The organism is Pseudomonas arsenicoxydans (assembly GCF_006438915.1).
Taxonomy (GTDB): Bacteria; Pseudomonadota; Gammaproteobacteria; order Pseudomonadales; family Pseudomonadaceae; genus Aquipseudomonas; species Aquipseudomonas arsenicoxydans_A.
In genome coordinates this window covers 57,672-486,114 of the sequence record NZ_RCZE01000004.1, presented here as the reverse complement: position 1 = coordinate 486,114, position 428,443 = coordinate 57,672, and the positions used below count along the sequence as shown (strand labels likewise).

Here is a 428,443-nt window from a genome sequence, read left to right as displayed (position 1 = left end):
AAGGCGGTGTGACAGTCAACATCATCGCTGAATGACACACCGCCTTCGCGAGCAAGCCCGCTCCCACATTTGTTATGGGTGTTCCTTGGGATCGGGTTTGGCCAGCAGGGTGTAGATGCACGGCAACACGAACAACGTGAACAACGTCCCGATCGACATCCCCGTAGCGATCACCATCCCGATATCAAACCGGCTCACCGCCCCCGCGCCCGTGGCAATAATCAACGGCACCATGCCAAATACCATCGCTGCCGTGGTCATCAGCACTGGCCGCAGCCGGATTGCCGCCGCTTCCTCCACCGCTTCGCGAGCGGTCAGGCCTTTTTCCTTGCGCAGCAGGTTGGCGAATTCGACGATCAGGATCCCGTGCTTGCTGATCAGCCCGATCAGCGTCACCAGCCCGACCTGGGTATAAATGTTCATGCTCGACCAGCCGAGGAACAGCGGGATCAACGCCCCGCAAATCGACAACGGCACGGTCACCAGAATCACCAGCGGGTCGCGGAAGCTTTCAAACTGTGCGGCCAGTACCAGGAAGATGATTGCCAGAGCCAGGGCAAAGGTTACCCACAGCGCACTGCCTTCCTGAACGAATTGCCGCGACGCGCCGGCATAGTCGACGGCAAAGCCCGCCGGGGCTTCTTCCCGGGCGATTTGGCGCACGGTGTCGATGGCCTCACCCATGCTGACCAGCGGCACGCCGGAAAGGATGGCCGAGTTGAGTTGCTGGAACTGGTTCAGTTGTCGCGGTCGCGCACGGTCGGTCACGGTAATCAGCGTCGACAGGGCCAGTAATTCGCCCTTGTTGTTCTTCACGTAATAGTTGTTGAGCCAGTCCGGGTTATCCCGGAAGGGACGTTCGACCTGGGCGATGACCTTGTAGCTGCGGCCTTCGATGGTGAAACGGTTGATTTCCGCCTGGCCCAGCAACGTCGCCAGCGTTCCGCCCAGGTCCTGCATCGAGACGCCCATCTGCGCGGCTTTGGCGCGGTCGATGTCGACCACCACTTCCGGCTTGTCGAAGGCCAGGTCGACGTCGACGAAGGCGAATTTTCCGGACTCCATGGCGCGCTTCTTCACCCGGTCCATTACCTGCAACAGTAACTCGTAGTCGTTGGCCGTGTTGATCACGAACTGAAACGGCAACCCTTGGCCAGTACCGGGCAGGGAGGGCAGATTGAAGCCGAAAATCTGCAACCCGGCGATGCTCTGCAGTTTGCGCTGGACCTCGGGCAGGATCGCCATCTGCGTGCGGTGACGTTCATTCCACGGTTTGAGCAGGAAACCACCAATCCCCGATTGCACGCCGTTGAACCCATTGATCTGGAACGAGGAGTAATACTCGGGGAACTCCTTGAAAATGGTGACGAATTCGTCGGTATAGGTGTTGAGGTAGTCGAGGTTGGTCGGTTGCGGGGCGTTGGCCAGCATGAAAATGATGCCCTGATCCTCGTCGGGTGCCAGCTCCGACTTGGTAAATTTGAGCAGCACCGGAATCAGGCACAGCACGATCACCGCAAACACCAGCACCACTGGCCGGGTGTTCAGGGTGCCGTGCAGCAGGCTTTGGTAACGACGCTTGAGACCTTCGAAAATCCGGTCCAGGCGGTGGGCGAGGCCACTGGGATTTTCGTCGTGACGCAGCAAAAAAGCGCACATCATCGGTGACAGTGTCAGTGCCACCACGCCGGAGATCACCACCGCCCCGGCCAGTGTCAGGGCGAATTCCTTGAACAACGCGCCCGTCAGCCCGGTCAGGAAACCGATCGGCGCGTAGACCGCCGCCAGGGTGATGGTCATCGAGACCACCGGCATCGCAATTTCCCGGGCGCCTTCGATGGCCGCATCTAAAGGCGTCTTGCCTTCCTCGATATGCCGGTGAATGTTCTCCACCACCACGATCGCATCGTCCACCACCAGCCCGATGGCCAGCACCATCGCCAGCAGCGTCAGCAGGTTGATCGAGTAACCCATCATCTGCATGAAAAACATCACGCCGATCATCGACAGCGGAATGGTCACCACCGGGATCACCACTGACCGCAGCGCCCCGAGAAACAGGAACACCACGACGATGACGATCAGCACCGCTTCGAACAGGGTTTTCACCACTTCATCGATCGAAGCCTGAATGAACAGCGTGGCGTCGTAGGCGATTTCACCTTTGAGGTTCGGCGGCAGCTGGGCTTCCAGTTCCGGCATGATCTTGCGCACTTCCTTGATCACGTCCAGCGGGTTGGCGCCCGGCGTGGCCTTGATGCCGATGTACACCGAGGGTGTGCCACCGAAGGAACTGATGGTGTCATAGTTCTCCGCGCCCATTTCCACCCGCGCGACATCGCTGAGCAGCACGCGGCTGTCACCGTCGACCTTGAGCGGAATCGCGGCAAAGGCTTCAGCGGATTTGAGCTCGGTGTTGGCATTGATGCTGGTGACGACGTATTCGCCTTTCACTTCGCCGGCGGCGGAGAGGAAGTTGTACTGGCGGACCGCGTTGGTCACGTCGCTGGCGCTGAGACCAAAACCGGCCAGCTTCACCGGGTCCAGCCACAGGCGCATGGCAAACACCTGGTTGCCGAGGATCTCGGCTTCGGCCATGCCGGGCAGGGTGGCCAGCTTCGGCTGGATGACCCGCGACAGGTAGTCGGTGATCTGCGGGTTGCTCAGTTCCTTGCTGAAGAAGCTGATGTACATGAGTGCGGAAGCGTCAGCCGCTTCCTTGCTCAGCACCGGGTCTTCGGCGTCCTGAGGCAACTGGTTCTTGACCTCGTTGGCCTTGGCCAAAAGCTCGGTGAACAAGCGGTCGCTGTTGGAACCGATACGTGCGTAGATCGAGATCACCGAGAAGTTCTGGCGACTGACCGACGTCATGTAGTCGATACCCTCGGCGCTGGCCAGGCTTTGCTGCATCGGTTGAGTGATGTAACCCTGGATGGTTTCGGCGTTGGCCCCGGGGTACGCCGTGGTCACCGTGATCAGGGCGTTTTCCATTTGCGGGTACTGGCGCAACGGCAGTTTGCTCCAGGCCTGGAAGCCCAGCAGCACAATCAACAGGCTGACCACGGTCGCGAGAACCGGGCGGCGGATGAACGGGTCGGTAAAAGCCATGGGGATTCCTTGATCAGTCCGCGCGCGGCTGACTGTTCTTCTCGGCTAGGGTCTTGTCGTCGCTGATCGCGATGTGCGCACCGTTGTCCAGTTTGATCTGGCCGGCCGTGACCACTTTTTCGCCGTTCTGCACACCTTTGGTAATCATCACCAGCCCGTCGCGGCGCTCGCCGGTTTCGATGAAACGCCGTTCGGCGATCAGGATCGGTTGGCCCTTGTCGTCTTTTTCCAGGCTGCCGTCTTCGGCTTTTTTCTGCGCGACGACGTAGATCGAGTTGCCGTACAGCGTGTAAGTGATCGCGCTTTCCGGTACGACAATGCGTGGTTGCGGGTCGGGCAACAACACTTGCAGGCTGGCGAACATCCCCGGCAGCAACGTGCCGTCGGGATTGGCCAGGGTCGCGCGAACCTGGACGTTGCGCGTGCTGTTTTCGACTTTCGGGTTGATCGCACTGATGGTGCCGGGGAAGGTTAGCGTCGGGTAGGCCGCGACAATGACCTGCACCGGTTGGCCGAGAGCGATCTTTGGTATCGACTGCTCGGGGATGAAGAAGTCTACATAGAGGCTGCTGAGGTCTTGCAGGGTGGCAATCATGGTGCCGGTGGCGACGTAATCACCGATGTCCACCTGACGAATGCCGATGGTCCCGCTAAAGGGCGCGGCGATGCTCTTTTTGCTGAGCGCGGCCCTGAGCTGATTGACCGTGGCTTTGCTCTTTTTCTGCACCGCTGACAGTCGGTCGAATTCGCCTTTGGAAATGGCCTGGCTGCCGACCAGTTGGCTACCGCGACCGTAATCGAGTTGGGCCAGCCCGAGGTCGGCCAGCGCCGTTTCCAGCAAGGCACTTTCCACGGCGCTGTCGAGTCGCAGCAGGGGTTGGCCGGCCTTGACCTTTTGCCCTGACTCGAACTGCAAATCGACGACGGTGCCGTCGGTCTCCAGGCTCAGGTCCACGCCTTGCAACGCCTTGAGTGTGCCAACGGTGGGCAGGCGGGCTTGCCACGGCCGTTCGGTGGCGGTGGCCACGGCGACACTGATCGGCGGTTTTGGCGCGGAGAAGCCTTGAATCATCGTGTAGATGGAGAAGGCTTTATAACCGGCCAGGACCAGCACGATCAGCAGAACAACACCCAACATGATCAGCATGCGGCGACGCAGCATATTTCCAGTTCCTTGGAGAAAATCAGGTGAGACAGGGAGGCACATTACTCCGAGTGCGCGGGTGATTCCAACTGACACATTTCACAGTCAGGAAAACGAACACAAAACCTGTGGCGAGGGAGCTTGCTCCCGCTGGACTGCGTAGCAGTCCCATTTTTCAGGGCCGCTGCGCAGCCCAGCGGGAGCAAGCTCCCTCGCCACAGGGTAAGCATGTCAACAGGGGAGTGGAATCAGATGAGATGCAGGTGGTTATCCCAGAGGCCGGCCGGCAGCTCCAGGGGTTTTGCAACAAGGTTTGTCTGGCGGCAATCGTAGTAGCGGCAGCGGCCCTGACCCGAGGTCACGACAAAACCATCGGCCACCGCGCCGACGCCGGCGCAATCTGGCAGTGGCGCATCCAGGCGCAATTCGCCGCTGTCCAGGTCCCAGATGAAGAAGCGATTGCCCCGTGGCGCGGTCAACGCCACCAGGCGCAGTTCGCTGTGCACCGCGACGCTGGCGGTGTAATGCCCCATCGCCTGCAATTGATGCTCGGGCACCGGGAACGCCACGAACGGCTGGCCGGGACGCTTGATCGCTAACAGCTCCGATGACTCATGGGACGGCCCCATGAATTGCTGACCGGCAACGATGGTGCCGTCGCTGGCGATCCCCAGATGCCGCACGCTGTTCATCTGTTGGGCGAGGGTTTCCTTGCTCAACAGCGTGCCATCGCGTTGCATCAGTACCAGGCTTGGCTCCATGGCGTTGAGGTTCATCTCGACCCGGCTTTCGGCTTCGGTGCGAATGCCGCCGTTGGCCACCACCAGGGTTTCGCCGTCGGGCATCCACGACACCTGATGCGGGCCGATGCCATGGGTGGAAATCTCGCCGCTGTGCACCAGCCGCTCACCTTCGAACTTATACACACCGAGCAAGCCGCGGCCCGGATCGGACGTATCGTTCTCGGTCGCGTACAGCCAGTCACCGCTGTTGTGAATGACTGCGTGCCCGTAGAAATGCCGGTTCGGCAGCGAGGTCACGGTTTGCAACAACGTGCCGTCGCGCAGGTCGATCAGGTAGCTCTCGGTGCCCGGACGACGGGCCACGAACAGGGCGATCGGCAACGTCGGGTGGTTGATGATGTCGTGGCAGCGCTGGCCGACCTGGGTGGCGAACACCCGGGTGCCGTCCAGCCGATAACCGACGGCGTAATGCTTGCCATCGGTGTCGTCCCGCGCCGACAGCAGCAGCGGGCTTTTGTCCTTTTGCTTGAACAGCGTCCAGCTGCCCAGTGTCACTGCTCCCAGCAGCAAGCTACCTAAAGTCAGAGCCTGACGTCGCAGCATGGCACTCGTCCTCATCAGTCACCGTCGTTGGCGTTGAAGCCCAGTTGAATGCCCAGCGCCTTGGCCAGTTCGCCTTCGTGCAGACGGTGGACCACGTTGAGGCTGTCGTAGAGATCGTTGAGTTGCTGGCGACCGGCATCGTCGTTGAGCATTTCGGTCAGCGAGCGCTGGTTGCTGGCGAACAGTTTCAGCGAGGCGGCGTAGGCAGCATCGATCTTGTCGGCCAATGGTTTCTGCTCGCTCGGCAACAGACCGCGCAGGCCTTTGTTGTCGACGCCTTCCCACACGGTTTTGGCCGCGGCGAGGCTGGCTTCGAGGCCGGTCAGGGACGACTGGCTGCGCCATGCATCGGCCTGGAACGGCTGCGGCACGCCCTTGCTCTGGCGGCCCATTGGCGTGCCGAGTTTTTTCTTCAGGGTGTCGATGGCGGTGACTTGCACACGCAGCAAATCGGCGATGGCTTCGTGGGAATCGGCGTAGCGCTGGTTCGGGAATTTGCTCATTTGCGCGAGCATGCCGTCGGTGTTGTTCCAGCTTTGCAGAATCTCTTCGGCCAGATGTTTCTGGCGCTCGCCGATGGCTTTCAGCAGCGGGCAATACTTGGCTTTCTGTGCGTCGTTGGCCACGTCCGGCTTGCTGTCGAACAGAATGTATTCATAAGCCGAGAGGCCTTGCACCACCACGCTGGACTTGGCCAGGGCAGCGGCATCGATCTGCGGCTGCGCGGTGACCAATTGCTCGACCTGACGGCCGACCAGGTTCTTCTTGTCCGGCCAGAACTGCACCTGCCACGAACGGTTGCCCTCGGCCAGTGGCCCGATCAGCAATGGTTGCAGCTCGGCCCAGGCCTTCTGCGCGTGCAGGAAGTCGGCGCGGGCGGTGTCGAGGTCTTCCTTGCCTTCGCAATAGGCGAGGGCGCTGACGGCCAATTGGCGATCAGCTTCAACCCAGCGGGTGTAGGTCGGCAGGATCACCGATTTGGCAATGGCGGCCGACGTCACGGCTTGCGGGTCCTGCGGTGAACAGGCGCCCAGTGCGAGTGCTGCAAGGCTGGTGAACAACAATTTGGGGCGGAACATGTCGGGCTCCCGATTCTTTATAAGTGTTTAAAGAGAATTCAAAAACGCCAGCAACGCAGTGCGCTGCTCGGCATTGAAAGACAAAACCTGTTGCTGCGCGGCCTGAGCTTCGCCGCCATGCCAGAGCACGGCTTCGAGCAGATTGCGCGCGCGGCCATCATGCAAAAACTGGGTGTGGCCACTGACCGCTTGCGTCAGGCCGATGCCCCACAACGGCGGGGTACGCCAGTCGCGGCCACTGGCCTGGAATTCAGTGCGGTTGTCGGCCAGGCCGTCGCCCATGTCATGCAGCAGCAGATCGCTGTACGGGCGAATCACTTGATTGGCCAATTCAGGTTCGGCGGCGTTGGCGGCGGTGGTGTATTTCGGCGTGTGGCAGGACTGGCATCCGGCCTGGAAAAACAAGTTTTTGCCGGCCAGCACTTCGGGTGCGCTGACATCGCGGCGGGCCGGTACGGCGAGGTTTCGGCTGTAAAACAGCACCAGGCGCAGGATGTTGTCGCTGACTTCCGGCTCGCCATCGGGGCCGGTGCCATTCGGTGCCTGCTTGCACGCGGTTTGTGCGTCGGTGCAGTCGTCAAAAGGTCTCAGGCTGGTGGTCAGACCCATGTCGCCGGAAAACGCATGCACATTCTGTTGATTGAGGTTCGGTTGCCCGGCTTTCCAGCCAAATCGTCCGAGGACGGTTTTCTGTTGAACGTCATCCCAGACCCGGTTCGGACGTCCGGCGATGCCGTTTTTGTCCTTCACCTGCGCTTCGGCATTGGCCAGGATCGCTTCGTCGGGGATCGCTTCAAGCAAGCCCAGGCCAATCATTGGCGGGGCGACACGCGCCGAGAACCGGGTGTCGGGGTGCATCGGACCGTAGCCCAGTTGGGTGATGTTCAGGCTCGGCTTGCGCAGTTCGACTTCGGTGCCGTCCTTGAACCGCACTGGGACGGGCGCGTAATCGACCCGCACCTTGCCTTCCGGTGCAACACCCGGCACGGCCATGTCCTGGAACTGGCCACCGTAGACCGGCTCCGGCACTACGCCGAGCTGCTCGATGACCTTGGCATAGGCCGGTGCGTTGGGGATCGACAGGCGTACCAGCATCGATACGGCATTCGGCGCATCTGGCGTCGGCGGATGACCGCGACCGTCCTTGATGTGGCAGCCCTGACAGGCATTGGTGTTGAACAGCGGACCGAGGCCATCGCGGGCGGTGGTGGTCGACGGGGCAATAACCCAGGGGCTGCGGAAGAAACTGTTGCCGACGCTGAAGTCCACACGCCGGGACGGCGGCAGGTTGGCGGAGGGCAGGGAAAACGCGTTCTGATCGGTCTTGCGCACGGTCGCGCTGCCACCGGACCGGGCTTCGCCAGGTTCGGCCTTGGTAAAACGTGGGGCGTCATCGCAGGCACTCAGGCCCAGGGCCAGTAACAGTGCGGACAAGCGAAGAAGCAGCGGGGGCATCAGACATCCTGCGAGACGAGCAAAACAAGGGCGCAAAGTCTAACAGGGGATACGAATTTGAATAAGAGGAATTATCGTTTGCTTGATGTGGCTCAGTTTTTTCTGGAGAACCGCGATCCCCTGTGGGAGCGGGCTTGCTCGCGAAAGCGGTGTTTGCCGCACTGGAGATGTTGTCTGTGATGACCCCTTCGCGAGCAAGCCCGCTCCCACATTTGACCGGTGTGAAATCCGATTTTTGGGTGGGTATGAAAAAGGCGACCCTAAGGTCGCCTTCTTGTGCAGCCAGCGTTGATCAGAATTCGTGATCAGCGTTGTCCGGGTTCAGGTCGCTGATGCCCAGTTTGCCAGCGGCGGCTTCGATCGAACCGGTCTGTTTGACCAGGGAAGCGATCGCGTCACGGACGATCTGGTTGCCAGCGGTGTTACCGGCAGCGATCAACTGGTCGTAGTGCTCACCCTTGTTGGCGTGGTCAACCATGACCTGGATCTTGGCTTCGGTGGCGGCCAGATCCGCTTTCAGCTCGGTGTCGGCAGCCGGGTCGGCCTTGGCCACCAGGGAGGACAGGCTGGCACCGGTCATTTTGGTGCCGTCGACGCGGGTGTATTCGCCCAGGTACACGTTACGAATGCCTTTGGCATCGTAGAAGTGCGAGTTGTGGGTGTTGTCGCTGAAGCAATCCTGTTCGTCTTCCGGGGAGTTGGCTTCCAGGGACACCTTCATGCGCTCGCCCGCCAGTTCGCCCAGGGACAGGCTGCCCATGCCGAACAGCATTTTGCGCAGGCCGGTATCCACCGGTTCGGCTTCCAGGGTGGCGCGGTAGTTGTCAGCCACGTTCGGCTTCCAGTTGCCGACCATTTCTTCCAGGTCGCTGACCAGCAGTTGGGTCACGGACTTCAGGTAAGCGCGGCGACGATCGTTGTGACCGCCAGTTGCGCCTTTGCCTTCCAGGTAATCGGAAGCAGGACGGTTGCCGGCGCCAGGGCCGGTGCCGTTCAGGTCCTGGCCCCACAGCAGGAATTCGATGGCGTGGTAGCCGGTGGCAACGTTGGCCTCGGAACCGCCCAGCTCGTTCAGGCTGGCGAGTTTTTCCGGGGTGATGTCTTTCACGTCGACCTTGTCTTCGCCGACCTGGACTTCAGTGTTGGCGATGATGTTGGCGGTGGCACCCGGGTTACCCAGTGCGTGTTCGTAGGATTTGTCGACGTAATCGATCAGGCCTTCATCCAGTGGCCACGAGTTAACCTGACCTTCCCAATCGTCGATGATGGTGTTGCCGAAGCGGAACACTTCGCTCTGCAGGTACGGCACGCGGGCAGCGACCCAGGCAGCCTTGGCGGCTTTCAGGGTGTCGTCGTTCGGTTTGGCAAGGAAAGCGTCGACGGCGGTTTGCAGGGTTTTCGCGGTGGATTCGGCATCGCTGTAAACGGCGAAGACGATGTCGGCGTAATGCGCGACAACGGCTTTGGCGGCAGCTTCATCGACTTTGCTGGTCGCGGCAGCAGCAGTGCTGGCGGCCTGAGTCGGCGCTGGCGCGGCGGCGGTCTTGTCTTTGCCTTCGCCACAACCGGCGAGGGAAATAGCGATGGCCAACAGACTGGCGGTAGCCAGAGGCATACGAATCATGGCGAACATCCTGCTTCGAGAGGGTGGAAGGGCGCTTCACGCGCGCAAAACTGCGACATAATGCAAATCTTTCGCATTCTGTGTAAAGGGTGCAGGTGGAAATATTTCTTATTCGCGCGGCGCAGAACCTGTAGCCCTGTGGCGAGGGAGCTTGCTCCCGCTGGGTGGCGAAGCCGCCCCTGAACTTGCGACTCGGTTTCGAATGAACGATCGCGTCGTTTTGATTACGACTGCTGCGCAGCCGAGCGGGACGGTGCGACGATTCGACAAGCTCCCTCGCCACAGGGCGTTGCCCGCTCAGGATTGCGTTGTTTTAGAGGATCGCCGCGTTGCTGCGCTGGGCCTGTTTCAGGTAAGCGGTCAATTCACGGGCTGGCAGTGGCTTGCTGTAGTGGTAGCCCTGACCTTCGTGGCAGCCTTCGGAGATGATGTAGGCTTCTTGCTCTGCGGTCTCTACGCCTTCGGCAATGACTTGCATGCCCAAGCTCTTGCCCAACTGGATGATCGCGCGAACGATGGTTGCATCGTCGTCGTCATCGAGCAGGTCCTGCACGAAGCTCTTGTCGATCTTGATCTTGTCCAGCGGCAGGCTTTTCAGATAACTCAGTGACGAATAGCCGGTGCCGAAGTCATCGATGGCGATCAAGGCGCCGGAGCGACGCAGGCTCAACAGGTGCTGGGCGGCGGTGCTGATGTCTTCCATCAGGCCGGTTTCGGTCACTTCCAGTTCCAGGCTGCGCGGTGGCAGGCGGTACATTTGCAGCAGGTTGTTCACCACGCGCGGCAACTCGGCGTGGTGCAGTTGCACGGTGGACAGGTTCACCGCCATGCGCAGGTCGGGGAAGCCTTGATCGTGCCATTCGCGCAATTGTTTGCAGGCTTGGTCCAGCACCCATTCGCCGATGGCAATGATGGTGCCATTCTGCTCGGCCAGCGGGATGAACAGGTCCGGCGGCACCAGGCCATGCTCGGGATGCTGCCAGCGAATCAACGCCTCGACGCCCACCACCCGGTGATCGCGGTAGCTGATTTGTGGCTGGTAGACGAGGTAGAACTGATCGCGGGCCAGCGCATCGCGCAGGTCTTTTTCCAGTTCGCGACGGCGGCGCATCTCGGTGTCGACGCTGGCGATGTAGAACTGATAGCGGTTGCGCGAGCGGGTCTTGGCCAGGGTCATGGTCTGCTCGGCCTTTTGCAGCAGCTTTTCGGTGCTGTCACCGTCCTCGGGGAACAGGGTGATGCCGATGGTCGCGCGCAGGCGGATTTCCTGATGGTCGAGGGCAAACGCCGCTTCCAGGTCATCGAGGATGCTTTGCGCCAGCTCGGCGGCTTCGTAAGGTTGTTCGATATCGGCCTGGACCAGCGCGAACTGGTCGCCGCCCAGACGGGCGAGAGCGCCGAGTCGGCCGCTGTGGGCGCGCAGCCGGTCAGCCAACGCCAGTAGCAATTGGTCGCCGGTCTGATAGCTGAACTGTTCGTTGATGCCTTTGAAATCGTCCAGGCCAACCACTAACACCGCGACCCGACGCTGCAATTTGCCGGCGTCGACCAGGATTTTGTCCAGTTGTTGCTGCAATTGCTGGCGGTTCGGCAAACCGGTGAGGAAGTCGTACTGGGCCATGCGCAGCAGGCTGTTTTCCGCTTCGTGGCGCAGGTGGGTGTTGCGTTCGATGGATTCGAGCAGCTGGTTGGCGGTGTTGATCCAGATGCCCAGTTCGTTCTTTTCGTGCCCCTTGAGTTGCGGAATCTTGTGTTCGCTGGGGCGATCCGGGTTGATTTCGGTCAGGTGCTGGATGATCCGCGACAGCGGTTTGGTCAGCAGCCAGTGATAGACCAGGTACAGCACCAGGCCCATGGCCAAGGCGCGCAATACGCCGGAAATGAAGATGATGACGGAGCTGACGATGAACCCTTGGCCGTAGGTGGCGGTGTCGAGGGTGATGCTCAGGTCGCCGTAATACTCGCTGTAAGGGCCGCGACCCACCAGTTGGGTGGTGAAGGTGCGTTCCTTGCCGAGGATCAGGTCGGTCAGCCAGCGGCTGTTTGAATGCTGCAACTCGCGGGTTTTTTGCGCGAGCATGGCTTCGTTGGGGTGGCCGATGGAGGCCTTGCGCACGGCGTCGTCCTGGAACAGGCCTTCGATCACTTGCATGCCCATTTCCCGGTCGAGGCTGTAGACGGCCTGGGTAGACGGGTCGCGGAACATGTCGAGGATGCGTTCGGCATCGTTGGCCACGGCCTGGCGTGTCTTGTAGGCGTCGAAAACGATTTGCGCACAGCTCAAGACCACGCCGACGATCAATGCCGACAGGAGCACGACCCGGAGCAACTTCACCGACAAGCTGTTCTTGAGTTCCAGCTTCAAAGGGTTATTCCTTGTTCCGTGCGGGTAGCATCAAGTTGCCATGAGTATTGGCAATCCCGTGGTGGCAGTCAAAGGGACATTTATTCACAGGAGGTTTTGTCTGTGGGCTTGGCCGATTTGCTGTTGTCCGGGGTGTTTGTCCTATTAGTACTGTGTCGGTAGTTGGGTCCTTCAACTTGAGGGGATTGGGATAATTTTTCCTTCTTGGTTGATGGTAGTCGGCTATGGCGTTGGGGCAAGGGGGTTCAGGCTGGATTCATTGTCAGCAATTGACCTGTTTTCCGCGGATGGACATATTCCAAATGTGGGAGCGGGCTTGCTCGCGAAGGCGGCCTGGTAGCCGACCATTCTCTTCCCTGGTGTACATATCCATTTCTGCGGTAACGGCCGCTAATGGTTCCGCCCTTACGGCGTGTCACTTTGGCAAACGCCCCAAAGTAACCAAAGGTCTCGCCCCGAGCGTCCGGCCCCTCGCTAAGGCTCGGCGTTCCTTCGCTCCGGTATCCATCCGGGGACACTGCCCTCCGGTTGGCTTCGCTGCACCTACATGCAGCGTGTTCGACTGCGTCGAACGGCGCTACGCGCCACTCCCCGGATGCACACCTCCACTCAGCCTACCGAGGGGGCGGGTGAATCAAAAGCCAGATCAAAAGCTTTCAGGCGAGCTAACGCTCGGCCTGTTGAGTGGTGAGAAGCAAGGGCTGTACACCGACTGATCGTTCCCACGCTCCCGCGTGGGAATGCCGCCGGGGACGCTCCGCGTTCCATTTTTGTGTGTTTAAAGATGTGTAAAAAACACGGAGCTTTCCCACGCATTTTTCAGGTTGTCGGGTAGGAAGCCTTGTCTCTAACCTCTGGCTGTCGCTGAAAACTCAGCGACCGGGTGTGAGAGCCCGGCAACTTATGGTCATCCAGTGTCTGTACACGCATAATCGCCGCCAGCTTAATCGCTGCCAGTATTTGCGTTATGGCGGCTGTGTGCGGGCGGACTTCGGTCCGGCCGGGTGTCCATAACCGGTCTTCTCACCTCGCACATAGCTGCCACCTCTTCGCCGTGTGAGAAGCGGCAAGTGGGGGCTCCAACGCTGGAGAAATACAATGGACAAATTAATTCCCGATCCACCGGTGAACACTACCGATCCAGACGCCGAAGAAACACAATCCGAAGCATTCCTGCGGGACCGCGAAGCCATCAAACGCGCCCTCGACTACTACCTCGATCCCCCATCGCAATACACCGAAAAACCCCGCCGCCCCAGCACGATGTACATGATCGCCCCGAACATGGACACCGAAAGCCTGCTGGTTCAAGCCTGCGAATCACTGGCCTCTGCCAGCGTCATGACCAGTGATTTCGCCGTGAATCTGATTGGCCCGCAGCGCAATACGGTGTTGGCGATTCAGCAGATCATCATGTTGGCTGAGTTGGCGGTGAACCGGGCCTTGGATAACGTCGATCCGCAGACGTAGGTACTCATTCAGGTAAACCGCGTTATCGTTCTTCGCGAGCAAGCCCGCTCCCACATTTAACCGAGATCCTGCATGAGAATGCGGTCGAATGTGGGAGCGGGCTTGCTCGCGAAGACGGCCGGGCAGTCGACTCAATATTTGAAGTCGCACAGGGATCTCGAACATTTCCCAAGCCCATAAAAAAACCCGGCATAAAAGCCGGGTTTTTTGTCTGGCGTCGATCTTAAGCGGTGAAGGTTTTGCCTTCGAACTGCTCAGCCACGAATTTCCAGTTGACCAGGTTCCAGAACGCTTCGACGTATTTCGGACGAACGTTGCGGTAGTCGATGTAGTAGGCGTGTTCCCAGACGTCGCAGGTCAGCAGCGGGGTGTCGCCGTTGGTCAGCGGGTTGCCGGCGCCGATGGTGCTGGCCAGGGCCAGGGAACCGTCCGCCTTCTTCACCAGCCAGCCCCAACCGGAACCGAAGGTGCCGATGGACGTCTTGCTGAATTCTTCCTTGAACTTGTCGAACGAACCGAACGAAGCGTTGATGGCTTCAGCCAGCGCGCCGGTCGGTTGACCGCCGGCGTTTGGCGCCAGGCAGTTCCAGTAGAAAGTGTGGTTCCAGACCTGAGCGGCGTTGTTGAAGATGCCGCCCGAGGAAGATTTAACGATTTCTTCCAGGGTCTTGCCTTCGAACTCGGTGCCTGGCACCAGGTTGTTCAGGTTCACGACGTAGGTGTTGTGGTGCTTGTCGTGGTGGTATTCCAGAGTTTCCTTGGAAATGTGCGGCTGCAGAGCATCGTGTGCGTAAGGCAGCGGCGGCAATTCGAAAGCCATGATGATTCTCCTAATCAGGTCAGTTGCGGTGAGCGCAAGGCCGATCACGGGCGGCCAGACAAGCGCCGGGGAGTTTGTACTCTTTGCGGCGCATCGGATCGGATCATAGCACCGGGGGGGCGGCATAACCACGCAACAACTGTGTGGGATAGAGGTTCCAGAGCCTTTTGGAATAATCAGGGCGTGACGATTAATTGAAACGCCACCGCAAACATCATCACCGCCACCAGCAGATCGAGAATCCGCCAGGTGCTTGGCCGTGCGAGCCACGGCGCCAGCCATGCCGCGCCCAACGCCAAAGTGAAAAACCACAACAGCGAAGCACTGGCCGCGCCCACGACATAAGCGCCGGGTTCGGTTTGTTGGGCACCGAGGGAGCCGATCAGTAAAACCGTGTCCAGATAAACGTGTGGATTGAGCAATGTCACTGCCAAGGCGCTGAGCATCACCGCGCGCAGTGAGCGCACGGTCTGGTGTTCACCCTGTTGCAGGCTCTGTTTCGAAAAAGCCCTGCGCAGCGCCTGGCTGCCATACCAGATCAGAAACACCGCGCCGCCCCAACGGGCAACCGCCAGCAACGTCGGGTTATGCGCCAGCACCGTGGCGAGGCCAAACACCCCGGCGGCCACGAGCAAGGCATCGCAAACGACGCACAGTGCCGCCACCGGCAGGTGATGTTCGCGACGAAGACTTTGCGCCAGCACAAACGCATTCTGCGTGCCGATCGCCATGATCAGCCCGGCGGCCACCAACAGGCCGTTCACATAACTTTGCCACATGTGTTTTTACTCCGCGTTGGCTGCCAGGTCCCGCAGCACGGTCAGTGCGCGTTCGGCGTCGGCCTGACCGACAAACAGGTGATCGTGGTAGTAGCCGGCGATCACGTTGCAGCTGATACCGGCCTTGCCCAATGCGGTGGCGAAGGCGGCGGTCAGGCCGACCGCTTCCAGAGCCGAATGCACATTGAGGGTGATCCAGGCCGTAACGTAGTCGAAGCTGAAACCGGCCTGTTCGGCGTGGGAACGTTCCAGGATCACGGTCAGACCTTCCTGCTCGCGGAAGCTGCCGACAATCTCAAGGCCCGCAGGCAGCTTGCCGTCGAGCAGGGTGCAGAACACGTATTCGCCGGCGTTGAGTTGCGGGTTCATGCTGCGCAGCAGGGTTGCCAATGAAGTTTCGCCAGCCATGTCGGATTCCTTGATGAAGAGATTCTTGTCGGAGAGATCTTGGTGGGCATTCTCCGCTGCTAACCTGTATAAGAAAAACCAATCATGCTGATCGCTCATTAGGAAAACTGATGTTCGACTATAAATTACTCTCTGCCTTGGCCGCCGTGGTCGAGCAGGCCGGTTTTGAACGGGCCGCGCAGGTGCTTGGCCTGTCGCAATCGGCGATCTCCCAGCGGATCAAACTGTTGGAGGCGCGGGTCGGCCAACCGGTGCTGGTGCGGGTCACACCGCCGGCGCCGACAGAGATTGGCCGGCGCCTGCTCAACCATGTGCAGCAAGTGCGTTTGCTGGAGCGCGACTTGCAATCCCTGGTGCCGGCGCTGGATGAGGAAGGCCTGCCAGAACGCCTGCGCATCGCCTTGAATGCCGACAGCCTCGCCACGTGGTGGGCGCAAGCGGTGGGTGACTTCTGTGCCGAGCAACACTTGCTGCTGGATCTGGTGGTCGAAGACCAGACCGTCGGCCTCAAACGCATGCGCGCCGGCGAAGTGGCGGCGTGTGTCTGCGCCAGTGAGCGCCCGGTGGCCGGAGCCCGCAGCGTTTTGTTGGGGGCGATGCGTTATCGGGCGTTGGCCAGCCCCGCGTTCATCGCGCGGCATTTCCCGGAGGGCGTTCGCGCCGACCGACTGGCAAAAACCCCGGCGCTGGTGTTTGGCCCGGACGATTTCCTGCAGCATCGCTATCTCGCCTCCCTCGGGGTCGACGGTGGTTTCGAACACCATTTATGCCCCTCGTCTGAAGGCTTCATTCGCTTGACCGAGGCCGGTCTCGGCTGGGGGCTGGTGCCGGAATTACAGGTGCGCGAGCAACTGGAACGCGGGGTTTTGCGCGAGCTTTTGCCAGATAAGCCCATCGATGTGCCGCTGTACTGGCATCATTGGCGCAATGGCGGTCAGCTACTGGGGTTGTTGACCGATCAATTGGTGCGTTCGTCGAAACAATGGCTGGTGCCGTTGGACTGACGGGCAGCGTCAAGACTCACGCATTAGGCAAAACGAAATATTCGGAGCACTACATGAAAATTCTGGTCACCGGCGCAAGCGGCTTCATCGGCGGACGCTTTGCGCGTTTCGCCCTGGAGCAGGGCCTGGACGTGCGGGTCAACGGTCGCCGGGCCGAAAGCGTCGAACATCTGGTGCGCCGTGGCGCCGAGTTTATTCAGGGCGACTTGAGCGACCCGGAACTGGCGCGCGACCTGTGTTCAGACGTCGAAGCCGTGGTCCATTGCGCAGGGGCGGTGGGGCTGTGGGGGCGCTATCAGGACTTTCATCAAGGCAACGTCCAGGTCACCGAAAACGTGGTTGAAGCCTGCCTGAAACAGCGGGTTCGGCGGTTGGTGCACCTGTCGTCGCCGTCGATTTACTTCGATGGTCGCGATCATCTGGGGCTGACCGAAGAACAGGTGCCAAAGCGCTTCAAACATCCTTACGCGGCCACCAAATTCCTCGCCGAGCAAAAAGTCTTCGGCGCCCAGGAATTCGGCCTCGAAACCCTGGCCCTGCGCCCGCGCTTCGTCACGGGCGCGGGTGACATGAGCATCTTCCCGCGACTGCTGAAAATGCAGCGCAAAGGACGCTTGGCGATCATTGGCAACGGCCTGAACAAGGTCGATTTCACCAGCGTGCAGAACCTCAATGAAGCGTTGCTCAGCAGTTTGCTCGCCAGCGGCTCGGCCTTGGGCAAGGCCTACAACATTAGTAACGGAACGCCGGTTCCTTTGTGGGATGTAGTCAATTACGTCATGCGCAACATGCAAGTCCCACAAGTGACGCGCTACCGTTCCTACGGTTTGGGTTACTCCGTCGCGGCACTCAATGAAGGGGTGTGCAAGCTGTGGCCGGGGCGTCCTGAGCCGACCTTGTCGCGACTGGGCATGCAGGTCATGAACAAAAATTTCACCCTGGACATCAGCCGCGCCCGGCATTATCTGGACTACGATCCGAAAGTCAGTGTCTGGGCCGCCCTCGATGAATTTTGTAGCTGGTGGAAGGCCCAGGACATCCGCTGACGTGCCAGGACCTGCCTGCCCGCACTGAACCGAGTGGGGGATAGAGAGTCAATCGGTGCGGTAGTGGGGTTTATACTCGCCGCATCAAGCCATCACCGCGTTCCACAAAGGTTGACTCAATGTCCATGCGTAACGATGCCAACGACGATTTCGATGATGTACCGAGCCTGCGCGCCGACAGCCTCGACGATGATGATTTTCCGCCCCCCGTGCGTTCCAGCGTGCATTCGCGCCCGGCGCCGGTGGTGAAGGTCAAAAGCGCCAGCACCGGCCCGCTGTGGGCGTTGGTCGGCGCGTTGTTTTTTGCCTTTGCCGGTCTGGCCTGGTGGAGTTTTCAGCAGATCTCGCTGATGGAACAGCAACTGGTCGCTACCCAGGAAAGTTTCGCGCGTATCAGTGAGGAAGCGGCGGGGCGCTTGCAGGATATTTCCGGCAAGGTCGTCGCCAGCCAGACCAACGTCACCAGCGACAGCGAAGCGCTGAAACTGCAAATCAAGGATCTGGAAGCCAAACTGCTGGATCAAGGCAAACAGCAACAAGGCGTTGTCGGCCAGGCCACCGATCTGGACAAGCGTTTGGCGCAGATGACTGCGCAAACCAGCGATCTGGATAAGCGTCTGGCGCAACTCACCGCCCAGAGCACCGAGCATCAGACGGCCAATTCGCAGTTGCAGGCGCAGCTCAAAGCCTTGAGCACTGAGTTGACTGCCCTGAAAAGCGCGCCGGACGACAGCAGCAAATTCGACGCACAGCTCAAAAGCCTCGGCGCCGATATCGTCGCGCTGAAAAAACAAGGCAACCCAAGCGCCGCGATCGAGCGTCTGGAACAGGACATGATTGTGCTCAAAAGCGAGCTGGACAACCGCCCGGCCGTCTCACCAAGCTCCGGCAATACCGCCGAGTTCGACGCGTTCCGTGGCCAGGTCACCCGCAACATCAACACCCTTCAGGCGCAGATCCAGAACCTGCAACAGCAACTCCGCGCCCGGGGGCAATAAACTGGAGCCTGTGGCGAGGGAGCTTGCTCCCGCTGGGTGGCGAAGCCACCCCAAAACCATCCATGGTGGTCTGCCAGATAGTTCGCGTCGCCTGATTCGCGACAGCTGCGCAGCCGAGCGGGAGCAAGCTCCCTCGCCACAATGTTTCTGCGTGTTCCTGAATGCTCGTACATCTCCCATTGCCGTCTACGCTCTTGAAACACCGACAAGAACGAGGAATGCACTATGGGGGTTCTGCACAAACTGGCCTTACTGGGCGGGATGCTGTTGCTGTGCCTGGGGCAGGTTCACGCCGCTACTGCGGAAAAGGATGACAGCCACGCCGCCAAAGCCTTGCTCGAAAAAGCCCTGGCTTACTACCACGACAATGGCGACAAGGCCTTTGCGGCGTTCAGCCGTCAGGGCGAGTTTGTCGACAAGGACCGTTACGTCTTTGTGGTCGATACCAACGGCGTGATGCTCGCCAGCGGCGGGCCGTCGGCGGCGTTGATCGGGCGGGATGTCACCGAAACCCTCGGGCCGGACTTGCAGAAAGCCTTCAAGGACGCGTTGAAAGTCCCAGAGGGCAATGGCATCCAGCAGGCAGAATACCGCTGGCAGAACTGGGCAGACGGCAAGGTCGAGCGCAAACATGTGTTCTATCAGCGCGTCGGCCAGCGGATTCTGGCGGTCGGTTACTACCTGCCACGGGCGTCGGCGGAACAGGCCATGGCGCTCCTGAACAAAGCCGCGACCGACCTGGCCAAGGACGAGAAGGGCACACTGACCGCGATCAATTCCCTCAAGGGCGGTTACTTGCAGGATGACCTGTACGTGTTCGTGGTCGACCTGGACACTAAGCGCTACGTGGCCCACGGCACCAACCTGCGGTTGATCAACACCGACTTCAGCAAGGTCATGGATCCGGAGGGCAAACCGGTGGGCGAGCCGATCCTGGCGTTGATGGCCAAGCAGGATTATGGCGAATACGCCTATCGCTGGAAAAACCCGGTGACCGGCAAGGTTGAGGACAAGCATGCCTACTTGAAGAAGGTCGGGCATTTTCTGGTGGCTGTCGGGTATTACAGCCCTTGAACCTTCGGCGCCTGTAACGGCCCCTTCGCGAGCAAGCCCGCTCCCACATTCGACCGCATTCTCATGCAGGATCTCGGTCGAATGTGGGAGCGGGCTTGCTCGCGAATGCAGGCAACTCGGTGTGTCTACCGAACCTTGTCTTCCCGCCCCCGCAACACCCTATTCGGCATCGCAACCGCCGCCGCCAGCCCCAGCAACGACACCGCCGCACTCACCATCAACAAATGCCTGAACGTCAGCAACAACTCCGCACGCAAGGCGTTTTGCGCATCGCCCGGTGCAGCGTTCAAACCGTCGAGCAAGACATTCCCCGAACTCCCTTCGACAATCAGCGACGAACCGGCCATGTGCGCGAAGCTCGAATCCTGCAACAACGCTAGCAACAGCGCCGACATCAACGCCACCCCCACCGCGCCGCCCAGCGAGCGGAACAGGTTGGTGGTGCTGGTGGCAACGCCGATGTCGCGCTGTTCCACCGAGTTCTGCGTGCCGACCAGGGACGTTGGGAATTGCATGCCGCTGGCGATTCCGCACAGCAACATGAACAGGCTGCTGAGCACCAAAGCCTGAGGCGGGCTGAACGCCATGCCCAGAATCGCCAATGGCATCAGCGCCGCGCCGGTCAGGATCATCGGTTTGTAGCGCCCGGTCACCGAGGTCCGGCGTCCGGCAAAGTAGGCACCAATCGGCAAACCCATCGCCAGCGGCAACAGGTGCAGCGCGGCGCTGTCGGCCCCGGCGCCGGTAACGCTCTGGAAGCGCAGCGGCATCAGCACGATCAGCGAGATCGCCTGGAAACTGGTGAAGAAAATCGTGCACCAGCAAAAAATCGCGTTGCGGTTGGCGAACAGATGCATCGGCAGCAAGGGCTCCCGTGCCCGACGCTCATGCCAGACGAACAGCGCCAACACCAACACCGCACACCCGAGCAACGCCAGCACTTCGGCACTGCGCCACGAGTGCCCCTGACCGACCTGCGTGATACCCAGCAACAACGCTGTCAAACCGATGATCATCAACAACGTGCCAAGGTAGTCGATCACCGGTTTGCGCTGCGGCACCGGCAGCCCGACGAGCGTGCGATTGGCCACCACCCAGGCGCCCAGACCCAGCGGCAGATTGATCAAGAACACCCAGCGCCACGACAAATACTCGGTCATATAACCGCCCAGCACCGGCCCGGCCACGCTGGCCACGGCGTACATGCTGCTGAAGTAACCCTGATAACGGCCGCGCTCCCGGGGCGGGACGATGTCACCGATGATCGCCTGACTGACCGAAATCATCCCGCCGGCGCCGATGCCCTGAATGATCCGCGCCAGCACCAATTGCTCCATGCTCTGGGCCATGCCGCAGAACAACGAGGCGAGGGTGAACAACCCCATGCCGAACAGCATCAGCTTGCGCCGACCATACAAATCGCCGAGCTTGCCGTAGATCGGCACCGCCACCGTCATCGCCACCATGTACCCGGAAATCACCCAGGCCAGCAGGCTAACGTCCTTGAACTGGGCGGAAATCGCCGGCATCGAGACGGCGACGATGGTCTGGTCCAGCGCGCCGAGAAAAATCGCCAGCATCAGGGCGATCAGCACGCTGCGAATGGCCGGTTTGGGCGTGTCAGGCTGGTTGAGATTGGTCACGGTAAAACCTGCGGGCAGTGGTGAGCCCGCAAGTGGCAAGGCGAGCGGGGATGCTCGCCAGTGTAAGTCGATAGCAAGCTATTCGATAGCCTCGTACGGAAGCCCGACGTAATTTTCTGCAATGGTTTTTCTGCCCGCTTCAGAGCCGACAAAATAGTCCAGCTCCGACTCGCTGATGCGCTGACTGAAGGCGTCATGGTCGTCGAAGCGGTGCAGCATCGAGGTCATCCACCAGGAAAACCGCTCGGCTTTCCACACGCGGCGCAGGCAGATTTCCGAGTATTTCTCCAGCAAATCCACGCGTCCTTCCCGATAGACCTTCAACAGAATATTGAACAGCGTACTGACGTCACTGGCGGCCAGGTTCAGGCCCTTGGCGCCCGTGGGCGGGACGATGTGCGCCGCGTCGCCAACCAGGAACATGCGCCCGAACTGCATCGGTTCAACGACAAAACTGCGCAACGGCGCGATGCTTTTTTCGATGGAGGGGCCTGTGACCAACGACGCTGCCAACGCTGGCGGCAGGCGCAGTTTCAACTCGTCCCAGAAACGCTGATCCGACCAGTCCTGCACCTGATCCTCGGCCGGCACCTGAATGTAATACCGGGTGCGGGTCGCCGAGCGCATGCTGCACAAGGCAAAACCGCGCTCGTGGCGGGCGTACACCAGTTCTTCGTGCACCGGCGGCGTGTCGGCGAGGATGCCCAGCCAGCCAAACGGATAGACCCGCTCGAACACCTTGAGGCAGTCGTCGGGGATCGATTGGCGCGCCACACCGTGGAAGCCGTCGCACCCGGCGATGTAGTCGCAATCGAGGCGATACGTCTCGCCATCTTTTTCAAAGGTGACGAAAGGTTCTGCGCTTTTCATCCCGTGCGGCTTGACGTTAACGGCGTAATAAATCGTCTGCGCGCCGGCCTCCCGACGAGCGGCCATCAGGTCGCGGGTAACCTCGGTCTGGCCATACACCATCACGGTTTTGCCGCCGGTCAATGCCTGAAGATCGATGTGTACCTGGCGGCCATCGAGCGCCAGTTCGAAGCCGGTGTGCACCAGTCCTTCGGCGTCCATGCGCCGACCCACCCCGGCCTGACGCAACAGCTCTACCATGCCTTGTTCAAGGACCCCGGCACGGATACGCCCGAGCACATAATCCGGGCTCTGGCGTTCAAGAATGAGGGTGTCGATGCCGGCGTTGTGCAGCAACTGGCCGAGCAGTAAACCGGCGGGACCGGCGCCAATGATGGCGATTTGGGTTTTCAGCGTTTTCATTGTTGTTATGACTCGCAAGCTCCACGCGACCATGGCCGGTGAATTATTTTTATGGATCGAGTGCTTGCATTTTTCCCTTGCGAGTCTGTCAATTGAAGGTGAAAACTGAGCCGATACCTGTTCTTTCTGCCAATCGGTGCGATTATCGCCCGTAACCCCCGAGGCCTGGATTGAAGTGATGAACAAGCCTGACCTGCCTTCCATTCCAGTGTTCAAGCTCTACGGTGAAAGCCTGGACTGGCCGACCCCCGACTTGCTGCACTGCGAAACCATTTCCAAACGCAGCCGCGAACATCAATGGGAAATCAAACCCCACCGTCACGCCGATTTGTGCCAGTTACTCTTCGTCTTCAAAGGTCAGGCAGAGCTTGAGATCGAAGGTAAACGCACGCAACTGACCGAGCCGACCGTGCTGATCCTGCCGCCGTTGTCGGTGCATGGTTATCGATTTTCCGAAGACGTCGACGGGTTTGTCTTGACCCTCGCCGCGCCGCTGATCGCCCATTTGCAGGCGCAACTGGGCAACTCGGTGAATGCGCTGGCCCAGGCCGAAAGCTACCCGGCGGGCAAGGACGGCGACTACCTCAACAGCCTGTTTTCAGCGCTGCAAGACGAATACACCGGTCACCAACCGGCACGTGAAATGCTCATGCATTCACTGGTCAGCGTGATCATGGTCTGGATCAGCCGGCAGGTCATTTCCCGCCGCAGCGCCAGCCAGCGTCCGCAGCGTGCCCGGGAATACCTCAACGGGTTTATCCAACTGGTGGAAGAGACTTACCGCCAGCACGTCAAGGTTGAAGACCTGGCGCATCGGCTGGGGATTTCCGTGTCCCACCTCAATGGCACGTGCCGTGAACTGGCGGGACAACCGGCGTTACAGATCATGCACGAACGGCAGTTGCTGGAGGCCAAGCGGTTGCTGACTTACACCAGCATGACCATTTACGAAATGTCTGATGTGTTGGGGTTTTCCGATCCGACCAACTTCACGCGCCTGTTCCGGCGTCGCGTGGGGATTTCGCCCAAGGCGTTCCGCGACCGCTTGAAGGCCGATCAGGACAACGAGGCCTGATCCCCTCCGTCACCGCAGGGCGTTGAGGGTCGCGTTGTGAGGGATGCAGCGCTCGAAATTGCAGCTCGCAAATTCGCGGGGCAGTTGCCGTGCCTGCTCGACCCGCCAGGCCGCGGTGCCATACAGCGCCAGCGTCACCGCGCAGGTGATGAAAATGGTGAGGTATCTTCTTGTTTTGATGTTCATGGCGTTGACCTCTGAACGAAATACCCTTCGGTATTACTTTGAGCATAGGTCAGCGCGGGTGAGTTGCCACTAAAGCGGCATCGCTTTTATCCCCATATTCAGAACACTGATGGCCCCCTTGTAGGAGGGACGGGGTTACAGGCCGACATCCCAGGCAGGTTCTTCGGGGAATCTGAGCACCAGAAAATCCAGCAGGCTGCGCAGCGCCGTCGGCATGTGTTTGCGTGACGCATACACCGCGTAGATGTTCATCGGCCGGGGTTCGGCATGAGGCAGCAGGCGGATCAGTTCGCCGCTGTGGATGTGCACACCGGCCTGATAACTCGGCAGCATCGCCACCCCCGCGCCGGCGATGGTTGCGCGCAGCAAGGTGCTCGCTTCGTTGGCGCTGATGTTGCCTTGCACCGGCACCGAGACCGGCTCGCCGTCCTCCTCGAAATGCCAAAGGCTTTTGCCGAAGTAGGAATGGGTCAGGCAGTTGTGCCGGCTCAATTCCTCGACCCGCTGCGGCATCGGATGTTCGAGCAGGTAGGCCGGGGAGGCGCAGATCACCGAGCGGCAGACCGTCAGCCGTCGGGCGATCAGGTTCGGGTCCAGGTCGTTGCTGGTGCGGATCGCCAGGTCAATGCGTTCATCCACCAGGTTCACCGTGCGGTCGAGCATCTGCAGGTCGATGCTGACGCCGGGGTAATGTTTGACATAGGCCGCCATGGCGTCCGCCAGTTGCGCCTGGCCAAAGGAAGTGCTGACACTGATCCGCAGCAACCCGCGCGGCGCATCGTCCGGCTCGCTGACGGCGGCCTGCATGTCCGTGGATAAGTCGAGCATCTGCCGACAGCGAGGCAGCATCTCGGTGCCGGCGGCGGTCAGGCTCAGCTTGCGGGTCGTGCGGTGCATCAGTCGGGCGCCGACCCAGTCCTCCAGTTCCGCCAGATAGCGCGACACCACCGGCCGTGACAGGTCCAGATGATCCGCAGCGGCCGACTGGCTACCGAGGTCGACCACTGTGACAAATACGCGCATTGCTTGAAGACGATCCATGATTTGCCCGCTTTCAGAAACAAACTATGTTCAAGCATCGCATTTTTTGTACTGAGTCATGCAACTAAGCTCCCTCCCATCGCCAAGCACGGCATTCGGACAACGGAGCAACACATGATCGGTTTCACCACCTTCAAGCGGATTTTGCTGGCCACCGCCACGCTCGGCTTCGCGGCCCATGCAGCGGCGGCCTCGCCCCTGACGCTGGATGTCTACAACCCCGGTGACCAGGCGATCTTCCCGGTGACCTCGGTGCTGGTCAGTGGTGAGAAAGATGCGATTCTGGTGGACGCGCAGTTCGGCAAATCCCAGGCCGAACACGTGGTCGAGAAAATCCGCGCCAGCGGCAAGCAACTGACCACCATCTACATCAGCCACGGCGACCCGGATTACTACTTCGGCCTCGACACGCTGACCGCTGCGTTTCCCAACGCCAAAGTGCTCGCCTCGCAGCCGACCGTGGACCACATCAAGCACACCGTCGACGGCAAACTGGCGTTCTGGGGCCCGAAAATGGGCGCTGACGTGCCGGCGAAAACCATCGTGCCCGGCGTGCTCAAGGGCGACAGCCTGATACTGGAAGGGCAGAAGTTGCAGGTGGTGGGGCTGGACGGCAAACAGCCGGATCGCACCTTCGTCTGGATTCCTTCGATCAAAGCGGTCGTCGGCGGGGTGGTCGTGGCAGAAAACATCCATGTCTGGATGGCCGACACGCAAACCCCGCAATCGCACGCCGATTGGTTGACTACGCTGCACTCCATCGAAACCTTGAAACCGAACACCATCGTGCCGGGTCATTACCTCGGTGATAGCGCCCGCTCCCTGGCGGCCGTGCGGTTCACCGTGGATTACATCAAGGCGTTCGACGAAGAAACCGCCAAGGCCAAAGATTCCACCGCACTGATCGCCGCGATGAAAAAACGCTTCCCGACACTGGGCGATGAAAGCTCGCTGGAGCTGAGCGCCAAAGTCGCCACGGGCGAGATGAAGTGGGGCGAGTGAGGTTACGGGATATCGGATACCTGTGGCGAGGGAGCTTGCTCCCGCTGGAGTGCGAAGCGCTCCCCTGCAGTGTGTCAGACACACCGCATGCATAGGTTTTGCGACTGCTTCGCCGCCCAACGGGGGCAAGCCCCCTCGCCACAATGAGCACTGCCAACACATTTAAACCCAACCGGACTGGAGAACGTCATGAGCAAAATCGCAATCATCGGGGCCACCGGCCGTGCCGGCAGCCAATTGCTGGAAGAAGCCCTGCGTCGTGGTCACAGCGTCACCGCCATTGCCCGCGACACCTCGAAGATCGGCCAGCGTGCCGGTGTGGTCAGCAAGAATGTCGATGCCCTTGATGGCGAAGCGTTGCAAGCCGCTGTGGCAGGTCATGACGTGGTCATCAGCGCCGCGCATTTCTCGACGCTGCCCGCCGCGGCGGTGATCGGGCCGGTGAAAAAGGCCGGGGTGAAACGTCTGCTGGTGGTGGGCGGTGCCGGTTCGTTGTTGTTGCCGAATGGAACGCGCGTCATCGACAGCGAGGGCTTTCCCGAAGCGTACAAAGCCGAGGCGGGTGCCGGTGCTTTGTTCCTTGAGAACCTGCGTCAGGAAAAGGACCTGGACTGGACCTTCCTGTCACCGTCGGCGGAGTTTGTCGAAGGTGAGCGCACGGGGGTGTTCCGCATTGGCCAGGATGATTTGCTGGTAAGCCGGGAAGGGCGCAGCTGGATCACATTCGCCGATTATGCGATCGCGATGATCGATGAAGTGGAAGCGCCGAAGCACTCCCGCCAGCGGTTTACGGTCGGGTATTGATAGCGCGGCTTAAACCATTCGCGAGCAAGCCCGCTCCCACATTTGATCTCCAGTGTGACAAATATCAAATGTGGGAGCGGGCTTGCTCGCGAAGCTTTTCAGCTTTTCAGCGGCTCTGAGCCTGCTCCACCAACCACCCCAACAATTCCTGCAACTTCGGCGAAGGTGCGGGCTTTTGCGGCAATACCAGGTAATACGCCAACCCTGTCTTCACCTTCAATTCAAACGGCATCACCAGCCGTCCGGCGCTCAAGTCATCACCAATCAACGACCAGTCCCCGATCGCCACACCCGTCCCCTGCGACGCCATCGACATCGCCAGGTCCAGCGTTTCGAAGTGCTGACCCTTGCTGACATTGTTCAGCCGAACATTGGCCGTGGCCAGCCAGGCTTTCCAGTCCCGTTCATCTCGGGTCGGGTGCAGCAGCATGTGCCGCTCAAGGTCTTCAGGTGCCTGCAACGGCACCGGGCCTTCAAGCAGCGGCCTGGAACAGACCGGCGTCAATATTTCTTCAAACAGGCGTTGCGACGCCAACGTGCTGTCCGGTGGCACGCCGTACATCACCGCCGCATCGAACTGCTCACGATGAAAATCCACGCCGTGCTTGACCGTGGTGGTCAGCTCCACCGGCACGTCCGGACGTTCCCGTTGCCACTGCAAAAGACGCGGCAACAGCCAGCGCATCACGCAGGTGGGCGCCTTGAGCTGCAAGGTTTCGCGCTTCTCGCCGATCTGCTCCACCGCCTCGTCGATCAAGCCGAAAATCTGCTGCACCCGTGGCAGCCATTCCCGACCTTCGGCCGTCAGATCAAGGCCGCGAGCCTGGCGGATGAACAGCTCATAACCGAGGTGATCTTCGAGCCCGGCGATCTGCCGGCTCACCGCGCCTTGGGTGATGTGCAGCTGTTCAGCGGCCCGGGTGAAATTGCAGCACTGCGCGGTAATCAGAAAAGTGTGCAGCGCCGGCAGGGGAGGCAGTCGTTTCATTGGGATCCAAGGTATGACGTAAGGACATGGCTAGTATGACTTTTTATCCATTGTTGCGGCTACGTGTCGCCCGTTCCAATGAGGCCATCCCTGGACCTGCCCACCCATCATAAACACTGCGCAGGCCCGGCGTCTCAAACGAACAAGAAGGGCAAAACACAATGGCGACGTGCGGCGAAGTATTGGTCAAGCTACTCGAAGATTATGGCGTTGAGCAGGTGTTCGGCATTCCCGGGGTTCACACCGTGGAGCTGTATCGCGGGCTGGCCCGTTCGAGCATCAACCACGTCACTCCGCGTCACGAACAGGGCGCCGGTTTCATGGCCGACGGTTATGCCCGCACCAGTGGCAAACCGGGTGTGTGCTTCATCATCACCGGCCCTGGCATGACCAACATCACCACGGCGATGGGCCAGGCCTATGCCGACTCGATCCCGATGCTGGTGATCTCCAGCGTGCAATCGCGCAGCCAGTTGGGCGGCGGTCGCGGCAAGCTGCATGAACTGCCGAACCAGGGCGCATTGGTCGCCGGTGTCGCGGCGTTCTCCCACACCCTGATGTCGGCCGCCGAATTGCCGGTTGTGCTGGCCCGTGCCTTTGCGCTGTTCCAGGCCGGACGTCCGCGCCCAGTGCACATCGAAATTCCGTTGGACGTGCTGGTTGAAGAAGCCGATGACCTGCTGACCAGCGTACCGGTGAACATCGACCGCGCCGGCGCATCGCCGACCGCCGTTTCGCGCATGACCGAATTGCTGGCCGGCGCCAAGCGTCCGCTGATTCTCGCCGGTGGCGGTGCCATCGATGCCGCCGCTGAACTGACTGAACTGGCCGAACTGCTGCACGCGCCGGTGGCCCTGACCATCAACGCCAAAGGCATGCTCGAATCCAATCACCCGTTGCTGATCGGTTCGACCCAGAGCCTGGTCGCGACCCGCGCACTGGTGGCCGAAGCCGACGTGGTATTGGCGATCGGCACCGAGCTGGCCGAGACCGACTACGACGTGACCTTCGCCGGTGGTTTCGACATCCCGGGCAAGCTGCTGCGCGTGGACATCGACCCGGACCAGACCGTACGCAACTATCCGCCGCACGTGGCGCTGGTGTCCGACTCGCGCAACGCCGCCCAGGCCTTGCTCAGCGCGCTGTCGCACAAATCCCTGGCCGAGCGCCGCAACGATTGGGGTCAGGTGCGTGCCGCCCGTCTGCGCGAAGAACTGGCCCAGACCTGGGATGCCCCGACCCTGGCGCAAACGCGTTTCCTCGAAACCGTCCTGCACGAGTTGCCGGACGCCGTGTTCGTCGGCGATTCGACCCAGCCTGTCTACACCGGCAACCTGACGTTCAACCCCGAGCGCCCACGTCGCTGGTTCAACTCGTCCACCGGTTACGGCACCTTGGGTTACGCGTTGCCGGCAGCGATTGGCGCCTGGCTCGGCGGCAGCACTGAAAGCGGTTCGCGTCCTCCGGTGGTGTGCCTGATCGGTGACGGTGGCCTGCAATTCACCCTGCCGGAACTGGCCAGTGCCGTTGAAGCGCAGACCCCGGTGATCGTGCTGCTGTGGAATAACCAGGGCTATGAAGAGATCAAAAAATACATGGTCAACCGCGCTATCGAGCCGGTCGGCGTGGACATCTACACCCCGGACTTCATCGGTGTGGCCAAGGCACTGGGCTGCGCAGCCGAAGCCATCAGCAGCGTCGAGCAACTGCGCACTGCACTGCGTACCGCGGCTGACCGCCAGGGTCCGACCCTGATTGAAATCGATCAGACCCAGTGGATGAAGGCGGTGTCGAAATGACTTTCCCAACCACGCTCGACGGTCTGTTCATCAATGGCCAATGGTCGGCCGGCAACGAACACTTGCGCGTGATCAACCCGGCGACCGAAGCCTTGTTGACCACCGTCAATGGCGGCGATGCACAGTCGGTCGATCACGCGGTGAGCGCGGCCACCAACGCCTTCGCCGACTGGTCGAAAACCACCGGTGCCGAGCGCGGCGCGATCCTGCGCAACATCGCTGCAGGCGTGCAGGCAGGTCGCGAGCAACTGATGCATTTGCAGTCGAGCAACAACGGCAAACCGTTGTTCGAAGCCGCCATCGATGTCGATGACGTGATCGCCACGTTCGAGTATTACGCCGGTCTGGCCGAAGGCCTCGACGCCAAGCAAGACAGCGCCGTTGAATTGCCGAGCGCCGATTTCAGCGCTCGCCTGCGCCGCGAACCGGCCGGTGTGGTCGGCCTGATCGTGCCGTGGAATTTTCCGATGGTCACCACGGCGTGGAAACTCGCCCCGGCCCTGGCCGCCGGATGCTGCGTGGTGCTCAAGCCTTCGGAAGTGACCCCACTGCCGGAACTGGAACTGGCGTCGATCATCGCCCAGGCCGGTTTACCGGCCGGCGTTTTCAACCTGGTGTGCGGCACCGGTCTGGCCGTTGGCGCGCCGCTGTCGGCGGACCCGCGCATCGCCAAGATCTCTTTCACCGGCAGTAACGCGGTAGGTGTGCAGGTCATGCAACGCGCAGCGGAAACCGTCAAAGGCGTGAGCCTGGAACTGGGCGGTAAATCGTCGCTGCTGGTGCTGGCCGATGCTGACGTCGACCTCGCGGTGGAAGTGGCCTGTGGCGGTGGTTTCTTCAACGCCGGGCAAATGTGCTCCGCCACCAGCCGTGTGCTGGTCGCCGATGAACTGGCCGATGAATTCCTGCTACGTCTGAAGGCGCGTGCCGAAGCCATTCGCGTAGCCGACCCGTTCGACTCGGCGGTGGAGATGGGCGCACTGGTCAATCAGGCGCAATACCAGCGTGTGCTCGGCCACATCGATCGAGGTTTGAGTGCCGGCGCCAAGCTGATCTGTGGCGGCAATCGTCCGGCGGACCTGCCGCGCGGATATTTTTTGCAGCCGACAATCTTCACCGAAGTGCCCCTCGACAGTGCGTTGTGGTGTGAAGAGATTTTCGGCCCGGTGATCTGCGTGCGCAGTTTTGCCACTGAAGCCGAGGCGATTGCCTTGGCCAACGACAGCCAGTTTGGCCTGGTGGCCAGCGTGGTGACGGGCAATGCCGAGGCCGCTGATCGGGTCGCCAACGCCTTGCAGGCCGGGCTGGTGTGGATCAATGCACCGCAGGTGATCTTCCCGCAGACCGCCTGGGGCGGCTACAAACAGAGCAGCATCGGCCGTGAGTTAGGGCCGTGGGGCTTGCAGGCGTTCCAGGAAATCAAACACGTGATTCGGGCTGTCTGAAAGCACGAAAAAGGTGAGCGCATGCCTCGAAAGGAGGCATGCGCTGGCGTCATGGCTTCAATGAGTTTTTATCGATAGTCAGGTGTTTTACACGACCTCAGGATGAACCCGTCGGCTCAGCGCAAACCCCGTGAATACGGGGGCTTGAAGCAGATCTGGCGGCGCAGAAGCAACGGTTGCGACCAGCCTCATACCTACAAAAACAAAGGGAGTCCGTAATGGGCGAGCATGATCTGAACAGACGTCAATTTATCAAGACCGTGGGCGTAGCCTCGGTGGCAGCAGCGGCCATGAGCATGCCGTTCATCAAGGCTAATGCCAGCGACACACGTTTTGCGGGCAAGACCCTGCGTTTGCTGACCTGGTCCGATGACACCGGCCTGGCAGCACTGCGCAACATCGCTGCGACCTTCGAAGACAAGTACGGCTGCAAGGTCATCGCTGACCGTACCGGCAGTACCTCGGAAATGGTCGCCAAGCTCAAGGCTGGCGGTGATCGTCCGCAATACGACGTCATCACCCTGGCCGGTGTCGGTGCCGAAGGTCTGGCCGCCGCCAACCTGCTGGAAAAACCCGACCTCAACCGCATTCCGAACCTGGTCGACGTACCGGAAAAATACCGCACCGGCGCCAATGGCCACGGTATCGGTTACCTGCTCTGGTGCAACAGCCTGGTCTACAGCACCCGTACCCAGAAAGAAGCACCGAACACTTACGCCGACCTGTGGGACCCGGAGCTGGCACCGAACATCTTCCTGCCGCCGCCAAACTGGACCGAGGCCATGGACCTGATCATCATCGCCGCCAAACTGGCCGGTGGTGACGAACACAACATTGAGCCGGGCTTCAAGAAACTCGCCGAGCTGAAAGATCGCGTGGTCACCCTGGGTGAAAACCCGAATCAGATCGCCGAGCTGTTCCGCACCGGTTCCCTGGACATGGGCGGCCTGTACGCACCGGCGTTCTTCCCGAAACAGATTCGCGACCCGGCCTACGGCCTGAGTGCAACCTTTGGCATGAAGGAAGGTTTCTACACCGACTTGATGCAATCGGTGATGCCGAAGAATCGTCCGGGCGACACCGACATGGCGTATGCCTTCATCAACCACTCTCTGGACCCGTTGGTGCAGGGCAAGATGGCTGAAGACATCTACAACGGCCCGGTCAACTCCAAGGCGATCATCTCCGCCGAAGCGCGCAAGAGCCCGTTCATCCTCACGCCAGAGCAGATTGCCGAGAAGGCGATCATGCACGACAACGCCTTCCTGGCCACCGTGCATGACCAATGGATTCGTCGCTACACGGAAATCTTTTCTTCCTGATTGAGTGACGACCACAAGCCCTGAGAGCACCACAAATCAAAATGTGGGAGCGGGCTTGCTCGCGAATGCGGTGTGACATTCAACATTGATGTCGACTGACACGGCCCCTTCGCGAGCAAGCCCGCTCCCACACTAGAACGTCGTCGCTTCAAGTCTTGTGTTTGTCAGCTGCTTTCCATTGACGAGACCCTTTGCTATGGAACACCAACCTTTGACTCATCCGGTAAGCATCGCCCCCGTGCGCGCCCGCCGGGGTGTTTCGCCGACGACCCGCGCCTGGTTTTTCCTGTCGCCGTCGATGCTGTTTATGGGTGTGCTGATCGCCGCCAGCCTGCTGGTCCTGCGCATGAGCGTGGGCACCAAAGGCGCGGAATGGACCGGGTTCAGCCTGGCCAGCTACGCCCAGTTGCTCGAACCGTATTACCTCAAATCCTTGCTGCTGACCCTGCGCCTGGCGCTGATCAGCGCAGTGATCGCCGTGGTCCTGGCGATTCCCGTGGCCTACACCATGTCGCGCCTGACCTCACCGTTCGTGCGCCGAGTGTTCCTCGCCGCGGTGCTGTTGCCGTTGCTGGTCAACCTGCTGCTGCAAAGCTACGGCTGGCTGGTGATCCTCGGCCCGGGCGGCATGCTCAATCAGGCACTGATGGGCCTCGGTCTGATCAAGCGCCCGATCATGCTGCTCTACAACCAGAACGGCGTGCTGATGGGCCTGGTGCAAACCGCGTTCCCGCTCGCTGTGCTGCCAATCGCCAGCGCCATGCGTGGCGTCGCCCGTACTTACGAAGAAGCCGCTGCGACCCTGGGCGCCAGTCGCTTCCAGGTGTTCCGCCAGGTGGTGCTGCCGATGAGCATGCCGGGGATCATTACTGGCGCGACGTTGGTGTTCGCCTATAACGCCAGCAGCTTCGTGGTGCCTTTGCTGCTGGGTGGTCGACGCGTGCCGATGCTGGCGGTGATGGTCCATGACCAGATCGCGCCGCTGATGAACTGGCCCGCGGCCTCCGCTGCCGGTGTGGTGCTGATTGTCACCACACTCGCGATCATGACCTTGTCCGAATACATCACTGGCCGCCGTCGGCGCATGCTGGAGGCTTCGCAATGAGTACCCTGATCAAGAAACGTTATGGGCTGCTGCCGGGCGAAACCGGCAAGTTCGCCGGCATTCTCTCGGGCTTCATCCTGCTGCTGGCGGTGTTGCCGATCCTGACCATGATCGTGATGTCGTTCAGCGGTTCGTCGAACCTCGACTTTCCGCCGAGCAGCTACAGCCTGCAATGGTACAAGGCCGCCTGGCACACCTTCGTCTCGCCGGACGGCAACGACGTGCTGAGCCTGGGCAAAGCCATGACCACCAGCCTGATGGTCGCGTGCCTGACCATGGTGTTCGCCACGATCATCGCGGTGCCGGCGTCTTATGCACTGACCCGTTGCGAGTTCCGTGGCAAAGCCGTGGCGCTGCAATTGATGTCGCTGCCGCTGGTGTTTCCGATGGTGGTGTTGGGCCTGGCGTTGCTGCTGGTGTTCGACAGCCTGCCGTTTCAGATGACCACCTCGCGACTGGTGATTGCCCACGTGATTCTGGCCCTGCCGTTCGTGGTGAAAAACTGCACCGCGGCGATGCTGTCCATCGGCAGCGAAGTCGAGGAGGCCGCGCAAATGCTCGGTGCCTCGCCGACCCGGGCGATTGTCGATGTGGTGGTGCCGCTGATGAAGTCGGGGATCCTGGCGGGTGCGCTGCTGGCGTTCATCGTCTCGTTCAACGAATTCACCGTGACCTATTTTCTCTACACCATCGACGTCATGACCGTGCCGATCTGGATGTACAGCCGCACCGTGTCGTCGCTCGACCCTACCGTTTTCTCGTTTGCCGTGCTGATCGTGCTGATCGACTTCGTCCTGATCTGGGCGCTGGAGAAGCTGGTCGGTGAAGGTGGCGTTTCGTTCTGATTTCTTGAGGTGCTTCATATGTCTGGTCTTATTCTGGAAAACGTCGAGAAACACTACGGCTCGGCCTGCGCGGTAAAAGATGTAAACCTGCATTTGCCCGAGGGCAAACTGGTGTGTTTCCTCGGCCCGTCGGGCTGCGGCAAAACCACCTTGCTGCGGATGATCGCCGGCCTTGAAACGCTCACCGGCGGCGAGATTCGCCTGGACGGTGTAGACATTGGCCACACCCCGGCGCACGAGCGCAATTTCGGCATGGTGTTTCAATCGCTGGCCTTGTTCCCGCACATGACGGTGGGGGAGAACATCGCCTATCCGCTGAAACTGCGTGGTGTCAGCAAAGCTGACCAGCAGAAGCGAGTGGTGGAGTTGCTGGAGCTGATTCAGCTGCAGGAAATGATTGATCGCCCGGTGGCCAAACTCTCTGGCGGTCAGCGCCAGCGCGTGGCGATTGCCCGGGCGATTGCTTCGCGACCAAAAATCCTCCTGCTGGATGAACCGCTATCGGCGTTGGACGCCAAGCTGCGCGAGTCGATGCAGGTGGAAATCCGTCAGCTGCAACAACGCTTGAACATCACGACGATCATGGTGACCCACGATCAGCGTGAAGCGATGACCATGGCGGATATCGTCGTGGTTCTGGGTGAACATCGCGTGCAACAAGTCGGCACGCCGATCGAAATCTACCGCCACCCGGCCAACGAATTTGTCGCGGACTTTATCGGTTCCGGCAACATCTTCCCGGCCACGGCGCTGGGCAATGGCAAGGTTGGTTTGCCAGGTGGCGATGCACTGGACGTGCCGATCTGCAGCAGCATTGTGGTCGGCGAAAAAGTGAAGATGCTGATTCGTCCGGAAGACCTGCAACTGTCGCACCCGCAGGCGACGGCGGGGAATCGCTTGCTGGGCAAGGTGACGTTCGTGCGTGATATCGGCGCGACGATTGAAACCACGGTGGAGTGTTCCGGGGTGACGTTTACCGCGCTGAGCACGCCGTGCCAGGGGTTTGGGTTGAGCATTGGCAACCCGGTGTCGGTGACCTTGCCGGCTGAGTCTTGCCGCGTATTGGGTGCCTGATCCCGATTTGATTGTGGCTTTGCCGGCTCTTTGGCGGGCAGTTCCCAAAGCTGTGGGAGCAGCCGGAGTTCAAATTGAATCTGGCGAAGTCACGGTAGTACTGAAATGGGGACGTGGCAGGTGATGGTGGTGATCGTCGGCAGGACGCGGCGATACTGCCATCACCGTGTCCATCGGATGCTTGTGGCCGATTTCTGCCTATCACGACCCGCGGAAAATTTAGCTATGAATAATTTGTTCGGGGCTATCCAGTGCCGCAAGGAAGTCGTGTTCACCTTCAGCTCCCCACTGCAGCGATGTGATCTACGAGACCGCCGATTTATGGTTCCACAGCATGGTCATGCTCGCCCAACTGGGGCAGCCTCCACAGGCTGTACTTGATGAACTGGACCGTCGTTTCGGTCTCTCCGGATACGCCGAGAAAGCCTCGCGCCCATCCGCCTGAACAATGATTAGAGAGGAGCAGCAACATGGGCATTTTTGACTGGAAACACTGGATCGTCATCCTGGTTGTTGTCGTGTTGGTATTCGGCACCAAGAAACTGAAAAACCTCGGCACGGACGTGGGCGAGTCGATCAAGGGCTTCAAGAAAGCCATGAACGACGATGAAAAACCAGCCGATCCGACGGTGACCCCGGCCCAACCGTTTTCGCCTGTTCAGCCGCAGACCACGCAGTCCGTGAACCAGCCGCACACCATCGACGTACAGGCACAATAAGTCGAAGAGCCAATCCGCAAAGACGTGTGAGCACTGACTAATGTTTGGTATCAGCTTCTCTGAACTGCTGCTCGTCGGCCTCGTTGCCCTGCTGGTGCTGGGTCCCGAGCGTCTGCCGGGTGCTGCGCGCACCGCCGGCCTGTGGGTCGGGCGCTTGAAGCGCAGCTTCAACGCGATCAAACAGGAAGTTGAACGTGAAATCGGTGCCGACGAGATTCGTCGGCAACTGCACAACGAGCACATTCTGTCGCTGGAGCAAGAGGCGCGGAAGATTTTCACCCCGACCCAGCAGGAGCCGACGCCGGTGCAGCCAGTGGCGGAGCCGACGATTCCTGCACCCACGACGGCAGCGACGCCCGCCTTCGCCACGTCGCAGACCACGACCGTTGCTGAACCGGCGCCGATCAAGCCGGCCCTTCGCGACAACACTTTGCCGCCGCGAGCCCCATGAGCGACCTTCCCGAAAACGATCAACACATGCCGTTGGTCTCGCACCTCACCGAACTGCGCACGCGCCTGCTGCGTTGCGTCGCGGCGATCTTCATCATCTTCGCCGGGCTGTTCGCGTTCACCCAGCAGATCTACACCTTCGTTTCCACGCCGCTGCGCCAGTATTTGCCGGTGGGCGCGACGATGATCGCCACCGACGTGTCCTCGCCGTTCCTCACGCCGTTGAAGCTGACCATGATGGTGTCGCTGTTCCTGGCGATCCCGGTAATTCTGCACCAGGTCTGGGGTTTCATCGCGCCGGGCCTGTACAAGCACGAAAAGCGCATCGCCGTCCCCTTGCTGATGTCGAGCATCGTGCTGTTCTACGCCGGCATGGCCTTCGCCTATTACCTGGTGTTCCCGCTGATCTTCAAATTCTTCGCCGCTGCCACCCCGGCAGGCGTGGAAATGATGACCGACATCACCAGCTACCTCGATTTCGTCATGACGCTGTTCTTCGCCTTTGGCGTGGCGTTTGAAATCCCGGTGGCCGTGGTGCTGCTGGTGTGGATCGGCGTGGTCGACGTCAAATACCTGAAGAAAATCCGCCCGTACGTGGTCATCGGCTGCTTCGTCGTCGGCATGATCCTGACGCCGCCGGACATCTTCTCGCAGACGCTGTTGGCGGTACCGATGTGGCTGCTGTTCGAGATCGGCATCCTGTTTGGCAGCCTGATCAGCAAGCGTGGCGAGCATCCGGAAGACCAGCCGGTTGACGATCACAACGACCAGCCGCCAGCGACCCTAACGTGAACACACTGTGTGGGAATTCATTCCTGCTTTCTCTTGCGACCTATCGATGCCCCGCTGCCCACCATAGGATGTCTCAGCATGAACTGGTTTTATGACGCCAAGCTGTCGACCAAACTCATTTTTTCATTCGCGCTTTGCGCGTTTATTACATTAGGAGTGGGCGTACTGGGAAGTCGGGGTATCACCACCCTTTCGAGTACCCTCCAGGCGGTCTTCTCCCATAACTTGCTGTCTGTCACCAAAATCGCAGAAACCAGGACCAGCGCTGTCTCTCAGAACCGCGATTTGTATCGACTCATGGCGGTGATCGCTGCCAATGGGCCTCAGAGCGTGAAGAGTGAGATTCTGGCCAGTATCACTGCCAACCGGGCGGCCAGTGAAAAAACGTTTTCCATATACCGTGCCAGCCCTCTGGAAGACGATGAACGTGCCGCCGGAGACAAAATGGCGAAGGACTGGCCAGCCTATCAGGCACTGGTCGACCGAGCTGTCGGTTTGATTGCCAAGTGGGATATCGAGGGGGCGAGAACACTGTTGGATACTGATTTGCAAAAAGCTTATCAGACGGTGATGGACGAACTGACAATCATGGTGGAGTCGAATAACCGCCAGATTGACGAAGGCGCCGTGAATGCTTCGCAACAGGCGCTCTCGGCCAATACTGCTCTCTACATCTGCATTGCCGTCGCATTCATTGCCGCGCTGATGTTGGGCGTGTTCATCAGTCGCGTGATCAGTCGACCGATCGCCACGGCCGTTGCCAGTGCTCGGCGTGTGGCAGCCGGGGACCTGAGCCAGACGATCATCAGTACTGGCCGTGATGAGACGGGCCAACTGCTGATCGCTCTTGGCGACATGCAGGGCAGTCTCAAGGCTACGATCCAACAAATCGCCAGCGCAGCGGAACAACTCGCTTCAGCTGCCGAAGAACTCAATGCGGTGACCGAGGAAAGCAGCCGCGGCCTTACACGCCAGAACGACGAAATCCAGCAAGCCGCGACCGCCGTCACGCAAATGACCGCAGCGGTCGAAGAAGTTGCCTGCAACGCCATTTCCACTTCCGACGCATCGAAAAGCACCAGCGAAGAAACAGCCAAAGGCCGAGACCAGGCGCTTGAAGCAGTGAATGCCATTAACAGTGTCAGCGCCGAAATCACCGCGTCCACCGCCTCTGTCGAAAAGCTGGCGGGAGGGGTGCAAGATATTGGCAAGGTGCTGGACGTCATCCGCGCGATCGCCGAACAGACCAACCTGCTGGCACTGAATGCCGCCATTGAGGCTGCCCGCGCTGGCGAGCAAGGCCGAGGCTTTGCCGTAGTCGCGGATGAAGTGCGAGCGTTGGCCGCCCGCACTCAAGCCTCTACCGGTGAAATCGAGGGGATGATTGGTGCGGTACAGAACAGCGCCAACCAGGCCGTGCGTTCGATGGGCAGCAGCCGTACGCTGGCGACCAGTACTCAGTCGCTGGTTCAGGCCACAGGTCAGTCCCTTGAGCGTATCGCGCAGAGTATCGCTCAGATTAATGACCGCAACATGCTCATTGCCACCGCTTCCGAGGAACAGGCCCATGTGGCACGCGAAGTTGATCGCAATCTGGTGAACATCCAGGCCCTGTCGACCCAGACTGCCGCCGGTGCGAACCAGACCAGCGCTTCGAGCCAGGAACTGTCGCGCCTGGCCATTTCGTTCAATAATCTGGTGGGCAAGTTCAGACTCTAAGTCAGGGGAGAGCACTCTCTCCAATGGCTCATGGATGAGCTCCAGAGGCTGACCATTCTGTCAGTCACCCGGTATGACGTATGCAAAAGGACACGACTTGCGATCTTTCCGGAGTTGCTGGGCAAGTCGCACATAGAGATATGATGAAGTGGAATAGTCATGCCATTTCACCGCTTGCTGGGCAAGGTGACGTTCGTGCGTGATATCGGCGCGACGATTGAAACCACGGTGGAGTGTTCCGGGGTGACGTTTACTGCGCTGAGTACACCGTGTCAGGGCGCTGGCTTGAGCATTGGCAACCCGGTGTCGGTGACCTTGCCGGCTGAGGCTTGCCGCGTGCTGGGTGCCTGATCCGGACTTGATGTCGGTCTTGTTGGCCTCTTCGCGAGCAAGCCCGCTCCCACATTTGACCGAGTTCTTTCAGGAGAATGCGGTAGAAATGTAGGAGCGGGCTTGCTCGCGAAGGCGTCAGTAGCCACACCGCAAAATCAGATCAGACCGACAATCGCAACCGCGCCAAATCCCTTAACGGCGGTGCCCCAAACAACCGGCTGTATTCCCGGCTGAACTGCGAAGGGCTTTCATACCCCACCCGATACCCCGCCGCCGAAGCCTCCAACCCTTCCGCCAGCATCAACCGCCGCGCTTCCTGCAACCGCAACTGCTTCTGATACTGCAACGGACTCATCGCCGTCATGGCCTTGAACCGGTGATGCAGCGTCGACACGCTCAGGTTCACTTCCTTCGCCAGATCATCGATACGCAGCGGCTGCTCATAGTTGCCGTTCAGCCACTGGATCGCCTGGCTGATGCGATGGCTCTGGCTGTTGGCGATCGCGATCTCATACAGCCGATGCCCCTGCGGGCTGCGCAACAACCGATACAGAATCTCCCGGCGAATCAGCGGCGCGAGCATGGCGATGTCTTTCGGGGTGTCGAGCAAACGCGCCAGACGCAGCACCGCGTCGAGCATGGCGCTGTCGACCCGCTCGACATACAGGCCACGACCCGTCGGCCGGCTCGGCACACCTAAAGGTCCGGCATCGGCAATCAGCGCGGTGATTTCCGTCGGGTCGATATCCAGCCGCACCGAGAGAATCGGTTCTTCAGAGGTGACATTGACGATCCGCCCACTCAGCGGCATCGAGACCGAGACCACCAGGTAATTCAGCGGATCGTAATTGAAGTATTCGTCCGCCAGCCGCACCTCTTTGCGCCCCTGCGCCATGATGCACAACGCCGGTTGGGCGAGCACTGGGGCGAAGTCATGGGACTTGCTGTGTTTGGCCATGAACAACGAGCCGACGGCGGTCGCATAATTGCCATCATCGGTTGTATAGCGACGGATGATAGCGGCCAGTTCCGCGCGCTGTTTCTCCATCTCGGCATCCAGCGGGGCTTGAAAATGATCGAGCGACGACATGCAAGGCATCCTCGGTGGGGCATGAATAATGGGCTCAGCTTATGTTTGTGCAAGACGATGCGGTAGATACATCCTGCCTCAACCTTGCCTGATTCTGCACGGGGTGAATTAGCGGTGCCTCTAGCATTGGGCAGCCCCCGTAAAACTTGCTTGAAAGCCCTGTTTCATTGACCTGAAAGCCCTTTGCCAAGTGATCCAGGTTTTTTGCGACGCGCGCAGGATTGTGCAACAAGCCGGCAGGAATCGACTAACCGCGCTGGCGGGTGCGCGATTAACCTTTGATCCTGTCGCAGCCCGTCCCACGGCTGCCACTCGAGTACCTGGGAGGGTTGAACATGTCTACGCAGATCCCCGTCAGTCATATGGCTTTTGTCCGTGCCCACGCCGGGCGTTCGGTGGAACTCGGCGCGCGCCTGAGCGCCCTGATCGAGCCGACGCGCACTGCACCGGGTTGCCTGAGCTTTACCCTGCAACAGTCGCAATGCGATACCGAGTTGTGGCTGGTGTCCGGTTTCTGGATGAACCAGCAGGCCATGACCGCGTACTTCAGCACCCCGGCGATGGAAGTGTTTGCCCAATTGGTGCAGGACCTGGTGGTCAACAGCCTGGATTTTCATACCTTCAAGGAGGTGTCGGCCGCCCAGGCGCTGGGTCAGACCCAGTCGTGGGTACACAAAATGGCGGGTTGAGGGTTTAATGACTGCATTCTCAACCAGCCAGGATCCGCGCCATGGCACGTAAAGCCTTTGAACACTTCGAAGCCGTTTCCGCAGTAGTACCGGGTGAGGGTGGATACCACGCCGCCATTGCCGTCAAAGCCCTGGGTGGTGCGGGCGCACCGCGATTCCACAAAGTCCTTGAAGACCAGACCTTCAAGACCGCTCATGACGCCGATGAAGCCGCCGCCAAAGAGCTGACTCGCCTCAAGGACGTCAAGGAAAACACCGACCTGCTCTGGTAATTACTTGACCGCCCCCGGGCGATACATCTTGAACAACGCCTCTGGCCCCAGCTGAAAATAGTCCGCCGGCCCGCCGCCGCGCAGAATCGGTTCTGCTGCGGCGGTGTCGTAGACCCCATCCTTCAACAGCCATTTGGCGATATGCACGGCGACCACTTCGCCGAGAATCAGCCAGCTCGGCACCACATTCCCATCCGCGCGCTGCAACTGAATGATCTGTGTGACCTTGCATTCAAAGGACACCGGGCTCTCGGCGACCCGTGGTACCTGGATGATTGTCGAGGCGGCGGGGGTTAATCCGGACAACTCGAATTCATTCACTTCTGGCCCGACCATGGCACAGCTCTGGTTCATCTGCTCTGCCAAGGGGCGAGTGGCGAGGTTCCAGGCGAATTCGCCGGTTTGCTCGATGTTGTTCAGGCTGTCTTTGCGCCCGATGCTGGAAAAACCAATGATCGGCGGAATGTAGTTGAACGCGTTGAAGAAACTATACGGCGCCAGGTTCAAGCGGCCGTTGGCATCCTGCGAGGAAATCCAGCCGATAGGGCGCGGGCCGACGATGGCGTTGAACGGGTCATGGGGCAGGCCGTGGCCGTTGGCGGGTTCGTAGTAGTGAATGTCGTCGGGCATGAAGGGTTCCTGAGGCTTCGTTCGGGATCGCGCCATAGTGCAAGGACGAGCGCGTTATTTCCAGCAACACGATTCAAATGTGGGAGCGGCGGTGCGACGATTCGACTTGCTCGCGAAAGCGATGTGTCATTCAACAGTGATGTCGACTGACACGGCCTCTTCGCGAGCAAGTCGAATCGTCGCACCGCCGCTCCCACATTGGTTTTGTGTTGGTTTTGCTCTTGTGATCAGCCGATCGCTTCGGCGGGGCCGGTTTTGTCGAAATCGTCAGCGGTGTGACAGATTTTTCATAAAGCCCTGACTTGATTTTCACCGCCCGGCGTCCAGTCTGCGCGCAGCCTGAAAACAGGCCGCAATGGACAATGGAGCTCACCCCCTGATGAACAAACTTCCACAGATCACCCTGGCGTTCTGGGTGATGAAAATCTGCGCTACGACGCTGGGCGAAACCGCCGGCGACTTGCTGTCGATGACCCTCAATGTCGGTTATGCCATCAGCTCGCTGATTCTGATCAGCGTGTTCGTGCTGACCCTGGTTACGCAACTGATGTCGAAAACCTACAAGCCGGTGCTGTACTGGATCGTGATCCTGTCGACCAGCACCGCCGGCACCACCATGTCAGACTTCATGGACCGCACCCTCGGATTGGGCTATGCCACCGGTTCGATGATCCTGATTGCGATCCTGATCGGGATTTTTGCGGCGTGGCGCCTGAGCGGCGATTCGCTGAACGTCACCAAGGTCCAAACCTTTCGCGGTGAGATGTTCTACTGGATGGCGATTCTGTTTTCCAACACCCTGGGCACGGCACTGGGCGACTACCTGGCCGACGATTCGGGCCTGGGTTTTGCCGGTGGCGCGCTGCTGATTGGCTCGACCATTGCCGTCGTGGTGCTGCTGAAATACTTCACGAAGATTTCGTCGGTGTTGCTGTTCTGGGTGGCGTTTGTGCTGACTCGGCCATTCGGCGCAACGCTGGGGGATTTCCTGACCAAGCCGCATGAGAAGGGTGGTCTGTATTTTGGGACGATTGGTTCGTCGTTGGTGTTGGCGGGGATTCTGGTGGTGATGATTGCGGGGGCTTCGTTTGCTCAGAATAAATATGGAAAGCAAACGGCTGCAAAGATGACTTGATACCGAGGTGCGGCCTTCGCGAGCAAGCCCGCTCCCACATTTGACCGAGTTCTCTCAGGGAGATGCGGTAGAAATGTGGGAGCGGGCTTGCTCGCGAAGAGGCCAGTAAAGCCACCCTCAATTTAACGGTCAGTCAGTCTCGATCCGCGAATGCTTGCGGGTGTCTTTCATGGTCACGTACACCAGCAACGACACCGCGATACACGCCGTGACATACCAGTAATAGCCGGTTTCCATGCCAATGCTCTTGAACCACAAGGCGATGTATTCCGCAGTACCGCCGAAGATCGACACGGTCAGCGCATACGGCAAACCCACCCCCAGTGCCCGAATTTCAGTCGGGAACAGTTCGGCTTTCACCACTGCGTTGATCGAGGTGTAGCCGCTGACGATGATCAGCGCCGCCATGATCAGGAAGAACGCGCCCCACCAGGTTTGAACGGTGTGCAGGGTGGTCAGGATCGGCACGGTGAACAGCGTCCCCAAAATACCGAAGGCGATCAGGATCGGTCGACGACCGACTTTATCCGACAGCCCGCCGATGATCGGTTGCAGGCACATGAACAGGAACAGTGTCGCCGCCGAAATGGTGGTCGAGTCGGAGATGCTCATGCCGACCGTGTTCACCAGATACTTCTGCATGTAGGTGGTGTAGGTGTAGAACGCCAGGGTGCCGCCCATGGTCAGGCCGACCACGGTCATCAGTTCCTTGGGATGGCGCATCAAGGTGCGCATCGCGCTTTCCTTGGCCTTCTCTTTTTTGCTGAACGACTCGGTTTCTTCCATGCCACGACGCAGGTACAGCGCGACCACGGCACACAGCGCGCCGATGGCGAACGGGATGCGCCAGCCCCAGTCGTACAGTTGCTCGGTGGTCAGGGTTTGTTGCAGCACGATCAGCACCGCCAACGCGATGAGCTGGCCAGAGATCAGGGTCACGTACTGGAAGCTGGAGTAGAAACCGCGACGTTCCTTGGTCGCCATCTCGCTGAGGTACGTCGCCGAGGTGCCGTACTCGCCGCCGACCGACAGGCCTTGAAGCAAGCGAGCGAACACCAGCAGGATCGGTGCGCCGATGCCGATGGTTTCATAACCCGGGCTCAGGGCGATCAGCAGCGAGCCGAAGCACATCAAGTAGACCGAGGCCATCAGGGCCTTTTTGCGCCCGACCTTGTCGGCATAGAGGCCCATCACCCAGCCACCAATCGGGCGCATCAGGAAGCCCACGGCGAAGATTGCGGCGGTGTTCAGCAGTTGGGCGGTGGTGTCGCCTTTAGGGAAAAAGGCCTTGGCGAAGTACAGGGAGAAGGCGGCGTAGACATACCAGTCGTACCACTCGACCATGTTGCCGACGGAGCCGCTGAAGATCGACTTGATACGGCTGGAAGTGGTTCTTTCTTTGGCGGGCACGGCAGCCGACCCAAGGGGCAGGGCGTTGGAGTTATCCATTGAAGGATCCTTCTTTTAATTGTTTTTGTGGAGCGCGTTGAAACGCAGCCTGCATGGGCTATAGCAGGAGGTGTGCCAATGGGTAGAGGTGCGGTTTAGAGGGGTTTTGAAGGCTTGATGAGCGGAAATCCGCTTATGCTGGATTGGGTGTGAGCGGAAAATTGCTTATGGGCCATTTGATGTGTTGCCTTTACCGGCCCCTTCGCGAGCAAGCCCGCTCCCACAGTGGTCCGGTGTACACAATTCAAATGTGGGAGCGGGCTCGCTCGCGAAGAGGCCAGTCCGGACACTGCAAAAATCAACTGTCAGTCAGGAACATTTCCCGGCTCAACCCATGCCGCTGCATCTTTTCATTAAATGTCCGGCGCGGCAGTTGCAGCTCTTCAAGCACCGCTTTCACATCACCCTTGTGCCGGGTCAATGCCGCGCGCAGGCAATGCGCTTCGAACGCTTCCTGCTGCGCCGCCAGCGACTGCCCCGGATCGATGCCCGCCGGTTCCGGCTCACCCAACCCCAGCACTTGCCGTTCGGCAACGTTCGCCAGTTCGCGCACATTGCCCGGCCAGTCGTGGCTTAGCAGATGACTCAACTGCGGGCCGGTCAGCGGTGGAAAAGTCCGCCCCAAACGCTCGGCGGCCTGCTGTGCAAACGACTCGAACAACAACGGTATGTCTTCGCGCCGATCACGCAACGGCGGCAGCCGCAACTCGGCGACGTTCAACCGGTAAGCCAAATCCTCACGAAAACGTCCGGCCCGAGCTTCATCCAGCAGGTCCGGCTTGGTCGCCGCAATGATCCGCAAATCCACGCGAATACTCTGGTTCGACCCCAGGCGCTCAAGCTTCTGCTCCTGCAACACCCGCAGCAATTTCACCTGCTGGGCCAGCGGCATGCTTTCGATCTCATCGAGAAACAGCGTGCCGCCGTCGGCGTATTCAAGCTTGCCGATGCGTTTACCCGTCGCGCCGGTGAACGCGCCGCTTTCATGGCCAAACAACTCGGCCTCGAACAACTGCTCGGGAATCGCCGCGCAGTTAAGCGCCACGAACGGCTTGTCGGCCCGCGGTCCGAAGTCATGCAGGCAACGGGCGACCAGCTCTTTGCCGCTGCCGGTTTCACCGCGGATCAACACGTTGACCGGCAACGCCGCCAGGTCCAGCACTTGCCGACGCAGCGTCTGCAAGCCACGGGACACACCGAGCAGGGTGGCGTCGAGTTTGGCGCGGTTGTCGGCCTGTTCGTGCAGGGCGCGGTTTTCCAGCACCAGCCGGCGTTTGTCCAACGCGCGACGAAGGCTGCTCATCAGCGTTTCCGGGCTGAAGGGTTTTTCGAGAAAGTCATACGCGCCATCGCGCATCGCTTCGACCGCCATCGGCACATCGCCATGGCCGGTCAGCAGAATCACCGGCAAGTCCGCATCGCGACGCTGGACTTCGGCCAGCAACTCCAGCCCCGTCATGCCGGGCATGCGCACATCGCTGAGGATCACCCCGGGATAGTGCGCGGGCAATTGCGCCAGGCACTCATCGGCGCGGCTGAACAACTGCACCTCGAAACCCGACAGGCTCAGCCATTGTTCGACGGCGCTGCGAATGCTGCTTTCGTCGTCGACCACCATCACTGAATTCAGCATGCGGCAGGCGTCTCCAGGTCGATGGGCAAGGTCAGGGTGAACACCGCGCCGTTGGCGTGATTGTCGGCGCTCAGGCGTCCGCCCGCTTCGTGAACGATGGCAAACGATACCGCCAGACCCAGGCCCAGGCCATCGCCCACCGGTTTGGTGGTGAAGAACGGATCGAATACGTTCGGCAGGTGCTCTTCGGCGATGCCGCCACCGTTGTCGCTGACCGTCAGGCGCCACAATTGCTCGTCGGCTTCGAGACGGATTTCCAGGCGTTTGCAGGGTTTGTCCTGCATCGCATCCAGCGCATTGCGCAGCAGATTGATCAACACCTGTTCCAGGCGAATCGCATCGCCGCGCACCCACGCCGGACGCGTCAGGTGCAGCACGGTGCTGACCTGTTCGTCACGCAGGCGCGCGTCGAGCAGTTGCAGCGATTGGTCGACCACCGCCGCCAGGTCCAGTCGTTCGCGCAGCCCGCTGGGGCTTTTGCGGGCGAAGGTTTTCAGGTGGCCGGTGAGGGCAGCCATGCGGGTCAGCATGTCATCCACCGGTTTCAATGCCTTGTAGGCGTCATCGACCCGGCCGTGATCGAGCAGCAATCGCAAGGTCGCCAGCTGCATGCGCTGGGCGGTCAGCGGCTGATTGATTTCATGGGCGAGGGCGGCGGACATCTGGCCAAGCGCCGCGAGTTTGGCCGATTGCACCAGACCGTCCTGAGCGGTGCGCAGGTCGCGGGTGCGTTCTTCCACCAGTTGCTCAAGTTCTTCGCGGCTGCGCTGACGCATTTTCGCCAGACGCCAGCGTTGATTGAGGAACAGCAGCAGAAACACCAGCGCCAGCCACAACCCGGCAGCGGCGAGCGCGGCGTTGCGGCTGTCTTCGAAGGCGACCTGCGGGCGACGCAACAGGTGCAACGTCCAGCCTTCGGTGGCCAGCGGCAGAGATTCCCACAGGTAATCCGCGGTCCCGTCAGGGCCGACCACCCGCGCCAGATCGCTGTTGTCGTCGAAGCGGCGCAGGGATTGAAACTCAAGTGGCGTCAGCGGTTGTTTGTCGTATTGGCGGGTCGCCTTGAGCGCTGCGTGATCGTTGTCGTTCAACGGTTTCAACAGGCGATAGCGCCAGCCCGGCTGGTTGGCGATGAAGATGATCCCGCGTGCGTCGCTGACCAGCAGCGTGTCGCTGCCCTGACGCCATTCGCGCTCCAGTTCCGGAAATTCGAGTTTGACCACCATGGCGCCGAGGAACTCGCCGTTGTCGCCAGTAACCGCACTGGACAGGAAATACCCCGGAATGCCGCTGGTCACGCCGACCGCGTAAAAGCGTCCGGTGCCTTGGGTGCGGGTCTCGCTGAAGTAGGGGCGGAAGCCATAGTTGTGGCCGACGTAACTGCTGGGTAAACGCCAATTGCTGGCGGCCACGGCGAGTCCGGTGCGGTCGAGCAGTTCGAGGGTCGAGGACTGGGCGGCACCGTTGATTTTTTCCAGCTTGCGATTCAGTGCGTCTTGTTGGTCGGCAGAGACCGAGCCATTGAGGGCCGCGCGTAATTCCGGGTCCAGCGCCAATACGGCGGGCAGGGCACGGTAGCGGTCGATCAGGGTGTGCAGGGAGTTGGCGTACAACGCCAATTGCTGATTGGCACGGGCAGCGTCTTCGACCAGCGCCTGGCGTTCGGCGTGACGCACGGCAAGACCGGCCGCGATCACGGCGCCAGCGACGATCAGCAAGGTGTATAGCGTCAGGCGTAACGTGCGCGAACGAGCAAGCATGGTGTCGGAAACAGTTAGCAATACGGGCGCGCACGATAGCACGGAGCTTCTGAAATCATGAGCCATGCGACTGGGTAGCACCTTTTATGCTGCTATTTGTTTAATGAAGTGTTTCGAGGGTATGCCGATTTTTCGACCGATTTGCTCAACACACTATGACATTAAAAACTTGGCCCAAAAAAAGGCCGGGCCCTCTGTAAGAGGACCCGGCCTTATCAGCAGCTTGAAGCGTTTACTGCACTTCTACTGCCAGACTTTCACTGATCTTTTTCTGCCAGATCGCAGGACCGGTGATGTGAACCGACTCGCCTTTGCTATCAACCGCAACAGTCACTGGCATGTCTTTTACGTCGAACTCGTAGATGGCTTCCATGCCCAGTTCGGCAAACGCCACCACGCGGGATTTCTTGATCGCTTGCGCCACCAGATAAGCCGCGCCGCCCACTGCCATCAGGTAAACGGCCTTATGGTCCTTGATCGCTTCGATGGCGGTAGGGCCGCGCTCGGATTTGCCGATCATGCCCAACAGGCCGGTTTGCTCGAGGATCTGACGGGTGAACTTGTCCATCCGTGTTGCGGTGGTCGGACCGGCAGGGCCCACCACTTCTTCGCGCACCGGATCAACCGGGCCAACGTAGTAGATGAAACGACCCTTGAGGTCCACCGGCAGGGTTTCACCCTTGTTCAGCATCTCGACCATGCGCTTGTGCGCAGCGTCGCGACCGGTGAGCATCTTGCCGTTGAGCAGGACGGTTTCGCCCGGCTTCCAGCTCTGCACGTCTTCCGGGGTCAGGGTGTCGAGGTTGACGCGACGAGCCGACGGGCCGGCTTCCCAGACGATTTCCGGGTAGGCGTCCAGCGGTGGCGCTTCCAGCGAGGCCGGGCCGGAACCGTCGAGCACGAAGTGCGCGTGACGGGTGGCGGCGCAGTTGGGGATCATGCACACCGGCAACGAAGCAGCGTGAGTCGGGTAATCCATGATCTTCACGTCGAGCACGGTGGTCAGACCGCCGAGGCCCTGAGCGCCGATGCCCAGTTGGTTGACCTTCTCGAACAGCTCCAGACGCATCTCTTCGAGGCGGTTCTGTGGGCCACGGGCTTTCAGTTCGTGAATGTCGATGGATTCCATCAACACTTCTTTCGCCATGACAGCGGCTTTCTCGGCGGTGCCGCCGATGCCGATGCCGAGCATGCCCGGTGGGCACCAGCCGGCGCCCATGGTCGGAACGGTCTTCAATACCCAGTCGACGATCGAGTCGGACGGGTTGAGCATGGCCATCTTCGACTTGTTCTCGGAACCGCCGCCCTTGGCTGCCACGTCCACTTCCACGGTGTTACCCGGAACGATGGAGTAGTGGATAACGGCCGGGGTGTTGTCCTTGGTGTTTTTACGAGCGCCCGCCGGGTCGGCGAGGATCGAGGCACGCAGGACGTTTTCCGGCAGGTTGTATGCCCGACGCACGCCTTCGTTGATCATGTCGTCCAGGCCCATGGTGGCGCCATCCCAGCGTACGTCCATGCCTACGCGGACGAAGACGGTGACGATGCCGGTGTCCTGGCAGATCGGGCGGTGGCCGGTGGCACACATGCGCGAGTTGATCAGGATTTGCGCGATGGAGTCGCGGGCGGCCGGCGATTCTTCACGCAGGTAGGCTTCGTGCATCGCCTGGATGAAGTCAACGGGGTGGTAATAGGAAATGAACTGCAGGGCGTCGGCAACGCTCTGAATCAGGTCGTCTTGCTTGATCACGGTCATGAGTCGCGCTCCTCTAAAAGACGGGAACATTCAATAAGGTGCTTGCAGCTTGGGTGCATCGGTCGGTTGCAAGCACCTTTACAAGGCACGCCGGGGCTGCTGGCGCGACGCTAAAAAGGCGCGGCAGTATACCGCGCCTCGCGGGCGGGTACACGCGCCGGCAGTCAATCGTTGGTCGCATAAAGGCTGGCGCGGGGATTTGCTTTTGCTTTTGCTTCTGTGGCGAGGGAGCTTGCTCCCGCTCGGCTGCGAAGCAGTCGTAACGTCGCCTGGTGAGTTGCAACTGAAGAACTGCGGGGGCTGCTTCGCACCCCAGCGGGAGCAAGCTCCCTCGCCACAAGTATTTCGTCGCACCGAGACATGCTTTTGACGCCAGTTTTTTGCCCCTAAAATTGAATGGTCATTTGTCCGGCTCGCCACTAAAGTGGCACTCGGCCTGTAGAGTAGGACACTCAAACAGCCTCCTTTCGCATGGTGAGTCAACGATTGACCCATAACGCCATCCAACGGCTTTTACTCAAACGCTTTGCCCTTGCAGCCGGCACCTACGCCTTGGCCTTGATGCTGCTGTGGCTGGCGTTTTTCACCGGACATTACGACGAACCCGTGGCCAGTGTGGCCGTCGGCACGGCCTTGGTGGTCATCAGCCAGGCGGCGTTGTTCGCGGTGTTTTACAGCGGCTGCAACCTGCGCTTTGCCGACCCCAGCCTGACCGAAGTGCAAGTGCTGATGGGGCTGGGCTGGCAAACCTGGCTGATCGCCAATCTGGATGAAGCACGCGGCGCGTTTCTGGTGTTTTACGTGCTGATCCTGCTGTTCGGGCTGTTCCATCTGTCGCGCCGAGCGTTGGTGCGATGTGCGCTATTGGTGTTTTTCAGTTTCACTGCGATCACGCTGTGGGAGGGCTACCACTTTCAGCTTCCCGACCCGGCGCTGGCCGGGTTGCAAGTATGCGTGCTGTTGATTGTGTTGATCTGGCTGGTGTTCTACGCCCGTTATGTCCAGGCCTCACGTCAACGGATGCGGCAACGGCGCTTCGCCTTGCAAGCGCACCAGGACACGCTGCGCGGGATGATGCGCCAGCTCGAAGACCTGGTCGCCACCGACGAACTCACCGGCCTGTTCAACCGCCGACATTTCCTGCGCCTGGCCTCCCGCGAACTGAACGCGATGGACGCTGGCGTGGTGCATGGCCTGGCGTTGATCGACCTCGACCACTTCAAACGCATCAACGATGTGCACGGCCATGCGGCGGGCGACCAGGTCCTGCAAGCTTTTGCCGGCGTAGCGACGGCGTGCCTGCGCGACGGTGATGTGTTGGCGCGTTATGGCGGTGAAGAATTCGTGGTGCTGGTGCCCGATTGCGATGCCGAACGCCTCACCGCGTGCTGTGAGCGGTTGCGCATCGCCTTCACCGATGTCGAGTTGATCGGTCTCAATGTCGCCCATCTCAGTCTGTCGGCGGGCATGACGTTGCTGGAACTGGGCGACGATCTCGACGACGCCTTGCAGCGTGCCGATCAGGCGCTTTATCGCGCCAAGCGTGACGGGCGCAACCGGTGCGCGGCGGCCTGGGAGAACGTCGATGCCTGAGTTACGCGTCGGCGAGCGCCACTTTACGGTGGCGCCGGGCAGCAACCTGCTCGATGCCCTGAATCAAAACGGCGTGCCGGTGCCCTACAGTTGCCGCGCTGGCAGTTGCCATGCTTGCCTGGTGCAATGTGTACAAGGCCTGCCCAGCGACAGCCGCCCGGATGCCTTGAGCGCCGAGCAGCGCCAGCAAGGCTGGCGCCTGGCATGCCAGTGCCAGGTGGTCGAAGACCTGCAAGTGCACACCTTCGACCCGCAACAGGACGGTCGCCCGGCCGAGGTGGCGGCCGTGGATTGGTTGAGCGCCAGTGTGTTGCGTTTGCGCCTGACCACCGAACGACCGCTGCGCTACAGCGCCGGGCAACATCTGGTGTTGTGGGCCGGCAACGTGGCGCGGCCTTATTCGTTGGCCAGCCTGCCGGAAGAAGACCGCTTTCTGGAGTTCCACCTTGATTGCCGCCAGCCGGGGGAGTTCAGCGACGCGGCCCGCCAGTTGACAATCGGCGATTCGATCCGCCTCGGTGAACTGCGCGGCGGGGCCTTGCATTACGATCCGGACTGGCACACCCGACCGCTGTGGTTGTTGGCGGCCGGCACCGGTTTGGGGCCGCTGTTTGGTGTGCTGCGCGAAGCGTTGCGCCAGGATCACCAAGGCGCCATCCGCGTCATTCACCTCGCCCATGACGCCAGCGAGCACTACCTGGCCAAACCCCTGCAAGCCATGGCCGATGGGCGTGAAAACCTCAGCGTCGAATGCTGGATCCCGGCCGAGTTGCCGCAGGCATTGGCGCAACTGCGGCTTGTCTCCCGGCAAACCCTGGCCTTAGTCTGCGGAGCCCCCGACAGTGTCGACGCCTTTTCCCGGCGCTTGTACCTCGCCGGATTGCCGCGCAATCAACTGCTGGCCGATGTGTTCCTGCCTCGTGGTTGAGCGCTGATATTTGTGGCGAGCGACCTTGCTGTGGCGAGGGGGCTTGCCCCCGTTGGGCTGCGCAGCGGCCCCAATTATTGGTAAGCGCTGCGCACTCAAGCGCGAGCAAGCTCCCTCGCAACAGACCTCTCAGATCAGGACTCGTGATGACCGATGCCATCCAGATTGAACGCGAACGCGGCCTGCTGACGCTGCGCCTGAACCGCCCCGACAAGAAAAACGCCCTGACCCGCACCATGTACAGCCGTTTGGCCGAAGCGCTGAAACAGGCCGACACCGACCCCGAAATCAACGCCGTGCTAATCACCGGCAGCACCGAGTGCTTCACCGCCGGCAACGACATCGCCGACTTCATCCAGCAACCGCCGAGCAACCTCGACAGTCCGGTGTTTCACTTCATGCTCAACTTGCTGGAATGCCGCAAGCCGGTGATTGCTGCGGTGGCGGGTGCAGCGGTGGGGATTGGCACGACGATGCTGCTGCATTGCGATTTGGTGTATGTCAGCCGTGATGCACGGTTGCGCATGCCCTTCGTGAATCTCGGGTTGTGTCCGGAGTTCGGTTCCAGCCTGATCCTGCCGCGATTGCTCGGGCATGCCAAAGCGGCGGAGCTGTTGCTGTTGGGCGAAGGGTTCAGCGGTGAACAGGCTGCGGCGTGGGGTATTGCGACCGAAGCGTTGAGTAGCGGCGAAGCAGCGTTGGCCAAGGCGCGGGAGATGGCATTGCGCTTCGAATCATTGCCACCGGAAGCGGTGCGCATCACCAAGCAACTGATGAAAGCGCCGGACCGGGAACAGCTGCGCAAAGTGATAGAAGAAGAGGGCGTTTTGTTCACCCAACGGCTGCGGTCGCCGGAAGCGCTCGCGGCGTTGACCCGGTTTATCAAACGGCACTAACCGATCGTTCCCACGCTCTGCGTGGGAATGCCTCAACGGACGCTCCGCGTCCGCTTTTGGGACGCGGAGCGTCCCGGGCTGCATTCCCACGCGGAGCGTGGGAACGATCAGCAAAACCAAAAAGCCCCGCCATTCACATGGCGGGGCTTTTGTTTTTGTACAACCGATCACTCAGACCATCTTGTCGCCAACGTGCAGGATTTTCATCCCGTTGGTGCCGCCGATGGTGTGGTAGCTGTCGCCCTTGGTCAGGATGACCCAGTCGCCTTTCTCCACGACGCCGCGCTTGAGCAACTCGTCGATCGCGGCCTGGCTGACTTGCTCAGGCGGCAGCGATGCCGGGTCGAACGGGACGGTGTAGACGCCACGGAACATGGCCGCGCGGGCCTGGGTTTCGCGGTGCGGGGAGAAGGCGTAGATCGGCACCGAAGAACGGATACGCGACATGATCAACGGCGTGTAGCCACTTTCGGTCAGGGCGATGATCGCTTTCACGCCCGGGAAGTGGTTGGCGGTGTACATGGCCGCCAAGGCAATGGACTGGTCGCAGCTTTCGAAGACCTTGCCGATACGGTGGCTGGAGGTCTTGCTGGTCGGGTGCTTTTCAGCGCCGACGCAGATGCGCGCCATCGCTTGCACAGCTTCCAGCGGATACAGACCGGCAGCACTTTCGGCCGAGAGCATCACGGCGTCGGTGTAGTCGAGCACGGCGTTGGCCACGTCGGACACTTCTGCGCGGGTCGGCATCGGGTTCTGGATCATCGACTCCATCATCTGGGTCGCCACGATCACAGCCTTGTTGTGGCGGCGTGCGTGCAGAATGATTTTCTTCTGAATGCCCACCAGCTCGGCGTCGCCGATTTCCACACCCAAATCACCACGGGCAACCATGACCGCGTCGGACGCCTGGATCAGCGCGTCGAGGGTTTCGTCGTCGGCCACGGCTTCGGCGCGTTCGATCTTCGCCACCAGCCAGGCAGTACCGCCGGCCTCGTCGCGCAGTTGACGGGCGTATTCCATGTCGGCGGCGTCACGCGGGAAGGACACGGCGAGGTAGTCGACTTCCATCTCTGCAGCGAGCTTGATGTCGGCCTTGTCTTTCTCGGTCAGCGCCGGAGCCGTCAGGCCACCACCGCGACGGTTGATGCCTTTATGGTCGGACAGCGGACCGCCGATCAGCACGGTGCAGTTCAGTTCGGTGGCGGTGGCGGTATCGACGCGCATGACCACGCGGCCGTCGTCGAGCAGCAGCTCGTCGCCCACGCCGCAATCCTTGACCAGGTCCGGGTAGTCGATGCCGACCACTTGCTGGTTGCCTTCGGTCAGAGGATGGCTGGTGGAGAAGGTGAATTGATCACCGATCTTCAGCTCGATCTTCTTGTTGGCGAATTTGGCGATACGGATTTTCGGGCCTTGCAGGTCGCCCAGCAGGGCAACGAAGCGGCCGTGCTTGGCAGCGAGGTCACGCACCAGCTTCGCGCGAGCCTTGTGCTCGTCGGGGGTGCCGTGGGAGAAGTTCAGGCGGGCGACGTCCAGGCCAGCCAGAATCAGCTGTTCGAGAACTTCCGGCGAGTTACTGGCCGGGCCAAGGGTAGCGACGATTTTGGTACGACGGACGGACATGCAAAGACTCCTGAGTTCAAGCGCTGAGTGAGGCTACTATGCTCTAGGGGTGTAGTCATTGTTCAGATGCACTACTTTTTGTGAAGGGCTTTGTTTTTCGCTTTTATCTTTAAACGAATACTTTTGGTTACCAGCAGCCTGAAGAATTTCGCCAACAGGCCGATACAGCGCTCAAGACAGGAGATCCCCCATGCGATTTGCGCTCATTGCCGTCCTTGCCCTCAGCGTCACGGGCTGCGCCCGTTGGTCGATGAACCATCATTTGAATAACGCCTACAGCGCTTACGATCGCGGCAATTGCGAGCAGGTGATGCTCGAATTGTCGAAAGTCGAACGCTCCAGCCGTGCGCGACCTTATGTGTGGCCGGAAGTGTCGATGATGCGCGGCCAGTGCCTGGAGCGTCAGATGCTGTTCATCGATGCGGCCCAGACTTACCAGTACATCATCGCGACCTACCCGCAAAGCGAATACGCCTACCGCGCCCGCGCTCGTCTGGAAACCTTGCAGAGTACGGGCCATTACCCACTGCGCAACGCTGCGACCCCACGCCCGGCGCCGTACTGATTGCAGTTATCCCAGGCCGCTCGGCGGGGGTGAGCTATAGTCCAGGAGATCGGTTTTGGAGCCTTGCCTTTAAAGCCGAGGTCATACCTGTGATCGGCAGGAGTAAGCGTCAGCGGTTGCATGGACTGTCGCACCGGGAACGGGGAGAGCGCGCCGTCACTTCCATGGACATGGAAGCGAGCCCGTTCCGAAGCATTAGTGCGGCCCTGCTTAAGGGCCTTGCTGGGCCATTTGCGCATGTTTACCAACCGCCGGATCGAGCGGCATCAGCTGCCGTATTTCCTCAGAGTGTTCAACAGCATAACCGACAAACCCATCGGCTTTCTCGGCAACGTGTCTGCAGACGGGCTGATGCTCATCAGCCAGCTGCCCATGATGGTAGGCGTCGACTTTGACCTGCGTCTGAAAATCCCCGCCATCGGCGGATGTATGCAGGTCATCGATTTGCGGGCCTGTTGCCTGTGGTGCCACGAAGACGAAACGCCCCACCACTATGACGCCGGGTTCAGCCTGCAACGGGCGCCGCCGGAATATGGGCAACTGGTGGGGGCGTTGACGCAGTACTTCAGTTTTCAGCCGTTGCCTGCCTCGGCCTGAAGTTTTTTGGTGACTTGACTACCGTCATCGCCGAGCAAGCTCGGCTCCTACAGGGCTATCGGGCGGTCACAAATGCTGTGGCCACCGAAAGTCCCCTGTGGGAGCCGAGCTTGCTCGCGATGGCGTCATCACAGACAACAAAAAATGAACGGCTAAACGCTACGCCGTCTTGATCGCCTTCTCGTTATCCAGCGACCGCTCCACCAGCATCAACCCCAACTCACTCATCCGATAAATTGCCATCGCCAGATGCCGCGGCGTGTTGTCCAGGCTTTCCGCCAGGTCGAGCAGCAGAATGCTGACCGTCGAAAACGTTTCGTAGGTTTCGATGGTCAAGGCTTCGGGATTGGCGTCTGGGACAACGGTGAACATTTTCATAAGTCTTTCCTCATTAGTGCATTCGTCGGCAAAGCACGATTCAGTGTTTTCCCGCCTGAGATAGTGATCTAGAGCTTTTTTGGCAGCTTCTTGGAGTTTTCTCGAATCGAGGAAACTGTAGGGGGAAGGAAGATTCATTCTGGGTAACACAGATCTGGGGGGCATTGGTTCTCTCCTTGTTGGGCTGCACCACTTCTGAACGAGACGAAAGGGGCAGCGGTCGGTAGGAGAACCTTATGTTGGGACGGGGCTTGCCACAATCAGACAGGGTCGATGAGATCTGTAGGCAGTGGCGCTTCATTCTGTAGTCGTTTGCACGGCTATGCTCCACCATGTGGCGGGTGCAAAAAGTGAGTTGCTTGTCATGAATGTATGACGTCGCGTCGTGAAGCGTTTTCCCCTAGCTAATACACTATAAAACGCTAGGGGAAACAGTTGAGGAAAGACGGCAGGAAATTGAGGGTTAGCTGGACGTTAGGATCCGGGCTTTTTTGGATTCTGTGGTTCATTAAAATCTGTAGAGATAGAGAGAAGCGCCAAAGCTATAAAGTCTTGGTTTCGATCGAGCGTTTCCAACGCTCCTCGGATGTTACCCGCTACTTTGCTATCCCCATTTTGCTCCACCCAATTTGATAGCTCTTCAACTGCCGCTCCCAGCGCCAGTTGGTTCTCATGGATTTGCGTTAGCACTGAAGCGAATAGAGTTTTCTCGTCCATGAACAATTCCTTGTGATTGAGGTATGAGGCTGTTAATCAGTTTTTTTTTGATTTTTAGGATGCGTGGAAGTAATTAGTGCTCGTTTACAGCATGTATTCGCATCTCAAGACCAGACCAATCAATTGCGGCTCTCCATTAAATTGTTCCGTCTTTTTTCCAACCTAGATAACGAGTCACCAATTCTGCCCCCAACTCTTGGGGCCGAGCATCCACCACCAGCACTCCATGAGCCTTCAACCGCTCATGGAGCTGCGCCCGGTCATTCAAGTAATCCACCGCCCCGCAATAGGTCAGCGCCTCCGGCAAGGTTTGCACGGGGGCGTGCCGTAGATTGTCGAGCAAGTCTTCACGCAGGCTCGCCACCAACACCCGATGCAGTTTGCTCAGGCGTTTGACCGCAGTCAGCAATTCTTCATCGTCTTCATCCCGCAGGTTAGTGACCAGCACCACCAGCGCCCGGCGTTTTTGTCGGGCAAGTAGTTGCGTGGCGGCAGCCTGATAGTCGGCGGGGCGTTGTGTGCTGTCGAGGTCGTAGACGCTGTTAAGCAATACGTTGAGCTGGCCCGTGCCTTTGACCGGGGCGAGGTAGTGCGCTCGATCACTGGCGAAGGTGCTCAGGCCCACCGCATCACCCTGGCGCAGGGCGATGTAGCTGAGCAACAGGCAGGCATTGAGTGCATGATCGAAATGCGCGAGTTCGCCATCCTGGCTTCGCATGCGCCGGCCGCAGTCGAGCATGAAGATGATCTGCTGGTCGCGCTCGTCCTGGTATTCGCGGGCGATGGGCGTGCGTTGGCGGGCGGTGGCTTTCCAGTCGATCTGGCGCAGGCTGTCGCCTTCACGGAATTCTCTCAGCTGATGAAATTCGAGGCCCAGCCCCCGTCGTTGTTTTTGGCGTACACCGAGCTGGCTGATCCAGTTGTCCACCGCCAACAGTTCACCGCCATAGAGGCGGGCGAAGTCGGGGTAGACGCGGGTGGAGTCGACCGCGTTCAACAGGCGTTTGTCTGACCATAATCCGAGCGGGCTGGGCAGGCTGATTTCGCAGTGTTCGAAGCTGAAGTGCCCGCGCTTCAGCGGGCGCAGTCGATAGCCAATCTGGCTCTGTTGACCGGGTTGCAATTCGACGGTCAGGGGCAGGTATTCAAAATTCAGTCCCGACGGCACATGGTCGAAAAGCTGCACATTCAGCGGTTGGGTGAACGCATGTTCTACGTCCAGTTTCACTTCACTCCAGCGACCCAATGCCAGACTACCGGGCATGTGTCGGCGCAGGTGCGGCGAGGGTAGGCGCTTGAGGCGAATGGCGTCGAGCACGGCCAGCGCCAACAGGGCCAGCAGCAGTCCCCAGTTGATCGAAAGAAGGGTCGACGGGACGGCGATTTCCAGTGCCCGCAACGTGCCCAGCACGATGCCGATGACCAGTAGGATCGCGAGCCAGATCAGCAGCAGACGAGAAGGTTTCATCGGTACACCGTTCCTGTGGCGAGGGAGCTTGCTCCCGCTCCAGTGCGCAGCGCTGGCGAACTCTTCGACCTGTCAGAAATGTTGGGGCTGCTGCGCAGCCCAGCGGGAGCAAGCTCCCTCGCCACAGGGGGGGTACGCATGACCCTTTTCACAGGCGCGGCGCCGGGACTTGGTCGAGCAATTGCCCGAGCACCTGATCGACGTTCAACCCTTCGATGTCGAGCTCCGGCGCGATCCGCACGCGATGGCGCAGTACCGCCAAAGCGCAGCCTTTGATGTCATCCGGAATCACGAACTCGCCGCCGCGCAGCAAGGCACGGGCTCGGGCACAACGCACCAAGGCGATGGACGCCCGAGGGCCGGCGCCGAGGATCAGGCCGGGCCAGGTGCGGGTGGCGCGGGCCAGGCGTATGGCGTAGTCGAGCACTTGATCGTCCAGCGCCAAGTCGCTGGCAATGCGTTGCAAGGCCAGCACATCCTTGGCTTGCAACACGGTGCGCAGCGGTTGCACATCGAGCATGTCGGCGCGGGTCGAGCGGCTGACCTGGCGGACCATGTTCAGCTCTTGCTCGGCATCGGGGTAGTCCATGCGCACTTTGAGCATGAAGCGGTCGAGCTCGGCTTCAGGCAATGGGTAAGTACCTTCCTGCTCGATGGGGTTTTGCGTGGCGAGCACCATGAACGGTTGCGCGATGGGCAGGGCGCGACCTTCGAGGGTGACCTGGCGTTCCTGCATGGCTTCGAGCAGCGCGGCCTGGGTTTTTGCCGGGGCGCGGTTGATCTCATCGGCCAGCAGCAGGTTGGTGAACAGCGGGCCTTTACGCAATTTGAACTGCTCGGTGTTCAAGTCGTAGACCGCGTGCCCGGTGACGTCGCTGGGCATCAGGTCGGGGGTGAACTGGATGCGGGCGAACTCGCCGCCGAAACACTTGGCGAGGGCACGCACCAGCAAGGTCTTGCCCAGCCCCGGCACGCCTTCGAGCAGCACATGACCGCCAGCGATCAGCGCCGTCAGCACGTCGTCGATCACGGTGTCCTGGCCAATCACGGCTTTGCGCAATTCGCCGCGCACGGCCTGGGCCAATTGACTGGCACGCTGGCGTTGCTGGGCGACGTGAGTCGGCGAGCCGGGCTCGATCTGTTCACTCATAGCGTGTTCCTCAAGGTTTGCAGGTGGGCGACCTGACGGCTGAAATCAGCGCTGGACAGTCGCTGTTTCGGCCGCGGGCTCATGGCCTGGCTGATAGCGCGTGTGGGTTGGCCGGTCAGGCGTGCGAGCACCAGCCATTGCTCGGCAACGCCGAGTTGTTCGAAACCGGGATGACGGCGCCGCACACGGCGCAGGATGTCTTGTTGCAAGGCTCGCAACAGGTGCTGCTGACCCTGGCGGCGCAATATGAAATCGGCGCTGGCGCGCAGGTGTTCCTGAAGTTGGCGACGGCCTTTCGAGGCGGGCTCCAGCAGCGGACCCTGGCGTACGCCAACGTGCCAGAAAGCCACTGCGATCAGCGCAATCAAAGCCACCAGCGCCTGTGGGAAATAACGCCACAGCAAGGTCAACAGGCTGTCGTGACTGGTGTTGAACAACAGCGTCACGCTTGTGTCCGCCGTCAGATACCAGAGCAGCCACGCGTTGTCGTACTGATCGATGGCGGGGGTTTTCCACAGGTCGGCGTCGGTGACCACGATGATCGAACCGAGCCCGTGGTTGAGCTGCATCATGTGCGTGGCCTTGCCGCTGTTGGCCCAGGATTGCGCGAGGTTCTTCGGGTCTTCGAGGTGGAATGCCGTGTCGAAACCGGCGTAGGCCGGTGCCTCTTCATCTTCCAGATACAGCTTGGTCAGTTTGGGATAGGGATCGTCGAGGATGTCGGGCGGAGGCTCCTTGAGGTCTTTGCTCAGGGTCTGGTGCAACTGCACCCGGTCGAGCAGCAGGTCGTTGCTCTGGCCGGTCTTTTCATCCCACAACGACTGGGCGACAAACAACAAGCGGCCACCGGCCCGCGTCCAGTTCATCACCTGATCAATCTGGCGTGGGGTCATGTTGTAGCGGTCACCCAGCAATAGCAGGCTGTGCTGACGGGGATCGAGAGTGGGTAACACGTCGATTCCGTTGGCATGACTGACGGTCAGGCCCTGCTTGCGCAAAAAGTGTTCAGCGGCGAGGTAGGGATTGGCCTGTGCTTCAGGCGATGGGCCGTGATCGATTTCCGTCTGATAGGGCGTAGCTTTCAGGTACAGGTAAATACCCAGTGCGCCGACCAGCAGGGCGATGATCATGCCGACATACAACCCTGAACGCCGGCTCAATGGGCGGCTCCCGGGCCGAACAACGTTCGCCAGCCGTCACACAGTTCCTGTTGCAAGTGCGCGGGTGGCAGGCGATGACCGTAGGCCATGTTTTGCCAGTGTCCGGTCAGGGTTTTACTAAAGGCCAGCAATGCCGGTTGTTGCAGTTGTTCGACCCGTTGGAGGACTTCGCCTTCGGTGTCGGCGGTTTTCAGCGCCATGTGGTGGTCGTGCAGCAAGTGGCTGAGCAGGGCGCGATAGAGCAGACCGAGGGCTGCGCGCGGGTCGGTTTGCCAGAGGCTTTCGGCACTGGCGGCAATGTCGTCGGGCAAGGTTTCGCGGTTGAGGTCCAGGCCAAAAGCCTGTTGCGGTAACGGGCGGGCGACTTTGCTTTTCAACGCAGGTCGACGACTGACGAATGCCTGCAACCAGTCACGGTAACGCCAGATCAACACACCGACGCCACCGATCACCGCGCCCCACAGCAACACTTCAATCAAGGTGGCGAGGAAGCCGAAACGCGGGCTGTCGAGCAGTGCCAACAGCGCCTTCAACCATTCGGGTGTCTTGCTGTCGTCCGCCGTTTTGGTATCGGTTTTTTCTTCGCCAAACCGATAGCGGGTCACCGTTTCCTTGTTCTTGAACGGTGGCTGTTCGAGGAGGGCCTTGATGCTGTCTTTTGACCCCTGGCTGGTCAGCGGTTGATCGAGCAGGCGTGGGCTGTCCGGTGTAATGACGGGCTCAGCGGCCCAGACGTGTTGCGCGCCAGGCACCCACAGGATTGTCGCCAGCAACAGGGTAAGGGCGGTTGTACTGAGGCGTTGGCGCAAACGGCGGAACACCAGTTCGATGTCCCAGGCTTCCAGTACCGTGCGGCGATTCAGGTAAAGACTGAAGCCACAGGCGACGTAGATCGGTTCCCAGATAATCAGCACCAGTGCATAAAAGGCATTGGTCAGGTGTTCCAGCCAGCGCCAGTCCTGCACGGCGGCGGTGATCAAGGTCTGCCAGCTCCAGTCGAGTTCGATCTGTTGTGGCAGGAGCAGGTAGAACAGCACCATCAAGCCAATCCATAGCGCGCTCTCCAGGTGTACGCCGATAATCGTCAGCCATTGCGCGGCACCGGCATTGCGCTGCAGCAGTACCTGCAAGCGCTGTTCGCGCGCGTGACCGTGGAGGCCTTCGAGTTGCACCACCGGCATCACAAAACTGCGGCTCAGGCTCAGGCGGCGCCAGGTCAGGCTGGCCAGCAGTTGCGGCTTGAGCAGGCGCGGCCATTCGCGCAGCGCCTGATTTAACGTCGGTGTTTCGCCGAACAGGCTTTTGGACAGGATGTACAACGGCAAGCGATCGAATGCCGGTTTGAGCCACCAGAAGATGAACACGGCGAGGGACGGCGAATCCCAGAAGATCGCACTGAGCAGGGCGAAAATTGGCAAGGTGACGATGGCCCAACTGGTCATCAACAGGCGTCGATGGCGCTGGCTCATCAGCACGCCCAGGTCCATGGCTTCCCAGGTGGTGCGCGGACGGATCACGACCGTGGCGTCACTCAGGCGCATGGCGAGTCCGTCCGGCAAACAGCAGATACGTCGCGACCAACGCCCAGAGCGCGGCCCCGACCAGGTATTTGGTCATGGGCTCCGGTGCTGTCATCGACGACCAGTACGCCTCGATAAACGCCGCAATCAACAGAAACAACATCACGCCGCAGATCAGCAGCACGCTCTTGCGCGCGGCCAGTCGCAACGCTTCGGCGCGGGGCAGGCGTCCCGGTGCGATCAAGGCCCAGCCCAGTTTCAGGCCGGCGGCACCGGCCAGGGCGATGGCCGTCAGTTCAAAAGCGCCGTGGCCGATCACGAACGACCAGAAGGTTTGCCCGTAGCCGACGTGTGTGAGGTGCCCGGCCACCGCACCGATGATCAAGCCGTTGAACAGCAGGAAAAACGCGCTGCCCAGACCGAAGAACAAGCCGCTGGCAAAGGTCTGAAAGGCGATACCGATGTTGTGCATGATGTAGTAACCGAACATCACCCAGTCTTCACTGGCAGCGCGTTCCGCAGTGCGTCCCAAATGGCCGGCGACGGGGTCGTACATGCTTTGCATCTCGCTGACCTGCTCGGCCGGGATCAGGTTGTAGACCAGGTCCGGGAACAGATACACCAGCAGCGCGAAGCTGATCAGACTGCCAAAAAACATCAGGCCGGCGGCCAGCACAAAACGCCATTGTTCGCGCACCAGTCGCGGGAAGTCGGCCAGGATAAAGCCCAGTATGTTGGCGCCCAGTCGGCTGCGGTGCCGATACAGTTGTTGATGGCCACGCAGCACGAGTTGCTGCAAGGAGTCGATCAGAAAACTGCTGTAGCCGCGCTCCCGAGCCAGCGCCAGGTGTTGGCATAACTGCCGATAGTCCTTGGGGAAACCGGCGATCCGGGACGCGTCTTTGCCGTGCTCCAGTCGATCCAGTGTCAGGGAAAACTGTTCCCACTCGGCCTTGTGGCTGGTTTCAAAAAGGCTTTGCTTCATGCGGGCCCCAACAAGCCGCGGGCAATGCCGTTGAGTGCGACCACCGCGTGCGGCGCAGGGACCTGCAACGGTTGAGCAAGGATCGATGCCAGTTCGTGGGCCCGCGCCTCGGAGAGTTCACCCTGGCGTTCGGCGAAAGCGAGGATGGCGCGTTGCTCGGGCAGGGTCAGGGCGAAGGCCGGTCGCAGGGGTGTGGCTTCGGGCAGTTGCGGTCGGGTGAGCGGTTGTTCGCGGTAGATCACCAGCGTGCCGGCGGCGAGGTCGCCGAGGCGTTTGAAGGTCGGGTGTTGCAGGCAGCTGATGGCCCCGAGGAAATAGCCGAATGGCAACAGGTCGACGAATCGCAACAGGTTGCGCAGCAGCGAAGCGGACCAGCCGATCGGTGTGCCGTCGTCCTGTACCACGCGCAAGCCCATCCACTGTTTGCCCGGCGAGCGGCCCTGATTGAGCACTTCGAACAGCACCATGTACCACCAGCTCACCCCGAACAGCAGGATCGAGCCCAACCCGGCGCCAAGCTTGCCGAGAAATGCCAGGACGATAAACAACAGGCCAAGAATCAACCCGCGCAGCCCCAGGTCAATGGCGAACGCCAGCGCACGGACCATCAACCCGGCCGGGCGCAGTGGCAAGTCGATGCCTTCGGGCGTTTCGACTTGATGCCGCGTATCCAGTGGCGGGGACAGCGTCGCTTTCCTTGGCAGTGCTGTGGTCTCGAGCATGGGCAACCTTATGTGGCCTGTTCGGGATTCGATGTCTACCCGATGCTAGCAGCCTCTCGGGGGAAAACGACATAACTATGTATTGCACGGTGAGTGGCCGCAGGTGATTGAATGACAGATTACTGGCCGGGGCGGGATGTGAACGCCTAGACTTTGCCGATATTCAGTTCAGGAACAGCCCTTGACCTCGATCTTCTGGTACGACTATGAAACCACTGGCATCAACCCCCGTTGCGACCGTCCGCTGCAAGTGGCGGGGATTCGCACCGACTTCGATCTCAATGAAATAGACGAGCCGGTCAACCTTTACTGCCAGCCCAGTGAGGACATCCTGCCGCATCCGGCGGCGTGCGCCATCACCGGAATTACGCCGGGCAAACTGGCCGAACAGGGCCTGAGTGAAGCGGATTTCATGACCCGGGTGCATGCCCAGTTGGCGGCGCCGGGCACGTGCGGTGCGGGTTACAACACCTTGCGTTTCGATGACGAGATGACCCGTTACAGCCTGTATCGAAACTTTTTCGACCCCTACGCACGCGAGTGGCAGGGCGGCAACAGCCGCTGGGACCTGATCGATGTGGTGCGTGCAGCGTATGCCTTGCGTCCCGACGGGCTCGTCTGGCCGACCGATGAAGAGGGGCGGGTGACGCTCAAGCTAGAGCGCCTGACCGCGGCCAACCACATTGATCATGGCAATGCCCACGAGGCGCTGTCGGATGTTCGCGCCACCATTGCGTTGGCGCGGCTGATTCGTGAAAAGCAGCCGAAGTTATATGACTGGCTATTCAAGTTGCGCAGTAAACAAAAGGTGATGGACCAGATTCGCCTGTTGCAGCCGATGGTGCATATTTCCGGGCGGTTCTCGGCGGCGCGCAGTTATGTCGGCGTGGTGCTGCCCTTGGCCTGGCACCCGCGTAACAAGAACGCCTTGATTGTCTGTGACCTGCACCTGGATCCCCAGGGGTTGCTGGATCTGGACGCGGACACTTTGCGTCAGCGCCTCTACACCCGACGCGATGAGCTGGCCGAAGGCGAACTGCCGGTGCCGCTTAAACTCATTCACATCAACAAGTGCCCGGTGGTCGCACCGTTGTCGGTACTTCGACCTGTCGATCAGCAACGCCTGGGGCTGGACATGGTGCTTTATCAGGAACGGTCGCTGCGGCTAATCGACGCACAATTAGTTTGGCGAGATAAAGTACAGGCGATTTATGCAGGCGAAGATTTCACGCCGAGCCAGGACCCCGAGCAACAGTTATACGATGGTTTTATCGGTGATCGGGACAGGCGTCTATGTGAGCAAGTCCGAATCGCGGACCCTGTCCAATTATCACAAGAACAATGGCCTTTCGATGACGAACGTTTGCCTGAATTATTGTTTCGATATCGCGCACGCAACTTCCCCGATACGTTGAATTTCGAGGAGCAAGAACGTTGGCAAATATTCTGTCAGGAACGTCTGACAGTGCCCGAATGCGGTGCACCCAATACGCTGAATAGTTTTACAGAAGCCGCGGCCCAATTGAATGAAACTGCTACATCGTTTCAGCGAGAGGTGCTCAATGAATGGCAAGATTATGTCGAAGCATTACGCAAACGTTTAAATCTTTGAAAACGAAAATAGCCCTGCCTCAATTGCAGGCATAAAAAAACGCCAGCATTCGCTGGCGTTATTTTTTGTCACTTTTCTTCTGTGAGAAGCTATTTGTGACAAGCGCTACGGCTTAGCCCAGCAGGGTAGCCCAGCCTTCAACCACGTCGCCGCCCCACTTGGCTTTCCACTCTTTCAGAGTTTTGTGGTTGCCACCTTTGGTTTCGATGACTTCACCGTTGTGCGGGTTTTTGTATTGTTTAACTTTGCGAGCACGCTTGGTGCCGGTAGTTTTTACTGCGCCGCCGCGTGGAGCTTTGGATTTGGACTCTGGATCCAGCAGCGCGATGATGTCACGCAGGGACTTGGAGTATTCGCCCATCAGGGTGCGCAGTTTGCCTTCGAATTCCAGCTCGGTTTGCAGTTTGTCGTCTTGGGACAGGTTCTTCAAACGGGCTTGCAGCTCTTTGATGGCTTCTTCGGTGGCGCGATATTCGTTGATCAAGGACATGAGGACTACCTTATGTTGGAGACTGGGTGGCAGGGGACAGTGGCGCAATAATAGTCAGGGTGTTTCATCAAGTAAACATTTAACCGGTGTTTTAATTAAATTAGTTGTCAGGAATAGGGCACAAATTGAAGAGCTGGTTAAATAGTGTGGTGCAGTCATCACAGATCTTCACAAATCGACTCTTGATATCGACTAAAAGATCACCAGCGCGCGGGGAACGGGTGCTTTCCTGACCGGCTTCGCAGACCGTGTGCCGGGCAAGACGTCATCAATACTGCAGTTTTGTTGCGTAATCGCTAGAATGGCGGCCTTTGCGAAGTTCTGGAGTTTCCCCCTCATGCGCACTTTTCGGCTGGTGATTGCTTGCCCGGACCGCGTCGGCATCGTTGCTAAAGTCAGTAACTTTCTGGCGTCACATAACGGCTGGATCACCGAAGCGAGCCATCACTCGGACAACCTCAGTGGCTGGTTCTTCATGCGTCACGAAATTCGTGCCGATTCGCTGCCTTTCGGTATCGAAGCCTTTCGCGAAGCCTTTGCGCCGATAGCTGAAGAGTTCTCGATGAACTGGCGCATCACCGACACCGCGCAGAAAAAACGCGTGGTGTTGATGGCCAGCCGCGAATCCCATTGCCTGGCTGACTTGCTGCACCGCTGGCACAGCGATGAACTGGACTGCGAAATCTCCTGTGTGATTTCTAACCATGACGACTTGCGCAGCATGGTCGAGTGGCACGGCATTCCTTATTACCATGTGCCGGTCAATCCACAGGACAAAGAGCCGGCGTTCGCCGAAGTCTCGCGTCTGGTCAAACAGCATGAGGCTGAAGTGGTGGTACTTGCCCGTTACATGCAAATCCTGCCGCCAGCGTTGTGCAGCGAATATGCGCACAAGGTCATCAACATTCACCACAGCTTCCTGCCGTCGTTCGTTGGCGCCAAGCCTTATCACCAGGCTTCCTTGCGTGGCGTGAAGTTGATTGGCGCAACCTGCCACTACGTGACCGAAGAGCTGGATGCCGGCCCGATCATCGAGCAGGACGTGGTACGTGTCAGCCACAGTGACAGTATTGAAGACATGGTGCGTTTCGGCCGTGACGTCGAGAAGATGGTGCTGGCACGCGGTCTGCGTTATCACCTGGAAGACCGGGTGTTGGTACACGGCAACAAGACGGTCGTGTTCTGATAACAGCGCACTACAGTTGAAATTCGAAGGGCTTGGGCGTTCAATCGCTTCAGGCCCTTCGCCGTTTCTGCACTGAGGACTTTAACCATGGCCGATCCACTCGACAAAGCCACTTCCAAAGCGCCCGCTACTTTGGGCGAAGGTTGTTTGAGTCGTTATGACCCGGATGACATGAGCCCGGAAGATGGCACGGAGTTTCCCGGTGCTGCCGAGTTGTGGGAACAGTTACAGCAAGGCCCCGAAGACAAGATCAAGCCTGTTTGACCTTCATCAACTTCCGCAATAGCGGCCGTCCCAGCATCAACAAAAACACCGGGCCACCCGCGATCAGGTAGAAGTAATAAGTCACCGCCCGCCAGATAAGAATCGCCGCGGCGGCGGTTGATTTTCCCACCATGGGCGCGAGTAAGGCTGCCGACGTCAACTCCGCCGCCCCGGCACCGCCCGGCAGCAGGCTGAATTGCCCGGCGCTGAGCGACAGCATCTGGATCAGGAAGCACCAGGCCCACTGCAAATCCGCCCCCAGCCCGCGCAATGCCAGATACAACACGCTGTAGCGCAATACCCAATGCACGCAGGTCAGCGCAAACACCGTGATCAATGTCTGCAAGGGCAACTTCAACGTGTCAGTGAAGGCGGCGAGGAAGTGCAGGAGTTTTCGTGCCCAGCGCAGGCGCGTCGTGCTTTTTACCTTCAGGCGAGCCAGTAACCGTCCGCTCAGGCGAATCAGCAGACGATGGTAGCGGGCGACCATCACGCAGCAGATCAACCCGCCGAACATCGAAATCACGCTGACAGTCAGTAACCACTCCATGCGCTGGCTGAGGTGCTGGAACAGCGCATAAATCAAAATCCCGCTCAGGGCACAGAGAAAAAACAGCAGGTCGCTGAGTTGATCCATGGCGAACACCGCGCTGCCTCTGGCCGGTCGCACACCATTGCGCGCGAGCAACGCCATGATCGCCAGCGGTCCACCGCTGCCGCCGGGTGTGGCGCAATAGGCAAACTCGGCGGCCATGACCACGCCGAGGCTTTTGAGCGGGCTGACCTTGTCGCGCTGATCGCCCAGCAACAGGCGCAGACGCAGGGTGTTCACCCCCCAGCACAGCAGAATCATGCCGAACATGATCAGTAGCCAGCTCACTGGAAAGCTTTGCAGCCGCGACCAGGTCTGGTTACCGCCCAGCAGCAGCGGGATCAGCACCGCCGCCAGCAGGGCGACGAACAGCAGAATGCCCCGGCTCATGCGGCGCGACCGAGCGGGTCGCGTTGCAGCGCCAGCCATTGCGATTTGGTCATTGGTACGCGCCCGCCATCGAGCAAGCGCTTGAGGGTTTGCAACCAGTAATGGCGGGAGAACTCGTGGCGCATGTCCACCGGGTGCAGGCCCAGCCGAATGACCGGCGCCTCGCGCCATTGTTGTTCGCGCTGATCGCTGAGCAGTTTCGACAGGCCCCGGCGCCAGGCACTGCGCGCGCTCCAGACCAGACCGGGTGCATCAATCGGTGTGAAATCCGGTAATTGATATAAATGCTGGGCGTCGCTGGTGTAGCGCAGTGGCAGTTGGCGCAAGGCCTCACGCGTGCCTTTGCTCATCAGCCAGGCCGGGGCGACAAACCCTTCCAGCGGCCAGTGGTAGCGATCAAAGACCTCAATGCCTGCGCGCAGCCGGTCGAGGGCTGCGTGTTGCGACAGAGTGTAAAACTCGCCTTCATGGGTGTAGATCCGTCGCATGAACCAGTCTCGTGGGGTGCCGGGCGGTGGGCCTTCATCGCAATGAAAGTAGCCGTGCAATGCCAGTTCGTCACCTCGTACAACACGATGGGTGAGCACGCGTCGAAATCCCGGATGAGCCTCAAGGCTGTTGTGTTTGTGAAAATCCGGCACCACCAGCCAGGTCATCGGCACCTCGCCCAAGGCGTCGACGGCTTCAACGAAAGGTTGATAGTCGGCCAAGGTCGACGGCGCTACGTCGTGCAATACCAGTAACACGCTGGGCGGGTTCATCGGGTTATCCATTGGCCGCCAGCGGCCATGGGCTGCCGAGTACGGCGTGATAATGCCCCAGCAGGCTGTTGACCACGGTATCCCAGCTGTATTGTCGCTCGACGTGACGGCGCGCTGTTTTGCCCATCGCCACGCTGCCCTGACTGAACAACTCGCGAACGGCGTTGGCCATGGCCGTCGAATTGTTCGGCGTGCAGAGCAAACCGCAGTGCTCGGTCACAATTTCCGGAAAGGCGCCGGCGGCCACGGCGACCACCGGAATACCGCTGGCCATGGCTTCGAGTATCACCAGCCCGAACGTTTCCTGGTCGCCGGCATGCAACAAGGCATCGGCGCTGGCCATCAATCGCGCGACGTGTGCGGCCGGGCAGAACCCGTCGACCACCGTGACGTTGTCCGGCACCGTGGCCGGCATCGACGAACCCACCAGCAGCAGGTGAAAACGCGGCCCCAGACGTACCATGCACTTGAGCAGCACCGGCAGGTTTTTTTCCTTGGAACCGCGCCCGGCGAAAATCAGCAGGTGCGTGTTTTCATCAATGCCCAGTTCGGCGCGCAGACCAGGATCTCGGGCGCTGGGGTTGAAAGTCTGCAAGTCGACGCCCAAGGGTTGGACGTAGACGTTTTTCACGCCCAGTGCGCTCAATTTGTCGGCCATGACCCGGCTCGGCGCCAGCACCCGGTCGAAGTTGCCGTAGAGCTTGCTGACATAGGCCTCGACATTGGTGGTGACCCAGTTGCCCATCCGGTTGCTGACCAGCAGCGGCAAGTCCGAGTGATAAAAACCGATGACAGGGACATCCAGTTGGCGCCGCGCGTCGAGTGCCGCCCAAGCGGTGAGATACGGGTCGCCCACTTCGATCAGATCGGGCTGTAAATCCTGAAGGACATTTCGCCAGGGAGCGAGGCGCAGCGGAAAACGATAACCCTTGCCAAAGGGCAGAGCGGGGGCGGGCACCGTGTAGACGCCATCCGTTTCACTCAGGTGAGCGCCTGGAATCAACAGACTGTGGCGAATGCCTGGCTTTATCCCCAGGCGACGGTGCTTGGCATCCAGATACGTGCGCACGCCACCGCTGGCCGGGGCGTAGAACATGGTGATGTCCGCGATATGCACGATGAGCTGCCCTCCGGTCTGTTGCTCTCCTTTGGTTGACCTTTATGAAGGATAGATGTTCGGTTGGGGTTTTGTGGCGGGGTGTCAGCGGGGATTGTGGTGTTTTGCAGGACGCCTTCGCGAGCAAGCCCGCTCCCACATTTAACCGAGTTCTTCCAGAAAGAATGCGATCGAATGTGGGAGCGGGCTTGCTCGCGAAGGGGCCTTCAGAATCAGCTTAGATTCGGAAACTGCCTACCAATTGCTTCAGTCGCGAAGCCTGCTGCTCAAGATCCGAGCATGCGCGCAACGTCGATTGCAGGTTTTCCACGCCTTCCTGGTTCAGCGTATTGATCTCGGTAATGTCGACGTTGATCGACTCCACCACCGCGGTCTGCTCTTCCGTCGCGGTCGCCACCGATTGGTTCATGCCGTCGATTTCGCCGATGCGCAACGTCACGCTGTTCAAACGCTCGCCGGCCAGGTTGGCGATTTCCACGCTGTCCTGACTGTGGCGCTGGCTGTCGCTCATGGTGCTGACGGATTCGCGGGCGCCGACTTGCAGCTCCTCGATCATGGTCTGCACCTGTTGCGCCGATTCCTGGGTGCGGTGCGCCAGGTTACGGACTTCATCCGCCACCACCGCGAAACCGCGGCCGGCTTCACCGGCGCGGGCCGCTTCGATGGCGGCGTTGAGTGCCAGCAGGTTGGTTTGCTGGGAAATGCTGGTGATCACTTCGAGGATTTGACCGATGTTCACGGTTTTGCTGTTCAGCGATTCGATGTTGGTGCTCGAGGCGCTGAGCATGCTCGACAGCTGATTCATCGCTTTGATGCTGCGGTCCACCACTTGCTGGCCGTCTTCGGCCAGGCTGCGGGCATCGCTGGCCTGACTCGACGCTTGCGCGGCGTTGCGGGCGATTTCCTGGGCGGCGGCCCCGAGCTGATTGATCGCGGCGGCGACGCTGCTGGTGCGCGAGGCCTGCTGATCGGAGTTGAACATCGAGGAGTTCGAGGCGGCCACCACGCGCAGCGCCACTTCGTTGACTTGCCCGGTGGCCGAGGACACTTCACGGATAGAGGTATGAACACGTTCGACAAAACGGTTGAACGCGGTACCGAGGAGGCCGAATTCATCGTTGTTCTGGATGGTCAGGCGCTTGGTCAGGTCGCCTTCACCGTCGGCGATGTCTTCCATGGCACGGGTCATGACGTGCAATGGCTGGATCAGGATGCGGATCAGCATGCCCAGCAGCGCGATGATGATCGCCACGGCAATGATGGTCGCGACCACGGCCGATGCGCGGAACGAACTGAGCATCGAGAAGGCTTTGTCCTTGTCCACCGACAAGCCGATGTACCAGTTGACCGAGGGCAGGCCTTTGATCGCGGTGAAAGTGACGATGCGCGCCTTGCCGTCGACGTCGACCTCACTGAAGCCGCTGCTGATGCGCGGGGTATTTTTCGGGTACGCCTCGCTCAGGGACTTCATCACCAGGGCTTTGTCCGGGTGCACCAGGATCTTGCCGTCGGCGCTGACCAGGAAGGCATACCCCATGCCGCCGAAATCGCGGGCACTAAGGGTGTCGATCAGGGTTTGCAGGCTCAGGTCGCCGCCCACCACACCGACGCTTTGCCCGGCCTTCTTCGAGGCAGTGGCGATGGAGATGATGGTCTGGCCGGTGGCTGCGTCGATGTACGGTTCGGTCAGGGTCGCGGTGCTGCTGCTTTCTGCGCCTTTGTACCAAGGGCGAACCCGTGGATCGAAGCCGGCAGGCATCTTGGCGTCGGGGCGAATGGTAAAGCTGCCGGAGGCATCGCCCAGGTAGGACGCCATGAAGGTTGACGTCAGGGCTTTCTGCTCAAGCAGGCTGGCGACGTTGGACTGTTCAGGGTTGATGGCGATGTTTTGAGCGAGGCTATCGATCAGCAGGATTCGGCCGGCCAACCAGGTCTGGATGTTGTTGGCGGTGACGTCGCCCATCTCATTGAGGTAATTGTCCAGGTCTTCACGGATGGCGTTGCGCTGTAAATAGTCGTTGTACAGGGTGAACGAGGCAAAGGCGGCAATAACGATGAGGGCGGCGGCAAGCAAAATTTTATGGCTGAAGCGCAGGTTTTTGTTCATGGCTTGGGGTTCCGCTAAGGTCTTATTATTCAGGGCGTGCTTTTATAAAGGCACGCAAAACGGGCAGGGTGAAAAGCAGCTGATAGTTCTGTCCTGTCCTTAGGGAATACCGACGCTGATTTCTGTATGGTCTCTTGTTTTGTATCGGCCGCGCCGGATCAAAGATTAACCATTGGGTGACAAAATGCCTGACTCATTGCAACTCGTTCTCGGTGCCGATCTTGCCGGCCAGCCCATCGCCCAGGCCATGCGTCTGGCGAACCGCCACGGTCTGGTCGCCGGCGCTACCGGGACCGGTAAAACCGTTACCTTGCAGCGCATGGCAGAAGCGTTCAGCGATGCTGGCGTGGCGGTTTTTGCCGCCGACATCAAGGGCGACCTGTGTGGCCTCGGTGCCGCCGGCAACCCCCAAGGCAAGATTGCCGAGCGCATCGCCGGGATGCCGTGGCTGAACCACAAGCCCCAGGCCTATCCCGTGACGCTGTGGGACATTCATGGCCAGTCCGGTCATCCATTGCGCACCACCTTGAGTGAAATGGGCCCGTTGTTGCTCGGCAGCCTGCTGGAACTGACCGACAGCCAGCAGTCGGCGTTGTACGCAGCGTTCAAGGTGGCGGACCGCGAAGGGTTGTTGCTGCTCGACCTCAAGGATCTGAAGGCGCTGCTCAATCACCTGCGTGACCACCCGGAAATGCTCGGGGATGACGCCGCGTTAATGACCACCGGCTCCAGCCAGGCGCTGTTGCGACGGCTGGCGACGCTGGAACAACAAGGCGCCGAAGCACTGTTCGGCGAGCCGGCGCTGCAACTCGAAGACATTCTGCAACCGACCGCTGACGGTCGCGGGCGCATTCATTTGCTGGATGCCAGCCGTCTGGTGCACGAAGCACCGAAGGTTTACGCAACTTTCTTGCTGTGGTTGCTCGCCGAGCTGTTCGAACAATTGCCGGAACGCGGTGATGCGGACAAACCGCTGTTGGCGTTGTTTTTTGACGAAGCGCATTTGCTGTTCGCCGGGACACCCAAGGCGTTGCAGGATCGACTGGAACAAGTGGTGCGGTTGATTCGTTCGAAAGGTGTGGGCGTGTATTTCGTCACCCAATCGCCGGGTGACCTGCCGGATGACGTGCTGGCTCAGTTGGGGCTACGCATCCAGCACGGTCTGCGCGCGTTCACCGCCAAGGAGCAGAAATCCTTGCGCGCCGTGGCCGAGGGCTTCCGGCCGAACCCGGCGTTCGATGCCTTGTCGGTGTTGACTGAGCTAGGGATCGGCGAGGCGCTGGTCGGGACGCTGGCCGATAAAGGCACGCCGGAGATGGTCCAGCGTGTGTTGATCGCGCCACCACAATCGCGGATCGGGCCATTGAGCGAGGCCGAGCGCACGATGCTGATCGCCGGTTCACCGTTCAAGGGGCGGTATGAGAAGCCGATTGATCGGGAATCGGCTTATGAAATATTGATGGGGCGCAAAGGGTTGGCGCCGGAGGCAGAAGCGGCGCCCGGCAAACCGGCGCCAGAGGAACCGAGCTTCACCGACAAGGCCGGAGAATTCCTCGGTACGGCGGCAGGGCAGGCGCTGAAATCGGCGATGCGCCAGGCAGCCAATCAGTTGGGCCGACAACTGGTACGCGGATTAATGGGCTCGCTACTGGGCGGCAAAAAAAGCCGCTAATAAACGGACACGGTCAAAATGTGGGAGCGGGCTTGCTCGCGAATGCGGTAGATCAGTCAACTTATGTGTTGAATGACACACCGCATTCGCGAGCAAGCCCGCTCCCACATTTCGTTTTGTGTCAGGTCTTGGGTTTTGCGTGCGCCGCAAGGCGTTCCAGTGCAGCCCGCAGATTCGGGTCGCTAATCCCCTCAGCCGTGGCCTGAATGGTCGCGCCCGCATCGGATGACAAACTGATGGTGTGTCCCGCAGCACCTTGTTGCACGGTCGGTGGCTGAACTTTGAACAAAATCCGCGTCAGACTGGCGAATTCATCAAACATCTGTAATTGCCGTTGCAGACGCTTTTGCTGATAACGCAGGCGCGTTGCCCAATGTCCGTCGGTGACGATCAGCAACAAACTGCCTTCGCGCCACGACGCCACATGACAGTGTTCGCGAGCGGCGGGTTGCAATTGGCTTTCGAGCAGACGTTGTAAATGACCCAGGCGTTGAGCGTGGCCAAAAATAGCTTTCAGCGGCTTGGCTTCGCGAAGCAGGACGGCGGGTGCTCTGGCCGTAAGAGGGCGAAATGCCATGATCAGACACCTGAAGTAACAGAGCCGCTATGGTAGCAGAAAGCACCTCGTGCACCTGACCCATTGCTTTGCACTCGCTTTACCCATTAAATCAACAAGTAACTTCTGCCATGAATGGCTTGAAGTTCAGTAAAAAGCCCTTATTTTAAGTGAGCCCCGTTACAGCGCAGTGCATGCATCGTGGAATAACGCCACTTTCCTCACCATCGTTTCCGGGTAGAATGCTCGTTCGCATGCGGCCATGAGGGCTGCACGGGCGACTCACGGGGCCGCCCTCCATCCCTTTAGTGTGGAAGATCCTGCCGATATGTTTGCGCCTTTGTTAAAGAAACTTTTTGGAAGCAAGAACGAGCGCGAAGTCAAACGCATGCTCAAGACGGTGCAATTCGTCAATGCCTTCGAAGAGCAAATGGTGGCCCTTTCGGACGATCAATTGCGTGCCAAGACAGACGAGTTCAAGGCCCGCATCGCCAAAGGGGAATCCCTCGACAAGCTGCTGCCCGAAGCCTTTGCGGTCGCCCGCGAAGCCGGCAAGCGCGTCATGGGTATGCGCCACTTCGATGTCCAGCTGATCGGCGGCATGACCTTGCATGAAGGCATGATCGCGGAAATGCGTACCGGTGAAGGCAAGACCCTGGTGGCAACACTGGGCGTTTATCTCAACGCGCTGTCCGGCAAGGGCGTGCACGTAGTGACAGTGAACGACTACCTGGCCCGTCGTGACGCCAACTGGATGCGTCCGCTCTACGAATTCCTCGGCCTGACGGTCGGCGTTGTGACGCCGTTCCAGCCGCCGGAAGAAAAGCGCATGGCCTACGCCTGCGACATCACCTATGGCACCAACAACGAATTCGGTTTCGATTACCTGCGCGACAACATGGCGTTCAGCATGGAAGAAAAATTCCAGCGCGAACTCAATTTTGCCGTGATCGACGAAGTCGACTCCATCCTCATCGACGAAGCCCGTACCCCGCTGATCATCTCCGGTCAGGCCGAGGACAGCTCCAAGCTGTACATCGAGATCAACAAACTGATCCCGCAGCTGGAATTGCACATCGAAGAAGTTGAAGGCGAAGTCACCAAGGCCGGCCACTACACCGTCGACGAGAAAACCCGCCAGGTCGAACTCAACGAGGCCGGTCACCAGTACGTCGAAGAAACACTGACCTCCCTCGGTCTGCTGGCTGAAGGCGAAAGCCTGTATTCGGCACACAACCTGGGTCTGTTGACCCACGTTTATGCCGGCCTGCGTGCGCACAAACTGTTCCACCGCAACGTCGAGTACATCGTGCAGGACGGTCAGGTTGTCCTGGTCGACGAACACACCGGTCGTACCATGCCGGGCCGTCGTTTGTCCGAAGGCCTGCACCAGGCCATCGAAGCCAAGGAAAACCTGAACATCCAGGCCGAAAGCCAGACCTTGGCATCGACCACGTTCCAGAACTACTTCCGTCTGTACAACAAACTGTCCGGCATGACCGGTACAGCCGACACCGAAGCGTTCGAGTTCCATCAGATCTATGGCCTGCAGGTCATGGTCATTCCGCCGAACAAGCCGTTGGCCCGTAAGGACTACAACGACCTGGTGTTCCTGACGGCCGACGAGAAGTACACGGCTATCGTGGCGGACATCAAGGAAAGCATGGCGGCGGGCCGTCCGGTGCTGGTAGGTACCGCGACCATCGAAACTTCCGAGCACATGTCCCGCCTGCTCGTGGAACAAGGCATCGAACACAAGGTTCTGAACGCCAAGTTCCACGAAAAGGAAGCCGAGATCATTGCCCAGGCCGGTCGCCCAGGCGCACTGACCATCGCTACCAACATGGCCGGTCGTGGTACCGACATCCTGTTGGGCGGTAACTGGGAAGTGGAAGTGGCCTCCCTGGAAGATCCGACGCCAGAGCAGATCGCCCAGATCAAGGCCGACTGGCAGAAGCGTCACCAGCAAGTGCTCGAGTCGGGCGGCTTGCAGGTCATTGCTTCCGAGCGTCACGAATCGCGCCGTATCGACAACCAGCTGCGTGGTCGTGCCGGCCGTCAGGGCGACGCCGGTTCCAGCCGCTTCTACCTGTCGCTGGAAGACAGCCTGATGCGTATCTTCGCCTCTGACCGGGTGAAGAATTTCATGAAGGCCCTGGGCATGCAGCCAGGCGAGGCGATCGAGCACCGCATGGTGACCAACGCCATCGAAAAGGCTCAGCGCAAGGTTGAAGGCCGTAACTTCGACATTCGTAAGCAATTGCTCGAGTTCGACGACGTCAACAACGAACAGCGTAAAGTGATTTATCACATGCGCAACACGTTGCTGGCCGCTGACAACATTGGCGAAACCATCGCCGACTTCCGTCAGGACGTGCTCAACGCCACCGTCAGCGCGCACATTCCACCGCAATCGCTGCCAGAGCAGTGGGACGTGGCCGGTCTGGAAGCTGCGTTGCAGAGCGACTTCGGTGTGGCGCTGCCGATCCAGCAATGGCTCGACGAAGACGATCACCTGTACGAAGAAACCCTGCGCGAGAAGCTGATGCAAGAGCTGATGGCGGCGTACAACGAGAAAGAAGACCAGGCGGGCGCCGAAGCGCTGCGCAGCTTCGAGAAACAAATCGTGCTGCGCGTGCTGGACGACCTGTGGAAAGACCACCTGTCGACCATGGACCACTTGCGTCACGGCATTCACTTGCGTGGCTATGCCCAGAAGAACCCGAAGCAAGAGTACAAGCGCGAGTCGTTCACGCTGTTCTCCGAGCTGCTGGATTCGATCAAGCGCGACTCGATCCGTGTGCTGTCTCACGTTCAGGTTCGCCGCGAAGATCCGGAAGCCGAAGAGCAACGCCTGCGTCAGGAAGCCGAAGCACTGGCCGCACGCATGCAGTTCCATCACGAAGAAGCACCGGGTCTTGAGCAAGTGGAACCGTTGGGCGAAGAGATTGATGTCGCCCTCGCCGTGGCACCGGTTCGCAACGAGCAGAAGCTGGGCCGTAACGAACTGTGTTACTGCGGTTCGGGCAAGAAATTCAAGCATTGCCACGGGCAGATCCAGTAAACCCCGTTTCAATCGCTGAAATACCCGCGCCGCGACCGGCATCACCCGTCGCGGCGTTTTGCCATTTAATACCGCCGTTCATCGCATGACGGTGATGACTACATTTTTTGAGGAGCGCATTCATGGCTGTTGGTCTTGGTCCTTTGCCAACGTTGCACCCGGTTGCCGGTTTTGAACTCGGTATCGCCTCGGCCGGCATCAAGCGCCCGGGGCGCAAGGATGTCGTGGTCATGCGCTGCGCCGAAGGCTCCACCGTCGCGGGCGTCTTCACCCTTAACGCCTTTTGCGCCGCCCCGGTGATCCTGGCCAAGCAACGTGTGCAAGGCCCGGTGCGTTACCTGTTGACCAACACCGGCAATGCCAACGCCGGCACCGGCGAACCTGGCCTGGCCGCCGCCGAACGTACGTGCGCCAAACTGGCTGAACTGACGGGCGTTGATGCCAGCCTGGTGCTGCCGTACTCCACCGGCGTCATCGGTGAGCCACTGCCGGTCGAGAAAATCGAAGGCGCGCTGCAAGCAGCCCTCGACGACCTGTCAATCAATAATTGGGAAGCGGCCGCCACCGGCATCATGACCACCGACACCCTGCCCAAGGGTGCCAGCCGCCAGTTCCAGCATGATGGCGTGATCATCACCGTCACCGGCATCAGCAAAGGCGCGGGCATGATTCGTCCAAACATGGCGACCATGCTCGGCTACATCGCCACCGACGCCAAAGTCGCCCGTGACGTGTTGCAGAACCTGCTGCTGGACGGTGCCAACAAGTCGTTCAATCGCATCACCATCGACGGCGACACCTCGACCAACGACTGCTGCATGCTGATCGCTACCGGTCAGGCGGCGCTGCCGGAAATCACCCGTGCCGAAGGCGAGTTGTTCGCCAAGTTGAAGCAAGCGGTGTTCGAAGTGTGCATGGACGTGGCCCAGGCCATCGTCCGCGACGGCGAAGGCGCGACCAAGTTCGTCACCGTTGAAGTCAATGGCGGTGGCAATCACCAGGAATGCCTGGACGTCGGCTACACCGTGGCGCACTCGCCGCTGATCAAGACGGCGCTGTTTGCCTCTGATCCAAACTGGGGCCGCATCCTGGCAGCCGTTGGCCGTGCCGGCGTGCCGAACCTGGACGTGAGCAAGATCGACGTGTTCCTCGGTGACGTGTGCATTGCCAGCCGTGGCGCACGTGCTGCGACGTACACCGAAGCCCAGGGCGCTGCGGTCATGCAGCAGGAAGAGATCACCATCCGTATCGAGTTGGGCCGCGGCGATTGCAGCGAAACCATCTGGACCACCGACTTGTCCCACGAATACGTGAAGATCAACGCCGAGTACCGTACTTAAGACCGAGTCGCCCCCTTCGCGAGCAAGCCCGCTCCCACATTTGACCGAGTGCTTCCAGAATAAATGCGATCGAATGTGGGAGCGGGCTTGCTCGCGAAGGCTGACTTCCAGTCACCCTCTAAAGTGGCTTGTTTACTCCATCAAAGGTCCCGAACATGAGCCTGCACCTGATCATCGGCGACAAACTGCTTTCCTCCTGGTCCCTGCGCGGCGCACTGGCCCTCGACCTGACCGGCGCGGCCTACACCGAAGAACTGATCAAACTGGGTCAACCCGACACCCGCGAACGCCTGCTCAAACATTCGCCAACCGGCAAAGTCCCACTACTGAAAACCGAGCACGGCACCATCGCCGATTCCCTGGCGATTGCCGAGTACCTGGCTGAGCAATTCCCCGATGCCGGCCTCTGGCCAAAAGACACCGCCGCCCGTGCCCAGGCGCGTTCGGCTTGTGCGCAGATGCACGCCGGGTTCTTTGCCATGCGCGGCAATATGCCGTTCGACCTGAGTCGCGATGCGCCGCTGTCGTCGGCGCCTGATGATGTTCAGGCTGACATCCAGCGCATGCTGGCCTTGTGGGCTGAATGTCGTGCAGCAGCGACCGACACTGGCCCGTTCCTGTTCGGCGGCGCAACCCTGGCCGATGCATTCTTCGCCCCGATTGCCGTACGCCTGCGCACCTATCAGGTGAAATTGCCGGCAGCGGACGAGGCCTACGTCGAAGCGATCTACCAGTGGCCGGCATTCAAAGCCTGGCAGAAGGCAGGTCTGGAGGAGGTCGGGCAGTGAAACGAGTCCATGTAGCCGCTGCCGTTATCCGTGATAACAGCGGCAAGATCCTTATTGCACGCCGTGCCGACACTCAGCACCAAGGTGGTTTGTGGGAGTTTCCCGGTGGCAAGGTCGAGGGCGACGAGTCCGTCGAAACCGCGCTGAACCGTGAACTTCAGGAAGAGCTGGGCATTGTGGTCAGCGCCGCACGACCGTTGATCAAGGTTCATCACGACTACCCGGACAAGCAGGTGTTGCTGGATGTCTGGGAAGTCTCGGCCTTTACCGGCGAACCCCACGGCGCCGAAGGTCAGCCGCTGGAGTGGGTGTCTGCGCGCGACCTGGTGAACTACGAGTTCCCGGCGGCCAATCAACCGATCGTCGCGGCTGCACGTTTGCCGACCGAATACTTGATTACCCCTGAAGACCTGGAGACCCCGGCCTTGCTGCGTGGCATCCAGAAAGCCATCGCCGGCGGGATCAAGCTGATCCAGCTGCGGGCGCCCAATGGCTACGATCCGAAATACCGCGACCTGGCGGTGGACGCGGCGGGGCTGTGTGCCGGCAAGGCGCAGCTGATGATCAAGGGGCCGTTCGAGTGGCTCGGTGATTTCCCGTCAGCCGGTTGGCACATCACCTCGGCCCAGTTGCGTAAATACGCGGCGGCGGGGCGACCACTGCCGGCATCGCGCTGGTTGGCGGCGTCGTGTCATAACGCTGAAGAACTGGCGTTGGCCGAGCAGATGGGTGTGGACTTTGTGACCTTGTCGCCGGTGCAGAAGACCCAGACTCATCCTGAGGCTCAGCCGTTGGGTTGGGATCAGGCTTCGGCGTTGATTGCGGGCTTCAGCAAGCCGGTGTTCCTGTTGGGCGGTGTTGGCCCGACAGAACGGCAGCAAGCCTGGGAAGCCGGGGCGCAGGGTGTGGCGGGGATTCGGGCGTTCTGGCCGGATTCTTTGGCGTAGCTACTGGCCCCTTCGCGAGCAAGCCCGCTCCCACATTTGATCTGAGTACACTCGGTCGAAATGTGGGAGCGGGCTTGCTCGCGAAGGCGTCCTGACAGACGCCGGTTAATCCTGAGGCTTCACCGCCGCCTGCCACAAAATCTCCGCAACCCCCTGCCGCTTGGCAATCAACCGCGCCACCACAAACAACAGATCCGACAACCGATTGATATACGCCAACCCAACCCCGGCCAACGGCTCAATCGCATTCAACTGCTGACACCGTCGCTCCGCGCTGCGCGCCAGGCTTCTGCACACATGCGCCTGAGCGATCAACACTGAACCGCCGGGCAGAATGAAGTTCTCCAGCGGTCCCAGCTCTTCATTCCAGCGATCTATCGCCGCTTCCAGGCGTTCGATTTCTGCCGTGTCCAACGCCTGATACACCGGCATCGCCAGCTCGCCACCCAAGTCGAACAAGCGGTGCTGACAAGGCGCCAACACCTCGATCACCTCGTTCAAGCCCGGATACGTGACGCTTTCTGCCGCCAACCCGGCCAACAGCACACCGACCTGACTGTTCAGCGAATCGACTTCGCCAATCGCCTCGATCCGTGGGTGGTCCTTGGGCACCCGGCGACCATCGCCGAGCCCGGTTTCGCCTTTGTCGCCAGTGCGGGTGTAAATCTTCGACAAGCGAAAGCCCATGGGTTACCTCGATAGCTGATTGAGTTCTTGGGAGATGACCGGCGCACCCGACAAGGGCAGGCGCAAGGTGAAACAGGTGCCTTGGCCCGGCGTCGACTGCACTTCCATCTGCCCCTTGTGATTATTGGTGATGATGAAATAGGAGACCGACAGGCCCAAACCAGTGCCCTGGCCGATTTCCTTGGTGGTGAAGAACGGCTCGAACGTGCGTTTTCGTACGTTTTCGCTCATGCCGATACCGTTGTCCTCGACCTGGATTTCCGCCCAGGGCGGGTTCAGCTTGGTGCGCAGAATGATCCGCCCCGGCTCGCTATCGTCCTCGCGCTGGTGAATGGCCTGAGCCGCGTTTTTCAACAGGTTGAGTAGCACCTGCTCGAGTTCGTTGGCCGTGCCGGGCACCGGGCCTAGGGCCGGATCGAACTGGCGAATGATCGCCTGCCCCTTGAAGTCGAAACCGATCGCCAGGTCGAAGTCGTTACCGGCGATTTCCACCGCTTGATCGATCAGCGCCGGCAGGTCGCACGGGGCCATTTGCCGGGTACTGCGGCGGCTGAAGCTGAGCATGTGCGTCACAATCTTCGCTGCGCGGGCGCCGGCCTGCTGAATGCCATCGAGCAATTGCGGCACTTCGCGCGCCTTCAGGTACTGGTTGACCGTTTCCAGCTCGATACCGATGTGCTCGGCCTGCTCCATGTTCTTCGGCAGGTCAGGTGACAGGCGTCGGCGGATGTTCTGCACGTTATGCAGGATCGCACCCAGCGGGTTATTGATTTCGTGGGCCATGCCGGCGGCGAGGCCACCGACCGAGAGCATTTTTTCCGACTGCACCATCATTTCCTCCAGTGACAGACGTTGGGTGATGTCGTCGATCCGGATCACCACGCCACGCCCGGCACCGCCCATCAACGGGTAAAAGGTCAGGGCGTAATGCTTGGGCTCATCGTCCTTGAACCACGTCACCCGCTCGATCTTGGCCACGGTGTGCTGCTCGACGGTTTGCTTGAGCTGGGGCAGAAACGGCTTCAATGGTTCGAAGGCGAGGAAGATCGGCTGGTTCAGCGCTTCGTCCAGGCGCGTGCCGGACAAGGCGCTGGCCTCCTGATTCCACTGGGTCACGTAGAGCTGTTCGTCGAGGGCGATCAGCGCTGACGGCATGGAGTCGATGATGCTGTTGAGGTAGTTCTGGAAACCGGTGAGCTTCTTCTCGATCTTGCTGCGCACCTGGACTTCGAGTTCCAGCTTGCGATTGGTATGGCGGGTTTCTTCGGCCAGGCCCTGGGCCTGGTCGTAAGCGGCCTGGGAGTCGTCCCGGGCACGCTTGAGTTGCTGCTCCCGGGCCTCGATCCTCGAGAGCATGGTGTTGAACGCCTCGGCGAGGCTGCCGATTTCGTCGTGGTTGCCACGGGAGGCCCGCAGCGCATAGTTCTCTTCGCGAGTCACCTGCCGGGACAGCTCTTCGAGCTCATGGATGGGGCGGGTAATCAGGCGTTTGATTTGCCGGGCGATCACCAGCCACAACAGCACACTGAAGATCAGGATGCCCAGGCTGGCGGTCAAGGTACCGGTGTAAAACGCCATCGGCAGCTCGCTGCTGGCCACCAACAGCAAATGGCCGGGCTCAGTGCCGGGGCGGGGCAGGGTGATCAGTTGATTGCTGCGAAACTCGGTCGCTTGCCAGGCCTCGATGTGCTGATAACGCCCCGGCAGGCTCAGCTTGTTGCCATGCTGCAACTGCGCCAACCGTTCGCCCTTGCCGTCATAGATGGCGGCGGCACGCAGTGGAGAGTAACTGTCGAGTTCGTTGAGCAGGCGTTCGGCGTTTTGTGGCGTCTTCAAGGCATCGGCCACCAGGCTCGGGTTCGACACCAGTCGGCCAATGGTCTGCAAGGCTTGGGGCGCCATGCTTTCCTGGGAAATGTAGTACGCCGCGCTGATGAACGTCAGGTTGGCGACCAGCAGGATGGTGATCAACAGCACCAGCAGGGCGGCCAGCAGTTTCTGGCCGACGGGGAGGTTTTCGAGGCGCTGGCGCAATGGCATCAGGTTCGTCGCTTAAATGGAACACGTGGCCAGCGTAGCCGCTGCTCAGTCGCTGGGCAATCCAAGGCTGTGCAGATGGCCGATCAGCCGCTGCTGTAATTGATGCAGGTGGGGCAGGTTCAGTTGATGACGCTCGGCCACTGTGCAGACATGGCCCAGCAGGTAGGTGATTTCGGTGCGGCGCTGATTCGCGACGTCCTGATACATGGAGGAGTAATTGGCCGCTGTGGCGTGGATGACGCGCTCGACTTCCTGTTGCAGGTTTTCTGCGGCGGCGGGCTGACCACAACGTTGCAGCAACTCGCTCAATTCACCGCAGAGGGTCGCGACTTCGCATTGATGCGCCTGCAAGCCGCCATTACGGCAATTGTGAAGGACTGTCAGGGGATTGATCGCACAGTTAAGCGCCAGTTTTCGCCACAGCCGCGTGAGGATGTCGATGCTCCATTCATGGGGAATCCCGGCAGCCACCAGGTCATCCAGCCAAATCGGCGCCACCGGATGGCCTGCGTCCCCCAGCCAGGTGTAACCGTGGCCGGCGAACACCACGCGCCAGTCGCCATCGCGAAACGCGCCTTCGGTACTTGATGCACTCACGCAACGGGCTTTCGGTACCTGCGCCGCCACGGCGTCCTGACTGCCGAGGCCGTTCTGCAACAGGATCAGCTCGGCGTCGGGTGTCAGGCGTGGCGCCAGTTGTGCGACGGCTTTCTCGGCGTCGTAAGCCTTGCAGGCCACCAGCAGGCGGCTGATCGGCTCGCGGCTGTCCGGTGTTTCGCCGGGGATGTCATAGGTGTTGGCTGTGCCGTGCTCGACCAGCGTCAAACCACCCGCGGCTTGATACGCCTGCAAGCGCTGCGCATCCCGAACGATCAGCCTGACCGGCAAATCGGCCCGCGCCAGACGTGTGGCCCACAATGTGCCGAGGCTGCCGGCGCCCAATACATGCCAGGGGGTCGACATCAGCTTTTTGCTCGGTTTGAGGCAGGCATGTGAGGCTCGCAGTATCGGTTGGAAAAGACCCGTTATAATGAGCCCGATTTTAACCGCAAGCCAAGCGCGCGCCATTGCAATCGAGCGCGCCTTTTTATTGGAGAGATTACATGCCGTCGTTCGACGTGGTATCCGAACTGGACAAACACGAAGTCACCAACGCGGTCGAAAACGCCGTCAAGGAACTCGATCGCCGTTATGACCTGAAAGGCAAGGGCACCTTCGAGTTCAAGGAAAAGGACCTGACCGTCAACCTGACCGCCGAGGCCGACTTCCAGCTCGAAGCGATGATCGAGATCCTCAAGCTGGCCTTGGTCAAACGCAAAATCGACGTGCAGTGCCTTGAAGTCAAGGATGCCTACGCGTCGGGCAAGCTGATGAAGCAGGAAGCGGTCCTCAAGGAAGGCATCGACAAGGAGCTGGCGAAGAAAATCGTCGCTCACGTCAAAGACGCCAAGCTCAAGGTCCAGGCTGCCATTCAGGGCGAGCAAGTGCGCATTACCGGCAAGAAGCGTGACGATTTGCAGGAAGCCATCGCGGCCCTGCGCGCCAAGACGTTCGATATGCCGCTGCAGTTCAACAACTTCCGCGACTGACCTTCAACTCGGGACCTGTGGGAGCGGGCTTACCCGCGAAGGCTGCTTCACATTTAACAGAAATGTTGACTGATCCAGCGCTTTCGCGAGCCCGCTCGCTCCCACCCGGATTGCACATAACCCAGGAGAAATAATATGGATTTGAATGCTGAAGTGGACCACCTGGTCAAGGCTTCCCAAGCCTGGATTCCAATGCTCATGGAATACGGCAGCCGCGTGTTGCTGGCCGTCATCACCCTGGCTGTCGGTTGGTGGCTGATCAACAAAGTGACGCAAAAGCTCGGCGGTCTGCTGGCCCTGCGTAACGCCGACCTGGCGCTTCAAGGGTTCATCAGCAGCCTGGCGAACATCATTCTCAAGGTGTTGCTGATTGTCAGCGTCGCGTCGATGATCGGTGTGGAAACCACCTCGTTCGTTGCGGCGATCGGTGCAGCGGGTCTGGCCATCGGTCTGGCCTTGCAAGGCAGCCTGGCAAACTTCGCCGGCGGCGTGTTGATTCTGTTGTTCCGTCCGTTTCGCATCGGTGACTGGATCGAAGCCCAAGGTGTTGCCGGTACCGTCGACAGCATTCAGATCTTCCACACCGTACTGCGTACCGGCGATAACAAAACCATCATCGTTCCCAACGGTAACTTGTCGAACGGCATCATCACCAATACCAACCGTCAACCAACGCGCAAAGTAGTGTTCGATGTGGGTGTTGATTACGAAGCGGATCTGCAGAGGGCCCGTGAAGTGTTGTTGGAACTGGCCAAAGATCCACGCGTATTGGCAGATCCGGCACCACAAGCCGTAGTTTCTACGCTGGGTGACAGTTCGATCACTCTTTCGCTTCGGGTCTGGGTAAAGACGGCGGATTACTGGGACGTGATGTTCATGTTTAACGAACAGTCCCGTGATCGTTTGAAAACTGCCGGGGTTGATGTTCCGTTGCCACAGCGGATGATTCGTGTGGTTCAGGAATCTGCGGTGCAGTGATTGTTTTTTGATCATGTCTGACTATTTGGTCGGGCATGTTTTCACGGATTTGATCGTTTTACCCAGTGTTTGTTGCCCAAGAAAAAAGGCCCATCCGAAGATGGGCCTTTTTTTGATTACCGCAAACTAACGCTCTGCAATTACAGAATGTTGAGCGGGTAGTCGGTGATCAGGCGGAACTCTTGAATATCGCCTTCGCCTTCGGCAGCGTTGGCGGTGTGCCATGCTTGACGGATGCGGAACGACAGGTCTTTAGCTGGGCCAGATTGAATAACGTACTTAACTTCCAGGTTGGTTTCGTGGTGCTTGCCGTTGTCGCCGTACAGACCAGCGTAAGCGCTGCCAGCTGGAGTGTTGGTGCCGTCGATGTTCCAACCTTTCACGTAACGGGTCATGAAGCTCAGACCAGGTACGCCGTATTCGGCCATTTTCAGGTCGTAACGGGCTTGTACAGACTTCTCGCCAGGGGCGTTGAAGTCAGAGTACTGGATGGAGTTGGCGAGGAAAATCGAGTCGCCGCCTTTGTTGTTGTCACCCACACCGATGTAGTCGAACGGGGTATCGCCGTTCACTTTCTGGAAGCCCAGGGTCAGGGTATGCGCTTTCAGGAACGAGAAAGCGGCAGCCAGGGAGTAGGCGTTGTTGCTGATTTCGCCTGCTTTAGCGTTACCGGTGTCCTTGGTGTTGTAGTAGTTACCGTCGAAGTTCAGCGACTGATCGCCACCCAGTGGGAGGGTGTAGTTCGCGTTCGCGTAGTACTGGTTCCAGACGTCTTCGAGCTTGGCACCGTAGAGCGAGAAGCTCAGGTTGTCGTTGAGGCCGTATTTGCCACCGAAGTAGTCGATGGAGTTGGCTTGTACGCCGGCGTAGGTAGCCCACAGGCTGCCGTCACGGGCGTTTGCGTTCTGGCTGGTCGCCGAGTAGAAGTGACCGGCTTCGAGGTCAAGGTCTTTGACTTCGCTGCTCTGCAGTTGGATACCGCTGGCAGTTTGGTGAAGGATACGGGAACCGCCAACAGCGAACACCGGAGAGGTGCTTGGCTGCATGTCGCCGATTTTCAGCTCGGTTTTGGAGATGCGGAACTTGGCGGCAGCGCCGGCTTTGCCCTGGCTGTCGTTGTTTTCGCCCTGACTGTTAAGGCTCAGGTTGCCCGAACCGGCGTACTTGTCGGTACCGTCAAGTTTGATTGCCAGTTGGCCCCATGCTTCAACGCCGACACCGATCAGACCTTGGGTGTAGCCCGAGCTGTACATGCCCTGAATACCTTGGGTCCAGTCTCTCTGATCGTTTGCACCATCAGTCTTGTTACGGTTGAAGTAGTAGTTGCGAACCAGCAAGTCGAGCTTGCTGTCTTCAACAAAACCTTTGGCTTCTGCCTGGTCGCTTACGAAAGGTGCGGCTACTGCCAACTGAGTACTGGCTGCTGCTGCAACTGCCAGTGCGATCATGCTCCACTTCATCACGCGCATCGTGATTTGCTCCTTTGGTTTTAGAAGAGTACTGCCGTCCCACCTGTTTTATTATCTGGGCGGCTCTTTCTTTTTGTGTCGGCGCAAACTTATATCACGCCGACCCTATTGGCGATACTTGCATATCTAACCTTTCAGCTTCTTTACGACCCTGTCGCAAACAGCTTGGTAGATGTCGCAAATTTACAGCCTCAATGCAAGCGGACCGGCAACTTTAACGTTGTTTTCCAGGGCTTGAACATCGGTAAAAAGAGTCCTTGATGAAACGTCTGAATCTCCATCGGGCAACCCTGCCGCTGTTTTTATTTGCCTTGACGACCCCACTTCCAGCAGAGGCATCCAAGGCGATGTGGGTGTGAATGCAACAAACGTGCACAAAACAGAAATCTGTTGCTGTTTTTTTCTGCCAGCCTGTCTATACGTGTAAAAACCTCATAAAACCGGGCGTTTCAAGCACGTTTTGTTCGGGCTTGACGCCAGGGTTTGCATCGTGTGTCAGCCTGCGGGTCGGTGCCGTGACAACCAAAAACGTTACCGGTTCACCCCAAATGTGAGTAGATCGCGGATGCTGACCGACTCAGCGTAGACGCGCTGTGCGGTTTTGGTGCAAAAAATCTTAATCGCTGTACTGAATTCATACAGTGTTGTTATTTGTCTGGTTCGGACACATCCTTGTTAATCAGTCATTTCGGCGCTTTTGGCCAGGTCGTTGGTCCTATGATGGTGCGTCTGGGCAGAAAATGTCTCATGGCGGGGCGCTTGTGTGGTCGTGAAGCGAGCGCCGTTCGCAGGTATGCTGCCGTCCTGTCGCTTGGCGCGCTGTCCCTCGGGAGGGCCGCTAAGCTGAAAAATGAGAATCAGGCGGGAGTGCGCACAGTGTTCGCTTTAGATCCACGGCTTCAACAAGACACGCTGCCGATCGGGGATTTCCCGCTCTGCCGGTTGCTGTTGTCCAACGACTCGAATTATCCCTGGTTCATCCTGGTGCCTCGTCGCGACGATATCAGCGAGATATTTCAGTTGGGTGTCTCCGAGCAGCAACAGCTCTGGCAGGAGACGACCGCGCTGGCGGAAACCCTCAAGGATGCGTTCGACGCCGACAAGTTGAATGTCGCGACTTTGGGTAATGTCGTCAGCCAATTGCACATGCATGTGATCGTGCGCAAACGCGAGGACGCGGCCTGGCCTGCGCCGGTCTGGGGTAAAGTACCGGCCAAACCCTACGAGGCCGACCAGATTGCAGCGATTCGCGAACGGCTGCGTTTGGTACTGACCGAAGACTTTACGTTTCTGGAGGGTTGAAAATCATGAGCCTGGAAGATCGCGTTACCGATCTGGAGAGCCAGCTGGCGTTTCAGGATGACACCATCCAGTCATTGAGTGATGTGCTGGCGACGCAGCAGCGTGCAGTTGAACGCTTGCAGCTGCAAATGGCAGCGCTGCTCAAGCGCCAGGAAGAAATGGCCGGGCAGTTCGAAACCTTCGAAGAAGAAGCACCGCCCCCGCATTACTGACTTTTCAAGATAAAGAAGCAGGTAAAAAAAACCGCGAACAGCCAGGCTGTTCGCGGTTTTTTTTAGCCTTTGAATCAGCGACGCGGCAGTGCCGCGATCACATCTTCGGCTTGCAGGCCTTTGTCACGGTTCATCACAGAGAATTCCACGCGCTGGCCTTCGACCAGAACGCGGTGACCTTCGCCACGAATAGCCCGGAAATGCACGAAAATATCATCGCCGGAATCGCGGGAAATAAAGCCGAAGCCTTTGGAGGTGTTGAACCACTTGACGGTGCCGGTATCGCGGTTGCTCATGTCATAGCTTGGCGAGGCGGCGGCCGGTGACGATTTGTAGAAGCTGACACCCAGGTGCAGCAACACGGCGGTCAGGGCTGCGACCAGGCTGAACAGGACGGCAGGTTGACCGGCGATGACAGGCATCGGCGCGAGCAACGTCAGGATTTGCAGGAGAACGGCCAGCACCAGCAGAACGCTGACCAGGTTTTGCAGTTGGTGACGCGGGCCTTTGTTCCAGTAAGGGATAACAGGCGCAAGGGTAAGGTTCAACAGGCCAAAAAAGGCCAGGTACAGTGCATCGGGTTGTTGCAGGTAAGGGACCGCTTCAGCCCGCAGGCTGGGGATGAAGGACAGCAGCAGGGCTGCTGCGCCCGTTAGCAGGTGAACGATTTTCAACATTTTGATTAACTCACGTTAAGACGGATCACAAGGAAGAGCTGATGGAGTACGGTTCGCTTCGGAACAATAAGAGGCGTTGGACACGTACCCGGTATCAGCCTATGCGCAGCCCCCGGAAAATAGGCGGTCGCGACACACGGTCTATTTAACAGCAAAGCCTGCAGCTACTCAAATCAGGCAGTCCGGCGGTGCCCGGGAGGTTGATTTGTCATAGGTCGGTGCGTCATTCGGCGGATGGGTGTTGGCAGGTTTGTCACGCGCGGCTTTCTTCTATTAAGGATGAGGTCGCAGTACCCACCGTCGAACTGCTGACCCCGCGCATGTTCGCACTCTGCCGTTTTGCTTCTTCAAATCTCTTTTGCGCGTGGTAAAGCGCGCTTGATCATGTAGGAAAATGGCCGGTCTAGGACGCTCTCCATGATCCCTCTTCAGCTGTTGGCTTATCCTACGTCGATGGTCATAAAGTCATCTGGATATACCTTTGCGCCTGCGCTTTTATAAGGCAACACAACAGATGTGGCTCTTATAGAAAGCAAGGATGACAAAGGAGTGTCAGCGATATGGTTTACGAAGACAGGCCAGGCGAGGGTAGGGACATCAGGGTTGATCCGTTCGTCAGTGAATTTGATATGGGGCTGGCCCTGCCATTATCCCGCTCGGTGCGTTTGAATGGTTTTGCGACCTGCTTGCGGCTTGAGCAGGTCTACTGGGATATTTTGGGCGATATGGCCAGGGTCAATTGCTGTTCGGTCAGTGCACTGCTGTCCCATGTGGACCGCGAAGTGCATTTGCGTCACGGCGGGGTCAAGAACTTCACCGGGCTGGTGCGGGTTGTCTGCGTCGTGCGCAGCTTGAAGGAAGGTGGCTGCGTTGCGACACCTTAGTCGCAGCGGCGTAATGGACTGAGTGTCAGTCTGTGCAGTCTTACGGCTGCACAGGCTGCATTTAATGGATATAATCCCGCTCTTTGCCGCAAAACCCAGCGTGTGCGGTAGCAATCTGATCGCCGAGACAACCCCCATGCCGATGTACGACTATCAATGTGCTTCCTGTGGTCATCAGTTGGAAGCCATTCAAAAGATCAGCGCAGCACCGCTGGTCGACTGCCCTGCCTGCCAGGCGCCAGAGCTGAAAAAGATGCTGTCCATGCCAGGTTTCCGCCTCAGCGGCACCGGTTGGTACGAAACCGATTTCAAGACCGGCTCGAAGAAGAACCTGGCCGGCGGCGACAAAGCTGACTAGGGTCTAGGGCCTGAGTTGAACCACACGTGCGAGCGCTTGCATCATCGGGCACCTTTATAAAGGGCAGGATGTGCAGGGCTCCGACCGAATTTCGAATTACGAGAAGCGAAACCACTACCATGATGCGCAGCCATTATTGCGGCCAACTGAACGAAAGCCTGGAAGGCCAGGAAATTACTCTTTGCGGTTGGGTTCACCGTCGCCGTGACCACGGTGGGGTGATTTTCCTCGATATCCGTGATCGTGACGGTCTGGCCCAGGTGGTGTTCGATCCGGACCGCGCTGAATCCTTCGCCGCTGCCGATCGCGTGCGCAGCGAGTACGTCGTGAAGATCACCGGCAAGGTTCGCCTGCGTCCGACCGGTGCCACCAACGCCAACATGGCGTCGGGCATGATCGAAGTCCTCGGTTACGAACTGGAAGTGCTGAACGAATCGGAAACCCCGCCGTTCCCGCTGAACGAGTTCTCCGATGTCGGCGAAGAAACCCGCCTGCGCTATCGCTTCCTTGACCTGCGTCGCCCGGAAATGGCCGAGAAGCTGCGTCTGCGTTCGCGCATGACCACCAGCATCCGTCGCTTCCTGGACGAGAACGGCTTCCTCGACGTCGAGACGCCGATCCTGACCCGTGCCACCCCGGAAGGTGCTCGCGACTATCTGGTGCCGAGCCGTACCCACGCCGGTTCCTTCTTCGCCTTGCCGCAATCGCCTCAGCTGTTCAAGCAACTGCTGATGGTGGCTGGCTTTGACCGTTACTACCAGATCGCCAAGTGCTTCCGCGACGAAGACCTGCGGGCTGATCGCCAGCCGGAATTCACCCAGATCGACATCGAGACCAGCTTCCTCGATGAGAACGAGATCATGGGCATCACCGAAAAAATGATCCGCAACCTGTTCAAGGAAGTGCTGGACCTGGAATTCGGCGACTTCCCGCACATGACCTTCGCAGAAGCCATGCGTCGTTACGGTTCCGACAAGCCGGACCTGCGTAACCCGCTGGAACTGGTTGACGTTGAAGATCAACTGAAAGAAGTCGACTTCAAGGTGTTCAGCGGCCCGGCCAACGACCCGAAATGCCGTATTGCCGCCTTGCGCGTTCCAGGCGCAGCGAGCATGCCGCGCAAGCAGATCGACGACTACACCAAGTTCGTCGGCATCTACGGTGCCAAGGGCCTGGCGTACATCAAGGTCAACGAGCGCGCCAAAGGCGTTGAAGGTCTGCAATCGCCGATCGTCAAGAACATCCCTGAAGCCAACCTCAATGTGATCCTCGATCGCGTTGGCGCGGTTGACGGCGACATCGTGTTCTTCGGTGCCGATAAAGCCAAGATCGTCAGCGAAGCCCTGGGCGCGCTGCGGATCAAAGTCGGTAACGATCTGAACCTGCTGACCTGCAAGTGGGCACCGATGTGGGTCGTCGACTTCCCGATGTTCGAAGAGAACGACGACGGCAGCTTCACCGCCTTGCACCACCCGTTCACCGCGCCGAAATGCACTCCGGAAGAACTGGAAGCCAACCCGGCGACCGCGCTGTCTCGTGCCTACGACATGGTGCTGAACGGCACTGAGTTGGGTGGCGGTTCGATCCGTATCCATCGCAAGGAAATGCAGCAGACCGTATTCCGCCTGCTGGGCATCAACGAAGCGGAACAGGAAGAGAAGTTCGGCTTCCTGCTCGACGCATTGAAGTACGGCGCGCCGCCACACGGTGGCCTGGCCTTCGGTCTGGACCGACTGGTGATGCTGATGACCGGCGCCCAGTCGATCCGTGAAGTGATCGCCTTCCCGAAAACCCAGAGCGCGGCGGACGTCATGACTCAGGCGCCGGGCCAGGTGGATGCCAAGGCATTGCGCGAACTGCACATTCGTCTGCGCGAAACGCCAAAGGCTGAGTAAGGCTGACCGCAAAGGCGCATCCTTTTGGGTGCGCCTTTTCTTTAGGTCGAGATTTTTTGGTTGCTGGCCGACACTGAGTGTGGCGGGCAATGTTTCAAAGAGAATTCGGAGCGAGTTATGGCGGGTCATTCCAAGTGGGCGAACATCAAGCACCGCAAAGAACGTCAGGATGCCAAGAAGGGCAAGATTTTCACCAAGTGGATTCGTGAACTGACCGTTGCTGCCCGACAGGGTGGCGGTGATCCGGGCTCCAACCCGCGCCTGCGTCTGGCGCTGGACAAGGCCCTTGGCGCGAACATGAGCCGCGACATCATTGATCGCGCCGTTGCGCGCGGTGCCGGCGCTGCCGACACCGACGATATGGTTGAGTTGAGCTACGAAGGCTACGGCCCGGGTGGCGTGGCGGTGATGGTCGAGTGCATGACCGACAACCGTAATCGCACCGCGGCGGCTGTTCGGCATGCGTTCAGCAAATGTGGCGGCAACCTTGGCACCGATGGTTCCGTGGCTTATCTGTTCGAGCGCAAAGGGCAGATTTCCTTCGCGCCAGGCGTTGATGAAGACGCGCTGATCGAAGCGGCGATGGAAGCGGATGCCGATGACGTGGTCACACACGAAGACGGTTCCATTGATGTGTTCACCTCGTTCGCCGGGTTCTATTCCGTGCGCAACGCGCTGGAAGCGGCCGGTTTCAAGGGTGAAGACGCTGAAATCGTCATGCTGCCGACCACCAGCGCCGAACTGGACCTGGAAGGTGCCGAGAAGGTGCTCAAGCTGATCGATATGCTCGAAGACCTGGATGATGTGCAGAACGTCTATTCCAACGCGGACATTCCGGAATCGGTAGCCGCACAGCTAAGCTAAGGGCAACCAGGATCCCTTGTGGGAGCGGGCTTGCTCGCGAAAGCGGATTTTCAGGCAACATAGTTGCTGAATGTAAAACCGTATTCGCGAGCAAGCCCGCTCCCACATTAGATATTCGCTTCATTGAATACACTGCTCATCCTTGACCGCAGGCGTTATGACTTTAATTCTTGGTATCGACCCCGGTTCGCGTATTACCGGTTATGGCGTGGTGCGCGATACCGGTCGTGGCTGTGTGTACGTGGCGTCGGGCTGCATTCGTACCGGCTCGGGAGAATTGCATGAGCGTCTGCAAATCGTTTATCGCGGTGTGCGTGAAATCATCCAGACATACGGCCCGGTCACCATGGGCATCGAAAAAGTGTTCATGGCGCGCAATGCCGACTCCGCACTGAAGCTGGGGCAGGCGCGCGGTGCGGCCATCGTTGCCGGTGCCGAAGAAAGCCTGGAAATCGCCGAGTACACCGCGACCCAGGTCAAGCAGGCGGTGACCGGCACCGGTGCGGCGAATAAAGAACAGGTGCAGATGATGGTCATGCACATGCTGAAATTGACCAGCAAGCCGCAAATCGACGCCTCTGACGCCCTGGCTATTGCCATTTGTCATGCGCACACCCGTTCCAGTCTGTTGCCCCATGGCCTGGGGACGGCACGCAGTCGTGGCGGGCGCCTGCGTCTCTGATAGCATCAGCAATCATTTTTTATGGAATGAGGGTTTTCGTGTCTGTGTTGTCGACGCGAACCCTTGCTCTGTCGGTCGCCAGGCATTGATCTGGCCAACGCTCAAGGATCTGTAACGTGATTGGACGCTTGCGCGGCACACTGGCTGAAAAACAGCCGCCGCACCTGATTCTGGATGTAAACGGTCTGGGGTATGAGCTGGAAGTGCCCATGACCACGCTGTATCGCTTGCCGTCGGTCGGTGAGCCGCTGACCTTGCACACCCACTTGGTCGTACGCGAAGACGCGCAGTTACTCTATGGCTTCTTCGTCAAGCGTGAGCGAGACTTTTTCCGCGAGTTGATCCGTCTCAATGGGGTAGGGCCGAAATTGGCGCTGGCCTTGATGTCCAGTCTGGAAGTTGATGAGCTGGTCCGTTGCGTTCAGTCCCAGGACACCTCGGCGCTGACCAAGGTGCCGGGCGTGGGCAAGAAGACGGCCGAACGTTTGCTGGTGGAGCTCAAGGACCGCTTCAAGGCCTGGGAAACCGTGCCGGCGATGTTCGCGCTGGTGCCCAACCAGCCTGGCGGGCCAGACGCTCCAGCGCCGGTCGTCACCGCTGAAAACGACGCGGTCAGCGCGCTGATTTCCCTGGGCTACAAGCCGCAGGAGGCCAGCAAGGCGATTTCCGCGATCAAGGAGAAAGGCTTGAGCAGTGAAGACCTGATTCGTCGTGCCCTGAAGGGAATGATTTAAGTGATTGAAGCTGATCGTCTGATTGCCGCCGCCCCGGGTCCGCGTGACCGCGAGGAAGTCCAGGACCGGGCGATTCGTCCCGTCAGCCTGGCCGAATACATCGGCCAGCCGACCGTTCGCGAGCAAATGGAGTTGTTCATCCAGGCTGCCCGTGGACGCAACGAGTCGCTGGATCACACGCTGATCTTCGGTCCGCCGGGTCTGGGTAAAACCACCCTGGCGAACATCATCGCCCAGGAAATGGGCGTGTCGATCAAGAGCACCTCGGGTCCGGTGCTGGAGCGTCCGGGTGATTTGGCGGCGCTGTTGACCAATCTTGAACCTCACGACGTGCTGTTTATCGATGAAATCCATCGCCTGTCGCCGATTGTCGAGGAAGTGCTGTACCCGGCCATGGAAGATTTCCAACTCGACATCATGATCGGCGAGGGACCGGCCGCGCGTTCGATAAAGCTTGATTTGCCACCCTTCACCCTCGTCGGTGCAACGACCCGTGCCGGCATGCTGACCAATCCCTTGCGCGACCGCTTCGGCATCGTCCAGCGCCTGGAGTTCTACAGCACCGCAGACCTGGCAACAATTGTCAGCCGTTCGGCAGCCATTCTCGGCTTGCCACTGGACCCGGAAGGCGCCTTTGAAATCGCCCGGCGTGCCCGCGGTACGCCGCGGATCGCCAACCGATTGCTGCGTCGGGTACGCGATTTCGCCGAGGTGCGTGCCAAGGGCCACATTACCAAGCCGATTGCCGACCTCGCGTTGAACCTGCTGGACGTCGACGAACGCGGCTTCGATCATCAGGATCGACGTCTGTTGTTGACCATGATCGAGAAGTTCGACGGTGGGCCGGTCGGGGTCGATAGCCTCGCCGCTGCCATCAGTGAAGAACGCCACACCATTGAAGACGTGCTGGAGCCGTACCTGATCCAGCAGGGCTACATCATGCGCACCCCACGGGGGCGAGTGGTGACCCGGCATGCGTATTTGCACTTCGGTTTAAATATCCCGTCACGATTGGGCGAGATGCCCGTGGTAGACGAGTTTCTTGATGCCGTGGACGATTAATAATTTTTGCGCGCTGATATATTCGGCTTTTGTGCGGTCCGAGGACCGTGCTTTTGCGAAAAAGCCTGCAGATCAATGAAAAACAGTTGCCTGGCCGGATTGGCAACCTGAGGAGTAAGCACTAGAGTATGCGCGCGCAAAACGGGCTTGAGCCGTTCACACATCGTTGTCGCGTTTATTACGAGGACACCGATGCGGGCGGCATCGTGTATTACGTCAATTACCTCAAGTTTATGGAACGGGCTCGAACCGAGCGGCTCCGGGATCTGGGCTTTGCCCAATCGGCGCTGGCAGGGGAGGACCTGTTGTTTGTCGTGCATTCCAGCGAAGCGCGTTACCACGCGCCGGCGCGACTGGACGACGAGCTTCTGGTAAGCGCTGAAGTAATCGAATTGAACCGTGTCAGCCTGCGTTTCAAGCAGCAGGTCAGGCGGGCAACGGATAATGTGCTGCTCTGCGAAGGGCAGTTTTTGGTGGCCTGTGTGCGCACTGACAGTTTGAAACCCCGGGCCATTCCCGAAGCTCTACGTACGGCCTTTGCCGACGTGAGCGGCGCGGGTACACACTCAAAGCAGGAGATAAAGCGTGGAAGCTAACGTCGTCGACCATTCCTCCATGTGGAGCCTGGTCAGCAATGCCAGTATCGTGGTGCAACTGGTAATGCTGATCCTGGTAGCCGCATCGGTGACCTCATGGATCATGATTTTTCAGCGCAGCAATTTGATTCGTGCCGGTCGACGTGCCCTGGAGAGCTTTGAAGAGCGCTTCTGGTCCGGTATCGACCTGTCCAAACTCTACCGTCAGGCCGGCAGCAACCCTGATCCGGATTCGGGCGTCGAGCAGATTTTCCGAGCCGGTTTCAAGGAATTCTCCCGTCTGCGCCAGCAGCCAGGCGTTGACCCGGAAGCGGTCATGGAAGGCGTGGCCCGTGCCATGCGCGTTGCCATTTCCCGCGAAGAAGAGAAGCTTGAGCAGAGCCTGCCATTCCTGGCGACTGTCGGCTCCGTCAGCCCGTACATCGGTCTGTTCGGTACGGTCTGGGGCATCATGAACTCCTTCCGTGGCCTGGCCACTGCCCAGCAAGCGACCCTGGCCACCGTGGCTCCCGGTATCGCCGAAGCACTGATCGCCACCGCGATCGGTCTGTTCGCCGCCATCCCGGCCGTTATTGCTTACAACCGCTTCTCTGCTCGCAGCGAAACCCTGCTGAGCCGTTACTACACCTTCGCCGATGAATTCCAGGCGATCCTGCACCGCAAAGTGCACACCAGCGAAGAATAAGCAGGTAATTTCCAATGGCTTTAATCGCTCGAGCTCGCAAAAAGCGCAAGCCGGTTGCCGAGATGAACGTAGTGCCTTACATCGACGTGATGCTGGTACTGCTGGTCATCTTCATGGTGACCGCGCCGATGCTCAATCAGGGCGTGAAAGTTGATCTGCCCAAGGTTTCCAGCGAAGCCTTGCCGCAGGACAACAACACCCAGGTCCTGACCATTTCGATCAAGGCTGACAAGACCTACTACTGGAACCTTGGCAGCGAAGTCGACACCGAAAAGCAGCAGGACAAGGCCATGACGTTGCCGCAGATGACTGATGCGGTGACCAAGATCATTCGTGCCGGTAACGAAGGCGGCAAGCACACCCAGGTCTTCATTCGTGGCGACAAGACCGTCGACTACGGTTCGGTCATGGGCGCCATGGGCGGGTTGCAGAAAGCCGGCGTCGGTAACGTTGGCTTGATTACCGAGGCGCCCTGATGCAGCAACAACGAGAGCCAACAGCCTCGGAAAGCTACTTCTGGCCTAGTGTCTGGGCGATTGGCTTGCACGTGCTGGTATTCGGCATGCTGTTCGTCAGTTTCGCCATGACGCCTGAGTTGCCGCCGGCCAAGCCGATTGTCCAGGCGACCCTGTATCAGCTGAAATCGAAAAGTCGGGCGACCACCCAGACCAATCAGAAGATTGCGGGTGAAGCGCAGAAATCTGCTGCGCGTCAGACCGAAGTCGAACAGTTGGAACAGAAAAAGGTCGAGCAGGAAGCGGTGAAGGCTGCGGAACAAAAGAAAGAAGAAGCGGCTCAAAAGGCCGAGGAAGCCAAGAAGGCCGACGAGTCGAAGAAAGCGGATGAGGCGAAAAAGGCTGATGAAGCCAAGAAAGCCGATGAAGCGAAGAAGACCGCCGAAGCCAAAAAGGCCGAAGAGAAACAATTGGCTGATATAGCCAAGAAGAAATCTGAAGAAGAAGCCAAGAAAGCCGCTGAAGAAGAGGCCAAGAAAGCGGCCGCTGAAGAAGCGAAGAAGAAGATCGTCGAAGACGCGAAGAAGAAAGCTGCCGAAGACGCCAAGAAGAAAGCTGAAGCTGAAGAGGCGAAGAAGAAAGTCGCCGAAGACGCGAAGAAGAAAGCTGCTGCCGATGCTGCGAAGAAGAAATCGCAGGATGCAGCAAAAAAATCGACCGAAGATAAAAAGGCCCAGGCCTTGGCAGATTTGCTTTCCGACACGCCGCAGCGCCAGCAGGCCTTGGCGGATGAGCAGGGTGATGAAGTCGCCGGCAGTTTCGATGATTTGATTCGTGTTCGTGCGGCGGAAGGCTGGGCTCGTCCTCCTTCGGCACGCAAAGGTATGACAGTGGTGCTGCAAATCGGCATGTTGCCGGACGGTACGGTGACTTCGGCCAGCGTGGCCAAGTCCAGTGGTGACGGTCCGTTTGATGCGTCTGCTGTAGCGGCGGTCAAGAATATTGGACGTTTGACAGAAATGCAGGGAATGAAGCCGAGCGATTTTGCTCCGTATCGTTCATTCAAGATGACATTCACGCCTGAGGATTTAGCCCCGTGAGAAACCTTCTACGAGGAATGCTTGTCGCTATCTGCTGCCTGGCAGGGATGGCGATGGCGGATGAGAAAAACATTCTGGTCACCAGCGGCAGTGATCGGGCCACCCCGATCGCAGTCGTTCCGTTCGCGTTCCAGGGCGGGGCGGTGCTGCCGGACGACATGTCCGAAATCATCGGTAACGACCTGCGTAACTCGGGTTACTACTCGCCGATTCCGAAGCAGAACATGATCAGCCTGCCGAGCCAGGCCAGCGAAATCATTTTCCGTGACTGGAAGGCGGTTGGCGCCCAGTACATTATGGTCGGCAGCATCGTGCCAGCAGGCGGTCGCCTGCAGGTTCAGTACGCGCTGTTCAACGTCGCCACCGAGCAGCAAGTGCTGACCGGCAGCGTGTCGGGCAGCACTGATCAACTGCGCGACATGGCGCACTACATCTCCGACCAGTCGTTTGAAAAGCTCACCGGTATCAAAGGTGCTTTCTCGACGCGTCTGTTGTACGTGACCGCCGAGCGTTTCTCCGAAAAGAACACGCGCTATACGCTGCAACGTTCGGATTATGACGGTGCCCGCGCCGTGACCCTGCTGCAATCGCGCGAGCCGATCCTGTCGCCGCGTTTTGCACCGGATGGCAAGCGCATCGCGTATGTGTCGTTCGAGCAGAAGCGTCCGCGCATCTTCATGCAGAACATCGACACCGGTCGCCGCGAGCAGATCACCAACTTCGAAGGCCTGAATGGCGCGCCAGCCTGGTCGCCGGATGGCAATCGCCTGGCCTTCGTCCTGTCCAAGGACGGCAACCCGGACATCTATGTGATGAACCTGGGTTCGCGTCAGATCTCGCGCGTCACCAATGGTCCTGGTATCAACACCGAACCGTTCTGGGGTAAGGATGGTTCGACCATCTACTTCACCTCCGACCGTGGCGGCAAGCCTCAGATCTACAAAACCAGCGTCAGTGGCGGCGGTGCGGAACGTGTGACCTTCATTGGTAACTACAACGCCAACCCTAAATTGTCGGCTGATGAAAAGACTCTGGTGATGATTCACCGCCAGGACGGCTTCACCAATTTCAAGGTGGCAGCCCAGGATTTGCAGCGAGGTAGTGTAAAGATCCTCACTGATAGCACTCTGGACGAGTCGCCTACTGTCGCGCCCAACGGCACCATGGTAATCTACGCCACCCGCCAGCAGGGCCGGGGAGTCTTGATGCTCGTGTCCATTAATGGACGCGTAAGGCTCCCGCTTCCTACCGCTCAAGGCGAAGTTCGAGAACCTTCCTGGTCCCCTTACCTGAACTGACGCGGCGCTACACGTTTTACTTAACACACTGGGGTTCATTAGGAGTTTCACGATGGAAATGCTGAAGTTTGGTAAATTTGCTGCGCTGGCTCTGGCCATGGCTGTAGCTGTAGGTTGCTCGTCCAAAGGCGGCGACAACGCCGGTGAAGGCGCTGTAGATCCAAACGCTGGTTACGGCGCAAACACTGGTGCCGTTGACGGTTCCCTGAGCGAAGAAGCTGCTCTGCGCGCAATCACCACCTTCTACTTCGAATACGACAGCTCGGACCTGAAGCCAGAAGCCATGCGCGCTCTGGACGTTCACGCCAAAGACCTGAAAGCAAACGGCGCTCGCGTTGTTCTGGAAGGCAACACCGACGAACGTGGTACTCGTGAGTACAACATGGCACTGGGCGAGCGTCGTGCGAAAGCCGTTCAACGCTACCTGGTACTGCAAGGTGTTTCCCCAGCTCAGCTGGAACTGGTTTCCTACGGCGAAGAGCGTCCAGTTGCTACCGGCAACGACGAGCAGTCCTGGGCTCAAAACCGTCGCGTCGAACTGCGTAAGTAATTCGTCATGCGAACGTGCCGTCGTGCTGTAACTGTCTTGGCTCTCAGTCTCGCACCGCTTGCGGTGTGGGCTGCGGTTCCTGTGGTCGATAACAACTCCGGTTCTAACAGCGGGAGTAGTTATCCGCCTGCGGGTTACGGTACGAACGGCGCCTATGCCGGGGGAGGGGTTTCGGCCCCTGTCTCGGCACAGGGCGAGCTGTTCAACCAACTGCAATCCATGCAGGAGCAGATCTCACGCCAACAGGGTGTGATCGAAGTTCTGCAAAATGATGTAGCGCGCATGAAGCAAGAGAACCTGGAGCGATATCAGGATCTTGATCGGCGCATAGGAACCGGCGGCGCACCTGCCGCGACTCCTGAAAATTCTTCCACCGGTGGTGATTTGAATGCCCCCGGTGCAGCAGCCGCTGGCGCAAGTGCAGGAGCGGCCGCCGCTCAAGCACCTGCTGCGGGTAGCGAACCGGCGGATCCGGCGAAGGAAAAGCTGTATTACGACGCAGCCTTCGACCTGATCAAAGCCAAGGATTTCGACAAGGCCAGCCAGGCTTTTGCCGCTTTCCTGCGCAAATACCCGAACAGCCAATACGCGGGCAATGCCCAGTACTGGTTGGGCGAAGTGAACCTGGCCAAAGGCGATCTGCAAGGTGCAGGTCAGGCGTTTGCCAAGGTTTCACAGCTGTACCCAAAGCACGCCAAAGTGCCTGATTCGTTGTACAAGCTGGCTGATGTAGAGCGCCGCCTCGGTCACACCGACAAGGTCAAAGGCATTCTGCAGCAGGTTGTGTCGCAGTATCCGGGCACTTCCGCCGCTCAGCTGGCCCAGCGTGATCTGCAAAAAATGTAAGGGCTGCTTGACCCGTTTCGAAGAAACCCGCGCTTGTCGCGGGTTTTTTCGTTAGAATTCACGCCCTTTTTATGAAACACGCTTTTTGGGATCTGCGCGGTGGCGGGGTTCCTTGAAGTGCCTGACGGAGGCGGACAGCCTGTTTAGCTGTTATGCCCGTGGCGACTATGCAAGACACATTGAGAATTACCGAAGTTTTTTACTCGTTGCAGGGTGAAACGCGAACTGCCGGGCTGCCCACAGTGTTTGTGCGCCTGACCGGTTGCCCTTTGCGTTGCCAATACTGTGACAGCGCCTACGCGTTCACGGGCGGCACCCTTCGCCCGCTCGACGACATCCTCGAGCAAGTGGCCGGTTTCCGCCCGCGTTATGTGTGTGTTACCGGTGGCGAGCCACTGGCACAACCTAACGCCATCCCATTGCTCAAGCAGTTGTGCGACGCCGGTTACGAAGTGTCACTGGAAACCAGCGGTGCGCTCGACATCTCGGCGGTAGATTCCCGGGTCAGTCGCGTTGTCGACCTGAAAACCCCGGGTTCGAAGGAAGCTCACCGCAACCGCTACGAAAATATCGAGCTGCTCACGCCTAACGATCAGGTGAAGTTTGTCATCTGCTCGCGGGAAGACTACGACTGGGCCGTGTCCAAGCTGATCCAGTACGGTCTGGATCGGCGCGCCGGCGAAGTCCTGTTCTCGCCAAGCCACCACGACCTGAATGCTCGGGACCTGGCGGATTGGGTGGTGGCGGACAACCTGCCAGTGCGTCTGCAACTGCAGCTGCATAAATATCTTTGGAATGACGAGCCGGGGCGCTGATATGACGGAACAACTGAACACTACCGAAAAACGTGCAGTGATCCTGCTGTCCGGCGGTTTGGACTCGGCGACTGTCGTGGCCATGGCCCGTGCCGAAGGCTACGCCTGTTACACCATGAGCTTCGATTACGGTCAGCGCTCTCACGCCGAATTGCACGCCGCCGCACGTGTCGCCCGCGACCTGGGTGTGGTCGAACATAAAGTGATCGGCCTGAACATGAACGGTATGGGTGGCTCGGCACTGACCGATAGCAGCATCGACATTCCGGAGGCGCTGGGGGAGGGCATTCCAGTGACTTACGTGCCGGCGCGCAACACGGTATTCCTGTCGCTGGCGTTGGGCTGGGCGGAAGTGCTCGGTGCGCGTGACATCTTCATTGGCGTGAATGCGGTGGATTACTCCGGTTACCCGGACTGCCGTCCCGAGTTCATCGAGTCCTTCGAGCGCATGGCCAATCTGGCGACCAAGGCCGGTGTAGAGGGCAATGGCTTCCGTATCCAGGCGCCTCTGCAGAACCTGAGCAAGGCACAGATCGTCGAGGCGGGCGTGAAGCTGGGCGTCAATTACGGGCTGACGGTTTCCTGCTATCAGGCTGACGATGACGGCCGCGCATGCGGCAAATGCGACAGCTGCCGACTGCGTGCAGAAGGCTTCGCGGCGGCCGGAATCAGCGACCCAACACCTTATTTTTGATTTATTTCAAATTAGGTGTTGAATAGTCCTTAAAAATCAGTATTATACGCGCCACCACACAGCGGGTCGTTAGCTCAGTTGGTAGAGCAGTTGGCTTTTAACCAATTGGTCGTAGGTTCGAATCCCACACGACCCACCATTTTTGTAGCAGTTTTAAAAGTCTGGAAGGCCCACGCAAGTGAGGATTTCCGGATTTTTTTTTGCCCGCGATTTGAGCTCGCCCAGGCTCTGGGCGGCGCCGCGCGACGCAGGTCAGAATCATCTTTTGCATCCGCGGGATATTCTGTAGCCTTGCGCATCTTCAACGTAGTCCGTGCCTGATGAATACTCACTCTCCCGGCGGTACCCTGATGGGTCCGGAGCCGGGTGTATACTCGACTTTCGCGCGAAAGCGCCTGCAGGTCTTGCGAACATGACGCAGATTTCCGAACGCCTTCTGGTTCAAGCTCACCTCGACGCCAAGCAGCCCAAGCCGCTGACCGCCGAGGAAGAGGCTTATTACCGTGCCGCCATTGCCGCCGAGCTCAAGGCTCAGGACGCAGTGCTGGTTGCCCACTTCTACTGTGATCCGGTGATTCAGGCCCTGGCCGAAGAAACCGGTGGTTGCGTCTCCGACTCGCTGGAGATGGCCCGCTTCGGCAATGCTCACCCGGCCAAGACCGTGGTGGTCGCCGGGGTGAAGTTCATGGGCGAAACCGCAAAAATCCTCAATCCCGAAAAACGCGTGCTGATGCCAACCCTCGAAGCGACGTGCTCGCTGGACCTGGGTTGCCCGGTGGACGAGTTTTCGGCATTTTGCGATCAGCACCCGGAGCGCACGGTGGTGGTGTATGCCAACACTTCGGCGGCGGTCAAGGCGCGGGCGGACTGGGTGGTGACCTCCAGCTGCGCGCTGGAAATCGTCGAAAGCCTGATGGATAACGGCGAGACCATCATCTGGGGCCCGGACAAACACCTGGGCACTTACATTCAGCGCCAGACCGGTGCGGACATGCTGCTGTGGGACGGTGCCTGCATCGTTCACGAAGAGTTCAAGTCCAAACAGCTGGAAGACATGAAAGCGCTGTACCCGGATGCCGCCATTCTGGTGCACCCGGAATCGCCGACCTCGGTGATCGAACTGGCGGATGCCGTCGGTTCCACCAGTCAGTTGATCGCAGCGGCCCAGCGGTTGCCGAACAAGACCCTGATCGTCGCCACCGATCGCGGCATCTTCTACAAGATGCAGCAGCTGTGCCCGGACAAGGTCTTCATCGAAGCGCCAACGGCCGGTAACGGCGCAGCCTGCCGCAGTTGCGCGCACTGCCCGTGGATGGCGATGAACACCCTTGAGCGCACGCTGAAGAGCTTGAAAGAGGGGGCGAACGAGATCTTTGTAGATCCTGCGCTGATTCCGCAGGCGATTCGGCCGTTGAAGCGCATGCTCGACTTCACTCAGGCTGCTCGGATGAAGCTGGCCGGCAACGCCTGAGCATTGTCAGGCAGGTCGCATAAAAATGTGGGAGCGGGCTTGCTCGCGAAGAGGGCGTATCAGTCGACATTGATGTTGTCTGACACTCCGCTTTCGCGAGCAAGCCCGCTCCCACATTGATTTTTGTAGGGCTGAATTACTTGGTTTTCTTTGGAATCCGCACGAGCTGGGTATTGGAGTACATGTCATGCCAGCTGCGTTTCTGCTTATCAAATAATGGCCAGATAAACCCCAGTCCCACGCACAGCCAAGAAGCAATCGACACCACAAAGCGCAACAACGCCTGCCACAAGCTGATGGACGAGCCATCGGCATTCTGCACCCGGATGCACCACACCTGCATGCCGAGGGTTTGCCCCGACCAGGTCCAGAACTTGGCGAAGAAGCCGAACAGCACAAAGAGCAGCACGGTCGAGAGCAGCGGATCACCGTCCAGCGCACCGGCTTCGGTCAGCCTGCGCATTTTTTCTTCGCCGAGGATCGCCATCTGGATCATCTTGTAAACGCCGCTGGTGACGATCAGTAGGGCGGTACACAACAGGAAGTCATAGAACATCGCTGCCAGGCGACGACCCAGGGTGGCGGCGGGAAAGTTGCCCTGGGGGTTGAGCAGGTGTTTCGACATGGCAGCCTCTGGGCGGAAAAAGAAGCCATTTTACGGATTTACGCGCACAAAAAAGCCCCTGATGTCAGCATCAGGGGCTTTTTCGTAACAGAAGATTAGGCTTCTGCTTGAACCTCGTCAGCCTGCATGCCTTTCTGGCCTTGCACAGCAACGAAAGTCACTTTCTGGCCTTCTTTCAGGCTCTTGAAACCGTTGCCCTGGATGGCGCGGAAATGCACGAACAGATCCGGACCGCTTTCAGGCGTGATAAAACCAAAACCTTTCTCGTCGTTAAACCACTTGACGGTACCGCTCTGACGTGTGGACATTTCTTCTTCCTTTGACACAAAAAATTAATGACAGTCTCCTTCTCGTGAAAGAGTACTGGGGCTGGTTGCAGGAGAGTAAGAAGACGTCGAACGGGATGTAGCTAACTTGTAGGCTACTGCCCAGGTCACGATTCCAAGCGACCCATGCAAACACAGTGAACAAACTCTACGCCAACTACGGGAGAAAAAACAAGCCCCGTCAGAGGCCCGGTTTTGCTCAGGTTGAGCGTACTAGTCGACCCACTAGTGTTGTCTTATTCTTTGTCGCGGTTCAATTATTTTCGATCGTTATAAGCAACGTTCATAAACGAAGGTCGGTTATAAACATATGCACTGTTTTATGGCGGTTGCGTTACACATTAGTGCACTGTTAACGCAACCGCGTTACTTATAGAAACAGTCAATCAACCGCGATAGTAGCGTTGTGCAACAAATGGCATTTTGCTTACAAGCAAAGGCACCTTTTTCCCTCGGACAATCGCCCATACGGGTGTGTCGATGGCGATATAAGCGCTGTCGAGGTAACCCATGGCCAAAGGAGCGCCCAAGGTCGGACCGAAGCCGCCACTGCAAACGGCGCCGATGATGTCGCCGGCTTCGTTGACGATTTCCGCGCCTTCACGCACAGGCGTACGTTCCTGGGGCAGCAAACCGACGCGTTTGCGGCTGACGCCACCTTGTTGTTGTGCGAACACGGTTTCAGCGCCAGGGAAGCCGCCGGCCCGCGCGCCATCGGCACGACGAGGCTTGGAGATGGCCCACAGCAGGCTCGCTTCGATCGGGGTGGTCTCGGTGTTCATGTCGTGGCCGTAGAGGCACAGGCCGGCTTCCAGGCGCAGCGAGTCGCGAGCGCCAAGGCCGATGGCCTCTACCTCAGGTTCAGCCAACAGGGCACGCGCCAAGGCTTCAGTGTTGGCGGCCGGTACCGAGATTTCGAAACCGTCTTCACCGGTGTAGCCCGAACGGCTGACAAAGCAGTCCACGCCCAGCAGTTTCACGCGGGCGAACTGCATAAAAGTCATCTTCGACACTTCAGGCGCCAGGCGTGCGAGCACTGTGACGGCGGCCGGGCCTTGCAGGGCCAGCAACGCGCGTTCTTCGAACAGCGGTTCGATAGTGCACTGCTCGCCGATGTGCTTGCGCAGGTGTGCCAGGTCTTGATCCTTGCAGGCCGCGTTGACCACCAGGAACAGTTCGTCGTTACCGAGGTTGGCAACCATCAGGTCGTCGAGGATGCCGCCGTTTTCGTTGGTGAACATCGCGTAGCGCTGCATGCCCACTGGAAGGTCGATAATGTCCACCGGCACCAGGGTTTCCAGGGCCTTGGCAGCATTGGCGCCGGTCAGGCGGATCTGGCCCATGTGCGACACATCAAACAGCCCGGCCTGATCACGGGTGTGCTGGTGTTCTTTCATCACGCCGAGTGGGTATTGCACCGGCATGTCATAGCCGGCGAACGGCACCATGCGTGCGCCGAGTTCGATGTGCAGTGCGTGCAGCGGGGTTTTCAGCAATTGTTCGGTGGACATATTCAGCTCCTGAAAAAGTGTGCCGTGCGCGTGAGCATCAGCACTCGATAATGTTGACCGCCAAACCGCCGCGGGCGGTTTCTTTGTATTTGCTTTTCATGTCGGCGCCGGTCTGGCGCATGGTGCGGATGACCTTGTCGAGGGACACGAAGTGCTGACCGTCGCCGCGCAGGGCCATGCGTACCGCGTTGATCGCCTTGACCGAGCCCATGGCGTTGCGCTCGATGCAAGGCACCTGCACCAGTCCGCCAATCGGGTCGCAGGTCAGGCCGAGGTTATGTTCCATGCCGATTTCGGCGGCGTTTTCCACTTGCTGCACGGTCCCGCCAAGGACCTCGCACAAGGCGCCGGCGGCCATGGAGCAGGCCACCCCGACCTCACCCTGGCAGCCTACTTCGGCGCCGGAGATCGAGGCGTTTTCTTTATAGAGAATGCCGATGGCCGCAGCCGTCAGCAGGAAACGTACGACGCCGTCTTCGGTCGCACCGGGAATGAAGCGCATGTAGTAATGCAACACCGCCGGAACGATCCCGGCCGCACCGTTTGTGGGTGCGGTGACGACGCGTCCGCCGTTGGCGTTTTCTTCGTTGACCGCCAAGGCGTACAGGTTGACCCAGTCCAGCACCGACAGCGGATCGCGCAACGACGATTCCGGGTTTTTGCACAATTGCCGATGCAGTGCCGCCGCGCGACGTTTGACCTTCAAGCCGCCGGGCAAGATGCCTTCGTTGCGGCAACCGGCATCGACGCAGTCTTGCATCACTTGCCAGATCTTCAGCAGGCCGGCGCGGGTTTCCGCTTCCGGGCGCCAGGCGCTTTCGTTGGTCAGCATCACCTGGCTGATGGACAGGCCGTAGGTGGTGCAATGACTGAGCAAGTCCTTGGCACTTTTGAACGGGAACGTCAGCGGCGTGGCGTCTTCGACGATGCGGTCAGCGCCAGCGGCGTCTTCATCGACCACAAAACCACCACCGACTGAGTAGTACTCGCGGCTGCGGATCTGCAGGCCGGCGGCGTCGAAGGCGCGAAAGATCATGCCGTTGGGGTGATAGGGCAATGGTTTGCGAATCATTGCCAGGTGTTCTTTCTCGTTGAACGCAATGCTGTGTTCACCGAGCAGGTTCAAGCGACCGTTGCCACGAATCTCTTGCAGGCGGGCGGCGACGGTTTCGGTATTCACGGTGTCCGGGTGTTCACCTTCCAGGCCAAGCAACACAGCCTTGTCGCTGCCGTGTCCCTTGCCGGTGGCGCCGAGCGAGCCGTAGAGCTCGACTTTGACGCAGGTGGTGGCGGCCAACAGCCCTTCGCGGCGCAAGCCTTCGGCGAAACGCGCAGCTGCGCGCATCGGGCCGACGGTGTGGGAGCTGGAGGGGCCGATGCCAATCTTGAACAGGTCGAACACGCTTAACGACATGGTTGTTCTCCGGTTTCTTGTTATAGGAATTCACGGAATCTGGTGCTTTGCACCGACCCTGTGGGAGCGGGCTTGCTCGCGAATGCGGTGGATCAGGCAATGTTGATGGTGACTGATCCACCGCATTCGCGAGCAAGCCCGCTCCCACAAGGGGTATGCGGTGTTCCTGGATGTGGGGGCGAGCAAACCCGCCCCCTTATCCGTTTAAGCGTAGCTTTCGATCGACGGGCAAGCGCACACCAGGTTGCGATCGCCAAACACGTTGTCGACGCGACCGACCGGCGGCCAGTATTTGCCTTCGATCAGGGAGGCAACCGGATACACCGCTTGCTCGCGGCTGTACGGATGCGTCCACTCGCCAACGATCTCTGCCGCCGTGTGCGGAGCGTTCTTCAGCGGGTTGTCGTCCTTGTCCAGCGTGCCGTTTTCCACCGCGCGGATTTCTTCGCGGATGCGGATCATGGCGTCGCAGAAGCGGTCCAGTTCTTCCTTGGATTCGCTTTCGGTCGGCTCGATCATCAACGTGCCGGCGACCGGGAACGACATGGTCGGGGCGTGGAAGCCGAAGTCGATCAAACGCTTGGCGACGTCATCAACGCTGATGCCGCTGCTGTCTTTCAACGGACGCAGGTCGAGGATGCATTCGTGCGCGACCAGGCCGTTGCTGCCGGTGTACAGAACCGGGTAATGCTCTTCCAGGCGACGGGAAATGTAGTTGGCGTTGAGGATTGCCAGCTGCGAAGCGCGTTTCAGGCCGGCGCCGCCCATCATCCGAATGTACATCCAGGTGATCGGCAGAATGCTCGCGCTGCCGAACGGTGCCGCGCAGACCGCGCCTTCCTTGCGTTCCATCTGGGCGTGGCCCGGCAGGAACGGAGTCAGGTGCGATTTCACGCCAATCGGGCCGACGCCCGGGCCGCCACCGCCGTGCGGAATGCAGAAGGTTTTGTGCAGGTTCAAGTGCGACACGTCGCCGCCGAACTTGCCCGGCGCGCAGAGGCCTACCATCGCGTTCATGTTGGCGCCGTCGATGTACACCTGGCCGCCGTTGTCATGAATGATGCCGCAGATTTCGCGGATGCCTTCTTCGAACACGCCGTGGGTCGACGGGTAAGTGATCATCAGCGCAGCGAGGTGTTCGCGGTGCTCGATGGCCTTGGCGCGCAGGTCTTCGATGTCGACGTTGCCGCGTGCGTCGCAAGCGGTCACGACCACACGCATGCCGGCCATGTTGGCGGTGGCCGGGTTGGTACCGTGGGCGGACGACGGGATCAGGCAGATGTCGCGACGGTCTTCGCCACGGCTCTGGTGATAGGCGCGAATGGCCAGCAGACCGGCGTATTCGCCTTGCGAACCGGCGTTCGGTTGCAGCGAGATCGAGTCGTAGCCGGTCGCTGCGCAGAGCATCGCTTCCAGTTCGTCGGTCAGTTGCTGATAGCCGGCGCTTTGCTCGGCCGGAGCGAACGGGTGCAAGGCACCGAATTCAGCCCAGGTCACCGGGATCATTTCGCTGGCAGCGTTGAGTTTCATGGTGCACGAACCCAGCGGGATCATGGTGCGGTCCAGTGCCAGGTCCTTGTCGGCCAGCTTGCGCAGGTAGCGCATCAGCTCGGTTTCCGAGTGATAGCGGTTGAACACCGGGTGGCTGAGGATCGGCGATTGACGCACCAGAGCGGCCGGAATGGCGCTGACCACGGCAGCGGCGAGGGCGGCGAAATCTGGCAGGGCTTTGCCGTCAGCCAGCAGGCTCCACAGGGTTTCCACGTCTGCTTGCGAAGTGGTTTCGTCGAGGGACAGGCCCAGGCGTTCAGCATCAACGACGCGCAGGTTGATCTGTTGGGCGTGAGCCTTGTCGTGCAGCTTGGCGGTGTTAGCGCCGGTCTTGATCGTCAGGGTGTCGAAGAAGCTTTCCTGCTCGACGTTCAGACCGATGGCTTTCAGGCCTTTGGCCAGAATCGCGGTCAGGTGATGCACGCGGTTGGCGATCTGCGTCAGGCCTTTCGGGCCGTGGTACACGGCGTACATGCTGGCGATGTTGGCCAGCAGCACTTGCGCGGTGCAGATGTTACTGGTGGCCTTCTCGCGACGGATGTGTTGTTCGCGGGTTTGCATGGCCAGGCGCAGGGCCGGCTTGCCGAAACGGTCCACCGAAACACCGACCAGACGGCCCGGCATGTCGCGCTTGAACGCATCTTTAGTAGAGAAGTACGCCGCGTGCGGGCCACCGAAGCCCAGCGGAACGCCGAAACGCTGGGCGCTGCCGATGGCCACGTCGGCACCGAATTCACCCGGTGGGGTCAGCACGGTCAGGGCCAGCAGGTCTGCGGCCACCGCCACCAGGGCGTTGGCGGCGTGGAAGCGGTCGGTCAGTTCGCGGTAATCGAACACGTCACCGTTGCTGGCCGGGTACTGCAGCAGGGCGCCGAAGAACGGCGTCACGTCGGTCAGTTCGAGTTCGTCGCCAACCACCACGTCGATGCCCAGCGGCTCGGCACGGGTGCGCAGTACGTCGAGGGTCTGCGGGTGGCAATGCACGGAAGCGAAGAAGGCGTGGCTGCCCTTGTTCTTGCTCAGGCGTTTGCAGAAGGTCATGGCTTCGGCAGCAGCGGTGGCTTCGTCGAGCAAGGACGCGTTGGCAATCGGCAGGCCGGTCAGGTCGCTGATCAGGGTCTGGAAGTTCAGCAGCGCTTCGAGACGGCCCTGGGAAATTTCTGGCTGGTACGGGGTGTAGGCGGTGTACCAGGCCGGGTTTTCCAGCAGGTTGCGCAGGATCGGCGACGGCGTGTGGGTGCCGTAGTAGCCCTGGCCAATGTAGGTCTTGAACAGTTGGTTCTTGCCGGCGATGGCTTTGATCGAAGCGAGGGCTTCAGCTTCGCTCAAACCGTCTTCCAGGCCCAGCACGCTGGTGCCCTTGATGCTGTCCGGGATAACGCTGGCGCTCAGGGCTTCCAGCGAGTCGAAGCCGAGGCTGTTGAGCATGGCTTGCTCGTCACCGGCACGCGGGCCGATGTGACGGGCGATGAATTCGTTGGCGGTGGTCAGATTTATAGTCATGTCGGTGCTCCTCAGGCTTCGGCTTGGGCTTTGATCAGGCGGTCGTAGGCGTCCTGGTCCAGCAGTTTGGCGACGGCAGAGGCGTCGCTTGGCTGGAAGCGGAAGAACCAGCCTTCGCCCAGCGGATCTTCGTTGACCAGTTCAGGGCTGCTGTCGAGTGCCGGGTTGACTTCCAGCACTTCACCGTCGAGTGGCATGTAGACACCGCTGGCGGCTTTTACCGATTCCACGGTGGCGGCTTCAGCGCCTTTGTCGTAGGACTGCAGCTCAGGCAGTTGTACGAAAACCACGTCGCCCAAGGCGTTCTGTGCGAAAGCGGTGATGCCGACAGTAACGGTGCCGTCAGCTTCGGTGCGCAGCCATTCGTGATCTTCAGTAAAACGCAAATCGCTCATGAGAACTCCTAAGGGGGCCAGACTCGTCTGGTGGACGCTATTGAATGCTTGGGCAAAAAAGCCCTGTTATGACGGACTACATAGCAAGAACACGGCCAATGTTGGTTTTGTCTTTATTTATCAGTGGTTTGGGGTGTTTTGCGGAGCGATGGAATTCGCCAGCTGTAGCGAAATCGATACGGGCAAAGTCAGGGAAGAAAGCCGAGGTGGATCAAAGCCTTGCACAGCCGTGATCGGGGAGGTGTGTAGCGATATCGTTCCGCTGTAGCGCTTTCAGTACAGATGGAGGTCGTTTTTGGAGCGAGATTTTCAGGACACGCAAAACCCTGTGGGAGCGGGCTTGCTCGCGAAGGCGTAGTGTCAGGCAACAATGATGGTGACTGACCCACCGCTTTCGCGAGCAAGCCCGCTCCCACAGGGGTACTGCGGTGGCTGGGGGATTTCAGGGCTTGTTGGGTATGCCGTACTTGCGCAACCGATGGGCAATCGCCGTATGGGACGTTTGCAGGCGGCTGGCCAGTTGGCGGGTCGAGGGGTAGCTGACGTAGAGTTTTTCCAGCAGGGTTTTCTCGAACTCTTCCATCGCCTGTTCGAGGCTATCGACGTCGCTGTCACTCTGGCGTGCCACCGAAGTGCCGGCAATGTCGAGGTCGCCGATGTCGACCAGCGTACTTTCGCAAATCGCCGCCGCGCGGAAGATTACGTTCTGCAATTGCCGCACGTTGCCCGGCCAGCGATTGCCCAGCAGCGCCGGGTAGGTACCCGGTGCCAGCCGACAGACCGGACGCTGGATTTGCGCGCAGGCCTGCTGCATGAAGTAGCGGGCGAGCAACAGAATGTCCTGGCCACGTTCGCGCAGCGGCGGGACTTCAACGTTGAGTACGTTGAGACGGTAAAACAGGTCTTCGCGGAAGCTGCCTTCGCTGACCATTTTTTCCAGGTCGCGGTGGGTGGCGCTGAGGATCCGCACATTGACCTTGACCTCACGATCACCGCCGACCCGGCGGAAACTGCCGTCATTGAGAAACCGCAGCAGTTTCGCCTGCAGGTACGGCGACATCTCACCGATTTCATCCAGAAACACCGTGCCCTGGTTGGCCAATTCCATCAGCCCCGGTTTGCCGCCTCGTTGCGCGCCGGTAAACGCACCGGGGGCATAGCCGAACAGTTCACTTTCGGCGAGGTTCTCCGGCAATGCCGCGCAGTTCAACGCGAGAAAGGGCGAACTGTGCCGGGCGCTGATGGCATGGCAGGCCCGGGCGACCAATTCCTTGCCAGTGCCGGTTTCGCCCTGAATCAATAGCGGTGCGTCGAGGGCCGCCACCCGTTGCGCGCGAGCCTTGAGGGTGCGAATCACCGGCGATTCGCCGAGCAAAGAATCGAACCCTTCGGCGTGGTCATGGTGCAGCGCCGAGAGGCGTTCGCCGATGCGGTTGGGTTGATACAAGGTCAGCAGGGCGCCCGCGTCGGTGATCGGTGTGGCGTCCAGCAGCAAGGTCTGACCGTTGACCGTGATTTCCCGCAGCGGCAAGCGAAAGCCCTGTTCCAGCAAGGCGTCGAGCAGCGCCGGGTCGGCAAACAGTTCGGCGATGCTTTCACCCGCCGGTTCACGCCCGTAGAGCGCAATCAATGCCGGGTTGGCCAGCAACACTTTGCCGGCACTGTCCAGCGCCAGGACCGGGTCGGTCATGGCCGCGAGCAAGGCATCCAGTTGCAGGTGGCGGCGCTGGCCGGGAAGGATGTCGACCACCTTCACCGCTTGCACGCCACGCACGCTGAACAGCGCATCGCGCAGCTCTTCGAGGACTTCCGGACTCAGGGTCGGGGCGTCGATGTAAACGTTGGGCGGGACCATTTCCACCGCATCCAGATTGAGATTGCGCCCACCGAGCAGGGCCAGGACTTCCTGGGTAATACCGACGCGGTCGATGAAGCTGACGTGGATACGCATGGGGCGGTTTTTTGTTCTGGAATGCGGAGGGGCGCAAGTATGCCTTGGGGCGGGCGAATGGTGAAATCCTGCGCGGGATTTCAGAGCCTGCACCAAACCCATGTGGGAGCGGGCTTGCTCGCGAAGGCGGTGGGTCAGTCACCATCAACGTCGACTGATACACCGCCTTCGCGAGCAAGCCCGCTCCCACAGGAACAGTGGGCTATTCGAATTTCTCGAGGTCTACCGGGTCGCCGGATTTCATGTCGAGCTGCACCCGAATGTCTTCAAACATCAAATCGTAATGCTTGTGGACCGAGCCGATCTGGCTGTGTTCCTTTGGAATGCCGTACTTCTCGGCGATTCTCGTCACGTTGCTGGCGAAGTTGTAGGCCTCAACTTTGGGCAGGAAGAAGGTCTCTTTCATGTCCTTTCCCTGAATGCTGCCATGCATGGTGAACTGAATGCCTTTTTCCCCTTTGGGATTTTTGCTGACTTCATAGTCGAGGCAAATGTTGTAACTGACATCATCCGGGGTCAGCGCGTGACGCTCGATGTGCAAGTGGCCTGGCTGAAACTGTGCCATAGACGTCTCTCCCTACAAGTAAGTAATGCCAGGTTTCGCCGTGCTGATGCGCGTACCTGCCTTGCCCTGGACGATCGCTTCAATGTCCGAGAGTGAACCGATTACCGCGGTTTTTCCAGTGTGACGGGCGAACTCGCAAGCTGCCTGAACCTTGGGTCCCATGGAACCTGCGGCGAAGCCGAGTTTCTCCATTTCGTCCGGGTGAGCCTGGCCGATGGCTTTCTGGGTCGGCTTGCCGTAGTCGATGAAGGCGGCGCTGACGTCGGTGGCGATCACCAGGATATCGGCTTCGAGTTGTTCGGCGAGCAGCGCCGAGCACAGGTCTTTATCGATCACCGCTTCGACGCCTTCCAGTTTGCCGGGGGCGGTGTACAGGGTCGGGATGCCGCCACCGCCGGCGCAGATCACGATGCTGCCTTTTTCCAGCAGCCATTTGATCGGGCGAATCTCGAAGATGCGTTTTGGTCTTGGGCTGGCCACCACACGACGGTATTTGTCGCCGTCCGGGGCAATCGCCCAGCCTTTCTCTGCGGCTAGTTTTTCCGCTTCGGCCTTGGCATACACCGGACCGATCGGTTTGGTGGGGTTCTGGAACGCCGGGTCGTTGGCGTCGACTTCGACCTGGGTGAGCAGGGTGGCGAACGGCACTTCGAAGTCCAGCAGGTTGCCCAGTTCCTGTTCGATGATGTAGCCGATCATGCCTTCGGTTTCGGCACCGAGCACGTCCAGCGGGTAAGGGGACACCGAGGTGTAGGCCGCGGCTTGCAGCGACAACAGGCCGACCTGCGGGCCATTACCGTGAGCGATCACCAATTGGTTGCCGGCATGGATCTTGGCGATTTGTTCGGTGGCGATACGGATGTTGGCGCGCTGGTTGTCCGCGGTCATGGGTTCACCACGGCGGAGCAGGGCGTTACCGCCCAGAGCTACGACGATACGCATAATGGCAATCCTTTCAATCAAAGAGGTTGCGAGCAACTCGGTCTCCCTGTGAAACCCGNGAGCACGTCCAGCGGGTAAGGGGACACCGAGGTGTAGGCCGCGGCTTGCAGCGACAACAGGCCGACCTGCGGGCCATTACCGTGAGCGATCACCAATTGGTTGCCGGCATGGATCTTGGCGATTTGTTCGGTGGCGATACGGATGTTGGCGCGCTGGTTGTCCGCGGTCATGGGTTCACCACGGCGGAGCAGGGCGTTACCGCCCAGAGCTACGACGATACGCATAATGGCAATCCTTTCAATCAAAGAGGTTGCGAGCAACTCGGTCTCCCTGTGAAACCCGGTCCAATGTGGGAGCGGGCTTGCTCGCGAAGGCGGTGCATCAGACAACATCAATGTCGACTGACACTCCGTCTTCGCGAGCAAGCCCGCTCCCACATTGACCGTGTTTTGTCAGTGGGAGCCGGGTGAGACTGTTAGATATCCGCCAACGCCGACACCAATATCGCCTTGATGGTGTGCATGCGGTTTTCCGCTTGCTCGAAGGCGATGTTGGCCGGCGATTCGAAGACTTCTTCAGTCACTTCAACGCCATTGGCCAGGTGCGGATAACGCGCGGCGATGTCCTTGCCGACCTTGGTTTCGCTGTTATGGAACGCCGGCAGGCAGTGCATGAACTTCACGCGCGGGTTGCCCGAGGCTTTCATCATTTTCGCGTTGACCTGNGTGGGAGCCGGGTGAGACTGTTAGATATCCGCCAACGCCGACACCAATATCGCCTTGATGGTGTGCATGCGGTTTTCCGCTTGCTCGAAGGCGATGTTGGCCGGCGATTCGAAGACTTCTTCAGTCACTTCAACGCCATTGGCCAGGTGCGGATAACGCGCGGCGATGTCCTTGCCGACCTTGGTTTCGCTGTTATGGAACGCCGGCAGGCAGTGCATGAACTTCACGCGCGGGTTGCCCGAGGCTTTCATCATTTTCGCGTTGACCTGGTACGGCAGCAGTTGCTCGATGCGCTCGTCCCACGCTTCCACCGGCTCACCCATCGACACCCAGATGTCGGTGTGGATGAAGTCCACGCCTTTCACCGCTTCTTTCGGGTCTTCGGTGATGGTGATGCGCGCGCCGCTTTCTTCGCCAAAGGCTTTGCACTGGGCGATGAAATCCGCGTGTGGCCATAGGGCTTTCGGTGCGGCGATGCGCACGTCCATGCCCAGTTTGGCGCCGATCATCAGCAGCGAGTTGCCCATGTTGTAGCGCGCATCGCCGAGGTAGGCGTAGCTGATTTCATGCATCGGCTTGTCGCTGTGCTCACGCATGGTCAGTACGTCGGCGATCATTTGCGTCGGGTGGAATTCAGCGGTCAAACCATTGAACACCGGCACGCCGGCAAACTTGGCCAGCTCTTCGACGATTTCCTGTTCGAAGCCACGGTACTCGATGGCGTCGAACATCCGCCCCAGCACGCGGGCGGTGTCTTTCATGCTTTCCTTGTGGCCGATCTGCGACGACACCGGGTCGATGTAGGTGACGTGGGCCCCTTGGTCATGGGCCGCAACTTCGAAGGCGCAACGGGTGCGGGTCGAGGTTTTTTCGAAGATCAGCGCGATGTTCTTGCCTTGCAGATGTGGACGCTCGGTGCCGGTGTACTTGGCGCGCTTGAGGTCCCGGGACAGGTCGATCAGGTAGTTGAGCTCGCGAGTGGTGTGGTGCATCAAGCTCAGCAAGCTGCGGTTGCGCATATTAAAAGCCATGGTGGATCTCCTTAAGTTTCGGTTATCCCCCGACCTCACGCTTTATGAGGGTGAGGTCGGGCACACAAATTAATAGTCGATAGGGTCGCGAATGATCGGGCAGGTCATGCAGTGACCGCCGCCGCGTCCACGCCCCAGTTCGCCGGCGCTGATGGTGATGACCTCGATACCTGCCTTGCGCAGCAAGGTGTTGGTGTAGGTGTTGCGGTCATAGCCGATGACCACGCCCGGCTCCAGGGCCACCACGTTGTTGCCGTCATCCCATTGCTCGCGTTCGGCGGCGAAGCTGTTGCCACCGGTTTCGACGATGCGCAGTGTTTTAAGGTTGAGGGCCTTGGCCACGGTGTCGAGGAAGCTGGTTTCTTCACGTCGGATGTCGATGCCGCCCGGTTTGCTCTCATCAGGACGCAGGGTGAAGGCGACGATCTGGTTCACCACTTCCGGGAAGATCGTGACCAGGTCGCGGTCGCAGAAGCTGAACACGGTGTCCAGGTGCATCGCGGCGCGGGATTTCGGCAGGCCGGCGACGATGACTTTTTCGACGGCTTTGTGTTTGAACAGGTTGAGCGCCAGTTGGCCAATGGCCTGACGGGACGAACGTTCGCCCATGCCGATCAGCACCACACCGTTACCGATTGGCATCACGTCGCCGCCTTCAAGGGTGGAGCTGCCGTGATCCTGGTCCGGGTCGCCGTACCAGATCTCGAATTCGGCGTTGGTGAACTGCGGGTGGAATTTATAGATGGCAGTGGCCAGCAGGGTTTCCTGACGGCGTGCCGGCCAATACATCGGGTTCAGGGTCACGCCACCGTAGATCCAGCAGGTGGTGTCGCGGGTGAACTGGGTGTTCGGCAGTGGCGGCAAAATGAAGCTGGAGTGGCCGAGGAAGTCGCGGAACATCTGGATGGTCTTGCCACCGAAGCTGTCCGGCAGGTCATCGGCGGAGACACCGCCAATCAGGAACTCGGCGATATGTCGCGGCTCCAGGCTTTTCAGCCAGGATTTCACTTCGTTGATCAGGCCCAGGCCCACCGAGTTGGCGGTGACCTTGCGATCCAGGATCCAGTCCAGCGCTTCGGGGATGGCGACGATGTCGGTCAACAGGTTGTGCATTTCCACAACGTCGATCCCGCGTTCGCGCATCTTGGTGACGAAGTCGAAGTGGTCACGCTTGGCTTGGGCGACCCACAGCACATCATCAAACAGCAGTTCGTCACAGTTGTTCGGGGTCAGCCGCTGGTGGGCCAGGCCGGGGGAACAAACCATGACTTTGCGCAGTTTGCCGGCTTCGGAATGCACGCCGTATTTAACTTTTTCCGTGGTCATTACAGTGATCCTCCAGATGACAAATTATTCAGGTGTTACAGGGTCAGGAAGCCGGAATACAGCCCATAGGCCGCCACCACGGCACCGATGATCACGGCTGCAAAAATCAGCTTCTCGACGTTGGTGAAAACAGGTTTGCCCAGTTCTCGCTTGGCCTTGGCGAACAGGATCACGCCGGGCGCATAGAGCAGGGCGGACAGCAGCAGGTATTTGGTGCCGCCGGCGTAGACCAGCCAGACTGCGTAGATCACCGAGATGGCACCGATCAGCAGGTCCTTGGTGCGTTCGCCCGAGGCGTTTTCATAGGTCTCGCCGCGCACTGCCAGCAGCAGCGCGTATGCCGCCGACCACAGGTAAGGCACCAGAATCATCGAGGTGGCGAGGTAGATCAGCGACAGGTAGGTACTGGCCGAAAACAGGGTGATGATCAGGAACAGCTGGACCATGGCGTTGGTCAGCCACAGGGCGTTGACCGGCACGTGGTTGGCGTTTTCCTTGCGCAGGAACTCCGGCATGGTGTGGTCCTTGGCGGCGGCGAACATGATCTCCGCACACAACAGCACCCACGACAGCAAGGCTCCCAGCAGCGAGATGATCAAACCGACGCTGATCAGCACCGCGCCCCAGTCACCGACCACATGCTTGAGCACGGCCGCCATCGACGGGTTCTGCAGCTTGGCCAGTTCCGGTTGGGTCATGATCCCCAGGGACAACACGTTAACCAGCACCAGGAACAGCAGCACAGTGATGAAGCCGATGACGGTGGCTTTACCTACGTCGCTGCGTTTTTCGGCGCGGGCCGAGAAAATGCTCGCGCCCTCGATGCCGATGAACACCCAGACGGTGACCAGCATCATTTTGCGCACCTGGTTCATCACGCTGCCCAGGTCCGGGTTTTTCACGCCCCAGATGTCGGCGGTGAAGATGTCCAGTTTGAAGGCGAAAATGGCGATCAACACAAACAGCACCAGCGGCACGATCTTGGCGACAGTGGTCACCAGGTTGATGAACGCCGCTTCCTTGATCCCCCGCAACACGAGGAAATGCACGGCCCAGAGCAACACCGATGCACCGATGATGGCTGCCACCGTGTTGCCTTCACCGAAAATCGGGAAGAAGTAGCCGAGGGTACTGAACAACAGAACGAAGTAGCCGACGTTGCCCAGCCAGGCACTGATCCAGTACCCCCAGGCGGAAGAGAAACCCATGTAGTCGCCGAAACCGGCCTTGGCGTAGGCATACACCCCGCCATCCAGATCAGGCTTGCGGTTGGCCAGGGTCTGAAAGACAAAGGCCAGCGTGAGCATGCCGACGGCGGTAATGGCCCAGCCAATCAGGACCGCGCCAACGTCCGCACTGGCGGCCATGTTTTGTGGCAAAGAGAAGATCCCGCCACCAATCATTGAGCCGACAACCAGTGCAACCAATGCGCCGAGTTTCAGTTTTCCGGGGGATTCAGACATCGCATGACTCCAGTGCAGGAGAAGAGAGACAACAGAGTAGTTCTGTTAGCTGTTCAAACATCTGACATAGATCAGTGCATTGGCACTTTCCATTGTTAATTGAAAGACTTATGGGACTTTGTTGTCTATAGCGGTATCGCCGGGAAAGCCCAATTTAGAGGCCTCGGTGAGAGCTGGCAGAAATAACCGGCTCCTGCTTCGACTTGTTAACCTAGTTTGTTTTCGCGTTTACGCAACTATTTGCTTTCAGAGCAGAGTTGATTGATCAGGGTTTTCCGCTTAATTAACCTTTGTCATGACGTTAATAGAGTGATCGGTTATAAATAAAAAGGCCCTGAAATGGCCTTATCTAATAGACGTATTACGCTGTATCTATTTAGTAAATCCAACTATGTGACGGTTTCAAGACCATGACAGCCCCCGGCCGACTGTGGACAAAAATGGAGATGCAGGAATGTCACAACCGACGCAAAAGCTACGCCTGAGTGCGCTGATCGCGCTGGTGGTGGGGTCGATGATTGGCGGCGGGATTTTCTCGTTGCCACAAAACATGGCGGCGCGGGCCGATGCCGGGGCGGTACTGATCGGATGGGCCATCACCGCCGTCGGCATGCTGACGCTGGCGTTTGTCTTTCAGACCCTGGCCAATCGCAAACCCGAACTGGATTCCGGGGTGTATGCCTACGCCAAGGCCGGCTTCGGTGACTACATGGGCTTCTCGTCGGCCTGGGGCTACTGGATGAGCGCCTGGCTGGGCAACGTCGGATATTTCGTGTTGTTGTTCAGCACCCTCGGTTATTTCTTCCCGGTCTTTGGCCAAGGCAACACGCCGATTGCCATCGGCTGCGCTTCGGTGCTGCTGTGGGCCGTGCATTTTCTGGTGATGCGCGGGATCAAAGAGGCGGCGTTCATCAATCAAGTGACCACCGTGGCCAAGATCGTGCCGCTGATCATGTTTATCGTCATCGCCGCCGTCGCGTTCGAGGCCGACATCTTTACCCGGGACATCTGGGGCCGTAGCAACCCGAGCTTCGGCGGGGTGATGGACCAGGTGCGCAACATGATGCTGGTGACGGTGTTCGTGTTCATCGGCATTGAAGGCGCGAGTGTGTATTCGGCGCACGCGGAGAAACGCTCGGACGTCGGCCGGGCGACGGTCATCGGCTTTCTCGGGGTGCTGGCGCTATTGGTGCTGGTGAACGTGTTGTCGCTGGGCATCATGAGCCAGCCGCAACTGGCGAACTTGCAGAACCCGTCACTGGCAGCGGTGCTGGAACACATCGTCGGGCCCTGGGGTGCGTTGCTGATCAGTGTCGGCCTGGCGATTTCGCTGTTGGGCGCGTTGCTGTCCTGGGCGCTGCTGTGTGCCGAGATCCTGTTCGCCACGGCCAAGGACAACACCATGCCGGCCTTCCTGAAGAAGGAAAACGCCAATCATGTGCCGGTGAACGCGCTGTGGCTGACCAACGTGATGATCCAGCTCTTTCTGTTGATCACGCTGTTTTCTGCCGGCACTTACACCAGCCTGATCTACCTCGCGTCATCGATGATTCTGGTGCCTTACCTGTGGTCGGCGGCGTATGCGGTGTTGTTGAGCGGGCGCGGCGAAACCTACGAACACGCCAGTGCCGAGCGCACTAAAGACCTGATGATCGGCGGGATCGCGCTGGGGTATGCGGTGTGGTTGCTGTATGCCGGCGGGGTCAAATACCTGCTGCTGTCGGCGTTGCTGTACGCGCCGGGGGTGATTCTGTTCGCCAAGGCCAAGCATGAACAGGGCGAGCCGTTGTTCACTCACATCGAGAAGGGCATTTTTACCAGTGTCCTGACTGGCGCCGGGCTGGCCGCCTATGGGTTGTACAGCGGCTTGCTGTCGTTGTGAGGATTTTGCTGGCGTATCAACCGCCGTATGACGGGGCGGCGATGTTGCAGTTCTTGTCGGCGCGGGCGGTGGCCGGTATGGAAATCGTGACCGATGGGGTGTACTCGCGCAGCATCGGGTTGAACGGTGTTCACGGTTTGTTTTCGATCAGTGCGGCGGACGGTGATGCGCTTGAGCTGGCGCTGGATTTTCCGGATGAGTCGGCGGTGCCGGAGATCGTGGCGCGCGTGCGACGGATGTTTGATCTGGATGCGGATTTGTCGTCGATTCACCGGCAGTTGAAGCGGGACCCGTTGATGGAGCGCTTGATTGCCGAGCGTCCGGGCTTACGCGTGCCGGGGGCCTGGGATGGACTGGAACTGGCGATTCGTGCCGTGCTCGGGCAGCAGATTACCGTCGGCGCGGCAATCCGGTTGGCGGGTAAGTTGGTGGCGCAGTATGGAGCGCCGTTGCCGTCGCCGCAGGCGGGTTTGAGCCATGTCTTTCCTGAGCCGCTGGTGTTGGCGCAGGCGGATCTGGCGATGTTGGGCATGCCGAAAAGTCGGGGGCGGACGTTGTCGGGTGTGGCTCAGGCGCTGCTGGATGATTCGCTGTTGTTTGCGCCGGGGCGAGAGGGCGGTGTGGCGCGGTTGTTGGCGTTGCACGGAATTGGTGACTGGACGGCGCAGTACATTGCCTTGCGCCAGTTGCGCGAGCCGGATGCGTTTCCGTCCGGGGATGTGGGGTTGATCAAGGCGTTGGCGGCGCTTGAGGGTGGGCCAGTGACAGCTCGGGAATTGCTGTTGCGCGCCGAGGCGTGGCGACCTTGTCGAGGGTATGCGGCGCAGTTGCTTTGGACATCGCTGAGCCGGCTGGACTGAACTGATCCGGGGTTTGTGCTGAATACTCGGACCCCTTCGCGAGCAAGCCCGCTCCCACATTAAATTGATGTCGTTCGCAGATTTTGTGAGCAACACAGTTCTAATGTGGGAGCGGGCTTGCTCGCGAAGGCGATCTGACAGTCACCACCACTGCGCGCGATGGGAACCCAATTCCGTGGCGGGAAGTGCCCATTGCAACGGAGTACCGGTGATTTTCAACGGCACATGGAGCCGATGCGCCGGCCCCCAAGGTGTCTGCTCAACCACCATCCCCTGATCGTTGTCATCCTCCACCCGCAACGCCTCGGCCGTTCCCGGGCCATGTTCAATCAACAACTTCGCCGTACGCGCCAACGAAAGCCGCGCAGACCCCCCACGCCCCAGCAACCTGATCGCCGCAGCCGCCATCAAATACCCGGTCGCGTGATCGAGTGCCTGCACCGGCAACGGCGTCGGTTTGTCCGCGTTCTTCCACTGCATCCCGGCTTCGGCAATCCCGCTGCTCATCTGCACCAGGCTGTCGAAACCACGGCGGTTCTGCCACGGGCCGCTCCAGCCGTAGGCGTTGAGGCTGACATCAATCAGGCCCGGCGCCAGTCTCCTGCGTTCGTCAACGCCATACCCCAGGCATTCCAATGCATCGGCGCGGTAGCCATGCAGGAGGATGTCGGCCTCCTTGAGCAGCGTTTCGAACACCGCGCGATCATCGCGGTTGTGCAGATCAAGGCGCGCGCAGCGTTTGCCCAGAGTGACTTCCGGCACGACGCCGGGTTCGTTCCAGGTCGGTGGGTCGATGCGCAGGACATCCGCCCCGAGGCCGGCGAGAAAACGGCTGGCGACCGGACCGGCCAGTACGCGGGTCAGGTCCAGAACCTTGAGCCCGGCCAGCGGTTGGGCCACGGAGCCTTGCCACGGTTTTGCGGATTGACCCTTGTCGCTACTGAACTGAATCAATGGCTCGGCGTTTACGGCCAAACCTTGTGGGTGTTGCTGCCATTGCGCCCAGGTGCGCATCTCGGCGGCGCATCCTCCGGCGTCGACCACGGCCTGTTCCAGATCACTGTTGGCCCATTGCGCCACTTTTTTCGCCATCGCAGCACGGTCGGCGCAGTTGCCGAGCACGCTTTCAGCGGCTGCGCGGTGATGGGGGGCGTTGGTGTGCAGGCGGATCCAGCCGTCCTTCGTTGCGTAGTCACCGGCAATCGGGTCCCACAGCGGTGGAACGCTCCAGCCGAGGGGGCGGATCGAGGTGGCGAACCAGAAAGAGGCTAGACGACGGTCGACTTCAACGCCGGGCAAGCGGCCGGCGTGCTGTTGCAACAATTCGCTGACAGCCTGCCCCGCCGCGGCGATGCTGGCACAGGCGAGGTCGGTCACGGCAAACGCCGAGGGCAGGGCGCCGCTCGATGTGAAGGGGATTTTGGTGTGGGGCAAGCCGAGTGTGGCTTGAATGGACGTGAGTAGATCAGTCATCGAAGGCCCTCCGGAACGAGAGCCCGATCATAGTTCAAATCAAGTGACACGCCAGATGAAACCTGTAGGAGCGAGCCCTGTGGCGAGGGGGCTTGCCCCCGTTGGGCTGCGCAGCAGCCCCCCGCATTCAGTCAATTCCATGGTGCAAACAGGTTTTGCGACTGCTGCGCAGCCGAACGGGGCGATGCGGCGTTCCGACAAGCCCCCTCGCCACAGGGGATCTGCGGTGATTACTAGACCCGGAACTGGTCCATCAATTTCATCTGGTGCGTGGTCAGCGAGTTGAGCTGGCTGCTGATCTGCGCCGATTCGGTGGCCTGGCCGGTCAGGGTTTCAGTGACGGTGCGGATTGCCGAGACGTTGCGATTCACCTCTTCGGCCACCGCGCTTTGCTGTTCGGCAGCGCTGGCGATTTGCAGGTTCATGTCGCTGATCACCGTCACCGCGTCACTGATTTTGCCCAAGGCCTGCACCGCTTGCTGAATCTGCCCGGCGTTGTTGTGGGCCTGGGTCTGGCTCGAATGCATGGTGGCGACCACGCCGCGCGTGCAGCTCTGGATGCGTTCGATCACCAAGCGAATTTCTTCCACCGAGTCTTGGGTGCGTTTGGCCAGGTTGCGAACTTCATCGGCCACCACGGCAAACCCGCGACCGCTCTCGCCGGCACGCGCCGCTTCAATCGCGGCGTTGAGCGCCAGCAGGTTGGTCTGCTCGGCAATGCTGCGGATCACTTCCAGTACCGAACCGATCTGCTCGCTGTTGACCGCCAGCGCTTCGACTTCGGTCACGGCTTTGCTGACTTCGTCGGCCAGTTGATTGATGTCGCGGGTGCTGCGCTCGATGATCTGCATGCCATCGCGGGCCGACTGGTCGGCGCCTTTGGCGGCGTTGGCCGCGTTCGAAGCACTGTTGGCAACGTCATGGGCGGTGGCGCTCATTTCGTTGGACGCGGTGGCGACTTGGTCGATTTCGCGGAACTGCACCTGCATGCCTTCGCTGGTCTGACGGGCGATTTCCGAAGACTGGTCGGCGGTGCCGCGGGCGTCGGTAATGCTTTGCTTGATCTGCGCGATGGTCGGTTGCAGCTTGTCGAGGAAGCGGTTGAACCAGCTGACCAGTTCGCCCAATTCGTCTTTCTTGCTGTAGTGCAAACGCTGGGTCAGGTCGCCGTCGCCGCTGGCAATCGCCTTGAGCATTTCGGCCACGCTGTTGATCGGCCGGGTCACGCCCGACGCGGTGAGCCAGGTCAGCAGTAAGCCGACCAGACCGGCAATCACGGAGACCAGCACTGTTTTAATCGTGCCGCTTTGCTGGGCGTCATCGAGGACGGCTTGCAGTTTCACCGAGTCGGCCAGCAACACTTGTTTAGGCAGGTCGATCACCACGGCCCAGGCCTTCGCATCGGCGATCGGGCTGACCGGGTACACCGCGCGAATCAGGTCGCCTTGCTGCAAAATCTTCGGAGCACCACCACTGAGCAATTGCAGGATGTCCTTGCCGTCCGCGCCCAGGGTATCGCCGATAGACTTGCCGACTTTACCGGCGTCGACACTGTAGGCCGCCAGCACGCCGGTGCCCGAGACGATCAGCATGTGCCCGGCGCTGTTGAACAGTTCACGCTGGGAATCGACCGCCGCCGCTTGCAGCGTATCGAGGGCAATGTCGACACCGACCACGCCGATGGACTTTCCATCCACCAGCAGCGGCACGGAAATGGTGGTCATCAACACTTCTGTTTTGTTGGCGCCGACGGTATCGGCGTACGGGTCGAGCAGGCAGGTCCGCTTGCTGTCACGCGGGCAGGTGTACCAAACGTTGTAGGGCGTGCCGCTGAGGTTCAGGGTGGTTTTGGTCATGTCGTCTTCGACCATGATGGTGTTGAGCGCCTCGCCCCCAGCTCGGCTCCAATACGTGGCGAAACGCCCGGCTTCGTTGGACTGGCGCACCGCGTCATTGACGAATTCACTGTCCTTGCCATCCAGGCCATTGGGCTCGAACGCCAACCAGACACCCAATACCTTGCCGTTGCGCTCGAACGCGGTCTTGATGCTCTGGTTCAACTCTTCACGCAGGGCTGCGGCCTCAATAGAACGCTTGGCGGCCATGTTGCGCATGTCCTTGATCTGGTCTGCCAGCGCAGTCACTACCGTCAGGGTTTCGCCGAAGGTTTTCTGCACCCGCACCGCTTGTTCGGCAGCCTTGGCTTGCAGCAGGTCCTGCACACTGTCGGTGAGCATCTTGCTGCTGGAGGCGCTGACCAGATCATCGTTCTGATTGGTCTGGTAAATGTTCATGCCGACGATCAGGGCAACCACACCGAGCAGACACAGACCGGACAGCAAAACGATTTTCAGACGGATAGAGAGAGAGTCGAACATAGGGCGAACTCACAAATGGATGAGGTGTTGGCAAGGAGTCGCGATCGACTCGGTACGCCAAATCCATTCAGCGCCATTCAATGCACATCGGCGCCGTGTGACAGTTGCATGAACCGCTGCCGACGAACGGTAGGTGGTGAACGTTTGCGCAGGAAAAAGCCCTGAAATGGCCAGGAATTCAGGACATTCTCGGTAGGGATTCCGGCCGGACTCAGTTTGCGCGACTAAGGCTTGATCGGGATCGTGCAGGTACACGCGGTCTCTTGTAGGAGTGAGCCTGCTCGCGATAGCGGTCTGACATTCAACAACTATGTCGACTGACACTCCGCTATCGCGAGCAGGCTCACTCCTACAAAGGGGATCTCCGCCGGGGGGCTTGGATTACTCGGCGTTGCACAGCGCCAGGCAGTTATCGAGCATGCGGTTGGAGAAGCCCCATTCGTTGTCATACCAGGCCAGCACCTTCAGCAGTTTGCCGCTGGATTTGGTGTGGTTGGCGTCGAAGATCGACGACAGCGGGTTGTGGTTGAAGTCACTGGAAACCAGCGGCAGGGTGTTGTAACCGAGAATTTTCGAATGCTGGCTGGCTTCTTTCAGCAGCGCATTCACTTCTTCGGCCGACGCTTCACGTTTCAGTTGCACGGTCAGGTCCACCAGCGACACATTGATCACGGGAACACGCACGGCCATGCCGGTCAGTTTGCCCGCCAGTTCGGGCAGCACCAAGCCGACCGCTTCAGCCGCACCGGTCTTGCTCGGGATCATGTTCTGCGTGGCGGAGCGGGCGCGGTACGGGTCGGTGTGATAGACGTCGGTCAGGTTCTGGTCGTTGGTGTAGGCGTGGATCGTGGTCATCAGACCGCTTTCGATCCCCAGTTCACGGTGCAGCACCTGGGCCACCGGCGCCAGGCAGTTGGTGGTGCACGACGCGTTGGAAATGATCTGGTGGTGCTGGCGCAAAATGTCGTGGTTAACCCCGTACACCACGGTGGCGTCGGCGCCCTTGGCCGGGGCCGAAATGATAACTTTGCGCGCACCGGCCGTAATATGCGCGGCGGCTTTGGCGCGGTCGGTGAATAGACCGGTGCATTCGAACACGACATCAATTTTTTCCGCAGCCCAAGGCAGTTCGGCCGGGTTGCGAATGGCGCTGACCGCAATACGGTCGCCGTTGACCGTCAGGCTCTCCTGGTCGTGCTGGACATCGGCGTCGAACGTGCCGTGAACAGTGTCGTACTTGAGCAGATGAGCGTTGATTGCGCTGTCACCCAAATCGTTGATGGCGACGATCTGAAGGTCTTGACGATAACCTTGGGTATACAGTGCGCGCAGGACGTTGCGGCCAATCCGGCCAAAACCATTGATTGCGATTCGAAGAGTCATTTAACTGGGCCGCCGTCGTTTTGTTGTTGGAATTACAAGATTATTCGCATAAAAATAGAAAACAAGCCTTTTTAATGGCAATATTTTGTTCAATCTACAACGAGTGACCTGAATCAACTGGTCCGACCGATCAAGAAAAACCGTTTGTCATCCCAATCACAACGGTCCTTGTTCAGCATAGACAATCAGGTCGCCACATCCGTTAGCCTGGAGTTCTACACATGCATCCCCGCGTCCTTGAGGTCACTGAACGGCTTATCGCCCGTAGCCGCGCCACGCGTGAGGCCTACCTTGCACTGATTCGCGGTGCGGCCAGCGACGGTCCGATGCGCGGCAAGCTGCAATGCGCCAACTTCGCACACGGCGTGGCGGGTTGCGGCACCGAAGACAAGAACAGCCTGCGGATGATGAACTCCGCCAACATCGCCATCGTTTCGTCATATAACGACATGCTCTCGGCGCATCAGCCGTACGAAGTGTTTCCGGAACAGATCAAGCGAGCGCTGCGCGAGATCGGTTCGGTCGGCCAGTTCGCCGGCGGCACCCCGGCCATGTGTGATGGCGTGACCCAGGGCGAGCCGGGCATGGAACTGAGCCTGCCGAGCCGCGAAGTGATCGCGATGTCCACCGCCGTGGCGTTGTCCCACAACATGTTCGACGGCGCGCTGATGCTCGGCATCTGCGACAAGATCGTGCCGGGCCTGATGATGGGCGCGTTGCGTTTCGGTCATCTGCCGACGATTTTTGTGCCGGGCGGGCCGATGGTCTCGGGCATTTCCAACAAGCAGAAAGCCGATGTGCGCCAGCGCTATGCCGAAGGCAAGGCCAGCCGCGAAGAGCTGCTGGAGTCGGAAATGAATTCCTACCACAGCCCCGGCACCTGCACTTTTTACGGCACCGCCAATACCAACCAGTTGCTGATGGAAGTCATGGGCCTGCACTTGCCGGGCGCCTCGTTCGTCAACCCGAACACGCCGTTGCGCGATGCCCTGACCCGCGAAGCGGCGCATCAGGTGACGCGTCTGACCAAGCAGAACGGCGACTTCATGCCGATCGGCGAAATCGTCGACGAGCGCTCGCTGGTCAACTCCATCGTGGCATTGCACGCCACCGGCGGCTCGACCAACCACACCTTGCACATGCCGGCCATCGCCATGGCGGCGGGCATCCAGTTGACCTGGCAGGACATGGCCGACCTCTCCGAAGTCGTGCCGACCCTGAGCCACGTCTACCCGAACGGCAAAGCCGACATCAACCACTTCCAGGCAGCGGGCGGCATGTCGTTCCTGATCCGCGAACTGCTGGACGCCGGGCTGCTCCACGAAAACGTCAACACCGTGCTCGGTCACGGCCTGCGCCGTTACACCATGGAACCGTTCCTCGATAACGGCGAATTGGTCTGGCGCGAAGGCGTGACCGACAGCCTCGACGAAAGCATCCTGCGCCCGGTCGCACGTGCGTTCTCCCCAGAAGGCGGTTTGCGCGTGATGGAAGGCAACCTCGGCCGTGGCGTGATGAAAGTCTCGGCCGTGGCGCTGGAAAACCAGATCGTCGAAGCACCGGCCATGGTGTTCCAGGATCAGCAGGATCTGGCAGACGCCTTCAAGGCCGGTCTGCTGGAGAAGGATTTTGTCGCCGTGATGCGCTTCCAGGGCCCACGCTCTAACGGCATGCCGGAACTGCACAAGATGACGCCGTTCCTTGGCGTGCTGCAGGATCGTGGCTTCAAAGTGGCGTTGGTCACGGACGGGCGCATGTCTGGCGCCTCGGGGAAAATCCCGGCGGCGATTCACGTCAGCCCCGAAGCGTATGTCGGTGGCGCTTTGGCGCGGGTGCAAGAGGGCGATATCATCCGCGTCGATGGCGTCAAAGGCACCTTGGAGCTTAAGGTGGACGCCGACGAATTCGCGGCGCGCGAACCTGCCAAAGGCCTGTTGGGCAATAACATTGGCAGCGGACGGGAGCTGTTTGGTTTCATGCGCATGGCCTTCAGCTCCGCAGAGCAGGGCGCCAGCGCCTTCACTTCTGCCCTGGAGACGCTTAATTGAAACTGGCTTTGGTCGGTGACATCGGTGGGACCAACGCACGTTTCGCGTTGTGGAAAAACCAGCAATTGGAAAGCGTCCAGGTGCTGGCGACGGCTGACCACGCCAGCCCGGAAGAGGCGATTGCCCTCTACCTGAGCGGGCTCGGTCTGGCGTTGGGTTCGATCGGCTCGGTGTGCTTGTCGGTCGCCGGCCCGGTGAGTGGTGATGAATTCAGGTTCACCAACAATCACTGGCGCCTGAGCCGCAAGGCTTTCTGCAAGACCTTGCAGGTCGAGCAATTGTTGCTGGTCAACGACTTCTCGGCGATGGCGCTGGGCATGACCCGTTTGCAGCCGGGCGAGTTTCGGGTGGTTTGCGAAGGCACGCCGGAACCGTTGCGCCCTGCGGTGGTGATTGGCCCGGGCACAGGCCTTGGCGTCGGGACATTGCTGGACCTTGGCGAAGGGCGGTTTGCCGCGTTGCCGGGGGAGGGCGGTCACGTCGATTTGCCGCTGAGCAGCCCGCGGGAAACGCAGCTGTGGCAACACATCTTCAATGAGATCGGCCATGTCAGCGCTGAAACCGCGTTGAGCGGCGGCGGCTTGCCACGGGTTTACCGGGCGATTTGTGCAGTGGACGGTCACACACCAGTGCTCGAAACACCGGAAGCGATCACCGCTGCCGGGCTCGCGGGGGATCCGATTGCGCTGGAAGTGCTGGAGCAGTTCTGCTGCTGGCTCGGCCGCGTGGCCGGCAACAACGTGCTGACCACCGGTGGGCGCGGTGGCGTGTACATCGTCGGTGGCGTGATCCCGCGGTTTGCCGATTTCTTTCTTGAAAGCGGATTTGCCCGGTGCTTCGCCGATAAAGGCTGCATGAGCGATTACTTCAAAGGCATCCCGGTGTGGCTGGTGACCGCGCCGTATTCCGGCCTGATGGGCGCGGGTGTGGCATTGGAGCAATCCATTCCAGTTTGAAATACGGTCAAATGTGGGAGCGGGCTTGCTCGCGAAAGCGGAGTGTCAGTCAACGAATGTGTTGAATGTAAAACCGCTTTCGCGAGCAAGTCGAATCGTCGCACCGCCGCTCCCACATTGGTTATGTGGTGTTTGTAGATTCAGTGCTTAAGGCATAATCCGCCCAATTCAAACAACAAGGACGCCGCCCCGTGAGCTCAGTCAACAAGTCGATTTTGTTGGTCGATGACGATCAAGAGATACGCGAGTTGCTGGATACCTACCTGACTCGCGCCGGTTTCCAGGTTCGTACCACGCCCGATGGCGCCGGTTTTCGCCAGGCCCTGAACGAGGCCCCGAGCGATCTGGTGATCCTCGACGTGATGCTCCCGGACGAAGACGGCTTCAGCCTGTGCCGCTGGGTTCGCCAGCACCCGCGTCAGGCACAGGTGCCGATCATCATGCTCACCGCCAGTTCCGACGAGGCCGACCGGGTTATCGGCCTGGAACTCGGCGCCGACGATTACCTCGGCAAACCTTTCAGCCCACGAGAATTGCAGGCGCGCATCAAAGCCTTGTTGCGTCGCGCGCAATTCGGTCAGGAACGTAATGGCGGTGAAGTGCTGGCCTTCGACGACTGGCGCCTGGACATGGTCAGCCATCGGCTGTTCCACACCGATGGCGAAGAAGTGATTCTGTCCGGCGCCGACTTCGCGCTGCTGAAACTGTTCCTCGATCACCCGCAGGAAATCCTCGACCGCGACACCATTGGCAACGCCACCCGGGGGCGCGATCTGATGCCGCTGGACCGTATCGTCGACATGGCGGTCAGCCGCTTGCGTCAGCGTCTGCGAGACACGGAAAAACCGCCACGACTGATCCGCACCGTACGCGGCAGCGGCTACCAACTGGCAGCCAATGTGGTTGCCAGCAATGGCCACTGAGTTTCTGAACAAACTCGCCGCCCGCGTGCCGGTGCCCCGTTCGCTGCTCGGGCGGATGTTGCTGCTGACGCTGCTGGCGGTGCTGTTCGCGCAGACGTTGTCGAGCGTGATCTGGGTCTCGCAATTGCGTGCCACGCAGCTTGAAGGCCTGGTCACTGCCGCCCGCAGCCTGGCGCATTCGATGACGGCCAGCGTGAGTTATTTCCGTTCATTGCCCGTCGCTTTCAGGCCGTTGGTACTGGATCAGTTGCGCAGCATGGGTGGCACCCGTTTTGTGGTGACGCTCAACGACAAACCCCTGGGGATGGAAGTGCTGCCGATCACCCCGCGCAAGGAAGCGGTGCTCAATGCCGTGGACCAGGTGCTGCGCGAATCCCTGGGCCATGACACGGATATCTCGGTGACTTTCGTCAGCCCCGAAGACCTGCGGATCTTTAACAGCGGGCTGAAACTCGATGAATTGCCACGCTCCTGGGCGCATTACGCGTTGACCCTCGAACCGGTCAATCCACCCGTGCTGGTCACGCAAATCCAGATGGCGCCGGGGGAATGGCTGTACATCGCGTCATTGCTGCCCGAGCCTTACACCAGTCTTGAAGAACAAGGCCTGCCGGCGCAACAGGTCTGGTTCATCGTCCTCACCAGCAGCTTTTTGCTGTTGTTCATCGGCTTGCTGGTGCACTGGCAAAGCCGCCCACTCAAGCGTTTGGCGCGGGCCGCGCGCGACATGTCGCTGGGGGCAGATGTGCAACCGGTGGCCGAGGGCGGCGGTAGTGAAGTGGTCGAAGTGGGTCGCGCGTTTAATGCCATGCGCGAACGGATCAGCCGTTACCTGACAGAACGCAGCCAGTTGTTCAGCGCGATTTCCCACGACCTGCGCACGCCCATCACCCGTTTGCGCCTGCGCGTGGAATTGCTGGAAGACGAGAAGCTGCAAGCCAAGTTCGGGCGTGATCTGGATGAGTTGGAGTTGCTGGTCAAAGGCGCGCTGCAATGCGTGAAAGACACCGACATTCACGAAAACATCGAACCGGTGGACCTCAACCACGTACTCGATTGCCTGGTGGAACCGTACCTGGCGCCTAACGGCAATGGTCGCGTGACCCAGCAGGGCCGGGCGCTGGCGGCGTATCCGGGCAAACCACTGGCGCTAAAACGCTGCATTGGCAACCTAATCGACAACGCCCTCAAGTATGGGCAGAACGCGCATTTGCACATTGATGACGATGAGAGCGCGTTCATCCTTCACGTCGACGACGAAGGGCCGGGCGTGCCGGAGCAGCGATTGGAACAGGTCTTTGAACCGCACTTCCGCCTGGCCGGGCAGCAGCAGGGTTATGGGCTGGGGTTGGGGATTGCGCGCAATATTGCGCATAGCCATGGTGGGGAGGTCAGCCTGCAAAACCTGCGTGAGGGCGGGTTGCGGGTGACGCTTCAGTTGCCGCGCAGTGTTGATTAGTAATACCGAGTTATCGTTCTTCGCGAGCAAGCCCGCTCCCACATTCAATCGCATTCCAGCTGGATGAACTCGATCGAATGTGGGAGCGGGCTTGCTCGCGAAGGCGTCAGACCATTAAACAAATTTCTCAAGCCAAATGTCACAAGCCGGTGACATAACTCGCCCCCTTCGTTACAAGCCCACCCCCGCCCGTTGTTTAGACTGCCCTCAGTCAAAACAACAAAAAAGGCACCCCATGGACACCTTCCAACCGGTCTTCAGCAGTTGGCTGAACGCACCTGCCCATCAGCAGTGGCTCGCCGCCGAGGGCCTGCGCCTGCTGGCATTCGCCAAGGCATCAAAGCTGCCGGACGGCTTCGGCAATCTCGATGAAAAAGGCCATCTCCCGGTCAACGCCCGCGCCGAAACCATGAACACCGCGCGCATGACGCACAGCTTCGCCATGGCGCATATTAAGGGGCTGCCGGGGTTTGCCGAACTGGTGGATCACGGTGTCCAGGCCCTCAGCGGCCCGTTACGCGATGCCGAGCATGGCGGTTGGTTTGCTGTCGCTCATGCGCTGGATGACAACACCGGCAAGGCCGCTTACCTGCATGCCTTCGTGGCCCTGGCCGCCAGTTCTGCCGTGGTTGCGCAACGTCCCGGCGCTCAAGCTTTGCTCGATGACGCGATCAACATCATCGACACGCATTTCTGGAGCGAGGAGGAGGGCGCCCTGCGCGAGTCCTTCAACCGTGACTGGAGCGAAGAAGAAGCCTATCGGGGAGCCAACAGCAACATGCACGCCACCGAAGCTTTCCTTGCCTTGGCGGATGTCACCGAAGAAAGCCGTTGGCTGTGTCGTGCGCAGCGCATCGTCGAGCGTGTCATCCATGGTCACGCGGCCGCTAATGATTACCTGGTGGTCGAGCATTTTGACCGCGACTGGCAGCCGCTGCGGGAATACAACCACGACAACCCGGCCGACGGTTTCCGCCCCTACGGCACCACACCGGGCCACGGTTTTGAATGGGCGCGCCTGCTGCTGCACCTCGAGGCAGCGCGGGTTCAGGCCGGCATGCTCACGCCGGGCTGGCTGGCCACCGACGCGCAAAAACTCTTCGACCACAACTGCCGTCACGGTTGGGGCATCGATGGGTTGCCGGGAATTGTCTACACCCTCGACTGGGACAACCGCGCGGTAGTTCGTCATCGCCTGCACTGGACCCATTGCGAAGCCAGCGCCGCTGCCAGCGCGCTGCTCAAACGCACCGGCGATGAACAATACGAAACCTGGTACCGGCTGTTCTGGGAATTCTGTGACAGTCATTTCATAGACCGTTGCGACGGCAGTTGGCACCATGAACTCGACCCGCAAAACCGCCCAAGCGCCGATATCTGGGCCGGCAAACCCGACCTGTATCACGCCTGGCAAGCCGTATTGATTCCACGATTGCCACTGGCGCCGAGCATGGCCACGGCTCTGGCAAGGTTGTCCCAGAGCGCTCCTGTGTAACCATGTGGTGACATTCAAGCGTCCCTTCGTTACCTGCGAGGGGATAACTCCTGTTTAAAATCCTATGCAGCGCAAGCACCAGACTTGCATGCATAACAACAAGAAAGGTACTTCTAGATGAATGCGATTTCTCGCCTCGCTACTGTCATTTCTCTCGTCTCCCTGTCTGCGATCCCTCTCAGTGTGCTTGCCGCCGAATCCAAAGGTTCCGTGGAAGTCGTTCACTGGTGGACCTCGGGTGGTGAAAAAGCAGCGGTCGATGTGCTCAAGGCTCAAGTCGAAAAAGACGGCTTCACCTGGAAGGACGGCGCTGTGGCCGGTGGTGGCGGTGCTACCGCCATGACCGTGCTCAAGAGCCGCGCCGTTGCCGGTAACCCGCCAGGTGTGGCGCAGATCAAAGGGCCGGACATCCAGGAATGGGCGTCTACCGGTCTGCTCGACACCGACGTCCTGAAAGACGTTGCCAAGTCGGAAAAGTGGGACAGCCTGCTCGACAAGAAAGTCTCCGATACCGTGAAGTACGAAGGTAATTACGTGGCCGTGCCGGTGAACATTCACCGCGTCAACTGGCTGTGGATCAACCCGGAAGTATTCAAGAAAGCCGGCATTACCAAAAACCCGACCACCCTCGAAGAATTCTACGCCGCCGGCGACAAGCTCAAGGCTGCTGGCTTCATTGCGCTCGCCCACGGCGGTCAGCCTTGGCAGGACAGCACCGTGTTCGAAGCCGTGGTGCTTTCGGTCATGGGTGTCGATGGCTACAAGAAAGCCCTGGTCGATCTGGACAACGCTGCGCTGACCGGTCCGGAAATGGTCAAGGCGCTGACCGAGCTGAAGAAAGTCGCGACCTACATGGACGTCGACGGCAAAGGCCAGGACTGGAACCTGGAAGCGGCCAAGGTCATCAACGGCAAGGCCGGTATGCAGATCATGGGTGACTGGGCCAAGTCCGAATGGACCGCGGCCAAGAAAGTCGCCGGCAAGGACTACGAGTGCGTAGCGTTCCCGGGCACCGACAAGGCGTTCACCTACAACATCGACTCCCTGGCCGTGTTCAAGCAGAAAGACGCGGGCACTGCGGCCGGTCAGCAGGACATCGCCAAGATCGTCATGGGTGAGAACTTCCAGAAAGTCTTCAGCATCAACAAGGGCTCGATCCCGGTTCGCGACGACATGCTGAAGGACATGGACAAGTACGGTTTCGACGCCTGCGCCCAGACCGCTGCCAAGGACTTCCTGGCGGATGCCAAGTCTGGCGGCCTGCAGCCGAGCATGGCGCACAACATGGCGACCACGCTGGCCGTACAGGGTGCGTTCTTTGATGTGGTGACCAACTACATCAACGACCCGAAAGCCGACCCTGCCGATGCCGCCAAGAAACTCGGCGCAGCGGTCAAGTCTGCCAAGTAATGCTTGGCCCCTGTAGGAGCGAGCCTGCTCGCGATCGCGGTGTATCAGTTGATACATCCAGAGACTGACACTCAGCGATCGCGAGCAGGCTCACTCCTACAAGGGGAAGCATTTCCAACGTAAATTTTCTCTCGTACTGGATTTCCCCATGAGTTCTGTTGCTGTGTTCAGCAAGGCCTCGCCGTTCGATGCATTGCAACGCTGGCTGCCCAAACTGGTGCTGGCGCCGAGCATGTTCATCGTTCTGGTGGGCTTCTATGGCTACATCCTGTGGACGTTCGTTCTGTCGTTCACCAGTTCGACCTTTCTGCCGACTTACAAATGGGCAGGCCTGGCGCAATACCAACGGCTGTTCGACAACGACCGTTGGTGGGTAGCCAGCAAGAACCTCGCAGTGTTCGGCGGCATGTTCATCGGCATCACGCTGGTGATCGGTGTGCTGCTCGCGGTGTTTCTTGACCAGCGCATTCGTCGCGAAGGTTTCATTCGCACCATTTACCTGTACCCGATGGCGCTCTCGATGATCGTCACCGGTACCGCCTGGAAATGGCTGCTCAACCCGGGCATGGGCCTGGACAAATTGCTGCGTGACTGGGGATGGGAAGGCTTTCGCCTGGACTGGCTGATCGACCCGGATCGCGTGGTGTATTGCCTGGTGATCGCTGCAGTCTGGCAAGCCTCGGGCTTTATCATGGCGATGTTCCTCGCCGGCCTGCGTGGCGTGGATCAATCGATCATCCGTGCCGCCCAGATCGATGGCGCGAGCATGCCGCGCATTTACCTGAAAGTGGTGTTGCCCAGCCTGCGCCCGGTGTTCTTCAGCGCCGTGATGATCCTGGCCCACATCGCGATCAAGAGTTTCGACCTGGTGGCGGCAATGACGGCCGGCGGCCCGGGTTACTCCTCCGATTTGCCTGCAATGTTCATGTATTCCTTCACCTTCAGTCGCGGCCAGATGGGCATGGGCTCGGCCAGTGCGATTCTGATGCTCGGTGCGATTCTCGCAATCATCGTGCCTTACCTGTACTCCGAGCTGAGGACCAAGCGTCATGACTAGTTTCGCTGCCAAACCTTCCATCAGCCTGAGTCGCATCGCGATCTACGCGGTGTTGATCCTTGCGGTATTTCTGTACCTGATACCGCTGGTGGTCATGCTGTTGACCAGTTTCAAAACGCCGGAAGACATCAACACCGGCAACCTGCTGAGCTGGCCAACCGTGGTTACCGGCATTGGCTGGATCAAGGCCTGGGGCACCGTTGATGGGTACTTCTGGAACTCGATCAAGATCACCGTTCCGGCAGTTTTGATCTCCACCGCCATCGGTGCGTTGAACGGTTACGTCCTGTCGATGTGGCGCTTTCGCGGGTCGCAGTTGTTCTTCGGTTTGCTGTTGTTCGGTTGCTTCCTGCCGTTCCAGACCGTCCTGCTGCCGGCCTCGTTCACCCTCGGCAAGATGGGCCTGGCCAGCACCACCACGGGCCTGGTGTTCGTGCACGTAGTCTACGGCCTGGCGTTCACCACGCTGTTTTTCCGTAACTACTACGTCAGCGTTCCCGATGCGCTGGTGAAGGCGGCGCGGCTCGATGGCGCGGGTTTCTTCACGATCTTCCGCCTGATCATCCTGCCGATGTCCACCCCGATCATCATGGTCTGCCTGATCTGGCAGTTCACCCAGATCTGGAACGACTTCCTGTTCGGCGTGGTGTTCTCCAGTGGGGACTCGCAACCCATCACGGTCGCGCTGAACAACCTGGTCAACACCAGTACCGGGGCCAAGGAATATAACGTTGATATGGCGGCGGCGATGATCGCCGGGCTGCCGACCCTGCTGGTCTATGTGGTCGCAGGCAAGTATTTCGTGCGCGGGCTGACGGCCGGCGCAGTCAAGGGGTAATCATGGCTACGCTCGAACTTCGCAATGTAAACAAGACTTATGGCCCGGGTCTGCCGGACACCCTCAAGGACATCCATCTGTCGATCAAGGACGGTGAGTTCCTGATCCTGGTCGGACCTTCGGGTTGCGGCAAATCGACCCTGATGAATTGCATCGCCGGCCTGGAAACCATCACCGGCGGCGCGATCATGATCGATGACCAGGACGTCAGCGGCATGAGCCCGAAAGACCGCGACATCGCCATGGTGTTCCAGTCCTACGCGCTGTACCCGACCATGAGCGTGCGCGAGAACATCGCCTTCGGCTTGAAGATTCGCAAAATGCCCGCCGCCGACATCGAAACGGAAGTGGCGCGGGTGTCCAAGCTGTTGCAGATCGAACACCTGCTCAACCGCAAGCCCGGCCAGCTCTCCGGTGGTCAGCAACAGCGCGTGGCCATGGGCCGTGCCCTGGCGCGTCGGCCGAAGATCTACCTGTTCGACGAACCGCTGTCCAACCTCGACGCCAAGCTGCGGGTCGAGATGCGCACCGAAATGAAACTGATGCACCAGCGCCTGAAAACCACCACGGTCTACGTGACCCACGACCAGATCGAAGCGATGACCCTGGGCGACAAGGTGGCGGTGATGAAGGACGGGATCATTCAGCAGTTCGGTACGCCGAAAGACATCTACAACAACCCGGCCAACTTGTTCGTGGCGAGCTTCATCGGTTCACCGCCGATGAACTTCATCCCCCTGCGTTTGCAGCGCAAGGACGGTCGACTGTTCGCGCTGCTCGACAGCGGCCAGGCCCGTTGCGAATTGCCGCTGGGCATGCAGGATGCCGGGCTCGAAGACCGTGAAGTGATCCTCGGCATGCGCCCCGAGCAGATCGTGCTGGCGAACGGCGAGCCGAACGGTTTGCCGACCATTCGCGCCGAAGTCCAGGTCACCGAACCGACCGGTCCCGACACCCTGGTGTTCGTCAGTCTGAATGAAACCAAAGTCTGCTGCCGTCTGGCACCGGATGTTGCACCGGCTCCGGGCGAGACCCTGACCCTGCAATTCGATCCATCGAAAGTGTTGTTGTTCGACGCCAAGACCGGGGAGCGTCTGGGGGTGGCCGGCGCGCCTAAGACCGAAGCATCGGTAGGCAACATCGCACAATTCAAAGGCCGGTAAAGATCAAATGTGGGAGCGGGCTTGCTCGCGAAAGCGGTGTGTCAGTCAGCGTGGATGCTGAATGTGCCGGCCTCTTCGCGAGCAAGCCAGCTCCCACAGGGGGATATGCGGTGAGCGGCCTGTCGCTCTCCGCGCCAGATGTAACCGCGTTAGAACACAGTTAATAACAATAAAACGAGGATGTAGGGATGAAGAAGAACAACAACGCTCAGCTTATCTGCCAGTTGTCAGCAGTTGCAGCCATGATGCTGGCCGGTAGTGTGCACGCGGCTGACGCGTTCAGCGCTGATTCGGAATGGATGACCGGTGATTGGGGTGGCGAGCGGACCAAGCTGATCGAGCAAGGCATCGACATCAAGATGGACTACGTCGGTGAAGTCGGTGGCAACCTCCACGGTGGCTACAACAACGACAAAACCGCGCGTTACGCGGACCAGTTCGGCCTGGGGGCGGCACTGGACCTGGAAAAGCTGTTTGGTTGGGATAACACCCAGGCCAAGATCCAGCTGACCAACCGTAACGGTGAAAACATCTCCAATGACCGTGTCGGCGACCCGCGTACCGGCACCTTGAGTTCCTCGCAGGAAGTCTACGGCCGCGGCCACATGGTCCGTCTGACCCAGTTGTGGATCAAGCACCAGTTCCTCGACGGCAAACTGGACGTCAAGGCCGGTTACTTCGGTGAAGGCGAAGACTTCAACACCTTCCCGTGCGAGTTCCAGAACCTGGCGTTCTGCGGTTCCCAAGTGGGTAACTGGGCCACCAACATCTGGTACAACTGGCCGGTCATGCAGGCTGCGGTCCGTGTGAAGTACAACATTTCGCCTGAGTTCTATGCGCAGATCGGCGCGTACAACCAGAACCCGTCGCAGCTGGAGCACGGCAACGGCTTCAAGCTCAGCGGCAGCGGCACCGCCGGCACCGTGTTGCCGGTCGAACTGGTCTGGCTGCCTAACCCTAACAGCCTGCCGGGCGAATACCGTGTCGGTTACTACAAAAGCACCGCCGAAGCCAATGACGTTCTCAAGGACGACAACGGTAATGATGCGGCCACCAGCGGCAACGCCTACCGCAGCCACAGCAGCAAGCACGGCTACTGGTTCGTTGCGCAGCAACAACTCACCAGCCACAACGGTGACAAGACTCGCGGTCTGAACATTGCGGCCAACGCGACGTTCCACGACAAGGACACCAACGTCGTCGACAACTACCAGTCGCTGATGTTTGTGTACAAGGGCCCGTTCGATGCGCGTCCTAAAGATGACGTGGGCATCGGTTTCGCCCGCATCCATGTCAACGATGACGTGAAGAAAAACGAAGAAGCGACCAACGCGGCCAACAATGTGACTGAGTACGAAGATCCACTGTTCTCGCCACTGCAGACCACCGAGTACAACTACGAAATCAACTACGGCTTCCACGTTACCAACTGGCTGACTGTGCGTCCTAACCTGCAATACATCACTCACCCAGGCGGTGTGGATGAAGTCGATAACGCGCTGGTGGCCGGCCTGAAAATTCAGTCGGTGTTCTAACGCTGTTGCGATAAGCTCCTCTCTATGTGCGCATATTTGCGGACAGCCCAGGCTGTCCGCTTTTTTTTGTGTGGCGAGGGGGGCACAAAAGTATGAGTACACCCCCATGATTTTCAGGACCGTGGCACATGCATGAGCATCCGCTACAACGCTTCTTCAAATCCTTGCGCGAACGTCCGGTGTTTGCGTGGGAGCGCTATCAGAAGCGCGACGTATTGGTGATCGACCATCCGCTATGTCAGGCGGTGTTCAGTCGCCAGGGCGCGCAGTTGCTGCATTTCCAGCCCACTGGTCAAAAGCCATGGCTGTGGTGCGCGGCGAAGTGGCCGCAGGTGGGGGCGATTCGAGGTGGTGTGCCCGTGTGCTGGCCGTGGTACGGCCGTCATCCGAGCGAAAACGCCTGGCCTTCCCATGGTTGGGCACGGTTGGTCGATTGGAAGCTGCTCGACAGTAGCCACGATGACGATGGCGTGCGATTGCACTGGCAACTTCAGTTGTGCGACTGGGAAGTGGACCTGCATGCGCACCTCGGCGAACGCATGGATTTGCGCCTGAGCACCGAGCATCAAGACACCTTGCCCTGCCAACTGAGTCAGGCCTTGCACGCTTACTGGCGTATTGGTGATGTGGGTGAGATAGCGCTGTCTGGGCTCGATGGCGCACACGGTTACGACCAGTTGAACCGCCAGAGTTGCCAGCAGGAAGGTGAGCTGCGTGTGGACGGAGGCTGTCAGCGAGTGTTCCAGCATGACGGCGAATTACAGCTCAAGGATCACGCCTGGCAGCGTGAGTTGTGCATCGACACCGGTGACGATGCCGACACCGTGGTCTGGCATCCGGGGACACGACCGTTGCTGGGGGTGAGCTGGAACGAAATTTCCGAGTTTGTCTGTGTCGAGGCGGCGAGCGGCGGCGCGCACAGCCTGAGCCTGGCGCCGGGGCAGAGGGCGCATTTGAGTTTGCAGGCGCGGGTGGGGGGTTAGCTCAAGGCTGGCGGTGTTGCGGCTGGCCCCTTCGCGAGCAAGCCCGCTCCCATATTGGATCTTCAGTAGACACAGCATTTGTGTTCAAAACAGATCCACTGTGGGAGCGGGCTTGCTCGCGAAGAGGCCGGGTCAGTCAGCCGAGATGTCGGGTTAGTTAAACTCATCCCCCACCGGATACCGGCTCGCATTCAGGCTCTCTTTGATCTTGCGCAAATGCGGCTGGAAATCCACCCCGCGGCGCAGCGTCATGCCGGTCGCCAGCACGTCCAGCACGGTCAGTTGGATGATGCGCGAGGTCATCGGCATGTAGATGTCGGTGTCTTCCGGCAGCGGAATGTTCAGGCTCAGCGTACTGGCCTTGGCCAAGGGCGAACCCTCAGCGGTCAGGCCCAGCACCGAAGCACCGTTCTCACGGGCGATGCGCGCCACTTCCACCAGTTCGCGGGTGCGGCCGGTGTAGGAAATGATCACGAACAATTCGCCGGTGTGCGCGACCGACGCAATCATGCGTTGCATCAGCACGTCGGCATGGGCGGTGACGGCCAGGTTGAAGCGGAAGAATTTGTGCTGCGCATCCAGCGCCACCGGGGCCGAGGCGCCGAGGCCGAAGAAGTGGATCTGCCGCGCCTGGATCAACAGGTCGACGGCGCGGCTGATCAGGTTCGGGTCCAACGCCTGCAAGGCACTGTCCAGCGAGGCGATGGCGCTGCCGAAAATCTTCTTTGTATAGGCTTCAGGATTGTCATCGGCCTCGACCGCGCGGCTGACATACGCCGCGCCACTGGCCAGGCTCTGGGCCAACTGGAGTTTGAGTTCCGGGTAGCCGCTGACACCGAACGAACGGCAGAAGCGGTTAACGGTCGGCTCGCTGACCTTGGAGGCCTGGGCAAGCGCGGCGATGCTGAACCGGGTGGCCTGCTGTGGGTTGAGCAGGATCACTTCGGCGACTTTACGTTCAGCCTTGTTCAAGTCTTCAAGGCGATTCTGGATCTGTTCCAGTAAATTTCGCACGCGGTCCATATATGTTCCTTGGGTCAGCAGCGCAAATTAGAGTTCGGCTATGCCAAAAGGGCCTTTGATGCGGCCCCAAACGGTGGCCTATCCTACTGATGGCTCCGACCGGCTACCACTCGGAATCTGTATTTTGCGAAAATGTTGTGGTTATTACTACATTTTCTCTTGAGCGATGCCTTGAAAAAAGGTATTTGTAGCTTAACTTGATAAAAGAACAAACATCATGCCTTCGATTACGGTTGAACCGTGCACCTTTGCCTTGTTCGGCGCCCTCGGCGATCTGGCCTTGCGCAAGCTGTTTCCTGCCCTCTATCAACTCGATGGCGCAGGCCTTCTGCACGAGGATACGCGCATTATCGCGCTGGCCCGCGAGCCCGGCACTGAGCAGGAGCATCTGGCATTCATCGGCACCGAACTGCGTCGTTATGTGGGCGCCAAAGAGCTGGACGAAGCGGTGGTCGAGCGCTTTCTGGCGCGACTGAGCTACCTGCACGTGGACTTCCTCAACGCTGACGATTACATCGCCCTGGCCGACATGGCCGGTAGTGCCCAGCGCGTGATTGCCTACTTCGCCACGCCGGCCGCGGTGTACGGCGCGATTTGCGAGAACCTGGCCAAGGTCGGGCTCGCGGAAAACACCCGTGTGGTGCTGGAAAAACCCATCGGTTCGGACCTGGAATCCTCGCGCAAGGTCAACGACGCCGTAGCGCAGTTTTTCCCGGAAAACCGCACCTACCGCATCGACCATTACCTGGGCAAAGAGACGGTTCAAAACCTCATCGCCCTGCGTTTCGCCAACAGCCTGTTCGAAACCCAGTGGAACCAGAACTACATCTCCCACGTGGAAATCACCGTGGCCGAGAAGGTCGGGATTGAAGGCCGCTGGGGTTACTTCGACAAGGCCGGGCAGCTGCGGGACATGATCCAGAATCACCTGCTGCAACTGCTTTGCCTGATCGCCATGGACCCGCCGGCCGACCTGTCCGCCGACAGCATCCGCGACGAGAAAGTCAAAGTCCTCAAGGCGCTGGCGCCGATCAGCCCGGAAGGCCTGACCACTCAGGTGGTGCGCGGTCAGTACATCGCCGGCTACAGCGAAGGCAAGCCGGTGCCGGGTTACTTGGAAGAACCGAATTCGAACACCCAGAGCGACACCGAAACCTTCGTCGCCTTGCGTGCCGATATCCGCAACTGGCGTTGGGCCGGCGTGCCGTTTTACCTGCGTACCGGCAAGCGCATGCCGCAGAAACTGTCGCAGATCGTCATCCACTTCAAGGAACCGTCGCACTACATCTTCGCCCCCGAGCAGCGCCTGCAAATCAGCAACAAGCTGATCATCCGCCTGCAACCGGACGAAGGTATTTCCTTGCGCGTGATGACCAAAGAACAAGGCCTGGACAAGGGCATGCAGCTGCGCAGCGGTCCGTTGCAGCTGAATTTTTCCGACACTTATCGCAGCGCGCGGATTCCCGATGCCTACGAGCGGTTGTTGCTGGAAGTGATGCGCGGCAATCAGAACCTGTTTGTCCGTAAAGATGAAATCGAAGCCGCGTGGAAGTGGTGTGACCAGTTGATCGCCGGGTGGAAAAAATCCGGTGATGCGCCCAAGCCTTATGCGGCCGGGTCCTGGGGGCCGATGAGCTCCATTGCTCTGATCACGCGGGACGGGAGGTCGTGGTATGGCGATATCTGATTTGAAACTGCCTCAGGGCGTCAGCGCCCATGAGTTCAAGAGCCCGGTGTTGTTGGCGCAAGCGTTGGCTCTGACGGTTGCCAAACAACTGAGCGAAGCGATCGAAGCTCAGGGCACCGCCACGCTGGTGGTGTCCGGTGGCCGCAGCCCGGTGGCGTTTTTCCAGCACCTGGCCAAGCAGGCGCTGGACTGGTCGAACGTGGTGGTCAGCCTGGCCGACGAGCGCTGGGTGCCGGTCGAACATGTCGACAGCAATGCCGGTCTGCTCAAGCGTTATCTGTTGCAGGGCCCGGCGGCCAAGGCGCAGTTCCTGAGTCTGTACAGCGCCAGCGCCAACCTCGAACAGGCAGCCGAGCAGGCCGACCGTTTGTTGTCTGAACTGCCGGTGATCGACGTGCTGGTGCTGGGCATGGGCGACGACGGCCACACCGCCTCGTTGTTCCCGAACAGCCCGAACCTGGCCGACGCCTTGAAAGTCGACGGCACACGTCGTTGCTACCCGATGTTGGCGCCAACCGTGCCGCATCAGCGCCTGACCATGAGCCGTGCGCTGCTGGCGTCGGCCAAACACAAAGTGCTGTCGATTTCCGGTCAGTCCAAGCTGACCACCCTGAGTGCCGCATTGGCCGTCGACGATGTCGCCGCCATGCCGATTCGCGCGTTTTTGCAACCTACGTTAGAGATTTACTGGTGCCCATGAGCCAAGGAACAGCCGCTATGACAACCCCATCCCCGACCGTTTCCATGGCGGACAAAGTTGCCCTGATCGACAGCCTCTGCGCCAAGGCGCGGATTCTGCCGGTGATCACTATCGCTCGCGAACAGGACGTGCTGCCATTGGCCGACGCTCTGGCCGCCGGTGGCCTGACCGCCCTGGAAGTGACCTTGCGTTCGCAGTTCGGCCTCAAGGCCATCCAGATCCTGCGCGAACAGCGCCCGGAACTGATGACCGGTGCCGGTACCGTGCTTGATCGCCACATGCTCGCCGCTGCCGAAGCGGCCGGTTCGCAGTTCATCGTCACGCCGGGCATCACCCGTGATTTGCTCGAAGCCAGCGTCAACAGCCCGATCCCGCTGTTGCCAGGGATCAGCAACGCCTCCGGCATCATGGAAGGCTATGGCCTGGGCTATCGCCGATTCAAGCTGTTCCCGGCGGAAGTCAGCGGTGGCGTCGCCGCCATCAAGGCCCTCGGCGGTCCGTTCGGCGATGTGAAATTCTGCCCGACTGGCGGCGTCGGCCCGGCCAATATCAAGAGCTACATGGCGTTGAAAAACGTCATGTGCGTGGGCGGTAGCTGGATGCTTGATCCCGAGTGGATCAAGAACGGCGACTGGGCCCGCATTCAGGAATGCACCGCCGAGGCTTTGGCGCTGCTGGACTGATCAGCTTTACCTGACACTTCGTTGTGTGTTCTACGGCTTTACGGTGCGCTTGGTCGGTGCACCGTTTTTTTTGCCCGCAAAAAAAACCTGTGGGAGCGGGCTTGCTCGCGAAGGGGCCGTCACATCCAATGCAGATGTTGACTGTCAGACCGCTTTCGCGAGCAAGTCGAATCGTCGACCGCCGCTCCCACAAGGCATCGTGCGATACATAGTTACCGCATAACGACAGTCGGCCAATGCTAGCCTGCGTTCATCTTATGGAAGAGAGAACGTCATGGACGACAACACCTCAGTTACACCCACATCACCGGTTTGCCTGCTGTCTCCCGAACAGATCGCCGGCCCGTATTTTCGCAATCCGAAACTGATCAGGCGCAACATCAGCGAAGGCGCCGATGGCGTTCCCCTGGTGCTACGCCTGACGATTGTTGATGCCATGACCGGGCAGCCTGTCAGCGGCGCGCTGGTCGATATCTGGCATTGCAATGCGCGCGGGTCCTATTCGGGCTGGAGCAGGATTGATCCAGACAAGGAAGTCGACAACGGTGATATCGGCTCGGTCCCGCGCACCGACGACGACACTTACCTGCGTGGCGGGCAATTCACCGACAGGAAAGGCATCGTGCGGTTTGCCACGATCTATCCGGGGTTCTACGCCGGCCGCGCGTTGCACATTCATGTCGCCGTGCGCATCACCGCCGGCAACAATTACCTGGAAGAACGGCATGTCGCCTGGGTCGGTCAGCTTTACTTGCCGGAGGTGGCGTCGCGCTCGGTCCTCAACTCCCGTGAGTATGGCGGTCGAAAGGCCTTGGCGCTGAACAACGACGAGGACGTTTACTACAAGGACCACGACGGCGAAGCGTCGACCTTGACCGTGCACACCGTCAGTCGGGATTCGAATGAAGATGGCTACTTCGGCTCCACGACCATTGGTATCGACACCTTCGCGGTGTCATCGCACATCAAGCCCGAGGACTTCGACAAATACACCGTATGACTTCAACGCAGCTCGTTCAGCGCCCGGGCCAGCCGTTGCATGTGTGCGGCGGTGGTGGTCAGGCCCGGCGTGATGCGAATGCACGGGCCACTCGCGGCACCGCTGCGCATCACGGTAAACAGGTTGTAGTCGTTGAGCAGCCGCTCGACCATCGGTTGTTGATCGGCCTGTCGGGTGAAGCGCATCGACGTGATGCCGCAATACAGGCGAGGATCATCCGGCGTCATCACTTCGATTCCCGGGAGTTCGCGCACTTCGCGCACCCACAGATTACGCAAGTAGTTGAGCCGGGCACTCTTGGCGGCGGATCCGCCCATGGCCTGATGTTCCTCGAACACCAGCGGCAAGGTCAGCAGCGCCGGAATATTGGGCGTGCTGTATGGCGTGCGCGCACGAATATCGGTAATCGGGAAATGCATCTCGCCCATGTCCGGGTCGATATCGGCCAGGCGCTCGGGCGCGATGTAGATGAAGCCCAGGGTCAGCGGTGCACCGATCCACTTGTGCAGGTTGAAGCCGGCGAAGGAGACACCGAGTTCGTCGAGTTTGAAATCGATCTGCCCCAGTGCGTGGGCGCCATCGAGGATTACATCGACCCCGTGTTCCTTGGCAGCGGCGGCAATCGCTTGCACTGGCATCACCAGGCCGGTGCGGTGGGTAACGTGAGTCAGGGCCATCAGTTTGAGCTTGGGATAACGCGCAAACGCGTCGCGGTAGCTGGCCAGCAGACTGTCGAAACTGGCGGGGTGGGCGTGATTGATTTCGATCACCTCGACCCCGCGATTGCGCGCCAGCCAACGCATCGCGCCTTTGACGGTGTCGTATTCCAGATCGCTGAACAGCACTTGATCGCCCGATTGCAGGCAGTTGTAGTTGCGGATCAACGATTGCAAGCCGTCCGAAGCGTTGCGGGTCAGGGCGACGGTGTCGGCAGGCACGCCCACCAACTCAGCCAATTGCGCGCTGATCTTCTGGGTTTCGCCCTGTTCGAAGCGCTGGCGCACATACACCGAGTTGCTGCGATTGATGAGCTCGATGTTGCGCTGGTATTCCTCGACCACCGTTCGAGACATGCGCCCGAAGTAACCGTTTTCCAGGTTGATCGGGCCGGGCTCGACAGCGTAGCGGTCGGCAAAGGTCAGCCAGAAGGATTCATCACGGGCGCGGCGGGTGTTATCGGGCATGGGCTACTCGGGTCAGGATCAATGGCGGGGCGCAGGTTTGCCATGTTTGGCGCGTAGGGGTTCGAGCAGTTCCGACAAGCCGTTGTGGTCGATCTCCTGCATCAGGGCCAGCAAGCCACCCAGTTCGCCATGGGGAAATCCTTCCCGGGCGAACCAGTTCAGGTACTGGCCGGGCAAGTCGGCAATGATCCGGCCTTTGTATTTGCCAAAGGGCATTTCGCGGGTGATCAGCAGTTCGAGTTTTTCAGGGTTCATCAGTGGGTCGTCTTGATTCTATGCGTTTGAAAAATACAGGCATTCTGCATGCAGGCCAATTGACAGATCATGCAAAAAAAACGGATACAGATTTTGTTGTTTTATTTAACTCTTTGAAAAATAACGAATAAGTTATCGGTCAGAAGCTGGCATGCAGGGTGCAATAGTCATTACATCTTTCATCAACCCGCAAGGAATTGAAAAATGACCGACATGAATAAAGAAGCCATCTCTGTACTCAACGACCTGATTGAAACCAGCAAAGACGGTCAGGAAGGGTTCAAGACTTGCGCTGAAGACATCAAGCACCCAGAACTTAAAACGCTGTTCGTTCAACGTTCCGCCGATTGCGCCACTGCCGCTGCTGAACTGCAATCCGCCGTGCGCTCGATGGGCGGTGATCCAGAAACGTCCACCAGTGTCAGCGGCGACCTGCACCGTCGTTGGGTTGACGTGAAGTCGATGTTCACCGGCAAGGACGAAGAGGCCGTGTTGAATGAAGCCGAACGCGGTGAAGACCATGCGCTGAAGGCTTACCGCGAAGCCATGGAGAAAATCAACAAGCACAACCTGGTGGGTATTCGTGATCTGGTTGAACGTCAATACCACGGCGTGCAACGCAATCATGACCAGGTGAAAGCCCTGCGTAACCAGGCTCGCGCACGCTCGTAAGCGTTCGTTGCCTGTCAAAAAACGCCAGCCAGTCCGGCGTTTTTTGTGCCCGCTATTTGTGCCGTTACATTAATCCCTGTGGCGAGGGGGCTTGCCCCCGTTCGGCTGCGAAGCAGTCGTATAGTCTGCATCCGCGATAGTCAGGGAAAATTCAGCGCCTGATTGGGGGGGGCGCTTCGCACCCCAACGGGGGCAAGCCCCCTCGCCACAGTTAAGCCCTCTCACCACAGATGAGCGCAGTGTCAGCCGATGCTGATCGCCGGCAATGTCGGCAGCGTCACAGTCTGCTGCTTGCGTGGGGCCAGGATCTCGGCCTCGCCATCCACCACCAGCTCATCACGCTGGTTGAACACGCGCGTCGCAATACGCACACGAAACTTCGGCAGTTTCTCGAGGATCTCCAGACGCACGGTCAGCGTGTCGCCAATTTTCACCGGCTTCTGAAAACTCATCTGCTGGCCGATGTAGATAGTCCCCGGCCCAGGCAGCTCACAGGCAACGGCGGCGCTGATCAGCGCGCCACTGAACATGCCATGCGCGATACGTTCCTTGAACATGGTGCCTGCCGCGAATTCGGCGTCGAGGTGCACCGGGTTGTGGTCGCCGGACATTGCGGCGAACAACTGAATGTCGCGCTCTTCGACCGTCTTGCTGTAGCTGGCGGTCTGGCCGACTTCAAGGGCTTCGTAAGGGGTGTTGGTAACCTGGGTCATCTGTCTCGATTCCTGTGACGAATAAATAAATCCACAAAAAAACTATTCCGACCGGGGTGGCCGGCGGTGGCTGAGGGCCTGGGCAATCCACTGCAGCACGTCGTTGATCACTTCCTCGCGGTTGCTCTCATTGAACAGTTCATGCCGCGCCTGCGGGTAAATCGTCAGGTGCAGGTTCTGGCTGCCTGCCGCACGCAAGGCGTCAGCCAGATCTTTCAGACGTTTGCCTTCGCTCACCGGATCACATTCGCCGCCAATCACCAGCAGCGGCAGGCCCGGATCGATCTGAGCGAGATTGGACGCTTTGCTGATTTGCTGCAACCCGCCGAGCAAGTCGATCCACAACTGGTTAGTGCAACGAAAGCCGCAGAGCGGGTCGTTGGCGTACAAATCCACTTCGGTCGGGTCGCGGCTGAGCCAGTCGAACCGGGTGCGTGCGGGTTTGAATTGTTTGTTGAACGAACCGAAGGACAGCCATTCGATCAGCGCACTACGGCCCTTGGGGCCCTGACGCAATTTTTCGAAACGGGCGATCTGCCGTGCCGCGCGATAGAGCGCCACGGGCTGGAAGTTTGAACCGCTGAGCACCGCGCCATGCAGGCTGGCGCTGTGATGCAGCAAATAAGCCTGGGCGATGTAACTGCCCATGCTGTGACCAAGCAACACGATGGGCACGCCTGGGTGATGCTGGCCGATGTGCTGGTTGAGGCTGGCGAGGTCGCCGACGACTTTGCACCAGCCATCGTCATCGGCGAAATGACCCAGTGTGCCGTTTTCGGCAGTTTTGCCATGTCCACGCAGATCCGGTGCATAGACGCCGTAGCCTTGCTCGCAGAGTTTTTCCGCCAGCCGGGCGTAGCGAGCGCTGTGCTCGGCCATGCCATGGGCCAGCAGGATCACGGCTTTTAAAGGCGAGGCGGGCAGCCACTGGTTGACGAAGAGGCGGCTGTGGTCACTCGCGGTCAGCCAGAACGTGTCGTGGATCATGGCGATTCCTTTGCATGGGGCTGCATGTGGCATGGGCGTGGTTGCATTGTATAGCGCATCCCGCGCTTGCCGTCTGATCAGGCCACGCCACGGCAGGAAGATTCACGCGGTCAATGGCGGCGTTGGCTGTATTTGCCTGAATCGCCATAACTGCTAGTGTCCGTGAAGCCCCGCCTTTCGCTTCATGTTTTTAGAAGTGACAGAAAAGCGGCCCGGATAGGCTCAGGTAAAGAGGACAAGAACAATGCAACCTGATTTCTGGAATGACAAACGCCCGGCCGGCGTGCCCCTGGACATCGATCTTGGGGCCTATAAGTCGGTGATTGAGGTGTTCGAGCGTTCCTGCAAGAAATTTGCTGACCGCCCGGCCTTCAGCAACATGGGCGTGACCCTGACCTACGCCGAACTGGAACGCCAGAGCCTGGCCTTCGCCGCGTACCTGCAAGCCCATACCGACCTGGTGCCAGGGGATCGCATCGCGGTGCAGATGCCCAACGTCCTGCATTACCCGATTGCCGTGTTTGGTGCCTTGCGCGCCGGGCTGATCGTGGTCAACACCAACCCGTTGTACACCGCGCGGGAGATGCGTCATCAGTTCAAGGACTCCGGCGCCCGGGCGCTGGTGTACCTGAACATGTTCGGGCAGAAAGTCCAGGAAGTGCTGCCCGACACCGACATCCAGTACTTGATCGAAGCGAAGATGGGCGACCTGATGCCGGCCGCCAAGGGCTGGCTGGTCAATACCATGGTCAGCAAGGTCAAGAAAATGGTCCCGGCGTATTCGTTGCCGCAGGCCATTTCCTTCAAGAGCGCGCTGCACAGGGGACGTGGCCTGGGCATCAAGCCGCTGAAGGTCAGCCTCGACGACATCGCCGTGTTGCAATACACCGGCGGCACCACCGGACTGGCCAAGGGCGCGATGCTGACCCACGGCAACCTGGTGGCGAACATGCAACAGGCGCGGGCGTGCCTGGGGCAGTTCGGCGCTGACGGTCAGCCGCTGCTGCGCGAAGGGCAGGAGGTGATGATCGCGCCGCTGCCGCTGTACCACATCTATGCCTTCACTGCGAATTGCATGTGCATGATGGTGACCGGCAACCACAACGTGCTGATCACCAATCCGCGCGACATTGCCGGCTTCATCAAGGAGCTGAAGAACTGGCGGTTCTCGGCGTTGCTGGGGCTCAACACGCTGTTCGTCGCGTTGATGGACCATCCGGACTTCAAGACCCTGGATTTCTCCAGCCTCAAGCTGACCAACTCTGGGGGCACGGCGCTGGTCAAGGCCACTGCCGAGCGTTGGGAGCAGATGACCGGTTGCCGCATCACCGAAGGTTACGGCCTGACCGAAACGTCGCCGGTGGCGTGCACCAACCCGTACGGCGACCAATCGCGGATCGGCACGGTCGGCCTGCCGGTGCCGGGCACCACGCTTAAAGTGATCAACGATGACGGCGTCGAACAGCCATTGGGCGAGCGCGGTGAGCTGTGCATCAAGGGCCCGCAGATCATGAAGGGTTACTGGCAGAAGCCGGAAGCCACCGCCGAAGTGCTGGATGCCGAGGGCTGGTTCAAGTCCGGCGACATCGCGGTGATCGACCCGGACGGTTTTGTGCGCATCGTCGATCGCAAGAAAGACATGATCATCGTCTCGGGCTTCAACGTGTACCCGAACGAGATCGAAGACGTGGTGATGGCTCACCCGAGAGTCGCCAACTGCGCGGTCATCGGTGTGCCGGACGAGCGTTCCGGCGAGGCGGTGAAGCTGTTTGTGGTGGCGCGAGAAGCGGGGGTCAGCCTTGAAGAGTTGAAGGCGTACTGCAAGGAAAACTTCACCGCGTACAAAGTGCCCAAGCACATTGTGTTGCGTGAGTCGTTGCCGATGACGCCGGTCGGGAAGATTCTGCGACGGGAGTTGCGTGATATCGCCTGATCATTGAATGGCCGCGCTTCGCGCGGATCGCGGGCAAGCCTAGCTCCCACAGGTTTGGTGTTGTGCACAAAGCATGTGTGCGACGCAGAACCTGTAGGAGCATGGCTTGCCCGCGATGCTTTTAAGGGTCTGGAAAGCCCCTGTTTTCGGGGCTTTCAAGGCTTTATAGGTTTTTTGCTCTAAAATGACCGCCGGCAATTCTTGAGTCACAATTGTGACCGTAGAGGCCGCTTTTGGCTCTGGTCGACCCTTGGCAAAGCTGCTACTCTCGGCGCGCTTTGTGACTTCTCGGCCTAGTAAAAAGCCAGACTCACCGATAAAACACACACCAATAATAATCGCATCAAATGCGGTGCTGAATTCGCGTTGCTGAGGAGTGGGCTTCCATGATCGAAGACTTTTGGAAGGATAAGTACCCAGCTGGGATCGCTGCCGAGATCAATCCAGACGAGTACCCGAATATTCAGGCAGTGTTGAAGCAATCCTGCCAACGCTTCGCCAACAAGCCGGCATTCAGCAACCTGGGCAAGACACTCACCTACGGTGAACTGTACGAATTGTCCGGTGCCTTTGCCGCTTACCTGCAACAGCATACCGACTTGCAGCCGGGCGATCGAATCGCCGTGCAATTGCCCAACGTGTTGCAGTACCCGGTTGCCGTCTTCGGTGCCATCCGCGCCGGGCTGATCGTGGTCAACACCAACCCGCTGTACACCGCGCGGGAAATGGAACACCAATTCAACGACTCCGGTGCCAAAGCCCTGGTCTGCCTGGCCAACATGGCGCACCTGGCGGAAACCGTCGTACCGAAAACCGGCGTCAAGCACGTGATCGTCACGGAAGTGGCCGACCTGTTGCCGCCGCTCAAGCGTCTGTTGATCAACAGCGTCATCAAGTATGTGAAGAAGATGGTCCCGGCGTATCACCTGCCCAAGGCCATCAAGTTCAACGACGTGCTGAGCAAGGGCCATGGCCAGCCAGTGGCTGAAGCCAACCCGGCCAGCAGCGATGTTGCGGTGCTGCAATACACCGGCGGCACCACCGGCGTGGCGAAAGGGGCGATGCTGACCCACCGTAACCTCGTGGCGAACATGCTGCAATGCAAGGCGCTGATGGGGTCCAACCTTCATGAAGGTTGCGAGATCCTGATCACGCCGCTGCCGCTGTACCACATCTACGCGTTCACCTTTCATTGCATGGCAATGATGCTGATCGGCAACCACAACATCCTGATCAGCAACCCGCGCGACCTGCCGGCGATGGTCAAGGAACTGTCGAAGTGGAAGTTCAGCGGTTTTGTCGGTCTCAACACGTTGTTTGTGGCCCTGTGCAATAACGAAGGTTTCCGCAAGCTCGACTTCTCGGCGCTGAAAGTCACCCTGTCCGGTGGCATGGCCCTGCAACTGGCTGCCGCCGAACGCTGGAAAGCGGTCACCGGTTGCGCCATCTGCGAAGGTTACGGCATGACCGAAACCAGCCCGGTGGCCACCGTCAACCCGATCCAGAACATCCAGATCGGCACCATCGGCATCCCGGTCCCCTCGACCCGTTGCAAAGTCATTGACGATGCCGGCGTGGAGCAGCCTCTGGGCGAAATCGGCGAGCTGTGCGTCAAAGGCCCGCAGGTCATGAAGGGTTACTGGCAGCGCCAGGAAGCCACCGATGAAATCCTCGACAGCGAAGGCTGGTTGAAGACCGGTGACATCGCGCTGATCCAGCCGGACGGCTTCATGCGCATTGTCGATCGCAAGAAAGACATGATCCTGGTCTCCGGTTTCAACGTGTACCCGAACGAACTGGAAGACGTGCTCGCGACCCTGCCGGGCGTGCTGCAATGTGCGGCTATCGGCGTGCCGGACGAAAAGTCGGGCGAGGCGATCAAGATCTTCATCGTCGCCAAACCGGGCGTGACGCTGACCAAAGAGCAGGTGATGGCGCACATGCGTGCGAACGTCACCGGCTACAAGGTGCCGCGTGCCGTCGAGTTCCGCGATGCGTTGCCAACAACCAACGTCGGCAAGATTCTGCGCCGCGAACTGCGCGACGAAGAACTGAAGAAAATCGCCGCGAAAAAGGTCGGCGCGTAACAACAAAAAGCCCCGCGGATGCGGGGCTTTTTTTGCTCTTCTGACAGATCTTTATCGCCTGTCAGGCCGCCTTCGCGAGCAAGCCCGCTCCCACATTCGATCGCATTCTGTCAGGAAGAACTCGGTTAAATGTGGGAGCGGGCTTGCTCGCGAAGCTCTTAGCTCTTATAGGCGGAACGGCGCGAAATTGACGTTGGTACCCGCCGGGCGCATGTCCTGCAGATACGAATCTTTGTCGGCACTCAGCTCCAGGCTCAAGGCCGCTTTACGCTTGCCTTCATTGCGCACCACCAGGCCTTCAAGCTTCTCTCGCAGGAACACGGTCGGCACTTTGAGGTGCAGCAGCTCGTCGGTGTCCGGTGTGTGCATCAGCAAGTGAACCCATTCGTACTGACCAATGGCCAGGCGCGCGACCGGGATATCGAACCACCAGATGTTGCGGTTGCGGTTCAATTCGGTGAAATGGCAGTTGTTGACGCCAAGCACGGCACCGCCAAGTTCCTGGTTTCTGCGGGCAATGGCCTGCTTTTTATCGAGTTTCATAACATTCCTACGGGATTGGATCTTCAGCGCCATGGCCTGAATACGTTGCGCATTCTCGGGGGTTGGTCGGCAAACATAAAGCCCAACCTGCCAAGATCGACGAAATGTGCCGTACAAAATAAATGAAACTCCCTGCAAACGCTCCCGGTCAATCTTTGTGTAACGACTTTTCTCATTGATTTGTTCACAGGAGAAACACCATGAGCAGCACTGGCGATAAAGTAAAAGGCATGGCCAACGAAGCCGTCGGCAACGTCAAGCAAGGTGTCGGCAAGGCGACTGACAACACCAAACTGCAAGCTGAAGGCAAAGTGCAGGAAAAGAAAGGCGAAGCTCAGCAAGCCGTGGGCAAAGCCAAAGATGCCATCAAGAAAGGCGTCGACAAGGCTTGATTCGGCCTTTGACGATGATCAGGAACGGCCATCCACGGATGGCCGTTTTTGTGTCAGCCTGAACTTGAGCGCGGAAATTGTTTCAAAGTCGCCAAGTAGGCTACTTTGATGTAGCAAACGGCCCCCTGAGTCGCCACGACTTCAACCCCAATCTTGCGGCGAAAGGAGACGCTAATGATTTTCCCGGACATGAAAGGCCTGCCCCTGCACCGAGTGATGGTGCGCACGGTCACCGAGTTCATCGACGATGAAATGTCGACCTATGCCTCGGCGCTGGCCTATCAGATGTTGTTCTCGCTGTTCCCCTTCATTCTGTTCCTGATTGCCCTGATCGGTTTCCTGCACCTGCCGGACTTTTTCTCCTGGCTGCGCCTGCAATCGGAACTGGTCTTGCCGCCCCAGGCGCTGGAACAGGTCAACCCGGTGATTGACCAGCTCCAGCAATCCAAGGGTGGCTTGCTCTCGGTGGGTATCGTGATTGCGCTGTACACCGCCTCCGCCGGTGTGCGGCTGATGATGAGCGCAATGAACGCGGCCTACGATGTGGTCGAAGGCCGGCCGGCGTGGAAGCGTTTTCCGCTGTCGATCATCTACACCGTCGGCATCGCCGGGATGCTGCTGGTCGCCGCCGCGCTGATGGTGCTCGGCCCGCAGGTGATGGGCTGGATCGCCGCGCAAGTCGGTCTCGAAGACTTTATCGTGACGCTCTGGACGATCGTGCGCTGGCCGGTGGTGGTGATTCTGTTGATGGTCGCGGTGGCCGTGATTTATTACGTCATGCCCGACGTCAAACAGGAGTTTCGCTTTATCACGCCGGGGTCGGTGCTGGCGGTGGTGGTGTGGATCTGTGCTTCTGTGGGCTTCGGTCTGTACGTCAAGGAGTTCGCCAACTACAACGCCATGTATGGCAGTATCGGCGCGATCATCGTGTTGTTGCTGTACTTCTACATTTCTGCCGCGGTGCTTTTGCTCGGCGCGGAGATGAATGCGGTGATCGAGCACATGTCGAGCGAAGGCAAGGACCCCGGCGAGAAGGTCCCTGGCGAACACGGCCATGACTATGAAAAACACCACGTTTCGGGATTGGGGCGCGATCACTCGCTCGATCCCTCCACTGACGAAGTCATCAAATGATCCGTGAAATTCTGAAAATGGGCGATGAACGCCTGCTGCGCGTTGCCCCGCCGGTACCGGCCGAAATGTTCGACAGCCCCGAGTTGTGGCAATTGATCGACGACATGTTCCAGACCATGGAAAGCGTCGGCGGCGTGGGCCTGGCGGCGCCGCAGATCGGTGTCGACCTGCAACTGGTGATCTTCGGTTTCGAGCACAGTGAACGTTACCCGGACGCCGAGGCGGTGCCGCAAACCATCCTGATCAATCCGCTGATCACGCCGTTGAGTCCGACGCTAGAGGAGGGGTTTGAAGGTTGCCTGTCCGTGCCGGGCCTGCGCGGCGCCGTGGATCGCTACCAGCAGATTCGCTACGAAGGCGTCGACCCCAAGGGCCAGCCCATCGTGCGCATCGCCTCAGGCTTCCATGCTCGGGTGGTGCAGCATGAATGCGATCACCTGATCGGCCGTTTGTACCCGTCGCGCATTACCGACTTCAGCAAGTTCGGGTTTACTGAAGTCATGTTCCCGGACATTGATCCGAACGCTGACGACTGAACACACCGCAGGACCAATGTGGGAGCGGCGGTGCGACGATTCGACTTGCTCGCGAAGGCGGTGGATCAGCCAGCATCAATGTTGAATGTCAGACCGAATTCGCGAGCAAGCCCGCTCCCACAAGGGATCTCCACAGGTCTGTCGGGCTTTATCGGGTCGGCTCCAACCCCATCGCAATCATCGGCTTGCTGCGCGCATAGCGGCTCAACCGCTCCACCATGGCGTACGGCATCTGCGGATCGAAGGCAAAGCCGCGACGTTCATAAAAGCCACGCAAATCCGGATGGCAAAACAGCCACACCGGGAGGTCGAGGTCCTTGACTGCCGCCGCGATCAACTCGCCAGCAACCCCCTGTTCGCGACAGGCCGGGTCGACAAACAACCCCGTCAACCAATGCCCGCCCGCCACCGGTCGCAAGCACAGCGCCGCCACAATCTCATTACGTCTGGCCACCCATAACCGAGCGTCGCGCACGGCTTTCATCGGTGATTGGTGCGCGCGATAAAACTTATTCATCAGCGGCCATAACGGCTCGTCGAGCAGGGTGTACTGGGTGTCGGGCATGGGTCTGGACTGTCGGTGTGCAAAGCGGGCGATTATAAAAGAACGTGCGCGTAGCGATAGGTGTATACCTGATCTCACATCCCGTATGAGTGGAGTACGTATCATGGCCAAAGGCATGGATTCAAAGAAAGCAGCGAAGAAAAAGCCGGCGAAAACCGCCGATGAAAAGCGCGCGGACAAGAAGGCCAAGAAGGTGGATGTGTTCGGTCATTGATCCCGCGACAAGGGAGCCCGGCAATCGGGCTCCTGCTGCATGTCTAACGAAATAACCAAATAATCTGCAAGATTTCCCAAGGCCAATGCACAGAAGGGGACTGGTCTCCGATCTGAGCAACGCCATGCCCCATTACTTCGATAGCGCCCACCGAGAAGAAATCGACACCCTGCGTCAACGCCTGACGGCCCGCACCGAATGGCCCACTTGGCTGTTGATAATCGGCGTATATGGCGGCTGGTTCAGTATTGTTCTGGCGAGTGATTGGCTGGGTGTTTGGTGGAGCACAGTGTTGCTGATTCCACTGGTGGTGCTGTGGTTGTCGGTACAGCACGAATTGCTGCACGGCCACCCCACCCGCTGGACATCGCTGAACAAAATCCTCGGCTACGCGCCGTTCGCCGTTTGGTATCCCTACACCCTGTACCGCGACAGCCATCTGCTGCATCACCGGGACGAAGACCTGACCATTCCTGGTCGCGACCCGGAAAGCCGTTACTTGAGCGTCGAGCAGTGGCAGGGCAGTTCGCTGTTCGAACAGGGCCTGCACTGGCTGAACAAAACCGTGATCGGGCGTTTCATGATCGGCGCTCCGCTGGCCTTGCTGGCACTGGCGAAAGAACAACTGCAGCGGTTGGTCAACGGTGAGCGCCAGGCCTGGCTGATGTGGCTGACCCACGGCACACTGACCTTGCTGATGCTGGTGTTCATCGCCCGCTACAGCGTATTGCCGGTGTGGCATTACCTGCTGCTGATCAGCGTGCCGGCGCTGTCGATTGCGATGATTCGCTCCTACTATGAACATCGTCCGCACGCGCAATTCGAACAACGGACCGTGCTCAATGAAGCCGGATGGCCATGGCGCTGGCTGTTCCTGAATCTCAACTTTCACCTGGTGCATCACGACTTGCCGGGGCTGGCGTGGTACGACTTGCCGCGTGCTTATCACGCACGTCGCGAACAATGGATCGCGCGCAGTGGCGGGTTTCTCGTGCAGGGTTATGGTCAGTTGTGGCGCGAGCACGGAATCAAAGCCATCGACAGCCCACAGCATCCGTTTCACTGATTTTTTGGATCACCCCCAAATCCCCTGTGGGAGCGGGCTTGCTCGCGAAAGCGGAGTGTCAGTCAATATCAATGCTGGATTTGACGGCCCCTTCGCGAGCAAGCCCGCTCCCACATTTGACTGATATCGCCGGGAAGATTTCGATGACACAACACCTTGCCGAACTCCTGATGTACGTCGCCCCCGAGCCCATCCATCAGGCCAACGAACGCTGGCTGACGCGCATTCTCGAACGGTTTCCCAGCGATCGCCTCGATGCCAGTGACCTGTCACTGACAGACCTCTGGCGCTCCCCGCACCTGTTGCTGACCCAAACCTGCGGCTACCCGCTGATGACGGCATTGCGCGGTCAGGTCCGGGTGATCGGGCGGCCGCGCTATGAGCTGCCGGACAGCACCGCTGGCAGCCATTGCAGCCTGCTGCTGAGTCGCGCCGATGATCCGCGGCGGACCTTGGTCGACTTTCGCGACAGCCGTGGCGTGATCAATGGCGAAGACTCCAACAGCGGCATGAATCTGCTGCGCCATCGATTGGCGCCGCTGCATCGCGACGGTCAGTTCTTTGCCAGTGTCGCCATCAGCGCCAGCCACCGCGAAAGCCTGCGCTGGCTGCGTGAAGATCACGCAGATCTGGCGGCCATCGACACCGTGACCTTTGCCTATCTGGCGCAACACGCCCGCGAAGAAGTCGCCGGCCTGCGCGTCGTTACCCGCAGCGCGTTCAGTCCGACCTTGCCGTACATCTCGGCCGCGGGGACGAGCGATGAACAGGCTGAGCACCTGCTGGAAGTGATGAATCAGACCTTGAACGAATTGCCCGACGTGGCCGAAATCCTCGGGCTGAAAGAAGTGCTGCCTGCCAGCGAAAGCGATTATCAGATCGTCCTCGACTATGAGCGAGAGGCGGAAAATCTCGGCTACGGTCGTTTGCGCTGAAATTGCCAGATAGAATATAAAAATGCTTTTTAAGTATTATTAAAGAATAAGGCTCCTTGTTAGGATCGCGCCACCGGATCACCGGACATTCAGCGACCCCTAACCCTTGGAGCCTCTATGTCCGGCACCGACGACTCCCATCGAAACCACGTGGGCGGATTGTTCCGCGCTCATTACCCCTGGCTGTGCGCACGCTTGCGCCAGTATTTGGGAGCCGGCGCGAGTGTCGAAGACATTGCCGCCGACACCTTCATGCAATTGCTCGAATCCCCCAGCCTGACGCCTATTCGTGAGCCGCGCGCGTTGCTCACCACCATTGCCCGACGACGGGTTTATGAGCTCTGGCGCCGCCGCGATCTGGAGCGTCAGCACCTCGAACAGCTGCCGCATACAGACCTGACTGGCGGCCCATCGCCTGAAGATTTGCTGCAGCTATCGCAAACCCTGAACAGCCTGGACCGCACCCTTGAGCGCTTGCCGGGAAAGGTCAGGGCGACCTTTCTGTTGTCGCGCGTCGACGGCCTCACTTATCCACAAATCGCCGCCGAACTGGGCATTTCCCAGCGTTCGGTCAGCGTTTACATGACCCGCTCCCAGGCACTGTGCGCCCAGCACAGCGCCAACCAACCCTTGAACCAGAGGTCCGCATGAGATCAATCAAAACCCTGCTCGGCAGTTCGCTGCTGGCGCTGAGCCTGATGGCCAGCCAGGTTCCGGCAGCGGAAAAAGCTGCGGCCATCCACTTCGGCGACATCACTTGGGAGAGCGGTAGCTTGATCACCGAAATCCTGCGATTGATCGTCGAAAAAGGGTACGGCTACCCCACCGATACGTTGCCGGGCAGCACCGTCAGCCTTGAAGCAGCGTTGGCCAAAAATGACATTCAAGTGATTGGCGAAGAGTGGGCGGGGCGCAGTCCGGCGTGGGTCAAGGCGTCTGTCGAGGGCAAGGTGTTTGGTTTGGGCGACACGGTCAAAGGCGCTACCGAAGGCTGGTGGGTGCCGGAATACGTGATCAAGGGCGACCCGGAACGTGGCATCAAGCCGCTGGCGCCAGAGTTGAAATCCGTGGCTGACCTGGCCAAGTACAAGGACGTGTTCCGCGACCCGGAAGACCCAAGCCGTGGCCGCTTCCTCAACAGCCCCACCGGTTGGACCTCGGAGATCGTCAATAGCCAGAAACTCAAGGCGTATGACCTGACCGCCAGCTACGTCAACTTCCGTACCGGCTCTGGCGCGGCGCTGGATGCCGAAGTCGCTTCATCGATCCGTCGTGGCAAACCGGTGCTGTTCTACTACTGGTCGCCGACGCCGCTGCTGGGTCGTTTCAAACTGGTGAAACTGGACGAGCCACCGTTCGACGCCGACGCCTGGAAAACCCTGGCCGATGCCAGCAACCCCAATCCCAAAGGCACGCGCTCGATGCCGGCCAGGCTGGCCATTGGCGTGTCGGCGCCGTTCAAGGCGCAGTACCCGGACCTTGTGTCGTTCTTCGAAAAAGTCGATTTGCCGATCGATCTGCTGAACCAGACGCTGGGGCAGATGAGCGAAAAACGCCTGCCACCGCGCGAGGTGGCCCAGGCGTTTTTGCGGGAGCAGCCGCAAGTGTGGAAGGCTTGGGTGCCGGGGGAGGTGGCCACGAAGGTGAGTGCAAGTTTGTAATGGTGTAGTGCCTGGTTAAAAGCCATCGCGAGCAAGCTCGCTCGCGATGATCTCCCGCCTTACACCCCTCCATCCCCGCTGAACCGATTTTGTCCTCAATACTGGCCGACTAGTGGCCTTGCGTCCTTAAAGCCGCTGACTATGCTCACTCGTAACGGAATGTGTCGGCCAACCTGAAAAGCTGCCATAAACGCCGTTAGAGTGCGTAACCCAAGGCACCAACACTTAAAGATCAGGAGCCCAGCGGGTAAATGGAATTACTTTTTGAATACATCAGGTTTCGCCCGAGACCGGGCATCAAGAGAAGGATGTCTTGATAAGAGCGTCGCCTTAAGGACCCTCCGATTGAACATCATTTATCACCTGACAACTCATCCCGTGGAGGATTGCGTGTGCCCGTTCCGTGGAACGAAGTTGTGGATACGTTGAAAGACCGAAGTACGTTCATCAACCATAAATCCGCACTGAAGGTGATAAGAACATGTTCAACCTACATCACAAATCTGACCTTTTGGAAATCGAGCGATACAGCTGTGCATTGGGCGAGGCCAACGCAAAGTTGGCGGCGATCAGTCGTTCGATGGCAATGATCGAGTTCACCCCTGAGGGCATTGTGCTTGATGCCAACGAGAACTTTTGCGCCGTCATGGGTTACAGCGCCGACGAAGTTCGCGGCAAACATCACCGGGTCTTTTGTGAGGAAGCGTTTTATCGCGGCGAAGAGTACGCAAAATTGTGGCGTGACCTGGCCCGTGGCGAGCCGGTCAGCGGAACGTTTCTGCGGTTGAACAAGAGTGGTAAAGAGATATGGCTCGAGGCCAGTTACATGCCGGTGTACGGTGCTGATCGCCAAGTTAAAAGCGTGATCAAAGTCGCCTCGGACATCACCGTACGTGTTAACAAAGAGCACGAAAACGATGCCTTGCTCGCCGCGATCGGGCGTTCGATGGCGGTCATCGAGTTTACCCCTGACGGCAAAGTTATCAGCGCCAACGACAACTTCCTCAAGACCATGCACTACTCGCTCAACGAAGTAGTCGGCCAACACCACAGCATGTTTTGCCACCGCGCCGAAGCTGATTCGCAGAGCTATAAAGCGTTCTGGGCCTCACTGAATCGTGGCGAATATCACTCACACCGTTTCGAGCGCAAAGATAAATACGGGCACACCGTGTTCCTGGAAGCGTCCTATAACCCGCTGTTCGACGCCAAGGGTCGTCTGTACAAAGTGGTCAAGTTTGCCAGTGACATTACTAACCAGGTTTCCACTTTGCAAACCGCTGCCGAATCAGCCCACAGCACTTCTGTACAGAACGACGCCTGCGCGCAGAAAGGTTCGCAGGTGGTGCAGCAAACCGTGCAGATCATTCAGGACATTTCCCGCGACTTGAATGAAGCTGCGCTCAGCATTGATGCAGTCAACAAACAGTCCGACATCATTGGCACCATTGTTCAAACCATTCGCGGCATTGCCGACCAGACCAACTTGCTGGCGCTCAACGCGGCCATTGAAGCCGCTCGGGCCGGGGAGCACGGGCGCGGGTTTGCGGTGGTCGCCGATGAAGTGCGCAGCTTGGCGGCACGCACCAGCCAAGCGACCCTGGAGATTGTCGAAGTGGTGCGCAAGAACCACGATTTGTCGTTGAGCGCGGTATCGAGCATGCAATCGAGTTTGAGTCGAACCGGACTTGGCGTGGAACTGGCCAATGAGGCGGGGGAGGTGATCCTGGAGATTCAACAGGGCTCGCGGCACGTCGTTGATGCGATCAGTCAGTTCAACTCGACCTTGCAATTGAACTGACCACGGTAAAAATAAAAAAGGGTCCCGGTAGAGGGTAATGCTGTTCACTTAAGACAACCTTCAGTCGAGCAAGAACCCTGTGGCGAGGGGGCTTGCCCCCGTTCGGCTGCGAAGCAGTCGCAAAACCGGACAACTCGGTTTGTCTGAACGGACGCTGAGGGCCGCTTCGCAGCCCAACGGGGCGATGCGGCGTTCCGACAAGCCCCCTCGCCACAAATGCGGGGTTCGCGCTTAAGTGAACAGCATTATCCGGTAGAAGGACCCTTGTTTATGCTCGCGGGTTAAAGCGATGCGAGAAACTTGTCGACCACTTGAGTGCCGCTCTTTTCACTACTGCTGGTTTCTTTCTCGGCCTGCGCCAGTTTCATCTTGTCCTGCATGCGATCGGCAATCTCTTGCGCGACGGCCTGTTGTTTCTCCGGCGGCATGGCTTTCAAGTCTTCTTCGGTAATGCCCATGTCTTTCAGAATACTGTCGCGCAGCCGCTGTTCCGGCGTTTTGCTCATGTAATCCTTGAAGTCGGTCATTGCCGCGCTGTCGGTGGATTTGGCTTGAATATCGGCCGGCACTTTCGACGGATCGGCTGCTTGCAGCGCCACGCGGGTCTTGGCGAAGGCTTCATCGATGTTGTCGCTGATCTTGCTCGCTTCGTTCACTTGCTGCGTGGTTTGTTGGGTCGCGGACGCCTGGACCTGCGCCTGAACATTGGTTTGCAGGGCTTGCAGCATCGCGCCTTGCATGCCGCTTTGCAGCCCGGCGGCAGCTTCAGCGCTCGGGTCTTCGCCGGGACGCTTGGGCAGAGGGATCATTTGTGTTTGTTTGGCACTGACCAACATGATGAATAGCCCTGTAGGTAATGGCTGACCGGAGGGCAGGAGCAATAAGCGTGCCGTCGCTTAAGGCCCCTGTTTACGGGGCTCGAGGAGTGAATAGCGGTCAGGAGTTGCCGTCAGGCGGCAGAGTTCGACCGCCGCTCAGCTATGGCAGGCCATTACAGCCGTGTTTCAGAAAACCCTGGCGTTGGGCCAGGCGTTGGAAGTATTCGTCGATGGCGGGGAAGTCCGGGCGCTCCATCGGGGTCATCAGCCAGCGGTTGACCGACAGCCCGACGACAATATCAGCCAGGGTAAAACGCGGCCCGGCGACATAGGCTTTTGTGGTCGCGAGTTGATGTTCGAGGATGGCCATTTTCTGGTTCCAGCCGCGCACGCCTACCGCAATCCGGTGCGGGTCCTGAAACTCCGGGTCCTTGCGCACCAACGCAGTAAACGCGTAGCTCCAGGAAGGATTGAGCTCGGTGGCTTGCCAATCCATCCACTGTTCCACCCGCGCGCGCGCCGCCGGGTCATGTGGCAGCAGATCGGTATTTTGGTGTTTGCCGGCCAGGTAACGGCAAATGGTATTCGACTCCCACAACACGCCGGCCTCGTCGATGATCACCGGCACCTGGGCATTCGGGTTCAGGCGCAGAAACTCTGGCGTGTGGGTCGATGCGTAGCCGCTGCCCCAGTCCTCACGCTCGTAGGTAACGCCCAGTTCCTCACAGGTCCACAGGGCTTTTCTGACGTTGATGGAGGACGCTTTACCGAGAATCTTCAGTGCATGTTCCATTGAGCTACTCCGTTATCAAACCGGATCCGGCAGCGCCGACGTTGGCAATCCAAACGTGCGATCAAACAACCAGTTGAACGCGAAGGTGTAGCACGGGATGAAGATGATCAGTGCCAAGTCCAGCAGGAAGGCTTGCACCAGACTGATGTTCATCCACCAGGCAATCAACGGGATGAGAAACACTATCAAGGTTAGTTGAAAACCCACGGCATGGGCGATGCGCCGTTTAACGGTGCGGGTGCGTGATAACTGGCGACTTTCCCAGCGCTCGAACAGCGAGGTGTAGATGAAATTCCAGGTCACGGCAATGGTGGTGATGATCACTGCCAAGGGGCCGGTACTGCCTGGGGAAGTGCCGGACAAAAGCGCCAGGCCGAGTGCCGAAAACGTCATGCCGATGACTTCATACAACGACACGTAGACCAGTTTGCGTTTGACGCCTTGCATGGGAATTTGCCTCTTTCTTACGAATTTGAAACCAGCAGCACTGGCGGAGGCGGCGAAAGATAGCTTCAATAGGAGTGATAGAAAAAGTCAGTAGCTTTCAGTTTTATTGATAGGACGATGGATGAATTTCAACAGTGACAGCATCGAGTTGTTTCTTGCGGTGATCGAACGCGGCTCATTTTCAGCCGCTGCCCGGGCGCTGGGCAAAGTACCGTCGGCAGTGAGCATGGGCATCGCCAACCTGGAGGCTGAACTGGGTTATCCGCTGTTTGATCGCAGCCATCGCGAACCGGTGCCAACCGCCATGGCCAGTGCGCTGGTGCCGCACGTACGACTGATCGCCGAGCAACTCAAGCAGCTGCAAGTGCACGCAATCGAGTTATCGCTGGGGCTGGAAAGCAAGTTGTCGATAGGTGTCGTGGCGGACATCGACAAGGGGCGCTTGATGACCGCGATCAAGGTGATTGCCGAGCGTCATCCACTACTGGATATCGAAGTGCTCAGTGCGCCGCAGGATGATGTGTTGGCCATGTTGCACAGCGGCCGGATCAGCGTGTGCCTGGCCTTCGCCGGGCTCAACATGAATGTGCTGGAGCGGTTTCAGTTTGTCGGCACGGAGCGGATGATCGCTACGCTCGCGGCGGACAACCCGATGTTTCAAGGGCGGGATTTGTTTCTCGAGGATCTGGTCAACGTCCGGCAAATCATCGTCGCCAGCCGCGACTTGCCGATTAGCGAAACCCGGCCCTTGGTCGGCGAGTCTTACTGGCGCACCGACACCTTGGCGATGGCGCTGGAGATGGTCGAAGCGGGGTTGGGCTGGGGCAACTTTCCGGTGTCTGTGGTCCAGCCGCTGCTCGACGCCGGAAGGCTCAAGCGTCTGAACTTTCGCAACATCGAGAATGGTCTGGAGCTGCCGGTGCATGCCGTGTGGCTCAAGAGCCAGCCGTTGCAGAAGGGCGCGATGGCGTTTGTCGAACTGATGGGGCGCTGAACCAACACCGATCCCTTGTAGGAGTGAGCCTGCTCGCGATAGCGGTCTGACTGTCAAATCTCTGTTGACTGACACTCCGCCATCGCGAGCAGGCTCACTCCTACAAGGGGGTTACGTGCTTTCCCGGATTTTCAGTTCAAACCCCATGTCCTGCACCGGTTTAGCCACTGAATTCCCCGCCAGCAATGTCAACATCAACTCCGCCGAGCGCCGCCCAATCGCCTCGCGCGGTGTATTGATGCTGCTCAGACGCGGCACCATGTGCGCCGAGGCGGGCAGGTCGTTGAAGCCGAGGATGGCGACTTGTTGCGGGACCTTGATGCCATGGCGCATGGCTTCGAGCAGTGCGCCCTGGGCCAGGTCGTCGTTGCCGAAGAAGATCGCATCGACATCGGGATGACTGGCCAGCAGTTGCAGAAACAGTTCACCGCCCAAGCCCACGGATGACGCACGCGGGGTCAGCACTTCCAGATCCGGGTCATACAAACCGGCCTTTTGCAGCGCTTTGCGAAACCCTTCGCCGCGCAGCAAGGTGCGCTGGTCCAGCTGCGCGCCGATGTAGGCCAGGCGCTTGCGCCCACGGGACAGCAAATGTTCAGCCGCTGTTTCGCCTGCGGCCAATTGTGAGAAGCCCACGCAATTCACGCCCGCCGCGCTGTCCAGTTCCATCATGTACACGCAGGGAATGTTGCTGGCTTCAATCATCCGCCGCGAACTTTCAGTGCGGTCGAAACCGGTCAGCAGCAAGCCGCGAGGCTGATAGGCCATGTAGTTGCGCAGCAGGTTTTCTTCTTCATCGCGCGAGTAGTGGAAGTTGCCGATCAGCACTTCGAAGCCCTTGGGGCGAAGCACCTGATGAATGGCCTCCAGCGTGTCGATGAACAACAAGTTGGACAGTGACGGCACCAAAACCACCACCGAATGGCTCTGCGCCGAGGCCAGGGCGCGGGCGGCGGGATTGACCACGTAGTTGAGTTCAAGCGCGGCTTTCTGGACTTTTTCCACCAGTTCGGTGGCCACGGTGCTAACGCCACGCAACGCACGGGAGGCGGTAATCGGACTGACCCCGGCCAGTCGAGCCACTTCATTGAGGGTAGGGCGGCCAGTGGTGCGGGTATTTTTATCGTTTTTAGGGGAGGTCATCGGGCGGCTTGCCAAACAAAATTCAAGGCACTAAGGTAGCGCTGTCCCGAAGCAGCTGCAAATGCGTAAGCGAGTTTTGCCTGAACCTCGCTTTTTGGCGCTGGGACAACAATGCTGCAACCCACAAAAATGACAAGAAGGCGTCGGCAACTTCTACTTTTGATCGAGTGTCATAGCTTTCAAAGGTAGCGCTGTCTGCGCGCTGAGGTGTTACATGAATCATCCCATCACCGCCCTGGTCATCATGGGCGTTGCCGGTTGCGGCAAGACATGCGTCAGCGAGGCCTTGTGCCAGCTCAGCGGCGCCACTGCCATTGAAGGCGATACTTTCCACCCTGCCGCCAATATCGAAAAGATGAGCGCGGGTATCCCCCTGAACGACCAGGACCGTGCCGGCTGGCTCGACAGCCTGTGCGATGAACTGCGCCGCGTCGATGCCAAGGGCGAACGCCCGGTGCTGACTTGCTCGGCCCTCAAACACAGTTACCGCGAAGTGCTGCGCAGCGCCTTGCCGGGCCTGGGCTTCGTGTTCCTTGAGTTGACCCCTGAAGTCGCCGCCGAGCGTGTGTCGCATCGGCCGGGCCACTTCATGCCATCGACCCTGATTGACAGCCAGTTCGCCACTCTCGAATCCCCCGTGGGCGAGCCTTTGACCCTGGCGCTGGATGCATCGACCCACAGCGTCGAGCAACTGGCGTCGCAGGCGCACGTCTGGTGGCAGGCACACGGCCTGAAACAGGCCGTATGAGTGTTGCCAAAAAAGATAGCGCTGTCCTGATGGCTCGCGAATTACCCGCTTTAATAACAACAACAACCAGGAGACACCCCTAATGTTTGGCATGTCCCACGAGACGTTCCTGCTGCTCGATGCAGTGGTCACGGTGATCGGGCTTATATTCCTGATTACCAAGTTCAAATTCCACCCGTTCATTGCCCTGATCATTGCCGCAGCCTTTCTCGGGCTGACCTCCGGCATGCCGATCGGCACCGTTATCAAAGCGTTCCAGGATGGCTTCGGTGGGGTGCTCGGTTTTGTCGGGATCATCCTCGCGCTGGGCACCATGCTCGGCAAAATGATGGCCGAGTCGGGCGGGGCGGATCAGATTGCCCAGACGCTGATTCGCGCGTTCGGCAAAGACAAAGTGCAGTGGGCGATGATGTTCGCGGCCTTCCTGGTCGGCATTCCGCTGTTCTTCGAAATCGGTTTCGTGCTGCTGATTCCGCTGGTGTTCATCGTGGCGCGCCGCACCGGCGTGTCGATCATCAAGATCGGTATCCCGCTGCTGGCCGGTCTGTCCGCCGTGCACGGTCTGGTTCCGCCGCACCCGGGTCCGTTGCTGGCCATCGGCGTGTTCGGTGCCGACATCGGTAAAACCATTCTGTACGGTCTGATTGTGGCGCTGCCAACGGCCATCATTGCCGGCCCGATCTTCGGTACGTTCATTGCCAAGTACATCCCCGGCCATCCTAACCAGGAACTGGTGGATCAACTGGCGCGCGAGCCGGAATCGGCCGACCTGCCAAGCTTCAGCATCACGCTGATCACTGTGCTGCTGCCAGTGTTCCTGATGTTGCTCAAGACCTTTGCCGACGTGGTGCTGCCGGATGGCAATTTCGCCCGCTCCTTCATGGACCTGATCGGTCACCCGATCTCGGCGTTGCTGTTGGCGCTGCTGTTGTCGCTGTACACCTTCGGTCACCGTCAGGGCATCGACTCGAAACGCATTCTGAAATGGCTCGATTCGAGCCTCGCGCCGACTGCCGCGATCATTCTGATCATCGGTGCCGGTGGTGGCTTCAAGCAGATGCTGGTGACCAGCGGCGTGGGTGACGTGATCGGCCACATGGCGGTGAACGCACAGATCTCACCGATCCTCCTGGCGTGGCTGGTGGCGGCGGTGATTCGTATCGCAACCGGTTCAGCCACTGTGGCAACCATTACTGGCGCGGGCATTGTGGTGCCGGTGGTGGGGATGATTCCGGGTGTGAACCGTGAGCTGCTGGTGTTGGCTACCGGTGCCGGTTCGTTGGTCCTGTCTCACGTCAACGACGCGGGTTTCTGGCTGGTGAAGCAGTACTTCAACATGACCGTGGCAGAAACCTTCAAGACCTGGACCGCGATGGAAACCATCCTGTCCGTGGTTGCGCTGGGCTTTATCCTGCTGCTGTCGATGTTCGTTTAAGCAAAACACAGGTGGTGACACAACTCTTGTGATCACCCCGAAACAAATGTGGGAGCGGGCTTGCTCGCGAAGAGGACTCAACATTCAAAGCAGATGTTGAATGTTAGTCCGCCTTCGCGAGCAAGCCCGCTCCCACAGTGTTATGTGTCAGGCGTTAGATTTGGCGACTAGCCCATCCGCCCGAAACATCCCCCGAATCCCGCGCACCGCCTGACGAATCCGGTCCTGGTTTTCGATCAGCGCGAAGCGCACATGATCATCCCCGTACTCACCAAACCCCACACCCGGCGAAACACACACCTTGGCCTCGGCCAGCAGTTTCTTGGCGAACTCCAGCGAACCCAGGTGCGCATACGCCTCAGGAATTTTGGCCCAGACGTACATCGCCGCTTTCGGGTTTTCGACCATCCAGCCCAATTCATGCAGGCCTTTGACCAGCACGTTACGCCGCTGCCGATACTGCTCGGCGATGTCTTTGACGCACTGCTGATCGCCTTCCAACGCCGCAATCGCCGCGACTTGCAGCGGGGTGAAGGTGCCGTAGTCGTGGTAACTCTTGATCCGCGCCAGGGCGTTGACCAGTTCCGGGTTGCCGACCATGAAGCCGATCCGCCAGCCCGCCATGTTGTAGCTCTTGGACAGGGTGAAAAACTCCACCGCAATGTCCTTGGCACCCGGCACTTGCATGATCGACGGGGCTTTCCAGCCGTCATAGACGATGTCGGCGTAAGCCAGGTCGTGCACCACGAGTACGTCGTACTGCTTGGCGAGGGCGATCACCCGTTCGAAGAAATCCAGCTCCACGCATTGCGCGGTAGGGTTGGACGGGAAGCCGAGAATCATCATTTTCGGTTTCGGGATCGAGCCGCGAATCGCCCGTTCCAGTTCGGCGAAGAAATCCACGCCCGGAATCAGCGGCACAGAACGCACTTGGGCACCGGCAATCACGGCACCGTAGATGTGAATCGGGTAACTCGGGTTCGGCACCAGCACGGTATCGCCCTGATCCAGGGTCGCCAGCATCAAATGCGCCAGGCCTTCCTTTGAGCCGATGGTGACAATCGCTTCGGTTTCCGGGTCGATGTCGACCTGGTAGCGATCCTTGTACCAGTTGGAAATCGCCCGGCGCAGGCGCGGAATGCCTTTGGACGTCGAGTAACCGTGAGTGTCTTCGCGCTGGGCGACGGTCACCAGTTTTTCGACGATGTGCGGCGGGGTCGGGCCATCAGGGTTGCCCATGCTGAAGTCGATGATGTCTTCGCCACGACGACGGGCGGCCATCTTCAGCTCGGCAGTGATGTTGAATACGTAAGGGGGGAGTCGATCTATGCGCGCAAAGCGGCGCGGCGAACCTGGGTTAGCCATTGTTGCCTCGGATAACGTGAGCGCCCGGAACCGTCCGAGCGACGCTGGCCACTGCGGTGGCCTGTTGCGGAAGATAAGGGCAGTCGTGGCACACTGTCCAGCCAGTGAGTAAACATTTTTTTCCGAAGGAAATCGGTTGATGGAATTTAGCAGCGGCTTCTTGCTGAGCCTTTCGTTGTGCCTGGATATCGGCGTGGCCAACATCGCGATGATCACCCTGGCCATGCAACGCGGCTATTTTCAGGGCTTTGCCCTGGGCTTGGGGACCTGCGTCGGCGACCTGATCTACGCGGTGCTGGCGCTGGCGGGCATGACCGTTTTGCTGCAATACGAAACCGTGCGCTGGGTGCTGTGGATCGGCGGTTCGGCGTTGCTGATCTATTTCGCGGCGAAGATGATCTATTCGGCGATTCACCACGAAGCGGCTTTGGCGCAAGCCGAAGAGGTGGGGCAGAACTCCCATCGCAAGGAATTTTTCCGCGGGATCTTCCTCGCCATGTCCTCGCCCAGCGCCATCTTGTGGTTCGCGGCAGTGGGCGGCACGTTGATCGCTCGTTCCGGGGGCGGTGGTGCCCTAAGCTCGGTGCTGTTTCTGGGTGGATTCCTTTGTGCCGGTCTGCTGTGGAGCGCGGGTTTGTGCTTTGCCGCGAGCCACGGCGGCAAGTTGCTGGGTGACAAACTGCTGCGCTACTCGTACATGGCATCGGCGGCGATCTTCTGCTATTTCGCGGTCTACGTGATCCTATCGGGTTACAACGAGTTTGTCGGCGCGGCGGCCGTGGAACAGTTGCACGCCCTGTAACTGGGCGAATCGGGTTTGGCTTCTATACTCCCAGCCGAACCCATTTTTAAGCCTCAGGAGTTGAGCCATGGATGAGCAAACAGGCGTAAAACCAGCCGAGCCCCGCTTCGAACACGGGCACTTCCTGCTCATCGCAGGGTTTGGGGGGCGATTTACCCAGGAAACCTCGAAGAAAATTCCCGATCTCTGGGAAAAATTCACTCCCGAGATTGGCCAGATTCCCGGTCAAAAAGGCGAAGTGACCTACGGCATCTGCTGCAACCCGGATGGCAAGGGCGGATTTGAATACATCGCCGGCGTCGAAATCGACAAACTCGACGACCTGCCAGAAAAGTACCGCTGGGTCGAGGTTCAACCCCAGCACTACGCGGTATTCGAACACACAGGATCGCTGGACACTTTGCCCCAGACCTTTCAGTACATCTGGAAAACCTGGTTGCCGCAGTCCGGTAAAGAAGCGGTGGACGCCCCGGAATTCGAACGCTACAGCGAAGACTTCAACCCGAAACTCAACACCGGCGTGCTGGAAATCTGGCTGCCGATCAAGCCGTGAACACCGCGAGAGGCGGATGGCGTGTCCGCCTCTCGTCGGGTTATTTACCTTGCTTCACCCGGCGCGCCCGCATCAGGTCGATCGACAAGGTGATGAAGCCAAACGTGCTGATGCCCAACAACATAAGAAGACCGATCTGAACGCTGCTCATGGTGTGTTCCCCCTACTGATGTGCTGTGACCGGCTCCATCAATAATCCGAACCTTCGAGCAATGAAAGCGTCTATACGCAGGCTTTACGGCGCCGGCAGTGATCGATATGAACACCTTATTGATCTATGATTCGCAGCCTTTCCCACGCTGATTCCGAGCCGCCATGAACACCCTCATTCGCAACGTCACCGCCACTGACCTGGACCGCTGCTACGCCATCGAAACCGTCGCCTACGAAGGTGACGAGGCGGCCACCCGCGAGAAAATCGCCACGCGCATTGCCACTTGGCCCGAGGGTTTCATCGTGGCTGAAGTCGACGGCGTGGTAGCCGGTTTCATCAATTCCGGTGCGGCGTTTCAGGTGGAGATGTCGGATGAAGCGTTCAAGGAACTGATCGGCCACGACCCGGCCGGCCCGCATGTGGTGATCATGTCGGTGGTGGTGCACCCGGACTATCAGGGGCTGGGGCTGGCGAAACGGTTGATGGGCGAATTCATTGAGCGGATGCGCGCTTTGGGCAAGACCCATATTCACCTCATGTGCAAGGAACGGCATATTCCGCTGTATGCCGGGTTTGGTTTTGCCTACGTCAAGCCTTCAGCGTCTGATCATGGCGGGATGGCGTGGCATGAGATGGTGCTCGACTTATAAATCCACCGAATATCCCTTGTGGGAGCGGGCTTGCTCGCGAAGGCGGTGTGACAGTCGACATCATAGTTGACTGACACACCGCCTTCGCGAGCAAGCCCGCTCCCACATTTGTTTGGTGTTGGGTCAGTAGAGATTCAGAACACCAGACCCATCCGCCGCTCATACCCAATCCGGCCCTTGTAGGCCTCGCCGCTATCCACCCAGCCGAACTTCGCATACAGCGCGATGGCCGACTCGTTGTCCGCATCCACCGATAATTCCAGCCCCTTTATTTCCGGAAACGCCTGGCGCGCCACCTTGGGCAGCGCTTGCAGGCAAGCCTTGCCATAGCCTTTTCCCTGAGCGCGCTGATCCACTTGCAACGCATGCAAAGTGGCGCTGTGTTCATCGGCCCAGGCCGGTAACACGGGCGGGCGCTTGAGCAGCAGGAAGGCCACCGGAGCGTCCTCGACCAGCAGTGCAAAACCTTTGACGCCGGGGCCGGGTTTGGACAGCAAGGTGTGCAATGCACCGTGAATGTCGCCGCTGAACCTGATTTGTTCCTGGTGAACTTCGATGGCCTCGACCTGCTGGCGCTGGCGCGCGTTCAGGCTTTCGTAAGGCACGAGTCGGGCTGTCACTGGAGTGTCCTTTTCCCACATGAATGAGCCTCGGATTCTAGCGAGTTTGCGCCGATGGATTATTTTTATTTCGGCTGTCGATTTGGCTTTTTGCCGAACGACTAAAGGTGTCTTCACCACAAAAACCACGGAGAACCACCATGAGCGCCACTCACGAAATCGAGACCCTGATCGACACTTACCGCCAGGCCGTCATCTCCAAGGATGTCGACAAAATCCTGGCCCTGTATGCCGAGGACATCGTCTCCTACGACGCGGTCAAGGCCTTGCAATTCCGCGGCAAGGCCGCCTACCGCGCGCATTGGCTGGAGTGCATGGAAATGTGCCAGGGCCCGCATAAATTTGACTTCGGTCACATGAACATCGTGGCGGACGAGCACATCGCCTTCGCTCATTGGCTGGCCCATTGCGGCGGCACCAACGAGAAGGGCGAAACCCAGGCCTGCTGGATGCGCGTGACCGCTTGCTATCGTCGCGACGCCGGGCAATGGCGGATTGTCCATGAACACTGGTCGGCCCCGTTTGACATGGCCAGTGGCGCTGCGGTGTTCAATCTGCAGCCCTGATCGTCGGGAATTTCGCCAACGCGTCAATCTGCAGCCATAGTTGATCCGTTCGATTCAGGAGAGCCACATGAAATACCTATGCCTGGTCTACAGCAACGAGCACACCTTGCACTCGCTGCCCGAGAGCCCGAACGATGCCGAGTGCATGGCCTACGCCGAGTCGATCCAGAGTGGCGGCCGGATGCTCGCGGCCGAGGCGCTGGAGTCGGTGCAGACCGCCACCACCGTTCGCATGCGTAACGGCAAGATGTCGATCACCGACGGTCCGTTTGCCGAAACCAAGGAGCAGCTGGCCGGCTTCTACCTGATCGATGCCAAGGACCTCAATGAAGCGCTCCAGGTCGCCGGCAACATTCCGGCGGCCCGGGTCGGCTGTGTCGAGGTGCGCCCCGTTCGCCAGTTGAATGTCTGAATAACAATGACAAAAAAAGGAGTTTTGCATGAGCCTGCAATCTGCTGAAAAAAAGTCTGCCGAGTTCGAGTTATCCATCAGCCGCCTGATCGATGCGCCGCGCCAGAAAATCTTCCGCGCCTGGACCGAGCCGGCCTTGCTCGCCCAATGGTGGGGGCCACACGGCATGACCACGCCAGAGTGCGAAATGGACCTGTGGGTCGGCGGCCAGTTTCGCACCCTGATGCGCGCCCCGGATGGCAGTGAATACCCGACCATGGGTGTGTTTCTGGAGATCGTCGCGCCTGAGCGTCTGGTGTTCACCGACGCGTTTATCCCTGGCTGGATTCCCTCGGGCAAACCGTTCATGGCGGCCGAAGTGACGCTTGAGGAGCGGGACGGCAAAACCCTCTACACCGCGCGCGCCATGCATTGGTCAAAAGAGGATTACAAGGCCCACGAAGACATGGGCTTTCATGACGGCTGGGGGCAAAGCCTTGATCGGCTGGAAGCGCTGGTGACCGAAGGCATGCCGGACTGATGCCTGGCGAGGCGGTGCAGGCCCGGGTCGAGCAGGTTTACCGCGAAGACTCGCGGCGGATCCTGGCGACGCTGATCCGTTTGCTTGGCGATTTCGACCTCGCCGAAGAGGCCCTGCACGAGGCTTTTTTCATCGCCGTCGAACGCTGGCAGCGTGACGGCGTGCCGAACAATCCGCGCGCCTGGCTGGTGTCCACCGGACGCTTCAAGGCCATCGATGCCTTGCGTCGGCGCGCGCGTTTTATTGCCTCGCAACCAATGCTGATCGCGCAACTGGAGGCGCTGGAGCAGGCCGACTGGAGTGACGAAGACGTGGAAGACGATCGCTTGCGCCTGATCTTCACCTGCTGTCACCCGGCACTCGCCTCCGACGCCCAAGTGCCACTGACCTTGCGTGAAGTCTGCGACCTGACCACAGAAGAAATCGCCCGGGCGTTCCTGTCGGCGCCGGCCACCATTGCCCAGCGCATCGTGCGGGCGAAGGCGAAAATCCGTGATGCGAAAATCCCTTATCAAGTGCCGACGCTGGCGGAATTGCCCGAACGCCTCGACAGCGTGCTGCGGGTGATTTACCTGGTGTTCAACGAAGGTTATTCGGCGTCCATCGGTGCTGAAGTCACGCGCGAAGACCTGACGCGCGAGGCGATCCGGCTGGGGCGATTGCTGCTGGAGCTGCTGCCGGAGCCGGAGGTCATGGGCTTGCTGGCGATGATGTTGCTGCACGCGTCACGGCGCCAGGCCCGGACGTCGGCGACCGGCGAGTTGATCCTGCTGGATGAGCAGGACCGCTCATTGTGGGACGCCGGGATGATTGCCGAAGGTTGCGCTTTGGTCGAGCAGGCGCTGACCCAGCAGCGTTTCGGGCCTTATTGCCTGCAAGCGGCCATTGCGGCGGTGCATGCCGAAGCGGCGACACCGCAAGACACCGACTGGCTGCAGATTGTCGGTCTGTATGACTTGTTGTTGCGGGTGGTGCCGTCGCCGGTGATCGAGTTGAATCGGGCGGCAGCGATCTCCCGGCGCGATGGGCCGTTGGCGGGGTTGACGTTGGTTGAGGCGATTCTGGACCGGGGTGAATTGCTCGATTACCACTTGGCGCACTCGGCGCGGGCGGAGTTTTGCCGGCAGTTGGGCAGGGTGGAGGAGGCGCGGGCGGCGTATGAGCGAGCGCTGGAGTTAACGCAGCAAGTGCCGGAGCGGCGGTTTCTTGAAGCGCGGATCAAGGCTTTGAAGTGATGTGATCTTGCCGGCCCCTTCGCGAGCAAGCCCGCTCCCACACTTGACCGCATCTGTCTGTGCAACTCGATCTAATGTGGGAGCGGGCTTGCTCGCGAAGGGGGCGCCGCTATTCCAGCATCTTGCTTAACAACCAGCTCCCCGCCGGCCCCGGCGGATGCTGGCGCGACCACAGCGCATCGACAAACACCGGTTTCGGCCAACCGCGCACGTTGAGTTCCTGCAACGAACCCGGACCAAACCGCTCCACCAACCACCGCGGCAACGGCGCCCAGCCAAATCCGCCTTGGGCCATTTCCAGCAGCATCAGATAACTCGGCGCCGACCACACGCGCCCCTTCGCCCGGCTTTCATACGGATTGACGATGGTCGCCAAACGCAATTCCCGGTGCTGTCGCAGAACGTCCTGATCGATATGATCGAGCGCCGCCAACGGATGCATCGGGGAGACGAACAGCGCAATTTCCGTGCGTTCCTCAACTGTCGAACTCACCAGATCCGGTGGATAGCTGTCCTGCATTTCGGCAAACGCCACCTGCGCCCGACCCCGTTGCACCAGCGCAATCAAGTCATCGCATTCGGCAATCAGGCACTCAAACTCCAGATCTGGATAACGCTGCTCGAACGCACTCAGCGCCGCTTCGAAGCGGTCGGATTGATAGGTGTCGGAAATCGCCACGGTCAGTTTCGGCTCAACGCCTTGTGACAACTGACTGGCGGTCATTTCCAGGCGACTGGTAGCGGCCAGTATCTCCTCGGCCCGTTGCAGCATCACGTGCCCGGCCGGGGTCAGGCTGGGTTTGCGACTGCTGCGATCGAACAGCACCAGGTTCAAATCGATTTCCAGACTGGCCACCGCCGCGCTGATGGTCGACTGGCTGCGCCCCAGTTTGCGCGCCGCTGCGGAAAAAGAGCCTTGGGTCGCTGCCTGGACAAACGCCAGCAACACTTCGTGAGAAGCCATGAACTATCGCCTTGATCGATGGTTATTGGTTATGAAGTATCGGTGTGATGCAGGAACATGGCAACCACAGTCACTCAGAGGAGTCTGGCCATGAGCGCCAACAAATCCATCACTGAACGTATTTTCCAGGCCGTTGGTTTCGAACTGCTGGCCATCCTGATCTGTACCCCGTTGCTGGCCTGGATCATGGACAAACCGATGCTCGACATGGGCGTCGTGACCATGGCCATCGCGGCCCTGGCCCTGGCCTGGAACGTGGTCTTCAACGGCCTGTTCGACCGCGTGCTCAAGCGCTACCAGATGGCTCACACCGCCTGGGTCCGGGTGGTTCATGCGCTGCTGTTTGAAGGCGGTCTGGTCGCGGTCGGTGTGCCGCTGATTGCCTGGTGGCTGAACATCGGCCTGTGGGAAGCGTTCCTGCTCGACATCGGTGTGCTGCTGTTCTTCCTGCCCTATACCTACATTTACCACTGGGTGTATGACGTGGTGCGGGAGCGGATGCTGATCGGCCGGGCTACTGTGCGCAAAGCTCACTGACAAACTCGAGAAATGCCCGCACTTTGGCCGCCGGCAAGTGCCGTGAAGGGTACAAGGCATACAGCGGGAAACGTTCATCGGGCCAGTCGGGAAACAACTCGACCAGACGGCCCGCTTTCAAGGCCGGCGCCATCCCCAGGTCCAGCACCTGGGCGATGGCCTCGCCACTTTCACAAACGCTGTGCAGCGTGCCGACATCATTCACCAGCAATCGGCAATGCGGCTGTACCTGCAACACCGGCCGTCCCGGTCGATGGAATTCCCAGCCGAACGGGCGAGCGGTTTGCGGATCGCGAAACTGCATGCACACGTGCCGCTCGTCCTCCATGTCCAATGGCGTCAACGGCCGCCCATGCTTTTTCAGATAGGCCGGTGAGGCGACGGTCAGCACCCGCACCTCCAACAATTGGCGCGCCACCAATGAGGAGGAGGCCGGATGCCCGAAGCGCACGGCCAGATCAAAGCCGTCGGCCACCATGTCACCCAATTGATCGCGAGTTTGCAGCTCCAGGTACAACTCGGGATAGCGCTGCATGAACTGGCCGAGCGCCGGGCCCAGAATCAAACGGGAAAAGTACGGGTCCATGTTGACTCGCAGGCGTCCCCGGACCTGGGTGGCGCTGCTGGACGCCGAGTTGGCCGCTTCTTCGAGACTGGCCAGCAGCGGCGCGATTTCGCCGTAGAAGCGCCGGCCCTCATCGGTCAGGGTGACGGTACGGGTGGTGCGATCGAACAGGCGAATGCCCAAGCGTTTTTCCAGCCGGGCGATGGCGCGGCTCACGCCCGATGGCGTCAGCTCCAGCGCTTCGGCGGCGCGCACGAAACTGCCGCCATCGACCACCGCGCTGAATACGCCCATGCCGCTGGCAAGACTGGCATCGAAGCTCATTGATGATTCCTGATCATGTATGCAATGACATTGATGCTATCGGAGAATCTCGCTATTGCGCGGAAAATTCTCCCCATCGCGACAGTCGTCGTTTTCGGGCAGGAGAGCAGTTCATGTACGCAGTGATGGGCATTACCGGGCAGGTGGGTGGCGAAGTCGCCCAAACCTTGTTGGCCGCCGGCCATGCAGTACGCGCCGTGGTGCGCAGCGCCGACAAAGGCGCGGTGTGGGCGCAGCGTGGTTGTGAACTGGCGTTGGCCGATGTCGATGATTGGCAGGCCATGGCCCAGGCCTTTACCGGCGTGGACGGTGTGTTTGTGATGATGCCGTCGAACTTTGATCCGTCCCCCGGTTTCCCGGAAGCCCGCCAAGTGACGGACAACATACGTCGGGCATTGGCCGCCGCACGCCCCGGTCATGTGGTGTGCCTGTCGACCATCGGCGCCCAGGCCACTCAGCCGAACCTGCTCAATCAGTTACAACTGCTGGAGCAGGCGTTAACCGCGCTGGAACTGCCCGTCACGTTCTTGCGCCCGGCGTGGTTCATGGAGAACACTCAGTGGGACGTCGAACACGCAATGGGCTCGGGGATGATTCCAAGTTTCCTGCAACCGCTGGATAAACCGGTGCCGATGATCGCCACCGCCGACGTCGGGCGGGTGGCCGCCGAGCTGCTGCAGGAGTCGTGGCAAAGCAAACGAATCGTCGAGCTGGAAGGCCCGCAACGCATCACGCCGTTGCAACTGGGTGCCGGTTTCAGCGAACTTTTGGGCGAACCCGTGCGCATGCAAAGCGTACCGCGCGAGACCTGGCAGGCGTTGTTCGAGCATCAGGGCATGCGCCATCCGCTGCCACGAATGCAGATGATTGATGGCTTCAACGAAGGCTGGATCGAGTTCGAAGGCGAGTCGCGCAAGGGCCGGGTGGAACTGCTGACGGTGTTGCAGGGACTTGTTGCCCGGCACTAAAAAAACGGGCTGATGATCAGCCCGTTTTTTCATTCCCCTGTATTACAAAAACATCCCGCCCGACGCTTCAACGCGCTGGCCATTGATCCACTGACCGCCCGGCGCCAGCAGCAGTGCAATCGCGGCGCCGATGTCGTCCGGTTGGCCGACGCGACCCAGCGCGGTGTTGCTGGCGACGTAGGCGTTGACGTCGCTGTTGTCGCGCACGGTGCCGCCGCCGAAATCAGTTTCAATAGCCCCCGGCGCCAAGGTATTCACGCTGATACCGCGAGCACCGAGCTCTTTGGCTTGATAACGCGTCAGCACTTCCATCGCGCCTTTCATCGCGGCGTAGGCGCCATAACCCGGCAAGGCGAAACGGGTCAGGCCGCTGGAAACGTTGAGGATGCGCCCGCCGTCGGCCATCAGCGGCAGCAGGTTCTGGGTCAGGAAGAACGGTCCCTTCAAATGGATGTTCATCAGCAGGTCGAACTGGGCGACGGTGGTGTCGACGAAGTGCGCCATCAGGCCGATGCCGGCGTTGTTGAGCAGGAAGTCGAAGTGCTGGCGATCAAAACGGCTGAGTAATATCTCAGCCACCTGGCTGGCGAAATCTTCGAAACGTTCGCTTTGGCTGACATCGAGTTGCAGCATCACCGCCCGGGCGCCGAGGCGTTCGATCTCCTCGACCAGTGCCTGGGCCTCGTCGGCCTTGCTGTTATAGGTGCCGATGATGTCGACGCCTTGGGCGGCCAGATGCAGCGCTGCGTTTTTGCCAAGGCCGCGGCTGGCGCCAGTGATCAGTGCGATTTTTGTGGTCATGGGGCGTGCTCCAGAGCAGTGGGTTGCGGTGTGGAGGAAGTGTATTTATCCGCCCCGAAGTGATAAACAAACTGAAATCGGAATCACTGCTCGGTTTATTCGAACAATAAAGGGCGGCCCATGAACAAGCTGGAACTGCTGCGCACCTTCGTTCGTGTCACTGAAATGTCGAGTTTTACCCTTGCCGGCGAGAGTCTGGGGTTGCCCAGGTCCACCGTTTCAGAACACGTCCAGGCCCTGGAAAAGCTGCTCGGCACGCGGTTGCTGCAACGCACCACGCGCAAGGTGCAGGCGACTCAGGACGGCGTGGTGTTGTATGAACGCAGCAAGGATTTGCTGTCGCACATGGACGACATTGAGGGGCTGTTCCGCCAGGATCCGGCTTCGCTGGTCGGGCGGATTCGCATCGACATGCCCAACTTCCTGGCCCGCCGCGTGGTGATGCCGCAGTTGCCGGAATTCATGGCGCGGCACCCCCATCTGGAACTCGAAATCAGCACCACGGACCGCCGCGTCGATGTGCTCCGGGAGGGCTTTGATTGTGTGTTGCGGGTGGGGGCGCCACCGGATCAGTCGGTGGTCGCTCGTCGTGTGTGCGATTTTGCCATGGTCAATTGCGCGAGCCCGGCGTATTTGCAGCGCTATGGGGTTCCGGAAACGCTTGAGGACCTGGCGCAGCACCGGATGGTCCATTACGTCGGCGTACTGGGTTCGCGCTCGGATGGGTTTTTGTATGAAGTGGACGGCAAGCAGCGGCAACTGCCGATGGCGGGCAGCATTACGGTGAACAGCACCGATGCGTATGAGTTGGCGTGTCTGGGGGGATTCGGGCTGATTCAGGCGCCGATCAAGGGCATGCAGTCGCAAATGCAGCGCGGGGATCTGGTGGCGGTGTTACCGCAGTTCAGTGCGCCGTCGATGGAGGTGTCGCTGCTCTATGCCCGGCAACGGCATTTGCCGTTGCGGGTCAGAGCGTTTATGGACTGGCTGGCAGCACTGATCCAGTCCACAACCTGAAGGGCAAACACGGTCAAAAATGTGGGAGCGGGCTTGCTCGCGAATGCGGTGTGTCAGTCGACAAAAATGCTGAATGACACACCGCATTCGTGAGCAAGCCCGCTCCCACAGGGTTATGCGTTAGACATGGAAATAGCCGACACAGGAGTCAAACGGCAAACGTTTCAGCTCGATCTTGTTCAGGTCCAGCACTTCGCGCAGGGCCTTGGTTTCGCCCGGGAAGTTGCGGTAAGCGACTTCGTCCAGCACCACGATCGCGCCTTTTGGCATGTACGGCAGGAAGGTTTCCAGCGCGACTTTGGTCGATTCGTACAGGTCGGTGTCGAGGATCAGCATGGCCACGACCAGGTCCGGACGGGTCTTCACCCACTCCGGCACAGTCTTGACGATGTCGCCCTTGACCAGCTCGCAACGCGGGATGCGGTTGACCGGGCGCAGCAGGTCGTTGGCGTCGATCATGTCCTGGATCAGCGACTGGTCGGTGTCGGAGAACATGGTCTCGTTAACGTCGGCCGGGTCTTCTTTCTTGTCGATGCTCTGGAAGCCTTCGAAGGTGTCGAAGCCAACGATCGAACGGTTGATCGCGTACGGTTCCAGGATCATCGACAAGTGCATGTACAGCATCAGCGAGTTGCCCTTGTACACGCCGCACTCGATGATCGCGCCCGGTACTTCAGCGACTTTCTTGAACAGCTCCATGCGCGACAGGGCAGCGGTCACGCCGATGCGGTTGGCGAACACGAACGGGGCGTCGGCCACGTACTCGGCATCGACCCGTTTCAGAACGTTGGCACGGGTTTCGTTGTACTGGGCCTCGGCAGGCGTGATGCGACGCTTGGTCATTGCTGGATTCCTTGGAAATTCGAAAAGTCGTGGGCGTGGAAATAGTCTTTGAAACCGGCGCCGACGTCAGGGCAGGCGCTGTCAACGTTGATGGCGCCACGCTTGTGCTTGAGGTCATCGAGGTGCATCAGGCGGAAATCCACGCTGAAGCGGGTTTGTTCGGTGTGATTGGCGACCGTGCCGTGCAGGTGCGAGCCGGAGAAAATCAGCATCTCACCGGTGTTGCCGGCGATGCGCATTTCTGAGGACGTGTTGATCGCCTCCAGTGGCACCGGGTGCACGCGGACTTCCTCCTTGAGGTTGTCCTTGGCCTTGTGCCGCTGGTTGCTGATCCAGTCGTTGAGGCTCCATTCGCTGGAGGTGTTCTTCACCGGCACGTCGAAGTAACCGGCGTTGATCATCATGGTCTGGTCGGGGCGAATGGTGTGCACCGGCATCCAGGTGTTGATCTGGCAGTCGACGCTGCCGTACCACGTGTCGCGGTGCGGTTTGTAGGCGTAGCTGACGCCGGCGTGCAGGTAGTCATAGTTCGGCACCACGCGAATGCGCGGCACGTCGAAAATGTACTCGCGCGGGTCGACACCGATCTCATCGATGAACGACAGGATCAGGTCCTTGGCGCGCTGGCTGTTGGTGAACTGGCCCTTGAGGCGTGTGACCAACACCACGAATTCTTCCACCGGCATCAGCGTGTGCAGGGCCTGGTGGTTGGTCTCGCCGTCGAAAGCGGCGGTGATGCTTTCCTGAGCGAACGCACACAGCTCTTTGGCCGCGCGCAGCTGAGTGTTCAGGAAGATGTCGCCGGCGTAGATGGCTTCTTTGAAGTCAGCTTTTTGCTGAAGCTGATTGATATACAGATTCACGATTCCACTCCTGAATACATCGAGTCTCTTAAGAATCGGCAACACGTTAGCAAACTGAAGTGCTAACTGGCGGGTAGTGGATCAATAAATGCGTAATCGCCTGTATTTGCGACGAAATGCTTTTTACCTGCAAAAAAAATCCCCCTGTGGGAGCGGGCTTGCTCGCGAAGGCTGATGTACATTCAACAGTTGAGTTGACTGACACGCCGCCTTCGGGCAAGCCCGCTACCACAGGGGGTATGTGTCGAGGCTAGAACAGTTTGGTGAACAACCAGTACAAGCTGCCCGACAACAGGATCGCGGCGGGCAAGGTCAGCACCCAGGCCATCAGCAGGTTGCGGATGGTCTTCATCTGCAAACCGCCGCCGTTGGCGACCATGGTCCCGGCCACACCCGACGACAATACATGGGTGGTCGACACCGGCAGGCCAAACATATCCGCCGCGCCAATCGTCAGCATCGCCACGGTTTCCGCCGAGGCGCCTTGTGCGTAGGTCAGGTGAGTCTTGCCGATCTTCTCGCCGACCGTCACCACGATGCGTTTCCAGCCGACCATCGTGCCGAGGCCGAGCGCAATCGCCACAGCGATCTTCACCCACAGCGGAATGAAGCGCGTCGAGTTGTCGATCTGCTGCTTGAACAGTTGCAGCTTGCCGCTCGTATCAGCGTCGAAGTTGCCGACCTTGTTCTTGTCCATCAGGCGAATGGTTTCGCTGGTCAGGTACATGTCGTTACGCACGTTGCCCACGGCCTCGGCCGGCACTTTGGACAGCGAACCGTAACCCTTGACCTGCGCGCCGATGCTGCCGGTGAGGGCGGCGAGCGCCGGCACCAGTTGCGGCGTGGCTTCCTTGCTGCGTACGTAGTCGGACAAGATCGGGCGCGGGTCGGCCGGAGCCGGTTGTGGCGCAGCCTTGACCAGCGCCTGCTGGGTCACTTGCGCCACCGCGGCAAACTGCAACGCCTGGTCGGCCGGCATGGTGCGGTTCAGCGCGTAAGCCATGGGCAACGTGCCGACCAGAATCAACATGATCAGGCCCATGCCTTTCTGGCCATCGTTGGAGCCGTGGGCAAACGACACGCCGGTGCAGGTCACGATCAACATGCCGCGAATCCACCACGGTGGTGGGGTGTTGCCTTCGGGAGCCTTGTACAGCGAGCGGTTCTTGACGAACGCGCGCAAGGCCAGCAGCAGCAACGCGGCGAAACCAAAGCCGACCAGCGGCGAGAGCAGCAACGCGTAACCGATCTTGGTCGCCTGCGCCCAATCCACACCGCTGGTGCCGTCACGGCCGTGCATCAGCGCGTTAGCCACGCCGACGCCGATGATCGAACCGATCAACGTGTGCGAAGACGAGGCCGGTAAACCCAGCCACCAGGTGCCGAGGTTCCACAGGATCGCCGCGATTAACAGGGCGAAGATCATGGCGAAACCGGCGGACGAGCCGACTTGCAGTATCAGCTCCACCGGCAGCAAGGCAATGATGCCGAACGCCACGGCGCCGCTGGACAGCAGCACGCCGAGGAAGTTGAAAAACCCGGACCACGCCACCGCGAAATTCGGCGGCATCGAGTTGGTGTAGATCACTGTCGCGACGGCGTTGGCGGTGTCGTGGAAACCGTTGACGAATTCAAAGCCCAATGCGATCAGCAGCGCCACGCCCAGCAGCAGGAACGGGGTCCAGGTGGTCACCACCGTGCCGAGTTCGTTCATGTCGTGCATCAGGCTGTAAGCAGTGAACAACAACCCGATGGCCAGCACGCCGAAAAAAATCACCAGCGTGAACACGCCGGGCTTTTTATCGAACTGGGGTTTGGCGCTGCGGGTAGCGGATGCCTGAGCATCGGCGGGGTAGGAAGGAGTAGCCATAACGGACAATCCTGATGAGGGAGGTGTGTCAGTGATAGTCGTTGCTAATTGTTACAGAGAGACTGCGTCAGGTCAGGGTTTGGGGTTTTTGCTTATCCGTTAATCAGAATTCCCCCACTAAACCTGTGGCGAGGGAGCTTGCTCCCGCTCGGCTGCGCAGCAGTCGTAAAGCCTGTGAGCACGATGTGGATGACAGAATGTTGGGGCGGCTGCGCCACCCAGCGGGAGCAAGCTCCCTCGCCACAGGGGGGTGATGGCGCTCCGTGCTCAATAATCCTGACGCTTGCGAAACGCCCAGCGTCCGGCCAGCACGGTGAAGGTCGCGACCAATGCCACCAAAATCCAGAACCCCTCCGGGTCTCCGGACAGAGGGATACCGCCGACGTTCATGCCAAAGAAACCGGCAATGATGTTGATCGGCAACGCCAGCACCGTGACCACCGTCAACGTAAACAGCGTGCGGTTGCTCTGCTCGTTGAGGTTGGCGGCGATTTCTTCCTGCAACAGCTTGATCCGCTCGCCCAGCGCCGTGAGGTCGTTGATGATCAGCGCAAACTCCTCGGTGGACTTGCGCAGCTCCTTGACGTCCTCCTTCTGCAGCCATTGCGGCGGGCGATTGAGCAAGCGCAGCAACGACCCCGGCTCCAGCGCCAGCAGGCGTTGCAGACGCACCAGCACCCGGCGGTTGGCGCCCAGTTCGGCGCGGTTGGTCGACAGCCGCGACGACAACAATTCATCCTCTATCTGATCGACACTCAAGCTGGTCTTGCGCACGATTTGCGTCAGCACCTCGCCCTGATCGCGCAGCAAATGCACGAGCAATTCCAGCGGCGAACGAAAACATTCACCGGCCTTCACCGAGGAACGCAGCTTGTCCACCGAGTGCAGCGGTTGCAGGCGCGCGCTGATGATCAGTCGACTGCGGGCGCACACCCACAGCGTCGAGACATCCGAGGAGACCATGCTGCTGAGGTTGAACACCACATCGTTGACCACCGCCAGCAAGGCCGAATCCACGTGCTCAATGCGCGTCGAACGCGAACCTTCGTGCAACGCTTCGAAAAACTCCTCCGGCAATTCCAGATGACTTTTCATCCAGCGCTCGCAGGCGGCATGGGCCAGGTTCAGGTGCAGCCAGAGAAACTGATCGTCGTCTTCCGGTTGTTGCAGGCATCGCAACGCCTTGGCCGAATCAATCTCACGACCACGTTCACCGGGGCGAAAACTGAAACCGTAGAGCAGGCCGAACAGATCCGGGTCGCGATGGCTTTGGTCGATGCTGTGGTTCATGAGTGCTCGCAAGGGAGTCGCCTGTCGCGGGTTTTACAGGTTCACTTGAGCCGCATCATCGCAAGGATTTTTGACCGTTATGTGACAGCTCGATGAAGGCTAAATAGTGGCTCTACCGGCGGTCGGATTTGACTAAAGAACCGCTCTGGCACGCCGATCTCGCTTAAGTTAACGTGCGCGCCTTTGGCCACGAGCCAAGGTCGCAGACAGGGATGTCCGGACACCTTTCACGCCTTGTTGCGGCGTGTCTCACCCCTGTCATGAGTATCACTCGATGCTGCAAAAATCCCTGAGAGCACAAATCCTCGCCCTGTTGAGCGGCAGCCTCTTTGCGATGCTATTGATCGCCCTGGCGTGCTTTCATTTTCTGTCCAGCGGTGTTCAGAGCTACGCGAATCTGATCGCTGGCCCGTTGCACACGTCCCAGTTGATTGATGAAGCCAACCTGCAATTCAAGGTGCAGGTTCAGGAATGGAAAAACGTCCTGCTGCGCGGCAAGCAACCGGCGGACCTGGACAAATACTGGAAGCAATTCGAAGACCGTCAGCACGATGTGCAAAGCATCCTCGGTGAGCTGGCCGGGCAGAAGGGCATCGAGCCACAACTCAAGACCCGCATCGAACGCCTGCGTGATGAACACCGTTTGCTCGGCGCCGCCTACCAGAAGGGCCGCGATGCCTACATCGCTGCCGGTGCTGACCCGACTGCTGGCGACACCGCTGTGAAAGGCGTGGACCGCGCGGCCAGCGATCAGATGAGCGAACTGGTCGCCGAATTGCGCAAGCAGGGCGCGGAGCAATCGAAGCTGATCAGTGCCGACGCCGACCGCACCGTGTTGCTCGGGATTATCGTGATGCTCGCCTCGGGCTTGTTGATCGGGCTGTTGAGCCTGTGGCTGGTCAACCGCAACCTGGTCGAACCGATTCGCAAATTGATCGAATACGTGGCGCAACTCAGCCAGGGCAAATTCGCCGACCGCGTGGCCAACACCCGTCAGGATGAGCTGGGCAAACTGGCGGTCGCCGCCAATACCCTGCGCGATTTCCTCGCTGAAACCTTCAGCCATTTGCAGCGCAGCGCCAAGGACCTGGACAGCGCCAGTGGCGAACTGAACTCCATCGCCACGCTGATGGCGGGTGGCACCAACGAGCAGTTCAACCGCACTGATCAGGTGGCCACGGCAATGAACGAAATGTCCGCCACCGCGCAAGAAGTTGCCCGTCACGCCGCCGATGCCGCACGCGCTGCCGACGACGCTGACCAGTCCGCGCAGCAGGGCGAAAAAGTCATGCAGGGCACCATCCACACGATCACCCAGATGCGCGGCGAAATCGCTAACACCGCCACGGTCATTCGTCAGCTGGAAACCGACAGCGGCCGCATCGGCAAGGTGCTGGAAGTGATTCGTGGCATCGCCGAACAGACCAACCTGCTGGCGCTCAACGCCGCCATCGAAGCGGCCCGTGCCGGTGAAGCCGGGCGCGGTTTTGCGGTGGTCGCCGATGAAGTGCGCAGCCTGGCCCAGCGCACGGCGGCGTCGATCATCGAGATCAACCAGATCATCCTGACCGTGCAAACCGGCGCGGTGGACGCGGCGCAGGCGATTGAAAGCGGCCAGACACGCAGTGAAGAAAGCGTGCAGCAAGTGACCGAGGCCGGCGCCATGCTGGAGCGGATCACCCAGGCCGTCGAAGCGATTCGCGACATGAACCGCCAGATCGCCACCGCGGCCGAAGAGCAGACCTCGGTCGCCGAGGACATCTCGCGCAACCTCACCGAGATCACCAGCATAGCCAGTACCAATCTGGACAACGTGCAACGCACCGAAGCGGCGAGCCACAACCTGCACGGGTTGTCGTCGCAGTTGAATGACGTGACGGCGCGTTTGAGCGCGTAAGGCCAACGGCTGTGTACCGGCTCGCTTACCGAGTCGGTACACAGTCGATCTCAAGTGTGGCGGGGCCATGTCGATGAGGGAGATACCCAGAACCCACAGTGGATAAATCCCATGGTCAGCATCACCTCTGTATCCATCAATCAGACCTAACCACCTCCACCAGCAAAACCTCGATCAGCGATCCCGCCGCAGATTCCTCCGTCACCGCAACCACCGCCACGCCTTCCGACGACACCAAAGTGGCCGCCGGTGGCGCCCCCGCGTCGAGCGACAGCAGTTCCAGCAGCAGCGAAGAATCCGATGCGGTGAAAACCTTGCGCAAGCAAATCGCCGAATTGCAAAAGCAGATGCAGGAACAACAGCAGCAACTGCAAGCGGCCCAGGCGAAACAGGAAGACGCCGATGCGAAAGCGGCCGATGTGGCGGCCGCTCAATCGCAGATTGCGACTACGGCGGGTTCGTTGCAGACGGCGACAGCGGCGTTGTTGCAGGCGTTGCAGGATTCCGATTCCAGCACATCGGGTTCGCTGGTCAGTACCAGTGCTTAAGCCTGTACAGGCAGACTAAAGGTAAACGTCGTGCCCTGTGGCCCGGTCGAGACCACGTCCAGTTTTCCGCCGTGGGACTGCGCAATCTGACTGGCAATGTACAAGCCCAACCCGAGGCCGGTCTGCGGCGTACCGCTGGCCGGTCGCGAGTAGGGGCGGAACAGGTGCGCCAAAGCGTCTTCGGCAATCAGGCCCTGATTTTTTACGCTCAGGACGAAATGTCCATCGTTGATCTGCGCATTGACCTCGACCGGACCTTGGGGATCGCCGTGGGCGACCGCGTTCGCCACTAGATTGGACAGCAACTGGGCGACGCGCTCGCGATCGCACGGGACGTTATGCAAATCGCCGATGGAAGAGGTTATGACCCGGTCCGGGTGAACACTCTGGACCTCGGAAATAACATGCCGCAGTGCCGCGTCCAAATCCGCACACGGTTCGATGTTCACTGGAATGCCAGTTGCCAAAGGAACCGCGAGCGAAATCCAGCACGTCATCGACCAGTCGGGTGGCGCGTCGGGCACTGGTGAGGATGTGTCGGGCCCGTTGCTGATTGGCCGGCTCCGGGAGTTTGCGCAGGAGCATTTCGGCGCCGGCACTGATCGCGAACAACGGGTTGCGCAGGTCATGGCCGAGCACGGCGATGAACTGTTCGCGCAGTTGCGAGGTTTCGCGTTCCTGCTTTAGCGCCGCTTCGGTGTGCTGCTGGTTTTCTTCGGCCTCGATTTGCAGCGCCAGCATCCGGGCAAAGGATTCCATGGTGCTCTGGATCGTGCTGGATTTGAGTGGCGCAGGGTTGGGATCAAGCGCGCAAATGGTGCCGAAAAAGCGCCCGTCGGTGCGGAAGATCGGCACCGAGATGTAGCTTTCAAATTGATAAATACGAGGCGTGTGGTGATTGTGGTAGAGCGGGTCTTCACTGGCCTTGTCGATCACCACCGACTGGTGGGCCTGGCGAATTTCGTGGCACAAGGTCGTGACCACGTCCAGCTCACCGCCGACCTGCAAGCCGAAATTCAGTTGGTCGAGTACGGCGCACGCGGTCCAGGAGTCTTCGGTCACACGCGCCACGGCGCAGAAGCGCAGGCCGGTCAACTCGCGGATCACCTGGAGGATCGCCGGCACCGCGCTGATCCGACCGATCGTGGCGATGTCTGCTGCCGCTGTTTGCCCCATGTCGATCAATCTCTGCGTGAACACCGTGGAGGGATTCTAGCGGTCTGGTGACGTGTTGGCGCGATCTGAATTCGGGATGCAAAAAAGCCGCACGATTTGTAGATCGTGCGGCTTTTCAAGGGGATTACTTGTCTTGCTTGTTGCTCAGTACTTTACCGGTCGCGGCATCGAAATCGACGTCCCATTCCACGCCATCGGCGGTACGCAGTTCCACTTCGTATTCGTAGCCGTTGAAGTGGTTGTCCAGATCCGTGTCGGTGATGGTCGCGCCCGGATGCAGTTTCAGCGCAGCCTGGTTCATTTCTTCCAGTGGCTTGATCTTGCCGCTCTTGACCAGCTCAGGGATCTGATCGACGCGAACGTCAGCCTGGGCCAGGCCAGCGGTGAGGGTCAGGGCTGCGGCGGTGAACAGGGCAGTCAACGTTTTCATGAAGTTCTTTCCTTGGGTTGTTCCGTTTAAGTGGCGCCAGATTAGCCGGGGCAACTTAATTCACCCTTAATTCCAGAAAGCCACCACCCACGCCCCCTGTGGGAGCGTGGCTTGCCCGCGATGGCCGCACCGCGGTCCCGAATCAGTAACCGTTATTCTGCAGCAACTGCGCAACCGTCCCCGCCGCCGGCCGCTTATAGAACTTCAACAACTCACTGGCGCGGTTAGTAAAGATCCCATCCACCCCGGCATCCGTCACCTTCTGGTAATCCACCGCATCATCAATGGTGTACACGTGCACCAACAAACCCTGATCGTGGGTGAACTGGTTCATCCACGGCTGCACCAGGTCCGAATAGCTCTGATCGCCACCCTGGGTCAGGGCAGCGGAAGGGCCGGTGCCGATGGCGCCCTGAGCCTTGGCGTATTCGACCCATTGCTGGAATTCGGCTTTGTCTTTCGGTTCCTGTTTGGCGTAGTAAGTGGCTTTGTCCTTGTCGCCGGAGTCGGCGAACGTCACCTTGGATTTCGGCTCGATGCTGCCTTCGCCGACCCACAGCAGCAGGATCTTCGGTACTTTCGGCATTTCTTTTTCCAGCAGTTCAAGGCTGCTCTTCTCGAAAGTTTGCAGCACCACTTTGCCTTTGCCCTGGCCGACCGCCAGATCACTTTTCGCCAGTTTCGAACCGGCCGGGCTCAGCCAGCCACGGTCCTGCAACTTGTCCTTGAGGTCACGCTCGATGCCGGGAAATTGCTTCGGCTCCTTGGTCTCGATGTACAAACCCGGCTTGTGCAGCGGGTTGCCCTGGGCGATGTCGATGATCTCGTCCAGGGTCAGGATTTTCAGGCCTGCGTAGGACGGACGCGCACGATCCGGGTAAGCGGTGTTGAACCAACTGCCGGCGTCGAGGGTTTTCAGCTCGGCCATGGTGAACGCGTTGGCCGGGCTGTCCTTGCGATCAGGGAACCGGGTGGCAACGTCGGTGGTGCGTTGCAGGTTGTTGTCGTGCAGGGCAAACAGCACGCCGTCCTTGCTGCGTTGCAGGTCCATCTCCAGGTAATCGGCGCCCAGGTCGCGGGCCAGTTTGTAGGCGGCCGCGGTGGACTCGGGGGCATCGAACGACGCGCCGCGGTGGGCGATTACCGCCGGGTGCGGAATCCCCAAACGGCTGGCCAGAGCGGTCGGGCTGGGCTCGCTGGCGGCCTGTGCCTGGCCGAGGCCGAGCATCAGGCTCAGCAGCAGGGCGCTTTTGGTGAAGGTAACCGGCATGTCGAGATCCTTTCGCAGAGAGATGTTCAAAGACGTCTCTTTTAACAACTGAGCGCCCCTCGCGCTATCGCCAGACCGACATAAACGTGTTTAAAGCCCATTTTTTCAGCGCAGGTGTGCGCTGCTTTGCAGTACCCTTGGCCACGGCAGTTTCCCCGGCAGAGGGAAACCCGCGTCGTTTTACTTGCGTGTAAACCATCGATCACCGGTCGTTAACGACCTTTTTGTGAGGTTTATATGCGCATCACTTCCGAACTCATCTGCCAGGCCGCCGACCAACTCAACGGCTTCGTCGGCCTCAATCGCAAGACGGGTCATTACATCGTTCGATTCAGCGAAGACGCGTTCGGCATGGACGTGGCCGATGACGGCATTATTCCGGTCAGCGAGTTTGTCTGGGCGCCGGGACCGGATCAGGTCATGACGCTCAAGCGTGAGCTGATTCAGTTGCTGCTGGATCAGAATATTGATGACCGGATCAACATTACCGAGCCGTTGCGGGTGTATATGCAGCGGCGGGAAGTGCCGGAGATTGCGGCGGTCAGGAGTCTTGTTCGGATCTGAGTTTTGCGCTGCCTGTGCTGGCCTCTTCGCGAGCAAGCCCGCTCCCACATTGGATCTGTGTTGCACCGGAGATCCAATGTGGGAGCGGGCTTGCTCGCGAAGGCGGCCTAAAGGACAGCGCAATTTTCACAGCTGAAACCGGTAATCCCGCTCAACCCTGCACACCCGCGTCTGACACTCCGCATACCAGGTCGAACGCCCACGCTCACGAATCGCACTGTGCTCGGGATGATGTTTCCACGCCAGAATCGCCGCTTCACTGGCCCAATACGAAACCGTAATCCCGAGCCCATCCTCGCCCCTCGCGGACTCGACACCGAGAAACCCCGGCTGCTCGCGGGCCAGTTCCACCATGCGTTCAGCCGCCTCGGCGTAACCCTGATCACCTTCAGTGCGCCGGGAGGTGAAAATCACCGCGTAGTAAGGCGTCATCATGGTTTCTACCTCACACAAGCCTTGATGAAAGCGCGGACCAGCGGCGGCAGAACCCCCTTCAGCGCCGCACGTTCCGGCTGGAACAGCGTGGCGACAAAGAACGGATGCCCCGTGAGCTCAATGGCCCGCACATCCCCCTGCGAATCGTGGCCAACGGCGTGTAGCTGTTGGGTCAATAACTCACGCTCGAACGCCGGATTCACACCGAAGCGGCAGCGATAGCCTTCGCGGATTTCAGCCGTTTCGTACGCGTTGGCGATCAACGAACCTTCAACCAGATGAATGCTGTCCACCGCCTCCACCAGCGAACAGGTCAGTGGCGTCAGAAGCGCCCGCGCGGCATCAGGATGTGTCTCGCCGTGTTCGGCATCTTCCCAACCCAACACATGGCGGGCGTACTCCAACACCGCATGTTGAAATCCGCCACAGGTGCCGAGGAAGGGTTGCTGCTGCTCTCGGGCAAACCGGATCGCCCGCAACGCCCCGTCCATGTCGCGGTAAGGACTACCGGGCACGCACCAGAAACCATCGAAATCTGGCAGCGCTGTGTCGGCGTTGATCTGGTCGGTGGCCAACCACTGCAATTGCACGTCCAGCTGCAACTGTTCGGCGGCCATGCCAAGGGCGACGGGAATGGCTTGGTGGGCGGTAATTTGAGGGTCGTAGTCACCGATCAGGGCGATGCGGATTAACGGGGTTTCCATGAGTGCTCTCTCGGCTTGTTGATTCCTGGCACCCACTATAGATTGGCGTTCACGCACTCAATATTGGCGTTATCCCAAGTGATCAATGCAGCGACGCACTATCGGCTGGACTATCCCGACCTCGCCCTGATCCTCGCCCTCGTGCGCGGCGGCTCACTGGCGCGGGCCTCGAGCTTGTTGAAGGTCGACGTTTCAACGGTGTTTCGCGCCGTCCGCCGACTGGAAGCGGCATTGGGGCAACAACTGTTCGAAAAGAGCCGCGCCGGTTATTTGCCAACGACACTCGCGCAAACCCTGGCCGAGCAGGCCGAACGCGCCGAACAAGCACTGGACGCGGCGCGAATCGGGGTGGAGCAGGGCGGGGAAGTGATCAGCGGTACCGTGCGCCTCACCTGCACGGACTCGGTCCTGCAAGGTTTGCTGCTGCCGGCACTGGCGCAGTTCATGCCGTCCTACCCGGCGTTGACCATCGAGTTGAGCACCTCCAACGACTTCGCCAACCTCAGTCGTCGCGATGCTGACATCGCGTTGCGCCTGACGCGTACACCGCCCGAGCATTTGGTCGGTCGACGTCTGGCGGATATTTCCTACCGGGTGTGTGCCAGTCAGCGGTATCTGAAGTCTGTCGACCCTGAAGATTTGGCTTCGCTGACCTGGATCGCGCCTGATGATTTCCTGCCTGACCATCCCACTGTTGCCTGGCGGCGTCAGCACTTGCCGGGCGTCACGCCGGCCTATCGCTGCAACAGCATGCTGTCGGTGACCGAACTGGTGCGGGCCGGGTTAGGGGTGGCGGCCTTGCCGGACTTTTTGATCGGCGACACCTTGCAGCCGCTGACCGCTCCTCTGCACGGTTACGACACCGCGCTCTGGCTGTTGACCCGCCCGGACTGCCGCGCATTGCGCTCGGTGGTGACGCTGTTTGATGAGCTGGGGCGGGCGCTGCGATTGCCATGAGCGCGCGTTAAACCTTGGGCGGCTCTTTGCGCACGAAGTGCTGATGCATTTCCGAGGTCAGGTTTTCGATGCGTTCGGTGAGGGTCTTGGTCATCTCGGTGAGCCGGGTGTTTTGCTCAAGCAACTCCAGCAATTGCGCGTTGTTTTTTGCGGCTTCGGCCTGACGTTCGCTGTTGGCCACGGCGATTGCCTCACGGTGTTGCGCATCGGCTTCGGACTGCGCCTTATCGCGCGCCGCCTGACGGGTCTGGGCCAGCAGAATCAGTGGGGCGGCGTAAGCCGCTTGCAGGCTGAACGCCAGGTTGAGCAGGATGAACGGGTAGACGTCGAAATGGGTCACGCCAAAGATATTGAGGCATATCCACACCGCCACGATCAGCGTCTGCGCCCCGAGAAAGGTCGGCGTGCCGAAGAACCGCGCGAAGGCTTCGGCGCGCAGGGCAAATTTGTCGTTGCCGAAAGTAGGCGCGAGGTGTGCGTGAGCGCGATGGAAGCGTAAATGATCGACGACGGGTTTTTTATCTGCGGTGGGGGTGGTCATGATGCTCTCTGCATTGCGCTGGACTGACGCTCACTATAGCCCTCGCGCCAGTTTCATTCTGAAACACATTACGCAGATTTATTTAGCACCGAGCCATGCAGGGGAAGGGCGGGACCGTGTCATTTTTCGCAGACCTCATAACAGGCCAGGAACATGTCCAGCGCCGACTCCACCACGGTGGTCTGCATCTCGGGCGACAGCCCCGGCAAGCCCATGGAAATCTGTGGCCAGAACGCAAAGGACTTGAGCATTCCCTGAATCTGTTGGGCGGCAAATGCGGGGTCGACCTGTTTCAATCGACCCTCGGCCTGCGCTGTGCGAATCCACACGGTCAGGTCTTCTTCTCGCTCACCCATTCTGGCGACCATGTTCTGCGCACGTTCCGGCGAATGAATCGTCGCGGCGATGGCCACCCGCGCCAAGTCGAGAAAATTGTCATCGCCGAGCATCTGCATTTTCGTCTGCAACATCACGCGCATCTGGTCGCGCAGCGGCAGGTCAGGGCGGTAGGCCGTTTCGTGTCCTGCCGTCACCCTTGCCCAAAGTTGACTGAGGATTTCGGCAAACAACTCTTCCTTGCTCGGGAAGTGGTTGTACACCGTGCGCTTCGACACGCCGGCAGTGGCGGCAATCTTGTCCATGCTGGTGATGTCAAAACCGTTGGCACGGAACTCGACAATCGCCGCCTGGATAATGGCTGCGCGTTTTCGGTCGGTGAGGCGCTGTGGAGCTGTCATAAGTACGCTTCGGCAGGAGGCAAAGGAAAATTACACTTGGTAGTTTACTTGCCATCGGCTTTGATGCAACCTAGAAACTACACTGTGCAGTGTAATGTTGAGTTAATCCTGCCCAGCGAAAGATAGATCGTCCGGCTAATGCGTGCGTGCTTTGGCCATTTATCGTCCCACCGTGAAGCACTGCAATCTTGCGGTTTTTCTGGAGTCACTCAGTCATGGCCACTTCTACTTCCGCTACGGATAACGCCCCTACGCCTGAAGCTTCCCATCAGACAGAAGGGCGCTTTCAAAACCATGTGCCCGTGCAACGCGAAGGTGTTCACAAAATGCTGCGCATCATGTGGAACATGATCTTTCACAAACCACGCAACACCCGCCCGGCGGCCCCGGTGCCGGTACAAACCCTGACCCAGGCGGCGTTGATCGCAGCACCCAACCACAGCGTCTACCGCCTCGGCCACTCCACCGTACTGTTGAAACTGCGGGATAAATTCTGGATTACCGACCCGGTCTTTGCCGAGCGCGCTTCACCCGTGCAATGGGCCGGCCCCAAGCGCTTCCACCAACCGCCGATCAGCCTGGACGAATTGCCACCGATTGAAGCGGTGATCCTGTCCCACGATCACTACGACCACCTCGACTATCACGCAGTGCTCAAACTGGCGGACAAGGCCAAGTACTTCCTCACCCCGCTGGGCGTCGGCGACACGCTGATCAAGTGGGGCGTGGATGCCAGCAAAGTGCGCCAGTTCGATTGGTGGCAGGGCACCGAGGTGGACGGCATCCAGTTCATCGCCACCCCGTCGCAACACTTTTCCGGCCGTGGTTTGTTCGACGGCAACAGCACACTTTGGGCCTCATGGGTGATGATCGACGGCGACACGCGGGTCTTCTTCAGCGGCGACAGTGGCTACTTCGATGGCTTCAAACGCATTGGCGAACAGTACGGCCCGTTCGACCTTACGCTGATGGAAACCGGCGCCTACAACGTTGAGTGGCCGCACATTCACATGCAGCCGGAACAAACCCTGCAAGCCCACATCGACCTCAAAGGACGCTGGTTACTGCCGATTCACAACGGCACCTTCGACTTGTCGATGCACGCCTGGTTCGAGCCCTTTGATCGCATTCTGGCGTTGGCCTGGGAACGCAATGTGTCCATCACCACGCCGCAAATGGGCGAGGCGTTTAACGTGAAGTATCCGCAGCGCGGGAATGCGTGGTGGTTCGGGATGGAAAGTGAACGCGATCAGGGCACAGCGCAGAACGCTTGATGATTGACCGCCGGGCCGAAGGAAGCGGCCCGAGTTCCACATCCAGACTAGCTCCGTGCATCCAGTAGCAGGTTCAGATATTCCAAGATCTTCGCCACGGTGAAATCGCGAAATTTCCCACGGAGCATTTCATTCAGCTCCTCCTCAGACAGCCCAAGTTTTTCCGCAGCCTCAGTCCTGTTCAATTGACCGGTTTCGAGGAGTATCCCGATCTTCATAACGTACTCAGACTTGGCCCGCATTTCCCCTGCATCGGGATAATCGAGCGCTTCATAAACGCAGTTGTCACTTCCATCGACATCCATCATCCGCTGACACCTCACTCAACCATCGCATAATCCGCCCGCCCGACCGGGTTCGGCGTAGACCCTTTCACATTCATCCCTCGACCCGGCGCAAATCCGGGGAAAAACACCAACCCCTGCGCCTCAAAGCAATACGCCAACGCCAGCCGGGTGACATCCAGCACATCGCGTCTGGCCTCAAACCGCTCGATGGCCTCTACCGAAACCGCGGATTCTCGAGCCAGCTCGTCAACGCTCCAACCCAGCATCGCTCGGGCCTGGGCGCAGTGGGCCGGGGTGAATTGGAAGAGGGCGATACGTTCCAGGGTGATTTTCATCGCATGAGAGGCCATGGTGTTCTCCGGGCTCGAGAGTGCTGATTAAAAATGTACTGTGTTTTTGTACAGTTGTTTTGCGCCCGGATCAAACTCATTTTTTGATTTGTGCTATTTCGAGGCTTCCATCCAGACGGACGGTGGACGCATTGTCTGCGCTGATTTTACAGTTGGTATTGGAGGGAAATTTCGTAAGAATAGGGTGCTGACCATCTGAGAGTTTTCAAAGGAGTCTGCCCATGTCAATCCTCGAAAGTGACTGGAAGAAACTCAAGGAGTTGCGCGAAATAGCGCTGGACCGCTTCTGTCAGGGCGTTTTGGCCGACGCCAAAACAATCGCCCAAAATGGCGCGCTGTCCGCTCACACCCGATATCGAATGATTTATCGCCTGATGCGAGATCGTGACAAGGTCATCGTCGACACATTCGACAATAACGGCCAATCCCGTTCCAGCGCCCTCATGGGCTTGTGGTTGATGGTCATGCATGACTTGCTGACCGACGAGGAGCTATCAGTTCTCAGTGAGCCCGCATTGAACTCTATTAAGGACGTGGTTCGTCAGCCCTATGAGATTGAATGGCTTGAAGATACTGTGCGCAAAGACTGAGTACTTTATTTCACAGACTGTTCAGAGAACCACGGATGTTGATCTTCAACTGCACCGAAGCGGCCAGCAAATTTTTCAGCCGCGTATACAAGGGCAAAACAATCACGCCGGTAGAGGCCCAACCGCCATCGCCGACGCCTGAAGAAGATGAATGGGGGGATTCGGCGGAACAGTGGCTGGTCCATGCGATCACCGTTCAGCGCAAACACGTTCTATTCGTCATTCACATTAAAACCCGCTACTGCTTGATCTTCGCAGACGCGAAAAAGGCCGATGTTGACGGTTTTATCCATCGGTTTACGGAACGCTGGATCTACGGCCTGATGCGTCACGCGGGGCAGCACGATATTCTTCAATGGGTTGATAATGAACCCATGATGGCGCGATACGAAGAGAGCTGCCGGCAGTACGCGTTGTACAAACGCAGGCACCGTGGCGCGCAAAAACACATCGATGAAATCTCCTGGATCTTCCAGGGCTTCGCCGCCGAGTGGGGCACTCTGCCGCCGGATGAGTTTGCCGCTGGACGCTTCGATGCGCAGATGAACGACACCCTTCGAAACAGCAAGGGCTACAAAGATTATTACGCGCCTGACGAGGAGATGATGGCGCACTGGTTACGTCACTACTGTGGGCTTGATGAGCAAGGCATCCAGGCTGCACGTGATCGGCGCAAAGACGTGAGACAGGAGTTTCGTGAACTGGAGAGGCAGCTTCAGCAGGATCGATAACTAGCTGTCCAACCCCGGCGCTTCCCGAACAATGAAGTGATCCAGGTTCTCAATATTCGCACTGAACACCCCGAACGTCTGCTCGGGGTTTTTCTTGCTCGGCACCTGCTTCAACTCCGGCGTCACGCCATAAAAGAAGCAATACAAATCCTTCCCGCTCTCGATGGCGTGCTTGATCTCTTCCAGAAACGCTTTGCGCTTGCGGTAGTTATCGATCAACTTCTTGCTCAAGTAAACGTTGACCGAATAAGGCTTCTTCTTCGCTTCATCCGCGTGCTTGAACCAGACCTTCTGTTCGAAATCGATGCGAAAGCTCTGGGTGTAATCCTTGATCTCCTTGATCTTGCCCCAGTAAATCAGCCCCTTGTTGTCCTGCAGGTACTCGATCTTCTTGAAGAACGACCCGTACGGCGCCGTGTGCTCGCCGATCTTCAGCGGCATGCGCTTGAGCAACTCCTTGTCCTCGAAGTTCGAGACAAAACACTCCACCGGGTGGGCGAATACACTGGTCTTGTCTGGAGCTGATTCGCGGGTCGGGTGCTCTGCGTGACTGTCCGGCGAAACGGTTTTCGGGATGTCTCGAACCTCATCCGCAGTCCTCGCCGGGTTCGACGGCTGACGCACATACTGACGCCGGGTCAGTAACAACTCCGACGGGAAATGCTCCTCGCGACTGTCATCCGTTTCCGCACCGTCCGCGTCCACATCAGACGCCGGAGCTTTGAGACTGACATAAGGACAATCCGCCACGTGTCGGGTGCTGGGGGTGTTTTTGAAGTGCGGGGTGCGGACGTAATTCACGTTTTTGGCGTTGAATGTTGTCAGCACGTTGGCCGGATCGAATGCCGAGCGGCAGGCATCGTTGGGGCACTGGAAGTGTTCTTTGGCGGAGTCGAAATCCATGGTTTCGTCGAAATTCAAATCGCGCACGTCATAGATCGACAGCTTGTCGTCGAGGCTGAGGCAGTAGGCGAGGTCGAATTTCATGGTGGGCTCGGGTCCGAGGGAGGAGAGAGTATTAATAGCGGGTAGAGAGTTATGGCGCACGCGCTATTGAGCAATAGCGCTTAGAAATAGTGGCTTTACGCCCTGTTACGTATTGAAACCCTTTGGTACTTTGGCGGAGGTAGGACTTTTCCTACGGAAATTGTCGATAAAGGGCAGCGCTCGTGGCGATCAAAGCGGTTTCGAAGGAACGAATAGACAAAGCGATGCTTGAGTTTGATCGTAAGTATCGGAGTAGGCGCGAGTGGCTGGGCTGGGAAAATAACCAAGCTCACCGTTACGCCGTCCACGAGGGCGGTGAACTGTATCCGGCAAAAAAGATCGTCTCTTTGGCTACTGGCATTGCCGTTGGAGAATTCTCCGGTGGGCACCCGACCAACAGTTACCTAGAAAAGCGAGGCTTCACTGTTGTGGAGTTGCCGCGTAGGGCGAGCGAACCTGTATTGCAGTTCACGCCGGAGGCTGTTTACGACCGAAAAACTGAGATCAATGGACCGTTCGGTGGAAGCCTGCGACACGGTATTGCACCATCCGCTACCTACCCTGCGATATTTTTGTTCACTGGCGAAAGTGGTGCGCAATACGGGTATTCCGACGATTGGGACAACGGCGCTTATCTTTATACCGGTGAAGGAAAAAGTGGACCGATGACTTTGATCCGAGGCAACCGAGCCATTGCTGAGCATGCTGAGGATGGCCGAGCGCTGCACTTGTTTAAGTCCCTCGGCAAGGGTAACGGCAACGCCTACGTGGGCGAGTTTTCTTGCGCCGACATGTTTGAGCGGACCCAGCCGGATGTGAGCGGCCAGGATCGGACGGCGATTGTTTTTCGGTTAGTCCCTGTGGGCATTCCTGGTGAAGTAATTGAAGCTGAAGAACTGAATGAAGATGAGGCTGAGTTTCCCGGCTCCCTAGCAGCTGCGCGGGTGGCTGCACTGGCTGCATGTAAACCTGGCATTGATGAGTTAGGGCAATCCGCTCCGCGTAAGATCTATCAACGCAGCCGTAAGGTTGCGCACTATGTGCTGATGCGCGCCGAGGGTGCATGCGAGAGCTGTAAGAGGCCAGCTCCTTTTATGAAAAAGGATGGCACGCCCTACCTAGAGCCGCATCACGTTAACCGGCTCTCCGATGGTGGGCTAGATCACCCACGCTATGTGGGGGCTGTATGTCCAAGTTGCCATCGGGAAATTCATTCAGGCGTGCACGGGGCGTTGGTGAATGAGAAGTTGAAGCAGCGGTTGGAAGCAATTGAAGGCTGATTCAGCGATGCGTCAAGGCAAGGGCCTTAATTTCAAGAATGCTCCAGTCGCTTTCTCTCATTACGCTCGTAACATCGCCGAGGGTTGAAACCCTCGGACGATACTGAATGGGCAGTCTGCAAAACACCTACAGATAACTGCGGCGCTTCTTTCTGGTGGTCTTACAAGGTCTAACCGATCGAATGCTTCGAAGAGTGAAACGCCTCCAAGACCTTACGCCACCAAGGCTTAACCGTAGGTACGCGCCTTCGCGTTCGATTCAGCAATAGATAAGGCATATCCCGAAGCCGAATCCAACCTTCATCCTGCCAGTGCAGCAAACTCAACGACATCTCCGGCCAATCCAATAGACTCAACATTGGCCGATCCGAATTTTCCGAGGATTCTGCATCACGCAAGGCCGGCACTACCTGATGCGTCAACCACTCACGCAGTAACCGATTCCCAGGGACGTAGTGATACACCAACAGCGCATACACACCCGATTCACTGAGCATCAACTGCTTTTCGGGTTGCCGGTAATACTCAATCCACAAGAAGCGATGCTGATCCTTGTCCAGTTTGCTGACCATGCGATCACTGAGATGGACGCCCATCAAGCGGCCGATATCGCGTGCGCAGAACCATGGCTGGTTTTCAAGGAGGAGGCCGTGCAGATGAAGGTTATGGCGGGTGAAGACTGTGGGATTGTGCGGATCAGACATGATCTGCCTCCTGAGTAGGAAGCATAATTTTGGCAGTAAATCTGTAGGTGATTTCCTTCGTTAAGAAGGTGAAATACGTAGGCATATCCATTACCTCTACTTGATAGCTTTCTTAGGGCTAAGGCGCCGGGAGTTAAGAAACCCCAAGTAGAAGGCCGGACATATTTCCCTTACGGGTCTTGTATTAGCCCACTCCCGGCATAGCAGAGATTTTTTCACACCCACGAGAAACCCGTAGGCACAAAAAAGCCGCATCTTTCGGGAGCGGTCAGGCCGCTACTTGAGGCGTTTCTTAGGCGCCGGAGGCAGGAGGTTAGGTGGTTGCCAGTGGGAGGTCAAGCAGGGTTTTTGGCGAAAATGCCATATTGTTTTACTGGGGATTTTCAGCGCGTGTTCAATTACCAACGGTAATAAATGAACAAAAAATAGCCGCGGAGGCCGCGGCTATCCATGCGAAGGATCAAAGTTGCGCAAAGATACTGATCATATGACTGTCGCCTCTGCTATAGCCTGGTCGAGCAGCTTGAAAGGAGACTCCAGAAATACCAAGGTTCGAAATTTTACTGAGTTCACAAAGATCCCATTCGTGACCTGGTGTCACGTGACCTCCGTGAGTCTGAAAACAACGTAAAACCTCTTTTCCTGTGCGAGAAATACCAATCGCATGAGGCTCCACCACCCGATCGATACCGCTGTAGGTGAATGTCAGTTCTTGAAGATTGTTGATTGCATCAATAATTGCTTGTTTCATAAGTTTTTTCTCCGCCGTGATTATAGACCGGGGCAGTTTCCTGCCCCGTGGCTTTTACGCCTTCACAAAAAAACAGAATGGACGACCGTCTTTACGGAATACGTCCTTTCCACTACGCCAGTGCTTGAAGCTCATACAGAAAATGGCTCTGTATCCTGGCGGTGCTGTTGGTCTTTCGTTCATAAACGAAATCTCCGACACGAGGCCGTTGAAACCGTCCGAAAGGTGTCTATAATCACGGCGCGCATTTGCACAATGCTTCGTGATTTGAGTTCTTTCAGTCACGGCCCGCACGTTTGGGCCTCAGTCCAGATGTGCGGTCAAGACCCACAGCAGCCGTTGGCGCGGTTGCTGTGGGTTTCTTGTTTTTTGCCTTCTGATATTGCGGTGTTTACCGCTTCTCATTGATCTGCCGCCCTTCAGAGCAGCGGCAGGTCCAGCTATTAATCAATCCCAGCTAAGCGCACCACCAGTTTGGTATTCGATTACCCGAGTCTCAAAGAAATTCTTCTCTTTCTTCAAGTCCATAATCTCGCTCATCCAAGGGAACGGGTTAGTCGTCCCTGGATACTCTTCCTTCAAACCAATCTGGCTCAAACGACGGTTAGCGATGAACTTCAAGTAGTCCTCCATCATCGCCGCATTCATGCCCAGCACGCCGCGAGGCATGGTGTCGCGTGCGTATTCGATCTCCAGCTGAGTGCCCTGCAGAATCATCTGCGAAGCCTCTTCCTTCATCTCGGCATCCCACAAGTGCGGGTTTTCGATTTTGATCTGGTTGATCACGTCGATGCCGAAGTTCAGGTGCATGGATTCGTCGCGCAGGATGTACTGGAACTGCTCGGCGACGCCGGTCATTTTGTTGCGGCGGCCCATGGAGAGGATCTGGGTGAAGCCGCAGTAGAAGAAGATGCCTTCCAGAACGCAGTAGTAGGCGATCAGGTTGCGCAGCAGCTCTTTGTCGGTTTCGACGGTGCCGGTTTCGAACTTCGGATCGGAGATCGAGCGGGTGTATTTGAGGCCCCAGGTGGCTTTTTTCGCGACCGATGGGATCTCGTGGTACATGTTGAAGATCTCGCCTTCATCCATGGCCAACGATTCGATGCAGTACTGGTAGGCGTGGGTGTGGATCGCCTCTTCGAACGCCTGGCGCAGGATGTACTGGCGGCATTCCGGGTTGGTGATCAGGCGGTACACGGCCAGGACCAGGTTGTTGGCAACCAGGGAGTCGGCGGTGGAGAAGAAGCCGAGGTTGCGCATGACGATGCGGCGCTCGTCGTCGGTCAGGCCTTCCGGGTCTTTCCAGAGGGCGATGTCGGCGGTCATGTTGACTTCTTGCGGCATCCAGTGGTTTGCGCAACCGTCCAGATACTTCTGCCAGGCCCAGTCGTACTTGAACGGTACGAGTTGGTTGAGGTCGGCGCGGCAGTTGATCATGCGCTTTTCGTCGACAGCGACGCGGGCGGAGGCGCCTTCGAGTTCGGCGAGGCCTTCGGCGACGTCGAGGGTGTCCAGGGCAGCTTTGGCACGGGCGATTGCGGCAGAGTCGTTCGCGGTAACGGCGCGAGCTTCTTGAGCGGCGACACCACCAGCGGTGTCGAGTCGGTCCATGTTGGCTTCGGTCGCGTGGCCGGCGTTAGCGCCTTTTACCACGGCTTCGCCGCTGTCTTCTTTGTCGAATTCGTCCCAGCTCAGCATGACGTGTCGTCTCCTGCGTGAGGGCCAGATGCCCGTGTGATGGTTTTTCACACGGTCGCTCTGACCGCGTTGGATCTTAAGGAATCGTTTTTTGCAGCCAAGGCAGGCAATAAAACAGAATTTTGTACGGGGTTCCGAGAGCCACTGATGGGCGCAACCGGCGTCAGACGCGAGTGCGGGGCTTCAGATTGGCTTTTTATCCCTGTAAGGGAATATTGCAGGCCCGTTTAAGGCGGCATTATAGGGAAATTTTTGCCGGCGTGGTGCGGCGAATCGGCTCATGGATGGGCCGCGAGGGATGGTTTTTCGGGCAAACCGAGGTAATACAGGGCTTTGGCAGGTGTAGATTTTTTTTCGTTAATTTTGACGCTGATTTGTTTTCGCTCAAAAAACAACCAAAAAGCCGCTTTTTCACTACATCTAGTGTTTCGCAACGCTTTTCGGCGTTTGCAAACACAACTGAGCCCGACCGAAGCCGGGCTGGAATCGACCCTCAGCGCTCAGCTGAATTGACCGATTCGGTGCAGTCTTGATCAGCCATTGGAGCAGCCGTTACCCATCATGGTGTAGCTAAGAATATGGCGTTGACCCTTGGAGTCTTCGTATTCCATTTTCATCGGGACAACGCCACATACATCAGGTACTTCGCTCATGGAAACAACTTTGGCGATGTCCAGGTGAGTGGCGTAAGTGTATTGCTCAACGACCGGTTGTTGCTGTGCGACATCAGTCGGGACCTCGTCTGCCATGGCGGTTGCGCACAGGCTGCTGAGGGCCAGAACTAATAAAGCTTTCATTTCAAATTTACCTTTTAGAGGTCGAGTGGGGTCACGCAACCTTTGTGGGGTTGCGTGTGGAGCTTGAGTACCGGAGTGTTTGATTAACTGCCTTCGTGGGGGCTGCAACTTGGTTAATCAGATTGCCTTGTTGGCGTGGCAGATTTTAGGCGTGGGGGTTTCAATCATATAGCCGTGGATTTGATAAACACCTTTGACAGATTGCGTAACAATCCACGGAAACAGGGGGTTCTACTCCATTTGCAGTAAGGCGGGGCGTCCCTGATAGGACACCGTAAGCCTTGCCGGCTGAGCCTTGCGGGCTTTTCAGGACGTTTTGTAGGGGCTTGTTACTACCATCGTCGAATGGTTCTATAGGCCCGGCCCGGCTACAACTGGGGCCATACAAAAACAACTATTCCACCGAGGTAAGAAAGATGAGTGCGGCTTCCCTGTATCCCGTTCGTCCCGAGGTCCTGGCTAACACGCTGACTGACGAGGCGACCTACAAGGCCATGTACCAGCAGTCGGTCGTCAACCCGGACGGCTTCTGGCGCGAGCAAGCCAAGCGCCTCGACTGGATCAAGCCTTTCACCACGGTGAAGCAGACGTCTTTCGACGATCACCATGTCGACATCAAATGGTTCGCCGACGGCACCCTGAACGTTTCCTACAACTGCCTCGACCGTCATCTGGCTGAGCGCGGCGATCAAATCGCGATCATTTGGGAAGGCGATGACCCTTCCGAAAGCCGCAACATCACCTACCGCGAGCTGCACGAACAAGTCTGCAAGTTCGCCAACGCCTTGCGCGGCCAGGATGTGCACCGCGGCGACGTGGTGACTATCTATATGCCGATGATTCCCGAAGCCGTGGTCGCCATGCTGGCCTGCACCCGAATCGGCGCGATTCACTCGGTGGTGTTCGGTGGTTTCTCGCCGGAAGCCCTGGCCGGTCGCATCATCGACTGCAAATCCAAAGTGGTGATCACCGCTGACGAAGGTATTCGTGCCGGCAAGAAGATCCCGCTCAAGACCAACGTCGACGACGCGCTGACCAACCCGGAAACCAGCAGCATCCAGAAAGTCATCGTGTGCAAGCGCACCGGTGGCGACATCAAGTGGAACCAGCATCGCGACATCTGGTTTGAAGACCTGATGAAAGTGGCGGGCAGTGTCTGTGCGCCGAAAGAGATGGGCGCCGAAGAAGCGCTGTTCATCCTTTACACCTCCGGTTCGACCGGCAAGCCGAAGGGCGTGCAGCACACCACCGGCGGCTATCTGTTGTACGCGGCGATGACCCACGAGCGCGTGTTCGACTACCGTCCTGGCGAAATCTTCTGGTGCACCGCCGACGTCGGCTGGGTCACCGGTCACAGTTACATCGTCTACGGCCCGCTGGCCAATGGCGCGACCACGCTGTTGTTCGAAGGCGTACCGAACTACCCGGACATCACCCGGGTGGCGAAGATCGTCGACAAGCATAAGGTCAACATCCTCTACACCGCACCGACCGCGATCCGCGCAATGATGGCGTCGGGCACGGCGGCGGTTGAAGGTGCTGACGGCAGCAGCCTGCGCCTGCTCGGTTCGGTCGGCGAGCCGATCAACCCGGAAGCCTGGGATTGGTACTACAAGAATGTCGGCAAGTCCCGTTGCCCGATCGTTGATACCTGGTGGCAGACCGAAACCGGCGGCAACATGATGAGCCCGCTGCCGGGCGCTCACGCGCTCAAGCCGGGTTCGGCGGCACGTCCGTTCTTCGGTGTGGTGCCGGCGTTGGTGGATAACCTCGGTAACATCATCGAGGGCGTTGCCGAGGGCAACCTGGTGATTCTCGATTCGTGGCCAGGTCAGGCCCGTACTCTGTACGGCGACCATGACCGTTTCGTCGATACCTACTTCAAGACCTTCCGCGGCATGTATTTCACCGGTGACGGTGCGCGTCGTGATGCGGATGGTTACTACTGGATCACCGGTCGCGTGGATGACGTGCTCAACGTGTCCGGTCACCGCATGGGCACTGCCGAGATCGAAAGCGCGATGGTTGCGCACCCGAAAGTCGCCGAAGCGGCGGTGGTCGGTGTGCCGCATGACATCAAGGGGCAGGGCATTTATGTCTACGTCACTTTGAAAAATGGCGAAGAGCCGAGCGAGCAGTTGCGTCTGGAACTGAAAAACTGGGTGCGTAAGGAGATTGGTCCGATTGCCTCGCCAGATGTGATCCAGTGGGCGCCGGGGCTGCCGAAGACGCGTTCGGGCAAGATCATGCGCCGGATTCTGCGCAAGATTGCCACCGCCGAATATGACCAGTTGGGGGATATCTCGACCCTGGCAGATCCGGGTGTGGTGCAGCATTTGATTGATACGCACAAGACCATGAATGTTGCTTAAGTAACGGGTCTTGAGACACGAAACCCTGCCGGGTGGTGAGCCTGGTGGGGTTTTTTATTGCCTGGATTTTGTGGTGGCAGTTCCGGCCCCTTCGCGAGCAAGCCCGCTCCCACAGGGGGCTGCGTGGTAACCCAATCAAATGTGGGAGCGGGCTTGCTCGCGAAGGCGGCCTGTCAGACACCCCATAAACAACAGCCAATAATTATCGGCTTCAGTTGTAGGCCGATTCCCACTGTTACCCACCACCCTTCAAGTAACTGAATGTGTAACCGCCCACGCCCATCCGGGGCATTGGGAAACGCCAAACCCCATTCCCACGCCTCCTAAGCCCCCCAGAAAAATAAGACATAACGCCAAGCTTGCCGGATTAGAAGGGTTTGCCAATAATAGGCCCGCAATTTGCAATGTAGATCGGTTCACTGTCTTTTGCTCCTGCATGATTTTGCAGGGCTGTCAACGCGCTCAAGCGGCTTTCTCGGTGCATCTGTAATTAGTTGTCGCATTGAAGAAATATCGGCTTCGGGCCTGTCGTTAGAATGCCGATCACTCGCTCGTCGGTGGCCGTGTTGAAAACCACACGCGATTCCTACGGCGCAGCAACCGCTTTGTCGTTCTACTCACTCGCATATTGGGCTGTCGCTCACTCTGCCGTTTTTGCCCTTTACCGATGGAGTCCCAAGATGAAGAAACTCGTGCTGCTTGGCGCCCTGGCACTGTCCGTGCTGTCCCTGCCAACCTTCGCCGATGAAAAGCCTCTGAAAATCGGCATCGAAGCGGCTTACCCTCCGTTCGCTTCCAAAGCACCGGACGGCAGCATCGTTGGTTTCGACTATGACATCGGCAACGCACTGTGCGAAGAAATGAAGGTCAAGTGCGTGTGGGTCGAGCAAGAGTTCGACGGTCTGATCCCGGCACTGAAAGTGCGCAAGATCGACGCGATCCTGTCGTCCATGTCGATCACTGAAGACCGCAAGAAGTCTGTCGACTTCACCAACAAGTACTACAACACCCCGGCTCGCCTGGTCATGAAGGCTGGCACTCAAGTCAGCGAAGGCCTGACTGAGCTCAAGGGCAAGAACATTGGCGTGCAACGTGGTTCGATCCACGAGCGTTTCGCCCGCGAAGTCCTGGCCCCGCTGGGTGCCGAGATCAAGCCGTACGGTTCGCAGAACGAAATTTACCTCGACGTGGCCGCCGGCCGCCTCGACGGCACCGTGGCAGACGCTACGCTGCTGGATGACGGTTTCCTGAAAACCGACGCTGGCAAAGGCTTCGCCTTCGTTGGCCCGGCGTTCACCGACGTCAAATACTTCGGCGACGGCGTGGGTATCGCTGTTCGCAAGGGCGACGCGCTGAAAGACCAGATCAACACCGCGATCGCCGCCATTCGTGAGAACGGCAAGTACAAGCAAATCCAGGACAAGTACTTCGCCTTCGATATCTACGGCAAGTAATACGCTGCGGCGACAAGTCCGAAATGGCGCAAGCAACAGGATCTCTGAGGTTTGCGCCATTTTTTCATCCCAACTTTCGAGGACCTGAATCATGTTGAAAGGCTACGGGGCTGTCATCCTCGATGGCGCATGGCTGACGCTTCAGCTCGCCTTGTCGTCCATGGTCCTGGCCATCGTTCTGGGGCTGATCGGCGTTGCGCTGCGTCTGTCGCCGATTCGCTGGCTGGCCTGGCTGGGCGATCTGTATTCCACGGTGATCCGCGGTATTCCCGATCTGGTGCTGATCCTGCTGATTTTCTACGGCGGCCAGGACTTGCTCAACCGCGTCGCACCGCTGCTGGGCTTTAACGACTACATCGACCTGAACCCGTTGGCCGCCGGTATTGGCACCCTCGGTTTCATCTTCGGTGCGTACCTGTCGGAAACCTTCCGCGGCGCCTTCATGGCGATCCCGAAGGGGCAGGCAGAAGCCGGCATGGCGTATGGCATGAGCAGTTTTCAGGTGTTCTTCCGGGTGTTGGTGCCGCAGATGATTCGCCTGGCGATTCCGGGTTTCACCAACAACTGGCTGGTACTGACCAAGGCGACCGCGCTGATTTCGGTGGTGGGCCTGCAAGACATGATGTTCAAGGCCAAGCAGGCGGCAGACGCCACCCGCGAGCCTTTCACCTTCTTCCTCGCAGTGGCGGCGATGTACCTGGTGATCACCAGTGTCTCGTTGCTGGCATTGCGTCACCTTGAGAAGCGCTACTCGGTAGGCGTAAGGGCGGCTGATCTATGATCTTCGACTACAACGTCATTTGGGAGGCCTTGCCGCTGTACCTCGGCGGCTTGGTAACTACCCTCAAATTGCTCGCGCTGTCGCTGTTTTTCGGCCTGCTGTGCGCCTTGCCACTGGGCTTGATGCGCGTCTCGAAGAACGCCGCCGTCAACATGAGCGCCTGGCTCTACACGTACGTGATCCGCGGCACGCCGATGCTGGTGCAGCTGTTCTTGATCTACTACGGCTTGGCGCAATTCGAAGCGGTACGTGAAAGCTTCCTCTGGCCGTGGCTGTCCAGCGCAACGTTCTGTGCGTGCCTGGCCTTTGCGATCAACACCAGCGCCTACACCGCTGAAATCATCGCCGGCAGCCTGCGGGCCACGCCGAACGGCGAGATCGAAGCCGCCAAGGCGATGGGCATGTCGCGCTACAAGATGTACAAGCGCATCCTGCTGCCATCGGCCCTGCGCCGGGCGCTGCCGCAGTACAGCAACGAAGTGATCATGATGCTGCAGACCACCAGTCTGGCGTCCATCGTGACCCTGATCGACATCACCGGTGCCGCGCGCACGGTCAACGCGCAGTTCTACCTGCCGTTCGAAGCCTACATCACCGCCGGCGTGTTCTACCTGTGCCTGACGTTCATCCTGGTGAAACTGTTCAAACTGGCCGAGCGCCGCTGGCTGGGCTACCTGGCCCCGCGGAAGCACTGATATGGAACGCATCGATCACGTATTGCCGTGGAGTCACCTGGGCAGCGAACGCCAGATTTCGGTGTTCCGTTTCGGTAGCGGTGAGCGCAAGGCCTACATTCAGGCCAGCCTGCACGCCGACGAACTGCCGGGGATGCGCACGGCCTGGGAGCTGAAAAAGCGCCTGACCGAGCTCGAAGCCCAAGGCCTGCTCAACGGCGTGATCGAACTGGTGCCGGTGGCTAATCCGCTGGGCCTCGGTCAATTGCTGCAGGGCAATCACCAAGGACGTTTCGAAGCAGGCAGCGGTAAGAACTTCAACCGCGATTTCGTCGAGCTGAGTGCGCCTGTGGCCGCTGAGCTGGAAGGGCGCCTGGGCGATGATCCACACGCCAATATCCAGCTGATCCGCCAGGCCATGAGCGATGCGCTCGCCGCATTGCCACCGGCCGCGAGTCAGTTGCAAGGCATGCAGCGCGTCTTGCTCAGCCACGCTTGCACCGCCGATGTGGTGCTGGACTTGCACTGCGACGCCGAAGCGGCGCTGCACATGTACGCCTTGCCGCAACACTGGCCGCAGTGGCGTTCGTTGGCCGCGCACCTGAATGTGCGGGTCGGTCTGCTGGCGGAAGATTCCGGCGGCAGTTCCTTCGATGAAGCGTGCTCGCTGCCGTGGTTGCGTCTGGCGCGTCTGTTCCCGGATGCACAGATTCCGCTGGCGTGTCTGGCGACTACCATTGAATTAGGTGGTCAGGCGGATACCGGTCGTCTTGAGTCTGAGGCGCACGCTGAAGGCATTCTGGCGTTTCTCGCCGAGCAAGGCCTGATCAGCGGCGAATGGCCAAAACCTGCGCATGAAGCGTGCGAAGGCTTGCCGTTCGAAGGCACTGAATTGCTGTTTGCACCGCACCCCGGTGTGGTGAGTTTTCTGCGTAAACCCGGTGAGTGGATCGAAGCCGGTGATGAGATTTTTGAAGTGATCGATCCGTTGTCGGATCGGGTCAGCACGGTGTGTGCTGGTACGTCCGGGGTGCTGTTTGCCATTGAACGGCTGCGTTATGCCCAACCCGGTTTCTGGCTGGCCAAGGTGGCGGGGCGCGAAGCGCTGCGTCACGGGCGCTTGCTCAACGACTGACTGACTGTTTTTGTGAGAACCGACCGCATGTACAAACTTGAAGTCCAAGACCTGCATAAACGCTATGGCAGTCACGAAGTGCTCAAGGGCGTGTCCCTGAAAGCGGCGGCTGGCGATGTGATCAGCATCATCGGCTCCAGTGGCTCCGGCAAAAGTACCTTCCTGCGCTGCATCAACCTGCTGGAGCAGCCGCACGCAGGCAGGATTCTGCTCAACAACGAAGAGCTGAAACTGGTCGCCAACAAGGACGGCGCGCTGAAGGCGGCCGACCCGAAACAGCTGCAACGCATGCGTTCGCGCCTGTCGATGGTGTTCCAGCATTTCAACCTGTGGTCGCACATGACCGCACTTGAAAACATCATGGAAGCGCCGGTCCACGTGCTGGGCATGTCCAAGGCCGAAGCCCGTGAAAAGGCCGAGCACTACCTGAACAAGGTCGGCGTCGGTCATCGCAAGGACGCTTACCCGGGCCACATGTCCGGCGGCGAGCAACAGCGTGTGGCGATTGCCCGTGCGCTGGCGATGGAGCCTGAGGTGATGCTGTTCGACGAACCGACCTCGGCACTCGACCCCGAACTGGTCGGTGACGTGCTGAAAGTCATGCAGGCCCTGGCCCAGGAAGGCCGGACCATGGTGGTGGTCACGCACGAAATGGGCTTTGCCCGTGAAGTGTCGAACCAGTTGGTGTTCCTGCACAAAGGTATCGTCGAAGAAACTGGCAACCCGCGTGAGGTCCTGGTCAATCCACAGTCCGAACGGCTGCAACAATTCCTCTCGGGTAGCCTGAAGTAATCGCTCCCGTTACGCACCGGGATAGTGCATGCTTCGCAATTTAGAGGCTGGCCCCGATCCCCTGTAGGAGCGGGCTTGCTCGCGAAGGGGCCGTGTCAGTCGACATCATTGGTGAATGACACACCGCATTCGCGAGCAAGCCCGCTCCCACATTTAGATCGCTGCAGGTTTCGAGATATGCGTTCATTTACGGGCTAGCATTGGCCCATGCCTTCATCACTGTTTTCGTTTCGGATTGCCCGCCATGACTGCCCATCGAATTGGTTTCCTGATTTGGCCCAGCACTAAAGCACTGACGCTTGCGCTGGCTGAGGAGGCCTTGCGTGTTGCCCAGCGTGTGCACCCTGACGTGGTTTACGAACTGTCGTTTTTGCAGGCCGAACCGCCGACCGAAGGCGCCTGGCAATTGCCGGGTGAGCCGTGGGCCGGCAAGCTCGAAAACTTCCAGAAGCTGTTTTTGCTCGCCGATGAGCCGCCGACCACGCTGGCGCCGGCGCTCAGCAGTGCGTTGAAACAACTGGTGCGGTCGGGTTGCGTGATTGGTGGTTTGTCAGCGGGTGTGTATCCATTGGCGCAACTGGGTTTGCTCGACGGTTATCGCGCTGCCGTGCACTGGCGCTGGCAGGACGACTTCACCGAACGTTTCCCTAAAGTCATCGCCACCAGTCACCTGTTCGATTGGGATCGCGATCGACTGACCGCGTGCGGCGGGCTGTCGGTACTCGATCTGTTGTTGGCGGTACTGGCTCGTGATCACGGCGCCGAACTCGCTGGCGCAGTTTCTGAAGAGCTTGTGGTCGAGCGCATCCGCGAAGGCGGGGAGCGTCAACGTATCCCGCTGCAAAACCGCCTCGGCTCCAGCCATCCGAAGCTCACCCAAGCGGTGTTGCTGATGGAAGCCAACATCGAAGAGCCGCTGACCACCGACGAAATCGCCCAGCACGTGTGCGTGTCTCGTCGACAGCTGGAGCGGATCTTCAAGCAATACCTCAACCGCGTGCCGAGCCAGTACTACCTGGAACTGCGCCTGAACAAGGCCCGGCAGATGTTGATGCAAACCAGCAAGTCGATCATCCAGATCGGCCTGTCGTGTGGTTTCTCCTCGGGGCCGCATTTCTCCAGCGCCTACCGCAACTTCTTCGGTGCCACGCCGCGGGAAGATCGCAACCAGCGACGTAGCAGCAGTCCGTTCGAGCTGTCGTCGGTGCCGTCCGAACGCGGCTGATGTTACTCGTCGATCTCGGAACCCTCTGAGGTCGAAACCTGCATCTCACCTTGGTTGATGACCTCATCCACGCCAAAATCCGCACGGGTCAGTTCAAAGTAGCGGACCAGTCGCGCAAGGCTTTCCTGCGAAAACGGATTGCCTCTCAAGGTGATGTTTTCAGCAATATCCACCGGCATTTCCAGCAGGTCGCTGGGCACCTCGGTAATCGCATTCATGCTCAGGTCGGCCCAGTCCAGACCCGTCAGCCGAAGCAGGCCGTCGGGTATGCCAGTGATGCCGGTGTCATTGAGCAGCACGGTCGACAGGTCCGGCATCTGACTCAGATCAGGCGTGCGCTCCAGCGGGTTGAAGCTCAGGTCGAGGAAATCCAGCTGCTCCATTCCCGCCAATGCACTTGCCGTCTTCGCGGACAGGCTGACCCGGCAATGGGGGAGCGACAGCGAGCGCAGGCGCCCCATCTTGAACACCGCATCGGGGATGTCGCCGAGGTCGCACTCGCGCAGCCTCAGGCTTTTGAGGTTGTGAAAGGACTCGAGGAAACGCCCGAGTCGTGTTGCACCCTCGGCACTGTGGATCTCCAGCGCGGAAACATGACTGAAGTCTGCACTCATTGCGGGTAGCTCGCCATTGATGACCTGGCGAACCGTGAGTTCGAACGTCGGCTCAAGTGCGTCGTTGAAATCATCCAGTTCAGATTCACGCTGCCAGCACTTCTCAAGCGCCTGCTTGAGTTCGTCACGGTTGGCTTGCTCGGCAGCGAGCTGGTCGGCGCTGAACGGTTCGCCCGTCACTGGGTGCCTGTCCGGAACGTCGGCCGTCCACGCGGACAAATCATTTTTCAGTTGGGTGAGCTCTTCTTCAAGGCGCGTCAGATACGTGCGGCCAATCTCCAGGGTCCCTGGCAATTCGTAGACGAACTCGCTCGCTTGCTCCACTTCCATGCCCGGGTACAGCGTTCTGACGCGATCAATATCCGCCTCGGGGGCATAGATCCCCATGTCGTAGGCGCTATCGAAGTGATGTTGTTTGACGAGTTGCCATGAGTGGTTGGAAATCGGGTTGTGCGTAAGGTGCAGGCCGCGCTTGTCGTACAGCGAACTCTCGAACAACTCGACAGGCAATTCACTGATCTTGTTGTTCATCAGCAGCAGAGTGTCGAGTTTTGGATGTTGCAGGGCGCCGGTCGGAATATCGGTCAGGTTGGTATCGCTTAGATCAAGGTGAACCAGCTCCTTCATCGAGTCGATGCGAGGGACGATTTCAAACGGATTTTTGTAAAGGTCCAGCATGGCCAGTTTGTTCAGTGACGCCAGCTTCGACCAGGTGGCGGCGTCGACCCGGATGCCGCAATCGCTCAAGACCAAGGCGTGAAGGTCGGGCATTCGGCTGATGGCGTCGGGGAGGGTGGTCAGGGAAAATCGGCGCAACTCCAGGCGGCGCAGTCCGCTGAAGCCCCTTAGAAACGCGGAAATGCCCTGCGCGCTACGCGTGCCTTCCAGGGACAACCGCGACACATGGCTGAAGTCCGCATTCAGTGAAGGCAAGTCGCCGAGGATCGGCTCTGCAAACCTGAGCACATATTGGGTCACCCCTTCCGGTGTGTCGAAATCCCGGTCGGACTGTCGCCGCCAGCTGCGCTGGATTTCCTGAGCCAGCAATCGGCGATTATTTCTCTCCGCTTGTTGATCCAGTTCAGTGAGCGGGCGTCCGGTTTCAGGATGAACAGTGGGGGCGTCATCGGCCCAGGTGCGCAGCCCCTGATGCAGTTGGACCAATTCCCTGTTTAAGCGTGAAAGTTCTACTCGGGCGCCATCGGGGTGAAGCTGCAATGCCTGAACAACGGACTGCATTTCCTCCTGAGGCAGGTCGGGGTAAACCTCGCGAACACGGTTGTTGAGGGTGGGTGTCTCGCGGTTCATTCGGCTGTAGCCCTGCGTGCCACCGGGCAGGCGCATGGTGGTGGGGTCGTAGTACGGTTTTCGATTAGGGTTTTTTGCGAACAGTGTGCGTAATGCCGGTTGTTCCAGCGCGTGTTCGGCGATGCGCTGTTTAAGTGCCCGGGCGTCTGCGATCGACGGGTTCAGCTTGTTGCGTTGCACATCCGGCAGCGCCTGGAACAGGGCGTGATAAAAATCACCAGGCGTCGAATCGTTGTCTGGGTGAACCTGGTAAGTCCCGTCTTCAGCGCGAACCAGTGTTTTGTGAGTGGGAGCATCGGGCTGGCCAATGCTGTCGCGCACCGTCCCCTCGGCAGCGTAATCCCTCACTTCGATACGCAACTCGGCTGGTAAATCGGGCAGCGAGTTCAGGCTTTGCAAGGTCAGTCGGTGGGTGTCGGTGGTGTCCAGCGTGTCGGAATAAAAGCCTTCACTGGCTCGGGTCGCGCGCACCGCTTCCATGGCTTTGAGCGCCGCGTCCCTGAGTCGTTGGGGCGTGCGGCCGTTGTGCAGCTGCTTTAATTCGGTGCCGGAGGCATTGCTCACCAGTTCCTGGGCGATATCGGCGGGTAACCCCTGCACGTCGTCGATCAGTCGTTGGGCGCGTGGTTCATCGGTTTTTTCCAGTGCGCGATAGCGCAAATCGAACAGTGATTTGCGGTACTTGAGGGCGAGTTCGGCGCTCTGTTGCCTGAAGGCCGGCGTTTGGACTTCCGGTGTCGTCATTGGCGTGTCGACGGGCCAGCCGTCGTAGCTACTCAGCAGTTGATGCTGCAGGGTCGCATCGGCGTTTCGATAGCGCTCGGGTTGATCGCTGCCGATCTGCTCGATAAAGGTTTCAATGTCCCGGTTGATCCTGAAGCGCTTGATCGTGTCGGTCAGCAGCGATGGCGGTCGATAATGTTCGACATGCATTTCGCGCACGGCATTGTCGTGGAAGCCGCTGACCCGCAAGATCTGTTCGCGCTCGGCGCTGCTGAAAGACTCGACGCTTTGGCCGAGACGGCGCATGACCGTTTCCCGATCCCAGTTCAGTGGTTGCTCCAGCTCGGTGTGCCAGGCCCCGTGATGGTTGTGCAGCAGCGATGGCTGATACGCATCGGCCCGGGTTGGATGCTCAATCTGAAACGCGCCCGAAGTGCCATCGGGTTTCACGCAATACAGTTTCCCCTCCAAAGGCAGCAGCTTTTTACCCTCAAGGTGATAAAGGCCAAGTTGATCGGGTTTTGCGCCTGGGGGCAGCGTCTGTGCTTGCTCGTACGCTGTCAGGTCCGGCTTCCAGTAACGGGTTTTTCCTTTTGACGTTGCGACGGGTTTGAGTGGGTCGACCAGCGCGACAGCTTCACGCGAGAGCAGACGGCTGAAGGTACCGGCAGCGATTGCGCCACCCACCACGAACGTGCCCACCTGAACCACGGTCTCGACGAAGGTGATCAGATGTCCGAACGCTTCGGTTTTAAACCCTTCAGCCAGGTCTACGATGCCTTCGAAGGTGTCGTCGAGTAGCTGGTAGGCCATATAACCCAGCATTAATTCGCCGAGAAACGGGACGAACGGCAACGCCACGAACGATGCGATTTCAAGGAGCGTTGAAGCCACTTTGCTGAAGGCATCCCACAACGCCCAGCGCGCATTTCGGTCGGCAGAGGCGGTGGAGACGGCCAGCGTGCTGGCGTCGTTGAGGATCTTGTTCAGTTGTCGCTGATAAAGATGATTCCACAGGTTCGCGCTGAACGGCGTCATCGAAAACCGCAGATCGGGCCTGTCGATGGGCGTTTCACGCCAGCTCGGCAGCGGGTCGCCACGCGTGCACTGATGCCAGGTCACGCGCTGGAGGCGGTGGTTGAGATCAGCGAAAAAATGCCCCCTTTCCTTGTGCTCGACGAAACGGCTGAAGAACGTCTGGTAAGCCGGGGCACGCAGCTTGCGGGTCAGCTCGTTCATGAACGCCAGGGTGTTCGGGTATTCCTTGAGCGGATGTTCGGGATCGTCGGGAATGTAGGCGATGATCCGCGTGCCTTTGCGCGCGCGCTCCAGGCTCGCTGCGAAAATGACAATGCCGGTCAGGGGGGAGGACATGATGCTCAGGTCATGGCCGTACAGGGGTTGGCCATTGAGTCGCGCACCTGAACGTCCTTCTGCAAGGCGCAGGATCGAGTGATAGGCGTCCTCTGGAATGTCCTTGCGCAGGTGAGCCATTTGCAACGCTGCTTTGAGTGCCGTTTTGTGCGAGCCGATCACTTTCGATTTCAACACTGCGCCGGCGACCGCGTTGGTCAACCCCAGATTGTCTTTGAGGTACGTGTTGTACCGGGCGCCGATGTCCAGGTCCCGGCACAGCCGCGCAAAGGCGGCGACGGTCAATTTCTGTTTAATCGCTGGCAGCGTATCGAACTGCCCTGCAGGTGAGGGTGTAGTAATGAACGTCGAGGCCGATTCGTAAGCATCAGCCGCCACTTCCGATTCCTGGAAGTTATGCAGGGCGGCGTCGAGCAGCGAAACCGTCCAGGTGCGCGCGGCGCCCGTCCTGACTCCGAACCAGGGCACGGTTTGCGGGATGTACAGGCGCAGGAACGTGGTGTTGACGTCCAGTTCCAGATCAAACCGGGTTTTCAGCGCCGCGGTCAGAAGTGGTTCGGCGAAGTCGCGTGCGCTTTGCAGCTTGGACAGGGTTGAGTCCAGGCGATTTCGCTGGGTCCAGTGGTCCTGTCCGAGCTTTTTCAGCGACTGGTGTTGCAGGGATGTCGCGGTGCCGGGCCAGCGCGGCGTGGCAGGCGAGGCGTTTTTGAGGGCGTCGCGCGTGGCGGGCGAGGCTTCCAGTACCCAGGTCGGCAGATTGTTGAACAGGTGATGGTAGTGATCGTCCGGCTGCGTGGCGGATTCATTGCCGGCAGTGTTAGAAGGGCGATCATTTTCGTGTCGACTCATGCGCTATTCCCTTAGCGTTTGGATGAGTCACCAGCAAAACAGACGATGACGGGTCTGGTGCGGTACATATTTACCGCACCGCTCGACAAGCCTGCCTATAACCTGTGCCGGCGGTTTAAACTGCGCCTTTGCGACCCTATATGTCGCATTGCCGTAAACCCGGTTGAATCCGGGTTTTGCGCTATAAGAAGTTGTCGCTTGGCGGCAAGGCCGGGCTGAAAACTGTCCTTACAATCCCCCCATCGCTCGCCAGTTTCAGGCGAGTGTTCCTATTCAGGAGACTCCGATGTCCGTTGAGCACGCTGCGGTAGAACGCGCCGATTTCGACCAGGTAATGGTTCCCAACTATGCGCCTGCCGCTTTCATCCCTGTGCGTGGTGCCGGTTCCCGCGTCTGGGACCAGTCTGGCCGCGAGCTGATCGACTTCGCCGGCGGGATTGCCGTTAACGTATTGGGCCACGCACACCCGGCGCTGGTCGGTGCCTTGACCGAGCAGGCGAACAAGCTGTGGCACGTGTCCAACGTGTTCACCAATGAGCCGGCCCTGCGCCTGGCCCATAAGCTGATTGACGCTACGTTTGCCGAGCGCGTGTTCTTCTGCAACTCCGGCGCTGAAGCCAACGAGGCTGCTTTCAAGCTGGCCCGTCGCGTCGCCTTCGATCGTTTCGGTACTGAGAAGTACGAAATCATCGCCGCGCTGAACAGCTTCCACGGCCGTACCCTGTTCACCGTGAACGTCGGTGGCCAGTCGAAGTACTCCGACGGTTTCGGTCCGAAAATCACCGGCATCACCCACGTGCCGTACAACGATCTGGCGGCTTTGAAAGCGGCCATTTCCGACAAGACCTGCGCCGTGGTGCTGGAGCCGATCCAGGGCGAGGGCGGTGTGTTGCCGGCTGAGCTGGCCTACCTGCAAGGCGCCCGCGACCTGTGCACCGAGCACAACGCGCTGTTGGTGTTCGACGAAGTGCAAACCGGTATGGGCCGCAGCGGCAAGCTGTTCGCCTACCAGCATTACGGCGTGACCCCGGACATCCTGACCAGTGCCAAGAGCCTGGGCGGTGGTTTCCCGATCGCAGCCATGCTGACCACCGAAGACCTGGCCAAACACTTGGTCGTCGGCACCCACGGCACCACTTACGGCGGCAACCCGCTGGCGTGTGCTGTCGCTGAAGCGGTGATTGATGTGATCAACACCCCTGAAGTGCTGGCCGGCGTCAATGCCAAGCACGACAAGTTCAAGGCGCGCCTTGAGCAGATCGGCGAGAAGTACGGCCTGTTCACTCAGGTCCGTGGCCTGGGCCTGCTGATCGGTTGCGTGCTGAGCGATGCGTGGAAGGGCAAGGCCAAAGACATCTTCAACGCCGCCGAACGTGAAGGCTTGATGATTCTGCAAGCCGGCCCGGACGTGATTCGTTTCGCGCCGAGCCTGGTGGTTGAAGACGCGGACATCGATGCCGGTCTGGACCGCTTCGAACGTGCTGCTGCAAAGCTGACGCAAGCCTGATAGACCCGTCGGCGCCTGATCTGTCAGGCGTCGAACCTAATTTTATGTGCCGGACCGGATCAAATGTGGGAGCGGGCTTGCTCGCGAAAGCGGTGGGTCAGACAGCAGTAATGTCGACTGATACACCGCTTTCGCGAGCAAGCCCGCTCCCACATTGGTCCGAGTGTTAGTAATGACTATCCGGTTATTTTCCTCAAAGAGTTTTTCGAGAAAGGAGTGACACCATGCTGGTGATGCGCCCCGCGCAAATGGCTGATCTGGGCGAGGTACAGCGTCTGGCTGCGGACAGCCCGATTGGTGTCACTTCCTTGCCGGATGACGTTGAACGCCTGAGCGACAAGATCGCTGCAAGCGAAGCCTCGTTTGCTGCCGAAGTCAGCTTCAACGGTGAAGAGAGCTATTTCTTCGTCCTCGAAGACACGACTACCGGCAAGCTGGCCGGTTGCTCGGCGATCGTGGCCTCGGCCGGTTATTCCGAGCCGTTCTACAGCTTCCGTAATGAAACCTTCGTGCACGCTTCCCGCGAGCTGAAGATTCATAACAAGATCCACGTGCTCTCCCAGTGCCACGACTTGACCGGCAATAGCTTGCTGACCAGTTTCTACGTGCAGCGCGAGCTGGTGGGTTCGCCTTGGGCCGAGCTCAATTCCCGTGGTCGTCTGCTGTTCGTCGCCAGCCACCCGGAGCGCTTTGCCGATTCCGTGGTCACCGAGATCGTTGGCTACAGCGATGAAAACGGCGACTCGCCATTCTGGGACGCCATCGGCCGCAACTTCTTCGACCTCAACTACGCTGAAGCCGAGCGTCTGTGCGGTCTGAAGAGCCGCACGTTCCTGGCCGAGCTGATGCCGCATTACCCGATCTATGTGCCGCTGCTGCCGGACTCCGCTCAAGAAGCGATGGGCCAGGTGCATCCACGGGCGCAGATCACCTTCGACATCCTGATGCGCGAAGGCTTCGAGACCGATCACTACATCGACATTTTCGATGGCGGCCCGACCTTGCACGCCCGTGTGACGGGGATCCGTTCGATCGCCCAGAGCCGCGTCGTGCCGGTGAAAATCGGTGAGCCGGTCAAAGGTGTCGGACGTCAGTACCTGGTGGCCAATGCCCAGTTGCAGGATTACCGCGCCGTGTTGCTTGAGCTCGATTACGCGCCAGGCAAACCCGTGACCCTGGATCTGGAAGCGGCCGAAGCCCTGGGCGTCGGTGAAGGTGCCAGCGTGCGCCTGGTGGCGGTTTAACGCCGGCATTGATTTCCAGCGAGTAATACCTGGAAAGCAGCGAAATTTCACGGGTGGCGCAAGCGGCCCGTTTGAGGAGATAGCATGATCGTTCGTCCCGTACGCAGCAGCGATTTACCCGCTCTGATCGACCTGGCCCGCAGCACCGGCACCGGCCTGACCACCTTGCCGGCCAACGAAGAACGTCTGGCCCATCGGGTCGGCTGGGCCGAGAAGACCTTTCGCGGCGAAGCCGGGCGCGCTGATGCGGACTACCTGTTCGTACTCGAAGACGACGCGGGCCGCGTGGTGGGCATTTCTGCCATCGCCGGTGCGGTCGGCCTGCGTGAGCCTTGGTACAACTTCCGGGTCGGCCTGACGGTCAGCGCTTCGCAAGAGCTGAACATCTACCGCGAGATTCCGACGCTGTTCCTGGCCAATGACCTGACCGGCAACTCCGAGCTGTGCTCGTTGTTCCTGCACGCCGATTTCCGCACCGGCCTCAATGGCCGCATGCTCGCGAAGGCGCGGATGCTGTTCATCGCCGAATTCCCGCAACTGTTCGGCAACAAGATCATCGCCGAGATGCGTGGCGTGTCCGATGAAGCGGGGCGCTCGCCGTTCTGGGAAAGCCTGGGCCGTCACTTCTTCAAGATGGAATTCAGCCAGGCCGATTACCTGACCGGCGTGGGCAACAAGGCGTTCATCGCCGAGCTGATGCCGAAGTTTCCGCTCTATACATGCTTCCTGTCGCCTGATGCGCGCAACGTCATCGGCAAGGTTCATCCGGACACCGAGCCGGCGCTGGCCATGCTCAAGAGCGAAGGTTTCAGCTACCAGGGCTACGTCGACATCTTCGACGCCGGCCCGGCCGTCGAGTGCGAAACCGGCAAGATCCGCGCGGTGCGTGACAGCGAGGCGCTGGTGTTGGCCATCGGTACACCGGGCGACGACGCCACGCCGTTCCTGATTCACAATCGCAAGCGCGAAGACTGCCGGATCACTGCCGCGCCAGCACGCTTCGCTGCCGGCACTCTGGTGGTCGATCCGCTGACCGCCAAACGTCTTCAACTCAACGCCGGCGATCAAGTGCGCGCCGTTCCGTTGTCTGCTGCTCGGGAGTCGAAATAATGAATTCGCTATACATCGCAGGTGAATGGCTGGCGGGCCAGGGTGAAGCCTTCCAGTCGCTGAACCCGGTGACCCAGCAAGTACTGTGGTCCGGCGAAGGCGCCACGGCGGCTCAGGTTGAATCCGCTGTGCAAGCCGCACGTCAGGCATTCCCGGACTGGGCCCGTCGTACCCTGGACGAGCGCATTACCGTGCTCGAGGCGTTTGCCGCGGCACTGAAAAACAAGGCTGACGAACTGGCGCGTTGCATCGGTGAGGAAACCGGTAAGCCGCTGTGGGAATCGGCGACCGAAGTGACCAGCATGGTCAACAAAATCGCGATTTCGGTGCAGAGCTACCGCGAACGTACCGGCGAGAAGAGCGGCCCGCTGGGCGACGCCACCGCCGTGTTGCGCCACAAACCGCACGGTGTGGTGGCGGTGTTCGGTCCTTACAATTTTCCTGGCCACTTGCCGAACGGTCACATCGTGCCGGCGCTGCTGGCCGGTAACAGCGTGTTGTTCAAGCCAAGCGAGCTGACCCCGAAAGTCGCCGAGCTGACGGTTAAATGCTGGATCGAAGCCGGTCTGCCGGCGGGTGTGTTGAACCTGCTGCAAGGCGCTCGCGAAACCGGTATTGCCCTGGCGGCGAACCCGGGCATCGACGGTTTGTTCTTCACCGGTTCCAGCCGCACCGGCAATCACCTGCATCAGCAGTTCGCCGGTCGTCCAGACAAGATTCTGGCGCTGGAAATGGGCGGTAACAACCCGCTGGTGGTCGACGAAGTGGCGGACCTCGATGCCGCCGTTTACACCATCATTCAGTCGGCCTTCATTTCTGCCGGTCAGCGTTGCACCTGTGCCCGCCGCTTGCTGGTGCCGCAGGGTGCTTGGGGCGACACATTGCTGGCACGTCTGGTGGCGGTCAGCGCGACGATCGAAGTCGGTGCATTTGACCAACAACCGGCACCGTTCATGGGGTCGGTGATTTCCCTTGGCGCTGCGAAAGCGTTGATGGATGCGCAAGAACACTTGCTGGCCAATGGCGCAGTGTCCTTGCTGGAAATGACTCAGCCGCAGGCGCAAGCCGCGTTGCTGACTCCAGGCATTCTGGATGTAACGGCCGTGGCGGATCGTCCTGACGAAGAGCTGTTCGGCCCGTTGCTGCAAGTGATCCGCTACGCTGATTTTGAAGCGGCGATCGCCGAAGCCAACGACACCGACTATGGGCTGGCAGCCGGTTTGCTGTCGGATTCCGAAGCGCGCTATCAGCAGTTCTGGCTGGAAAGCCGCGCCGGTATCGTCAACTGGAACAAGCAGCTGACCGGCGCCGCGAGCAGCGCGCCATTCGGCGGTGTCGGCGCCTCGGGCAACCATCGCGCCAGCGCCTACTACGCCGCCGATTACTGCGCGTACCCGGTGGCCTCGCTGGAAACCCCGAGCCTGGTGTTGCCTGCCGCTCTCACGCCTGGCGTGAAAATGGCGTAACGCCGATCGCGGGCAAGCCCGGCTCCCACAGGATTTGCGTCGGTCACAACAGGTGTGAACACGACCGACCTGTAGGAGCCGGGCTCGCCCGCGATGGCCGCGACCCGGTCTAAAAGAACAGTTACCAGAAGCCTATAACAACAGATTCTCGTGGAGCCTCGCTGATGAAATCCTATGAAGTCAATTTTGACGGTCTAGTGGGGCCGACCCATAACTACGGCGGCCTGTCCTACGGCAACGTCGCGTCCCAGAGCAACAGCCAACAGTCTTCGAACCCGAAGGAAGCTGCGCTGCAAGGCCTGGCGAAAATGAAAGCACTGATGGAAATGGGCTTTCAGCAAGGCGTTCTGGCTCCGCAGGAACGTCCCGACGTCGCAGCGCTGCGTCGCCTGGGTTTCAGCGGCACCGACGCCCAAGTGATCGAGCAAGCCGCTAAAGACGCCATGCCATTGCTGGTTGCCAGTTGCTCGGCATCGAGCATGTGGGTAGCCAACGCCGCCACGGTCAGCCCGAGTGCCGATACCGCTGATGGCCGCGTGCACTTCACCGCCGCCAACCTCAACTGCAAGTACCACCGCAGCATCGAACACCCGACCACCAGCCGCGTGCTGGGCGCGATGTTCGCTGACCAGAAGCACTTTGCTCACCATGCCGCCTTGCCGGCCGTGGCGCAATTCGGTGACGAAGGCGCAGCCAACCACACCCGTTTCTGCCGTGCATACGGTGAAGCCGGCGTCGAGTTCTTTGTGTTCGGTCGCAGCGCCTTCGATACCCGCTACCCGGCACCGCAGAAATACCCGGCACGCCAGACGCTTGAAGCGTCCCAGGCCGTTGCCCGCTTGCACGGCCTGAGCGAAGACGGCGTGGTCTACGCGCAGCAGAACCCGTCGGTGATCGATCAGGGCGTGTTCCACAACGACGTGATCGCGGTGGGTAACGGCGAGGTGTTGTTCTATCACGAGGACGCGTTCCTCGACACCGAGCAGATGCTGGCCGAACTGCAAAGTAAACTCGCCAAAGTCGGCGGCAAATTCCAGTCCGTCTGCGTGCCACGTTCCGCAGTCACCGTCGAAGACGCCGTTCGTTCCTACCTGTTCAACAGCCAACTGCTGTCGCGTCCTGACGGTTCGATGCTGTTGATCGTGCCGGAAGAATGCCGTGGCAATGAGCGTGTCTGGCAGTACCTGCAAGGTCTGACCAGCTCCGGCGGCCTGATCCGCGAAGTGAAAGTCTTCGATCTGAAGCAAAGCATGCAGAACGGTGGTGGTCCGGCTTGCCTGCGGCTGCGCGTCGCACTGAATGAAACCGAACTGGCGGCGGTCAACCCAGGGGTTATCATGACGGCACCGTTGTACGGCACGTTGACCGAATGGGTCGACAAGCACTACCGCGACCGCATGACCGAAAACGATCTCGCGGACCCGCAATTGCTGCTTGAGTGCCGGACGGCACTGGATGAACTGACGCAAATCCTTAAACTGGGCGCGGTTTATCCATTCCAGATCAATTGAAAGTCTCAAACGAGAGCGTAAAAACATGAGCGATACCCTGCAGCTGATCCTTGAAGACACCGACGGCACGCAACTGGAAACGTCCTGCACCCGCGTCGCGGTCATGTGGCAAGGCAAAGAGCTGTGGATCCAGCACGATGGCCGTGGCCAACTGCTGATCGGCGTGGACGTTGAAGAAGGTGACGCTGAATACGCCAACCTGCTGCTGCGTCCATTGGCGACTAATCTGGTAAGTCTGCAACTGGAAATGGAACCGGCTGAAGTCGGCGACGAAGACCACGTGCACGGCCCGGATTGCGCACACGACCACTAAGGAAACCGCTCTATGCTCGCCCTCGGCAAACTGCTTGAACTGACCCTCGCCGGCCGTGAACCGGCGGAGAAGACTCAACTGACTGTCGAAGGCGTGCGGATGCGCTGGTTGAGCGAAGGTGCGCTGGAAGTCCGGCCACCTGAAGCGCGCGACAATGGCCTGGACCTGCTGCTGTCAGCCGGTATCCACGGCAACGAAACAGCGCCGATCGAGTTGCTCGATCGCCTGTTGCATGACATCGCTCGTGGCGACCTCAAGCCGCGCGCACGTATTCTGTTCCTGTTCGGTAACCCGGAAGCGATTCGCAAAGGCGAGCGCTTCGTCGAGCAGGACGTCAATCGGCTGTTCAACGGCCGTCATGAACAAAGCAGCGGCTCCGAAGCCCTGCGCGCTTGTGAGCTGGAGCGGCTGGCGGCGAGTTTTTTCAGCCTGCCGGATCGCCAGCGCCTGCACTACGACCTGCACACCGCGATTCGCGGCTCGAAGATCGAGCAGTTCGCCTTGTACCCCTGGAAGGAAGGCCGCCAGCATTCGCGTCAGGAGCTGGCGCGCCTGCGTGCTGCCGGCATGGAAGCGGTGCTGTTGCAGAACAAGCCATCCATCGTTTTCAGTTCCTACACCTATGACAAGCTGGGCGCTGAGTCCTTCACCCTCGAACTGGGCAAGGCGCGGCCGTTCGGGCAGAACGCCGGGGTCAACGTTTCCCTGTTGGAAACCCGCCTGAAACAGATCATCGAAGGCAGCGAACCGGAACCGACCGAAGCGGCACTGGATGGTTTGCAGCTGTACAGCGTGGCGCGGGAAATCATCAAGCACAGCGACAGCTTCCGCTTGAACCTTCCGACGGACATCGAGAACTTTTCCGAGCTGGACGTGGGTTACCTGCTGGCGGAAGACATCGCCAATACCCGCTGGATCATCGAAGAAGAGGGCGCCCGGATCATCTTCCCGAACCCCAAGGTGAAAAATGGCTTGCGCGCCGGCATCCTGATCGTACCGACCTCCGACGAAAACCTGGCCTAAGCACAAAACAAATGTGGGAGCGGGCTTGCTCGCGAAGGCGGACTGACATTCAGCATATACGTTGAATGTTAAACCGCTTTCGCGAGCAAGCCCGCTCCCACATTAGGTTTGGGTGAAGGCAGAGACTTCACCCGTACCAAAGATTTTGTATTAAACAGCCATCGCACGCGGCTCACTACGACGCAACGCCCGCATCTTGTGCAGCGTATCCGCGCAGGTCTTCGCCGCTTCCTGGCCTTTGTGCACAAAATGCTCGAAGAAAAACTTCTGATGCAGTTCTTCACCGGCATGGAAGTGGTGCGGGGTCAGGGATACCGAAAACACTGGCACTTCGGTTTCCAGTTGCACCTGCATCAGGCCACTGACCACCGACTGGGCGACGAACTCGTGACGGTAGATCCCGCCATCAACCACCAGGGCTGCGGCGACGATGCCGGAATAACGGCCGGTCTTGGCCAGCAACTTGGCGTGCAGGGGCATTTCAAAGGCGCCGCCGACTTCGAAGAAATCGATGTCCGATTCCTGATAACCCTGGGCAATCATTTCGCTCACGAAGCCTTTACGGCTTTGATCGACGATTTCCTTGTGCCAGCAGGCCTGAATGAACGCAACGCGCTCGCCCTGATGGTTTTTGCTTTTGCTATCGATTGCGGTGGGTTGCATGTTCTGACTCCTGTTTATGGTTAAAACAGGGCATATGAATCGAATGGGATTTCAGGGTACGCACGCTCGCACGAATGCGACGGACGGCCCTTTGGCGTCAATCCCGTTCTCTCTTCATCCGGACTATGACCGTCGGCCCCGGGATCACACCGGGTCTGCTGACCTTGTCGTCATACACAGCCATTGCCGTGCCTGTCGCCAAGCGCTCGCGGGCTATGCGCATTGCGCGCAATTACCGCCGGTGGGGAGTTGCACCCCGCCCTGAGAACGTTGTGCCGTCAGATTGTCTGACGGCGCAGCGTTTTTAACACATATTTACGAGCTGCGCATCGCTGCTATCTGATGATTGTTATCGACTTTTTCGCTGGCTTGGGGTGCCTTTTCCGGCTCAAGGGTTGATTATTCGTCGTCATGACCGCAGTAATTCCTACCTGAAAGGGATTTTCCCTGCTTAACGAGGCCAGATTCATGAGCGTTATCGATCTTCGCAGCGACACCGTCACCCAACCTTCCGTCGGGATGCTCGACGCAATGGCCTGCGCGGCCACCGGTGATGACGTCTATGGCGAGGATCCGACGGTCAACCGTCTTGAAGCCGAGTTGGCAAAACGACTGGGTTTTGCCGCCGCGCTGTTTGTGCCGACAGGCACCATGAGCAACCTGCTGGGGTTGATGGCCCACTGCGAACGCGGTGACGAATACATCGTCGGCCAGCAGGCCCACACCTATAAGTACGAAGGCGGCGGCGCAGCCGTGCTCGGTTCGATCCAGCCTCAACCGCTGGAAGTACAGGCCGATGGCTCGCTGGATCTGGCGCACATCGCGGCCGCGATCAAACCGGACGATTTCCACTTCGCCCGCACCCGTTTGCTGGCGCTGGAAAACACCATGCAAGGCAAAGTGCTGCCGCTGGAGTATCTGGCGCGGGCCCGAAGCTTTACCCGTGAACATGGCTTGCAGCTGCACCTTGACGGCGCGCGGCTCTACAACGCGGCCGTCAAACTGGGGGTTGATGCCCGGGTAATCACCCAGCACTTCGATTCGGTGTCGGTGTGCCTGTCCAAAGGCCTGGGCGCGCCGGTCGGTTCGGTGTTGTGCGGCTCGGTCGAGTTGATCGCCAAGGCACGCCGTTTGCGCAAGATGGTCGGGGGCGGCATGCGTCAGGCCGGGATTCTGGCCGCGGCGGGCTTGTATGCGCTGGACAACAACGTCCAGCGTCTGGCCGACGACCACGCCAATGCGCAACTGTTGGCCGAAGGCCTGCGCGCGGCGGGTTACGAGGTCGAGCCGGTGCAGACCAACATGGTGTATGTGCAGATGGGCGACAACGCCGAAGCGATCAAGACGTTCGCTGCCGAATGCGGGATCAAGTTGAGCGCGGCAGGGCGTCTGCGCATGGTCACGCACATGGACGTCAGTCGTGAGCAAATCGAGCAGGTTGTCGCGGCATTCGTCGACTTTTCGCGCAAGTGATAGCGTTAGCGCTCCAATTGACTGTTTCTATCGTATAAACACGCTGTACCCCGCGCGCAGGGCCGATATAATGCGGCCCTTTGCCGTCGCTTCGTCTGTTGACGTTTCGAACAGGCCTTTGGCCGCAGCCTCCGTGGAAGAACCTAATGAAAAGCGCAGAAATCCGTGAAGCCTTCCTTCGCTTCTTCGAAGAGCAAGGCCACACCCGTGTAGCCTCCAGCTCTTTGATTCCGGGCAACGACCCAACCCTGCTGTTCACTAACGCGGGGATGAACCAGTTCAAGGACTGCTTCCTGGGCCAGGAAAAACGTGCGTACACCCGCGCGGTCAGCAGCCAGAAATGCGTGCGCGCCGGCGGCAAGCACAACGACCTGGAAAACGTCGGTTATACCGCCCGTCACCACACTTTCTTCGAAATGCTGGGCAACTTCAGCTTCGGTGATTATTTCAAGCGTGACGCCATCACCTACGCCTGGAACTTCCTGACCTCCGACCAGTGGCTGAACCTGCCCAAGGAAAAGCTCTGGGTGACCGTCTACGCCAGCGATGACGAGGCGTACGACATCTGGACCAAGGAAATCGGGGTTCCGGCCGAGCGCATGGTGCGCATCGGCGACAACAAAGGCGCGCCGTACGCGTCCGACAACTTCTGGACCATGGGCGATACCGGCCCGTGCGGTCCTTGCACCGAGATTTTCTACGATCACGGCGCCGACATCTGGGGCGGCCCACCGGGCTCGCCGGAAGAAGACGGCGACCGTTACATCGAGATCTGGAACAACGTGTTCATGCAGTTCAACCGCACCGCCGATGGCGTGTTGCACCCGCTGCCAGCGCCGTCGGTCGACACCGGCATGGGCCTTGAGCGGATCAGCGCCGTGCTGCAGCACGTGCACTCGAACTATGAAATCGACCTGTTCCAGAGCCTGCTGAGCGCTTCGGCCAAGGCCATCGGTTGCACCAACGACGCTCAGGCTTCCCTGAAAGTCGTGGCTGACCACATTCGTTCTTGCGGCTTCCTGATCGCTGACGGCGTGCTGCCGTCCAACGAAGGTCGCGGCTATGTGCTGCGCCGGATCATTCGTCGCGCTTGCCGTCACGGCAACAAGCTGGGCGCCAAGGGCAGTTTCTTCTATCAGATCGTTGCGGCCCTGGTCGCCGAGATGGGCGAAGCTTTCCCTGAGCTGAAATCCCAGCAGGCGCACATCGAACGCGTTCTGAAAGCTGAAGAAGAGCAGTTCGCCAAGACCCTGGAGCAGGGCCTGAAAATTCTCGAGCAGGATCTGGCCGACCTCAAGGGCGACGTGGTACCGGGCGACGTAGTGTTCAAACTCTACGACACCTACGGCTTCCCGATGGACCTGACCGGCGACATCGCTCGCGAGCGCAGCCTGACCATCGACGAAGCAGGCTTCGAGCGCGAAATGGAAGCCCAGCGCGTCCGTGCCCGTTCCGCCAGCTCCTTCGGCATGGACTACAACAGCCTGGTCAAGGTTGATGTGGCGACCGAATTTACCGGTTACAAAGCGACCAGCGGTTCGGCGAAAGTCGTTGCCCTCTATAAAGAAGGGCAATCGGTCGACGTATTGAGCGAAGGCGAAGAAGGCGTGGTGGTTCTGAACCAGACCCCGTTCTACGCAGAATCCGGTGGCCAGATTGGTGACTGTGGTTATCTGCAGGCCGGTAACAGCCGCTTCGACGTGCGCGATACCACCAAGACCGGCGGTGCCTTCCTGCACCACGGTGTGTTGGCTTCGGGCAGCCTGATCGTGGGCGCGCCGGTTGAAGCTCACGTCGAAGCCGACGTGCGTCACGCCACTTCGTTGAACCACTCGGCAACTCACTTGCTGCACGCCGCATTGCGTCAGGTGCTGGGCGATCACGTTCAGCAGAAAGGCTCGTTGGTTGACAGTCAGCGCCTGCGCTTCGACTTCAGCCACTTCGAAGCCATCAAGCCTGAGCAGTTGAAGGCGCTGGAAGACATCGTCAACGCCGAGATCCGCAAGAACTCCGCGGTTGAAACCGAAGAAACCGACATCGAAACCGCCAAGAAGAAGGGCGCCATGGCGCTGTTCGGCGAGAAGTACGGCGACAACGTGCGCGTGCTGAGCATGGGCGGTGATTTCTCGGTTGAGCTGTGCGGCGGTATCCACGCCAACCGTACCGGCGACATCGGCCTGCTGAAAATCATCAGCGAAGGCGGTGTGGCTTCGGGTGTGCGTCGTATCGAGGCAGTCACTGGTGCTGCGGCACTGGCCTACTTGAACGCAGCTGAAGAACAACTCAAGGAAGCGGCCAACCTGGTCAAGGGCAGCCGCGACAACCTGATCGACAAGCTGTCGGCTGTGCTGGAGCGCAACCGTCTGCTGGAGAAGCAACTCGAGCAGTTGCAAGCCAAGGCTGCCAGCGCGGCGGGCGACGATCTGTCGGCCGCAGCCCTGGACATCAAAGGAGTGAAGGTCCTGGCCGTGCGTCTGGACGGTCAGGATGGCAAGGCGCTGCTGGCGCTGGTCGATCAACTGAAAAACAAACTCGGCCGCGCAGTGATCCTGCTCGGCAGTGTCCATGAGGAAAAGGTCGTTCTGGTTGCAGGCGTAACCAAAGACCTGACTGGCCAACTCAAAGCCGGTGATTTGATGAAGCAAGCCGCTGCGGCAGTGGGCGGGAAGGGCGGTGGTCGTCCAGATATGGCGCAGGGCGGCGGCACAGACGCCGGCGCTCTGGATGCAGCATTGGCCCTGACCGTTCCATTTGTAGAGCAGGGTTTATAAGGCAGTGTGTCTGGCCCGCGGTCTAGTAGCGGCCAGAACGCTGTTTGAGTGATTATTTGGGCGCCCTTCATGGGCAGAGGCGGCTTTGAAATGGCTTTGATCGTACAGAAATTTGGAGGCACCTCGGTCGGCACTGTCGAGAGAATCGAGCAGGTCGCCGACAAGGTTAAGAAATTCCGCGATGCCGGCGATGACCTGGTGGTTGTGCTGTCTGCAATGAGCGGCGAAACCAACCGTCTGATCGATCTGGCCAAGCAAATCAGTGGCGACGACCAACCGGTTCCCCGCGAGCTGGATGTGATCGTTTCCACCGGTGAGCAGGTGACGATTGCACTGTTGGCCATGGCGCTGATCAAGCGCGGCGTGCCAGCGGTGTCCTACACCGGTAATCAGGTACGGATTCTGACCGATAGCGCGCACAATAAAGCGCGTATCTTGCAGATTGATGACCAGAAGATTCGTGGTGATCTGAAGGCCGGTCGCGTAGTGGTTGTCGCCGGTTTCCAGGGCGTCGACGAGCACGGCAACATCACCACCCTCGGTCGTGGCGGTTCCGACACTACCGGCGTGGCGCTGGCCGCAGCCCTGAAGGCTGATGAGTGCCAGATCTACACCGACGTTGATGGTGTCTACACCACCGACCCGCGTGTGGTGTCTGTGGCTCAGCGTCTGGAAAAGATTACCTTCGAAGAGATGCTGGAAATGGCCAGCCTCGGTTCCAAGGTACTGCAGATCCGTGCGGTCGAGTTTGCCGGCAAGTACAACGTTCCGCTGCGCGTACTGCACAGCTTCAAGGAGGGTCCGGGCACCCTCATTACTATTGATGAAGAGGAAACCATGGAACAGCCGATCATTTCCGGTATCGCATTCAACCGCGATGAAGCCAAGCTGACCATCCGTGGCGTGCCAGACATCCCGGGCGTTGCATTCAAGATTCTCGGCCCGATCAGTGCCGCGAATATCGAAGTCGACATGATCGTGCAGAACGTCGCGCACGATAACACCACCGACTTCACCTTCACCGTGCACCGCAACGACTACCAGGCAGCGCAAGCCGTGCTGGAAAAAACCGCTGGCGAGCTGGGTGCCCGTGAAGTCGTGGGCGACACCAAGATTGCCAAGGTATCGATCGTCGGTGTCGGCATGCGTTCCCACGCAGGCGTCGCCAGCCGCATGTTCGAATCCCTGGCGAAAGAAAGTATCAACATCCAGATGATCTCGACGTCGGAAATCAAAGTCTCCGTTGTGATCGAAGAGAAGTATCTGGAATTGGCTGTGCGCGCTCTGCACACAGCTTTCGAACTGGACGCACCGGCCCGTCAGGGCGAGTGATGCGTTTGCCAAAGGGCGCGGTCTGACCGCGCCCTTTGTCTTTTTTTGAATGGCGCGGCCTAAAACTGTTCTTTTGCTCGCGCTGGTCAATACTCAGGCATGTAGGGCTGCGATCATTCTGGTTGTGGGTCGAATGCCTTTTTTTTGCAGACTGTTGTCCCTGAAATGAAATGCGTTAGGAGAAAGGTATGCTGATTCTGACCCGTCGGTGCGCAGAAAGCCTGATCATTGGTGATGGCGAAATCACCGTGACCGTGCTCGGCGTCAAAGGAAATCAAGTGCGTATCGGTGTCAACGCCCCGAAAGAGGTTGCTGTGCATCGTGAAGAAATTTACCTGCGTATAAAGAAAGAGAAGGACGAAGAACCAAGCCATTAATTTTTATCGTTTTTTATGTTTGCAAACGGGGAAAAGGTTGGTTAAGATACGCCCCGTGTTGCGGAGAGCTGGCCGAGTGGCCGAAGGCGCTCCCCTGCTAAGGGAGTACACCTCAAAAGGGTGTCGGGGGTTCGAATCCCCCGTTCTCCGCCATTATTTGCGTAGTACGTTGTAATCTGGCTTCTTCGGTAAGTTGTTGAAATTACTAGAAAAAGTGTTTGACATAGAGATTAGACGGCCTATAATGCGCGGCAACAAATGCACTCGTAGCTCAGCTGGATAGAGTACTCGGCTACGAACCGAGCGGTCACAGGTTCGAATCCTGTCGAGTGCACCATTTAAGAGTTGTTTGCAGTGATGCGAGCGACTTTGCTTCACCCAGTTGTGGTCTGGTTTAAAAACACAAAATGCACTCGTAGCTCAGCTGGATAGAGTACTCGGCTACGAACCGAGCGGTCACAGGTTCGAATCCTGTCGAGTGCACCAAACACCAAAAAGCCTGCGTCTAACGCGGGCTTTTTGCTGTCTGGGATTTGGCTTTTCCTTTCGTACATCCTTTCTCATCAAACTCCACATGCGCGCTACGACCTCGCTTGGCGTCGTAGCGGTAACTCGTTGATGAATTCCTGGTATTGATCTTGTCTGGCTTGCCAAGGGCGCTCTCGACGTCCTGCTGACTCATGCCGGCTATGATTCGTTGATTGATGATCGCTTCGCGTCGTTCCCTGGCGCTGATCAGATTTCCGCATTTATCTTCGGCCTGACCCACGATGGTCGGTTCTCTCCTGATGTTTTTCATACCTGATGTTTCGCCAATTTTGGCTTCTGGCATGAGTGCCATCGTGCTGCCCGGTGTGAAAGTGCGCACGTCCTGCAACGAAAGGCTCTCTCCCGCCGTACAGCTCAAGGTGGTGAAGGTGACTTGCCCGTTGGCGGCTTCGCAGCGGTGAACAATCTCCGCGTGCAGCAGGGGCGGCAGGCTGAGCAGGGCGGTCAGCAAAAAATAGTCCGCAATCGATGGCATATGACGTCCTCCGTGACAGTCGATACCAAGGGTAGCTGCTACATTTTTGGAGGGTGGTGTGTTTTCTTTTCAGAATGAGTCGTCGCATTGAAAGAGATAAGGTGGCGCTCAGGTTTGGCTTGCAAGCGCTTGTTTCAGCCACGATTTTTTAACGTTTAAAACCGTTGGGCGGTGTATCATTGCGCCCGTCAGCCCCGCCGGGGCTTGTGGAATACCTCCATGGACTTACCCAGTAGTTACTCAGTACCCCGTTTCACCAATCATGAATTGACTGATTGATCCTTCCGGCGTGCCCCGCTGCTGGGAGTGGAGTTCGCCTATGTCTGAAGTTGAAGTAAAGAAAACGCAAGAAAGCCTGCAAGACCGCCTCGCTCAAGTTGTTGAGCTGTTGCAGCGTCAGCGGGTCGTCGAAGACCTGACTCATCGACAGGAAGGTCCGCATCACGACCGGGTCGAGAACCTGGTTCACCGGCAAAATCTCGTCGAGCTGCAACGCAAACTCGATGATCTGCACTCCGCCGACGTTGCCTACATCCTTGAAGCTTTGCCGCTGAATGATCGTCTGACGCTTTGGCAATTGGTCAAGGCCGATCGCGACGGCGACATCCTGCTTGAAGTATCCGACTCGGTCCGTGAAACCCTGATCGCCGACATGGACGATCACGAGCTTCTGGCCGCGGCCAAGGACATGGACGCCGACGAACTCGCTGACCTGGCTTCCGAGCTGCCGCGAGATGTCGTCCACGAGCTGATGGAAACCCTCGACGGTCAACAGCGTGAGCGCGTTCGCTCTGCGTTGTCCTATGACGAGGAGCAGGTCGGTGCGCTGATGGACTTCGAGATGGTGACCATCCGTGAGGATGTCAGTCTCGAAGTGGTCCTGCGTTACCTGCGTCGCCTCAAAGAGCTGCCCGGCCACACCGACAAGCTGTTTGTTGTCGACTACGACGGCGTGCTCAAAGGCGTACTGCCAATCAAGCGTCTGCTGGTCAACGATCCGGAAAAACAGGTTTCGGAAGTCATGGCCAGCGACCCGGTGAGTTTTCACCCGGACGAGGACGCCTACGACGCTGCTCAGGCGTTCGAGCGTTACGACTTGATCTCGGCCCCCGTGGTCGACAAGAACGGCAAGCTGATCGGCCGTCTGACCATCGATGAAATGGTCGACCTGATTCGTGAAGAGAGCGAAAACGAAGTTCTCAACATGGCGGGTCTGCGCGAAGAAGAAGATATTTTCGCGTCAGTCTGGAAATCCCTGCGCAACCGTTGGGCCTGGCTGGCGGTAAACCTGATTACCGCGTTTATTGCGTCGCGGGTGATCGGTCTATTTGAAGGCTCTATCGAAAAACTGGTGGCACTGGCGGCGTTGATGCCGATCGTGGCCGGTATCGGTGGCAACTCCGGTAACCAGACCATCACCATGATCGTTCGTGCGATGGCGCTGGATCAGGTGAGTACCGGTAATACCTCGCGACTGATGCGCAAGGAGCTGGCGGTCGGTCTGATCAATGGCCTGGTCTGGGGTGGGGTGATTGGCGTTGTGGCCTATCTGCTTTACGGCAGTTGGTCCCTTGGCGTGGTCATGACGGCCGCCATGACGCTCAATCTATTGCTGGCGGCGTTGATGGGGGTTTTGATTCCGATGACCCTGGCGCGGCTTGGGCGCGACCCTGCGATGGGTGCGAGTGTGATGATCACCGCCATGACCGACAGCGGCGGGTTCTTCATCTTCCTCGGGCTGGCGACGATATTTTTGCTCTGACTTGACCTGCTTTTAGAAGCCCGCCCAATTGGCGGGTTTTTTTTGACCGAATTTCAGGCAAAAAAAAGCCAGCGATTATGCTGGCTTGAACTTTCGGGGTGAATCAGGACGCGTCTGCGGCCATTTCAGCGTCATGGGCGATCAGCGAAACAAGGGCGTTTTGCTGGCGGTGGGACAGTTGACGGAAACGTTGCAGTAATTCGCGTTCGTGCAATGACAGCTCCGGGCTGTCCAGGCGCATGCTCAACTCTTCGCCCAGTGCACCTTCCTGAATAAGACTCTGCTCAAGGCGTGCAATGATTTCGGAGTTCATGCTGCGATGATGATTGCGAGCCACCTCGGCAATGCGTTCACGCATTCCGTCTGGCAGACGTACGACGAACTTGTCAGCCGTACGGCTGGAATAAATTGCCTGTTTCAATGGGCGCATATATTTAACCGGTAAGTTCAGGGGAGCGGTTCTCGGGATTGGCCGCAGGATGTCTGGTAGGACAAGCTTAATGGCCAAATGTTCAACCTGAATTGAAAGAGGCCCGCATCATGCCTCAAGGAAGCCATATCATTGGCGTCAATTCTGTGACAAATATTGAGCCGGGTAAAGGCTTAATGCCAGCACCCCTTGTCAGAAATGTGGACTGGTTGGAAAAGTTTGCCCAGTGTCACATTGCTAACCGCGTCCTCTGCTCCCACAAGTGATGTCTGACGACGCCTGAAGGTGCATGCTACGCGGATTCGATCCTTGATCCTTGTCTGGTACAGGATAGTGGCAAATGGCCGATTTACTAGGGGCGGGCGCGCAGTAGGGGGCAATTCAAGATGGATGGCAGGCTGATTTATCTGATGGGGCCTTCCGGATCCGGCAAAGACAGTCTCATTGAAGCGGCTCGAAAACCTTTGCAGTTGATGAATTGTGAAGTGGTGCGGCGGGTCATCACGCGTTCGGCCGAGTCTGTGGGAGAGGATGCTGTCGGCGTCTCCCGCGACGAATTCCTGCATCTAAAAGATGCGGGTGACTTCGCGCTGTCGTGGCACGCCAATGGCCTGGATTATGGGATTCCGATTCAGATCGATCAGTGGCTCAAGGATGGCCGGCATGTATTGGTTAACGGTTCTCGCGGTCATCTTGCCGAGGCGCTACAGCGTTATCCGGATCTGGTGCCAGTACTGTTGACCGTCAAGGATGAAGTGTTGCGCGAACGTCTTGTGCGGCGTGGTCGGGAGAGTCTGGCGGAAATTGAAGACAGGCTAGGCCGCAATGCACAGTTCAGGGCTGACAATGAACCAGTCCATCGACTCGATAATTCTGGCGAACTCGCCGTGACCGTTGCCCATCTACTCGATCTACTTAAACTTAACGCAGCACCGGATCAAACTTGATTTTTCGCCCGGCAATCAGCGCCAACACAAACAACCCGGCAAAAACGCCGCAGGCAATCAGCGGCAGGGTGATAGCCGCCTCCTGAACCAAAGCCAAATGAAGAATGCCGCTCAGTAAGGCGAGGATCAAACATCCTGCGGCTGATTTGGACATGCTGTGCTCCTGTTAGGGGGATTCAAAATACAAAGCGTTCGGAAGGCTGCGACACCGATTCAACTACCTGGCTCACATCCTGGCGAATAACCCCGCGCTGATCGCTCATCACCGCCAATTGCGGGGCTTTTTGCAGTTGCAGGTAGTGCGGCATGCGTTGAGCAACCTGCACCGCGCTGTTCTCGGGGGCAAAATGAAAACCCGCCAGGACTGCCAGGGCGAGCGCATTCGAGAGTAAAAGGGCGCGGTTCATGAGGCTCACCTCTGTTGTTCCTGAGAACGGCTGAAGCAGCCCGCGTGCCAACAGTTTAGCGGCTATTAAATCCTTTAAAAACAACGAATTAACTTATCCTTGAGAGGCACCTGTATTGCAAATTGCAATGCACGCATTTTGAGAGGATGCAATTTGCACGGTAAACAAAGCCACAGTCCGGCGGGGCGTCTGCCTACACTTAAAAAGCCGAACGGACGACATGACAAATCCAGGCCTGCCCGTTAACATGCACGCCGTCCATCGCGCCGTATTCTTGCGGGGCGACATGTGTCTCAGTAGCTCAATTGGATAGAGCATCCCCCTCCTAAGGGGAAGGTTGGCAGTTCGAACCTGCCCTGGGACACCATCTATTTCATGGCGCCTTGCACAACGCGCCGTTTCTGTTAGTGCCCGCATCGCACATTCCCTACTGATTCGTTTCCAGAGGCTTAGGCGCTAATGGTTGAAGAAGAGCTGTCCAGGCCTGGCGCAATCAGTCTTCGTGAGGCGTTCTGGTTCTGGTTGAAGCTCGGCTTCATCAGTTTCGGCGGTCCTGCGGGACAGATTTCGATCATGCACCAGGAGCTGGTCGAACGGCGGCGCTGGATATCCGAGCGCCGATTCCTGCATGCCCTCAACTACTGCATGTTGCTCCCCGGGCCAGAAGCGCAGCAGTTGGCCACCTATATTGGCTGGCTGATGCATCGAACCTGGGGCGGAGTGATTGCCGGCGCGCTGTTTGTGCTGCCCTCGTTATTCATCCTGATCGCGTTGTCGTGGATGTACATCGCCTTCGGTGAAGTGCCGGTGGTGGCCGGGCTTTTCTACGGCATCAAGCCGGCCGTGACCGCCATTGTCGTGCAGGCGGCCCATCGAATCGGCTCTCGGGCATTGAAAAACAATTGGCTTTGGGCGATAGCGGCTGCTTCATTCACCGCGATCTTTGCATTCAATATTCCGTTCCCGCTGATTGTTCTGGGCGCAGCGGTGATCGGCTATGTCGGCGGGCGCCTGGCGCCCGAGAAGTTCAGGACCGGTGGCCATGGCGCTGCCAAAAAGTCCTTTGGCCCGGCCTTGATCGATGACGACACTCCGTCCCCGGCGCATGCCCGATTCAGCTGGTTGAAGCTGGTATCGCTCGCATTGATCGGCGCCGCGCTATGGGCCTTGCCAATGGGGATATTGACTGTCCTCTTTGGTTGGGAAGGCACCCTGACCCAGATGGGTTGGTTCTTCACCAAGGCAGCATTGCTGACGTTTGGCGGAGCGTACGCCGTGCTTCCGTATGTCTATCAGGGGGCGGTCGGCCATTACGGCTGGCTGACACCGACGCAGATGATCGATGGCCTGGCGCTCGGTGAAACCACACCCGGGCCGTTGATCATGGTCGTGGCCTTCGTCAGCTTTGTCGGGGCGTATGTCGCACAGGTGTTCGGCAGTGAGCATGTTTTTCTGGCGGGAGCCGTTGCCGCCTGCCTGGTGACCTGGTTTACCTTCCTGCCCTCGTTTCTGTTCATCCTCGCGGGCGGCCCATTGGTGGAGTCGACCCACAACGAGCTCAAGTTCACTGCGCCACTGACTGCAATTACGGCAGCCGTCGTGGGTGTGATTCTCAATCTGGCGTGTTTCTTCGGCTATCACGTGTTGTGGCCACAGGGATTCAGCAGCCACCTCGATTGGCCCTCGGCATTGATTGCGATAGCCGCCGCCATCGCCTTGTTCGGCTTCAAGCGGGGCGTCATTCAGGTGCTGATGGGCTGTGCTGTCGTCGGCCTTGCGGTGCATCTGCTGCGCTAAATAAAGTACGAGTCAGTTAACAGTCGTTGGTGCGCCGCTTATTTAAACAACCCCTTCAAATATTTAGCCATCGCTTGAGAGTCACTCCGTCTCAAGCTAACGGCACTCTTGGCCGATAACCCGAACGGTCATGCTCTCCTTCTTAACATTGCCTGGAAATCTTCGATGCTGTCGTATCACCAAAAGAGTTTTCTGATCGTCGATGATTTCTCGGATTTCCGCAGTTCCGTCAGGTCCATGCTGCGTGAGCTGGGCGTCAAGGACGTGGATACCGCAGATTCTGGCGAGCAGGCGCTGCGCATGTGTTCGCAGAAGGCCTACGATTTTATCCTGCAGGATTTCCACCTCGGCGACGGCAAGAAGAACGGTCAGCAGGTGCTCGAAGACTTGATGATCGAGAAGCTGATCAGCCGTGAAAGCGTGTTCGTCATGGTCACCGCCGAAACCAGCCAGGCCATGGTGCTCAGTGCGTTGGAACACGAACCGGATGCCTACCTGACCAAGCCATTCAACCGCTCTGGCCTGGCCCAGCGCCTGGAGCGTCTGGAGCAGCGCAAGAACCTGCTCAAGCCGATCCTGCAGGCCCTCGACCGTGGCAAGCCGCTGGAAGTGCTCAATGCCTGCATCGAGTTGTGCAAGAAGGACATCCGTTATTCGCCGCTGTGCCTGCGCTACCGCGCGGATGCATTGCGCGACTTGAATCAGAACGAAGCGCTGGAACGCCTCTACGACAGCATCATTGCTGATCGGCCGTTGCCGTGGGCGTTTGCCGGGTTGGGCCAGCTGCTGTTCAAGCGCGGCCAGGTCAGCCAGGCCAAGGGCATCTATGAAAAAGCCCTGAAAGTGTTTCCGATGATGCCGGCGCTGTATGACGGCATGGCCGACGTGCTGGTGGTCGAAGGCGACACCAAGGGTGCGCAGAAAGTATTGGAAGAAGCCATTCGCCTGTCGCCGCTGGCCGTGCGGCGGCAAGCGTTGCTGGGCAAACTGGCGATGACTAACGAAGATTTCGACACCGCCTCCAGGGCGTATCGCCAGGCGGTGTCCCAAGGCGCTCAATCGCGTTTCAAGGACGCAGAAAGCAACCTCGGCCTGGCCCACGCTCTGATCAGCAAAGGCAGCGAGAAAGGCCTGGACACCCGCACCCGCCTGGAAATCAACACGACCCTTAGCCTGGTGGCCAAGGAGAACCCGTCTGACCCGGGTCTGCAGATTCGTGCGCGTCTGATGAAAGCCACCAGCCTGTTGCTCAACGACAGCGAAACGGCCGAGAAGCTCACCGAGCAAGCGATGATGCGCCTCGACGGCATGGAGCAATTCATGAGTGCCGAAGCGGCACTGCTGGTGGCCAAGCAGCTGCAAATGCTTGGTCAGGCAAGCGCGGGTGCCTCGATGCTGAAGAACTGCGCGGAGATCTACGGTGATGATCCGGTGGTGATGAAGGGCATCGCCAAGCTGACCGACGACCCGACCATCCTCAGTTCCAGCAACGCCGCCGCCGAGCTCAACCGTGAGGGCGTGCGGGTGTACAAGACCGGCAACCTGGTGGAAGCCCGGTCGGTGTTCCGCAAGGCGCTGGCGATGCAGCCGAAAAACATCAGTATTGCCCTGAACATGGCGCAGTCGCTGCTGCACGGTACCGACACCAGCGTGCCATCCGCGGAAATCGATGAATGTCGGGTCTGCCTGAAAATGGTCGGCTTAATGCCCGACACGGACGCGCGTTATCCGCGCTATCAGAAACTCAAAATCAAGGCGTTCGGCGGATGAGCCAAGACAACCCGGCATTGGATTTCTCGACGGTGATCGCTTCCACCGTGCACGACATGAAGAACTCGCTGGCCATGCTGATGCAGGCGCACAGCCACTGGCTGACTCGCTTGCCCGATCCGGAGCAGCACAGCCCGGAGCAGGGCGTCATCGAGTATGAGTTCGCCCACCTCAATGGCATGCTGGTGCAGCTGTTGGGCCTGTACAAACTGGGCGTCAATCAGTTGCCGTTGCAACCGGCCTACCATGACCTGGATGATTTTCTCGAAGCGCAACTGGCCAGCCATCAAGAGGTGTTCGCCAGTCGCGGCATTATCGCGACCTATGAAGTCGACCCATTGAGCCCGCTGGGTTTCTTCGACCGCGAGCTGGTCGCCTCGGTGCTGGGCAACATCATCAACAACGCCATTCGTTACGCGCGCGAGTCGCTGCTGATCAGCGTCAGTGACGAGGGCGGCCAATTGGTGCTGACCATCAACGACGATGGCGCCGGCTATCCGGCCGAGATGATCGAGTTCCAGGCCGATTATGTGCAGGGCATCAATTACACCAGCAGTAGCACCGGCCTGGGCCTGTACTTTGCCGGGCGGATTGCCGCGCTGCATCAGCGCAATGGTGTCGGCGGCAGCACCCGGCTGAGCAATGGCGGCCCGTTGGGCGGCGGTGTGTTCAGTCTTTATCTGCCCTGAGCCTTCTTTATTGTGTGGCACTGCTTGAAATTCTGAACAGGCGAAGCCTATTTTGTACGGGTCGCCGTTCGCGGCTCGCACAACAAAGGATTGCGTCATGACAACCGATGGCCATCGTTCACTCGCACAGCGATTGACGGGCATTGATGAGATTGAATGTGTTACGCCGGACTTGAATGGAGTTCCCCGGGGCAAAGTCATGACGGCCGAGGGTTTCCTCGAAGGACGTCGGTTGCAGTTGGCGCGGGGTGTGCTGCTGCAATGCATCATGGGTGGGTATCCGCCCGCGCGTTTTTACGGCAGCGATGACGGCGACCTCGCGTTGGTGCCGGACCCTGCGCATATCTATCGTTTGCCCTGGAGCCAGCAGCCTCGGGCACTGGCCATTTGCGATGCGGACGAATTGAGCGGTGAACCCTCGAGTCTGTCGACCCGCGGTCAACTCAAGTCAGTGATCGCGCGTTATGCAGCTCGCGGCCTGGCGCCGGTGGTGGCGACCGAGCTTGAGTTCTTCGTGTTCGCGCCCAACCCTGATCCGACTCAACCGTTCCAGCCGCCGCTGGGCGTGGACGGTCGACGCGAGGACGGTCAGTCGGCGTTCAGTGTCAGTTCCAATAACGGCTTGCGGCCGTTCTTCACCGAAGTCTATGAATGCATGGCGGCGCTGGGCCTGCCACGCGACACCTTCATGCATGAAATGGGTGTCAGCCAGTTCGAGATCAACTTGCTGCACGGTGATCCTTTGCTGCTGGCCGACCAGACGTTGCTGTTCAAGCATCTGCTCAAGGAAGTCGCGCTCAAGCATGGTCTGACCGTGGTCTGCATGGCCAAGCCGCTGGCGCACACGCCGGGCAGTTCGATGCACATTCACCAAAGCATCGTCGACATCAACACCGGGCGAAACGTGTTCAGCGACGAGGCGGGTCAGCCAACCGCCACCTTCCGTCACTTCATCGGTGGTCAGCAGGCCGGCATGGCGGACTTCACGGCGCTGTTCGCACCGAACGTGAACTCGTACCAGCGCTTGTGCCATCCCTATGCGTCGCCGAATAATGCCTGCTGGTCCCACGACAACCGTGCCGCCGGGTTGCGCATTCCGGCCAGTTCGCCGGTCGCTCGTCGGGTCGAAAATCGTTTGCCGGGGGCCGACGCCAATCCATACCTGGCCATCGCCGCCAGCCTTGCCGCCGGGTTGCATGGCATTGAGAACGAACTGGAGCCTAGCGAGGCAATCCAGGGCGAATTTGAAGTGCCGGATAATCTTTCGTTGCCGTGTACCTTGCATGCGGCTCTTGAGCGTCTGAAACGTAGCCAATTGGCGAAGGAACTGTTTGGCACCGAGTTCATCGAAGGCTACGTCGCTTCGAAGTCCATGGAGCTGACCAGTTTCTTTGATGAAATTACCCCTTGGGAGCGGCGTGTTTTAGCCGCCCAGGCCTGACGCTTCGTCGTCTTCGGGCTATCGTTTCGGTAGCCTGATCTTCACTGCAAGGAGCCGCTCGGAACGCCGATGCGCCAAATCTGGAAATCCTTTCGAGCGCTGTATTTCGCCTCGCTGATGATGTTGATCGGCTCGGGCCTCTTGAGCACTTACCTGGCCTTGCGCCTGGCGGCCGATCACGTCGACAGCTTGTGGGTCGGTGCGTTGATGGCGGCCAACTATTTCGGCCTGGTGCTGGGCGGCAAGATCGGTCACCGATTGATCGCCCGGGTCGGGCATATTCGGGCCTATGCCGCGTGTGCCGGTATCGTCGGTGCGGCGGTGCTCGGTCATGGATTGATCGACTGGCTGCCGGCCTGGCTGTTCCTGCGGGTGATCGTCGGCCTGGGCATGATGTGCCAGTACATGGTCATCGAGAGCTGGCTCAACGAGCAGGCCGATGCCAAGCAGCGCGGCATGGTCTTCAGCGGCTACATGATCGCTTCCTACCTGGGGTTGGTGCTGGGGCAGCTGATACTGGTCATGCACCCAAGCCTGGGCCTGGAACTGTTGATGCTGGTCGCCTTGTGCTTCGCCCTGTGCCTGGTGCCGGTGGCCCTGACTCGACGGATTCACCCGGCGCCGTTGCACCCCGCGCCAATGGAGCCGCGCTTCTTCATCAAGCGCGTGCCGCAGTCGTTGAGTACGGTGTTGGGGGCGGGGCTGATCGTCGGTTCGTTCTACGGTCTGGCGCCGCTGTATGCGTCCCAGCAGGGGTTGTCCACCGAGCAGGTTGGCCTGTTCATGGGTAGCTGCATCTTTGCCGGCCTGCTGGTGCAGTGGCCGCTGGGTTGGCTGTCCGACCGTTATGACCGGGCGCTGTTGATTCGCTGTTTTGCCTTCAGCCTGGCACTGGCCGCGTTGCCGTTGGCGATTCTGCAGAAGGTGCCGCTGGAGGTGTTGTTCATCTCCGGGTTCCTCTGTTCGCTGGTGCAGTTCTGCCTGTATCCGTTGGCAGTGGCGTTCTCCAATGACCATGTCGAAGGTGATCGCCGGGTTTCGCTGACGGCGATGCTGCTGGTGACCTACGGTGTCGGCGCCAGCATCGGGCCGCTGGTCGCCGGGGTGCTGATGAAGCTGTTCGGCAGCCACATGCTCTATGCGTTTTTCAGTTTCTTCGCGTTGGTGCTGGTGTGGCGGATCCGTCCGAAAGCGGTGACCAACCTGCACCAGGTCGACGATGCGCCGCTGCATCACGTCGCGATGCCGGACAGCATGTCGAGCTCGCCGCTGGTGGTGTGCCTTGACCCGCGTGTCGACGAGCAGATCGTTCAAGAGCAGATGCACAGTCCGCCGCATCCGGAAGCGGAGCCGGAACCAGAAGTGGAGATGGAAGGTGAGCCGACGCCACCGGAAGACCCGGACGCAGGGCGCGAACAAAGCTTCACGGAAGCCAGGCCCTGATAGTTGATGCATAAAAAAACGGGCAGTCACCGCAAGGGACTGCCCGTTTTTGTGTTGAGGCGTTGTATCAGAAATCGTCTTTGTCGAAGCGCCGAGCTTCACGCTGCAACTGATATACGAAACGCTCGACCTGACGCTGCACCAGCCCGCTCATGTTGTGAAAACGAATGCCGGCGAAGGTGGTGGAGATTCTTTCTTCGAAGTGCAGGTAACGCAGTTCCACCGGGGTGGTCATGCTGCCGAAGGGCAGGTCGGCGACGAAGCGGTCGTAGACCTGGCCCAACTGCAGTCGGCCGGTGATGTCGCCGTCAAAGCGCAGCTTGCAGCCAGTGGCGGAGATATCCAGCAGCTTGCCGTTGACGGGGAACTTGAGCTTTTCACCGCCCAGTTCGACGTTAACCAATTGCGCCAGTTTCAATGCAGCCCGGAAGGCGTTGCGGCGCTGGTGGTAGACGACCTCATCAGGGAGTTTGCCGCGATAGCAGCGTGTGTTGCTGAATTCGTCGATGCTCAGTGGGCCGTTGCTTTCCCAGGCGATGCGCACGCCGTCGTGGAAGCCTTCGACCCGAAACGATTCGCCCGCCAGCAGATAGCGTTCGCCATCGCGGGGCACCATTTCGTCCAGGGCAATCGTGTTGTTGTCACGATCAACCTCAACCAGATAGCTCTGGAAGCGCTGGTTACGTTCGTGAAACGTAATGATCAGCGGGTCATGGCTTTCTTGCAGCTGACGCAGATTACCCGCGATCTCCATGGGCGTGGAGAGCACCTTGGGTGGCTGCGGAGCATCTTCCGCGGTTAAGGCATTGGACACGGTTCATCGTTCTCCGGACAAAATATGACTGCGCATGGCCAGCATACTGCCAGCATCTGACGCGTCTTGAAAGTGCGAACTCATCAACAGGTTCACGCCTGACTGAGCGGGCGCGGCTTCGCTAGCTTGGCGGTTGATCCGCGGGCATCGTAAAGCGCGGGTGGTTCGCCACCGGTGAGGATCTTCAGCTGATTGGCCGTGGCGGCCTGCTGGATCAGGATCGACTGACCATTATTGACATTGATGGCCTGGCACTGAGCCAGGAGGTCGGTCAGGGCATCGCTTTGCGCCAGTAACTGATCACCGACGCTTGATTGGCTGGCGAGTTGCTCCAGACCGTTGCGATTGGTGGGCAGGTTGAGGCTGGCGAGGACTTCGCTGCGCTTGCGGCCATGCTGTTCGAGCAGAATGATCATTGCCTGTTTGCGCGCCAGAATGTCTTCGAGCAGTGGCATGTCGCGACCATGCAAGGCGAGGGACTCGGTTTGCAGTAACTCCAGCAAGTGTTGCGCTGGAGCAAAGTCGTCGATGATCAGTTGCAGTAAATTAGTGTCGTGCATGGCTGGCCTTGGGTTTTAAGCGTCCAAAAGCCTGGCGCAGGCCGTGGGCCTAGCGCTGGGCTTCGAAGTTGAGCAGTTTGCTGGCTACACGGTTGCTGTCGACTTTATAGCTGCCATCTGCAATCGCTGCTTTCAACTCGGCCACGCGGGCATTGTCGACGGCAGGCTGATCACGCAGCTTGTCAGTGACCTTCTGCAACTGTTGAGCCTCATTGCTGAGGTGTACCGATTCCCCGCTTTTGGCGGTACTGGCCTGTTCGGCCGGGGTATTCAGCGGCGCGGATTTGCCGGCTTCGGCAGTGTCCTTGCTGGCGCTGGTACGCGTACTGCCGGTCAGTGACGAGGAACTGTTCAAACGGCTGAAATCGATGACCATGATAAAAAACCTCTGGGAATTTGGACGCTTGCCATGTTTTCGGCTCTCCCTGCAAAAACTTTAGGCCCATTTATCAACGAGCCTGCATGCGCCAGCGCATTTCCTGCGTGAGGCACAGTTTAGGGAACAGCCACGGCCAGCGCCATGTTTTCGCAAGGGCAGAGTTTCTACATGGCCACTTCCACCTGGCCCGGCGCCATGACCTGCGCCTTGATGACCCGTTGGGAGTTGAGGTTTTTGACCCGGATCTGTTCACGCAACCCGCCATTGGACAGGGCCTCGCCCGGCATGCGCACGCTGAGCGTACCACTGCGGGCGGTAATCACCACCTGGTCGCCTTTGGAGATGACTTCGGCTTGTTCGAGATGGACCAGCGTCAGCACCTGATTGGCGACCGTTGGTCGGGTAAGTTTCTGTCCAATCGTCTGATCCGTAGAGGTGAAGTAACCCTGGCCGATCAGGCTGATGTCTCGCTCGCGCAGCATGACGTCACCCGGCTCGATATAGCCGGCTCGCCTGAGAGGCCGGGTGGTGGTGACCACGTCGCGAAACAGGCGGACTTGAGCGGGCACGAACACCGTCCAGGGCGAGTTGCTGTCGCAACGAACCTTGACCGTGACCCGGCCAATAGGGATCGCCGGGCTCTCCAGAGAAGCTGTCAATTCCTTGTCGCACATGGGCATGCGCAGGCGCGGATCGAGCTGTTTGACCTCGATCTCATAACGACCTTCGGTTTGACTGGTCGCCAAATAGTCTTCTACGGTGAACTCAAGAAAGCCCTGAGTGACGCCGATAAGCATGTCAGGCAAGGTAACTGCGTCAGCAAGGGCAGGGCTGCCAGCGTTGAACAGGCAGGCGGCCGACATCGTGCAAAGCACTTGGCGAGCGTGTGATGTCAGGCGTCGGAAAAATGTCGGTTCTGTGTTCATAAGAGTTAAAAAGCAAGCGCCGTGCCGTTTAGCAATGAACGTGCGTCGCAACACACTTAAGCGTTGGTGTAGGAGTCTGTGCATGGCTGGTGTAATGGATGCGGTAAACCAGCGCACGCAACTGGTAGGGCAGAATCGCCTGGAGCTGCTGTTGTTCCGTCTCGACGGCCAGCAGCTCTATGGGATCAACGTGTTCAAGGTTCGGGAAGTGCTGCAATGCCCAAAACTCACGCTGATGCCAAAATCCAGTCCTGTCGTGTGCGGTGTGGCAAATATCCGGGGGGCGACCATTCCGATTCTTGATCTGGCCATGGCGACCGGCTCCGGCGCGCTGAAAGATCAAAGCAATCCGTTCGTGATCATCACGGAGTACAACACCAAGACCCAGGGTTTCCTTGTGCGCTCGGTGGAACGCATCGTCAACATGAACTGGGAAGAGATTCATCCACCACCCAAGGGTACGGGGCGCGATCATTACCTGACGGCTGTGACTCGGGTCGACAATCAGTTAGTCGAAATCATCGACGTCGAGAAAGTGCTGGCAGAAGTGGCGCCAACCCCGGAAGCGATTTCGGTGGGCGTGGTCGATGTCGAAACTCAGCACAAGGCCCTGTCCTTGAAGGTCTTGACCGTTGATGACTCGTCGGTGGCGCGCAAGCAGGTGACCCGTTGCCTGCAAACGGTCGGTGTCGAAGTGGTGGCGTTGAACGACGGCAAGCAAGCGCTGGACTATCTGAAAAAGCTGGTCGATGAAGGGAAAAAGCCGGAAGAAGAGTTCCTGATGATGATTTCCGACATCGAGATGCCGGAAATGGACGGGTACACCCTCACGGCCGAGATCCGCAACGACCCGCGCATGCAAAAGCTTCATATCATCCTGCATACTTCGTTGTCCGGGGTATTCAATCAGGCGATGGTCAAGAAAGTCGGTGCCGATGACTTCCTTGCCAAGTTCCGTCCTGATGACCTGGCATCCCGGGTAGTCGACCGGATCAAAGCAGCAGATATCAGCTAGGGGCCTTCTGCCCCTGGTGGTCAACACGATTTAAGAGGCGGCATCTTTGTCTACGGGTAATTTGGATTTCGAACAGTTCCGGGTCTTCCTGGAAAAAGCCTGTGGCATTTTGCTCGGTGAAAACAAGCAGTACCTGGTCTCGAGCCGTCTCAACAAACTGATGGAACAGCAAGGCATCAAATCCCTGGGTGAGCTGGTCCAGCGCATCCAGACCCAGCCACGCAGCGGTTTGCGCGAGATGGTGGTGGACGCGATGACCACCAACGAAACCCTGTGGTTTCGTGACACCTATCCGTTTGAGGTCTTGAAGAACAAGGTGTTGCCGGAAGCGATCAAGGCCGCACCCGGCCAGCGCTTGCGGATCTGGTCGGCGGCCTGTTCGTCGGGTCAGGAACCGTACTCGCTGTCGATGTCCATCGATGAGTTCGAGCGCGTCAACATGGGTCAGTTGAAGATGGGGGCGCAGATTGTGGCCACCGATCTGTCCGGCACCATGCTGACCAACTGCAAGACCGGCGAGTACGACAGCCTGGCAATCGGCCGTGGCCTGTCGCCCGAGCGCCTGCAGCGTTACTTCGATCCGAAAGGGCCGGGACGCTGGGCGATCAAGGCGCCGATCAAGAGCCGTGTGGAGTTTCGTTCGTTCAACCTGCTGGACAGTTACGCGGCCTTGGGCAAGTTCGACATCGTGTTCTGCCGCAACGTGCTGATCTACTTCTCCGCCGAGGTGAAGAAAGACATCCTGTTGCGCATTCACAGCACGCTCAAGCCGGGCGGCTATCTGTTCCTCGGTGCGTCTGAAGCGCTGAACGGTTTGCCGGATCATTACCAGATGGTCCAGTGCAGCCCGGGGATCATTTACCAGGCGAAGTGATTCGTTGGCGGCACACAAAAAACGGGAGACCTCAGGGGCTCCCGTTTTTTTATGCCTGATGATTTCCCGCCAACACCCCAATTCAAATGTGGGAGCGGGCTTGCTCGCGAAGGCGGTGTGTCATTCAAAGTAGATGTCGACTGACACGACGCCTTCGCGAGCAAGCCCGCTCCCACATTTGGATCTGCGTTGCCCGTGGGAAAGCGGCAGAAAAGCGGCATCCAGCGGAAATCGTTTGCCGCTTTTCTGGCATTGCCGCCCTTGCCACTCCCAGCAAAGCCCCGGTTTCCGGGGTTTTTCGATTTGGCACGCCGCTTGCTATGTCTCTGTTACGAAAAATCAGGTCACCCGAAGGTTTCCCGACATGAGCATCAGCTTCGATAAAGCGCTCGGTATCCACGAACAAGCCCTGGGCTTCCGCGCTCAGCGTGCCGAAGTCCTGGCCAACAACATCGCCAACGCCGACACCCCGAACTACAAGGCTCGGGATCTGGACTTCTCCAAAGTGCTCGCCGCACAGAACGAGAAAACCAAGGGCGGCACCTTTGCCTTGAACATGACCAACAGCCGTCATATCGAAGCTGAAGGCCTGGGCAATGGCGACGAGTCGCTGCTGTACCGCACGCCGATGCAGCCGTCGATCGACCAGAACACCGTGGACGCCCAACTGGAACAGTCGAACTACGCGGAAAACGCCGTCGGCTTCCAGGCCAGCTTCACCCTGCTCAACAGCAAATTCAAAGGGCTGGTATCAGCCCTTCGCGGAGAGTAAGTCATGTCTCTATCCAGTGTTTTCAACATTGCCGGTAGCGGCATGAGTGCGCAAACCACTCGCTTGAACACCGTGGCCTCGAACATCGCCAACGCCGAAACCGTCTCGTCGAGCATCGACCAGACCTATCGCGCCCGTCACCCGGTGTTCGCCACCATGTTCCAGGGCGGCCAGAACGGCGGCAGCAATTCGCTGTTCCAGAGCCAGGACGCTGCCGGTCAAGGCGTGCAAGTGCTCGGCGTGGTCGAAGACCAGAGCAACCTTGAAGCACGCTATGAGCCGAACCATCCGGCTGCCGATGCCAAGGGCTACGTCTACTACCCGAACGTCAACGTCGTCGAAGAAATGGCCGACATGATTTCCGCGAGCCGTTCGTTCCAGACCAACGCTGAAATGATGAACACCGCCAAAACCATGATGCAGAAGGTCCTGACCCTCGGTCAGTGATAAGGGGCGACTCAGATGAGTGTTACCGATACCACCAGCGGCTTGAGCCTCAAGGATGTTTTGGCCAATTCCTCGGTCAAGACCACCACCAGCAGCGACGGCCTGGCCGCCGCTACCAGCAGCGCCACCGGCAAAAAAGCGTTGGGCAAAGATGCCTTCCTGCAATTGCTGGTGACCCAGCTTAAAAACCAGAACCCGCTGGAACCGCAGGACAACGGCGCGTTCGTCGCGCAGTTGGCGCAGTTCAGTAGCCTGGAAGGCATCACCACGCTCAACGATACGGTCAGCGGCATTGCCGGCAACTACAACTCGTCGCAAGCGTTGCAGGCTTCTTCGCTGGTAGGTCGTTCGGTGGTCGCCCAGACCGACACCGCGGTGGTCGATACCTCCAAGAGTTTCAACGGCACAGCGGTCGTACCGGCCTCGACGAACCCGGTCACGATCAAGATCACCGATACCGATGGCAAAGTCGTTCGCACCATCGATCTGGGCAGCCAGCAAGCCGGCAACGCCGGTTTCATCTGGGACGGCAAGAACGATGCGGGTGAAGTGGCCAAGGCCGGCACTTACAAGTTTGCAGCGACCGCAACTTACGACAGCAAGGCGACCTCGCTGGTGACTTACCTGCCGGCAACCGTCAACAGTGTGACCATCAGCCAGACCGGCGGTGAGTTGATGCTGAACCTGGCAGGCCTGGGCAGTGTTGCCCTGTCCAAAGTACAGACCATTGGTATATAGAGCCGACTAACACGGCACAAAGGAGTGGAATATGTCTTTCAATATCGGCCTTAGCGGTCTCTATGCAGCCAACAAACAACTGGACGTGACCGGTAACAACATCGCCAACGTCGCGACCACCGGTTTCAAATCGTCCCGTGCAGAATTCGAAGACGTGTACTCGGCCACTCGCCTGGGTACCGGCAGCAAGACCGTCGGCAACGGCGTGCGTCTGGCCAACGTTGCCCAGCAGTTCGGTCAGGGCGACGTGAACAACACCGGCAACGTGTTGGACATGGGTATCCAGGGCAACGGTTTCTTCGTCATGAGCGACAACGGTTCGCTGAGTTATACCCGTGCCGGTGCGTTCAAGACTGACGCCCAGAACTACGTGGTCGACAACAACGGCCGCCGCTTGCAGGGTTTTGGCGTAGACGCCAACGGCAAGATCATCAACGGCGTGCTGACCGACCTGAAAATCGACACCTCGAGCCTGGCGCCGCACGCGACCACTCGTGTCGACCAGACAATGAACCTGAATTCCTCGGACCCACTGCCAACAGTGACCCCGTTCAACGTCAAAGACACCAACAGCTACAGCAAGACCATTTCCACCCCTGTGTACGACACGCAGGGTAACCAGCACACGATGGACCAGTACTACGTTAAAAACGCGGCGTCCAACTCCTGGACTGTCTACACCTACATGGACGGCCGTAGCCCAACCAACCCACTGGCTGAGCCGCCGGTGCCGATCACTGCTGACCTGACCTTCAACCCTGATGGCACCATCAAGACCCTGGTGGGCGGTGCGGGCTGGACGCAAACCGGCACCACCCTGACCATGACAGGCTGGAAGCCGGGTGTGGTGGTTAACCCCAACGCTAACCCGCCGACCTGGGCCCTGAATGGCTCGGACGCAGCAGCGGCCGGTATCGCGTTCGACATGACCAAAACCACGTCGTACGCTTCGCCAACTGCTCGTACTGCGCAGTACCAGGACGGTTACGCGACTGGCCAGATCTCCAGCCTGACCATCGACGAAAGCGGTGTCATGACCGCCAACTTCACCAACCAGCAAACCAAGGCCATCGGCCAGGTCGCCATTGCCAGCTTCGCCAACGAACAAGGCTTGCAGCCAATCGGTGGTTCTGGCTGGAAAGAAACCTTCGCCTCGGGCGTGCCGGGCATCGATGCACCGAAAACCGGTACGCTGGGTTCGGTGGTGTCCAACTCGCTGGAAGAGTCCAACGTCAACCTGACCAACGAACTGGTTGATTTGATCAAGGCGCAGAGCAACTACCAGGCGAACGCCAAGACCATCTCCACCCAGAGCACCATCATGCAGACCATCATTCAGATGACTTGATGCCTGATAGCGCTGCCTAAAGAACCCCTCGAAAGAGGGGTTTTTTTATGGCCAGGGTTTGTGTCCGGGTCTTGGGTTTTGCGTTGTTAGAGCTGGCTTCTTCGCGAGCAAGCCCGCTCCCACATTTGACCGAGTTCCTTCAGGAGGAATGCAACTAAATGTGGGAGCTGGCTTGCTCGCGAAGAGGCCAGCACTGTCACTACTTTCCTTGAGGCAAAAGAAAACCCCCGACCCATCCAGAGGAGTGATCGGGGGTTTCGGCAAGCGCCTTTCAGCGCCTACCGGCTCGGCTTATTGGCAAGCTTCGCAATCCGGCTCGTCGATGGCGCAGGCCTTTGGCACTGGAGCAGGGCCGGCAGGTGCAGCCAGGACCGAATCTTCACCGTGGTTGCCGCCGCTGGAAACAGCGTTCAGCTTGCCGGTGTTGATGGTCGACTTCTCGGTGCTGGTCGCGGCCAGGGCACGGAGGTAGTAAGTGGTTTTCAGGCCACGGTACCAGGCCATGCGGTAGGTCACGTCCAGCTTTTTGCCCGAAGCGCCAGCGATGTACAGGTTCAGCGACTGAGCCTGGTCGATCCACTTCTGGCGACGGCTGGCCGCGTCAACGATCCACTTGGTGTCCACTTCGAAAGCAGTCGCGTAGAGCTCTTTGAGTTCTTGCGGGATGCGCTCGATCTGCTGCACCGAACCGTCGTAGTACTTCAGGTCGTTGATCATGACCGAGTCCCACAGACCGCGAGCCTTCAGGTCGCGAACCAGGTACGGGTTGATCACGGTGAATTCGCCCGACAGGTTCGATTTCACGTAGAGGTTCTGGTAGGTCGGTTCGATCGACTGCGAGACGCCAGTGATGTTGGCGATGGTCGCGGTCGGTGCGATGGCCATGATGTTGGAGTTACGAATGCCTTTCTGTACACGGGCGCGAACCGGTGCCCAGTCCAGGGATTCGTTCAGGTCAACGTCGATGTACTTCTGGCCACGTTGCTCGATCAGGATCTGTTGCGAATCCAGCGGCAGGATGCCTTTTGACCACAGCGAACCCTGGAACGTCTCGTAGGCGCCGCGCTCATCGGCCAGATCGCAGGAAGCCTGGATTGCGTAGTAGCTGACCGCTTCCATCGACTTGTCGGCGAACTCGACGGCAGCGTCGGAACCGTAAGGAATGTGCTGCAGGTACAGCGCGTCCTGGAAGCCCATGATGCCCAGACCGACCGGACGGTGCTTGAAGTTGGAGTTCTTCGCTTGTGGCACCGAGTAGTAGTTGATGTCGATCACGTTATCGAGCATGCGAACAGCGGTGTTCACGGTGCGTTCCAGCTTGGCGGTATCGAGCTTGCCGTTGACGATGTGGTTCGGCAGGTTGATCGAGCCCAGGTTGCAAACGGCGATCTCGTCCTTGTTGGTGTTCAAGGTGATCTCGGTGCACAGGTTCGAGCTGTGGACCACGCCCACGTGCTGCTGCGGGCTGCGCAGGTTGCACGGGTCTTTGAAGGTCAGCCATGGGTGGCCGGTTTCAAACAGCATGGACAGCATTTTGCGCCACAGGTCTTTGGCCTGGATGGTCTTGAACAGTTTGACCTTGCCTGGGTATTCGGTCAGGGCTTCGTAGTACTCGTAGCGCTCTTCGAAAGCTTTACCGGTCAGGTCGTGCAGGTCCGGTACTTCGGATGGCGAGAACAGGGTCCACTTGCCGTCATCGAAGACGCGCTTCATGAACAGGTCAGGGATCCAGTTGGCGGTGTTCATGTCGTGGGTACGACGACGGTCATCACCGGTGTTCTTGCGCAGCTCGATGAACTCTTCGATGTCCATGTGCCAGGTTTCCAGGTAGGCACACACAGCGCCTTTGCGCTTGCCACCCTGGTTAACGGCAACGGCGGTGTCGTTTACTACTTTCAGGAACGGAACAACGCCTTGGGATTTGCCGTTGGTGCCCTTGATGTACGAACCGAGCGCACGCACCGGCGTCCAGTCGTTGCCCAGGCCACCGGCGAATTTCGACAACATGGCGTTGTCGTGGATCGCGTGATAGATGCCCGACAGGTCATCCGGCACGGTGGTCAGGTAGCAGCTCGACAACTGTGGACGCAGGGTACCGGCGTTGAACAGGGTCGGCGTCGAGGACATGTAGTCGAAGGACGACAACAGGTTGTAGAACTCAATGGCGCGGTCTTCTTTCTGCTTCTCTTCGATCGCCAGGCCCATGGCCACGCGCATGAAGAAGATTTGCGGCAGTTCGAAGCGGATACCGTCCTTGTGGATGAAGTAACGGTCGTACAGGGTTTGCAGGCCCAGGTAGGTGAACTGCTGGTCGCGCTCGTGGTTGATCGCCTTGCCGAGTTTTTCCAGGTCAAACGTGGCCAGGATCGGGTTCAGCAATTCGAATTCGATACCCTTGGCGATGTAGGCAGGCAGGGCTTTGGCGTACAGGTCGACCATTTCGTGGTGAGTCGCGCTTTCAGCGACTTCCAGGAAGCTCAGACCTTCGGCACGCAGGGTGTCCATCAGCAGCCGGGCGGTCACGAACGAGTAGTTCGGCTCACGCTCAACCAACGTACGGGCGGTCATCACCAGTGCGGTGTTGACGTCGGTCAGGGCCACGCCGTCGTACAGGTTTTTCAGGGTTTCGCGCTGGATCAGGTCGCCGTCGACTTCTTCCAGGCCTTCGCACGCTTCGGTGACGATGGTGTTCAGGCGGCCCATGTCCAGAGGAGCAAAGGTGCCATCGGCGCGGGTGATGCGGATCGACGGGTGAGCGTTGACGGCTTCTTCGGCCGGGGCGTGGGCCGCGCGTTGTTTCGAACGACCGTCACGGTAGATCACGTAGTCGCGGGCTACTTTCTGCTCGCCGGCACGCATCAGGGCCAGTTCAACCTGGTCCTGGATTTCTTCGATGTGGATGGTGCCGCCCGAGGGCATGCGACGCTTGAAGGTCGCGGTGACTTGTTCGGTCAGGCGGGCCACGGTGTCATGGATTCGCGACGAGGCGGCAGCGGTGCCGCCTTCAACTGCGAGAAACGCTTTGGTGATGGCGACGGTGATCTTGTCATCGGTGTAAGGAACGACAGTCCCGTTACGCTTGATCACACGCAGCTGACCTGGCGCGGTGGCGGACAGATCCGAAGTCGAATCAGCGGCCTGCGGCAAGGTGCCCTGCGGGTTCTCGCGAGTTGTGTCGGTTTGCATGGGGGGGTGTCTCCACATTCTCTATGTTTGTTTGAGCACCTTCATGGTGCCCACCGTTCTGTCCTGAAGCACTACAACCGACGTGGTGTCGGGCATAACAACTTCGGGACAGTAGGAAAAGGCTAATGATGCCGCTTCCTTGCCGAAGTCTTTGGCCGCGAGCCTGGGCTCGAAACCGGATTCCTTTCAGGGTGCCAGTAATGACTGCAACACCCGTACCGTTCTGGCTGTTCTGGCCTGAAAAAACGGTGCCATCCGCCTGTGCGGTTTGGGCTTGTAAAATCGTGCTGGGTTCAACCAAAAACAGGCAATAAAGCGCTTGAGTTTCTGGTCTGAAATGTGGTTGGGCTTTTTAGCCAAAACCCTACATGTAGGGGTTTTTTGGCGCCGGGGTACAAGATAGTGCGTTTTGGGAGGTGTTGCAACGTGCTACCTGTGGATAAACCTGTGTGTAAATTGTGTGTGAAAGGTGGAACTGGCGTGCAGGCCGCGACCTAGCTGGATCGAGCCGTTTTTCATCGAATTTCAACGATTGAAAACAGCCGTTTGGATTTTTAAGGGCGCGAACCCTATCACAAAAAACCGGGTTGTCCGAACGCATTTACCGGCTTGTGTTCTCGACGGGTGGCGTTTATACAATCGCCCCATGGTTATGCATTCTTATCCTCCCCAATCATTACAAAAAGACGGGCGGATCCTTCCTTATAAGTGTTGTTGGCAAGCAGAGGTCACCGTGGAGCAAGAAGCCTGGCAGGTATTGATTGTGGAGGACGACCAGCGTCTGGCCGAACTGACCCGCGACTACCTGGAAGCCAATGGCCTGCGCGTTTCAATCGAAGGCAACGGTGCGCTGGCGGCGGCACGCATCATTAAAGAGAAACCGGACCTGGTGATTCTCGACCTGATGCTGCCGGGCGAAGACGGCCTGAGCATTTGCCGCAAGGTCCGCGACAAATATGACGGCCCGATCCTGATGCTCACCGCTCGCACCGACGACACCGACCAGATTCTCGGCCTCGACCTCGGTGCCGACGACTACGTCTGTAAACCCGTGCGCCCGCGCCTGTTGCTGGCGCGCATCCAGGCCCTGTTGCGCCGTAGCGAAGCCCCTGAGGCCACCCCGGAAATACAACGGCGTCTGCAGTTTGGTCCGCTGGTGGTGGACAACGCATTGCGTGAAGCCTGGTTGAATGACAACGGCATCGAGCTGACCAGCGCCGAGTTCGACCTGCTCTGGCTGCTGGTCGCCAATGCGGGGCGCATCCTGTCGCGGGAAGAGATATTTACCGCCTTGCGTGGCATCGGTTATGACGGCCAGGACCGTTCCATCGACGTGCGTATCTCGCGCATCCGCCCGAAAATCGGCGATGACCCCGAGCACCCGCGACTGATCAAAACCATTCGCAGCAAGGGGTATCTGTTCGTGCCCGAAGCCTGCGTAGACCCGTCGCTGTGAATTCGATCTTCCTGCGCATTTATGGCGGCATGTGTGCGGCGCTGGTGTTGGTCGCAGTGCTCGGCGTGCTGGCGTTGCACCTGCTCAACGAAGTTCGCAGCGAGCAATACCGCGAGCGTCTGGCCCACGGTACGTTTTCGTTGATGGCCGACAACCTCAAGCCGATGAACGAAACCGAGCGTCACCGCGCGTTGCTGGTCTGGGAGCGCTTGCTCGGCATTCCACTGGCGCTGACCACGTTCGCCCAGACCGGCCTCGACCTCACCCAGCGAACCCGCGTGCTGCGTGGTCAGGCGCTGGTGGAGCAGACCGGCCCGCACGCGGCCAAGGTCTATCGACTGGTCAGTGACAAGGAACAGTTGGTGCTCACCGGCGAGGTGCAGCAGATCAGCGAACAATTGGCCCGTGCCACTATTTATTTGCTGGTAGATGAGCTGGTGCGCTACCCGGTGGCGGAGCAACCCGAGCGGCTGGCGCAGTTGAAAGAAGACAAAGGTTTTGGTTTCGACTTGCGCCTGGTCAAGGTCGAGCAGGCGGACATGGACGAAGACCAGAGCCGCCGGGTCTCCGAGGGCGACACGGTAATGGCGCTGGGCAAGGGCGGCGACTCGATCCGGGTGTTTGCCGGCATGGTCGGGACGCCGTGGGTGCTGGAGATCGGCCCGCTGTACCAGATGAATCCTTATCCACCTGAATGGCTGGTGTTGATCGCGGCGCTCGGATTGAGCCTGATCGGTTTGATCGTCTACCTGTTGGTACGGCAACTGGAGCGGCGTTTGCGCGGACTGGAAGCGGCCGCCACGCGCATCGCCAAGGGCAGCCTGGAAACTCGCGTGCCGGCGCGCGGTGCCGACTCGGTGGGGCGATTGGCCGCGGCGTTCAACGGCATGGCCGAGCACTTGCAGCAATTGCTGGCGATCCAGCGCGAACTGGTGCGCGCGGTGTCCCACGAGTTGCGCACACCCGTGGCGCGCCTGCGTTTCGGCCTGGAGATGATCGGCTCGGCCACCACGCCGCAGCAGCTGGAAAAATACCGCGAAGGCATGGACCACGACATCGAGGATCTCGACAAACTGGTTGATGAGATGCTGACCTACGCGCGGCTGGAGCAGGGTTCGCCGGCACTGAATTTCCAGCGGATCGATCTGGACGCGCTGGTCAATCAAGTGATCGAAGAACTGGCGCCATTACGCGCTGAGGTCACGGTTCAACGAGGGTTGTGTTTGTCGGCGGCGGATTGTGATGACGCCTGGGTCGAGGCGGAACCGCGTTACTTGCATCGGGCCATCCAGAACCTCGTCAGCAACGCCATGCGCCACGCCTCGTCGCGAGTGACCGTGAGTTATCAGGTGGGGCAGCAGCGTTGCCGGGTGGACGTCGAGGATGACGGGCCTGGGGTGCCGGAGTTGGCCTGGGAGCGGATTTTCACGCCGTTCCTGCGCCTGGATGACAGCCGTACCCGCGCGTCGGGCGGGCATGGGTTGGGGTTGTCCATCGTGCGCAGGATTATTCATTGGCATGACGGACGGGCGTTGATCAGCAAGAGCAAGAGCCTGGGTGGGGCGTGTTTCAGCCTGAGTTGGCCGCGGAGCCAGGAGAAGCGCTGAGGTTTGCGGTGAATGATAGGCCGCCTTCGCGAGCAAGCCCGCTCCCACATTTAATCTCATTCCTCCTGAAGGAACTCGGTCAAATGTGGGAGCGGGCTTGCTCGCGAAGGGGCCGGCCAAGCCACCAAAGATCTTCAGGCCTTGATACTGACCAGACTCAACAACTGCCCATCCATCACCCCAAACTGCGCTTCCAGCTCCGTGCCATTGCGCCACTCGGCAGACAAATCCGTCAGCAACCGCAACCGCACTTCACCGGCCTCGGTCCATTCCAGGACCTCGGCATGTTCAAAATAAAAGCGCTGCTGAACAATCGGGTACAGCGCCTTGAACAAACTTTCCTTCACCGAAAACGTCAACGTCACCCGCAGCGCCAGATCATCACGACGACCGGCCGCCATACGCTGCAACTCCGGTGGCGTGAGGATTTCTCCGGCCAGGCGCTCGGCCCGTTCCGGGTTGAGCAGGTTTTCCAGATCCATCCCCAACCCGCGCCAATCGGTTTTCCTTGCGACAATTGCCGCCGCCCGGCCGGTGCTGTGGGTGATGGAGCCGGCAATGTGCGCGGGCCACACCGGCGCCCGGTCTTCGCCGATGGCCGGGATAAAACTCAGGCCTTCCAATTGTTGCAGCGCGGCCCGAGCGCACACGCGTCCAGCAAGAAACTCGGCCTGGCGCTTGGCGACCGAGCGCTGAATGCTCGCCGGCGGCTCGATGGCGCTGCGCCGGAAATCATCGCTGGCCAGTTGCGAGCTGTTGAAGTGGGTGCTCAGCAACACCGTATCGGGCAGCACAAACGGCAGCGGCCAATGGGCATCGAGCGGGGTGCAGCAGACGGGTAGGGCGGGGGTGGGATTCATGTCGGGCATTTTGCCGGGTTGCTCTCGGGCTGGGTAGTAGCAAGGTTCAGATTGGCGGCGCGGCCTTCGCGAGCAAGCCCGCTCCCACATTCGATCGCATTTCTCCAATAGGAACCCGGTCAAATGTGGGAGCGGGCTTGCTCGCGAATGGCCGCCCCGTGGTCTTCCTGACTAACCAAATATCTTTTTGAAAAACGCCTGCATGTCCGCCCAGGAACGCTCATCCGCCGCCTTGTTGTACCCGATATCCGGCCCACCATGGTCGCCATGGCTCAACCGGTCCGCATCCGGATTACTGAACCCATGCTTGGCGCCCTCAAGGTTGACGAATGTATAGTCAGCCCCAGCCTTGTCCATTTCAGCCTTGAACGCCGCCACGGCATCCGGCGTGACCATACTGTCCATCGCTCCATGCTCCACCAGGATTTTCGCTTTCACATGGCCGGGGGTGGCTGGCGTATTGGTTGCCAGTGCACCGTGGAAACTCACCACACCCAGCAGCGGGGCACCCTGGCGTGCCGCATTCAGCACCACACCGCCGCCAAAGCAGTAACCAATTGCCGCGACTTTTTGCGGGTCGGTTTGCGGTTGTTGTTTCAACTGTTCAAGTCCGGCCTGAAAACGCGCAGCGGCCGCCGAGCTGTCTTTCAGCACTTCTTGCATGAACGCCATCGCGTCCTTCGGATGCTCGGTGTTCTTGCCGCCGCCATACATGTCGATGGCCAGCGCGCTGTAGCCCAGGCCGGCGAGGTCTCGGGCGCGGCGCTTGGCGTAGTCGTTCAGCCCCCAGAACTCATGCACCACCACCACGCCGGGACGTGGGCCTTTAATGGCGTCATCGTAGGCGTAGTAGCCGATCATTTTTGTGCCGTCGGGACTTTGATAGGGAATTTCCTGAGTCTTGATGGCGGCTTGGGTCAGCCCGCTCAACACCAGCAAACAGAGGGCCAGGAATACGCGCATGGTCGGATCTCCTGCAATTGAGTCATCAGAATAGCCAGGTCGATCTGGTTCAGCTCAGGTTCAGACTGCGTTCAGGGGCAGTTCAGGGGCAGGTGAGTAAGGTGGCTCCGTACCCAAAGCACCTGCGCATGAGGAAACTCCCTAATGACTGGCTTTAAAAACCTGATTCTGGCTTTCACTGTCCTGAGCGCCAGCACCGCTGCGCTTGCCTCTGATGACATCATCGCCAGCCTTGCTCTTGGGAAGACCAACGAGAAAGTCAAAAGATCCCTCACACTGAACAGCTTCAGCACGGTCAGCACCGTGGGTCATGAAAGTGCCTGGAGCGCGCATTTGGGCCAACCCGCAACCCCGGCCGATTACTGCGCCGGTTACGCCAACGTGTCGGTCTCGCACAATGGCATTAAACTCAGTCAGCAAGATTTGATGGGCCGCTATGATCTGTCCTGACCGTTGGATGCGCCGTTGTGCCATTGGAGATGTCGTTTTGCCCGGGAGAGCGTTATGAAACTGCTGGTCGTCGAAGATGAAGCGCTGTTGCGCCATCACCTGCAAACCCGCCTCACCGAAAGTGGCCACGTGGTTGAATCCGTGGCCAATGCCGAAGAGGCGCTGTATCAGACCGGACAGTTCAACTTTGACCTGGCGGTGATCGACCTCGGCCTGCCGGGCATGGGCGGGCTCGACCTGATCCGTCAACTGCGCACGCAGGGCAAGACCTTTCCGATCCTGATCCTCACCGCGCGCGGCAACTGGCAGGACAAGGTCGAGGGCCTCGCCGCCGGCGCCGATGATTACGTGGTCAAGCCGTTCCAGTTCGAAGAACTTGACGCGCGCCTGAATGCCTTGCTGCGCCGTTCCAGCGGTTTCACCCAGTCGACCATCGTCGCCGGGCCGCTGCTGCTGGACCTCAATCGCAAGCAAGCCTCCCTCGATGAACAACCGTTGGCGCTGACCGCGTATGAATACCGGATCCTCGAATACCTCATGCGTCATCATCAGCAAGTGGTGGCCAAGGACCGCTTGATGGAACAGCTCTACCCCGATGACGACGAGCGCGATCCGAACGTCATCGAAGTGCTGGTCGGCCGTCTGCGCCGCAAACTCGAGGGTCCGGGCGGGTTCAAGCCGATCGACACCGTGCGCGGCCTCGGCTACCTGTTCAATGAGCGCTGCACTTGATTCGTTCCCTTCGTGTCCGCTTGATGCTTGCCGCCACGCTGTTGGCGGTGTTGTTCATGTTGGCGTTACTGCCGGCGATGCAGGGCGCGTTCAGCCTCGCGTTACAGGATTCGATCGAGCAACGCCTGGCTTCGGACGTCACTACGCTGATCTCCGCCGCACGGGTGGAAAACAACTCCCTGCAAATGCCGGTGCAATTGCCCGATGAACGCTTCAACCTGACCGACAGCCGTTTGCTCGGCTATATCTTCGACCGTGAAGGTCACCTGGTCTGGCGGTCGAAAGCCACCGGGCAAGAGCTGATCAACTACAAGCCGCGTTACGACGGCCGCGGCAATGAGTTCGCACGCATTCGCGAGGCCAATGGGCAGGAATTCTTCGTCTATGACGTTGAGGTCAAGCTGCTCGGCGGCAAAAGCGCGGCGTTCAGCATCGTCACGCTGCAACCGGTGCGCGAGTACGAAAACACCCTCGAAGGCCTGCGCGAAAACCTCTACCTAGGTTTCGGCGCAGCCTTGCTGGTGTTGCTGTCGTTGCTATGGATCGGCCTGACCTGGGGCTTGCAAGCCTTGCGTCGGCTTAGTCAGGAACTCGACGAAATCGAAAGCGGCACCCTCGAAAGCCTCAGCGAACAACACCCGCGCGAACTGCTGCGCCTGACCGGTTCCCTCAACCGCTTGCTGCACAGCGAACGCGAACAGCGCAGCCGTTACCGCGACTCTCTCGACGACCTCGCCCACAGCCTGAAAACCCCGCTGACCGTGCTGCAAGGCGTCAGCGAAGACATGGCCCAGCGCCCGGAAAACCGTGATCAGGCCTGGGTGCTGCAAACCCAGATCGAACGCATGAGCCAACAAATCAGCTATCAACTGCAACGCGCCAGCCTGCGTAAAAGCGGCCTGGTGCGTCACCAAGTGCGTTTGCAACCGGTGCTGAAAAGCCTGTGCGACACGCTGGACAAGGTCTACCGCGACAAACGCGTACGCGTCGCTTTCGATCTGCCGCAGCCGTGTTACGTGCCGATCGAGCAGGGCGCCTTACTGGAAATGATGGGCAACCTGCTGGAAAACGCCTATCGGCTGTGCCTGGGTGAAGTGCGCATCAGTGTGCGTGAAACCCTGAGCGGGGTGGAGTTGTGTGTGGAAGACGACGGGCCGGGTGTGCCGGCGGATCAGCGGGCGCGGATTCTTGAACGGGGGGAGCGGCTGGATCGCCAGCATCCGGGGCAGGGGATTGGGTTAGCGGTGGTCAAGGACATTATCGAGAGCTACAGCGCGAAGTTGACGCTGGGGGATTCGCCGATGGGCGGGGCGGCGTTTCGGATTCATTTTCCGGTGGTTTGACCCAAAGGTTGGCTGTGTTCTTTCGGACCCCTTCGCGAGCAAGCCAGCTCCCACATTCGACCGGGTTCGTTCGGGGGAACGCGATTAAATGTGGGAGCGGGCTTGCTCGCGAAGGGGCCAGCCCATCCACCACAAAGCCCACAGTGTGAACAATAAACAGAGCTGTTTAAAAGACACCTCCAGACACTCTCTCAGGCTACACATCCTTGCGCCGTTGCCTACGACTACGCCAGAATCCGCCGGCTTGTGCGTCTAAGGCTTGGGTCCTATCGTTATCCCGTCGCTGACCAATCAGCGGTCGGGTTTAGCAGCCTGGGTCATCTCTAGACGTACAACGTCAGTCGTCGATTTTATGGCGGCTTTGCGTGGGGCACTTCGGTGCGCCGGGTTCTAGAGTCCTGGTCTGCTAACCCGCGCATAGCCGCCACCCGTTTTTCGTTTAGCAGCGATGAGTAGCGGCTCCATAACTCTAGGAGCTTCAAATGTTCAAGATCACGCCCAACCCGCCGGAAACCGACACCGACGACGTCTCCCCCTACGAAACCCCCGAGTCCAAAAAACTCAACAAAGCCGCCGACCGCGCCCTCGATTACTACCTCAAACCGGTCATTCCCAAAGACGCCCCGCGTAAACCCAGCACGATCTACTTCGTCGGGCCCGACACCAATGATGAAACCCTGCTGGTCAGCGCCTGTGAAACCATGGCGTCGGCGAGTGTGATGCTCAGTGAGTTTGCGGGGCAGGTGGAGGGGACACAGCGCAACACGGTGCTGGGGATTGCGCAGGTGGTGATGCTGGGAGAACTGGCGGTGAACCGGATGCTGGACAGGCTTGATCCGCCGTAGCAGTTATTGAGTCAGGTAGACCGCGTCATCGTTCTTCGCGGGCAAGCCTGCTCCCACATTCGACCGAGTTCCTTCAGTGGGAATGCGATTAAATGTGGGAGCGGGCTTGCTCGCGAAGGGGTCAGCCGCGTCAACGCAAAAATCAATTCTCCTGTGCGCGATAAGCCCCAGGCGTCACCCCGGTCCATTTCTTGAACGCCCGATGAAACGCCGAAGGCTCGGAAAACCCCAGCTGTTCAGCAATCTGCTGCAACGACAAATCCGCCCGCCCCAGGTGATAAATCGCGATATCGCGCCTTAGCTGATCCTTCAATTCCTGAAAACTCGAGCCTTCCTCGCGCAAATGCCGACGCAAGGTCTGCGGGCTGATGTGCATGTGCGCGGCCACCGCTTCCAGGTCCGGCCAGCGTGCGCTGTCACGGCTGAGCAAGCGGCGCAGTTGGCTGCTCAGGCTGTCGCCATCATCCGGGCGCGACAGCAGGTCGGCGGGGGAGTGTTCGAGGAAATGCTTGAGGGTGCGTTCGTCCTGCAACAGCGGCATGTTCAGGTAGCGACTGTGAAACAGCAGGCTGCTCTGGGCTGAGGAAAACACCATCGGGCAGGGGAACAGCAAGTCGTACTCGGCGCCGTGTTCGGGTCTGGGATAACTGAACGTCGCCTGCTCCAGGCGTATGCGCTGGCCGATCAGCCAACTGCCGAGCCGATGCCAGACCATCAACTGGCTTTCGGTGAGGAAATGGTCCGGGTCCTGGAACTTCGAATCATCCAGGCTCAAGCGGATCATTTCGCCTTCGCGGCTCAGGGTCAGACGCGGACCCTCGGGGAATAAGCTATAAAACAATAAGCCGCGATGCAGTGCTTTTTCCAGATTGCGGCAGTGGATCACTGCGTGGCACATCATGGCGAAGCTGCCGGTTTTACTCGGGACCGGCCCGAACCCGAGGTATTCGTCATCCAGTGCCAGCCACAGACCCTGGATCAAACGGGTGAACTGCTCAGGTGCAATACGCGCACGCGGTTCGTCCAGCAGCTCGGGGCTGATGCCCAGTTGCTGCAACAGGTCTGAATAGTCATAACCCAGCCGGCGTGCGCCACCGAGGACGGCACGGGCGAAATGACTGGCGATGGTGCGTTCGCGCATAGAAGGCAGGTCCGTCCATTGAACGACGGATGGTAGCCGCGCTGACCGGTGACGAACAAGGCGGATATCCGCCAAATTGCGGGACGAGGTTTGGTGGATGGGCGGAAATCCGCCACATCGGTGCCACCGTTCAGTGACGAAGAAAAACCTGTAACCCTTGATGTCAAAAGGCTTGCTGGCATTTTGGCGAAGGTGGCACGGGCCTTGCGATACAACGAGCAGATGCCTGCCGTCGCGCGGCTCGAAAAACAAATCCCTCCAGAAGCAGGAGGGTTCGCAATTCAGGTGTCATGGACAACAGATGGATGTTGTCACCGGGCACTCTTGAGGAACTTTGCAATGACGACTCGTCAGCCACTGTACAAATCCCTGTATTTCCAGGTGATCGTTGCCATCGTTATCGGCGTTTTGATCGGTCACTTTTATCCGCAGACTGGTGTGGCCCTCAAGCCGCTGGGTGACGGGTTCATCAAGCTGATCAAAATGATCATCGCCCCGATCATCTTCTGTACCGTGGTCAGCGGTATCGCCGGCATGCAGGACATGAAATCGGTCGGCAAGACCGGCGGTTACGCGCTGCTGTACTTCGAAATCGTTTCGACCATCGCATTGCTGGTCGGTCTGGTGGTGGTCAACATTGTCCAGCCGGGTGCCGGCATGCACATCGACGTGACCACGCTGGATGCCTCCAAAGTCGCTCAATACGTGGCGGCCGGCGCTGATCAAAGCGTGGTTGGCTTCCTGCTGAACGTGATCCCGAACACCATCTTCGGCGCGTTCGCCACCGGCGATATCCTGCAAGTGCTGATGTTCTCGGTGATCTTCGGTTTCGCCCTGCATCGCCTGGGCGCTTATGGCCGTCCGATCCTGGACTTCATCGATCGCTTCGCTCACGTGATGTTCAACATCATCAACATGATCATGAAGCTCGCGCCTATCGGTGCCTTCGGCGCCATGGCGTTCACCATTGGTGCCTACGGTGTCGGCTCGCTGGTGCAACTGGGTCAACTGATGGCCTGCTTCTACATCACGTGCGTCGTGTTCGTGCTGGTCGTTCTGGGCGGCATTGCTCGCGCTCACGGCTTCAGCGTGCTGAAAGTGATTCGCTACATCCGTGAAGAACTGCTGATTGTGCTGGGTACGTCCTCCTCGGAATCGGTACTGCCACGCATGCTGATCAAGATGGAGCGTCTGGGCGCGCAAAAATCCGTTGTGGGTCTGGTGATCCCGACCGGTTACTCGTTCAACCTCGACGGCACCGCGATCTACCTGACCATGGCGGCCGTGTTCATCGCTCAGGCGACCGACACCCACATGGACATCACTCACCAGATCACGCTGTTGGTGGTGTTGCTGCTGTCCTCCAAAGGCGCTGCTGGCGTGACCGGTAGTGGTTTCATCGTGTTGGCCGCTACCTTGTCGGCTGTCGGCCACCTGCCGGTTGCCGGCCTGGCGCTGATCCTCGGTATCGACCGCTTCATGTCTGAAGCCCGCGCCCTGACCAACCTGGTGGGTAACGCCGTTGCCACCCTGGTCGTGGCCAAGTGGGTCAAGGAACTGGACGTTGACGTGATGCACGCTGAACTGGCTTCTGGCGGGCGTGGCATCTCCGACGAACGCGTAGAAGACGACCTGGGCGTGGCCGAAGGCCCAACCCCAAGCAACGTCAAGTAAGACGTGTTGTAGTGAAAAACCCGCTTCGGCGGGTTTTTTCTTGTCCGGGATTTGAGCGTAACGGTCACCTTTGCTGACACTTCGGGTGATTGCTGCAATGCCAATGGCTGCCTAGGCTGGAGGCATCGTTCACGGAGATCATTCATGCTCGGGCCACTGGCATCACTCAAGGTACTGGATTTTTCGACGCTTCTGCCGGGGCCGTTTGCCTCGTTGTTGCTGGCGGACATGGGGGCCGAGGTACTGCGCATCGAATCACCCACGCGCATGGACTTGCTGCGGGTGCTGCCACCGCATGATCAGGGTGTTTCCGCCAGTCACGCCTACCTCAATCGCAACAAGCGCAGCCTGGCGCTCGACCTCAAGCAGCCCGAGGCGCTGGAGGTGATCAAGCAGTTGCTGGCGGACTACGACATCGTGCTCGAACAGTTCCGCCCCGGCGTGATGGAACGCCTTGGGCTGGGGTACGAAGCCTTGAAGGCGATCAATCCGAAGCTGATCTACGTATCGATCACCGGTTACGGCCAGACCGGCCCCTACAAAGACCGCGCCGGCCACGACATCAACTACCTGGCGCTGGCGGGACTGGCCAGCTATACCGGTCGCGCCGACAGCGGGCCGCTGCCATTGGGCATGCAGGTGGCGGATGTTGCCGGGGGCTCGCTGCACGGGGTCATCGGCCTGCTTGCGGCGGTAATCGCCCGGCAGCAAACCGGGCAGGGCCAGCACCTGGACGTGAGCATGACCGATTGCGCGTTCAGCCTGAACGCCATGGCCGGCGCCGGGTACCTGGCCTGCGGCGTGGAGTCGGGCAGGGAAGACCAGATGCTCAATGGTGGCAGCTTTTATGACTATTACCGCTCGCGGGACGGGCGCTGGTTGTCGGTGGGCAGCCTGGAGCCGGCGTTCATGAAGCCACTGTGTACGGCGTTGGGGCTGGAGGAGTTGTCGCCCTTGGGCTTGTCGCCAAAACCTGCGGACCAGAAAAAGCTCAAGGACGCGCTGAAGACTGAGTTCGAGAAACATGACTTTGGCGAGTTGTGCGGCTTGTTTGCAGAACTGGATGCGTGTGTCGAGCCGGTGTTGAATCTGGGCGAGGCGATTGCGCATCCGCAGTTGAAGGCGCGGGAGTTGGTGACTGAAGTGCCGCGTGGGGATGGGACGACTCAGGCACAGATGGCGTGTCCGTTGAAGTTTTCGGATGGCTTGCCTGAGCCACGGCATATCGGTGCGGCGCTGGGGCAGCATACGGATCAGGTGTTGGGGGAGTTGGGGTTTAGTGCGCAGCGGATCGAAGCATTGCGGTGTGCCAAGGTGGTTGTGTAGCGACTTTTAGGGCCTCTTCGCGAGCAAGCCCGCTCCCACATTCGACCGAGTTGTTTCTGGCGAATGCGCTTAAATGTGGGAGCGGGCTTGCTCGCGAAGGGGCCGGCACATTCACCACAAAATCCGGTTACTCGACCCGCATCTCCCCGCTAAACACCAACGTGCTCCGGCATCGCCGACACAAATACCGCCGCCCTTGGCGCACCAGGCCATGACGCTGCGCTGAAAACGGAAAATCACTGTCGGCACACGGGCATTTGTAGATATAGCGCGTCACGCTGCGGCGTTTGACGTCGTAGGTGTGGCAGCGATTGGGCGGCAGTTCGTACACGCCGCGCATGATCAGCTGCCACTCTTCACCGTGTGGCTGGATGCGGTCGCCAAACAGCTGATGCGCGATCAGGTGCGCGACCTCGTGGGCCACGGTTTGCTTGAGGAAGTCTTCGGTGTTTTCCCGGTACAACTGCGGATTGAAGCGCAGCAGGTTCTCGTGCAAATGCGCGACACCGGCTTTTTGACCGCGCAGCTTGAGGCTCACCACGGGGCGTTTGAAAGTTCGTTTGAAAAAGGATTCGGCGAGTAGGTAACAGTCTTCGACGCGGGTATTGAGTTGCTCGGGCATGCTTGATGGATCTCCAGAGACGTCGAGTATGCCGCAACCCTGGAGTCTTGCGAATCGTCGAGGCGCCGAATGGTCGTCGCCTCCGGCATTAGAAGGCCGCCTTGCGGCGGCCTGTATTGGCAGATCTTGTTTTGGGGTAGAAAGCACTACTTAGTTCGTATAGACCGGCCCCACGCCGAGTCCCCAGACAATAACTGTGAACGCCATGATGGCCACCAGCACCACCAGGCCTACCGCAAGCACCGAACTCGAAAACAGGAACCCCTCGTCTGATGGAATGTTCATGAAAGTGGGTAGCCCCACGTACAGCAAGTACACCGTGTAGCAGATGGCCGCCGTCCCGACGATCATCCCCAGCCACATGTGTGGGTACAGCGCCGCCAGACCGCCGATGAACAGCGGGGTCGCGGTGTAGGTCGCAAACGCAACGCAACGGGCCAGGCTCGGGTTGGCGTCATAGGTGCGAGCCATCCAGTGGATGAACGCGCCCATCACTGCAACACCGCCGAGCATCGCCACGTACGACATGATCGTCATCCATAGCGCGCTTTCCTGCGTCAGCATTACCGGTGCCCGGCTGCCAATAACCCAACCGACTTTGGTGGTGCCGATAAACGCCGAGATGGCAGGGATCGCCGCCAGAATCAGCGTGTGAGTCAGGTACATGTGGCTGATGCTTTCCTCTTGGTCGCCACGGATTTCTTTCCATTCCTGGTCGGGGTGGGTGAAGAGCCCCACTACGTGATGGATCATGCCAGTCACTCCTCTTGTTTTTACCGTCGCCCCCCAGTGGAGCGCCTACAGGCCAAAGTGGCCACGTAAGTAAAGGTCTGGATTTGAATGCGACCTTATGTCGCAGTATAGAAAGGACTTAACCGCACAGGTGATAGGGGCTTAGAGCAAATCGCGCTGTAAACACAGCTGTTAATCGCCGCAGGGTCTGTCGACATACGTCCCTGTGGGAGCGAGCTTCTGTGGCGAGGGGGCTTGCCCCCGTTGGGTTACGAAGTAACCCCCAGCCTTCCGGATAAATCGCAGTGCTTGATTGACGACTGCTGCGCAGCCGAACGGGGGCAAGCCCCCTCGCCACAAGAGCAAGGTTTTTGCGTAAAATGCCGGCCTTTCGTCACACCTCACGGATTCGCGTCATGGGCACTCTCACGGTTAACCAGAACAAACTGCAAAAGCGCCTTCGCCGTCAGGCTGGTGAGGCTGTTGCCGACTTCAACATGATTGAAGACGGCGACAAGGTCATGGTCTGCCTGTCCGGTGGCAAGGACAGCTACACCCTGCTCGACGTGCTGATGCACTTGCAGAAGGTCGCCCCGATCAAGTTCGAGATCGTGGCCGTGAACATGGACCAGAAGCAGCCAGGTTTCCCGGAGCACGTGCTGCCGGCCTACCTCAAGGAACTGGGCATCGAATACCACATCGTCGAGAAAGACACTTACTCGGTGGTCAAGGAGCTTATCCCGGAAGGCAAAACCACCTGCTCGCTGTGCTCGCGACTGCGTCGCGGCACGCTTTACACCTTTGCCGACGAAATCGGTGCGACCAAAATGGCCCTCGGTCATCACCGCGACGACATCGTCGAGACGTTCTTCCTCAACATGTTCTTCAACGGTTCGCTCAAGGCCATGCCGCCTAAACTGCGTGCCGATGATGGTCGTAACGTGGTGATCCGTCCGCTGGCGTACTGCAACGAAAAAGACATCCAGGCCTATTCGGACTTCAAGCAATTTCCGATCATCCCGTGCAACCTCTGCGGTTCTCAGGAAAACCTGCAACGCCAGGTGGTCAAGGACATGCTGCAAGACTGGGAACGCAAGACCCCGGGCCGTACCGAAAGCATTTTCCGCAGCCTGCAAAATGTGCAGCCGTCACAATTGGCGGATCGCAATCTGTTTGATTTCACCAGCCTCAAGATCGACGAATCGGCGGCTTCGCGCTTCGTCAACGTGGTCAACCTCTAAACAGTATTGTGGGACCAAGCTCGCTCCCACAGTTTTTTCGATTACCTCAGGAGAGGGCATGCGCGATTACAAGTGGCTGCACGAATACTGTCTGAACCGCTTCGGTTCAGCAGCTGAACTGGAAGCCCATCTGCCCGTTCCGAAAACCCCGGCACAATTGCGCAAGATCAGCGACGACCGCTACCTCTCGACCATGGCGCTGCGGGTGTTTCGCGCCGGGCTCAAGCACAGCCTGGTGGACGCCAAGTGGCCGGCCTTCGAAGAAGTGTTCTTCAAGTTCGACCCGGAAAAAGTCGTGCTGATGAGCGCCGAACACCTCGAACGCTTGATGCAGGATGCGCGAATCATCCGTCACTTGGGCAAGCTCAAAAGCGTGCCGCGCAATGCGCAGTTCATTCTGGACGTCGCGCATGAGAAGGGTAGCTTCGGTGCGCTGATTGCCGATTGGCCGGTGACGGATATCGTCGGGCTGTGGACCTACCTGAAAAAGCGCGGCCATCAATTGGGCGGGCTGTCAGCGCCGCGCTTCTTGCGCATGGTCGGCAAGGACACCTTTGTGCCGAGCTACGACGTGGTCGCTGGGTTGAATGCGCAGAAGATCGTCGACAAGGTGCCGACCAGTTTGCGCGATCTGGCTTTGGTGCAGGAGGTGTTCAACCAGTGGCATGAACAGAGTGGTGGGCGGGCGATGAGCCAGATTTCGATGATGCTGGCTTACACCGTCAATCATTAAGACCGAGTCGCCCCCTTCGCGAGCAAGCCCGCTCCCACATGTGACCGCATTCCAACTGAAGGAACCCGGTCAAATGTGGGAGCGGGCTTGCTCGCGAAGGGGCCAGATCAGGCAGTAGAGATCTCGCCCTCGCCAGCCAGCTTGCGATTGAGCTGAAACCGCCACCGCACATACAACAACGCCGAGCAGAACACCGCCAGGCTCGCACCCATCTCCAGCAACCCAAACAGCTGCCGATTCGGGTCATACGCCGCCAGCGCGCCCTTGATGAAATACAGATTCACCACAAAACACATCCACGAATGCCCGCGCGCGCTGCCGATAATCATCCCCGGCGCCAGCAACAGCAGCGGCACCAATTCGATCATCAGAATCACCCACGGCCGCGCGCCATGCAGGTCGGCGAACACCAGGTAGTAGGCGCACAACAGCCCCAGCAGACCGAAAAAGCACAGCAGGCTGATGGCGCGCATCGCCCGGACCCGCGGTTCGAGCCATTCAATGGACGGCAGAATCTTAGGCTTCTTGGCCACGTCAGTTCCCCAGCTTTTGCGCAGTCTTGGCCAAGCGCAGGCCCAAGGCCCGGCACAGCGCCACTTCATGTTCATTCAAGCCGCTTTTGCCATCGGCCCCGGCGTGATGACTGGCGCCATATGGCGTGCCGCCGCCGCGGGTTTCCAGCAACGCCGACTCGCTGTAAGGCAGGCCGGTGATCAGCATGCCGTGGTGCAGCAGCGGCAGCATCATCGACAACAGCGTGGTTTCCTGACCACCGTGCAGGCTGGCGGTCGAGGTGAACACGCCCGCTGGCTTGCCCACCAGCGCGCCGGTCAGCCACAGGTTGCTGGTGCCATCGAGGAAGTACTTGAGCGGCGCGGCCATGTTGCCGAAACGGGTCGGGCTGCCCAGGGCCAGGCCCGCGCAGTTCTTCAGGTCGTCGAGGCTGGCGTACAGCGCGCCTTCGTCCGGAATGTCCGGCGACACGGCTTCGCATTCGGTGGAAATCGCCGGCACGGTGCGCAGGCGCGCTTCCATCCCGGACTGCTCAACGCCGCGGGCAATTTGCCGGGCCATTTCATTGGTCGAGCCGCTGCGGCTGTAATACAGAACCAGAATGTAAGGCGCGCTCACGGCAGCAACTCCAGGATGTGCTCCGGCGGACGGCCGATGACGGCTTTGTCGCCGACTTCGAGAATCGGGCGCTCCATGAGTTTCGGGTGAGACGCGATGGCCGCGATCAATTGCGCTTCGCTCAGGATGGCGTCGGCGAGGTTGAGGGTTTTGTACTCGTCCTCACCGGTGCGCAGCAGTTGCCGGGCACTGAGGCCGAGCTTGCTCAGCAGGCTCTCGATTTGCGCGGCGTTCAGCGGCGTTTCGAGGTAGCGGACGACGGTCGGGGTCAGGCCACGGGCTTCGAGCAGTTCGAGCGCACCGCGAGATTTCGAGCAGCGCGGGTTGTGATAAAGCGTCAGATCGGTCATGTGCGGGTCGCTTCTTGCGTAAAGTGGCGGCTATTCTAACTGTGCAGCGCGCAATCCAGAACCTTGCGAGGCGATGGGTCGCAGGCGCATTCAATTTTGAGCAAGGATTACAACATGACAAGGCGACTGGCAGCGGCATTGGCGATTATCGGGGCGTTGATGCTGGGGGGCTGCGGCAATGACTACGGCGTCGACCAGGATGGCCATAAAGTTGCCTCCAACCGTCTCGACAACCAATGGGTGGTGCTCAATTACTGGGCCGAATGGTGTGGCCCGTGCCGGACCGAAATTCCGCAGCTGAACGCGTTGGCCGATCAATTGAAAGACAGGAAGATCGGCGTGTTTGGGGTCAACTTCGACAACGTGCAGGGTGAAGAGCTGAAGAGCGCCAGCGAGAAACTGGGGATCAAGTTCACCGTCCTGGCTTCAGACCCGGCCGATCTTTTTGAGTTGCCACGCAGTGAAGCCTTGCCGGTGACGTACATCATCGATAACAAGGGCAAGGTTCGCGAGCAACTGATGGGCGAGCAGACGGCGGCGGGGGTGATGGCGAAGCTTGAGGCGTTGCAGGCGGTCAAGTGATCGGATACGGGGCTGTGGCTAATGAGGTTTTGTGGCGAGGGAGCTTGCTCCCGCTCGACTGCGCAGCAGTCGCAAACCACTACATATGGCGTATCTGATGAACCGAGGTGACGGGGTTTAGGGCTGCTTCGCAGCCCAGCGGGAGCAAGCTCCCTCGCCACAGTTGTTTTCAGGTGGCACAGGGGTGATCAACCCTCTTCAAGCCACCAACGCAACGGCTTGCCTTCCGCCGGCCAGAAGCGCATCTGCTCGATCGGGGAAATGTCCCAGCGCTGCACGCCTTCCAGCGCCTGCAAGAAGCGTTTTTCCTGCTCCATGACCGCTGGCGCGCACAGTTTTCGGGTGCTGCCGATCTGGCCGAAGCTCAGCTTGTCGCCTTCCAGGGTGTACGGCGCGAACCAATGGTTGCAGCCGCCGTTGCCGTACGCCCGGCCGTCGTCACCGAGGGTGATGGTCAGGTGGCTGTAGTCCATCAGCGGACGTTCGCCGATCCATTCCAGAATGTAGCTACGGTTTTGTTGCAGTTGCACCGGCTCGGCGGCGCAGCCCAGCAGGCTGGCACCGACCAGGGTGGTCAGGGCGAGGCGTTTCATCACGCAGGCTCCTGGCATGTCGGGCACAGGTGTTTCTCACCCACGGTGGTCCAGCCCAACTCGGCAATCCGTGCGGTGGCGGCAGGCTTTTCAGCCTTGTTGCCCAGTTTGGCGTCGACCGCGAATTCAAAGCTCAGCGCTTTGGCGCAGCTGTCGCAATTGACTTCCCAGGTGTGGATCCCCAACTCGCCAAACACCGGGCCACTGCTCACCGCGACCCATTGGCCGGGCGGGTTGATCAAGTGGCGAACCGTTTCGACGGTCAGGCGCATGGACAAGTCCTTGCTGCCTTTGAGAGTCACTACCAGCACGTCGCCAATCCGGATCGAGCCACCGTTGCCGGTGACTTGATAACGCCCCGGCACCAAGGCGCGGCATTCGGTAAGGGTGTGTTGCGGGCTCATCAGGGTGTAGCGGAAATCGTGTTCGACCATGGGTCCTCCAAATATGCGCGGTATGCTATCACGGGCCTGCACGCAGCATGGGGCGCGGAGATGACCTTCGATCAGGTTCAAAAAACCTATCGACTCATGGCACACTGCCGCCTTTACACCTCTAGGGAACGGACATGGCGTTAATCGAATGTTATGAGTGCAAGCAAAGCATCAGTTCCACGGCGCCTGCATGTATTCATTGCGGTGCGCCGACGGCAACGGTGCAAGCGGCCACTTCGACAGCCGCGCCCGTGCAGGCACCGATTTCTTTCGGGCGTTTGCCGGAGGACGAGAAAGTGGCGCGGGTGACACCGGCTGCGTTCGGACGTAAGCGAAGAACCCAGGTTGAAACCGACGTTTCAGCACCGACACCGGCTCCGACACCCACGCTGAACGGGACACGACCGGTAGAACTCTGGCTGAAACTGATGATTTTCTTCCTGCCGCCGTTTTTTGTCTGGTTCCTGCTGCGTCGCGGGCATTCCGTGGGGCAGCGCCTGCTCGGCTTCGGCTGGCTGGGACTGATGATCCTGTTGTCCAAAGTCTGAGAAAACTCAGCCCTCGACCCGATTCTGCGGCGCTCCGGCGGCCCAAGCGACGATGTTCTGCAAGGTCGTCGCGGCAATCGCGCCCAAGGCTTCACGGGTCAGGAAGGCCTGGTGCGCGGTGATGATCACGTTCGGAAAGGTCAGCAGCCGCGCCAGCACATCGTCCTGCAGCGGCAAGTCCGAACGGTCTTCGAAAAACAGCTGCGCCTCTTCTTCATACACATCCAGCCCCAGATAACCCAGTTGGCCGTCCTTTAGGGCGTCAATCAGCGCCGGGGTGTCCACCAGACCGCCACGCCCGGTGTTGATCAGCATCGCGCCGGGTTGCATGTGCGCCAGTGATTCGCGGTTGATCAGGTGTTGGCTCTGCTCGTTGAGCGGGCAATGCAGGCTGATGATCTGCGACTCGGCGAGCAGCTGCGGCAAACTCAAGTAGCGGGCGCCGAGGGCTTCGACCTGCGGATTGGGGAACGGATCGTAGGCGAGCAACTGGCAGCCGAAACCCTGCATGATCTTGGCGAATGTTGCGCCGATCTGCCCGGTGCCGACCACGCCGACGGTCTTGCCCACCAGGTCGAAGCCTGTCAACCCGTGCAGGCTGAAGTCGCCTTCGCGGGTGCGATTGTAGGCTCGGTACAAGCGGCGGTTGAGTGCCAGGATCAGCGCCACCGCATGCTCGGCCACGGCGTGTGGCGAGTAGGCCGGGACGCGCACGATCGCAAGGCCCAGACGCTTGGCCACAGGCAGCTCGACATGGTTGTAACCGGCCGAACGCAGGGCGATCAGGCGTGTGCCGCCCGCGGCAAGACGTTCCAGCACCGGGGCGCTGAGATCGTCATTGATGAAGGCGCAGACTACATCGTGATGTTCTGCCAGCGCCACAGTATCGATACTCAGCCGCGCCGATTGAAAGTGCAGTTCGATGCCGGCAGGCAGCTCGGCGCCCAGAAAGCTGTCGCGGTCGTAGGTCTGGCTGCTGAAAAGAATCGTGCGCATGAATCCTCCTGGAAAACTCGGTCAAGCTTTATGTAGCAGCTTAGCGCTGATGGTGGTCAGCGCCGTTGCGCTGCATCAAGCGTTGAGACGGGCATGCGCGGCCAGGCGATTGATCGCCCGGTCGAGGTCTTCCAGGGCGCCGGGCGCTTTGGGGTCCTGTTGCTTGAGCAGGGTTTCACTGCGCTGGCAGGCTGCGCGCAGTTGCGGGACGCCGCAATAACGGGTGGCCCCATGCAAGCGATGGACGCGTTCGATCAATGCATTCTGATCGTTGCTTTCCCGGGCAACCCGAATGGCTTCGCGGTCGGCTTCAAGCGAGGCCAGCAACATCGCCAGCATGTCCGCTGCCAGATCCGCCTTCCCCGCGGCCAGGCGCAAACCTTCTTCGGGGTCGAGCACCTGCAAATCATGCCCGCCACCGTGGCTGTCGCTGGAACGTTCCGGCCCGTGGTTACGCAGGGCCAGACCTGTCCACTTCAGCACCACCTGTGCCAATTGCCGTTCGCTGATGGGTTTGGTCAGGTAATCGTCCATGCCGCTTTGCAGCAGTGCACGTTTTTCATTGGCCATGGCGTGAGCCGTGAGGGCGACGATCGGCAGGGGAGTGCAATGCCGCTCGCTCTCCCACTGACGAATCGCTTCGGTGCTTTGACGCCCGTCCATGCCGGGCATTTGCACGTCCATCAACACCAGGTCGAAGGTTTCGTTCTGCACCGCTTTGACCGCGGCGTAACCGCTTTCAACCGCAAGCACCTTGGCGCCCATGTCTTCGAGCAGGGTTTGCACCAGCAACAGGTTGGCTGGGTTGTCGTCGACGCACAGTACTTTCGGCGCACGACTCGACACCGGTTCGCCGGGTTCGCTGCGCTGCTGGCGCGGGTTGACCAGATCGGACAAGGCCCGACGCAGTTTTCGGGTGCAGGCCGGTTTGGCCTGAAGCTGACTGTGCGGGTTCGGTACCGAGAGATGGAACAGCGTCTGCTCGGTGGTCGGGCACAGCACCAGTACTTTGCAGCCCAGGTGTTCGAGGTCCCAGATGTGCTGGTTGAGACGCTCGGGCGGCATGTCGTTGCTGGTGATGCCGAGCACCGCCAGGTCGATGGCCTGATCGGTCTGATGCGCGCCGGTCACGCCATTGGCCAAACTTTCCAGGGTATTGAACGGCGTGACGCTCAAGCCGCAATCTTCCAGTTGATGCTGCAATGCCTGCCGCGCCAGTTCATGGTTTTCCAGCACCGCCACGCGGCGCCCAAGCAGGGGAGGGCCGGGCAGGTCTTCGGCGTCGTCACGGGTCTTGGGTAGACTCAGGCTGATCCAGAACTCCGAACCTTCGCCCGGGGTACTGTCGACGCCAATCTCGCCGCCCATCTGTTCAATCAGTCGCTTGGAAATGACCAGCCCTAGACCGGTACCGCCGGGTTGCCGGGACAATGAGTTGTCGGCCTGACTGAAGGCCTGGAACAGCGCGCGCACGTCCTCGTTCGACAGGCCGATACCGGTGTCTTGAATACTGATGCGCAATTGCACGCTATCTTCGTGTTCTTCTTCGAGCATGGCGCGGGCAACGATGGTGCCTTCGCGGGTGAACTTGATCGCATTGCTGACCAGGTTGGTGAGGATCTGCTTGAGTCGCAGCGGATCGCCCACCAGCGACAATGGCGTGTCGCGGTACACCAGGCTCACCAGCTCCAGTTGTTTGGCGTGGGCGGCCGGGGCGAGGATGGTCAGGGTGTCCTGCAGCAAGTCGCGCAGGTTGAACGGAATATTGTCGAGCACTAGTTTGCCGGCCTCGATTTTCGAGAAGTCGAGGATCTCGTTGATGATCCCCAGCAGGCTGTCGGCGGATTTTTCGATGGTGCCCAGGTAGTCGAGCTGGCGCGGCGTCAGTTCGCTTTTTTGCAGCAGGTGGGTGAAACCAAGAATGCCGTTGAGCGGCGTGCGGATTTCATGGCTCATGTTGGCCAGGAACTCGGATTTGATCCGGCTCGCTTCCAGGGCTTCCTTGCGCGCCAGGTCCAGCTCGATGTTCTGGATCTCGATGGTTTCCAGATTCTGGCGCACGTCTTCGGTGGCCTGATCGACGCTGTGTTGCAATTCTTCCTGCGCATTTTGCAGGGTGCCGGCCATACGGTTGATGCCGGACGCCAGTTCATCCAGTTCCTGGCTACCGAGGGGCGGCAGGCGGGTTTCCAGATGACCGTCCTTGAGTTGCGCCACCGCCAGTTTGATCTGGCTGATCGGCCGATTGATGGTCCGGCCCATGCGCAGGGCCAGCAGCGCAGCGCCAGCCAGACCGGCGGCAATCATCATCAGGCTGGCAAACAGGCTGCGGTAACCGCGCAGCAACATGCCGTTGTGCGACAGCTCAAGTTCAACCCAGCCCAGCAGGCGGTCGGCTTCGTCGGGAATCAAGTCGCCGGCCAGGTTGCGGTGTTTGCCGAATACCGGCAGCAGATAACGCGTCGCATCGTTGCCGCTGCGGCGCAACATCTTCGAACTGTCGCCCAGCGACGGCGCCGAATTGAGCATGGTCGGGCCAGCGTGGGCCACTGGCGTGCGGTCGGGGGCGAGGAAGGTCACTGCGCGCACGTCGGCTGTTTCCAGCGACTGGGTGGCGATGCGTTCCAGCAGCTCGTTGTCCTTGTGAGCCATGGCCGGGGCCACCAGCGGTGCAAGCTGTTCGGCAATCATCTCGCCGCGCTGCATCAATTGGGATTGCAGGTCGGATTGCTGCATCCAGGTGAAATAGCCGCCCAGGACCAAGGCCATCAGAGTGGTCGGCAACAGGGTCAGCAACAGCACGCGGCCTTTAATTCCCAGTTTCTTGAGCACGCATCTCTCCTGCATCCAGCGATTGATTGACCTGCGTGTACTTCCGGTACGCGCCACCCGGGCAGTGTAGCGACTTGCAGGCAGGCAATCTTCGTAAAATTGATGTCGTCATTCGTCGGCCGGCGGGCTGGTTTTACGTCTTGGGCAAACCTTGGGTTGCCCATCGGCAGGCAATCTTGAATAATCGCCCAACTGAGAATTATTTGCAGATACTGATGACTCCCATCCCGATTGGCCGTCCCCGAATCCTTTCCATCGAAGACGACCTCGTGCTCGGTGCCTATGTGCACGAGCATTTGGGCCGGTGTGGTTTTCAGGTGACCTGGTGCCAGAACGGCCAGGAAGGCCTGGCCATCGCGCGCCAGCAAGCCTTCGATGTGGTGTTGATGGATATCCTGTTGCCGGGCCTGGACGGGCTCAATGTGTTGACGCAGTTGCGCCAGAGTCATGCCACGCCGGTGGTGCTGATGTCGGCCCTGGGCGCCGAGGAGGATCGCATCAGCGGTTTTCGCCTGGGCGCCGATGACTATCTGCCAAAACCGTTCAGCATGGCCGAGTTGCGCGTGCGCATCGAAGCGATCCTGCGCCGGGTGGCGCTCGACCGTCGACCGGCGACGCAGCCGTTGGCCTGCGAGGTGCACAGCCTGCGTTTCGATGATGAACTGTGTGAGGTTTTCCATGGCGAGCACGCCGCAGGCCTGACTCGCAGCGAATATCGGTTGCTGGAAACGCTTAATCGTAATGGCGATGAAGTGTTGAGCAAAGCCTTCCTCTATCAGCATGTGCTGCAACGCGGTTACGCCGCCCATGACCGCAGCCTCGACATGCACATCAGCCAGATCCGCCGCAAACTCAAAGGCATCGGCTATATCGAGCGCGAAGTGCGTACGGTCTGGGGCAAGGGTTACGTCTTGAGTGCTGCCGATGAAATGGTCTGACGTGCCGGGGCGGCACTCGCTGTTCTGGAAACTCGCCTGTTTGTTGGTGGCGTTCTGTCTGCTGATGATTTGGCTGAGCTGGTCGTGGGGCCGGTACATGGAACAGAAAAACCTGTTCCTGTCCGACGAAGCCCGGGGCACGCTGACCCGTTACGCCGCCGAAGCCGAACAAGCCTGGAATCAACGCCAGAGTGCAGGCGTCGATGTCTGGCTGCAGGGTATCGGCAAGCGCGAGTCATCCTGGGTCGGTGTCATCGGCGCTGATTTGCAGTCGTTGAGCAGCTATCCGCTAACGGACAAGGAAGTTCAACGCCTGACCTTTTTGCGTGGGCTGGATTGGCCAACGAGTCGCCATACCAAAGGCTTGCCATGGCTGAGAATCCCTTTTCCCAACGACCCGGCGGCCGGTAGCCTGGTGATCGAGTTGCCCCAACGTTTTTTACCGGGGCAGTACCGGGTGTTCTGGCGCGTGATCACCAACGGGATCATTCCGGGGATGTTCACGCTGCTGTTATGCGTTGGCCTTTATCGACTGTTGGTCGTGCCGTTGAACAACCTGCGCGAACAGGCCAACGCCTGGCGCGTGGACCCGTTGAACGTACGCCTGTCGAGCAGTACCACCAATCGTTCGGATGAGCTCGGCGAACTGGGCCGGGCCTTCGATCACATGTCCGAGCGCCTGCAAAGCACCGTGGCCTTGCAGCGGCAATTGCTGCGCGACCTGTCCCACGAATTGCGCACACCGTTGAGCCGCTTGCGGGTGGCCAGCGAAAGCGAGCAGGGGCTGGCGGCGCTGCGCGAGCGTATCGGCCGGGAGGTCGATGGCATGCAGCGACTGGTCGAAGACACGCTGCAACTGGCCTGGCTCGACACAGAGCGCTCACCGTTGCCCGATGAAGCGATTCAAGTCCAGGCCTTGTGGGAAATGCTCACGGAAAATGCCTGCTATGAAAGCGGCTGGCCGGGCAGTCAATTGCGCTGCACGGTGGACTCGTCATGCTGGGTGCGCGGCAACCTCAACACCCTGGCCCAGGCACTGGAAAACATCCTGCGCAACGCCATTCGTCATTCACCCGAGGGCGGTGTGGTGAGTCTGGGCGGGCAGCGCGATGGCGACTTCTGGCATGTGTGGCTGGAGGATGAGGGCGGCGGGGTGGCTGAGGCTGATCTTGAACGGATCTTCTGCCCCTTCATTCGGCTCGACGGTTCGCGACCGGGAGATGGCGGGTTTGGGTTGGGGTTGAGCATTGCGAAGAATGCGGTGCGGCGCCAGGGTGGGCAGCTATGGGCTGAGAATGCCGGTGCGGGACTGCGGCTGAATATGCGGTTAGTGGCTGAAGTTGATGGTGTGAGTGATGACGCCATCGCGAGCAAGCTCGCTCCCACAATGGGTGTGTGTCACCCACAAGAGGTGTGATCCCCCCCGATCCCTTTGTAGGAATGAGCCTGCTCGCGATGAGGCCTTTCCAGCCATCAAACAGCAGGTTTTGCCAGAGCGTTCCCGTTCTTTTGTACGACCTTTCCTAAAGCGAATTACCGACACCTTCAACCTGACTCGACGGAATAGACTCGCGCTTTTCCTCGTCCTCAGGAGTCCAGCATGAATGCATCCAGCGTCCCCGACAATGCAACCGACGACCGCTTCAATGAGGTGCTTGCGCTGATTCAAAGTGCCAAACAGCAGGCCATGCAGGCGGTGAATACCCAGCTGATTGAGCTGTACTGGCAGGTGGGTGCTTACATCAGTCGCAAGCTGGAAAAAGCCGAATGGGGTGATTCTGTGGTCAGTCAGTTGGCTGAACATCTGGCCACGACTCAACCTGGGTTACGTGGTTTTACCCGGCCCAATCTATTCCGCATGCGTCAGTTCTACGAAACCTACCGGGACAACGAGAAAGTCTCACCGCTGGTGAGACAAATACCCTGGACCCATAATCTGGTCATTTTCAGCCAAGGAAAACTCCCTGAAGAGCGGGAGTTTTACCTTCGTATGGCTGTTCAAGAAAAATGGTCGAAGCGTGAACTAGAGCGTCAGTTCAAGGCCGCACTGTTCGAACGAAGCGTGACCCAGCCAGCAAAAACCTCTTCGGCGCTTAGACAAACTCACCCAGCTGCGCTTGAGATTTTCCGTGACGCCTACATGCTCGAATTTCTCGACCTGCCCGGTGGTCACGCCGAAACTGATTTGCATAAGGGGTTACTGGTACGCCTCAAGGATTTTCTAAGCGAGCTCGGCCGCGATTTTTGCTTTGTCGGCTCTGAATTCCCACTGCAAGTTGGCAGTCGTGATTTTGCTCTGGATTTATTGTTCTATCACCGTGGCCTCAATTGTCTGGTGGCCATAGAGCTAAAGGTCGGGCGATTTGAGCCGGAGTATTTGGGCAAGCTCGACTTTTATCTGGAAGCGCTTGACCGCAATGTGCGCAAACCCCACGAAAACCCCTCCATCGGCGTATTGCTCTGCGCCAGCAAAGAGGACGAGGTGGTCGAATACGCGCTCAACCGCAGTCTGTCGCCTGCACTGATCGCGGAGTATCAAGTCCAGCTACCGGACAAACAGCTGTTGCAGGCCAAATTGCATGAGTTCTATGCATTGAATATCGCGCACACAGAGGAATACTGAACCCGCTCAGGCTGCTTATTCCCATAAGCCATAAGCACCGCACTTTGCGTGATATGGCCTGCGAACGTTTGCCGGTATGATAGGCGCCCCCGCAGTCTGGATTGCGAATACGCCATGACCTTGCAGTACCCAACCATCGCCGATTGCGTCGGCAACACTCCGCTGGTTCGTTTGCAGCGCCTGCCCGGCGCCACCAGCAACACCCTTTTGCTCAAGCTCGAAGGGAATAACCCGGCGGGTTCGGTCAAGGACCGTCCGGCGCTGTCGATGATCACCCGCGCCGAGTTGCGTGGGCAGATCCACGCTGGCGACACGCTGATCGAAGCGACCTCGGGTAACACCGGGATTGCGTTGGCCATGGCCGCCGCGATCAAGGGTTACAAGATGATCCTGATCATGCCGGACAACTCCAGCGCCGAACGTAAAGCCGCCATGACGGCCTATGGCGCCGAGTTGATACTGGTCACCCAGGAAGAAGGCATGGAAGGCGCCCGCGACCTCGCTCAGCGGATGGAAGCCGAAGGCCGTGGCAAGGTGCTGGACCAGTTCGCCAACGGGGATAATCCCGAAGCGCACTACACCACCACCGGCCCGGAAATCTGGCGTCAGACCGAGGGCACCATCACCCATTTCGTCAGTTCGATGGGCACCACCGGTACCATCATGGGTGTCTCGCGCTATTTGAAAGAACAGAACGAAGGCGTGCAAATCGTTGGCCTGCAACCGATGGAAGGCTCGGCGATTCCGGGCATCCGTCGCTGGCCGCAGGAATACCTGCCGAAGATTTATCAGGCCGATCGTGTCGACCGTATCGTCGACATGGCGCAAAGCGAAGCCGAGGACGTGACCCGTCGTCTGGCCCGCGAAGAAGGCATTTTCTGTGGCGTGTCCTCGGGCGGTGCGGTGGCAGCGATGCTGCGCCTGTCCAAAGAAGTTGAAAACGCAGTGATCGTCGCGATCATTTGCGACCGTGGCGACCGTTACTTGTCGACCGGCATTTTCGACGCGCCTAACTGATGGCCAAGCACGAGAGAGGCCTGCGCTTCCAACCCACGGGCGGCAGCAAGGCTCCACAAATCCCGACCGGCAAAAAGCAGCGCTTGAGCATCGAGCGCCTGGCTAATGACGGTCGCGGTATCGCTTTTTTCGAAGGTCGCACCTGGTTCGTCATCGGCGCATTGGCCGGTGAAGAAGTCGAAGCGCGGGTGTTGGGGGCGCATGGCAAGGTAGTCGAGGCGCGCACCGAGCGCGTGTTCCAGGCCAGCGAATTACGTCGCCCGGCACCGTGCCCGCATGCCGGTCGCTGTGGCGGCTGCAGCGTGCAGCATCTGCCTCATACCGAACAACTCGCCCTGAAACAGCGCATGCTCGCCGAGCAACTGTCCAAGGTCGCCGGTGTCGAACCGCAAGAGTGGGCAGCGCCGTTGAGCGGTCCGGAGTTCGGTTACCGCCGTCGCGCCCGGGTGGCGGTGCGCTGGGACATGAAAGCGAAAAAACTTGAAGTCGGATTCCGCGCAGCGGGCAGTCAGGACATCGTCGCGATCAACGAATGCACGGTGCTGGTACAGCCCTTGCAGCCAATCATGGCCCGCTTGCCGGAGATGTTGCGTCGCTTGAGCAAACCTCAGGCGCTGGGGCATGTGGAATTGTTCAGCGGCTCCTCGTTGGCCGTGTTGCTGCGGCACATGGCGCCGTTGTCTGACAACGACATGACCATCCTCAAAGATTTCTGTGCCTTCCATGAAGCCCAGTTGTGGCTGCATGGGGACGGCGAACCGCAACCGGTCGAGGCCGATGCGTCGCTGGGTTATCGCCTGGAACAGTGGGACCTGAATCTGGCCTACCGGCCGGGGGATTTCATTCAGGTCAATGCCGGGGTCAACGAAGCGATGATTGCCCAGGCGCTGGACTGGCTGAAACCGCAGGCGGATGAGCGGGTTCTGGATTTGTTTTGTGGCTTGGGTAACTTTGCCTTGCCGCTGGCCAAGGCCGTTCGCGAAGTCGTGGCGGTGGAAGGTGTGCAGGCTATGGTGGAGCGCGCCGCGGCGAATGCTGCTAGCAATAATCTGCATAACGCGAAGTTTTTTCAGGCCGATTTATCCCAGCCTTTGACCGACGCCGAATGGGCGCGCGAAGGCTTTTGTGCGGTACTCTTGGACCCACCGCGTGACGGAGCTTTCGAGGCCGTGCGCAAGCTGGCGTCCCTGGGCGCCAAGCGGTTGGTGTACGTGTCGTGCAACCCGGCAACGCTGGCGCGCGACACGGTTGAATTGATCAAGCAGGGCTACCGGTTAAAACGTGCCGGGATTCTCGATATGTTTCCTCAAACGGCACATGTCGAGGCCATGGCGTTATTTGAAGCGAGCTAGGACGGCTCGTCTGGTCCGACTGTCCCGCCCGTGCAGCGCTCGCATGAGCCCCGCGAGCGCGAGCGGGCAACGAAGGTCAGCGATTTGACGCATTGAATCTGCGTCGTAGGGAAGGTAAGCAAGATGGTACAGGTGAGAGCACACCAGCCGATCAATACAGACGGCAGTATCAATCTCGAGGCTTGGCTCGATCATGCGGTCAGTGTCGATCCGGCACTGGATCGCGAAGCCTTGAAGGAAGCGTGCGAGTTCGCTCGTACGTCTGAACAGCAGGCCAATGCGGCGAAGAATCTCTGGTCCGAAGGGACGTCGAGTTTCCGCACGGGCCTTGAGATCGCCGAGATTCTCGCCGACCTCAAACTCGATCAGGATTCACTGGTCGCCGCGATCTTGTACCGCGGCGTGCGCGAAGGGCAGATTCTGTTGCCTGCGATCAGCCAGCGCTTCGGTCCACTGGTGGCCAAACTCATCGACGGCGTGCAGCGCATGGCGGCGATCAGCGACAGCCTCAGCCCGCGTAAATCCCTGGTGCTGGGCACTCAGGGCCAGGTCGAAAACCTGCGCAAAATGCTGGTCGCCATGGTCGACGACGTTCGCGTCGCGCTGATCAAACTGGCAGAACGCACCTGCGCGATTCGAGCGGTGAAAACCGCCGACGACGAAAAACGCAATCGCGTCGCCCGCGAAGTCTTCGACATCTATGCGCCACTCGCGCACCGTCTCGGTATCGGTCACATCAAGTGGGAACTGGAGGACTTGTCCTTCCGTTACCTTGAGCCTGACCAGTACAAGCAGATCGCCAAATTGCTGCATGAACGGCGTCTGGATCGCGAGCGTTTCATCGCCGACGTGATGAGCCAGCTGAAAAACGAATTGCAGGCCACCGGCGTCGATGCCGACATCAGCGGCCGGGCCAAACACATCTATTCGATCTGGCGCAAAATGCAGCGCAAGGGTCTGGAATTCAGCCAGATCTACGACGTTCGCGCCGTTCGCGTGCTGGTGCCGGAAATGCGCGATTGCTACACCGCGCTCGGCATTGTCCACACCCTGTGGCGGCACATCCCGAAAGAATTCGACGACTACATCGCCAACCCGAAAGAGAACGGCTACCGCTCGCTGCACACCGCGGTGATCGGCCCCGAGGGCAAGGTGCTGGAGGTGCAGATCCGCACCCACGCCATGCACGAGGAAGCGGAACTGGGCGTGTGCGCACACTGGCGCTACAAGGGCACCGACGTCAAATCCGGCTCCAACCACTACGAAGAGAAAATTTCCTGGCTGCGTCAGGTCCTCGAGTGGCACGAAGAACTGGGCGATATCGGCGGCCTGGCCGAACAGCTGCGGGTCGATATCGAGCCGGACCGGGTCTACATCTTCACCCCGGACGGTCACGCCATTGATTTGCCCAAAGGCTCGACGCCGCTGGACTTCGCGTACCGCGTGCACACCGAAATCGGTCACAACTGCCGTGGCGCGAAAATCAACGGCCGGATCGTACCGCTCAACTACAGCCTGCAAACCGGTGAACAGGTCGAGATCATCACCAGCAAGCACGGCACTCCGAGCCGCGACTGGCTGAACCCGAACCTGGGTTACATCACCACCTCGCGGGCGCGGGCGAAGATTGTCCACTGGTTCAAATTGCAGGCGCGTGATCAGAACGTCGCGGCCGGTAAAACACTGCTTGAGCGCGAACTCAGCCGCCTGGGCCTGCCGGCGGTGGACTTCGACAAGCTGGCCGACAAAGCCAACATGAAGACCGCCGAGGACATGTTCGCCGCGTTGGGCGCCGGTGATTTGCGCCTGGCGCAATTGGTGAACCTGGCGCAGCAACTGGTCGAGCCGGAACGCGGCAACGAACAGCTGGAGCTGATCCCGCGCAAAGCCACCGGCTACAAACCGGGCAAGCGTGGCGACATCCAGATCCAGGGCGTCGGCAACCTGATGACGCAAATGGCCGGCTGCTGCCAGCCGTTGCCGGGCGACGCGATCGTCGGTTACATCACCCAGGGCCGCGGTGTGAGCATTCACCGTCAGGACTGCGCCTCGGTGCTGCAACTGGGCGGGCGCGAGCCAGAGCGGATCATTCAGGTCAGCTGGGGCCCTGTGCCGGTGCTCACCTACCCGGTGGACATCGTCATTCGCGCCTATGACCGTTCCGGTTTGCTGCGTGACGTCTCGCAGGTGCTGCTCAACGAGCGGATCAACGTGCTGGCGGTCAACACCCGCTCGAACAAAGAGGACAACACCGCGTTGATGTCCCTGACCATCGAGATTCCGGGGCTGGATGCGCTGGGGCGGTTGCTGGGACGGATTTCCCAGTTGCCGAACATCATCGAAACCCGCCGTAACCGGACGCCTTGAAACCGATCCCTGTAGGAGCTGAGCTTGCTCGCGATTGCGATTGACCTGACACACCGCTATCGCGAGCAAGCTCGGCTCCTACAAGTTCGCCGAACGAGATGATTGATGTACAGCCTTGAAGACCTGCTGCACTTGATGAACCGCCTGCGCGACCCGCAGTTCGGTTGCCCGTGGGACATCAAGCAAACCTACGCCACCATCGTCCCGCACACCCTCGAGGAAGCCTACGAAGTCGCTGACGCCATCGAGCGCGGTGACTTCGATCACTTGCAGGGTGAGTTGGGCGATTTGTTGTTCCAGGTGGTTTATTACAGCCAACTGGCACGGGAAGAAGGGCGCTTCGAATTCGCCGGCGTCATCGACAGCATCACCCGCAAGCTGATCCGTCGGCATCCTCATGTGTTTCCAACCGGTGATCTGTATGCGCCCATGGACATCCCGCGCCTGAGTGAAGAACAGGTCAAGCAGCGCTGGGAAGAGATCAAGGCCGAGGAGCGCGCCGAGAAATCGGCCGCGCCGCAACAACTGTCCTTGCTCGACGATGTGCCCTCAGCCCTGCCGGCATTGTCTCGTTCCGCCAAGTTGCAGAAGCGCGCCGGACAGGTCGGTTTCGACTGGCCGGACGCCTTGCCGGTGCTGGACAAGGTCCGCGAAGAGCTCGATGAAGTGCTCGAAGCGATGGCCGACAACGACTCGGCAGCGATTGCCGATGAAATCGGTGACTTGCTGTTTTCCGTGGTCAATCTGGCGCGTCATCTCAAGGTTGATCCGGAAACCGCGCTGCGTGGCGCCAACAGCAAATTCGAAAGACGCTTCCGTTTTATCGAACAGGCATTGCGCGACACCCACCGTCCCATAGAAGATTGCACCCTTGAGGAGTTGGACGCCCTGTGGGGTGAAGCCAAACGTCAGGAAAAGAATTTGACCAGCTGCGGTTGAGCAGTTGCCTAAGTGAGAAACAAGCACCATGAGCATTTCCCTTCGCGACCAGTTGCTCAAAGCAGGGCTGGTCAACCAGAAGCAGGCCAAACAGGTCGGCAAAGAGAAACAGAAACAACAGCGCCTGGCTCACAAAGGCCATATCGAACTGGATGACTCGCAGCAGCGTGCGGCGCAGGAAGCGCAGGCCGAGAAGGTCAAGCGCGACCAGGAGCTGAACCGTCAGCAGCAGGAAAAAGTCGAGGCCAAGGCGCGCGCCGCGCAGATCAAGCAATTGATCGAAGTCTCGCGTCTGCCGAAGCTGACCACCGAGGATTACTACAACTTTGTTGATGACAAGAAGGTCAAGCGCCTCTGCGTCAACACGCTGATGCGTAACCAGCTCAGCAACGGCTTCCTGGCGATCGTGCACCACGCCGGCGGTTACGAAGTGATTCCGCGTGAAGCGGCGCTGAAGATCCAGGAACGTGATCCGCAACGCATCGTGCAGATGAACGTGAAGACTGAAGAAGTGGCTGCCGAGGACGATCCGTACGCCGCCTATCAGATTCCGGATGATCTGATGTGGTAAGCCGTTAAAGGCTGCCACAACGACAAACCCCGCTCATGGCGGGGTTTGTCGTTTTCAATGCTGTAGTTGTTCAAGCGGAGCGCAACGCCCTTTGCTGCTCCAGTGTTTCCAGTTCGGATTTGTAGTTGTGCGCGTCAGTCTCGGAGTGAAACATGCCCACCAGCAGGTCTTGTTGGTGGACATCCCAAATGCGGATACCGGCGGCTACACCCTCATGGGATTTATGTGAATCGTCGCGTTCAGTTACTTTTACAGTCATCTGCTAGCTCCAATCTCAATGATCTGCACCAAGGCGTGTGCAGGTCTTTGTTATACGTTTTGTTAGCTTGCTAAGTAAACGCTCGGGATTGGTAACAAACAATTGCCGATTCTGCAAAAGTCCCGCAGCCCGCGTAACACGCGACATTCGGTCGCAGGGCATTGAGTTTTATGACAAAAGCTTCATGTTCAACGCAATCCATGTAGGAGCCGAGCTTGCTCGCGATGGCGGCTTCACAGTCAATGATGATGGTGAATGTTATGCCCTCATCGCGAGCAAGCTCGGCTCCTACAGGTTTTGATTTTAAAAGCACAAAAAAAACGCCCCGAACCAGTCGGGGCGTTTTTGTGTGCAGCGAAACGGCGAGGTATTACTTACCTGCCCAGCGCTTCAGTACCAGCGTGGCGTTGGTGCCACCGAAACCGAAGCTGTTGCTCATCACGGTGTTGATGGTGGCATTTTCGCGAGTCTTGGTCAGGATTGGCATGTCTGCCACTTCCGGGTCCAGTTCGTCGATGTTGGCGGAACCCGCCATGAAGTTGCCTTCCATCATCAGCATGCAGTAGATCGCTTCGTGAACGCCGGCGGCGCCCAGGGAGTGACCCGACAGGCTCTTGGTGGAGCTGATGGCTGGAGCCTTGTCGCCGAACACTTCACGCACACCTTTCATTTCCGCGACGTCGCCGACCGGAGTCGAGGTGCCGTGGGTGTTCAGGTAGTCGATCGGAGCATCAACGGTGGACATGGCCATCTGCATGCAGCGGATGGCGCCTTCGCCGCTTGGGGCGACCATGTCGTATCCGTCGGAAGTCGCGCCGTAGCCAACGATTTCGGCGTAGATCTTCGCACCGCGGGCCAGAGCGTGTTCCAGCTCTTCGACCACGACCATGCCGCCACCACCGGCGATGACGAAACCGTCACGCTTGGCGTCGTAGGCACGGGAAGCCTTCTCCGGGGTTTCGTTGTACTGGCTGGACAGTGCGCCCATGGCGTCGAACAGGAACGACTGGCTCCAATGCTCTTCTTCACCGCCGCCGGCGAACACGATGTCCTGCTTGCCCATCTGGATCTGTTCCATGGCGGTACCGATGCAGTGAGCACTGGTGGCGCAGGCAGAAGCGATGGAGTAGTTCAGGCCCTTGATCTTGAACGGGGTGGCCAGGCAAGCGGAAACGGTGCTGCTCATGGTCCGCGTTACACGGTACGGGCCAACGCGCTTCACGCCTTTCTCGCGCATGATGTCCAGCGCTTCCATCTGGTTCAGCGTGGAGGCGCCACCGGAACCGGCGATCAGGCCGGTACGCGGGTTGGAGACTTGCTCATCAGTCAGACCGGAGTCGGTGATGGCGTCTTTCATGGCCAGGTAGGCGTAAGCCGCCGCGTGGCCAACGAAGCGATAGATCTTGCGATCGATCAATTCTTCGAGGGGAAGGTCGATGGAGCCGGAAACCTGGCTACGCAGACCCATTTCGGCATATTCCGGGTTGAACCGGATGCCAGGGCGACTTGCACGCAGGTTAGCGGAGACGGTCTCTTTGTCATTGCCCAGGCACGAAACGATGCCCAGACCAGTGATAACGACGCGGCGCATGCGGATAACCCTTAGAAGTTTTCAGTGGAGGTGAAAACGCCGACCCGAAGGCCTTCGGCGGTGTAGATCTCGCGGCCGTCGACACTGACCGAACCGTCGGCAATGGCCAGGTTCAGCTTGCCTTTCAGCACGCGCTTGATCTGAATGTTATAGGTCACTTTCTTGGCAGTCGGCAGGACCTGGCCGAAGAATTTCACTTCGCCCGAACCCAGCGCACGGCCACGGCCCGGCAAGCCTTGCCAGCCGAGGAAGAAGCCGACCAGTTGCCACATGGCGTCAAGGCCCAGGCAGCCTGGCATCACCGGATCACCTTCGAAGTGGCAGGCGAAAAACCACAGGTCCGGAGTGATATCCAGCTCGGCGACCAATTCACCTTTGCCGTACTTGCCACCCTCGGCACTGATATGGGTGATGCGATCCACCATCAGCATGTTCGGGGCGGGCAGTTGTGCGTTACCTGGGCCGAACAGCTCACCGCGACTGCAGCGCAGCAGGTCTTCCCGAGTAAAGGCGTTTTGTTGGGTCATGCGAGCTCCTCAATAGTCCCATGCGGCAGGGTGGGGCAAATCTCCCGGCCGATCGAGGCGTTCATGCCTCGAGTCAGCAGCCTACTCATAGACTATTGCGTTGTGGTGAAAGTCACAGCGCCAAGGACATGAATGTACACTTGTGCACTGAAATTATTATTCAAGCCCCTTTTCGGGCCTGTTCGGGTGCCTAAGACTGCCGCACTTTCGCCTTTCACGCCAGTCGCAGATGGTCGAAAGGCCTGTACTACTGCACCCAGCGCTGCAGAATTTGCTGCAAATCAGTTCGTTTGAACGGCTTGGCCAAGTAATCGTTCATGCCCGCCGACAAACAGGCTTCGCGATCACCCTGCAACGCATTGGCGGTCAAGGCGATGATCGGCAAGTCCGCGCAGCCGGGTAATTGGCGAATCTGTCGGGTTGCTTCGTAGCCGTCGATGATCGGCAATCTGCAGTCCATCAGGATCGCTTCAAAAATCAGGCTTTCGGCGCTTCGCACGGCCTGCGCGCCATCGGTGGCGACGCTGACAGTAAAGCCCAGGCTGCGCAACATTGCTTCGATGACGGTCTGGTTGACCGGGTTGTCTTCGACCAGCAGCACGTTGCGCCCCGCACCATCTTCATTGTCGGTCTGCGTCCTGGATGTCAGCACCGGCAGCGACTGCTTATAGAGCGCCAGCGGGATTTCCAGGGTAAACACCGAACCCAGGCCTTCTTCGCTCTGCGCGCGCAAGGTGCCGCCCATGCGTTCAGCCAAGGTGCGGGCAATCGGCAGGCCCAGACCGGTGCCGCCGTAACGTCGTGAAATGGAACTGTCGGCCTGCTGGAAAGCATTGAACATCAGCTCCAGGCGTTCAGCGCAAATGCCGATGCCGCTGTCGCGCACAGTACAGGTGAACCACAGCAGTTCGTGGTCCAGCGATTGCCACTGCGGTTCGATGCTGACGCGACCCTGCTCGGTGAACTTCAAGGCATTGCCGACCAGGTTGACCAGAATTTGCCGGATGCGCGTTGGATCGCCCTGAACCTGAAGGGCGCGCATGTCCTCAGGGATCAGCAACTGCAGGTCGAGTCCCCGCTGCGCCGCGCTGTGCTGGAACGATTGGGCGCAACTGACGATCAGGTCCGCGAGGTTGAACGGGATGTGCTCCAGTTCCAGTTCCGAACGCTCGATGCGCGAGAAGTCGAGAATGTCGTTGATGACCTTGAGCAGGTGTTCGGTGGACTCCGAGGCCAGCGCCGCGTATTCGACCTGCTCTTCGGTCATGTCGGTGGTTTCCAGCAATTGCAGCATGCCGAGTACGCCATTCATCGGCGTGCGCAGTTCATGGCTCATCATCGCCAGGAAATCAGACTTGGCGTTGTTGGCCTTTTCCGCTTCCTCGCGTGTCTGGATCAACTGCGCCATGGCCTGATGCTGTTCGCGACTGGCTTGTTCGAGGCCGCTGGCCAGGTTGTTGATGTGTTGCGACAGCGCACCCAACTCGGTGTCGTCGACAATCGGCAAGGGCCGTGTGTAATCGCCTTCCTGGATCGCCTTCACGGCGTTGCCAATGTCGCGGATAGGTTGTGAGAGGCTGCCCGCGAGGCGCCGCGCTACGAGAAAGGTAAGCAGCAGGGCGAAGAGGGCGAGGATCGCGGCTTTCAACAGGATTTCCTGCTGACGCTGGTTGAAGGCGTCATTCGACAGACCGACGATCACCCGGCCCAGATAGTCCTCGGACGGGCCGATGCTCGCGGCTTTGGAGCCCTGGAAAAAATCATTGTTGAGCGCGATCCGCTGCAACCGCACCGGTGCCTGGAACACTTCGACCTGCTGCGAGCGCCGGTGGGTTTCCGACGGTTGCTCGACGTACACCAGAATCCGGTTGGCGTTGTCCTGGACCTCCAGGAAACGCACGTTCGGCGTAGCGAGCGTCGCCTTGAGCAAGCTTTCGAGCACTTCGTTATTTCCGGAAATCACTCCGTACTCGGTTGCCGGAGCCAATTGGTTGGCGATCAACTGCCCGGTGTGGTTGAGCTCCTGACGCAGGTCCTGAATCCGCACGAAGGTAAAAAAACTGATCAGCAGCAGTGTCAGCAACAGGGCTGGACCAAGGCTGATCATCTGCGTGCGGGTGTTGATGTCCCAAGGGCGCCGGAAGGTCATGGGCGGCTTTCTCCTTCAGCCAACTGCAGGGCGGCAGACGCGTCATCAATCTGCTCAATACCTAATGAACGAGCCACTTGCGGGTTACTTGATACTTTGAAGTGTTGCGGGTAGAGCGCACGCGGCCAGCTCGCCGTTGGCAGATCGAGCAATTCGTCGAGCACCTGCAGCCAGTCGCTCTGATCGCTGTAGGTGCTGGCCAGGCTGCCCGCCTTGACGAACGCGGCGTTGGGGCCGACCAATGCCAGTTGCCGGGAATAGCTGCTCAACAGCAGGTTTTTCGCGGTTTTCGGGTTGAACAGGTCGGGATCATCGAGGCCCAGCAGTACGTCACAGCTTTTCAGCAAGTCCTGCAAGGGGCGACTGTCATTGGTGTTGTCCCAACGCTCGCTGACCACATCAAGACTGTCCCCAAGGGCGGCCAGACGCATTTCTTTCAAAAGGAATTCGCTGTGATTGTCGTACAGCACGCCGACACGCCGCGCCTGGGGCAGGATCAGTCGAGTCAGGCGCAATTGCCGATCCAGCGGTGGGTCGCTCCAGAGCAGGCTGAGGTGCGGTGGAAAGTTCACGCCGAAACGTTGTTGGGCTTGCAGGCGACTGATGCGCAGTACCAGCGTCGCCGGGCCCTGGGCCTCTTGCTGGCGCCAGTCGAGGCTCGGCAGATCCAGCAGGATCAGGCGCGTGGCGGCAGGCAGTTTGCCTGGCAATGGAAGGCTCGCCAGTGGCTGGAAACGCACGCTGTCGGCCGCACGCATCTCGCTCAATGCGTGGACGAAGGATTGCACGCCGGGGCTGTCTTCGGTGCCAGTCAAAAGAATGTCCGCAGCCTGTATCGGCAGGGCGCCGAGCAGGCAGCCAATAGCCAGGCACAACCCGGCCAGCAGGCGGCCCAGTGGCGGCGACTTCCATGACCGGCAACGGCGCATTTAAAACGTCAGCTCCGCGCTGAAATACACCACGCGGCGCTCGTCGTAGTTGTTGTCGACGAAGGTGGTGGGTTGGTTGTCCAGGCGTTGCTGGAGGATGCCGGCCAGTTCCAGATTGGCCTTGCCCAGGCCGATGCGTTTGGCGATACGCGTGTCGACCCGCTCGAAGCGGTAACCGTTAAGCGCATCGTCGCCATAGTAGAAGAGGGCACTGTTCCAGCCCTGGCCCCAGTTGCGCAGCCAACCGGCGGAACCGCTGTTGCGCGCGGTCTGTTGTTCATCCAGCGGGTTGCTGGCGGTGGCGTCCACGTAGGCATAGGTCAGGCGCAGGCGGTCGGCGCTGCCGAGGCGCCAGTCCACTTGCGTTTCAGCTCCGCAGAAGCGTGCACTGTTTGAGTTGCTGGCGATGTACTGATTGTTGCGCAGCGGTTCGCTGATCATGCCGTTGATTTCGTCGTAGAACAGCTTCACATCGACACTCAGTCCCAGCTCGACGAAGTAGCCGTTGTAGCCCAGCTCTCGCGAACGCATGCGTTCCTTGTCGAGATCGCCGGGGCCACGGGTCTTGACGAAATAGCGGGCGCTGGTCTGGCCGTAAGCGCTGGGCCGCAGGTTGGTCACCTGGTAACTCCAGTTGACGTTGTTCTCGAACATGTCCGGTGAGCGGATCGCTTCCGAGTACACTGCACGCAAGCCCTGACGCGGGGTAATCAGGTAATTGACCGCCACCCGCGGTGTCAGTGAGCTACCGGTCAATTGCGTGTCCTCGAACATCGCCCCGCCCTGCAACAACCAATGCTCGGTGGCACGCCATTCCAGTTGGCCGAACGTGCGCCAGGTGGTGTCGTCGAGCGTGCCATTGAAGTAGGTCTCGGAATCGGCCCGGTCGTAACGATAGTTCATGCCGCTGACCAGTCGCAGACTGTCGGACAGGCTGAGGGTGTCCTGCACTTCGAGGTCAAAGCGCGATTCCCGGGTGCTCTGATCGATGTCGCCACAGAGCGTCTGCCGGGCGCCGCTTTTCCATTGCCCCAGCACTTGATTGGCCAGCGCTTGTTCCGCTGGCGTGCCGCGAGGCGCGCCCGGACCGGTGAAGCGATCCATGTTGCGCGCCAGGCGTTCGGTGTAATTGGGGTTGAGCTGCCAGAGTCGGGCCAGTTCCGGGCTGAACGACGCCTCGGCATCACAGGCGCGCCAGGTTTGCTGGCGATCCCAGTGCTGGGCCGAACCCTGGACATAAAGACTGTGATCGGGATTGAGGTCGAGGTTCCAGCGCAGCGAGCCGGCGTAATCTTTGGCGGCGACGTCGGAATTGTTCCCGGCGGCGGTAATCCCCGGGAACACCGGGCGGTAGGTATACGGCCGCTGGTTGGTGCCTTCCTTCGCATTCAGTTGCCAGTCGATGCTCTGGTTTTCCGCGAGGTTCTGGCTGACCGCCAGATTGAAGCGATTCAGACGACGGCTGTCCCGATAATCGGCACCGTTGCGGTCCGAATCGAAACCGTCGTCTTGCTGGCCGGACAGTGACAATCGCAGGTCGCCACCGTCCCAGCCGGTGCCCTGACTGGCGTAATAGTCGTTGATGCCGCGTTGGCCACGGGTCACTTTCACGCGGGTGCCATGGCTGTTGGCCGGGTTGCGCGTGATGATGTTGACCACGGCCATCAGCGCGTTGGCGCCGTAGCTGACGGTGTTCGGGCCGCGAAACACTTCGATGCGCTCGATGTCTTCCATGGCCACCGGAATATCGCTCCAGTCCACCGTGGCCAGGCCCGCGCGGTATACGGAACGGCCGTCGATCAGCACTTGCAGGCGCCGGGCTTCGGTGGCGTTGGTGCCGTGATAGTTCACCGCGGCCTGGTTGCCGCTGATGTTGCCGACCATCATGCCCGGCACCAGGCGCAGCAACTCGCTGATGTCGCGGGCGCCGCTGGCGTTGATCAATTCGCTGTCAATCACCGTCATGCTCCCCGGAACCGCAGCCGGCGATTGCTTCAGGCGCGTCGCCGTGAGCACTTGCGGGAGCGGTTCGTTGTCGAGGAACAAGTCGTCGGCCAGCAAGGACGGGCTGAACATCAGCGCCAGGACCAGCGGCGAGCGGGGTGAGGGAGAACCAAGCGACACGTCATACCCTTGATCGTGAGGAGTTGGCGCGCATGTTAACCGAGCCCGAGCACTTTTCCATTCACGATGCCGGCATTTTCCTAGGATTTATTGGTCTTCTTCCTACAAGTGTCGGTAATTGATGCAGGGGCTGGCCGCCACGGGGGCGCTCCGTATAATGCCGACATCGCCACTGGTATGGATTAACGGATTACATATGACTGAACAGCGCCCGATTGCGGTCCTGGGAGGCGGAAGTTTTGGTACCGCCGTGGCCAATTTGCTGGCCGAAAACGGTCATCAGGTCCGGCAGTGGATGCGTGACCCCGAACAGGCCGAGGCCATCCGGGTCAATCGCGAGAACCCGCGTTACCTCAAAGGCATCAAGATTCTCCCGGCAGTAGAACCGGTGACTGATCTGCAAGCCACGCTGGACGCCTGCGACCTGTGTTTCGTCGCGTTGCCCTCCAGTGCCCTGCGCTCGGTCTTGGTCCCGCACGCTGCACAGTTGAGCGGCAAACTGCTGGTCAGCCTGACTAAAGGCATCGAAGCCCACACCTTCAAGCTGATGAGCGAGATCCTCGAGGAAATCGCCCCGCAAGCGCGCATCGGCGTGTTGTCCGGACCGAACCTGGCCCGCGAAATCGCTGAACACGCGTTGACCGCCACCGTGGTGGCCAGCGAAGACGAAGAGCTGTGCCAACGGGTTCAGGAAGCGCTCCACGGCCGGACCTTTCGCGTGTACGCCAGCGCCGACCGCTTCGGCGTCGAGTTGGGTGGGGCGCTGAAAAACGTTTACGCGATCATTGCCGGCATGGCCGTGGCGCTGGGCATGGGCGAAAACACCAAGAGCATGCTGATCACTCGAGCACTGGCGGAAATGACCCGTTTTGCAGTGAATCAGGGCGCCAACCCGATGACCTTCCTCGGTCTTGCCGGGGTGGGCGATTTGATCGTCACCTGCTCGTCGCCGAAAAGCCGTAACTACCAGGTCGGGTTTGCCCTCGGCCAGGGCCTGAGCCTGGAGGACGCGGTGACGCGTCTCGGTGAAGTCGCCGAGGGCGTGAACACCCTGAAAGTGCTCAAGGCCAAGGCTCAGGAGGTGGGCGTCTATATGCCGCTGGTCGCCGGGCTGCACGCGATCCTGTTCGAAGGGCGCACGCTTGATCAAGTGATTGAGCTGTTGATGCGCGGCGAGCCGAAAACCGACGTCGACTTCATCTCAACCAGCGGGTTCAACTAAGCACGCTTTGTCAATAAGCAGGGGAGCACGACATGAACGATCCAAAAATGGAAACCAAGTACGAGTCCATCCTGCTGCGGGTGCTGTGGATGATCGTCTTCGTGCTGGTCTGGCAAGTGGCGCAGTTCATCCTTGGCGCGGTGGTGCTGATGCAACTGATCTATCGTTTGTTCTATGGCGCCCCGAGCGCCAGCCTGATGAACTTCGGCGACAGCCTGAGCCAGTTCCTGGCGCAGATCGGTCGTTTCGGCAGCTTCCACAGCGACCAGAAACCCTGGCCGTTCGCCGACTGGCCGACGCCGCGTACACCGGAAGGTGAAGCGCCGCATGTTGTGGCGCCCGCACCGCATCCGGCCCGAGATGAGGAACCCAAGCTATGAAACTCTGGGTATTGCGTCATGGTGAAGCTGAACCCTACGGCTCGCGTCCTGATTCCGAGCGAGCACTGACCCCGCATGGTTGCGAAGAAGTGTTACGCAGTGCGGCCGAGTTGATCGGTCAGCCGATCACCGCGATCTACGCCAGCCCTTACCTGCGTGCGCAGCAGACCGCGCAGTTGGTGCGTGAGGCGCTGGGGTTCGAACCGGACATTCGCACCGTCGAGTGGCTGACCCCCGACAACCGCCCGCAAGCGGTGTCGGAGCAGTTGGTGTCGGTGGATTACGCGTTGTTGGTCAGTCACAACCCGCTGGTGGGCAATTTGCTCGGTTACCTGCAGCACGGTCACGTGCAAGCGCCGGAAACCGTCAAAACCGCCGGCCTGGCAGAACTCGAAGGTGATTTGCCGCTGGCCGGCGCCATGAAGCTCAATGGCATCAAACATCCTTAGCAATCTCGGCACAGGGCTTTTTTAATGTGGGAGCAGGGCTTGCCCGCGATGCAGGCGCTGCGGTTTATAGATCAGACCGAGTCGATGCAATCGCGGGCAAGCCCGGCTCCTACAGGGGTCGGTGGTGTTGCTGATTTTTGTAATGAAATAGTCAACCAAGCAACCGCTTGGTTGACTACGCTTGCTCCAGACCAAAAATTCAGGAGCGAGTCGCATGTCTGCTGCTTTTCGTTTGCCGCTGGATGTCTTCTACGAGCGTGAGGCCCGTCATCCTCGCCAGCGTTTTCTGGTCCAGCCCACGGGCGGCGGGCAGGTCGAGACCCTGACCTGGGCCGACGTCGGCCATCAGGCACGCTGCGCGGCGCATTGGCTGAGGGCCCGCGAACTGCCACAAGGCAGCCACATCGCGCTGATCTCGAAGAACTGTGCCCACTGGATCATTGCCGACCTGGCGATCTGGATGGCCGGGCATGTCTCGGTGCCGTTGTACCCCAACCTGACCGCCGAATCGGTCGCCCAGGTACTCGACCACTCCGAAGCGGCGCTGGCGTTTATCGGTAAGCTCGATGACTGGCCAAGCATGTCCCGCGGTGTCAGGCCGGACTTGCCGACGATCAGTCTGCCGTTGCACCCACCCGGCACCTTCGATTTCAGCTGGACCGACCTGCAACGTTGCTCGCCCATCCAGGATAACCCCGCGCCGGCAGCCGATCAGTTGGCCACCATCATCTACACCTCCGGCACCACCGGCCTGCCCAAAGGCGTGATGCACAGTTTTGGCAATCTGGGTTTCGCCACCACCCGCGGTACGCAGCTGTTTGGCCTCAACGAGTCGGACCGATTGCTGTCCTATTTGCCGCTGTGCCACGTGGCCGAGCGGATGTTCGTCGAACTGGCCTCGATTTACACCGGGCAGACGGTGTTCTTTGCCGAGAGCCTCGACACCTTCCTGACGGATTTAAAGCGCGCCCGGCCTACTGCCTTGTTCGGCGTGCCACGGATCTGGACCAAATTCCAGATGGGCGTGTACAGCAAAATCCCGCAAAAACGCCTCGATTTTTTGCTCGGATTGCCCTTCATCGGCAAGCGGATCGGACATAAAGTCCTCGTCGGGTTGGGGCTGGATGCACTGCGCGTCGCCTTGTCCGGCGCTGCGCCCGTGCCACAAACCTTGCTGCTGTGGTACCGCAAACTGGGGCTGGACGTGCTGGAGGTCTACGGCATGACCGAGAGCTGCGGTTATTCGCACATCTGCCGGCCCGGCGAGAACAAGCCCGGCTGGATCGGCAAGCCGTGCCCTGAGGTAGAAGTGCGGATCGACGAATCAGGCGAGGTCATGGTGCGCAGCGGCGCGACCATGCTCGGCTATTTCAAAGAACCACAGAAAACCGCTGAAACCATCACCGAGGACGGCTTCCTGCGCACCGGCGACAAGGGCGAAGAAGACGCCGAAGGCAACCTGCGCCTGACCGGACGCCTGAAAGAAATCTTCAAGACCAGCAAGGGCAAATACGTCGCGCCGGCACCGATTGAAAATCGCCTGGCGGTGCATTCACGGATTGAACAAGTGTGCGTGGTCGGTGACGGTTTGAGTGCACCGCTGGGACTGTGTGTGCTGTCGGCGGTCGGGCAGCAGGACGCAAGCGGCACGGCGAGGGCGGGGCTGCATTCAAGCCTGGAAAAACTGCTGGATGAGGTCAACGGCGTCCTCGACAAACACGAGCGTTTGCGGCGCCTGGTGGTGGTCAAGGACAGTTGGGCCGTGGAAAACGGTTTCCTGACGCCGACCCTGAAGATCAAGCGCAATGTGATCGAAGCGGCTTACGGTGACCGCTTCGAAGAATGGAGCGAGCGCAGCGAGGCGGTGCTGTGGCAGGATTGAGCCACGAACAAAACCCACAAAGGAAAGCAGCGATGAGTCTGTGGCGTACCACTCCCAACATCGAGCAGTTGAACGCGATCCAGAAAAATACCATCGGCGAAGTGCTGGATATTCGCTTCGAAGCATTTGACGAAGGCTCCCTGACCGCGAGCATGGTCATTGATCACCGCACTCACCAGCCTTACGGTCTGCTGCATGGCGGTGCGTCGGTGGTGCTGGCCGAATCGGTCGGCTCGATGGCCAGCTACCTGTGCATCGACGCCAGCAAGTTTTACTGCGTGGGCCTGGAAATCAACGCCAACCATTTGCGCGGCCTGCGCAGTGGCCGGGTGACCGCCGTGGCCACGCCGATCCACATTGGCCGCACGACGCACGTCTGGGACATCCGCTTGACCAGCGATGAAGGCAAGGCCAGTTGCGTATCGCGCCTGACCATGGCGGTCGTGCCGCTGGGCGAGAATCCGCCAGCACGCTGACATACCCGGCAATCTGCTTGGCCTTTTGTGGGGAGGGAGCAAGCTCCCTCCCCACAATGGCTCCACTCGATAGTCTTGACCGGACTGTCATCATTCCTGTCACTTACAGTCATTGCTGTCAGCTGTCGTCTTACGGACAATCAACGCCTGTTCTCGCTCATGGATTTGCCGGTATGTCGCAACAGATATTTTTCGCCCACGCCAATGGCTTTCCTTCAGGGACCTACGGCAAGTTGTTCGAGGCGCTGGCGCCCGAATATCAGGTGACGCATCTGGAGCAGCACGCTCATGACCCGCGTTTTCCCGCGGACGACAATTGGTACAACCTGGTGGACGAACTGATCCATCACCTCAAACAGCAAGCGGAACCGGTGTGGGGCGTCGGCCATTCCTTTGGCGGGGTGCTGCATTTGCACGCAGCGCTGCGTTGCCCGGAGTTGTATCGCGGCGTGGTGATGCTCGATTCACCGGTGCTGACCCGCACCGATCAATGGGTCATTCGCGCCGCCAAGCGTTTCGGTTTCATCGACCGCCTGACCCCGGCCGGCCGTACCCTGGGACGTCGGGAAGAGTTCGCCGACCTCGAAAGTGCCCGAAGCTACTTCTCGGGCAAAACCTTGTTCCGCAGTTTTGACCCGGAATGCTTTGACGCCTACCTGCAACACGGTTTGCACAAGGTCGGTGACAAGCTGCGCCTGCGCTTCGACCCGGCCACGGAAATCAGCATCTACCGTGGCGTTCCTCACACCAGCCCCGGTCGCACGCGCCAGTTGAAAGTGCCGCTGGCGGTGGTGCGCGGGCACAAGAGCCGCGTGGTGATGCGTCACCATGCGAGCGCTGTCGGGCGCATGCCGCTGGGTGAATCCCTGACCGTGCCCGGCGGTCACATGTTTCCTCTCGAACGTCCACACGACACGGCCAGACTGCTGAAAATCCTGTTCAGCCGATGGGACGGTCGCAGCCAAAAGGATTGCGCATGAGCAATGCCGTCGAAGAAGTCCGTCTGAGCCTGCCGCACATCGAGTTGGCGGCGCACTTGTTCGGTCCTGAAGACGGCCTGCCGGTGATTGCGCTGCATGGCTGGCTGGACAATGCCAACAGCTTTGCCCGTCTGGCGCCCAAGCTCAACGGCCTGCGCATCATCGCGCTGGACATGGCCGGTCATGGTCATTCCGGGCATCGCCCGCCCGGGGCCGGTTACGCGATGTGGGATTACGCCCATGACGTGTTGCAAGTCGCCGAACAACTGGGCCTCAAGCGTTTTGCGCTGATGGGGCACTCAATGGGAGCGATCGCGTCCCTGATCATTGCCGGGTCGATGCCTGAGCGCGTCACGCATCTGGCGTTGATCGACGGCATCATTCCTCCTACAGACAAAGGCGAAAATGCGGCCGAGCGCATGGGCATGGCCCTGCAAGCGCAGCTGGATTTGCGCGAGAAGCAAAAACCGGTCTACAGCACACTCGACCGCGCCATCGAAGCGCGCATGAAGGGTTTGGTGGCGGTCAGTCGCGAAGCCGCCGAGTTGCTGGCCCAGCGCGGCTTGATGCCGGTGCCGGGCGGTTACACCTGGCGCACTGACAACCGCCTGACGCTGCCGTCGCCGCTGCGTCTGACCACCGAACAGGCCATGGCGTTTGTCCAGCGAATCAGTTGCCCGGCCAAACTGGTGGTCGCGGCCGACGGTATGCTCGCCAAACATTCCGAGTTGCTGGAACGTCTACCCTTTAGCCTTGAACAGCTGCCAGGCGGTCATCATTTGCACCTGAATGATGAAACCGGCGCCGACCTTGTCGCAGACTGTTTCAATCGGTTCTTCGCCGTTCCTTGACTTGCGCCGGGCAACTGTCGAGGCTGGGCGGGTTGAAATGGGAGACAACCATGATAGATCGCTATACCGCTGCGACCCCGAATGGCCACAAGGTCTCTATCGTGCTCGCGAAACCCGGCCTGCCCTCCACGGTGCATGCCCCGGGTTTCGACAAAAAGGAACAGAAGTCAAAAGGGGCCCAGGCCATGCAGATCCGATGAGCCTGTCCATGCGTTCACTCAGTCTGCTGGCGCTGTGTTGTTTCAGTCCTTTATCGTTTGCCGCCGATGTTTCCGGCAGTCAGGACTTGCCGATCCTGCCGCGCATGGAAGATGCGCAGATCGTTGATTATCGTCCGGCCGTCGAGCTTGAACGGATCTACCCGCTGGGTTCGATCCGCAAAATCAGCGGCCAGTTGCGCTTTGACGGTCAGGTCACGGCGCGCGGGCAAACCACCTCGGTCACCTACGAGTTACCGCCGGAGCATTCCTCTACCGAAGCCTTTACCGCCGCGCGGGAAGCCTTGCAAAAGCAGGGCGCCGAGCTGCTGTTCTGGTGCCAGGCCCGCGATTGCGGCGAAAGCAGCCTGTGGGCCAACGAAGTCTTCGGCAATTCCAAGCTCTATGGCGCCGACGATCAGCAGGCGTATTTGCTGCTGAGACTGGCGACGCCGCAGGACAATTCGCTGGTGGCGCTTTACAGCATCACTCGCGGTAATCGCAAAGCCTACCTGCATGTCGAGCAATTCGACGCGGCGGCGCCGTTGGGCGACGTGTTACCGACGTCCGCCACTCTGCTGCGTCAGCTCAAAAGCACCGGTGAACTCGATTTCCCAAAACTGAACGCTGATCCCGATGACACGTGGACACGTCTGATTTCACGCGGGCTGAACCTGGACACCACCTTGCGCGTCAGTGTTTCCGGTGCCAAGGCTGAGGCCTGGCGTCAGGCATTGATTGCCCAAGGCGTGCGTGCGGCGCGACTGGAAGCTGGGACCGTCGAAGGCTCTGGCCTGCACATCGAGCTGTTGCGATAAGCTGCACAGGCGAATGCGCTCTGCGCGTTCGTCTACCCTTTGTTGACTGATTTTTCGAGACTCTACATGCCCAATAATGATCGGCTGTTGGTGCAGATTCTGCTCCTGGTGCTGTTTGGCGCGAGCTTCTGGGTGATGGCACCGTTCTGGTCGGCGCTGTTCTGGGGCGCGGTACTGGCGTTTGCCAGTTGGCCGCTGATGCGTTTGTTGACCCGTTGGCTCAAGGGTCGTGAATCCCTGGCGGCCGCGCTGCTGACCCTCGGCTGGATGTTGCTGGTGGCGGTGCCGCTGGTGTGGCTGGGGTTCAACCTGGCTGATCACGTGCGTGACGCCACGGTGTTCATCAAGGATGTACAGGTCGAGGGCCTGCCGCAGGCGCCGGACTGGCTGGGCGGTGTCCCTCTGGTGGGCGCACGGCTGGTGGTGATCTGGAACAGCATCGATGAGCAGGGCGCGGCGATGATGGTCGCGCTCAAGCCTTATCTGGGGCAGGTCGGTAACTGGCTGCTGGCGCGCAGTGCTCAGATAGGCGGCGGGATTCTCGAGCTGACGTTGAGCATCGTGTTTGTGTTCTTTTTCTACCGCGACGGCCCGCGTCTGGCGATCTTTGTCCATGGGTTACTGGAGCGCCTGATCGGTCAGCGCGCCGGGTATTACATTGATCTGGTGGCGGGCACGGTGCAGCGGGTGGTGAACGGCGTGATCGGTACGGCAGCGGCGCAGGCTGTTCTGGCACTGATCGGGTTCCTGATCGCCGGGGTGCCGGGAGCCTTGGTGCTGGGTATCGTGACCTTCCTGCTCAGCCTGATTCCGATGGGGCCACCGCTAGTGTGGATTCCGGCCACGGCATGGCTGGCCTGGAAAGGTGAGTACGGGATGGCAGTGTTCCTGGGGATCTGGGGCACGTTCATCATCAGTGGCGTCGACAACGTGCTCAAGCCGTACCTGATCAGCCGGGGCGGGAATCTGCCGTTGGTGATTGTGTTGCTGGGGGTGTTTGGCGGGTTGATCGCGTTTGGCTTTATCGGGCTGTTTATCGGGCCGACGTTGTTGGCTGTGGCATACAGTCTGTTGACTGACTGGAGCAAGAGTCAGGCGCGGGTAGAGGATCGCCGGCCCTGAGCGTTGAGTCGAGGCTGATGGCCTCATCGCGAGCAGGCTCACTCCTACACTGGATCGATGTAAGACACATAAAGAGTGAACACCACTGAACCCATGTGGGAGTGAGCCTGCTCGCGATGTTTTTGATGTTAGGTAGCGACGTTCAGGTACTTGCCCACCGTCGCCACGTTATCGAGCGAATACTGCTTGCTCAGATTGGCGATCATTTTGTGCAGCGCCTCGTTGACGTTGAACTGATCGGTGGAGCTGTCACTGGTCTTCTCACGGCCTGCTTGCAACGCTGCTTTCAATTCATCACTGCCGACACCGCCGCTGCTGTCACTGTCCAGTGCCTTGAGCAGTGCGGCGCTGGTGTCGGTGCTGGTCGATAAGGTGCTGTTGCTCGCCTGCAGCGCGCTGCTCAGTTCAGTGGCAGTCACGCTGCCATCGCTGTCGGTATCGAGCTGGCTGAACAGTTCCTCGCTGGACACCTGCTGTGGGGGCGGAGGAGGTGGGGCCAGGCTGGCGGCGAGTTCGTCTTTGCTGACGGTGCCGTCCTGGTTCTTGTCCAGGGCCGAGAAGATTTCCTTGCTGTCGGCACTGCTGCCGGCGCTGGTCAGGCCGGTGCTCAGCTCGTCGCTGCTGATGGCGCCGTCACCGTCGGTGTCCAGGGCGCTGATCATGGCATCGGCGAGTTCGGTGCTCGGTGGTTGATCATGTTGCGGTGGCGGTGGTGGGGCCATCGCGGCCATTTCTTCACTGCTCAGGTTGCCGCTGTTATCGCTGTCGAGGTCGGCGAAGTTCTTGCTCAGGCTGACCAACAGGCCGTCGTCGGATTTTTGCGACAAGGCACTTTTCAGCTCGTCCTGATCCACCGCGCCGTCGCTATTTGTGTCGAGTTTGGCGAGCAGTTCTTTCTGGAACTGCTGGCTGCGGGCGGTGTTGGTTGTGCTACTGGTATTGCTGGTGCTGGTGCTGGTATAGCTCGTGTAGTTGCTGACGCTACCGATCATTGTGCTCACTCCCTGGAATGGAAAACCGGTGGGTACACCGGCTTATGCAGCCTCAAGGGGCAAGGTGTCGTGGGTATGTGAGGTTTGTACCGGTCAGTACACACAGGCTCAGGTACGGGGAAGGTGAATGACAGCAGTCAAACCACCGCCCGGGGTTTCTTCCAGGCTCAGTTGCCCGCCCAGTCGTTCTGAAGCCTCGCGGGCTATGGTCATGCCCAGGCCAACACCGCCGGAGTTGCGGTTGCGTGAACCCTCCAGGCGAAAGAACGGCTCAAACACCGCCTCACGCTTATCCGGCGCAATACCCGGCCCATGATCAATCACCCGAATTACCAGGGTTTCGCGGCTGTCTTCGAGGGTGATCAATGCCTGTCCCGCGTAGCGAAGCGCGTTATCCAGCAGGTTGTTGATGCACGAACGCAGGGCCATCGGCTGGACTTGCAGCGGGGCGCAGTGACCGCTGGCCTGCACATCGGCGCCCTGATCCTGGGCGTTTTCACACAACGACTCCACCAACGCCTGCACGTCCATCCATTGCCGGGCTTCGCTGGTGCGCTGTTCGTGCAGATACGTCAGGGTGGCGTCAAGCATGCTGATCATGTCGTCCAGATCCTGACGCATCTGACCTTGCAGCTTCTCGTCGTCGATCTGCTCCAGACGCAATTTGAGCCGCGACAACGGCGTGCGCAGGTCATGGGACACCGCGCCGAGCATTCGCGAGCGCTGTTGCACCTGTTCGATAATGCGTTTCTGCATCAAGTTGAAGGTGTAGGCCGCTTGCCGTGCTTCCCGTGGGCCTGATTCATCCAGCGGCGTGCTGTCGAGGTTTTCGCTCAAGCGCTCGGCGGCATCGCTCAGGCGCTGGATCGGTCGGCTCAGCAGTTTGGCGCCGTACCAGGCCGCAATGACCAGCGAGATCAATTGAAAGGTCAGCGGCACTAACGGCCCGCCGAACCATGGCCGAGGCGGCCGGTTTTCAAAGCGCGGGTCCATTGGTGGGCGCTTTGCGTCAACGCCTTGGGAAAACTCTGGCGGCGGCGGTGGGGGAGGCGGGCCGTAATGGTGAAACCAGGCAAATGCCAACAGGTGCGCAAGGATGATCGCCAGCAACAGCACGCCGAACAGACGGCCGAACAGCGTATCGAAGCGCGCACGCATCAGCCGATGTCTCTGGCGTCGAACAGATAACCCTCGCCGCGAACGGTCTTGATCAGCTGCGGGGCTTTGGGATCATCACCGAGTTTCTGGCGCAGGCGCGAGACCAGCAGATCGATGCTGCGATCAAAGGCCTCGATCGAGCGCCCTCGAGCGGCGTCCAGCAATTGCTCGCGGCTAAGCACCCGGCGTGGACGTTCGATAAACACCCAGAGCAGGCGGAATTCGGCGTTGGACAACGGCACCACCAGGCCGTCGGCGGCAATCAACTGGCGCAACACGCTGTTCAGGCGCCAGTTGTCGAAGCGAATGTTCGCCCGTTGTTCGGTGCGATCATCGCGCACCCGGCGCAGGATGGTTTGAATTCTCGCCACCAGCTCACGGGGTTCGAACGGTTTGGCCATATAGTCATCGGCGCCCAGCTCCAGGCCGATGATCCGGTCGGTGGGTTCGCAGCGGGCCGTGAGCATCAGGATCGGAATGTCCGATTCGGCACGCAGCCAGCGGCACAACGACAAGCCGTCTTCGCCCGGCAGCATCAGGTCCAGCACCACCACGTCGAAATGTTCGGCTTGCAGCGCCAGGCGCATCGCCGCGCCGTCGGTGACACCGCTGGCGTGGATGTTGAACCGGGCGAGGTAGTCGATCATCAGTTCGCGAATCGGGACGTCATCGTCGACGATCAGGGCGCGAATGCTCCAGCGTTTGTCATCGCCGGGCGCTTTTTGATCGTCGTTCAAAGGGGCTTGGGTGTTGTGCATGCGTGCGTTCATCTGCCAGAGAGGCTGCCAACCACAAAGATGGGCTGCGAGGTTGTGGCTTCAGCATAGGCGTCCGGCCCGGAGGCGGGAAGTGCTGTAAGGACGTGTTGCGGCTGCCGACGGTAGCGATGAAGGATGTTGTGGGCGTGTCATGAGTGTATCGGCCTCGACACAATTGGCCAAAGGACTAGGCTTGCCTGAGCGCCGATGACGAATTACCGATCATCGGGTCCCGCAGCGCCGCTGGTTCCGCTACAATGCGCGCCGATTTCGTCCTGCCTGAGAGCCCGCACATGTCCGTCTGCCAGACTCCTATCATCGTCGCCCTGGATTTTCCCACCCGTGACGCCGCACTGAAGCTGGCCGACCAGTTGGACCCGAAGCTGTGCCGGGTAAAAGTCGGCAAGGAACTGTTCACCAGCTGTGCGTCGGAAATCGTCGGCACCTTGCGTGACAAGGGGTTCGAAGTGTTCCTGGACCTGAAATTCCACGACATCCCGAACACCACCGCCATGGCCGTCAAGGCCGCTGCGGAAATGGGCGTGTGGATGGTCAACGTGCACTGCTCCGGCGGTCTGCGCATGATGGCAGCCTGCCGTGAAGTGCTGGATCAGCGTACCGGGCCCAAGCCGCTGCTGATCGGCGTGACCGTGCTGACCAGCATGGAACGTGAAGACCTGGCCGGTATCGGTCTGGACATCGAGCCGCAGGAACAAGTGCTGCGCCTGGCGGCACTGGCAGAAAAAGCCGGGATGGACGGCCTGGTGTGTTCGGCGCTGGAAGCCCAGGCCTTGAAGTCGGCGCACCCGTCGTTGCAACTGGTGACCCCGGGCATTCGTCCGGCGGGCAGTGCGCAAGACGATCAACGCCGCATCCTGACCCCGCGCCAGGCACTGGACGCCGGTTCGGATTATCTAGTGATTGGCCGTCCGATCAGCCAAGCGGCTGATCCAGCGAAAGCACTCGCCGCCGTAGTCGCCGAACTCGCTTAACCCAACACCGAAGATCGAATGTGGGAGCGGGCTTGCTCGCGAAGGCGGAGTGTCAGTCAATTTTGATGTCGACTGACGCACCGCCTTCGCGAGCAAGCCCGCTCCCACATTGGTTTTGTGATTACTTCAAATGTTGGATCAAACCTTCAACACCAACTTCCCGAAATTCTCGCCGCTGAACAATTTCATCAGTGTCTCCGGGAACGTCTCCAGTCCGTCAACAATGTCTTCCTTGCTCTTGAGCTCTCCCTTGGCCATCCAGCCGGCCATTTCCTGACCAGCGGCGGCGAACTGGGCGGCGTAGTCCATCACGACAAAACCTTCCATGCGTGCGCGGTTGACCAGCAATGACAGGTAATTGGCCGGGCCCTTGACCGCCTCCTTGTTGTTGTACTGGCTGATCGCGCCGCAAATCACCACGCGCGCCTTCATGTTCAGGCGGCTCAGCACGGCGTCGAGAATGTCGCCGCCGACGTTATCGAAATACACGTCGACCCCTTTCGGGCATTCGCGTTTAAGACCGGCGATGACGTCCTCGTTCTTGTAGTCGATGGCACCGTCAAAACCCAATTCGTCGATCAGGAACTGACACTTGTCCGCGCCACCGGCAATCCCGACCACGCGGCAGCCTTTGATCTTGGCGATCTGCCCGGCAATGCTGCCCACCGCGCCGGCTGCACCCGACAACACCACGGTGTCTCCGGCCTTCGGCGCGCCCACATCGAGCAGAGCGAAATAGGCAGTCATGCCAGTCATGCCCAGGGCGGACAAATAGCGCGGCAAGGGCGCCAGTTTCGGATCAACCTTGTAGAAACCGCGCGGTTCGCCGAGGAAGTAATCCTGCACGCCCAAGGCGCCGTTGACGTAGTCACCAACCGCAAACCCCGGGTTGTTCGACGCAACGACTTTACCCACGCCCAAGGCGCGCATCACTTCCCCCAGACCGACCGGCGGAATATAGGACTTGCCCTCGTTCATCCAGCCGCGCATGGCCGGGTCCAGGGACAGGTATTCGTTTTTCACCAGAATCTGACCTGCCGCCGGCTCGCCGACCGGTACTTCCTGGTAGGTAAAAGTCTCGCGGGTCGCTGGACCCACCGGACGTTTGGCGAGCAGGAACTGGCGATTGGTCTGGGTAGTCATGACAGGCACTCAAGATGAATGAAGCCTTGTTGATAGCCCTTCAGGCTCAATGCCGCAAGTTTGGCTGATGCGGCGAATGCACATCGATCCAGTGCAGTGATAGTTGGCACGGTGGTTCTATCACTGCCACGCATGGGCGCCCAACCGGCCACCTGATAGTGCTGCCGTGGCGCGGACCTCTGTGGCTAGACTGAAAATACGAAATCCCCCGCACTCGAGGACATAACAATGAGCATGACGTTTTCCGGTCAGGTCGCCGTGGTGACCGGCGCTGCCAACGGTATTGGCCGCGCGACGGCCCAGGCATTCGCGGCCGAAGGGCTGAAAGTGGTAGTGGCCGACATGGACACCGCCGGCGGCGAAGGCACGGTGGCGCTGATTCGTACGTTAGGCGGCGAAGCAACCTTCGTGCGTTGCAACGTCACGCTGGAAAGCGATGTAAAAAATCTGATGGACGAAGTGGTGAATACCTACGGCCGCCTCGACTATGCCTTCAACAACGCTGGCATCGAGATCGAGAAAGGCAAACTCGCCGACGGCACACTGGATGAGTTCGACGCGATCATGGGCGTCAACGTCAAGGGCGTCTGGCTGTGCATGAAGTATCAGTTGCCCTTGCTGTTGGCCCAGGGCGGCGGTGCGATCGTCAACACCGCTTCGGTGGCGGGCCTGGGGGCTGCACCGAAGATGAGCATTTACGCGGCGTCCAAACACGCGGTGATCGGCCTGACCAAGTCGGCAGCCATTGAATACGCCAAGAAAAAGATTCGCGTGAATGCGGTCTGCCCGGCGGTGATCGACACCGACATGTTCCGCCGTGCCTATGAAGCAGACCCGAAGAAGGGCGAGTTCGCCAACGCCATGCACCCGGTGGGTCGCATCGGTAAGGTGGAGGAGATTGCCAGCGCGGTGTTGTACTTGTGCAGCGACGGTGCAGCGTTCACCACCGGTCATTCGCTGGCGGTGGATGGTGGCGTGACGGCGTTTTGAAGTCAGTCGCCGCTTCGTAGGAAAAAGCCCGCAGCTTCGCGGGCTTTTTTACAGTTCCGTGACGGGGCTGATCATTGTGTTTCAAAGGGTTAGAACCAAGGGTTTTGGCGGCGTTGTCGCACATCCCCTCCAGCGCTCCTGTGATTAACTGTTTCCCGCAAAACGGACAGGAGTTTGCTTGCTCATGGAATTGAGAATCGATCGACAGGCGTTGGTGCCAGTTGTGCAGCAAATCGTCGACGCGTTGACCGGCTGGCTCGGTCAGGGCGGGGTGTTGCCGGGGACGCGTTTGCCTTCTGCGCGGCAAATTGCACGGGTCAATTTGCTCAGTCAATCTTGCGTCATCGAAGCCTGTGAGCGCTTGGTGGCTCAGGGCGTACTGGCGCCGCGTCAGGGCACCGGTTTCATGGTTGCCCATCCTGCACAGGGACAGGGATGTCCCTGGTTCGAAGGGGCGGACGTAACGCAGGAGTGCGAGACGGGCAAACTTCAACTGGGCTGTGGCAGCCTGCCCGAAAGCTGGCGTGAAACTGACGATTTGAGCTACGCCATTCGCCAGGTGAGCCGAACCGACATGGCTGCTATGTTCAGCTACAGCACGCCACTGGGTTTGCCAGCCTTGCGAGAGCAGATCCTCAAGCGTCTCCAGCCATTCGACATCGAGGTGGATGAACGACGGATTATGACCACCAGCGGAGCGACCCACGGGCTGGATCTGATCGTGCGTACGTTGCTTAAACCGGGGGATTGCGTGGTGGTGGAAAGTCCGGGGTATTCGCTGTTGTTCGATCTGCTCAGGCTGAACGGCGTGACGATGATCGAGGTGCCGCGTACCCCCCGCGGGCCTGATACGCAGGCGCTTGAAGCGTTGTTGCTGACGTACCGGCCCCGTGCGCTGTTTATCAATAGCTTCTACCACAACCCGACCGGCAGCAGCCTGGCACCCGCCGTGGCGCAGCAGGTGCTGCAACTGACCAGAGACCATGGTGTGCTGGTTATCGAAGATGACGTCTTTGCCGATTTGCACCGCGGCCCCGGCACTCGCCTCGCTGCGCTGGGGATCGACGACAACGTCATCTACGTCGGTAGCTACTCTAAAACCCTCAGCAGTTCATTGCGCGTCGGCTTTGTCGTCGCCAGTGTCGCGGTGGTTTCGCGCCTGGCCGAGGTCAAGATGACCAGCAGCATGGGCGCCTCAAGGTTCTGCGAATCGGTGCTGGCTTGCCTCTTGGCCAGCGGCGCGTATCGCAAACTGGTCCAGCGTCAGCGCCAGCGATTGAACACCGACAGAGAGGCCGCCTTGCAAATACTCGAAGACGCCGATTGGGAAGTTTTCGGCAAGCCCGTGGGCGGGCTTTTCATCTGGGCGCGATCACGGATGTCCGACTACGCTCAGGTGCGCACGCAGGCCCGACGCTTCGGGGTGTTGTTGTCTTCTGCCACGGCATTCAATCCCGGCGGCGAGGCCACGGACTGGCAGCGCATCAACGTGGCTTGCGCCTGTGATCCACGCGCCCGGGCATTTTTTCAGGCCACCACGCTGAATCGACCTCAAGCGTTCTGAAAACGACGCGGGCGTAGCTTTTTGCCATTATTCCGACGCCAGAGACTTGTGCTGGCACAGGCCCGTTGCGAATCTGCGTCAACAGACTATGTCAGGGGACTAAGTGCAATGATTTCGGCCGTGCAAGGACGTTTTGCCAACCTCGGTATGGCAAAAAAAATGGGTGTCGGGTTTGTCCTGGTGCTGCTGCTGACCGCACTGGTGGCAGCCATCGGCGTATGGTCCCTGCAAACCATCAGTCATCGCTTCGATGGGCTCAAGCAGATGTCGTCGCTCAATAGTGGCCTGCTCAAGGTACGTCTGCTTGAGCAGGAGTACGCCTTGCACGGCAACCCGAAAACCGCCGATGCCCTGCACGAGGGCGTTGATGGCCTGATTGCTCTGGCGACCCAGCTTAAGGCCGCCTCGGCGGCTAACGTGCCGGTGATGAATGACGTCGAGCAGTCGCTGGGCGCCTATCGCAAGGCGTTCGATGAGTTCGTCTCGCTGAGTCAGGCCAAGGACCTGGCGCTGGAAATGGCCAGTTGGTCAGTGTCCAGCGTGGCCAATAACCTTGATGTGCTGCAAGCCGGCCTGGCCGATGACGGCGCCTACACCTTGAAGCAATCCGAGGGTAAGGATGGCGGGCAATTCCTCGAGCAGGCCAGCCAGGTCAGCCAGGTTTCGCGGTTGATGTTGCAGGCGATGAACGAGGCGCGCGTGCGTCTGGACCAGAGCCGCAAGGGCGACGACAGCGCGGGGCAGGGCAAGATCGAGCAGGCGGAACAGGCATTGACCCAGGCCGAACGGCTGAAAACCACGGTCAAGGATGAGGGCTATCAGACGGTCCTCAATGAAGTGAGCGGCCACATCGGCAGTTTCAGCGAAAAACTGTCGGAGTACACCGGCCTGTTGGCCCAGGAAAAAACCGTCTACGAACAGTTGCATCACCGTGCCGCGCAAGTGGTGGAGCGGGTGGATCAGGCCTATGTCGCCGAAGACCAGTCGATGCAGGTCGAGCTGAAAAAGAACTCGTTGCTGATCATCGGCTCCTCAGCCCTGGCGTTGCTGGTCGGGTTGGTGGCAGCGTGGGTGATTACCCGGTTGATCGTGGCACCGTTGCGCAGTGTGATCCTGGTGGCCCAGCAGATTGCCGCGGGTGATTTGAGTGCGACAGTCGAGGTGACCCGCCGTGACGAGATCGGCCAATTGATGCAGGCGATGCAGCAGATGGGCGCCGGGCTCAGCAGTATCGTCAGTGGCTTGCAGGCCGGCATCGAGCAATTGGCCAGTTCAGCGCATTCGCTGTCAGCAGTGACCGAGCAAACCAACCTGGAAGTCAGCAGCCAGAAAGAAGAAACCGAGCAGGTCGCCACGGCGATGAATCAGATGACCGCGACGGTGCACGACGTGGCACGCAATGCCGAAGAGGCGGCCCAGGCGGCACAAACCGCGGATGGCAAGGTTGAGAGCGGTCAGCAAGTGGTGCGCCAGAGCATGGCGCGCATCGAGCAACTGGCGGATTCGGCGACGTCGGCCAGTTCCAGCATCGAAAGCCTGAGCGCAGAGATCCAGAACATCGGCACAGTGCTCAGCGTGATCAAAAGTGTCGCCGAGCAGACCAACCTGTTGGCGCTCAACGCGGCGATCGAAGCCGCGCGTGCAGGCGAGCAGGGCAGGGGCTTTGCCGTGGTAGCCGATGAAGTCCGGGCGCTGGCCAAGCGTACCCAGCAATCGACCGAGGAAATCGAACGACTGGTCAGTGCCTTGCGCTCGGCTGCTCAGTCATCGGTACAGCAGATTCAGAACAGCGGCGAACTGGTGAAACTGGCGGTCAGCGATGCGTTGCAGACCGAGAGCGCGCTGGGGAGTATTGCGGCGGCGGTGTCGCTGATCCAGCAGATGAACCAGCAGATTGCCGCAGCAGCCGAACAGCAGAGTTCGGTGGCCGAGGAAATCAATCGCAGCGTCACCAGTATTCGCGCGAGCGCGGATCAGTCGTCGCTGGCGATGCAGGGCAACGCGGCGTCCAGCATTGAGCTGGCACAGCTCGGACTTGAGCTGAAAGGGATGGTGGGGCACTTCCGGCTCTGAAGAGTCCTGTGATCACTGTGGGGCCGACCCGGATCAGCCCCCCCTCTTTCTCGAATGTACTCGCCACCAATCTCAACCCAAAAAAAAGCCACCCTCGCAGGTGGCTTTTCTATTTTCGCCAATCAGTCGTAGATCACTCTCTTTTTCCAGTCGGCATCCGCATCGACTTGTTTAAGCCCTACGTTCAACTGGTTTGCCTCACTCTCAACGGCAGCGATGTTGTCCATCACCATAGCGTTGGCGCGAGCCAGGAGTTTCTCCAGGTACTCAAGCTGCTCGGCGTAAACCTGGGGCTCCTGTTGTTTGCGCAGGTATTGCACGCCGCGTTCAAACGCCAGGCGCGCCTGACCCGGCTGGTTCTGTTGCAGGCAATGCTGGCCGAGGTTGTTGAAGAACTCGATGTGCAGCAACACCAGGATATGGCGCACTTCGCGGATCCAGCGCTTGGCTTCATTGGTCGGCAGGAAACCGTCCTGTGCGGCACGGGTGACCTGGCCATGCAGGGCTTCAAGCAGAAAGCGTACGTCCTTGGCCTTGGCTTCGGTCTGAATCGGCGCCGGCGGGTTGTTGATCGGGATCGATTCGCCTTGGGCAGCAAGGGCCTCCAGTTCGGTGATCCGCGCCCGGAGGTTGGCGCTGGTCTTTTCCAAGTTGAGCAGGCGCTGGCAGACGTTGAGCTCCAGGCGGGTCAACAGCAGCTTGAGCGCCGGTGTCATCAACTGACCGGGAAAGGTTTCGGTGATCTCGCCGCAGCGACGCAGGCGGTCGTTGAGCTCAACCTTGGTACGGGCCTTTTCCAGCTTGTTGTTTTCCACCACATGGTTCATGTAGCCAATGGCGATCAATAGTGCGATCCCGGCTACAACGAGCAGGGTGATCATGAGTGGTGTCACCGGTAAGACCTCTTTATAGGGTGTGCGTTCGAGTGTAGTGGCTTGCCATTGGGGCGCATAGGCCGCTCGACGACTTGAATCAGCTATGGCCATAAATGTATCGGCCGTTGTTCTGCTTATATAAATGGTGGCGAAGATGTTTCAGATTGCCATCATCTTGATGGCGTGGACTATAGCGTCTTGAAGGAGGCCAGAATATAGGCGCTGGGGGCCAGTCCGCGGAAAAGCCCGAAACGCGTCTGAAAGCAGGGCGAAGTCATTGATTTAAATAAATTTATATCTGGGGGTTGACGACCCCTCAATCCATCCATAGAATGCGCGCCACTTACAGCGTAAAGCACACAGCGAAACGCGGTAGGGAGTGAATGTTGTACGTGTGTCCCCTTCGTCTAGTGGCCTAGGACACCGCCCTTTCACGGCGGTAACAGGGGTTCGAGTCCCCTAGGGGACGCCAATGCGGGAATAGCTCAGTTGGTAGAGCACGACCTTGCCAAGGTCGGGGTCGCGAGTTCGAGTCTCGTTTCCCGCTCCATTTTTAAGCAGCGTTGCTTTCGGGCGGCGTTAAGTGAAACCAGAACCGATATCTTCGGATACGGATTTGGGCACTGAAATACACACCATGTGTTTCAGTTAGCGTGTCCCCTTCGTCTAGTGGCCTAGGACACCGCCCTTTCACGGCGGTAACAGGGGTTCGAGTCCCCTAGGGGACGCCATTTGCGGGAATAGCTCAGTTGGTAGAGCACGACCTTGCCAAGGTCGGGGTCGCGAGTTCGAGTCTCGTTTCCCGCTCCATATTTAACGAAAACGCCGCTCAGCAATGAGCGGCGTTTTTGTTTGTGTGGGAGCGGGCTTGCTCGCGAAAGCAGTCTGTCAGTTGATGTATTTTTCGACTGATACACCGCTTTCGCGAGCAAGCCCGCTCCCACATTTTTTTAGCATTTCACGATCGAATCCATGGTATGGCCCCGCCACCTTGGCGAGGCCGGCAAGTGATCAGAGCTTCGGCAATTGCCCGATGCGTCCCATCATTTCGGTCACGATCTGCAGGTCCAGCAGGAACTGGTCGACCGTCTTGAACTCGTTATCAGTGTGGCCGGTGTATTTCACTTCCGGTCGGGCGAGGCCGAATTGCACGCCATTGGGCAGTTCATGCACCGAGGTGGCGCCGGCGGAAGAGCCAAACTTGTGTTCCATGCCCAGGTTTTCAGTGGACACCGCCAGCAGGGCCTTGACCCATTCACCCTCGGGGTTGCGGTACATCGGCTCGGCAATCGAGTAGTCGAACGTTGCCGCTACGTTGCTTTTCTTGCTCCAAGCGCCAATTTTCTCGGCGATTTCGGCCTTGAGTGCTTCCGGGGACTTGCCCTTCGGCACGCGCAGATTGACCGCAAGCTTGAAGGTTTTGTCATCCATCCCGACAAACGTCAGGGATGTGGTCAGCGGCCCCATGAAGTCATCTGCAAAACCGACACCCAATTTCCCACCCAGGTAATCCAGCCCCCAGTTGTCGGCGGCGTAGCGGGCGGCGTCGGTGATGTGGTTGTGCTTGAGCGCGACTTTGCCGTCGAGGCTGTTGATGAAGTCCAGCATCCTGGCGACCGGGTTGACGCCAGACTCGGGCTCGGAGGAGTGGGCTGAAACGCCGGTCACCGTCAGCTTGACGTCCTTGTCGACGACTTTGGCGCTTACCTCGAAGTTTCCACCATTGCGCTTGGCATACTCGCTACCGGTCTTTTGCAGGCTGGCGGCCAGTTCGGCAGGCTTGTCAGTCACTAATGTGGTGACCGAAGCCGACGGAATCTGGTTGGTGGCCAGGCCGCCGGTCATCGAGGTAATTTCCGCGCCCTGGCCCTCGCCGTTACGCCGGGCAAAGTTGGCCATCACGGTGCCGTAGCCCTTTTCGGCGATGACCACCGGGTAGCCACCGTCCAGTGCCAGGTTGTAATTGGGCGTCGGATTGTGTTCGAAGTAATAGGGGATGGCGTCGCCGGTGGTTTCTTCGGTGGTGTCGATCAGCAGCTTGAAGTTCCTCGCCAGCGGCAGCTTCTCTTCCTTGATCACCTTCATGGCGTACAGCGCCACCACGATACCGTTCTTGTCGTCCTCGGTGCCGCGGCCATACATGCGGTCGCCGATCAGGGTGACCTTGAACGGATCCAGTCGGGTGCCATCTTTCAGGACCCAGTTCTCCGGCGTCACCGGCACCACGTCGGCGTGCGCGTGAATGCCGACCACTTCATCACCGCTGCCCTCGAGGGAGATTTCAAAGACGCGGTTGTCGATGTTGCGGAAATTCAGGTTGAAGGACTGGGCAAGGTTTTTGATTTTGTCGGCGATCTTGATGAATTCGGGGTTGTCGTGCTGAGCAACGCCCTCCACCTGGAAGGTCGGGATGGCTACCAGCTCACGCAAGGTCTCGGTGGCCGCAGCGCCGTATTTCACCCGGGCATAGAGGCCCAGCAGACGATGGATCTCGTTCTGCTGTTCAGGGGTAAGCGTCTTGTTGTCCTGGAAAGCACCGATGGCCGGGCCGAGGTCGGCGGTTTTGGCCAGGTCGCTTTTGGCCACGCCGGCCAGGAACTGCCTGAAATCCGTGGCTGAGGCGTCGCTGAAACTCTTGAGAATGGTCGCGCTCTGTTGCGGGGTGATGTTGGTTTGCGCGACTACGGAAAACGACGAAAGGCTGGCCAGAATCAGGGTCGACGCGGCCAGGTGCTTGAGTGAGAAATCCATTGTTGGAGGCATTCCTTTGCAGGTAGTTTGTGGGAAGTGTCTGATCGATTGGTCAGAAACGTTTCCAACCTAACACCACGTAGGCGTGAAAGGGGAGACCTTGAAGGAGGATCTGTCGCACAGAAACGCAAAAGCGACGCAGATATGAAAAAGGCCCGCGAGTCAGACTCGGCGGGCCTTTTGCGTGGGCGCAGACTTTACATCGACAGAATCAGGCGCCCGGCGAACAGGATCAGAATCACCCCCATCGTCCGTTCAAACCAATGCCCCATGCGCATGAACAGCACGCGTACCCGGGCGCTGGAAAAGAACAGCGCGACGATCACAAACCACAACGCATTCACAAAACACATCCAGACCCCATACAGCGCCTGGATGTTCAGCGGTGTTGTGGCGCTGATAAGGGTGGTGAAAATCGCCAGGAAAAACAGTGTCGCCTTGGGGTTGGTCGCGTTGGTCAGAAACCCGGTGGTGAAGGCCTTCAACAGCGTTTGTTCGACGACGGGCTCGTCCGGGATTTTATCGCCCTCAAGCGTGGATTTGGGTTTACTGCGCAGCAGGCTGATACCGAGGTACAAAATGTAGGCGCCGCCCACGACCTTGGCCACGGTCAACAGCCACGGTGTGGTATGCATCAGCGCGCCGACCCCGAGCAGGGTGTAAAGCACATGCACGGAAATCCCCGCGCCGATACCCAGCGCCGTGCAGATGCCCACCAACCGGCCGAAACGCACGCTCTGGCGGATGGTCACGGCAAAGTCCGGGCCGGGGGCGACCACGGCCAGAAAGTGAATGGTTGCCAGCGCCAGGAACTCGCCCAGGTAATTCGAAAGCATCTCAACTCCAGAAGGTAAGGGGTGAAGCATTGCCGCGGTAGCCGACAAAGAACGAAAGGCTCAATCGCGGATCCGCCACGCCCGGGGTCACCGAGTGCATGCAGCGCGAGTTGAACATGATGAAATCGCCCGGCTCGGGGCGTATCTCCAAAGTCGGAGGGCCTAGCAGGGCCGGGTCGATGCCGTAACTGTCGCCGCGCATTTCGTCGAACTGGTCCGGCGAAATGTCGTTGTCCCACATCTGCAACGCGCCGCCCTCGGTGGGCATGTTCAGGTAAACGTTGCAGGCGAACTGGGCTTCCAGGCTTCTGGCCTGGTAACTGTCCGGGGCGTCCTTGGCGAAAATGTCGTGATGAGCGAGGAAACACACCCCCGGTTTCACCACCCGGGACAGGCCGACATACATCTTGCGACCGTAGAGGTTTTCCAGATGCGCACCCGCCGGCCAGGACTCATCGAGCATGCAGCGCAGGGTGTCAACCGGGGACGAGTAGGGCGCGCAACGGTTGCGCAACTCCGCAATGTTGCGGGTGGCGCGTGCGAAGTAGTCCTCGATCAGCAGCGGCTGGTTTTCCGCTTCATAAAACGCCATGCCGATGCGGCCGATGCTCGGCGCATTGATATAGCCTTCGAAACCGGGGGCGAGGATCTTGTCGCCAATCTGAATCGCCAGCGGCTGGGGTAACAAGCCTTTGACGCGGATGGCGAGGACTTCTTCATTGGCCAGTTTTTTTATGCACGTCTCATCGAGACGCTCGACGTCAAGCATCATGTCTTAGGTCCATCTATCAGATAGTCAACAGAACCCGCGAGCGCAGGCTCCCCCGGCGTCAGGCGATGACGGTGCGCCATCGCCCAAATGCTCAATCCACGGTGTAGTGGACTGACAGCGTTCCCTTCTTCAATGAAAGGGAGGCGATCGTGACCGTGCCCAATTCCTTCAGGCTACGTACATGGGTGCCGCCGCAGCCGTAGGCGGGCAGATCACCGAAACCGATTTCCCGGGCGCCTTCGCGCAATGACGTCAGGCGCGGGAGATCCTGGTCAATCCATTGTTCGATGCCGAGTTGAAGGGTCTGGGCATCGACGTCCTGTGCACTTTCCAGCGCCTTGAACTGCACCCGGCCTTCGCCCGGCCAGTGATGCGCCTTGATCGGCATCCAGCCCTTGGCCTGGACGAAATGGCCGATCAAATGCCCGGCCGAATGCATGCGCGTGTTGAACTGACGCCGCTCGCCGTCCACGCGAATCTGCGTCATGCCGGGTTTTACCGATTGGTCGACGAAATGAATGATTCGCTCAGGATCCTGGATGACTCGCAGTACCTGGCTATCGCCAATCGAGCCTGTATCAAAGGGCTGTCCACCACCTTGGGGGTGGAACAGCGTGGCGCGAAGCACCACCGCAAATTCGTTTTCGTGGGGCGTGCAATCCAGGACTTCCACATTGGCCTTGAGGTCATCACTATGGAAAAAGAGGCGAAGCGTCATATTCCATGCCCTTATTAAAGTTTCTATTTTTATTATATGAAGCGTGGAATTGCGTGATAATCCGTTCAAACATCAAAGGACTGTTGCGCTGTGAGCATAAATCTTCCACTGCCGCTGCTTGGGGAAATGGCGATTTTTGTCAAGGTTGTCGAGACCGGCAGCTTTTCCGAGGCGGCCCGCCAGCTGGGTTCTTCACCTTCGGCGGTCAGTCGCAGCATTTCGCGTCTGGAGAAAGCGCTGGCCACGCGTCTGCTGCAACGAACCACGCGCAAATTGCGCTTGAGCGACGGTGGCGAAGAGGTGTTCAAGCGGTGCCAGGACATGGTCAGCGCCGCTAAATCGGTGATGGAAATCAGCGGGCAGTTCACCCATGAAGCCGAAGGGTTGGTGCGGGTCAGTGTGCCCAAGGCCGTGGGGCGATTCGTGATTCACCCGCATATGCCGGAATTTCTGCGGCGTTATCCCAAGGTCGATGTGGAGTTGTTGCTTGAGGATCGGCAGGTGGATCTGATCGACGACAATGTTGATCTCGCCATCCGTATTACCGACCGGCCACCTGCTGGATTGGTCGGGCGGCAATTGCTGACCATCGACCATTTGCTCTGCGCCACGCCGCAATACCTGGCCGAGCACGGCACCCCGACCCATCCCCATGACTTGCTCAACCACAGTTGCATCTACCTCGGCGAAACCCCGAGCGATGCGCGCTGGAAATTCAAGAAAGGCACCAAAGCGGTGACGGTTGGCGTGCGCGGGCGGTATGCCGCCAATCACACGGGTGTGCGGTTGGGCGCGGTGTTGCAGCACATCGGCATCGGCAGCCTGCCGTATTTCACCGCGCGCTATGCGCTGGAGCAGGGGCTGATTGTGCAGGTGTTGCCGGACTGGACGTTTCTGGCTTCATACCATGGTGGTGCGTGGTTGCTGCATTCGCCGACGCGGTACCTGCCGCCGAAGTTGCGGGTGTTTATTGATTATCTGGTTGAGTGCCTGGAGAAGGAGCCGACGTTGAGCAAGCCGGGGAAGGCCGGCAAGGTGGCTGCGGAATATGAATTGCCTGAGAGTGATGGGTTGCTCTGACTGGCCCCTTCGCGAGCAAGCCCGCTCCCACATTTGACCGGATTCTTATTGAAGAAATGCGATCCACTGTGGGAGCGGGCTTGCTCGCGAAGGCGTCCTACCGGGCGCCACATTACCCAGCCACAAAAAAGGCCCGCATGTTCAATCATGCGGGCCTTTTGTATAACGGATCGAGGATCAGTGCTTGGCGTCGTCGTTCGACATCGCCAGCAGCTGCTTTTCCTGGTTCCAGTCAAACGGTTCGTCGTTCTGTTCAGCTTCGAAGCGACGTTCTTCCAGGGCCTGATACAGTTCGATTTCATCATCGGGCATGTAATGCAGGCAGTCTCCGGCGAAGTACCACAGCAGGTCGCGCGGGACCAAGTGGGCAATTTGTGGGTAGCGGGTGATCACCTGGCAGAGAATGTCCTGGCCCAGGTATTGGCTTTCGATCGGATCGACCGGCAGCAACGCACGCAATTCATCGAAGCGCTCCAGGAACAAGGCATGGCTTTCTTCGGGAACCTGTTCGGCCTCACCCACGGCGACCAGGATGCTGCGCAAGTGGTCAAGCAAGACGAGATGGTCGGCAACGACGTTGGACACGAGATAAGTCCTCAAGAGCAAAACGGGCGCAGGAGTATAAAGCCCCTGCGCCCGTTTTGCATGGGGGCACTGGATCAGCGGACCTTTCCTGGTGCCAGCGCCAGCTCCTCTTTGTCGAAATCATCGACGTCGATCACCTTGCGTCGTGCTGTTTCAGCGGCCCGCAGGGTCTGCGCTTCCGCTGCCTGCAATACTCCCGCCTCCAGCGCGGCATCGATGACGTGTTCCCCGGCGGCCGGTTTGACCTGGCCACTCTTGAGCGCGATGTGCAGCTTTTTCTGCAGCGGCTGCGCCGCGTTCAACAGGTTGCAGGCGTGTTGCAAAGCACCGACGGCATCCTCGGCCGATTGCGGACGGTAGCAACCGCCCAGCAATTCTTCGAGCGTCGGGTCGCCCTTGGCGCGACCAATCACGGCAGCCACTTCGGCGCCGAGTTTGTCCGATGGCCCTTTGTGTCGACGGCCGAACGGGAACACGATCACCCGCAACAGGCAACCCAGTACCTTGTTCGGGAAATTGGTCAGCAGTTCATCCAGTGCCCGTTCCGACTGGCCAAGGCTTTCTTCCATGGCCCAGGTAAACAGCGACGCCATGTGCTCCGGTGAGTCGAGATCGTGGTAACGCTTGAGAGCGGCAGAGGCGAGGTACAGGTTGCTGAGTACATCCCCGAGGCGTGCCGACAGGCGCTCGCGGCGTTTCAGTTCACCGCCCAGCAGCATCATGCTCAGGTCCGCCAGCATGGCGAACGCCGCCGCCTGACGGTTGAGCGCGCGGAAATAGCCCTGGCTGAGTTTGTTACCCGGCGTGTGCTCGAAGTGCCCGAAACCGAGGTTCAGCACCAACGTGCTGGCGGCGTTGCTCACGGCAAAACCAATGTGCTTGAGCAGCAGGCCATCGAACTCGGTGAGTGCCTGGTCCTTGTCTTCACGGCCGGCGAGGGCCATTTCCTTCAGCACGAACGGATGGCAGCGAATGGCGCCCTGGCCGAAGATCATCAGGTTGCGCGAAAGAATGTTCGCACCTTCCACGGTGATGAAAATCGGCGCGCCATTCCAGCTGCGACCGAGGTAGTTGTTCGGCCCCATGATGATGGCTTTACCGCCGTGAACGTCCATCGCGTGGCTGATGCACTCGCGGCCACGTTCGGTAAGGTGATACTTGAGAATTGCCGAGAGCACCGACGGTTTCTCACCCAGGTCCACCGCGTTGGCGGTCAGCATGCGCGCCGCGTCCATCATCCAGGCGTTGCCGCCGATGCGCGCCATGGCTTCCTGAATCCCTTCGAACGCCGACAATGGAACATTGAATTGCTCGCGGACCTGAGCGTACTGCCCCGTCACCAGACTGGTGAACTTGGCCGCGCCGGTACCGACTGCCGGCAAAGAGATCGAACGCCCGACCGACAGGCAATTCATCAGCATCATCCAGCCTTTGCCGAGCATTTCCTGACCACCGATGAGGAAATCGAGCGGCACGAACACGTCCTTGCCGGAGTTCGGGCCGTTCATGAACGCGGCCCCCAGCGGCAAGTGACGGCGGCCGATTTCAACACCGGCCGTGTCGGTTGGAATCAGCGCCAGGCTGATGCCCAAATCTTCTTTGTCACCCAGCAAATGGTCCGGGTCATAGGCCTTGAAGGCGAGGCCGAGCAGGGTCGCCACCGGGCCGAGGGTGATGTAACGCTTTTCCCAGTTCAGGCGCAGACCGAGGGTTTCCTTGCCTTCCCATTCACCTTTGCAGATCACTCCGGTGTCGGGCATTGCGCCGGCATCGGAACCGGCCAGCGGACCGGTCAACGCGAAGCACGGAATGTCGTCACCACGGGCCAGCCGAGGCAGGTAATGATTGCGTTGTTCGTCGGTGCCGTAGTGCAGCAGCAGTTCGGCAGGGCCCAGGGAATTGGGGACCATCACGGTGGACGCAAGGTCGCCGCTGCGGGTCGCCAGTTTCATCGCGACCTGGGAGTGGGCATAGGCAGAGAAACCTTTACCGCCAAATTCCTTGGGAATGATCAGCGCGAAGAAGCCGTTTTCCTTGATGTGCGCCCAGGCTTCAGCCGGCAGGTCCATGTCTTGCCCGATCTGCCAGTCGGTGACCATGGCGCAGAGTTCGTCGGTCGGGCCGTCGATGAACGCCTGTTCTTCTTCAGTCAGTTGGGCTTTTGGATAGGACAGCAATTTGTCCCAGTCCGGACGGCCGCTGAACAATTCGCCGTCCCACCACACGGTGCCGGCGTCGATGGCGTCGCGCTCGGTTTGCGACATCGGCGGCAGGGTTTTCTGGAACCAGCTGAACAGCGGCGCGCTGAAGAACTTGCGACGCAGGTCGGGCAGCAGCAATGGCGCCGCAACGGCTGCAATCAACACCCAGAACACCAGCAGCAGCCAACCGGGCGCGCGGCTGAAAGCCCCCATCGCGACGATGTAGACGGCAACAATGCACAGGGCGGGCAGGGGGGCGGTGCGACGATGGGCTAACCACGCTATCCCGACAATCAGAACCAGTATCCACAACAGCAGCATATTTAATCCTCCGTGAACCAGGGTAAAACCAACCTTCAGAGCTTAGACGGCATCCGCCAAACAGGGTGGTCAGAGCGAGGTGATTGAAATCGTGGGAAACCTTGGATCAGATTTGTAGGCTCGGTTGGCAACACGCTCGGGAATTCGTTCGTTTCCTACGCGGCAATGCGCCCAAGTTTGGCCGAAACGTCGTTATCTCTGTGCTGAACCTGTCGCTAGACTCGGGGCTTCCCCAGGAGATTGATCTCATGCACGAGTACTTGAGTCCCGGCCGCTTCATCGATAGTGACCACCCCTCGGTGGTGGAGTTCGCCGAAAAACACCGCGGCAGCAGTCGTGACCCGCTCGAGCAGGCGATCAACCTCTATTACGCCGTGCGCGAGGCGGTGCGCTACAACCCTTACACGTTCAGCCGCGACCCAGAGACCTTACGCGGCAGTTATGCGCTGGCCACCAGGGAAAGCTACTGTGTTCCCAAAGCCACGTTGCTGGCCGGTGCCGCGCGACATTGCGCGATTCCCGCGCGCATCGGCCTGGCGGATGTGCGCAATCACCTGTCGACCCCGCGCTTGCTTGAACTGCTCAAAAGCGATGTGTTCGCAATGCACGGCTACACCGAGCTGTATCTGAACGACCGCTGGGTCAAGGCCACGCCGGCGTTCAATCAACAACTCTGTGAATTGTTCAATGTCGCGCCGCTGGAATTCGACGGGATCAACGACAGTGTCTTTCATCCGTTCAATCGCGATGGCGCGCAGTTGATGGAGTACCTGGTCGATCACGGCCAGTTCACCGATGTGCCGGAAGCGTTCTTTTTCGAGCACCTGGAGAAATGCTACCCGCACCTGTTCAGCGACACATTGCCGGCCCTGCTGGGGGATATGCAGAGCGATTTGAGTCGCGCCTGATCCGGCGTATGCTGCCTGCCCACTTATCGAAAAAGAGGCGGTCATGCTGAAGATCTGGGGTCGTAAAAACTCGTCGAATGTCAGAAAGCCTTTGTGGGCCGCCGAAGAGCTGGGACTGGCCTACGAGGCCATCGATGCGGGCGGCGCCTTTGGTGTCGTCGATACGCCGGAGTATCGGGCGATGAACCCCAACGGTCGCATTCCGGTGATCGAGGATGACGGCTTTGTCCTGTGGGAATCCAACGCCATCGTGCGTTACTTGATGGCCCGACATGCCGACGGCAGTCCCTGGTATCCGGCGGATCTAAAAGCCCGCGCGACGGCCGACAAGTGGATGGACTGGACCACTTCAAGTCTTGCCGGTCCGTTCCGCACCGTATTCTGGGGCGTGATGCGCACTTCGGCAGACAAGCAGGACTGGTCGGCCATCAACGCCGCAATCAAAGAATGCACTGAGCTGCTGTCGATGGCCGATCAAGCGCTTGCCGCCAAACCGTACTTGTCCGGCGATGAAATCGGCATGGGCGACATTCCCCTCGGCAGTTTTATTTATGCCTGGTTCGAGATGCCGATCGAGCGCGCGCCGCAGCCGCACCTCGAAGCCTGGTATGCCCGTTTGAAACAGCGTCCGGCGTATCAAAAAGCCGTTATGACCGCGTTGACTTAATACTCACTATCGACACACTTGACTGTACTTGTGTGGCGGCGACAAGCACCATTGCGCTCATGTGCCGTGGTTGTTCCAGTCGCCGCCGGCCGTCTTTCATCCCTTTCTTCCTTCTTGGTGCGTAATCCGATATGAGTTCCGCTCTGTCCATCCGGCAGCTAACCAAAACCTACGGCAACGGTTTCCAGGCCCTGAGTGGTATCGATCTGGACGTTGCCGAAGGTGACTTCTTCGCCTTGCTCGGCCCTAACGGCGCCGGCAAATCCACGACCATCGGCATTCTCTCGACCCTGGTGAACAAGACCAGCGGAACGGTGAATATCTTCGGTCACGACCTGGACAAAAATCCTGCGCAGCTCAAGCGCTCCATCGGCGTAGTGCCCCAGGAATTCAACTTCAACCAGTTCGAAAAGACCTTCGACATCGTCGTGACCCAGGCCGGTTATTACGGCATCCCGCCGAAAATCGCCAAGGAGCGCGCCGAGCAATACCTGACCCAACTCGGCCTGTGGGACAAACGCGATGTGCCGTCGCGGTCACTGTCCGGCGGTATGAAGCGTCGACTAATGATCGCCCGTGCGCTGGTTCACGAACCGCGCCTGCTGATCCTCGACGAACCGACGGCGGGTGTGGACATCGAACTGCGTCGCTCGATGTGGACCTTCCTCACCGAGCTGAACCAGAAAGGCATCACCATCATCCTCACCACGCACTACCTGGAAGAGGCTGAGCAGTTGTGCCGCAATATCGGCATCATCGACCACGGCACCATTGTCGAAAACACCAGCATGAAACAGTTGCTCAGCCAACTGCATGTGGAAACCTTCCTGCTCGACACCAAGAACACCCTGACCAGTGCGCCGCAGTTGCTCGGTTACCCGACCCGTCTGCTGGATAGCCACACGCTGGAGGTCCAGGTCGACAAAGCCATGGGCATCACCGCGCTGTTTACTCAACTGGCGCAGCAAAACATCGAAGTGCTGAGCCTGCGCAACAAAACCAATCGCCTTGAGGAGTTGTTCGTGTCCCTGGTGGAGAAAAATCTGTCGAAGGTGGCGGTATGAGTTCCGAGCTGCAACCCAACCTCGTTGCCCTCAATACCATCGTTTACCGTGAGGTCCGGCGCTTTACCCGAATCTGGCCACAGACGCTGCTGCCGCCGGCCATCACCATGGTTCTGTACTTCGTGATCTTCGGCAATCTGATCGGCAAGCAGATTGGTGGCATGGGTGGCTTCACCTACATGGAGTACATCGTGCCAGGGCTGATCATGATGTCGGTGATCACCAACTCCTACGGCAACGTGGTGTCGAGTTTCTTCGGCAGCAAGTTCCAGCGCTCCATCGAAGAACTGATGGTGTCGCCGGTGTCCCCGCATACGATTCTGATCGGCTACACCCTGGGCGGCGTGCTGCGTGGGCTGATGGTCGGGATCATCGTGACGATACTGTCGCTGTTCTTCACCGATTTGCAGGTGCATCACCTGGGTGTGACCGTTCTGGTGGTGGTGCTGACGGCGACAATTTTCTCGCTGCTGGGCTTCATCAACGCCGTGTTTGCGCGCAACTTCGATGACATCTCGATCATCCCGACGTTCGTGCTGACACCGCTGACTTACCTGGGCGGGGTGTTTTACTCGATTTCCCTGTTGCCACCGTTCTGGCAGACCGTGTCCCTGGCGAACCCGGTGTTGCACATGGTCAACGCCTTCCGATACGGCATCCTTGGCGTTTCGGACATCAAGATCAGCATCGCGATCACCTTCATGCTGGTGGCGACGATTGTGTTGTATGTCGGTTGTGCACGGTTGCTGGTGAGTGGGCGCGGGATGCGTACCTGATTCAAGATCGCGTCGCCCCTTCGCGAGCAAGCCCGCTCCCACTTTGACCGAGTTCTTTTAGAGGAATGCGGTCAAAAGTGGGAGCGGGCTTGCTCGCGAAGGCGCCAGCACAAACACCGCATAAAAAAACGGCCTCCACACTGGAGGCCGTTTTGCATTTCTACATCCGGTTTTTCTTGCGCCGCTTCCACTGCCGCGCCACCCACCAGCGCCAGTACATCATGGTCAGGAAGTAGCCGAGCGCCCCCAGCACCAGCCCCGTCACCACCGATCCCAGCAAAAACGGCTGCCATAACGTCGACAATTCGCCGCTGACCCATTCCCACGACAATGAGTCGGGCAACTGGCGAGTGGGCACATCCAGCAACCAGGCGCCAGTCTGGTACGTGCAGAAAAACACTGCCGGCATGGTAATCGGATTGGTCAGCCAGACCAGGCTCACCGCAATCGGCATGTTGCCCCGCACCATGATCGCCAGCACCGCGGCCAGCAGCATTTGCATCGGGATCGGCAAAAACGCCGCGAACAGGCCGACCGCCATCGCTCGGGCAACGGAGTGGCGGTTGAGGTGCCAGAGGTTGGGGTCATGCAGCAGGGTGCCGAGGAAGCGTAAGGATTTGTGTTCCCTGATGCTGGTCGGGTCTGGCATGTAGCGTTTGAATAAGCGCCGGGGCATAAGGCTTCTCGGTCGGTTAAGGCGGCAAGTATGTCTGGATTCTACGAACCGCCCATTCAGACTTTGTGACAATTGATAACGGCGCTGGTGCGGTTGACCAGCTATGCCTAGGTGGGGACTCTCAAGGATGAGTGTATGCGCACTGGGATGTTGGCGCTGGCGCTGGGTCTGTTGATCCTGCGTTTTTTACCGGTTTTACCGCCGGTCTGGTTATGGATGTTGCTGCCACTGTCGGCTTTGATGCTGTTGCCGTTTCGGACGTATCCGTTGGCGTTTTTCCTGTTCGGCTTCAGTTGGGCGTGCGCGAATGCGCAGTGGGCGCTGGATGATCGGCTGGCACCAAAACTCGACGGCGAAACCCGTTGGGTTGAAGGGCGGGTAACGGGGTTATCGCAAAATGCCGACGGCGTGGTGAGATTCGAACTGACGGACAGTCAATCAAGACGGACGAAGCTGCCCAGGCGTTTGCGCCTGGCCTGGTATGGCGGGCCGCCGGTCAGCAGCGGCGAACGCTGGCGACTGGCGGTCAAGTTGAAGCGTCCTGCCGGGCTGCTCAATCCGCATGCCTTCGATTACGACGCCTGGTTGCTGGCTCAACGCATCGGCGCAACCGGCACGGTCAAGGACGGTGAGCGACTTGCCGAAGCCCGATGGGCCTGGCGCGACGGCATCCGCCAGCGTTTACTCGAGGTCGATGCCCAGGGCCGAACCGCAGCATTGACCGCGCTGGTACTGGGCGATGGCGCCGGGCTGAGCCGTGAGGAGTGGCAGGTGCTGCAAGACACCGGCACCGTGCATCTGCTGGTGATTTCCGGGCAGCACATCGGCATGTTGGCAGGGCTGGTCTACTTGCTGATCGCCGGGTTGGCGCGTTTTGGCCTGTGGCCAGGCCGTTTACCGTGGCTGCCATGGGCATGCGGGCTGGCGTTCTCGGCGGCGCTGGCTTACGGGCTACTGGCCGGCTTCGACGTTCCGGTGCAACGCGCCTGCGTGATGATCGGTCTGGTGCTGCTGTGGCGGCTGCGTTTTCGTCACCTCGGCGCCTGGTGGCCGCTGTTGCTGGCGCTCAACGGCGTTTTGTTGCTGGATCCGTTGGCCAGTCTGCAACCGGGTTTCTGGTTGTCCTTCGCCGCCGTGGCGGTGTTGATCTTCACCTTTGGCGGGCGGCTAGGCCCCTGGCGGTGGTGGCAAACCTGGACTCGGGCTCAATGGTTGATCGCAATAGGCCTGTGCCCGTTGTTGATGGTGCTTGGCTTGCCAATCAGTCTCAGCGGGCCGTTGGTCAATTTGCTGGCGGTGCCCTGGATCAGCCTGGTGGTGTTGCCGCCAGCCTTGCTCGGGACATTGTTGTTGCCCGTCCCGTATGTCGGCGAAGGGTTGCTGTGGCTGGCGGGCGGTTTGATCGACGGGATGTTCAAGGCGCTGACAATGATGGCCGGGCAATTGCCCGCGTGGGTGCCGGTGGCGGTTCCGTGGTGGAGTTGGGCGCTGGGCACGTTGGGCGCCTTCCTGCTGTTGTTGCCGCGAGGTGTGCCTCTGCGCCCATTGGGGTGGCCGCTGATGTTGTTGCTGGTGTTTGCGCCTCGACCGCTGTTGCCGGCAGGCATGGCCGATGTCTGGCAACTGGACGTGGGCCAAGGCTTGGCCATCCTGGTGCGGACCCGCCATTACACGCTGTTGTATGACGCCGGTCCGCGTTTCGGCGATATGGACATGGGGGAGCGGGTGGTGCTGCCGTCGTTGCGCAAACTCGGGGTAAGGGGCCTCGACCTGATGCTGATCAGTCACGCCGATGCCGATCACGCCGGCGGTGCGCGAGCCGTGGCCAATGGCCTGCCGGTCAAACAGATACTCAGTGGCGATCCCGAGGGTTTGCCGGCCGAACTGCAAGCCCAAGGCTGTGAAAGCGGCCGGCAATGGAACTGGGACGGGGTGAACTTCCAACTCTGGCAATGGGCATCAGCCCATGACAGCAATCAGAAGTCCTGCGTTTTGCAAATAGAAGCCAGCGGCGAGCGACTGTTGCTGACCGGGGATATCGACATCGCTGCCGAGCGGGCCTTGTTGGAGAGTCCGCTGGCGGTGGTCACTGATTGGTTGCAGTCACCGCACCACGGCAGCCGCAGTTCCTCATCAATGGCCCTGTTGAGCGTGTTGCAACCCAAGGCAGTATTGATCTCCCGTGGTCAGGGCAATTCCTTTGGCCACCCGCACCCCACGGTCGTGGCCCGCTATCAAAAACGCGGCATGACGATTTACGACAGCGCCGAGCACGGTGCCATTCATTTGCAGCTCGGGCTTTTTCAGCCACCGTGGACGATGCGTCTGGACCGGCGTTTCTGGCGCGATCCACCGCCCGTCAATAAATAGCCGAGAGTTATCAAAGCCCGACCGGATGCGACATCACGGTCTTCGGTGCGCCGACCCCCTATGTTAGAGTGGCGCACTTTTTCGAGGGGACTGTCACTGTGTGGGAATTGGTCAAATCCGGCGGCTGGATGATGCTGCCGATCATTCTGAGTTCCATCGCGGCCATGGCAATCGTCGCCGAGCGTCTGTGGACCCTGCGTGCCAGCCGCGTGACGCCCGAGCACTTGCTCGGCCAGGTCTGGGTCTGGATCAAGGACAAACAGCTCAATAAAGAAAAACTCAAGGAACTGCGCGCCAACTCTCCGTTGGGCGAGATCCTCGCGGCGGGCCTGGCCAACTCCAAACATGGTCGCGAGATCATGAAAGAGTGCATTGAAGAGGCCGCCTCTCGGGTCATCCATGAACTGGAGCGCTACATCAGCGCCCTGGGTACCATTGCCGCGATGGCCCCGTTGCTCGGGTTGCTCGGCACGGTGCTGGGCATGATCGATATCTTCAGTTCGTTCATGGGCACGGGCATGACCACCAACGCCGCCGTGCTGGCCGGTGGTATTTCCAAAGCCCTGATCACCACGGCGTCGGGCCTGATCGTGGGTATCCCGGCGGTCTTCTTCCACCGGTTCCTGCAACGGCGTATCGATGAGCTGGTGGTGGGGATGGAGCAGGAAGCGATCAAGCTGGTTGAAGTGGTGCAGGGCGATCGTGACGTGGACCTGTCCGAGGGCAAAAAAGCGTGAAATTCCGCCGCAAGCAACGGGAGAACGTGGACATCAATCTCGTGTCGCTGATCGACGTGGTGTTTGTCCTGCTGCTGTTTTTCGTTGTGACCACCACCTTTACCCGAGAAACCCAGTTGCGCGTCGAACTGCCGGAAGCGGTCAGCGGCGCGCCGTCTGAAGATAAGCAGGCCAAGCAACTGGACATTACGATCAACGCTGAAGGCGTGTTCTCGGTGAACAATCGGGTCCTGCCCAAGAGCGACCTGGCGACCGTGATGGACGCGCTGCAAAAAGAATCCAACGGCGACACCAACCTGCCGCTGTCCATCAGCGCTGACGGCAAGACTCAGCATCAGTCGGTCATTACCGCCATGGACGCCGCCGGCAAGCTCGGTTTCAGCCACTTGCGCATGACCACTGTCGAGGCGGCGCCCGCGCCCTGATGGCCATGTCCGATCGCTTGCTCGCCGCGTGGTACGAAGGTCATCCGGCCCTGAAGCTGTTGCAGCCACTGGAGTGGCTGTATCGGCGGGTGGTCATGAACAAGCGCAAGCGATTCCTGGCGGGTGAGGGCGAGATCTATCAACCGCCCGTGCCGTTGATCGTGGTCGGCAATATCACCGTGGGCGGTACCGGCAAAACGCCACTGATTCTGTGGATGATCCAGCATTGCCAGCGCAGCGGCTTGCGGGTGGGCGTGGTCAGTCGTGGTTACGGCGCCAAGCCACCTCAGCTGCCGTGGCGGGTCGAAGCCGACCAAAGCGCCGACGTGGCGGGCGACGAGCCCCTGTTGATCGTCCAGCGCACCGGCGTGCCGTTGATGATCGACCCGGACCGCAGCAGCGCGGTGAAAGCGCTGTTGGCGAGCGAGCCGCTGGACCTGATCCTCTCCGATGACGGTATGCAGCATTACCGCCTGGCCCGCGACCTCGAATTGGTGTTGATCGACGCCGCCCGAGGCCTGGGTAATCAGCGTTGCCTGCCGGCCGGACCGTTGCGCGAGCCAGTCGAACGCTTGCAAAGCGTCGATGCGGTGCTCTACAACGGCGCCGCGCAGGATCGCGACGGCGGGTTCGCGTTCCAGCTGCAACCGACCGCCCTGATCAATTTGCTGAGCGGTGAACGGCGTCCCCTCGACCACTTTCCCGCAGGTCAGGCGGTGCACGCCGTGGCCGGGATCGGCAATCCGCAGCGTTTCTTCACCACCCTTGAAACGCTACACTGCAAACCTGTTCCGCATGCGTTTGCCGACCACGCCGAATACAGCGTGCAGGCCTTGAATTTCACACCGTCATTGCCGTTGGTGATGACTGAAAAGGACGCGGTGAAGTGCCGTGCCTTCGCCGCCGCCGATTGGTGGTACCTGGCGGTCGATGCTGTGCCATCGCCGGCCTTCGTGGCCTGGTTCGATACGCAGCTGATGCGCCTGTTGCCGGCTCGTCTTTTGCCTTAACTCCGTTTTATCCAGGGAATGCTCATGGACACCAAATTGCTCGACATCCTCGCTTGCCCGGTCTGCAAAGGCCCACTCAAGCTCAGCGCCGACAAGACCGAGCTGATCAGCAAGGGCGCCGGCCTCGCGTACCCGATTCGCGACGGCATCCCGGTGATGCTCGAAACCGAAGCGCGCACCCTGACCACCGACGAGCGTCTGGATAAATGACCACAGCCTTTACCGTTGTCATTCCATCGCGCTATGCCTCGACCCGTTTGCCGGGCAAACCGCTGCTGCTGATCGCGGGCAAGCCGATGATCCAGCATGTCTGGGAACAGGCGAGCAAAAGCAGCGCCCAGCGCGTGGTGGTTGCCACTGACGATGCGCGCATTGTCGAGGCCTGCAACGGCTTCGGCGCTGAAGTGGTGCTGACCCGCGAAGACCACAATTCCGGCACCGACCGACTGGCCGAAGTCGCCGCGAAGCTGGGTCTGGCGCCCGACGCCATTGTGGTCAACGTCCAGGGTGACGAGCCGCTGATCCCGCCGAGCGTGATCGATCAGGTCGCGGCTAACCTGGCGGCCCACACCGAAGCGCGCATGGCCACCCTGGCCGAGCCGATCGAAGACGTGGAAACCCTGTTCAACCCCAACGTGGTCAAGGTCGTCAGCGACCTTAATGGTCTGGCGCTGACCTTCAGTCGCTCGACCTTGCCGTGGGCCCGGGACGCGTTCGCCAAAAGCCGCGAACAGTTGCCGGAAGGCGTGCCGTATCGTCGCCACATCGGCATTTATGCCTACCGTGCCGGTTTCCTGCATGACTTCGTCAGCTGGGGCCCGTGCTGGCTGGAAAACACCGAATCCCTGGAACAACTGCGTGCCCTGTGGCACGGCGTGCGGATTCACGTCGCCGACGCGTTGATCGCACCGCCAACCGGGGTCGACACCGTTGAAGACCTTGAGCGCGTTCGTCGCCTGCTGGAGGCCTGATGCGCGTTCTGTTCGTGTGCCTGGGCAATATCTGCCGTTCCCCAACGGCCGAAGGTGTGCTGCGGCACAAACTGCGCGAAGCGGGGCTGGCCGACCAGATTGAAGTCGCCTCCGCCGGCATCGGTGACTGGCATGTCGGCAAGGCGCCGGATAAACGCAGCCAGGCCGCGGCCAACCTGCGCGGCTACGACCTGTCCGCCCAGCGCGCCCAGCAAGTCACCCGCGCCGATTTCGCCACCTACGACCTGATCCTGGCGATGGACAACAGCAACCTGCGTGACCTCAAGGCCTTGCAACCGGTCAAGGGCAAGGCCGAGCTGGACCTGTTCCTGCGTCGCTACCAGTCGGAACTCGATGAAGTGCCGGACCCGTACTGCGACGGCGACCAGGGCTTCGAGCAGGTGCTGGACCTGATCGAGCGCGCCAGTGACTTGCTGGTGATCGAATTGAAGGGACGGTTATGAGTTTGCAGGTTCAATCACAGGTATCGCTCAGGCCGTTCAACAGCTTTGGTGTCGACGTCCAGGCTCGCCTGTTCGCCGAGGCCCATAGCGATGCCGACGTGCGTGAGGCCTTGGCCTACGCCGCACAGCATGACGTTCCGTTGCTGGTGATTGGCGGCGGCAGCAATCTGCTGCTGACCTCCGACATCCAGTCGCTGGTGCTGCGCATGGCCACGCGCGGGATTCGCATCCTCAGTGATGATGGCAGCAAAGTCGTGATCGAAGCCGAGGCCGGCGAGCCGTGGCATCCGTTCGTGCAACATACCTTGGCGCAGGGTTTGTCGGGCCTGGAAAACCTCAGCCTGATCCCCGGCACCGTCGGTGCGGCGCCGATGCAGAACATCGGTGCGTACGGGGTCGAGATCAAAGACGTGTTCGCCGGCCTGACCGCGCTGGATCGCCAGACCGGCGAGCTGCGGGACTTCACCTTGGCTGAGTGCAACTTTGCTTACCGCGACAGCCTGTTCAAGCAGGAGCCGGGTCGCTGGTTGATCTTGCGCGTTCGTTTCACCCTCGACCGCGCCGCGCACCTGCACCTGGAATACGGCCCGGTGCGCCAGCGCCTGACCGAGCAAGGCATCGAGCAGCCGACGGCCACGGATGTCAGCCAGGCGATTTGCAGTATCCGCAATGAAAAGCTCCCGGACCCGGCCGTGTTGGGCAATGCCGGCAGCTTCTTCAAAAATCCGTTGGTGCCGGCGGCGCTGGTCGCCCGGCTCAAGGGCGAATACCCGGATCTGGTGGCGTATGCGCAACCCGATGGGCAAATGAAACTGGCGGCGGGCTGGTTGATCGAGCGAGCAGGGTGGAAAGGTTTCCGTGACGCGGATGCAGGCGTGCATAAGTTACAGGCGCTGGTGCTGGTCAACTATGGCAGTGCCACGGGACTGCAATTGCTCAGCCTGGCTCAGCGAATCCAGAAAGACATTTCAGAACGATTCCACGTCGATCTGGAAATGGAGCCCAATCAGTATTGAAGCTAAGCTTTCAGGACTGATCTCAAAGCCCTGCACACTTCCACTGTGCAGGGCTTTTTTGTTAATGCTGGGTTAACTTAGCCACCTAACGATGCAAGCATTTGCTCCATCAAAGGCCCGGTGCAGACATTCCCATCGCACAAGAGAGCCTCTTTAGCCTGAGTTGATCTGCGTGTCACGAACCAAGATTTCACGGCAGATTGCTCGACCCCATAACCGATACACCTATGCGGGCGTGCCCATGATTACCCTGAAACTCAACGGTCAAGATCATCAACTGGATGTCACCGAGGACATGCCGCTGCTCTGGGCCATTCGCGATGTGGCCGGTTACAACGGCACCAAATTCGGCTGCGGCATGGGCCTGTGCGGCGCGTGCACGATTCACATCGACGGATCGCCGGCGCGCAGTTGCATCACCCCGATTGGCTCGGTGGTCGGGCAGAACGTCACCACCATCGACAACCTGCACGCCGATCCGGTCGGGCAAGTGGTTCAGCAAGCGTGGCTCGACACCGCGGTGGCCCAGTGCGGTTTCTGCCAGGGCGGGCAGATCATGTCCGCCACGGCGCTGCTCAAGACCAACCCGAATCCCACCGACGCGCAAATCGAAGAGGCGATGGTCGGCAACATTTGCCGCTGCGGGACGTACAACCGCATCAAGACCGCCATTCGTCAGGCCTCCACTCACTTGAAGGAGGCCAAGGCATGAGCCAGTTACCGAATGATTTTGCCCTGAGCAACCTCAGTAACTTGAGTCGACGCGGTTTCCTCAAAGGGGTCGGCGCGACCAGTGCCTTGGTGCTGGCGGCCAGTTGGGGCTGGCAGGACGTGTTTGCCGAAGAAGCATCGAAGAAGTTCGGCGCCGACGGCATGCCACACGGCGCGATTGATGATCCCAAGGTTTACGTCAGCATCGCCGCCGATGGCACGGTGACCGTGATCTGCAACCGTTCGGAAATGGGCCAGGGTGTACGCACCAGCCTGACGATGGTGGTGGCCGATGAACTGGACGCTGACTGGGCGATGGTGAAGGTGCAACAGGCGCCGGGCGACGAAGTGCGTTTCGGCAACCAGGACACCGACGGTTCGCGCAGCATGCGTCACTGGTACGAGCCGATGCGCCGCTGCGGTGCCGCCGCGCGAACCATGCTGGAGCAGGCCGCTGCCGAGCAGTGGAAAGTCCCCGTCGCCGAGTGCCATGCGCAACTGCACAAAGTCATCCATAAACCGTCCGGTCGTGAATTGGGCTACGGCGCATTAGCCGCCGCAGCCGGTGCGCTGGCGGTGCCCGCGCGTGACAGCGTTCGTCTCAAGGACCCGTCGCAGTTTCGCTATATCGGCAAGGAAGGCACCAAGGCCATCGACGGTGCCGACATCGTCAACGGCCGCGCCATTTATGGGGCTGACGTGCATTTCGACGGCATGCTCTACGCCACCATTGCGCGTCCGGCGGTGTACGGCGGCAAGGTCAAATCCGTCGACTCCAGCGCCGCGTTGAAAGTCCCCGGCGTGATCAAGGTCCTGCAGATCGAAGGCAGCCCGCTGCCGTCCGAATTTCAACCGTTGGGCGGTGTGGCCGTGGTGGCTAGCAACACCTGGGCGGCGATCAAGGGCCGCGAGGCGCTGAAGATCGAATGGGATGACGGCCCGAACGCCAGTTATGACTCGATTGCCTATCGCAAGGAGCTGGAAGCCGCGTCCCTCAAACCCGGCAAAGTGGTGCGCAATACCGGCAGCATCGACGAAGCGATGAAGAGCGCCGACAGCACCCTCGAAGCGTCCTATTACCTGCCTCACCTGGCGCAGGCGCCTATGGAACCGATGGTCGCCATTGCACGCTTCAAGGACGGCGTCTGCGAAGCCTGGGGACCAAGTCAGGCGCCGCAGGTCACCCGTACACGAATCGGCGAGCGCCTGGGCGTTCCGTTCGATAACGTGACGTTCAACGTGACCTTGCTGGGTGGCGGTTTTGGTCGCAAATCCAAACCTGACTTCATCACTGAAGCGGCGATCCTTGCCAAAGAGTTCCCCGGCAAGGCCGTGCGGGTGCAATGGACCCGTGAAGACGACATCCATTGTTCCTATTTCCACACCGTGTCGGTCGAGTACCTCAACGCCAGCCTGAACAAGGACGGCCTGCCGTCCGGTTGGCTGCACCGTACCGTGGCGCCCAGCATCACCGCGCTGTTTGCACCGGGAATGAACCACGAGGCGGCGTTTGAGCTGGGCATGGGGTTCACCAACATGGCTTATGCGATTCCCAATGTGCGCCTGGAAAACCCGGAGGCGACGGTGCATACCCGCGTCGGCTGGTATCGCTCGGTGTCGAACATCCCGCATGGCTTTGCGATTCAGAGCTTTGTCGATGAGCTGGCGCACAAGGCCGGTCAAGATCCGCTGAAGTACCAGATCAAGTTGCTCGGTCCGGACCGTCAGATCGACCCGCGCACGTTGAGTGAAGAGTGGAACTACGGCGAATCCCCCGAGCGCTATCCGATCGATACCGGCCGCCTGCGCACGGTGCTGGAAACTGCCGCCAAAGCCGCGGGTTGGGGGCGTGAAATGCCCAAGGGCCGAGGCCTGGGGCTGGCGGTACATTACAGTTTCGTCACCTATGTGGCGGCGGTTATCGAAGTCGAAGTCAAAGATGACGGCACGTTGATCGTGCACAAGGCTGACATCGCCGTGGATTGCGGGCCGCAGATCAACCCCGAGCGCATCCGCTCGCAGTTCGAGGGCGCCTGCGTCATGGGCCTGGGCAATGCGGTGCTGGGGGAAATCAGCTTCAAGGACGGCAAGGTCCAGCAGGACAACTTCCACATGTACGAAGTGGCGCGCATGTCGCTGGCGCCCAAGGAAGTCGCGGTGCATCTGGTCACTCCGCCAGGCGTTGTGCCCTTGGGCGGTGTCGGTGAGCCAGGCGTGCCACCGATTGCGCCGGCGCTGTGCAACGCGATATTCGCCGCCACCGGCAAACGCATCCGCAACCTGCCGGTTCGCTATCAGCTGCAAGGTTGGCAGAAGGCGCAAGCGTGATGGACAGCGTCGATCTGAACGTCCTGCGCAGCGTGCTCGAATGGCGCCGCGCCGGTCAGCGGGTGGTGCTGTACAGCGTGGTCCAGACCTGGGGCACCGCACCTCGGGCGCCTGGCGCCATGTTGGCGTTGCGTGAAGATGGTGTGGTGATCGGTTCAGTGTCGGGCGGTTGTGTTGAGGATGACCTGATTGCCCGGCTGCACGATGGGCGTATCCCGGCGGATGGGCCGCCGGTGCAGTTGATCACCTACGGCGTCACTCGCGAGGAGGCTGCGCGGTTTGGTTTGCCCTGCGGCGGTACGTTGCGCCTGACCGAGGAGCGGGTCGGCGATCCGCATTGGCTCGCCGAATTGCTGGCGCGCTGTGAGGCCCATGAAATTGTCGCTCGTTCGCTTGATATTGCGACCGGTGAGGTGGTTGTACAGGCAGCGAACAAGGCCGATGTACTGAGTTTTGATGGCCACACGTTGCGTGCGATTTATGGTCCACGTTGGCGCTTGTTGCTGATCGGCGCGGGGCAATTGTCCCGTTATGTCGCCGAGATGGCGCGGTTGCTGGATTTCGAAGTGTTGATCTGCGATCCACGCACCGAGTTTGTGTACGGTTGGGAAGAGCAGCACGGCCGTTTTGTCTCGGGCATGCCGGATGAGGCGGTGCTGAACATTCAGACTGACGAACGCACGGCCATCGTCGCCCTGACGCACGATCCTCGCCTGGATGACATGGCGCTGCTCACGGCTTTGGACTCCAAGGCCTTTTATGTGGGCGCGCTGGGTTCCCGGGTCAACAGCCTGAAGCGCCGGGAAAACCTCGCCGAACTGGGCTTGTCGGCACAGGCTATCGAGCGTTTGCATGGCCCGATCGGGTTGCACATTGGCAGTCATAGCCCGGCGGAAATCGCCTTGTCACTGATGGCGGAGATTGTCGCGATCAAGAACGGCGTCGAACTCAAGCAAAAGAAGCCGCTGCAGGAGGTGGTATGAGTGAACCCATCGGCGTCATCGTGCTGGCGGCGGGGCAGGGCAGTCGTTTTCGTCAGGTGGCGGGGGCTGAGAAAGACAAGTTGTTGGCCGACTGCGTGGGGCGCGACGGCGCGGTTCGTTCGGTGATCGAGCAGGTGTTGGTGAGCTTGCCGGCTTCTCTGGGTAAACGCGTGCTGGTGACGACTGAAAATCGCCCGCAGGTGATTCGTATGGCTCAAGCGTATGGCTGCGAGATTGTGTTGATCGACACGACGGGCATGGGCGACAGCATTGCGGCGGGTGTGGCGGCGTGTTCGCAGTGCAGTGGCTGGTTGATTGTGCTGGGGGATATGCCGTTTATCCTGCCTTCGACGGTTGAGAGCGTGCTGGCGGGTGTGGCTGATGATGCGATCGGTGTACCGGTGCTGGAGGGGGAGTTTGGGCATCCGGTGGGGTTTGGTCGCAGCTTTGGACCGGGGTTGATGGGGTTGTCGGGTGATCGAGGGGCCAAGCCGCTGTTTGCGCAAGGCAGGGTAGTTGAGGTGGTGGTGGATGATCCCGGAGTGCTGTGGGACGTCGATGTGCCAGAATCACTGACATTCAGACCTGCATAAATCCAATGTGGGAGCGGGCTTGCTCGCGAATGCGGTGGATCAGCCAACAAAAATGTTGAATGAGAGACCGCATTCGCGAGCAAGCCCGCTCCCACAGGGGATTTGCGGTGATGTTCAGAGAGGCATAAAAAAGCCCCGCCTGGGTGACCAGGCGGGGCTTTTAATGGCCTAGGAATCAGACGAGAGGTTTAGGCTCGTGCTCTTTTTCCTGGGCTTGTTCGTGTTGCTCTACGGCTTCCTGAACGGAGCGCGGAGCTTCTTCGATGACCGACTCGGCAGGTGCCGCTTCGACCACTTCAGCAACAACCGGAGCGGGTTCGGCAGCAGCAGGCGCTTCAACCGGTGCAGCAGCGGCAGCCAGTTCGGCTTCCTTCTGCAGACGCTCGGCTTCACGCTTGCGACGACGCACTTCTCGTGGATCGTTTGGCGCACGACCGTTTTCGGTCAGGGCGCTGGCAGGGGCGGCTTCGACCACCGGTGCAGCCACTTCGGCAACAACCGGAGCCGGTGCTTCAACAACTGGAGCAGGTTCGGCAGCCACAACCACTGGCTCGGAAACCATCGCTTCAGCCACTTCAGCTTCAGCCACCGGTGCAGGCGCTTCAACAGCAACCGGCTCGGCAACCCAGTTGAACGCGGTTTGTTCTTCACGAACTTCGCGGACAGCTTCGGTCACGGTTTCGGTGACGGTTTCGGCAGCAGGCTCGGCAGCAACCACTGGCTCGGCGGCGACAGCCGCTTCAGCCACCGGTTGGACTTCTTCACGAACGAACGCTTCACGAACAAACGCTTCACGAACCGGAGCCACTTCGATTTCCGGAGCGGCAGTCGCTTCGACCGGAGTCGTTGCTTCAACCACTGGCGCTTCAACCGGAGCAGTTTCCTGAACAGCCGCCGTGGCGAGTTCAGCTTGCTCGTGAGCTTGTGCTTCAGCCGGTGCGCTGATCACGGTGCTGGCAACGGCTGCGGTAACAGCCAGGCCTGCGGCCAGATCAGAAGTGCTTGGGGCTTCGCGGCCTTCGGCACTTTCGTTACCTTCATTACCTTCGCCAGATTCGGATTCTTCCGAACCTTCGATCACGTTGCCGTTGGCATCGCGTTGACGCTCGCGACGGTTGCTGCGACGACGCTGGCCACGGGAGCGGCGGCGTGGACGATCGCCTTCGGCGCCTTCCTGGCCGTCTTCCTGTAACTGCTCTTCGTTGGAGGTCAGCTCTTCTTCAGCAACGGCGGCTGCGGCTTGTTCTGTACGTGGCTGACGTTCTTCACGCGGTGGGCGTGGAGCGCGTTCTTCACGTGGCTGGCGAGCCGGGCGCTCTTCAGCGGTAGCGGCAGCATCGGCCGGAACAGCATCCAGAGGTTCGCGCAATTCACGAACCGGACGCTCTTCACGATCACCGCGTGGCTTGCGGTCTTCGCGTGGAGCGCGCGGTGCACGTTCTTCGCGAGGGGCGCGTGGTGCGCGCTCTTCACGTGGTGCGCGTTCTTCACGTGGCGCACGTTCTTCGCGGGCTACGGCCGGGGTTTCTTCGCGGGCTTCGCGTGGCTCACGGGGTGCGCGCTCTTCACGCGGTGCACGTTCCTCACGAGGCTTGCGTTCTTCATCGCGGCGACCATTACGGTTGCGGCTCTGCTGACGACCGTTGCGACGCTCTTCGTTACGCGGCGCACGCTCGGTGGTCGCTGGTTTTTCAACCACAACCGGAGCGGCAGGCTCTTCCTTGGTCGCGAACAGGCTGACCAGCGACTTCACCAGGCCTTTGAACAGGCTTGGCTCAGGCGCGGCAACCGGTGCGACCACTGGCGCAGCAGCGACGACTTCGGTCGGAACCGGAGCGTTGGCCCGGGCCGGAGCAGTCTTGACCGCAGCTTCCTGGCGAACCAGGGTACGGGTCGCAGCGGCTGGCTGGACTTCTTCGACTTCGGCAGCGGCAGCAGCGATTTCGTAGCTGGACTGATTGATGCTGGCTTCCGGGCTGTCATCGCGCAGACGCTGAACTTCGAAGTGCGGCGTTTCGAGGTGATCGTTCGGCAGAATGACGATGCGGGCACGGGTGCGCAGTTCGATCTTGGTGATCGAGTTGCGTTTTTCGTTGAGCAGGAACGCGGCAACCGGAATCGGCACTTGTGCGCGGACTTCGGCGGTGCGGTCTTTCAGGGCTTCTTCTTCGATCAGGCGCAGGATCGCCAGCGACAGCGATTCAACGTCACGGATGATGCCGGTGCCGTTGCAACGCGGGCAAACAATGCCGCTGCTTTCGCCCAGCGATGGACGCAGGCGCTGACGTGACATTTCCAGCAGGCCGAAGCGCGAGATGCGACCGACTTGCACGCGAGCGCGGTCGGCTTCCAGGCATTCGCGGACTTTCTCTTCCACGGCGCGCTGGTTCTTGGCAGGGGTCATGTCGATGAAGTCGATGACGATCAGGCCGCCGATGTCGCGCAAGCGCAACTGACGGGCGATTTCTTCGGCGGCTTCAAGGTTGGTCTGCAGGGCGGTTTCTTCGATGTCGCTGCCTTTGGTGGCGCGCGCCGAGTTGATGTCGATGGACACCAGGGCTTCGGTCGGATCGATAACGATGGAACCGCCGGAAGGCAGTTCAACGACGCGCTGGAAAGCGGTCTCGATCTGGCTTTCGATCTGGAAACGGTTGAACAGCGGAACGCTGTCTTCGTACAGCTTGATCTTGCTGGCGTACTGCGGCATCACCTGGCGGATGAAGGTCAGGGCTTCGTCCTGGGCTTCAACGCTGTCGATCAGCACTTCGCCGATGTCCTGGCGCAGGTAATCGCGGATGGCGCGGATGATCACGTTGCTTTCCTGGTAGATCAGGAATGGCGCGGAACGATCCAGCGACGCTTCTTTGATGGCGGTCCAGAGTTGCAGCAGGTAATCGAGGTCCCACTGCATTTCTTCGCTGCTGCGGCCAAGGCCGGCAGTGCGCACGATCAGACCCATGTCGGCCGGGGCAACCAGACCGTTCAGGGCTTCACGCAATTCGTTGCGCTCTTCACCTTCGATGCGACGGGAGATGCCGCCGGCACGCGGGTTGTTCGGCATCAGAACGAGGTAACGACCGGCCAGGCTGATGAAGGTGGTCAGGGCTGCGCCCTTGTTGCCACGTTCTTCTTTTTCGACCTGAACGATGACTTCCTGGCCTTCGCTCAGGACGTCCTTGATGTTGACGCGGCCTTCTGGGGCTTTCTTGAAGTATTCGCGGGAGATTTCTTTGAGGGGCAGGAAGCCGTGGCGCTCGGAGCCGAAATCGACAAAGGCAGCCTCAAGGCTTGGTTCGATGCGAGTAATCCGGCCTTTATAGATGTTGGCCTTCTTCTGCTCGCGTGCACCGGATTCGATGTCCAGGTCGTAGAGGCGTTGGCCATCTACCAGTGCAACACGCAACTCTTCGGGTTGAGTTGCGTTAATCAGCATTCTTTTCATGTAGTACCGTCGGTTTCCGGGCTGCCGGAAACGGCGTTCGGCACACACGACTTCTCACGGTCGGTGTCAGGTGCGTCAGGAGTGGTTGGCCACTCCAGTGTCTAGCGAACCCCGACCAATTGGGCCGGTGTCGCGACGTACGCGTCCTGCTTGCTGTGGCTACTTAAGCACTCAGTCAGGAGGAGGAATCAACCAGCGGCTGTGGACGAGATGAAGCGTCTTGATAAAGCCTATTGCTACACAGTCCAGCGGTTGTGCATCTCCACCCTACACGTATCCCTGATAATTCGGGTGCTGCCGCGCGCAGAATCCGCAGCGGGTTGGCATTTACCGTGAGCTCCGAAGGGGGAGGTCACGCATCATGGCTAATTTAGGCGTTGTTTCCGAAGCGTTCGCTCAGGGTCGTTCGCGGCTGACTGCACTTTGTGAACTGGCCGTGAATATTGGCTCGCAAGGCGAGTTAAAACTCTGCTTTGCGGCTTGATTCAGGCCTCATGTCACCTGCGCTCGTTACAGCTGCAAACTCCACCGTTACGTAGCGAAAGCCCCGTAGGACGGCCTCGCGTCCTGGTGAATTGCGTTGGTCAGGGCCGGTTTTTGACCGTTGGTCCGCTGTCCAGGCCGCTTTTGGCGGCGTTCGCGACTATAGCAGCAATGATTAAGTGCTTCAATTCCATAAAAAATTGTTATCATCCGCGCCATGACGACTACAACCCCTTCGACCCCAGCCGTACAACTGCTGGAGGTCTCGCCGGAATATGCCGGCCAACGTATTGATAATTTCCTTCTCGCTCGGCTCAAAGGCGTGCCCAAGACCTTGATTTACCGCATTTTGCGCAAAGGCGAAGTACGTGTGAACAAAGGTCGGATCAAGCCCGAATACAAGCTGCAGGCGGGCGATATCGTGCGCGTGCCGCCGGTTCGCGTGCCTGAGCGCGACGAGCCGGTGCCACTGGCCCAGGGCCTGCTGCAACGCCTCGAAGCTTCGATTGTCTTCGAAGACAAAGCGCTGATCGTGATCAACAAGCCTTGCGGCATCGCAGTCCATGGCGGCAGCGGTCTGACCTATGGGGTAATCGAAGCCTTTCGTCAGTTGCGTCCCGATTGCAAGGAGCTCGAACTGGTTCACCGTCTCGACCGTGATACCTCCGGGCTGCTGATGATCGCCAAGAAGCGCAGCATGTTGCGCCACTTGCACACGGCATTGCGCGGCGATGGCGTCGATAAACGCTATATGGCGCTGGTCCGTGGTAACTGGGCGGCCTCGATCAAGCAGGTCCGCGCGTCGCTGGGCAAGAGCAATCTGCGCTCCGGCGAGCGCATGGTCGAGGTCGACGAGGAGGAGGGCAAGGAGTCGGTGACCGTGTTCAAGGTCCTGCGCCGCTTCGGCGACTTTGCCACCCTGATCGAAGCCAAGCCGATCACCGGCCGCACTCACCAGATTCGCGTTCATACCCTGCACGCCGGGCATTGCATCGCCGGTGATACCAAGTATGGCGACGAAGGTTTCAGCAAGGAAATCCGCGATCTGGGCGGCAAGCGCCTGTTTCTGCACGCCTACATGCTGACCGTGCCGCTGCCGGATGGTAGTGAGCTGAAATTGCAGGCGCCTGTGGATGAGATGTGGTCCAAGACCGTGGAGCGACTGAGTGCGCCAATCTGATTACAAGCTGCTGATTTTCGATTGGGATGGCACGTTGGCCGACTCCATTGGTCGGATTGTGGAGGCGATGCATGTCGCCTCCGAGCGCTGCGGATTTCAGTTGCGTGATGATTTTGCCGTCAAGGGCATCATCGGTCTGGGTTTGCCGGAAGCGATTCGCACCCTGTATCCCGAGATTGGCGATAACGAACTTGTAGCGTTCCGTCAGCACTATGCCGATCACTACATTGCCGCCGAGGCCGTGCCTTCGCCGTTGTTCGAAGGTGTTGTCGAGTCGATGGAGGCGTTTCGTGCCGAGGGTTATCATTTGGCTGTTGCGACCGGCAAGGCCCGTCGCGGGCTGGATCGGGTGCTGAAATCGCACGGCTGGGAAGATTATTTCGATATCACTCGCGCCGCCGACGAAACCGCCAGCAAGCCGCATCCGCTGATGCTTGAGCAGATTCTCAGGCATTGCGAGGTCCGCCCCGAGCAGGCACTGATGGTGGGCGATTCGTCCTTCGACTTGCAGATGGCGCGCAACGCCGGCATGGACTCGGTGGCTGTCAGCTACGGCGCGCAATCGATCGAGGCGTTGAAGTTGTTCGGGCCGGCACTGGCCATTGATCGTTTTTCAGAATTGCATGCCTGGCTGAGTCAGCGGGCTTAACAGGTTTTTGCTGGGGTAGATGTCATGACCGACGAATGGAAAGCGCCCGCCAAGGCGAGCGTAGAGAGCGGTGACGAAAAAAGCTGGAAGCTGCTGGAAAAGACCCTGCTGGCCGGTGTGCAGGAGCAGCGCCGTTCGCGTCGCTGGGGGATTTTCTTCAAGCTGCTGACGTTCGTGTACCTGTTTGTGGCGCTGATTCTGTTCACGCCGCTGATGGACATGGAAAAGAGTGCGACCCGCAGCTCCAACTACACCGCATTGATCGATGTGGTTGGCATGATCGCCGACAAAGAATCGGCCAGCGCCGACAATATCGTCGGTAGCCTGCGCGCGGCCTTCGAGGACGATAAGGTCAAGGGCATCATTCTGCGCATCAACAGCCCGGGCGGCAGTCCGGTGCAGTCGGGCTACGTGTATGACGAAATCGTCCGTTTGCGTGCCCTGCATCCGCAGATCAAGGTGTACGCGGTGATCTCGGACCTGGGCGCTTCCGGCGCCTACTACATCGCCAGTGCGGCAGATCAGATCTACGCCGACAAGGCGAGCCTGGTGGGCTCCATTGGTGTGACGGCGGCTGGCTACGGCTTTGTCGGCACCATGGAGAAGCTGGGTGTGGAGCGTCGGACGTATACGTCGGGCGAGCACAAGTCGTTCCTTGACCCGTTCCAGCCAGAGAAGCCTGAGGAGACTCAGTTCTGGCAGGGTGTGCTGGACACCACGCATCAGCAGTTCATCAATAGCGTGAAGAAGGGCCGTGGCGATCGCCTCAAGGACAAAGAGCATCCGGAACTGTTCTCCGGGTTGGTCTGGAACGGTGAGCAGGCGCTGCCGCTCGGTCTGATCGATGGTCTGGGCAATGCCAGTTCGGTGGCCCGTGACGTGATTGGCGAGAAGGAACTGGTGGACTTCACTGTTCAGGAGTCGCCGTTCGATCGCTTCTCGAAAAAGCTCGGCGCCAGTGTTGCCGAGCAGTTGGCGATGTGGATGGGCTTTCACGGTCCGTCGATGCGCTGACGCTGTGGCTGCATAAAAAAACCGGCCTGTGTGGCCGGTTTTTTTATGGTCAGGGAATGTGCACGCCTTCGGCCAGTAGCATGTCGATCAGGCGAATCAGCGGCAGGCCGATCAGGCTGGTGGCGTCAGGGCCTTCGGTGCTTTGAAACAGGCTCACCCCCAAACCTTCGGCCTTGAAGCTGCCTGCGCAGTCGTAGGGCTGTTCGGCGCGCAGGTAGCGCTCGATGCGCGCCTGATCCAGCGTGCGCATGTGGACGGTGAACGGCACGCAATCGACCTGACATTCGCCAGTCTGGCTGTTGAGCAGGGCCAGGCCAGTGAGGAAGGTCACGCTGGCGCCGCTCGCGGCGAGCAATTGTTCGCGCGCCTTTTCAAAGGTGTGGGGTTTGCCGATAATCCGCTCGCCGAGTACCGCGACCTGATCGGAGCCGATGATCAGATGAGCGGTATGGCTGCCCGCCAGAGCCTGGGCTTTTTCTTTGGCGAGGCGTTTGACCAATTCGATGGCGGGCTCGCCCGGTCGGTGGCTTTCGTCTATATCCGGCGAGCTGCAGGTGAATGGCAGCTGCAAGCGGGCCAGCAATTCCCGGCGATACACCGAGCTTGAAGCGAGTAATAAAGGCAGCATGCGCAACTCCAAAAGTCAGGTGCGAATTCTAGCGGAGGCTTGCAAGTGACGGACAGGGCTGAATTTCCTTTGACATGGCTGGGTGCATCCCTATAATGCTGCGCCTATGTTGAATGACCCGATTCCACCTCACGTTGACCCGCGCAAATTGGCTGACCGTGGCACCACCCTTCAAGGTGAACTGCTGCTGGCCGATTTGGAGAGACTCTGCGACCCGCTTTCCGACACTGTCGGTACGGTGCAGGCTAAATTCGTTTTTGAACGAGATGAACGTAAATCTGTGGTCATCCACAGCTTTATCGACACCGAGGTCAAAATGGTTTGCCAGCGTTGTCTTGAGCTGGTCACCCTGCCGATCCATAGCGAATGCAGTTATGCTGTGGTGAAGGAGGGTGCGAATACCCAGTCGTTGCCGAAAGGTTATGACGTGCTGGAACTGGGCGAAGATCCATTGGATCTGCAGTCACTGATCGAGGAGGAGCTTCTGCTCGCCTTGCCCATTGTGCCTGCTCATCATCCGGAAGAATGCCAGCAGCCGGCGGGTCTCGATGAGCCCGAACCGAGCGAGGACGAGGTAACGCGGTCCAACCCGTTCAGTGTATTGGCGCAGTTAAAGCGTGACCCAAACGTTTAGGAGTTAATCAATTATGGCTGTTCAGCAGAACAAAAAATCCCGCTCCGCCCGTGACATGCGCCGTTCGCACGACGCTCTCGAGGCTAGCACCCTGTCTGTAGAAAAAACCACCGGTGAAGTTCACCTGCGTCACCACGTATCGCCAGAAGGCGTATACCGTGGCCGTAAAGTGATCGACAAGGGCGCTGACGAGTAATCACTTGTCCGCTCAAGTCATCGCGATTGACGCAATGGGCGGGGACTTCGGTCCCCGCAGCATTGTTCAGGCCAGCCTCGCTTGCCTGTCTGCTACACCCTCGCTGCACCTGACCCTCGTCGGTCAACCCTCACTACTCGAAGAATTGCTCTCTGGCCAATCGGCTATGGATCGCTCGCGCCTGTCGATCGTGCCGGCGTCCGAAGTCATCACCATGGACGAAAAGCCTGCGCAGGCCCTGCGTGGCAAGCCCGACTCGTCAATGCGCGTGGCGCTGGAGTTGTTGCGTGATGGCAAGGTCCAGGCGTGTGTCAGTGCCGGCAATACCGGTGCGCTGATGGCGTTGTCGCGGTTTGTGCTCAAGACTTTGCCGGGCATTGATCGTCCGGCGATGGTGGCGGCAATTCCCACGCAAAAAGGTTATTGCCAGTTACTCGATCTGGGCGCCAACGTCGATTGCAGTGCCGAGCACTTGTTGCAGTTCGCGATCATGGGTTCGGTCGCGGCGGAGACGCTGGGTATTGTTCGCCCGCGTGTCGCGTTGCTGAATATTGGCACCGAAGACATCAAGGGCAATCAGCAAGTCAAGCTGGCGGCCACTCTGTTGCAGGCAGCCCGAGGCATCAATTACATCGGTTTTGTCGAAGGTGACGGTTTATACCGTGGCGAGGCGGATGTGGTGGTGTGTGACGGCTTTGTCGGCAATATCTTGCTCAAGTCCAGCGAAGGCCTGGCGACCATGATCGCCGGGCGCATCGAAGCCTTGTTCAGGAAAAACCTCGCCTCGAAAATGGTCGGCGCACTGGCGCTGCCGTTGATGAGGCGTCTGCAAGCCGATCTTGCACCTGCCCGGCACAACGGTGCCAGCTTCCTCGGATTGCAGGGGATTGTGGTGAAGAGCCATGGTTCGGCGGGGGTGCAGGGCTTCCAGAGCGCCATTTCCCGCGCGCTGATCGAGATTCAGGAAAACCTGCCGGAGCGGATACACGGTCGTCTGGAGGATTTGTTGCTTTAGGCGTTTTTGTCAGACAATGCTTAAATGTGACCGCTCAGTTTAATTGGCCATCCAACTGTCAGTTTCTTGCGTCCCCCAAGCGGGACGTCATTTATCCGACGACAAGATCATTAGGGGCTCGTTACATGTCTGCTTCCCTCGCATTCGTCTTTCCAGGACAGGGTTCGCAGTCCCTCGGCATGCTGGCCGAGTTGGGCGCGCAACATCCGGTTGTCCTCGAAACATTCAAAGAAGCTTCCGATGCCCTTGGTTACGACCTGTGGGCACTGACCCAGCAAGGGCCGGAAGAGCAACTCAATCAAACCGATAAAACCCAGCCGGCCATTCTGACCGCCTCGATCGCCTTGTGGCGTCTGTGGCTGGCCGAAGGTGGCGCGCGCCCGGCTTATGTTGCCGGTCACAGCCTGGGCGAATACAGCGCCTTGGTCGCGGTGGGCAGCCTGAGTCTGGGCGACGCGGTCAAACTGGTTGAGCGTCGCGGTCAGTTGATGCAAGAAGCCGTTCCGGCCGGGCAGGGCGGCATGGCCGCAATCCTCGGTCTGGACGACGCTGATGTGCTGGCAGCCTGTGCTGAAGCGGCACAAGGCGAAGTGGTCAGCGCGGTGAACTTCAACTCCCCGGGCCAGGTGGTGATCGCCGGTGCCAAGGCGGCGGTCGAGCGCGCCATCGAAGGCTGCAAGGCGCGTGGTGCCAAGCGCGCCATGCCATTGCCGGTCAGTGTACCGTCGCACTGTGAGCTAATGCGCCCGGCGGCCGAGCGATTCGCCGAGTCGATTGCTGCAATCGACTGGCAGGCCCCGCAGATTCCTGTCGTACAGAACGTCAGCGCCCATGTGCCAGCCGATCTGGAAATCCTCAAGCGCGACCTGCTTGAACAGCTCTACAAGCCTGTGCGCTGGGTTGAATCGGTCCAGGCACTGGCTGCCAAGGGCGCGACCCAGCTGGTCGAATGCGGTCCAGGCAAAGTGCTGGCTGGTCTGAACAAACGCTGCGCCGAAGGCGTGTCGACATCCAACCTCAATACCCCAGACGCTTTCGCTGCCGCCCGTGCAGCGCTGGCCTGAATCAGGAGAAACTTGCATGAGTCTGCAAGGTAAAGTTGCACTGGTCACCGGCGCGAGCCGTGGCATTGGCCAGGCTATCGCCCTTGAGCTGGGTCGTCAGGGCGCCATCGTGATTGGCACCGCAACCTCCGCTTCCGGTGCCGAGCGCATCGCCGCGACCCTGAAAGAAAACGGTATTCAAGGCACCGGTCTTGAGCTCAACGTCACCAGCGACGAATCCGTTGCTGCTGTACTGGCGAGCATCACGGCACAGTTCGGTGCGCCGGCGATCCTGGTCAACAATGCCGGTATCACCCGCGATAACCTGATGATGCGCATGAAAGACGACGAGTGGCATGACGTTGTCGATACCAACCTGAACAGTCTGTTCCGCCTCTCCAAGGGTGTTTTGCGCGGCATGACCAAAGCCCGTTGGGGACGAATTATCAGTATTGGCTCAGTTGTGGGTGCCATGGGCAACGCAGGCCAAGTAAACTACGCAGCCGCCAAGGCCGGTCTGGAAGGTTTCAGCCGTGCACTGGCGCGTGAAGTCGGTTCGCGTTCGATTACGGTAAACTCGGTGGCCCCTGGGTTCATCGACACCGATATGACTCGCGAATTGCCCGAGGCACAGCGTGAAGCCTTGCAGACGCAGATTCCGCTGGGCCGTCTGGGACAAGCACAAGAGATCGCGTCTGTGGTCGCTTTTCTTGCGTCGGACGGTGCGGCTTACGTTACTGGGGCTACAATCCCGGTGAACGGCGGGATGTACATGAGTTAAATGTGACGGATCGCTTCAAAAAAATGTCATACGAGCTGTCTAAAATCCGTTATAAAGCTGCAATCTATTTATAGGCAGAGGGCTGTCGGGTTTGAGGAGTGAAGCTTTCAGTTGAAAAGCTGAAAAGTCTTTCTATACACTTACCCACTGGCCAGCTGCCTGAATTTGTCCATTAGGAGTGAAAACAAGGTATGAGCACCATCGAAGAGCGCGTCAAGAAAATCGTTGCTGAGCAACTGGGCGTTAAAGAAGAAGAAGTGGTCAACACTGCTTCCTTCGTTGAAGACCTGGGTGCCGACTCCCTTGACACCGTTGAGCTGGTGATGGCTCTGGAAGAGGAATTCGAGACCGAAATCCCTGACGAAGAAGCTGAGAAGATCACTACTGTACAAGCCGCAATCGATTACGTTACTAACCACCAGGCTTAATAGCTTGTAATCGTTGCTTGCTGTCATGGAAAAACCGCACTGCCATCACGGCGTGCGGTTTTTTCTTTAGGCCTGATGCAAAGTCGTCATTTGAAAAAAGGAGAGTGCTGTGTCGCGTAGACGCGTCGTAGTCACCGGTATGGGTATGTTGTCGCCACTGGGCACGGATGTGCCGAGCAGTTGGCAGGGCATTCTGGCTGGCCGCAGTGGCATTGGTCTGATCGAACACACCGACCTTTCTGCCTATTCCACCCGTTTTGGCGGCTCGGTAAAGGGCTTCAATGTCGAGGAATACCTGTCGGTCAAGGAAGCGCGCAAGCTCGACCTGTTCATTCAATACGGTCTGGCCGCAGGTTTTCAGGCTGTGCGAAACTCGGGGCTGGAAGTCACTGACGCCAACCGCGAGCGAATCGGCGTGGCCATGGGTTCGGGTATTGGCGGACTGACCAATATCGAAGAAACCAGCCGCACCCTGCATGATTCCGGCCCACGGCGGATCTCTCCGTTCTTCGTGCCAGGCTCGATCATCAATATGATTTCCGGTTTCCTGTCCATCCATCTGGGGGCACAGGGACCTAACTACGCCATCGCCACCGCGTGTACCACCGGTACGCACTGCATCGGCATGGCCGCCCGCAACATCATGTACGACGAAGCTGACGTGATGATTGCCGGCGGCGCCGAAATGGCGGCGTGCGGTCTGGGCATGGGCGGCTTCGGTGCCTCCCGCGCGCTGTCGACCCGCAACGATGAGCCGACACGTGCCAGCCGTCCGTGGGACAAGGGCCGTGATGGCTTCGTATTGTCCGATGGTGCCGGTGCTCTGGTTCTCGAAGAGCTGGAACACGCCAAGGCACGCGGCGCGACCATCTATGCCGAGCTGATCGGCTTCGGCACCAGTGGCGACGCTTACCACATGACTTCGCCACCGGCGGACGGTGCAGGTGCTGCACGTTGCATCACCAACGCCCTGCGCGATGCCAAGGTCAACGTTGATCAGATTCAATACATCAACGCCCACGGTACCTCGACCTCGGCTGGGGACCTCGCCGAAGCCTGTGCGATCAAGTCGGTGTTTGGCGACCACGCCTATAAGCTGGCCGTCAGTTCGACCAAGTCCATGACCGGTCACCTGTTGGGTGCGGCGGGCGCGGTCGAAGCGATCTTCAGCGTCCTGGCGATCAACAGCCAGGTCGCGCCGCCGACCATCAACCTTGATGAGCCCGACGAAGGCTGCGACCTCGACTTCGTACCGCACACGGCGCGCAACATGGACATCGATGTGGTGTTGTCGAACTCCTTCGGGTTTGGCGGGACCAATGGCTCGCTGGTGTTCCGCCGGTTCGCTGACTGATGGACAGCTGGGTCGACGGTCAGCCGGCTGACGCTTTGTCGCTGAAAGATCGCGGCCTGGCTTACGGTGATGGTCTGTTCGAGACCATTGCCGTACGCGGCGGGCAGCCGCTGTTGCTGGAGCGGCACCTGTCGCGTCTGGCGCACGGCTGTTCGCGCCTGGCGATCACGGCGGATCAAGAACTGGTTCGCGACGAATTGCTGGCCTATGCCGCTGCGCTCGGTGAGGGCGTGCTCAAGCTCATCCTCACGCGCGGCGACAGTCTGCGCGGTTATGCTGCCGATCCTTCGGCGCAAGCCCGACGCATTCTGCAAGGCAATTCTCCGGCGGCTTATCCAGCTGCGCATGCCGAGCAGGGCGTTCGATTGTTCCCCTGTACCACACGACTTTCAAAGCAACCCTTGCTTGCCGGGCTCAAACACTTGAACCGTCTTGAGCAAGTGATTGCCCGCGCTGAATGGCAAGACACCGAACATGCCGAAGGCTTGATGCTCGATCAGGCCGGTCGCGTGATCGAAGGTGTGTTCAGTAATCTGTTCCTGGTGCGCGATGGCGTGCTGATCACCGCCGATTTGAAACGCTGCGGCGTGGCCGGGGTGATGCGTGCCGAATTATTGTTTCAAGCCGAGTCATCGGGAATCCCCACGCAAGTGAGCGATATCACGCTCGAACAGCTGCAATGGGCCGATGAAGTCTTTGTCTGCAACAGCGTGTATGGCGTTTGGCCCGTGCGCGCCTATGCTGCGCTGAGCTGGCCGGTTGGGCCGCTCACCCGTAAACTCCAAACCATTGCCCGCGCGCTACTGGATGCTTGATACGTGAGACGTAAATTCTTGCTGCTGCTGGAAACCGGATTGGTACTGGCGGGGCTGTGTCTGGGCGCTTCTGCCTGGAAAATCCATACGGCGCTGGAACAGCCGCTGAACATCACCCAGGAAGAGCTGCTGGACGTGCCCAAAGGCACGACACCCACCCGCACCTTCTATCGACTCGAAGCCGACGGCGTCATCAAGGACGCGTTCTGGCTGCGCGTTTACTGGCGCTTCAATCTGCCCAAGCAACCGTTGCACAGCGGCGAATACCGCATGCTGCCGGGCATGACGGTTGAAGGGTTGATCGACCTGTGGAAGCGCGGGGAAATGGTTCAGTACAGCGTGACGCTGGTCGAAGGCTGGAACTTCCGTCAGGTCCGCGCCGCCCTGGCCAAAGACGAAAAGCTCGAACAGACCCTTGAAGGTTTGAGCGACAGCCAGGTTATGGAGAAACTCGGTCATCGCGGGATTTTCCCGGAAGGGCGTTTCTTCCCGGACACCTACCGCTTTGTGCGTGGCATGACCGATGCCGATCTGCTGAAAAAAGCCTATGACCGTCTCGACGAAGTCCTCGCCAAAGAGTGGGATCAACGTTCTGCTGATGCACCGTATACCGACCCCTATCAGGCGCTGATCATGGCCTCGCTGGTGGAGAAGGAAACCGGCGTGCCGCAAGAGCGCGGGCAGATTGCCGGGGTCTTTGTTCGACGCATGGCGATCGGCATGTTGCTGCAGACCGACCCGACGGTGATCTACGGCTTGGGGGATCGCTACAGCGGCAAATTGACCCGCGCCCACCTTAAGGAAGCGACCCCGTACAACACTTACGTGATCTCGGGCCTGCCACCGACGCCGATTGCCATGGTCGGCCGCGAAGCCATTCATGCCGCATTGAATCCGGTGGCTGGCAACAGCCTGTACTTCGTCGCGCGCGGCGATGGCAGCCACGTGTTCTCCGATGATCTGGATGCGCATAACAACGCGGTGCGCGAGTTTCAGCTCAAGCGTCGCGCCGATTATCGTTCCAGCCCGGCACCGATCCCTGCGCCAGCGACGGCGAATGGCGAATCGCTGGATGCCGAGGCACCGATCCCGGCGGCTTCGCCTGATCCAGATCCCGAAGCTTTGCCATCGGTGGTGCCACAAGAACCGCCGCAAGAGCCGGCGCCTGCACCGACGCCTGAGCCTGAGCCGGAAGCTGACGCTCCGCAAAGTGCGCAATAATTTCTGATAAGGACTGCCTGTGACTGGCTTGTTTATTACCCTGGAAGGCCCGGAAGGCGCCGGCAAAAGCACTAATCGCGAATACCTCGCCGAGCGCCTGCGCGCCGCCGGTATCGAAGTGGTGCTGACGCGCGAGCCGGGTGGTACGCCGTTGGCCGAGCGGATTCGCGAAGTGCTGCTGGCGCCGGTTGATGAGGTCATGAACCCTGACACTGAATTGCTGCTGGTGTTTGCTGCGCGCGCCCAGCACTTGGCCGAGGTGATTCGCCCGGCGCTGGCTCGTGGTGCAGTGGTGTTGTGTGATCGATTCACGGATTCCACTTACGCCTATCAGGGCGGCGGTCGCGGTTTGTCGCTGGAGCGTATCGCAACGCTCGAAACCTTCGTCCAGGGCGATCTGCGTCCGGATCTGACGCTGATCTTCGACCTGCCGGTGGAAGTGGGCCTGGCCCGTGCCAGCGCTCGTGGTCGTCTGGACCGTTTCGAACTCGAAGGCCGTACCTTTTTTGATGCCGTGCGCAGTGCGTTCCTCACGCGCGCTGAAGCGGACCCGGCGCGGTATGTGCTGGTCGATGCCGCCCAGCCGCTGGCTCAGGTTCAGCAATCGCTGGACGCCTTGTTGCCGCGTCTGCTGGAGTTGGCCCGTGGCTGAAGCCTATCCGTGGCAGGACAGCCTCTGGCAGCAGTTGGCCGGTCGTAAGCAGCACGCTCACGCCTATCTGCTGCATGGCCCGGCCGGGATCGGCAAGCGCGCACTGGCGGAACGCTTGATGGCCAGTCTGCTGTGCCAGCGGCCAACCGCGCAGGACGCCTGCGGTGAATGCAAATCCTGCCTGCTGCTCAAGGCGGGCAGCCATCCCGACAACTACATCCTCGAGCCGGAAGAAGCCGACAAGGCGATCAAGGTCGATCAGGTCCGCGATCTGGTCAGCTTCGTCGTGCAGACGTCGCAGATGGGCGGGCGCAAGGTGGTGTTGATCGAGCCGGTCGAGTCGATGAACGTCAACGCCGCCAATGCCTTGCTCAAAAGCCTCGAAGAGCCATCGGGCGATACCGTTTTGCTGTTGGTCAGTCACCAGACCAGTCGCCTGTTGCCGACCATCAAGAGCCGCTGCGTGCAGCAGGCCTGCCCACTGCCGAGCGAAGCGATGAGCCTTGCGTGGCTGGCCAAGGCGTTGCCGGACAGCTCGGAAGAAGAGCGCGTCGAACTGCTGACGCTGTCCGCCGGTTCGCCGCTGGGCGCGGTCAAGTTGCAGGCCCAGGGTGTGCGCGAACAGCGCGCGCTGGTGGTGGAGGGCGTGAAGAAATTGCTAAAGCAACAGCAATCGCCGACGCAATTGGCCGAAGAATGGAAAACCATTCCGCAGTTGCTGTTGTTTGATTGGTTTTGCGACTGGTCGAGCCTGATCCTGCGCTATCAGCTGACCCAGGATGAAGACGGTCTGGGATTGACGGACATGCGTAAGGTGATTCAGTACCTGGCGCAAAAAACCGCTCAGGATAAAGTCCTGACGATCCAGGACTGGATCCTCGCCCAGCGTCAGAAGGTAATGAGCAAGGCCAACCTCAATCCGGCGTTGTTGCTGGAAGCGCTGCTGGTGCAATGGGCCTCGTTGCCTACCCAGAAGTGATCGTCTGCGCCTAGACTCTGTGCATCAGCAGTGGAGGTCAGCATGAATGAACTCGTCAACCCGGGGCCGCGTAATGGCATTTTGTCCCTGACCATCAAGGACAAATCCGTGCTGTACGCCGCCTACATGCCCTTCATCAAGAATGGCGGCCTGTTTATCCCGACCAACAAAAGCTACAAGTTGGGCGATGAGGTCTTCATGTTGCTGAACCTGATGGACGAAGCCGAGAAGATTCCGGTCGCGGGCAAAGTCACCTGGGTCACCCCCAAAGGCGCTCAGGGCAACCGCGCCGCCGGGGTCGGCGTGCAATTCAACGACGGCGACAACACGGCGCGCAGTCGAATTGAAAACCACCTGGTCGGAGCCCTCAAATCCGACCGTCCCACTCATACGATGTAAGTTGCAGCCCTTTTATGCTCGTAGATTCCCATTGTCACCTTGATCGTCTCGACCTCGCAGCCCACGACGGCTCCCTGGATGCAGCACTCGATGCGGCCCGTCAGCGCGGGGTAGGGCACTTTCTGTGCATCGGCGTCAGTGTCGACAACGCCGCCGACGTCAAAGCCCTGGCCGAACGTTACGACGACGTCGACTGTTCGGTTGGCGTGCATCCACTGGACGTACAACCGGGTGCTGCGCCAGCGCTGGACTGGTTGTTGCGCGAACTCAATCACCCGCGCGTCGTCGCGATTGGTGAAACCGGTCTGGATTATCACTACGAACCGGAAGCGGCCGAGTTGCAGCAGGAGTCGTTTCGCCTGCACCTGCAAGCGGCCCAGCAGACGGGCAAGCCGGTGATCATCCACACCCGCGGCGCCCGTGCCGATACTTTAAGCTTGCTGCGTGAGGCGGCACTGCCACAGGCTGGCGTGCTGCATTGCTTCACCGAAGACTGGGACATGGCCAAGGCCGCGCTGGACATGGGCTATTACATTTCCTTGTCCGGTATTGTCACTTTCCGCAATGCCGACGCGCTGCGCGATGTGGCCAGCAAGGTGCCCGCCGACCGCTTGCTGGTGGAAACCGACTCGCCGTACCTCGCGCCGATCCCGTATCGCGGCAAGCCGAACCTGCCGCAGTACGTAAGGGAAGTCGCGGAGTTTCTAGCCATGTTGCGAGGAGAGCCCTACGAGCGATTTGCCGAGCAGACGACCGAGAATTTCAAGCGGTTGTTCCCGTTGGCGCATGTGAAACCGGTTTAGGGCTCAAAACCGCCATCGCCGGCAGGCTCGCTGCCACGGGTCAAATCGCAGGCAAAAAAAACCCGGGTTCTGGGGGGGGAATCCGGGTTAAGACCATTAGGAGTAAAACAATGGCACGCGGTCCGTTGGTACCAATATCGGCGCAACACTTGGGGGAGATGTCTCGCCGACAGTTCAAGTATTGATCACTATTGCGCCTCGTCCAGTTTACGGCCCCCGGTTTTTAAACAATTTTGGAATACGCCCGCTTCGGAAGAGTTCTCATCAATGAGCGAACCTGCGGGAAATCATCAGGAAACACAGATATGGTCGGATGATCCGTGCATTTTTGCGTAAGTTAGGCATAATACGCGGCTTCGAATTTTGACCCCCAACAGACCTTTTCTTATGCATAAAGAACCTCGTAAGGTCCGTGAGTTTCGTCGCCGCGAGCAAGAAATTCTCGATACCGCGCTCAAGCTGTTCCTCGACCAAGGTGAAGACAGTGTCACCGTCGAGATGATTGCTGATGCCGTCGGTATCGGCAAAGGCACGATCTACAAGCACTTCAAATCCAAGGCGGAGATCTATCTGCGCCTGATGCTCGATTACGAGCGTGATTTGAACGAGCTGTTGCATTCGGCCGATGTCGACAAGGACAAGGAAGCGCTGTCCCGGGCCTACTTCGAATTCCGCATGCGCGATCCGCAACGTTATCGGTTGTTCGACCGCCTGGAAGAGAAGGTGGTCAAGGGCAATCAAGTGCCGGAGATGGTCGAGGAACTGCACAAGATCCGTGCCTCGAATTTCGAACGCCTGACCCTGCTGATCAAAGGCCGGATCAGCGAAGGCAAGCTCGAAGACGTGCCACCGTACTTCCATTACTGCGCATCCTGGGCGCTGGTGCATGGCGCTGTGGCGCTGTATCACTCGCCGTTCTGGAGCAACGTGCTGGAAGATCAGGAAGGCTTTTTCCAGTTCCTGATGGACATCGGCGTGCGCATGGGCAACAAGCGCAAGCGCGATACCGACACGCCGAGCAGCTGAATCATTCAGCTGCCTGATTGCGCCATGATTTCGCTATATGGCGCAGTACCGCAGGAATATACTCAGGCTTGGGACTTGCCAAAACTTGAATTCTGAGTCAAGTTTTGCGCGTTCCAATTGTCCATTGCCGGAGTGATCCATGATCGTTGACCGTCAAGGCAGGCGTTTTCGCAATTTGCGGATCAGCCTGACCTCCGCCTGCAATTACGCGTGTACCTACTGCGTGCCCAACGGCAAGCGGCTGGTGGCTGCGCAGGATGAATTGTCGGCCGAGGCGATGGCGCGCGGCGTGGCGTACTTGATCGAAGCGGCCGGCATCGAGCGGTTGCGCATCACCGGCGGCGAGCCGCTGGTCAGCCCCAAACTCGAAGCCTTCATGACCGCCGTCGGCCAGATGGGCCTGGAAGACATCAGCCTGACCACCAATGGTCAGTTGCTGGCGAAAAAACTTCCGTTGCTGGTGGACGCCGGCATTCGTCGTATCAACGTTTCCCTCGATACCCTGGATGCCAGCGCTTTTCGCAGCATCGCGCGCGGTGGCGATCTGGCGACCGTGCTCGACGGCATGGATCAGGCCAGCGCGGCTGGTATAAAGATCAAGGTCAACATGGTGCCGTTGCGCGGACAGAACCTTGATCAGGTGATGCCGCTGCTCGATTACTGCCTTGAGCGTGGCTATGAGTTGCGCTTCATCGAGCTGATGCGCATGGGCCACCTGGCCACCGACTCCAATGCGTTCCTGCAACAGTTCGTCAGCCTCCAGCAGTTGCTGAGCCTGATTGGCGAGCGTTATGAGTATTTGCAGGCCGATGCGCCGGTCGATGCCACTGCGGTGCGCTACGAGATTCCGGGGCAGGGGCACTTCGGTGTGATCGCCAATGAAAGCGTTCCGTTCTGCCGTACTTGCTCGCGTTTGCGTTTGTCGTCCACGGGGTGGCTGCATGGCTGCCTGTCGTCGAGCAATCGCCATTATGTCGGCGACTTGCTCGACAAGCCTCGTCATCAAGCGCTGCCGGCGTTGCAGCGGCTGCTGGTGAAGGCCTTGGGTGACAAGCAGGAAGTGGCGTTCTCCGGCGGTGCGACGGTCATGAAGATTATTGGCGGCTGAGCACGCCCTGTGGCGAGGGAGCTTGCTCCCGTTGGGGCGCGAAGCGGCCCCCGAATTATCAAAGACACTGCATTCCTCAGACTTTACGGCTGCTGCGCAACCGAGCGGGAGCAAGCTCCCTCGCCACACCTTTGCATTTTCTATTTGCAAACATCCCTCAGCTCAAGACTGGCGCGGAAGCTGCATCCCATGGCCATTCGCCGGTTTTCCGTCACCGGCCTCTGGAGGGTAGGATGCGTAGCCTGGTTTTGCTGCTGGCCGTTTTGGCGCTTGGTGGCTGCATGAATGTCAGCGACATGGCTGAAGGGACTCGCTACCAGATGAGCGACGCGGGGCTGCTGGATCACAGCGATAGCCGTCGGGTGAACAACCTGCGGATTCAGCCGGACTCGTTCATCTACATCGCCCAAGGTGCTTTTTCGCCGCCGGGCTATCCTTATCCGCGTCCAAACGTGGTGGCCGAAGAAGCCTTCAACGGCTTTATCGAATACTTTCCCATGGTACGTCGCGCCCGCGCCCCCGAAGGTCTCGACCAAGCCATGGCTGAAGCCCGCGCCGCCGGTGCCCATTACCTGCTGTACACGCGGTTTGCCAAGGCTGACGACCGCATCGGCAACTCCGATGAGTGGCTCGATCAGGAATACGTGGACCGCCTCGGCATCGACAGCGGCGTGATTCAAATCATGTTGATCGAGACCAGCACCCAGTATTTGATTGATACTGCAACCATCAAGAGTCGTGGCGGTTTACTGACGTTCCATGACAACTCGCCAGCAGACCTGATCGGCCCACCCCTGCAGCAATACGCGCGCAGCCTGATCGGGATCAGCGACCAGTAATTCAAAGGAGAACACCATGAGTGGCCCGCAAAAAGCCAACGACTTGTTGGGGCAAATCCCCAAGACCAAAGGCTTGCCGCCGGTCCACCTGTGGAACCCCGATTTCTGTGGCGACATCGACATGCGCATCGCCCGCGACGGCACCTGGTATTACCTGGGCACGCCGATCGGGCGCAAGCCAATGGTCAAATTGTTCTCGACCATCATTCGTCGCGACGGCGACGATTACTTCCTGATCACTCCGGTCGAGAAGGTCGGGATCAAGGTCGACGATGCACCATTCGTGGCGATTGCCGTGGATGTGGAAGGCGAGGGTGAGGCTCAGTTGCTGCGTTTCACCACCAATGTGGATGAAACGGCCGAGGCAGGCGCGGAGCACCCGATTCGGGTGGTCATCGATCCGGTCACTCAAGAGCCTGCGCCCTATGTGCATGTGCGGACCAATCTTGAAGCCCTGATCCACCGCAATGTGTTCTACCAACTGGTGGAACTGGCCGTGACCCGTGAAATCGACGGGCAACACTGGCTTGGCGTGTGGAGTGGCGGCGAGTTCTTTCCCATCGGTCTCGAGCCTTAAACAGTTCAAAATGTGGGAGCGGGCTTGCTCGCGAAAGCGGTATCACGGGCAACATATTCGTTGAATGTTAAACCGCTTTCGCGAGCAAGCCCGCTCCCACATTTGATCTCCATGTATCCCGAAGAATCCAATTGACACCCAATCATATGATGATTAGCGTATCGCTCCATCGCGCGCGGTTTTGAGGTTTCCATGTCCAGCAGTTTTCACGCTTCAACGGTCGATTGGCTGGGTTGCTGGATTGCCGCTGGCCAGGTCAAACCCGGCGAAACCCTCAAGGTCGAAGCCGACCTGGGCGAGCAGCTTGGTGTCAGCCGCACGGTCATCCGTGAAGCCATCAAAACCCTGGTCGCCAAAGGCATGCTCGAAGTCGGGCCGAAAGTCGGCACACGGGTGTTGCCGGTGCGCCGCTGGAACCTCTTCGATCCGCAAGTCGTCGGTTGGCTGTCACGCAGCGGGTTGCCGGAAAACTTCGTCGACGATTTGCTCGACCTGCGCCGTACCATCGAACCGATGGCGGTGCGCTGGGCCTGTGAGCGGGCGACGGTCGAGCAAGTGCAGGCCATCCTCCTGGCCTACAACGCGCTGGAGCGGGCCGTGGACAGTGGCGTCGATTACAACCGCGCCGACCGGGTGTTCCACGAGTGCATCCTGGCAGCCAGCCACAATCAATTCATCGAACAAATGGTCCCGGCGCTCGGCGCGCTGCTGGCGGTGTCGTTCGAAGTGTCCGCCGCCGACCCCGACGAACTGCGGCGTACGCTGCCCATCCACAAAGACATGGCCAACGCCATCGCCGCCCGCGACGCTGCGCGCGGGGTGTGGGCGTGCATGACCCTGATCGATAACGCAGACCTGGCGATCAAACGCTTCTACCCCCAGGTCATGGCTGACAAAAAAACCGGCTGACTACAAAGAACCCATGTGGGAGCGGGCTTGCTCGCGAAGGCGTCGGCACATCCAATATTGATCTACCAGACACACCGCTTTCGCGAGCAAGCCCGCTCCCACATTAAAAACAAGAACAACACAGGAGGTTTCATGACGTTGAATGCGCTGACCCAGCACCGGGCGCGGCTAGGCGAAGGCCCGTTCTGGGATGCCCCGACACAGGCGCTGTACTGGGTCGACATCGCCGGCAAACAAGCCCTCCGGCTGATTGGCGCCAACGTCCAGATCTGGGAAATGCCGGAACACATCTCCGCCTTCATCCCTTGCGAAAGCGGGGATGCGCTGGTCGCGCTGAGCAGCGGCGTCTATCGCCTGGACCTCGACTCCCCGGGACTTGAGCCACGCCTGACCTTGCTCTGCATGGCCGACCCGCAACCCGGCAACCGCCCCAACGAAGCCCGTTGCGATGCGCAAGGGCGGCTCTGGCTTGGCACCATGCAGAACAACATCGGCGAAAACGGCGAAGACTTGCCGGTCACCCGTCGCTCCGGCGGCCTGTTTCGCATCGACCGCGATGCCCGGGTCACGCCGCTGCTTCGCGGACTGGGAATTCCCAACACGCTGCTGTGGAGCGAAGACGCGACAACATTGTTTTTCGCCGACAGCCTCGACGCCACGCTGTACCGCTACTTCATTCACGCCGACGGCAATCTGGACACCGCTTACGTCTGGTTCGGCCCGGACAAACGTGGGGTCCCCGATGGCTCGGCCATGGACGCCGAAGGCTACATCTGGAACGCCCGCTGGGATGGCAGTTGCCTGATAAGACTGACCCCGGACGGACACGTTGATCGAATCATCGAACTGCCCGTCAGTCGTCCCACCAGTTGCGTATTCGGCGGTGAAGACCTGAAAACCCTGTACATCACCAGTGCGGCGAGCCCGCTCAACCATGCGCTGGACGGCGCGGTGTTGTCGCTTCGAGTGGATGTGGCCGGAAAACCTTGTACACGTTTCGCCGGATAAATCCCAAAATATGGGATGTAAAATTATATATTGAGATTATTTGCCGGGCGGGTTTATAGTCGGCCACCAGTTACACGCACTCACACTTAAAAAAACAAAACAGGTGAAGTGATGCAGCGATTTTCCAGACAGTCTTTTGACCGGACATCGACAGATGCCCGGTTTTTGTCGCGCCCGCGAAAAGGAATCCTGATTCATGGCTGAATCTCTTTCCTTGCCACCGGTGCCGGAGCCGCCCAAAGGCGAGCGCCTGAAAGACAAAGTAGTGTTGCTGACCGGCGCTGCCCAAGGCATCGGCGAGGCCATCGTCGCGACGTTCGCGGCCCAGCAGGCCAAGCTGATCATCAGCGACATCCAGGCTGAAAAAGTCGAGAAAGTCGCGGCGCATTGGCGTGAACAAGGGGCGGACGTGGTAGCGATCAAGACTGACGTCTCGCACCAGCAAGACCTGCACGCCATGGCCCGCCTGGCGATCGACCTGCACGGCCGCATCGACGTCCTCGTCAACTGCGCCGGTGTCAACGTGTTCCGCGATCCGCTGGAAATGAGCGAAGAGGATTGGCGTCGCTGCTTCGCCATCGACCTCGACGGCGCCTGGTACGGCTGCAAGGCTGTGCTGCCGCAAATGATCGAGCAGGGCATCGGCAGCATCATCAACATTGCGTCGACCCACTCCAGCCACATCATTCCAGGCTGCTTCCCGTACCCGGTGGCCAAGCACGGTTTGCTCGGCCTGACCCGCGCTCTCGGCATCGAATACGCGGCCAAAGGCGTTCGCGTCAACGCCATCGCACCGGGCTACATCGAAACCCAACTGAACGTGGATTACTGGAACGGGTTTGCCGACCCGCATGCCGAGCGTCAGCGCGCCCTGGATTTGCATCCGCCGCGTCGTATCGGTCAACCGATGGAAGTGGCCATGACCGCCGTGTTCCTGGCCAGCGATGAAGCGCCGTTCATCAATGCCTCGTGCATCACCATCGATGGTGGGCGCTCGGTGATGTACCACGACTGAATAAAACCGCTTTCAGGCGCAATTCTCCGTCTGAAAGCCAATCATCATACGATATGACTATTGGCTTCAAAGTGTTCACCGGCTTTCAAATCATGCTCAAAAAAAATAACAAGGAGTCAGCTTATGAATCGTCGTCGTGGGATCCGTTCCCTGTGCTGTGCCGCTCTGGCGGTCACCGCGGTTAGCCTGAGCAGTACGCTGCTGGCGGCCGAGGAAGTGAAAATCGGTTTTCTGGTCAAGCAAGCGGAAGAGCCCTGGTTCCAGACCGAGTGGGCCTTCGCTGAAAAGGCCGGTAAAGATAAAGGTTTCACCGTCATCAAGATCGCCGTGCCGGACGGCGAGAAAACCCTGTCTGCCATCGATAGCCTCGCGGCCAACGGCGCCAAGGGCTTTGTGATCTGCCCGCCGGACGTCGGTCTGGGCCCGGCCATCGTGGCCAAGGCCAAGGCCAATGGTTTGAAAGTCATGGCCGTCGATGACCGTTTTGTCGATGCCAACGGCAAGTTCATGGAAGACGTGCCTTACCTCGGCATGGCCGCCTTTGAAGTCGGCCAGAAACAGGGCGCGGCGATGGCCACCGAAGCGAAGAAACGCGGTTGGGACTGGAAAGACACCTACGCGGTGATCAACACGTTCAACGAACTCGACACCGGCAAGAAGCGCACCGACGGTTCGGTCAAGGCGCTGGAAGACGCGGGCTTCCCGAAAGACCACATTCTGTTCACGGCGCAGAAAACCCTCGACGTCCCGGGCAGCATGGACGCCACCAACTCTGCGTTGGTGAAACTGCCCAGTGGCGCGAAAAACCTGATTATCGGCGGCATGAACGACAACACTGTGCTGGGCGGCGTGCGCGCTACCGAAACCGCCGGATTTGCAGCCGCCAACGTGATCGGCATCGGCATTAACGGTACGGACGCTATCGGCGAACTGAAAAAGCCAAACAGCGGTTTCTTTGGTTCGATGCTGCCAAGCCCGCACATAGAAGGCTACAACACCGCCAGCATGATGTTTGACTGGGTCACCACCGGCAAAGAACCACCGAAATTCACCGCGATGGACGACGTCACGCTGATCACGCGTGAGAACTTCAAGCAGGAACTGGAAAAGATCGGCCTCTGGAACTGAGGCGCGGTTGATTTCAACGGCGGCCCTGGCGACGGGGCTGCCTGATCTGTGAAGAGGTGGTTTATGCACGCGCAAGTACAGACACATGAGCACAGCGTCGGCGGCAGCCTGCGCTTCAACGGGATCGGCAAGACTTTTCCCGGCGTGAAGGCGCTGGATGCCATCAGCTTCGTCGCGCACCCGGGGCAGGTTCATGCCTTGATGGGCGAGAACGGCGCCGGCAAATCGACCCTGCTGAAAATCCTCGGCGGCGCCTACACCCCGAGCAGTGGCGACCTGCAGATCGGCGAACAGACGATGGCGTTCAAATCCACCGCCGACAGCATCGCCAGCGGCGTCGCGGTGATCCATCAGGAATTGCACCTGGTCCCCGAAATGACCGTTGCGGAGAACCTGTTCCTTGGGCACCTGCCGGCCAGTTTCGGTCTGATCAATCGTGGCGCCTTGCGCCAACAGGCGTTGGCTTGCCTCAAAGGCCTGGCCGATGAAATCGACCCGCAAGAGAAAGTCGGGCGCTTGTCCCTCGGGCAGCGGCAACTGGTGGAAATCGCCAAGGCGCTGTCCCGTGGCGCCCATGTGATTGCGTTCGACGAACCGACCAGCAGCCTGTCGGCGCGCGAGATCGACCGCTTGATGGCGATCATCGGACGCCTGCGCGACGAAGGCAAAGTGGTGCTTTACGTCTCCCATCGCATGGAAGAAGTTTTCCGCATCTGCAACGCGGTGACGGTGTTCAAGGACGGCCGCTACGTGCGCACCTTCGAGGACATGAGCGAGCTGACTCACGACCAATTGGTGACGTGCATGGTCGGTCGCGACATCCAGGACATCTACGATTACCGCGCTCGGCAACGTGGCGCGGTGGCGCTCAAGGTCGATGGCCTGCTCGGCCCTGGCTTGCGCGAACCGGTGAGTTTCGAGGCGCACAAAGGCGAGATCCTGGGGTTGTTCGGGCTGGTCGGCGCCGGGCGCACGGAGTTGTTCCGTCTGCTCAGCGGCTTGGAGCGCAACACGGCCGGACGCCTGGAATTACGCGGCCATGAACTGAAACTGCGCTCACCCCGAGATGCGATTGCGGCCGGGATTCTGCTGTGCCCCGAGGACCGCAAGAAGGAGGGCATCATCCCGCTCGCCAGTGTCGCCGAGAACATCAACATCAGCGCACGTGGCGCGCATTCGACCTTCGGCTGCCTGTTGCGTGGCCTGTGGGAAAAGGGCAATGCCGACAAACATATCAAGGCGCTGAAGGTGAAGACGCCCAGCGCCGAACAGAAAATCATGTACCTGTCCGGCGGCAATCAGCAGAAGGCCATTCTCGGTCGCTGGCTGTCGATGCCGATGAAAGTCCTGCTGCTCGACGAACCGACTCGAGGCATCGACATCGGGGCCAAGGCCGAGATCTACCAGATCATCCATAACCTGGCCGAAAGCGGCATCGCGGTGATCGTGGTGTCCAGCGACCTGATGGAAGTGATGGGTATTTCCGACCGCATCCTGGTGCTCTGCGAAGGCGCGATGCGCGGCGAGTTGTCTCGCGCCGAGGCCAATGAATCCAACCTGCTGCAACTGGCTTTGCCGCGCCAACGCGCTGACGGCGTGGCGAACTGAGAGGTGACTATGATGACAACCCAAAACAACACGCTGCCTACTGAGCGCAAACCCCTGGACCTGCGGCGCTTTCTCGATGACTGGGTGATGCTGCTGGCGGCCGTCGGGATCTTCGTGCTCTGCACGCTGCTGATCGACAACTTCCTCTCGCCACTGAACATGCGTGGCCTTGGACTGGCGATTTCCACCACCGGGATTGCCGCGTGCACCATGCTGTATTGCCTGGCGTCCGGGCATTTCGACTTGTCCGTGGGGTCGGTGATTGCCTGCGCCGGCGTGGTCGCGGCGGTGGTCATGCGCGATACCGACAGCGTCTTTCTTGGGGTGACGGCAGCGCTGTTCATGGGCCTGATTGTCGGGCTGATCAACGGCATCGTGATTGCCAAGCTGCGGGTCAACGCGTTGATCACCACGCTGGCGACCATGCAGATCGTTCGCGGCCTGGCTTACATCTTCGCCAATGGCAAAGCGGTTGGCGTGTCGCAAGAGCAGTTCTTCGTCTTCGGCAACGGCCAGTTGTTCGGCGTGCCGGTGCCGATCCTGATCACCATCGTTTGCTTCCTGTTTTTCGGCTGGCTGCTGAATTACACCACCTATGGGCGCAATACCATGGCCATCGGCGGCAACCAGGAAGCGGCATTGCTGGCCGGGGTTAACGTTGACCGGACCAAGATCCTCATCTTCGCCGTGCATGGCGTGATCGGCGCGTTGGCCGGGGTGATCCTGGCGTCGCGCATGACCTCCGGGCAGCCGATGATTGGCCAGGGTTTCGAGCTGACGGTGATCTCGGCTTGCGTGCTGGGCGGGGTGTCGTTGAGCGGCGGGATCGGCATGATCCGGCATGTGATTGCCGGGGTGTTGATTCTGGCGATTATTGAAAATGCGATGAACCTGAAGAACATCGACACGTTTTACCAGTACGTGATTCGTGGTTCGATCTTGCTGTTGGCCGTCGTCATCGACCGCTTGAAACAGCGCTAACCAGCCTGCACCTGCACAAATTCTATAGGTAAGCACTGGGTTCAATGTGGGAGCGGGCTTGCTCGCGAAGGCGGTGTGTCAGTCAACATAAGCACTGAATGACACACCGCCTTCGCGAGCAAGCCCGCTCCCACATTAGATCGCGCCGAAGTCACTATCGGCGGCCATCCTTCCGTCACTTCCCATAAATATTCCTTGCTCGCACCAACCCGTTTCGGGTATCTATTTGTACATGATTAGACAGGTACGATTTGACAAGAAACAACGGGTGGTCGACGAACTCATCCGGCGCATCGAAAGCGGCCTCATGGAGGACGGCTTTCTGCTGCCGGGCGAGCATCAGTTGGCTCAAGAATTCAAAGTTAGCCGAGGCACGCTGCGTGAAGCACTCGCCGAGTTGAAACGGCGTAACTACATCGCGACGCAAAGCGGTGTCGGTTCCATCGTTACCTTCGACGGTGTGGTGCTCGATCAGCGCAGCGGCTGGGCCCAGGCGCTGGCCGACAGCGGAGCGCTGATCAATACCGAAGTGCTGCGGCTGGAAGCGGTGACGCGTGCGGACCTGTTGCCGCGTTTCGGCACCGACCAATTCATCACCCTCGACCGGCGTCGCCGCTCCAACGACGGCACGCTGGTCTCCCTCGAACGCTCATTGATGCCCGCGACCGGCGGCCTGGAAAGCTTGCCGCGTGTTGGCCTGATCGACAATTCCCTGACCATCACCCTGGCCGCCTACGGCTACATCGGCGAACGCGGCGATCAATGGATCGGCGCCGAACCTCTGAATGCCGAAGACGCCGAGTTGCTCGGGCGTCCGGTGGGCACCGTATTCCTCAAGGCACTGCGGACCACCTACGACCGGCAAAACCGCTTCATGGAACAAGTCGAAAGCTTGCTCGATCCTGTGCACTTTCGTTTGCACCTGCCATTTGGAACCCCGAAATGACGGCGCTCAACCGTGCCCTGGGCGCGTTCTACGGACTGGCCCTGGGCGACGCGCTGGGCATGCCGACCCAATCCCTGAGCCGCGCCGAGATCAAGGCGCGCTTCGGCGAAATCACCGATCTCGAAGACGCCGGCCCCGATCAACCGATCGCCGCCAACATGCCCAAGGGCTCGATCACCGACGACACCGAGCAGGCGATTCTGGTCGGTCAGTTGCTGATTGAAGGGGAGGGCAGGATCGAACCGTCGGTACTGGCGCAACGGCTGATCGAATGGGAAGCCGAAATGCAGGCCAAGGGTTCGCAGGACTTGCTCGGGCCTTCGACCAAACGAGCAATCGAGATGATCCTCGCCGGTCATTCGCCGGAAGAGGCGGGGCGTTACGGCACCACCAATGGCGCGGCGATGCGCATCACGCCGGTCGGCATTGCGGCAGATGTCGCCGACCCTGAGCGTTTCATCAAAGCGGTGGTGCAAGCCTGTCAGGTCACCCACAACACCACGCTGGGCATCTCCAGCGCGGCGGCGGTGGCGGCGGTGATTTCCGCCGGGATCAATGGCATGGATTTGGGCGAGGCGCTGAACCTCGGTCAACACATCGCGCAGCAGGCCGAAGGTCATGGCCACTGGGTGGCGGGCGGGCGGATTGCCTCGCGCATCAGCTGGGCGCGCAGCATCAGTGTCGACAGCGACAAGGCGCTGCTGGCGGATGTGATGTACGACGTGATCGGCACTTCGGTGGCCTCGCAGGAATCGGTGGTGGTCTCGTTTACCCTGGCGCAACAAGTCGCCATTGGCGAAATGAGTGCCTTCGAAGCGGTGTGCATGGCTGCCGGATTGGGCGGCGATACCGATACGATTGCGGCGATTCTCGGCGCGATGCTCGGGGCTTGTCTGGGTCTTGAGAGTTGGCCGGTGGCGATGATCGACAAGGTCAAAGCGGTTAATGGCCTGGAGCTGGAACCGTTGGTGCAAGGGCTCCTCGCCCTGCGCTGACCTTAGGGTGAATGGAGTCATTTGTGGCGAGGGAGCTTGCTCCCGCTCGGCTGCGCAGCAGTCGCAAACCCTGTAACCCGTTTCATCTGACATACCACGGTCTCTGGATTTGGGGCCGCTTCGCATCCCAGCGGGAGCAAGCTCCCTCGCCACAGGGACAGCCGGGATGTTGTCTCGACTTCCGCAATTGCCCACAACCACAAAAATGGCAACAGGAGTATTTTCATGAGTTCGTCAAACGCCGGGCAAAGCGCCGGGCAACTGGAAACACGCGGCATCGAGCCGGTGCCGGAAGCGGAGTGCAACGGGCATCCGCTGCAACTGTTCTGGGTCTGGTTCGCTGCCAACATTTCCATCCTTGGCCTGCCCCTGGGCGCCACGCTGGTGGCGTTTCGTGGCCTGGCGATCTGGCAGGCAATCATCGTTGCGATCCTCGGCGCCGCCGGTTCTTTCGCGGTGGTCGGGATCATCTCCATCGCCGGTCGTCGTGGCCGTGCGCCGAGCCTGACGCTGTCGCGCGCAATCTTCGGCGTACGCGGCAATATCGGCCCGACCCTGGTCTCGCTGATGTCGCGCCTGGGCTGGGAAACCGTCAACACCACCACCGCCGCGTTCGTGTTGCTGTCGCTGTGCTCGATCCTCTTCGGTTCGCCGGTAGAAGCCAAAAGCGCGCCGGTCCTGACGTTGCTGTTTATCGCGATTTTCGTGCTGCTGACGTTGTCGGTGTCCGGCCTCGGTCACGCCACGTTGCTGGTGATTCAAAAGTGGGCGACTTACGTGTTCGGTGCGCTGAACATTGTGGTTGGCGGCTTCCTCTGCGCCACCATCGACTGGAGCGCCGTGTTCAACGCCACGCCTGCACCGCTGAGCGCGATGATCATCGGCGTCGGCACCATGGCCGCCGGCACCGGGATCGGTTGGGCCAACGCCGGTGCCGACATGTCGCGCTACCAGCATCGCAGTGTCAAAGCGGTGCGCCTGGTGGCGTCGGCAGCGTTCGGCGCGGGGATTCCACTGGTGTTGCTGATCACCCTCGGCGGCCTGCTGTCGGTGGGTAACAATGACCTGGCTTCCGCCACTGACCCGATCATCGCAATCCGCGACATGCTGCCGACCTGGATGGCCGTGCCGTACCTGATCACCGCATTCGGCGGCTTGCTGCTGTCGAATAACCTGTCGGTGTATTCGGCCGGGCTGACCACGTTGACCCTCGGTTTGAAGGTCAAACGCGTGTACGCGGTGGTGGTCGATATCGTCGCGATCTTCGCCGGTTCGATCTACTTCATGCTGATCGCGGACAGCTTCTATGGCCCGTTCATTACCTTCATTTCCTTGCTGGCGGTGCCGATTACCGCGTGGGTCGGGATTTTTGTCGTCGACCTGATTCACCGTCATTACTACAGCCCCCAAGACCTGCTTGACGTCAGCCCAAGCAGCGCTTACTGGTACAGCGGCGGTATCGAATGGCGCGCTTTCGGTGCGTGGGCCGTAGCGATTGTGCTGGGCTTCAGTTTCACCACCATCGGCACCACCGAACAGACGGTGTGGTTCCGTGGTTTCCTGTCCGACTCGTGGCTGGGCCACAACGGCCTGGGCTGGGTCGTGACGTTCCTGGTGGCCGGCGGGATTTACTTCGTACTCGGTGGCGCCAAGGATCGCCGCGCCGCCATGACCGAGAATGCTCATGCCTAATTTGCTGCACACCGGCCAAGTCATCATCGACCTGGTCATGGCCGTGGATAAATTGCCTCAAACCGGAGGCGACGTGCTGGCGAAGTCCGCCAGTTTCGAAGCCGGCGGCGGCTTCAATGTGATGGCCGCTGCCCAGCGAAATGGCTTGCCCGTGGTCTACCTCGGGCGCCATGGCATCGGGCGTTTCGGCGATCTGGCGCGCGAGGCGATGCAGGCGGAAGGTATCCGGATCGGCATCGCCCAACCCGCAGAACGGGACACAGGGTTGTGCGTGGCGGTGACGGATGAATCGGCTGAACGCAGTTTCATTTCCTACATCGGTGCCGAAGGTGAACTAACCGCAAACGATCTGGCCAGTGTGCCGGTCGAGGCGGGCGACTATGTCTACGTCAGTGGCTACAGCCTGCTGCAGGTCGGCAAGGCGCAGGCGCTGGTGGATTGGGTGTTGGAGTTGCCCAAAGGCATTAGCGTGGTGTTCGATCCGGGGCCGCTGGTGGAGTCGCCGGATGAGCCCTTGATGCAAGCTTTGCTGGCGCGCATCGATATCTGGACCAGCAACAGTGTCGAGGTGCTGCGGTTTACCGGTGCGTCAGACATTGCGCAGGCGCTGGATCGCTTGGTCGATCACTTGCCCGCCGAGGTGTTGATGGTGGTGCGCGATGGCCCGCAAGGGTGCTGGATCAGCCAGCATGGCGAGCGTCAGCATGTGCCGGGTTTCAAGGTGACAGCGGTGGACAGCAACGGCGCGGGCGATGCGCATGCAGGGGTGTTTGTGGCCGGGTTGGCGCACGGGTTGTCGGCGGTTGAGGCGGCGCGACGGGCGAATGCAGCGGCGGCGTTGGCGGTGACGCGCTGGGGGCCGGCGACTTCGCCGGGGAGCGCTGAGGTGGATGCGTTGATCCGTGAGATTGATAGCGTCTGAACGATAGCCTTCGCGAGCAAGCCCGCTCCCACATTTGACCGAGTTGTCTGAACTGACTCGGTTAAATGTGGGAGCGGGCTTGCTCGCGAAAGGGCCGGTCAATTCAACAACAATCTGGGGCCTTACTCAGCAATCCAGCCTGCGCGCCGCCTCGACACCCGCAGCACTCAGTTTGATCGGCAGGTTCAGAGAGTGCTCACCCGCCTCATTGCACGTCACATGGCCATGTTGAATCAATCCGCGGTCCTGCAGGGCGGCGAGGGCGCTGGCCACGACTTTCTCACCACGATAATTGTCCAGGACTTCCTTGCCCAAGCCACTCGGGTGGGCGTGCAACAGGCGGGTCAGGACTTCTTTTTCCAGGTTGTTATCGTCGTTCATGCTTACCTCTTGAGGGTGGTGGAGAGGTTGCTCGCGTCGGCGAGCTATTGATTGGCACCACCATCGGAACCCGAGCCACCGGTGGTGGTTTTCGAGCCGATGCCGCTGCCGGCGTTATCGGGTGTGCGGGTGTCGGGCAGGTTCAGTCCGCCTTGACGGCCGGCGTCGTTGCCCTGATTCCGTGGGTCAGTGCCCGTGGCGGGCGGCAGGCTGTTATCGATGCCGGAGCCGTTGGTGTTCATTCCGGGGGCGCTCTGGATGGCGGGCGCTTTCGGGCTCTCGACGGGGTTGGTCGGGCCGGTCCCTTCAGCGAGGGTGGCGGCGAACGCGGCAGAGGACAGCAGCGTGGTGAGGGCGAGGGCGGTCAACCTGGACATGAACATGGCATCGTCTCCGTTTAATAGAGTCCTTACCTGATGTTGGTCCGCCCGCGATTGGCATTGGTGCCTGATGAACGACGAACGGTCTAGGCCTGTTGCACGGCTTTAGCCTGTGCAACAGGCCGCCAGATCAACCGTCCCACGGTGATCAGCCAGTTCACGACAGCCACGGCCAGCACCGTCAGCAGCAGTGTCGACATCCCGTGTTCAACGATGATTTTCCCCGCCAGCAAGGGAAATCCAAACACGCCGATGAAGTAGGCGAGGCTGAACAACAGCAAGGCTTGCGAGGTCGTGCCATGCGGTGCTTCGTTGGCCGCAAGGCCATTGATCACTGAATAGGTCAGCCCGTATCCGACCCCGAGCATCATGGCCGCCAGTACATAGCTGAACCCGCTGTCGACCACGAAGCCAAACAGCACGATCGAGCCCATCATCAGGCCCGACAACAGGCAGGAGGCGCGCAGCGGATCGCGCTTGACCACGATGCCGGCGATCAGCATGCGGCTGCTGATCGCCGCACCCATGAAGCCGAAAAAGAACAGTGAATAGTCCAGCGAACGGGATGCGGCGTAGCTGGTCTGGAAGCTCGACAGGCCACCGAACACGCAGCCGCCGAGACCCACCATGATGATCGGAAACACGGCCCGGGACGACAGCACGTGCGCCGTTGCGCGCCAGGAAATTCGCGCGACCGAGGTGGTGGGCGTTTTCTTGAGGTGTGCATCCAGTCGCCAGAACAGTAAAACGCCGATCAGGCTGGCCAGCGCGGCGAGGTAAAACGCCGCGGTCACCGGATAGCCGAGGGCGCTGGCCGCACGGCCCAGCAACGGACCGCTGCCGATCCCGGTCATCATGCTGCCCGACAGCAACGCGAAGTATTTGGCGCGTTGGGCCGGTGTCACCAGGCTGGCCACGATGATCGGCCCGAGGGTGTAAAACACGCCCCAACCCAGCCCCAGCAACAGTCCGAAAAACAGCAGCAGGTTGCCGAAACCCGGGCTCAAGGCGAAGCCGAGACTGGCCGCCACCAGCAGGACGCCGAACAAAGCAATCGAGCGCGCGGCACCGAGCAAGTCAGACAAATGCCCGGAGACGATCACCGCCGCAAAGGTGCTGAGCATGGCTGCCGAAATCACACTGCCGGCATCGTGTTCATTGCCGCCGCGTGAGCCGATCAGCAACGACAGTAAAAAGGTCGCGCCATAGGACAGCGACAACAAATAGCTGGCGAGGCAGAACAGGCCGAACAATCGGCTGGAGACTGGGGGTGTTGCGCTGGACATGACGCGGTTCCTTGACCCGATAGACGTGAGCGTTATCTATCTATCACGGAGGGCGCCGATGTTAGGTCTGTGGTTACTGATTTCAGGATCAGTGCTGACCGGAGTATCGCCTTCAGCAGAGGCCGATCTCTTCCTTGAATTGCTCCATGAAGCTCTTCAGGCGCTCATGCCTGATCTGCGCCATGTGTCGACCGGTTGCGGTCTGGAAACCGTTCGCCAGGTGCAGCAGCTTGGTCTGGAAGTGGTCGAGGCAAAAGCGTTTGTCGTCGTATTCGCGATGCTGTGCCTGCGGGTCCAGCGGGTCGTACAACGCGCTGCCCATGCGTCCGGCAACGTAGAACGTGCGCGCGACTCCAAGCAGGCCGAGGGAATCGAGGCGGTCAGCGTCCTGCATGATCTGCGCTTCGAGCGAGGTAGCGGGAATGTTCGCGGAGAAGCTGTGAGCTTCAATGGCGTGGGCCACTGCCCTGATGTTGGCGCGTGACCAATTCAGGTCGGCCAACACGGCAGATGATTTCTTGGCGGCCAGTCGTGATGCCTGCGAACGCAGCGGCGAGTTCTTTTCTACCGCCACGCAATCATGCAAAAGCACCGCCGCCATCAACACCTCAAGATCACCGCCTTCCTGTGCGTGAATCGTGCGCGCGTTGTGCCAGACCCGCTGCAAGTGCGACAGGTCATGGGCGCCGTCCTCTGAGGGTTCCAGCGCATGAGGCAGCAAGTCAGCGGCGAGGGTTTGCAGCGGCGCGAAAGCATCAATAGTCATGACAGTCCTTTGAAGTGAACACGTTTTTTGTGACGAGGGAGCTTGCTCCCGCTGGGTTGCGAAGCAGCCCCCAACCGGAACGCAAAGGTATTTCAGTTAAACCCGGGTTGCCAGTTTTTACGCCTGCTGCGCAGCCGAGCGGGAGCAAGCTCCCTCGCCACAGTGTTTTCCCATGTGACGATCTCATCGCGCCGACTTAGTATGGCGTTTTCAACCTTTGACGAAGGCACGTCCCCATGACGATCGAGATCCGCCCGGCGACCCCCAGCGATGCACCGCAAATCCTCGGGTTCATCACTGAACTGGCCGACTACGAACGTGCCCGCCACGAAGTCATCGCCAGCGTCGCCGACATCGAGCGCAGCCTGTTCAGCGAAGGCGCCACCGCCCACGGCCTGATCTGCCTGCGCGACGGCCTGCCGATCGGCTTCGCCGTATTCTTCTTCAGCTACTCCACCTGGCTCGGCAGCAACTGCCTGTACCTCGAAGACCTCTACATCACCCCCGAACAACGCGGCGGCGGCGCGGGCAAAACCTTGCTGCGCCACCTGGCGAAAATCGCCTGCGCCAATGATTGCGGGCGGTTTGAGTGGAGCGTGCTGGACTGGAACAAACCGGCGATCGAATTTTATAAATCGCTGGGCGCGCAGCCGCAGGAAGAGTGGGTTCGGTATCGGATGGATGGGGCGGTGTTGCGCGAGTTTGCCGAGGGCAATTGATCGTCAGCCTTGTCGTTTAAAAAGGTCGCAGCCATGAGCTGCGATTTTTTTTGCATCCATCCCAATATATGGGAGTGATATTTATATATTGAGATTATTCCGCTTCCGGGTTTATAGTCCTGCTCACTCACTGCCAATAAACAAAACAGGTGAAGCGATGCTGGCGCAATTGATCGCGCTCGATTGGGGGACAACCTCATTACGTGCTTATAAACTCGCCGCGGGTGGCCAGGTGCTCGAACAGCGTTCGCTGTCATCGGGGATCATGCAGCTGCCGCGGACGCCGCGAATTATCAACGGTGAGGAATGCGCCGACGGTTTTGAACTGGCCTTCGATGAGGCGTGCGGTGACTGGCTCGACGCGCAGCCGGATTTGCCGGTGATTGCCTGTGGCATGGTCGGCAGCGCCCAGGGTTGGTGTGAAGCGGCTTACCGCGATACCCCGGCGAACGTCGCCACTCTCGGAACTTCCCTGCAAACAGTTCGCAGTCTTCGCGGTGTCGATGTACACATCGTGCCGGGAGTGATTCAGCGGTCGCGTTTGCCGAATGTCATGCGCGGCGAAGAAACCCAGGTGCTGGGCGTTCTGCAAAATCTTCAGGGCAAGGCGGGCGGCGATCTGTTGATCGGCCTGCCCGGCAGTCATTCGAAATGGGTGGAAGTGGCCGACGGCTGCATCGTGCATTTCGACACCTTCATGACCGGTGAAATCTTCGCCGTACTCAGCGAACACAGCATTCTGGGGCGTACCCAGCAGCCGGGCGCGTCCTTCGATGGCCAGGCTTTTGACCGAGGTGTGCAAGTGGCCTTGTCGGCGGACGGTGAGATTGGTCCGTTGTCGACGGTGTTCAGTGCCCGCAGCCTCGGGCTGACCGGTGAACTCTGCGCCACGGCCCAAGCGGATTATCTGTCGGGCTTGTTGATCGGTCATGAGCTGTCGGCGCTGGCGACAGACCAGCGGCGTCGGCGCAATAGCGTGCACCTGCCTTCGATCATCCTCATCGGTAATGCCCAACTCTGTGCCCGTTACAGCCGGGCGCTTGGCGCCTGCGGTTTTGCCCGGGTGACGCTGGCCGAACAAGCCACCGAACGCGGGTTGTGGCAGTTGGCGCTCGCCGCCGGACTGATCACTTCCAACCCATCCCGTTAAACCTGACTGGAGGTCTGACATGCTCAAACACGCCTTGGCGCAAAACGGCCTGATCGCGATCCTGCGTGGCCTGCGCCCGGAAGAAGCGGCGGCCATCGGCGAAGTCCTGTACGCCGCCGGATTTCGCGTCATCGAAGTGCCGCTCAATTCCCCTGAGCCGTACGAAAGTATCCGCATCCTGCGCAGCACCTTGCCCGCCGATTGCCTGATCGGCGCCGGCACGGTGCTGACACCGGAGCAGGTCGAGCAGGTGAAAGCCGTGGGTGGCCAAGTGATTGTCATGCCGCACAGCGATCCGAAAGTGCTGCGCGCAGCGAAAGCGGCGGGGTTGTTCCTGTCGCCGGGTGTGGCAACACCGACCGAGGCGTTCGCCGCACTGGCCGAAGGCGCCGACGTGCTGAAGATGTTCCCCGCCGAGCAGATGGGGCCGGCAGTCGTCAAAGCCTGGCTCGCAGTATTGCCCGCCGGAACCATTCTGGCGCCGGTCGGCGGGATCACGCCGGACAACATGCAGGTGTTTATCGACGCAGGCGTCAAAGGTTTCGGTCTCGGTTCCGGATTGTTCAAACCGGGAATGACCCCAGAGGACGTGGCCGTCAACGCCAAGGCCTACGTGGCTGCCTGGAAAGCCTTTCGCTAAGACTTTTTGGCGCGGTGAGCGCTGCCTCTAATAAGAGAGAAGAAAATGAAAATCACCAAACTGACCACCTTCATCGTTCCGCCACGCTGGTGCTTTCTCAAGGTCGAAACCGACGAGGGCGTGACCGGTTGGGGCGAGCCTGTGGTTGAAGGTCGCGCCCACACCGTTGCGGCTGCCGTTGAAGAATTGTCCGACTACCTGATCGGCAAAGACCCACGCAACATCGAAGACATCTGGACCGTGCTCTATCGCGGCGGCTTCTACCGGGGCGGCGCGATCCACATGAGCGCGCTGGCCGGTATCGATCAGGCGCTGTGGGACATCAAGGGCAAGGCCCTGGGCGTGTCGGTCAGTGATCTGCTCGGTGGTCAGGTGCGCGACAAGATTCGGGTGTATTCGTGGATCGGCGGCGACCGTCCGGCCGACACCGCGCGTGCGGCGAAAGAAGCGGTCTCCCGTGGTTTCACTGCGGTGAAAATGAACGGCACCGAAGAGCTGCAATTCCTCGATTCCTTCGAGAAAGTCGACCTCGCCCTGGCCAACGTCGCGGCCGTGCGTGACGCGGTTGGGCCGAACGTCGGCATCGGCGTCGACTTCCATGGCCGGGTGCACAAGCCGATGGCCAAGGTGCTGATGAAGGAACTTGATCCGTACAAACTGATGTTCATCGAAGAGCCGGTGCTCAGCGAAAACTACGAAGCGCTGAAGGAGTTGGCGCCGCTGACCAGCACTCCGATTTCCCTCGGTGAGCGGCTGTTTTCGCGCTGGGATTTCAAGCGCGTGCTCAGCGAAGGTTACGTCGACATCATCCAGCCGGATGCGTCGCACGCCGGCGGCATCACCGAGACCCGCAAGATCGCCAACATGGCCGAAGCCTACGACGTGGCGCTGGCGCTGCATTGCCCGCTGGGACCGATTGCGCTGGCGGCGTGCCTGCAACTGGACGCGGTTTGCTACAACGCGTTCATCCAGGAACAGAGCCTGGGCATCCACTACAACGAGAGCAACGACCTGCTCGATTACGTGAAAGATCCGCGGGTGTTCGACTACGACAAAGGCTTCGTGAAGATCCCGAAGGGCCCGGGGCTGGGCATCGAGATCAACGAGGAATACGTGATCGAACGCGCGGCCGTCGGCCACCGCTGGCGCAACCCGATCTGGCGCCATGCCGATGGCAGTTTTGCGGAGTGGTGAGTGCTTCCTGACTCACCACAAATCCAGTGTGGGAGCGGGCTTGCTCGCGAAGAGGTCATCACATTAAACATAGATGTTGACTGATACACCGCTTTCGCGAGCAAGCCCGCTCCCACATTTGATCTCCATGGTTAGCGAGATCTGCGTTTCACATTGACCTCAATAAACATAAGAAGAGGCACTCCTCATGCAACCGCAAACCCTCACCGGGCAAGCGTCGTTGGTGACGCCCAGTCGCAAGCGATTTTTCATCATGGTCCTGCTGTTCATCACCGTGGTGATCAACTACCTGGACCGCAGCAACCTGTCCATCGCCGCCCCGGCGTTGACCAGCGAACTGGGCATCGACCCGATTCACGTCGGGCTGATCTTCTCGGCCTTCGGCTGGACCTACGCCGCGATGCAGATCCCCGGCGGCTGGCTGGTGGACCGTGTGCCGCCGCGCATTCTTTACAGCGTCGCCTTGCTGCTGTGGTCGATCGCGACAGTGATGCTGGGTTTCGCCGCCAGCTTCATCGCGCTGTTCGTCTTGCGCATGGCGGTCGGTGCCCTCGAAGCGCCGGCGTATCCGATCAACAGCCGCGTGGTCACCACCTGGTTTCCCGAGCGCGAACGCGCCACGGCCATCGGTTTCTACACCTCCGGGCAGTTTGTCGGCCTGGCCTTCCTGACGCCGGTTCTCGCTTGGCTTCAGCACGAATTCGGCTGGCACATGGTGTTTGTCAGCACGGGTGCGGTGGGCATTCTGTGGGCGGTGATCTGGTACGCGGTGTACCGCGAGCCGCGGGATTTCAAAGGCGCCAACGACGCCGAAATCGACCTGATCCGCGAGGGCGGCGGGTTGGTGGATATCCAGGCTGAACAAGCCAAGGTCAAAGCGAAATTCAGCTGGACTGACCTCGGGATTGTCCTGAGCAAACGCAAACTGTGGGGCATCTACCTCGGCCAGTTCTGCCTCAACTCGACGTTGTGGTTTTTCCTGACGTGGTTCCCGACTTACCTGGTGAAATATCGCGGCATGGACTTCATCAAGTCCGGCCTGTTGGCGTCGCTGCCGTTTCTCGCCGCGTTCGTCGGTGTACTGTGTTCGGGGTTCTTCTCCGACTTCCTGATCCGTCGCGGTTACACGGTAGGTTTTGCTCGCAAGTTGCCGATCATTGGCGGTCTGCTGATCTCCACCTCGATCATCGGCGCCAACTTCGTGGAATCGACGCCGCTGGTGATCGCGTTCCTCGCGCTGGCGTTCTTCGGCAACGGGCTGGCGTCGATCACCTGGTCGCTGGTTTCAACCTTGGCACCGGCGCGTTTGCTGGGACTGACCGGCGGGGTGTTCAACTTCATCGGCAACCTGTCGGCGATTACCACGCCGATTGTCATCGGTTTCCTGGCGACCGGCGACTCGTTTGCCCCGGCGATTACCTACATCGCGGTGCTGGCATTAATTGGCGCGCTTTCCTACATCTTGCTGGTGGGCAAAGTCGAGCGTATCAAGTTGTAGTCGCAGGCATCGGGCGACCATAATGCCGCCCGTTCACTCGCTCAACGGTAAAGGCTGGATATGCAGGAAGACGCCCCAAAAATCGCCAAGGACGCCGCGCCGACCGGCACCCAGACCCTGCTTCGTGGTCTGGGTGTGGTTCAGGCCGTGGCCAGCGGCGCCCGCGATCTCAAGGAAATTGCCCGGCTGATCGGCACGACGCGCAGCACCACCCATCGTCTGGCCAGTTGCCTGGTGGACGAGCGTTATCTGCGTGTCGTGCCGCAGGTCGGCTACCTGTTGGGGCCGAAGCTGATCGAACTGGGTTTCCAGGCGCGTGAAGAATTGCCGCTGGTGACCTTGGCCGGGCCGTATCTGGATGAGCTGTCGGCGTTGACCGGCGACACCATTCACTTGGCGATTCGTGAAGGCGACGAAGTGCTGTACCTGCACAAGAATCCGGGGCGCAATGGCCCGGAAATGCGCTCGCGCGTCGGCCATCGCATGCCGTTGGCCCGCACCGGGATCGGCAAGGCATTGATGCTGGATGACTCGCAGGAAGAATGGCAGCGGCTGTACGAAGTCAGCTTGCCGGCGGGTGGGAAAAATCTGTTTTGGCCGCAGCACCCGGAGCAGTCCTGGGAGCAGTTTCAGCAGCGCATGGTTGAGTATGTGGCGGGCGGTTATGCCTTTGATCTTGAAGACAACGAACCGTCGATCCGCTGTGTGGCGGCACCGATTCGTGATGCCAGCAAGCGCATCGTCGCCGGCATCAGCATCGCCAGCACCGTGCCTTATATGCCGCTGGAAAAAATGGCCGAGCTGATTCCCCTGATCAAAGGGGTCACAGCCCGGCTGTCGGCCGAGCTTGGCCTGAAGGTTTAGAGCTTCAAGGTCGCCATATCGATGACGAATCGGTACTTCACATCACCGGCAATCATGCGGGCGTAAGCCTCGTTGATCTGGCGGATATCGAGCATTTCGATGTCGCAGGTGATGTTGTGCTTGGCGCAGAAATCCAGCACTTCCTGGGTTTCTGCAATGCCACCGATCAGCGAACCGGCGAGCACACGACGGCCCAACACCAGTTTGGCGGCGTGGACCGGTGGATCGATCGGTTCGATCAGGCCCACCAGAATGTGCACGCCGTCGAAACGCAGGGTGTCTAGGTACGGGTTGAGATCGTGCTGCACCGGAATGGTGTCGAGCAGGAAGTCGAAATAGCCGGCAGCGGCTTTCATCTGGTCGGCATCGGTGGACACGATCACGTGGTCCGCACCTTGACGACGACCCTCTTCGGCCTTGCTCGCCGAGCGGGTGAACAGCGTCACTTCGGCGCCCATTGCCTTGGCGAACTTGATGCCCATGTGGCCGAGGCCGCCCATGCCGAGGATCCCGACCTTGTCACCGGCCTTGACCCCGTAATGCTTGAGCGGCGAGTAGGTGGTGATGCCAGCACAGAGAATCGGCGCGGCGCTGGCCAGTGCGAGTTTTTCCGGGATGCGCACGACAAAGTGCTCGCTGACCACGATGCTGTCGGAGTAGCCGCCCATGGTGTTGCTGCCGTCGACCCGGTCCGGGGTGGCGTAGGTCATGGTCGGGCCTTCGAGGCAGTATTGCTCGAGGTTGGACTGGCAGGCTTCGCAGCTGCGGCAGGAATCGACCATGCAGCCGACGCCGACCAGATCGCCGATTTTATGTTTAGTAACGTTCGCACCGATGGCGGTGACTTTGCCGACGATCTCGTGGCCGGGCATCAGCGGGTAAACGGCAATGCCCCACTCGTTGCGGGCCTGGTGGATGTCGGAATGGCAGACGCCGCAGTAGAGAATCTCGATCGCCACGTCATCGGCCCGAGGGCTGCGGCGTTCGAATTTCACGGGGGCGAGGGGAGTGGTGGCCGACTGGGCGGCGTATCCGATGGCGGTGTACATGAGGAACCTCGCAAAAGCAGTGACAGGTGAGGCGGTGCATTCTGGGCGCCGCATTGGGCACCGGCCATAGCGATTCCTCCGGGTGTCATGCCTATTCCTCCGGCATCCACGCTGGATTGATCAAATGCGCGATCAGACCTGCGAAGATGCTTTCATCCCTTTTTCCGCGACATTTTTGTGAAGAGCTCCCATGTTGTTGACCCGTCATCTGGATGCCAATGCCACGCTGGTTTCGTTGATTCAGCCACTGACCACCCGCGACGGTTTTGCGCCCACCGCATTGCCGGGTGTGCAGGTGTTACGCGCCAGTTGCGATGTGGCCCGTGGTCCGCAGATCTATGAACCGAGCCTGGTCATCATCGTCCAGGGCAGCAAATTGGCGTACTTGGGGCCGCGCACGCTGGAGTATGGCGCCGGGCATTATCTGATTCAGGCGTTGCCGGTGCCGTTCGAGTGCGAAACCTTTGCCGCGCCGGAGGGGCCGATGCTGGGGATTTCCATCGCGATCGACCGGACGTTGCTCGGCGAATTGGTATTGGCCATGGGGCTGGTGGCGGGGCGCAGTATTGCGGCGCAGACGCTGGAGTCGATGACCTCGACGGTGCTCGACGACGCGATGCGCGGGTGTGTCGAGCGGTTGCTGCGTTGCCTGCACGATCCGCTGGAATGCCAGGTGATGGGGCAGGCGCGTTTGCGTGAGTTGTTGTTCGTCGCATTGCGCGGGCCGCAAGCTGATGTGTTGCGCGCACTGGTGGAGCAGCAGGGGCAATTCGCCCGGGTCGCGGCCTCGCTCAGTCATCTGCATGCGCATTACACCGAGCCGCTGAATGTCGAGACGCTGGCCAGTTGCGCGAACATGAGTGCGTCGACGTTTCATGAACATTTCAAACGCAGCACCTTGTTGTCGCCGGTGCAGTATCTGAAACGGTTGCGCTTGCTCAAGGCGCAGCAGTTGTTGCTGTCCGAGGGCTTGGGCGTGGCGCAGGTGGCGCATCGGGTGGGGTATCAGAGCACGTCGCAGTTCAGTCGGGAGTACAAGCGCTACTTTGAGCGTAATCCCGGAGACGAACGCGCTGCCTGACACACTGAAAATCCAATGTGGGAGCGGGCTTGCTCGCGAAAGCGGTTGATCATTCAACATTTATGTCGGCAGACATACCGCATTCGCGAGCAAGCCCGCTCCCACAGGGGATTGTGGTGTGGCTTGAATCGCGGGCAACAAAAAGGCCCCCATTTCGGGAGCCTTGATGTTCAGAGGTTCGGCTTACATGTTCGGGTAAGTCGGGCCGCCAGCACCTTCCGGTGTCACCCAAGTGATGTTCTGTGCAGGGTCCTTGATGTCGCAGGTCTTGCAGTGAACGCAGTTCTGGGCGTTGATCTGGAAGCGCTTCTCGCCGTCTTCCTTGGTGATCACTTCGTACACGCCGGCCGGGCAGTAGCGCTGGGCAGGTTCATCGTACAGCGGCAGGTTTTTGCTGATCGGGATGCTCGGGTCGGCCAGCTTCAAGTGACAAGGCTGTTCTTCTTCGTGGTTGGTACCGGAGATGAACACCGAGCTGAGTTTGTCGAAGCTGATCTTGCCGTCGGGTTTCGGGTAGTCGATCTTCTTGCAGTCCGCCGCCAGCTTCAGGCACGCGTAATCCGGCTTGGTGTCGTGCAAGGTGAACGGCAGTTTGCCGCCGAAGATGTTCTGGTCCAGCCAGTTGAATCCACCACCGACGATGGCGCCGAACTTGTGGATCGCCGGGCCGAAGTTGCGGCTGGCGAACAGTTCGTCGTAGAGCCAGCTCTTCTTGAATGCGTCGACGTAAGTGGTCAACTCTTCGGTGCCGTCTTTCTCGGCGAACAGCGCCTCGGCCACGGATTCAGCGGCGAGCATGCCGGACTTCATCGCGGTGTGGCTGCCTTTGATCTTGGCGAAGTTCAGGGTGCCAAGGTCGCAACCGATCAGCGCGCCGCCCTTGAAGACCATTTTCGGCAGCGAGTTCAGGCCGCCTTTGCAAATAGCGCGGGCACCGTAGCTGATGCGCTTGCCGCCTTCCAGGTACTGCTTGAGCACCGGGTGATGCTTGAGGCGCTGGAACTCGTCGAACGGCGACAGGTAAGTGTTGCTGTAGGACAGATCGACGATCAGGCCGACGACCACCTGGTTGTTTTCCAGGTGATAGAGGAACGAGCCACCGGTGTTCTCGGTGCCCATGATGTCCAGCGGCCAGCCGGCGGTGTGAACCACCAGGCCTGGCTGGTGTTTGGCCGGGTCGATTTCCCAGATTTCTTTCAGGCCGATGCCGTAGTGCTGGGCGTCGGCTTCGCTGTCGAGGTTGAAACGCTTGATCAGTTGCTTGCCGATGTGGCCACGGCAGCCTTCGGCGAACAGCGTGTACTTGCCACGCAGTTCCATACCCGGGGTGTACAGGCCTTCTTTCGGATGGCCTTCGCGGTCAACACCCAGGTCGCCGGTGATGATCCCGCGAACCACGCCGTTCTCGTCGATCAGCGCTTCCTGGGCAGCGAAGCCCGGGTAGATTTCTACGCCCAGGTTCTCGGCCTGCTGAGCCAGCCAGCGGCACAGGTTGCCCAGGGAGATGATGTAGTTACCTTCGTTGTGCATGGTCTTGGGCACAAAGAGGTCTGGAATCTTTTGCGCGCTTTCAGCGTTCTTGAGAACGAAGATGTCATCGCGGGTGACCGGCGTGTTCAGCGGGGCACCGAGTTCTTTCCAGTCCGGGAACAGTTCGTTCAGGGCGCGTGGTTCGAACACGGCACCAGACAGGATGTGAGCACCGACTTCGGAGCCTTTTTCGACCACGCAGACGCTGATTTCCTTACCGGCTTCAGCAGCCTTCTGCTTCAAGCGGCAGGCAGCGGAAAGACCAGCGGGGCCGGCACCGACGATGACGACGTCGAATTCCATGTATTCGCGTTCCACAGGTTATCTCCTACTCAAGGCTCAACAGTTTTTTTTCTAATTTTGGAGGTTTGGTGTCGCATCCATGAATCCCAGCACAATGCTGCGAGGGGACAATCGATTAGTCACCTTTCTCTCTGGGTGGCGCATTATATCTACACCACTCCTAGCGTCCAATACAAACGTTTGTTTGAATTGGCTCAAAGCCAGAGAAATCAAAGTCACGCGGCTTACGAACGGCCATTTTGCCGTATTGACCGGAATAGGCGTTCCGGTCAAGATACGGTCGGTTTTGCGCTCGCCGTAGGCTGGCTGTTGGTTTCAAGAGCACCTCTAAAGACAGGGCGATGGCAGTGGGAAGTGATGCGCAGCGCAGGTTTGGCTCGCAGTTTACACGCCGCGATATTGAATGACTCGTTGGTCACCACTGACGAACGGTCATGCACTTCATGAGCGAGTGTCACTTGACACGTTTGCCGGCGTTTTTAGAGGTGCCCTTGCGCCCGATGAGCATCAACCGCCAGGTTCGCCTAGGCGACTTTCTTTTCACCGGAGAGTAACGAGGAATCCATGAAGGTTCTTGTAGCTGTCAAACGCGTTGTGGATTACAACGTCAAGGTCCGCGTCAAGGCGGACAATTCCGGCGTCGATCTTGCCAACGTCAAGATGTCGATGAACCCGTTCTGCGAAATCGCAGTGGAAGAAGCCGTACGCCTGAAAGAGAAAGGCGTTGCGACTGAAATCGTCGTCGTCTCCGTCGGCCCGTCTACCGCTCAAGAGCAACTGCGCACTGCGCTGGCTCTGGGTGCCGACCGCGCCATCCTCGTCGAATCCGCCGAAGACCTGACTTCGCTGGCCGTTGCCAAACTGTTGAAAGCTGTTGTCGACAAGGAACAGCCTCAGCTGGTGATCCTTGGCAAACAAGCCATCGACAGCGACAACAACCAGACTGGCCAGATGCTCGCTGCATTGAGCGGCTACGGTCAGGGCACCTTCGCTTCGAAAGTCGAAATCAGCGGCGACAGCGTTGCCGTGACTCGCGAAGTCGACGGCGGCGCGCAGACAGTTTCCCTGAAACTGCCGGCCATCGTCACCACCGACCTGCGTTTGAACGAGCCGCGTTATGCGTCCCTGCCAAACATCATGAAAGCCAAGAAGAAGCCTCTCGAAGTGCTGACTCCGGACGCTTTGGGCGTTTCCACCGCCTCCACCAACAAGACCGTGAAAGTCGAAGCGCCTGCTGCACGCAGCGCGGGTATCAAGGTCAAGTCGGTGGCTGAACTGGTCGAGAAACTGAAAAACGAAGCGAAGGTAATCTAAATGACTATCTTGGTTATTGCTGAACACGACAACAAAGTAGTGGCCCCGGCCACACTGAACACCGTGGCTGCCGCTGCCAAAATCGGTGGTGATATCCACGTTCTGGTTGCAGGCCAGGGCGTTGGCGCCGTGGCTGAAGCCGCTGCGAAAATCGCTGGCGTGAGCAAAGTATTGGTAGCTGACAACGCTGCCTACGCTCACCAACTGCCGGAAAACGTAGCACCTCTGGTTGCAGAGTTGGGCAAGGGCTACAGCCACATCCTGGCTGCCGCGACTTCCAACGGCAAAAACATCCTGCCGCGCGTTGCCGCACAGCTGGACGTTGACCAGATCTCCGAGATCATCTCGGTCGAAAGCGCTGACACCTTCAAGCGTCCGATCTACGCCGGTAACGCCATCGCTACCGTTCAGTCCAACGCTTCGGTGAAAGTCATCACCGTGCGCGCCACCGGTTTCGACCCGGTTGCTGCTGAAGGTGGTTCGGCTGCTGTTGAATCCGTTGCTGCTGCTCACGATGCTGCGATCTCCAGCTTCGTTGGCGAAGAACTGGCCAAGTCCGATCGTCCGGAACTGACCGCTGCCAAAATCGTCGTTTCCGGCGGTCGTGGCATGCAGAACGGCGACAACTTCAAACACCTGTACGCCCTGGCTGACAAGCTGGGCGCTGCTGTCGGTGCTTCCCGCGCCGCGGTCGACGCAGGTTTCGTACCCAACGACATGCAGGTCGGTCAGACCGGCAAGATCGTTGCTCCACAGCTGTACATCGCCGTCGGTATCTCCGGCGCGATCCAGCACCTGGCCGGCATGAAAGACTCCAAAGTGATCGTTGCGATCAACAAGGACGAAGAAGCGCCGATCTTCCAGGTGGCCGATTACGGCCTGGTGGCAGACCTGTTCGAAGCAATCCCCGAGTTCGAGAAGCTGGTCTAATCCAGCGGCCTGACTTATAAAGAGCCCGACCTTTTGGTCGGGCTTTTTTTTGTTCCGGATTTGAGTGGGAGAGTGTCGCCATGGCTCTGCGCCGCGTGTGTGGCTGGTCATTACTGCTGGGTTTGACGATGTTGCCGACCTTGTCCAATGCAGCGGGCAAGTGCGATCGACTGATCGTGACCGGCAGTCCGGACGCACCACCGTACTTGTGGCAAGACCCGCAAAATCCTAAAAAGCTGATCGGTGCCAGTGCGGACCTGTTGCAGCAAGTGGCGGGGGAGTTGGGTATCAAGGTCGAGTTGCTGTATGCCGGCAAACGCTCCCTGGCGCTGGACGAAGTACGCAGCGGGCGCATGGACATGTTGGCCGATGCAACGTTGACCGTCAGCGAACTGGAAACCCTGGATTACATTCATCCGCCGCTGCTGGAAAACGACTACCTCGTGTGGACTCGCAAAGATTCGGCATTGGTCTACAACCAGGCCCAGGACCTCCACGGCCATCCCGGCGCATTGTCGGAAAAGTCTCGAATGACCCCGGCATTCGGCACTTTTGCCGAGCAGCAATTGACCCTCACCCGTACGCCTAACCTGACCCAGGCCTTTCAGAAGTTGCTCTTGGGCGAGGTGGAATTTGTTCTTGCCGGACGCTATTCAGGCATGGCGGCCGCACAGGCGTTGAGTATGGCCAACGACCTGATCCCCCGGGCCGAACCGATCGACAAACCCGGTCTGTACCTCGCGGTTTCCCATAACTCCGCCTGCAACGATCCGTGGTTGCGCGGACAGCTGGCCAAAAAGATGACAGAATTGCCCGCCTCAGGACTGACGGACGCCGCGTTGCAACGCAATATCGAGCGCTGGAAAGCGCAGCAACAGCAGCAGCAACAACCGGTCAGTGCCCCAAAACAGTAGGGATTCTTAGTGAGTATTCGACCTCTTTTCGCTGCCCTGGCCGTTCTGGCTCTGGCGGGTTGTGCAGCCGATCCGGCGCCGAATGAACAGATTCGCCTGACCGAACAGGCACTCGTACAAGCCAAAGCCGTGGGTGCCACCGCCGACGACATGCCGGAAATGAAACTGGCCGAAGAAAAATTCGCCCGTGCCCAAAGCAACATGACCGAGCAGTCCTACAAACATGCGCGCATGCGGGCCGAGCAGGCCGAACTGGACGCGCGTCTGGCCGAAGCCAAGGTGCTGACCCTCAAGAGCGAGGAGCAATTGAACGTGCTCAATACCCGCATCACTCGTCTGCGCAAGCAACTGGGAGATGCCCAATGAGCCTCAAGTCAAAAGTGCTCGGCAGCTTGATCCTCGCCGGTTGCGCCAGCTTGTACGGGTGCGCCGGCCAACACAGTGAAGCCGCTTTGCAAGAAGCGGGCGCCGACTTCCAGAAGGTCAAGGAAGATTCGAATGTGCTGCGCATCGCGCCCAAAGACGTGATCCGCGCCGGTGAATCCCTGGCCCGCGCCGATCGTCTGTCCAGCTATTGGGGCAGCGGTTCGGACGTCGTGCATTACGCCTACCTGAGTCAGCGCTACAGCGAAATTGCCCGGGAGCACACCAATCTGGTGCTCAACGAAGAGCGCGAGACGAAACTGGAACTGGAGCGTCAGCGTCTGCAATTGGCACTGCGTGAATCCAAACTGCTCAGCGTTCAGCAGCAGGGCAAGTGGCTCGAAGAGCAGATTGTCGCGCTGGCGACCACCCAGACGGATCGTGGTCTGGTGATGACCTTGGGCGATGTGCTGTTCGACACCGGCGAAGCAGAGCTGAAAAACTCGGCGAACCGTGTGGTGCTGAAGATTGTTCAGTTCCTGCAGCTCAATCCGAAACGCGTGGTGCGGATCGAAGGCTACACCGACAGCACTGGCGGCAAGCAGGACAACCTCAAGCTGTCCCGTGACCGTGCGCAATCGGTGGCTGACGTCTTGATGGACCTGGGCATCGACGACAAACGCATTCACGTTGAAGGCTACGGCGATGAATACCCGGTGGACGTGAACGCATCCGAGCGTGGCCGTGCGCAGAACCGTCGGGTAGAAATTGTGTTCTCCGACGAAAAAGGCCAGCTCGGCGCCGCCCGCTGAGGGTTGCGTCTCTGGAAAACCCGGCCTGCCAGACAGCGCCGGGTTTTTTTGCGCCTGTCATTTGCCTGGCTGATGACGAAAAGCAGTACAGATTTTGCTGACACTGCACTGTATGGTCGACTATTGTGGCAACTGTCCCAGTACACTTCTAAACTGTTCCGGTATTGTTTCACACAAGAATAAAATGCCCGTGAAATCGAGTGCTGCGTCATGACCAATCTCTTGCTCTACCAACGTATTGCTCAACAACTGGCCGAAGACATCCGCCGTGGTGTCTATCAACCGGGGGAGCGCGTGCCTTCGGTGCGCAAGATGAGCTCGCAGCTCAACGTCAGCCATGCGACGGTGTTGCAGGCGTATGCCAATCTTGAAGATCAGGGGCTGATCCGCGCCCGGCCGCAGTCGGGCTACTACGTTCACCAGACGCCGGCCCTGACCGCGCCGACGCCGGACATCGCCCGGGTCGAGCGTCCGGGCCTGGTCACGCGCAGCAGCATCATTCAACAAGTGTTGGTCGAGTCCCGTCGCGAGGGTGTTTTCCCGTTGGGTGCCGCAGTACCCAGCGTTGATTACCTGCCGGTGCGGGCGCTGCATCAGCAATTGGCCAAGGTCACCCGTTTCCATAGCCCGCGTGCCTTCAGCTACATGTTCAGCCCCGGTTTTGAGCCGTTGCGCCGGCAGGTGGCGATCCGCATGCGCGATGCCGGTGTGGTGGTCGATCCCTCCGAAGTGGTCATCACCCACGGCTGCGTCGATGCGTTGCAAATGTCACTGCGCGTGTTGACTCGGCCGGGCGACCTGATCGCCGCCGAATCGCCGACGTATTACGGTCTGCTGCAACTGGCCGACCTGCTCGGCCTCAAAGTCATCGAAATCCCGAGCGATCCCGCCACCGGCATGAGCCTCGAAGCGCTGCAACTGGCGGCCAACCAGTGGTCGATCAAGGCGTTGGTGCTGACCACCCGCCTGAGCAATCCATTGGGTGGGACCATGCCTGAGGAGCGGCAGAAACAATTGCTGCGTCTGGCGTCGGATTTCGATATCCAGATTGTGGAAGATGATATCTACGGCGAACTGATGTTCGAGCAGGGACGCACCAAATCGCTCAAGGCCTATGACCGGCTGGATCGGGTCATCTATTGTTCAAGCTTCTCCAAAACATTATCGCCTGGTGTGCGGATCGGCTGGATGATTGCTGGCAAATACCAGCAGGAAATCCAGCGCTTGCAGACGTTCAGTACCCATTCGGCCTGCAGCGTCACGCAAATGGGCATTGCGGCGTATCTGGAAAACGGTGGCTACGACCGCCATTTGCGCTACATCCGCCAGGAATACCGCAAGAACCTCAGCGCCTTTCAGCTGGCCGTTCAGCAATACTTCCCTGAAGGCACGCAAATGACCCGCCCGACCGGCGGCTTCATTTTGTGGGTCAGTTTGCCGGGGCGGGTCAACACCCAGGAATTGCACGTGCGGGCGTTGCAACAGGGCATCAGTATTGCGCCGGGGCTGATCTTCAGTAACACCGAGCAGTTCAATCATTGCATTCGGCTGAACTGCGGCACACCCTGGAACCGTGAAGCCGAACGGGCATTGATGACGTTGGGTATGCTGGCCACGCAACTTTGCCAAGAGACGGCCGGCGGCTTCTGAGCAGTCGGGCGGCTCGTTCTCGGCGGAGCTTGTCATGTGGCGCGCAACAGGCGAGCATATGGCCCTCTGCCGTTATTGCTGTTGGGTTCATGAAACCGATTTTTCCTGCCGCCTGCCTGTTTGTTTGTCTGTTGATGGCCGTTCACGCTGAAGGCGTCATGGCAGCGGCTGCCCAGGAAAAACCAGCAGCCAGCGCAACTACGAAAAAAAAGGCACCCGCCCAAAAAGCCGCGGCGGTGAAAAAACCAGCCGCGGCGGTGAAAAAGCGTCCACCCATTGCCTCCAAGTCGAAGGCGCCCAGTGAAGTGGTGAAAACCCAACTGCCTCCCGTCAAACTTGACTTGAGGCTGCCGCCGCAAATGGCCCAGGAACTGAAACCGATCGGCACCGTGCCGCTGCCCAGGCACGATGCGCTGCTGCCACCGATGTTTGGCGAAAAGTCCGGCAGTAGCCCGTTTCAGCTCAACGGTCGGCTGCTCAGCAACGAAATGCAGTTACAGCTGCGCAATGAAGAGCGCCGTGAAGTCGAAGGCGCGGCATTGGATTTCGAGTTCAAGCAGTAAATCGTTCCCATCCGTGAGCCGCTGGCCAGACGCTTTGTCGGAGACTGGTCAGTCACGATGATTTGAACGAAAAAACCCCGGTTCAAGTAATTTAAAACAACTGTTTTAGCGGTTACTCTGTGCCTCGTCCTTTTACACATCACACCTCATGAGGAGCTCGTCGTCATGAAATGCCGTGAAGGCTGTGGCGCCTGTTGCATTGCCCCTTCCATCAGTTCACCGATTCCCGGTATGCCCAATGGCAAAGCCGCTGGCGAACGTTGCGTGCAACTGTCGGTCGATAACCTGTGCAACATCTTCGGCAGACCCGAACGCCCCGCCGTCTGTTCGGCATTTGAAGCCGATATCGAAGTGTGCGGCAGCAGCAGTGACGAGGCGATCAAACTGCTGGGATGGTGGGAGCAGATGACGGCGGCGTGATGTGTTCAAACAACGGAACTTCAACAATAAGGAATAAAACCATGGGTTCGCTGCATCGTATCGCTGTGTTGTGTGGATTGACCGCCGTGTTGGCCACTACGGCCGCCCAGGCTGAAGACTGGAAGGTCGCCAAGAACGAAGACGGCATCAAGATCTCTCTGGCTGAAGTGCCGGGTTCGGACTACAAGGCCTATCAGGGCGTCACCTTGATGAAGACTACCGTGGCCAAACTGCGTGCACTGCAGGAAGACGTGGCCGGCGCCTGCGCCTGGATTCACGAGTGCAAGATGCAGAAGCTGCTCAAGCACGAAGGCGACCAGAGCTGGACCTACACCCAATTCAATACCCCGTGGCCCGTCACGGCGCGTGATTCGGTGCTGCACATCACCACCGTTGAAGGCGCCGATGGCAGCCTGACCCGCAAACTCGAAGGCGTGCCGAAGTACATTCCGGAAGAAAAAGGGTTTGTGCGCGTCACCAAGGTCGATGGGTTCTGGAAGTTTGTTCCAAAGGGTGACCAGGTCGAAGTGACCTATCAGGTGCACACCGAGCCAGGCGGCAGCGTGCCATCGATGATCGCCAACAAGTTCGTGGTCGATGCACCGTTCAATACCCTGAAAGCCCTGAAAGAACGCGCCGAGAAGTAATCGCTGCGTTGTTCTGCAAAACGCCCCGACTGGTTCGGGGCGTTTGCGTTTTAGCGGGGGCGTGGCTTTATTGTGTTTCCGGATATGCGTTGCACGAAATTTTCACAAAGCCTCCAAGACAATCCGCCCGCATCCGTCAGCCAAACAGTAATCAATGGCAATGAGGCGGGTGATCGTGCAACATTTGCGCACCGCGCAAGCCCCGGGGTCAAGTAATGGCCAATAGAGGGCAGGGCGCCGCTGTATTTTTGAAACTTCAACTTCCAATGGGTCCTAAAACGACATGGCAAACCCGGACGCCCTGAATCAGCAGCGAGCTTCTAGTCGCCTGCTGCAACCGACCGTCAAATCGCATTTGGCCTACACGTTGTTGTGCGCCTTGATCATGATGGTCATGTTCAGCCTGCTGCGTGTTGCGCTGCTGGTCTACAACCGCTCGATGATCCTCGACACCCCGGCTTCGACGTTCCTTGAAGCGTTCGCCAACGGCCTGCGTTTCGACCTGCGCCTGGTGGTCTACCTCTGCGTTCCGCTGTTGCTGGCACTGTTCAGCGTGCGGGCGATGGCTGCTCGCGGGTTCTTCCGCTTCTGGCTGACCGTCGCGTCGAGCATCGCGTTGTTCCTCGGCTTGATGGAGATGGACTTCTACCGCGAGTTCCACCAGCGCCTCAACGGCCTGGTCTTCCAGTATGTGAAGGAAGACCCGAAGACCGTGATGAGCATGCTCTGGTACGGTTTCCCGGTGGTTCGTTATCTGTTGGCGTGGGCCTTTGGCACGTTGATCCTGACCCTGGCGTTCAAGGGCGCTGATCGTGCGACCCGGCCTCGTGGCCCGTTCAGCGGCGGCAGCATTGGCACTCGCCAGATCGCCCCGTGGTATGCACGCATCGCCGTGTTCGTCGTCTGCGTGCTGATCTGCGTGGTCGCTGCGCGTGGCACCCTGCGTCAGGGCCCGCCGCTGCGTTGGGGTGACGTGTACACCACCGATTCGAACTTCGCCAACCAGTTGGGACTCAACGGCACGCTTTCGCTGATCGCGGCGGCCAAGAGCCGGATGTCCGCAGATCGCGACAACATCTGGAAAGCCACACTGCCGCAGCCTTTGGCTCAGCAGACCGTGCGTGACATGCTGGTGATGAAAGACGAAAAACTGGTGGATGCCGAAACTGCCGCCGTGCGTCGCGATTACACGCCACCGGCGGACAAGACTCTGCCGATCAAGAACGTGGTCGTGATCCTGATGGAAAGCATGGCCGGTCACTCGGTCGGCGCGTTGGGCGGCCCGGGCAACATCACGCCCTACCTCGACAAACTGTCGAAGGAAGGCCTGCTGTTCGATCGTTTCTTCTCCAACGGCACCCATACCCACCAAGGCATGTTCGCCACCATGGCGTGCTTCCCGAACCTGCCGGGTTTCGAATACCTGATGCAGACCCCGGAAGGCAGCCACAAACTGTCCGGCCTGCCACAGTTGCTCAGTGCCCGAAAATACGACGATGTGTACGTCTACAACGGCGACTTCGCCTGGGATAACCAGTCGGGCTTCTTCAGCAACCAGGGCATGACCAACTTCATCGGTCGTAACGACTTCGTCAACCCGGTGTTCTCTGATCCGACCTGGGGCGTGTCCGACCAGGACATGTTCGACCGTGGCCTGGTTGAGCTCAAGGCGCGGGAAAACGGCAAGCCGTTCTATGCCTTGCTGCAGACGCTGTCCAACCACACACCGTATGCCTTGCCGACGCCATTGCCGGTCGAGCGTGTGACCGATCGCGGCAGCCTCAACGAACACTTGACCGCCATGCGTTATTCCGACTGGGCGTTGGGTCAGTTCTTCGAAAAGGCGCGTAAAGAGCCGTACTTCAAGGAAACCCTGTTTGTCATCGTGGGTGACCACGGTTTTGGTAACGAGCAGCAAATCACCGAAATGGACCTGGGTCGTTTCAACGTGCCGATGCTGATGATCGCACCGGGTATCCAGGAAAAGTTCGGCCAGCGTGACCACACCGTCGGCACTCAGATCGACATTGTGCCGACCATCATGGGGCGTATCGGTGGCGAAGTGCGCCATCAGTGCTGGGGACGTGACCTGCTCAACCTGCCGGAAGGCGACACCGGTTTCGGTGTGATCAAGCCGTCGGGCAGCGAACAGACCACGGCCATTCTCACCGCTGACCAGATTCTGGTGCTGCCGAAAGAGAAGGAAATGGAGCCGAAGATGTACCGCTATGAACTGGGTGCCAAGCCGCATGCCGAGATCGTGCCTAACGACCCACGCACCGCGGAGTTGAAGCTCAAGCTTGAGTCGTTCCTGCAAACGGCGACCAAGAGCCTGCTCGACAACACCGCAGGTGTTGTTGACGGCAAACCGGACTAAGTTTTCGGCGCAATAAAAAAGAGGCCCTTTCAAGGGCCTCTTTTTTTGTCCGTTCATTCGTTGTATCCGTTAAATCCTGCCAAGCAACAACAGAATCAACAGCACCACCAACACGACGCCGATGATACCCGACGGACCATAACCCCAACTTCTGGAGTGTGGGAAAACCGGCAAGCCACCGATCAGCAAGAGGACCAGAATAACGATTAGAATTGTGCCCATGTCTATTTCCTTGTTGGAAGTGTTCTGGATTGACCTGTTTTTTAACTGTCAGCTGGAAGGTTATAAATTCAAGCTGCTTACAAAATCCGACTGGTGCGCGAGTCAGAAAATTCCATGTTTTTTTAATGTTTTTCGAACACAGGCTTATTTCATTTTTCCACAGTTAGTTGAGTCACACGCGCCCGCGGTTTGCTCGGGCCATTCAGCAATCTGATGTAGCGTGGGTCGGGCAAGGTCCTTCGCTACACTCAGCGCATCTTTCCCGGAACCACAAGGCTGTTTGCTATGCAAAATCGCATGATGATCACTGGCGCGGGCTCGGGCCTGGGTCGCGAAATCGCGCTGCGCTGGGCGCGTGAAGGCTGGCAACTGGCCTTGTCGGATGTCAGCGAATCCGGTCTGCAAGAAACGTTGAAGCTGGTTCGAGATGCCGGTGGCGATGGTTTTGTTCAGCGTTGCGATGTGCGCGACTACAGCCAGCTGACCGCATTTGCGCAGGCCTGCGAAGAAAAGCTCGGCGGCATCGATGTCATCGTCAACAACGCCGGTGTCGCCTCGGGCGGTTTCTTCAGTGAACTGTCGCTGGAAGACTGGGACTGGCAGATCGCGATCAACCTGATGGGCGTGGTCAAGGGCTGCAAGGCGTTCCTGCCGCTGCTGGAAAAAAGCAAAGGCAAGATCATCAACATCGCGTCGATGGCCGCCCTGATGCAAGGCCCGGCCATGAGTAACTACAACGTGGCCAAGGCCGGCGTGGTGGCGTTGTCCGAAAGCCTGTTGATCGAACTGGCGCAACAGGAAGTGGGCGTGCACGTGGTTTGCCCGTCGTTCTTCCAGACCAATCTGCTCGACTCTTTCCGTGGCCCCACGCCTGCGATGAAAGCCCAGGTCGGTAAATTGCTGGAGAGCTCGCCGATCACCGCCACCGACATTGCCGACTACATCTACAACCAGGTGGCTGCAGGCGAATTCATGATCCTGCCGCACGAACAGGGCCGCATGGCCTGGGCGATCAAGCAGAAAAACCCGCAACTGCTCTACAACGAAATGACCCTCATGGCCGACAAAATGCGCGCCAAGGCCAAACAAAGCGCAGGCTGATCTTGCCCGTAGGCATCGGCGTCGTTAGGGTGGCCGCCATCGGTCACTCTAACGAGACACCTGCATGCTCAATTACCTGTGGTTTTTCCTCGCGGCACTCTTCGAAATCGCCGGCTGTTTCGCGTTCTGGATGTGGTTGCGCCAAGGCAAAAGCGTTTTGTGGGTGCTGCCGGCGCTGCTCAGCCTGACCTTGTTCGCGCTCCTGCTGACCCGAGTCGAAGCCACTTACGCCGGGCGCGCCTACGCGGCCTACGGTGGGATCTACATCATCGCCTCGATTGGTTGGCTGGCAGTGGTCGAGCGGGTTCGTCCGCTGAGCTCGGACTGGATCGGCGTGGCCCTTTGTGTGATCGGCGCGAGCGTCATACTGTTTGGCCCGCGCTTCTCCGCGTCCTGAAGGATCGGTCCTGCATTCAATGGATTTGTCGGACGTTTCCGTCAGGAGGGTTCTTCCGGTGCTGTAGGGCTGGACTGATTTGCCGCCATCGCATTGAAGACCGGCTAAACGCCGGGCATCTTCAAGGGCCGGTAATCCTCAAGGACCAATACCATGCTTGTACTCAGTCGCGTTGTGGGCGAGATGATTTCCATCGGTGACGATATTTCAGTACGTATTCTCAACGTCAGCGGCAACAGCGTGCGCTTTGGCGTCGAGGCACCGCAGAGCGTCAATGTGCATCGCGCCGAAGTCTATGAGCGCATCCAGGTCAAACTGGCAAAGACCAAGGGGCGCTAAGCCGTTCAGTCGAACAGATGCTTGGGCACATCGTGCTTGAGCATCAACTGGCACTGCTCGCTTTCCGGATCGAAAACGATCAGTGCCTGACCTTTGGTCAATGCCTGGCGAACCCGCAATACGCGGGTTTCCAGCGGTGTGTCATCGCCATTGTCCGTACCGTCGCGGGTCACGAAATCCTCGATCAGGCGGGTGAGGGTGTCGACTTCAAGTTGGTCGTAGGGAATCAGCATAGGCACCTCGGCGAAAACAATGTCGGGATGCTACGGCGAATGATCGGTGGCGGCTAGCCTCGGGCTGATGTGCTGTATGTGCGGCCGCCTTCGCGAGCAAGCCCGCTCCCACATTCAACTGCATTCCTTCAGGAGGAACTCAGTCAAATGTGGGAGCGGGCTTGCTCGCGAAAGCGATTTGTCCGTCACTAAAGATACTAGGCTTGGAGTCAACTATCGGTGCGCTGCCCGACAAGGCTGTCCACCGAAGGCACCCGTGTATCACTTTCCATCTGCGTCTCATGTTCGATCTGATGACTGAACCGGTCCAGCGAGCCCTTCGCCGGTTGCGCATCGCTGGCAAACACCGGCGGGCTCAGAATGTAGGCGCCGAGCAATCGACTCAGTGCCGCCAGGCTGTCGATGTGCGTACGCTCATAACCGTGCGTGGCATCGCAACCAAAGGCGAGCAGGGCGGTGCGAATATCGTGTCCGGCCGTCACCGCCGAATGCGCATCGCTGAAGTAATAACGGAACAGGTCGCGGCGCACCGGCAATTCGTTGTCACTGGCCAGACGCAGTAAATGTCGCGACAAGTGATAGTCATACGGGCCGCCAGAATCCTGCATTGCCACGCTCACCGCGTGTTCGCTGGAATGCTGGCCGGGCGCGACGGGTGCAATGTCGATACCGACGAATTCACTGACATCCCACGGTAATGCGGCCGCCGCGCCACTGCCGGTTTCCTCGGTGATGGTGAACAGCGGATGGCAGTCGATCATCAACTCTTCACCGCTGTCGACGATGGCTTTCAGCGCCGCGAGCAAAGCAGCAACGCCGGCCTTGTCATCCAGGTGACGGGCGCTGATGTGGCCGCTTTCGGTGAACTCCGGCAAGGGGTCGAAGGCCACGAAGTCACCCACGCTAATGCCCAGCGAGTCGCAGTCGGCGCGGGTGGCGCAATAGGCATCGAGGCGCAGTTCGACGTGATCCCAACTGATCGGCATTTCGTCCACGGCCGTATTGAAGGCGTGCCCGGAAGCCATCAGCGGCAACACGCTGCCGCGAATCACGCCGTTGTCGGTGAACAGGCTGACACGGCTGCCCTCGGCAAAACGACTGGACCAGCAACCGACTGGCGCCAGGGTCAGGCGACCGTTGTCTTTCACGGCGCGAACCGCCGCACCGATGGTGTCCAGGTGCGCGGACACCGCGCGGTCGGGGCTGTTTTTCTTGCCTTTGAGGGTTGCGCGGATGGTTCCGCGGCGGGTCATTTCGAAGGGGATGCCCAGTTCTTCAAGGCGCTCGGCGACATAGCGCACGATAGTGTCGGTGAACCCGGTCGGGCTGGGAATGGCGAGCATTTCCAGCAGGACTTTTTGCAGGTAATTGAGATCTGGTTCAGGGATTTTGCTGGTCATGGAAACTCCTGATGGGTACAGAACATCGACGGTTTCGATGAAGGGGATAAGTTGGATTTTTGGTGTCTGGCACGCCGCCTTCGCGAGCAAGCCCGCTCACACATTTGACCGCGTATCCCTGTGGGAGCGGGCTTGCTCGCGAAGGGGCCAGTTCAAGCACTACAGATCTAAAGGGCCGCCGGCTGACTGTGCGGAAACAACAAATCCACAAACCGCTCAGCCGTCGGCTGCGGTTCATGGTTGGCCAGCCCGGCGCGCTCATTGGCTTCGATAAACACATACTCCGGTTGATCGGCCGCCGGCACCATCAAATCGAGCCCGACCATCGGAATATCCAGCGCCCGCGCCGCCCGCACCGCCGCATCGACCAACGTCGGATGCAGAATCGCCGTGACGTCCTCCAGAATCCCGCCCGTATGAAGATTCGCCGTACGCCGTACGAACAAATGCTCACCCGCCGGCAGAATGCTGCTGTAGTCGTAACCCGCCGCGTGCAACGTGCGCTGGGTCTCATGATCGAGCGGGATTTTGCTCTCGCCGCTGGTGGCCGCTTGCCGCCGTCGACTCTGGGCTTCGATCAACGCGCCGATGGAATGCTGGCCGTCACCGACCACCTCCGCCGGCCGCCGGATCGCCGCCGCCACCACCTCAAAACCGATTACCAGAATCCGCAGGTCCAGGCCTTCGTGAAAGCTTTCCAGCAGCACTCGACTGTCGAACGCGCGGGCGGCTTCGATGGCTTGCTGCACGTCTTCAATGGTTTGCAGGTCCACGGCAACGCCCTGGCCTTGCTCGCCATCCAGCGGCTTAACCACCACCCGCTCGTGCTCATCGAGAAACGCCAGGTTGTCATCGGCGTTGCCGGCCCGTTGTTGCGAGGGCAGGTTCAACCCTGCGGCCTTGAGCGCTTTGTGAGTCAGGCTCTTGTCCTGGCACAGGGTCATGCTGATGGCGCTGGTCAGGTCGCTCAACGATTCGCGGCAACGCACTCGGCGCCCGCCATGGCTGAGGGTGAACAGGCCGGCATCGGCGTCATCGACCTGTACATCAATGCCGCGTCGAAGGGCTTCCTCGACAATGATCCGCGCATACGGATTGAATTCCGCTTCCGGCCCCGGCCCGAGGAACAGCGGCTGATTGATGCCGTTCTTGCGCTTGATCGCAAAGGTCGAAAGGTTGCGAAAACCCAGCTTGGCGTAAAGGCTTTTCGCCTGTCGGTTGTCATGCAAAACGGACAAGTCCAGGTAACTCAGCCCACGGCTCATGAAGTGTTCGATCAAATGCCGCACCAACACCTCACCGACGCCCGGCCGCGAACACTGCGGATCGACCGCCAGGCACCACAGGCTGCTGCCGTTTTCCGGATCGTTGAATGCCTTGTGATGATTGAGGCCCATGACACTGCCGATGATCGCGCCGCTGTCTTCGTCTTCCGCCAGCCAATACACCGGGCCGCCCAAATGACGAGGGGTCAGCAGGTTTGCGTCGATCGGCAACATGCCGCGTGCCTGATACAACTGATTGATCGCCAGCCAGTCCGTATCGCTTTGTGCGCGGCGAATGCGGAAGCCGCGAAACACGCGAGTGGCTTGACGGTAATCGCTGAACCACAAGCGCAACGTATCGGACGGGTCGAGAAACAGTTGCGCCGGTTCCAATCCAAGGATCTGCTGCGGCGCAGCAACGTATAAAGCTATGTCGCGCTCGCCCGGTTGCTCGTTTAACAACTCATTAGCGAGGCTGGCCGGATCGGGAAACGTGTGCCCGATCAGCAACCGGCCCCAGCCGCAATGCACGGCAATCGGCGCGGCACTCAGTTCGCTGCCGTCCTCGGCCAGACGCGCCTGCAAGCGTTCATAAGAGGGTGTCTGGCCGCGCAACAAGCGTTGGCTGTAAGCCGTGGCGTGGGGTTTCATCGATCAGATTCCTTGCTCGCTGAGCCACAGGTTCAGGGCCGCCAGTTGCCACAGCTTGGAGCCGCGCAGCGGAGTCAATTGACCCTGCGGGTCAGTCAGCAAACGGTCGAGCATTGCCGGGTTGAACAGACCGCGATCCTGACTCGGATCGAGCAGCAGCTCGCGCACCCAGTTCAGCGTATCGCCCTGCAAATGCTTGAGGCCGGGCACCGGGAAGTAACCCTTCTTGCGGTCGATGACTTCATTCGGTATTACCAGGCGCGCCGCTTCCTTGAGCACTTGTTTGCCACCGTCGGGCAGCTTGAATTTGCCCGGCACACGGGCCGACAACTCCACCAGTCGATAATCGAGAAACGGCGTGCGTGCTTCCAGGCCCCAGGCCATGGTCATGTTGTCGACGCGTTTGACCGGGTCGTCCACTAGCATCACCGTGCTGTCCAGGCGCAGGGCTTTGTCCACCGCCGCATCGGCGCCGGGCTGTGCGAAATGTTCCTTCACGAAGTCACCGGCAGCGTCATTTGCTGTCAGCCATTTCGGCTGCACAGTGGCGGCGTAATCGTCATAGCTGCGGTCGAAGAATGCCTCGCGATAGGCGGTGTACGGATCGGCGGCGCCGTCGACTTGCGGATACCAGTGATACCCGGCGAACAACTCGTCCGCACCCTGGCCGCTCTGGACCACTTTGCAATGTTTGGCCACTTCGCGGGACAGCAGATAAAAGGCGATGCAATCATGACTGACCATCGGCTCGCTCATGGCGCGGAACGCAGCGGGCAGTTGCTCGATGATCTCTTTTTCGTCGATGCGCAATTGATGGTGCCGGGTGCCGTAGTGCTTGGCGATCAGGTCCGAATACTGGAACTCGTCGCCGCGCTCGCCGCCAGCATCCTGAAAACCGATGGAGAAGGTCGACAGGTTTTCCACACCGACTTCACGCAACAGCCCGACCAGCAAACTCGAGTCGACGCCGCCTGACAACAGCACGCCGACATCGACCGCTGCCCGCTGACGAATCGCCACCGCATCGCGAGTGCTGTCGAGCACCCGGTCGCGCCAGTCTTCCAGGGTCAGGTTCATTTCGTCGGCGCGAGGGCCGTAGGGCAGGGTCCACCAGGTTTTCTGCTCGGTGCGACCATCGGCTTCGATGCGCATCCAGGTGGCGGGCGGCAATTTTTCGATGCCGGCCAGCAAGGTGCGCGGTGCCGGGACCACGGCGTGGAAGTTCAGGTAGTGATTGAGCGCCACCGGGTCGAGCATCGGGTTGATGTCGCCGCCCTTGAGAAGCGCCGGCAGTGCCGAGGCAAAGCGCAAGCGCTGGCCGGTGCGCGACAGGTACAGCGGCTTCACGCCGAGACGGTCGCGGGCAATGAACAAGCGCTGGGCATCGCGTTCCCAAATAGCGAAGGCAAACATGCCGTTGAGCTTGGGCAGCAAGGCTTCGCCCCAGGCGTGATAGCCCTTGAGCAGCACTTCGGTGTCACCGCCGGAATAGAAGGCATAACCGAGGCTTTCGAGTTCGCTGCGCAATTCCGGGAAGTTGTAGATCGCGCCATTGAAGGCCAGGGACAGGCCGAGTTGGTTGTCGACCATCGGCTGCGCCGAGCCGTCCGACAGGTCCATGATTTTCAGGCGTCGATGGCCCAGGGCAATCGGTCCTTGGGCATGGAAACCCCACGCGTCGGGGCCACGAGGGGCCAGATAATGGGTGATTCGTTCAACGGCCGCGAGGTCCGCAGGTTGATGATCAAAGCGTAACTCGCCAGCTAATCCGCACATAAAATCCTTACCGGTTTTTCCGTTGGGGAGGGTCAATCGATACCCGGCCAAAACGGCGGGTACTCAGAAACTGACCCAGTGAGGTCGTGGGAGTTTTAGATCGATAAGTTATAAGCGGGGGTAGCCGGACAAATGGCAGGTGCAGCACAGGTGTGCATTGCAGAGGTGGTAATTATTGATGTGATGCATACGAGTAGCTGCTTGAAAGCACGGCGATTCGACCCAGTATTCGAATTATTAATTGCCTGTTGCACTTCATAGACTGGGCGTCTCTTACCGCAATAAGGATATTGCTCATGCCAGCCACACCCTCCAAAACCGGTAATGCGGCCGTGCCAATGACACCCGCGCAACGTCTTGAGGCGCTGCTGGAACACACCGCAGATCTGGACAAGGCGCAAGTGCTGCAAGCCTCTACTCCTGAATGGTTGGCTACTGCGGATCTGACCGTGGTGCAGGCTTTGAGAGCCGCGTTCGACCAATCCTTTGTCGTTCAAGGCAAGGCCACAACGGCGCTTGAGGCGCTTACGCCGCTGGACGAGTTCTGCAAAGAGCAACTGACCGATTTCCTCAAGCGCAAATGGACAATCGATTTCGACGTAGAGCGGGACACGCTGGAGGTCAACCACATAAGGTATGTGTCGACAGGGCTGCTGCCGATCGGCTATCAGAATAAAGCACACACTCTCTCACGCAGCCTGCTGCACATGGCCATGGAAAACTTCACCGAGGATGAAACCCTGAGCCAGGGTGTTTTCAAGGACTCATCGATACACATCAACAAGATTTCCAAGCCAAGCCCGGAAATAACACCTGCGATATTCGCTGCACTGTGCCGCGACCTCGACCTCGGCGCCCGCTATCAGCGCCATATCAACGACGCCTTGGCATTGCCGGCCAAACCCGAAAAAGATGCGCCTGTCGATGATCGCGCCTCCACTGCCGATATCCGGCGGTTGAAAGTGCTGGACATGCAAGTTGCCCTCCACGTGGCCTACCTGAAAAAGGACATCACCCACGCCGTTTATACGATGCTGCTGAGTGTGATCGAACAGGATGTCCCGGCGGCGCAAACCAGCGACGCAGTGTTTGATGGCGGTCCGGTGCTTTGGCAGGGTTTGACGATTCATGACGCCTGCATGTGTGGGGTACTGGTCTTTACCCGAGTCTCCATCGATACCGAGTCGAAGGCCAGATGCGTGGTCTACATGCCGAATGAACCCCGGCGACCCGTGTATGAATACGCCTCGCTGGAGGACTTCAAGGTTTACCTCACCCTCAAGCTGCAAAGCACAAGCTACCGGAAATTTTTCGTCGGTCAGTACCTGCACGGTCACGATAAAACCGGGTTCTTTGCCCAATTCGACAAAAACAGGACGTTGGGCACCCTCGTTGCCGCTCCCGCCGATACGTGCCTTGCCGATTTTTTCTTCAGTTCCTTCGTCAGCAAGACTCAGCAAGATGCACTAATCCTGGCTATCCCGACCGAAGATGTCGATGCGCAGCAACGGGAGAAAACCATTCAGATGTTGCAGGATGGAGGCCTTCTGCTGTTGAACGCGGCCGCTTTTTTCGTACCGGTGATTGGCCAACTGATGCTGGCGACGGCCATCGTCGACATCGTCAGCGAGGTGTATGAAGGGGTCGTTGATTGGACACATGGCGAGCGAACCGAGGCGTTGGCGCACTTGCTGAATGTTGTCGAAAACGTCGCACTCATGGCGGCGTTTGCGGCGGGCGGCAAGATTTTTTCGCAAGCCGTCAGCAGGGGCGTGAAAGAACAGGCGGCATACTTCGACGGTTTCGAGGCGGTCACTCGCACTGATGGAAAAGCAAGACTTTGGAAGCCCGACCTCGAACCTTATAAACAGTCCACCTCACTGGCTGCCGACGTACAGCCTGATACGCAAGGGTTGTACCGGCATGCCGGGCAGACTTCGATTGTCATGGACGGGGCTCGCTATCACGTCACCCACGACTCTGCAGGGGCTTTGAGTATCAAACATCCTGTGAGAGCCGACGCTTTCCAGCCCAGCGTCGAGCGAAACGTGGAGGGTGGCTGGCGACATGTCCATGAGCACGCACACGAGTGGCGCGACGGTGCTTATTCATTGGGACGCACGGATCAACGCTTGAGCGAGCTCGGCAGTGACCTTGACGCGATTGCCGAAATCACCGGCATGACGCCTGACAAGTTGCACCATTTGCAAGAGCGCAGTTTCAAGTTGCCGCAGCGTCTGAATGACTGTGTCGAGCGCTTCAAGATTGACCAGCGCATCACCATGATGGTCTCCGCAATGGAGCGGGGAGAGACCGCGAACAAGGCGTTTATCCAAGAGCAGTTGCATGCATTGCCCAGGTTGAAAGGCTGGCCGGCAGAGCGCTTCATTGAAGTGTGCGACGACGAAAACCTGGTCGTGTCCCGCTTCCCCGAGACCGCCCCGCACGATGATGCCGTCAACAGCGTGCCCGTCAGCCAGGCGCAACTGGATGCAGGACAACTGCTCGATACCATCATCGATGGGCTCTTCCCACGTGAAGTCGAAGGCATCATCGGTCGCACGACAACGGGATCGAAAGCATCGCTGTTGGCCAAGGAGATCGCGACAAGCCTCAGGAACAATCGGCAGCCGCCGTATGAGCGGCTCTATAAAATCTATGACGGCACGGCGTCCGGTGACGTCGCGACACTGCGCGAACACGCCCCTGACCTTCCCACTCGCGTGTGTCAGGAGTTGCTTGAAAACGCTTCTGGCAGAGATCGCAGCTTTCTGCGTGACCGCAAGATCCCCGGCGTGGATCTCGCCCGGCAGGTCAGCGAGGTACAGGCAACACTACGGCAGGACCGGGCACTCATGGGGTTGCACCGTCCGTTACTGGCCAGTGCCGACACCGACAAACTGGCGCTCGGGCTGATGGATCGGGTGCAAGGCTGGGACGACGGCTATCGCCTTGAAGTACGACAGGGCTCAGTGACCGGTACCCTGCTGGACAGTGTGGGCGAAACTGACGCGCCGACTCGCGGGGTCATCGTCAAGAAGACCGCTGGCTATCAGGTCACCCACAACAACGGCAATGTGTCCTCCACCGTGACGAGCGACACGCTGCTTGAGGCGATACATGACGCATTGCCTGCCACCCAACGCATCCGCATGGGTTTCACGAACAACGAATCATTGGATATCCCCACACTGCGCTCACGGCTGCTGAGGGTTGCCATCGGTGATCCGGCGCTGACCGGACGGGTGCTAAGGGGGGAAAACAGCAAGACGCCGACATACCTTTCTGCCTGTGTCCAGGCGGATCCTCCCATTGCGAACCCTTATGCAAGGGGCCTGATTCGCAAGGTCAAAAAACTCTATCCGCTGTTCACGGACGCCCAGGTTTCGTCGTTTCTCGATGATGCCGGAAGTACCCAAATGGAGCGGGTGAATCGAATAAAGGCGCTAGAGCAGCAACTGAAGAAACTGCGCGGAGTGCTGCACACCTGGCGTGACGATGAAGTGCAAATGAAGACGCTGGCGGGCCAACTCAACGATATCCGTGTGAGTCGTCGTCAGGTGGCCAATACCATCGAAAACTGCTGGCGTCGGATCTCGCATCCGCGTTTGCCGCAAAATCAGCCTGTTACAGCGCTCACACTGGAGCGCAGCCCGGTGGGCCCGTTGCCGACACTGACAGAGCAGGATGTCGCCCATGTGCGCAGCCTTTCAATCAAGGATATGCAGGCCGGAGACGAGCTGGTGTATTTCCTCAAACCCTTCAAAGGGCTTGTCACGCTGGAGCTGGAACGCAATCAACTCACACGATTGCCTGAGGTGTTGTCGCATATGCCCAGGCTTGAGCATTTGCGGTTGGACGGTAATCAGATACAGCTGACCGAGCACACATTGCGCAAACTGGCCGACATGCGCAATCTGCGCACGCTGGGGCTCAGCGGCAATCGATTGGGTGCCACTGTCGACGTCAGCAAAATGCTTGATCTGCAAACGCTGCTATTGCGCGATACGCATGCCACGGAACTGCCTGTCGGTCTTTACCGTCCGCCGTACCTGGAGTTCGTGGACCTGAAAGGTAACCAGATTCGGGAGTTGCCAAGTTGGTTGTTCCAGGCCCCTCGACGATTCACGCAAACGATGAATCTAACGAATAACCCTGTCTCCGAGGTGAGTCTGACCAAGCTGAAGGCTTACCGCGACAATACGGGCATTGGCATGGGCCTGCTGGAAGATGAAACCGCGGTGTTCACTGAGCTAAGGGCTCGAGACCTGTGGATGCCCACTCCGCTCGAAGGGAACTATGCCAGTCGTAACCGTGCATGGATGGCGCTGAAGAACGAACCCGATTCGAAAGAGTTCTTTGAATTGCTGGCAGCCGTCGGAGACACGGCAGATAGCCGCTTTGTGCACGAGGACATGACCCGGCGGGTCTGGGACGTCATTCAGGCGGCTGAGAGGGATTCTGAGTTGCGCGCTCGATTGCTGACGATGGCGGTAAAAGGCAATTGCGATGATGCCGTGGCGACGATTTTCGGAAATCTTGAGGTAGCAGTCGAGCTTGATACGTTGGTTCGGCAGGCGGCGAATTCCCATGATGAGGCCGCCCGGTTGTTAAGTCTTGGGCGGCGTCTGTTTCGCCAGGACTATCTTGCGAAGCTCGCTGAAGAACATGTTGTAAACGCCAAAGTCAGGCCTGACCCGGTGGAAGTCGAACTGGCCTACCGCACCGGTCTGGCTGAAAAACTCAATCTTGTCGGCCAGCCCAGGCATATGCGCTATGCAGCGCTTGGAGGCGTGACGCCGGGAAACCTGAATACGGCAATCAACAAGGTCTTCGCCGCGGAGCTTTCGCATGAATTGCTCGATGACCTGAGTAGCCGATCGTTCTGGGTTGAATTTTTGCGGCAGCATCATCAACAGCAGTTCACCGACCTGGTTGCGCCTTTCCACGTGCGGATGGAGGCGACCTATGAAAACCAGGTAACGCTTGGCGTGCAATACCGCTCAGAGGTCGACGGCATCGCCGATGAACTGAAGAAGGCCGAGACCGATTTGTTGAAGCGTCTCACCGAGGCGGCCATGAAGGCTGACGAAGCAAGGACTTGCTTTGCGCTCGATTGAACACCTCAGGCCTTGCCGCGTATCAAGCGACGCAAGCTGAAACGGTTTGGATGACACGCCTCGGCCACGGCTCTGGGCAATGGCAGCGGTTCGTTGTCGAGCCAGGCTGCCAGCAACTCGCCTGACAATGGCGCGGTAATCAGCCCTCGTGAACCGTGGCCGCTGTTGACGTACAAGCCGTCGAGCCATGGGCAAGGAATGTCGGGTGTTTGCCGGGCATCTTTGCTCAGGGCGCTGTAGGCGTCTGCGAAAGCCTGGCGGTCAGCCAAAGGACCGACAATCGGCAGGTAGTCCGGGCTGGTGCAGCGAAACGCCGCGCGGCCTTCAAGCGTTTCGGGGGGCAAGGTGTCAGCGCCGAGGCGAGCGACCAGGTCCGGCGAGATTTCTTCGAGCATCTGCAGGTTGCCGGCATGTTCGGCAACTGTTGGTGTAAGGTCGTCGTTGTTGAAATCGAAACTGGCGCCAAGGGTGTGCTCACCCAAACGTGCCGGTGCGACATACCCTTCGGCGCACACGACGGTGCTCAGGCTTTGGCTTTCAGATGTCTGGTGCAGACGGGTGATCTGACCGCGAATTCGTTTGAGCGGCAGTTCGCTGCTGCAGGGGAAACGCTTTATCTCGGCGGCGCCGGCAAGTACCACCACGGGAGCATCGGCCAGCAAGGATTTACCATCCCACGCCTGCCATTGCCCACCGACGCGGCGTAGTTCCAGCACATCACGATGGGTAAGAATCCGGATGTTCGGATGCCTCGCTTGCCAGTGGCACAGGGCGGGTGGATGCACCCAGCCGCCTTCGGGGTAAAACAGGCCTCCCGATTGCAGCGCGATACCGGCGCGGCTCTCGGCTTTTTCGCGATCAAGCGTGTGCAGCAGGTCGTCGGGAAACGCCGCCGCCAACTGCGCCTGACGTTCCGCTTCCTTGGTATTGAAGGCCAATTGCAGTACGCCGCAATCGTCCCAGTCGACACCGCGCTGCAAATGCTCGAGCAACCGACGGGTGTGGCCAAAACCACTGACAATCAATTGTGACAACGCCGTGCCATGGGCCGACAGCTTGAGGTACAAAACGCCTTGTGGATTGCCCGAGGCTTCTTGCGCAAGCGCCTCGTGACGCTCCAGCAAGCTAACCTGCCAACCCCGTGCAGCGAGACTCGCCGCCGTGGCGCAGCCGGCCAGCCCGGCACCGATCACCAGCGCATGACGTTTGCCGTCCAGCGGTGTCGGGCGAGCAAACCAGGGTTTTGCGGCAGCGGGTGCGGCGCTGTCTTCGGGCCAACCGAGGAACACGCCCCGCAGGATTTCCCATTTGTGGCCGATGCCAGGCGTGCGCTTCATCTTGAAGCCTGCCGCATTCAGCAAACGGCGCACCCAACCGGTGCTGGTGAAGGTGCTGATGGTCGAACCTGGCGCCGCCAGCCGTGCCAGTTCGGCAAACAGTTCGGCGGTCCACATGTCGGGGTTTTTCGCCGGGGCGAAACCGTCGAGAAACCAGGCGTCAATCTGCGCGTCCAGTTGCGGTAACTGCTCCAGTGCATCGCCGATCAGCAGTGTCAGGGTGACACGACCGTTATCCAGGATCAGTCGCTGGAAGCCTTGATGGATTGCCACGTAGTGCGCGAGCAATTGATCGGCGAAGGGTTTGAGTTCTGGCCATAACGCCAGCGCCCGTTGCAAGTCGGGTGCGTTCAACGGGTACTTTTCGACGCTGACAAAGTGCAGCCGCGCACCCGCCACGGCGTGTTGCTCAAACAATTGCCAGGCACACAAAAAATTCAACCCGGTGCCGAAGCCGGTCTCGCCAATGACCAAGCGGCCACCGTCCGCTAACGCCGCAAAACGCTCACGCAAATTGTTTTGTTCGAGGAACACGTAACGGGTTTCTTCAAGACCAGACTTGTCCGAAAAATACACGTCGTCGAACACTCGCGAATACGGGCGACCCTGGTCGTCCCAGTCGAGTTGGGCGTGAGGCAATACAGGTTTCATGGCAGGCTCGGCAACGGCAAGGCCGCCATTCTAGCCCCCTCGCCACAAAAGCCCACATTGCAGGGAATTTTCTCTGCGGGTGATCGGCCCAATCCGCTAGTCTTGCTCAATCTGGAAAGGGAGCCGTCCATGTTCGAATCTGCTGAAATCGGTCACGCCATCGACAAAGAAACCTATGAAGCTGAAGAACCGGCGCTGCGTGAAGCGTTGCTCGAAGCGCAGTTCGAACTTCAGCAGCAAAAGCGCTTTCCGGTGATCATCCTGATCAACGGCATCGAAGGCGCCGGCAAGGGCGAGACGGTCAAGCTGCTCAACGAATGGATGGACCCGCGCCTGATCGAAGTCCGCACCTTCGACCAGCAGACTGATGAAGAGCTGGCGAGGCCACCGGCCTGGCGGTACTGGCGGATGTTGCCGGCCAAGGGCCGCATGGGGATTTTCTTTGGCAACTGGTACAGCCAGATGCTGCAAGGCCGGGTCCATGGCCTGTTCAAGGATGCCGTGCTGGATCAGGCGATCAACCAGTCCGAGCGCTTTGAAAAAATGCTCTGCGACGAAGGCGCGCTGATCTTCAAGTTCTGGTTCCACCTCTCCAAAAAACAAATGAAGGCACGCCTCAAGGCCCTGGCCGACGATCCGCTGCACAGCTGGCGCATCAGCCCGCTGGACTGGCAGCAATCGCGGACCTACGACAAATTCGTGAAGTACGGTGAGCGCGTAGTGCGCCGCACCAGTCGCGACCACGCGCCGTGGTATGTGATTGAAGGGGCGGACCCTCACTATCGCAGCCTGGCGGTGGGCAAGATCCTGCTCGAAGGCCTGCAAAATGCGCTCAAGCGAGCCGAGGTGCATCCCGACAAGGTCAACGCCGCGCCGCTGCCGATCCATATCGATCAGATCAACCTGCTCGACAGCCTCGACTTGACCCTGAACCTGGACAAGGACGATTACGAAGAACAATTGATTACCGAACAGGCGCGGTTCTCTGGCCTGATGCGCGATAAACGCATGCGTCAGCACGCTTTGGTGGCGGTATTTGAAGGCAACGATGCGGCGGGCAAGGGCGGGGCGATCCGGCGGGTCGCGGCGGCGCTCGATCCGCGTCAGTACAGCATCGTGCCGATTGCCGCGCCGACCGAAGAAGAGCGGGCGCAGCCGTATCTGTGGCGGTTCTGGCGCCACCTGCCGGCCAAGGGCAAGTTCACGGTATTTGATCGGTCCTGGTACGGGCGGGTGTTGGTGGAGCGCATCGAAGAGTTCTGCCCGCCGGCGGACTGGCTGCGGGCCTACAGCGAGATCAACGACTTCGAAGAGCAGATTTCTGATTCGGGCATCATCGTCGTCAAGTTCTGGCTGGCCATCGACAAGCAGACTCAACTGGAGCGTTTCCAGGCCCGGGAAGAAATTCCCTTCAAGCGTTTCAAGATCACCGAAGACGATTGGCGCAATCGCGACAAATGGGACGCTTACCGTGCGGCGGTCGGCGACATGGTCGATCGCACCAGCACCGAAATCTCGCCCTGGACCCTGGTGGAAGCCAATGACAAGCGCTGGGCGCGGGTCAAAGTCCTGCGCACGATTAACCGGGCACTGGAGGACTCGTTCGAAAAGTCCGATAAGAAGGCCAAGAAGCACAAGAACTGAGGCGATGGTTACGCATACGCGGGGTGAATGATTGTCGCGGTCGGTTATGAGGTGGACTTATGCTCGGTTCACTCTCAACCGACAACAACAATGAGGTATGCCATGCGTGAAGTGGTGATCGTCGATAGCGTGCGGACCGGCTTGGCCAAATCCTTTCGCGGCAAGTTCAACCAGACCCGTCCGGACGACATGGCGGCGCATTGTGTCGACGCCTTGTTGTCGCGTACCGGCATCGACCCGGCCAGCGTCGAGGATTGCATTGTCGGTGCGGGCTCCAACGAAGGCGCGCAGGGCTACAACATCGGGCGCAACGTGGCCGTGCTGTCGCGCCTGGGCATCGGCACCGCCGGCATGACCCTCAACCGCTTTTGCTCCTCGGGCTTGCAGGCGATTGCCATCGCCGCCAACCAGATTGCGTCGGGTTGCAGCGACATCATCGTTGCCGGTGGCGTCGAGTCGATCAGCCTGACCATGAAAAGCGTCAACACCGACAACCTGATCAACCCGTTGCTGAAAGAGCAGGTGCCGGGCATCTATTTCCCGATGGGCCAGACCGCCGAAATCGTCGCGCGTCGCTACAACGTAAGCCGTGAAGCGCAGGATCTGTACGCCCTGCAAAGCCAGCAGCGCACCGCTCAGGCTCAGGCCGCCGGTTTGTTCGATGATGAAATCGTGCCGATGGCGGTGAAGTACCGTGTTGAAGACAAGGCCACAGGTCAGGTTCAAATCCTCGATGGCATCGTCGATCGCGACGACTGCAACCGCCCGGACACCACGCTGGAAAGTCTGGCCGGCTTGAAACCGGTGTTTGCCGAAGACGGTTCGGTCACGGCAGGCAACTCGTCGCAACTGTCCGACGGGGCGTCGATGACGCTGGTGATGAGCCTGGAAAAAGCCTTGGAACTGGGCTTGAAGCCGAAGGCGTTCTTCCGTGGTTTCACGGTCGCCGGGTGCGAGCCGGATGAAATGGGCATTGGTCCGGTGTTCTCGGTGCCTAAGTTGCTCAAGGCCAAGGGGCTGCAGATTGCCGACATTGATCTGTGGGAACTCAACGAAGCGTTTGCTTCGCAGTGCCTTTACAGCCGTAATCGGCTGGAGATCGATAACGAGAAATACAACGTCAATGGCGGATCGATTTCGATCGGGCATCCGTTTGGCATGACCGGTTCGCGTCAGGTTGGGCATCTTGTGCGGGAATTGCAGCGACGCAATTTGCGTTATGGCGTGGTCACTATGTGTGTGGGTGGCGGTATGGGTGCGACGGGGTTGTTTGAGGCGGTGCGATAAGTATCAAGAGTTTGCGGTGATCATCAGGCCGCCTTCGCGAGCAAGCCCGCTCCCACATTTGACCGAGTTCTTCCTGAAGAAATGCGATCGAATGTGGGAGCGGGCTTGCTCGCGAAGGCAGCGCCTCGGTCTAACGACGAGCACTCAACATCTGCATCCGCTCGATATACGCCTGAATCTCCCGCGCCGCCGCCTCGGCATTATCAAACGGCCCCTCGAGCGTATTTTCCCGAGTACTGAAATACAGTTCCCCATTCACACGACACAACCGGTCACTGCGAAAGTGCGTCGCGGGGGCGTTGTCCTGGGTGCGCATGCCGTACATGGCGATCTCCTGAAGGTTAATCCCCTGAGCTTATGCACTAACCCCGGACTGTGCCTGGCCAACTGATCGACGGCCGCTGCGACCTGCACAGTTTCATTCGCGTCCACTCGCCAACTGTCCCTGTGTGCCAGACGCCGCTGCGCCTAGAATGGTGCTTCTCGCCATCTGGCTGTTGGGGTTCGCATGCACATTTCATCCGGTCGCTGGGTTTACGGTCTGTTTCTGGCCCTGTTGACTGCGCTGTTGTGGGGAATCCTGCCGATCAAACTCAAGCAAGTGCTGCTGGTAATGGACCCGGTGACCGTCACCTGGTTTCGCTTGATCGTGTCCGGCAGTTGCCTGTTTGTGTACCTGGCCGCAACCCGGCGTTTGCCGTCGCGCAAAGTTCTCGGCCCGCGAGGTGGCTGGCTGGTGTTGATGGCGGTGCTCGGTCTGGTCGGCAACTACGTGCTGTACCTGATGGGCCTGAACCTGCTCAGCCCCGGCACCGCGCAACTGGTGGTGCAGATGGGGCCGATCATGTTGTTGATCGCCAGTCTGTTTGTGTTCAAGGAACGTTTCAGCGTGGGGCAGGGGATTGGCCTGTTGGTGCTGCTGATCGGGTTCGCGCTGTTCTTCAATCAGCGCCTGGCCGAGTTGCTCACCTCGTTGACCGAGTACACCACCGGCGTGCTGTTGGTGTTGTTGGCGTCCACGGTCTGGACCTTCTACGCCTTGGGGCAGAAGCAATTGCTGACGGTGTGGAATTCGTTGCAGGTGATGATGGTGATCTACCTGTTCTGCGCGCTGTTGCTGACGCCGTGGGTGCATCCGCTTGAAGCGTTGCAACTGAGCCCGCTGCAAGGCTGGTTGTTGCTGGCGTGCTGCATGAACACGCTGATCGCCTATGGCGCGTTTGCCGAAGCGCTGGCCCATTGGGAAGCGTCGCGGGTGAGTGCGACACTGGCGATCACGCCGTTGGTGACGTTTGTTGCGGTGGCCGTGGCCGCGTGGTTATGGCCCGATTATGTGCATGCCGAGACGATCAACGGTCTGGGGTATGGCGGGGCGGTGCTGGTGGTGTTGGGGTCGGCGTTGGTGGCGTTGGGGCCTTCGTTGATGGCGGGGCTCAGGGCGCGTCGCGTTCGGATGGCTGCAGGCTAATCTGCGTTATCGTTCTTCGCGAGCAAGCCCGCTCCCACATTCGACCGTATTTCCCCTGCAAGGACTCGGTTAAATGTGGGAGCGGCGGTGCGATGATTCGACTTGCTCGCGAAGACTGACTAATGGACGCAGCTGATTTCAGCCCTTGGCCCCAGCCTCCAGCATATTCTCCGGCCTTACCCACGCATCAAACTGCTCATCCGTCAGATAACCCAGTTGCAACGCCGCTTCCCGCAACGTCAGCCCTTCGGCATACGCTTTCTTGGCAATTTCCGCCGATTTGTCATAGCCGATGTGCGGATTCAGCGCCGTCACCAGCATCAAGCCACGCTCCAGGTGTTCAGCCATTTTCTCTGCGTCCGGCTCAAGCCCGGCGATGCAGTGCTGCTGGAAGTTGCTGCAGCCATCCCCCAGCAGGCGGATCGATTGCAGCAGGTTGTGGATGATCACCGGTTTGAACACGTTCAACTGCAGATGGCCCTGACTCGCCGCGAACCCGATGGCGACGTCATTGCCCAACACCTGACAGGCCAGCATCGACAGCGCTTCGCACTGCGTCGGATTGACCTTGCCCGGCATGATCGAGCTGCCCGGTTCGTTGGCCGGCAACTTCACCTCGGCGAAACCGGCACGCGGCCCCGAGCCCAGCAGACGCAGGTCGTTGGCGATTTTCATCAGAGTTACCGCCAGCGTTTTCAGCGCCCCCGACAGCGTGGTCAGCGGTTCATGACCGGCCAGCGCTGCGAATTTGTTCGGTGCGGTGATGAAAGGCAGACCGGAGAGAGCAGCGAGTTCGGCGGCGATCGCTTCACCAAAACCGTGCGGCGAATTCAGGCCGGTGCCGACGGCTGTGCCGCCCTGGGCCAGTTCACATACGGCTGGCAGCGCGCTACGGATCGCCCGTTCGGCGTAATCCAGTTGCGCGATAAACGCCGAGATTTCCTGGCCAAAGGTGATTGGCGTGGCGTCCATCATGTGCGTTCGACCGGTCTTGACCAGTTTCATGTGGCGCGCCGCCAACTCGGCCAACCCGCCCGAGAGCTCGCTGATGGCTGGCAGCAATTGCTGTTGCACGGCTTGGGCCGCCGCGATGTGCATGGCTGTGGGGAAACAGTCGTTTGAGCTTTGCGAGCGATTGACGTGATCGTTGGGGTGCACCGGCGACTTGCCGCCACGCGGGTTGCCGGCCAGTTCGTTGGCGCGGCCGGCGATCACTTCGTTGACGTTCATGTTGCTTTGGGTGCCGCTGCCGGTCTGCCAGACCACCAGAGGGAACTGGTCGTCGTGGTTGCCGTCGAGGATTTCGTCGGCGGCTTGTTCGATCAAACGGGCAATGTCGGCGGGCACGTCGCCGTTACGGTCATTGACCCGCGCCGCGGCTTTCTTGATCAGCGCCAGGGCATGCAGCACCGCCAGCGGCATCTTTTCGTTGCCGATGGCGAAGTTAATCAGCGAGCGTTGCGTCTGAGCGCCCCAATAAGCTTCATCCGGGACTTCCACCTGGCCAAGGCTGTCGGTTTCGATACGGCTCATCATGCACACTCCTGTAGGTCTGATAGCGCAGTTTAGGCCGTGATCGTCGGCCGTGGTTCCATCTGTAGGCTTTTTACCTCTTCAACCCCTCTAATTCAGGCCTGACAAGGCTTGGGGTTGAGCGACACACTTTTTTAGGCGCAGAATGGACGCCCTTGGGGTTTTACCTCGCCTGCTAGAAAAGGAAACTCGATGACTCGTCTTCGTGCCATCTGTACCGCGGTTGCACTGGTTTGCGCCAGCGGCCCAGTTTTTGCCGATACCGCCAGCCACAACGCCAGTGCCGAAGCTTTCCTGACCCTGGCGCACGCTGACAAATTGGGCACTCCGGTGTACATGCAAGTGCAGCAAATGTTCGCTCAGCGCTTTGAACAGACCAAAGCCCCTGAATCGAAAAAAGCCTTGCTGGAAACGTATCAGGCCAAAGCCAATGCCGCGCTGGACCAAGCCATTGGCTGGAACAAGCTGAAGCCGGACATGGTCAAGCTCTACACCACCAACTTCACCGAGTCCGAGCTCAAAGACCTGGTGGCGTTCTACCAGTCGCCGCTGGGCAAGAAAGTCCTGGAAAAAATGCCGCAGCTGACTCAGCAATCGGCCCAGATGACTCAAGCCAAGCTGGAAAGCGCAGTGCCTGTGGTCAACAAACTGTTGGCTGACATGACTGCCGAGCTGGACCCGAAAGGCGCCGCCGCTCCAGCAGCCAAGAAAAAGCCTTAAGCGGAGTTCGGTATGACCATGCAACAACGCATCGAATCAACGCTGGGCCTGTTACAGCCGCAGCATCTGCAAGTGCTGGATGAAAGCCACATGCACAGCCGTGGGTTGCAGACCCACTTCAAGGCCGTGGTGGTCAGCCAGCAGTTCGAAGGGCTGAACCGCGTCAAGCGTCACCAGAAAGTCTACGGCACGCTCGGCGAGTTGATGGGCGAGTTTCATGCGTTGGCGCTGCATACCTATACGCCTGAGGAATGGGCACAGATCGACGCGGCTCCGGCCTCGCCGACCTGTGCTGGCGGCAGCAAGCATTAATGTGAGGGATTGATGGGCTGTTGTGGCGAGGGAGCTTGCTCCCGCTGGACTGCGAAGCAGTCCCGAAACCTGCAACAGTATTCTGTCTGAAAGTATGCGGTCGCTTGCATTACGACTGCTGCGCAGCCGAGCGGGAGCAAGCTCCCTCGCCACAGAGATTGATGACAGTCCTAAATCCACACCATTTTTGCTAGAATCCGCAACGCGCCGCTCACCCGGCGCGTTTTTTTTGAATCCGGTTCACCCTTTGCGAGGGTAGCCACCTGGAGAAATTCCCATGACACAACAGATTGTCGTGGCGGCACTGTATAAGTTCGTCACCCTGGAAGATTACGTCGCCCTGCGCGAGCCCCTGCTGCAAGCGATGGTCGACAACGGCATCAAAGGCACGCTGCTGATCGCCGAAGAAGGCATCAACGGCACCGTGTCCGGCAGTCGCGAAGGCATTGACGGGCTGATGGCCTGGCTCAAGAACGACCCACGCATGGACGACATCGACCACAAAGAGTCGTACTGCGACGATCAGCCGTTCTATCGCACCAAGGTCAAGCTCAAGAAAGAAATCGTTACCCTCGGCGTTGAAGGCGTGGACCCGAACAAAAAGGTCGGCACCTACGTGGATCCACAGGACTGGAATGCGCTGATCAGCGATCCGGAAGTGTTGTTGATCGACACCCGTAACGATTACGAAGTCTCGATCGGCACCTTCGAAGGCGCCATCGACCCGAAAACCACCAGTTTTCGCGAATTTCCCGACTACATCAAAGCCAACTTCGACCCGGCCGTGCACAAGAAGGTCGCGATGTTCTGCACCGGCGGCATTCGCTGCGAAAAGGCGTCGAGCTACATGCTCAGCGAAGGTTACGGTGAGGTCTATCACCTCAAGGGCGGCATCCTGAAGTACCTCGAAGAGGTGCCGCAGGAAGAAACCAAATGGCAGGGCGACTGCTTCGTGTTCGACAACCGCGTGACCGTGCGTCATGACCTCAGCGAAGGCGATTACGATCAATGTCATGCTTGCCGTACGCCGATCAGCGTTGAAGACCGCACTTCTGAGCATTACGTCGCCGGCATCAGCTGCCCGCATTGCTGGGATACGCTGAGCGAGAAGACCCGGCGCAGTGCCATTGATCGGCAGAAGCAGATCGAACTGGCCAAGGCGCGCAACTTGCCTCACCCGATCGGCTACAACTACAAGCAAACCCCTTCCGAGGCTTGAACCATGTCTGCGCGCCGCCTGCTCTATGTGATGGATCCGATGTGTTCCTGGTGCTGGGGCTTTGCGCCAGTGGCCAATGCCTTGGTCGAACAGGCGCACGCGGCGGGCGTAGAGGTGCATCTGATCGTCGGTGGTTTGCGCACCGGCAGTGGTGCGGCGCTGGAGCCGACCACCCGACGTTACATTCTTGAACATTGGCAGGCGGTCACCGAGGCTACCGGCCAACCGTTCAAGGCAGAAGGCGCGTTGCCGGAAGGCTTTGTGTATGACACCGAGCCCGCCTGCCGGGCGCTGGTGACCGCGCGTGCCCTGGCGCCGGATTGCGCATGGAAACTGCTGGGCTTGATCCAGCGCGCGTTCTACGTCGAAGGTCGCGACGTCACCCACGCCAGCGTGCTGGTGGAACTGGCCGAGCAGGCCGGTCTGCCGCGCATCGAATTTGCTGCCGCATTTGACCGTGCCGATATGCATGCCGCCACGGCGGCCGATTTCACCTGGGTCCAGGACCTCGGCATCGCCGGTTTTCCAACCTTGCTGGCCGAGCGCAATGGTCAATTGGCGTTGCTGACCAATGGCTATCAGCCCCTGAGTGAATTGTCCCCGTTGCTCGGCCGCTGGCTGGAGCACTCTGTCTGTGCATGATGGTCCTGATGACGTCCTGGCTCCCGCGCGTGTCGATCGGCTGAGCTGGGCCGAAATCCGCCGACTGGCCCTGCACCATAAAAAATCCCTGTGGATCGCCAACGGCGTCGCCGTGCTGGCGACCTTGTGCAGTGTGCCGATTCCGTTGCTGCTGCCATTGTTGGTGGACGAGGTGTTGCTGGGGCACGGTGACGCCGCGTTGAAGGTGATGAACCACGCCCTGCCCGAAGGCTGGCAGAAAGCAGCCGGGTACATCGGCCTGATGTTGTTCGTGACGTTGTTGCTGCGTTGCGGCGCCTTGTTGTTCAACGTGATACAGGCAAAATTGTTCGCGGCGCTGGCCAAGGACATCGTCTATCGCATTCGCACCCGGCTGATCGAGCGGCTCAAGCGCATTTCCCTAGGTGAATACGAAAGCCTGGGCAGCGGCACGGTGACCACGCACCTGGTCACCGACCTGGACACGCTGGACAAATTCGTCGGCGAAACCCTCAGCCGTTTCCTCGTGGCGATGCTGACGCTGGTCGGCACCGCGAGCATTTTGATCTGGATGCACTGGAAGCTGGCGCTGCTGATCATGCTGTTCAATCCGTTGGTGATTTACGCCACGGTGCAGTTGGGCAAGCGGGTCAAACACCTGAAGAAACTCGAGAACGACAGCACCTCGCGCTTCACCCAGGCACTGACTGAAACCCTCGACTCGATCCAGGAAGTGCGTGCTGGCAACCGCCAGGGGTTCTTCCTCGGTCGTCTTGGCCTGCGGGCCCGGGAAGTGCGCGATTACGCGGTCAACTCGCAATGGAAAACCGATGCCTCGAATCGTGCGAGCGGCCTGCTTTTCCAGTTCGGCATCGATATTTTTCGCGCGGCGGCGATGCTCACCGTGCTGTTCTCCGACCTGTCCATCGGCCAGATGTTGGCGGTGTTCAGCTACCTGTGGTTCATGATCGGCCCGGTGGAGCAATTGCTGAATTTGCAGTACGCCTATTACGCCGCCGGCGGTGCGCTGTCGCGGATCAACGAGCTGTTGGCCAGGGCAGATGAGCCGCAATACCCCGGTGGTGTCGACCCGTTCCAGGGCCGCGACACGGTGGGCATTGAAGTACAGGGCCTGAGTTTCAGTTACGGCGATGAATTAGTGTTGAACAAGATGGACCTGTCCATTGCCCCCGGTGAAAAAGTCGCGATTGTCGGCGCCAGTGGCGGCGGCAAAAGTACGCTAGTGCAACTGTTGCTGGGGTTGTACACGCCGTTGGCCGGGACTATTCGCTTCGGTGGCTCGACCCAGCAGGAGATCGGCCTGGAAACCGTGCGTGAAAACGTCGCTGTGGTCCTGCAACATCCGGCGCTGTTCAACGACACCATCCGCGCCAACCTGACGATGGGTCGTGTACGCAGCGACGATGCCTGCTGGCAGGCTCTGGAAATTGCCCAGTTGCACCACACGGTTCGAGAGCTGCCCAACGGCCTGGACAGCATCGTCGGGCGCTCCGGTGTGCGTTTGTCCGGCGGCCAGCGACAACGCCTGGCGATTGCGCGGATGGTGCTGGCCGAACCCAAAGTGGTGATTCTCGACGAGGCGACCTCGGCGCTGGATGCTGCCACCGAATACAACCTGCATCAGGCATTGGCGCGGTTCCTCAGCCACCGCACCACGCTGATCATTGCGCACCGGTTGTCGGCGGTGAAACAGGCTGATCGGGTGCTGGTGTTTGATGGCGGACAGATTGCAGAGGATGGCGACCATCAGCAGTTGATTGCCGATGGTGGGTTGTACGCCAAGCTTTATGGGCATTTGCAGCAACTTTAGCGTTGACTCGCAGTCCCTTATCTATTGCGCTTCATGCGTCGCAGGGAACATCAGTCTCGCGAATAATCAGGGACTTGCCCGTCCTGGCAGGCTTCTCGCTTGCCGGGATCGAGAACGCACCCTAGTCTAGCTATAGCGATCACGTTGGGATGCTGATCTGGCAGTGCTAAAACAAGGGATCTCATGAATCAAACCCGGACTCTCGGAACGCCACGTTTGTTGGGCATCGTCTGGCCATTTATTGCCGTCGTGCTGTTTCAGGCCCTGTTAGGTGGCGTCAGCCTGTACGTTCTGTCGGCGGTTCGCGGCTACGTTGCCGGTGAAAGCCTTTGGTCAAAGGGCCAAAAGGACGCCATCTATTACCTCAACCTCTACGCGGACAATCGCGACGAGGCGATTTTCCTCAAGTACCAGAACGCCATTGCCGTCCCTCAGGGTGGCCACGAATTGCGTGTGGCGCTGGATCTCCAGCCGCCCGATATCGAAGCCGCGCGAGTGGCGATCCTCAAAGGGGGCAATCACCCCGATGACGTTTCCAGCCTGATCTGGCTTTACCTCAATTTCCGTCATTTCACCTACCTCGAAAAAGCCATCGACCGCTGGACGGTGGGAGACGCGTACCTGCTGAAACTTGATGACGTCGCGCAGGAGATGCATCGGCAAATTAGTGGCAATCAGACCTCGACCGACGATATTCGGCGCTGGAAGGACCGGATATTCGCCATCAACGATGCGGTGACGCCGGCCGCCAAGGCATTCAGCGATGCATTGGGCGAGGGCTCGCGCTTGATTCTCCGGTTGCTGCTGGTGACCAACCTTGCCACGGCGCTGGGCCTGATCGCGCTGGCGTTGCTGCGTACCCACAAGTTGCTCAGGCAGCGCCATGAATTCGCCGAGGCGCTGCAACTGGAAAAAGACCGGGCGCAGATCACCTTGCAATCCATTGGCGATGGGGTGATCACCACGGATGTCGAAGGCGCTATCGCCTACATGAACCCCGCCGCCGAGGCGCTGACCCACTGGAAAGCCGAACAGGCGACGGGTTTGCCTTTGGCGGCATTGTTCAACTTGCTGGATGAAAACGCCCAGGCTGATGGTTTCACGTTGATCGAACATATTCTGAGCGGTCAGCTCAGCGGGGGCAGCGAACATTCAAAGCTGATTCAGCGTCTGGATGGCAGCACGGTGTCGGTGACGCTGGTTGGCTCGCCGATTCGCAATGCGGGCAAGGTCAGCGGCACCGTGCTGGTGTTGCATGACATGACGCAGGAGCGCCAATACATTGCCAACCTGTCCTGGCAGGCAACTCATGACGCCTTGACCGGGCTCGCGAACCGCCGCGAGTTCGAGTTCCGGCTGGAGCAGGCATTGCACAACCTGACGCGGCATTCCGGGCGTCATGCCCTGATGTTTCTCGATCTGGATCAATTCAAACTGGTCAACGACACCTGCGGCCATGCGGCGGGCGATGAGTTGCTGCGGCATATCTGCGCCCTGTTGCAATCGGGCTTGCGCGAAGGCGACACCCTCGCCCGTCTCGGTGGCGACGAGTTCGGCATCTTGCTGGAAAACTGCCCACCGGAAGCGGCCGACAAGATTGCCGAGAGTCTGCGCCAGACCGTGCAGAACCTGCACTTTGTCTGGAAAGGCCGGCCCTTCGTGACGACGGTGAGCATCGGGCTTGTTCATCTCGCGCAAACGCCAACCTCCCTCGAAGCCTCGCTGCGTGCGGCGGATATGGCGTGTTACATGGCCAAGGAAAAAGGCCGCAACCGGGTTCAGGTCTATCACGCCGATGACTCGGAACTGTCGCTGCGCTTTGGCGAGATGGCCTGGGTCCAGCGTCTGCACATGGCGCTGGAAGAGGATCGCTTTTGCCTGTACTCCCAGGAAATCGCACCGCTGGGGCATACCGAGCGCGGAGGCGGGCATATCGAAATCCTGTTGCGCCTGCATGACGAAGCCGGCCGCATGATCCTGCCGGACAGTTTTATTCCGGCGGCGGAGCGTTACGGTCTGATGACTGCACTCGATCGTTGGGTGGTGGAGAACGTCTTCAAGATCATTGCCCAATGCATGGCCGAACAGCGCAAGGGGCCGCTGGCCATGTGTGCGATTAATCTGTCAGGCACTACTATCGGAGATGAGGCGTTTCTGGACTTCCTGCGTGAACAGTTTGTTAACTATTCCATTCCGCCTGAAATGATTTGTTTTGAAATCACTGAAACCAGTGCAATTTCCAATTTGGGCAGTGCAATCAGATTTATCAATGAGCTCAAAGGTTTAGGTTGTCACTTTTCGCTAGATGACTTTTGCGCCGGAATGTCCTCGTTCGCTTACTTGAAACATTTGCCTGTAGACTTCTTGAAGATCGATGGGAGTTTCGTAAAGGACATGCTGGACGACCCGATTAACCGCGCAATGGTCGAAGTGATCAACCACATCGGCCATGTCATGGGTAAGCGCACGATTGCCGAGTTTGTAGAGTCACCCCAGATCGAGCAGGCATTGCTGGAAATCGGGGTCGATTTCGCTCAAGGGTATGTGATTGAACGCCCGCATCTGTTTACCTGCGATAGTTTGCAAAGTCGTCCTGCCCGGCCTCAGCCTTTGTTGTTCAAGGCCCCGGGCACGTTCCGTTGAAATCTCTTGCTGATCCGAACAATCACAATCAAAAGGAGCCCGACAGTGATCGACACATTCAACCGAACCGGACCACTCATGGAAGCTGCAAGTTATCCTGCCTGGGCGCAACAGCTCATCAAGGATTGCAGCGAGAGTAAGCGCCGGGTTGTCGAACACGAACTGTATCAGCGCATGCGAGATAACAAGCTCAGCGCTAAGACCATGCGTCAGTACCTTATCGGTGGCTGGCCGGTCGTTGAACAGTTCGCGTTATACATGGCACAAAACCTGACCAAGACCCGCTTTGCCCGCCATCCTGGTGAAGACATGGCGCGTCGCTGGCTGATGCGCAATATTCGTGTGGAATTGAACCATGCCGATTACTGGGTGCACTGGAGCCGGGCTCACGGCGTCAGCCTTGAAGACTTGCAAGCGCAGCAAGTTCCCCCTGAACTTCACGCCCTGAGCCATTGGTGCTGGCACACCAGTTCGGCGGATTCGCTGATCGTCGCCATCGCCGCGACCAACTACGCCATTGAAGGCGCAACCGGCGAGTGGTCGGCGCTGGTCTGCTCCAGTGGCGTCTACGCCGCGGCGTTCCCGGAAGAAGATCGCAAACGCGCGATGAAGTGGTTGAAGATGCACGCCCAGTACGACGATGCCCATCCGTGGGAGGCGCTGGAAATCATCTGCACCCTGGCGGGCATGAACCCGAGCAAGTCATTGCAAGTGGAACTGCGTCAGGCCGTCTGCAAGAGCTACGACTACATGCACCTGTTTCTGGAGCGCTGCATGCAACTGGAGCATTCGGAAAAGGCACCGTTGACGCGTGAGCGTCTGGCGCTGGCGGAAAGCTAAACGGGTTTAAAGACAACACAAACCAAATGTGGGAGCGGGCTTGCTCCCACATTGGTTATGCGGTGTTGCGAAAACTCAACCCGCCATCGTCAACCGATTACGCCCCTCTCGCTTGGCGACATACAGCGCGCTGTCAGCTCTTCGCAACAAGCTCTCGGCAGACTCACCCGGCAGCAGGGTCGAACACCCGAGGCTGACCGTCAGCTCAACCGCATTGCCATCCGCCCGATAGTCCTGAGCCTGAGCCGCCACCCGCAGTCGTTCACCGACCATGGCGGCAGCTTCTCGAGTGGTGTTGGAGAGCAGGATCAGGAACTCTTCGCCGCCAAAGCGGAACACCATGTCGACATTGCGCAGCTGGTTCTTGATCGCGCTGGCGACTGCCTTGAGCACGTCATCGCCGGCATTGTGGCCATAACTGTCGTTGACGTTTTTGAAGTGGTCAATGTCCAGCATCAGCAGTGACAACGGCATCAGGTGGCGTCGTGACATCTCGATTTCGCGTTCCAGGGTCTGATCCATGGCGATGCGGTTGCCGGTATCGGTCAATGGGTCGCGCAATGCACTTTGCGTGGCCGCTCGGTAAAGCAGAGCATTGCGCATCGGGAACAGCAGTGCCGACAGCAACGACTCCAGATTGCCTTGATCAAGCTCGCTGAAACGCTGATTGCGGCGGAAGACCAGTTCACCCAGCTGCTCGCCTTCATGGCTGAGGTTGTAACTGACCGAGTGATGGCCGCGCTGACCAAACTCCAGGCGCAGGTCGCTGGCCTGATGCCGATAGCTCAAAGCATCCAGTGGCACCAGGCGCTGAACTTCTCGGAAGAAAAGTCCGAGAATGCGTTGTGGCTCAAGGCTGGTTTGCAACTGCTGACCCAATTGCTGGCGCAATTGCGCAAGGCTGACAGGCCGTTCCAGGAGAGGAGGTTGCTGACCAAATCCCAGGCGTTGCAATTTGGCGCTATCGAAGTCAATTGCGTTGGTCTGGGAAGGTGATTTCATATGGCGTGCCCCTAAGCGGTAAAGCTGTCTTACAGGCTGGGTGAGAGCGGCTTTGGGCTGCGCGTCATACTGGTCCATCAGTCCCTTGGGACAGTTGGCGCAAGTTTAGTCCGCTTTGCCGAAGATTAGTAACGTATCGACTCCGGCGCCCGCCTGTTTGCTTTCACTCTGCGTGTCTGAAGAAATTTAGAGCGAAAGTCGTGCCATTCGGTTCATTCGAATAAAAAACTATAAAAAACATAGAGTTAAGTCGGGCTTTGTGTTTTTTTAACAAAAAGGGGCGGCGGTTGTTTGACTGGGAGGGGAGTAGTTACGACTCACTTTGAGTGCCGCGCCGGAAAATCGGCACGGCACAAAAGCGACGCACGGTGTTACTGGGCATTGAACGTCTGGCCATTGATGCCAGTGCTGTCCGGGCCCATCAGGTAGAGGTAGACCGGCATGATCTCCTCGGGGGTCGGGTTGTTGAGCGGATTTTCCCCTGGGTAAGCCTGGGCCCGCATGCTGGTTCGCGTGGCGCCCGGGTTGATGCTGTTGGAGCGGACCGGGGCCACGGTGTCCACTTCGTCGGCCAGGGTTTGCATCAGGCCTTCGGTGGCAAATTTGGACACGCCATAAGCGCCCCAGTACGCGCGGCCCTTGCGACCGACACTGCTGGAGGTGAACACCACTGAGGCGTCCTGCGACAGCTTGAGCAATGGCAGCAGGGTGCTGGTGAGCATGAACATGGCGTTGACGTTGACGTGCATGACACGCATGAAGTTTTCGCCGGACAGCTGTTCGATCGGCGTGCGCGGGCCGATGATCGATGCGTTGTGCAGCAAGCCGTCGAGATGACCGAACTCGGTCTCGATCATCGCCGCCAGTTCGTCGTACTGATGGGGCAGGGCGGTCTCCAGGTTGAACGGGATCACCGCCGGCTGAGGATGCCCGGCCGCTTCGATTTCGTCATACACCTGAGTCAGGTTGGCTTCGGTCTTGCCCAGCAGCAAGACAGTGGCGCCATGGGCTGCGTAGGTTTTCGCAGCCGCCGCGCCGATGCCACGGCCGGCACCGGTGACCAGAATGACCCGGTCCTTGAGCAATTCGGGGCGAGCGGAATAATCAAACATAAGAAAACCTCAACACAATTCAACAATAAGGCGAACACCGAACCTGTGGCGAGGGAGCTTGCTCCCGCTCGGCTGCGCAGCAGTCGTGAAACCTGCAAATGCGGTGTGCCTGACAGACTACGGTGGTAGCTAGAGGGGGCGCTTCGCACCCCAGCGGGAGCAAGCTCCCTCGCCACAAAAATTCGTTCGGCTCAGCAACTGCACAAAGCGCTATCGAGAACCTTGCGCAACTCCAGCGGGTGATCCACCACCACGTCCGCGCCCCAGTGACGCGGGTTGTCGTCGGGGTGAATGTAGCCGTAGGTCACCGCGGCGGTCTTGGTGCCGGCATCGCGGCCCGATTCGATGTCGCGCAGGTCATCGCCGACAAACAACACGCTGGCCGGGTCCAGGTCGAGCATCTTGCACGCCAGAATCAGCGGCTCCGGGTCTGGCTTGCTGTTCTTCACGTGGTCCGGGCAGATCAGCAGTGCAGAGCGCTCGGCCAGCCCCAGTTGCTGCATGATCGGCTCGGCGAAACGCAGCGGCTTGTTGGTCACCACGCCCCAGATCAGGTTGGCCTTCTCGATATCGGCGAGCAATTCGCCCATGCCATCGAAGAGTTTGCTGTGAACTGCGCACCCGGCCAGATAACGCTCAAGGAATTCGAGTCGCAGCACTTCAAAGCCCGGCGATTCCGGGTCCATCGAGAAGGTCACGGCGACCATTGCCTTGGCGCCGCCGGAAATCTCGTCACGGATATGCTTGTCATTCATCGGCGGCAAGCCACGATCGGCACGCATTGCCTGGCAGATAGCAATAAAGTCTGGCGCGGTGTCGAGCAGCGTGCCGTCCATGTCAAAAAGGACTGCTCTGATACGCATCGGCTTACTCCTCGCGCAGGGTCTGGATCATGTAGTTGACGTCCACGTCGGCAGCCAGTTTGTAGTGCTTGGTCAGCGGGTTGTACGTCAGGCCGATGATGTCCTTGACGGTCAGGCCGGCCATGCGGCTCCAGGCGCCGAGCTCGGAAGGGCGGATGAACTTCTTGAAGTCGTGCGTGCCGCGCGGCAGCAGTTTCATGATGTATTCAGCGCCGACGATGGCGAACAGGTACGCCTTCGGGTTGCGGTTGATGGTGGAGAAGAACACCTGGCCGCCGGGTTTGACCATGCGGAAGCAGGCACGAATGACCGACGATGGATCCGGTACGTGCTCGAGCATTTCCAGGCAGGTGACGACGTCGAACTGCTCGGGCATTTCTTCGGCGAGGCCTTCGGCGGTGATCTGC

General features: G+C 59.5%; 395 protein-coding genes, 9 tRNA genes, 13 pseudogenes and 1 riboswitch (1 of these 418 running past the window's edge). Of the genes and pseudogenes, 261 read left to right on the top strand and 156 right to left on the bottom strand.

Going from position 1 to position 428,443, the window contains the following annotated elements; genetic code table 11:
- Positions 1-72: 72 nt before the first annotated feature.
- The 7 genes from EAH78_RS11370 to EAH78_RS11335 all read right to left on the bottom strand — a co-directional run bounded on the left by EAH78_RS11370 (position 73) and on the right by EAH78_RS11335 (position 12,121).
- Positions 73-3,108: a multidrug efflux RND transporter permease subunit gene (locus EAH78_RS11370; RefSeq protein WP_140667616.1), complete on the bottom strand. Its 3,036-nt coding sequence runs from the start codon at positions 3,106-3,108 to the stop codon at positions 73-75.
- 13 nt (positions 3,109-3,121) lie between these two features.
- The gene (locus tag EAH78_RS11365; RefSeq protein WP_140667615.1) at positions 3,122-4,270 is read right to left on the bottom strand and encodes an efflux RND transporter periplasmic adaptor subunit; all 1,149 of its coding nucleotides are present in this window, start codon (positions 4,268-4,270) and stop codon (positions 3,122-3,124) included.
- A 230-nt stretch (positions 4,271-4,500) separates the two neighbouring features.
- Positions 4,501-5,598 carry a DUF1513 domain-containing protein gene (locus tag EAH78_RS11360; protein WP_140667614.1) on the bottom strand — a complete coding sequence of 366 codons (1,098 nt, stop codon included), beginning with the start codon at positions 5,596-5,598 and terminating at the stop codon, positions 4,501-4,503.
- Between the two features lie 14 nt (positions 5,599-5,612).
- The gene (locus EAH78_RS11355; RefSeq protein ID WP_140667613.1) at positions 5,613-6,677 is read right to left on the bottom strand and encodes an imelysin family protein; all 1,065 of its coding nucleotides are present in this window, start codon (positions 6,675-6,677) and stop codon (positions 5,613-5,615) included.
- Between the two features lie 27 nt (positions 6,678-6,704).
- Positions 6,705-8,132, bottom strand: a complete 1,428-nt coding sequence (locus tag EAH78_RS11350; protein ID WP_140667612.1) for a di-heme oxidoredictase family protein — start codon at positions 8,130-8,132, stop codon at positions 6,705-6,707.
- Positions 8,133-8,424: 292 nt separating this feature from the next.
- Positions 8,425-9,756: an imelysin family protein gene (locus tag EAH78_RS11345; protein WP_140667611.1), complete on the bottom strand. Its 1,332-nt coding sequence runs from the start codon at positions 9,754-9,756 to the stop codon at positions 8,425-8,427.
- A gap of 313 nt (positions 9,757-10,069) precedes the next feature.
- The gene (locus EAH78_RS11335) at positions 10,070-12,121 is read right to left on the bottom strand and encodes a putative bifunctional diguanylate cyclase/phosphodiesterase (protein WP_140667610.1); all 2,052 of its coding nucleotides are present in this window, start codon (positions 12,119-12,121) and stop codon (positions 10,070-10,072) included.
- A gap of 1,098 nt (positions 12,122-13,219) precedes the next feature.
- On the opposite strand from EAH78_RS11335, the gene EAH78_RS11330 reads away from it, so the two are divergent.
- On the top strand, positions 13,220-13,591 hold the full coding sequence (locus tag EAH78_RS11330; RefSeq protein ID WP_140667609.1) for a DUF6124 family protein: 372 nt from the start codon (positions 13,220-13,222) through the stop codon (positions 13,589-13,591).
- 223 nt (positions 13,592-13,814) lie between these two features.
- On the opposite strand, the gene EAH78_RS11325 is transcribed toward EAH78_RS11330, so the two are convergent.
- The 3 genes from EAH78_RS11325 to EAH78_RS11315 form a co-directional block, all read right to left on the bottom strand.
- Positions 13,815-14,411 (bottom strand): superoxide dismutase, encoded by a 597-nt coding sequence (locus EAH78_RS11325; protein ID WP_008034365.1) that lies wholly within the window; start codon positions 14,409-14,411, stop codon positions 13,815-13,817.
- 176 nt (positions 14,412-14,587) lie between these two features.
- Positions 14,588-15,190 carry a LysE/ArgO family amino acid transporter gene (locus EAH78_RS11320; RefSeq protein WP_140667608.1) on the bottom strand — a complete coding sequence of 201 codons (603 nt, stop codon included), beginning with the start codon at positions 15,188-15,190 and terminating at the stop codon, positions 14,588-14,590.
- Positions 15,191-15,196: 6 nt separating this feature from the next.
- The gene (locus EAH78_RS11315) at positions 15,197-15,598 is read right to left on the bottom strand and encodes an ACT domain-containing protein (protein WP_140667607.1); all 402 of its coding nucleotides are present in this window, start codon (positions 15,596-15,598) and stop codon (positions 15,197-15,199) included.
- A 110-nt stretch (positions 15,599-15,708) separates the two neighbouring features.
- Here EAH78_RS11315 and EAH78_RS11310 point away from each other — a divergent pair, with 110 nt between their 5' ends.
- The 4 genes from EAH78_RS11310 to EAH78_RS11295 all read left to right on the top strand — a co-directional run bounded on the left by EAH78_RS11310 (position 15,709) and on the right by EAH78_RS11295 (position 19,720).
- Positions 15,709-16,602: a LysR family transcriptional regulator ArgP gene (locus EAH78_RS11310; protein ID WP_140667606.1), complete on the top strand. Its 894-nt coding sequence runs from the start codon at positions 15,709-15,711 to the stop codon at positions 16,600-16,602.
- 53 nt (positions 16,603-16,655) lie between these two features.
- Positions 16,656-17,648, top strand: coding sequence for an NAD-dependent epimerase/dehydratase family protein (locus EAH78_RS11305; protein WP_140667605.1), 993 nt, complete (start codon positions 16,656-16,658; stop codon positions 17,646-17,648).
- Positions 17,649-17,767: 119 nt separating this feature from the next.
- Positions 17,768-18,646 (top strand): ATPase, encoded by an 879-nt coding sequence (locus EAH78_RS11300; protein WP_140667604.1) that lies wholly within the window; start codon positions 17,768-17,770, stop codon positions 18,644-18,646.
- A 225-nt stretch (positions 18,647-18,871) separates the two neighbouring features.
- Entirely contained in the window at positions 18,872-19,720 is an 849-nt protein-coding gene (locus tag EAH78_RS11295; protein WP_140667603.1) for a cache domain-containing protein, read from the top strand.
- Between the two features lie 125 nt (positions 19,721-19,845).
- Here the strand turns inward: EAH78_RS11295 and EAH78_RS11290 are convergent, their stop codons facing one another.
- The gene (locus tag EAH78_RS11290; protein WP_140667602.1) at positions 19,846-21,363 is read right to left on the bottom strand and encodes an MDR family MFS transporter; all 1,518 of its coding nucleotides are present in this window, start codon (positions 21,361-21,363) and stop codon (positions 19,846-19,848) included.
- 78 nt (positions 21,364-21,441) lie between these two features.
- The gene (pobA, locus tag EAH78_RS11285) at positions 21,442-22,626 is read right to left on the bottom strand and encodes a 4-hydroxybenzoate 3-monooxygenase (protein WP_430539929.1); all 1,185 of its coding nucleotides are present in this window, start codon (positions 22,624-22,626) and stop codon (positions 21,442-21,444) included.
- 187 nt (positions 22,627-22,813) lie between these two features.
- Here pobA and EAH78_RS11280 point away from each other — a divergent pair, with 187 nt between their 5' ends.
- Positions 22,814-23,710 (top strand): helix-turn-helix domain-containing protein, encoded by an 897-nt coding sequence (locus EAH78_RS11280; RefSeq protein WP_140667600.1) that lies wholly within the window; start codon positions 22,814-22,816, stop codon positions 23,708-23,710.
- Between the two features lie 9 nt (positions 23,711-23,719).
- Here the strand turns inward: EAH78_RS11280 and EAH78_RS32310 are convergent, their stop codons facing one another.
- Together EAH78_RS32310 and EAH78_RS11275 are read right to left on the bottom strand one after the other, a co-directional pair.
- Positions 23,720-23,896 carry a hypothetical protein gene (locus EAH78_RS32310; protein ID WP_170219114.1) on the bottom strand — a complete coding sequence of 59 codons (177 nt, stop codon included), beginning with the start codon at positions 23,894-23,896 and terminating at the stop codon, positions 23,720-23,722.
- 135 nt (positions 23,897-24,031) lie between these two features.
- Positions 24,032-24,937, bottom strand: a complete 906-nt coding sequence (locus EAH78_RS11275) for a LysR family transcriptional regulator (RefSeq protein ID WP_205017963.1) — start codon at positions 24,935-24,937, stop codon at positions 24,032-24,034.
- 114 nt (positions 24,938-25,051) lie between these two features.
- On the opposite strand from EAH78_RS11275, the gene EAH78_RS11270 reads away from it, so the two are divergent.
- A complete protein-coding gene (locus EAH78_RS11270; protein WP_140667599.1) occupies positions 25,052-25,939 on the top strand; it encodes an MBL fold metallo-hydrolase in 888 nt (295 codons plus the stop codon).
- Positions 25,940-26,128: 189 nt separating this feature from the next.
- A complete protein-coding gene (locus EAH78_RS11265; RefSeq protein ID WP_140667598.1) occupies positions 26,129-26,743 on the top strand; it encodes an NAD(P)-dependent oxidoreductase in 615 nt (204 codons plus the stop codon).
- A 106-nt stretch (positions 26,744-26,849) separates the two neighbouring features.
- Here EAH78_RS11265 and EAH78_RS11260 read toward each other — a convergent pair whose 3' ends face one another.
- Entirely contained in the window at positions 26,850-27,731 is an 882-nt protein-coding gene (locus EAH78_RS11260) for a LysR substrate-binding domain-containing protein (RefSeq protein WP_140667597.1), read from the bottom strand.
- A 161-nt stretch (positions 27,732-27,892) separates the two neighbouring features.
- Between EAH78_RS11260 and EAH78_RS11255 the strand changes: the two genes are divergently transcribed.
- From EAH78_RS11255 to EAH78_RS11195, 13 genes and pseudogenes are all read left to right on the top strand, one after another.
- Positions 27,893-29,530 carry a 5-guanidino-2-oxopentanoate decarboxylase gene (locus EAH78_RS11255; protein ID WP_140667596.1) on the top strand — a complete coding sequence of 546 codons (1,638 nt, stop codon included), beginning with the start codon at positions 27,893-27,895 and terminating at the stop codon, positions 29,528-29,530.
- Positions 29,527-30,975 (top strand): aldehyde dehydrogenase family protein, encoded by a 1,449-nt coding sequence (locus tag EAH78_RS11250; protein ID WP_140667595.1) that lies wholly within the window; start codon positions 29,527-29,529, stop codon positions 30,973-30,975. Before EAH78_RS11255 ends, EAH78_RS11250 begins: the two co-directional genes overlap by 4 nt.
- Positions 30,976-31,193: 218 nt before the next feature.
- Positions 31,194-32,297 (top strand): extracellular solute-binding protein, encoded by a 1,104-nt coding sequence (locus EAH78_RS11245; RefSeq protein WP_140667594.1) that lies wholly within the window; start codon positions 31,194-31,196, stop codon positions 32,295-32,297.
- A 196-nt stretch (positions 32,298-32,493) separates the two neighbouring features.
- Positions 32,494-33,402 carry an ABC transporter permease gene (locus EAH78_RS11235; protein WP_140667593.1) on the top strand — a complete coding sequence of 303 codons (909 nt, stop codon included), beginning with the start codon at positions 32,494-32,496 and terminating at the stop codon, positions 33,400-33,402.
- Entirely contained in the window at positions 33,399-34,247 is an 849-nt protein-coding gene (locus EAH78_RS11230; RefSeq protein WP_140667592.1) for an ABC transporter permease, read from the top strand. Before EAH78_RS11235 ends, EAH78_RS11230 begins: the two co-directional genes overlap by 4 nt.
- 18 nt (positions 34,248-34,265) lie before the next feature.
- Positions 34,266-35,321 carry an ABC transporter ATP-binding protein gene (locus tag EAH78_RS11225; RefSeq protein ID WP_140667591.1) on the top strand — a complete coding sequence of 352 codons (1,056 nt, stop codon included), beginning with the start codon at positions 34,266-34,268 and terminating at the stop codon, positions 35,319-35,321.
- Between the two features lie 289 nt (positions 35,322-35,610).
- Positions 35,611-35,766, top strand: a pseudogene (locus EAH78_RS11220) (phosphoribosyl-ATP diphosphatase); the annotation flags it as partial.
- Positions 35,767-35,791: 25 nt separating this feature from the next.
- Entirely contained in the window at positions 35,792-36,040 is a 249-nt protein-coding gene (locus EAH78_RS11215; RefSeq protein WP_140667590.1) for a twin-arginine translocase TatA/TatE family subunit, read from the top strand.
- A 40-nt stretch (positions 36,041-36,080) separates the two neighbouring features.
- The gene (gene tatB / locus EAH78_RS11210) at positions 36,081-36,491 is read left to right on the top strand and encodes a Sec-independent protein translocase protein TatB (protein WP_140667589.1); all 411 of its coding nucleotides are present in this window, start codon (positions 36,081-36,083) and stop codon (positions 36,489-36,491) included.
- Positions 36,488-37,282 (top strand): twin-arginine translocase subunit TatC, encoded by a 795-nt coding sequence (gene tatC, locus EAH78_RS11205; protein ID WP_140667588.1) that lies wholly within the window; start codon positions 36,488-36,490, stop codon positions 37,280-37,282. Before tatB ends, tatC begins: the two co-directional genes overlap by 4 nt.
- A gap of 78 nt (positions 37,283-37,360) precedes the next feature.
- Positions 37,361-38,143: pseudogene (locus tag EAH78_RS33285) on the top strand (MCP four helix bundle domain-containing protein); the annotation flags it as partial.
- Positions 38,138-39,001 (top strand): methyl-accepting chemotaxis protein, encoded by an 864-nt coding sequence (locus tag EAH78_RS33280; RefSeq protein ID WP_430539928.1) that lies wholly within the window; start codon positions 38,138-38,140, stop codon positions 38,999-39,001. The pseudogene EAH78_RS33285 and the gene EAH78_RS33280, both read left to right, overlap by 6 nt.
- 168 nt (positions 39,002-39,169) lie before the next feature.
- A pseudogene (locus EAH78_RS11195) lies at positions 39,170-39,352 on the top strand (TOBE domain-containing protein); the annotation flags it as partial.
- 142 nt (positions 39,353-39,494) lie between these two features.
- Here the strand turns inward: EAH78_RS11195 and EAH78_RS11190 are convergent.
- Positions 39,495-40,424 (bottom strand): AraC family transcriptional regulator, encoded by a 930-nt coding sequence (locus EAH78_RS11190; RefSeq protein ID WP_140667587.1) that lies wholly within the window; start codon positions 40,422-40,424, stop codon positions 39,495-39,497.
- A 335-nt stretch (positions 40,425-40,759) separates the two neighbouring features.
- Between EAH78_RS11190 and EAH78_RS11185 the strand changes: the two genes are divergently transcribed.
- Entirely contained in the window at positions 40,760-41,113 is a 354-nt protein-coding gene (locus EAH78_RS11185; RefSeq protein ID WP_140667586.1) for an antibiotic biosynthesis monooxygenase family protein, read from the top strand.
- A gap of 41 nt (positions 41,114-41,154) precedes the next feature.
- Complete coding sequence (locus EAH78_RS11180) at positions 41,155-41,385, top strand: hypothetical protein (protein WP_140667585.1); 231 nt, start codon at positions 41,155-41,157, stop codon at positions 41,383-41,385.
- On the opposite strand, the gene EAH78_RS11175 is transcribed toward EAH78_RS11180, so the two are convergent.
- Positions 41,386-42,015: a flavin reductase family protein gene (locus EAH78_RS11175; RefSeq protein ID WP_140667584.1), complete on the bottom strand. Its 630-nt coding sequence runs from the start codon at positions 42,013-42,015 to the stop codon at positions 41,386-41,388.
- 379 nt (positions 42,016-42,394) lie between these two features.
- Here EAH78_RS11175 and EAH78_RS11170 point away from each other — a divergent pair, with 379 nt between their 5' ends.
- A complete protein-coding gene (locus EAH78_RS11170) occupies positions 42,395-43,150 on the top strand; it encodes a COG4705 family protein (protein WP_140667583.1) in 756 nt (251 codons plus the stop codon).
- A 129-nt stretch (positions 43,151-43,279) separates the two neighbouring features.
- Here EAH78_RS11170 and EAH78_RS11165 read toward each other — a convergent pair whose 3' ends face one another.
- From EAH78_RS11165 to EAH78_RS11150, 4 genes are all read right to left on the bottom strand, one after another.
- The gene (locus EAH78_RS11165; RefSeq protein ID WP_140667582.1) at positions 43,280-44,599 is read right to left on the bottom strand and encodes an MFS transporter; all 1,320 of its coding nucleotides are present in this window, start codon (positions 44,597-44,599) and stop codon (positions 43,280-43,282) included.
- A gap of 298 nt (positions 44,600-44,897) precedes the next feature.
- A complete protein-coding gene (locus EAH78_RS11160) occupies positions 44,898-46,232 on the bottom strand; it encodes a sigma-54-dependent transcriptional regulator (RefSeq protein ID WP_140667581.1) in 1,335 nt (444 codons plus the stop codon).
- Complete coding sequence (locus EAH78_RS11155; RefSeq protein WP_140667580.1) at positions 46,226-47,992, bottom strand: sensor histidine kinase; 1,767 nt, start codon at positions 47,990-47,992, stop codon at positions 46,226-46,228. Before EAH78_RS11155 ends, EAH78_RS11160 begins: the two co-directional genes overlap by 7 nt.
- 232 nt (positions 47,993-48,224) lie before the next feature.
- Positions 48,225-49,748: a fumarate hydratase gene (locus tag EAH78_RS11150; RefSeq protein ID WP_123432985.1), complete on the bottom strand. Its 1,524-nt coding sequence runs from the start codon at positions 49,746-49,748 to the stop codon at positions 48,225-48,227.
- A gap of 486 nt (positions 49,749-50,234) precedes the next feature.
- Between EAH78_RS11150 and EAH78_RS11145 the strand changes: the two genes are divergently transcribed.
- The 3 genes from EAH78_RS11145 to EAH78_RS11135 all read left to right on the top strand — a co-directional run bounded on the left by EAH78_RS11145 (position 50,235) and on the right by EAH78_RS11135 (position 53,165).
- Positions 50,235-51,341 (top strand): GGDEF domain-containing protein, encoded by a 1,107-nt coding sequence (locus EAH78_RS11145; protein WP_140667579.1) that lies wholly within the window; start codon positions 50,235-50,237, stop codon positions 51,339-51,341.
- Complete coding sequence (locus EAH78_RS11140; RefSeq protein ID WP_140667578.1) at positions 51,334-52,269, top strand: iron-sulfur-binding ferredoxin reductase; 936 nt, start codon at positions 51,334-51,336, stop codon at positions 52,267-52,269. The genes EAH78_RS11145 and EAH78_RS11140 overlap by 8 nt, the downstream gene beginning before the upstream one ends.
- Before the next feature lie 146 nt (positions 52,270-52,415).
- Positions 52,416-53,165, top strand: coding sequence for an enoyl-CoA hydratase-related protein (locus EAH78_RS11135; RefSeq protein WP_140667577.1), 750 nt, complete (start codon positions 52,416-52,418; stop codon positions 53,163-53,165).
- 171 nt (positions 53,166-53,336) lie between these two features.
- Here the strand turns inward: EAH78_RS11135 and pyk are convergent, their stop codons facing one another.
- Positions 53,337-54,788 (bottom strand): pyruvate kinase, encoded by a 1,452-nt coding sequence (gene pyk, locus EAH78_RS11130; RefSeq protein ID WP_140667576.1) that lies wholly within the window; start codon positions 54,786-54,788, stop codon positions 53,337-53,339.
- A 190-nt stretch (positions 54,789-54,978) separates the two neighbouring features.
- Here pyk and EAH78_RS11125 point away from each other — a divergent pair, with 190 nt between their 5' ends.
- Together EAH78_RS11125 and EAH78_RS11120 are read left to right on the top strand one after the other, a co-directional pair.
- Positions 54,979-55,353 carry a tetratricopeptide repeat protein gene (locus EAH78_RS11125; protein ID WP_140667575.1) on the top strand — a complete coding sequence of 125 codons (375 nt, stop codon included), beginning with the start codon at positions 54,979-54,981 and terminating at the stop codon, positions 55,351-55,353.
- 237 nt (positions 55,354-55,590) lie between these two features.
- Positions 55,591-55,950 (top strand): PilZ domain-containing protein, encoded by a 360-nt coding sequence (locus EAH78_RS11120; protein WP_140667574.1) that lies wholly within the window; start codon positions 55,591-55,593, stop codon positions 55,948-55,950.
- A 159-nt stretch (positions 55,951-56,109) separates the two neighbouring features.
- On the opposite strand, the gene EAH78_RS32425 is transcribed toward EAH78_RS11120, so the two are convergent.
- The 8 genes from EAH78_RS32425 to EAH78_RS11080 all read right to left on the bottom strand — a co-directional run bounded on the left by EAH78_RS32425 (position 56,110) and on the right by EAH78_RS11080 (position 64,050).
- On the bottom strand, positions 56,110-56,493 hold the full coding sequence (locus tag EAH78_RS32425; protein WP_193560076.1) for a DUF6124 family protein: 384 nt from the start codon (positions 56,491-56,493) through the stop codon (positions 56,110-56,112).
- Positions 56,494-56,802: 309 nt separating this feature from the next.
- Positions 56,803-57,045, bottom strand: coding sequence for a hypothetical protein (locus tag EAH78_RS11110; protein WP_140667572.1), 243 nt, complete (start codon positions 57,043-57,045; stop codon positions 56,803-56,805).
- 136 nt (positions 57,046-57,181) lie between these two features.
- The gene (locus tag EAH78_RS11105) at positions 57,182-58,513 is read right to left on the bottom strand and encodes a DUF58 domain-containing protein (RefSeq protein WP_140667571.1); all 1,332 of its coding nucleotides are present in this window, start codon (positions 58,511-58,513) and stop codon (positions 57,182-57,184) included.
- A 148-nt stretch (positions 58,514-58,661) separates the two neighbouring features.
- Positions 58,662-59,663, bottom strand: a complete 1,002-nt coding sequence (locus EAH78_RS11100; RefSeq protein WP_140667570.1) for an AAA family ATPase — start codon at positions 59,661-59,663, stop codon at positions 58,662-58,664.
- Complete coding sequence (locus EAH78_RS11095) at positions 59,660-60,823, bottom strand: DUF4350 domain-containing protein (protein ID WP_140667569.1); 1,164 nt, start codon at positions 60,821-60,823, stop codon at positions 59,660-59,662. The genes EAH78_RS11100 and EAH78_RS11095 overlap by 4 nt, the downstream gene beginning before the upstream one ends.
- On the bottom strand, positions 60,820-62,364 hold the full coding sequence (locus tag EAH78_RS11090; protein ID WP_140667568.1) for a DUF4129 domain-containing protein: 1,545 nt from the start codon (positions 62,362-62,364) through the stop codon (positions 60,820-60,822). Before EAH78_RS11090 ends, EAH78_RS11095 begins: the two co-directional genes overlap by 4 nt.
- Complete coding sequence (locus EAH78_RS11085; protein ID WP_140667567.1) at positions 62,351-63,328, bottom strand: stage II sporulation protein M; 978 nt, start codon at positions 63,326-63,328, stop codon at positions 62,351-62,353. Before EAH78_RS11085 ends, EAH78_RS11090 begins: the two co-directional genes overlap by 14 nt.
- Entirely contained in the window at positions 63,325-64,050 is a 726-nt protein-coding gene (locus EAH78_RS11080) for an RDD family protein (protein ID WP_140667566.1), read from the bottom strand. Before EAH78_RS11080 ends, EAH78_RS11085 begins: the two co-directional genes overlap by 4 nt.
- Positions 64,051-64,231: 181 nt before the next feature.
- Between EAH78_RS11080 and sbcB the strand changes: the two genes are divergently transcribed.
- Positions 64,232-65,662, top strand: coding sequence for an exodeoxyribonuclease I (gene sbcB, locus EAH78_RS11075; RefSeq protein ID WP_140667565.1), 1,431 nt, complete (start codon positions 64,232-64,234; stop codon positions 65,660-65,662).
- A gap of 112 nt (positions 65,663-65,774) precedes the next feature.
- Here sbcB and mvaT read toward each other — a convergent pair whose 3' ends face one another.
- Positions 65,775-66,152 carry a histone-like nucleoid-structuring protein MvaT gene (gene mvaT, locus EAH78_RS11070; RefSeq protein ID WP_007945872.1) on the bottom strand — a complete coding sequence of 126 codons (378 nt, stop codon included), beginning with the start codon at positions 66,150-66,152 and terminating at the stop codon, positions 65,775-65,777.
- Positions 66,153-66,489: 337 nt separating this feature from the next.
- Between mvaT and purU the strand changes: the two genes are divergently transcribed.
- On the top strand, positions 66,490-67,338 hold the full coding sequence (purU, locus tag EAH78_RS11065; protein ID WP_140667564.1) for a formyltetrahydrofolate deformylase: 849 nt from the start codon (positions 66,490-66,492) through the stop codon (positions 67,336-67,338).
- An 87-nt stretch (positions 67,339-67,425) separates the two neighbouring features.
- Entirely contained in the window at positions 67,426-67,602 is a 177-nt protein-coding gene (locus EAH78_RS32305) for a hypothetical protein (protein ID WP_170219113.1), read from the top strand.
- Here EAH78_RS32305 and EAH78_RS11060 read toward each other — a convergent pair.
- The 5 genes and pseudogenes from EAH78_RS11060 to EAH78_RS33270 all read right to left on the bottom strand — a co-directional run.
- Entirely contained in the window at positions 67,589-68,584 is a 996-nt protein-coding gene (locus EAH78_RS11060) for a lysylphosphatidylglycerol synthase transmembrane domain-containing protein (protein ID WP_140667563.1), read from the bottom strand. The two genes, EAH78_RS32305 and EAH78_RS11060, sit on opposite strands and share 14 nt — an antisense overlap.
- A complete protein-coding gene (locus tag EAH78_RS11055) occupies positions 68,581-69,357 on the bottom strand; it encodes a DUF2334 domain-containing protein (RefSeq protein WP_140667562.1) in 777 nt (258 codons plus the stop codon). The genes EAH78_RS11060 and EAH78_RS11055 overlap by 4 nt, the downstream gene beginning before the upstream one ends.
- The gene (locus EAH78_RS11050; RefSeq protein WP_140667561.1) at positions 69,350-70,462 is read right to left on the bottom strand and encodes a glycosyltransferase family 4 protein; all 1,113 of its coding nucleotides are present in this window, start codon (positions 70,460-70,462) and stop codon (positions 69,350-69,352) included. Before EAH78_RS11050 ends, EAH78_RS11055 begins: the two co-directional genes overlap by 8 nt.
- A gap of 217 nt (positions 70,463-70,679) precedes the next feature.
- Positions 70,680-71,444, bottom strand: a complete 765-nt coding sequence (locus tag EAH78_RS33275) for a methyl-accepting chemotaxis protein (RefSeq protein WP_430539927.1) — start codon at positions 71,442-71,444, stop codon at positions 70,680-70,682.
- Positions 71,445-71,537: 93 nt separating this feature from the next.
- Positions 71,538-72,569: pseudogene (locus EAH78_RS33270) on the bottom strand (HAMP domain-containing protein); the annotation flags it as partial.
- A 184-nt stretch (positions 72,570-72,753) separates the two neighbouring features.
- On the opposite strand from EAH78_RS33270, the gene EAH78_RS11040 reads away from it, so the two are divergent.
- Entirely contained in the window at positions 72,754-74,241 is a 1,488-nt protein-coding gene (locus tag EAH78_RS11040) for a helicase HerA-like domain-containing protein (protein WP_140667559.1), read from the top strand.
- 121 nt (positions 74,242-74,362) lie between these two features.
- On the opposite strand, the gene EAH78_RS11035 is transcribed toward EAH78_RS11040, so the two are convergent.
- Positions 74,363-74,818 carry a DUF721 domain-containing protein gene (locus tag EAH78_RS11035; RefSeq protein ID WP_123432965.1) on the bottom strand — a complete coding sequence of 152 codons (456 nt, stop codon included), beginning with the start codon at positions 74,816-74,818 and terminating at the stop codon, positions 74,363-74,365.
- 307 nt (positions 74,819-75,125) lie between these two features.
- On the opposite strand from EAH78_RS11035, the gene secA reads away from it, so the two are divergent.
- Complete coding sequence (gene secA / locus EAH78_RS11030) at positions 75,126-77,861, top strand: preprotein translocase subunit SecA (protein ID WP_140667558.1); 2,736 nt, start codon at positions 75,126-75,128, stop codon at positions 77,859-77,861.
- Here the strand turns inward: secA and EAH78_RS32130 are convergent.
- The gene (locus EAH78_RS32130) at positions 77,833-77,985 is read right to left on the bottom strand and encodes a hypothetical protein (RefSeq protein WP_161599679.1); all 153 of its coding nucleotides are present in this window, start codon (positions 77,983-77,985) and stop codon (positions 77,833-77,835) included. The genes secA and EAH78_RS32130 overlap by 29 nt on opposite strands.
- Here EAH78_RS32130 and argJ point away from each other — a divergent pair.
- The 3 genes from argJ (at position 77,984) to EAH78_RS11015 (ending at position 80,936) form a co-directional block, all read left to right on the top strand.
- Positions 77,984-79,201: a bifunctional glutamate N-acetyltransferase/amino-acid acetyltransferase ArgJ gene (argJ, locus tag EAH78_RS11025; RefSeq protein ID WP_140667557.1), complete on the top strand. Its 1,218-nt coding sequence runs from the start codon at positions 77,984-77,986 to the stop codon at positions 79,199-79,201. The two genes, EAH78_RS32130 and argJ, sit on opposite strands and share 2 nt — an antisense overlap.
- Before the next feature lie 155 nt (positions 79,202-79,356).
- Positions 79,357-79,989 carry a glutathione S-transferase family protein gene (locus tag EAH78_RS11020; protein WP_140667556.1) on the top strand — a complete coding sequence of 211 codons (633 nt, stop codon included), beginning with the start codon at positions 79,357-79,359 and terminating at the stop codon, positions 79,987-79,989.
- Positions 79,986-80,936 (top strand): Nudix family hydrolase, encoded by a 951-nt coding sequence (locus EAH78_RS11015; protein WP_140667555.1) that lies wholly within the window; start codon positions 79,986-79,988, stop codon positions 80,934-80,936. Before EAH78_RS11020 ends, EAH78_RS11015 begins: the two co-directional genes overlap by 4 nt.
- Positions 80,937-81,041: 105 nt before the next feature.
- Here EAH78_RS11015 and EAH78_RS11010 read toward each other — a convergent pair whose 3' ends face one another.
- The 3 genes from EAH78_RS11010 to EAH78_RS11000 are packed head-to-tail and all read right to left on the bottom strand — an operon-like array spanning position 81,042 to position 84,626.
- Complete coding sequence (locus EAH78_RS11010; protein ID WP_140667554.1) at positions 81,042-81,623, bottom strand: cob(I)yrinic acid a,c-diamide adenosyltransferase; 582 nt, start codon at positions 81,621-81,623, stop codon at positions 81,042-81,044.
- Between the two features lie 3 nt (positions 81,624-81,626).
- Positions 81,627-83,663 (bottom strand): sensor histidine kinase, encoded by a 2,037-nt coding sequence (locus EAH78_RS11005; protein WP_140667553.1) that lies wholly within the window; start codon positions 83,661-83,663, stop codon positions 81,627-81,629.
- Positions 83,664-83,708: 45 nt separating this feature from the next.
- Positions 83,709-84,626: a putative 2-dehydropantoate 2-reductase gene (locus EAH78_RS11000; protein WP_140667552.1), complete on the bottom strand. Its 918-nt coding sequence runs from the start codon at positions 84,624-84,626 to the stop codon at positions 83,709-83,711.
- Between the two features lie 140 nt (positions 84,627-84,766).
- Between EAH78_RS11000 and EAH78_RS10995 the strand changes: the two genes are divergently transcribed.
- Both EAH78_RS10995 and EAH78_RS10990 read left to right on the top strand, forming a co-directional pair.
- Positions 84,767-85,252 (top strand): YajQ family cyclic di-GMP-binding protein, encoded by a 486-nt coding sequence (locus EAH78_RS10995; protein ID WP_007906601.1) that lies wholly within the window; start codon positions 84,767-84,769, stop codon positions 85,250-85,252.
- 135 nt (positions 85,253-85,387) lie between these two features.
- On the top strand, positions 85,388-86,230 hold the full coding sequence (locus EAH78_RS10990; protein ID WP_140667551.1) for a mechanosensitive ion channel family protein: 843 nt from the start codon (positions 85,388-85,390) through the stop codon (positions 86,228-86,230).
- Positions 86,231-86,370: 140 nt separating this feature from the next.
- On the opposite strand, the gene EAH78_RS10985 is transcribed toward EAH78_RS10990, so the two are convergent.
- Positions 86,371-87,699 carry an OprD family porin gene (locus EAH78_RS10985; protein WP_140667550.1) on the bottom strand — a complete coding sequence of 443 codons (1,329 nt, stop codon included), beginning with the start codon at positions 87,697-87,699 and terminating at the stop codon, positions 86,371-86,373.
- Between the two features lie 876 nt (positions 87,700-88,575).
- Between EAH78_RS10985 and EAH78_RS10980 the strand changes: the two genes are divergently transcribed.
- Both EAH78_RS10980 and EAH78_RS10975 read left to right on the top strand, forming a co-directional pair.
- Positions 88,576-89,001: an HIT domain-containing protein gene (locus EAH78_RS10980; protein WP_140667622.1), complete on the top strand. Its 426-nt coding sequence runs from the start codon at positions 88,576-88,578 to the stop codon at positions 88,999-89,001.
- Between the two features lie 5 nt (positions 89,002-89,006).
- On the top strand, positions 89,007-89,213 hold the full coding sequence (locus EAH78_RS10975; protein WP_010457497.1) for a SlyX family protein: 207 nt from the start codon (positions 89,007-89,009) through the stop codon (positions 89,211-89,213).
- A gap of 74 nt (positions 89,214-89,287) precedes the next feature.
- On the opposite strand, the gene EAH78_RS33000 is transcribed toward EAH78_RS10975, so the two are convergent.
- Positions 89,288-89,890, bottom strand: coding sequence for a cold-shock protein (locus EAH78_RS33000; RefSeq protein ID WP_140667549.1), 603 nt, complete (start codon positions 89,888-89,890; stop codon positions 89,288-89,290).
- A gap of 560 nt (positions 89,891-90,450) precedes the next feature.
- Between EAH78_RS33000 and EAH78_RS10965 the strand changes: the two genes are divergently transcribed.
- The 18 genes from EAH78_RS10965 to nadA all read left to right on the top strand — a co-directional run bounded on the left by EAH78_RS10965 (position 90,451) and on the right by nadA (position 104,879).
- Entirely contained in the window at positions 90,451-90,774 is a 324-nt protein-coding gene (locus tag EAH78_RS10965; RefSeq protein ID WP_140667548.1) for a ribbon-helix-helix domain-containing protein, read from the top strand.
- 136 nt (positions 90,775-90,910) lie between these two features.
- Positions 90,911-91,132, top strand: coding sequence for an FmdB family zinc ribbon protein (locus EAH78_RS10960; RefSeq protein ID WP_010457489.1), 222 nt, complete (start codon positions 90,911-90,913; stop codon positions 91,130-91,132).
- A gap of 119 nt (positions 91,133-91,251) precedes the next feature.
- Positions 91,252-93,027 carry an aspartate--tRNA ligase gene (gene aspS / locus EAH78_RS10955; RefSeq protein WP_140667547.1) on the top strand — a complete coding sequence of 592 codons (1,776 nt, stop codon included), beginning with the start codon at positions 91,252-91,254 and terminating at the stop codon, positions 93,025-93,027.
- A 117-nt stretch (positions 93,028-93,144) separates the two neighbouring features.
- Positions 93,145-93,891 (top strand): YebC/PmpR family DNA-binding transcriptional regulator, encoded by a 747-nt coding sequence (locus tag EAH78_RS10950; RefSeq protein WP_140667546.1) that lies wholly within the window; start codon positions 93,145-93,147, stop codon positions 93,889-93,891.
- Between the two features lie 157 nt (positions 93,892-94,048).
- Complete coding sequence (gene ruvC / locus EAH78_RS10945; protein ID WP_007945844.1) at positions 94,049-94,573, top strand: crossover junction endodeoxyribonuclease RuvC; 525 nt, start codon at positions 94,049-94,051, stop codon at positions 94,571-94,573.
- A gap of 116 nt (positions 94,574-94,689) precedes the next feature.
- Positions 94,690-95,307, top strand: a complete 618-nt coding sequence (gene ruvA / locus EAH78_RS10940) for a Holliday junction branch migration protein RuvA (protein WP_140667545.1) — start codon at positions 94,690-94,692, stop codon at positions 95,305-95,307.
- The gene (ruvB, locus tag EAH78_RS10935) at positions 95,308-96,369 is read left to right on the top strand and encodes a Holliday junction branch migration DNA helicase RuvB (RefSeq protein ID WP_140667544.1); all 1,062 of its coding nucleotides are present in this window, start codon (positions 95,308-95,310) and stop codon (positions 96,367-96,369) included.
- 128 nt (positions 96,370-96,497) lie between these two features.
- On the top strand, positions 96,498-96,965 hold the full coding sequence (ybgC, locus tag EAH78_RS10930; RefSeq protein WP_140667543.1) for a tol-pal system-associated acyl-CoA thioesterase: 468 nt from the start codon (positions 96,498-96,500) through the stop codon (positions 96,963-96,965).
- Positions 96,955-97,650 carry a protein TolQ gene (tolQ, locus tag EAH78_RS10925; protein ID WP_140667542.1) on the top strand — a complete coding sequence of 232 codons (696 nt, stop codon included), beginning with the start codon at positions 96,955-96,957 and terminating at the stop codon, positions 97,648-97,650. Before ybgC ends, tolQ begins: the two co-directional genes overlap by 11 nt.
- Before the next feature lie 23 nt (positions 97,651-97,673).
- The gene (tolR, locus tag EAH78_RS10920; protein ID WP_170219116.1) at positions 97,674-98,126 is read left to right on the top strand and encodes a protein TolR; all 453 of its coding nucleotides are present in this window, start codon (positions 97,674-97,676) and stop codon (positions 98,124-98,126) included.
- Positions 98,126-99,205 carry a cell envelope integrity protein TolA gene (gene tolA, locus EAH78_RS10915; RefSeq protein ID WP_140667540.1) on the top strand — a complete coding sequence of 360 codons (1,080 nt, stop codon included), beginning with the start codon at positions 98,126-98,128 and terminating at the stop codon, positions 99,203-99,205. Before tolR ends, tolA begins: the two co-directional genes overlap by 1 nt.
- A 17-nt stretch (positions 99,206-99,222) precedes the next feature.
- Entirely contained in the window at positions 99,223-100,503 is a 1,281-nt protein-coding gene (tolB, locus tag EAH78_RS10910; protein ID WP_430539926.1) for a Tol-Pal system beta propeller repeat protein TolB, read from the top strand.
- 52 nt (positions 100,504-100,555) lie between these two features.
- The gene (gene pal / locus EAH78_RS10905) at positions 100,556-101,053 is read left to right on the top strand and encodes a peptidoglycan-associated lipoprotein Pal (protein WP_003178634.1); all 498 of its coding nucleotides are present in this window, start codon (positions 100,556-100,558) and stop codon (positions 101,051-101,053) included.
- Positions 101,054-101,059: 6 nt separating this feature from the next.
- Positions 101,060-101,899: a tol-pal system protein YbgF gene (ybgF, locus tag EAH78_RS10900; RefSeq protein ID WP_140667538.1), complete on the top strand. Its 840-nt coding sequence runs from the start codon at positions 101,060-101,062 to the stop codon at positions 101,897-101,899.
- Between the two features lie 167 nt (positions 101,900-102,066).
- Positions 102,067-102,714: a 7-carboxy-7-deazaguanine synthase QueE gene (gene queE, locus EAH78_RS10895; RefSeq protein WP_059183061.1), complete on the top strand. Its 648-nt coding sequence runs from the start codon at positions 102,067-102,069 to the stop codon at positions 102,712-102,714.
- A gap of 1 nt (position 102,715) precedes the next feature.
- On the top strand, positions 102,716-103,408 hold the full coding sequence (gene queC, locus EAH78_RS10890) for a 7-cyano-7-deazaguanine synthase QueC (RefSeq protein WP_140667537.1): 693 nt from the start codon (positions 102,716-102,718) through the stop codon (positions 103,406-103,408).
- A gap of 63 nt (positions 103,409-103,471) precedes the next feature.
- A tRNA-Lys gene (locus tag EAH78_RS10885) sits at positions 103,472-103,547 on the top strand.
- A gap of 273 nt (positions 103,548-103,820) precedes the next feature.
- Entirely contained in the window at positions 103,821-104,879 is a 1,059-nt protein-coding gene (gene nadA, locus EAH78_RS10880; RefSeq protein WP_140667536.1) for a quinolinate synthase NadA, read from the top strand.
- 136 nt (positions 104,880-105,015) lie between these two features.
- Here the strand turns inward: nadA and EAH78_RS10870 are convergent, their stop codons facing one another.
- From EAH78_RS10870 to arcD (EAH78_RS10785), 14 genes and pseudogenes are all read right to left on the bottom strand, one after another.
- Positions 105,016-105,504 (bottom strand): RDD family protein, encoded by a 489-nt coding sequence (locus EAH78_RS10870; RefSeq protein ID WP_140667535.1) that lies wholly within the window; start codon positions 105,502-105,504, stop codon positions 105,016-105,018.
- A 95-nt stretch (positions 105,505-105,599) separates the two neighbouring features.
- Positions 105,600-105,812, bottom strand: coding sequence for a cold-shock protein (locus EAH78_RS10865; RefSeq protein ID WP_003227496.1), 213 nt, complete (start codon positions 105,810-105,812; stop codon positions 105,600-105,602).
- Between the two features lie 404 nt (positions 105,813-106,216).
- Positions 106,217-107,341: a glycine cleavage system aminomethyltransferase GcvT gene (gene gcvT, locus EAH78_RS10860; RefSeq protein WP_140667534.1), complete on the bottom strand. Its 1,125-nt coding sequence runs from the start codon at positions 107,339-107,341 to the stop codon at positions 106,217-106,219.
- 37 nt (positions 107,342-107,378) lie between these two features.
- Entirely contained in the window at positions 107,379-108,755 is a 1,377-nt protein-coding gene (locus EAH78_RS10855) for an L-serine ammonia-lyase (RefSeq protein WP_123432940.1), read from the bottom strand.
- A 204-nt stretch (positions 108,756-108,959) separates the two neighbouring features.
- Positions 108,960-111,809 carry an aminomethyl-transferring glycine dehydrogenase gene (gcvP, locus tag EAH78_RS10845; protein WP_140667533.1) on the bottom strand — a complete coding sequence of 950 codons (2,850 nt, stop codon included), beginning with the start codon at positions 111,807-111,809 and terminating at the stop codon, positions 108,960-108,962.
- Between the two features lie 11 nt (positions 111,810-111,820).
- The gene (gene gcvH, locus EAH78_RS10840) at positions 111,821-112,204 is read right to left on the bottom strand and encodes a glycine cleavage system protein GcvH (protein WP_140667532.1); all 384 of its coding nucleotides are present in this window, start codon (positions 112,202-112,204) and stop codon (positions 111,821-111,823) included.
- A gap of 442 nt (positions 112,205-112,646) precedes the next feature.
- Positions 112,647-114,155, bottom strand: a complete 1,509-nt coding sequence (locus tag EAH78_RS10830) for a sigma-54-dependent transcriptional regulator (protein ID WP_140667531.1) — start codon at positions 114,153-114,155, stop codon at positions 112,647-112,649.
- Between the two features lie 202 nt (positions 114,156-114,357).
- Positions 114,358-114,720, bottom strand: coding sequence for a DUF5064 family protein (locus tag EAH78_RS10820; RefSeq protein WP_140667530.1), 363 nt, complete (start codon positions 114,718-114,720; stop codon positions 114,358-114,360).
- Positions 114,721-114,732: 12 nt separating this feature from the next.
- The gene (gene arcC / locus EAH78_RS10815) at positions 114,733-115,662 is read right to left on the bottom strand and encodes a carbamate kinase (protein ID WP_140667529.1); all 930 of its coding nucleotides are present in this window, start codon (positions 115,660-115,662) and stop codon (positions 114,733-114,735) included.
- A gap of 47 nt (positions 115,663-115,709) precedes the next feature.
- Positions 115,710-115,946: pseudogene (locus EAH78_RS10810) on the bottom strand (carbamate kinase); the annotation flags it as partial.
- Positions 115,947-116,137: 191 nt separating this feature from the next.
- Positions 116,138-116,392, bottom strand: a pseudogene (locus EAH78_RS10800) (ornithine carbamoyltransferase); the annotation flags it as partial.
- 15 nt (positions 116,393-116,407) lie between these two features.
- The gene (locus EAH78_RS10795; RefSeq protein ID WP_140667528.1) at positions 116,408-117,418 is read right to left on the bottom strand and encodes an ornithine carbamoyltransferase; all 1,011 of its coding nucleotides are present in this window, start codon (positions 117,416-117,418) and stop codon (positions 116,408-116,410) included.
- A 69-nt stretch (positions 117,419-117,487) separates the two neighbouring features.
- Positions 117,488-118,744, bottom strand: coding sequence for an arginine deiminase (gene arcA / locus EAH78_RS10790; RefSeq protein ID WP_140667527.1), 1,257 nt, complete (start codon positions 118,742-118,744; stop codon positions 117,488-117,490).
- A gap of 35 nt (positions 118,745-118,779) precedes the next feature.
- A complete protein-coding gene (gene arcD / locus EAH78_RS10785) occupies positions 118,780-120,207 on the bottom strand; it encodes an arginine-ornithine antiporter (RefSeq protein ID WP_140667526.1) in 1,428 nt (475 codons plus the stop codon).
- A 454-nt stretch (positions 120,208-120,661) separates the two neighbouring features.
- Between arcD (EAH78_RS10785) and arcD (EAH78_RS10780) the strand changes: the two genes are divergently transcribed.
- Together arcD (EAH78_RS10780) and EAH78_RS10775 are read left to right on the top strand one after the other, a co-directional pair.
- A complete protein-coding gene (arcD, locus tag EAH78_RS10780; protein ID WP_140667525.1) occupies positions 120,662-122,089 on the top strand; it encodes an arginine-ornithine antiporter in 1,428 nt (475 codons plus the stop codon).
- Positions 122,086-122,949 carry a DNA-3-methyladenine glycosylase family protein gene (locus EAH78_RS10775; RefSeq protein ID WP_140667524.1) on the top strand — a complete coding sequence of 288 codons (864 nt, stop codon included), beginning with the start codon at positions 122,086-122,088 and terminating at the stop codon, positions 122,947-122,949. Before arcD (EAH78_RS10780) ends, EAH78_RS10775 begins: the two co-directional genes overlap by 4 nt.
- Positions 122,950-123,090: 141 nt before the next feature.
- Here EAH78_RS10775 and EAH78_RS10770 read toward each other — a convergent pair whose 3' ends face one another.
- The 4 genes and pseudogenes from EAH78_RS10770 to gap all read right to left on the bottom strand — a co-directional run bounded on the left by EAH78_RS10770 (position 123,091) and on the right by gap (position 128,183).
- Positions 123,091-124,422 carry a CoA transferase gene (locus tag EAH78_RS10770; RefSeq protein WP_140667523.1) on the bottom strand — a complete coding sequence of 444 codons (1,332 nt, stop codon included), beginning with the start codon at positions 124,420-124,422 and terminating at the stop codon, positions 123,091-123,093.
- A gap of 233 nt (positions 124,423-124,655) precedes the next feature.
- Positions 124,656-125,183 (bottom strand): annotated as a pseudogene (locus EAH78_RS33265) (methyl-accepting chemotaxis protein); the annotation flags it as partial.
- Between the two features lie 378 nt (positions 125,184-125,561).
- Positions 125,562-126,527: pseudogene (locus EAH78_RS33260) on the bottom strand (chemotaxis protein); the annotation flags it as partial.
- Between the two features lie 654 nt (positions 126,528-127,181).
- Positions 127,182-128,183, bottom strand: a complete 1,002-nt coding sequence (gap, locus tag EAH78_RS10760; protein WP_027922963.1) for a type I glyceraldehyde-3-phosphate dehydrogenase — start codon at positions 128,181-128,183, stop codon at positions 127,182-127,184.
- Between the two features lie 221 nt (positions 128,184-128,404).
- On the opposite strand from gap, the gene edd reads away from it, so the two are divergent.
- From edd to EAH78_RS10700, 11 genes are all read left to right on the top strand, one after another.
- Positions 128,405-130,231 carry a phosphogluconate dehydratase gene (edd, locus tag EAH78_RS10755; RefSeq protein ID WP_027922964.1) on the top strand — a complete coding sequence of 609 codons (1,827 nt, stop codon included), beginning with the start codon at positions 128,405-128,407 and terminating at the stop codon, positions 130,229-130,231.
- Entirely contained in the window at positions 130,228-131,187 is a 960-nt protein-coding gene (locus tag EAH78_RS10750) for a glucokinase (protein WP_140667521.1), read from the top strand. The genes edd and EAH78_RS10750 overlap by 4 nt, the downstream gene beginning before the upstream one ends.
- A gap of 191 nt (positions 131,188-131,378) precedes the next feature.
- On the top strand, positions 131,379-132,110 hold the full coding sequence (locus EAH78_RS10740) for a response regulator (RefSeq protein WP_140667520.1): 732 nt from the start codon (positions 131,379-131,381) through the stop codon (positions 132,108-132,110).
- Entirely contained in the window at positions 132,100-133,569 is a 1,470-nt protein-coding gene (locus tag EAH78_RS10735) for an ATP-binding protein (RefSeq protein ID WP_140667519.1), read from the top strand. The genes EAH78_RS10740 and EAH78_RS10735 overlap by 11 nt, the downstream gene beginning before the upstream one ends.
- A 235-nt stretch (positions 133,570-133,804) precedes the next feature.
- Positions 133,805-135,064, top strand: coding sequence for an AGE family epimerase/isomerase (locus EAH78_RS10730; protein WP_140667518.1), 1,260 nt, complete (start codon positions 133,805-133,807; stop codon positions 135,062-135,064).
- A 117-nt stretch (positions 135,065-135,181) separates the two neighbouring features.
- Positions 135,182-136,474, top strand: a complete 1,293-nt coding sequence (locus EAH78_RS10725; protein WP_140667517.1) for an ABC transporter substrate-binding protein — start codon at positions 135,182-135,184, stop codon at positions 136,472-136,474.
- A 148-nt stretch (positions 136,475-136,622) separates the two neighbouring features.
- On the top strand, positions 136,623-137,531 hold the full coding sequence (locus tag EAH78_RS10720; protein ID WP_017340433.1) for a carbohydrate ABC transporter permease: 909 nt from the start codon (positions 136,623-136,625) through the stop codon (positions 137,529-137,531).
- A complete protein-coding gene (locus EAH78_RS10715; protein WP_140667516.1) occupies positions 137,524-138,369 on the top strand; it encodes a carbohydrate ABC transporter permease in 846 nt (281 codons plus the stop codon). Before EAH78_RS10720 ends, EAH78_RS10715 begins: the two co-directional genes overlap by 8 nt.
- A gap of 2 nt (positions 138,370-138,371) precedes the next feature.
- Positions 138,372-139,532, top strand: a complete 1,161-nt coding sequence (locus EAH78_RS10710; protein WP_140667515.1) for an ABC transporter ATP-binding protein — start codon at positions 138,372-138,374, stop codon at positions 139,530-139,532.
- A gap of 188 nt (positions 139,533-139,720) precedes the next feature.
- Complete coding sequence (locus EAH78_RS10705) at positions 139,721-141,067, top strand: carbohydrate porin (RefSeq protein ID WP_140667514.1); 1,347 nt, start codon at positions 139,721-139,723, stop codon at positions 141,065-141,067.
- A gap of 128 nt (positions 141,068-141,195) precedes the next feature.
- Complete coding sequence (locus tag EAH78_RS10700) at positions 141,196-142,050, top strand: D-hexose-6-phosphate mutarotase (protein ID WP_140667513.1); 855 nt, start codon at positions 141,196-141,198, stop codon at positions 142,048-142,050.
- Positions 142,051-142,203: 153 nt separating this feature from the next.
- Here EAH78_RS10700 and EAH78_RS10695 read toward each other — a convergent pair whose 3' ends face one another.
- Entirely contained in the window at positions 142,204-143,064 is an 861-nt protein-coding gene (locus EAH78_RS10695; protein ID WP_175649041.1) for a MurR/RpiR family transcriptional regulator, read from the bottom strand.
- A 226-nt stretch (positions 143,065-143,290) separates the two neighbouring features.
- Between EAH78_RS10695 and zwf the strand changes: the two genes are divergently transcribed.
- The 4 genes from zwf to EAH78_RS10670 all read left to right on the top strand — a co-directional run bounded on the left by zwf (position 143,291) and on the right by EAH78_RS10670 (position 147,143).
- Positions 143,291-144,760, top strand: a complete 1,470-nt coding sequence (gene zwf, locus EAH78_RS10690) for a glucose-6-phosphate dehydrogenase (protein WP_140667512.1) — start codon at positions 143,291-143,293, stop codon at positions 144,758-144,760.
- Complete coding sequence (pgl, locus tag EAH78_RS10685; protein WP_140667511.1) at positions 144,747-145,460, top strand: 6-phosphogluconolactonase; 714 nt, start codon at positions 144,747-144,749, stop codon at positions 145,458-145,460. The genes zwf and pgl overlap by 14 nt, the downstream gene beginning before the upstream one ends.
- 17 nt (positions 145,461-145,477) lie before the next feature.
- On the top strand, positions 145,478-146,143 hold the full coding sequence (locus EAH78_RS10680; protein ID WP_140667510.1) for a bifunctional 4-hydroxy-2-oxoglutarate aldolase/2-dehydro-3-deoxy-phosphogluconate aldolase: 666 nt from the start codon (positions 145,478-145,480) through the stop codon (positions 146,141-146,143).
- Between the two features lie 274 nt (positions 146,144-146,417).
- Positions 146,418-147,143 (top strand): intradiol ring-cleavage dioxygenase, encoded by a 726-nt coding sequence (locus tag EAH78_RS10670; protein WP_140667508.1) that lies wholly within the window; start codon positions 146,418-146,420, stop codon positions 147,141-147,143.
- Between the two features lie 2 nt (positions 147,144-147,145).
- Here EAH78_RS10670 and EAH78_RS10665 read toward each other — a convergent pair whose 3' ends face one another.
- Together EAH78_RS10665 and EAH78_RS10660 are read right to left on the bottom strand one after the other, a co-directional pair.
- Positions 147,146-148,327, bottom strand: a complete 1,182-nt coding sequence (locus tag EAH78_RS10665) for an aminotransferase class V-fold PLP-dependent enzyme (RefSeq protein ID WP_140667507.1) — start codon at positions 148,325-148,327, stop codon at positions 147,146-147,148.
- A gap of 18 nt (positions 148,328-148,345) precedes the next feature.
- Positions 148,346-148,582 carry a DUF3820 family protein gene (locus EAH78_RS10660; RefSeq protein WP_007949456.1) on the bottom strand — a complete coding sequence of 79 codons (237 nt, stop codon included), beginning with the start codon at positions 148,580-148,582 and terminating at the stop codon, positions 148,346-148,348.
- 204 nt (positions 148,583-148,786) lie between these two features.
- Here EAH78_RS10660 and EAH78_RS10655 point away from each other — a divergent pair, with 204 nt between their 5' ends.
- On the top strand, positions 148,787-149,254 hold the full coding sequence (locus EAH78_RS10655) for a ferritin-like domain-containing protein (RefSeq protein WP_027923861.1): 468 nt from the start codon (positions 148,787-148,789) through the stop codon (positions 149,252-149,254).
- Between the two features lie 242 nt (positions 149,255-149,496).
- On the opposite strand, the gene EAH78_RS10650 is transcribed toward EAH78_RS10655, so the two are convergent.
- The gene (locus EAH78_RS10650; RefSeq protein ID WP_008151121.1) at positions 149,497-149,967 is read right to left on the bottom strand and encodes a MaoC family dehydratase; all 471 of its coding nucleotides are present in this window, start codon (positions 149,965-149,967) and stop codon (positions 149,497-149,499) included.
- A gap of 42 nt (positions 149,968-150,009) precedes the next feature.
- On the bottom strand, positions 150,010-150,954 hold the full coding sequence (locus EAH78_RS10645; protein ID WP_140667506.1) for an alpha/beta hydrolase: 945 nt from the start codon (positions 150,952-150,954) through the stop codon (positions 150,010-150,012).
- A gap of 244 nt (positions 150,955-151,198) precedes the next feature.
- On the opposite strand from EAH78_RS10645, the gene fadD2 reads away from it, so the two are divergent.
- Both fadD2 and fadD1 read left to right on the top strand, forming a co-directional pair.
- Entirely contained in the window at positions 151,199-152,887 is a 1,689-nt protein-coding gene (fadD2, locus tag EAH78_RS10640; protein ID WP_140667505.1) for a long-chain-fatty-acid--CoA ligase FadD2, read from the top strand.
- Between the two features lie 386 nt (positions 152,888-153,273).
- Positions 153,274-154,974 carry a long-chain-fatty-acid--CoA ligase FadD1 gene (gene fadD1, locus EAH78_RS10635; protein ID WP_140667504.1) on the top strand — a complete coding sequence of 567 codons (1,701 nt, stop codon included), beginning with the start codon at positions 153,274-153,276 and terminating at the stop codon, positions 154,972-154,974.
- A 165-nt stretch (positions 154,975-155,139) separates the two neighbouring features.
- On the opposite strand, the gene EAH78_RS10630 is transcribed toward fadD1, so the two are convergent.
- On the bottom strand, positions 155,140-155,517 hold the full coding sequence (locus tag EAH78_RS10630) for a hypothetical protein (protein WP_109634211.1): 378 nt from the start codon (positions 155,515-155,517) through the stop codon (positions 155,140-155,142).
- Between the two features lie 200 nt (positions 155,518-155,717).
- Here EAH78_RS10630 and EAH78_RS10625 point away from each other — a divergent pair, with 200 nt between their 5' ends.
- The 3 genes from EAH78_RS10625 to def all read left to right on the top strand — a co-directional run bounded on the left by EAH78_RS10625 (position 155,718) and on the right by def (position 157,579).
- Positions 155,718-155,909 (top strand): CsbD family protein, encoded by a 192-nt coding sequence (locus tag EAH78_RS10625; RefSeq protein WP_003227408.1) that lies wholly within the window; start codon positions 155,718-155,720, stop codon positions 155,907-155,909.
- 174 nt (positions 155,910-156,083) lie between these two features.
- Entirely contained in the window at positions 156,084-157,043 is a 960-nt protein-coding gene (locus tag EAH78_RS10620; RefSeq protein WP_140667503.1) for a YihY/virulence factor BrkB family protein, read from the top strand.
- Positions 157,040-157,579 carry a peptide deformylase gene (def, locus tag EAH78_RS10615; RefSeq protein WP_140667502.1) on the top strand — a complete coding sequence of 180 codons (540 nt, stop codon included), beginning with the start codon at positions 157,040-157,042 and terminating at the stop codon, positions 157,577-157,579. Before EAH78_RS10620 ends, def begins: the two co-directional genes overlap by 4 nt.
- Before the next feature lie 148 nt (positions 157,580-157,727).
- On the opposite strand, the gene EAH78_RS10605 is transcribed toward def, so the two are convergent.
- A complete protein-coding gene (locus EAH78_RS10605; protein ID WP_140667501.1) occupies positions 157,728-158,144 on the bottom strand; it encodes a GNAT family N-acetyltransferase in 417 nt (138 codons plus the stop codon).
- Positions 158,145-158,482: 338 nt separating this feature from the next.
- On the opposite strand from EAH78_RS10605, the gene EAH78_RS10600 reads away from it, so the two are divergent.
- The 6 genes and pseudogenes from EAH78_RS10600 to EAH78_RS33250 all read left to right on the top strand — a co-directional run bounded on the left by EAH78_RS10600 (position 158,483) and on the right by EAH78_RS33250 (position 163,821).
- Positions 158,483-159,424: a fatty acid desaturase gene (locus tag EAH78_RS10600; RefSeq protein WP_140667500.1), complete on the top strand. Its 942-nt coding sequence runs from the start codon at positions 158,483-158,485 to the stop codon at positions 159,422-159,424.
- A 143-nt stretch (positions 159,425-159,567) separates the two neighbouring features.
- Entirely contained in the window at positions 159,568-160,359 is a 792-nt protein-coding gene (locus EAH78_RS10595; protein ID WP_140667499.1) for a phosphate/phosphite/phosphonate ABC transporter substrate-binding protein, read from the top strand.
- Positions 160,360-160,476: 117 nt separating this feature from the next.
- Positions 160,477-161,010 carry a sigma-70 family RNA polymerase sigma factor gene (locus tag EAH78_RS10590; protein WP_140667498.1) on the top strand — a complete coding sequence of 178 codons (534 nt, stop codon included), beginning with the start codon at positions 160,477-160,479 and terminating at the stop codon, positions 161,008-161,010.
- On the top strand, positions 161,007-162,020 hold the full coding sequence (locus EAH78_RS10585; protein WP_140667497.1) for an ABC transporter substrate-binding protein: 1,014 nt from the start codon (positions 161,007-161,009) through the stop codon (positions 162,018-162,020). Before EAH78_RS10590 ends, EAH78_RS10585 begins: the two co-directional genes overlap by 4 nt.
- Before the next feature lie 481 nt (positions 162,021-162,501).
- A pseudogene (locus tag EAH78_RS33255) lies at positions 162,502-163,272 on the top strand (PAS domain-containing protein); the annotation flags it as partial.
- Positions 163,249-163,821, top strand: a complete 573-nt coding sequence (locus tag EAH78_RS33250) for a methyl-accepting chemotaxis protein (protein WP_240051869.1) — start codon at positions 163,249-163,251, stop codon at positions 163,819-163,821. The pseudogene EAH78_RS33255 and the gene EAH78_RS33250, both read left to right, overlap by 24 nt.
- Before the next feature lie 281 nt (positions 163,822-164,102).
- Here the strand turns inward: EAH78_RS33250 and EAH78_RS10570 are convergent, their stop codons facing one another.
- The 3 genes from EAH78_RS10570 to EAH78_RS10560 all read right to left on the bottom strand — a co-directional run bounded on the left by EAH78_RS10570 (position 164,103) and on the right by EAH78_RS10560 (position 165,879).
- Positions 164,103-164,657, bottom strand: coding sequence for a hypothetical protein (locus EAH78_RS10570; protein WP_140667494.1), 555 nt, complete (start codon positions 164,655-164,657; stop codon positions 164,103-164,105).
- 142 nt (positions 164,658-164,799) lie between these two features.
- Entirely contained in the window at positions 164,800-165,432 is a 633-nt protein-coding gene (locus EAH78_RS10565) for a glutathione S-transferase family protein (RefSeq protein ID WP_140667493.1), read from the bottom strand.
- A gap of 15 nt (positions 165,433-165,447) precedes the next feature.
- On the bottom strand, positions 165,448-165,879 hold the full coding sequence (locus tag EAH78_RS10560) for a PACE efflux transporter (RefSeq protein WP_140667492.1): 432 nt from the start codon (positions 165,877-165,879) through the stop codon (positions 165,448-165,450).
- Between the two features lie 121 nt (positions 165,880-166,000).
- Here EAH78_RS10560 and EAH78_RS10555 point away from each other — a divergent pair, with 121 nt between their 5' ends.
- A complete protein-coding gene (locus tag EAH78_RS10555) occupies positions 166,001-166,873 on the top strand; it encodes a LysR family transcriptional regulator (RefSeq protein WP_140667491.1) in 873 nt (290 codons plus the stop codon).
- 111 nt (positions 166,874-166,984) lie between these two features.
- Here EAH78_RS10555 and EAH78_RS10550 read toward each other — a convergent pair whose 3' ends face one another.
- Positions 166,985-168,016, bottom strand: a complete 1,032-nt coding sequence (locus EAH78_RS10550; protein ID WP_140667490.1) for a LacI family DNA-binding transcriptional regulator — start codon at positions 168,014-168,016, stop codon at positions 166,985-166,987.
- Positions 168,017-168,230: 214 nt separating this feature from the next.
- Here EAH78_RS10550 and EAH78_RS10545 point away from each other — a divergent pair, with 214 nt between their 5' ends.
- Together EAH78_RS10545 and EAH78_RS10540 are read left to right on the top strand one after the other, a co-directional pair.
- Complete coding sequence (locus tag EAH78_RS10545; protein WP_123432898.1) at positions 168,231-168,764, top strand: gluconokinase; 534 nt, start codon at positions 168,231-168,233, stop codon at positions 168,762-168,764.
- A gap of 82 nt (positions 168,765-168,846) precedes the next feature.
- Positions 168,847-170,199, top strand: coding sequence for a GntP family permease (locus EAH78_RS10540; protein ID WP_140667489.1), 1,353 nt, complete (start codon positions 168,847-168,849; stop codon positions 170,197-170,199).
- A gap of 147 nt (positions 170,200-170,346) precedes the next feature.
- Here the strand turns inward: EAH78_RS10540 and alaC are convergent, their stop codons facing one another.
- On the bottom strand, positions 170,347-171,564 hold the full coding sequence (gene alaC, locus EAH78_RS10535) for an alanine transaminase (RefSeq protein WP_140667488.1): 1,218 nt from the start codon (positions 171,562-171,564) through the stop codon (positions 170,347-170,349).
- Between the two features lie 139 nt (positions 171,565-171,703).
- Between alaC and EAH78_RS10530 the strand changes: the two genes are divergently transcribed.
- From EAH78_RS10530 to EAH78_RS10520, 3 genes are all read left to right on the top strand, one after another.
- Entirely contained in the window at positions 171,704-172,366 is a 663-nt protein-coding gene (locus EAH78_RS10530; RefSeq protein WP_140667487.1) for a LysE family translocator, read from the top strand.
- A 67-nt stretch (positions 172,367-172,433) separates the two neighbouring features.
- Complete coding sequence (locus EAH78_RS10525; protein ID WP_140667486.1) at positions 172,434-172,919, top strand: GyrI-like domain-containing protein; 486 nt, start codon at positions 172,434-172,436, stop codon at positions 172,917-172,919.
- 315 nt (positions 172,920-173,234) lie between these two features.
- Positions 173,235-173,723, top strand: coding sequence for a GNAT family N-acetyltransferase (locus EAH78_RS10520; protein WP_140667485.1), 489 nt, complete (start codon positions 173,235-173,237; stop codon positions 173,721-173,723).
- A gap of 134 nt (positions 173,724-173,857) precedes the next feature.
- On the opposite strand, the gene EAH78_RS10510 is transcribed toward EAH78_RS10520, so the two are convergent.
- A complete protein-coding gene (locus EAH78_RS10510) occupies positions 173,858-174,343 on the bottom strand; it encodes a GNAT family N-acetyltransferase (RefSeq protein WP_140667484.1) in 486 nt (161 codons plus the stop codon).
- Between the two features lie 140 nt (positions 174,344-174,483).
- On the opposite strand from EAH78_RS10510, the gene EAH78_RS10505 reads away from it, so the two are divergent.
- From EAH78_RS10505 to EAH78_RS10490, 4 genes are all read left to right on the top strand, one after another.
- Positions 174,484-174,909 carry a YybH family protein gene (locus tag EAH78_RS10505; protein ID WP_140667483.1) on the top strand — a complete coding sequence of 142 codons (426 nt, stop codon included), beginning with the start codon at positions 174,484-174,486 and terminating at the stop codon, positions 174,907-174,909.
- A gap of 67 nt (positions 174,910-174,976) precedes the next feature.
- Positions 174,977-175,321, top strand: coding sequence for a YciI family protein (locus EAH78_RS10500; protein ID WP_140667482.1), 345 nt, complete (start codon positions 174,977-174,979; stop codon positions 175,319-175,321).
- Between the two features lie 28 nt (positions 175,322-175,349).
- Positions 175,350-175,841, top strand: a complete 492-nt coding sequence (locus EAH78_RS10495) for an SRPBCC family protein (RefSeq protein ID WP_140667481.1) — start codon at positions 175,350-175,352, stop codon at positions 175,839-175,841.
- A complete protein-coding gene (locus EAH78_RS10490) occupies positions 175,841-177,076 on the top strand; it encodes an RNA polymerase sigma factor (RefSeq protein WP_140667480.1) in 1,236 nt (411 codons plus the stop codon). Before EAH78_RS10495 ends, EAH78_RS10490 begins: the two co-directional genes overlap by 1 nt.
- Positions 177,077-177,185: 109 nt before the next feature.
- Here the strand turns inward: EAH78_RS10490 and EAH78_RS10485 are convergent, their stop codons facing one another.
- Positions 177,186-178,040, bottom strand: coding sequence for a LysR family transcriptional regulator (locus EAH78_RS10485; protein WP_140667479.1), 855 nt, complete (start codon positions 178,038-178,040; stop codon positions 177,186-177,188).
- A 90-nt stretch (positions 178,041-178,130) separates the two neighbouring features.
- Between EAH78_RS10485 and EAH78_RS10480 the strand changes: the two genes are divergently transcribed.
- Positions 178,131-178,577, top strand: coding sequence for a multidrug/biocide efflux PACE transporter (locus tag EAH78_RS10480; RefSeq protein ID WP_140667478.1), 447 nt, complete (start codon positions 178,131-178,133; stop codon positions 178,575-178,577).
- Here the strand turns inward: EAH78_RS10480 and EAH78_RS10475 are convergent.
- A complete protein-coding gene (locus EAH78_RS10475) occupies positions 178,555-179,466 on the bottom strand; it encodes a LysR family transcriptional regulator (RefSeq protein WP_140667477.1) in 912 nt (303 codons plus the stop codon). The two genes, EAH78_RS10480 and EAH78_RS10475, sit on opposite strands and share 23 nt — an antisense overlap.
- A gap of 113 nt (positions 179,467-179,579) precedes the next feature.
- On the opposite strand from EAH78_RS10475, the gene EAH78_RS10470 reads away from it, so the two are divergent.
- The gene (locus EAH78_RS10470; protein WP_140667476.1) at positions 179,580-180,434 is read left to right on the top strand and encodes an NAD(P)H-binding protein; all 855 of its coding nucleotides are present in this window, start codon (positions 179,580-179,582) and stop codon (positions 180,432-180,434) included.
- A 42-nt stretch (positions 180,435-180,476) separates the two neighbouring features.
- Here the strand turns inward: EAH78_RS10470 and EAH78_RS10465 are convergent, their stop codons facing one another.
- A complete protein-coding gene (locus tag EAH78_RS10465) occupies positions 180,477-181,235 on the bottom strand; it encodes an SDR family NAD(P)-dependent oxidoreductase (protein ID WP_140667475.1) in 759 nt (252 codons plus the stop codon).
- A gap of 120 nt (positions 181,236-181,355) precedes the next feature.
- Between EAH78_RS10465 and EAH78_RS10460 the strand changes: the two genes are divergently transcribed.
- Positions 181,356-182,252 carry a LysR family transcriptional regulator gene (locus EAH78_RS10460; RefSeq protein WP_140667474.1) on the top strand — a complete coding sequence of 299 codons (897 nt, stop codon included), beginning with the start codon at positions 181,356-181,358 and terminating at the stop codon, positions 182,250-182,252.
- A gap of 120 nt (positions 182,253-182,372) precedes the next feature.
- Here EAH78_RS10460 and EAH78_RS10455 read toward each other — a convergent pair whose 3' ends face one another.
- The 4 genes from EAH78_RS10455 to EAH78_RS10435 form a co-directional block, all read right to left on the bottom strand.
- Positions 182,373-183,095, bottom strand: coding sequence for a TylF/MycF/NovP-related O-methyltransferase (locus tag EAH78_RS10455; protein WP_046031989.1), 723 nt, complete (start codon positions 183,093-183,095; stop codon positions 182,373-182,375).
- A complete protein-coding gene (locus EAH78_RS10450; protein ID WP_140667473.1) occupies positions 183,092-183,958 on the bottom strand; it encodes a hypothetical protein in 867 nt (288 codons plus the stop codon). Before EAH78_RS10450 ends, EAH78_RS10455 begins: the two co-directional genes overlap by 4 nt.
- Before the next feature lie 250 nt (positions 183,959-184,208).
- Complete coding sequence (locus tag EAH78_RS10440; RefSeq protein WP_140667472.1) at positions 184,209-185,828, bottom strand: inorganic phosphate transporter; 1,620 nt, start codon at positions 185,826-185,828, stop codon at positions 184,209-184,211.
- 267 nt (positions 185,829-186,095) lie between these two features.
- Entirely contained in the window at positions 186,096-187,118 is a 1,023-nt protein-coding gene (locus EAH78_RS10435) for a transporter (protein WP_140667471.1), read from the bottom strand.
- 274 nt (positions 187,119-187,392) lie between these two features.
- Between EAH78_RS10435 and EAH78_RS10430 the strand changes: the two genes are divergently transcribed.
- Positions 187,393-189,015 (top strand): methyl-accepting chemotaxis protein, encoded by a 1,623-nt coding sequence (locus EAH78_RS10430; protein ID WP_140667470.1) that lies wholly within the window; start codon positions 187,393-187,395, stop codon positions 189,013-189,015.
- Positions 189,016-189,126: 111 nt separating this feature from the next.
- A pseudogene (locus EAH78_RS10425) lies at positions 189,127-189,563 on the top strand (hypothetical protein).
- On the opposite strand, the pseudogene EAH78_RS10420 reads toward EAH78_RS10425, so the two are convergent.
- The 3 genes and pseudogenes from EAH78_RS10420 to EAH78_RS10410 all read right to left on the bottom strand — a co-directional run bounded on the left by EAH78_RS10420 (position 189,560) and on the right by EAH78_RS10410 (position 192,439).
- Positions 189,560-190,739: pseudogene (locus tag EAH78_RS10420) on the bottom strand (GAF domain-containing sensor histidine kinase). The pseudogenes EAH78_RS10425 and EAH78_RS10420 sit on opposite strands and share 4 nt — an antisense overlap.
- A gap of 124 nt (positions 190,740-190,863) precedes the next feature.
- Positions 190,864-191,169, bottom strand: a complete 306-nt coding sequence (locus EAH78_RS10415) for a PepSY domain-containing protein (protein ID WP_140667469.1) — start codon at positions 191,167-191,169, stop codon at positions 190,864-190,866.
- A 142-nt stretch (positions 191,170-191,311) separates the two neighbouring features.
- Positions 191,312-192,439 carry a glycerophosphodiester phosphodiesterase gene (locus EAH78_RS10410; RefSeq protein ID WP_140667468.1) on the bottom strand — a complete coding sequence of 376 codons (1,128 nt, stop codon included), beginning with the start codon at positions 192,437-192,439 and terminating at the stop codon, positions 191,312-191,314.
- 237 nt (positions 192,440-192,676) lie between these two features.
- Between EAH78_RS10410 and EAH78_RS10405 the strand changes: the two genes are divergently transcribed.
- On the top strand, positions 192,677-193,003 hold the full coding sequence (locus EAH78_RS10405) for a DUF2025 family protein (RefSeq protein ID WP_140667467.1): 327 nt from the start codon (positions 192,677-192,679) through the stop codon (positions 193,001-193,003).
- Between the two features lie 126 nt (positions 193,004-193,129).
- Here the strand turns inward: EAH78_RS10405 and EAH78_RS10400 are convergent, their stop codons facing one another.
- Both EAH78_RS10400 and EAH78_RS10395 read right to left on the bottom strand, forming a co-directional pair.
- Positions 193,130-193,438, bottom strand: coding sequence for an antibiotic biosynthesis monooxygenase family protein (locus tag EAH78_RS10400; protein ID WP_140667466.1), 309 nt, complete (start codon positions 193,436-193,438; stop codon positions 193,130-193,132).
- A gap of 5 nt (positions 193,439-193,443) precedes the next feature.
- On the bottom strand, positions 193,444-194,142 hold the full coding sequence (locus tag EAH78_RS10395) for a CTP synthase C-terminal region-related (seleno)protein (RefSeq protein WP_140667465.1): 699 nt from the start codon (positions 194,140-194,142) through the stop codon (positions 193,444-193,446).
- A gap of 15 nt (positions 194,143-194,157) precedes the next feature.
- Between EAH78_RS10395 and EAH78_RS10390 the strand changes: the two genes are divergently transcribed.
- Positions 194,158-195,099, top strand: coding sequence for a LysR family transcriptional regulator (locus EAH78_RS10390; protein ID WP_140667464.1), 942 nt, complete (start codon positions 194,158-194,160; stop codon positions 195,097-195,099).
- A gap of 7 nt (positions 195,100-195,106) precedes the next feature.
- Here the strand turns inward: EAH78_RS10390 and EAH78_RS10385 are convergent, their stop codons facing one another.
- Both EAH78_RS10385 and EAH78_RS10380 read right to left on the bottom strand, forming a co-directional pair.
- On the bottom strand, positions 195,107-195,640 hold the full coding sequence (locus EAH78_RS10385; RefSeq protein WP_140667463.1) for a DUF1003 domain-containing protein: 534 nt from the start codon (positions 195,638-195,640) through the stop codon (positions 195,107-195,109).
- A gap of 119 nt (positions 195,641-195,759) precedes the next feature.
- Positions 195,760-196,377, bottom strand: coding sequence for a TetR/AcrR family transcriptional regulator (locus EAH78_RS10380; protein ID WP_140667462.1), 618 nt, complete (start codon positions 196,375-196,377; stop codon positions 195,760-195,762).
- Between the two features lie 215 nt (positions 196,378-196,592).
- Between EAH78_RS10380 and EAH78_RS10375 the strand changes: the two genes are divergently transcribed.
- The gene (locus EAH78_RS10375; RefSeq protein WP_140667461.1) at positions 196,593-197,651 is read left to right on the top strand and encodes an MBL fold metallo-hydrolase; all 1,059 of its coding nucleotides are present in this window, start codon (positions 196,593-196,595) and stop codon (positions 197,649-197,651) included.
- 47 nt (positions 197,652-197,698) lie between these two features.
- Here EAH78_RS10375 and EAH78_RS10370 read toward each other — a convergent pair whose 3' ends face one another.
- Together EAH78_RS10370 and EAH78_RS10365 are read right to left on the bottom strand one after the other, a co-directional pair.
- Entirely contained in the window at positions 197,699-197,959 is a 261-nt protein-coding gene (locus tag EAH78_RS10370; protein WP_140667460.1) for an XRE family transcriptional regulator, read from the bottom strand.
- An 11-nt stretch (positions 197,960-197,970) separates the two neighbouring features.
- On the bottom strand, positions 197,971-198,288 hold the full coding sequence (locus EAH78_RS10365; protein ID WP_077431414.1) for a helix-turn-helix transcriptional regulator: 318 nt from the start codon (positions 198,286-198,288) through the stop codon (positions 197,971-197,973).
- Positions 198,289-198,509: 221 nt separating this feature from the next.
- Here EAH78_RS10365 and EAH78_RS10360 point away from each other — a divergent pair, with 221 nt between their 5' ends.
- Both EAH78_RS10360 and EAH78_RS10355 read left to right on the top strand, forming a co-directional pair.
- Complete coding sequence (locus EAH78_RS10360; RefSeq protein ID WP_140667459.1) at positions 198,510-198,878, top strand: hypothetical protein; 369 nt, start codon at positions 198,510-198,512, stop codon at positions 198,876-198,878.
- Positions 198,879-198,913: 35 nt separating this feature from the next.
- Complete coding sequence (locus EAH78_RS10355; protein WP_140667458.1) at positions 198,914-199,609, top strand: DUF6933 domain-containing protein; 696 nt, start codon at positions 198,914-198,916, stop codon at positions 199,607-199,609.
- On the opposite strand, the gene EAH78_RS10350 is transcribed toward EAH78_RS10355, so the two are convergent.
- The gene (locus tag EAH78_RS10350; protein ID WP_140667457.1) at positions 199,610-200,596 is read right to left on the bottom strand and encodes a hypothetical protein; all 987 of its coding nucleotides are present in this window, start codon (positions 200,594-200,596) and stop codon (positions 199,610-199,612) included.
- A 182-nt stretch (positions 200,597-200,778) separates the two neighbouring features.
- On the opposite strand from EAH78_RS10350, the gene EAH78_RS10345 reads away from it, so the two are divergent.
- The gene (locus tag EAH78_RS10345; RefSeq protein ID WP_140667456.1) at positions 200,779-201,876 is read left to right on the top strand and encodes an HNH endonuclease; all 1,098 of its coding nucleotides are present in this window, start codon (positions 200,779-200,781) and stop codon (positions 201,874-201,876) included.
- A gap of 170 nt (positions 201,877-202,046) precedes the next feature.
- On the opposite strand, the gene EAH78_RS10340 is transcribed toward EAH78_RS10345, so the two are convergent.
- The 4 genes from EAH78_RS10340 to EAH78_RS10325 form a co-directional block, all read right to left on the bottom strand.
- Positions 202,047-202,580, bottom strand: a complete 534-nt coding sequence (locus tag EAH78_RS10340) for a BRO-N domain-containing protein (protein ID WP_140667455.1) — start codon at positions 202,578-202,580, stop codon at positions 202,047-202,049.
- Positions 202,581-203,040: 460 nt separating this feature from the next.
- A complete protein-coding gene (locus EAH78_RS10335; protein WP_140667454.1) occupies positions 203,041-203,331 on the bottom strand; it encodes a hypothetical protein in 291 nt (96 codons plus the stop codon).
- A 447-nt stretch (positions 203,332-203,778) separates the two neighbouring features.
- Positions 203,779-205,029, bottom strand: coding sequence for a ribonucleotide-diphosphate reductase subunit beta (locus tag EAH78_RS10330; protein WP_007943877.1), 1,251 nt, complete (start codon positions 205,027-205,029; stop codon positions 203,779-203,781).
- Positions 205,030-205,562: 533 nt separating this feature from the next.
- Entirely contained in the window at positions 205,563-205,826 is a 264-nt protein-coding gene (locus EAH78_RS10325; RefSeq protein ID WP_140667453.1) for a DUF2790 domain-containing protein, read from the bottom strand.
- A 416-nt stretch (positions 205,827-206,242) separates the two neighbouring features.
- On the opposite strand from EAH78_RS10325, the gene acs reads away from it, so the two are divergent.
- The 7 genes from acs (at position 206,243) to argR (ending at position 214,259) form a co-directional block, all read left to right on the top strand.
- On the top strand, positions 206,243-208,198 hold the full coding sequence (acs, locus tag EAH78_RS10320; RefSeq protein WP_140667452.1) for an acetate--CoA ligase: 1,956 nt from the start codon (positions 206,243-206,245) through the stop codon (positions 208,196-208,198).
- 680 nt (positions 208,199-208,878) lie between these two features.
- Entirely contained in the window at positions 208,879-209,652 is a 774-nt protein-coding gene (locus tag EAH78_RS10315; protein WP_140667451.1) for an ABC transporter substrate-binding protein, read from the top strand.
- A 91-nt stretch (positions 209,653-209,743) separates the two neighbouring features.
- Positions 209,744-210,433, top strand: a complete 690-nt coding sequence (locus tag EAH78_RS10310; RefSeq protein ID WP_027923922.1) for an ABC transporter permease — start codon at positions 209,744-209,746, stop codon at positions 210,431-210,433.
- Positions 210,430-211,128, top strand: a complete 699-nt coding sequence (locus tag EAH78_RS10305; protein ID WP_140667450.1) for an ABC transporter permease — start codon at positions 210,430-210,432, stop codon at positions 211,126-211,128. The genes EAH78_RS10310 and EAH78_RS10305 overlap by 4 nt, the downstream gene beginning before the upstream one ends.
- A gap of 1 nt (position 211,129) precedes the next feature.
- A complete protein-coding gene (locus EAH78_RS10300; protein ID WP_140667449.1) occupies positions 211,130-212,242 on the top strand; it encodes a M14 family metallopeptidase in 1,113 nt (370 codons plus the stop codon).
- Positions 212,243-212,269: 27 nt separating this feature from the next.
- On the top strand, positions 212,270-213,034 hold the full coding sequence (locus tag EAH78_RS10295; RefSeq protein ID WP_140667448.1) for an ABC transporter ATP-binding protein: 765 nt from the start codon (positions 212,270-212,272) through the stop codon (positions 213,032-213,034).
- A 244-nt stretch (positions 213,035-213,278) separates the two neighbouring features.
- Entirely contained in the window at positions 213,279-214,259 is a 981-nt protein-coding gene (argR, locus tag EAH78_RS10290; protein ID WP_027923925.1) for a transcriptional regulator ArgR, read from the top strand.
- 2 nt (positions 214,260-214,261) lie between these two features.
- Here argR and EAH78_RS10285 read toward each other — a convergent pair whose 3' ends face one another.
- Positions 214,262-219,127, bottom strand: a complete 4,866-nt coding sequence (locus EAH78_RS10285; protein ID WP_140667447.1) for a dermonecrotic toxin domain-containing protein — start codon at positions 219,125-219,127, stop codon at positions 214,262-214,264.
- Between the two features lie 286 nt (positions 219,128-219,413).
- Here EAH78_RS10285 and EAH78_RS10280 point away from each other — a divergent pair, with 286 nt between their 5' ends.
- The 7 genes from EAH78_RS10280 (at position 219,414) to astE (ending at position 227,301) form a co-directional block, all read left to right on the top strand.
- The gene (locus tag EAH78_RS10280; RefSeq protein WP_140667446.1) at positions 219,414-220,634 is read left to right on the top strand and encodes an aspartate aminotransferase family protein; all 1,221 of its coding nucleotides are present in this window, start codon (positions 219,414-219,416) and stop codon (positions 220,632-220,634) included.
- A 224-nt stretch (positions 220,635-220,858) separates the two neighbouring features.
- Positions 220,859-221,878, top strand: coding sequence for an arginine/ornithine succinyltransferase subunit alpha (gene aruF, locus EAH78_RS10275; protein WP_027923928.1), 1,020 nt, complete (start codon positions 220,859-220,861; stop codon positions 221,876-221,878).
- 84 nt (positions 221,879-221,962) lie between these two features.
- The gene (gene astA, locus EAH78_RS10270; RefSeq protein WP_027923929.1) at positions 221,963-222,988 is read left to right on the top strand and encodes an arginine N-succinyltransferase; all 1,026 of its coding nucleotides are present in this window, start codon (positions 221,963-221,965) and stop codon (positions 222,986-222,988) included.
- On the top strand, positions 222,985-224,454 hold the full coding sequence (astD, locus tag EAH78_RS10265) for a succinylglutamate-semialdehyde dehydrogenase (RefSeq protein ID WP_170219115.1): 1,470 nt from the start codon (positions 222,985-222,987) through the stop codon (positions 224,452-224,454). Before astA ends, astD begins: the two co-directional genes overlap by 4 nt.
- A 164-nt stretch (positions 224,455-224,618) precedes the next feature.
- A complete protein-coding gene (astB, locus tag EAH78_RS10260; RefSeq protein WP_140667444.1) occupies positions 224,619-225,965 on the top strand; it encodes an N-succinylarginine dihydrolase in 1,347 nt (448 codons plus the stop codon).
- 25 nt (positions 225,966-225,990) lie between these two features.
- Complete coding sequence (locus tag EAH78_RS10255; protein ID WP_046031534.1) at positions 225,991-226,278, top strand: hypothetical protein; 288 nt, start codon at positions 225,991-225,993, stop codon at positions 226,276-226,278.
- A 12-nt stretch (positions 226,279-226,290) separates the two neighbouring features.
- On the top strand, positions 226,291-227,301 hold the full coding sequence (gene astE / locus EAH78_RS10250) for a succinylglutamate desuccinylase (RefSeq protein WP_140667443.1): 1,011 nt from the start codon (positions 226,291-226,293) through the stop codon (positions 227,299-227,301).
- A gap of 150 nt (positions 227,302-227,451) precedes the next feature.
- Here astE and EAH78_RS10245 read toward each other — a convergent pair whose 3' ends face one another.
- Positions 227,452-227,964, bottom strand: a complete 513-nt coding sequence (locus tag EAH78_RS10245) for a 6,7-dimethyl-8-ribityllumazine synthase (RefSeq protein WP_140667442.1) — start codon at positions 227,962-227,964, stop codon at positions 227,452-227,454.
- A 101-nt stretch (positions 227,965-228,065) separates the two neighbouring features.
- Positions 228,066-228,237: riboswitch (FMN riboswitch) on the bottom strand.
- A 195-nt stretch (positions 228,238-228,432) separates the two neighbouring features.
- Between EAH78_RS10245 and ltaE the strand changes: the two genes are divergently transcribed.
- From ltaE to EAH78_RS10210, 7 genes are all read left to right on the top strand, one after another.
- A complete protein-coding gene (gene ltaE / locus EAH78_RS10240; protein ID WP_140667441.1) occupies positions 228,433-229,437 on the top strand; it encodes a low-specificity L-threonine aldolase in 1,005 nt (334 codons plus the stop codon).
- Positions 229,438-229,583: 146 nt separating this feature from the next.
- Positions 229,584-232,208 (top strand): alanine--tRNA ligase, encoded by a 2,625-nt coding sequence (alaS, locus tag EAH78_RS10235; protein WP_140667440.1) that lies wholly within the window; start codon positions 229,584-229,586, stop codon positions 232,206-232,208.
- Between the two features lie 90 nt (positions 232,209-232,298).
- Positions 232,299-233,540 carry an aspartate kinase gene (locus EAH78_RS10230; protein WP_123432851.1) on the top strand — a complete coding sequence of 414 codons (1,242 nt, stop codon included), beginning with the start codon at positions 232,299-232,301 and terminating at the stop codon, positions 233,538-233,540.
- A 188-nt stretch (positions 233,541-233,728) separates the two neighbouring features.
- On the top strand, positions 233,729-233,917 hold the full coding sequence (gene csrA / locus EAH78_RS10225) for a carbon storage regulator CsrA (RefSeq protein ID WP_002554426.1): 189 nt from the start codon (positions 233,729-233,731) through the stop codon (positions 233,915-233,917).
- A 62-nt stretch (positions 233,918-233,979) separates the two neighbouring features.
- A tRNA-Ser gene (locus tag EAH78_RS10220) sits at positions 233,980-234,070 on the top strand.
- A gap of 107 nt (positions 234,071-234,177) precedes the next feature.
- Positions 234,178-234,254 (top strand) — tRNA-Arg (locus EAH78_RS10215).
- A 72-nt stretch (positions 234,255-234,326) separates the two neighbouring features.
- Positions 234,327-234,403, top strand: a tRNA-Arg gene (locus tag EAH78_RS10210).
- A gap of 19 nt (positions 234,404-234,422) precedes the next feature.
- On the opposite strand, the gene EAH78_RS10205 is transcribed toward EAH78_RS10210, so the two are convergent.
- A complete protein-coding gene (locus EAH78_RS10205) occupies positions 234,423-234,941 on the bottom strand; it encodes a UPF0183 family protein (protein WP_140667439.1) in 519 nt (172 codons plus the stop codon).
- Positions 234,942-235,260: 319 nt separating this feature from the next.
- On the opposite strand from EAH78_RS10205, the gene mgtE reads away from it, so the two are divergent.
- Positions 235,261-236,703, top strand: a complete 1,443-nt coding sequence (gene mgtE, locus EAH78_RS10200; RefSeq protein ID WP_140667438.1) for a magnesium transporter — start codon at positions 235,261-235,263, stop codon at positions 236,701-236,703.
- Positions 236,704-236,806: 103 nt separating this feature from the next.
- Here mgtE and EAH78_RS10195 read toward each other — a convergent pair whose 3' ends face one another.
- Positions 236,807-237,133: an Arc family DNA-binding protein gene (locus EAH78_RS10195; protein ID WP_003178899.1), complete on the bottom strand. Its 327-nt coding sequence runs from the start codon at positions 237,131-237,133 to the stop codon at positions 236,807-236,809.
- A gap of 386 nt (positions 237,134-237,519) precedes the next feature.
- On the opposite strand from EAH78_RS10195, the gene phnN reads away from it, so the two are divergent.
- Positions 237,520-238,080, top strand: coding sequence for a phosphonate metabolism protein/1,5-bisphosphokinase (PRPP-forming) PhnN (phnN, locus tag EAH78_RS10190; protein ID WP_140667437.1), 561 nt, complete (start codon positions 237,520-237,522; stop codon positions 238,078-238,080).
- Here the strand turns inward: phnN and EAH78_RS10185 are convergent.
- Positions 238,055-238,234, bottom strand: a complete 180-nt coding sequence (locus tag EAH78_RS10185) for a PA3371 family protein (protein ID WP_140667436.1) — start codon at positions 238,232-238,234, stop codon at positions 238,055-238,057. The genes phnN and EAH78_RS10185 overlap by 26 nt on opposite strands.
- 22 nt (positions 238,235-238,256) lie before the next feature.
- Positions 238,257-238,487 carry a hypothetical protein gene (locus tag EAH78_RS10180; RefSeq protein ID WP_140667435.1) on the bottom strand — a complete coding sequence of 77 codons (231 nt, stop codon included), beginning with the start codon at positions 238,485-238,487 and terminating at the stop codon, positions 238,257-238,259.
- A 290-nt stretch (positions 238,488-238,777) separates the two neighbouring features.
- On the opposite strand from EAH78_RS10180, the gene EAH78_RS10175 reads away from it, so the two are divergent.
- From EAH78_RS10175 to EAH78_RS10150, 6 genes are all read left to right on the top strand, one after another.
- Positions 238,778-238,854: transfer RNA gene (locus tag EAH78_RS10175), tRNA-Arg, on the top strand.
- Between the two features lie 92 nt (positions 238,855-238,946).
- The gene (chrA, locus tag EAH78_RS10170; protein WP_140667434.1) at positions 238,947-240,284 is read left to right on the top strand and encodes a chromate efflux transporter; all 1,338 of its coding nucleotides are present in this window, start codon (positions 238,947-238,949) and stop codon (positions 240,282-240,284) included.
- Between the two features lie 165 nt (positions 240,285-240,449).
- Positions 240,450-242,054, top strand: coding sequence for a tetratricopeptide repeat-containing response regulator (locus tag EAH78_RS10165; protein ID WP_140667433.1), 1,605 nt, complete (start codon positions 240,450-240,452; stop codon positions 242,052-242,054).
- A complete protein-coding gene (locus tag EAH78_RS10160; protein ID WP_140667432.1) occupies positions 242,051-242,743 on the top strand; it encodes a sensor histidine kinase in 693 nt (230 codons plus the stop codon). The genes EAH78_RS10165 and EAH78_RS10160 overlap by 4 nt, the downstream gene beginning before the upstream one ends.
- A gap of 199 nt (positions 242,744-242,942) precedes the next feature.
- A complete protein-coding gene (locus tag EAH78_RS10155) occupies positions 242,943-244,184 on the top strand; it encodes a glutamine synthetase family protein (RefSeq protein WP_193560075.1) in 1,242 nt (413 codons plus the stop codon).
- Positions 244,185-244,253: 69 nt separating this feature from the next.
- Complete coding sequence (locus EAH78_RS10150; RefSeq protein ID WP_140667430.1) at positions 244,254-245,627, top strand: MFS transporter; 1,374 nt, start codon at positions 244,254-244,256, stop codon at positions 245,625-245,627.
- A 67-nt stretch (positions 245,628-245,694) separates the two neighbouring features.
- Here the strand turns inward: EAH78_RS10150 and EAH78_RS10145 are convergent, their stop codons facing one another.
- From EAH78_RS10145 to flgA, 4 genes are all read right to left on the bottom strand, one after another.
- Complete coding sequence (locus EAH78_RS10145; protein WP_140667429.1) at positions 245,695-246,441, bottom strand: flagellar brake protein; 747 nt, start codon at positions 246,439-246,441, stop codon at positions 245,695-245,697.
- A gap of 92 nt (positions 246,442-246,533) precedes the next feature.
- Entirely contained in the window at positions 246,534-247,001 is a 468-nt protein-coding gene (locus EAH78_RS10140) for a flagella synthesis protein FlgN (RefSeq protein ID WP_140667428.1), read from the bottom strand.
- Positions 247,002-247,050: 49 nt separating this feature from the next.
- Entirely contained in the window at positions 247,051-247,377 is a 327-nt protein-coding gene (gene flgM / locus EAH78_RS10135; RefSeq protein ID WP_140667427.1) for a flagellar biosynthesis anti-sigma factor FlgM, read from the bottom strand.
- 167 nt (positions 247,378-247,544) lie between these two features.
- Positions 247,545-248,306, bottom strand: coding sequence for a flagellar basal body P-ring formation chaperone FlgA (gene flgA / locus EAH78_RS10130; protein WP_140667426.1), 762 nt, complete (start codon positions 248,304-248,306; stop codon positions 247,545-247,547).
- Between the two features lie 82 nt (positions 248,307-248,388).
- Here flgA and EAH78_RS10125 point away from each other — a divergent pair, with 82 nt between their 5' ends.
- From EAH78_RS10125 to flgE, 6 genes are all read left to right on the top strand, one after another.
- A complete protein-coding gene (locus EAH78_RS10125) occupies positions 248,389-249,321 on the top strand; it encodes a chemotaxis protein CheV (RefSeq protein ID WP_140667425.1) in 933 nt (310 codons plus the stop codon).
- 46 nt (positions 249,322-249,367) lie between these two features.
- Positions 249,368-250,195, top strand: a complete 828-nt coding sequence (gene cheR, locus EAH78_RS10120; protein ID WP_010457158.1) for a protein-glutamate O-methyltransferase CheR — start codon at positions 249,368-249,370, stop codon at positions 250,193-250,195.
- Positions 250,196-250,559: 364 nt separating this feature from the next.
- Positions 250,560-250,967 carry a flagellar basal body rod protein FlgB gene (gene flgB, locus EAH78_RS10110; protein WP_027923954.1) on the top strand — a complete coding sequence of 136 codons (408 nt, stop codon included), beginning with the start codon at positions 250,560-250,562 and terminating at the stop codon, positions 250,965-250,967.
- A gap of 3 nt (positions 250,968-250,970) precedes the next feature.
- Positions 250,971-251,414, top strand: a complete 444-nt coding sequence (flgC, locus tag EAH78_RS10105; protein ID WP_128614135.1) for a flagellar basal body rod protein FlgC — start codon at positions 250,971-250,973, stop codon at positions 251,412-251,414.
- Between the two features lie 15 nt (positions 251,415-251,429).
- Positions 251,430-252,152 (top strand): flagellar hook assembly protein FlgD, encoded by a 723-nt coding sequence (flgD, locus tag EAH78_RS10100; RefSeq protein ID WP_140667423.1) that lies wholly within the window; start codon positions 251,430-251,432, stop codon positions 252,150-252,152.
- Between the two features lie 31 nt (positions 252,153-252,183).
- Positions 252,184-253,500 (top strand): flagellar hook protein FlgE, encoded by a 1,317-nt coding sequence (gene flgE / locus EAH78_RS10095; protein ID WP_140667422.1) that lies wholly within the window; start codon positions 252,184-252,186, stop codon positions 253,498-253,500.
- A gap of 291 nt (positions 253,501-253,791) precedes the next feature.
- On the opposite strand, the gene EAH78_RS10090 is transcribed toward flgE, so the two are convergent.
- Complete coding sequence (locus EAH78_RS10090) at positions 253,792-256,686, bottom strand: ribonucleoside-diphosphate reductase subunit alpha (protein ID WP_140667421.1); 2,895 nt, start codon at positions 256,684-256,686, stop codon at positions 253,792-253,794.
- Positions 256,687-257,419: 733 nt separating this feature from the next.
- On the opposite strand from EAH78_RS10090, the gene EAH78_RS10085 reads away from it, so the two are divergent.
- Both EAH78_RS10085 and EAH78_RS10080 read left to right on the top strand, forming a co-directional pair.
- Positions 257,420-258,142 carry a response regulator gene (locus EAH78_RS10085; protein ID WP_140667420.1) on the top strand — a complete coding sequence of 241 codons (723 nt, stop codon included), beginning with the start codon at positions 257,420-257,422 and terminating at the stop codon, positions 258,140-258,142.
- Positions 258,139-259,749: an ATP-binding protein gene (locus tag EAH78_RS10080; protein ID WP_140667419.1), complete on the top strand. Its 1,611-nt coding sequence runs from the start codon at positions 258,139-258,141 to the stop codon at positions 259,747-259,749. The genes EAH78_RS10085 and EAH78_RS10080 overlap by 4 nt, the downstream gene beginning before the upstream one ends.
- A gap of 134 nt (positions 259,750-259,883) precedes the next feature.
- Here the strand turns inward: EAH78_RS10080 and EAH78_RS10075 are convergent, their stop codons facing one another.
- Positions 259,884-260,609 carry a 4'-phosphopantetheinyl transferase family protein gene (locus EAH78_RS10075; protein ID WP_205017962.1) on the bottom strand — a complete coding sequence of 242 codons (726 nt, stop codon included), beginning with the start codon at positions 260,607-260,609 and terminating at the stop codon, positions 259,884-259,886.
- A 171-nt stretch (positions 260,610-260,780) separates the two neighbouring features.
- Positions 260,781-261,572, bottom strand: coding sequence for a dienelactone hydrolase family protein (locus tag EAH78_RS10070; RefSeq protein WP_140667417.1), 792 nt, complete (start codon positions 261,570-261,572; stop codon positions 260,781-260,783).
- A gap of 144 nt (positions 261,573-261,716) precedes the next feature.
- Here EAH78_RS10070 and EAH78_RS10065 point away from each other — a divergent pair, with 144 nt between their 5' ends.
- The 4 genes from EAH78_RS10065 (at position 261,717) to EAH78_RS10045 (ending at position 264,942) form a co-directional block, all read left to right on the top strand.
- Positions 261,717-262,022, top strand: a complete 306-nt coding sequence (locus tag EAH78_RS10065) for a hypothetical protein (RefSeq protein ID WP_140667416.1) — start codon at positions 261,717-261,719, stop codon at positions 262,020-262,022.
- 54 nt (positions 262,023-262,076) lie between these two features.
- Entirely contained in the window at positions 262,077-262,754 is a 678-nt protein-coding gene (locus EAH78_RS10060) for a response regulator transcription factor (protein ID WP_140667415.1), read from the top strand.
- Positions 262,751-264,097: an ATP-binding protein gene (locus tag EAH78_RS10055; RefSeq protein WP_140667414.1), complete on the top strand. Its 1,347-nt coding sequence runs from the start codon at positions 262,751-262,753 to the stop codon at positions 264,095-264,097. Before EAH78_RS10060 ends, EAH78_RS10055 begins: the two co-directional genes overlap by 4 nt.
- 482 nt (positions 264,098-264,579) lie before the next feature.
- Positions 264,580-264,942 (top strand): DUF6124 family protein, encoded by a 363-nt coding sequence (locus EAH78_RS10045; protein WP_140667412.1) that lies wholly within the window; start codon positions 264,580-264,582, stop codon positions 264,940-264,942.
- A gap of 142 nt (positions 264,943-265,084) precedes the next feature.
- Here EAH78_RS10045 and EAH78_RS10040 read toward each other — a convergent pair whose 3' ends face one another.
- Positions 265,085-266,083: an AraC family transcriptional regulator gene (locus tag EAH78_RS10040; RefSeq protein WP_140667411.1), complete on the bottom strand. Its 999-nt coding sequence runs from the start codon at positions 266,081-266,083 to the stop codon at positions 265,085-265,087.
- A 339-nt stretch (positions 266,084-266,422) separates the two neighbouring features.
- On the opposite strand from EAH78_RS10040, the gene EAH78_RS10035 reads away from it, so the two are divergent.
- Together EAH78_RS10035 and EAH78_RS10030 are read left to right on the top strand one after the other, a co-directional pair.
- Entirely contained in the window at positions 266,423-267,757 is a 1,335-nt protein-coding gene (locus EAH78_RS10035; protein ID WP_140667410.1) for a dicarboxylate/amino acid:cation symporter, read from the top strand.
- A 144-nt stretch (positions 267,758-267,901) separates the two neighbouring features.
- On the top strand, positions 267,902-269,083 hold the full coding sequence (locus EAH78_RS10030) for a CaiB/BaiF CoA transferase family protein (RefSeq protein WP_140667409.1): 1,182 nt from the start codon (positions 267,902-267,904) through the stop codon (positions 269,081-269,083).
- Between the two features lie 127 nt (positions 269,084-269,210).
- Here the strand turns inward: EAH78_RS10030 and EAH78_RS10020 are convergent, their stop codons facing one another.
- Together EAH78_RS10020 and EAH78_RS10015 are read right to left on the bottom strand one after the other, a co-directional pair.
- Positions 269,211-269,705: a SprT family zinc-dependent metalloprotease gene (locus tag EAH78_RS10020; protein WP_140667407.1), complete on the bottom strand. Its 495-nt coding sequence runs from the start codon at positions 269,703-269,705 to the stop codon at positions 269,211-269,213.
- Positions 269,706-269,855: 150 nt separating this feature from the next.
- Positions 269,856-270,458 carry a Yip1 family protein gene (locus EAH78_RS10015; RefSeq protein WP_140667406.1) on the bottom strand — a complete coding sequence of 201 codons (603 nt, stop codon included), beginning with the start codon at positions 270,456-270,458 and terminating at the stop codon, positions 269,856-269,858.
- A gap of 395 nt (positions 270,459-270,853) precedes the next feature.
- Here EAH78_RS10015 and ttcA point away from each other — a divergent pair, with 395 nt between their 5' ends.
- Both ttcA and EAH78_RS10005 read left to right on the top strand, forming a co-directional pair.
- Positions 270,854-271,678: a tRNA 2-thiocytidine(32) synthetase TtcA gene (gene ttcA, locus EAH78_RS10010; RefSeq protein ID WP_140667405.1), complete on the top strand. Its 825-nt coding sequence runs from the start codon at positions 270,854-270,856 to the stop codon at positions 271,676-271,678.
- Between the two features lie 58 nt (positions 271,679-271,736).
- A complete protein-coding gene (locus tag EAH78_RS10005) occupies positions 271,737-272,411 on the top strand; it encodes a DNA-3-methyladenine glycosylase I (RefSeq protein ID WP_140667404.1) in 675 nt (224 codons plus the stop codon).
- A 107-nt stretch (positions 272,412-272,518) separates the two neighbouring features.
- Here the strand turns inward: EAH78_RS10005 and EAH78_RS10000 are convergent, their stop codons facing one another.
- From EAH78_RS10000 to arsC, 3 genes are read right to left on the bottom strand one after another with little or no spacing between them, the layout of a single operon-like run.
- Positions 272,519-272,944: a DUF2069 domain-containing protein gene (locus EAH78_RS10000; RefSeq protein ID WP_140667403.1), complete on the bottom strand. Its 426-nt coding sequence runs from the start codon at positions 272,942-272,944 to the stop codon at positions 272,519-272,521.
- 1 nt (position 272,945) lies between these two features.
- Entirely contained in the window at positions 272,946-273,542 is a 597-nt protein-coding gene (gene wrbA, locus EAH78_RS09995; RefSeq protein WP_027923973.1) for an NAD(P)H:quinone oxidoreductase, read from the bottom strand.
- Entirely contained in the window at positions 273,539-273,892 is a 354-nt protein-coding gene (gene arsC, locus EAH78_RS09990; protein WP_140667402.1) for an arsenate reductase (glutaredoxin), read from the bottom strand. The genes wrbA and arsC overlap by 4 nt, the downstream gene beginning before the upstream one ends.
- Before the next feature lie 114 nt (positions 273,893-274,006).
- On the opposite strand from arsC, the gene EAH78_RS09985 reads away from it, so the two are divergent.
- On the top strand, positions 274,007-274,474 hold the full coding sequence (locus EAH78_RS09985) for a TlpA disulfide reductase family protein (RefSeq protein WP_140667401.1): 468 nt from the start codon (positions 274,007-274,009) through the stop codon (positions 274,472-274,474).
- Positions 274,475-274,662: 188 nt separating this feature from the next.
- Here EAH78_RS09985 and EAH78_RS09980 read toward each other — a convergent pair whose 3' ends face one another.
- Together EAH78_RS09980 and EAH78_RS09975 are read right to left on the bottom strand one after the other, a co-directional pair.
- Positions 274,663-275,067 carry an META domain-containing protein gene (locus EAH78_RS09980; RefSeq protein WP_140667400.1) on the bottom strand — a complete coding sequence of 135 codons (405 nt, stop codon included), beginning with the start codon at positions 275,065-275,067 and terminating at the stop codon, positions 274,663-274,665.
- Entirely contained in the window at positions 275,067-275,501 is a 435-nt protein-coding gene (locus EAH78_RS09975) for a hypothetical protein (protein WP_140667399.1), read from the bottom strand. Before EAH78_RS09975 ends, EAH78_RS09980 begins: the two co-directional genes overlap by 1 nt.
- Before the next feature lie 134 nt (positions 275,502-275,635).
- Between EAH78_RS09975 and EAH78_RS09970 the strand changes: the two genes are divergently transcribed.
- The gene (locus tag EAH78_RS09970; protein WP_140667398.1) at positions 275,636-276,049 is read left to right on the top strand and encodes a hypothetical protein; all 414 of its coding nucleotides are present in this window, start codon (positions 275,636-275,638) and stop codon (positions 276,047-276,049) included.
- 6 nt (positions 276,050-276,055) lie between these two features.
- On the opposite strand, the gene EAH78_RS09965 is transcribed toward EAH78_RS09970, so the two are convergent.
- Together EAH78_RS09965 and EAH78_RS09960 are read right to left on the bottom strand one after the other, a co-directional pair.
- Complete coding sequence (locus EAH78_RS09965; RefSeq protein WP_140667397.1) at positions 276,056-277,045, bottom strand: 2-hydroxyacid dehydrogenase; 990 nt, start codon at positions 277,043-277,045, stop codon at positions 276,056-276,058.
- Positions 277,046-277,120: 75 nt separating this feature from the next.
- Positions 277,121-279,877 (bottom strand): response regulator, encoded by a 2,757-nt coding sequence (locus EAH78_RS09960; protein ID WP_140667396.1) that lies wholly within the window; start codon positions 279,875-279,877, stop codon positions 277,121-277,123.
- A gap of 215 nt (positions 279,878-280,092) precedes the next feature.
- Between EAH78_RS09960 and EAH78_RS09955 the strand changes: the two genes are divergently transcribed.
- The 8 genes from EAH78_RS09955 to EAH78_RS09920 all read left to right on the top strand — a co-directional run bounded on the left by EAH78_RS09955 (position 280,093) and on the right by EAH78_RS09920 (position 289,684).
- Positions 280,093-280,815 (top strand): response regulator transcription factor, encoded by a 723-nt coding sequence (locus EAH78_RS09955; RefSeq protein ID WP_140667395.1) that lies wholly within the window; start codon positions 280,093-280,095, stop codon positions 280,813-280,815.
- Positions 280,802-282,232, top strand: a complete 1,431-nt coding sequence (locus EAH78_RS09950; RefSeq protein ID WP_140667394.1) for a sensor histidine kinase — start codon at positions 280,802-280,804, stop codon at positions 282,230-282,232. The genes EAH78_RS09955 and EAH78_RS09950 overlap by 14 nt, the downstream gene beginning before the upstream one ends.
- A gap of 183 nt (positions 282,233-282,415) precedes the next feature.
- Positions 282,416-283,438: a PDDEXK nuclease domain-containing protein gene (locus tag EAH78_RS09945; protein ID WP_140667393.1), complete on the top strand. Its 1,023-nt coding sequence runs from the start codon at positions 282,416-282,418 to the stop codon at positions 283,436-283,438.
- Positions 283,439-283,552: 114 nt separating this feature from the next.
- The gene (cysM, locus tag EAH78_RS09940; protein WP_140667392.1) at positions 283,553-284,455 is read left to right on the top strand and encodes a cysteine synthase CysM; all 903 of its coding nucleotides are present in this window, start codon (positions 283,553-283,555) and stop codon (positions 284,453-284,455) included.
- Positions 284,455-285,807: a 23S rRNA (uracil(1939)-C(5))-methyltransferase RlmD gene (gene rlmD / locus EAH78_RS09935; protein ID WP_140667391.1), complete on the top strand. Its 1,353-nt coding sequence runs from the start codon at positions 284,455-284,457 to the stop codon at positions 285,805-285,807. The genes cysM and rlmD overlap by 1 nt, the downstream gene beginning before the upstream one ends.
- 123 nt (positions 285,808-285,930) lie before the next feature.
- Positions 285,931-288,174 (top strand): GTP diphosphokinase, encoded by a 2,244-nt coding sequence (gene relA / locus EAH78_RS09930; protein WP_140667390.1) that lies wholly within the window; start codon positions 285,931-285,933, stop codon positions 288,172-288,174.
- Positions 288,175-288,279: 105 nt separating this feature from the next.
- The gene (gene mazG / locus EAH78_RS09925; protein WP_140667389.1) at positions 288,280-289,113 is read left to right on the top strand and encodes a nucleoside triphosphate pyrophosphohydrolase; all 834 of its coding nucleotides are present in this window, start codon (positions 288,280-288,282) and stop codon (positions 289,111-289,113) included.
- 28 nt (positions 289,114-289,141) lie between these two features.
- Positions 289,142-289,684, top strand: a complete 543-nt coding sequence (locus EAH78_RS09920; protein WP_140667388.1) for a DUF2058 domain-containing protein — start codon at positions 289,142-289,144, stop codon at positions 289,682-289,684.
- Positions 289,685-289,754: 70 nt separating this feature from the next.
- Here EAH78_RS09920 and EAH78_RS09915 read toward each other — a convergent pair whose 3' ends face one another.
- The 6 genes from EAH78_RS09915 to EAH78_RS09885 all read right to left on the bottom strand — a co-directional run bounded on the left by EAH78_RS09915 (position 289,755) and on the right by EAH78_RS09885 (position 297,263).
- Positions 289,755-289,943: a hypothetical protein gene (locus EAH78_RS09915; RefSeq protein WP_140667387.1), complete on the bottom strand. Its 189-nt coding sequence runs from the start codon at positions 289,941-289,943 to the stop codon at positions 289,755-289,757.
- Between the two features lie 370 nt (positions 289,944-290,313).
- On the bottom strand, positions 290,314-291,534 hold the full coding sequence (gene fabB / locus EAH78_RS09905; protein WP_140667385.1) for a beta-ketoacyl-ACP synthase I: 1,221 nt from the start codon (positions 291,532-291,534) through the stop codon (positions 290,314-290,316).
- 11 nt (positions 291,535-291,545) lie between these two features.
- Positions 291,546-292,061, bottom strand: a complete 516-nt coding sequence (gene fabA / locus EAH78_RS09900) for a 3-hydroxyacyl-[acyl-carrier-protein] dehydratase FabA (RefSeq protein WP_140667384.1) — start codon at positions 292,059-292,061, stop codon at positions 291,546-291,548.
- A gap of 247 nt (positions 292,062-292,308) precedes the next feature.
- The gene (locus EAH78_RS09895) at positions 292,309-294,210 is read right to left on the bottom strand and encodes a response regulator (RefSeq protein ID WP_140667383.1); all 1,902 of its coding nucleotides are present in this window, start codon (positions 294,208-294,210) and stop codon (positions 292,309-292,311) included.
- Positions 294,207-295,139, bottom strand: coding sequence for an ABC transporter substrate-binding protein (locus tag EAH78_RS09890; RefSeq protein ID WP_140667382.1), 933 nt, complete (start codon positions 295,137-295,139; stop codon positions 294,207-294,209). The genes EAH78_RS09895 and EAH78_RS09890 overlap by 4 nt, the downstream gene beginning before the upstream one ends.
- Positions 295,140-297,263, bottom strand: coding sequence for a TonB-dependent receptor plug domain-containing protein (locus tag EAH78_RS09885; RefSeq protein WP_140667381.1), 2,124 nt, complete (start codon positions 297,261-297,263; stop codon positions 295,140-295,142).
- A gap of 196 nt (positions 297,264-297,459) precedes the next feature.
- Here EAH78_RS09885 and EAH78_RS09880 point away from each other — a divergent pair, with 196 nt between their 5' ends.
- The 10 genes and pseudogenes from EAH78_RS09880 to EAH78_RS09835 all read left to right on the top strand — a co-directional run bounded on the left by EAH78_RS09880 (position 297,460) and on the right by EAH78_RS09835 (position 305,640).
- On the top strand, positions 297,460-298,485 hold the full coding sequence (locus tag EAH78_RS09880) for an NAD(P)H-dependent glycerol-3-phosphate dehydrogenase (RefSeq protein WP_140667380.1): 1,026 nt from the start codon (positions 297,460-297,462) through the stop codon (positions 298,483-298,485).
- A gap of 32 nt (positions 298,486-298,517) precedes the next feature.
- Entirely contained in the window at positions 298,518-298,865 is a 348-nt protein-coding gene (locus tag EAH78_RS09875) for a DUF4389 domain-containing protein (RefSeq protein WP_140667379.1), read from the top strand.
- Positions 298,862-299,314 carry a phosphohistidine phosphatase SixA gene (gene sixA / locus EAH78_RS09870; protein ID WP_140667378.1) on the top strand — a complete coding sequence of 151 codons (453 nt, stop codon included), beginning with the start codon at positions 298,862-298,864 and terminating at the stop codon, positions 299,312-299,314. The genes EAH78_RS09875 and sixA overlap by 4 nt, the downstream gene beginning before the upstream one ends.
- 214 nt (positions 299,315-299,528) lie before the next feature.
- Positions 299,529-301,196: an AMP-binding protein gene (locus tag EAH78_RS09865; RefSeq protein WP_140667377.1), complete on the top strand. Its 1,668-nt coding sequence runs from the start codon at positions 299,529-299,531 to the stop codon at positions 301,194-301,196.
- A gap of 32 nt (positions 301,197-301,228) precedes the next feature.
- Positions 301,229-301,672 carry a hotdog fold thioesterase gene (locus EAH78_RS09860; RefSeq protein ID WP_140667376.1) on the top strand — a complete coding sequence of 148 codons (444 nt, stop codon included), beginning with the start codon at positions 301,229-301,231 and terminating at the stop codon, positions 301,670-301,672.
- A 173-nt stretch (positions 301,673-301,845) separates the two neighbouring features.
- On the top strand, positions 301,846-302,652 hold the full coding sequence (locus EAH78_RS09855) for an alpha/beta fold hydrolase (protein WP_161599678.1): 807 nt from the start codon (positions 301,846-301,848) through the stop codon (positions 302,650-302,652).
- Positions 302,649-303,503 (top strand): alpha/beta hydrolase, encoded by an 855-nt coding sequence (locus EAH78_RS09850; protein ID WP_140667374.1) that lies wholly within the window; start codon positions 302,649-302,651, stop codon positions 303,501-303,503. The genes EAH78_RS09855 and EAH78_RS09850 overlap by 4 nt, the downstream gene beginning before the upstream one ends.
- A 50-nt stretch (positions 303,504-303,553) precedes the next feature.
- A pseudogene (locus EAH78_RS09845) lies at positions 303,554-303,673 on the top strand (glutathione S-transferase); the annotation flags it as partial.
- A 38-nt stretch (positions 303,674-303,711) separates the two neighbouring features.
- Entirely contained in the window at positions 303,712-304,518 is an 807-nt protein-coding gene (locus tag EAH78_RS09840; protein WP_140667373.1) for a DUF4892 domain-containing protein, read from the top strand.
- A gap of 66 nt (positions 304,519-304,584) precedes the next feature.
- Positions 304,585-305,640, top strand: a complete 1,056-nt coding sequence (locus EAH78_RS09835; protein ID WP_140667372.1) for an AI-2E family transporter — start codon at positions 304,585-304,587, stop codon at positions 305,638-305,640.
- A gap of 128 nt (positions 305,641-305,768) precedes the next feature.
- Here EAH78_RS09835 and xopAW read toward each other — a convergent pair whose 3' ends face one another.
- The 3 genes from xopAW to EAH78_RS09820 form a co-directional block, all read right to left on the bottom strand.
- The gene (gene xopAW / locus EAH78_RS09830) at positions 305,769-306,632 is read right to left on the bottom strand and encodes a XopAW family type III secretion system calcium-binding effector (RefSeq protein ID WP_140667371.1); all 864 of its coding nucleotides are present in this window, start codon (positions 306,630-306,632) and stop codon (positions 305,769-305,771) included.
- Between the two features lie 108 nt (positions 306,633-306,740).
- Positions 306,741-307,790: a sensor histidine kinase gene (locus tag EAH78_RS09825; protein ID WP_140667370.1), complete on the bottom strand. Its 1,050-nt coding sequence runs from the start codon at positions 307,788-307,790 to the stop codon at positions 306,741-306,743.
- Positions 307,790-308,548, bottom strand: coding sequence for a response regulator (locus tag EAH78_RS09820; RefSeq protein ID WP_027924004.1), 759 nt, complete (start codon positions 308,546-308,548; stop codon positions 307,790-307,792). The genes EAH78_RS09825 and EAH78_RS09820 overlap by 1 nt, the downstream gene beginning before the upstream one ends.
- A gap of 293 nt (positions 308,549-308,841) precedes the next feature.
- Between EAH78_RS09820 and pyrF the strand changes: the two genes are divergently transcribed.
- The gene (gene pyrF, locus EAH78_RS09815) at positions 308,842-309,540 is read left to right on the top strand and encodes an orotidine-5'-phosphate decarboxylase (protein ID WP_027924005.1); all 699 of its coding nucleotides are present in this window, start codon (positions 308,842-308,844) and stop codon (positions 309,538-309,540) included.
- Positions 309,541-309,678: 138 nt separating this feature from the next.
- Here the strand turns inward: pyrF and EAH78_RS09805 are convergent, their stop codons facing one another.
- Positions 309,679-310,683, bottom strand: coding sequence for an NADP-dependent oxidoreductase (locus tag EAH78_RS09805; RefSeq protein ID WP_140667369.1), 1,005 nt, complete (start codon positions 310,681-310,683; stop codon positions 309,679-309,681).
- 228 nt (positions 310,684-310,911) lie between these two features.
- On the opposite strand from EAH78_RS09805, the gene EAH78_RS09800 reads away from it, so the two are divergent.
- From EAH78_RS09800 to EAH78_RS33240, 4 genes and pseudogenes are all read left to right on the top strand, one after another.
- Complete coding sequence (locus EAH78_RS09800) at positions 310,912-311,673, top strand: SDR family oxidoreductase (RefSeq protein WP_123432788.1); 762 nt, start codon at positions 310,912-310,914, stop codon at positions 311,671-311,673.
- Positions 311,674-311,857: 184 nt separating this feature from the next.
- Positions 311,858-313,237, top strand: a complete 1,380-nt coding sequence (locus tag EAH78_RS09795; protein WP_140667368.1) for a PLP-dependent aminotransferase family protein — start codon at positions 311,858-311,860, stop codon at positions 313,235-313,237.
- 108 nt (positions 313,238-313,345) lie between these two features.
- Positions 313,346-314,449: pseudogene (locus EAH78_RS33245) on the top strand (HAMP domain-containing protein); the annotation flags it as partial.
- On the top strand, positions 314,429-315,310 hold the full coding sequence (locus EAH78_RS33240) for a methyl-accepting chemotaxis protein (RefSeq protein WP_430539925.1): 882 nt from the start codon (positions 314,429-314,431) through the stop codon (positions 315,308-315,310). The pseudogene EAH78_RS33245 and the gene EAH78_RS33240, both read left to right, overlap by 21 nt.
- Before the next feature lie 122 nt (positions 315,311-315,432).
- Here the strand turns inward: EAH78_RS33240 and EAH78_RS09785 are convergent, their stop codons facing one another.
- Positions 315,433-316,203, bottom strand: coding sequence for a hypothetical protein (locus tag EAH78_RS09785; RefSeq protein ID WP_140667366.1), 771 nt, complete (start codon positions 316,201-316,203; stop codon positions 315,433-315,435).
- Positions 316,204-316,581: 378 nt separating this feature from the next.
- Between EAH78_RS09785 and EAH78_RS09780 the strand changes: the two genes are divergently transcribed.
- The 4 genes from EAH78_RS09780 (at position 316,582) to EAH78_RS09765 (ending at position 316,995) form a co-directional block, all read left to right on the top strand.
- Positions 316,582-316,657 (top strand) — tRNA-Glu (locus EAH78_RS09780).
- Positions 316,658-316,659: 2 nt separating this feature from the next.
- Positions 316,660-316,735 (top strand) — tRNA-Gly (locus EAH78_RS09775).
- A gap of 105 nt (positions 316,736-316,840) precedes the next feature.
- Positions 316,841-316,916, top strand: a tRNA-Glu gene (locus EAH78_RS09770).
- Between the two features lie 3 nt (positions 316,917-316,919).
- Positions 316,920-316,995 (top strand) — tRNA-Gly (locus EAH78_RS09765).
- A 201-nt stretch (positions 316,996-317,196) separates the two neighbouring features.
- Here the strand turns inward: EAH78_RS09765 and EAH78_RS09760 are convergent.
- The 4 genes from EAH78_RS09760 to EAH78_RS09745 all read right to left on the bottom strand — a co-directional run bounded on the left by EAH78_RS09760 (position 317,197) and on the right by EAH78_RS09745 (position 321,262).
- Positions 317,197-318,936, bottom strand: coding sequence for a dipeptidase (locus EAH78_RS09760; RefSeq protein WP_140667365.1), 1,740 nt, complete (start codon positions 318,934-318,936; stop codon positions 317,197-317,199).
- Positions 318,937-319,133: 197 nt separating this feature from the next.
- The gene (locus EAH78_RS09755; RefSeq protein ID WP_140667364.1) at positions 319,134-319,772 is read right to left on the bottom strand and encodes a LysE family translocator; all 639 of its coding nucleotides are present in this window, start codon (positions 319,770-319,772) and stop codon (positions 319,134-319,136) included.
- Between the two features lies 1 nt (position 319,773).
- Complete coding sequence (locus EAH78_RS09750) at positions 319,774-320,544, bottom strand: 2OG-Fe(II) oxygenase (RefSeq protein WP_140667363.1); 771 nt, start codon at positions 320,542-320,544, stop codon at positions 319,774-319,776.
- Between the two features lie 91 nt (positions 320,545-320,635).
- On the bottom strand, positions 320,636-321,262 hold the full coding sequence (locus EAH78_RS09745) for an alanyl-tRNA editing protein (protein ID WP_140667362.1): 627 nt from the start codon (positions 321,260-321,262) through the stop codon (positions 320,636-320,638).
- A 90-nt stretch (positions 321,263-321,352) separates the two neighbouring features.
- Between EAH78_RS09745 and EAH78_RS09740 the strand changes: the two genes are divergently transcribed.
- Entirely contained in the window at positions 321,353-322,342 is a 990-nt protein-coding gene (locus EAH78_RS09740) for a LysR family transcriptional regulator (protein WP_140667361.1), read from the top strand.
- 177 nt (positions 322,343-322,519) lie between these two features.
- Here EAH78_RS09740 and EAH78_RS09735 read toward each other — a convergent pair whose 3' ends face one another.
- Complete coding sequence (locus tag EAH78_RS09735) at positions 322,520-322,927, bottom strand: PA2817 family protein (RefSeq protein WP_140667360.1); 408 nt, start codon at positions 322,925-322,927, stop codon at positions 322,520-322,522.
- 74 nt (positions 322,928-323,001) lie between these two features.
- Positions 323,002-325,449, bottom strand: coding sequence for an acyl-CoA dehydrogenase (locus tag EAH78_RS09730; protein WP_140667359.1), 2,448 nt, complete (start codon positions 325,447-325,449; stop codon positions 323,002-323,004).
- Between the two features lie 248 nt (positions 325,450-325,697).
- Between EAH78_RS09730 and EAH78_RS09725 the strand changes: the two genes are divergently transcribed.
- The 4 genes from EAH78_RS09725 (at position 325,698) to EAH78_RS09710 (ending at position 328,864) form a co-directional block, all read left to right on the top strand.
- Entirely contained in the window at positions 325,698-326,357 is a 660-nt protein-coding gene (locus tag EAH78_RS09725; protein WP_140667358.1) for a transglutaminase-like domain-containing protein, read from the top strand.
- Between the two features lie 43 nt (positions 326,358-326,400).
- Positions 326,401-327,024 (top strand): glutathione S-transferase family protein, encoded by a 624-nt coding sequence (locus EAH78_RS09720; protein ID WP_140667357.1) that lies wholly within the window; start codon positions 326,401-326,403, stop codon positions 327,022-327,024.
- 131 nt (positions 327,025-327,155) lie between these two features.
- Positions 327,156-328,088: an ABC transporter ATP-binding protein gene (locus EAH78_RS09715; protein ID WP_140667356.1), complete on the top strand. Its 933-nt coding sequence runs from the start codon at positions 327,156-327,158 to the stop codon at positions 328,086-328,088.
- A complete protein-coding gene (locus EAH78_RS09710) occupies positions 328,085-328,864 on the top strand; it encodes an ABC transporter permease (RefSeq protein ID WP_140667355.1) in 780 nt (259 codons plus the stop codon). Before EAH78_RS09715 ends, EAH78_RS09710 begins: the two co-directional genes overlap by 4 nt.
- A 160-nt stretch (positions 328,865-329,024) precedes the next feature.
- On the opposite strand, the gene EAH78_RS09705 is transcribed toward EAH78_RS09710, so the two are convergent.
- Entirely contained in the window at positions 329,025-329,540 is a 516-nt protein-coding gene (locus tag EAH78_RS09705; protein ID WP_140667354.1) for a DUF2062 domain-containing protein, read from the bottom strand.
- 135 nt (positions 329,541-329,675) lie between these two features.
- Between EAH78_RS09705 and EAH78_RS09700 the strand changes: the two genes are divergently transcribed.
- The 12 genes from EAH78_RS09700 to EAH78_RS09645 all read left to right on the top strand — a co-directional run bounded on the left by EAH78_RS09700 (position 329,676) and on the right by EAH78_RS09645 (position 341,148).
- A complete protein-coding gene (locus EAH78_RS09700) occupies positions 329,676-331,910 on the top strand; it encodes a DNA internalization-related competence protein ComEC/Rec2 (RefSeq protein WP_140667353.1) in 2,235 nt (744 codons plus the stop codon).
- A gap of 98 nt (positions 331,911-332,008) precedes the next feature.
- A complete protein-coding gene (locus EAH78_RS09695; protein WP_170219112.1) occupies positions 332,009-332,647 on the top strand; it encodes a MotA/TolQ/ExbB proton channel family protein in 639 nt (212 codons plus the stop codon).
- Positions 332,644-333,072, top strand: coding sequence for an ExbD/TolR family protein (locus EAH78_RS09690; RefSeq protein WP_140667351.1), 429 nt, complete (start codon positions 332,644-332,646; stop codon positions 333,070-333,072). Before EAH78_RS09695 ends, EAH78_RS09690 begins: the two co-directional genes overlap by 4 nt.
- A complete protein-coding gene (lpxK, locus tag EAH78_RS09685) occupies positions 333,072-334,082 on the top strand; it encodes a tetraacyldisaccharide 4'-kinase (RefSeq protein WP_140667350.1) in 1,011 nt (336 codons plus the stop codon). The genes EAH78_RS09690 and lpxK overlap by 1 nt, the downstream gene beginning before the upstream one ends.
- A gap of 24 nt (positions 334,083-334,106) precedes the next feature.
- Positions 334,107-334,292: a Trm112 family protein gene (locus tag EAH78_RS09680; RefSeq protein ID WP_007945752.1), complete on the top strand. Its 186-nt coding sequence runs from the start codon at positions 334,107-334,109 to the stop codon at positions 334,290-334,292.
- Positions 334,289-335,053 carry a 3-deoxy-manno-octulosonate cytidylyltransferase gene (kdsB, locus tag EAH78_RS09675; RefSeq protein WP_140667349.1) on the top strand — a complete coding sequence of 255 codons (765 nt, stop codon included), beginning with the start codon at positions 334,289-334,291 and terminating at the stop codon, positions 335,051-335,053. The genes EAH78_RS09680 and kdsB overlap by 4 nt, the downstream gene beginning before the upstream one ends.
- On the top strand, positions 335,053-335,517 hold the full coding sequence (locus EAH78_RS09670) for a low molecular weight protein-tyrosine-phosphatase (RefSeq protein WP_140667348.1): 465 nt from the start codon (positions 335,053-335,055) through the stop codon (positions 335,515-335,517). Before kdsB ends, EAH78_RS09670 begins: the two co-directional genes overlap by 1 nt.
- Positions 335,514-336,533: a UDP-N-acetylmuramate dehydrogenase gene (murB, locus tag EAH78_RS09665; RefSeq protein WP_140667347.1), complete on the top strand. Its 1,020-nt coding sequence runs from the start codon at positions 335,514-335,516 to the stop codon at positions 336,531-336,533. Before EAH78_RS09670 ends, murB begins: the two co-directional genes overlap by 4 nt.
- A 241-nt stretch (positions 336,534-336,774) precedes the next feature.
- Positions 336,775-337,245 (top strand): (2Fe-2S)-binding protein, encoded by a 471-nt coding sequence (locus EAH78_RS09660; protein WP_140667346.1) that lies wholly within the window; start codon positions 336,775-336,777, stop codon positions 337,243-337,245.
- Entirely contained in the window at positions 337,242-339,572 is a 2,331-nt protein-coding gene (locus EAH78_RS09655) for a xanthine dehydrogenase family protein molybdopterin-binding subunit (protein ID WP_140667345.1), read from the top strand. The genes EAH78_RS09660 and EAH78_RS09655 overlap by 4 nt, the downstream gene beginning before the upstream one ends.
- Complete coding sequence (locus tag EAH78_RS09650; RefSeq protein WP_140667344.1) at positions 339,572-340,555, top strand: XdhC family protein; 984 nt, start codon at positions 339,572-339,574, stop codon at positions 340,553-340,555. The genes EAH78_RS09655 and EAH78_RS09650 overlap by 1 nt, the downstream gene beginning before the upstream one ends.
- Entirely contained in the window at positions 340,552-341,148 is a 597-nt protein-coding gene (locus EAH78_RS09645) for a nucleotidyltransferase family protein (protein WP_140667343.1), read from the top strand. Before EAH78_RS09650 ends, EAH78_RS09645 begins: the two co-directional genes overlap by 4 nt.
- Before the next feature lie 175 nt (positions 341,149-341,323).
- Here the strand turns inward: EAH78_RS09645 and rne are convergent, their stop codons facing one another.
- On the bottom strand, positions 341,324-344,590 hold the full coding sequence (gene rne, locus EAH78_RS09635; RefSeq protein WP_140667342.1) for a ribonuclease E: 3,267 nt from the start codon (positions 344,588-344,590) through the stop codon (positions 341,324-341,326).
- A gap of 700 nt (positions 344,591-345,290) precedes the next feature.
- Between rne and rluC the strand changes: the two genes are divergently transcribed.
- The 3 genes from rluC to EAH78_RS09620 are packed head-to-tail and all read left to right on the top strand — an operon-like array spanning position 345,291 to position 347,916.
- Positions 345,291-346,253, top strand: coding sequence for a 23S rRNA pseudouridine(955/2504/2580) synthase RluC (gene rluC / locus EAH78_RS09630; protein ID WP_140667341.1), 963 nt, complete (start codon positions 345,291-345,293; stop codon positions 346,251-346,253).
- Positions 346,240-346,902, top strand: a complete 663-nt coding sequence (locus tag EAH78_RS09625) for an HAD-IA family hydrolase (RefSeq protein ID WP_140667340.1) — start codon at positions 346,240-346,242, stop codon at positions 346,900-346,902. Before rluC ends, EAH78_RS09625 begins: the two co-directional genes overlap by 14 nt.
- A 24-nt stretch (positions 346,903-346,926) precedes the next feature.
- A complete protein-coding gene (locus tag EAH78_RS09620; protein ID WP_140667339.1) occupies positions 346,927-347,916 on the top strand; it encodes a S49 family peptidase in 990 nt (329 codons plus the stop codon).
- A gap of 49 nt (positions 347,917-347,965) precedes the next feature.
- Here EAH78_RS09620 and EAH78_RS09615 read toward each other — a convergent pair whose 3' ends face one another.
- The gene (locus tag EAH78_RS09615; RefSeq protein ID WP_140667338.1) at positions 347,966-348,544 is read right to left on the bottom strand and encodes a Maf family protein; all 579 of its coding nucleotides are present in this window, start codon (positions 348,542-348,544) and stop codon (positions 347,966-347,968) included.
- Between the two features lie 106 nt (positions 348,545-348,650).
- Here EAH78_RS09615 and EAH78_RS09610 point away from each other — a divergent pair, with 106 nt between their 5' ends.
- From EAH78_RS09610 to EAH78_RS09470, 27 genes are all read left to right on the top strand, one after another.
- Positions 348,651-349,178 carry a YceD family protein gene (locus tag EAH78_RS09610; protein WP_004371317.1) on the top strand — a complete coding sequence of 176 codons (528 nt, stop codon included), beginning with the start codon at positions 348,651-348,653 and terminating at the stop codon, positions 349,176-349,178.
- 13 nt (positions 349,179-349,191) lie between these two features.
- Complete coding sequence (rpmF, locus tag EAH78_RS09605; RefSeq protein ID WP_003179396.1) at positions 349,192-349,374, top strand: 50S ribosomal protein L32; 183 nt, start codon at positions 349,192-349,194, stop codon at positions 349,372-349,374.
- Between the two features lie 4 nt (positions 349,375-349,378).
- The gene (gene plsX / locus EAH78_RS09600) at positions 349,379-350,389 is read left to right on the top strand and encodes a phosphate acyltransferase PlsX (RefSeq protein ID WP_140667337.1); all 1,011 of its coding nucleotides are present in this window, start codon (positions 349,379-349,381) and stop codon (positions 350,387-350,389) included.
- A 125-nt stretch (positions 350,390-350,514) separates the two neighbouring features.
- A complete protein-coding gene (gene fabD / locus EAH78_RS09595; protein ID WP_140667336.1) occupies positions 350,515-351,453 on the top strand; it encodes an ACP S-malonyltransferase in 939 nt (312 codons plus the stop codon).
- A gap of 16 nt (positions 351,454-351,469) precedes the next feature.
- Positions 351,470-352,213, top strand: a complete 744-nt coding sequence (gene fabG / locus EAH78_RS09590; RefSeq protein WP_027924041.1) for a 3-oxoacyl-ACP reductase FabG — start codon at positions 351,470-351,472, stop codon at positions 352,211-352,213.
- Between the two features lie 191 nt (positions 352,214-352,404).
- Positions 352,405-352,641 (top strand): acyl carrier protein, encoded by a 237-nt coding sequence (acpP, locus tag EAH78_RS09585; protein WP_003442511.1) that lies wholly within the window; start codon positions 352,405-352,407, stop codon positions 352,639-352,641.
- A gap of 109 nt (positions 352,642-352,750) precedes the next feature.
- On the top strand, positions 352,751-353,995 hold the full coding sequence (gene fabF / locus EAH78_RS09580) for a beta-ketoacyl-ACP synthase II (RefSeq protein ID WP_140667335.1): 1,245 nt from the start codon (positions 352,751-352,753) through the stop codon (positions 353,993-353,995).
- Entirely contained in the window at positions 353,995-354,810 is an 816-nt protein-coding gene (gene pabC / locus EAH78_RS09575; protein ID WP_140667334.1) for an aminodeoxychorismate lyase, read from the top strand. Before fabF ends, pabC begins: the two co-directional genes overlap by 1 nt.
- A 3-nt stretch (positions 354,811-354,813) precedes the next feature.
- Positions 354,814-356,031 carry an endolytic transglycosylase MltG gene (gene mltG, locus EAH78_RS09570; RefSeq protein WP_140667333.1) on the top strand — a complete coding sequence of 406 codons (1,218 nt, stop codon included), beginning with the start codon at positions 354,814-354,816 and terminating at the stop codon, positions 356,029-356,031.
- Positions 356,032-356,050: 19 nt separating this feature from the next.
- Entirely contained in the window at positions 356,051-356,683 is a 633-nt protein-coding gene (gene tmk / locus EAH78_RS09565; RefSeq protein WP_140667332.1) for a dTMP kinase, read from the top strand.
- Positions 356,676-357,662, top strand: coding sequence for a DNA polymerase III subunit delta' (locus tag EAH78_RS09560; protein ID WP_140667331.1), 987 nt, complete (start codon positions 356,676-356,678; stop codon positions 357,660-357,662). Before tmk ends, EAH78_RS09560 begins: the two co-directional genes overlap by 8 nt.
- Positions 357,663-357,704: 42 nt before the next feature.
- On the top strand, positions 357,705-358,061 hold the full coding sequence (locus EAH78_RS09555; protein WP_140667330.1) for a PilZ domain-containing protein: 357 nt from the start codon (positions 357,705-357,707) through the stop codon (positions 358,059-358,061).
- Between the two features lie 14 nt (positions 358,062-358,075).
- Complete coding sequence (locus EAH78_RS09550) at positions 358,076-358,864, top strand: TatD family hydrolase (protein WP_059182344.1); 789 nt, start codon at positions 358,076-358,078, stop codon at positions 358,862-358,864.
- Between the two features lie 387 nt (positions 358,865-359,251).
- Complete coding sequence (locus tag EAH78_RS09545; protein ID WP_008152317.1) at positions 359,252-359,890, top strand: TetR/AcrR family transcriptional regulator; 639 nt, start codon at positions 359,252-359,254, stop codon at positions 359,888-359,890.
- A 139-nt stretch (positions 359,891-360,029) separates the two neighbouring features.
- The gene (locus tag EAH78_RS09540; RefSeq protein ID WP_027924049.1) at positions 360,030-360,998 is read left to right on the top strand and encodes a GTP 3',8-cyclase MoaA; all 969 of its coding nucleotides are present in this window, start codon (positions 360,030-360,032) and stop codon (positions 360,996-360,998) included.
- Between the two features lie 233 nt (positions 360,999-361,231).
- Positions 361,232-361,837, top strand: a complete 606-nt coding sequence (locus tag EAH78_RS09530) for a DUF4823 domain-containing protein (protein ID WP_140667328.1) — start codon at positions 361,232-361,234, stop codon at positions 361,835-361,837.
- A 16-nt stretch (positions 361,838-361,853) separates the two neighbouring features.
- Positions 361,854-362,414: a DUF1285 domain-containing protein gene (locus EAH78_RS09525; RefSeq protein ID WP_140667327.1), complete on the top strand. Its 561-nt coding sequence runs from the start codon at positions 361,854-361,856 to the stop codon at positions 362,412-362,414.
- Positions 362,415-362,606: 192 nt separating this feature from the next.
- Positions 362,607-363,323 carry a FadR/GntR family transcriptional regulator gene (locus tag EAH78_RS09520; protein WP_140667326.1) on the top strand — a complete coding sequence of 239 codons (717 nt, stop codon included), beginning with the start codon at positions 362,607-362,609 and terminating at the stop codon, positions 363,321-363,323.
- A 132-nt stretch (positions 363,324-363,455) separates the two neighbouring features.
- Positions 363,456-364,331, top strand: coding sequence for an SMP-30/gluconolactonase/LRE family protein (locus EAH78_RS09515; RefSeq protein ID WP_140667325.1), 876 nt, complete (start codon positions 363,456-363,458; stop codon positions 364,329-364,331).
- A gap of 196 nt (positions 364,332-364,527) precedes the next feature.
- Positions 364,528-365,346, top strand: a complete 819-nt coding sequence (locus tag EAH78_RS09510; RefSeq protein WP_140667324.1) for an SDR family oxidoreductase — start codon at positions 364,528-364,530, stop codon at positions 365,344-365,346.
- Between the two features lie 123 nt (positions 365,347-365,469).
- On the top strand, positions 365,470-366,474 hold the full coding sequence (locus tag EAH78_RS09505) for a substrate-binding domain-containing protein (RefSeq protein WP_140667323.1): 1,005 nt from the start codon (positions 365,470-365,472) through the stop codon (positions 366,472-366,474).
- Positions 366,475-366,537: 63 nt separating this feature from the next.
- On the top strand, positions 366,538-368,082 hold the full coding sequence (gene araG / locus EAH78_RS09500; RefSeq protein WP_140667322.1) for an L-arabinose ABC transporter ATP-binding protein AraG: 1,545 nt from the start codon (positions 366,538-366,540) through the stop codon (positions 368,080-368,082).
- Positions 368,083-368,094: 12 nt separating this feature from the next.
- The gene (araH, locus tag EAH78_RS09495) at positions 368,095-369,063 is read left to right on the top strand and encodes an L-arabinose ABC transporter permease AraH (protein ID WP_140667321.1); all 969 of its coding nucleotides are present in this window, start codon (positions 368,095-368,097) and stop codon (positions 369,061-369,063) included.
- A 232-nt stretch (positions 369,064-369,295) separates the two neighbouring features.
- The gene (locus EAH78_RS09490; RefSeq protein WP_140667320.1) at positions 369,296-370,009 is read left to right on the top strand and encodes a GntR family transcriptional regulator; all 714 of its coding nucleotides are present in this window, start codon (positions 369,296-369,298) and stop codon (positions 370,007-370,009) included.
- Positions 370,006-371,004 (top strand): ADP-ribosylglycohydrolase family protein, encoded by a 999-nt coding sequence (locus tag EAH78_RS09485; RefSeq protein ID WP_140667319.1) that lies wholly within the window; start codon positions 370,006-370,008, stop codon positions 371,002-371,004. The genes EAH78_RS09490 and EAH78_RS09485 overlap by 4 nt, the downstream gene beginning before the upstream one ends.
- A gap of 225 nt (positions 371,005-371,229) precedes the next feature.
- A complete protein-coding gene (locus EAH78_RS09475; RefSeq protein WP_140667317.1) occupies positions 371,230-372,696 on the top strand; it encodes a purine-cytosine permease family protein in 1,467 nt (488 codons plus the stop codon).
- Positions 372,689-373,618 carry a PfkB family carbohydrate kinase gene (locus EAH78_RS09470; protein WP_140667316.1) on the top strand — a complete coding sequence of 310 codons (930 nt, stop codon included), beginning with the start codon at positions 372,689-372,691 and terminating at the stop codon, positions 373,616-373,618. Before EAH78_RS09475 ends, EAH78_RS09470 begins: the two co-directional genes overlap by 8 nt.
- 126 nt (positions 373,619-373,744) lie before the next feature.
- On the opposite strand, the gene EAH78_RS09465 is transcribed toward EAH78_RS09470, so the two are convergent.
- The 4 genes from EAH78_RS09465 to EAH78_RS09450 all read right to left on the bottom strand — a co-directional run bounded on the left by EAH78_RS09465 (position 373,745) and on the right by EAH78_RS09450 (position 376,431).
- Positions 373,745-373,999: a hypothetical protein gene (locus EAH78_RS09465; protein ID WP_140667315.1), complete on the bottom strand. Its 255-nt coding sequence runs from the start codon at positions 373,997-373,999 to the stop codon at positions 373,745-373,747.
- A gap of 44 nt (positions 374,000-374,043) precedes the next feature.
- On the bottom strand, positions 374,044-374,382 hold the full coding sequence (locus tag EAH78_RS09460; RefSeq protein ID WP_140667314.1) for a hypothetical protein: 339 nt from the start codon (positions 374,380-374,382) through the stop codon (positions 374,044-374,046).
- An 83-nt stretch (positions 374,383-374,465) separates the two neighbouring features.
- Positions 374,466-375,665, bottom strand: coding sequence for an MFS transporter (locus EAH78_RS09455; protein WP_140667313.1), 1,200 nt, complete (start codon positions 375,663-375,665; stop codon positions 374,466-374,468).
- A 112-nt stretch (positions 375,666-375,777) separates the two neighbouring features.
- Positions 375,778-376,431, bottom strand: a complete 654-nt coding sequence (locus EAH78_RS09450; RefSeq protein WP_140667312.1) for an HD domain-containing protein — start codon at positions 376,429-376,431, stop codon at positions 375,778-375,780.
- 236 nt (positions 376,432-376,667) lie between these two features.
- Here EAH78_RS09450 and EAH78_RS09440 point away from each other — a divergent pair, with 236 nt between their 5' ends.
- The 6 genes from EAH78_RS09440 (at position 376,668) to EAH78_RS09410 (ending at position 382,496) form a co-directional block, all read left to right on the top strand.
- Entirely contained in the window at positions 376,668-377,150 is a 483-nt protein-coding gene (locus EAH78_RS09440) for a GNAT family N-acetyltransferase (RefSeq protein ID WP_090186699.1), read from the top strand.
- Positions 377,151-377,307: 157 nt separating this feature from the next.
- Entirely contained in the window at positions 377,308-378,300 is a 993-nt protein-coding gene (locus EAH78_RS09435) for a 2-dehydro-3-deoxygalactonokinase (protein ID WP_140667310.1), read from the top strand.
- 19 nt (positions 378,301-378,319) lie between these two features.
- Positions 378,320-378,940 (top strand): 2-dehydro-3-deoxy-6-phosphogalactonate aldolase, encoded by a 621-nt coding sequence (locus EAH78_RS09430; RefSeq protein ID WP_140667309.1) that lies wholly within the window; start codon positions 378,320-378,322, stop codon positions 378,938-378,940.
- 45 nt (positions 378,941-378,985) lie between these two features.
- Entirely contained in the window at positions 378,986-380,134 is a 1,149-nt protein-coding gene (dgoD, locus tag EAH78_RS09425; RefSeq protein ID WP_140667308.1) for a galactonate dehydratase, read from the top strand.
- Between the two features lie 187 nt (positions 380,135-380,321).
- Positions 380,322-381,632 carry an MFS transporter gene (locus EAH78_RS09415; RefSeq protein ID WP_140667307.1) on the top strand — a complete coding sequence of 437 codons (1,311 nt, stop codon included), beginning with the start codon at positions 380,322-380,324 and terminating at the stop codon, positions 381,630-381,632.
- Positions 381,633-381,692: 60 nt separating this feature from the next.
- Positions 381,693-382,496, top strand: coding sequence for an IclR family transcriptional regulator (locus EAH78_RS09410; RefSeq protein WP_123432731.1), 804 nt, complete (start codon positions 381,693-381,695; stop codon positions 382,494-382,496).
- On the opposite strand, the gene EAH78_RS09405 is transcribed toward EAH78_RS09410, so the two are convergent.
- Positions 382,493-383,545, bottom strand: a complete 1,053-nt coding sequence (locus EAH78_RS09405; protein WP_140667306.1) for an NAD(P)-dependent alcohol dehydrogenase — start codon at positions 383,543-383,545, stop codon at positions 382,493-382,495. The two genes, EAH78_RS09410 and EAH78_RS09405, sit on opposite strands and share 4 nt — an antisense overlap.
- Positions 383,546-383,735: 190 nt before the next feature.
- Here EAH78_RS09405 and EAH78_RS09400 point away from each other — a divergent pair, with 190 nt between their 5' ends.
- The gene (locus EAH78_RS09400; RefSeq protein ID WP_027924073.1) at positions 383,736-384,626 is read left to right on the top strand and encodes an AraC family transcriptional regulator; all 891 of its coding nucleotides are present in this window, start codon (positions 383,736-383,738) and stop codon (positions 384,624-384,626) included.
- Positions 384,627-384,809: 183 nt separating this feature from the next.
- Here EAH78_RS09400 and EAH78_RS09395 read toward each other — a convergent pair whose 3' ends face one another.
- Positions 384,810-386,474, bottom strand: coding sequence for an electron transfer flavoprotein-ubiquinone oxidoreductase (locus EAH78_RS09395; protein ID WP_140667305.1), 1,665 nt, complete (start codon positions 386,472-386,474; stop codon positions 384,810-384,812).
- A gap of 549 nt (positions 386,475-387,023) precedes the next feature.
- On the opposite strand from EAH78_RS09395, the gene EAH78_RS09390 reads away from it, so the two are divergent.
- The 10 genes from EAH78_RS09390 to EAH78_RS09345 all read left to right on the top strand — a co-directional run bounded on the left by EAH78_RS09390 (position 387,024) and on the right by EAH78_RS09345 (position 396,449).
- Positions 387,024-387,773, top strand: coding sequence for an electron transfer flavoprotein subunit beta/FixA family protein (locus EAH78_RS09390; protein WP_007945693.1), 750 nt, complete (start codon positions 387,024-387,026; stop codon positions 387,771-387,773).
- Positions 387,774-388,703, top strand: a complete 930-nt coding sequence (locus EAH78_RS09385; RefSeq protein WP_140667304.1) for an electron transfer flavoprotein subunit alpha/FixB family protein — start codon at positions 387,774-387,776, stop codon at positions 388,701-388,703.
- 80 nt (positions 388,704-388,783) lie between these two features.
- Positions 388,784-389,617, top strand: coding sequence for a substrate-binding periplasmic protein (locus EAH78_RS09380; protein ID WP_140667303.1), 834 nt, complete (start codon positions 388,784-388,786; stop codon positions 389,615-389,617).
- A 9-nt stretch (positions 389,618-389,626) separates the two neighbouring features.
- The gene (locus EAH78_RS09375; RefSeq protein ID WP_027924077.1) at positions 389,627-389,983 is read left to right on the top strand and encodes a DUF4398 domain-containing protein; all 357 of its coding nucleotides are present in this window, start codon (positions 389,627-389,629) and stop codon (positions 389,981-389,983) included.
- Positions 389,980-390,792 (top strand): OmpA family protein, encoded by an 813-nt coding sequence (locus tag EAH78_RS09370; protein ID WP_140667302.1) that lies wholly within the window; start codon positions 389,980-389,982, stop codon positions 390,790-390,792. The genes EAH78_RS09375 and EAH78_RS09370 overlap by 4 nt, the downstream gene beginning before the upstream one ends.
- A 210-nt stretch (positions 390,793-391,002) precedes the next feature.
- Positions 391,003-392,442, top strand: coding sequence for a PLP-dependent aminotransferase family protein (locus EAH78_RS09365; protein ID WP_123432724.1), 1,440 nt, complete (start codon positions 391,003-391,005; stop codon positions 392,440-392,442).
- A gap of 89 nt (positions 392,443-392,531) precedes the next feature.
- Positions 392,532-393,005, top strand: coding sequence for a translation initiation factor 2 (locus EAH78_RS09360; protein WP_140667301.1), 474 nt, complete (start codon positions 392,532-392,534; stop codon positions 393,003-393,005).
- A gap of 165 nt (positions 393,006-393,170) precedes the next feature.
- Positions 393,171-393,425 carry a YkgJ family cysteine cluster protein gene (locus EAH78_RS09355; RefSeq protein ID WP_140667300.1) on the top strand — a complete coding sequence of 85 codons (255 nt, stop codon included), beginning with the start codon at positions 393,171-393,173 and terminating at the stop codon, positions 393,423-393,425.
- A gap of 41 nt (positions 393,426-393,466) precedes the next feature.
- Positions 393,467-394,072, top strand: coding sequence for an START domain-containing protein (locus EAH78_RS09350; protein ID WP_140667299.1), 606 nt, complete (start codon positions 393,467-393,469; stop codon positions 394,070-394,072).
- A gap of 283 nt (positions 394,073-394,355) precedes the next feature.
- Complete coding sequence (locus EAH78_RS09345) at positions 394,356-396,449, top strand: LTA synthase family protein (RefSeq protein WP_140667298.1); 2,094 nt, start codon at positions 394,356-394,358, stop codon at positions 396,447-396,449.
- A gap of 69 nt (positions 396,450-396,518) precedes the next feature.
- Here EAH78_RS09345 and EAH78_RS09340 read toward each other — a convergent pair whose 3' ends face one another.
- Entirely contained in the window at positions 396,519-396,677 is a 159-nt protein-coding gene (locus tag EAH78_RS09340; RefSeq protein ID WP_185045033.1) for a DUF3309 family protein, read from the bottom strand.
- A 279-nt stretch (positions 396,678-396,956) separates the two neighbouring features.
- Between EAH78_RS09340 and EAH78_RS09335 the strand changes: the two genes are divergently transcribed.
- The 3 genes from EAH78_RS09335 to csrA (EAH78_RS09325) all read left to right on the top strand — a co-directional run bounded on the left by EAH78_RS09335 (position 396,957) and on the right by csrA (EAH78_RS09325) (position 398,508).
- Positions 396,957-397,772, top strand: a complete 816-nt coding sequence (locus EAH78_RS09335; protein WP_140667297.1) for an SDR family oxidoreductase — start codon at positions 396,957-396,959, stop codon at positions 397,770-397,772.
- Between the two features lie 64 nt (positions 397,773-397,836).
- Positions 397,837-398,169 (top strand): YnfA family protein, encoded by a 333-nt coding sequence (locus EAH78_RS09330; RefSeq protein ID WP_140667296.1) that lies wholly within the window; start codon positions 397,837-397,839, stop codon positions 398,167-398,169.
- A 153-nt stretch (positions 398,170-398,322) separates the two neighbouring features.
- Complete coding sequence (csrA, locus tag EAH78_RS09325; protein ID WP_140667295.1) at positions 398,323-398,508, top strand: carbon storage regulator CsrA; 186 nt, start codon at positions 398,323-398,325, stop codon at positions 398,506-398,508.
- A 5-nt stretch (positions 398,509-398,513) separates the two neighbouring features.
- Here csrA (EAH78_RS09325) and EAH78_RS09320 read toward each other — a convergent pair whose 3' ends face one another.
- From EAH78_RS09320 to EAH78_RS09305, 4 genes are all read right to left on the bottom strand, one after another.
- On the bottom strand, positions 398,514-398,741 hold the full coding sequence (locus EAH78_RS09320; RefSeq protein ID WP_007945785.1) for a YheU family protein: 228 nt from the start codon (positions 398,739-398,741) through the stop codon (positions 398,514-398,516).
- A 209-nt stretch (positions 398,742-398,950) separates the two neighbouring features.
- On the bottom strand, positions 398,951-400,141 hold the full coding sequence (locus tag EAH78_RS09315) for an osmoprotectant NAGGN system M42 family peptidase (RefSeq protein ID WP_123432716.1): 1,191 nt from the start codon (positions 400,139-400,141) through the stop codon (positions 398,951-398,953).
- Between the two features lie 167 nt (positions 400,142-400,308).
- Positions 400,309-402,057 (bottom strand): N-acetylglutaminylglutamine synthetase, encoded by a 1,749-nt coding sequence (gene ngg, locus EAH78_RS09310; protein ID WP_140667294.1) that lies wholly within the window; start codon positions 402,055-402,057, stop codon positions 400,309-400,311.
- A 3-nt stretch (positions 402,058-402,060) separates the two neighbouring features.
- The gene (locus EAH78_RS09305; protein WP_140667293.1) at positions 402,061-403,833 is read right to left on the bottom strand and encodes an N-acetylglutaminylglutamine amidotransferase; all 1,773 of its coding nucleotides are present in this window, start codon (positions 403,831-403,833) and stop codon (positions 402,061-402,063) included.
- Between the two features lie 296 nt (positions 403,834-404,129).
- Between EAH78_RS09305 and EAH78_RS09300 the strand changes: the two genes are divergently transcribed.
- Positions 404,130-408,953, top strand: coding sequence for an NEL-type E3 ubiquitin ligase domain-containing protein (locus tag EAH78_RS09300; RefSeq protein WP_140667292.1), 4,824 nt, complete (start codon positions 404,130-404,132; stop codon positions 408,951-408,953).
- 5 nt (positions 408,954-408,958) lie between these two features.
- On the opposite strand, the gene mnmC is transcribed toward EAH78_RS09300, so the two are convergent.
- Entirely contained in the window at positions 408,959-410,941 is a 1,983-nt protein-coding gene (gene mnmC, locus EAH78_RS09295; RefSeq protein WP_140667291.1) for a bifunctional tRNA (5-methylaminomethyl-2-thiouridine)(34)-methyltransferase MnmD/FAD-dependent 5-carboxymethylaminomethyl-2-thiouridine(34) oxidoreductase MnmC, read from the bottom strand.
- 129 nt (positions 410,942-411,070) lie between these two features.
- Between mnmC and pap the strand changes: the two genes are divergently transcribed.
- Both pap and EAH78_RS09285 read left to right on the top strand, forming a co-directional pair.
- A complete protein-coding gene (pap, locus tag EAH78_RS09290; protein ID WP_140667290.1) occupies positions 411,071-412,585 on the top strand; it encodes a polyphosphate:AMP phosphotransferase in 1,515 nt (504 codons plus the stop codon).
- 102 nt (positions 412,586-412,687) lie between these two features.
- The gene (locus EAH78_RS09285) at positions 412,688-413,872 is read left to right on the top strand and encodes a thiolase family protein (RefSeq protein WP_140667289.1); all 1,185 of its coding nucleotides are present in this window, start codon (positions 412,688-412,690) and stop codon (positions 413,870-413,872) included.
- A gap of 130 nt (positions 413,873-414,002) precedes the next feature.
- Here the strand turns inward: EAH78_RS09285 and EAH78_RS09280 are convergent, their stop codons facing one another.
- A complete protein-coding gene (locus EAH78_RS09280; RefSeq protein ID WP_140667288.1) occupies positions 414,003-414,197 on the bottom strand; it encodes a DUF6316 family protein in 195 nt (64 codons plus the stop codon).
- A gap of 183 nt (positions 414,198-414,380) precedes the next feature.
- Here EAH78_RS09280 and EAH78_RS09275 point away from each other — a divergent pair, with 183 nt between their 5' ends.
- Positions 414,381-415,340: a DMT family transporter gene (locus tag EAH78_RS09275; RefSeq protein ID WP_140667287.1), complete on the top strand. Its 960-nt coding sequence runs from the start codon at positions 414,381-414,383 to the stop codon at positions 415,338-415,340.
- Between the two features lie 138 nt (positions 415,341-415,478).
- Here EAH78_RS09275 and EAH78_RS09270 read toward each other — a convergent pair whose 3' ends face one another.
- A complete protein-coding gene (locus EAH78_RS09270) occupies positions 415,479-416,873 on the bottom strand; it encodes a class II fumarate hydratase (protein ID WP_140667286.1) in 1,395 nt (464 codons plus the stop codon).
- A gap of 192 nt (positions 416,874-417,065) precedes the next feature.
- On the opposite strand from EAH78_RS09270, the gene EAH78_RS09265 reads away from it, so the two are divergent.
- The 7 genes from EAH78_RS09265 (at position 417,066) to EAH78_RS09235 (ending at position 425,059) form a co-directional block, all read left to right on the top strand.
- Positions 417,066-417,593, top strand: coding sequence for a DUF2059 domain-containing protein (locus EAH78_RS09265; protein WP_027924097.1), 528 nt, complete (start codon positions 417,066-417,068; stop codon positions 417,591-417,593).
- Between the two features lie 12 nt (positions 417,594-417,605).
- Positions 417,606-417,905, top strand: coding sequence for a BolA family protein (locus EAH78_RS09260; protein WP_008151216.1), 300 nt, complete (start codon positions 417,606-417,608; stop codon positions 417,903-417,905).
- 277 nt (positions 417,906-418,182) lie between these two features.
- Complete coding sequence (locus EAH78_RS09255) at positions 418,183-419,124, top strand: rhodanese-related sulfurtransferase (RefSeq protein ID WP_140667285.1); 942 nt, start codon at positions 418,183-418,185, stop codon at positions 419,122-419,124.
- Between the two features lie 3 nt (positions 419,125-419,127).
- Positions 419,128-419,766: a DsbA family protein gene (locus EAH78_RS09250; protein ID WP_140667284.1), complete on the top strand. Its 639-nt coding sequence runs from the start codon at positions 419,128-419,130 to the stop codon at positions 419,764-419,766.
- Positions 419,759-421,576: an ABC transporter ATP-binding protein gene (locus EAH78_RS09245; protein ID WP_140667283.1), complete on the top strand. Its 1,818-nt coding sequence runs from the start codon at positions 419,759-419,761 to the stop codon at positions 421,574-421,576. Before EAH78_RS09250 ends, EAH78_RS09245 begins: the two co-directional genes overlap by 8 nt.
- A gap of 183 nt (positions 421,577-421,759) precedes the next feature.
- Positions 421,760-424,219 (top strand): EAL domain-containing protein, encoded by a 2,460-nt coding sequence (locus tag EAH78_RS09240; protein ID WP_140667282.1) that lies wholly within the window; start codon positions 421,760-421,762, stop codon positions 424,217-424,219.
- Between the two features lie 78 nt (positions 424,220-424,297).
- The gene (locus tag EAH78_RS09235) at positions 424,298-425,059 is read left to right on the top strand and encodes a TenA family transcriptional regulator (RefSeq protein WP_430539924.1); all 762 of its coding nucleotides are present in this window, start codon (positions 424,298-424,300) and stop codon (positions 425,057-425,059) included.
- A 75-nt stretch (positions 425,060-425,134) separates the two neighbouring features.
- On the opposite strand, the gene EAH78_RS09230 is transcribed toward EAH78_RS09235, so the two are convergent.
- The 4 genes from EAH78_RS09230 to ubiG form a co-directional block, all read right to left on the bottom strand.
- Positions 425,135-426,061, bottom strand: a complete 927-nt coding sequence (locus EAH78_RS09230; protein ID WP_140667280.1) for a GGDEF domain-containing protein — start codon at positions 426,059-426,061, stop codon at positions 425,135-425,137.
- Between the two features lie 371 nt (positions 426,062-426,432).
- A complete protein-coding gene (locus tag EAH78_RS09225; RefSeq protein ID WP_140667279.1) occupies positions 426,433-427,173 on the bottom strand; it encodes a YciK family oxidoreductase in 741 nt (246 codons plus the stop codon).
- 191 nt (positions 427,174-427,364) lie between these two features.
- Complete coding sequence (gene mupP, locus EAH78_RS09215; protein WP_140667278.1) at positions 427,365-428,036, bottom strand: N-acetylmuramic acid 6-phosphate phosphatase MupP; 672 nt, start codon at positions 428,034-428,036, stop codon at positions 427,365-427,367.
- Between the two features lie 4 nt (positions 428,037-428,040).
- A protein-coding gene (gene ubiG / locus EAH78_RS09210) for a bifunctional 2-polyprenyl-6-hydroxyphenol methylase/3-demethylubiquinol 3-O-methyltransferase UbiG (RefSeq protein ID WP_007945809.1) crosses the window boundary here: on the bottom strand, positions 428,041-428,443 show its 3' portion. It continues 296 nt past the right edge of the window; the window shows 403 of its 699 coding nt (coding positions 297-699); the start codon falls outside the window, past its right edge — the gene reads right to left on this strand; its stop codon occupies positions 428,041-428,043.

Excerpts from the sequence above, each read along its gene's own strand:
- EAH78_RS10480 (WP_140667478.1), top strand. The coding sequence starts at position 178,131 with ATGAGCGCCAACAAATCCATCACTGAACGTATTTTCCAGGCCGTTGGT.
- EAH78_RS11355 (WP_140667613.1), bottom strand. The coding sequence starts at position 6,677 with ATGTTCCGCCCCAAATTGTTGTTCACCAGCCTTGCAGCACTCGCACTG.
- tatB (WP_140667589.1), top strand. The coding sequence starts at position 36,081 with ATGTTTGGTATCAGCTTCTCTGAACTGCTGCTCGTCGGCCTCGTTGCC.
- EAH78_RS10625 (WP_003227408.1), top strand. The coding sequence starts at position 155,718 with ATGAGCAGCACTGGCGATAAAGTAAAAGGCATGGCCAACGAAGCCGTC.
- EAH78_RS10410 (WP_140667468.1), bottom strand. The coding sequence starts at position 192,439 with ATGCCGGTTACCTTCACCAAAAGCGCCCTGCTGCTGAGCCTGATGCTC.
- EAH78_RS10330 (WP_007943877.1), bottom strand. The coding sequence starts at position 205,029 with ATGCTGAGCTGGGACGAATTCGACAAAGAAGACAGCGGCGAAGCCGTG.
- EAH78_RS10310 (WP_027923922.1), top strand. The coding sequence starts at position 209,744 with ATGTTGAAAGGCTACGGGGCTGTCATCCTCGATGGCGCATGGCTGACG.
- EAH78_RS10400 (WP_140667466.1), bottom strand. The coding sequence starts at position 193,438 with ATGATGACGCCTTACTACGCGGTGATTTTCACCTCCCGGCGCACTGAA.
- EAH78_RS09270 (WP_140667286.1), bottom strand. The coding sequence starts at position 416,873 with ATGAGCCGTATCGAAACCGACAGCCTTGGCCAGGTGGAAGTCCCGGAT.
- EAH78_RS11345 (WP_140667611.1), bottom strand. The coding sequence starts at position 9,756 with ATGATTCGTATGCCTCTGGCTACCGCCAGTCTGTTGGCCATCGCTATT.
- csrA (WP_002554426.1), top strand. The coding sequence starts at position 233,729 with ATGCTGATTCTGACCCGTCGGTGCGCAGAAAGCCTGATCATTGGTGAT.
- EAH78_RS09725 (WP_140667358.1), top strand. The coding sequence starts at position 325,698 with ATGCACGAGTACTTGAGTCCCGGCCGCTTCATCGATAGTGACCACCCC.
- EAH78_RS11175 (WP_140667584.1), bottom strand. The coding sequence starts at position 42,015 with ATGCCCGACGACATTCACTACTACGAACCCGCCAACGGCCACGGCCTG.
- EAH78_RS09705 (WP_140667354.1), bottom strand. The coding sequence starts at position 329,540 with ATGCCCCGGCGCTTATTCAAACGCTACATGCCAGACCCGACCAGCATC.
- flgC (WP_128614135.1), top strand. The coding sequence starts at position 250,971 with ATGTCTCTATCCAGTGTTTTCAACATTGCCGGTAGCGGCATGAGTGCG.
- EAH78_RS10470 (WP_140667476.1), top strand. The coding sequence starts at position 179,580 with ATGTACGCAGTGATGGGCATTACCGGGCAGGTGGGTGGCGAAGTCGCC.
- EAH78_RS11135 (WP_140667577.1), top strand. The coding sequence starts at position 52,416 with ATGACCGATGCCATCCAGATTGAACGCGAACGCGGCCTGCTGACGCTG.
- EAH78_RS09955 (WP_140667395.1), top strand. The coding sequence starts at position 280,093 with ATGACTCCCATCCCGATTGGCCGTCCCCGAATCCTTTCCATCGAAGAC.
- EAH78_RS09720 (WP_140667357.1), top strand. The coding sequence starts at position 326,401 with ATGCTGAAGATCTGGGGTCGTAAAAACTCGTCGAATGTCAGAAAGCCT.
- mupP (WP_140667278.1), bottom strand. The coding sequence starts at position 428,036 with ATGCGTATCAGAGCAGTCCTTTTTGACATGGACGGCACGCTGCTCGAC.
- EAH78_RS10500 (WP_140667482.1), top strand. The coding sequence starts at position 174,977 with ATGAAATACCTATGCCTGGTCTACAGCAACGAGCACACCTTGCACTCG.
- EAH78_RS09505 (WP_140667323.1), top strand. The coding sequence starts at position 365,470 with ATGAATCGTCGTCGTGGGATCCGTTCCCTGTGCTGTGCCGCTCTGGCG.
- EAH78_RS11090 (WP_140667568.1), bottom strand. The coding sequence starts at position 62,364 with ATGCGCCTGAGTGACGCCACGGTCGTGATCCGTCCGCGCACCACCTGG.
- queE (WP_059183061.1), top strand. The coding sequence starts at position 102,067 with ATGCAAGACACATTGAGAATTACCGAAGTTTTTTACTCGTTGCAGGGT.
- EAH78_RS10560 (WP_140667492.1), bottom strand. The coding sequence starts at position 165,879 with ATGCAAGGCGTCAAACGCAAACTGGTCTACGTGTCGTTGTATGAAGTC.
- rluC (WP_140667341.1), top strand. The coding sequence starts at position 345,291 with ATGACGACTACAACCCCTTCGACCCCAGCCGTACAACTGCTGGAGGTC.
- EAH78_RS09300 (WP_140667292.1), top strand. The coding sequence starts at position 404,130 with ATGCCAGCCACACCCTCCAAAACCGGTAATGCGGCCGTGCCAATGACA.
- EAH78_RS10385 (WP_140667463.1), bottom strand. The coding sequence starts at position 195,640 with ATGACCACCCCCACCGCAGATAAAAAACCCGTCGTCGATCATTTACGC.
- EAH78_RS10295 (WP_140667448.1), top strand. The coding sequence starts at position 212,270 with ATGTACAAACTTGAAGTCCAAGACCTGCATAAACGCTATGGCAGTCAC.
- fabB (WP_140667385.1), bottom strand. The coding sequence starts at position 291,534 with ATGCGCCGCGTCGTTATCACTGGTCTGGGCATCGTTTCGTGCCTGGGC.
- EAH78_RS11215 (WP_140667590.1), top strand. The coding sequence starts at position 35,792 with ATGGGCATTTTTGACTGGAAACACTGGATCGTCATCCTGGTTGTTGTC.
- EAH78_RS09730 (WP_140667359.1), bottom strand. The coding sequence starts at position 325,449 with ATGCTGCTGTTGTGGATACTGGTTCTGATTGTCGGGATAGCGTGGTTA.
- arcA (WP_140667527.1), bottom strand. The coding sequence starts at position 118,744 with ATGACCACGGAAAAAGTTAAATACGGCGTGCATTCCGAAGCCGGCAAA.
- EAH78_RS11235 (WP_140667593.1), top strand. The coding sequence starts at position 32,494 with ATGGAACACCAACCTTTGACTCATCCGGTAAGCATCGCCCCCGTGCGC.
- EAH78_RS10375 (WP_140667461.1), top strand. The coding sequence starts at position 196,593 with ATGGCCACTTCTACTTCCGCTACGGATAACGCCCCTACGCCTGAAGCT.
- EAH78_RS10770 (WP_140667523.1), bottom strand. The coding sequence starts at position 124,422 with ATGACTGATCTACTCACGTCCATTCAAGCCACACTCGGCTTGCCCCAC.
- EAH78_RS10460 (WP_140667474.1), top strand. The coding sequence starts at position 181,356 with ATGAACAAGCTGGAACTGCTGCGCACCTTCGTTCGTGTCACTGAAATG.
- EAH78_RS11160 (WP_140667581.1), bottom strand. The coding sequence starts at position 46,232 with ATGCTGAATTCAGTGATGGTGGTCGACGACGAAAGCAGCATTCGCAGC.
- EAH78_RS09520 (WP_140667326.1), top strand. The coding sequence starts at position 362,607 with ATGTCCAGCAGTTTTCACGCTTCAACGGTCGATTGGCTGGGTTGCTGG.
- EAH78_RS10045 (WP_140667412.1), top strand. The coding sequence starts at position 264,580 with ATGTTCAAGATCACGCCCAACCCGCCGGAAACCGACACCGACGACGTC.
- EAH78_RS10990 (WP_140667551.1), top strand. The coding sequence starts at position 85,388 with ATGGATTTGAATGCTGAAGTGGACCACCTGGTCAAGGCTTCCCAAGCC.
- EAH78_RS09700 (WP_140667353.1), top strand. The coding sequence starts at position 329,676 with ATGCGCACTGGGATGTTGGCGCTGGCGCTGGGTCTGTTGATCCTGCGT.
- EAH78_RS09275 (WP_140667287.1), top strand. The coding sequence starts at position 414,381 with ATGCACATTTCATCCGGTCGCTGGGTTTACGGTCTGTTTCTGGCCCTG.
- EAH78_RS09365 (WP_123432724.1), top strand. The coding sequence starts at position 391,003 with ATGACCAATCTCTTGCTCTACCAACGTATTGCTCAACAACTGGCCGAA.
- EAH78_RS10570 (WP_140667494.1), bottom strand. The coding sequence starts at position 164,657 with ATGTTGGTCAGTGCCAAACAAACACAAATGATCCCTCTGCCCAAGCGT.
- flgD (WP_140667423.1), top strand. The coding sequence starts at position 251,430 with ATGAGTGTTACCGATACCACCAGCGGCTTGAGCCTCAAGGATGTTTTG.
- EAH78_RS10070 (WP_140667417.1), bottom strand. The coding sequence starts at position 261,572 with ATGCGCGTATTCCTGGCCCTCTGTTTGCTGGTGTTGAGCGGGCTGACC.
- EAH78_RS09540 (WP_027924049.1), top strand. The coding sequence starts at position 360,030 with ATGATCGTTGACCGTCAAGGCAGGCGTTTTCGCAATTTGCGGATCAGC.
- EAH78_RS09680 (WP_007945752.1), top strand. The coding sequence starts at position 334,107 with ATGGACACCAAATTGCTCGACATCCTCGCTTGCCCGGTCTGCAAAGGC.
- EAH78_RS10180 (WP_140667435.1), bottom strand. The coding sequence starts at position 238,487 with ATGAACCGCGCCCTTTTACTCTCGAATGCGCTCGCCCTGGCAGTCCTG.
- EAH78_RS09260 (WP_008151216.1), top strand. The coding sequence starts at position 417,606 with ATGACCATGCAACAACGCATCGAATCAACGCTGGGCCTGTTACAGCCG.
- EAH78_RS11225 (WP_140667591.1), top strand. The coding sequence starts at position 34,266 with ATGTCTGGTCTTATTCTGGAAAACGTCGAGAAACACTACGGCTCGGCC.
- EAH78_RS09820 (WP_027924004.1), bottom strand. The coding sequence starts at position 308,548 with ATGCACAACACCCAAGCCCCTTTGAACGACGATCAAAAAGCGCCCGGC.
- EAH78_RS10090 (WP_140667421.1), bottom strand. The coding sequence starts at position 256,686 with ATGCAAACCGACACAACTCGCGAGAACCCGCAGGGCACCTTGCCGCAG.
- EAH78_RS11055 (WP_140667562.1), bottom strand. The coding sequence starts at position 69,357 with ATGGATAACCCGATGAACCCGCCCAGCGTGTTACTGGTATTGCACGAC.
- EAH78_RS10715 (WP_140667516.1), top strand. The coding sequence starts at position 137,524 with ATGACTAGTTTCGCTGCCAAACCTTCCATCAGCCTGAGTCGCATCGCG.
- ltaE (WP_140667441.1), top strand. The coding sequence starts at position 228,433 with ATGAGCGTTATCGATCTTCGCAGCGACACCGTCACCCAACCTTCCGTC.
- ruvC (WP_007945844.1), top strand. The coding sequence starts at position 94,049 with ATGACTTTAATTCTTGGTATCGACCCCGGTTCGCGTATTACCGGTTAT.
- EAH78_RS09650 (WP_140667344.1), top strand. The coding sequence starts at position 339,572 with ATGGACAGCGTCGATCTGAACGTCCTGCGCAGCGTGCTCGAATGGCGC.
- fabG (WP_027924041.1), top strand. The coding sequence starts at position 351,470 with ATGAGTCTGCAAGGTAAAGTTGCACTGGTCACCGGCGCGAGCCGTGGC.
- EAH78_RS09950 (WP_140667394.1), top strand. The coding sequence starts at position 280,802 with ATGAAATGGTCTGACGTGCCGGGGCGGCACTCGCTGTTCTGGAAACTC.
- EAH78_RS10655 (WP_027923861.1), top strand. The coding sequence starts at position 148,787 with ATGACCGACATGAATAAAGAAGCCATCTCTGTACTCAACGACCTGATT.
- mnmC (WP_140667291.1), bottom strand. The coding sequence starts at position 410,941 with ATGAAACCTGTATTGCCTCACGCCCAACTCGACTGGGACGACCAGGGT.
- EAH78_RS11265 (WP_140667598.1), top strand. The coding sequence starts at position 26,129 with ATGAGCAAAATCGCAATCATCGGGGCCACCGGCCGTGCCGGCAGCCAA.
- EAH78_RS09710 (WP_140667355.1), top strand. The coding sequence starts at position 328,085 with ATGAGTTCCGAGCTGCAACCCAACCTCGTTGCCCTCAATACCATCGTT.
- EAH78_RS09645 (WP_140667343.1), top strand. The coding sequence starts at position 340,552 with ATGAGTGAACCCATCGGCGTCATCGTGCTGGCGGCGGGGCAGGGCAGT.
- EAH78_RS11255 (WP_140667596.1), top strand. The coding sequence starts at position 27,893 with ATGGCGACGTGCGGCGAAGTATTGGTCAAGCTACTCGAAGATTATGGC.
- EAH78_RS10965 (WP_140667548.1), top strand. The coding sequence starts at position 90,451 with ATGGTTTACGAAGACAGGCCAGGCGAGGGTAGGGACATCAGGGTTGAT.
- EAH78_RS10205 (WP_140667439.1), bottom strand. The coding sequence starts at position 234,941 with ATGCCATCGATTGCGGACTATTTTTTGCTGACCGCCCTGCTCAGCCTG.
- EAH78_RS32425 (WP_193560076.1), bottom strand. The coding sequence starts at position 56,493 with ATGCCCCCCAGATCTGTGTTACCCAGAATGAATCTTCCTTCCCCCTAC.
- gap (WP_027922963.1), bottom strand. The coding sequence starts at position 128,183 with ATGACTCTTCGAATCGCAATCAATGGTTTTGGCCGGATTGGCCGCAAC.
- EAH78_RS10435 (WP_140667471.1), bottom strand. The coding sequence starts at position 187,118 with ATGAACCACAGCATCGACCAAAGCCATCGCGACCCGGATCTGTTCGGC.
- araG (WP_140667322.1), top strand. The coding sequence starts at position 366,538 with ATGCACGCGCAAGTACAGACACATGAGCACAGCGTCGGCGGCAGCCTG.
- EAH78_RS11060 (WP_140667563.1), bottom strand. The coding sequence starts at position 68,584 with ATGAGCCGGGGCATTCTGCTGTTCGTCGCCCTGCTGGCGGCGGTGCTG.
- tolA (WP_140667540.1), top strand. The coding sequence starts at position 98,126 with ATGCAGCAACAACGAGAGCCAACAGCCTCGGAAAGCTACTTCTGGCCT.
- EAH78_RS10705 (WP_140667514.1), top strand. The coding sequence starts at position 139,721 with ATGAAGAAGAACAACAACGCTCAGCTTATCTGCCAGTTGTCAGCAGTT.
- EAH78_RS09230 (WP_140667280.1), bottom strand. The coding sequence starts at position 426,061 with ATGAAATCACCTTCCCAGACCAACGCAATTGACTTCGATAGCGCCAAA.
- EAH78_RS10585 (WP_140667497.1), top strand. The coding sequence starts at position 161,007 with ATGAGATCAATCAAAACCCTGCTCGGCAGTTCGCTGCTGGCGCTGAGC.
- EAH78_RS09880 (WP_140667380.1), top strand. The coding sequence starts at position 297,460 with ATGACTGAACAGCGCCCGATTGCGGTCCTGGGAGGCGGAAGTTTTGGT.
- EAH78_RS09975 (WP_140667399.1), bottom strand. The coding sequence starts at position 275,501 with ATGGTCGAACACGATTTCCGCTACACCCTGATGAGCCCGCAACACACC.
- EAH78_RS09490 (WP_140667320.1), top strand. The coding sequence starts at position 369,296 with ATGATTAGACAGGTACGATTTGACAAGAAACAACGGGTGGTCGACGAA.
- EAH78_RS09320 (WP_007945785.1), bottom strand. The coding sequence starts at position 398,741 with ATGCTGATTCCCTACGACCAACTTGAAGTCGACACCCTCACCCGCCTG.
- EAH78_RS10300 (WP_140667449.1), top strand. The coding sequence starts at position 211,130 with ATGGAACGCATCGATCACGTATTGCCGTGGAGTCACCTGGGCAGCGAA.
- EAH78_RS09440 (WP_090186699.1), top strand. The coding sequence starts at position 376,668 with ATGACGATCGAGATCCGCCCGGCGACCCCCAGCGATGCACCGCAAATC.
- EAH78_RS09610 (WP_004371317.1), top strand. The coding sequence starts at position 348,651 with ATGTTGAATGACCCGATTCCACCTCACGTTGACCCGCGCAAATTGGCT.
- EAH78_RS11325 (WP_008034365.1), bottom strand. The coding sequence starts at position 14,411 with ATGGCTTTCGAATTGCCGCCGCTGCCTTACGCACACGATGCTCTGCAG.
- EAH78_RS10565 (WP_140667493.1), bottom strand. The coding sequence starts at position 165,432 with ATGGAACATGCACTGAAGATTCTCGGTAAAGCGTCCTCCATCAACGTC.
- EAH78_RS09850 (WP_140667374.1), top strand. The coding sequence starts at position 302,649 with ATGAGCAATGCCGTCGAAGAAGTCCGTCTGAGCCTGCCGCACATCGAG.
- pyrF (WP_027924005.1), top strand. The coding sequence starts at position 308,842 with ATGTCCGTCTGCCAGACTCCTATCATCGTCGCCCTGGATTTTCCCACC.
- EAH78_RS09255 (WP_140667285.1), top strand. The coding sequence starts at position 418,183 with ATGACACAACAGATTGTCGTGGCGGCACTGTATAAGTTCGTCACCCTG.
- rne (WP_140667342.1), bottom strand. The coding sequence starts at position 344,590 with ATGAAAAGAATGCTGATTAACGCAACTCAACCCGAAGAGTTGCGTGTT.
- EAH78_RS10650 (WP_008151121.1), bottom strand. The coding sequence starts at position 149,967 with ATGACCCAGGTTACCAACACCCCTTACGAAGCCCTTGAAGTCGGCCAG.
- EAH78_RS10340 (WP_140667455.1), bottom strand. The coding sequence starts at position 202,580 with ATGTCTGATCCGCACAATCCCACAGTCTTCACCCGCCATAACCTTCAT.
- EAH78_RS11165 (WP_140667582.1), bottom strand. The coding sequence starts at position 44,599 with ATGGATAACTCCAACGCCCTGCCCCTTGGGTCGGCTGCCGTGCCCGCC.
- pabC (WP_140667334.1), top strand. The coding sequence starts at position 353,995 with ATGGACAGCTGGGTCGACGGTCAGCCGGCTGACGCTTTGTCGCTGAAA.
- EAH78_RS33280 (WP_430539928.1), top strand. The coding sequence starts at position 38,138 with ATGCAGGGCAGTCTCAAGGCTACGATCCAACAAATCGCCAGCGCAGCG.
- EAH78_RS09225 (WP_140667279.1), bottom strand. The coding sequence starts at position 427,173 with ATGTTTGATTATTCCGCTCGCCCCGAATTGCTCAAGGACCGGGTCATT.
- EAH78_RS10015 (WP_140667406.1), bottom strand. The coding sequence starts at position 270,458 with ATGATCCATCACGTAGTGGGGCTCTTCACCCACCCCGACCAGGAATGG.
- fabA (WP_140667384.1), bottom strand. The coding sequence starts at position 292,061 with ATGACCCAACAAAACGCCTTTACTCGGGAAGACCTGCTGCGCTGCAGT.
- phnN (WP_140667437.1), top strand. The coding sequence starts at position 237,520 with ATGGATGGCAGGCTGATTTATCTGATGGGGCCTTCCGGATCCGGCAAA.
- gcvH (WP_140667532.1), bottom strand. The coding sequence starts at position 112,204 with ATGAGCGATTTGCGTTTTACTGAAGATCACGAATGGCTGCGCACCGAA.
- EAH78_RS09920 (WP_140667388.1), top strand. The coding sequence starts at position 289,142 with ATGAGCATTTCCCTTCGCGACCAGTTGCTCAAAGCAGGGCTGGTCAAC.
- EAH78_RS10315 (WP_140667451.1), top strand. The coding sequence starts at position 208,879 with ATGAAGAAACTCGTGCTGCTTGGCGCCCTGGCACTGTCCGTGCTGTCC.
- EAH78_RS09945 (WP_140667393.1), top strand. The coding sequence starts at position 282,416 with ATGAATGCATCCAGCGTCCCCGACAATGCAACCGACGACCGCTTCAAT.
- EAH78_RS09360 (WP_140667301.1), top strand. The coding sequence starts at position 392,532 with ATGAAACCGATTTTTCCTGCCGCCTGCCTGTTTGTTTGTCTGTTGATG.
- EAH78_RS09335 (WP_140667297.1), top strand. The coding sequence starts at position 396,957 with ATGCAAAATCGCATGATGATCACTGGCGCGGGCTCGGGCCTGGGTCGC.
- chrA (WP_140667434.1), top strand. The coding sequence starts at position 238,947 with ATGGTTGAAGAAGAGCTGTCCAGGCCTGGCGCAATCAGTCTTCGTGAG.
- EAH78_RS10820 (WP_140667530.1), bottom strand. The coding sequence starts at position 114,720 with ATGGCACAGTTTCAGCCAGGCCACTTGCACATCGAGCGTCACGCGCTG.
- EAH78_RS11100 (WP_140667570.1), bottom strand. The coding sequence starts at position 59,663 with ATGAGTGAACAGATCGAGCCCGGCTCGCCGACTCACGTCGCCCAGCAA.
- EAH78_RS09660 (WP_140667346.1), top strand. The coding sequence starts at position 336,775 with ATGATTACCCTGAAACTCAACGGTCAAGATCATCAACTGGATGTCACC.
- EAH78_RS11295 (WP_140667603.1), top strand. The coding sequence starts at position 18,872 with ATGGGGGTTCTGCACAAACTGGCCTTACTGGGCGGGATGCTGTTGCTG.
- EAH78_RS10870 (WP_140667535.1), bottom strand. The coding sequence starts at position 105,504 with ATGTCGAAACACCTGCTCAACCCCCAGGGCAACTTTCCCGCCGCCACC.
- EAH78_RS10595 (WP_140667499.1), top strand. The coding sequence starts at position 159,568 with ATGACACAACACCTTGCCGAACTCCTGATGTACGTCGCCCCCGAGCCC.
- relA (WP_140667390.1), top strand. The coding sequence starts at position 285,931 with ATGGTACAGGTGAGAGCACACCAGCCGATCAATACAGACGGCAGTATC.
- EAH78_RS11020 (WP_140667556.1), top strand. The coding sequence starts at position 79,357 with ATGAGCCTGCACCTGATCATCGGCGACAAACTGCTTTCCTCCTGGTCC.
- EAH78_RS11320 (WP_140667608.1), bottom strand. The coding sequence starts at position 15,190 with ATGTGGCAAAGTTATGTGAACGGCCTGTTGGTGGCCGCCGGGCTGATC.
- EAH78_RS11370 (WP_140667616.1), bottom strand. The coding sequence starts at position 3,108 with ATGGCTTTTACCGACCCGTTCATCCGCCGCCCGGTTCTCGCGACCGTG.
- EAH78_RS10365 (WP_077431414.1), bottom strand. The coding sequence starts at position 198,288 with ATGGCCTCTCATGCGATGAAAATCACCCTGGAACGTATCGCCCTCTTC.
- EAH78_RS09980 (WP_140667400.1), bottom strand. The coding sequence starts at position 275,067 with ATGAAACGCCTCGCCCTGACCACCCTGGTCGGTGCCAGCCTGCTGGGC.
- EAH78_RS09860 (WP_140667376.1), top strand. The coding sequence starts at position 301,229 with ATGAGTCTGTGGCGTACCACTCCCAACATCGAGCAGTTGAACGCGATC.
- EAH78_RS11150 (WP_123432985.1), bottom strand. The coding sequence starts at position 49,748 with ATGACCGTGATCAAGCAAGACGACCTGATTCAGAGCGTTGCCGACGCC.
- EAH78_RS10185 (WP_140667436.1), bottom strand. The coding sequence starts at position 238,234 with ATGTCCAAATCAGCCGCAGGATGTTTGATCCTCGCCTTACTGAGCGGC.
- EAH78_RS09455 (WP_140667313.1), bottom strand. The coding sequence starts at position 375,665 with ATGTCCAGCGCAACACCCCCAGTCTCCAGCCGATTGTTCGGCCTGTTC.
- EAH78_RS10005 (WP_140667404.1), top strand. The coding sequence starts at position 271,737 with ATGCGCGATTACAAGTGGCTGCACGAATACTGTCTGAACCGCTTCGGT.
- EAH78_RS10975 (WP_010457497.1), top strand. The coding sequence starts at position 89,007 with ATGAGCCTGGAAGATCGCGTTACCGATCTGGAGAGCCAGCTGGCGTTT.
- kdsB (WP_140667349.1), top strand. The coding sequence starts at position 334,289 with ATGACCACAGCCTTTACCGTTGTCATTCCATCGCGCTATGCCTCGACC.
- EAH78_RS10355 (WP_140667458.1), top strand. The coding sequence starts at position 198,914 with ATGTTGATCTTCAACTGCACCGAAGCGGCCAGCAAATTTTTCAGCCGC.
- EAH78_RS11085 (WP_140667567.1), bottom strand. The coding sequence starts at position 63,328 with ATGAAGCAAAGCCTTTTTGAAACCAGCCACAAGGCCGAGTGGGAACAG.
- EAH78_RS10950 (WP_140667546.1), top strand. The coding sequence starts at position 93,145 with ATGGCGGGTCATTCCAAGTGGGCGAACATCAAGCACCGCAAAGAACGT.
- EAH78_RS11035 (WP_123432965.1), bottom strand. The coding sequence starts at position 74,818 with ATGGCATTTCGCCCTCTTACGGCCAGAGCACCCGCCGTCCTGCTTCGC.
- zwf (WP_140667512.1), top strand. The coding sequence starts at position 143,291 with ATGCCTTCGATTACGGTTGAACCGTGCACCTTTGCCTTGTTCGGCGCC.
- EAH78_RS10855 (WP_123432940.1), bottom strand. The coding sequence starts at position 108,755 with ATGTCGTTAAGCGTGTTCGACCTGTTCAAGATTGGCATCGGCCCCTCC.
- EAH78_RS10140 (WP_140667428.1), bottom strand. The coding sequence starts at position 247,001 with ATGCACGACACTAATTTACTGCAACTGATCATCGACGACTTTGCTCCA.
- EAH78_RS11260 (WP_140667597.1), bottom strand. The coding sequence starts at position 27,731 with ATGAAACGACTGCCTCCCCTGCCGGCGCTGCACACTTTTCTGATTACC.
- EAH78_RS09235 (WP_430539924.1), top strand. The coding sequence starts at position 424,298 with ATGGAAGCTGCAAGTTATCCTGCCTGGGCGCAACAGCTCATCAAGGAT.
- EAH78_RS11230 (WP_140667592.1), top strand. The coding sequence starts at position 33,399 with ATGAGTACCCTGATCAAGAAACGTTATGGGCTGCTGCCGGGCGAAACC.
- csrA (WP_140667295.1), top strand. The coding sequence starts at position 398,323 with ATGCTTGTACTCAGTCGCGTTGTGGGCGAGATGATTTCCATCGGTGAC.
- EAH78_RS09875 (WP_140667379.1), top strand. The coding sequence starts at position 298,518 with ATGAACGATCCAAAAATGGAAACCAAGTACGAGTCCATCCTGCTGCGG.
- EAH78_RS11350 (WP_140667612.1), bottom strand. The coding sequence starts at position 8,132 with ATGCCCCCGCTGCTTCTTCGCTTGTCCGCACTGTTACTGGCCCTGGGC.
- EAH78_RS11105 (WP_140667571.1), bottom strand. The coding sequence starts at position 58,513 with ATGAAACCTTCTCGTCTGCTGCTGATCTGGCTCGCGATCCTACTGGTC.
- EAH78_RS10465 (WP_140667475.1), bottom strand. The coding sequence starts at position 181,235 with ATGACCACAAAAATCGCACTGATCACTGGCGCCAGCCGCGGCCTTGGC.
- EAH78_RS09450 (WP_140667312.1), bottom strand. The coding sequence starts at position 376,431 with ATGACTATTGATGCTTTCGCGCCGCTGCAAACCCTCGCCGCTGACTTG.
- EAH78_RS09655 (WP_140667345.1), top strand. The coding sequence starts at position 337,242 with ATGAGCCAGTTACCGAATGATTTTGCCCTGAGCAACCTCAGTAACTTG.
- EAH78_RS09285 (WP_140667289.1), top strand. The coding sequence starts at position 412,688 with ATGCGTGAAGTGGTGATCGTCGATAGCGTGCGGACCGGCTTGGCCAAA.
- fadD2 (WP_140667505.1), top strand. The coding sequence starts at position 151,199 with ATGCAACCTGATTTCTGGAATGACAAACGCCCGGCCGGCGTGCCCCTG.
- EAH78_RS10370 (WP_140667460.1), bottom strand. The coding sequence starts at position 197,959 with ATGATGGATGTCGATGGAAGTGACAACTGCGTTTATGAAGCGCTCGAT.
- EAH78_RS11310 (WP_140667606.1), top strand. The coding sequence starts at position 15,709 with ATGTTCGACTATAAATTACTCTCTGCCTTGGCCGCCGTGGTCGAGCAG.
- acpP (WP_003442511.1), top strand. The coding sequence starts at position 352,405 with ATGAGCACCATCGAAGAGCGCGTCAAGAAAATCGTTGCTGAGCAACTG.
- EAH78_RS11155 (WP_140667580.1), bottom strand. The coding sequence starts at position 47,992 with ATGCTTGCTCGTTCGCGCACGTTACGCCTGACGCTATACACCTTGCTG.
- EAH78_RS09460 (WP_140667314.1), bottom strand. The coding sequence starts at position 374,382 with ATGTTCATGTCCAGGTTGACCGCCCTCGCCCTCACCACGCTGCTGTCC.
- EAH78_RS09530 (WP_140667328.1), top strand. The coding sequence starts at position 361,232 with ATGCGTAGCCTGGTTTTGCTGCTGGCCGTTTTGGCGCTTGGTGGCTGC.
- EAH78_RS11300 (WP_140667604.1), top strand. The coding sequence starts at position 17,768 with ATGTCCATGCGTAACGATGCCAACGACGATTTCGATGATGTACCGAGC.
- EAH78_RS09970 (WP_140667398.1), top strand. The coding sequence starts at position 275,636 with ATGGCGTTAATCGAATGTTATGAGTGCAAGCAAAGCATCAGTTCCACG.
- EAH78_RS09510 (WP_140667324.1), top strand. The coding sequence starts at position 364,528 with ATGGCTGAATCTCTTTCCTTGCCACCGGTGCCGGAGCCGCCCAAAGGC.
- rlmD (WP_140667391.1), top strand. The coding sequence starts at position 284,455 with ATGGCCAAGCACGAGAGAGGCCTGCGCTTCCAACCCACGGGCGGCAGC.
- EAH78_RS09475 (WP_140667317.1), top strand. The coding sequence starts at position 371,230 with ATGAGTTCGTCAAACGCCGGGCAAAGCGCCGGGCAACTGGAAACACGC.
- EAH78_RS10380 (WP_140667462.1), bottom strand. The coding sequence starts at position 196,377 with ATGACAGCTCCACAGCGCCTCACCGACCGAAAACGCGCAGCCATTATC.
- EAH78_RS09345 (WP_140667298.1), top strand. The coding sequence starts at position 394,356 with ATGGCAAACCCGGACGCCCTGAATCAGCAGCGAGCTTCTAGTCGCCTG.
- EAH78_RS09435 (WP_140667310.1), top strand. The coding sequence starts at position 377,308 with ATGCTGGCGCAATTGATCGCGCTCGATTGGGGGACAACCTCATTACGT.
- EAH78_RS09715 (WP_140667356.1), top strand. The coding sequence starts at position 327,156 with ATGAGTTCCGCTCTGTCCATCCGGCAGCTAACCAAAACCTACGGCAAC.
- queC (WP_140667537.1), top strand. The coding sequence starts at position 102,716 with ATGACGGAACAACTGAACACTACCGAAAAACGTGCAGTGATCCTGCTG.
- EAH78_RS09615 (WP_140667338.1), bottom strand. The coding sequence starts at position 348,544 with ATGCTGCCTTTATTACTCGCTTCAAGCTCGGTGTATCGCCGGGAATTG.
- EAH78_RS11005 (WP_140667553.1), bottom strand. The coding sequence starts at position 83,663 with ATGCCATTGCGCCAGCGCCTCGAAAACCTCCCCGTCGGCCAGAAACTG.
- EAH78_RS10280 (WP_140667446.1), top strand. The coding sequence starts at position 219,414 with ATGTCCGTTGAGCACGCTGCGGTAGAACGCGCCGATTTCGACCAGGTA.
- EAH78_RS10670 (WP_140667508.1), top strand. The coding sequence starts at position 146,418 with ATGGACGACAACACCTCAGTTACACCCACATCACCGGTTTGCCTGCTG.
- EAH78_RS10725 (WP_140667517.1), top strand. The coding sequence starts at position 135,182 with ATGAATGCGATTTCTCGCCTCGCTACTGTCATTTCTCTCGTCTCCCTG.
- EAH78_RS11040 (WP_140667559.1), top strand. The coding sequence starts at position 72,754 with ATGCCTGACTCATTGCAACTCGTTCTCGGTGCCGATCTTGCCGGCCAG.
- EAH78_RS10035 (WP_140667410.1), top strand. The coding sequence starts at position 266,423 with ATGACGACTCGTCAGCCACTGTACAAATCCCTGTATTTCCAGGTGATC.
- EAH78_RS10830 (WP_140667531.1), bottom strand. The coding sequence starts at position 114,155 with ATGCGTATCCACGTCAGCTTCATCGACCGCGTCGGTATTACCCAGGAA.
- EAH78_RS10160 (WP_140667432.1), top strand. The coding sequence starts at position 242,051 with ATGAGCCAAGACAACCCGGCATTGGATTTCTCGACGGTGATCGCTTCC.
- EAH78_RS10605 (WP_140667501.1), bottom strand. The coding sequence starts at position 158,144 with ATGCCCGACACCCAGTACACCCTGCTCGACGAGCCGTTATGGCCGCTG.
- EAH78_RS11305 (WP_140667605.1), top strand. The coding sequence starts at position 16,656 with ATGAAAATTCTGGTCACCGGCGCAAGCGGCTTCATCGGCGGACGCTTT.
- sixA (WP_140667378.1), top strand. The coding sequence starts at position 298,862 with ATGAAACTCTGGGTATTGCGTCATGGTGAAGCTGAACCCTACGGCTCG.
- EAH78_RS09485 (WP_140667319.1), top strand. The coding sequence starts at position 370,006 with ATGACGGCGCTCAACCGTGCCCTGGGCGCGTTCTACGGACTGGCCCTG.
- EAH78_RS11330 (WP_140667609.1), top strand. The coding sequence starts at position 13,220 with ATGGACAAATTAATTCCCGATCCACCGGTGAACACTACCGATCCAGAC.
- EAH78_RS09410 (WP_123432731.1), top strand. The coding sequence starts at position 381,693 with ATGCAGGAAGACGCCCCAAAAATCGCCAAGGACGCCGCGCCGACCGGC.
- EAH78_RS09890 (WP_140667382.1), bottom strand. The coding sequence starts at position 295,139 with ATGCGCCGTTGCCGGTCATGGAAGTCGCCGCCACTGGGCCGCCTGCTG.
- EAH78_RS10075 (WP_205017962.1), bottom strand. The coding sequence starts at position 260,609 with ATGAATCCCACCCCCGCCCTACCCGTCTGCTGCACCCCGCTCGATGCC.
- EAH78_RS09745 (WP_140667362.1), bottom strand. The coding sequence starts at position 321,262 with ATGACGCTTCGCCTCTTTTTCCATAGTGATGACCTCAAGGCCAATGTG.
- flgM (WP_140667427.1), bottom strand. The coding sequence starts at position 247,377 with ATGGTCATCGATTTCAGCCGTTTGAACAGTTCCTCGTCACTGACCGGC.
- EAH78_RS09350 (WP_140667299.1), top strand. The coding sequence starts at position 393,467 with ATGGGTTCGCTGCATCGTATCGCTGTGTTGTGTGGATTGACCGCCGTG.
- EAH78_RS09835 (WP_140667372.1), top strand. The coding sequence starts at position 304,585 with ATGCCCAATAATGATCGGCTGTTGGTGCAGATTCTGCTCCTGGTGCTG.
- EAH78_RS09330 (WP_140667296.1), top strand. The coding sequence starts at position 397,837 with ATGCTCAATTACCTGTGGTTTTTCCTCGCGGCACTCTTCGAAATCGCC.
- arcD (WP_140667525.1), top strand. The coding sequence starts at position 120,662 with ATGTCACAACCGACGCAAAAGCTACGCCTGAGTGCGCTGATCGCGCTG.
- EAH78_RS09525 (WP_140667327.1), top strand. The coding sequence starts at position 361,854 with ATGAGTGGCCCGCAAAAAGCCAACGACTTGTTGGGGCAAATCCCCAAG.
- EAH78_RS10985 (WP_140667550.1), bottom strand. The coding sequence starts at position 87,699 with ATGCGCGTGATGAAGTGGAGCATGATCGCACTGGCAGTTGCAGCAGCA.
- EAH78_RS09355 (WP_140667300.1), top strand. The coding sequence starts at position 393,171 with ATGAAATGCCGTGAAGGCTGTGGCGCCTGTTGCATTGCCCCTTCCATC.
- EAH78_RS10475 (WP_140667477.1), bottom strand. The coding sequence starts at position 179,466 with ATGAGCTTCGATGCCAGTCTTGCCAGCGGCATGGGCGTATTCAGCGCG.
- EAH78_RS10620 (WP_140667503.1), top strand. The coding sequence starts at position 156,084 with ATGATTTTCCCGGACATGAAAGGCCTGCCCCTGCACCGAGTGATGGTG.
- EAH78_RS10245 (WP_140667442.1), bottom strand. The coding sequence starts at position 227,964 with ATGCAACCCACCGCAATCGATAGCAAAAGCAAAAACCATCAGGGCGAG.
- mazG (WP_140667389.1), top strand. The coding sequence starts at position 288,280 with ATGTACAGCCTTGAAGACCTGCTGCACTTGATGAACCGCCTGCGCGAC.
- EAH78_RS10735 (WP_140667519.1), top strand. The coding sequence starts at position 132,100 with ATGGCCACTGAGTTTCTGAACAAACTCGCCGCCCGCGTGCCGGTGCCC.
- arcD (WP_140667526.1), bottom strand. The coding sequence starts at position 120,207 with ATGTCTGAATCCCCCGGAAAACTGAAACTCGGCGCATTGGTTGCACTG.
- EAH78_RS10550 (WP_140667490.1), bottom strand. The coding sequence starts at position 168,016 with ATGACCTCCCCTAAAAACGATAAAAATACCCGCACCACTGGCCGCCCT.
- EAH78_RS09240 (WP_140667282.1), top strand. The coding sequence starts at position 421,760 with ATGAATCAAACCCGGACTCTCGGAACGCCACGTTTGTTGGGCATCGTC.
- EAH78_RS09280 (WP_140667288.1), bottom strand. The coding sequence starts at position 414,197 with ATGTACGGCATGCGCACCCAGGACAACGCCCCCGCGACGCACTTTCGC.
- araH (WP_140667321.1), top strand. The coding sequence starts at position 368,095 with ATGACAACCCAAAACAACACGCTGCCTACTGAGCGCAAACCCCTGGAC.
- EAH78_RS11365 (WP_140667615.1), bottom strand. The coding sequence starts at position 4,270 with ATGCTGCGTCGCCGCATGCTGATCATGTTGGGTGTTGTTCTGCTGATC.
- EAH78_RS33000 (WP_140667549.1), bottom strand. The coding sequence starts at position 89,890 with ATGTTGAAAATCGTTCACCTGCTAACGGGCGCAGCAGCCCTGCTGCTG.
- EAH78_RS10665 (WP_140667507.1), bottom strand. The coding sequence starts at position 148,327 with ATGCCCGATAACACCCGCCGCGCCCGTGATGAATCCTTCTGGCTGACC.
- nadA (WP_140667536.1), top strand. The coding sequence starts at position 103,821 with ATGACGCAGATTTCCGAACGCCTTCTGGTTCAAGCTCACCTCGACGCC.
- EAH78_RS10520 (WP_140667485.1), top strand. The coding sequence starts at position 173,235 with ATGAACACCCTCATTCGCAACGTCACCGCCACTGACCTGGACCGCTGC.
- fabD (WP_140667336.1), top strand. The coding sequence starts at position 350,515 with ATGTCTGCTTCCCTCGCATTCGTCTTTCCAGGACAGGGTTCGCAGTCC.
- EAH78_RS09545 (WP_008152317.1), top strand. The coding sequence starts at position 359,252 with ATGCATAAAGAACCTCGTAAGGTCCGTGAGTTTCGTCGCCGCGAGCAA.
- EAH78_RS10600 (WP_140667500.1), top strand. The coding sequence starts at position 158,483 with ATGCCCCATTACTTCGATAGCGCCCACCGAGAAGAAATCGACACCCTG.
- flgB (WP_027923954.1), top strand. The coding sequence starts at position 250,560 with ATGAGCATCAGCTTCGATAAAGCGCTCGGTATCCACGAACAAGCCCTG.
- EAH78_RS11250 (WP_140667595.1), top strand. The coding sequence starts at position 29,527 with ATGACTTTCCCAACCACGCTCGACGGTCTGTTCATCAATGGCCAATGG.
- EAH78_RS10255 (WP_046031534.1), top strand. The coding sequence starts at position 225,991 with ATGAGCGATACCCTGCAGCTGATCCTTGAAGACACCGACGGCACGCAA.
- EAH78_RS11190 (WP_140667587.1), bottom strand. The coding sequence starts at position 40,424 with ATGTCGTCGCTCGATCATTTTCAAGCCCCGCTGGATGCCGAGATGGAG.
- aspS (WP_140667547.1), top strand. The coding sequence starts at position 91,252 with ATGATGCGCAGCCATTATTGCGGCCAACTGAACGAAAGCCTGGAAGGC.
- EAH78_RS32305 (WP_170219113.1), top strand. The coding sequence starts at position 67,426 with ATGGCCGATCCACTCGACAAAGCCACTTCCAAAGCGCCCGCTACTTTG.
- EAH78_RS11170 (WP_140667583.1), top strand. The coding sequence starts at position 42,395 with ATGAACAAACTTCCACAGATCACCCTGGCGTTCTGGGTGATGAAAATC.
- EAH78_RS11140 (WP_140667578.1), top strand. The coding sequence starts at position 51,334 with ATGCCTGAGTTACGCGTCGGCGAGCGCCACTTTACGGTGGCGCCGGGC.
- EAH78_RS10230 (WP_123432851.1), top strand. The coding sequence starts at position 232,299 with ATGGCTTTGATCGTACAGAAATTTGGAGGCACCTCGGTCGGCACTGTC.
- tolB (WP_430539926.1), top strand. The coding sequence starts at position 99,223 with ATGCTTGTCGCTATCTGCTGCCTGGCAGGGATGGCGATGGCGGATGAG.
- aruF (WP_027923928.1), top strand. The coding sequence starts at position 220,859 with ATGCTGGTGATGCGCCCCGCGCAAATGGCTGATCTGGGCGAGGTACAG.
- EAH78_RS09795 (WP_140667368.1), top strand. The coding sequence starts at position 311,858 with ATGGAATTGAGAATCGATCGACAGGCGTTGGTGCCAGTTGTGCAGCAA.
- EAH78_RS10995 (WP_007906601.1), top strand. The coding sequence starts at position 84,767 with ATGCCGTCGTTCGACGTGGTATCCGAACTGGACAAACACGAAGTCACC.
- EAH78_RS10405 (WP_140667467.1), top strand. The coding sequence starts at position 192,677 with ATGCGCATCACTTCCGAACTCATCTGCCAGGCCGCCGACCAACTCAAC.
- EAH78_RS10720 (WP_017340433.1), top strand. The coding sequence starts at position 136,623 with ATGAGTTCTGTTGCTGTGTTCAGCAAGGCCTCGCCGTTCGATGCATTG.
- EAH78_RS33240 (WP_430539925.1), top strand. The coding sequence starts at position 314,429 with ATGCAGGCGATGCAGCAGATGGGCGCCGGGCTCAGCAGTATCGTCAGT.
- EAH78_RS10430 (WP_140667470.1), top strand. The coding sequence starts at position 187,393 with ATGCTGCAAAAATCCCTGAGAGCACAAATCCTCGCCCTGTTGAGCGGC.
- EAH78_RS10730 (WP_140667518.1), top strand. The coding sequence starts at position 133,805 with ATGGACACCTTCCAACCGGTCTTCAGCAGTTGGCTGAACGCACCTGCC.
- EAH78_RS09985 (WP_140667401.1), top strand. The coding sequence starts at position 274,007 with ATGACAAGGCGACTGGCAGCGGCATTGGCGATTATCGGGGCGTTGATG.
- rpmF (WP_003179396.1), top strand. The coding sequence starts at position 349,192 with ATGGCTGTTCAGCAGAACAAAAAATCCCGCTCCGCCCGTGACATGCGC.
- EAH78_RS11010 (WP_140667554.1), bottom strand. The coding sequence starts at position 81,623 with ATGGGCTTTCGCTTGTCGAAGATTTACACCCGCACTGGCGACAAAGGC.
- EAH78_RS10455 (WP_046031989.1), bottom strand. The coding sequence starts at position 183,095 with ATGACCAAGCGTCGCATCACGCCTGCCGAGGCCCAGTACAACGAAACC.
- EAH78_RS10495 (WP_140667481.1), top strand. The coding sequence starts at position 175,350 with ATGAGCCTGCAATCTGCTGAAAAAAAGTCTGCCGAGTTCGAGTTATCC.
- EAH78_RS10335 (WP_140667454.1), bottom strand. The coding sequence starts at position 203,331 with ATGAAACAAGCAATTATTGATGCAATCAACAATCTTCAAGAACTGACA.
- EAH78_RS09265 (WP_027924097.1), top strand. The coding sequence starts at position 417,066 with ATGACTCGTCTTCGTGCCATCTGTACCGCGGTTGCACTGGTTTGCGCC.
- EAH78_RS09760 (WP_140667365.1), bottom strand. The coding sequence starts at position 318,936 with ATGGATTTCTCACTCAAGCACCTGGCCGCGTCGACCCTGATTCTGGCC.
- EAH78_RS11185 (WP_140667586.1), top strand. The coding sequence starts at position 40,760 with ATGTCTACGCAGATCCCCGTCAGTCATATGGCTTTTGTCCGTGCCCAC.
- EAH78_RS09315 (WP_123432716.1), bottom strand. The coding sequence starts at position 400,141 with ATGACCAGCAAAATCCCTGAACCAGATCTCAATTACCTGCAAAAAGTC.
- tatC (WP_140667588.1), top strand. The coding sequence starts at position 36,488 with ATGAGCGACCTTCCCGAAAACGATCAACACATGCCGTTGGTCTCGCAC.
- EAH78_RS10360 (WP_140667459.1), top strand. The coding sequence starts at position 198,510 with ATGTCAATCCTCGAAAGTGACTGGAAGAAACTCAAGGAGTTGCGCGAA.
- EAH78_RS09380 (WP_140667303.1), top strand. The coding sequence starts at position 388,784 with ATGGCTCTGCGCCGCGTGTGTGGCTGGTCATTACTGCTGGGTTTGACG.
- EAH78_RS09750 (WP_140667363.1), bottom strand. The coding sequence starts at position 320,544 with ATGATGCTTGACGTCGAGCGTCTCGATGAGACGTGCATAAAAAAACTG.
- EAH78_RS10540 (WP_140667489.1), top strand. The coding sequence starts at position 168,847 with ATGTTTGGCATGTCCCACGAGACGTTCCTGCTGCTCGATGCAGTGGTC.
- EAH78_RS09370 (WP_140667302.1), top strand. The coding sequence starts at position 389,980 with ATGAGCCTCAAGTCAAAAGTGCTCGGCAGCTTGATCCTCGCCGGTTGC.
- EAH78_RS10195 (WP_003178899.1), bottom strand. The coding sequence starts at position 237,133 with ATGCGCCCATTGAAACAGGCAATTTATTCCAGCCGTACGGCTGACAAG.
- EAH78_RS11000 (WP_140667552.1), bottom strand. The coding sequence starts at position 84,626 with ATGTCGACCCCCTGGCATGTATTGGGCGCCGGCAGCCTCGGCACATTG.
- EAH78_RS10065 (WP_140667416.1), top strand. The coding sequence starts at position 261,717 with ATGACTGGCTTTAAAAACCTGATTCTGGCTTTCACTGTCCTGAGCGCC.
- lpxK (WP_140667350.1), top strand. The coding sequence starts at position 333,072 with ATGGCCATGTCCGATCGCTTGCTCGCCGCGTGGTACGAAGGTCATCCG.
- EAH78_RS11180 (WP_140667585.1), top strand. The coding sequence starts at position 41,155 with ATGGCACGTAAAGCCTTTGAACACTTCGAAGCCGTTTCCGCAGTAGTA.
- EAH78_RS10645 (WP_140667506.1), bottom strand. The coding sequence starts at position 150,954 with ATGATCCACGACACGTTCTGGCTGACCGCGAGTGACCACAGCCGCCTC.
- EAH78_RS10710 (WP_140667515.1), top strand. The coding sequence starts at position 138,372 with ATGGCTACGCTCGAACTTCGCAATGTAAACAAGACTTATGGCCCGGGT.
- EAH78_RS09250 (WP_140667284.1), top strand. The coding sequence starts at position 419,128 with ATGTCTGCGCGCCGCCTGCTCTATGTGATGGATCCGATGTGTTCCTGG.
- EAH78_RS11275 (WP_205017963.1), bottom strand. The coding sequence starts at position 24,937 with ATGGATCGTCTTCAAGCAATGCGCGTATTTGTCACAGTGGTCGACCTC.
- EAH78_RS09755 (WP_140667364.1), bottom strand. The coding sequence starts at position 319,772 with ATGCTTTCGAATTACCTGGGCGAGTTCCTGGCGCTGGCAACCATTCAC.
- EAH78_RS10150 (WP_140667430.1), top strand. The coding sequence starts at position 244,254 with ATGCGCCAAATCTGGAAATCCTTTCGAGCGCTGTATTTCGCCTCGCTG.
- EAH78_RS10865 (WP_003227496.1), bottom strand. The coding sequence starts at position 105,812 with ATGTCCACACGTCAGAGCGGTACCGTCAAGTGGTTTAACGACGAGAAA.
- EAH78_RS09865 (WP_140667377.1), top strand. The coding sequence starts at position 299,529 with ATGTCTGCTGCTTTTCGTTTGCCGCTGGATGTCTTCTACGAGCGTGAG.
- pap (WP_140667290.1), top strand. The coding sequence starts at position 411,071 with ATGTTCGAATCTGCTGAAATCGGTCACGCCATCGACAAAGAAACCTAT.
- EAH78_RS10125 (WP_140667425.1), top strand. The coding sequence starts at position 248,389 with ATGGCTGGTGTAATGGATGCGGTAAACCAGCGCACGCAACTGGTAGGG.
- EAH78_RS09470 (WP_140667316.1), top strand. The coding sequence starts at position 372,689 with ATGCCTAATTTGCTGCACACCGGCCAAGTCATCATCGACCTGGTCATG.
- EAH78_RS09915 (WP_140667387.1), bottom strand. The coding sequence starts at position 289,943 with ATGACTGTAAAAGTAACTGAACGCGACGATTCACATAAATCCCATGAG.
- cysM (WP_140667392.1), top strand. The coding sequence starts at position 283,553 with ATGACCTTGCAGTACCCAACCATCGCCGATTGCGTCGGCAACACTCCG.
- EAH78_RS10285 (WP_140667447.1), bottom strand. The coding sequence starts at position 219,127 with ATGAGTCGACACGAAAATGATCGCCCTTCTAACACTGCCGGCAATGAA.
- EAH78_RS10525 (WP_140667486.1), top strand. The coding sequence starts at position 172,434 with ATGGATGAGCAAACAGGCGTAAAACCAGCCGAGCCCCGCTTCGAACAC.
- EAH78_RS09465 (WP_140667315.1), bottom strand. The coding sequence starts at position 373,999 with ATGAACGACGATAACAACCTGGAAAAAGAAGTCCTGACCCGCCTGTTG.
- EAH78_RS10700 (WP_140667513.1), top strand. The coding sequence starts at position 141,196 with ATGCATGAGCATCCGCTACAACGCTTCTTCAAATCCTTGCGCGAACGT.
- acs (WP_140667452.1), top strand. The coding sequence starts at position 206,243 with ATGAGTGCGGCTTCCCTGTATCCCGTTCGTCCCGAGGTCCTGGCTAAC.
- EAH78_RS10660 (WP_007949456.1), bottom strand. The coding sequence starts at position 148,582 with ATGAACCCTGAAAAACTCGAACTGCTGATCACCCGCGAAATGCCCTTT.
- EAH78_RS10325 (WP_140667453.1), bottom strand. The coding sequence starts at position 205,826 with ATGAAAGCTTTATTAGTTCTGGCCCTCAGCAGCCTGTGCGCAACCGCC.
- EAH78_RS09555 (WP_140667330.1), top strand. The coding sequence starts at position 357,705 with ATGAATGAACTCGTCAACCCGGGGCCGCGTAATGGCATTTTGTCCCTG.
- EAH78_RS09895 (WP_140667383.1), bottom strand. The coding sequence starts at position 294,210 with ATGACCTTCCGGCGCCCTTGGGACATCAACACCCGCACGCAGATGATC.
- gcvP (WP_140667533.1), bottom strand. The coding sequence starts at position 111,809 with ATGACTATAAATCTGACCACCGCCAACGAATTCATCGCCCGTCACATC.
- EAH78_RS09515 (WP_140667325.1), top strand. The coding sequence starts at position 363,456 with ATGACGTTGAATGCGCTGACCCAGCACCGGGCGCGGCTAGGCGAAGGC.
- EAH78_RS10590 (WP_140667498.1), top strand. The coding sequence starts at position 160,477 with ATGTCCGGCACCGACGACTCCCATCGAAACCACGTGGGCGGATTGTTC.
- EAH78_RS10960 (WP_010457489.1), top strand. The coding sequence starts at position 90,911 with ATGCCGATGTACGACTATCAATGTGCTTCCTGTGGTCATCAGTTGGAA.
- EAH78_RS09430 (WP_140667309.1), top strand. The coding sequence starts at position 378,320 with ATGCTCAAACACGCCTTGGCGCAAAACGGCCTGATCGCGATCCTGCGT.
- alaC (WP_140667488.1), bottom strand. The coding sequence starts at position 171,564 with ATGGCTAACCCAGGTTCGCCGCGCCGCTTTGCGCGCATAGATCGACTC.
- EAH78_RS09965 (WP_140667397.1), bottom strand. The coding sequence starts at position 277,045 with ATGCGCACGATTCTTTTCAGCAGCCAGACCTACGACCGCGACAGCTTT.
- argJ (WP_140667557.1), top strand. The coding sequence starts at position 77,984 with ATGGCTGTTGGTCTTGGTCCTTTGCCAACGTTGCACCCGGTTGCCGGT.
- EAH78_RS09550 (WP_059182344.1), top strand. The coding sequence starts at position 358,076 with ATGCTCGTAGATTCCCATTGTCACCTTGATCGTCTCGACCTCGCAGCC.
- EAH78_RS10530 (WP_140667487.1), top strand. The coding sequence starts at position 171,704 with ATGGAATTTAGCAGCGGCTTCTTGCTGAGCCTTTCGTTGTGCCTGGAT.
- EAH78_RS10440 (WP_140667472.1), bottom strand. The coding sequence starts at position 185,828 with ATGGCTACTCCTTCCTACCCCGCCGATGCTCAGGCATCCGCTACCCGC.
- EAH78_RS09805 (WP_140667369.1), bottom strand. The coding sequence starts at position 310,683 with ATGACTACCCAGACCAATCGCCAGTTCCTGCTCGCCAAACGTCCGGTG.
- pal (WP_003178634.1), top strand. The coding sequence starts at position 100,556 with ATGGAAATGCTGAAGTTTGGTAAATTTGCTGCGCTGGCTCTGGCCATG.
- EAH78_RS09390 (WP_007945693.1), top strand. The coding sequence starts at position 387,024 with ATGAAGGTTCTTGTAGCTGTCAAACGCGTTGTGGATTACAACGTCAAG.
- EAH78_RS10485 (WP_140667479.1), bottom strand. The coding sequence starts at position 178,040 with ATGGCTTCTCACGAAGTGTTGCTGGCGTTTGTCCAGGCAGCGACCCAA.
- murB (WP_140667347.1), top strand. The coding sequence starts at position 335,514 with ATGAGTTTGCAGGTTCAATCACAGGTATCGCTCAGGCCGTTCAACAGC.
- arcC (WP_140667529.1), bottom strand. The coding sequence starts at position 115,662 with ATGCGTATCGTCGTAGCTCTGGGCGGTAACGCCCTGCTCCGCCGTGGT.
- EAH78_RS11080 (WP_140667566.1), bottom strand. The coding sequence starts at position 64,050 with ATGCTCGAGACCACAGCACTGCCAAGGAAAGCGACGCTGTCCCCGCCA.
- EAH78_RS10490 (WP_140667480.1), top strand. The coding sequence starts at position 175,841 with ATGCCTGGCGAGGCGGTGCAGGCCCGGGTCGAGCAGGTTTACCGCGAA.
- EAH78_RS10350 (WP_140667457.1), bottom strand. The coding sequence starts at position 200,596 with ATGAAATTCGACCTCGCCTACTGCCTCAGCCTCGACGACAAGCTGTCG.
- pgl (WP_140667511.1), top strand. The coding sequence starts at position 144,747 with ATGGCGATATCTGATTTGAAACTGCCTCAGGGCGTCAGCGCCCATGAG.
- purU (WP_140667564.1), top strand. The coding sequence starts at position 66,490 with ATGCGCACTTTTCGGCTGGTGATTGCTTGCCCGGACCGCGTCGGCATC.
- ybgC (WP_140667543.1), top strand. The coding sequence starts at position 96,498 with ATGCGCGCGCAAAACGGGCTTGAGCCGTTCACACATCGTTGTCGCGTT.
- EAH78_RS10505 (WP_140667483.1), top strand. The coding sequence starts at position 174,484 with ATGAGCGCCACTCACGAAATCGAGACCCTGATCGACACTTACCGCCAG.
- arsC (WP_140667402.1), bottom strand. The coding sequence starts at position 273,892 with ATGACCGATCTGACGCTTTATCACAACCCGCGCTGCTCGAAATCTCGC.
- EAH78_RS32310 (WP_170219114.1), bottom strand. The coding sequence starts at position 23,896 with ATGAACATCAAAACAAGAAGATACCTCACCATTTTCATCACCTGCGCG.
- EAH78_RS11315 (WP_140667607.1), bottom strand. The coding sequence starts at position 15,598 with ATGGCTGGCGAAACTTCATTGGCAACCCTGCTGCGCAGCATGAACCCG.
- secA (WP_140667558.1), top strand. The coding sequence starts at position 75,126 with ATGTTTGCGCCTTTGTTAAAGAAACTTTTTGGAAGCAAGAACGAGCGC.
- EAH78_RS10040 (WP_140667411.1), bottom strand. The coding sequence starts at position 266,083 with ATGCGCGAACGCACCATCGCCAGTCATTTCGCCCGTGCCGTCCTCGGT.
- EAH78_RS10155 (WP_193560075.1), top strand. The coding sequence starts at position 242,943 with ATGACGGCCGAGGGTTTCCTCGAAGGACGTCGGTTGCAGTTGGCGCGG.
- EAH78_RS32130 (WP_161599679.1), bottom strand. The coding sequence starts at position 77,985 with ATGAATGCGCTCCTCAAAAAATGTAGTCATCACCGTCATGCGATGAAC.
- EAH78_RS11270 (WP_140667599.1), top strand. The coding sequence starts at position 25,052 with ATGATCGGTTTCACCACCTTCAAGCGGATTTTGCTGGCCACCGCCACG.
- astE (WP_140667443.1), top strand. The coding sequence starts at position 226,291 with ATGCTCGCCCTCGGCAAACTGCTTGAACTGACCCTCGCCGGCCGTGAA.
- EAH78_RS11360 (WP_140667614.1), bottom strand. The coding sequence starts at position 5,598 with ATGCTGCGACGTCAGGCTCTGACTTTAGGTAGCTTGCTGCTGGGAGCA.
- EAH78_RS11280 (WP_140667600.1), top strand. The coding sequence starts at position 22,814 with ATGAACAAGCCTGACCTGCCTTCCATTCCAGTGTTCAAGCTCTACGGT.
- EAH78_RS09405 (WP_140667306.1), bottom strand. The coding sequence starts at position 383,545 with ATGTACACCGCCATCGGATACGCCGCCCAGTCGGCCACCACTCCCCTC.
- EAH78_RS10555 (WP_140667491.1), top strand. The coding sequence starts at position 166,001 with ATGAATTTCAACAGTGACAGCATCGAGTTGTTTCTTGCGGTGATCGAA.
- ttcA (WP_140667405.1), top strand. The coding sequence starts at position 270,854 with ATGGGCACTCTCACGGTTAACCAGAACAAACTGCAAAAGCGCCTTCGC.
- EAH78_RS09415 (WP_140667307.1), top strand. The coding sequence starts at position 380,322 with ATGCAACCGCAAACCCTCACCGGGCAAGCGTCGTTGGTGACGCCCAGT.
- EAH78_RS09800 (WP_123432788.1), top strand. The coding sequence starts at position 310,912 with ATGAGCATGACGTTTTCCGGTCAGGTCGCCGTGGTGACCGGCGCTGCC.
- EAH78_RS10020 (WP_140667407.1), bottom strand. The coding sequence starts at position 269,705 with ATGCCCGAGCAACTCAATACCCGCGTCGAAGACTGTTACCTACTCGCC.
- mgtE (WP_140667438.1), top strand. The coding sequence starts at position 235,261 with ATGTCTGAAGTTGAAGTAAAGAAAACGCAAGAAAGCCTGCAAGACCGC.
- gcvT (WP_140667534.1), bottom strand. The coding sequence starts at position 107,341 with ATGTCCACCGAACAATTGCTGAAAACCCCGCTGCACGCACTGCACATC.
- EAH78_RS10395 (WP_140667465.1), bottom strand. The coding sequence starts at position 194,142 with ATGGAAACCCCGTTAATCCGCATCGCCCTGATCGGTGACTACGACCCT.
- EAH78_RS11125 (WP_140667575.1), top strand. The coding sequence starts at position 54,979 with ATGCGATTTGCGCTCATTGCCGTCCTTGCCCTCAGCGTCACGGGCTGC.
- EAH78_RS10165 (WP_140667433.1), top strand. The coding sequence starts at position 240,450 with ATGCTGTCGTATCACCAAAAGAGTTTTCTGATCGTCGATGATTTCTCG.
- EAH78_RS09670 (WP_140667348.1), top strand. The coding sequence starts at position 335,053 with ATGCGCGTTCTGTTCGTGTGCCTGGGCAATATCTGCCGTTCCCCAACG.
- edd (WP_027922964.1), top strand. The coding sequence starts at position 128,405 with ATGCATCCCCGCGTCCTTGAGGTCACTGAACGGCTTATCGCCCGTAGC.
- astA (WP_027923929.1), top strand. The coding sequence starts at position 221,963 with ATGATCGTTCGTCCCGTACGCAGCAGCGATTTACCCGCTCTGATCGAC.
- alaS (WP_140667440.1), top strand. The coding sequence starts at position 229,584 with ATGAAAAGCGCAGAAATCCGTGAAGCCTTCCTTCGCTTCTTCGAAGAG.
- EAH78_RS09620 (WP_140667339.1), top strand. The coding sequence starts at position 346,927 with ATGACCGACGAATGGAAAGCGCCCGCCAAGGCGAGCGTAGAGAGCGGT.
- EAH78_RS09400 (WP_027924073.1), top strand. The coding sequence starts at position 383,736 with ATGTTGTTGACCCGTCATCTGGATGCCAATGCCACGCTGGTTTCGTTG.
- EAH78_RS10030 (WP_140667409.1), top strand. The coding sequence starts at position 267,902 with ATGCTCGGGCCACTGGCATCACTCAAGGTACTGGATTTTTCGACGCTT.
- EAH78_RS09385 (WP_140667304.1), top strand. The coding sequence starts at position 387,774 with ATGACTATCTTGGTTATTGCTGAACACGACAACAAAGTAGTGGCCCCG.
- astB (WP_140667444.1), top strand. The coding sequence starts at position 224,619 with ATGAAATCCTATGAAGTCAATTTTGACGGTCTAGTGGGGCCGACCCAT.
- EAH78_RS10415 (WP_140667469.1), bottom strand. The coding sequence starts at position 191,169 with ATGAAAACGTTGACTGCCCTGTTCACCGCCGCAGCCCTGACCCTCACC.
- EAH78_RS33275 (WP_430539927.1), bottom strand. The coding sequence starts at position 71,444 with ATGTTCAACTCCGATCAGCAGGCCTCGCGCACCAGCAGCGTCGCCGCC.
- EAH78_RS11110 (WP_140667572.1), bottom strand. The coding sequence starts at position 57,045 with ATGGACGAGAAAACTCTATTCGCTTCAGTGCTAACGCAAATCCATGAG.
- dgoD (WP_140667308.1), top strand. The coding sequence starts at position 378,986 with ATGAAAATCACCAAACTGACCACCTTCATCGTTCCGCCACGCTGGTGC.
- EAH78_RS11120 (WP_140667574.1), top strand. The coding sequence starts at position 55,591 with ATGTTTACCAACCGCCGGATCGAGCGGCATCAGCTGCCGTATTTCCTC.
- EAH78_RS10060 (WP_140667415.1), top strand. The coding sequence starts at position 262,077 with ATGAAACTGCTGGTCGTCGAAGATGAAGCGCTGTTGCGCCATCACCTG.
- ngg (WP_140667294.1), bottom strand. The coding sequence starts at position 402,057 with ATGAAACCCCACGCCACGGCTTACAGCCAACGCTTGTTGCGCGGCCAG.
- pyk (WP_140667576.1), bottom strand. The coding sequence starts at position 54,788 with ATGTCCGTCCGTCGTACCAAAATCGTCGCTACCCTTGGCCCGGCCAGT.
- ybgF (WP_140667538.1), top strand. The coding sequence starts at position 101,060 with ATGCGAACGTGCCGTCGTGCTGTAACTGTCTTGGCTCTCAGTCTCGCA.
- EAH78_RS09840 (WP_140667373.1), top strand. The coding sequence starts at position 303,712 with ATGCGTTCACTCAGTCTGCTGGCGCTGTGTTGTTTCAGTCCTTTATCG.
- flgA (WP_140667426.1), bottom strand. The coding sequence starts at position 248,306 with ATGAACACAGAACCGACATTTTTCCGACGCCTGACATCACACGCTCGC.
- EAH78_RS10545 (WP_123432898.1), top strand. The coding sequence starts at position 168,231 with ATGAATCATCCCATCACCGCCCTGGTCATCATGGGCGTTGCCGGTTGC.
- EAH78_RS09825 (WP_140667370.1), bottom strand. The coding sequence starts at position 307,790 with ATGCGTGCGCGCTTCGATACGCTGTTCGGCCGTCTGTTCGGCGTGCTG.
- EAH78_RS11245 (WP_140667594.1), top strand. The coding sequence starts at position 31,194 with ATGGGCGAGCATGATCTGAACAGACGTCAATTTATCAAGACCGTGGGC.
- EAH78_RS10680 (WP_140667510.1), top strand. The coding sequence starts at position 145,478 with ATGACAACCCCATCCCCGACCGTTTCCATGGCGGACAAAGTTGCCCTG.
- xopAW (WP_140667371.1), bottom strand. The coding sequence starts at position 306,632 with ATGATCGGTAGCGTCAGCAACTACACGAGCTATACCAGCACCAGCACC.
- EAH78_RS10630 (WP_109634211.1), bottom strand. The coding sequence starts at position 155,517 with ATGAAACTCGATAAAAAGCAGGCCATTGCCCGCAGAAACCAGGAACTT.
- EAH78_RS09855 (WP_161599678.1), top strand. The coding sequence starts at position 301,846 with ATGTCGCAACAGATATTTTTCGCCCACGCCAATGGCTTTCCTTCAGGG.
- EAH78_RS10795 (WP_140667528.1), bottom strand. The coding sequence starts at position 117,418 with ATGGCTTTTAATATGCGCAACCGCAGCTTGCTGAGCTTGATGCACCAC.
- mvaT (WP_007945872.1), bottom strand. The coding sequence starts at position 66,152 with ATGTCCTTGATCAACGAATATCGCGCCACCGAAGAAGCCATCAAAGAG.
- def (WP_140667502.1), top strand. The coding sequence starts at position 157,040 with ATGATCCGTGAAATTCTGAAAATGGGCGATGAACGCCTGCTGCGCGTT.
- EAH78_RS10305 (WP_140667450.1), top strand. The coding sequence starts at position 210,430 with ATGATCTTCGACTACAACGTCATTTGGGAGGCCTTGCCGCTGTACCTC.
- flgE (WP_140667422.1), top strand. The coding sequence starts at position 252,184 with ATGTCTTTCAATATCGGCCTTAGCGGTCTCTATGCAGCCAACAAACAA.
- EAH78_RS09305 (WP_140667293.1), bottom strand. The coding sequence starts at position 403,833 with ATGTGCGGATTAGCTGGCGAGTTACGCTTTGATCATCAACCTGCGGAC.
- argR (WP_027923925.1), top strand. The coding sequence starts at position 213,279 with ATGACTGCCCATCGAATTGGTTTCCTGATTTGGCCCAGCACTAAAGCA.
- fadD1 (WP_140667504.1), top strand. The coding sequence starts at position 153,274 with ATGATCGAAGACTTTTGGAAGGATAAGTACCCAGCTGGGATCGCTGCC.